This is a genomic window from Rhabdaerophilum sp. SD176, assembly GCF_030143245.1.
Taxonomy (GTDB): Bacteria; Pseudomonadota; Alphaproteobacteria; order Rhizobiales; family Beijerinckiaceae; genus Rhabdaerophilum.
On the sequence record NZ_JARJNS010000001.1, the window covers coordinates 226,780 to 677,397 of the forward strand.

The window sequence follows — 450,618 nt, forward strand, 5'->3', positions numbered from 1 at the left end:
GTCACGACCGGCGGAAACGCGCTGGCTGTCCTTGGCTTCGAGGCAAAGGACCCGACCGGCTATGGCCGCCTCCTGATGGGGCCGGATGGCATCGAAGCGATCCGCGAACACAAGGATGCGAGCGAGGAGCAGCGCCGCATCACGCTCTGCAATGGCGGTCTGATGGCGTTGCGCGGCGATATCGCCCTCTCGCTGCTCAAGGCTGTGAAGGCCGAGAATGCCCAGAACGAATACTACCTGCCGGATTGCGTCGGCCTGGCGCGGGCGGCGGGAGAGCGCGTAGCCCTGGTCGAGGTGGCCGAGGAGGAGGCGCTGGGGGTGAATGACCGCGTCCAGCTGGCCGCCTGCGAGCGCGTCATCCAGCACCGCCTGCGCGAACAACATCTCCGCAACGGCGTGACCATGATCGCGCCCGAAACCGTATTCCTGTCGCTCGATACCGAACTCGGCCGCGATGTCCTTGTCGAGCCGAATGTGGTGTTCGGCCCCGGCGTGGCGGTGGGCGAGGGGGCGGTGATCCATGCTTTCAGCCATCTCGAAGGGGCCAGTGTCGGTGCGAAGGCAACCATCGGCCCCTATGCACGGCTGCGCCCTGGCACCCGCATCGGCGCGAAGGCAAAGATCGGCAATTTCGTCGAGATCAAGAATGCCGAACTCGGCGAAGGCGCCAAGGCCAGCCATCTGACCTATCTCGGCGACGCCAGAATCGGCGCCGAGACGAATATCGGTGCCGGCACCATCACCTGCAATTACGACGGCTTCCTCAAATTCGAGACCGTGATCGGCGCCAACGCGTTCATCGGGTCGAATTCGGCCCTCGTGGCCCCGGTGACGATCGGTGACGGCGCTTTCGTCGGCTCCGGCTCGGTGATCACGGAGAACGTTCCCGCCAATGCGCTGGCACTGGCGCGCGGCCACCAGGCGGTGAAGGCGGGCTGGGCCGATGCCTTCCGTGCCCGGCCGGAAAATATCGAGAAGGCCCGCAAGGACGCCGCGAAAAAGGACGGCGGCGCCTGAAGCCGCCCGGCCACGGCATGCGGCTTGCGTGGGAGCCGGTCACAAACGGTTTCGCAAGTTGATTTGTGCCAAATAGGCCCGGCTGGCATCCATCCGGCGACAGGAATCGGAACAGGAAGAACGAAATGTGTGGCATTGTCGGAATTCTGGGACAGGAACCGGTGGCCTTCCAGCTGGTCGATGCCTTGAAGCGGCTCGAATATCGCGGCTATGATTCGGCCGGGATCGCCACGATCGAAGGCGGGCAGATCGTCCGCACCCGCGCCGAGGGCAAGCTCCGCAATCTCGAAGCGAAGCTGCGCGAGACGCCGCAGCAGGGCCTTGTCGGCATCGGCCATACCCGCTGGGCCACCCATGGCCGCCCGACCGAGAACAACGCCCATCCGCATGCGACCGGCCACCTTGCCGTTGTCCATAACGGCATCATCGAGAATTTCCGCGAGTTGCGCGAGGAGCTGATCGCTTCCGGTGCGGAATTCGTCACGCAAACCGATACCGAAGTCGTGGCCCATCTCGTCACCCGCTTCATGAAGCAGGGCCAGTCCCCGCGCGAGGCGGTGGCCGCGGCGCTGCCGATGCTCCACGGCGCCTTCGCGCTCGGCTTCCTGTTTACCGGCGAGGACAACCTGCTGATCGGCGCCCGCCGGGGCGCTCCGCTCGCTATCGGCTATGGCCAGGGCGAGATGTATCTCGGCTCGGATGCACTGGCGCTTGCCCCCTTCACCGATACGCTGTCCTATCTCGATGAGGGCGACTGGGCAGTCCTGACGCGTGAAGGCGCGCAGGTCTACGACGAGAGCAACCGCCCGGTGAAGCGGAAGATCCAGAAGAGCCAGGCCGGCGCCTTCCTCGTCGACAAGGGCAACCATCGCCATTTCATGCTCAAGGAAATCTACGAGCAGCCGGAAGTGGTGGGCCGCACGCTCGCGCATTATGTCGACATGAGCGCCGCCAGCGTGAAGCTTCCCTTCGATCTGCCCTTCGACTGGGCGAAGATTGGCCGGCTCTCGATTTCGGCCTGCGGCACGGCCTATCTCGCCGGCCATATCGCGAAATACTGGTTCGAGCGCATCGCGCGCCTGCCGGTCGAACTCGATATCGCTTCGGAATTCCGCTACCGCGATGCCCCGATGACGCCGGGTGACGTGATGATCGTCATTTCGCAATCCGGCGAGACGGCCGACACGCTGGCCACGCTCCGTTATGCCAAGGGCTGCGGCAACAAGATCCTTTCGATCGTCAATGTCCCGACCTCGACCATTGCCCGCGAGAGCGATGTCGTCGCGCCCACTTTGGCCGGGCCGGAAATCGGCGTCGCCTCGACAAAGGCTTTCACCTGCCAGCTCACCGTGCTGGCCAGCCTCGCCATCGCGGCGGGCCGCGCACGCGGCGCCATCGATGCGAAGCGCGAGGCGGAACTCGTCAACCAGCTCATCGCTCTGCCGGGCCTGATCGCCGAGGCCCTGCGCCACGAAGAGCCGATCGAGCATCTCGCCCGCGATCTCGCCAAGGCGACGGATGTCCTCTATCTCGGCCGCGGCACCTCCTTCCCGCTGGCCCTGGAAGGCGCGCTGAAGCTCAAGGAAATCAGCTATATCCATGCCGAGGGCTATGCGGCCGGCGAACTGAAGCACGGCCCGATCGCGCTGATCGACGAAATCCTGCCGGTCATCGTCATCGCGCCGCAGGACCATTGGTTCGAGAAAACCGTCTCGAACATCCAGGAGGTTGCGGCGCGCGGCGGCGAGATCGTGCTGATCGGCCCGAAGGGCGTCGGCGCGGCGGCCGCCATCCGCACCATGGCCGAGATCGAGATGGCCCCGATGGCACCGGATTTCGCGGCCATCGCCTATGCGGTGCCGGTGCAGCTGATCGCCTACCATACCGCCGTGGTCATGGGGAAAGATGTCGACCAGCCGCGGAATCTGGCGAAAAGCGTAACGGTGGAGTGATGGATGACACGGCGCTTGCGACAGCCTCGGGCCCTCAAATCGGCCGGACTCTGACGCCTTTCGGGGTCAACCTGCTGGTTCGCGATGGCAAGCGCACGGCGACCTTCCTGACCGAAGTCCTTGGCTTCACGCAGATCCGGCTGGGCGATGGCTATGGCCTGTTCCGGCTGGGCGCAATCCTGATCCAGATCCACGAAGATGCCGCCTATGCCGGCCATCCCCTGCCTTCCTTGCTTCCCGAGGCGGGGGCGCGAGGAGGTGGTGTCGAACTGCGCCTTTTCGAATGCGATCCGGATGACGCCGAAGAGCGGGCTCGCGCGCGCGGTGACATGGTGTTGAGGGAAACACTCGACCGGCCGCATGGTTTGCGGGAATGCTTCATTCTCGATCCGGACGGCTATTGCTGGGTGCCATCGAGGCGGCTGCCCGCATGAAAAAGGCGCCTCGCGGCGCCTTTTTCATGTTTAGCATCACTGCATTCGCAACGTCGGATTCCGGATGCTGACCCTGCCGAAGCCCGAATGGGCGCCCGAGCTTATGCGAGGGAACCCGCGCGGCAACGCCGCGCGAGAAAAACCACCCCTGCAACCCGCGCGGCAGCGCCGCGCAAGAAATAAACCAACCCTTACCGCCGCTGTGCCATCGGGGTGTAGTCGCGGGCCGGTTCGCCGATATAGAGCTGGCGCGGGCGGCCGATACGCTGGCTCGGATCCTCGATCATTTCCTTCCACTGCGCGATCCAGCCGACGGTGCGGGCCAGCGCGAACAGCACGGTGAACATGTCGGTCGGGAAGCCCATCGCCTTCAGCGTGATGCCCGAATAGAAGTCGATGTTCGGATAGAGCTTCTTCTCGATGAAATAGCTGTCCGACAGCGCGATGCGCTCGAGTTCCACCGCCACGTCGAGCAGCGGATCGTCCTTGATCCCGAGTTCGTTCAGCACCTCATGGCAGGTCTTCTGCATGATCTTGGCGCGCGGATCGTAGTTCTTGTAGACGCGGTGGCCGAAGCCCATCAGGCGGAACGGGTCGTTCTTGTCCTTCGCCTTGGCGATGTATTTCGGGATATTGTCGACCGAACCGATTTCCTGCAGCATCTGCAAGGCGGCCTCGTTCGCGCCGCCATGGGCGGGGCCCCAGAGGCAGGCAATGCCGGCTGCGACGCACGCGAAGGGGTTGGCACCCGACGAGCCGGCGAGGCGGACCGTCGAGGTTGAGGCATTCTGCTCATGATCGGCATGGAGGATGAAGATCCGGTCCAGCGCGCGGCTCAGCACCGGGTTGACCTTGTATTCCTCGCACGGCACCGCGAAGCACATCCGCAGGAAGTTCGAGGTGTAGTCGAGATCGTTCTTCGGATAGACGAAGGGTTGACCGATCGAGTATTTGAACGCCATCGAGGCCAAGGTCGGCATCTTGGCGATCATGCGCATCGAGGCGACCATGCGCTGGTAGGGGTCGGAGATGTCGGTCGAGTCGTGATAGAACGCCGAGAGCGCGCCGACCGAGGCCACCATCACCGCCATCGGGTGGGCATCGCGACGGAAGCCCTGGAAAAACCGCATCATCTGTTCATGCACCATCGTGTGGCGCGTGACGCGGTAATCGAAATCCGACTTCTGGGTCGGTGTCGGCAGCTCCCCGTACAGCAGCAGGTAGCAGGTCTCGAGGAAATCGCCATGCTCGGCGAGCTGTTCGATCGGGTAGCCGCGATAGAGCAGCACGCCCTCGTCACCGTCGATATAGGTGATTTTCGATTCGCAGGAGGCAGTCGAGGTGAAGCCCGGATCATAGGTGAACATGCCGGTCTGGCCGTAGAGCTTGCCGATATCGACAACGGCCGGCCCGATCGACCCTTCTTTCACCGGAAGATCGACGACCTGATCGCCTACTTTCAGCGTTGTCATATGCGCGGTCATGGCAAACTCCTCTAGCGCTTGGGTGCGCCTGGCCCCCCCGCCAGCAGCACCGCCGCGGCTCCGCGTGTTGCAGTGCCGCATGGTCGAGCGTTTCCGTAGCTTAACATCCGTTCAGGTTCAAGTTGGGCTTCCGGCCAATATGACCGGCTGCCGAGCAAGAACCGGGTCAGGAAATCCGGAAAAAACCGCCGGTTTTCCTAGGCTTGGTCGCGGATCCGGGCGAGGCTTTCCTCCCGGCCGATCACGGCGAAAACGTCAAAAATTCCCGGCGATGTTGAACGTCCGGTCAAGGCTGCACGCAAGGGTTGAGCCAGCATGCCCAACTTCTGCCCGGTCGCTTCCGATTCCGCGCGAACCGCCGCTTCCAGCGTCGCCGCATCCCATTGCGTCACGGCCTCGAGCCGGGGCAGGAGGGCTTTCAGCACCGCGCGCCCACCTTTTTCGAGAATCTCGCGGGCCTTGTCGTCGAGCGGCAGCGGCCGGGCGGCATAGAGGAACTTCGCCCCGTCGATCAGCTCGACCAGCGTTTTCGCACGTTCCTTCAGGCCCGGCATGGCCTCGAGCCATTTGGCACGCAGCCCGCCATCAAGCCGCGCCGCGATGTCCGCGCCGCTATCGATATGCGGGAGCACCTGCTCGATCGCTGCCATCAGCTCGGCATCCGGCGTATGGCGCATGTAATGGCCATTGATGTTTTCCAGCTTGGCGAAATCGAAGCGCGCCGGCGAGCGGCCGACATTCTTCAGGTCGAAGGCCGCGATCATCTCCTCTGTCGAGAAGATTTCCTGATCGCCGAAGCTCCAGCCCAGCCGGACGAGATAGTTGCGGAGCGCTGCAGGCAGGTAGCCAAGGGCCCGATAGGCATCGACACCCAGCGCGCCGTGGCGTTTGGAAAGCTTCGCGCCATCCGCCCCGTGAATCAGCGGGATATGCGCCATGGCCGGCACTTTCCAGCCATTGGCCTCGTAGATCTGCGTCTGGCGTGCGGCATTGGTCAGGTGGTCGTCGCCGCGGATCACATGCGTGACGGCCATGTCATGATCATCCACGACCACGGCGAGCATGTAGGTCGGCGTGCCATCGGAACGCAGCAAGACGAGATCGTCGAGATTTTCGTTCGCCCAGGTGACGCGGCCCTGCACAAGATCCTCGACCACGGTTTCGCCGGTCTGCGGCGCTTTCAGCCGGATCACCGGCTTGAGGCCCTGCGCGGCGGCTTCCTGGCGGTCAGACTCGCTGCGGTCACGCCAGCGGCCATCATAGCGCATCGGCTTGCCCTGCGCCTTGGCTTCCTCGCGCATCGCCTCGAGCTCTTCCGGCGTCGCATAACAATGATAGGCCTTGCCCTTCGCCAGCATGTCCTCGGCCACCTCGCGATGGCGGGCGGCGCGGGCGAACTGGTAGACGACATCGCCATCCCAGGTCAGGCCCAGCCAGTGAAGGCCGTCAAGAATGGCGTCGATCGCTTCCTTCGTGGAGCGGGCGCGGTCGGTATCCTCGATCCGGAGCAGCATCTTGCCCCCGAGCTTCTTCGCCAGCAGCCAGTTGAACAGGGCCGTGCGACCGCCGCCGATATGGAGAAAACCGGTCGGCGAGGGGGCGAAGCGGGTGACGATCGGATCGGGCATGCGGGGAACCATCAAACGGGAGGCAGGCACCATTGCGGTGGCCGGAACGGGGCTCTAGCATGGGGGCAAGCTGGACGGAAAGCCCTATGCCGCCGCCAAACCAAAAGAAGCCGCCCAACGGCTCGCTGCACAGCGTCGGAACACCTCCGGAGCGGGGCCGATGACGCCCCGTGTCACCGCGCGGCCGGCTGTGCTGCCGGCCGGCCCGGCTCCGCTGGCGCTGCCGACATGGTCGCGCCTCCCGGCCATCCTCTCGCATTGCCTCGCGCAGGAGGCCAGCCGGCGAACCGGCTTTCTCTGGTTTCCCGTCGCCTATGGCGTGGGCATCCTTGCCTATTTCAGCCTGCCGGCCGAGCCTTCGCCCTGGGCCGCGCCGATCCTTGCTACCCTGCTCACCGTGCTGGCGGGCCTTGCCGGGGGCGGGCGGCGCTGGTTCACCCTGCTGGCGCTCATGGCCAGCCTCGGCATGATGGCAGGCAGCCTCCGCACGGCCCTCGTGGCCGCGCCGGTCGCCAGCCGGGCGCTCATTGCAGACGTGCAGGGCCATATCGAGACCATCGAGTTCACGCCGCAGCGCAGCCGCATCCTGCTGCGCGTCCACAAGGTGGAAGGCCTCGCACCGGCGGAGACACCCTATCGTGTGAAGATCGGCCTGCCGGGCCAGCTCGCCTTGCCAACCGGCTCTGCCGTAACGCTCCGGGCCAGCCTTGCCCCGCCGGCCGGTGCGGCGCTGCCGGGCGGGTTCGATTTCCGCCGCGAGGCCTTTTTTCGCGGCATCGGGGCCATCGGCTTTGCCATCGGGCCGGTGCGCCCCTGGGCCGAGGCGCCGCCACCCCCGGCCATGCTGGCCCGGCTCGCCCAGCTCGACGAGGCCCGCAACCTGCTCACAAGGCGGATCGCGGGGATCATCGAGGGACCAGCCGGGGCTGTTACCGCCGCCCTCGTTACCGGCAAGCGTGGGCTTATCCCCGACGAAGCAAATGACGCACTGCGCCTCTCCGGCCTCTACCATATCGTTTCGATTTCCGGCCTCCATATGGTGCTCGCCGCCGGCGTGCTGTTCTGGTCCATCCGGGCGGGGCTCGCCCTTTCGACACGGCTCGCCCTGCGCTGGCCGATCCGCAAGATGGCGGCCCTCGGCGCCATGCTGGGCGCGACGGCCTACTGCCTCTTTGCCGGCTCGGAAGTCGCGACCATCCGCTCGCTCGTGATGACGCTGGTCATGCTGGGCGCGATCCTGCTCGACCGGCCAGCCCTCGCGATGCGCAATCTCGCCCTCTCGGCCCTGCTGGTGCTGACCTTCCAGCCCGAGGCCCTGCTCGGGCCGTCTTTCCAGATGTCCTATGCCGCCGTAGCCGCGCTGATTGCCGCGCAGGGGCTGTGGCGGCCCGGCCGGCCCGAAACGGAAGGCGAGAACCGCCTCTTCGCCGGCTGGCCTCGCCGGATCCTCGCTGCCTTCGCCGGCATCGTCATCACCACGATCGTGGCCAGCCTGGCGACAGCGCCGTTCGCCGCCTACCATTTCTATCGGGTGAACCCATTCGGCCTGATCGGCAATGCCCTCGGCATTCCGCTCGTTTCGCTTGTTGTCATGCCAGCCGCAGTGGCCGGGAGCCTGCTCTATCCGTTCGGCCTCGACGAACCGGTCTGGCGGCTGATGGGCCACGGCATCCGGGGCGTCATGGCCGTGGCAGAGTGGGTTTCCGGATTCGACAAGGCCAGCCTGCCCGCACCCTTGATCCGCCATTCGCAGTTCGGCGCGCTGGTCCTTGCCATGGCGCTGCTGATCCTGCCGGTCAGCCGCCTGCGGGCGTTGGCGATCGGGCCCTTCGCGCTTTGGCTGGCTTCCCTCGCCATGCCCGCCCGGCCCGACCTGATCGTGCATGAGAATGGCCGGATCCTGCTGGCACGCGGGGAGGGCGGCGCTTACCGCGTTCTCGCCTTCGGTCCGTCGCCGGATTTCGTGCTCGGCCAATGGCTGCCGGCTTTGGGCGATCCACGCCTGCCCAAGGCGCCCGACCTGAAAAACGGCGTCCGGTGTGACAGGCTCGGCTGCACCCTGCGCCTTGCCGATGGCCGCTGGCTGGCTTTCCCGCAACGACCGGAAGCCCTTCGCGAGGATTGCGCCCGTGCCGATATCCTTGTCACGCCGCTCGAGAACCGGATCTGCCCGCCGGACCGCGTGCCCGTCGATGGCCGGACGCTCCGCCAGCAGGGCACGCTCTGGCTCTGGGCCAAGGCCAATGGCAGCTGGCGGATCGAAGGCACGCGCGCCGCACACCATCACCGGCCATGGCAGCGTCTGCCGGCGGAAAACGAAAACCGGCCGAAAACCGGAGCCGATAACGGGAAGGCCGGACCGGCGCCGGACCTTGATCGAGACGAGGGCCGGAACACCGAAATGCCGCCGTTCCGGCCTGAATTCAGTAGCGGCGAACCAGGCTGACGAGCTTGCCCTGCACGCGCACCCGGTCCGGCCCGAAGATCCGCGTCTCGTAATTCGGATTGGCCGCCTCGAGCGCGATCGAGGCGCCCTTGCGGCGCAGGCGCTTCAGGGTGGCCTCCTCGTCATCGATCAGAGCCACCACGATATCGCCGGTATCGGCCGTATCCTGCTTGCGGATGATCACGAGATCACCGTCGAAAATGCCGGCTTCGATCATCGAATCCCCGCGGACTTCGAGCCCGTAATGCTCACCATGGCTGAGGAAGTCCGGCGAGACATCGACCGTATGGCTGCGGCTCTGGATGGCGGAGATCGGCGTGCCTGCAGCAATCCGGCCCATGACGGGAATGGCGACGGCGCGGCTGGGCTCCACAGGCTCCGGCGCGGCGGCGGACGGGCGCACCTTGCCGAGATGGCCCTCGATCACGCTGGGTGAAAAGCGCTGGCGCCCCGGCCTCGGCACATAGGCATCGGGAAGGCGGATGACCTCGAGCGCGCGCGCCCGGTTGGGCAGCCGCCGGATGAAGCCACGTTCCTCCAGCGCAAGGATCAGCCGGTGGATCCCCGATTTCGAGCGCAGGTCGAGCGCTTCCTTCATCTCGTCGAAGGAGGGCGGAACCCCGTTCTCCGTCAGCCGTTCATGGATGAACCGCAACAGCTCGATCTGTTTCTTGGTGAGCATCGCACCTAACTCCCCGGGAATCACCCAAAACAAAGACAGAACATTGATACCATGTTCAGCCGTTGTTCCGCAACTGTTCGTCGGGCATCAGCCGAGCCGGAGCACGCGCGCCGGGTCTCCGGGCTGGCCTGCGGGGGCATGCGGCCGCCGGATCAGGAGGCCATCGGCGCGGGCCAGCACCGAAAGGAAGGAGGAATCCTGCCCGCCGGCTGGCCGGGCGATCCAGATCCCGCGCGCATCGCGCTCCAGCATGACGCGCACATAATCCTGCCGCTCGTCATTGGCCGGGAAATCCCCGCCGAGAACCGCCGCCTCGCTGAGATCCTGCCCGGCATGATGATCGCCCTGCATGGCGGCGATCAGTGGCAACAGGAAGAGGCGCGTACAGACCAGGGCCGAAACCGGGTTGCCCGGCAGGCCAAGCAGCAGCATGGGCCCGAGCCGGCCGAAATTCAGCGGTTTTCCCGGCCGCATCGCAATCCTGTAGAAGGCGAGTTCGGCCCCGCGCGCCGCCGCGACCGGCCGGACAAGATCATGTTTGCCGACCGAGGCGCCGCCGATGGTGACAAGGCAATCCACCGCTTCCGCCAGGGCGCGGTCGATGGAGGCATTCAGCGCCTCCGGTGTGTCGGCGGCGATGCCGAGATCGACGATCTCCACCTCCATCGGACGCATCATCGCCATGGCTGCAAAGGCATTGGTCGCCACGATCTGGTGCGGCTCGCGCGGGGCGCCGGGCAAGACAAGCTCGTCGCCTGTCGCCAGAACGCCGATCCGGGGCCGGGCAAAAACGGGAATTCCTGCGTGGTTCATCGCTCCGGCCAGCGCGATATGGCCGGGCGTGAGGCGGGTGCCGGCAGAGAGCAGTCGCTGTCCCTCATGGAAGTCGCACCCCGCCGGGCGGATGTGCCGTCCCGCCTGCGCAGCCACGGCGAGCGTGACATGCTCGCCCTCGGCCGTGGCATTTTCCTGCATCACGACGCAATCCGCGCCGGCAGGCAGGATCGCGCCCGTATAGATCCGGATGGCTTCTCCCCGGCCGACAGTGCCGGCAAAAGGGTGTCCCGCCGCACTCTCGCCGATGATCCGGAGAACCGAACCCGGCACGGCGCCATCGACCGAGCGAAGTGCAAACCCGTCCATCGCTGACATGGCCATCGGCGGTTGCGTACGAAGCGCGGCGAGATCGGCGGCAAGCACCCGGCCGCTCGCCTGCTGGACAGGCACCATCTCCTGCCGGCGGGGATGGGCAACGCCGGCCTCGACCAGCAGGGCCAGCGCATCCTCTACCGGCAGCAGCCCGGCCATCTCAGCCCTCCGCGCGCCAGTCGCCGGATTTGCCGCCGGTCTTCTCCAGCAGCCGGATCCCGCCGATCACCATGCCACGATCGACCGCCTTGGCCATGTCATAGACGGTGAGGCAGGCGACGCTGACCGCCGTCAGCGCTTCCATCTCCACGCCGGTCTGCCCGGAAACCCGGGCGCGGGCGGTAATGCGCAGGCCGGGCAAGCGCTCGTCCGGTTCGAGATCGACGGCGACCTTGGTGAGCAGCAGCGGGTGGCAGAGCGGGATAAGCTCATGCGTGCGTTTCGCCGCCATGATCCCGGCAAGCCGCGCCACGGCGATGACGTCGCCCTTCTTGGACAGCCCGTCGCGGATCAGCGCCAGCGTCGCCGGCGCCATCACCACATGGCCCTCGGCAAGCGCCTCGCGGGTCGTCACCGCCTTCTCGCCGACATCGACCATGTGGGCGGCGCCGCTGGCATCGAGATGGGTCAGCCGGGCCGCCTCGCTCATGCCGCGGCTCCGGCTCCCGGCAGGCCGAGCAGCGCCCGGGTGGCGCTCGCCACATCCGCCTGCCGCATCAGGCTCTCGCCGACAAGGAACGTGCCGATCCGGCTCTTGGCCAGCCGCTGGCAATCATCAAACGTGAAAATGCCGCTCTCGCCGATGATGATCCGGTCGCCCGGGATGCGCGGCGCAAGCCGCTCGCTCGTCGCCAGCGAAACCTCGAAGCTCCGGAGATCGCGGTTATTGATGCCGACCAGCCGCGAGGGCAAGGCGAGGGCGCGGTCCAGTTCGGCCTCGTCATGCACCTCGACCAGCGCATCCATGCCAAGGCCCTGCGCCGTCGCCACGAGATCGCGGGCGGCGGCATCGTCCACCGAGGCCATGATGACGAGGATGCAATCCGCCCCCATCGCCCGCGCCTCGTAGACCTGGTAGGGCTCGAACAGGAAATCCTTGCGGATCACCGGCAACAAACAGGCGGCACGGGCCGCGACGAGGAATTCCGGCGCACCCTGGAAATAGGGCCGGTCCGTCAGGATCGACAGGCAGGTCGCGCCGCCTTCGGCATAGGCCCGGGCGAGGGCAGGCGGGTCGAAATCGGCCCGGATCAACCCCTTGGACGGGCTCGCCTTCTTGATTTCGGCAATCAGCGCGAAACGGCCGGCGGCCAGATGGGCCTCGATGGCCGCCTGGAAGCCGCGCACCGGCAGGGCCGCTTCCGCCAGGCGGCGCAATTCGGCCTCCGGCACGGCGCGCTTCGCCGCGGCGATTTCCTCACGTTTCGTCGCCTCGATCTGGCGGAGAATATCGCTCATGCCACCCCCGCATTCGAGGTCTCGACGACCCGGGCGAGCAGAGCGGAAACGCGGCCTTCGTCCAAAGCGGCAGCGCCCAAGGCCACGCCGCCCCGGAGGTCAGGCGCCTTGTCAGCGATGACAAGGGCCGCAGCGGCATTGAACAGCGCGATGTCCCGATAGGCATTCTTCTCGCCCGCGAGCACAGCGCGCAGGGCCGCCGCATTCTGGCCCGGCTCGCCGCCCTTCAGCGCGGCAGGATCGGCAAGGGGGAGCCCGGCATCGGCAGGGCTGATCTCGAACCGGCGCAGGGCGCCGTCCTTCAGCTCGACGACATGGGTCGGCCCGGTGGTGGTGATCTCGTCCAGCCCGTCCGAGCCATGCATGACCCAGGCCCGCTCGGTGCCGAGATCCCGCAGGGTCTCGGCGATAGGGTCGAGCCAGGACTTCGCGAAAACGCCGAGCAGCAATCGCTTCACACCGGCCGGGTTCGACAGCGGACCCAGCAGGTTGAAGATCGTCCGGGTGCCCAGCTCGGTCCGCACCGGCGCGACATGGCGCATGGCCGGGTGATGGGCGGGGGCAACCATGAAGGCATAACCGGCCTTCTGGAGGCATTGCGTGATCTCGGCCGGTGTCAGGCCGATCTTGACGCCGAGAGCCTGCAGCACATCGGCCGCGCCGGAGCTGGACGAGGCCGCCCGGTTGCCATGCTTGGCTACCGGTACGCCGCAGCTTGCCACGATCAGGCTGGCCAGCGTCGAGACGTTCCACGAGCCCGACGCATCCCCGCCCGTGCCCACGACATCCATCGAGCCTTCGACAGGCGGAACGACCAGCATCTTGCTGCGCATCGCCCGGACGGCGCCGAACAATTCATCCACCGTCTCGCCGCGCACGCGCAACGCCATCAGGAAGCCGGCATTCTGGGCCGGTGTGGTCTCGCCCGAAAGGATCTGCCCGAAGGCCATCTCGGCTTCCGCGCGGGTCAGGGGAAGGCCGGCCGCGACCTTGGCGATCAATGGTTTGAAGGCGTCCATACTGAACTCGTGGTGATGGCTTCACTCTTGGTGGCTGGGCTCGTCGCGACAGGTGCCTGGCAGGCGCCGGATCGGGCGTTTCCGCCATTTCGAATACGGGCTGGCGCCCGCGAAGACAAGGCGCGATGCGGGATCCGGCCTCACGCAGCCCGCGTGCAGGCATGGAATTCGCGGGCGAGCGTCAGGAAATTCCGGCAGATCTGCGCGCCCTGTTCGGTGGCGATGCTTTCCGGGTGGAACTGGACGCCATAAATCGGCATCGCACGGTGCTGCAGCGCCATGACCAGCCCGTCCTCGCTCCGCGCCGTGGCGACCAGAGCCTCGGGCAGGCTCGCCGCCTCGACAACCAGCGAATGATAGCGCGTCACCGAAACCGGGCCGTTGATCCCCCGGAACAGGCCTTTGCCGTCATGCGTGATGCGCGAGATCTTGCCATGCATCGGCTGGTTGCGGATCACCTTGCCGCCGAAAGCCTGCCCGATCGCCTGGTGCCCGAGGCAGATGCCGAACAGCGGCACCTTCCCGGCGGCCAGCCGGATCGTGTCGAGCGAGATACCGGCCTCGTTCGGCGTGCAGGGCCCGGGCGAGATCACCACCGCATCCGGCTTGCGCGCCAGCAGCTCCTCGGCCGAAAGCGCATCATTCCGCCAGACCTCGACCTTCGCGCCTTCCGCCCCGAGGGCATGGACGACGTTGAAGGTGAAGCTGTCGTAATTGTCGATCAACGCGATGCGCATGGGAAAGGATCTCGGTCTGTGTTTTGCCGATCAGGGATAGGGATTACCAAGCTCGGTTTCGACTTCCCGCTCCAAGCCGGGATGCTGGCGATACACCGACATCAGGATATCACAATAGGCGACGCCATGGAGTTCACCAACGGGTCTTGCGAGCAATTTCCAGTCATCGCCGTCGGCTTCCGGGACTGCAAGCCGCAACGCTGCATCAATCTGATCCGTCGCTGCAATCACCGCTTTCACAAAGCGTTTGGCTGTTTCTCGATCCAAACTACTGCCCCCGCTTGCCACGGCTGGCGAACCGCACCGCATCCTCGGCCGCGCGGAACAGGGCCTTCGCCTTGTTCTCGCACTCTGCCTGTTCGGAAGCCGGCACGGAGTCATGGACGATGCCGGCTCCCGCCTGCACATGCATCACCCCGTCCTTGACGAGAGCGGTGCGCAGCACGATGCAGGTATCCATCGCGCCATCGGCGCCGAAATACCCGATCGCGCCGGCATAGGCGCCGCGCTTGTCCTTTTCCAGCTCGTCGATGATCTGCATGGCGCGGATCTTCGGCGCGCCGGAAACCGTGCCGGCCGGGAAGCCGGAGGCCAGCGCCTCGATCAGGTCATGGCGCGGGTCAAGCCGCCCCTCGACATGGCTGACGATATGCATCACCTGGCTGTAGCGCTCGATGAAGAAGCTGTCGGTGACCGTTACCGAGCCGATTTCGGCAACGCGGCCGACATCGTTGCGGCCAAGATCGAGCAGCATCAGATGTTCCGCGCGCTCCTTCGGATCAGCCAGCAATTCCTGCTCCAGCGCGCGGTCCTCGGCGAGGGTCGCGCCGCGCTTGCGCGTGCCGGCGATCGGCCGGATCGTCACCTTGCCCTCGACCACCTTGACCAGGATTTCCGGGCTCGAACAGACGATCTGGAAATCGTTGAAATCGAGATAGCACAGATAGGGCGAGGGGTTGACGCGCCGCAGCGAGCGGTAGAGCGCGAAGGCCGGCAGGTCGAACGACGTCGAGAAACGCTGGCTCAGCACCACCTGGAAAATGTCGCCGGCAAGGATGTATTCCTTCGCCGCGGCAACCATCGCCTCGTATTCTGCCGGACTGGTATTGGACTGCGCCTCGGGAAGGCGGGCGAGGGCATCCTCGTCAGCCAGTTCCTGCACGAGCGGCGCTTCCAGCGCGCCGATCGCAGCCTGCAGGCGCTCGGCCGCCGCCTCATAGGCGGCGCGGGCCGGGCGACCGGCCACGGGGAAAACCGGGGTGATCACCACGATTTCGTCCTTCACCGCATCGAAGACGAGGACGAGCGTCGGGCGGATCATCAGCGCATCCGGCACGCCGATCGGATCGGCCTTGGCCGGGCCGAGCCGCTCCATCTGGCGGACCATGTCATAGCCGAGGAAACCGAACACGCCACTCGCCATAGGCGGCAGGTCATCGAGATGCGGGATGCGGCTCTCGGCGATCAGCGCCCGAAGGGCATCGAGCGGCGCGCCGGGGCAAGGCTCGAAGGGCCCGCCGTGGCGGCTCGCTTCGGTCTGTCCATCCCGGCAGCGCCAGGTCAGGTCCGGCTTGAGCCCGATGATGGAATAGCGCCCGCGAACCGCGCCGCCTTCGACCGATTCGAGCAGGAAGCTCGGCGTGTCGCCCGCCAGTGCGCGCATCTTGAGATAGGCTGAAACCGGCGTCTCGAGATCCGCCACGAGGCGCGTGGCGAGGCACTGCGCCTCTCCCGCGCGGTAGCGCGCCTCGAAAGCGGCGAATGCAGGCTCGATCGACATGTCAGTTCGTCTGGCCGAGGGCCTGGTTGAGAACCGTCTGGTTGATCGACACCCCGACCGACTTGCGCAAGGCGGCAATGTATTGCGCCATAAGGTCCTCGGCGAGGCCGGTGCTGATCTGCCGTTCGAGGCCGGAGGCCACATCCTGCGCCGGATCATGCGCCAGCAAGGTCGCGTCGACCGGAACGATCAGCGCCCGGCTGGTTCCGTCGCCTGCCAGCGCGCTGACCGGCTTGCCGACCGGGCCGGCAAAGGCCCGCTCGACGCCCGACGCACCCAGCGTCGCCTCGCGCGCATTCCGGCGGATCCCGGCGAAACGCTGCACCGGCAGCCCGAGTTCCTGGCTGATCGCGGCGAGGGTCGCCCCTTCCTCCACCCGTTTGAAGAGGCCGGTCATGAATTCGGCCAGGGCCTTGTCTCGACGATCGGCCAGAAGCCGCGTGCGGACCTGGTCCTTCACTTCATCAAAATTCTTGTCGCGGGCCGGCTCGACGGCATTCACCTCATACCAGGTGTAGCCGCCATCGCGGCCCTGCAAGGGCTCGTTGTCGAGCCCGATATCCGAAGCGAACACGGCGTTGATGGTCTCGGTGCCACCGGGAACCGGAACGCGGTTGCCATTGCCGTCATTGCCCTGCCGGTCGAGTGCAGCCAGCGTGACAAGCCGCGCACCGACCGCCTGCGCCGTCTCGGCAAGGCTCTTGCCGGCGATGCGCTGGTCCTCGATCTTCCGGAACAGGCCGTCGACCTGCGCCTTGATCGAAGGGTCGCTCTGGAGCTTGTCCATCCGGGCATCGCCCTCGATCTGGCCGCGCACAGCCTCGAAAGGCGTCACGCGGGCCGGCTCCACTTTCAGGACGCGCACGAGCACGAAGCCGAACGGGTCCTTTACCGGGGCGCTGAGCTGGCCTTCCGCCGTCTTGAAAACCGCATCGCGGAGGGCAGCATCGGTGAGCTCGGCAGCGGTTTTCAGGCCGAGATCGACATCGGCCGCACTCAGCTTGCGCTCGGCCAGCAGCGCCTCGAAGGTCATGCCGCCGGCCAGCTTCGCCGCTGCAGCCTTGGCCTCGTCCTCGCTGTCAAACAGCACGCGCTGCGCCTGACGGCGCTCGGGCGATCCGAAACGGCCTGCAATGACCTGCCGGTCATAATAGGCGCGGAGATCGGCTTCCGTGATGACAAGGCTGGCCGCGAAATCCGCCGGCTGCACCTGGATGATCGAGACCTTGCGCGTCTCGACCGTGCGGAACTCGGCCTTGCGCTCCTCGAAGAATGCCTTGAGGGCCGCCTCGTCGGGCTCGGCCGCGGCTGGCACCTTGTCGACCGGCACGAGGATCACATCGAGATTGCGCTCCTCGTTGCGGAACTGGTGCACGGCCTTGCCAAGGGCCTTCGCGCCGGCCATGCCGCCGGCGAGGCCATTGAAGATCTGCTGCCGCAGCAGAAGGTCGGTCTGGCGCTGAACGAAGGCCTGCTCGCTGAGCCCGGCCTGTGACAGCGCATCGGCGAGGCGGGCGCGGTCGAAAATCCCGCCAGTCTTGAATTCCGGCGCCTCGGTGATCGAACGCATCACGGTCAGCTGGTCGACAGCGAGACCGAGCTTGCGGGCCTGCTCCGTCAGCGCCAGTTCATCGATCTGCCGGTTGAGCAGCCCGCGATCGAGCCCGAAGGCGCGCGCCTCCTCCGACGTGACCACCCGCCGCACCTGACGCTGGATGCGCTGCAGCTCGGTATTGTAGGCCGCGCGGAACTCGTCGGCGTTGATCGTGGCAGAGCCGACCTTCGCGACCGTCCGGTTCACACCGCCGCGGAAAATGTCGCCGATGCCCCAGATGGCAAAGGAAACGATCAGGAACCCCATGATCACGGTCAGCACGAGGCGGCCGAGCCATTTGGAAGAGGCGGTACGGATCGCAGTCAGCATGGGCGGTCATTCGTCCGTGTTACGGGGCGGGAAGCGGGGCCGGACCATAGGGGCGGCCTCTCCCCTTGGCAAGCACGGGAACACGGCAAAAGCCGGGCAATTGCGCCTGAAACAAGCCCATGATAGGCCGCGCCGGAACTGAAGCAGGGAGCAGAAGCATGCGCAAGCCGCTGGTGGCCGGAAACTGGAAGATGAACGGGACGCGCGCGAGCCTCGCCGAAATCGGCGAGATGGCGAAGGCCTGCGACGCCACCCTCCGTGCGAAGGTGGATGTGATGGTCTGCCCGCCCGCGACGCTCCTGTTCCCGGCGGCAGCGCTGGCCCTCGGCTCTGCGGTTTCGATCGGCGCACAGGATTGCAGCCCGCTCGGGGAGGGCGCCCATACGGGCGATCTCTCTGCCGGAATGCTGTTTGATTCCGGTGCAAAGGCCGTGATTGTCGGCCATTCCGAGCGCCGCGCCGACCACGGCGAGAAGGATGCCGATGTCGCGGCCAAGGCGGCAGCGGTGCTGGCGCAGGGCATGATGCCGATCATCTGTGTCGGCGAGACGCGGGCCGAACGCGAGGCCGGCAAGGCCCTTGCCGTCGTGGCGCGGCAGGTTCGCGGCTCGGTGCCGAAGGATGCGCCGGCCGGCGGCTTTGTCGTGGCCTACGAGCCGGTCTGGGCCATCGGCACCGGCCTGACGCCGACGCTGCAGGACATTGCCGACATGCATGCCGAGATCCGCCGGACGCTGGCCCGCCTGCTGGGCAAGCCTGCCGCGCAGGCGACGCGGCTTCTCTATGGCGGTTCGGTGAAGCCGGCCAATGCCGCCGAAATCCTCAACCTGGCTGATGTAGACGGGGCGCTGGTCGGCGGTGCCAGCCTGAAGGCAGCAGACTTCCTGGCCATCATCCGCGCGGCCTGACGCGGGTTTCGACGGGGCAGGGGTTGGAATTTTACTTCCCCTGCCGCCATATTGTCGCTAACAGACAGCGCAAATCGCATTCGCGGGGGTCAAACCCGCCCGAGCAGGCTTCCATGGAAACCGTACTGATCGTCATCCACCTTCTGATCGTCATCGCGCTGTGCGGCGTGGTGCTGTTGCAGCGCTCCGAAGGCGGCGGCCTCGGCATGGGCTCAAGCCCGTCGGCCTTCATGAGCGGCCGCGGCCAGGCCAACCTCCTCACGCGGATCACGGCCATTCTCGGCACGGCGTTCTTCATCACCTCGATGGCCCTGGCTGTGATTGCCGCCCGCGGGCGGGCCCCGGCCTCGCCGCTGGACAATATCGCCCCGCCGCCGCCGACCACGCAGGGCGGAACTGTTCCCGCCGCGCCGCAGGGCACGCCGAACGTGCTGGACCAACTGCGTCAGATGCAGGGCGGGCAGAACCAGCAGCCGGGCCAGCCGCGTCCGTAAGGGCGGCACTCGACAGACGGGCCGTACGAAGGCGCCATCCGGTTCAGGGGGCGCCTTCTGTTTTTGAAGGCGCCATTTTTCTTGGGATGGCGCTTTTTTCTTTGCGCGAATCGCGCCCCACAAGGTAAAGATCAAGCCCCATGACGCGATATGTATTCATCACCGGCGGCGTGGTTTCCTCCCTTGGCAAAGGCCTCGCATCGGCCGCTCTCGCAGCCGTGCTGCAAGCGCGCGGTTATCGCGTGCGGATGCGCAAGCTCGACCCCTATCTCAACGTCGATCCGGGCACGATGAGCCCGTATCAGCATGGCGAGGTCTTCGTGACCGATGACGGCGCCGAAACCGATCTCGATCTCGGCCATTACGAGCGCTTCACCGGACGCTCCGCCATCAAGGCCGACAACATCACCACCGGCCGCATCTACCAGGAGATCATCGCCAAGGAACGCCGCGGCGATTATCTCGGCGCCACTGTGCAGGTGATCCCGCACGTGACCGACGCGATCAAGGAATTCGTCGTTTCGGGCAATGACTCCTATGATTTCGTGCTGGTCGAGATCGGCGGCACCGTCGGCGATATCGAAGGGCTACCCTTCTTCGAGGCCATCCGCCAGCTCCGCAACGACCTGCCGGAGCGGCATTCGCTGTTCGTGCATCTGACGCTGCTGCCCTATATCCCGAGCGCCGGCGAGCTGAAAACCAAGCCGACCCAGCATTCCGTGCAGGAACTGCGCTCCATCGGCATCCAGCCCGATATCCTGCTCTGCCGCACCGACCGCGAGATCCCGGCCGGCGAGCGGCGCAAGCTCGCCTTGTTCTGCAACGTGCGCGAAAGCGCGGTGATCGAGGCGCGCGATGTCGACCAGATCTATGCCGTGCCGCTCGCCTATCACGCCGAGGGACTCGATACCGAGGTCCTGCGGATCTTCGGCATGCCCGACAAGGCCGAGCCCGATCTCTCGCGCTGGCACCACATCGTCGATACACTCCGCAACCCGGAAGGCCAGGTCACCATTGCCATTGTCGGCAAGTATACGGGCCTGAAGGACGCCTACAAATCGCTGATCGAGGCCCTGGTCCATGGCGGCATCGCCAACCGGGTCAAGGTCAATCTCGACTGGATCGACAGCGAGATCTTCGAGCGCGAGGATGCCTCGTCCTATCTCGAGCATGTCCATGGCATTCTCGTGCCCGGCGGGTTCGGCCTGCGCGGGGCGGAGGGCAAGATCCAGGCGGCGCGCTTCGCCCGCGAGCGCAAGGTGCCGTATTTCGGCATCTGCTTCGGCATGCAGATGGCCTGCATCGAGGCGGCGCGGAACCTCGCCGGCATTTCGGGCGCCTCCTCGACCGAATTCGGCCCCTGTCCCCAGCCGGTCGTCGGCCTGATGACGGAGTGGATGAATCGCGGCCAGCTCGAAATTCGCCAGTCCGGCGGCGATCTCGGCGGGACGATGCGGCTCGGCGCCTACGAGTCGAAACTCGCCGCCAATTCGCGCATTGCCTCCATCTATGGTTCCACAACCATCCAGGAACGCCATCGCCACCGCTATGAGGTCAACATGGCCTATCGCGAGGCGCTGGAAGGGAAGGGGCTGCTCTTCTCCGGCGTCTCGCCGGACGGATTGCTGCCGGAAACCGTGGAATATCCGGATCACCCCTGGTTTGTCGGGGTTCAATATCATCCGGAGCTGAAATCACGCCCGTTCGAGCCGCATCCGCTCTTTGCAAGCTTCATCGAGGCAGCATTGGCCCATAGCCGGCTGGTGTAAGGATTTCCCCAGCGCTGTGCGCTGCCGCACCCGGCGGAGGCGCGTCTCGTGCTTTCCTTGGACCCGCGCCTGAGTCATGGTGACATGAGGCATCGCGATCAGGGGGGCACGCGCATGATTCAGGCTGGTTCGGGCATCGTGGCTTCGGCTTTGGGGATTCCCTTCTTCCTTCTCTACATCGCGGTCGGCGCGGCGATGCTGGCCCTGTTCGTGCTGGTCTATTCGCGGTTTACGGCGCATGACGAACTCGCCCTGATCCGCGAAGGCAACTGGACGGCCTCGATTGCTCTCGCCGGCACGTTGGTCGGCTTCACCATCCCGCTCGCCAAGGCCATCTCTCAGGCCGGCAACATCGCCGACATGCTGCTCTGGGGCTTCGCAGCCTTCGTGGTCCAGCTGGCGGCGTATTTCGTTGTCCGCCTCATGGTTCCCGGCCTTTCGGACAAGATCGCCGCAAACCAGGCTTCCGCCGGCACGCTGCTGGCCGGCTGTTCGATCGCCTGCGGGCTGATCAATGCCGCGGCCATGACGATGTAAGGCCGGAGCCATGAAACGATCCCATGCGATTTTTATCGGCGCAACGGGGCTGATCTTTGCCGGCGCCTATGTCGGGCAGGTGGGCAAGACCCGTCTCGAGGACGCACCCGCAGCCGAAGCTCCCGCCGAGGCCCGGCTCTATACCTCTCTCGAGGAATGCATGCGGGCCCATCAGGGCTGGACGTCCATTCCGCCGGTGTCCGGCCAGCCGGCACCGCTTTCGCCCGGGCAGGCCCAGTGCCAGCGCGACTTTGCCGATGCCAACGCATCCCATGTCCAGGCCGCGCCGAAATTCAACAACCAGTCCGAATGCGAGGCACAATACGGCGCACAGCAATGCCGGCCGGCCACGTTCAACGGCAGCTCCGTCTTCGTGCCGGCCATGCTTGGCTTCATGGTCGCCAACGCGCTCAACGGCCAGCGCAACAGCCAGGCCCTGCTGCCGCCGATGCGGAACGGCACGGCCTGCCCGCCCGGACAGACGCCGGAAACCATGCCGGGCTGCACCGCGCCACCGCGCTCGGGCAGCAGCACAAGCGGGTCTGGCGGCGGCTGGCGTTCCTATTCCACGTCGAGCGGCCACACCGTCAGCCGGGACACGTCGAAAGCCGCGTCGAGCGCAGTGACAGTGCCGGCCGGAGCGACGGGGGCACCGGCGGCGCGCAGTTCTGTCGGGGCAATTGCGGCCCGGCCATCCTCGTTCTCGCGTTCAAGCACGAGCAGCCGTTCGACAACGTCGCGCAGCGGCTTCGGTTCGATCGGACGCTCCATCTCGCGCTCGGGTTCGTAAGATGCGGCGCCTCGAGATGGACGAGCGACCGGACTGGCGCAGCAAGGCGGAGCAGGTCGGCTTCTCGTTCCACAGTGCCGATGACCGGCCCTACTGGGACGAGACCGGTGCCTTCGGCTTCACCCTCCAGGAAATCGAGGAACAGATCGAGGCACCTTCCGCCGAGCTGGAGGAAATGGCGCTCGAATTTGTCGGCAAGGCCTGCCGCGACGAGGCCATCCTGACGCGGCTGGCGGTTCCGCGCGCCTTCTGGGGCGAGATCTGGGAGAGCTGGCAGCGCGGGGACCGCAACCTCTACGGACGGTTCGACTTCGCCTATGACGGGCAGGGCCCGGCCAAGCTGCTGGAATACAATGCTGATACGCCAACCGCCCTGCTGGAGACCGGCGTCTTCCAATGGCTCTGGCTGGAAGAGATGATCGGCAAGGGCGCGCTGCCGCGCGGCTCGGACCAGTACAACTCGGTCCATGACAAGCTGATCGGCGCCTTCCGCAACCTCCGCAACGGCCGCGCCTACCGCCTGCACCTGACCTGCCTCGATGACAGCGACGAGGACCGCGCCACGGTGGCCTATCTCGAGGAATGCGCGCAGCAGGCCGGGCTTTCGACGCAATTCCTCTTCGTCAACGAAATCGGGCTCACCAAGGCCGGAAAATTCGTCGATCTCGACGAGGCCCCGATCGAGGTGCTGTTCAAGCTTTATCCATGGGAATGGATGATGCGCGAGGAATTCGGCAAGGCCATTCCCGGCTGCGGCACGCAATTCCTCGAACCGATCTGGAAGTCTCTGCTCTCGAACAAGGGGCTGCTGCCCTATCTCTGGCAGATGGCACCGGGCCATCCGAACCTTGTCCCGGCCTATTTCCCCGACGAGCCGGCGCCCGATCTCGGCCCGTCCTATGTCGAGAAACCGCTTTTCTCGCGCGAAGGGGCGAATATCCGGCTGTTCGAGCGGGGCCGCGCGCTGAGCGGCAACGAAGGCCCCTATGGCGAGGAAGGCTTCATCCGCCAGCAGCGCATTCCGATTCCGGATTTCGGCCATGGCCATGTCGTGCTCGGTGCCTGGATGGTGGCGAGCGAGCCGGCGGGCATGCTTGTCCGCGAGGACAAATCCCCGATCACCGGCAATCTCGCCCGGTTCATCCCGCATTTCATCGAGCCGTGAGGGAAGGGGTGACGCTGGCGGCAGCCGGTGCTAGACCCCCGATCATTCGTCGCTCCGAAAACCCGTTTGGATTATGGATGTCTCGCCCTCTCGATCACCTTGTTATTGGCGTAAACGACCTTGATGCGGCAGGGAAACTGTTTGCGGATTTGGGTTTTGTTGTTGGCCCGGTGAACCATCATCCATGGGGAACAATCAACCGCATCATTCAGTTCTCTGACCTGACCTTCCTCGAATTGATCGCTGTGGCCAAACACGATCAAATCCCTGCCCATCGGCCATGGGAATTCTCTTTCGGCGCATTCGTCCGGGACGCGATCTCGAAAGGCCCTGGCCTCTCGATGCTAGTTCTGAAGTCACTCGATGCCGCCGCTGACTCCGCAGTTTTCCGCGCAGCGGGTTGGGGCGACTTTGGACCATTCCATTTTTCGCGAAAGGCCGTCGGTCCGAAAGGCAATCAGACGGAAGTTGCGTTCAGTCTTGCCTTTGCTGTCGACCCGATGATGCCGCAATGCGGTTTCTTCACTTGCCAGCACCATTTTCCGGAAAATTTCTGGTCCAGTAAGGCGCAAAACCAATACAACCTTGCGACCGGCGTCGCCCGGGTGACGCTCGTCGCCGAGAACCCCTCGGATCATCACATCTTCCTCGCCGGATTCGTCGGCGAACGGCGCATGCGCTCGACCTCGTTCGGCATCGAGATCGAGGCCGGTCTCGGGTTGATCGACATCGTCTCGCCGGAGGGCTTTGCCTTCCGCTATGGCGAACCCGCGCCAGCCAGCGAGACGCCGGTCTTTGCCGGGATCGAGATCGGCTGTTCGCGCCTTTCCGTGGTCGAAGCCGAACTGGACGCTGCAGGCGAAACCGTCATCCGCCATGGCGGCGGGCTGACCCTGCCGCGCCGGCCCGACCTTGCCACGACGCTCCGCTTCGTCGAAAGCGGCCCCCGCGCATGAAGGTGATTGTCTTCGCGCTGATCCTCGGCATTGCGGGCGCCATGGCCTGGTTCGCCTTCCGCGGCGAATGCCCGGACGGGCAGGTCTTTGCCAGTGAGCAGGCCTGCCTCGCTGCCGGGCAGCTTCCACCGGCCCTGTGCCGGCAGGGGTTCGCCGAGGCGCAGCGCGCCGCGCGGGAGGATCAGGCGCCCTTCGCGACGCAGGATGATTGCCTGCGGCAGTTTCCGCGCTGCCAGCCGCATGGGGCGGTGGTCAGCGGCTTCGTGCCGGTGCCGCGCGGCGCCTGCATCGTCGCGACCGGCAAGAGCCGGCCGGTCTACCAGCGGATCGGATCCGGCAGCGAACCACGCGGTTCGTGACAACCAGGAGTGACAGGATGAGCGACGTTCAGGTCGGCAACGTGATCTTCGGCAATGCGCGGCCCTTCGTGCTGATTGCCGGGCCGTGCCAGATGGAAAGCCGCGCCCATGCGCTTGATATGGCTGGCTCGCTGAAGGAGATCTGCGCCCGGCTCGGCATCGGGCTGGTCTACAAATCCTCCTTCGACAAGGCGAACCGCACCAGCGGCAAGGCCGCGCGCGGCATCGGGCTCGACAAGGCGCTGGAGGTCTTTGCCGAGATCCGGCGCGATCTCGGCCTGCCGGTGATCACCGATGTGCACGAGCCCTGGCATTGCGCCGAGGCGGCGAAGGCCGTGGACATGCTGCAGATCCCCGCTTTCCTTTGCCGCCAGACCGACCTGCTCGTGGCAGCAGCCGAAACCGGCCTCGCGATCAACGTGAAAAAGGGCCAGTTCCTCGCGCCCTGGGACATGCGAAACGTCATCCAGAAGATCCGCGATGCGGGCAATGACCGCGCCATGGCCTGCGACCGGGGCACGTCCTTCGGCTACAACACGCTGGTGAGCGATTTCCGCGGCCTGTCGATCATGGCCGAGCAGTGCCGCTGCCCGATCATTTTCGACGCCACCCATTCCGTGCAGCAGCCGGGCGGGCAAGGCGGTTCTTCCGGTGGCCAACGTGAATTCGTGCCGGTGCTGGCCCGTGCAGCCGTGGCGGTCGGGGTGGCCGGCCTCTTCATCGAAACGCATCAGGACCCGGACGGCGCGCCCTCGGACGGGCCGAACATGGTGCCGCTGGCCGACATGCCCGCCCTGCTTGAACGGCTCAAGGCGTTCGACAGCCTCGCCAAGGCCTGACGGGAGAGACGGACATGCCAGTCATTCTTGCCATTCTCGGCGCGCTCTTTTCCGGCTTCATGATGTGGATGGTCTGGGGCAACGGGATGCAGGTGCTCAATGCCTGGATCGATGCCCGTTCTGCCCGTGCCAAGGAGAAGCGCGACGCGCAGGCCATCGCCGATGCCCGCGAGCGCGCTGCCCGGGCGCCCCTGCGTGCCATTCAGGACCCGCGCGAGGCGGCGCTCGTCCTCCTGTCGAAACTGGCCATGCTGCGCGGCGAGATCACCGCCGAGCAGAATGTCCTGCTGAGCCGTTTCGTGACCGAACGGTTCGGTTTCGAGGGCAAGCCCGAACATCACACGACGCTGGCCGCCTTTGCCGCCCGTGGCGCGGGTGAGGCGGATTCCGTTGTGGCGGACCTGACACCTATCCTGCATGTGGCGCTGGAAACCGAGGCGCTGGATGATCTCTTCCGCATGATGCAGGAGGTCGCGGCCCTGCATGGCGGGCCGACCGAAGCGCAGGAGCGCATGATCGAGCGGACGAAATCCCGCCTGAACTACCGCGAGCCCGAGGCCTGAGCCTTCCCGTCAGGCCGACGCGGAAGCCGCCTGGACCTCCGGCAGCAGCCGCGCGGTGACGATCTCGGGCGTCAACGCGCCGTTGATCTTGTGCTGGAACACCCCGTCCTGACGGAACACGTAGGTCGAGGGCACGCCGCGCTGCTTGAAGGCGCGGAGATAAAGCCGCTTGTGGTCGATCGAGAGGCGCTGGAACGGGTTGCCATGGCCGCGGAGATACTCGGCCACCTTGTCCTCGGTATCATCGGCCACGATCCCGAACAGGCGGATGCCCGGCCGCGCCGCAAGGGCCATCAGCTCGCCATGCTCGGACCGGCAATAGGGGCACCAGGACGCCCAGATATTGACGAGTGTAACGCCTTCGAAAAAGGCCTGCCGCTGGATCGGTGGCGCCGGCATGCCCCGGAACTCGACACCAGCCACCGGCGCAAGGTCACCCTCATCGGGCAGAACCGGCGTCAGCAGGTCGATCCGGCCGGTCTGCGCGGCAAACCCGACCAACCCGATCGCCGGCACGGACAGGAAGGCGGCCCCGACGACGAAGCGACGATCCATCAGGCCCTTGCCTTGCATTTTCTGCGTCATGTCTTTCCCCTGTTCCGCGCATCCCTGCCATATCGCGTTTGGGGAAGGGTAAATCCCGGCCCGGAAAGTGCCGGACCGGTTGACGAATCCTTGCCTGGATTCAGCGCCCGCGATAGGGCGGCACGCCCTGATCAGGCAGGAAGACAGTCTTTGGCAACTCGCCATGCTGGAAGAACACGTCGATCGGGATGCCGCCGCGCGGGTACCAGTAGCCACCGATCCGGAACCAGCGCGGCGCCAGCAAATCGACCAGCGTTTTGCCGATCCCCACCGTGCAATCCTCGTGAAATGCCCCGTGATTGCGGAAAGCGCCAAGATAAAGCTTGAGCGATTTCGATTCGACGAGCCATTCCCCCGGCACGTAATCGATCACGAGGATCCCGAAATCCGGCTGACCCGTTACCGGGCAGATCGAAGTGAATTCCGGGCAGGTGAAGCGGGCGACATACTCCGTTCCCGGATGCGGATTCGGCACGCGGTCGAGCACCGCCTCTTCCGGCGTGGCGGGCAGGGCGCTGGCCTTGCCGAGGAGCGAGGGTTCAAAGGGGGCAGCCATGGCAATTCCTTCCGATTGGCTGCGCCTTTAGCCCAGCCGGGCCGGCTTCGCTACCTCCGAGTTGCCATGCAGCACCTTCATGGGCGCCATCCCTGCCGGCAGACAAGCTTTTATCGCTTCCCGCCTTGGGTTTCCTTCGCTATGAGGCAGCCCAGTCACCGCTGACAGCCGAGGAGCCTACCCATGACCCTGATCGTCGATGTCCTTTCCCGCGAAATCCTGGATAGCCGCGGCAACCCGACGGTCGAGGTGGATATTGTCCTCGAGGATGGCTCGTTCGGCCGGGCGGCAGTGCCCTCGGGTGCCTCGACCGGCGCCCATGAAGCGGCGGAGCTGCGTGATGGCGGCGCCCGCTATCTCGGCAAGGGTGTGCAGAAGGCGGTCGACCATGTCGTGACCGAAATCTCGGAAGCCATTGTCGGGATGGATGCCGAGGACCAGACCGCCATCGACCAGGTCATGATCGAACTCGACGGCACGAAGAACAAGAAGCGCCTTGGAGCCAATGCCATCCTCGGGGTCAGCCTCGCCGTGGCCAAGGCGGCCGCCGAATCGCGCGGCCTGCCGCTCTATCGCTATGTCGGCGGCGTCGGCGCCCGCGTCCTGCCGGTGCCGATGATGAACATCGTCAATGGCGGCGCGCATGCCGACAACCCGATCGACTTCCAGGAATTCATGATCATGCCGATTGGCGCCCCGAGCTTCGCCGAGGGCCTGCGCATGGGTGCGGAAGTGTTCCACACGCTGAAGAAAGCGCTGAAGGACAAGGGCCACAATACCAATGTCGGCGACGAGGGTGGCTTCGCACCGAACCTCAAGAGTGCCGAGGCCGCGCTCGATTTCGTGATGGCCGCCATCGAGAAGGCCGGCTACTCGGCCGGTCGTGATGGCGATATCGCCATCGCGCTGGATTGTGCCTCGACCGAGTTCTTCAAGGACGGTGTCTACGATTATCACGGCGAGAAAAAGAAGCGCGATATCAAAGCACAAGTGAAGTATCTTGAGAAACTGGTTTCGGATTATCCGATCGTTTCGATCGAGGATGGCATGGCCGAGGACGATTGGGAGGGCTGGAAGCTCCTGACCGACCGGATCGGCTCGAAATGCCAGCTCGTCGGCGATGATCTCTTCGTCACCAATGTCGAGCGCCTGTCGCAGGGCATCCGCACCGCCACCGGCAACTCGATCCTCGTGAAGGTCAACCAGATCGGCTCGCTGACCGAAACCCTCGCGGCGGTCGACATGGCCCAGCGCGCCGGCTTCACCGCCGTGATGTCGCATCGCTCGGGCGAGACCGAAGATGCCACCATCGCCGATCTCGCCGTCGCCACGAATTGCGGGCAGATCAAGACCGGCAGCCTCGCGCGCTCGGACCGGACCGCCAAGTACAACCAGCTCCTGCGTATCGAGGGCGAGCTGGGCGACATGGCGCTCTATGCTGGCCGCAACGCCCTCAAGGCGCTGGCCTGACAGGAGGCGGAGCGGAACCGGGGCGGGGAGAGCCGGACATGACCCTCTCCCGGCGCAGCCTTGCCATCCTCGCCATGCTCGGTGCCGTGACGATCTACGGCACCAATTTTGCGATCTCGCGCCACGGCATCCAGAACGGGATGACGCCGAATGACATGACATTCGTGCGTTTTCTGGTAGCGGGGTTGATCCTGCTGCCGCTCTTTGTCCGGTCTGGCCTGCGTGACTGCGCCGGTATCGGCTGGGGCAGGGGGCTGGTGCTGACCGTCATGAGCGGCCTGCCGATGACGTTGATGATGATGCAGGGCCTCGCCTGGTCGCCGGCCGCCCATGGCGCCGCCATCGGCCCCGGCACCGTCACCGTGATCGGCGCGATCGGCGGCTGGCTGATGTTCGGCAACAAGCCGGGCTGGACCGTGATCCTCGGCATCGGCATTGTCGTAGCGGGCCTCGCGATGATCGGCCTCGCCGCGAGCACCTCCGGCTCGCGCAATGTCCTGCTGGGCGATCTCTGCTTTTTCGGCGTCGGGCTGGTCTGGGGCGGTTATCCGCTGATGCTGCAGCTCTGGAAGGTCGATCCTTTGCGTGCCACCGCCGTGCTCTCGGTGCTGTCAGCTTTGGCTTTCTCACCCTGGTATCTGCTGGCCGGAACCGGCAACATCCTCAACGTGAACCCCTGGGTCGTGGCGTTCCATGCCTTCAATCAGGGTGTGCTCAACGTGGTGCTCGGCCTCTGGCTTTGGGGCTTCGCCGTGCGCGAGGTCGGCGCGGCGTTGTCGGGCCGGTTCCCGCCACTCATTCCTGTCATCGGCACCGTGTCGGCCATCCCCCTGCTGGGCGAGATTCCCGGCCTGCTGCAATGGATCGGCATCGCGCTGATCGTCGGTGGCCTGATGGTCACCACCATCCGCACGGGGCAGGGCCGGACAGCCTGACCGCTACCGCTCCTTAACCACTGCATGCGATTGTCCGGGCATGATCATCCGCACCCGCCGCCGTCGCATCGGTTTCCTGCTGGCTTTCCATGCCATCGCCTGGAGCGCGAGTGCCTATTTCGCGCATTCCGCCTATACGGGCGATCGCGGCCTGCTCGCCAAGCAGCAGGCCAAGGGAATGACGGCCGAGGTCGTGCGGAAGATCGGCGATGCGAGGGCCGAGCGTCAGGCCTGGGAACGCCGCGTTTCGCAGCTTTCCGGCAAGGAAATTGACCGCGACCTGCTTGATGAGCGTCAGCGGCTGATGCTGAATTCCGCTCACCGGAATGACGTGATCATCTTGCTCGACCCCTGACCGAGCCGGCGCCCGGCAGCCCTGCGCTTTCCGCAGATCTGGCACAAAAAGTCGCAGTTTTCTGTTGTTGCAGCGCAGCATTCGCCGACAAATCAGTCATGCCATGCGTTTTTCGCAGAAACCCATTGTCCGGCGGACAGGTTTTTTGCCACTGGCGTTTGTGGCAAAAGACGGTAAGCCTAAAGGCGAATAAGACGCCAACGGCGCGATTTGGGTTGAAACGAACACGTGGGGAGAGGTCATGGCGACCAGTGCGGCCAAGGCAAGCAGCGGTGTAGCAACGCGCGGCAAGACGACCGCATCGGCGGCGAAAGCAGAGAAACCGGCCAAAGCCGCCACCGGCAAGGTGAACGGCGCTACGAAGACCGCCGGGCCGAAGCCCTTCTCCCGTGAGGAAGATCTTGTCGCCTACCGCGAGATGCTCCTGATCCGCCGCTTCGAGGAAAAGGCCGGCCAGCTCTATGGCATGGGCCTGATCGGCGGCTTCTGCCACCTCTATATCGGCCAGGAAGCGGTCGTCGTCGGCATGCAGATGGCCACGAAGACCGGCGACCAGGTGATCACGGGCTACCGCGACCATGGCCACATGCTGGCCTGCGGCATGGATGCGAACGGCGTCATGGCCGAGCTGACCGGCCGGCGCGGCGGCTATTCGCGCGGCAAGGGCGGCTCGATGCATATGTTCAGCCGCGAGAAGCATTTCTACGGCGGCCACGGCATTGTCGGTGCGCAGGTCGCGCTCGGCACCGGCCTCGGCTTCGCCAACTGGTACCGCAGCAACGGCTCGGTCAGCCTTGCCTATTTCGGTGACGGCGCCGCCAACCAGGGCCAGGTCTACGAGAGCTTCAACATGGCCGAGCTCTGGAGCCTGCCGGTTGTCTACATCATCGAGAACAACCGCTACGCCATGGGCACCGCGGTGAGCCGCGCCTCGGCCCAGACCGATTTCTCGAAGCGCGGCGTGTCCTTCAACATCCCCGGCGAGCAGGTCGACGGCATGGATGTCCAGGCGGTCCGCGAGGCCGGTTTGCGCGCCATCGAGCATGCCCGCGCCGGCAAGGGCCCCTACATCCTCGAAATGCAGACCTACCGCTATCGCGGCCATTCCATGTCGGATCCGGCGAAATACCGCTCGAAGGACGAGGTCGAGAAGATGCGCTCCGAGCGCGATCCCATCGAGCAGGTGCGCGAGCGGCTTCTCGGCAAGCACAAGATCGCCGAGGACGAGATCAAGAAGATCGACGCCGAAGTGCGCCGCATCGTCAACGAAAGCGCGGAATTCGCGACCGTGGATCCCGAGCCGGACGTGTCCGAGCTCTGGACCGACATCACGCTCTGATCCCGCGCACCCCCTGATTGACGGAATTTCCCATGCCCATCGATGTTCTGATGCCCGCGCTTTCGCCCACGATGGAAAGCGGCACCCTGGCCAAATGGCTCAAGAAGGAAGGCGACCGGATCAAATCCGGTGACGTGATCGCCGAGATCGAGACCGACAAGGCGACCATGGAAGTGGAAGCTGTGGATGAAGGCATTCTCGCCAAGATCCTGATCGGCGACGGCACCGAGAACGTGGCCGTGAATACCCGCATCGCCATCATTGCCGGCGAGGGCGAGGATGCCTCGGCGGCAGCCAGCGGCCCGGCCCCGGCCGTTGCTGCGGCGCCGGCTCCCGCCGCCGCGCCGGCCGCCACGGTTCCGGCCGCGCCGCGCACCGAAATTCCGGCCTATGACGCCACCTCGGAAGTGCCCGCCGGCACCGAGATGGTGAAGATGACCGTGCGCGAGGCCCTTCGCGATGCCATGGCCGAGGAAATGCGGCGCGATGCCGATGTCTTCGTCATGGGCGAGGAAGTCGCGGAGTATCAGGGCGCCTACAAGGTCACGCAGGGCCTGCTGCAGGAATTCGGCAATCGCCGGGTGATCGACACCCCGATCACCGAGCATGGCTTTGCCGGCGTCGGCGTCGGCGCGGCCCTGGCCGGTCTGAAGCCGATCGTCGAATTCATGACCTTCAACTTCGCCATGCAGGCGATCGACCACATCATCAACTCCGCCGCCAAGACGCTCTACATGTCCGGCGGCCAGCTTGGCTGCCCGATCGTCTTCCGCGGCCCGAACGGCGCGGCGGCCCGCGTCGCAGCGCAGCACAGCCAGGATTATGCGGCCTGGTACAGCCAGATCCCGGGCCTGAAGGTTATCCAGCCCTATACGGCTGCGGATGCGAAGGGCCTGCTCAAGGCGGCCATCCGCGATCCCAACCCGATCATCTTCCTCGAGAACGAGATCCTCTACGGCCAGAGCTTCGATGTGCCGAAGGGCGATGATTTCGTCCTCCCCATCGGCAAGGCCCGCGTCGCCCGCGTCGGCCACCATGTCACGCTCGTCTCCTTCGGCATCGGCATGACCTATGCCATGAAGGCGGCGGAAGCCTTGGCAGGCGAGGGGATCGAGGCGGAAGTCATCGACCTCCGCACCATCCGTCCGATGGATGTCGCCACCGTGGTCCGCTCGATCCAGAAGACGAACCGCTGCGTCGCCATCGAGGAAGGCTGGCCGCAAAGCGGCGTCACGGCCGAAATCGGCATGAAGATCATGGAAGAGGCGTTCGATTATCTCGACGCCCCCGTGGCCCGCGTGACCGGCAAGGACGTGCCGATGCCTTACGCCGCCAATCTCGAGAAGCTGGCTCTGCCGAATGTCGGTGAAGTCGTCGCGGCGGCGAAAGCCGTGCTGTATCGCTGAGGGGAGGCTGCATCGATGCCCATCAACATCCTGATGCCCGCCCTCTCGCCCACCATGGAAAAGGGCAACCTTGCCAAGTGGCTGAAAAAAGAGGGCGACAAGATCAAATCCGGCGATGTCATCGCCGAGATCGAGACCGACAAAGCCACGATGGAAGTTGAGGCTGTGGATGAAGGCATCCTCGCGAAGATCGTCGTCGAAGCCGGCGCGCAGGATGTCGCGGTCAATGCGCTGATCGGCATTATCGCGGCCGAAGGCGAGGATGTGAAGGCGGCAGCCTCGGGCGGCGGGGCGGCTCCCGCACCCGCTCCGGCAACGGCCGCAGTTCCGGCCCCTGCGGCCCCGGCCGCGGCGACAGCCCCGGCAGCCTCGGGCGGGCGCGTTTTCGCCTCGCCCCTCGCCAAGCGCATCGCGAAGGAAGCCGGCATCAACCTCGCCGCGATTGCCGGCACCGGCCCGCATGGCCGCGTCGTGATGGCCGATGTCGAGGCCGCCAAATCCGGCGGCGGCGCCAAGATCATCCCGATGCCGGGTGCGGCCGCTCCGGCGCCCGCGGCGGCACCGGCTCCGGCCGCCATGGCTTCAGGCCCCTCGGCCGATGCGGTCAAGAAGCTTTTCGCGGAAGGCTCCTACGAGGAAGTGCCGCATGACGGCATGCGCAAGACCATTGCGCGGCGCCTGCTCGAATCCAAGCAGACCGTGCCGCATTTCTACCTCACGGTGGATTGCGAGCTCGATGCCCTGCTTGCCCTGCGCGAGCAGATCAACAAGGCTGCCCCGGTGAAGGACGGCAAGCCGGCCTACAAGCTCTCGGTCAATGACATGGTTATCAAGGCCATGGCCATGGCCCTGCGCGCCGTGCCGGATGCCAATGTCAGCTGGACCGACAATGCCATGCTCAAGCACAAGCATGCCGATGTCGGCGTCGCCGTCTCGATCCCCGGCGGGCTGATCACCCCGGTCATCCGCGATGCCTGCCACAAGACGCTCTCCACCATCTCGAACGAGATGAAGGATCTCGCGGCCCGCGCGAAGGCCCGCAAGCTGAAGCCCGAGGAATATCAGGGCGGCACCACCGCCGTGTCCAATCTCGGCATGTTCGGCGTGAAGGATTTCGCCGCCATCGTGAACCCGCCCCATGCCACCATCCTGGCGGTCGGTGCGGGCGAGCAGCGCGCCGTGGTGAAGAACGGCCAGCTGGCCGTGGCCACGGTGATGTCCGTCACGCTCTCGACCGACCACCGCGCCGTCGATGGCGCGCTCGGCGCGGAACTGATCTCGGCCTTCCGCGGCTATATCGAGAACCCGATGGGGATGCTGGTCTGAACGAGAGGTATGCAAGTGATCGGCGGTTTGCCCATCTGGTTCCGCATTTCGGACAGGCAGATCGCCTTTCTTCGCAGATACTGCATCAGGATCCTGATCATATGCTTCGCTGGGCTTTGTCTCTCGGACATCATCGCAAGCCGCGACGGTTACCGCTCGGCGATCTTGGCGTTCCTGTCGATTCCAATCTGCACACTGGCCGTCTTGTTGAGTTTCGTGTTTCCCACGGTCAGGTTGAGGCTATTCTGGACTCTCGCTCCATTCAGCATCGGCTGGCTGACAATGCTTTATGGCTATGCGGGGCCGGCCTCAGAAATGGCAGGCAACGGCGACCTTGTTCTAACAGGCGTTTACTTCATTGGCGGGGTCGCGATTTACACGCTCGCCTTGATGACCATGGCCGAAGCTTCGCAACGCAAGGGTCTGCAAGTCATGTCGGCTGACTGGAAAACGGTGAAAGACTAGGCCGATGAAGACCATCCTCGCCTATGGCGACAGCATCACCTGGGGGTCGAATCCGGAAGCGGGCGGGCAACGCCATGCCCGCGAGAACCGCTGGCCAAATGTGCTTGCGGCCGGGCTCGGGCCCGGCTTCGAGGTGATCAACGAAGGCCTGCGCGGCCGGACCACCGGCTTCGACGATGTCCTCGCCGATTGTGATCGCAACGGCGCGCGCCTGCTGCCGACATTGCTCTACACCCATGCACCGCTGGACCTCGTGATCCTGATGCTGGGCACGAATGACCTGAAGCCCATTCAGGCCGGAAGCTGGGCGGGCGCGATGCTCGGCATGAGGCGCTGCCTCGAGATCACGCGCAGCCATGCGTTCCGGCTGCCGGGCCTGCCGGCGCCGAAGGTGTTGCTGGTGGCCCCGCCGCGCATCGTGCCGACGGCGGACCCGTTCTATGCCGAGCTGTTCGACGGGGCGGTGGCTGCCTCCGAAAAGCTCGGCGAAGCCTACCGCCTGCTGTCGATCGAGTTCGAGACCGGCTTCTTCGATGCCGGCAGCGTGGCGAAAGCCTCGCCGATCGACGGTGTCCATCTCGATGCCACGAATACACGGGCCATCGGGGAGGGGCTTGTACCCATCGTACGGGGCCTTCTGGCCTGAAACTTTGACGACCATCAAGGAGGAGGGGCGAGAGGGGACTAATGTCGGTCGGGAACGGCCAGAAGGAGGAACCCCATGAGCCACACGCCGAACGAACTGATTGCCGAGTTTCCGGAACATGCGTTCCGGATCACGCAACTGAAGACCAGCGAGCCGCATTTCGCCCGGCTCTACGAGGATTATCACGAGGTCAACCGCGCGATCCATCGCGCCGAGACCAATATCGAGCCCACCGATGATCTCCGCCTCGAGACGATGCGGAAGGAGCGGCTGAGGCTCAAGGACGCGCTCTACGCGATGCTGACGGGCTAGAGGGCCGGAAAGGGGCAACCATGGGGACAACGGCGCGTTCGGGACCGGCAATCCTGCTGCGTGCGCTGTCCCTTCCGGCGCTGTCTCTCCTCATTGCCTCGCTCTCGCTGATCTCTTCGATCAGCCAGAGCTACAATTACACGAGGAATATCGAGGCCGTGCGGCAGAACGTGCTGCGCGCCGAGAACCTCAAGACATGCCGCGACATTATCGAGGTGTTCTTCGCCTTCCGCCTCCGGGCAGAGGAGATCAACGCCCGCCATCTAGATGGCCGGATGGAAGAAACATCCCGCGCCGAGGCGCGCCGCGAGCTGAAGAGCCTCGTCTATCGTTTCGGCGCCCTCGGCACCTTCCTCGCCAATTTCACGCCCGACAAGGCCCGCGAGCGCTATTCGAAACTGTCCTGGGATCTCAATGCCCTGGCGGAAGGCGCCATGACGATGCCGGCCGACGAATTCAACCGACGTTTCGCCGAGGCCGACAAGGTCTTCGCGACCCTCAATGAGGATTGCGCCCGTTCGGCGCAGTTCGTCCACTTGTCCTAAAATCAGGAGTGCGCATGTCCGCCTACGATATCATCATCATCGGCTCCGGCCCCGGCGGCTATGTCGCAGCCATTCGCGCGGCCCAGCTCGGCCTGAAAACCGCGATCGTCGAGCGCGAGCATCTCGGCGGCATCTGCCTCAACTGGGGCTGCATCCCGACCAAGGCCCTGCTGCGCACGGCGGAAATCTATCATTTCGCCCAGCATGCCAAGGATTACGGCCTGAAGCTGGAAGGCACGATCACCTATGATCCGGCCGATGTCGTCAAGCGTTCGCGCGGGGTTTCCGGCCGGCTCAATGGCGGCGTCGGCTTCCTCATGAAGAAGAACAAGATCGACGTGATCTGGGGCGAAGCGAAGCTGACCAAGCCGGGCGAGATCGTCGTCGCGGCCTCGTCGAAGCCGGCTGTCCAGCCGCAGCATCCCGTCCCCAAGGGCACACTCGGTGCGGGTACCTACACGGCGAAGCACATCATCATCGCCACCGGCGCCCGCCCGCGCGCGCTGCCGGGCATCGAGCCGGATGGCAAGCTGATCTGGACCTATTTCGAGGCCATGGTGCCGCCGGCCATGCCGAAATCCCTGATCGTGATGGGCTCCGGCGCCATCGGCATCGAATTCGCCTCGTTCTACCGGACCATGGGTGTCGAGGTCACCGTGGTCGAGGTGATGGGCCAGGTCATGCCGGTCGAGGATGCGGAAATCTCGGCCATTGCCCGCAAGAGCTTCGAGAAACAGGGCATGAAGATCCTCACCAGCACCAAGGTGACGAAGGTGGTGAAGGGCGCGAACAGCGTCACCGCTACCCTCGAGGATGACAAGGGCAACAAGCAGGACATCACCGCCGAGCGGATGATCTCGGCCGTCGGCGTCGTCGGCAATATCGAGAATCTCGGCCTTGAGGCGCTCGGCGTGAAGACGGATCGCGGTTGCGTGGTGATCGACGGCTATGGCCGCACCAACGTGCCCGGCCTCTATGCGATCGGCGATGTCGCCGGCCCGCCCATGCTGGCCCACAAGGCCGAGCATGAGGGCGTGCTCTGCGTCGAGCATATCAAGGGCCTGCATGTCCACCCGATGGACAAGCGCAAGATCCCGGGCTGCACCTATTGCCACCCGCAGGTGGCCAGCGTCGGCCTCACCGAGGCCAAGGCGAAGGAAGCCGGCTACAGCGTCAAGGTCGGCCGCTTCTCCTTCGGCGCCAATGGCAAGGCCATCGCGCTCGGCGAGGATAACGGCCTCGTCAAGACGGTGTTCGACGCGAAAACCGGCCAGCTTCTCGGCGCCCATATGGTCGGGGCAGAAGTCACCGAACTCATCCAGGGCTTCGTGGTGGCGATGAATCTCGAGACCACCGAGGAAGACCTGATGCACACGATCTTCCCGCATCCGACCCTGTCGGAGATGATGAAGGAAAGTGTACTCGACGCCTATGGCAAGGCGCTGAATGCGTGAGGCGCCCCGATGTACGCGAACGAACATGATCGGAAAACGAGGATCATGGTCGGGGCAGTCGATGCCGCGGCCTTTGCTGCCCCGATCTTGACAATGATGTTCTGGACCGAAGCGAGCCCATTTACTGGTAATGTCGGAATTGACCGTGGTATCGGGGCTGCCCTTGTCCTTGTGATGGCACATCTTTTTGCTTACTGGGTGCGTAAGGCATTATATTTCAAAGATTGAGGTCTCCAACATGACCATTCCTCCCATCCTCGTCACCCTGATCCTCGGCGGCATTGCCGGCTGGCTGGCCAGCCTGATCGTCGGCGGCTCGGGCGGCATCATCCGCAACATCATTATCGGGCTGGTCGGCGCGGTGGTCGGGCACTTCGTGCTCGGCGCCTTGGGCCTGAGGCTTGGTGGGCCGTTCCTGCATTCGATGATTGCCGCCGTGCTGGGCGGCGTCATCGTGATCGTGGTCAGCCGCTTCCTGAGCCGTTGAGCCTGCCCAGAGTTCGAGTCATGGCACCCTCTCTCGGGCGCCTCAGCCTTGACATGGCCGCCATGCCAAGTTGCCGCTTGATGAAAGGCGGCTTGGCAACTAGTTGGGGGAAGAGCAAGGGAACGCCATGCCGACCATCGATCTGATTGCCAACGATCCACGCCGGAAGAGCCTCTCCGGAGAGGTTCGCCACCCGGAAAAGGCCCACCGGCCGGATAACCCCATCCAGCGCAAGCCGGACTGGATCCGCGTCAAGGCGCCGGGTTCGGCGGGCTGGAAGGAAACCCACCGGATCGTCAAGGAGAATGGCCTTGTCACGGTCTGCGAGGAGGCGGGCTGCCCCAATATCGGCGAGTGCTGGGAGAAGAAGCACGCCACTTTCATGATCATGGGCGACACCTGCACGCGGGCCTGCGCCTTCTGCAATGTGAAGACCGGCATGCCCGCGCCGCTTGATCCGAACGAACCGGATTACGTCGCCACCGCCACGGCGAAGCTCGGTCTGGAGCATGTGGTCATCACCTCGGTTGATCGCGATGATCTCGAGGATGGGGGCGCCGAGCATTTCGCGCGCACCATCCGCGCGATCCGCGCCGCCTCGCCGAAGACCACGATCGAGATCCTGACGCCGGATTTCCTGCGCAAACCCGGTGCGCTCGAAGTGGTGGTTGAGGCCCGGCCCGATGTGTTCAACCACAATCTGGAAACCGTGCCGTCGAAATATCTCAAGGTCCGGCCCGGCGCGCGTTATTTCCATTCGATCCGGCTGTTGCAGCAGGTGAAGGAGCTTGACCCCACCATCTTCACCAAATCGGGCATCATGGTCGGCCTCGGCGAGGAGCGGAACGAGGTGCTCCAGCTGATGGACGACCTGCGCTCCGCCGATGTCGATTTCCTGACCATCGGGCAATATCTCCAGCCGACGAAGAAGCACCATGCAGTGATCCGCTTCGTCCCGCCGGACGAGTTCAAGGGCTTCGAGACCATCGCCTATACCAAAGGCTTCCTCATGGTCTCGGCCTCGCCGCTGACGCGCTCTTCGCATCATGCCGGCGAGGATTTCGCCCGCCTCAAGGCCGCCCGGGCCGCGTTGGGATAACCATGCCGCGTTTCGAAACCACGCGGGTGGTGCGCCATTCGCCCGAGACGATGTTCAACCTTGTCGCGGATATCGAGCGCTATCCCGAATTCGTGCCGATGTGCGAAGCCCTGGCCATCCGCCGGCGCAGCCAAGCCGGCGAGACGCAGGTCCTGCTGGCCGATATGTCGATCGGCTACAAGATGATCCGCGAGACCTTCACCACGCGGGTCGAGCTGGACCAACCGAACCATGCCATCCGGGTCACCTATGTCGATGGCCCGTTCAGGCATCTCGAGAACCGCTGGACCTTCGTCGCCCGCCCGGATGGCGGCACGGATGTGCGCTTCTTCATCGATTATGAATTCAAGAGCCGCACCTTCCAGATGCTGGCCGGCGCCGTGTTCGAAAAGGTGTTCCGCAAGATGGCGGAAGCCTTCGAGACGCGGGCAGATGCCCTGGCCGCGCGCGCCCGAAACTGAGCCGCTCAGGCGCTGACCACACTTTCCTGTGCCAGATCGCGGAGCATGAGCAGGGCCTGCATGCAAGCAGCACGGCGGATGCCGGAACGACCGAGCGCGGCGTCGAAGCGGCGCTCGATGCGGTTGACACGGCCATCGCGCGCCGCCGCCGCGAAATGCACCAGTCCGACCGGCTTTTCCACCGAACCGCCGCCGGGACCGGCAACCCCCGTGATCGACACCGCCAGCCCGGCGCCGGAAGCCCGGAGTGCGCCTTCCGCCATGGCGGCCGCCACTTCGGCGGAAACGGCGCCAACCGACGCGATCAAGGGCGCGGGCACGCCGAGCATCGCGGTCTTGGCGGCATTCGAATAGGTCACGAAGCCCCGGTCCATCACATCCGACGAACCGGCAATCGAGGTCAGCGCGGCGGCGACAAGCCCGCCCGTGCAGGATTCCGCCGTGGCGATAGTCAGCCCGCGGGCACGGGCCAGGGCAAGAACCTCGCGGGCGAGGCGGCCAGCAGAAGGCGGGCGGGGCATGGGTCAACCTCCTCCGAACATCACATTGGCCACAGCCATGGCGGCGATGCCCTCGCTGCGGCCGACAAAGCCGAGCTTTTCCGACGTCGTCGCCTTGATGCCGACGCGCTCCGGCGCAAGGCCGAGCACCTCACCGATCAGCGCCTGCATGGCGGCGCGATGCGGGCCGACCTTCGGCGCTTCTGCCAGAACGGTGCAGTCCACCGAGACGATACGGCCGCCCCGTTCGGCCACCCGGCGCGCGGCATCGGCGAGGAAGAGCCGCGAAGGCGCGCCCTTCCAGCGTGGATCCGAAGGCGGGAAATGCTGGCCGATATCGCCATCGCCGATCGTGCCCAGCAGGGCATCGGTCAGCGCATGGAGCAGCGGATCGGCATCGGAATGCCCGAGCAGCTTGCGGCCATGCGGGATCGCGACACCGCCTAGCCAGACATGGTCGCCCTCGGTAAAGGCATGGACATCATAGCCGAGGCCGGTCCGCGTCTCGGCCTGCGGGGCGAGATGGCGCTCGGCCCGCGCAAGATCCTCCTCGCGGGTGATCTTGAACAGCGCCTCATCGCCTGCGAAGGAGCCAACCCCCTGCCCATAAGCCACAGCCAGCCCGGCATCATCCGTGAAATCGGTGCGGCCCTCGGCCAGTGCCCGGCGATGCGCGGCCAGAACCGGCCCGAACCGGAAGGCCTGCGGGGTCTGCACGAGGCGGACCTTGTTCCGGTCGGGATTGCCGGCGAGATACCCGGCCTCGTCCAGAACCGCGAGCGTATCAGGCACCTGCAGAACGGGAATGGCGGCGCCGGTACGCTGGGCCGCGAGCACGGCGCGCATCAGCACAGCCTCGCTGGAAAAGGGGCGGGCAGCATCATGGATCAGCACGATCGCCGGATCGGGCAGGCCCGCCTGTGCCAGCGCTTCGAGCCCGAGCCGGACAGAATCCTGCCGCGACGAACCGCCAGGGCAGAAGTCGATCCGCGCGCCGGCCGCTCCCAGCAGGGCGACGGCCCCGGCGAAGGCGGCGCTGTCATCCGGGTGGATCACCACAAGCACCCGGTCGAACAGGGCCGGGCGAAGGAGATGTTCAAGCGTATGCGTCAGCACGGGGCGACCGGCGACATGTCGGTATTGCTTCGGCACGGGCCCGCCAAGCCGGGTGCCCCGCCCGGCAGCGACAACAAGGGCGGCGAGAGGGGCGGAATCAGTCATGGCAATCGGGGATCTCATGTTTCCGCATGACCAAAGCGGAAAACTCGTCTATCCGTCAATCCGGCTCGGGGGAAGAGCTGGAACGACCGGTCAACCGCCTCGCCCCCGCCGCCGGTGATCCATGCCGGCATCCGGATGCAGATTGGCGCGAATCCGCCCCCTCTGCCCAACCGGTAGCGAAATGATGAAATTTTAGGCACAATGGCGTTATCTTCGACAGGTTTCCGGATCGGAACGCACAGGATCGAGACACCCGCGCTGCTCGCGCCGATGTCCGGCGTGACCGATCATGGCATGCGGAAGGTCGCCGCCGGCTTCGGTGCCGGGCTCGTGGTGAGCGAGATGGTCGCGGCTGACCAGCTTGCCGCGGGCGACGAGGAAGCCCGCCTCAGGGCAGAGGGCGAGGGGCTGTCGCTCCATGTTGTCCAGCTTGCTGGCTGCGAGGCCGGGCCGATGGGCGAGGGGGCCCGCGTCGCCGAAGCCTCGGGCGCGGATATCATCGACATCAATATGGGCTGCCCGGCCAAGCGCGTCACCAATGGCTGGAGCGGCTCTGCTCTCATGCGCGACCTCGACCACGCCCAGACGCTGATCGAAGCGGTCCGGAATGCGGTTTCCGTCCCGGTGACGCTGAAAATGCGGCTCGGATGGGATGAATCCCGCCTCAACGCGCCGGAACTGGCCCGGCGGGCCGAGGATTGCGGTCTCTCGCTCGTGACGATCCACGGCCGCACGCGGCAGCAATTCTACAAGGGCCAGGCCGATTGGCAGGCCGTGCGGGCTGTCCGAGAGGCAACGACACTGCCGGTCATCGTCAATGGCGATATCGACAGCCTCGAGAAGGCCCGCGAGGCCATGGCGCTGTCCGGCGCCGACGGGGTGATGATCGGCCGCGCTGCGCTCGGGCAGCCCTGGCTCGTCGGCCAGATCGGCCATGGCCTGACGGGCCGGCCCTGGCAGGCGCCGGATCCGGCAGAAAAAGCCGCCGCAATGATCCGGCACTACACCCACCTCCTAGAAACCATGGGGCTTCGACAGGGCGTGCGCCATGCACGCAAGCATGTCGCGGCCTTTGCCAACCACGCGAAAGCGGCCGGCATTCCGGTCCCGCAGGAGCGTTTGGCGACCATCTTGCAAACGGAAGAAGCGCGTCATGTCATCCATTTCCTCGAATCCCTCGGTGAGGCAACGGAAGGCAGGGCACCCCTCATACATGCCGCCTGAGATCCTGCTTGGCGCGGCAGCCGAATATGGAACCGGTTCGTTGCGCAATCTCATCGATGCCATGCCGATGCCTGTGGTCGAGGTCGACCGCAACAATCGCATCGCCTTCGCCAATACCGCCGCGGAGCAGCTTTTTGGCGCCGGCCGCGAGCGTCTGCGCGCCCGCTATATCGCGGAAGTGCTGCCGCCCGGCTCGCCCTTGATCCAGTCGGTCGAGCATGTGCGGGAAAAGGGCGGCAGCGTCACCGAATACGGGATCGATCTCTCGCCCAGCAAGACCGCCAAGGGCGAGCAGCTGGTCGATCTCTATGCCTCGCCGCTGGTCGACAGTGCCGGCTCGATCCTGCTGGTCATCCAGCCCCGCGCCATCATGGACAAGATGAACCGCCAGCTGACGCACCGGGATGCGGTTCGGTCGGTCAGCGCCATGGCCTCGATGCTGGCGCACGAGATCAAGAACCCGCTTTCCGGCATTCGCGGTGCGGCCCAGCTGATCGAGCATTCCCTCCCGGAGGCAGAGAAGCCGCTTTCCACGCTGATCCGCTCGGAGGTTGACCGGATCGTCCGGCTCGTCGAGCGGTTCGAGGTCTTCTCCGACGGACGTCCCATGCCGATGTCGCCGGTCAATATCCATGAAGTGCTGGACCATGTCAGCCGGCTGGCCAGCAGCGGTTTCGCAGCGCATATCGCCTTCGAACACCGGTTCGATCCCTCGCTTCCGCCGATCCTCGCCAACCGGGACCGCCTGGTCCAGGCCATCCTGAACCTCGTCAAGAACGCCGCCGAAGCCATCGGCAGCGAGCGGCGGGCCGGGCGCATCACGCTGACGACCGCGTTCCGGCCGGGCGTCTCCATGGTGGTCCCCACGAGTGGCCGGCGCGTGGCTTTGCCCTTCGAAGTCGGGATTCTGGATAACGGCCCAGGCATCCCCGAACATCTGGTTCCGCATCTCTTCGAACCTTTCGTCACCAGCAAGGCGAGTGGAACTGGCCTCGGTCTTGCACTGGTTGCGAAAGTGGTCAGCGACCATGGCGGCGTCATCGAGTGCGAAAGGCTGAAGGGACAGACCCTGTTCCGGATCCTCCTGCCGATGCACCACCAGCGGGAACGCTGAAAAAGAAAACCCGGGCGGCAAGGCAACGAGGCCCTGCCGGCCCGGTGACAGTGACGAGGGCCGGGAAGGCATGGCGCACATGATCCTTGTGGCGGACGACGATCTAGCAATCCGGACTGTGGTGTCCCAGGCCCTGATGCGGGCGGGCTACGAGGTGCGCTCGACCGGCAGCGCCAATATCCTCTCCCGCTGGGTCGAGGCGGGCGACGGAGACCTGGTGATCACCGATGTCGTGATGCCGGACGAGAACATTTTCGAGGTGCTGCCCCGGATGAAGAAGGCGCGGCCCCATCTGCCGATCGTGGTGATGAGCGCCCAGAACACCTTCATGACGGCGATCCGCGCCTCGGAACGCGGCGCCTACGAATACCTGCCCAAGCCCTTCGACCTCGACCAGCTCGTGCGGATCGTCGGCCAGGCCCTTGCCGGCAGCGAGGCGCGGAAGGCGCCGGACGAAGACGAGGCGAAATCGGCCGAAACAGGCGGAGCCGCGAAACCGGCCGAGGAAATCCCGCTGGTCGGCCGCTCTGCCGCCATGCAGGATGTCTATCGCGTCCTCGCCCGGCTGATGAATACTGATCTCACCGTGATGATCACCGGCGAGAGCGGCACCGGCAAGGAACTCGTCGCCCGGGCTTTGCATGATTTCGGCCGACGTCGCCGCGGCCCCTTCGTGGCGATCAATATGGCAGCGATCCCGCGGGACCTGATCGAGAGCGAGCTGTTCGGCCACGAGAAGGGCGCCTTCACCGGCGCCAACCAGCGCAGCCAGGGCCGCTTCGAGCAGGCCGAGGGCGGCACCTTGTTCCTTGACGAGATCGGCGACATGCCGATGGAAGCCCAGACCCGCCTGCTGCGCGTGCTCCAGCAGGGCGAATACATGACGGTTGGCGGCCGGACCCCGATCAAGACCGATGTCCGCATCGTCGCCGCGACCAACAAGGATCTCGTTACGCTGATCGAGAAGGGCCTGTTCCGCGAGGACCTCTACTACCGGCTCTCCGTGGTGCCGATCCGGCTGCCGCCTCTGCGCGAGCGCCTCGGCGACATCCCGGATCTCGTGCGGCACTTCCTGTCGATTGCCGAGAAGGAGGGCCTGCCCCGCAAGAGTGTGGACCAGGCCGGCCTCGAGCGCATGAAGCGCCATGACTGGCCGGGCAATATCCGCGAACTTGAGAATCTTGTCCGCCGCCTGGCCGCGCTTCACCCCGATGATGTGATCGGCCCCCAGGCAATCGAGAACGAACTTTCCGTCGTCCGGCGGGCCGCCCCGCGCGAGACCGAAACGCGGATCGTCGAGGCCGTGCCAAGCTCGGGTGAAACGCTGGAGGCCTTCTTCCGGAACTATCTGAAGACGCATTTCGCCCGCTTCGGGGACGATCTGCCGCCGCCGGGCCTGTATGACCGCTTCCTGGTGGAATTCGAGCGCCCGCTGGTGGCTGCGGCGCTCGCAGCCACGAACGGCAACCAGGTCCGCGCCGCAGATCTGCTCGGGCTCAACCGGAACACCCTGCGCAAGAAGATCCGTGAACTCGGCATCCGGATGACCAGCGCGGTGGGCTGAGCCCGCCGCAGATTTGTCGTAATTCAACAACAGTGTTGCGCAGATGAGTCATTCGCGCCTAAGGTTCGCGCGCGGGTGAGTCGCGGGGCATCGCTGTGGCTGGCCCTGCCGTCTGCAGCAGGATTGGCCGTGACGTCATTCAGTTTCCGAAAGCCCGGTCCATGACGGACAAGGCCACGCCGGCACCGGAAGAGGCGCGTCAGCGGCTTGCCCCGCCAGCTGGAAGCGGCCTTGTGGACGAGCCCGTCGGGTCCTGGTGGGCACCGACCATCGTCGGAGTCGCACTGGTTGCTGCCATCGGCACCTTCCTGTTCCTGCTGGGTTCCTTCGGCGTCGAACCGGATGAAACCGCCGTGCTCGTTCTGCTCGGCATCGACGTGGTGCTGATCCTTGCCCTGTTCGCGCTTGTCATCCGGCAGCTTGTCCGCCTCCGACGCGCCAATCAGGCCGGGCTGGCCGGCGCGCGCCTCCATCGCCGCGTCGTTGCCCTGTTCAGCCTTGTCGCTGCCGTTCCGACCACTCTCGTCGCAGGGGCTGGCATCATCGCGCTGGAGCGCGGCCTGACGCCGTGGTTTTCCGGCGATCTGCGCGCCCTTGTCCAGAATGCCGAGATCATCTCGCGCAATTTCCAGCAGCAGATCTGCCAGAATATCGGCCGCGAACTCCGGTTGATGGCCAACGATCTCGATCGCACCAATGCCTCGGGCTTCTTCCTTGGCAACACGGCCGGGTTCCAGGCCTTCTTCAATGCCCGGGCCGTCGCACTGGGCTTTCCCTATGCGGTCATCTTCAAGGATGACGGCACCATGGTCGAGCAGGCGAAAGTGGAGGGGCGGAAAATCGAACCGCCTACCGTCTCGCCCGAAGACTTCCGCTATGCCGAAACCGATGAGATTCCCTGCCTTTTCACCCGCGAGGCCATCGGCGGTCTCATCAAGCTGCGGGATTTCGGCCCTGATTCCTACCTGATGGTCGCGCGCGGCATTGATCCGCGCATGCTCGAATTCCCGGTTGTCGCCCGATCGGGCGTGCTGCAATACCAGGTCCTGGAAGCCCGGCGGAACGCCACGCAATACGGCATCGCGCTGGTCTTCGTGCTGCTGACGCTGATCGGCCTGCTCGCATCGGTGCTGCTTGGCCTCGGCTTCTCCGACCGGCTGGTTGATCCGATCCGCCGGCTGATGCAGGCGACCGACCAGGTTTCCGCAGGGAATCTCTACGTTCAGGTTCCGCTGTCCAAGATGGGGAATGACCTCAGCCAGTTGGGCGCGACCTTCAACAACATGACGACCGTCCTGCGTGAACAGCATTCCAGCCTCAGCGAGGCCAATGCGCTGATCGACCGGCGGCGCCGCTTCATGGAGGCGGTGCTTGCCGGCGTGCCGGCCGGCGTGGTCGGTCTCGACCTCGAAGGTCGGGTCAGCCTGATCAACCCGATGGCCCGCCAGATCCTCGGCATCGGCGACCGGGAGGTCCATGGCCAGCCGCTGGCAGAGGTCTTCCCGGAAATCTCCGGCTTCATCGAGGAGAGCCGGCAGGGCGGTGCACGCCTTCAGCAGGATGAGATCCGTATCCAGCGCAAGGCACAGGAGCGCATCCTCTCGGTTCGCCTCACCGGAGATTCCGCCGGCGGGCAGGTGGTGACGCTCGATGACATCACCGAACTCGTCACCGCGCAGCGCACCTCGGCCTGGGCCGATGTCGCGCGGCGCATCGCGCACGAGATCAAGAACCCGCTCACGCCGATCCAGCTCTCCGCCGAGCGCATCCGCCGGAAGTTCGGCAAGGTCATCGTCGAGGACCGCAACGTCTTCGACCAATGCACAGACACGATCATCCGCCAGGTGGACGACATCAAGCGGATGGTCGACGAGTTCTCCTCCTTCGCGCGGATGCCGAAGCCGCAACCGGTCGAGGATGACCTCGTGAAGACGCTGCGCGAAGTCAGCTTCATGATGCGCGTCGGCAATCCGGGCATCGCGTTTGACGAGAACCTGCCGGAGGAGAGTCTTTCTGCCCGTTTCGACCGGCGGCTCATCGCACAGGCCGTCCAGAATCTCATGAAGAATGCCTGCGAGTCGATCGCCGAATCTCCGGCAGGCCCGGCCGGGGAGGGGCGCATCATGCTCGGCCTCTCCGCCATCACGCCGGAATGGGTGGCCATCGACATCCGCGACAACGGCAAGGGCTTTCCCGCCGAGGGCCGTCAGCGCCTGCTCGAGCCCTACATGACCACCCGCGAGGGCGGCACCGGCCTCGGCCTGCCGATCGTGGCGAAGATCTTCGAAGACCATGGCGGGCGGATCGAGCTGCTCGATCCCCCTGCCGAAAACGGAATCCAGCCCCCCGGCGCGCTGGTCCGTATCCATCTGCCCCGCACTCTGGCCGCTTCCGGCCTGGCGGATCCGAAGCCGATTGAAGGAAAGTGACATGGCAGGCGATATTCTGATCGTCGACGACGAGGCCGATATCCGCGATCTCGTGGCCGGCATTCTCGACGATGAAGGGTATACGACACGCACGGCCCGGCATGCGGACGAAGCGCTGGCCGCGATCGAGGCGCGCCGGCCCAACCTGATCTTCCTTGATATCTGGATCCAGGGCAGCCGGCTCGACGGGCTGCAATTGCTGGAGGTCATCAAGGAACAGCATCCGGAAATCCCGATCGTGATGATCTCCGGCCACGGCAATATCGAGACCGCAGTCGCCGCCATCAAGCAGGGCGCCTATGACTTCATCGAAAAGCCCTTCAAGGCCGATCGCCTCGTCCTCGTGGCGCGGCGGGCGCTCGAGTCGATGGCGCTCAAGCGCGAGATTCGCGACCTGAAGACCCGCTCCGGCGTGCCGGACGGGATCGTCGGCGCATCGACCGTCATCTCCCAGCTACGCCAGCAGATCGAACGCGTCGCCCCTACCAATGCCCGTGTGATGATCAGCGGTCCGCCCGGCGCCGGCAAGGAACTGGCTGCGCGCAGCCTGCACCAGATCTCGGCCCGCTCGGCCGGCCCCTTCGTCGTCATCAATGCGGCGGCGATCACCCCGGAGCGCATGGAGGAAGCGCTGTTCGGTGTCGAGGGCGGCAAGGGCAAGGCCGCTCGGCGCATCGGTGCGCTGGAGGAGGCCCATGGCGGCACGCTCTTCATCGACGAGATCGCCGATATGCCGCGCGAGACGCAGAACAAGATCCTGCGTGTGCTGGTGGACCAGAATTTCCAGCGTGTCGACGGCAATGCCCGCGTCCATGTCGATGTGCGGATCATCTCCTCCACCAGCCGTGACCTGCAGGAGGAAATCGCCGCCGGCCGCTTCCGCGAGGATCTCTACCATCGCCTCGGCGTCGTGCCGATCCGGGTGCCGGCTCTGGCGGAACGGCGGGAGGATATCCCCGACCTGATCGACCATTTCATGCAGCAGATCGCTGTCGCTTCGGGCCTGCCCAAGCGGCGGATCGCGATGGATGCAATGGCCATCCTGCAGACGCATGACTGGCCGGGTAATGTCCGGCAGCTGCGCAACAATGTCGAACGCCTGATGATCCTCGCGGCGGGCGATCCGAGCCAGGAAGTCACCGCCGAGATGCTGCCGCAGGATGTCGGCTCGTCGGCGCCGCCGACGCCCAGCGGGGCAGGGGGCGAACGCCTTCTGTCGATGGCTTTGCGCGAGGCACGGGAGGTCTTCGAGCGCGAATATCTCATTGCGCAGATCAACCGCTTCGGCGGCAATATCTCGCGCACGGCCGAGTTTGTGGGCATGGAACGCTCCGCCTTGCACAGGAAACTGAAATCCCTCGGCATCTGAAGACAGAGCAGGAAGCCTTGTTACCTGGCGATCGGATTGTTGAAAAATACAAGGGTCGCGCTCTTGGAATTTCGGCGAATTCATGCAGGATATAGTCAAAGGTTGCAGCGCAGCAATTTGAGCCAAGATCCGCGCTGCGGATACTGGCTGGGGGCAAGGCCCGAGGCTTCCGGAGGGGTGGAGCCAGGGGCCTGATCGGGCGCCGCATAAGCAGGTGAATAAGAATGGCGACTGAACGTACACCGAGTCTTCAAGACAATTTTCTCAATCATGTCCGCAAGAACAAGATTTCGGTCACGATCTTCCTGGTCAATGGCGTGAAACTTCAGGGTGCAGTGACGTGGTTTGACAATTTCTGCGTTCTGCTGAAGCGCGACGGAGTGTCGCAGCTTGTCTACAAGCACGCGATCTCGACCATCATGCCGGCTTCGCCGATCCACCTGCCTGGCCCGAACGACGAAGAGTGACGCGTTCCATCCCCCCGGATTCTGACATCCCGGTTGAACAGCCACCGGCCGTGAAGAGCCCGCGGAAGAAGGGGGCTGCCTTCGAGCCGGAAAAGGCCATCGCCACCCGCACGCGGACATTGGTGGTTGGGCCTTATCTCAACGCCAACGTGCCGGGCGCCACGCCGATGCTACGCAGCTCGGAAGCGCGCCTCGAGGAGGCGGTTGGCCTGACCATGGCCATCGATCTGAGCATTGTCGGCTCGGTCATCGTGCCGCTCCGCCAGACCCGCCCTGCCACCTATCTCGGGCAGGGCAAGGTCGAGGAACTCGCGGCGCGCATCGCGGATGAGGAGATCGGCCTCGTCATGGTCGATTGTGCACTCAGCCCGGTTCAGCAGCGCAACCTCGAACAGGCCTTCAAGGCAAAGGTGATTGACCGGACCGGCCTTATCCTTGAGATTTTCGGCCGCCGCGCATCGACGCGGGAAGGGCGCCTCCAGGTAGAACTGGCGCATCTCGCCTACCAGAAGTCGCGGCTGGTCCGCTCCTGGACCCATCTCGAGAGGCAGCGCGGCGGCTTCGGCTTCCTTGGCGGCCCCGGCGAAACCCAGATCGAAACCGACCGCCGCCTCATCCAGGAACGGATGACCCGGATCGAGCGTGACCTCGAGGATGTGAAGCGCACGCGCGGCCTGCACCGTGCCAGCCGCAGCAAGGTACCGTATCCGACTGTCGCACTGGTTGGCTATACCAATGCCGGAAAATCGAGTCTTTTCAATCGGTTGACTGCAGCCGAAGTTCTCGCGAAGGACATGCTCTTCGCCACGCTTGACCCGACAACGCGGGCCATTGCCCTGCCACATGGCCTGAAGGTCGTGCTGTCGGATACGGTCGGGTTCATCTCCGACCTGCCGACGCAGCTGGTCGCGGCCTTCCGCGCCACGCTGGAAGACGTGATCTCGGCCGAGATCATCCTGCATGTCCGCGATATCGCGAACCCGGATACGGAAGCGCAGGAACTCGATGTCCGGCAGGTTCTCGCCGATCTCGGCATCAGCGGTGCCGCCGAACGCCGGATCATCGAAGTCTGGAACAAGGCCGACCTGCTGCCCGCTGCCGAGGCCCAGCGGTTGGCCGGCGTAGCGGAACGCCGGGGCGAGGGGGCCCCGGTGCTGGTCTCAGCACTCACGGGGCTCGGCGTGCCGACGTTGCTGGCCGAGATCGAACGCCGTCTCTCGGGCGGGCGTGACACCTATGCGCTCAGCCTGCCGGCCGAGGATGGCGCCGGCCTCGCCTGGCTTTACAGCCATGCCGAAGTGCTGTCCCGCCGCACCAATCGCTCCGGCACGCTGTCGCTGCGCATTCGCGTCGGCCACGAGGAAGCCGGGCGCCTGCTGCGTCGCTACCCGAAAGCCCGACTCGTTCCCGCCTGATTTCAGACGGCGCCACCGGGCGGCCTTTCCAGCATCTTCGCTTCGTGCCAAAGCGCATCCATCTCCTCGAGGCTGGCTTCCGCCAGGCTGCTTCCGCGCGCGGCCAGCCCGGCCTCGATATGGCGGAAGCGCCGGCAGAATTTCGCATTGGCATCGCCGAGCGCCGCCTCCGGCTCGATATCGGCATGCCGCGCGAGATTGGCGATCACGAACAGCATGTCGCCGATTTCCTCCTGTAGATGCGCCTTGTCGCCCTGATCGAGCGCCTCCTCGACCTCGGCAATCTCCTCGCGCAGTTTGGCGAGGACCGCGCGCGGATCGTTCCAGTCAAACCCGACTGTGCCGGCCTTTTTCTGGAGCTTGACCGCGCGGGTGAGGGCGGGCATCACCCGCGGCACATCATCCAGCAGGCTCACTTCCGGTGCTCCGCTGCCCCGGCCGGCCGCAGCCTTGCGCGCCTGCTTCTCGGCACGTTCCTCGGCTTTGATCGCTTCCCACAGCGCCTTGACCAGCCCGGGATTGCCGGCTGAACGGTCGCCGAAGACATGCGGATGGCGGCGGATCAGCTTCCGTGTGATTGCCTCGACAACATCGGCAAAAGCGAAATGGCCGGCTTCCTCGGCCATCCGCGCATGGAACACGACCTGAAGCAGCAGGTCGCCCAGTTCGTCGCAGAGATCGACCATATCGTTTCGGGCAATTGCATCCGCGACCTCATAGGCTTCCTCGATCGTGTAAGGCGCGATGCTCGCGAAATCCTGCTCGATATCCCAGGGGCAACCGGTCTGGCGGTCGCGAAGAGCCGCCATGATGGCGAGCAGGCCTTCGATGTTCCGGGAAGGGTTCATGGGCGCTCCAGTGGCGGCGGATCGAGGGTGCCGGCGAAGACCGGCCATGCGCGAAACGTGTGAAGAGGAGGCCGAAGTGAGAGCCGCGTCAATCCTGATCCATGATTCGCATAAGACATATTATGGAACTTACAGGGATGGCAAACGGGCCCGGGACGGCTGGATCTTGCGACAAATTTCCTCATTATATTCATTGTCTTCCGACGTTTTCTTCAGAGATTTTTGGCAACTCCTTCCCGTAGCCCCATTCATGCGTCCAAGGCTGACCGCGAAGGGAAACCGTCGAAAGAATTTTGCCATTCAGTCCGCGCTGCGTTCGCTGAACTCGACAATCATGCCGTCATGGGCCGGACGGATATGCGGCGGCATTTCGCGGACCAGCCGCCCGTAATCGAGATCGGTATGGAGGTTCGTCAACACGGCCTTCTGCGGCCGCATCCGGCCAATCCAGTCAAGCGCCTCGCCAAGGCTGAAATGCGTGCCATGCGGCAAATCACGCAGGGCATCGATGATCCAGTGGCCGAGCCCTTCGAGATGGGGAACGCTCTCGTCCGGAATGGCGCTGACATCCGGCGTATAGGCCAGATCGCCGATCCGGAAGCCCAGCGCCTCGATTGTGCCGTGCTGAAGCGGGAATGGCTGGAAACGGATCGGGCCACCCCTTCCGTTGATTTCGAATTCTCTTTTATTATCAATTAGATGAAAAGTCAAGATCGGCGGATAATCACTTCCATCGGGCGTCTGGAAGCAATAGCCGAACCGTGCATAGAGCAAGTCCATCGTGCGTGAATCGGCATAGATCGGAATGCGCCGGCGCATCGCCAGCACCAGCGGCCGGAGATCGTCGATCCCATGGGTATGGTCGGCATGTTCATGCGTAAAAACAACCGCGTCCAGCGCATCGACACCGGCATCGATCAGCTGTTCGCGCAGATCGGGTGACGTGTCGACAAGCACCCGCGTCACGCCGTCCGGGCCGGTTCGCTCGACAAGGATCGAGCAGCGCCGGCGCCGGTTGCGCGGCTCGGACGGGTCGCACTTGCCCCAGCCCTGCGCGACGCGCGGCACACCGCCAGAAGAACCGCAACCGAGAATGGTCACGCGCATCGCCATGGTTCAGGCGGCCTTTCCCAGCCGGTCGAACAGCCGCTCGGTATTGGCCTCGAGGATCGGCGCCAGGGCCTCCAGCGGCTTCCCGCGCACACCGGCCAGCACCGCCGCTGTATGGGCGGTGAAGGCCGGCTCGTTCCGCTTTCCGCGATGCGGCACCGGTGCGAGATAGGGCGCGTCCGTCTCGACCAGCAGTCGATCCTCCGGTGCCTCGGCGGCGATCATGCGGAGTTCCTCCGAATTGCGAAAGGTGAGAATGCCCGAAAACGACAGATAGAGCCCGAGGGCCACGCCGCGCCGCGCCAGCTCGGCCCCGGAGGAGAAGCAATGGAGCACGGCCTTGAACCGCCCGCGCGCCATCTCCTCCTCGAGAATGGCGATCATGTCATCATCGGCCGCCCGGGCATGGATGACCAGAGGCAGGCCGGTCCGGCGCGCCGCCTCGATCTGCATCCGGAAGGAGGCCGCCTGCTGGTCACGCGGGGACTTGTCGTAATGGTAATCGAGCCCCCCTTCCCCGATCGCCACACATTTCGGATGATCGGCGGCCTTCAGCACATCCTCCAGCGTGATGTCGGTTTCCTCGGCGGCATTATGCGGATGCGTGCCCGCCGAGAACCAGACATTCGGAAACCGCTCCGCCAGCGCGCGATAGCTCTCGATCTTGCGGATGCGCGTCGAGATCGTGATCATGCGCCTGACGCCGGCAGCGCCCGCACGAGCCACCACCGCCTCGATCTCGGAGCTGAAATCGGGGAAATCGAGATGGCAATGCGTGTCGGTGAGAACGGGCAGCGTCACGCCCCCTCTCCTGCCGTTTCCGGCTCGACATAGCGCGGGAACAGGGCCATCGGCGCCGGCAGGTCGGTGCCGGGCACCAGGGCGTGCCCGGGCACGGCATGGGCGAACATCCGCCGGTCTGCCGGCACGGCCAGCAGGTCGAGCAGCTTGCCGGCGGCAATCGGGATGAAGGGCTGTGTGACGAGCCCGATCACCCGCAGCACTTCCGCCGTCGTCCAGAGCACAGTCTCCATCCGGGCCGGGTCCGTCTTGCGGAGCGCCCATGGCGCCTGCCCGGCGAAATAGCGGTTGGTATCGCCGACGACCCGCCAGATATCGTTGAGGATGGCATGGAGCGCAAAACTGTCCATGTGCTTGCGGCCGCCACCAGCCAGAGCATAGGCGCTGGCGAGCAGCGTTTCCTCGTCGCCCGTCAGGGCATGGCATGGCGGCACCTTGGCATCGCAGTTCTTGTTGACCATGGAGAGCGAGCGCTGGGCGAGATTGCCGAGATCATTGGCGAGATCGGCATTGAGCCGGCCCACAATTGCTTCGTGGCTATAGGAACCATCGGCGCCGAAGGAGATCTCGCGCAGGAAGAAATAGCGGAACGCATCCAGCCCGTATTGCTCGCTCATCGCGATCGGATCGAGCACATTGCCGAGAGATTTCGACATTTTCTCGCCGCGATTGGTGAGAAACCCGTGCCCGAACACGCGCTTCGGCAGCGGCAACCCGGCCGACATCAGCATGGCCGGCCAGATCACGGCATGGAACCGCACAATGTCCTTGCCGATGATATGGACGCTGGCAGGCCAGTATTTCCAGCGCGGTGCCTGCTCGTCCGGAAAGCCCGCCGCCGTGATGTAGTTGGTCAGCGCATCGACCCAGACATACATCACATGCTTGTCGTCGCCCGGGACGGGAATGCCCCAGGTGAAGGTCTTGCGGCTGATCGAGAGGTCTTCCAGCCCGCGCTCCACGAAGCTCACGACCTCGTTGCGCCGGCTTTCCGGGCCGATGAAATCCGGTTGGCCGGCATAGAGCGCCAGCAACTTGTCCTGATAGGCGGAGAGGCGGAAGAAATAGCTCTCTTCCTCCACCCATTCGACCGGCGCACCGCTCGGCGCAAAGCGCTTGCCGCCCTCGCCCGTGGTCAGTTCCTTCTCGTCGAAGAAGGCCTCGTCGCGCACGGAATACCAGCCGGAATATTTCGACAGGTAGATGTCGCCATTGGCCTCCATCCGACGCCAGATCGCCTGGCTGGCCGCGTAGTGGCGGGGCTCCGTCGTCCGGATGAAATCGTCATTCGTGGAATCGAGCGCCGCGCCCATGGCCCGGAAGGCCGCCGCATTGCGATCGGCCAGCTGGATCGGGGTTAGCCCCTCGCGTTCGGCGGTCTGTGCCATCTTCAGCCCGTGCTCGTCCGTGCCGGTCAGGAAGAAAACGTCACGTCCATCCAGCCGCATGAACCGCGCGATCGCATCCGAGGCCATCAGCTCATAGGCATGGCCGAGATGGGGAACGCCGTTCGGATAGGAAATCGCGGTGGTAATGAAGAAACGCTCGGTCACGTGGGTCATCCTGGCTTGCCGGCTGGCGCGACAGGCCATGCCGGAATCGGGCGCGCGGAGCGCCGTTTCTGTCTCTATCAGCGGCCGCGGCCGGAAACCAGCGTCGAAAGCTCGTCAACCAGCGTGATCACGTAGGCGCGGCGGTCGAGGTTAAACGCCTCCATCTGGCCGGCTCCCTCCTGCATCCGGCTCCAGAACTCCGCGAGATCCTGCGCGCGCGCCAGATCGCCCGCGGCAATGGCGGAGCGGATGCGCCCGTGCAACCACCACTCGATCCGCTCCAGCATGTCCGGCAAGGCCTGTTCCGCACCCCGCACCGCCTCGGCCAGCTGGTCGATCTCGCGATGGAGCCGCTTCGGCAGCGCCTGCAGGATGCCGTCGACCAGAACGAGGAAGCTGCGCAGCTTCGGATCGGCCAGCCGCAGGGCCCGCCGGACCGAACCTTCCGCCCAATCGGCCATCGCCGGATCGAGCGAGGCGCCCGGCAGGAGTTCCGGCAGCATGACCGCGAGATCGGCAGCCGGAAGCGGCTGGAACGGCAGCACCCGGCAGCGCGAGCGGATCGTCGGCAGCAGCCGTTCGGGCTGGTGGGAGACCATCAGGAACATCGCGCGCGCCGGAGGTTCCTCCAGCGTCTTGAGGATGGCATTCGCACTCGCGGAATTCAGGTCATCGACCGAGTCGATGATGATGATCCGCCAGCCGCCGAAAGCCGCGGTCTTGGAAAAGAGACCCAGCGCGGCCCGGGTATCCTCGACGCCGATCTCGGCCGGAATCTTCTTTTCCTTGATCTTGTAGCGCCGCTTGAGCACGACGAGATCGGGATGCGCCTCGTTGGCAATGAGCTGCGCCGTCCGGCTCGTTTCCTCCACCGCAAGATCGCGCGGCTCGCCGAACAGGCCCGAGGCACGCTCGCCCTCCGCCAGCAGGAAGCGCGCCGCGCGATAGGCAAAGGTCGCCTTGCCGATGCCCTGTGGCCCTGTCAGCAGGAAGGCATGGTGAAGCGTGCCGGCGCGGTAGAGCGAAAGGAACTCGGCCTCCGCGGCATTGTGGCCGACAAGGCCGAGCATGGCGCGGGGATGTGGCAGTTCCACGGACCGGTCGATCTCCGGATATTCCGGCGGCGGCAGGGCCAGGCGCGGCAGGCGAACCATCAGGCGCCGGCTCCGGCGAGGTCGATCGCAGTATGCGCCACCACCAGCGCGCGGATCGAGGCAGCCACCGCCTCGGCCGGCCTGTCAGCATCGACCACATGAATGCGGTCCGGCTCGCGGCGCGCAAGCGCGAGGAACCGCGCCCGCACGCGGGCATGGAAGGCGAGGTCGGCGCGCTCGAAGGCATCGCCCGCCGTGCCGCGCTGACGCGCCCGGGCAAGGCCGGCTTCCGGAGGCAGGTCGAGGAGGAGCGTCAGGTCCGGCACCAGCCCGGATGTGCCGAGCAGGATCGTCGCCTCCAGTGCATCCTCGGCGACGGCCTCGCCCTGATAGGCGCGGGTCGAATCCGCGAAGCGATCACACAGCACGATCTGTCCCGCCCGCATGGCCGGACGGATCACCCGGCTGACATGATCAAACCGGGCGGCCGCGAAAAGCAGCGCCTGCGTCATCGCTTCCGGCGGGTCGCCGGCATTCAGGAGCAGGCCGCGGATCGCCTCGGCCAGCGGCGTGCCACCGGGCTCGCGCGTGAGGACAACCTCGTGCCCGGCTGCGCGCAGGGTCTCCGCGAGGAAGCGGATCTGCGTCGATTTGCCCGCCCCCTCGCCGCCCTCGAACGTGATGAAGAATCCCGGATCGATCATGGCGCCCGCGTTCCGGTTGAGCCGGTTGTGGCCGGCGCCTGCGCACCGGGCGGCGGCGATTCCGGCTTCTTTCGCCAGCCAAACTGCGCGACAACCCAGCCGATGCCGTTCCGCGCAACCTGCCGCGACACTTCAAGGGCCGCATCCCGGGCACGATCGACAATGCCACCCGGCCCCACCCTTTCGGAGGAGACGAGCGGCGCGGACTGGATCAACCGCCCGTCGATCAGGATTTCCAGCCGTGCGACTTCACGGCCGGCCTCGACCGGCGCTGGCAGCGGCCCGCGATAGACGAGGCGCAGCTGCGTGCCGTCATTCGTGCCACGCAGCAGCGGAAGCCGGACATCCCTGGCGGTCTGGACCGGGACAGCACTCCGCTCGCCACCATAGACCGAGACCTCACCGATCCGCGTGCCTTCCGGAAACAGCGTCCGGATTTCGAAGCGGCGGAAACCCCATTCAAGCATCTTCCGGGCCTCGAGCGCACGTTCCTGCACACTCTCCAGCCCGGCCATGGCAACGATCAGCCGCCGGCCATCCTGCACGGCCGAGCCGATGATCGCCTGCCCCGTCTCCGGCAGGAACCCGGTCGCCAGGCCATCCGCGCCGATTTCCATCGGCAGCAGCGGGTTGCGGTTGACCTGCCGACCGCGCCCGAGCGCGAAATCACGCTGGCCGAAAATCGGATAGAGCTCGGGATAGGTATCGATCAGATGCGTCGCCAGGGTCACGAGATCGCGCAGGGTCACGACCTGCCCTTCGGCGGCATAGCCGGTGGCGTTCTGGAACACCGAGTTCCGCATGCCGAGGCTCTGCGCATAGGCATTCATCAGCTCGACGAATCGCGGCTCCTGCCCGGCAATGCCCTGCGCCAGTGTGATCGCGGCATCATTGGCCCCGCCGACGATCAGGCCGGTGAGCAATTCGCCGACCTTGATCACCCGGTTCGGCGTCAGCAGCATGTTCGGATTGCCGGAAACCGCCCCGCCGCGACGCCAGGCATCGACCGAGACGACCATGTCATCCTCGGGCTTCAGCCGGCCTTCCTTGATCTCGCGGAAGACGATGGCCACCGTCATCAGCTTGGCGAGGCTAGCCGGCGCGATCCGGCGGTCGGCCTCGCGCTCGAACAGCACGGCCCGGCTGGAATGATCGAAGAGTAAGGCCTGTTTCGCGGCAGTTTCGAAGGGTGCAGCACGGTCCTGCGCGGCAAGCGGCGACGCAGCCGCAGCGAGCGCGGCGAGGCCGATCACCCAATTCCGAAAACGCCTGACCATCTGCCCTTGGGGCCTCCCGCCCTCTTAATGCCCAAGCGGCGGGGCAAGGTCAAACCGTGGCAAGGGCTCAGGCGGGGAAAGTCAGCGCGTGCTGCCGCGCGAAGGCTGGAGCGTATCGAACCGGTCGAACTGGCTGAACGGATGCCCGGCACCGAAGCGCGAGAAGCCGCCTTCCATAGCGGTAAAGGACAGATCGGTCGGCCGGGCGGGCGGCAGCGCCGCGCCACTCGGGCGCTGCGAACCGGCCGCCGGGAGCGAACCCGGAACGACAGGGCTCGCCGCACCGCCGATCGTGTCGAGATCGAACGGACGGGCCGGCGGCAGCGGCGCATCGACAACCGGGGTGAACCGCGTCTGCGTGATGACGGCCGGCTCCTGCGGCGCTGCGGCGCGCGTCAGCGGAACAGTACTTTCATCTTGCTGCGAGGTGAAGGACAGGAGCGACGAATTCCGCTGCGGGCGGGCCGTGGCTACCGGCTCGATCGAGGCCACCATCGTCGTCGATGTCCCGCCGGCCGGCGCCCGGGCCGGGCCATTGGTCGAGAGCGAGGCGATCAGCCTTGTATCATCAGACCCTGCCAGACCGGCCGGGCCGAGATAATCCACCTTCACCCGCGCCGTGCCGATATGGCGGAACTGGAGAAGATTGGCCGTCTTTTCCGAGACGTCGACGACGCGGCCGGCATGATAGGGCCCGCGATCGTTCACACGCACGATGATCGAGTGGTTGTTGTTGAGGTTGGTCACCCGCGCGTAGCTCGGCAGCGGCATGGTCGGGTGCGCTGCCGAAATGGAATTGCGGTCATAAACTTCGCCATTGGCGGTCTTGCGCCCATGGAAGGCAATGCCATACCAGCTGGCAAGACCGGAAACGCTGTAGCCCACCGGCTTCTCGCGCGGGACATAGCGCCTGCCCGCCACCGTGTAGGGTCGGCCGACCTGATAGCGTCCGCCGCCCTTCGGCGCGTCGTCATCCAGGCCCACAACCCGAGGGCTGGCCTTGCCATATTTCGGATGGGAAAACGCCCCGATTTCCTTGGACGTGTGCTGGCGGCCGGGACCGGAAGGCTGGTTCGCGCAATTGGCAGCGAGCAGGGCAAGCGCCGAGACACCCGCAATCCGCATGAAGATCGACGCCGCACGGCCATGGATGCCCGGGCTGTTCGCCCCGCCTTCGTTCCGAACCGGCATATGCCCCCCACCCAAACCGGGAAAGTGAAGAACACCTTCCCCCAGTCACGAGAATGTGAACCGTTGTGGCAACACAAAACCCAGAATAAGGCGGGTTAAAGGCGAGTGGCGCCCGGGTCAAGCATTGCCCCGGGCCAGACTTTCGAAATCGTTAATTCGGCGCCAGCCGGGCCTTGCCGCTCTCGCCATTGTCCCGGCGCCAGATCAGCTGGTTCGCCCCGACACGCTCGAGCGTGAAGCACATGCGCTGGCCCTTGTACCATTCCTGCCATTGCTGGCAGAGCTGGTTGTTGGTGATCCACCAGCGACCCGAATCCTGTGGCTTGAAGAACCGTGCAAGACCGATCGCCTCACCCGAGGCATCCACACGCCCGCCGGGACGGTAGTTCATCGGCAACTCACCGCCCAGCGGCGTCGCCAGATAAACGCGATTCGCGGTGACGGCCTCGCGGATCTGCTCGCCGGTCATCGGACCGCGCTCGTTCGCTGTCGCCATGCCGAATGTCATCAAGCCTGCCAGACAACCCAGTACCAGCCGCATCAACAACCTCCTTGTTGGCCCTGACTCTGTTACGCAGGAGGGCGCGGCAGCGGTTCACCGCTAGGCGGCAATTTTTCGTGCGGCAGGCGCAGCCGGCGCTTCTTTGCCCGAAAATTCCCGCTCGCTCTCTTGCCTCCACCGGCCGAAACGGGCATTTCCTTGCGGATGGATGGGTGGCCGAGTGGTTTAAGGCAGCGGTCTTGAAAACCGCCGTAGGTGCAAGCCTACCGTGAGTTCGAATCTCACCCCATCCGCCAGCATGATTATATAAACCCGACCGGCGTTACTAAACGTTTAAAAGATCAGTTCATTTTTGCGATGATCCAAGATTCTAGAAATAAAAAACTCAAAAGAAAAATATGGATTTCCCTGCTTTCATTCACAACAATAATGATAATATCTTGTGTATACATTGAATCATTTGCCTATGGCGACGCCGAAAGCGGAATTAATTCAATTTATCTTGCGATTTCACAAAAATATCCGATCATTCTCTATGTCACGGTGTCGGCGCACCTTACACTGCCCATAACTGCAATGCTCCTTATATTGACCATCTTCGGCAAGAAACCGAAGAGGAAAGCGCAGTAAATACAAAAGGATGCCAGTGAATTAATCCGCACAAGCAAGTCGGCATCCTGCCTTATCCCGCCATTTAGGCCTTCGCCTTGATGCCGGGTGCGGGGACCCGGCCGCTTTCCGGCACCATTCGCCCGGCACTTTGCCTGATCCTACCGCCCGGCAAAGGCCACGATGGCGTAGAGGGCTGTCCAGAGATTCGCGTAACACCCGATCAGGATGGCGCGCATGGAGCGGCCGGCAGCGAACCGGGCCTTGGCTGCGGCTGTCAGAAGCAGCCAGAAAACGGCGGCCGCGGGGGCAACCCCCCAGAATCCCGTTGCGAAAAGGACGACATTGGCAGCGGTCAGCACCGCGCTGGCAGGCTCCCCGAGCAAGGCCATGCCCGGAAAGGCCGACAGGAAGGGCCAGAAGACGAGTGCCGGCAGGATGATGGCCCACCCGATGATGCGGTAAATGTCGCGGCGAAGAGTCCCGTCCGAAGCAGCCACTCGATAACCCCTTGTTGCGCTGTGAACCTTTGCTGCGGGGTCTATGGCCGTTCCGATCGGGAAAACCGAGGCGACATAATGTCTGCTACGGCCTAACCGCACAGACGGGGCGTGCCAGCGCGCAGCACATCATGGCGGAACCGGGAGCCGGCCCCTACCCCGCCTTCTCGCTCTTTGCCTTGATGCCGAGCATCGCGCTGCGGCCGGCTTCCTGCGCCGCGCTCTGGATCTCGTGGCGGAATTCGTCGCGCTTTTCGTGGATCGAGGCAATCACCTTGCCGGTGGGGACGCCGAGCCAGGTCAGCGAGGCCTCCGAGAGTTGCAGGCTGGCCTCGATCGTTTCGGGCACGGCATCCGTCACGCCGATGCTGTAAAGATGCTTGGCATGGGACGCATCCCGCGCGCGGGAAATGATCGGGATATCGGGCCGCACCGCCCTGACCCGCTGGACGACGAGATCGATCGTCGCCTGCGTGTGGATGGTGATGATGACGCCCGTCGCCTCGCGAATCCCGCAACTGTCGAGGAAGGCCGGGCTCGACGCGTCACCGTAATAGACATCGACACCGGCGCGGCGGTCGCGCCCCACGGCCCCGGCATCGCTGTCGGTGACAATGAACGGCACCTTGTGCCGCCGCAGCAGCGCGCAGACCACCTGCCCCACCCGGCCATGGCCGACGACAATGGCATGGCTGCCGGGAATGGCGGGCCGGACCTCCAGTTCGGGATCGAGCGGCTTCCGGGCATCGGCCCAGGCATCGATCCGCCGTCCGATTGCGGCAAGACCGGGCAACAGCGCCATGGTCAGCGCGGTAACTGCCAGCCAGAAACTGGCAACGCCCTGCGGCATGACCTGGCCGCTCACGGCCGTATCGATCACGACGAAAGCGAATTCACCGCCTGCGCTCAACAGGAGGGCCGCTTCCAGCGAAACCGGCCAGGACAGCGAGAACAGCCGGCAAAGGAACAGGAGGATAGCCGTCTTGATTGCGATCAACCCGACCACCGCCACCAGCAGCATGACCGGTTCCCGGATGATCTCGCGGATATCGATCGTCATGCCGACGGTGAAGAAGAAGATGCCGAGCAGCAGGCCCTTGAACGGCGCCACGATCCCCTCGATGGCCCGGCGATACTCCGTTTCCGAGAGGAGCAGCCCGGCCACGAAGGCGCCGAGCGCCATGGACAGGCCGGCCGAGGCGGCGACCACGCCGGTCGCCACGATGACGAACAGGATGGTCGCCACGAACAGCTCGTTCGATTGCTGGCTCGCCACCATCCGGAAAAGCGGCCGCAGGAACAATCGTCCCAGGACAACGATCGCGGTCAGCGCCACCGCCGTCTGAAGCAGCGCGAGCCCGATTTTGCCGGAAAGGCTGACACTGCCATCGCTCCCCGTCGCCATGGACACGAAGAGCAGGATCGGCACCACCGCAAGATCCTGCGCAAGCAGCACCGAGAAGGTTGTGCGGCCGAGGCTGGTATTGAGGCGCCCCTGCCCGGACAGAAGTTCGATGACGATGGCCGTGGAGGACAGCGCCAGCGCCATGCCGATCACAAGGGCCGGCGTCGGCCCCGCGCCGAGCATATGTGCAAGCCAGGCAAAGATCGTTGTTGTGAGCAGCACCTGGGAAAGGCCGAGCCCGAGGACGAGCCGGCGCATTTTCGTCAGGCGCTGGAACGACATCTCCAGCCCGATCAGGAACAGCAGGAACACGATGCCGAGATCGGCAATGGCCGAAACGTTCTTCGCATCCACCACTGTCAGCCAGTAAAGGAGCGGAACATCCTTGACGAATGTACCCAGCCCGAGCGGCCCGAGCACCGCACCGGCGCCGAGATAGCCGAGCACCGGTGACACGCCCGACCGGCGCACAAGCGGCACGACGACACCGGCCGTGCCGAGCACGACCAGCGCATCGCTGTAGGCTGCAATATTGACGCTGCCGGCCACCCTGCCCCGCTATTGCTCCCGGTTGACGGGCCTATCCTAGAGATTCGCGTGGGCGCCGATACCCTTCGGCTCAGCTTTCGCGCCGGATCGCGCTTTCGTGCCAGCGATGGAGAAGACGGTGCGACAGGTAGCTCGTGGCGAGGAAGATCGCGATGCCGGAAATCGAGATCATCAGCAAGGCCGCAAACATCCGCGGGATCTTCAGCTGATAACCGCTTTCGAGGATCCGGTAGGCCAGGCCAGACGCCGAGCCGCCGGTCCCGGCCACGAATTCCGCCACCACCGCGCCGATCAGCGCCAGGCCGCCGGAAATCTTCAACCCGCCGAGGAAATAGGGCAAGGCGGCCGGCAGGCGCAGGTAGCGCATCGTCTGCCAGCGGTTGGCGCCATAAAGCTGGAACAAGGCCACCAGGTTGTGGTCCGCCGAATTCAGGCCGAGAATCGTGTTTGACAGGATCGGGAAGAACGCCACCAGCCAGGCGCAGATCAGCAGCGAGAGATTGACATCGCCGACCCAGATGATGATGAGCGGCGCGATCGCGACGACCGGCGTCACCTGCAGGATGACCGCATAGGGCAGCAGCGAGCGTTCCAGCCATTTCGACTGCGTGAAGAGGATCGCCAGCGACACGCCCACCGAGACGGCTGCGATCAGCGCGGCAAAGGTGATCCGGAGGGTCACCCAGAGCGCAATCGACAGGGTCGGCCAGTCGGTGCCGAGCGTTTTGAGGATCTCCATGGGCCCCGGCAGAATATAGGCCGGGATGCCGCGATACCGGACGATGCCCTCCCACAGACCGAGGAAGATCGCGCCCATCACCAGCGGCGCGATGATGCCCGGCCAGCGGCTCTTCGGAATGCCGAGGAACCGCTCCTCAACCGCGAAAACCGGCGTGGCATCCTGGTCGGTGCCTCTTGCAGAGGCCGGATTGGGCTCGCTCATGGAAACTCCCCTCATGCCTCGATGGCAGCCTTGAGCGCCTCGGAGCCGAGGCGGCAGAGATGGGCATATTCGGCCGAGGTCCGGAAAAGGTTGTCGCGCGGGAATGGCGCATCCACCTGCAACTCGCTCATGACCCGGCCGGGCCGGGCCGCCATCACGACGATCCGCTGCGAGAGATAGACACTCTCGAAGACCGAATGCGTGACGAACACCGCCGTGAAGCGGTTGCGCTCCCAGACAGCCAGCAGGTCGTCATTGAGCTTGTGCCGCGTGATCTCGTCGAGCGCAGCGAAGGGCTCGTCCATCAACAGGACTTTCGGCTCGGTCACCAGGGCGCGGGCAATAGAGACGCGCATTTTCATTCCGCCCGACAATTCGCGCGGATAGGCCTTCTCGAACCCCTTGAGCCCCACCAGAGCCAGCATGGTCTCGGCGCGCGCGTTGGCTTCGCTTGCCGCCATGTGGCGGAGCCGGAGCGGCAGTGTCACATTGTCCAGCGTCTGCGCCCAGGGCATCAGCGTCGGCTCCTGGAAGACGAAGCCGAGGCTGTGCTCGGCCTTGCCGTAGGCATCGGCCCTGTCCGCCCCCGGCCACTCGATCCGCCCGGCACTCGGCTGGGACAGGTCGGAGATGATGCGCAACAGTGTCGACTTGCCGCAGCCGGAAGGGCCCAGCAGGCTGACGAACTCGCCCGGGAACAGATCGAGATCGACATCCCGCAGGGCAAGCGTCCCGTTGGAGAACTTCTTCGAAAGCTTCCGGATCGAGACGAGCGGGCGTTGACCCGCCCGCCCGTGTAGAGGCGCTTCGGTCACGTCGGATACGCTCAAACGCCGACGCCCTTGTTGATGAATTCCAGGCTGTAGGCCTTCTTGAAGTCGATCCCGGCCGGGAACACGCCCGCGCCGTTCATATCCTTGTAGAAGGTTTCCCAGCGGGCATCGGTCATTGCGCCGACGCCGAGCTTGAGCGCGTCGCCCGACATCACGATGCCGCGCTCGGTCATGACCTTGATCGCATAGGCGATCTTGTCGTCGGTCATGTCCGGGTTGTCCCGCTTGATCAGCGCATTGGCTGCCGCGTTTTCCGGCCCGTTCTTCATATAGGCCGCCCAGCCCTCGAGGCTGGCCGTCACGAAGCGCTGCACGACATCCTTCTTCTCCTTCACCATCTTCTCGGAGATGTTGATCGTCGTGTTGTAATTGGCGAAGCCGGCATCGGCGATGAGATGCACGAGCGGTGTCACGCCGCCTTCCTTCTGGATCGCGAAGGGCTCCGAGGAAAGGAAGCCCTGCTGGCAGACCTTCTTGTCCGCAAGGAACGGCGCCATGTTGAAGGTGTAGGGGCGGATCTGCTCGTCCGAATAGCCGAATTTCGCCTTGAGGAACGGCCAGTACGAAGTGCGGCCGGCAGCACCGACAAGGATCGGCTTGCCCTTCAGCGCAGCGAAATCGTCATTGCCCTGCCCCGGATGACAGATGATGACCTGCGGATCCTTCTGGAAGATCGAGGCGATGCAGAGGAAGGGCAGCTTCTGCTCGACATAGCGGATCGCCTCGAACGAGTTCGACATGATCATGTCGACAGCGCCGCCCAGCAGCAGCTGCGAGGGATTCTGCTGCGGGCCGCCCATGCGGATATTGGCATCGATACCGTATTTCTTGTAGATGCCGTTGGCGACGGCGTAATAGAAGCCGCCATGCTCGGCCTGGGCGCGCCAGTTCGTCTGGTAGCTCACCTTGTCGAGGGTCTGGGCGCTCACGCGTCCGCCGACAACCGGCGTCAGCATGGACCCGCCGATGAGGCCAAGGGCCGCCCTGCGATCGATCCGGAATTTCGACATCATGGAATTCGCCTCCGCTTGTGCTTGTCCGTGCCCTCGGCACGCTCCCCTGAAACCAAGCAACGCCTATGCCGTTTCTTCGCGACATACCGAATGCGCAGCCTGCCCTCGTTTTCAGCATTATGCCGCCAAGCTGTCACGCTGCCTAGGCAGCCGGCAGGCCAAATTTGGCTTGTCACCAGCCTCTGCGGCAATGCGTTGCAGGCTGGTCTGACGATTGCTAGCGTGGGCGCACAGTCTGACCCCGGGGACATCCATGACCGCCGCACTCGCCAAGGCCGACCTATCGGCCGCGCCTGATCTCCCGCCCGCCATCCGGGCCGTCCTCGCCGAGATCGACGGCATCGCCGTCGAGACCGAGGAAAAGGTTGTCCGGAAGCGCAGCCGCGACTTCTTCTGGTACTCGCCCATCCTCAACGAGGAACTGACAGGCAAGAGCGCCGACATCGTCGTCACGCCGAAATCCGAGGCCGAGGTCATCCGCGTCGCCGCCGCCTGTGCCCGGCACCGTGTGCCGCTCACCCCGCGCGCCGGCGCGACCGGCAATTACGGCCAGGCCGTGCCCCTCCAGCGCGGCGTGCTGATGGATATGCAGGCCCTCACGGCCATCGAATGGGTCAAGCCCGGCCATATCCGCGTCGGCGCTGGCGCGAATATGGGCAAGCTCGACGCCGAATTGCGCCCGCAGGGCTGGGAATTGCGCATGCATCCCTCGACCAAGCGCACGGCGACAATCGGCGGCTTCGTTGCCGGCGGCTCGGGCGGCGTCGGCTCCGTCACCTATGGCGGCCTGCGCGAGCCCGGCAACATCCTCGCCGCCCGGATCGTTACGGTCGAGGAAACCCCGCGCGTCATCGAATTGCGCGGCGATGCCGCCCAGAAGATCAACCGGGCCTATGGCACGACCGGCATCATCACCGCGCTCGAAATGCCGCTCGCGCCGGCCTATCCCTGGTTTGACGTGCTGGTGACTGCCCCGGACTACGCCACGCTTCTGGCCATCGGGCAGGACGTGGCCCGCGCGGATGGCGTCATCAAGAAGCTCCTGTCGCCGATCGCCTGGCCCCTGCCCGATTATTTCGGGCAGCTGAAGCCCCATTGTCCGGAAGGCCAGCCGGTCATGGCCTGCATGATCGCCGAATCCTCGCTCGAGAGCTTCCGCGACATTGTCGGCACACGCGGGACGATCACGCTCGAAACGCCGACGCGGGAAGAGGCGGGCAGCACGCCGCTCTACGAATATACCTGGAACCACACCACGCTGCAGATGCTGAAGGCGGATCGCTCCGTCACCTATCTGCAATGCCTGTTCCCGCAGGCGCGCTTCGTCGACAGCATCCTCGAAATGGCCGCTCTCTTCCCGGATGAAATGATCCCGCATTGCGAATTCATCCGCTTCGGTGGCCATCTCACCTGCTCGGCCCTGCCCGTCATCCGCTACACCACGAAAGAGCGCCTCTACGAGATCATCGCCGCGCATGAGGCCAGGGGGGTGATGATCGCCAACCCGCATGTCGTCAGCCTCGAGGATGGCTCGCGCCACAAGCGCGCCGATGCCGACCAGCTGGGCTTCAAGGCCGAGATCGATCCCTATGGCCTGCTCAATCCGGGCAAGATGCGGTCCTATGTGCCGGTGAAGGCGTGAGAATTCTCTATCTCTACTGCCACCCGCTGGCCGAGAGCTTCCATGCTGCCATCCGCGATGCCGCGCTGGAAAGCCTCCGCGCCGCCGGGCATGAGGTCGATCTCTGCGATCTCTATGCCGAGGGCTTCGAGCCGATCCTCACCGCCGAGATGCGGCGGGAATACCACGACGTGACGCTCAACCGGAAAGGCATCGAGAGCTATGTCGAGCGCCTGCACCGCGCCGAGGCGCTGGTTGTCCAGTTCCCGACCTGGTGCTTCGGCTTCCCCGCCATGCTCAAGGGCTTTTTCGACCGGCTCTTCTCGCCGGGGATCACCTTCGACCTGTCCGACCCCGCCCATGTGAAGCCCATGCTCGGCCATATCCGGCAGGTCATCGGCATTTCCACCTACGGCCGGGACCGCTGGCGGGCCTTCGTCGTGGGAGATCCGCCGCGAAAGATGATCACCCGCTATCTGCGCTGGTTCGTTTCGCGCCGCGCGCGCATCCGCTATCTCGCGCTCTACCACATGAATGTCGCCACCGAGGCGCAGCGCAAGGGCTTCATTGCCCGCGTTTCCGCCGAGTTCCGCACCCTGTCCTGACGGTTCTGCTCTTGCGCGGCACACCAACCTGCCCGAACCTCGCTCCCGTTCCCCGGATTCCCTGTCGCCAGAGGCTGCCATGATGACTGACCCCTCCCGCAAGACGCATTGGTTCGACCTGACCGCACGGGATTTCGCTGCCCTCGACAAGGATCGCACCATCGCCGTCCTGCCGATCGCGGCTGTCGAGCAGCACGGGCCGCATCTCTCCGTCGGAACCGATTCCCTGATCGCGCAAGGCATGTGCGATACGGTGGCCACCCGCCTGCCGGAGAGCCTGAGCGTGCTGTTCCTGCCTGTGCAATGCGTCGGCAAGTCGAACGAGCATCTGCGCTCACCGGGCACGATCACCATGAGTGCGGAAACGCTGATCCGCGCCTGGACCGAGATCGGCGAAAGCGTGGCCCGGGCCGGCATCCGCAAACTCGTCATCGTGAATTCGCATGGCGGCAATGTCGAGATTCAGGGCATCGTCGCCCGCGAGTTGCGTGTCCGCTGCCAGATGCTGGTCGCCCAGACCGCCTGGCGCCGCCTCGGCGTGCCGGAGGGCCTCTTCTCGGATATCGAGAACGCCTATGGCATCCATGGCGGCGATTTCGAAACCTCGGTCATGCTGCATTTTGCGGCGGCACGCGTCCGCATGGACAAGGCGGAGGATTTCGTGCCGAATTCCATTCGTTATGCCAAGGAATACAAGCAGTTGCGCGTCACGGGCTTCACGTCGATGGCCTGGATCGCCGAGGATAACCACCCTGAAGGCGTGGCCGGGGAGGCCCATCTCGCCACGGCCGAAAAGGGCGCCCGCGCCGTGGATTTCCAGGTGTCCCGCTTCATCGAGCTGCTGGAGGATGTCGCGCGGTTCCCGCTGGAGCAGCTGGCGTGATGAACCTCCTCTTTGTGTGTTCTGCCAACAGGTTACGAAGCCCGACAGCAGAACAGGTCTTTTCGGGTTGGCCCGGCATCGAAACGGATTCCGCCGGGCTGCTGAACACGGCCGATATCGTGCTCTCCGCGGAGCAGGTGGAATGGGCCGACATCATCTTCGTCATGGAGAAGCGCCACCGCACGAAGCTGTCGCAGAAATTCTCGCGGCATCTCAAGGGCAAGCGGGTGATCTGCCTCGACATCCCCGATGACTATGCCTTCATGCAGCCGGAGCTTGTCGCCGTGCTGGAACGCAAGGTCACGCCCTTCCTGAAGCGCTGAGCGCCGCTGCGAGACAACCGTAGTTTTTCAGCGAAGCCCGCCGAGCACTGCCCTCACCCGATCCAGATGCGCCTTCCGCGCCTCTTCGCCGACCACGTCGATCCGGTGCAGGGCGAGCCAGATCGTCCGGCATTTCGGATGGCACAGAACCCGGATGCCGCTGAGCAGGATCCGTTGCCCGGGCCGCCCCACCAGCCACCACCACCATTTCGGGGATCCGAGGCTGGTGACCACCGCCAGCAGCCGGATATTCTGCATCAGGCCCCGGATCGGCTGGTTGCCCTCCGGCATGGTGAAGGTCTCGTGCGGGATCAGCACCCGCTCCAGCCAGCCTTTCAGCATGGCCGGCTGGGCATACCACCAGGTCGGGTAGACAAAGACCAAGCCCTCCGCCGCCTTCACCCGGTCGAGATGCTCGGCCACCGGTAGCCGGTTCTCGCCACGCGTGTGGTAGCCGGCCCGCTCCGCCTCGCTCATGACCGGGTTGAACCCTTCGGCATAGAGATCGAGCAGGTCGAGCTCATGCCCGGCACCTTGCAAGGCAGCGATCGCCGTGTCGCGCACCGCCTCGGAGAAGCTGCCCTTGCAGGGGTGGCAATAGACGAGAAGTATCTTCATGTGCGATATTAAATCCCAGCTTCAAGGCATTTGAACAAAAAGGTCTTTCCGCTCTTGAAATCATAGCCCGGATCCTCCCAGGCGATCATCTTGCCCGGGTTCAGCAATCCCTGCGGATCTGCCTCGCGCTTGAAGGCAAGCTGCGTCTCGTCCGTCTGCTTCATCCCGCCTTCCTCCAGCGTGTAGCGATGCGGGTTGAAGATCGGCGCCCCCATTTCCTCATGGATGGCCATGATCTCTTCCAGCCGCTCCTCGGTGGTGAATCGCACCAGCGGAAGCCCGAAGCAGGTCACCTTGCCGTCGAACCGGACGAATTCGAGATGGCAGGGCAGCTCGTCGCCGAACCGTGCATGGATCTTCTCGACCAGTTCGACCTGGTTCGGGAAGGGATAGAGCACCTGCAGATAGGTCCAGGCCGGATCCACCCGCAGGGCCCGCAAGGTTGTATGGTTCCAGGAGAGTTCGAAGACAGGCGGCAGGCCCTTTTTCTCGTCCTCGCCGAGCTGGTCGGATTGCATCAGCAATTCCGCTCCCTTGAACCGACGCATGAAGGCCAGCATCGGCTGCAGCGCGAAATCCGCGACCATGACCATGACCACATGCTTCTCGCGCGGCAGGAATTTCCGGTGCCGCATGAACGTATCATGCGGGATCGGTGCGGCAACGACGCCGAGCTCCTTGAGCAGCAGACCATCCTGCTCGCCGAGGAGGTTGGCAAATTCGGTTGCCCGACGCAGATCGTCGAAGCCGATCAGCACATCCACCCAGGGATAGGCGGTCGCCAGCGGCACTTCACATTCCGTGATGATGCCGTTGGTGCCATAGGCATGCGCCACCTTGAGCAGATCATCGCCGGATAATTCGAGAATCCGGGGGCTTGCTTCCATCGTAGCCACCTTGAGGCGGATAATATTGCCGTAATCGCGGAGCCCACCCCACCGGATCGAGCCGACTCCGCCCGATCCGCCCGCAATGAAACCACCAAGTGTCGCGGTGTGGTAGGTTGACGGGTGCAACCGCAGTTCCTGGCCGGACTTCGCCCGCGTTTCGTGGTCGATCTCCGACAGGATCGCACCCGGGCCGGTGACGACCCGGCCTGGCCCGATCGATTGCACGGCCTTCATCGCCGAGAGATCGAGAACGACGCCCCCTGACAACGGCATCGCCTGGCCATAGTTTCCGGTGCCTGTGCCCCGCGGAGTAACGGGAATGCCAAGACGATGGCATTCCGACAACACCACGACCAGTTCGTCCTCGTTGGCTGGCTGGACAATGATGTCCCCGACCACCGAGTCGAGCTGCCGCTTCAGGGGGGGCGAGTACCAGTAGAAGTCTCGGCTCTTCTGCTTGAGGATTGCAGGGTTCTCGTCGATCCGGATGGCGCCCAGCCGGGTCTTGAGGGTGGCGATGTCGTAGCGCATGGCTGGTCCTTTGTCTGACGGTCAGACCGAGAGAGAGTCGAGCTCGGAATAGGCGGGCGGCCTCTCGGCGAGAAGCTTGCCGTTCCGGATGACGCGTCTGTCGGCCTGGGGCCGGCAGAGCCATTCGTTCAGCGTTCGCGCCTCGAACAGGACCAGGTCTGCCGCCTGCCCCTCTGAAAAGATACCCAAACTGTCGAGACGCATCTGCGCTGCCGGTCGCGTGGTGATTGCCTCGAGCCAGGGCCGAGAGGCATGGTCGAAATGCAGGATCCTTGTCGCTTCACGGAAGACCTCGACAGCATCCAGATCACCATAGGCGTAGAAGGGATCGCGCGTGTTGTCGGAAGAAACCATGGTCGAGACACCCGCCGCATCCAGTTCATGCAGGGGCGCCACACCCCGCCAGCGTGGCGTACGGCCCGATTGCCTGTCCTGGAGATAGAGATTGCACATCGGCAAGGAGACCACGTTCAGGCCGGCCTCGCCCAGCTTCCCGATCACCCGGGCGCGATCTCCATCGTCCATCAGGGCCAGCGAGCAGCAATGCCCAGCCAGCGCCCGGCCCGTGAAGCGATGGCGGATCAGCGCATCCGCAATACGCTCGAGGCTTCGAGCATCAGGCGAAGCGCTCTCGTCGACATGGAAATCGAGATCGAACCCCTCTGCCTTTGCCACCTCGATCATACGGTCGAGCGCCGCATCCAGTCTGGCATCGGGCCTCTCGCCGAGGAATGTCACGGCTCCGAGGATGCCGCCAAAACGGCGGATCTGGCGCAGGACGGCCTCGAATTCGTCAGGAACATCAATGACCGACACGATCGGCATGAGGCAGACCGCCTGGAGCTCGATCCGGCCCCGCCACTCGGCACGGACCTCATCGAAAACCGGCCAGGAAATGCCGATCTGCTTGCCGATGGAATCGAGATGGGTGCGGATCGCCCCCGTCCCATGGGCATAGGCGGCCCGCAGCGCGAAGGACATCCGCGCACGGACATCCCCGGCATCCCAACGCGTCTCGCGATCATGCCCCACCGTTTCGCGGGCCCCGAAGAACGTGCCATCCGGGTTGGGCGAGCGGGCAAAGATATGCCCCTTGTCGAGATGCGTATGAATGTCGACAAAAAGCGGCATTGCGAGACGCTGCCCGGCATCGACATGCAGCCGCCCGTCGGCGGGCGCCCGCCCTTCGACAATGCGCGCGATCTTCCCGCCCTGCAGCAACAGGGCATACGCCTTGAGCCGGTCATCCGGCGCCTGCCCTTCCGGCCTGCCGGCATGAACCAGGCGCTCCGGCAAGGACAGGTTGTCGAGCCAGAACTCATCCGCCCTTGGCGGCCATTGAAACGTCACGTCAGCACCCCAGCCCTTGATTGACCTCGCCTGTCTAGCAAAGTCGATTCCAGCGCCTCAGCATATAGCGCATCGACGGATCCAGAGAACGGGTGCATTGGACCGGCCCGTGAAGGCTTGGCCCACCACTCGGCCCAAGGGCCAGTTTCATTCGTTCAAACAGCGCCGAGATCCGACATTTTGCCGGTATCAGGAGAATTCAGCATGTCGGAGCCATCACAACCAGCCTTTGACGGAGCACGGACATGCCAGGGAGCAACTGGCATGAACTGACTTCGACATAGCGTAGCGCGACAACCAGTGCCGGCACCGCAGGAGGTAACGGCACCACCAGCCCGAGCCACCGGACCGTGCCTTCCCGATCCCACAACAGCGCGACAGTGTCAAGGACAAAATTCCCTTTACAGGTATTTTTTCTTATTCTAGGCTTTGCATTGCATCCAGAGCCGCGATCAACTCGCCAACCGTTTCGTCCCGTGGCATGACCCGATCGATCCACCTGACCATGTCTCTCGATGCTCGTCTGATGCGCCGGGAGTGAACCTGCCCAAGCACGGAAGCCGCCATGAACCGCAGCCCTGTCAATCCGCCCTCCATCCGCGAGCCCTTTGCCCGATACAGCCACGGCCTGCTGGTCGAAGCCCCGCAGCGCATGCTCTTCGCCTCGGGGCAGTTGGGGATCGGACCGGATGATACGATCCCTGAGGATGTCGAAGCGCAGGCTGTTCTCTGTTTCGAGAATATCCGGGCCATTCTCGCTGCCGCAGCGATGGATTTCTCGCATGTTGTCCGCTTTACGGGATTTGTCACGGACAGGGCGCATTTTCCCGTTTATGGAGCCGTCAGAAGCCGCTATGTGAGCGGCAACGCCTATGCTTCGACGCTTGTCATCGTCTCCGGCTTCACGCGGCCTGAATTCAAGGTCGAAGTCGAGGTGACAGCCATCGTCTGACCATCCGGATCCCGATGCCCGAAACCGCTGCCCCCAAGATCTCCTTCGTCTCGCTTGGCTGCCCCAAGGCCCTCGTTGACAGCGAGCGCATCATCACGAGGTTGCGGGCAGAGGGCTACGAGCTGACCAAGACGCATGCGGGAGCGGATCTCGTCATCGTCAATACATGTGGCTTTCTCGACAGTGCAAAGGCCGAAAGCCTCGAAGCCATCGGCAAGGGCCTGTCGGAAAACGGCAAGGTCATCGTGACGGGCTGCATGGGCGCGGAGCCGGAGCAGATCCGCGAGACATTTCCGGGCGTTGCGGCGATTACTGGCCCCCAGGCCTATGAAAGCGTCATGCAGGCGGTGCATGATGTCGTGCCGCCGCAGCACAATCCCTTCCTGGATCTCGTCCCCGAACAGGGCATCCGGCTGACGCCCCGCCATTTCGCCTATCTGAAGATTTCGGAAGGCTGCAACAACCGCTGCACCTTCTGCATCATCCCCAAGCTGCGCGGCGATCTCGTCTCCCGCCCGCTGGCCGACGTGATGCGCGAGGCCGAGAAGCTGGTGAAGGCCGGCGTGAAGGAAATCCTGGTGATCAGCCAGGATACCAGCGCCTATGGAATCGACCTGAAATATGCGCCAAGTCTCTGGCAGGACACGGAATATCGGACCCGTTTTCTCGACTTGGCCAAGGCGCTCTCGACGCTCGGCGTCTGGGTGCGGATGCACTATGTCTATCCCTATCCGCATGTCGACGAGGTGATCCCGCTGATGGCGGAGGGGCTGATCCTGCCGTATCTCGACATTCCCTTCCAGCATTCCGCTCCGAATGTCCTGAAGGCGATGCGACGGCCGGCGCATCAGGAAAAGACATTGGCGCGCATCGAGAAATGGCGCGAGATCTGCCCGGACCTGGCCATCCGCTCGACCTTCATCGTCGGTTTCCCAGGTGAGACCGAGGAGGATTTCGAGGATCTGCTGGCCTTCCTGTCCAAAGCAAAGCTCGAACGGGTGGGTGCGTTCAAATACGAACCGGTTCGGGGGGCCACGGCCAATGATCTGGGCCTTCCCATGATCGAACCGGAGGTTCAGCAGCGGCGCTATGACCGGTTCATGGCCCATCAGCAGCCGATTTCGGCGAAGTTGCTGCAGCGTCGTGTCGGCAAGCGGATCAAGGTGATCATCGACGAGGTCGGCCCCAGTGTTGCGCGCGGTCGCTCGCAATGGGACGCGCCGGATATCGATGGCGCCGTCTACGTTTCGGCGCGTCGGCCGCTCCGCGCCGGCGAGATTGTGACGGTGAAGATCGAGCGTGCCGATGCCTATGACCTGCACGGGGTCGCGACGTGACAGAGGGCCGCGGGGCGGGCGATGCCACCCGCCTGCGTCCGGAATGGGTGCTTCTGGCCCTTCTCACCGCAGGCTTTTTCTGGGGTCTCGGCTTCCCGCTCATGAAAATGGTCAGCGCGGATTTCTCCGCCGTGGCACTCGCCTCGCTGCGCGGGTTGCTCGGCGGCTCCACGCTCATGCTGTGGTTCTTTCTGATGCGGCAGGGCATCCTGCCACGCAGCCGTCAGGAAACGATCGACTGGCTGGTCCTGGGCGCGCTGAACGGCTGGATCCCGAATGTCCTGACCGCCTTTGCCACGCAATCCCTGCCGGGCGGACAGGCGGCGATGATCCAGGCCTGCGGCCCGCTGATCACGGCGCTGATGGCGAGCCGGATGTTTTCCGACGAAAGGCTGACACCGTGGCGCCTGGCCGGCATCCTGATCGGCTTCGCAGGGGTCGGGTTGCTCATCGGCCCTCGGCTCGCCGGCAGCGGCGGTACGCCAGCAGCCGCGCTGGCGATGCTCGGTGTGGCCTGCTGCTATGCCTCCGGGAATGTCTATGTCCGCCGTTTGCCCGTAGCGGATCCGCGTAGACTGGCGCTTGGCCAGCAGGTCATCTCCGGCATCGCCGCCACGCTGATCGCGATGGTCCTGGTGGGGCCTTCGGGCTACGCGCCCTTCACGCAGCACGCGGCCCCTGTTCTCGCGCTCGGCATTCTCTGCACCGCCGTGCCGATCGTCATCTTCATGTTCATCCTGCGCGCCGCGGGCCCCACAAAGGCGGCCCTGACCGGCTATGTCATGCCGGTCTGGGCGGTGACCCTGTCGGCGTTGCTGCTGGGCGAGGCGATCGGCCTGCGCGAGGCCGTGGCCGGGATCGTCATTCTCGCCGGCGTGTGGATCGTGGCCCGGGCGCGCACCGCGAATCGCCGGTCCGCTGGCTGACCGGGCCAATCCGACGGCTTCTGCGCCTGCATGGCAGGCCGGCCGGGCCCCGGGTGATACCGTCTGGCGGCACCCGGGCAGGCCCGATCCGGCCCGGCCAGCAGAGGTCAGACGATGCTGAGGCGCACGTCGAGACTGCCCTTGGTGGCGTGGCTGTAGGGGCAGACGACATGCGCCTTGGCGACAAGGTCTTCCGCGACGGCGCGCTCGACCCCCGGGATCGCAACGGCCAGCCCCACATCGATGCCGAAGCCCTGCCCGTCATCCCTTGGGCCGATACCGACAGTGGCGGTCACTGCGGTGTCCGGCGAGATTGCGACCTTTTCTTTCCCGGCGACGAATTTCAACGCACCGAGAAAGCAGGCGGAATAGCCCGCCGCGAAAAGCTGCTCCGGATTCGTGCCCGGCGCGCCATCGCCACCAAGCGCCTTCGGCGTGGTCAGCGTCACAGCCAGAGCGCCATCTTCGCTGCGGGCAGACCCGGAACGACCGCCGGTTGCAGTGGCGCGGGTGGTGTAGAGGATGTTCATGGATGATCTCCTGGGTTGATGATCCGGGTGTAGCGGATATTTAAATTGTGCACAATCTAATTGAGCGCAATTGACTTCACAACCCTGTGAAGAAGCCATCCGGTGTTTGACAAGCGCCCTTCCGGGCAGAGAGGGTAGTCCGATGACGGCTTCCGACGATCCACTCGCCCTCGACAACCAGCTCTGCTTCGCGGTCTATTCCACGGCGCATGCCTTCAACCGCCTCTATCGGCAGCAGCTGGCCGCACTCGGGCTGACCTATCCGCAATATCTTGTCCTGCTTGTCCTCTGGGAAAACGCTCCGGTGCCGGTCAAGGCGATCGGGGAGCGGCTGATGCTCGATTCCGGCACGCTGACGCCGCTGCTCAAACGCATGGAGACCATGGGTCTGATCCGCCGCGAACGGGCAACCCGCGACGAGAGGCAGGTGCTGGTCCGCCCCAGTGCAGCGGGCCTCGCCCTGAAGGAAAAGGCAAAGGCTCTGCCGCCGGCGGTCGCCTGTGCCAGCGGCCTCGATCGCGAAACCCTCGGGCGGATGGCGGAGGGCCTGCGTTTGCTGCGCGGCCAACTCCTTGCGGCCACGCTGCCGGAATGAGCTGCCAAACCCGGCAAGGCAGAGCCAACAACCGCAGAACCGGCTCCCTTCAAAAGGTCCGGTCATGAAAAAGCCGGCGCGACGCGCCGGCTTTCCATATTCAACCTGATGGTCCGGAACGCTTATTTCGGGATCGTGCCTTCGATGCCCTGCACGTAGAAATTCATGCCGACAACCTGCGCGTCCGTCAGCCGGTCGCCACCCTTGCACTCGACTGTCTTGCCGTCCTGGGCGACGATGGGGCACATGAACGCGTCGATCTTGCCCGATTTCAGCCCGGCCTCGGTTTCCTCGGCCAGCTGCTTCACATCCTCGGGCATGTTGACATAGGGGCCCATCTTGACCTTGCCCTTGGCGAGGCCGTCGAACACGTCCTGGCTCTGCCACTTGCCCTCGAGCACGGCACGGGTGCGCTCGACATAATAGGGCGCCCAGTCATCGATGATCGAGGTCAGAATGTGATTCGGCGCGAAGCGCGTCATGTCCGAGGCCTGGCCGAAGGCCAGCTTGCCCCGGGCCGAAGCCTGCTGCAGCGGCGCCGGGCTGTCCGTATGCTGGGTGATGATATCCGCACCCTGGTCGAGCAACGCCTTGGCCGCGTCACCTTCCTTGCCCGGATCGAACCAGGCATTCGCCCAGGCGATCTTGATCTTGACGTTCGGATTGACCGATTTCGCCCCGAGATAGAAGGCATTGATGCCGGCGATGACTTCCGGAATCGGCATCGCGCCGACATAGCCGAGCGTATTGGTCTTTGTCATCTTGCCGGCAATCTTGCCGATGATGAACCGACCCTCATGGAACTTGGCCGAATAGGTGGCAACGTTCTTGTCCCGCTTGAACCCGGTGGCATGCTCGAACATGACATTCGGATATTTCTTCGCCACCTTGAGCGTCGGCTCCATATAGCCGAACGAGGTGGTGAAGATCAGCTTGTGGCCAGTCCGGGCCAGCTGCTCGATGGAGCGCTCGCTGTCGGCTTCCGGAACGCTTTCGATGAAGGTCGTCTCGACCCGGCCCGGAAAGGCCTTCTCGATGGCCTTGCGGCCCTCGTCATGCTGGTAGGACCAGCCGAAATCGCCCACCGGACCAACATAGATGAAGCCGACCTTCAGCTTTTCCTGCGCGAATGCCGGCGCGGCAACGCCCAGCGACAGCGCCACAGCCGCCAAAAACCCTGTTCTCGACATGACTACCCCCAGATACGCGATGCCCAACGTCTTCCGCCTGGCCGGCATCGCCGCGGCCAGGCTTGAATCTATCGTTCCGGAACAAAAGGCTGGCCGAGCGATCCTGCCGCGCCGGCGCCCTTGCGCCCGGAGATCGAGAGGAAGAGTAGCGCAGCGATGGTCATCAGGTAAGGCAGCGCCGACAGGAATTGCGACGGCAACCCGATGGCGCCCGCCTGCGCATGCAGTTGCGCAACGGTGATCCCTCCGAAGAGATAGGCGCCCAGCACCAGCCGCCAGACATGCCCGGCGGCAAAAACCACGAGCGCCAGCGCGATCCAGCCTCGCCCGGCACTCATCCCGGGCGACCAGAACCGCGTGTAGATCAGCGAGAGATAGGCCCCGGCGAGGCCCGCCAGAAGCCCGCCGAACAGGATCGCGACCAGCCGGATCCGCTTGACCGGCAGGCCGAGCGCATGGGCAGAGCCATGGCTTTCACCCACCGCCCGCAACAGCAGGCCGAACCGGCTGCGGTTCAGCCCCCAGGCCACGAAGCCGATCAGCGCCAGCGAGAGGAAGAACACGAAATCACCGGTGAAGATCGCCTTGCCGAGCACCGGGATCTCGCTCAGCAGCGGGATCTTCACCGGCGGGATGGCCGCGCGGGGCTGGCCGACAAAGCCCTGCCCGATCAGCCCGGCCAGCCCGAGCCCCATGATGGTCAGGGCAAGCCCGGTCGCGACCTGGTTCGTCGCGAAGACCAGGACCATGAGCGCGAAGACCGCCGAAAGCGCCATCCCGGCCAAGGCGCCGGCGAGGATGCCGAGAACACTCGAATCCGTCAGGACCGCCGCCGCGAAACCGGTGGCCGCGCCGACAATCATCATGCCCTCGACACCGAGATTGAGCACGCCCGCCCGCTCGGTAACATGCTCGCCAAGTGCAGCGATCAGCAGCGGCGTGGCAGCGGTGAATACCGTAGCGAGGATGAAGGGCAGCATCTCCATCAGGCCGTTTCCTTCCGGAATTCAAGGCGATAGCGGTTGAGACTCTCGCCCGCGAGCACGCAGAGCAACAGCATGCCCATGAAGAAGCGGGTCAGATCGAAGGGCAGCTTCAGCGAAACCTGCGCGCTCTCCGCCCCGATCAGCAGCACGGCGATGACCAACGAGGACAACATGGCGCCGACAGGCGAGAGCCGGCCGAGAAAGGCGACGATGATCGCCGTGAAGCCAAGCCCCTGCCCGAAGCCAGGCCGGAGCTGGCCGACCTGCCCGGACACTTCGATCATGCCGGCAAGGCCCGCAAGCCCGCCCGAGATCAGGAAGACAACCAGCGTAATCCGCATCTCGTTGAACCCGGCGAAATTGGCTGCGCGCGGTGCCTCGCCGCTGGCCTTGACGGCAAAGCCGAACAGCGACCGCCGGAAAACGAGGATGGCCACCAGCACGACCAGCAGCGCCAGCGCGAAACCGGCATGGAGGCGGCCACCCTCGAAGAGCGGCTGCAGCTGCGCCGCATCGGTGAAGGGCACGCTCTGCGGGAAATTGAACCCCTTCGGATCACGCCACGGCCCGCGCACGAGATAATCGAGCAGCAATTCCGCCACATAGACCAGCATCAGGCTGGTCAGGATCTCGCTGATGCCGAAGCGATTCCGCAGAACGGCGGGAATGGCGGCATAAAGCATACCGCCTGCCACGCCGGCCAGCATCATCAGCGGCAGGATCCACGGCCCGGCAAGGCCATGCGTGGCGATGGCAACCCCGCCGCCGAAAATACCGCCGAGCAGGAACTGCCCCTCCGCCCCGATATTCCAGCGATTGGCGCGGAAGCAGAAGATCAGCCCGATCGAGATCAGCATCAGCGGGGTGGATTTGAGCAGCACCTCCTGCAAGGCCCAGGGGTCGGTCAACGGCTCGCGCAGGAAGACATCGAAGGCCTTGGCCGGCGAGCGGCCCATCAGCCAGACGATGAGCCCGCCGATCAGCAGGGCTACGACCAGCGCGAGAACCGGCGTCAGGACCTGCCGGATGAGCGAGACCTCCCGCCTCGGCACGAGGGCGAGGTTGAAGCTCATGCCGCCCCCCGTACCGGGCTCTCGCCCTGCGTCATCAACAGCCCGATCTCGGCCCGGCTGAGCGCAGAAACCGGGCGCGCCGCACTGAGATGCCCGCCATGCATCACGGCGATCCGGTCGGCCATGGCCATGGCCTCGTCGAGATCCTGCGAGATCACCAGAACTGCCGCGCCCTCTGCGGCAAGATCCAGCAGCGTCTGGCGGATATGCGTCGCCGCCCGCGCATCGACACCCCAGCTGGGCTGGTCGACGATCATCAGCCGCGGCTTCCGCTCGATCTCGCGGCCGACCACGTATTTCTGGAGATTGCCGCCGGAAAGCTGCGCGGCCTGTGGATCAGCCGAGGGCGTGCGCACATCGAACCGCTCGATCACCCGCCGCGCGACGGCGCCCGTCCGCACGGTATCGAGCAGCCACCGCCCGAGAGATTCCGTGGCGTGCCAGGAGAGGATCACATTCTCGGAGAGCGGCCCCTGCGGCAGCGTCGCCTGGCCAAGCCGCGCCTCCGGCACGAAGGCCGCGCCGAGGGCCCGCCTCGCATTGATGTCGCGCCGCGTCACATCCTGCCCGGCGATACGCACCTGCCCGGATGTGACGCGCCCGCCCTCGCCGGAAATCACGGCATAAAGCTCGCTCTGACCGTTGCCGGCCACGCCCGCGATCGCCACGACCTCGCCGGCCTGCACCGTAAGGTTGATATCCCTCAGGGCCACGCCATGCACGCCCTCCGGAGCGACCGAGAGCCCGTCAAGCCGCAGCATCGGCTCGCCGAGCGCATGGTCGGCCGCCGGGCGGAGATCGAGCACGCCCTCGCCCACCATCAGCGCGGCCAGCTCGGCCGCCGAGACAATGCGCGGATCGGTTTCGGCCACGACCTTGCCGCCACGCAGGATCGTGGCGCGCGAGCAGAGCCGCCGCACCTCCTCCAGCTTGTGGCTGATGAAGAGGATGCCGGCGCCCTCCCCCGCAAGCGTATCCAGCGTCGCGAACAAGGCCTCCGCCTCGTCCGGCGTCAGCACCGAGGTCGGCTCGTCGAGGATCAGCACCTGCGGCTCCTGCATCAGCGCACGCAGGATCTCGATCCGCTGCCGCTCGCCGGCGGAGAGCGTATGGACCGGCCGATCCAGCGCGATCGCCAGCCCGAAATGCCGGGCCTTGGCCTCGACTTCGGCCCGGAGCGCGGCATCGGCAATCCGGCCGTCGAGCGGGATGGCGATATTCTCCAGCGCGGTGAAATCCTCGAACAGCGAGAAATGCTGGAACACCATGCCGATGCCCTGCGCCCGCGCCGCTTGCGGCGAAGGCAGGCTGACCCGCTGCCCGTTGATCCGGATCTCGCCGGAATCGGGGCGGAGCAGCCCGTAGAGGATCTTCATCAGCGTCGACTTGCCGGCGCCGTTTTCGCCCAGAAGCGCGTGAATCTCGCCGGCATGGAGGGTGAGATCGACGTGATCATTGGCCTTCAGCGCGCCAAAGGCCTTGGTGATCCCGCTGAGGCGAATGCGTTCCGGACCCATCAGGGGATCAGAACGGTCGAGCCGGTGGTCTTGCGGCCCTCGAGCGCCCGATGCGCATCGGCAACCTTGGCCAGCGGGAAACGCTGGTCGATCGGCACCGTCAGCGTGCCCTTCGCCACCGCGCCAAACAGCCGCCTTGCCATGGCGGCATAGGTCTGCGGATTGCCGATATGGGTGAACAGCGTCGGTCGCGTTGCGTAGAGGCTGCCCTTTTTGGCGAGAAGCCCGATATCGAAAGCCTCCACCGAGCCCGAGGCATTGCCGAAGCTCACGAAGGTGCCGAACGGCTTCAGGCAATCCAGCGAGGCCGGGAACGTGGCCTTGCCGACGCCGTCATAGACGACATCGCAGAGCCCGCCCTTGGTGATCTCCTTCACGCGGGCAGCAAAATCCTCGGAATTGTAGTTGATGACGTGATGCGCGCCGTATTTCTTCGCGAGCTTCGCCTTGTCCGGCGAGCCGACCGTGCCGATCACGGTGGCGCCGAGGGATTTCGCCCATTGCACCAGCAGGGTGCCGGTGCCGCCGGCAGCCGCATGGATCAGCACCGTATGGCCCTTCTTCACCTTGAAGGTACGGAACAGCAGATATTCCGCCGTCAGGCCCTTGAGCATCATCGCCGCGGCGGTCTCGAAACTCACCTTGGCCGGGATCTTCACCAGTGCGCTGGCGGGAATGTTGCGGATCTCCGCATAGGCGCCGAGCGTGCCGACATAGGCCACCCGGTCACCCGGCTTCAGCCCCGTCACGGCGCTGCCGATAGCCCGGACAATGCCTGCCCCCTCGTTGCCGGGCGTGAACGGCATGGACGGCGCCGGATACAGCCCCGTGCGGAAATAGGTGTCGATATAGTTGAGGCCGATCGCCTTGTGCTCGATCGTCACCTCATTGGCGCCCGGCGCCGGCACTGCGACATCTTCGAGTGTCAGAACGTCCGGTCCGCCATGGGCGGCCACGCGTACAACCTTGGCCATTGAATTCTCCGTCCCTGTGCGACGGCCTTGCAGCCGCCTATCCATGCCTCATCCGTGCATCAAACAGGAATGATTTCAAGCGCCAACCGGGGATGGCGGGTGCGAAGGCTGGGAACAAGGCCGAAGGTCGAATCCATGGGGCGGCCACAAGGCTTGAAGGACCGGCCAAGCGGGCGCATGGTGCGCCCGCATCCGGGTTGGAGGCTGGAGACATGTCAAGAAGCGATGTCACGATTGTCGGTGGCGGCGCGGCCGGGCTGAGCGCTGGGCTCGGGTTGGCGCAGGCGGGCCTGAGCGTCAATCTGCTCGGCGCCCCGACAGCAATCCGCGATGATGGCCGTTCGGCCGCGCTCTTCCAGACCAGCCTCGATTTCCTCGCCGGGCTCGGCATCGGCCCGGCCTTGCAGGAAAAGGCGGCCGCCTTACGGGCCATCCGCATTGTCGACCTGACCGGCGGGCTTGTCCGCGCGCCCACCACCACCTTCCGCGCCCTCGAGATCGGGCAGGAGGCCTTCGGCTGGAATATCGCCAATGCCGATATCCTCGCGGTGATGATGGAGGCCGCGCGGCAGACGCCAGGTCTGACCTTGTCCGACGCGCAGTTCCGAAGCTTCCAGGCCTCCGAAGACGGCGTGGTCATCGAGATGGAGGACGGCTCGAGCCATGAAAGCCGCCTGCTTGTCGGCGCGGATGGCCAGAATTCGAAGACGCGCGAGGCAGCCGGCATGGCCTTCCGCACCAAGGATTACCCGCAGACCGCCCTCACCTGCCGGCTGCGGCATCCGAAGGATCACGAGGATATCTCCACCGAATTCCACACCCGCGAGGGGCCGTTCACCTTCGTCCCTTCCGGCGACGGTGTCTCGGCCCTCGTCTGGATCATGCGGCCCGACAAGGCCGAGAACATGCTCGCCCTGTCGCGCGAGCGGCTGGCAGAGATCATCACCCGCCGGTCCTCGTCCTTCCTCGGCCCGGTGGAGATCATCAGCGCCATCGGCGCGGTGCCGATGCGCAAACGCGTGGCCGAGAGGCTCGTGTCCGGCCGCGTGGCGTTGATCGGCGAGGCTGCGCATGCTTTCCCGCCCATCGGCGCGCAGGGGCTCAATCTCGGCCTGAAGGATGTGGAATCGCTCGTCCGGCGCCTGGTCGCCGCGCATCGCGAGGGTGACGACCTTGCGGCAGCCCTGCCGCTCTACGCGCAGGATCGCAAGCTGGACATGGATATGCGGGCCACCGGCGTCGACCTGATGAACAGCGCCCTGATTGCCGATTTCCTGCCGCTGGACATCACCCGGGCGCTGGCCCTGACCGCGCTGAAGCAGGTCGCCCCGCTTCGCCAGCTCGCCATGCGGATCGGCAGCTGGACGCCGCCCTTCAGCCAGAAGCGCAGCGCCTGACGTTCAGAGCACCGGCAGGCGGTTCTCGGCGATCAGCCAGAGCAGCCCCGTCACCGTGACGATCGAGACAAGCGTGCCTACCAGCACGCCCGACGAAGCGCGCTCGACATAGGTTTCGTATTGCCGCGCCATGACGAAGACGTTGAGCGCCGGCGGCAGGGCGGCCATCAGCGTGGCGGTGAGGATCCAGACGCGGTCGAACCCGCCGATCAGGCTCAGCACCACGAAAACAAGGGTCGGATGCAGGATCAGCTTGACGAAAAGATGCGCCGGCATTTCCCGCGGGATCGTGGTGAGCGGGCGCAACGCTACCGTCACCCCGAGCGCGAACAGCGCGACCGGCGCCGCCGCGCCCTTGAGCAGGACCAGCATCGTATCGACGGCCTGCGGCGGCTGCCATTTGAAATAGGCGGCGATCACGCCCGCAAAAGTGGCGACATTGAACGGATGGGTGAAAATCCGGATCGCGATCAGCCGCGTCGTCGCCCAGAAGCGGATCTTCTCGCCACCGCCAAGCGCCATCAGGAATGGCACGATCGTGAAAAGCAGCATCGAATCGAACACGAAGATCAGCGCCGTCGGCACCGAGGAGCCGGGCCCCAAAGCGGCAAGCGTCAGGCCCGGACCCATATAGCCGACATTCGAATAGGCGCCGAACACGCCCTGGATGGTCGATTCGCGGATATTCCCGCGTGAAGCAAAGATCCCGATCCCGAAGGACAGGAAAAACGCGAGATAGGTGCAGAAGGTCGTCGTCGCGATAAAGCGCCAGTTCGTCAGCTGCTCGAACGGCGTCGCGCCGATCAGCTTGAAGAAAAGCGGCGGCAGCGCGATATAGACAATGAAGAAATTCATCCAGGCCAGCCCGCTTTCCGCGATCTTCATGAACCGGCCACAGGCAAAGCCGAGCAGGATCAGGCCGAAGAACGGGAAGGCAAGGGAAACGACGGGGCTCATGCGGGAGGGCGAGACCTTGGGTCCTTGACGATCAGGGACGGTTCCGGGAAGAAGCCCTCGATAGCACCTTCATCCCCGCTGTCCAATCCTCCGGATGGCCAACCGGCCCGTGATCAGGAACCCCGTTGACGACACCTCCACTCCCCCCCGCCCGCGCGATGCGGTTCCGGCTCGAGGCCCTCGGCTTCCGGGCGATGGCCGGGCTGATCCACGCGCTGGGCCCGGACCGGGCCAGCGCGCTGTCCGGCGCGCTGTGGCGGAAGGCGGCGCCGTTCAACAAGCGTCATGACCGCGCCCGCGAACAGATGGCCGCCAGCCTGCCCGAAATCGACGCTGCGACGCGGGAGCGCCTTCTCGACGCGATGTGGGACAATCTCGGCCGCACCACGGCGGAGGCCTTTCATATCGGCGCGCTGACCGCCGATCTCGACCGCTTCCGCATCGGCGAGGAAACGCGCGCGGCCGTGGCGGCGGCGAAGTCACGCGGGGCCGTTTTCGTCTCGCTCCACCAGGGCAACTGGGAGTTGGCCGCCCCCCTGCTCCACCGGCTGGGCCTGCCGGTGGCCGGCGTCTACCAGCGCTTGCAGAACCCCTATGTCGAAGCCGAGGCCTCGAAGCTGCGCCTGCCCTTTTACCAGCTCGGGCTGCATTCCAAGGGCCATGACACGGCCCGCCACCTGCTGCGCATGGTCGGACAGGGCGGTACGGTGACCATCATGGCCGACCTGCGGGACCTGACCGGCCTCGCCGTGCCCTTCTTCGGCCGACCCGCCCCCTCAACGCTGTTTCCGGCCCTGCTGGCGCGGGGCCGGGATGTGCCGCTCTATGCCGGGATGGTCCTGCGGGAAAAAGGCGCGACCTTCCAGGTCCGCACGGTCGAGATCCCCGTTGCCCGGAGCGGCGACCGCGATGCCGACCTGCTGGAAACAACCGCGCGGATCCAGGCCTGTTTCGAGCAATCCATCCGCGAGCGACCCGAACAATGGATGTGGGGCCATCGCCGCTGGGCGAAATGAGGCGGGCATCTTGAGAGGCCGGGAAAAAGAACTATCATAAGGCGATGAAATCGCGTCAGGCCAAGTTCACGATCGGACAGGTTGTCAAGCACCGGATCTTTCCGTTCCGGGGCGTGATCTTCGATGTCGATCCCGAATTCGCCAATACCGAGGAATGGTGGCTCGCCATTCCCGAGGACATGCGGCCGCGCAAGGACCAGCCCTTCTATCATCTCTTCGCCGAGAACGAGGAAAACGAGTACATCGCCTATGTCTCGGAGCAGAACCTGCTGCCGGACGAATCCGGCCGGCCTTTGCGCCACCCGCAGATCGAGGAAATGTTCGAGCCGGGCATGGACGGGCAATTCGCCGTCAAGCGCAACGCGATGATGAACTGAGCCGGAGCACGCCAGCGCACAAAAAACCCCGGCCAGACCGGGGTTTTTCGTTTCTGGACCGTAGGCCCCGTTTACTGCTTGGGCGCCTGCTGGCGCTGGCGGAGCAATTCCTCGCCGCGGCGCTTCAGGTCGTCGGCATTGCCACCGGCCGGAGCCTGCTGCGGTTGGGCACCCTGCTGCTGCATGCGCTGGAGCGTCTCCTGATCGATGCCGGCGCTGTCATAGGCCTTGGCGAAACCGGCGAGCGGAACCTCGAAATTCACTTCCTGGCCGATCTGGTTCTGCATGTCGATGCGCAACGTCGTGGCCTTCTTCAGACCGGTAATCGTGGCCTCGTTCAGCTCGCCCTCGACGAAGCAGCCCTGCGGCAGGCAGATCTGGAACCGCGCATTGACCGGCTGCGTGCCTTCTGCCGAGAACCGGATGCCCGGCTGGATCAGGAAGGTGAGCGGCACGAGAATCCGCACGAAGCGGCGCGGCTCTTCCTTGATCGAATAGACTGCTACCGCCATGACCGGCTGGTTGTTCTCGGCGACGAAGTCACGCGTCGTATAGCAGATCGTCTTGTTGACGGAGGGGTCAAGCCCGCAGACCTTGAGCCAGTCGGCCTGGTCCGGCGCAGCCTTCAGCGGAACCTTCACGGCCGGCGGTGCAGCCGGCGCGGCAGGAGCGGCGGGCTGTGCCGGAGCCGGCTGGGCCGGACGCGGAGCCTGGGCCGATGCCGGCAGGCTTGCGAGCCCCGCCAGGGCCATCGCCGCGAGGCTGGCAGACCGGGCCATGTTGCTCATCGATACCATCATTGTCCCATCCTTATCCGGGCTCGAATTCTCTCGCGCTCTCTAAGCGCCTTTCGGGCCTTTCCGCAAGTGCACGTATAGCGCAAGCCACGGGCTTGAAGCGCAAAACAAGGGCGTGCCGCTCAGGCCCGGGCCAGCGCACCGGCGGAAAGACCCTCGGCTGATCGGCCCGGATTGCGGCTGAAGATGGGCGATCCCGGCAATCTCCCCCGCCTGAGCCATGGTTTGGCGGCGCGCAGGGTCAGAATCCGCCGCTTCCCCATGGCGATGCGCGCTGGGGCTGCTATTTTCCCACCCATGGACACGCGGCGAATCATTCCCGGATCAGGCGCGCATACGGGCGCGCGCGGCCTGTTATGCGCACTCGTTGCCTGCGCCCTCGCGGCCCTTTGCTTCATTCCGCCTGCCCGCGCCGAGGAGGCTCCCCATCGCCACGGCCTCGCGATGCATGGCGAGCCCGCATTGCCCCCGGGCTTTGCGCATCTGCCCTATGCCAATCCCGCTGCACCCAAGGGCGGCGCGCTCCGCCTCGGCCTCGCCGGCTCGTTCGACTCGCTCAATACCATGGCGATCAAGGGCAATGCGCCGCAGGCGATGGTTCCCTATATCGTGCAACCGCTGATGATGCGTTCGGCCGACGAGCCCTTCACGCTTTACGGCCTGCTGGCGGAAACCGTCGCGGTGCCACCAGACCGCCGTTTCGTCGAGTTCCGCCTGAATCCGGCAGCGCGCTTCTCGGATGGCCGGCCGGTCACCTCGGCCGATGTCCTTTTCTCGTGGGACCTGTTCACCACGCGTGGTCGGCCGAATTACCGCACCAACAAGACCAAGGTCGCGAAGGTCGAGACGCCGGATGCCCGCACCATCCGCTTCACTTTCCATTCCGCCGGCGATCAGGAATTGCCGCTGATCCTCGCGATGATGCCGGTGCTTGCCGCCCATGCGACCGATCCTGAGAAGTTCGAGAATATGGGCTTCACGCCCTTTCTCGGCTCGGGCCCCTACCGGCTTGACGAGGTCGATCCCGGCACCCGCGTCAGCCTGAAGCGTCGGCAGGATTACTGGGCAAAGGACCTGCCTGTCCATCGCGGGCTCTACAATTTCGATACGATCAGCCTGGAATTCTTCCGCGATTCCAACACCCTGTTCGAAGCCTTCAAGACCGGCCTGCTCGACCTGCGCATCGAGACCGACCCGACGAAATGGCGCGAGGGCTATGCCATTCCCGCTGTCGAGGACGGGCGAATCCTGCGCGAGACGGTGCCGATCCGCGCCCCCAAGGGCATGACGGGCTTCATCTTCAACACGCGCCGCCCCGTTTTCACTGACCGGCGTATCCGCGAGGGGCTGTTCCATCTGTTCGATTTCGAATGGCTGAACCGCAACCTCTTTGCCGGCATCTACCGCCGCACCGGCAGCTTCTTCGACGAGAGCGAATTGTCCTTCCGCTCCGGCCCGGTCGATGCCCGCGAGGCGGCGATCCTCGGCGCCGCGCTCGATACGCTGCCGCCGGCAATCCGGAACGGCACGTGGCGCCCCCCGGTCATGGATGGCTCCGGCCGGGACAGGCAGGTCATGCGCAAGGCGGTCGAACGGCTGAACGAGGCCGGCTATGCGATCCGCGACGGGCGGATGGTCCAGCGAGAGACCGGGCAGCCGCTGACCTTCGAGGTCATGGTCACCACGCGCGAGAAGGAGCGGATCGCCCTCGCCTTTGCCGATACGCTCAAGCAGGTCGGCATCTTCCCCACAATCCGGCTGGTCGATTCCAGCCAGTACTGGTCGCGTGTCCGACAATTCCAGTTTGACATGATCATCGAGGGCTATGTCGTCGGCCCCTCGCCGGGGCAGGAGCAGGGTAACCGCTGGTCGAGCCGCGCCGCCGAGACGCCGGGTACGCTGAACTGGGCCGGCGTCCGCTCGCCGGATATCGACCGCGTCATCGCCAGCCTGCTGGCGGCCCGCAGCCGCGAGGATTTCGTGGCGTCGGTGCGCGCGCTCGACCGGCTGCTGGTGGCCGGCCACTACGTCCTGCCGCTCTACCATGTCTCCGATCGCTGGGTGGCGCGCTGGAAGCACATTTCCCGACCGGCAACCACGGCCGCCTACGACTTCCTGCACGACAGCTTTTGGTTAACGCCGAATCACTAGACTGACTTGGCACGTTTTTCGAAGAGCGTCCCCAGACGCCCGGAGCCCCGGCATGGACCGCACGACTGAACCCGCGCTGCTGCCCCCCTGGAATGACATCACCCTGCCTTCCCTGCTGATCCGGCAGGCGGCGGAGGAACCGGATGCCGTCTTCTGGAGCGACTGCCCCGGGCGCGAAGCCTGGAACGGAGTTGAGCCGCGCCATCTCACCGCCGCCAATGCGCTGGCCTGCACGCGGTTCCTCGCGGCGCAACTCTCCACCCTCGGCGTGCAGCGCGGCGACACGGTGCTGCTCCTGCTCGCCAATATCGTCGAATTCCCGATGGCGGTCATGGCCTGCGCCATGGCCGGCGCGGTGCCACTCATCATGCCGGTTGACGAGAAGATCGAGACGCTCCGGGCCGCCGCCGAGAAGCTTGGCGTAACAACCATCCTCACTGTGGCGCTGGTCGGTGACGTGGCGATCGGCGACAAGGCCCGCCAGGTCGCGGCAAAGGTGCTGACCATCCGCTGCGTTGCCGGCTTCGGGTTCGACCTGCCCGATGGCGTGGTGTCGCTCGAAGGCTGGTCTGACGAGGATATCATGCCGGCCGAACCGCTGGAGCCTGCCCCCGGCGATATCGCCCTCGTCACCATGATGCGGGCCGAAGGGCTGCTGGTGCCGGCGCGGCGCAGCCATGCCCAGCTCATTGCTGAAGCGCTCGCCGTTCAGGCCAGCCTCGGAGGGGCAGATTTCGGCACGCTCGTCAGCCTGCTCCATCCCGGCAGCGCAGGCAGTTTCGCCGGCAGCCACGGGCTGTCCCTCGTTTCGGGTCGCCCGCTGGGCCTGGTGGGGCCCTATGCCCGCGAAGCCCTGCGCGGCCAGTTGAACCATGCGGAAGCGCCGTTGCTGCTGGTGCCCGGCCATTTCTTCACACGCGGCGAGGCTGCAGCCTTCGAGGCGCTGGAAAGCATTCCGATGATCGCCTTCTCCCGGCGCGGCGATACCGAGGCGCTGGCACCCCTGCCGGCCAAGGCCCTGGCCCGGATCATCGCCGTCGACGAGCGCGCCATTCTGGCCCTGCCCTCCGATGCCGCTGCGGTCGAAACGCTCGCAGCCGGCCAGCCTGCCCATCCGCACAAGGGCCTTCTGCCGTCGAGCGCGCTCTGGCTCGGCACCACGGAAAGCGGCGACTGGCTCGGCTTCGGCGCCGCCCGGATCGGCGAGCCGGCTTCCGGTTCGGCCAGCCAGGCGGCCTGAAGGTTTCGGGCCGCCTGAGCCCTATTTGCGCTTCTCGGCGATGCGGGCAATGTCCTGCATCAGTTTGCGCGTCGCTTCCAGCCGCACCACCGGATCCTCGAACGCGCCGGCAAAGACGATCTTCATGTCCGGCCGGACCTTCGCCGTCGTGCCCTTTTCCGCGACATACTGGACGAGGCCGTTCGGATTGGCGAAGGCATTGTCCCTGAAGGCGATGATGATGCCCTTCGGCCCGGCATCAACCTTCTCGACATGGGCGCGGCGGCAGAGCAGCTTGATCGCGACGATCTTCATCAGCTGGCCGATTTCCGGCGGCAGCGGGCCGAACCGGTCGATCAGTTCTGCGGCGAATCCCTCGATATCGCCGTCATTCTCTACCTGCGAAAGCCGACGATAGAGCGCCATGCGCAGGTCGAGATCGGCGATGTAATCCTCCGGAATGAGCACCGGCGTGCCGATGGCGATGGTCGGCGACCACGCCTCCTCTTCCGGCAACTCGATCCCCGCCTTGAGGGCGGCCACCGCCTCTTCCAACATCTGCTGGTAGAGTTCGTAGCCGACTTCCTTGATATGGCCGGATTGCTCGTCGCCCAGCAGGTTGCCGGCGCCGCGGATATCGAGATCGTGGCTGGCAAGCTGGAATCCGGCCCCCAGCGTATCTAGCGAATGCAAGACCTTGAGCCGGCGCTCGGCATTGGCGGTCAGGGTGCGGTTGACCGGCAGCGTGAACAGCGCATAGGCCCGCGTCTTCGACCGTCCGACGCGCCCGCGCAACTGGTAGAGCTGGGACAGGCCGAACATGTCGGCGCGATGCACGATCAGGGTGTTGGCGGCGGGAATATCGAGACCGGATTCGACAATCGTGGTCGAAAGCAGCACGTCGAACTTGCCGTCATAGAAATCGCTCATCACGGATTCGAGATCTGTAGCGGACATCTGGCCATGGCCGATGCCGACCCGCACTTCCGGCACATCCTTCTCGAGGAAGGCCTTCACCTCGGCGAGATCGTCGATCCGCGGCACGACATAGAAGGATTGCCCGCCGCGATAGCGCTCGCGCAACAGCGCCTCGCGCACGACCAGCGGGTCGAACGGAGTGACGAAACTGCGCACGGCCAGCCGGTCAACCGGCGGCGTGGCGATGATCGAGAGTTCGCGCACGCCGGTCATGGCCAGTTGCAGCGTCCGGGGGATCGGCGTCGCGGACAGCGTCAGCACATGGACCTCGGCGCGCAGTTCTTTCAGCCGCTCCTTTTGGGCCACGCCGAAATGCTGCTCCTCGTCAATGATGACAAGACCGAGATCCTTGAAATGGTTGCCCTTTCCGAGCAGGGCATGGGTGCCGACCAGGATATCCACCGTGCCGTTGGCCATTTCCTCGCGGGTCTTCTTCAGGTCCGCCGCAGTCACCAGCCGCGAAGCCTGCGCGATCCGCAGCGGCAGGCCGGCAAAACGGTTCTGGAACGTGCGGAAATGCTGCCGCGCGAGCAGGGTTGTCGGCACGATCACCGCGACCTGCTTGCCCGACATCGCCACCACGAAGGCGGCACGCAACGCGACTTCGGTCTTCCCGAACCCGACATCGCCGCAGACCAGCCGGTCCATCGGCCGGCCCGAGCCGAGATCGTCGATCACGGCATCAATGGCATTCTGCTGGTCCTCGGTCTCGTCGAAGGGGAACCGCGCGACGAATTCCTCGTAGAGCCCTTCCGGCGGCACCAGCCGCGGCGCCTCGCGCGTGAGCCGCTGCGCCGCGATCTTGATCAGCCCCCGCGCCATGTCGCGGATGCGCTGCTTCAGCTTCGCCTTGCGGGCCTGCCAGGCGCCGCCCCCCAGCCGGTCGAGCGTGGCATCGGTATCCTCCGAGCCATAGCGCGTCAGCAGCTCGATATTCTCGACCGGCAGGAACAGCTTGTCCCCGCCCGCATAATGGATCTCGAGGCAATCATGCGGTGCGCCGGCCGCGGTGATCGTCTTCAGCCCGATGAATCGCCCGATGCCGTGATCGACATGGACCACGACATCGCCAGCCTTCAGGCTGGTGAGTTCGGTGATGAAGTCCTTCGCGCGCTTCTTGCTGCGCTTCGGCCGCGTCAGCCTTTCGCCGAGCAGGTCCTCCTCGGAGAGCAACACGAAATCCGGTGTCTCGAAACCTTCCTGCAAGGCAATGGTGAGGAGCCCGGCTTCGCCCTCCGGCAGATCCTTGAGATCGTTCAGCGATCCGAGCACCCGCTGCTTCGCGAGGCCATGATCGGCCAGCACGCCGCCCAGCCGGTCCCGTGCGCCGTCGCTGCCGGCAGCGAAAACGATCCGGCGGCCATCCTTTGCCCGCGCCAGCGCGTGGTCCACCGCTGCCTGGAAGACATTCGCTTCCGGATTGGTGCGTTCCGGCGCGAAATCCCGCCCGCGATGCGTCCGGGCGGAAAAGATCGTCTTGCCCCCGGCCGATTCCATGGTGAAGGGCGAAACCTCGATCGCCGCGCCGCGCAACGTCTGCCATTCCTCGCGGCTGCGATAGAGCAGGCCCGGCGGCAGCGGGCGATAGGGCACGGAATGTCCGTCTTCCTGCGTTGAACGGCGCGCCTCGTAATAATCCTCGATCTGGCTCAGCCGCTCCTGCGCCGCGCCATCGGCCTGTGCGTCAAGCACGAAGACCGTGCCGGGCAGATAGGCCTCGATCGGATCGAGCCCCGCATGGAACAGCGGCAGCCAATGCTCCATCCCGATATGCTTGCGACCTTCGCTGATATGCTCGTAAAGCGTGTCGCCGCGCAGATTGGCGCCGAATTGCGTCAGATATCCCTGCCGGAACCGCTTGATCGCCTCGGATGTGAGCTGGAACTCGCTCATCGGCACCATTTCCAGCGCGCGGAGCTGGGCGGAAGAGCGCTGCGTCTCCGGGTCGAAACTGCGGATGGATTCCAGCGTGTCGCCGAAAAAGTCGAGCCGGACCGGCTCGGCAAAACCCGGCGGGAAAAGATCGACAATCCCGCCGCGCAGCGCATATTCGCCGACATCGCGCACGGTGGAACTGCGCTGGTAGCCATTCGCCTCCAGCCAGCCCGTGATCTCGCCGAGATCGATGGCATTGCCTGGCGCAGCCGAAAAGCTCTGCCGGGCCACGAAAGCTGCCGGCGGCAGCTTCTGCAGCACGGCATTGACCGTGGTGACGAGCACGCGCGGCCGCGCGCCTCCGCGCGAACGGACGAGCCGCGCCAGGCATTCCATGCGCCGCGCGACAAGGCTCGCATTCGGCGAGGCGCGGTCATAGGGTTGGCAATCCCAGGCCGGGAGCGAGAGCACCTCGATTTCCGGTGCAAAAGCCTGCAGGGCGCCCTGCACTTCCGCCTGCCGCAGCCCGTCCCGGGCAACGAAGGTCATCAGCGCGGGCGCCTCGATGCCGCGGGCGAAGCGCAGGCGCGCCAGTTCGGCCAGAACCAGCCCAGCCGCGCCATCCGCCACATCCGCAAGCAGGACAGGCGAAGCCTTCTGGAGGGCATGGTCGAGGCCAGCCTGGACGAGCGGTGGAAACAGCATACGAATCAACTCGATAGGATCGGGCGCCGGAAGGGTATGCCCTCAGTGCCGGTCAGAGATCGATCGGCTTGTCATGGGTGTGATACGCCTTCAGGCCCCGGAAGACCGGCGTATCGTAATTCTCTGGCACCGGTTCGCCCTGCGCGATCCACGAGAAAAGATCGCGGTCGGGCACCTCGATCAGCGCCTCGAACAGGTCCATCTCGCCCTCGGTCAGCGTCTCGATGACGGATTCGGCATAGCGGCCCATCAGCAGGTCCATCTCGCGCGTGCCGCGATGCCAGGCACGGAACAGCAGACGCTTGCGGCGCGGTTCGAGGCCCGCAGTGGAACGGGAAAGGCCGGTCATGGCGGCTCCGGGAGGGTTCGGTCGGAAAACACCGTCCGAATGAAGGGGGAAGCCAGGCGAAGTCAAGCCGTTTCCGCAGGGCTGCGACGGCATGGGCCGGGCCGCCCCCTTCTCGCCGGTCCTTGGCCCCGGCACCGCCTTGGTCTATCGGAAAGGGATGCGCCCGAAGGAACTCGATCCCTATTTCAGCCTGGTCACGCGGCTTCCGGGCATCGGCCCGAAACTGGCGCCGCTCTATGATACGCTGCTCCGCCGGAACGGACAGCCGGCGCGCCTGCTGGATCTGGCACTGCATCTGCCGGTGGATCTGATCGACCGTTCGCTTTCCCCTTCGATCCGCGCCATGCCGAACGAGGGCATCGTTACTTTCCAGGCGGTCGTCGAGGCCCACAAGCCGCCCCCGCCCGGGCGCGCCCGGGCGCCCTTCCGTGTGATCGTCGGCGACGAGACCGGCGATGTCACGCTTGTCTTCTTCCGGCTGCCGAAAGCGCAGATCGAACAGATGCTGCCTATCGGCGCCAGCCGGGTGATTTCCGGCCGGGTCGAGCTGTTCGACGGGCTCCGCCAGATCGCCCATCCCGACCGGATCCTGCCGCCGGATCGCTTCTCGCCGGACACCGCCTTCGAGCCGGTCTATCCGCTGACGGAGGGCCTTTCCTCGAAGCGCGTGCAGAATGCTGCTTTGGCCGCGCTGGAACGCCTGCCTGCCCTGCAGGAATGGCACGATCCCTCACTCGCCGGGCGCTTCGGCTGGCCGGCCTTCCGCGAGGCTCTGCAAGCCCTGCACCAGCCACGCCAGCCGGCGGATCTCGACCCGCAGAGCCTCGCCTATCGCCGCCTCGCCTATGACGAGTTCCTCGCCGGCCAGCTTGCCCTGCAGATGGTGCGCGCCCGCCAGCGGGGCCCGCGCGGGCGGGCGCTGAGAGGCGATGGCCGCCTGCGCGAGCGTATCCTCGCCGCCCTGCCCTATGCGCTGACCGGCGCGCAGAGCCGCGCCCTTGCCGAGATCGAGGCCGATCTCGCCGAGCCCGAGCGGATGCTCCGCCTGCTCCAGGGCGATGTCGGCGCCGGCAAGACCATCGTCGCACTGCTCGCTATGGCGATGGCGGTCGAGGCCGGCGCGCAGGCAGCCATGATGGCACCGACGGAAATCCTCGCCCGCCAGCACGCCGAGCGCCTCGCCCCTCTGGCTGACGCCGCCGGGATCCGCCTCGCCCTGTTGACCGGCCGGGCCGGCAGCGCCGAAAGGCAGGCCGTTCTGGCCGGGCTCGCCTCCGGGACGATCCAGATCGTCGTCGGCACCCATGCCCTGTTCCAGGACGATGTCGCCTTCGCCGATCTCGGCCTCGCGATTGTCGACGAGCAGCACCGTTTCGGCGTCCATCAGCGCCTTGCCCTCGCACGGAAGGGCGAGGCAGTCGACCTGCTGGTCATGACCGCCACCCCGATCCCGCGGACGCTCGTCCTCGGCTATTTCGGCGATCTCGATGTCTCGGTGCTCGACGAGAAGCCGCCGGGCCGCAAGCCAATCGACACGCGCCTCGTCAGCCAGGACCGGCTGGCCGAGATGGTCGGCGGCATCGGCCGCGCCATTTCCGGCGGCGCGCGCGTCTACTGGGTCTGCCCGCTGGTCGGCGAAAGCGAGAAGCTCGATCTTGCCGCTGCCGAGGAGCGTTTCGAGGATCTTGACCGCCATTTCCCCGGCAAGGTCGGGCTGGTTCACGGCAAGATGCCAGGCGCCTCGAAGGACGAGACCCTTGCCCGCTTCGCCCGGGGCGATCTTTCCGTTCTCGTCGCCACCACGGTGATCGAGGTCGGCGTCGATGTGCCCGAGGCGACGATCATGGTGATCGAGGAGGCGCAGCGCTTCGGCCTCGCCCAGCTGCACCAGTTGCGCGGCCGCGTGGGTCGCGGAGGCGATAAATCGACCACGATCCTGCTCTATCGCGGGCCGCTCTCGGAAACCGCGCGCGCCCGGCTGGAAATCCTCCGTCAGACCGAGGACGGCTTCCGGATCGCCGAAGAGGACCTCCGCCTGCGCGGCGAGGGCGATGTCCTCGGCACCCGGCAATCCGGCGTGCCAGGCTTCCGGATCGGCCGGCTCGATCTCCATCAGGACTTGCTGAAGATGGCCCGCGATGACGCCATCCTTGCCTTGCAGCGCGATCCCGGGCTCGACACACCGCGCGGCGCCGCGTTGCGGATGCTGCTCTACCTGTTCGAACGTGACGAGGCGATCCGCCTGATGAATGCGGGCTGAGCCGGCTCAGGACGCTTCGGGCGGCGGCAGCGTCGGCGGCTTCTTCCGGCGACCCGAAGCCTTCAGACGTTCCACGGCCTCGATCGCTGCATTGCGCGGCTCCTCGTCGCCGGGCCGCAGCAGGCCGAGCGACATCACGATCTTTGCAGCATCATCGACCGAAATCGGCACCTCGACCACGCGGCTCTTGGCGACATAGAAGAAAAAGCCCGTTGTCGGGTTGGGCGCGCAGGGCAGGAAAACCGAGATGAATTCCTCTTCCGGTGGCAGGCCACCTTCGATATCGGGAATCGGCGGCGTGGAGAGAAACACGATCGACCAGCAGCCCGGTGCCGGATATTCAACCAGCCCGACGGTGCGGAACGACGTGCCGCTCTGCGAGAAGATCGTCTCGAAAATCTGCTTCGTCGAGCGGTAGAGCCCGCGCACGACCGGCATTCGGGCCAGCAACGTCTCGCCGAAATCCAGTAGCGTCCGGCCGACAAGGTTGGCGGTGAGAAAGCCCAGCATTGTCAAGCCGATGACGAGCACCAGGATCCCGAAACCGGGAATCGCGAAGGGCAGATAGGTTTCCGGCAGATAGATCTGCGGAATGATCGGCTTCACCCAGCCATCGACCCAGTTGATGATCCAGAACGACAGATAGATGGTGATGACGACCGGGCCGCTGACGACGATCCCGGTGAGGAAATAGTTCCGCAAGCGCTGACCCGCAGTCAGCCTCTTGGCGCTGCTCGACAACGGCGCGTCAGGGTCAGGCATCAATCCGCTCATGGCTCATCGCTTCCGGCTCATGTCTTGCGACGTTTCGCCATCACGTCAAGCACAAGCCGTGCCGCTTTCTCGCTCGGGCCTGCCCCGTCATCGCGCATGCGCTGCTCCAGCCGGGCGAAAGCCTCGATCTGCGCGGCCCGGGCGGGCGTTTCATCGACAAGCGCCAGCACAGCCGGTGCCAACCGGGCGGCCATGGCCTCCTCCTGCAGGAATTCCGGCACTGCCCGCTCGTCGAGAATCAGATTGGGCAGGATCACCGACGGCACCTTGATGAGGCGCCGGGCGATGAAGGCTTCCCATGCCGCCACGCGGTAGGCCGCAACCGTGGGGATGCCGGCCAGCGCAAGTTCGAGGGTCACCGTGCCGGAAGCCGCGAGCGCAACCCGCGCCTCCCGGAAGGCCGCACGTTTGGCCACGTCATCGGCGATGACCTCGATCGGCAGGTTGGCTGCTTCGATCCGGCGGCGCACCTCCGGCTCGAGGCGCTTCAATGTCGGCAGCACCCAGCGCAAACCTGGCCGCTGCCTCAATGAATCGCGGACTGTCTCAAGAAAGACCGGCAGGAGGTGGTGCAATTCCGCATGTCGTGAACCCGGCAGCAGCAGTGCCAGCGCCCGCCCTGCATCCGCCCGCACGGCAGCCTCCGTTTCATCCCGCGGACGGTATTCGCCGAGCCGTTCGATCAGCGGATGCCCGACATAATGGCCGACAGGGCCGCCGAGCCGCGCCAGAGCCGCCGGCTCGAAAGGCAGCAGGCAGAGAATGTCGTCGATATAGGGTTTCATGGCCGGCGCGCGGCCAGGCCGCCAGGCCCAGACGCTCGGGCACACCCAATGGACAATCGGGATGGCCGGCGCCCCGGCCCGGACGCGGCGCGCGACACGCTTGCAGAAATCCGGGGAATCGATGGTCAGAACGAGATCCGGCTTCCAGGCGATGATGCTCTCCGCCGTCTCGCGGATCCGCCGCATCAGAAGCGGCAGCCGCCGGATGACGGGGCCGAGCCCCATCACCGCGATATCCGCCTGATCGAAAAGGCTTTCCAGCCCGGCCGCCTTGAGCACCGGCCCACCAACGCCCCGCGCCTCGACCGGAATACCGCGCTCCGCCAGCGCCTTCAGCAGGCTGGCGCCCAGCTCATCCCCCGAAGCCTCGCCGGCGACGATGGCGATGCGCAACGGCGCCATCGGGCTCAACTGGCCGGCTCGTTCGTCCGGACATCCCGCGGCGTGCAGATCGAGCGATCGCCACCCTCGCGGATGAAATCGAGAATCTCATGCACGAGGGGATGCGCATCGAACTCGCTCGCCACATCCTCGACGCGCTCCTTCAGTGTGCCTTCCGGTGCGAAAAGCAGGCGATAGGCCCGCCTGAGTTCATGAACCTGTTCGAGCGAGAAGCCGCGCCGCTTCAGGCCAACGATGTTGAGGCCCGAAAGCATGGCAGCCCGGCTTTCACCGACAGCCATGCCATAGGGGATCACGTCATTCCCGACGCCGGACATCGCGCCGACAAAGGCATGGTCGCCCAGCCGCACGAACTGGTGCACGCCCGCCCCGCCGCCGATGATGACATAATCACCGACGCGGCAATGTCCGGCCAGCATCACATTATTGGAGAAGATGACATGGTTGCCGACAATGCAATCATGCGCGACATGGCTGTAGGCGAGGAAGGTGCAGTTATCGCCAACCTTGGTCAGCGATCCGCCACCGCCCGTGCCGGGATTCATCGTCACGCCCTCGCGGATCGTGCATCGGGCCCCGATCTCCAGCCGCGTGATCTCGCCCTTGAACTTGAGGTCCTGCGGCTCATGACCGAGGGAGGCAAACGGGAAGACCCGCGTGCCGGCGCCGATGGTCGTATGCCCGGCAATCGCCACATGGCTCTTCAGTTCGACGCCATCGCCAAGTTCGACATGCGGCCCCACCACACAGAACGGGCCGATCTTGACATCGGCACCGAGCTTTGCGGCAGGATCGATGATCGAGGAAGGATGAATGCTCACGAAACCCGGTACTCCTCAGTCAATCACGATCATGGCGCCGAGTTCGGCTTCAGCCACAAGCTGGCCTTCTACCTTGGCCTCGCCCTTGAACCACCACATATTGCGCCGGCGATTGAGCCGCGTCATGTGATATTCGAGCCGGTCGCCCGGGACGACGGGCTTGCGGAACTTGCACTTGTCGACGGTCATGAAATAGACGACCTTCGCCCGGCCGCCGGCCTCGCCGGAAGCAACGCAGGCCGCCCCGGCCGTCTGGGCCATCCCTTCGACGATCAGAACCCCCGGCATGACCGGCTGACCCGGAAAATGGCCGAGAAAATGCGGTTCGTTGAACGTCACGTTCTTCACACCGACGATCTTCGCCGTTCCTTCCATATAGGTGATCTTGTCCACCATCAGGAAGGGATAGCGATGCGGCAGGCATTCCATCAGCTTGAGGATGTCCAGCGTCTGGATCTCGCGCGGCTGGGCCCCGTCGGCAGGCACGGCAATCTCGCTCATCAGTCAATTCTCCGGTCATCAAACCGCGGGCGGCCCTGAGGCCGTTCACACCGCGTCCTTAGTCCTGGCCGGACTTCTGTCCCTTATCGGGGCGCGATGCAAGCTTGCCGAGCGTGGCAACCTCACGAAAATGCTGCTTGGCGGGTTTGGCCGGGATGCCGAAAAACTTCTGCCCGGCCGGAATATCCGTCATCACGCCGGATTTCGCTCCGACCTGCGCCGCCATGCCGATCTTGAGATGGCCCGCCACCCCCACCTGCCCGGCGAGGACGACATAATCCTGCAGAACGGTCGAGCCGGAAATGCCGACCTGCCCGACAATCACGCAATGCCGGCCGATCTGAACATTATGGCCAATCTGGACGAGATTATCGATTTTCGTCCCCTCGCCGATGATCGTGTCCCGGTTTGCGCCGCGATCGATCGTCGTGTTGGCGCCGATATCGACATCGTCCTGCAGGATGACGCGGCCGATCTGCGGCACCTTGAGATGTCCCTGCGGGCCCATCGCGAAGCCGAACCCGTCCTGCCCGATCCGGGCGCCGGCATGGATGATGACGCGGTTGCCGATCAGCGAATGAACGATCGTGGCGGAAGGCCCGATGGCGCAATCCCGCCCGATCCGCACACCCGGGCCGATCACCGCATTGGCGGCGATGATCGTGCCACGGCCAATCTCCGCGCCAGCGCCGATCACCACACCGGGATCGACAACAACGCCGGATTCAAGCTTCGCATCGGGATGCACGAAGCAACCGGGCGCCACGCCACGGCTGTTGAAGATCGGCTGCGGTCGCTGCGCCGCCGGAAACATCAGCGCCGCTGCCTTCGCGAAGGCGCGATACGGCTCAGGCGTGACAAGGGCCACGCAACCGGCAGCCAGCGAATCGGCAAAGCGCGGCGAGATCAAGCAGGCAGAAGCCCGCGTCTCGGCGGCAAAACGGGCATAGGAGGGGTTATCGAGGAAGGCAAGGGCCCCGGTTTCGGCGCTTTCGAGCGGAGCGATACCGGTCAGCGCACTGTCCGGATCACCGCCGCCGGCCAGCTTGGCCCCTGTCGCTTCCGACAGCTGGCGCGGTGTAACCGGTGCGGGTGAGGAAAAGAACTGGACGCTCGACATCATGAAAAGGCGGGCCGGAGCCCGCCTGTTTCCTCAGAACCGGGCGCCGCCGGAGAACCGGAACGCCTGAAGGCGGTCGCCGGCAGGACCACGCACCCGCGTGAGCGCATAGGCATAGTCGATCCGGATCGGGCCGAGCGGCGAGTTCCAGAGCACGCCGGCACCAATCGACGAGCGGATCTTCGATTCGTCCCGGACATCCAAGCATTCCGACTGGAAGCGGGTATTGCCCGGGTCAACGCACTGCGAGCCCGGCGTCCCATTGACTTCGAATACACGGCGCCCCTTGTATCCGAACAGGGTACCGGCATCGGCGAAGACCGCGCCGCGCAGGCCGAATTCCTTGGGAATGCCGAAGATCGGGAAGGTAACTTCCGCCGTCGCACCGAAATAGGTCGTGCCGCCAACCGAATTGGCCGACGAGTCGCCGCTCCGGTCACGCGGGCCGATACCCGAAGGCGCGAAGCCGCGGACAAGGTCCGGACCCATGTAGAAATGGTCAAGAACACGGAGCCGCTGGTCACCATAAGCGAACATGTGGCCGCCCTGCAGCTTGACCATACCGATCACGTCGTCCCAGAGCGTCTGGTAATAACGGGCCGACGCGACGGCGCGGACGAAGCGGGAATCGCCGCCGAGGCCGGCAATTTCCGGCTTCAGTTCAGCGAAAGTGCCCTGCGTCGGGTTCTGGTTGTTGTCCAGCGTGTTGTAGGCGAGTGTCAGGCCGACGAGCGAGGTTACCGTGCTGCCACGCGCTTCCTTGATCGCCACCGAGGCTTCGCCATCCGAGACGCAGGTATTGGACAGGGCCGGCGCGAAGGGCAAGCCATCGCAGTTATTGTACGGATAGGTTGCCGAGTTCGGGATCTTGATCCGCTGCTGATAAAGCGAATAGCGCGCGCCAATCGAGATTTCCTCGGTCAGCGGAATGCCGGCACGCAGCGTGAAACCGGTATTCCGCGCCTGATAGCGCGAGAAACTGGTCACATCGTTAAACTTCGTAAAGATGTCGAAGCCTGCCGCGATACGCTGGCCAAGGAAGAACGGCTCGGTGAAGGAAAACTCGCCGCCGCGCGACTTCTGCCCGTTCGAGACCGAGATGCGGACAAACTGGCCGCGTCCCTGGAAGTTGGTTTCCTGCAACGACGCTTCGGCGAGGAAGCCTTCCGAAGTCGAGTAGCCGCCGGCGATCGAGAAGCTGCCTGTCGCCTGGTCCTCGACATCGACATTGACGATCACGCGATCCGGTGCAGAGCCCGGCTCGTTGGTGATCCGGATCGTCTTGAAGAACCCGAGATTCCGCAGCCGGCGTTCGGCACGGTCAATGGCCGCCTTGTTGTAGGCATCGCCCTCGCCAATATCGAATTCGCGGCGGACCACGTAGTCCCGCGTGCGGGTGTTGCCGCGCACGACGATCCGCTCGACATAGACGCGTGGCCCCTGCTCGACCGAGTAGACAATCTTCACGGTACGGGAAGCCGGGTCACGATCGCCGCGCGGACGAACCTGCGCGAAAGCGTAGCCACGCTGGGCGACTTCGCGGCTGATCGCGTCGACGGATTTCTCGACTTCCTCGGCATTGTAGGTCTGGCCGGCTCGGGTGCGGACCGAGCTGCGCAGACGCTGCGTATCGACATCGGCGATCTGCGATTCGACCTCGGCACTGGCCACGGTGTACCGATCGCCCTCTTCCATCACGATCGTGATGACGTAGCCTTTCCGCGCGGCGTCGAGTTGGGCGTCTGACGAGATGATGCGGAAATCGGCATAACCGTTCTTCAGGTAGAAGCGGCGGATCGCCTCGAGATCGGCCGCGATGCGGTCCGGATCATAGATGTCCGTGCTCTTGAGGAAGCTGAGGAAATTCGACTCGGTCGTCTGCATGACGCCCTTGAGCTTCCAGTTCGAGAACGCCTGGTTGCCCTGGAAAACGATCGCCGTAACGCCAGTCTTGTCGCCTTCACGGATCGAGAAGGTCACATCGATCCGGCCATCGGCCTGCGTGGTAACCTGCGCGTTCACATCGGCGGCGGCACGGCCCTGCCGGGCATAGATCTCGCGAATGCGCGCGACGTCCTGGTCAACCATCGACTGGCTGAACGGCCCGCGTGAACGCGTCTGGACCTCGCCGACAAGAATTTCGGTCTTTACCTTGGAATTGCCCACGAAAGTGACGCGGTTGATGAGCGAGTTCTCGACGACCTGCACGACGATGCCGTTGCCGGCACGACGGATGCGGACATCCGAGAAGAGGCCTGTCGCGAAGAGATCCTTGATGCCCTGGTCGATTCGGGCGGGCGTGTAGCTTTCGCCCGGGGCCAGCGTCAGGAAGGAACGAATCGTCTCCGTCTCGACCCGCTTGTTGCCCTGCACCGAGATCGACTGCGCCGCAGCGGGAGAAACCGCCGAGAAAGCAATGAACAAGGCTGCGAAGGCGAGGAGGACACGCCGAACGACCGCATTCATGCTGCTGCCAACAGAAAAACCAGACATCCCGTCCACTACCCCAATTCTTCGACCGCCCCCGCAGAAACGCCTGAAAACGCCCGCGAAAAGAACGGCATGTACCGCAGGATACATCACCACCGGTCTTTGCTTCTAGCCAATCATCCCGGCAATGCAACCGAGAAGACCAGCTTGGTTACGATTTCCTAACCGGCGTGGTCGCGGCGCAACGCTTTCGCGCCGCGCCGTGATTCGTGCCGGGGAACTGTGCCAAACGCGCTCAGAAAGCAAGTCCTGTCAGATGGATGATGTCGTTCCATGTCGAGAACAGCATCAGCATGATGACCAGCGCGAAGCCCAGCCGGAAGCTGATTTCCTGCGCCCGAGGGCTGATCGGCCGGCCAAAGGTTGCCTCGATCGCATAGAAGACGAGATGGCCGCCATCGAGCATCGGCACCGGCAGAAGGTTGATCAGGCCGATCGAGATTGACAGGATTCCCGCCAGCATGAAGAGCGGCCCGAGGCCTGATTCCGCGACCTTGCCCGAGATATAGGCGATCCGCGTGGGGCCGCTGAGCTGGTCGGCCTTCTCGCGCCCGGCGAAGAGCCCGGCCACATAGGCACCGGTGCGGTCGATCACGAAGACGATCTCCTGCACCGCAGTCTGGGCGGCCTCGACCGGCCCGAATTTCTTCAGGAAATGGTGCTCGGCATCGCGCGAGCCGACAAAGCCCATCACCGGCCGGCGATCCGTGCCGAGAATGGTCTTGCGGGAATAGATGGTCGGCGTGCCGACGAGTTCGATCTCACGCGATTCGCGCTGGACCAGGAAGGTCAGCGTATCGCCCTCGCTCACCGACACCCGGCGGGCGACGTCATCGAAGCTCTGGACCTTGCGTCCATTGATCGAGAGGACCCGGTCGCCGGGCTTGAACCCGGCGGCCGCGGCCGGGGAATTCTCGTTCACGCCGGCAATGATCGGCTCGACCAGCGTCCGGCCCAGCAGCATGAAGCAGCTGGTGAAGATCACGAAGGCCAGCAGGAAATTCGCCAGCGGCCCCGCAGCGACGATTGCGGCGCGGGCCGCAACGGATTTGTGCGGAAAGGCATCCTGCCGGTCTGCCTCGGTCATGGCAGCGGCAGCCTCATGGTCGGGCGCGGAGGCAGCATTCGCATCTCCCTTGAACCGGACATAGCCACCAAGCGGGATGGCCGAGAGTGCCCATTCCGTGCCCTTGCGGTCATAGAACCGGGCGACGCGCGGGCCGAAGCCGAGGGAGAATGTCTCCACCTTCACGCCGAGCCAGCGGCCGACGAGGAAATGCCCCATCTCGTGCACGAAGACCACGAGGGCCAGCACGAAGAGAAACGGCAGGAGATAGCCGAGAAACGCCGAAAACCAGGTCAATCCAACACCGAGAACGTCAGGCAAGGGGCACCTCTGAACACTGGCGAACGGCCAGAAAAGCTTAATAATCTGTTAACAGGGGTGCCATCCCGTTGCGGCAAACACAAGGCAACTGCGAAGCCTTTCGTGCGCCATGGTTAAGCGCAGGCGCCTACCATTCGAGCAACCCGGATGCCGCAGCGGAAAACCCGGCATGGAGGATGCCGATCAGGGCCGCCACTGCCGCCGCCACAAGGAACCCGTCGAGCCTGTCCATGAACCCGCCATGGCCGGGAATGAGCTGGCCCGAATCCTTGACCGCGAAATGGCGCTTGAACGCTGATTCGAACAGGTCGCCGCCCACCGAGGCCAGCGAGAGCAGGGCTGCAAGCCCGGCATGGATCCACCCAACGTTCAGCCCGGCCAAAGCGAGCAGGGCAAGGCCGGCCACCGTGCCGCCCGCAACCCCGCCGATCATGCCGGACCAGGTCTTTTTCGGCGAGATCCGCGGGGCCAGTTTCGGCCCGCCGAAGGTGCGCCCGGCGAAATAGGCCAGCACATCCGTGGCCCAGACAATCGCGAACAGGAAGAGCACGGCCACGAAACCGAGGCGGTCATCGCTCCTGAGCAGCCACATCGAGACGAAGAGCGCCAGTGCATAGGCGATGCCGGAAACGGCCCAGACCAGCCGACCCGGCTTGCTCCAGACGATCTTGAGCCACTCGACCAGCACCAGCCCGGCCAGCGTGCCCCAGACAATCACGAAAACGGCGCCGCCCCACCAGGCACTGGCCAGCGCCATGCCCGCAAGGATGACAGCGGAGACGACCCGCAATCCCAGCTCACCCATATGCCGCCCCGCCTCCCCGCTGCGACCGCCCTGCCCGGCTTTTTCTTTTTCTAGATCCCGCCGAAGCGGCGCTGCCGCTGGCTGAATTCCCGCAAGGCAGCATCCAGCGCGGCCGCATCGAAATCCGGCCAGAGCGCGGGCGTGAAGACCAGTTCGGTATAGGCACTCTGCCAGAGCAGGAAATTCGAGATGCGCTGTTCGCCGCTGGTCCGGATCAGCAGATCGGGATCGGGAATGCCGCTCGTGTCAAGCGCGGCGGAAACCGTCGCCTCGGTGATCGCCGAGGGTTCGAGCCGACCGGCCGCAACCTCGGCTGCGAGATGCCGCGCCGCCCGCACCAGTTCGGCGCGCGCGCCGTAATTGAAGGCGATGACGAGGGTGAGCCCGGTATTCGCAGCGGTCGTATCCTGCGCCTCATTGAGTATCCGAAGGATATCCGGCGCCAGCCCCTCGCGCTCGCCGATCACCCGGATCCGGACATTCTGCCGGTTGAGCGTCGCCAGATCGCTGCGGACAAAGAACCGGAGCAGGCGCATCAGTTCGCCGACTTCCTCGGCGGGCCGTGTCCAGTTCTCGGTCGAGAAGGAGAACAGGGTAAGAAAGGCAATGTTGCGCTCGATGCAGGCCTTGACGAGGCGGCGGACCGCCTCGAGCCCGGCCCGGTGCCCGGCGAGCCGGGGCAGGCCCTGCCGCGTCGCCCAGCGGCCATTGCCATCCATGATCAGCGCGAGATGCGTGACGCCGAAATGACCCGGTGCGCCCTCGGCCGGCTGGCCTGGTTCCGTGGCCAATGGGTTGAGGGACCCCGGCATGGCGCAGCTATCCTCCTGAGGATCCGGGCAACGGCGGCAGGCTCGCCATCCGGCCCGTTGGGCGAAGACAGAATACGAAGCGCAGCGGGAATGCAACCCGCCAGCAGGCTCCCGTCACACCTGCATGATTTCCTTTTCCTTCTGGACCAGCAGGGCATCGATTTCCTGGATGGTCTGGTCGGTCGCCTTCTGGACCTGGTCGGCATGGCGGGCCGACTCGTCCTCGCTCATCTTGCCGTCCTTCTCGAGCTTCTTGAGCCCGTCCAATGCGTCGCGGCGGACATGGCGGGCAGCGATCCGGGCATTTTCGGTGTATTTGTGCGCCACCTTGACCATTTCCTTGCGGCGCTGCTCGTTGAGCTCGGGAATCCGGAGGCGGATGGTCTGCCCCTCCGTCTGCGGATTCAGGCCGAGCGACGATTCGCGGATGGCCTTTTCGACGGGGCCGACCATGCTGCGATCCCAGACCGCGACCGACAGAAGGCGCGGCTCCGGCACGCTGACCGTGGCGACCTGGGCCAGCAGCATCCGGGCGCCATAGGCTTCGACTTCCACCGGATCGAGGATATTGGGCGAGGCCCGGCCCGTCCGCAGCGAGGCCAGGTCATTCTTCAACGCCTGAACGGAACCGGTCATGCGCCGTTTCACATCCTGAAGATCAAATCCGCTCATGTGAAGCTCCTCCTGGGGTTTGCGCGGCGCGCGCCGCGCGGCCCTTTTGCTGTGTCGCTTCCTTGTCGGAAGCAGGGATAAAGATCAAGCCGGCTATGCCGGAAACACCGCGCTCAGAACGTGACGAGGGTGAAACGCCCCGCGCCTTTCAGCACCGAAGCGATCGAACCGCGCTCCTGGATCGCGAAAACCGCGATCGGAAGGCGCGCATCCCGGGCCAGCGCGAAGGCCGCCGTATCCATCACCTTGAGATCGTTGCGGATCACCTCGTCGAAACTGACCTTCTCGTAGCGCTTCGCTGCCGGGTCCTTGCGCGGATCAGCCGTGTAGACGCCATCGACCTGCGTCGCCTTCAGCAGCACGTCGCATTCCAGCTCCGCCGCCCGCAGGGCCCCTCCGGTATCGGTGGTGAAGAACGGATTGCCGGTGCCGCCGGCCAGCAGCACGATGCGGCCTTTGGTCAGGTGGTCCATGGCCTGCTGCCGGGTGTAGGTCTCGACGACCGAGGGCATCGCCACGCCGGACATGGCGCGGGCCGGTGCGCCGAGCGCGGTGAGCTGGGCTTCCAGCGCGATGACATTCATCACGGTGCCGAGCATACCCATGGAATCCGCAGCCGGGCGGGAAAGGCCCATGCCGTGCATCTGCGCGCCACGGAAGATATTGCCACCGCCAACGACCACGGCAATCTCGACGCCGAGTTCGACCGCCTCGATCAGATCCTCGGCGATCTGCCGAACCGTCGGCTGATGGATGCCGAAAGCCTCGGACCCCATCATGGCCTCGCCCGACAACTTCACCAGGGCCCGCTTGAAGACCGGTACGCCGCCTCGTTCCGTCATCGTCTGCTCCTCATATTGGGCACGTTGAGGCTCCCGGACCTGCCCGGGAGGCACTCTCATGGAAAAGGCGGCTCGCGCCGCCTTTGGTCTTTGCTGGCTTTGGCAGCATCGCTGCCGGCAACTTACGCGTTTCCGCCAGCCGCCGCAGCCACCTCGGCCGCGAAATCAGAGGTTTCTTTCTCGATCCCCTCGCCGAGGCCAAAGCGCAGGTAGCCCTTGAGCACGATCGGCGCGCCGGCAGCCTTGGCGGCCTCGTTGACGGCCTGAGCCACGGTCTTCGACGAATCATGGACGAAGGGCTGGTCCACCAGGGTGACTTCCTTGAAGAAGGTCTTGATGCCCGATTCGACAATCTTCTCGATCACCGCTTCAGGCTTGCCGCTGGAGCGGGCCTTGTCGGCCAGCACGGCGCGCTCGCGCTCGACAATCGCCGGATCGATCGAGTTGCCATCGAGGCCCTGCGGGTTGGTGGCGGCGATATGCATCGCCACCTGCCGGCCAATGGCCTGCAGCGCCTCGGCATTGCCCGACGATTCGAGCGCGACGAGCACGCCGATCTTGCCGAGGCCGTCGCCGACCGAGTTGTGCATGTACGACGCAACCACGCCCTGCGAAACGTTGAGCAGGCCGACGCGGCGAAGCGTCATGTTCTCGCCCACGGTCGCCACGGCATTGGCGACGGCTTCCTGCACGGTGCCGCCGGCCGGATGCGCGGCGTTCTTCAGCGCCTCGACATCGCCATTACCCCCGAGGGCAACGCCAGCCACCGAGCGCACCAGCTCCTGGAACTGCTCGTTCCGGGCCACGAAATCGGTTTCGGAATTGACTTCCACCACCACACCGCGTGTGCCGGACACCGCGATGCCGACAAGGCCTTCAGCCGCCACGCGGCCAGCCTTCTTGGCGGCCTTGGCAAGGCCCTTCTTGCGCAGCCAGTCGACCGCAGCCTCGATATCGCCGCCGGTCTCCGTCAACGCAGCCTTGCAATCCATCATGCCTGCGCCCGTCGCCTGACGCAGTTCGCTCACCATACTCGCGGTAATCGCCGCCATGGCCGGTCCCTTTCCTGTGCTTGAATTCTCAGCAAGAGGCCGCAACCCACGGCTGCGGCCCATGAAATCGGATCACCCTGCGCGGCTTGTGCCACAACACGGTGACAAAACATCCCGCCGGAAGCCGGCCCCGCAAGACGGGAGCCGGCACCCGGCCGGCATCACGCCGCGAGGGCGCGCGCCGTGTCGAGCCAGCCTTCGCGGCCGGCACGGCCATTCAGCTTCAGCGCGGCATCCAGCGCGGCAAGATCGGCTTCCGACATGGCAGCGAGCTGCCAGAAATGGAAGATGCCATATTCGTTGAGCTTGGTCGAAAGCTGCGGGCCGACACCGCCCAGCTTCGACAGGTCGTCCGGCGCCCCCTGCGGCGCCGAGAGGCGCACGAAGCCCTCGCCGGTTGCTGCCGACGGCAGGTCCTCGGCAACCGGAACTTCCGACGCCCCGAGATCGATCCCGAGCGAGGACTGGCTGCGCGAGATGCCGTCAACGGCGGCGCGGGCCACGAGTTCGCAATAGAGCGCGAGGGCGCGGCCGGCATCGTCATTCGCCGGGATCGGGAAGGTCACGCCGTCCGGATCGCAATTGGTATCGACAATCGCCACAACCGGGATGTTGAGGCGGTTGGCTTCCTGGATGGCCAGCTGTTCCTTGTTCGTGTCGATCACGAAGAGGAGGTCCGGCGTGCCGCCCATATCCTTGATGCCGCCGAGCGCGCGCGTGAGCTTTTCCTGCTCGCGGCTGAGCATCAGGCGCTCCTTCTTGGTCAGGCCGACGGCGCCGCCCGCCAGGATCTCGTCAACCTTGCGCAGGCGCTGGATCGAGTTCGAGATCGTCTTCCAGTTGGTCAGCATGCCGCCGAGCCAGCGCGAATTCACATAATACTGGGCCGAGGCCTTGGCAGCCTGCGCGATCGGCTCCTGGGCCTGGCGCTTGGTGCCGACCAGCAGGATGCGGCCGCCGCGGGCAACCGTGTCCGAAATCGTCTCGAGCGCGCGATACAGCATCGGCACGGTCTGAGCGAGATCGATGATATGGATATTGTTGCGGGTGCCGAAAATGTACGGGGCCATTTTCGGGTTCCAGCGATGCGACTGGTGACCAAAATGCGCGCCAGCTTCAAGCAGCTGACGCATAGAGAAATCGGGTAGCGCCATGGTTCTTCTCCGGTTGGGCCGCCGCAGGGGTAAGAGCCGCCAGCCGGCGACACCGGATCGATCGAAATCGACAGCCCTGCGTGAGGAATGATGCGCGCCTAATCGATATCCCGGAGAAATGCAAGCACCTTCCCGCATCGACCCTGCCGGAACGCGGGCCGATTGTTCAGTACGGTTTGATGTCCAGCACGCCGGGAATCGTCGAAAGCTGGGCCATATGCTCGCTTCCGAGGTCAAATCGGCCCTTCAGGCGCAAATCCACCTCGCCGCCATCCGACAGCATGACCGTCAGCGAAACCTCGCCATCGCCGCCGCGGCGCAACATCCGGTCCAGGGCCGAAAGCGTCGCCTCGCCCCGCTCGCGCGCGCCCTGCGGATCGGCGAGGAAGACGCGGATGCCCTTCTGCGTGCGCTGGAGGGCACGCTCCAGCGGCTCCATGTCGAGCACCCGGAGGCGGAGATCCTCGCCATCCACCGAGCCGGCCAGCGTCAGGAAAAGGGCCGTTCCCGGCTCCAGAAGCGCGCGGTATTTGGCGAGCCCTTCGGAAAAGACCATGGCCTCGAACTGCCCCGTCCGGTCAGAGAATTGCGCGATCCCGATCTTGTTGCCATTGCGGGTCCTTCGGACATCGACATCCAGCAGCGTCGCGGCCATCCGCGCATGGGTGGCGCCGTTCTTCACGGCCTGCTGGAACCGCGCGAAATCGGTCAGGCTCGCCCGGTCGAGCAGGGTCTCGAACTGGTCGAGCGGGTGCCCGCTCAGGAAGAACCCGACGGCCGAATGCTCTCGCCGGAGCCGTTCCGTCAGCGACAGCGGCTGCGCCTCCGGCAGGACGAGGCCCGTATCGGAATCCCCGCCGAACAGCCCGCCCTGCCCGCTGGCCAGCTCGGCCTGATGCGCCTGGGATTCGGCGACGATCGCTTCGAGCCCGGCCAGCAGGCGCCCGCGATTGGGCTCGAGCGTGTCGAACGCACCGGCCGCGATCAGCTGTTCGAGTGTGCGCTTGTTGACCAGCTTCGGGTCGACCCGCCGCGCGAAATCGGTGACGGAGCGGAAGGGCCGGTCGCCGCGCAACTCGACAAGCGCCCGCGCTGCCTCGACGCCGACGCCCTTGATTGCCGCCAGCGCATAGAGGATCGCCCCGCTCCGCACGCCGAATTTCACACCCGAGCGGTTGATATCCGGCGGCTCCACGCGAATGCCCAGCCGCTGCGCCTCGCGGCGGAACTCGGCCAGCTTGTCGGTATTCGACAGATCGAGACTCATCGACGCCGCCAGGAACTCGACCGGGTGATTGGCCTTGAGCCAGGCTGTCTGGTAGGCGACGACGGCATAGGCGGCGGCATGGCTCTTGTTGAAGCCGTAATCCGCGAAGCGCGCGAGCAGGTCGAAGATCGAATCCGCATCGGCCTCCGCGACGCCGTTCTTCACCGCGCCCTCGACAAAGCGGGCGCGCTGGGCATCCATCTCCGCCTTGATCTTCTTGCCCATGGCGCGGCGGAGCATGTCGGCCTCGCCCAGCGAATAGCCGGACATGACCTTGGCGATCTGCATCACCTGTTCCTGATAGACAATGACGCCACAGGTCTCCTCGAGGATCGGCTCCAGCAACGGATGGGCATAATCCGGCGCGCGCCGCCCATGCTTCACATCGCAATAGACCGGAATATTCGCCATCGGCCCCGGCCGATAAAGCGCCACCAGCGCGATGATGTCCTCGATCCTGTCGGGCTTCATGTCGACGAGGGCCCGTCGCATCCCGCCCGATTCCACCTGGAATACGCCGACCGTCTCCCCGCGAGAGAGCATGGCATAGCTCTTCGCATCGTCGAGCGGGATCTTCAGCAAGTCGACCGCGATGCCCTGCTCCGCCAGCAGGTCCACCGCACCTCGCAGGATCGTCAGCGTCTTCAGGCCGAGAAAGTCGAACTTCACCAGTCCGGCCGGCTCGACCCATTTCATGTTGAACTGGGTGACGGGCATGTCGGATTTCGGGTCACGATAGAGCGGCACCAGCTCCTCGAGGGGCCGGTCACCGATCACGATGCCGGCCGCATGGGTCGAGGCATGGCGATAGAGCCCCTCGAGCCTTTGCGCGATGCCCAGCATCCGCCCGACAGCCTCGTTCTCCTCCGCGGCCGCCCGCAGTTGCGGTTCCTCGGCGATCGCCTTTTCAAGCGTGATCGGATTGGCCGGATTCTGCGGCACGAGCTTGGTCAGCCGGTCCACCTCGCCATAGCGCAGGCCCAGCACGCGGCCGACATCACGCATCACCCCGCGCGCGAGCAGCGTGCCGAAGGTGATGATCTGCGCGACCCGTCCCTCGCCATACCGCCCGACGACGTAGCGGATCACCTCGTCGCGGCGGTCCTGGCAGAAATCGATGTCGAAATCCGGCATCGACACACGTTCAGGGTTGAGGAACCGCTCGAAAAACAGGCCATAACGCAGAGGATCGAGATCGGTGATGGTCAGCGAATACGCGACCAGCGAACCCGCCCCCGAGCCGCGCCCCGGCCCGACAGGAATGCCCTGCACCTTGGCCCATTTGATGAAATCGGCCACGATCAGGAAGTAGCCGGGATATTGCATCCGCTCGATGACGCCGAGCTCGAAGGCCAGCCGCTCCTCGTAATCCGCTACGGAAAGGCCGCCTGCCGGGCCATGTGCGGCCAGCCGGGCGCGAAGTCCTTCCTCGGCCTGCCGGCGCAGCTCCTGCGCTTCCGCCCCCTCCTCCGAGCCGGAGGTAAAGCGTGGCAGGATCGGTTTTCGCGTCCGTGGCCGGACATGGCAGCGCTGCGCGATCTCGACGCTGGCATCCAGCGCGGCCGGCAGATCGGCGAACAAAGCCATCATCTCCGCGCGGGTCTTGAAGCGGTGCTCGGGCGTCAGCCGCGGCCGCTCGGCCTCGTCGACCGAATGCCCTCCGGCAATGCAGAGCAGCGCGTCATGCGCCTCGAAATCCTCGGCCTTGCCGAAATGCACGTTGTTGGCCGCAACGATCGGCAGCTTCTCGGTCTCGGCAAGATCGAGCAGCCTCTCCTCGATCCCGGCGGTTTCCCGCAGGCCGAACCGCTCGATCTCGAGATAGAGGCGGTCCGGAAAGAGCGTCCGCAGCGCCGAGAGGCGCGCCGCCGCCAGGTCGATCCCGCCCAGCCCGAAGGCCCGGTTGACCGGCCCGGCCGCGCCGCCTGTCAACGCGATCAGCCCACCGGTCCGGCCGCGCAGCCGCTCGAGCGGCAGATGCACGCCCTCATGGGCGGGTGAATCGAGGAAGGCCCGGCTCGAAAGGGCCATCAGGTTGGCATAGCCCTCTTCCGAAGCGGCCAGCAGCACGAGCGCGCCACGCGCTTCGTCAAGATGGTTGGGCCGGTTCCGCACCGGCGGCCGGTCGGCGAAATCGACCAGCATCTCGATCCCGATGATCGGCTGGATTCCCAGGCCGACCATCTTCTCCGAAAATTCCAGCGCCCCGAACAGGTTGTTCGTGTCGGTCAGGGCCAGGGCGGGCATCCTGTCCGCCGCGGCAAGCTTGCCGAGATGGCCGATCTGCAGCGCCCCCTGCAGCAGCGAATAGGACGAATGCACATGCAGGTGGATAAAGCCCGGGCCCGACACGGCAACCTCCCCTCTTTCAGATCAGCGGCCAGTTCGTCCCCACGCCCGACCAGGCCACCACCATAACGAAGAAAGCGCCAATCGACGCCAGTTCGATCAGGTCTTCCACAGCTCGCATCACAGCCCCCTGCTCTTGTGCGTTCTGTTTCTGTTCTAATTCATGGTTTGTTCCGGTGTCAAGGCCCCGGCGCACAGGGTCGTGTCTCGGCCTGCCCGCCCGCGAACCAGCGGCGGGACCGTCGCCTCACGCCATGGGAACGATCTGCCCGCCACGCAGGGTGATCCGCCGGTCCATGCGGGCCGCGAGTTCAAGATTATGCGTCGCGACCAGAGCGGCAAGGCCCGACTGGCGCACGAGGGCCGCCAGGGTGGCGAAGACATGCTCGCCCGTACCGGGGTCGAGATTGCCGGTCGGCTCGTCGGCCAGCAGCAGCCGCGGCGTATTGGCCACCGCCCGCGCGATGGCGACGCGCTGCTGTTCGCCGCCGGAAAGTTCCGCCGGGCGATGGTCGAGACGGTGCGCGAGGCCGAGGAAACTCAGGATTTCCGTCGCCCTGCTCTTCGCATCATCGACCGCAAGCCCGGCAATCCGCTGCGGCATGATGACATTCTCCAGCGCGGTGAACTCGCCGAGCAGGTGGTGGAACTGATAGACGAAGCCGATATCGGTCCGGCGCAGGCGCGTCCGGGCGCCGTCATCCAGCGCGGCGGTGGCGGTTTCGCCGATGAAGACCTCGCCGGAATCGGGCTTTTCGAGCAGCCCCGCCAGATGGAGCAAGGTGGACTTGCCTGAGCCCGACGGCGCAACGAGCGCAACCATCTCGCCGGGTTGCAGCGTCAGGTCGACACCGCCCAGCACGGGCACCACATTGTCGCCCTGGATATAGGCCCGGCTGACATTGGCCAGTTGGAGCGCGGGTGCGGACATGGTCATTCCCCGCGCAGGGCGTCGACGGGATCGAGCCGGGCCGCCCGCCAGGCCGGATAGAGCGTCGCCAGCAACGACAGGGTGAGCGCCATGCCGACGATGGCCACCACCTCGGCCGGCCGAACATCTGCCGGCAGGCGCGACAGGAAGTAGAGCTCCGGCGGGAAGATCGGCGAGCCCGAGAGATAGGAAACGAGCTGGCGCAGGCTCTCGACATTCCAGGCGATCGTGAGCCCCAGCAGGAAGCCGACAAAAGTGCCGCCAACGCCGATCGCTGCCCCCGTCATCATGAAGATCGCCAGGATCGAGCGACGTGTCGCGCCCATCGTCCGGAGGATCGCGATGCCCCGCGCCTTGTCCTTCACCAGCATGGTCAGGCCGGAAATGATATTGAGCGCCGCCACCAGCACGATCATCGTCAGGATCAGGAACATCACGTTCCGCTCCACTTCAAGCGCGCCGAAGAAGGTCCGGTTGCGGAAGCGCCAGTCCGTCAGGGCGTGGGGCTTGCCGACAGCCTCCCGGATGGCAGGGTTCACATCATCCATCCGGTCGGGATTGTTCACGAAGACCTCGATCATCGCGACCTTGCCCTCGCTGTCGAAATAGAGCTGGGCTTCGGCGAGCGGCATGAAGATGAAACTTGCGTCGAATTCGCTCATTCCGACTTCGAAAATGGCGGCGATCTCGTAGGATTTCTGCCGCGGCGCCGAGCCGAACGGTGTCGAGGGGCCCTTGGGCGAGAGCAGGCGGATCTTGTCACCGATGCCGAGCCCGAGATAGCCGGCGAGACGCCGCCCGATCGCCACCTTTTCCGAACCGTCAAGCCCGTCCAGCGAGCCGTCGATCACGTTCTTCGCAACGGATTCGAACTGCCTGAGATCGGCCTCGCGCACGCCGCGCACGAGAGCGCCGCTGGTGGCGGTGGGCGAAGCAGCGAGCACCTGCCCCTCGACGATCGGCGCAGCCAGGCGGACACCCTTCGCCGCACGGACGCGCTGGGCGATCGCCTCGTAATCCGACAATGCGTCGCCATAGGGCTGGATGAAGGCATGCCCGTTCACGCCGAGGATCTTGCTCATCAGTTCCTGGCGGAAGCCGTTCATCACGGCCATGACCACGATCAGCGTGGCAACGCCGAGCATGATTCCGAGGAACGAGAAGCCCGCGATCACCGAGATGAAGCCGTCACGCCGCCGCGAGCGCAGGTAGCGCCACGCGATCACCCATTCGAACGACGAGAACAGGCGCTTGATCACGAGGCGATCCGCTCCACCGCATCTTCCGGCGACATCAGCACACGCTCGCCTGTGGCACGGCGCTTCAGCTCGACCTTGCCCTCGGCGAGCCCCTTGGGCCCGACGATGATCTGCCAGGGCAGGCCGATCAGGTCCGCCGTGGCGAATTTCCCGCCCGGCCGCTCGTCCGTGTCATCGACCAGCGCGCTGAGGCCACGCGCTTCCAGCGCCTGTTCCAGTGTGCCGCAGACCGTGTCGGTCGCGCTGTCGCCCGGCTTGAGGTTCAGGATCGCCGCGTTGAACGGCGCAATCGCATCCGGCCAGATGATGCCGGCCTCGTCATGGCTGGCCTCGATGATGGCCGGCACGAGCCGGGTCGGCCCGATGCCGTAGGAGCCCATATGGACCGGGCGTTCCACGCCATCCGGCCCGGCAACGACAGCGCGCATCGGCTCGCTGTATTTGGTGCCGAAATAGAAGATATGCCCCACTTCGATCCCGCGGGCGGAGACCTGCGAGGCCGCCGGCACCTGCGCGAAGGCAGCGGCATCATGCATCTCCTCGGTCGCGGCGTAGAGCGACGTCCATTTCGAGACGATTCCGGCCAGCTCATCGACCGAGTCGAAATTCGTATCGGCCGGCGGTACCGCGAAATCGAGATAATCCTTGTGGCAGAACACCGCGCTCTCGCCCGTCGAGGCGAGGATGATGAATTCATGGCTGAGATCGCCGCCGATCGGGCCGGTATCCGCGCGCATCGGGATGGATTTCAGCCCCATCCGTTCGAAGGTGCGCAGATAGGCCACGAACATGCGGTTATAGGCATGGCGCGCGGCGGCCTGGTCGATATCGAAGGAATAGGCGTCCTTCATAAGGAATTCGCGGCTGCGCATCGTGCCGAAACGCGGACGGATCTCGTCGCGGAACTTCCACTGCAGGTGGTAGAGATTGAGCGGCAGGCTCTTGTAGGAGCGGACATAGCCCCGGAAGATCTCGGTGATCATTTCCTCGTTCGTCGGGCCGAACAGCATTTCGCGCTCATGGCGATCGGTGATGCGCAGCATCTCCTTGCCATAGGCGTCATAACGGCCGGATTCGCGCCAGAGATCGGCCGACTGGATCGTCGGCATCAGCAATTCGATTGCGCCGGAGCGGTTCTGCTCCTCGCGGATCACCGCACAGATCTTGTTGAGAACCCGCAGGCCAAAGGGCAGCCACGCATAGATCCCGGCCGATTCCTGGCGGATCAGGCCAGCCCGCAAGGCCAGCCGGTGCGAGACGATCTCGGCTTCCTTGGGAGTTTCACGCAGGATGGGCAGGAAATAGCGGGAAAGACGCATGACGGCTCCGGTATGCTGGCGGCGCGGCAGGAACCCTCCCGCGCGAGTCAGCTTCTGTCATAATTCGGCGGCCTTGCAAATGCTTGTCCCGCCTGAACAACGCACCCTCGCGATGTGGCAGAACGATGGCCCGCTTCCCGGAAACGAGGGCCAGGGCTCCCGCGACCAAAAGGCCCTGGCGAATGTCATGGAAACGATACACATTCGTGAACCAGAATGCTGCAGCGCATGATGACAGGCTTGAAAACATCTTTTAAACACATTCCCAGACAGGCAAGGCGCCCGCCAATCTTCGGATCGGTGAGGAAGAACCAGAAGCAATAAAGCCTCACAGGGTGGCGTCGAAAGGCGATATCCGGCCGTCCAAAAACGAAAAAACAAAGTTTCAAGCAGAGCTGAGGCTCTGCTTTTTTGTTTTTCGTCAGGGGGATAGCACCCTTCGCGCCCTCACGGCTTCGCCCTGCCCTCGCTGCCCGCCGCCTTAAAGCAGCGGCAGCAGCAGATAGGTGAAAATCAGGAAGACCACTGCCGCGACACAGGAATTGACCAGCACGATCTTGCGGATATTCGTGCTTGCCGGTGCGCCCGGCTCGGTGCCCGGCGTGACTTCGCCGGCTTCTACCTGTGATCGCACGCCCAGCGGCAGGACGGCGAACAAGGTGGTCCACCAGATGACGAAATAAATCGCGATCCCGCTGCCCATGCTCATGATGACAATCTCCTTGGCAACAACCTAGCGCCGGAAGTCATTTCCGCCAGCCCGGGCCGCTCAGCCCCGCACTTCTTCCAGCTCGGTCAGCGTGCCCACGAAATCCTTGGGATGCAGGAACAGAACCGGGTTGCCATGCGCTCCGATCTTCGGCTCGCCATCCCCGAGCACCCGCGCCCCGGCCGCGACAAGCCTGTCACGCGCGGCGCGGATATCGCTGACCTCGTAGCAGAGATGGTGGATACCGCCATCCGGATTGCGCTCGAGGAATTTCGCGATTGGCGATTGCGGGCCGAGCGGCTCGAGAAACTCGATCTTCGTATTCGGCAACTCGACAAAGACCACCCGAACGCCATGCTCCGGCAGGTCCTGCGGCGCCGAAAGCGTGGCCCCGAGAACCTCACGATAGGTGGCGCAGGCGGCCCCGAGATCCCGCACGGCAATAGCGACATGGTTCAGACGACCGATCATGACGCGTCAGACCTCCAGAACGAGTACCTTGGTGACGGGCTTCTTGCCCCAGATTTCAGCGATTCCCGCGCGCACCCCGCGCTCGATTGCCGTCCGGACCGAGTCGACATCGCGCCGCCGCGCCTTGGGCAGGGTCCGGAAATTCTCATCCACGAGGTCGCGGACATGCTCGAGGAAGGTCTCGCCCTCGTCATCCTGCACCGGCAGGCCCACCAGTTCGACCTGGGGATCCGCCGCCATCTGCCCGCGTTCATCGATCGCGATGGCAATGGCCACCATGCCGACATAGGCGAGCTTGCGCCGCTCCGGCACGGTGGGGTCAGCCAGCGGGATAACAAGCTCGCCATCCTTGGCCAGCCGGCCATTCGGCACCTGGTCGATCACGTTCGGCTCGTCCGGCGCGAGGCGGACCATATCGCCGTTGAAGGCCCGGAGCACCTGCTTCACGCCAAGTTCCCGCGCAAAATCACGATGCATGCTCAGATGCAGCGCCTCGCCATGCGCCGGAATGGCGATCTTCGGCCGGACCCATCCATACATGCGCCGAAGCTCGTCGCGCCGGGGATGGCCGGAAACATGGACCAGGCCGTCACGATCGGTGATGATCTTCACGCCCATCTTCGCGAGGGCATTGACGATCTTCCCGACGGATTTCTCATTGCCCGGAATGGTTCGCGAGGAAAAGATCACGGTATCGCCAGCATCGAGGCTGATGTCCGGGTGCTCACCTTCGGCCACACGAGCCAAAGCCGCCCGGTTCTCACCCTGGCTTCCGGTGAGCAGGATCACGCATTTGTCGCGTGCGAGGCTACGGTAACGCTCTGCCCCCCGGAACGGCGCGACGCCCTCGAGCATGCCGAGTTCGGTGGCGATATCGGCCACGCGGTCCATCGCCCGGCCGACCAGGATGACCTCGCGCCCGGCTTCCGCCGCGGCCTCGGCCACGGCGCGGATGCGGGCGACATTCGAGGCGAAGGTCGTCACGGCCACGCGGCCGCGCGCCGCGAGGATCAACTCGCGCAGCCCGACCTGCACATCCGCCTCCGATGGCGAAATGCCATCACGCGTGACGTTCGTCGAATCGCAGACCAGCGCGAGAACGCCTTCGTCGCCGATCTCCGTCAGCCTTTGCCCATCGGTTGGCAGGCCGATGATCGGCGTCTCGTCGATCTTCCAGTCGCCCGTATGCAACACGGTGCCGAGCGGCGTCCGGATGGCCAGAGCCATCGATTCAGGGATCGAATGCGCGACCGGAATCGTTTCGATATCGAACGGGCCGAGCGTGAACCGTGTCACCTGCGGAATGCCCCGGACAGGGATGCGCGGCGCGCCGGGCTCGGAGAGCCGCCGCGCCTCCAGCAGGTTCGCGGCGAATGGCGTCATGTAGACCGGGCACCCGAAGCGCGGCCAGAGATCGGCCAGCCCGCCGAAATGATCTTCATGGGCATGAGTAATGATGATTCCGAGGAGATTTTTCTTCTCGGCCTCGATGAAGGCGGGATCGGGATAGAGCAGATCCACCCCCGGCAGGTCATCGCCAGCAAAAGCGACGCCGCAATCGACCATGATCCATTGCCGCCGTTTCGCCGGGCCGAACCCGTACAGCGCCATGTTCATGCCGATTTCGCCGAGCCCGCCCAGCGGCACAAAGACCAGTTCGTCCGATTTCATCCCAGAGTCCTTAACGCGGTTTGCGGATCGGCCGGCGTTTCCGCGAGAAAGACATCGCCGACCATCACGGCCTCGACCGCACGGCCCGTGTCTAGCAGGAGATGGCCATCCGGGTCGAGGCCGGCAAAAGTGCCATGCCGCTCGCCTGCTGGCAGGCGCACCCGCAGCTTCGTGCCATTCGGCAAAGCATGCCGGAGCCAGCCCTCGCGAATGGCCGCGAAACCGTTGCCGGCATCGAACAGAGCCAGATTCTCGGCAATCCGGTCAGACAGAGCCGCAAAAACCGTCGGCACCTGTGCGCCCGGAGCATGATCAGCCAGGGCGGTGACCGGGTAATCCGCAAGGTCAGGCCGGTGGCGGATATTCGCGCCCATCCCGATCACGATGCCGGTCCGCCCACCGCGGAGCGACAGCCCCTCCAGCAGGATGCCCGCCGCCTTGGCCCCGGCGATCTGCACGTCATTCGGCCATTTGAGATGGACGACCGGGCGCAGGGCGGGAGAGACCCGGCAGAAGGCCTCGGCCAGGCTCAGCCCAGCTACGAAGCCGACAAGCGGCGCACGGGCCGGCGGGCATGGCGCCGCCAGTGCCAGACTCGCATAGAGATTGCCGGGCGGTGAAACCCAATCCCGGCCATGGCGCCCGCGTCCGGCCTGCTGCTGGCCTGCAACGAACCAATGGCGGTCTCCGCCCTCCAGCAGGCAGGCCATAGCCAGATCATTGGTCGAGGTCACAACCTCGCGGCATTCAAGACTGAACCCGGCCTTGCGCGCCGCCGCGCCGAGTTCCATGCTCAGAAGAGGGACCGCGCCGCCGCCTCGGCGACGGAGCGGACGGGGCCGGCGACAACAGCGAACAGGATCACAAACGCCGCCGAGGCCCACATCACCGCCCGGATTTCGAGGCCGGCATGCCGGAAGGCCGGCGCAGGCTCGTCGAAATACATCACCTTGATGATCCGCAGGTAATAGAAGGCGGAGACCACACTGGCGAGGATGCCGATCACCGACAGGGCAAAGAGCTTCGCCTGAATGGCGGCAGCGAAGACATAGAACTTGCCGAAGAACCCGGCCAAGGGCGGGATGCCGATAAGGGAGAACAGCAATGCCGCCATGACGAAGGCGAGGCCCGGGCTGGTGCGCGAGGCGCCAGCCAGATCGCTCACCAGTTCCATCCGCGCCCCGGTCTGGCCCTGCATGGCGAGGATCACGGCAAAGACGCCGATCGTCATGGCGAGATAGATCACCATGAAGATCACGACGCCCTCGACGCCCTGCACCGTGCCCGCCGCGAGGCCGACCAGCGCATAGCCCATATTCCCGATCGAGGAATAGGCCATCAGCCGCTTGATGTTGTTCTGCCCGATCGCCGCGAAGGCGCCGAGACCCATCGAGGCAATGGCCGCGAAGGCGATGATCGGTTGCCAGTCCTTCAGGATCGGCAGGAAGGCATCGATCAGGATGCGTGTGGTCATCGCGACGGCCGCCATTTTCGGCGCCGTGGCAAAAAAGGCCGCGACCGGCGTCGGCGCGCCCTCATAGACATCCGGCGTCCACATATGGAACGGCACGACGCTCATCTTGAAGGCAAGGCCGGCCACGATGAAGACGAGGCCGATCATCACGCCCGAGCCATGCCCGCCCGTCACCGCCTTGGCGATGGTCGGGAAGGTCACCGAGCCGGTGAAACCATAGACGAGGCTCATTCCGTAGAGCAGCATCCCCGAGGACAGGGCTCCGAGAACGAAGTATTTCAGGCCGGCTTCGGAAGCCTTGGCATTGTCGCGATGGATCGCCGCAACGACATAGAGCGCCAGACTCTGCAATTCGACGCCGAGATAGAGCGAGATCAGCTCGTTGGCGGAGCACATCATCATCATCCCGATCGTCGAGAGCAGGATGAGGATTGTATATTCGAACCGGGCGACCTTCTCTTCCGCGAAAAAGCGGTTGGAGAGGATGATCGCCACCAGCGCGCCGATCAGCGTCAGGATCTTCATCACCCGCGCGAAGACATCGACGACAAAGGCATCGTTGAAGGTCGAGAGCCGCGCCGGACCCTGATCGATCAGGATCAGGCCGGCCAGCACCAGCGCCGCCATCGCGATCCGGTCGATCAGCGTCTTTGCACCGTCACCCCGGATTGAACCAAGGAGGACGAGCGCGAGCGCGGCGACAGCCAGCACGATCTCCGGCAGAGCCGGGCCAAAGGCCGGAACAGGGGAAATCACCTGATTCATGGAAGCCCCCTCCTCCTTATTGCGCCAGAACGGCGAGCTTGCCGCCGAGCCCGGCCTGGACCGCGGCAAGAATGCCGTCAACCGAGGCCTGGCTCATGGACAGGATGGCGTTCGGCTGGACGCCGAAATAAATGACGAGCACGGCCAGCGGCACGAGCAGCGCCAGTTCGCGCCGGTCGAGATCGGGGATCGCCTCCAGCGAATGCTTCTCGAGCTTGCCGTAGACGACGCGGGCGAAGAGCCAGAGCGCATAGCAGGCCGAGAAGATCACGCCGGTCGTCGCCAGCACGGCCACCCAGGTATTGGCCTTGTAGGAACCGAGTAGCGTCAGGAATTCCCCGACAAAGCCGCTGGTACCCGGCAGGCCGACATTGGCCATGGTGAAAAGCAGGAAGACCAGCGCATAGAGCGGCATCCGGTTGACCAGCCCGCCATAGGCCGCGATCTCGCGGGTATGCAGACGGTCATAGACAACACCGACACAAAGGAAGAGCGCGCCGGAAACCAGCCCATGGCTGACCATCTGGAAGACCGCGCCCTGCACACCCTGCGCATTCAGCGTGAAGAGGCCCATCGTCACGAAGCCCATATGCGCCACGGAGGAATAGGCGATCAGCTTCTTGATATCCTCCTGCATCATCGCGACGAGGCTCGTATAGATGATGGCCACGACCGAGAGCGCGAAGACAAGATTGGCGAAATAGAGGCTCGCCTCCGGGAACATCGGCAGCGAGAACCGGATGAACCCGTAGCCGCCCATCTTCAGCAGGATGCCCGCCAGGATGACCGAGCCGGCCGTCGGCGCTTCCACATGCGCATCGGGCAGCCAGGTATGGACCGGCCACATCGGCATCTTCACCGCGAACGAGGCGAAGAAGGCCAGCCACAGCCAGTACTGCATGCCCGACGGGAACTTGTAGGCCAGCAGCTTCACGATATCCGTCGAGCCTGCCGTCCAGTACATCGCCATGATGGCCAGCAGCATCAGCACCGAGCCGAGCAGCGTGTAGAGGAAGAACTTGAAGCTCGCATAGATGCGCCGCGCACCGCCCCAGATGCCGATGATCAGGAACATGGGGATCAGCCCGGCCTCGAAGAACACATAGAACAGCACGAGATCCAGGCTGACGAAGACACCGATCATCAGCGTCTCGAGCAGCAGGAACAGCGCGAAATACTCCTTCACGCGGGTCCGGATCGAATGGAATGACGCCGCGATGCAGAAGGGCATCAGGAAGGTCGTCAGGATGACGAAGGGCATCGCCACGCCATCAACGCCGAGCTGATAGACGATCTGCTCGCCGAGCCATTCCTTGCGCTCGATCAGCTGGAAACCGGCCTTGGTCGCATCGAACCGCGCCAGCGCCACAAGGCTGAGCAGGAAGGTGACGATCGTCGTCCAGAAGGCGCCCCAGCGCGCATTGCGCAGGCCCGCCTCGTCATCCTTCTGCAGGAGGACGAAGCCCGCCCCGACCAGTGGCAGGACGAGCAGCCCGGAGAGAATGCCGAAGCCGAACATCAGTGTGTTCCCCCTGCGAACAGATACCAGGTCACGAAGCCGGCCACCCCGAGCAGCATCGCGAAGGCATAATGGTAGACATAGCCGGTCTGCAGCTTGACCACCCGGCCGGTCACGCGGAGCACCAAGGCCGAGACGCCATCCGGGCCGAACCCGTCAATGACGACGCCATCGCCCTTCTTCCAGAGGAAATGGCCGAGGCGGCGCGCCGGCCGCACGAAGATCAGGTCATAGAGCTCGTCGAAATACCACTTGTTGAGCAGGAAGCGATAAACGACATCGTGCCGCGCCGCGATCTTGCCGGGCATGTCCGTCCACTTGATGTAGAACGCCCAGGCCAGCGCGAAGCCCAGCACCATCATCGCGAATGGCGTCCAGGGCACCCAGCGCGGCAGCTTGGCCGGATCATGCATGTCGTGCAGGGTGTGGTTGCCGGCCGCGGTGAAGATCGCGTTCTTCCAGAACGGGCCATTGGCATCCGACAGGAAGGCGTGGACCAGCGGGAACCCGGCCAGGATCGCCCCTGCCGCCAGGATGCCCAAAGGCACCAGCATCACCATCGGGCTCTCATGCGCATGGTCGTAGGTGTGGTGATCCGCCCGCGTCTTGCCCATGAAGGTCATGAAGAACAGGCGCCACGAATAGAACGAGGTCATGAAGGCCGCGATCACCACGCAGACGAAGGCATAGACATGCCCTGGCGTGTGGGCGACATAGGCCGCCTCGATGATCGCATCCTTCGAATAGAAGCCGGCTGTAAAGGGAAAGCCCGTCAGCGCGATCGTGCCGATGCCCATCATCGCCGCTGTGAACGGGATCTTCTTCGAAAGCCCGCCCATCTTCCGGATGTCCTGCTCGTGATGCATGGCATGGATCACCGACCCTGCCCCGAGGAAAAGCAGCGCCTTGAAGAAGGCATGCGTGAAAAGATGGTAGATCCCGGCAGAATAGACGCCGACGCCAAGCGCCACGAACATGTAGCCGAGCTGCGAACAGGTCGAATAGGCGATCACGCGCTTGATGTCGTTCTGCACCAGCCCGACCGTGGCGGCAAAGAAGGCCGTCGTCGCGCCCACGATCAGCACCACGCTCTGCGCGAACGGGGCATGCTCGAAGATCGGCGACAGCCGGGCCACCATGAAGACGCCGGCCGTGACCATGGTCGCGGCATGGATCAGCGCGGAAACCGGGGTCGGCCCCTCCATCGCGTCCGGCAGCCAGGTATGGAGCAGGAACTGCGCCGACTTGCCCATCGCGCCCATGAAGAGAAGCAGGGCGGCCAGTTCGAGTGCTTTCACCTCGTAGCCGAGGAACTTGACCAGCGCCTTTTCCTGGCCGGCCACGCCGGCGAAGATCGGGTCGAAGGTCACCGCGCCGAAGATCCAGAAGACGAGGAAGATCCCGAGCGCGAAGCCGAAATCGCCGACGCGGTTGACAATGAACGCCTTCATCGCAGCGTCATTGGCGCTCTTCTTCTTGTACCAGAAGCCGATCAGCAGGTAGCTCGCGAGACCCACGCCTTCCCAGCCGAAGAACATCTGGACGAGGTTGTCGGACGTCACCAGCATCAGCATGGCGAAGGTGAAGAGCGAGAGATAGGCGAAGAAACGCGGCCGGGCCGGATCCTCGTGCATGTAGCCGATCGAGTAGAGATGGACGAGCGTCGAGACACTGGTCACCACCACCAGCATCACCGCCGTCAGCGTATCGACACGCAGGGCCCAGTCGACCATGAAGCTGCCGACATGGATCCACTCCGCCACGGTGACGCGCACCGGCGCGCCCGAGCCGAGCGCGACCTGGAAGAACATCACCCAGGCGAGCAGGCAGGAAACAGCGAGAAACCCGGTCGTGATGATCTCGGCGAAGCGCGAGACGGGCTCCGCATGCGGCGAGGGTTCCGGCGCATGATGGTCGTCATGGCCATGATCATCATGTCCATGATGCCCGTGCGCCGCATGGCCATCGCCGGAATGATCCGCATTGCCGAAGGCCAGCACCTCCGCCTCGCGGGCCGGGCGATGGGCCAGAAGGCTGGCAATCCCCGCGATGAGGAAGCCGAGCAGCGGCAGGAAGACGATTGCGTGCGCCATGGCTTGCTCAGCCCTTCATCACATTGATGTCTTCAACCGCGATGGTGCCGCGGTTGCGGAAATAGACGACGAGGATGGCAAGGCCGATCGCCGCTTCCGCCGCGGCGACCGTCAGCACCAGCAGCGCGAAAACCTGTCCTGTCAGATCGCCGAGATGGGTCGAGAAGGCGACGAGGTTGATGTTCACCGCCAGCAGGATGAGTTCGATCGACATCAGGATGACGATCACGTTCTTCCGGTTCATGAAGATCCCGAACGCGCCGAGCGTGAACAGCATCGCTGCCACGACGAGATAATGCGACAATCCGATCATCCTAGCCCCCGATTCCCGGCTGATCCTGGCCCGCCGCATCGCGGCGCATCACGCCCGATGTGGTAACCCCCTGCCCCGGCGCGACCGAGACGACGGCCATCGCCGTCGCCTTGCCGCGCGCATTCTGCGCCATCACATCCTGCCGCTTGACGCCGACCCGCTCGCGCAAGGTCAGCACGATCGCCCCGATCATCGCGACCAGCAGGATCAGGCCTGCCGCCTGGAAGAAATAGACATATTCGGTGTAGAGCACGCGCCCCAGCGCCCGGGCATTCATCGCGTCGATCGGTTGTGCCGCTGCGGCCTTGCGCATGTTCAGCGCTTCCGGCGCGAGCTGCCAGGTGCCGACGACCAGCGCGATCTCGATGAAGAAGATCAGCGAAATCACGGTACCAAGCGGCAGATATTGCAGGAAGCCCTGCCGCAATTCGGCGAAATCGACGTCGAGCATCATCACGACGAACAGGAACAGCACCGCCACCGCGCCGACATAGACGACGATGAGGATCATCGCGAGGAATTCCGCTCCCATGAGCAGGAACAGGCCGGCCGCGTTGAAGAAGGCGAGGATCAGGAACAGCACGGCATGGACCGGGTTCCGCGACGAGACGACCATCACCGCCGAGGCGATCAGCAGCCCGGAGAAGAGGTAGAAGAAGAGGGTCACGACATTCATGGCTGCGGCTCCCTCAGCGATACGGCGCGTCGATGGCGATGTTCCGCGCGATCTCGCGCTCCCACCGCGCGCCGTTCGCGAGCAGCTTGTCCTTGTTGTAGAACAGCTCCTCACGGGTCTCGGTCGCGAATTCGAAATTCGGCCCCTCGACAATCGCATCGACCGGGCAGGCTTCCTGGCAGAAGCCGCAATAGATGCATTTCGTCATGTCGATATCGTAGCGCGTCGTCCGGCGGGTGCCGTCATTGCGGCGCGGGCCGGCCTCGATCGTGATGGCCTGGGCCGGGCAGATCGCCTCGCAGAGCTTGCAGGCAATGCAGCGCTCCTCGCCGTTGGGATACCGGCGCAGCGCGTGCTCGCCCCGGAAGCGCGGCGAAACCTGCCCCTTCTCGAACGGGTAGTTGAGCGTCGGCTTCGGCTTGAAGAAATAGCGCATCGTCAGGAAGAACGCCGAAACGAACTCCTTCAGCAGCAGCCCCCTGGCAGCTTGAGCGAATGACATCGCCGAGGCTCCTCTCACTCTGTCCATTTGACGGCGAGCATGTAGCCGACCACCGCGAAAACCAGCGGCAGGCCGAGAAAGCTCGTCAGCTTCAGTTGATCGATCGCGTCGAAAGCGCGCTGCTGGATATGCGGCGGCTTTCCCACCGAATAACGGCGCAGCAGGATGACCTGCAGCATCGCGAAGGCGAGGCCGAGCAAGGCGCCTGTGATCGTTCCGAGCATGATCATCATCGCGCCGCCCTCACCGGTACCAGCCGGTCAGCTGGAGAACGCCTGCCACGATCACCACGGCTGCGAGGCTGAGCGGCAGGAACACCTTCCAGCCCAGCCGCATCAGCTGATCGTAGCGGTAGCGCGGCACCATGGCCTTGACCATGGCGAACATGAAGAACACCGCAGAAACCTTGATCACGAACCACACCACGCCCGGCACCCAGGTAAAGGGCGCAATATCGAGCGGCGGCGTCCAGCCTCCGAGGAACAGGATCGCCGTCAGCGAGCACATGGTCATGATCGCCACGTATTCGCCGAGCATGAACAGCAGATACGGCGTCGAGGCATATTCCGACATGAAGCCGGCCACGAGTTCGGATTCCGCTTCCGGAAGGTCGAAGGGCGGGCGGTTCGTCTCGGCCAGGGCAGAGATGAAGAAGATCACGAACATCGGGAAGAGCGGGATGAAGAACCAGTTCAGGAACGTCATCCACGGCACGCCGAGCATATGCGCGATACCGGCATTCTGCTGCGCCAGAACGATATCGGTCAGGTTGAGCGAACCGACGATCATCAGCACCGTGATGATGACGAAGCCGATCGAGACCTCGTAGGACACCATCTGCGCCGCCGAACGCAGGGCACCGAGGAATGGATATTTCGAGTTCGAGGCCCAGCCGCCGATGATGATCCCGTAGACGCCGAGCGAGGAAATCGCGAAGATATAGAGGATCCCGACATTGATATCGGCGATCGCCCAGCCGGCATTGACCGGGATCACCGCCCAGGCCGCAAGCGCCAGTACGCAGGTCAGCAGCGGTGCCAGCAGGAACAGGGCCTTGTCCGCCCCGGCCGGAACAACCGGCTCCTTCAGCACGAATTTCAGGAAATCCGCGAAGCTCTGCAGCAGGCCCCAGGGCCCGACCACGTTCGGGCCGCGCCGCAACTGAACCGCTGCCCAGATCTTGCGGTCGGCCAGCAGGATGTAAGCGATGAAGATCAGCAGGCCGGCCAGCAGGAGCAGGCTTTTGCCGACGATGATCAGCGCCGGGATGAACCAGGTGGTCTGCAACACGAGGTAGCGCAGCACCAGGAAGCCCAAATAAATCGCGGCCAGCGCACCGATGGTGCCGAGCCCCATCAGGATCAGCGGGACCCAGTTGGTCTTCTTCTTGGCAGGATTGGGAGCGATATCGACCATGGGATCCTCTTACTCCGCCGCAACCTGGCCCTGGCCGGCCGCAAGGGCGGCACATTCGGCCATGATTTTCGATGCCCGTGCGATGGCATTGGTCAGGTGGAAGGCCGGCACGGCATTCCGGAACGGCGCCTTGTCGGCCTTGGCCTTACCCTTGGCAAGCGCGACGATGGACTCGCCTGAACCGGCCGCGATGGCATCGAGCCCGGCGAGATGCGGATGCGCCGCATAGAGAGCTGCCCTGAGCTGGACGAGGCTGTCATAGGGCAGGGTCTGGCCGAGCTGCGCCGACATCGCCCGCAGGATAGCCCAATCCTCGCGGGCATCCCCCGGCGGAAAGCCGGCGCGGTTGGTCATCTGCACGCGGCCTTCCGTGTTGACATAGGTCGCGGATTTCTCCGTGTAGGCCGCGCCCGGCAGGATGACATCGGCGCGATGGGCGCCCTTGTCGCCATGCGTGCCCTGATAGATCACGAAGGCCCCGGCCGGGATCTCGACCTCGTCCGCGCCGAGGTTGAACAGCACGTCGAGCGCACCGGGCGCCAGCATGCCGGCCGTATCCAGCCCGCCTTCGCCGGGGACGAAGCCGAGATCGAGCGCGCCGACCAGCGCAGCCTCGGTGTGGAGGATGTTGAAGCCATTCCAGCCATCCTTGACGACGCCGATCGCGGCTGCGGCCTTGGCGGCCATCGCGAGGATCGCCGCGCCATCGGGCCGGTTGAGCGCCCCCTGCCCGAGGATGAAGATCGGCTTCTCGGCCTTGGCCGGCGCATGGGTGACGAGCGCCTCGAGGCTGTCTGGCCCGGCACCGAGATAGGTGTAGGGATAGGAGAGATCGGCCTGCTCGCCGATCACGCCGATCAGGACATTGCCCTTGAGATAGCGCTTGCGGATGCGCGCATTGAGCACCGCCGCTTCCTTGCGCGGGTTGGTGCCGATCAGCAGGATGGCATCCGCCTCCTCGATGCCGGCAATGGTCGAGTTGAACAGGTAGCTCGCCCGGCCATGCTTCGGATGAAGCGGCGAACCGGGATAGCGGCAATCGAGATTGGCCGAACCCAGAGCCGTCATCAGCGCCTTGAGCGCGAACATCTCCTCGACGCCCGCCAGCTGGCCGGCCAGCGCGCCGATCCGTTCCGGCTTCGCCGCCTTGACCTTCGCGGCAATAGCGGCAAAGGCCTCGGCCCAGCTCGCCGGGCGCAGGGCGCCGTTCTCGCGGAGATAGGGCCGGTCAAGGCGCTGCGTCTTCAGCCCGTCCCAGATGAAGCGCGTCTTGTCCGAGATCCATTCCTCGTTCACCGCCTCGTTGATGCGCGGCATCACCCGCATCACCTCGCGACCGCGCGTATCGACGCGGATCGCCGAGCCGACCGCATCCATCACGTCGATGCTCTCGGTCTTGGTCAGTTCCCACGGGCGGGCATTGAATTCGTAGGGCCGCGAGGTCAGCGCGCCGACCGGGCAGAGATCGATCACGTTACCCTGCATCTCGGAGGTCATCGCCTTCTCGAGATAGGTGGTGATCTCGGCATCCTCGCCGCGCCCGATCAGGCCCAGCTCGGTGATGCCCGCCACCTCGGTGGTGAAGCGGACACAGCGCGTACAGTGGATGCAGCGCGTCATCACCGTCTTCACCAACGGGCCGATATACTTGTCCTCGACCGCGCGCTTGTTCTCCTGATAGCGCGTGGAATCAACGCCATAGGCCATGGCCTGGTCCTGCAGGTCGCATTCCCCGCCCTGGTCGCAGATCGGACAATCCAGCGGGTGGTTGATGAGCAGGAACTCCATCACCCCCTCGCGCGCCTTCTTGACCATCGGCGACTTGGTGAAGATCTGCGGCAGCGAGCCATCCGGCCCGCCGCGCACATCCCGCACATTCATCGCACAGGAGGCCTGCGGCTTGGGCGGGCCGCCCTTCACCTCGACAAGGCACATCCGGCAATTGCCGGCAATCGACAGCCGCTCGTGGAAGCAGAAGCGCGGCACTTCCGCACCGGCAGCCTCGGCTGCCTGCAGCAGCGTGTAATGCGGCGGCACATCGACTTCGACATCATCGACGAGGATCTTGGTCATGCGTAGACCTCTGCAAATGCCAGATGATACTGGCCGCCATCACTGACGACTTTAGTCGTTTTCGTCCCAAACAAGATCGACAACAATGCGAAAACGAGCACGATGAAAACAGTCGTGATCAACAACACCACCGTCATCTTTGTAATTCTGGAAGTTAAGCCTGCCCACGCTCTATAAAATCTAACATTTTTATACGAAAAAACTGCAAAGGCGACATACGCCACCACTGCGCAAACCACTGCGCCAATATTTCCAAGAAATACAAAACCGATGGCCCCGCCAATGGAAGCAGGAATTGCAAACAGGACCAAATACCATACGTCCTTATACTCTTGATAGCGAAAGAAGTTTTGGACATTACGCATCGACTCACTCCGCCGCAACGCGCACAGGCTCGCTGTGCGGGTTTGCCGAATACTGGTCGATCTTCTTCTCGATCTCGTGTCGGAAATGCCGGATCAGGCCCTGGATCGGCCAGGCCGCGGCATCGCCGAGCGCGCAGATCGTATGGCCCTCGATGCGCGTCGACACGTCGAGCAGCATGTCGATCTCGCTCTTCTGCGCCCGGCCCTCGGCCATGCGCATCATCACGCGCGCCATCCAGCCCGTGCCCTCGCGGCAGGGCGTGCACTGGCCGCAGCTCTCGTGCTTGTAGAAATGCGAGATCCGGGCAATCGCGCGGACAATGTCGGTCGACTTGTCCATGACGATCACCGCCGCCGTGCCGAGGCCGGATTTCAGCCCGCGCAGGGTGTCGAAATCCATCGGCGCGTCGATGATCTGTTCGGCCGGGACGCAAGGCACCGAGGAGCCGCCGGGGATCACCGCCAGCAGATTGTCCCAGCCGCCGCGGATGCCACCGCAATGCGTGTCGATCAGCTCGCGGAAGGGAACCCCCATCGCTTCCTCGACATTGCACGGCGTATTCACATGGCCGGACACGCAGAACAGCTTGGTGCCGACATTGTTCGGCCGGCCGATGCTGTTGAACCAGCTCGCCCCGCGCCGCAGGATCGTGCCGGCCACCGCGATCGACTCGACATTGTTCACTGTGGTCGGGCAGCCATAAAGGCCCATATTGGCCGGGAAGGGCGGCTTCAGCCGCGGCTGGCCCTTCTTGCCCTCGAGGCTTTCGAGCAGCGCCGTTTCCTCGCCGCAGATATAGGCGCCTGCCCCGTGATGGACATAGATGTCGAACGGGTAGCCATGGACATTGTCCTTGCCGACCAGCTTCGCCTCATAGGCCTCGTCCACCGCCTTCTGCAGGGCGATCCGCTCGGCAATATATTCGCCGCGGATATAGATATAGGCCGCATGCGCCGCCATCGCGAAGGAGGCAATCAGGCAACCCTCGATCAGGAGATGCGGGTCATGCCGCATGATCTCGCGGTCCTTGCAGGTGCCCGGCTCGGATTCGTCGGCATTGACAACGAGATAATGCGGGCGGCCATCGTTGACCTTCGGCATGAAGGACCATTTCATGCCCGTCGGGAAGCCGGCCCCACCGCGCCCGCGCAGGCCGGAAGCCTTCATCTCGTCGATCACCCAGTCCCGGCCCATGGCAAGGATATGCTTGGTGCCGTCCCAATTGCCGCGCTTCAGCGCGGCTTTCAGGCCCGGATCCTGCCGGCCGTAGAGATTGGTGAAGATGCGGTCGCGATCATGAAGCATGCGCTACATCCGGTTGGGGTTTGACAGAACGGGACGGACAACCGCCCCGGAACGCGTTTCGACCGGCGCGACGAGCATGGCATCGTCACGCCAGTAATCATGGGCAAGGTCGATCTTGCTGAAATCGACCCGGTCGAGCTGGTAGGTCACGCGGGTCGCCACGAACCAGCGCGCCTCGGGAAGCTGCCCAAACCGGAAGCCTCCGGCCATGTCGCATTGCGTCACACGGACCGCTTCCTTGTGCGCATCCACCAGCGCCGCAGCATCCTCGAACCGGTTGCCCGCACGGAACACGCTGATCCATTCGCGAAAATACGGCGTATCCGGCACCAGGAACACCTCGCTGCCCGCGCAGCGGACCAGGCGGCCATTCGGGCGGCGGAGGAACCCCTCCCCGGCAATGGTCGCGGTGCCGCCGGCGCGGAAGGCAAGATGATCCGCCGGGGAATAGGCGACAGCCTTGGGTACGCGCTGCGCACAGGCAGCGCCGAACAGGGCCACAGCCACAAGGGCAAGGAAACGCGGCGCGCGGCCAGAAGCCGGCGCCCGGAAAAGGGACAGGGAAATCATTGCGGCAACACCTAGAGAAACAACGAATAAAATATTGATTTCAAAAAGATAGAACGCGGCCACGCAAAATGCGGCCGCCATCCCCCGGGCAAAATCGCCCGATCCCGGGACCAGAAGAACCTGTCCGGAAATCCGAGATGTCAGATCGGCTGCCCGATCACATGCCATCTGCCCTGCCCTTCATTCCGCCGGCTTGTCGCCGGCAGCGTTGGTGGGTCGCCAGCCACTCGCCAGCTTCTTCGACTGGCCGATCCAGTCATCCCGCTTCGCACGCCCCTTGAACCCCTCGAGATTCTGGTCAACCCAGGCGAGGTTCTGATCGGTCCAGCCGGCGATCTGATCGAAATGGTAGACGCCCATGCGGTTGAGCATCGCCGCCAGCTTCGGCCCGACGCCCCAGATCAGCTCAAGATCGTCAGCCTTGCCGCCCCGGGCCTTTTTCAGCAGCTCGGGCTTGAACTCATCGCCGACTGGCGCCGGTTCCTCAGCCTTGGCTGCGGGCTTGGCGGGTGCGGCTTTCGCAGGGGCCGGCTTGGCCTCGACCTTGGCTGCCGGTGCAGCGGCGGGAGCGGGCGCGACCGGAGCCGGAGCGGGAGCTGCAGCGGCTACCTTCGCCGCCTCGGCAGCCTTCGCAGCCTCTTCCTTCGCCGCCTTCTGCGCGGCAGCGCGCTCGTCGAAAGCCTTCTTCCAGCTGCCCACCGCCGAGCCGTCATAGAGGGCGGGGTCAAGCAGCGTCTTGATCGAATCCTTGGGCTCCGACGCCTTCCGGCCATTCTGCGGGCCCACCTTGACCGGCTTGCCGGCAGCAAGGTCATCCAGCAGCTTGCCGAGCGATTCCTGCGTCAGATCCTCGAAATAATCGTCGTTGATCTGCACCATCGGCGCATTCGTGCAGGCGCCGAGGCATTCCACCTCGAGCCAGGAGAACTTGCCATCGGCCGAGACATGGCGCTCCTCGCCGATCCGCGCCTTGAGGGTCTTCTTGAGATCCTCCGCGCCCATGCAATGGCAGGGCACCGTGCCGCAGAGCTGGACAAAATAGGTGCCGACCGGCTCGAGATTGAACATCGTGTAGAAGGTCGCCACTTCCATCACACGGATCGGCGGCATGGCGAGCACCTCGGCCACATGCTCGATCGCGGCCTTGGGCAGCCAGCCATTGGCCTGTTTCTGCGCCTGCCAGAGCAGCGGGATGACGGCGGAAGCCTGCCGGCCCGGCGGATATTTGGCGATCTGGGCCTTCACCCATTCCCGGTTGCTGGCGTCGAACGCGAAGGAAGCCGGTTGGACGGCATCGGGAGCAAGGCGGCGTACAGACATGGTTCTTCCTCGAACGCGCGGATTCTATCGCGGCGCAGCGAATGACCGGGTCTTACCACCCTTGGCGTGAGGGGCAAGACTGGAAACGCTAAAAACAAAGATGCAAGGCGACCAAGCGGACAGTGATCCACACCGCCCGCTCAGAAACACAGCGAATCCCGGCGCAGGGCGCGGTTCTGGTCCCGGTTGATGCGCATCAGGCAGGTGCGCAATTCGCCTGAGCGTTGCACCAGCACCACGAAATCCATGCTCCGCTCGGAGGTTCGCTGGATCGCCTTGACCTCGAAACCCTGCCGGACCAGCACATCCAGCGTGACGACCGGCTGGTTCGGCAGCGGCGTGCCTGGCAGCCGCGGATTCTGCCCCGGTGGAGCCGGGGGGGTGGGCCGCTGCGTTGGCGGCGGCCTGACGAAGGGGTCGGGGGCCGGAGCCTGCTGGGCGAGAACCGGAACAGCGAAAGCCGGGGCTGTCGCCAGCAGGAGAAGCAGCCGGCGCGCCGCGGCCCTCACCGGTCGACTTCCCCGAACACGATGTCGAGCGAGCCGAGAATGGCCGAGACATCGGCCAGCATATGGCCCTTGCACATGAAATCCATCGCCGAGAGATGCGCGAAGCCCGGCGCCTTCAGCTTGCAGCGATAGGGCTTGTTGGTGCCGTCGGCGACGAGATAGACGCCGAACTCACCCTTCGGCGCCTCGACAGCGGCGTAAACCTCGCCGGCCGGCACATGGTAGCCCTCGGTATAGAGCTTGAAATGATGGATCAGCGCTTCCATCGAGCGCTTCATCTCCCCGCGTTTCGGCGGCACGATCTTGCCGTCGAGCGAGGAAATCGCCGTGCGGCCATCCGGCCCGCGCAGCTTCGCGATGCATTGCTTCATGATGCGGACAGACTGCCGCATCTCTTCCATGCGGATGCAGTAGCGGTCGTAATTGTCGCCGTTCTTGCCGATCGGAATGTCGAATTCCATCTCCGAATAGCATTCATAGGGCATGGAGCGGCGCAGGTCCCAGGCAGCGCCCGAACCGCGGACCATCACGCCCGAAAAGCCCCATTTCCAGCAATCCTCGAGATTGACGATGCCGATATCGACATTGCGCTGCTTGAAGATGCGGTTATCGGTCAAAAGCCCTTCGAGATCGTCGCAGAGCTTGAGGAAAGGATCGCAGAAGGCCTCGATATCGTCGATCAGGTCCTTCGGCAGGTCCTGGTGCACGCCGCCCGGCCGCACATAGGCCGCATGCATGCGCGCGCCGCAGGCCCGCTCGTAGAAGATCATCAGCTTTTCGCGCTCTTCGAAGCCCCAGAGCGGCGGCGTGAGCGCGCCGACATCCATCGCCTGCGTGGTGATGTTGAGCAGGTGGCTGAGAAGACGTCCGATTTCCGAATAGAGCACGCGGATCAACTGGCCGCGCTTCGGCACGGTGATGCCCAGCAGCCGCTCCACCGCCATGGCGAAGGCATGCTCCTGGTTCATCGGCGCGACATAGTCGAGCCGGTCGAAATAGGGCACCGCCTGCAGGTAGGTCTTGTGCTCGATCAGCTTTTCGGTGCCGCGATGCAGCAGGCCGATATGCGGATCGGTGCGGGTCACCACCTCGCCGTCCAGCTCCAGCACGAGGCGCAGCACGCCATGCGCGGCCGGGTGCTGCGGGCCGAAATTGATGGTGAAATTCCGCATGTTCGGTTGTTCGGTCATCGCCAGCCTCTCAAGCCTTCGCCTTCTCGTCGCCCGGGAGCACGTAATCGGTGCCCTCCCATGGCGACAGGAAATCGAAATTGCGGAATTCCTGGTTGAGCTTCACCGGCTCGTAGACCACGCGCTTCTCCTGGTCGTCGTATCGCACCTCGACGAAGCCGGTCAGCGGGAAATCCTTGCGCAGCGGATAGCCCTGGAAGCCATAGTCGGTCAGCAGGCGGCGCAGATCCGGATGGTCGGCGAACAGGATGCCATACATGTCGTAGGCCTCGCGCTCGAACCAGTTGGCACCGGGATAGAGGCTGACGATGGACGGGACCGGCGTCGCCTCGTCCGTCTGCACCTTGATGCGGATGCGGCGGACATGGCGCGGCGACATCAGGTGGTAGACCACATCGAAGCGGTTCTCGCGGCCCGGATAATCCACGCCGCAAAGGTCCGTGAAGTTGAGAAAGGCGCAATCCGGGTCATCATGCAGGAAGCGCAGGACCTCGAGGATCGCGCCGGCCTCGGCATGCAGGGTGAGTTCGCCAAGCGCGATCTCGTGTCCGGTCACCTTGCCCGGCAGGGCCTTCCCGATATGGGCGGCGAGAATTTCAAGTGCTTCGGACATGCCCGCTCTCCGTTGCTTTAGTTCTTGTACTCAAAATCGAACCGAAGCGAACCCTTGGCCGAGCTGCGAACGGTGAAATTCAACTTCGATACAGCTTCAACAATCTGGCGTCCGCGCTCGTCACATTTCGTTGTCGCCCTATCGAGCCCTGCGTCAACCATACTGCGGCAGCGTGTGGCAAGCCATTCCGCATCGCCCGCATAGGTTTCAGCTCTGCGCTTTACCTCGTCACAATTTTCGCCGCACTTTACCGAGTAATGCCACTTGGATATTGCGCCTGCCGTGAAGAAAACTGTAGATGGCCTTCGGTCAATAACGCAATGCAACACTTGCTCACCCTTGAGCGGCTTTTCTGTAATAATAGCGTTTAGTTTTAAGCCAATTCCACATTGTTTTTGTGCCCAGCTTTCCAAATCAACAAGGTCGGCAAGGACCGCTTTGACAAGGTAACGCGAGGATGAAAGGGCTACTCGTTCCTTGTTGCTGAGTTTTATCCTCGCATCGGCATATCCCGAGGATAGGACCATCAAGATACCGACCGAAACAAGGCAGCGCCAAATCATCGCTCGATCGTCGCCGTCCGGCGGATCTTCTTCTGCAGCAGCATCACGCCGTAAAGCAGCGCCTCGGCCGTCGGCGGGCAGCCCGGCACGTAGATATCCACTGGCACCACGCGGTCGCAGCCGCGCACCACGCTGTAGCTGTAATGGTAATAGCCGCCGCCATTGGCGCAGGAGCCCATCGAGATGACGTAGCGTGGCTCCGGCATCTGGTCGTAGACCTTGCGGAGCGCGGGCGCCATCTTGTTGGTCAGCGTGCCGGCGACGATCATCACGTCGGACTGGCGCGGCGAGGCGCGCGGCGCGAAGCCGAAGCGCTCGACATCATAGCGCGGCATCGAGAGCTGCATCATTTCCACAGCGCAGCAAGCGAGGCCGAACGTCATCCACATCAGCGAACCCGTCCGCGCCCAGGCGATCAGGTCATCCGTTGCGGTGACGAGGAAGCCCTTGTCGGCCAGTTCGTTGTTGATCTCGACGAAGAACGGGTCGGTCGCGCCGACCGGCTTGCCGGTATTCGGGTCGAGAATGCCCTTCGGAGCGGGGGCGACGAGCGTGTTCATGGTCCCGGAATTCATGGCATCAATCCCATTCCAGCGCGCCTTTGCGCCACTCATAGACGAAGCCGACCGTCAGCACGCCGAGAAACACCATCATCGACCAGAACCCGAAGGCGCCGATATCCTTCAGGGCCACGGCCCAGGGGAACAGGAACGCCACTTCGAGGTCGAAGATGATGAAGAGAATGGCCACGAGGTAGAAGCGCACATCGAATTTCATGCGGGCATCGTCGAAAGCGTTGAAGCCGCATTCATAGGCCGAGACCTTTTCCGGGTCCGGGTTCTGGTAGGCCACCGCGAAGGGCGCGACGAGCAGGGCGATCCCGATCACCAGGGCAATGCCGATGAAGAGAACCAGCGGGAGATAATCGACGAGCAGTGTTTCCATGGCGCTTTGGATTAGTCGAGCCCGGCTTTTCGCGCAAGCGAAAGGGCGCCGCATCCGACGATTTGGCAACAGGCTTGGGCTGTCCTCGCCGGCAGGCGGCGCACGGGAGCGGATCATGCGGCAAGGCGCAGGCTTTCTTGCAGCAATGCCCCGGCCCGAAGCGGCCATGGCGCTGGAAAAGCACGGGCCCTTGGCTAGTCTTGGCCAGGCTCCGCAGCGCGATTCGCGGAGCGGGGCGTCCAACATTGCGGCCTGTTGCCGGGCAACCCTGCCCTCCCGGCCTGTCCAGGCCTTTCGGGGGGAAGATCATGATGAAACGGGTTGCGAAGGGCCTGGCGGTTCTGGGCCTTGTGGCCATGGCCGCGATGCCGGCCTTTGCCAAGGGCCCCGGCGATTGCCGGGTCCAGGGCAAGGAAGGCACCTCGGGCGGCGGCTATAGCGGCAGCGCCTCGCTCACCCAGACCGGCGCCGAGACCTGGCGAATCGTCTGGAAGATCGGCTCGCAGACCTGGACCGGCTTCGGCATCGGCAATGGCGAGGTTGTGGCACTGAACTTCACCGGCGGCGGCCGGACCGGCGTGATGCTGCTCATCGCGAAGGAGGATGGCAACGGCTATGCGGCCGCGTGGGCTTATACCGGCGAGAAGGAAGTCGGCTACGAGGAATGGACCAAGCGCCGGTAAGCCTGGAGCATTTTCCGACCAGGTGGATACCGGCTGGACGGAAGACAATGCGACAAGACAAGAAGCCGGAGCGGGCGATCTGATTCGGTCAGAGCGCAGACATTTCCCGTCAGCGGATCCGCCGGCTGACCGCAATGGTCGCGACGATGGCGGCGGCGAAAACCAGCGAGAGCGGCGTGATCCGCTCTCCCAGCAGCGGCGCGGCGGCCAGCATCGACAGGAAGGGTTGAGCCAGCTGCGTCTGGCTGACGCGCAGCGCACCACCGAGCTGCAACCCGCGATACCAGGCAAAGAAGCCGAGCCACATCGACACGATGGCGAGATAGGCGAAGCTGAGCCACGCCACCGGCGCCACCTCGCCCGGTGGCCAGGTCAGCACCGAAACCGGGATGGTCAGCGGCAGGTAGAGCACCAGGATCCACGAGATCACGTGCTCCGGCGGCATCTCGCGCGACAGGCGGGCCCCCAGCACATAGCCGCAGCTGGCCGAGAGTACGGCGAGCAGCAGCAGACCATCGGCTGCGACGAAGCCGCCCTCGCCCGTCAGCCACGCATACAGCACGACCAGCAGGAAGCCGAGAACCGCCAGCGCCCAGAAGGCCGGCCGTGCGCGCTCGCGCATCCAGAGCGCCGTCAGCGCCGCCGTACCGAGCGGCAGGGCACCGGAAATCACGGCGGCATGGACCGAATCGACATGCTGGACCGCGAGGCCAAGGAAGAGCGGGAAGCCGATCACGATCCCCGCCCCGGCCAGGATCAGCCGGAACGCCTGCACCCGGCTGGGCCAAGCCGCGCGGATGACCAGCAGATAGAGAATGGCCAGCATGCCGGCCGCTGCGGCACGACCGAAACTGATGAAGACCGGCGGGAGGCCGGGAAATGTCGGGGTCAGCGTGGCCAGCTTGGTCACCGGCGCTGTCAGCGCAAACAGCGCCACGCCGAGAAACCCGAGCAGGAAGCCCTTTTGGGAAGCAGTCATCGTCCCCTCGCGAGGTTGGCAAGATCCGGGTGGTGAAGGACCTGCCCCCTGTTCATGGAAGGGGAGGAGTGGGGTGGCGCGGGCGACGGGGCTCGAACCCGCGACCTCCGGCGTGACAGGCCGGCACTCTAACCGACTGAGCTACGCCCGCATCCATTCCCGCATCGGGGGTGCCCCCCGACGAGGGCCGAACGGTTACGCGATGGGCGGAGGACCTGTCAAGCACTCCGCACCGAATGTCGGAATCTTTTTGCGGAACCTGCGAAAGCCCGGAGATCAGAGCGATGGCGCGCCGAGCCGGAACCGGCGCACTTCATTGCTCGAAAGGATGCGGATCTGGTCATGCGGGACCGATTCCGCGAGGCTGATCAGATCCTGGCTGCCGCCGACGCGCGAGACATATTGACGGAGCGCGTTGACCTCGCTCGACCCGGCATAGATGCGCTCGCCCTGGGTCCTGCCGCCGGCCGGATCGGCCCGCCACATCCGGGCTGACATGCGGTGGACACCGAGTCGTGCCCCTTCCGGAACCACGCGCTTCTTCGCGCCCATGAGCACATAGACACAGGCCGAGGCACAATGGCCGGGCACCACGCCAACCTGTCCGAAACCGGCCCGGCGACGCGCCTGGCGCTGGGCATCAAGCAGGGTCGGACGGCCGATCACCACGGCGGCGCCAGCATCATGGATCAGCGAGCCGAGCTGCAGGGCACTCTCGACATTGCCACCGGGCGAATTGAGGAAAACGATCGCATGGAGGCCGGGCCGCTGCAGTTCCTGCCGCAGGAAAGCAGCAAACTTGGCCGGTGCATCGCGGGTGATCTCGCCCTCGGCAATCACCGCGCGGCGGCATTCGCTGGCATTGCAGGCGCTATCCACCGGGATCGTCGCGAACTCCATCGCAAGGCCAGGCCCGGCCATCATCAGAGCGAAAAGACCGGCAAGGCCAAGCGGGCCGCGGCCTGGCATCAAAGACAGGAAACGCATGGATCGAAATCCCCTCACGCAAACGCACTGTCGGAACAGGACAGCGCGGATATGGTGAAGGAACGAGGTTTCCGAAAGGTTCACGAAAAGGCAAGACCGCGCGACGTCGCAGCGCCGTGCGGCCGATAGGAAGATCGGTGGGGATATCTGCATGCCGGGCGCGTCTGGCCGGAAGCAATTGAGACAGCGGAGGCTGTGGTGGGCGATGAGAGACTCGAACTCCCGACATCCTCGGTGTAAACGAGGCGCTCTACCAACTGAGCTAATCGCCCTCGGGGCGTGAAGATGCCGCCGGATCAGCCCGGTGGGTAAACACCATCCGCCCGGCAATGGCAAGCGGCCATCCCCCTCGGACGGCCGGCACAAGACCTCCGTCGAGGGCACTTGGCTTCCACCAATGGCGCAGGGCGCACTGGCACCGCCTCTGATACAGGTCAAGGCAGCTCCTGCCGGCAGGCGGCAGGATGGCGGTCAGGCCCGGGCAACACGGGCTGGAGGAACCCCGGACGATGCGCATCGCCCTGCTGGCCGATATCCATGGCAACCGCGAGGCGCTGGAAGCCGTGCTGCGCGCCCTCCCCTCCCACCGGATCGACGGCCTCGCCATCCTCGGCGATGTGGTCGGCTACGGGCCCGACCCGGCCTTTTGTGTGGAGCGCGTGGCCTCGTTGGTTGAGGCCGGGGCGATGATCGTGCTCGGCAACCACGATGCCGCGATCGAGGGCGATGCCAGCGACATGAACCGTATTGCCCGCGAGGCCATCGAATGGACGCGGACGCAGCTTGACCCCGGGCATGCCGCGCTGATCCGCACCTGGCCGGAAACCCGGCGCCTGGGCGATGCGCTCTTTGTGCATGCCAGCGCCCGCGCCCCGCGCGCCTGGGAATACATTACCGGGCCGGGCGAGGCGGAGCGCAGCCTGCGCGCCACCGATGCCGCGATCACACTGGTGGGGCATGTGCATCAGCCTTGCCTCTGGCGGCTCACGGGCCTCGGCGTGGCGATTGCGCATGAGCCCCTGCCTGGCGCGGAGATCCCGCTTTCGCGCCATTTTCCCTGGCTCGGCGTGGTCGGCGCGGTCGGCCAGCCGCGCGACGGCCAGACCGCCGCCGGCTACGCGATCCTCGATCTGAAGCGGCGGACCCTGCTCTTCGGACGCGTCGGCTACGACCACTACACCACTGTGCGGAAACTGCGCGAGTCCGGCCTGCCCGAGCCGCTGGCCGTCCGCCTCCTCCGGGGGCGATGAGGGGCGCCATGGGCAGGATGCAGCTGGAAACCGGCTCGACAATCGAGGGCTTCCTGATCGGCCGGAAGATCCATCAGGGCGGCATGGCCGAGATCTGGGAGGTCACCCATCCGGACCATGCGATCCCGCTGGTGATGAAGATCCCGCTGATCCTCGACGGCGATGATCCCACCATGATCGTCGGCTTCGAGCAGGAGCAGATGATCCTGCCGCGGCTGAGCGGGCCGCATGTGCCCCGCTGCATCGCCCTCGGGGATTTCTCGGCCCAGCCCTTTATCGTCATGGAGCGCCTTGCCGGCGAGAGCCTGCTGCCGCGCTTCAAGGCCGCGCCCCTGACCGCCTCCGAGGTGCTGGCGACCGGCGCCGCCATCGCGAAGGCTCTGGTCAGCCTGCACGGGCAGGATGTCGTCCATCTCGACATCAAGCCATCGAACATCATGTTCCGCCCCACCGGCGAGGCCGTTTTCATCGATTTCGGCCTGTCACGCCATCTCCGGTTGCCGGATCTCCTCGCCGAGGAGTTCCGCGTGCCGATGGGCACCGCGCCCTATATCGCCCCGGAGCAGGTGCTGAAGATCCGCGAGGAGCCCCGGAGCGATCTCTTCGCCCTCGGCGCGATGCTCTATGCGCTGGCCACCGGCGAGCGTCCCTTCGGCAACCCCAAGCACACGACGAAGGCCCTGCTGCGCCGGATGTACGAGGCCCCTACCCCGCCCCGCGTGCTGCGGCCCGACATCCCCTCCTGGCTGCAGGAAATCATCCTGCGCTGCCTCGAGGTGAAGCCGGACCGGCGCTATGCCTCCGCAGCGCAGCTTGCCTTCGAACTGAACCACCCCGAGCATGTGACGCTGACCGACCGCGCCACGCGCGAGAAGACGCATTGGCTCCGCAACCTGATGTCCGGCCGGCTGCTGCCGCCGCAGGCCCCGCCGCTGAGCCGCCTGGGGGCCTATCGGCACGCCTCGCAGGCGCCCATTCTGATGGCCGCGGTCGATCTCTCGCCCGAAGGCGAACCGCTGGCCGGGATCCTGCGGGAAACCGTCTCGCGCCTGCTGGTCACCGCACCGGAATCCCGCCTCGCCTGCGTCAACGTGCTGCGCACGGCACGGATCGGCCTCGACACGCTGGTCGACGATGACGGCACCTCACTGCATGTCCGCCGGTTGGTCGAACTCAAACACTGGGCCGCCGATATGCGCCTGCCGCCGGAGCGCCTGACCTTCCATGTGCTGGAACATTCCGATCCCGCACAGGCCATGCTGGATTTCGCGCGCAACAATGCGGTCGACCATATGATCGTCGGCGCGCGCGGCTCGGGGGGCGTCCGGCGCTACATGGGCTCGGTCTCGACCAGCCTCGTCGCCGAGGCGCCCTGCTCGGTGACCGTGGTGCGCAACCGCCTTGCCCTGCCGGGAGAGAGCGACACCAGGTTCACCGAAGCCGGGGCGTGAACGGCCGGCGCCGTCAGCGCGCCGAGGTCGCGGTTTTCGCCAGCCGGAACTTGCCCATTTCGGCCGGGCTCAGCCAGTACATCGATTCCGACGGCGTCTTGTCCATCACCATCGAGAGAGACTGGTCGACGCCCATCTGCCTGAAATAGCGCGAATAGGCATCGCGGATCGCGTCATGCTGCAGGGTGCCGCTGACCACCGTGCGGGTGACCGGATCACGCACTTCCGGCCCGGTATGGGCGCGGTGAACCCCCACGCGGGAGCCCGGCACGAAATAGCGGCTCTTGCCGCCGGCCAGCACCAGCACGCAGGCGGAGGCACAGACGCCCGATGTCAGGCCCGTGCTGCGCGTCACAGATCCGCCTGCCGGCCGGCCGACAATCACCGACATTTTGAGTTTGCGGATCATCAGCCCAAGGGCCGCCGCACCGGCATTGAAGCCGCCCGGGCTCTCGACCACAACGATGCTCGACAGCCGGTGCGATTTGGCGGCATTGGCAACGAAATCCGCGAAAATCAGGTGCTCGTTCTGCTGGATCGTGCCCGAAGCATGGATGATCTTCGGGCAGCCCGCCCCGCATCCGTCAAGTTCCGCCTCGACCAGCCGGTAGCTCATGGCCTGTGCGCCGGCACCAAGCCCGCCGAACAGCCCGGCCGCAATGACGGCCCGAACCGCCTGACTGATGATCCGCATGCCAACCTCCCCTTGCAGAACCGCAAAGGTGGCATGAAACCCTCGCCAGCCGCAAGCGACGCAACAGCGCGGGACCGACGCATGGAAAAGGCGCCCCGAAAACCGGGGCGCCTCGATCCTTGTCGGGCCAGGCCTCAATGGGCGCGGGCGGTGACGGCGGCGTCTTCCTTGGCCTTTGCAGCGGCCTTGGCTTCGGCTTCCTCGTCCCACTCGATCGCCTCAGGCTGCCGCACAAGCGCGCGCCTGACCACCTCGTCCATGCGAGAGACCGGGACGATCTCCAGCCCGTTCTTCACGTTGGACGGGATTTCCGCGAGGTCCTTCACGTTGTCTTCGGGGATCAGCACCGTCTTCATGCCGCCCCGGAGGGCCGCGAGGAGCTTCTCCTTGAGCCCGCCGATCGGCAGGACACGGCCCCGCAGCGTGACTTCGCCGGTCATGGCGATGTCGCGCCGGACGGGAATGCCCGTCAGGACGGAGACAATCGCCGTGGCCATCGCGATGCCCGCCGACGGTCCATCCTTCGGCGTCGCGCCCTCCGGCACGTGCACATGGATGTCCTTCGTGTCGAAGAGCGGCGGCTTGATACCGAACTCGATACAGCGGCTGCGGACATAGGAGGCCGCCGCAGAGATCGATTCCTTCATCACGTCACGCAGGTTGCCCGTGACAGTCATCTTGCCCTTGCCGGGCATCATGACGCCTTCAATGGTCAGCAATTCGCCACCGACCTCGGTCCAGGCGAGGCCCGTGACTACGCCGACCTGATCTTCGGCCTCGACCTCGCCATAGCGATACTTGGCCGGGCCGAGATAGGATTCGACCTTGGCCTCGTCGATGACGACCGCCTTGACCGGGTTGTCGGTGCCGGCTGCCAGCAGGATCTCCTTGACGGCCTTGCGGACGAGGTTGGAGATCTCGCGCTCGAGATTGCGGACGCCGCTTTCGCGGGTGTAGCGCCGCACCAGAAGCAGAAGGGCTTCGGGCGTGATGCTCCATTCCGAGGCATCGAGGCCGTGCTTCTTCAGCGAGTTCGGGATGAGATGCTTGCGGGCGATCTCGGCCTTCTCGTCTTCTGTATAGCCGGCGATGCGGATGATCTCCATCCGGTCCATCAGCGGGCCCGGAATGTTGAGCGTGTTCGCCGTCGTCACGAACATCACGTTCGACAGGTCATAATCGACCTCGAGATAATGGTCGTTGAACGTCGTGTTCTGCTCCGGATCCAGCACTTCCAGCAGCGCCGAGGACGGATCACCCCGGAAATCCATGCCCATCTTGTCGATCTCGTCGAGCAGGAAGAGAGGGTTCGAGGTCTTCGTCTTGCGCAGGCTCTGGATGATCTTGCCCGGCATCGAGCCGATATAGGTCCGGCGATGGCCCCGGATCTCGGCCTCGTCCCGCACGCCGCCCAGGCTCATCCGGATGAATTCACGCCCGGTGGACTTGGCGATCGACTTGCCGAGCGAGGTCTTGCCGACACCCGGCGGGCCGACAAGGCACAGGATCGGCCCGGTCAGCTTGTTCGCGCGGCTCTGGACCGCGAGATACTCGACGATCCGGTCCTTGACCTTGTCGAGGCCGAAATGGTCGGCATCGAGGACTTCCTGAGCCAGCCGCAGGTCCTTCTTGACCTTCGACTTCTTGCCCCAGGGCAGCGAGAGCATCCAGTCGAGGTAGTTGCGCACAACGGTGGCTTCCGCCGACATCGGCGACATCTGCCGGAGCTTGCGCAATTCATGGTTCGACTTGTCGCGCGCCTCTTTCGAGAGCTTGGTCCGCGCGATCTTGTCCTCCAGTTCGGCCAGCTCGTCCTTGCCGTCCTCGTCGCCGAGTTCCTTCTGGATCGCCTTGATCTGCTCGTTGAGGTAATATTCGCGCTGGGTCTTCTCCATCTGGCGCTTGACGCGCGTGCGGATGCGCTTCTCGACCTGCAGGACCGAGATCTCGCTCTCCATCAGGCCGAGCACCTTCTCGAGGCGGCGCGCCACCTTGGTGATCTCCAGCACGGCCTGCTTGTCGGCGATCTTCACCGCGAGATGCGAGGCGACGGTATCCGCCAGCTTGGCATAATCCTCGATACCGGCAATGGTCGAGACCACATCCGGCGAGACCTTCTTGTTCAGCTTGGCATAGCCCTCGAACTCGCTGGTCACCGAGCGCGCGAGCGCCTCGATCTCCACCGGGTCGCTGTAATCCTCCTCGAGCACGGTCACTTCGGCTTCGAGGAAATTCTCGTTCGCGACGATATCGGCACGCCGGGCCCGGCTCACGCCTTCGACGAGCACCTTCACTGTGCCATCGGGCAGCTTGAGCAGCTGCAGCACCGTGGCAAGGCTGCCGATCTGGTAGATCTGGTCAGCCGCCGGGTCATCATCGGTGGCGTTGAACTGCGTCGCCAGCAGGATGTGGCGGTCGCTCCGCATCACCTCTTCCAGCGCCTTGATCGATTTCTCGCGGCCGACAAAGAGCGGCACGATCATGTGCGGGAAAACGACAATATCCCGCAGCGGCAGCACCGGAACAACTTCCGTGGAGCCCGGAACGGGGGTGGCACGCTTCTTGTCAGCGCTCATCGCTTGGTCCTCTGTTCAGGTCGCCCGCGCCGGACAGCCCTTGCGGGGCGGGACGGCGAAGTGGCACGACCCCCGGTCATGCCGGGAATGCTGGGGCCGGGCTCCTTCCGGAGTTTCGCTTCCGCCACCCTCTCGATCCGCGATGGGCGACAGTCGAAACAGGCCCTGTCGGCACCTGCCCGATCCACTCGTTATCGTCAACGTGGTGTCGATTCGTCCGCTATGCAAGGGCATCAACCCAACCGCGATAAATTCCCGCAGCTTGCCCCCGTCTTGCGTCCGGCATGACACCGCGCCTTGCAGGTCCGGCCCTGCGCAGCGGCGGGAACCGGACACAAAAAGACGGACGGGCGTGCCCGTCCGTCCTGTCATTCTGGCACGGGCGATGGTCAGGCGCTGGCTTCCAGTGCCTCTTCCTTCCGCTCGCCATAGATGTAGAGCGGTTTGGCCTTGCCCTCGATGACTTCCGCCCCGACAACCACCTGCTCCACCCCATCAAGGCCCGGAAGGTCGAACATCGTGTCGAGCAGGGTGCCCTCCATGATCGATCGCAGGCCGCGCGCGCCGGTTTTCCGTTCGATCGCCTTGCGGGCAACCACGGAAAGCGCGTCATCATTGAAGGTCAGCTCGACATCTTCCATCTCGAACAGCCGCTGATACTGCTTGACCAGCGCGTTCTTCGGTTCGGTCAGGATGCGCTTCAGCGCATCCTCGTCGAGATCCTCGAGCGTTGCGATGACCGGCAGGCGGCCGATGAATTCCGGGATAAGCCCGAATTTCAGCAGGTCCTCCGGCTCAACCTGGCGGAACACCTCGCCGACGCGCCGGTCATCCGGCGCCTCGACCTTGGCACCGAAGCCGATCGACGTGCCCTTCCCGCGCGAGGAGATGATCTTTTCGAGACCGGCAAAGGCGCCGCCGCAGATGAAGAGGATGTTGGTCGTGTCCACCTGCAGGAATTCCTGCTGCGGATGCTTGCGGCCGCCCTGCGGCGGAACCGAGGCCACAGTGCCTTCCATGATCTTCAGCAGCGCCTGCTGCACACCCTCGCCCGATACGTCGCGGGTAATCGAGGGATTGTCCGACTTGCGGCTGATCTTGTCGATCTCGTCGATATAGACGATGCCGCGCTGCGCCCGCTCGACATTGTAGTCGGCGGCCTGGAGCAGCTTCAGGATGATGTTCTCGACATCCTCGCCGACATAGCCGGCCTCGGTCAGTGTCGTGGCATCGGCCATGGTGAACGGCACGTCGAGGATGCGCGCCAGCGTCTGGGCGAGATAGGTCTTGCCGCAGCCGGTCGGGCCGACGAGCAGGATGTTCGACTTCGCCAGTTCGATATCGTTGTGCTTGGTCGCGTGGTTCAGGCGCTTGTAGTGGTTATGCACCGCCACCGCGAGCACGCGCTTCGCATAGAACTGGCCGATCACGTAATCGTCGAGGATCTTGGCGATCTCCTTCGGCGTCGGCACGCCGTCCTTCGCCTTGACCAGGGTCTTCGATTCCTCGCGGATGATATCCATGCAGAGTTCGACGCATTCATCGCAGATGAACACGGTCGGTCCGGCGATGAGTTTGCGAACCTCATGCTGGCTCTTGCCGCAGAAGGAGCAGTACAGCGTGCTCCGGGAATCGCCGCTCTGGGTCTTGCTCATCGCCTACCTCCTATCCCGGAAGGGCGGGCCCCCGTAACGGGAACCGGGCCTCCGGATCGCGACATGACGTGGCGCGCCATGCCGATAGATGATCGGGACACTATCGGACGCGGCCCCCGAACGAAACGTTAATTCGCGGGCCGGCCGATCGTTTGTCCCTGCCAAGGGTAATAACTTGTTCCCGTGTTGCAAGGGACGGGCCACAAATTAACCCGGCAAACTGCTCCAAAAAGGGTCACGAGCGCTTGAAGGGCGCCGTAACGGTCCAGAATGTCACAGCCCGGGGCGCCTTACATCGCCTTGGGCGGCTCCGGATCTTCGCTCCGCTTGGTGACAACCTGGTCGATCAGGCCGAATTCCTTGGCCGCATCGGCGGTCATGAAATTGTCGCGCTCGAGCGCGTTGTGGATGGTGTCGTAATCCTGGCCTGTATGCTGGACATAGATCTCGTTCAGGCGGCGCTTGAGCCCCTCGACTTCCTTGGCATGGATCAGGATGTCGGTGACCTGGCCCTGGAACCCGCCGGACGGCTGATGCACCATGATCCGCGCATTCGGCAGGGCGAAGCGCATGCCCTTCTGGCCCGCTGTGAGCAGGAGCGAGCCCATCGATGCCGCCTGCCCCATGCAGAGCGTGGTCACCGGGCAGCGGATGAACTGCATCGTGTCGTAGATCGAGAGCCCCGACGTCACCACCCCGCCCGGCGAGTTGATATACATCGAGATTTCCTTCTTCGGGTTGTCGGCCTCGAGGAAGAGCAGCTGCGCCACGATCAGGCTGGCCATGCCATCCTCGACCGGACCATTGAGGAAAATGATGCGCTCGCGCAGCAGACGGGAGAAGATGTCGAAGGCGCGTTCGCCCCGGCTCGATTGCTCGATCACCATCGGGACGAGGGAATTGTAGGTCTCAATCGGATCTTTCATGATCGCCTCAGTTTCGTCGCGGCGATGACGTCGCCGATTCGTGCCGGAATTGCCTGTCACAGATAGAGATTGCCCCGCCCGCTGAAAAGGGCGGAGCGGATTCAGCGTGAATCGGGGCGGAAGCGGAAGGCCAGAAGCATGGCCCAGCCGAGAAGCAGACCCCAGAAGGCGCCGCCGATTCCGAAAAGCGTCAGCCCGGATGCCGTGGCGAGGAAGGTCAGCAGCGCGGGAATGCGCGCCTCCTCATCCTCGAGGGCGCCGCGCAGGGCCGCACCGAAGGCCGGGATGAGGGCAAGCCCGGCCGCGGCCTCGACCAGCACCGGCGAGGCCCTGAGGACCAGCGCAGCGGCCATCGCCGCGAGCCCCGCCAGCAGGATATAGCCGAGGCCGGCCGCGATCGTGGCGATGTAGCGCCGTGCGGGATCCGGATGGGCCTCCGGGCCAGCGCAGAGCGCTGCCGTGATGGCCGCATAGTTGATCGGCGGGGCACCCGCCAGCGCGGTTGCGACCGTTGTGGCCCCGGTCGCGGCGAGCCCCTGCCTCAGCGACGGGCGATAGCCGAATGTCGTCAGCACGGCATAGCCCGTGATGTTCTGCGAGGCCATGGTCACCACGAAAAGCGGCAGGGCGAGCCCCAGCAGCGCTTCGACCGAGAAGGTCGGTACGACAAGCACGAGGCCGGGCCAGCGGAACGCCTCGCCGCCCCCGCCCTGCAGAACGACACCGCCCAGCGCGATTGCCACGGCTGCCGGAACGGCCCAGAGCCGCGCGAACCGCATCAGGACCAGCCAGGTCGCGAGAATGGCCAGCCCGAGGAGAGGCATGTCCCGCACGGCAATGAACGGCGCGAGGCAGAGCTTGAGCAGGATTCCCGCCAGCATGGCATTGGCGATGGTTTTCGGGATCGCCTGCACAAGGCGGACAAGCGGCGTCCAGAACCCCGCCAGAACGATCAGCAGCCCGACGACAACAAAGGCACCGATCGCGGCCGGAAAGCCACCGGGGAGAATGCCCATCGTGGCCATGAAGGCGAGGCCCGGCGTCGTCCAGGCGATGCTGATCGGCATTCGGCTCGACAGGCTGAGCGCGATGGCAACCACACCCTTTGCCAGCCCCACCACCAGCAGCCCGGAGGCGATCTCGGCCTCGGAGGCGCCCATCGCCGCCAGCCCCTTGATCAGGATGGCGACCGCGCTGGCATAGCCGACCACCGAGATAACCAGCCCCTGCACCGTGGCCTGGATCGAGAAATCGGCCAGCAGCCGGGCAAGGCCCTGCCGGCTCTCGGGCGCAGTTTCCGGCATGGTCATGCCCCTTCTCAGCAAGACGCCGCCCGGTCGGGGGCGGCGTGATGTCGAACCTGCCGGCGGGAAACCCGCCCGGCACCTGTTCTTGAACCAGGAGGACCCGGTTTGAACGGGCCTCGGGTCACTCGGCCTTTCGGGTCACTCGGCCTTCTTGGCCTTGGCCTTCTTCGGCTTTTCGGCCTTTTCCTCGGCTTCCGGCACGTCATCATCCATCAGCTCGGCACGGGTCACGCGCTTGTCGGTGATCTTCAGGCCCATCAGGATCAGGTCAATGACCTTTTCCTCGAAGAGCGGGGCGCGGATCTGCGCCAGGGCCTCGGGGTTCTTCGTGAAATATTCGAAGACCTGCTTTTCCTGGCCGGGGAAGGAGCGGGCGCGGGCGATCAGCGCATCGCGTATCTCGCTTTCCTCGATCTTGACGTTCGACTTGGCGCCGATCTCAGCGAGGACGAGGCCGAGCCGGACGCGGCGGGCCGCGATCGTGCGATACTCCTCGCGGGCCTTCTCTTCTTCGCCCTCGCCGAAGGATTGACCGGAGCGGGCCATGTCGGCGGTGAGCTGGCGCCACACGGTCGAGAATTCCTCCTCGAGCATGGTCGAGGGCAGGTCGAACGTGTAGATCTTGTCGAGGCCATCGAGAAGCTGGCGCTTCATCTTCTGGCGCGTCTGCTCGGTCATCTCTTCCAGGATCGACGCCCGAACGGCATCGCGCAGCTTCTCGACATCGTCGAGGCCGAACTTCTTGGCCAGTTCGTCATCGATCGCCTGGTCGCCCGGCGCCTGGATTTCCTGCACGGTCACGGCAAATTCCGCCGCCTTGCCCGCGAGTTCGCGCGCCTGATACAGCTCGGGGAACATGGTCTTGACGACCTTCTGCTCGCCCTTCTTGGCACCGACCAGCTGCTCCTCGAAGCCCGGGATGAACTGGCCCGAGCCGATGATCAGGTCGACACCCTCTGCCGTGCCGCCCTCGAAGGCGACGCCGTCGATCGTGCCGACGAAATCGATCGTCAGCTTGTCGCCATCCTGCGCCTTGTCGTTGGCGCCGCGCGGCGAATACGGCCGGTTGGCCGCTGCCATGCGCTGGATTGAGGAATCAATGTCTTCCTGTGCGATCTCGGCGACCTCACGGATGATCTCGATGGCAGAATGGTCGGCAATTTCGATCTTCGGCAGAACCTCGACATCGACCGAGAAGTCGAGATCGGCCTTGCCGGCCAGAACCTGTTCGATCACCGTCTGGTCTTCGGTGAAATTGATCTTCGGCTCCGACGCGAGGCGGATGTCATGCTCCTCGACGATTTTCTTGTTGGCATCGTTCACGGCGTTCTGGACAACATCGGCCATGACCGACTTGCCATAAACGCGCCGGAGATGCGCAACCGGCACCTTGCCCGGGCGGAACCCGTTGAGATTGACACGCTCGCGGAGCGTCTCGAGTTCGCTTTCGAAGCGGCTGCCCAGATCGGCGGCGGCGATGACCACCTTGAACTGGCGCTTGAGCCCTTCGGCGAGGGTTTGAGTGACCTGCATGTTCAACCTTAGATATCCGTTCGGGCTGGTGCCCGTATCAAAACCTGAATGCGTCGCAGCGACGCGTGATGCCGTTTAACGTCCTGTCCGGAACCGCCGAAACCGATCCGGCCCCGAGGAAACCCGGCCGATCCCGGCAAACGCATTCGGCACTGGTGCGGGCGAAGGGACTCGAACCCCCACGACTTTCGTCACCGGAACCTAAATCCGGCGCGTCTACCAGTTCCGCCACGCCCGCCTACGCTTCCACCGGAATGGAATACGTGACGAGACTGCGAACAGCCTCGCCTGACCAGCGGGCCGCGTCTATATCACGCTTTTCGCCGGCCGCAGCAAAAATCTGCACGAGCGCACAGGCCGGAACGCCCGCTTGGCCGCCGGGCATCGGGGCTTGACGGGAAGCCGGCATCTTTCGACATAGACGGCGAGAATGCCCGAAGGAGCGCCCGTGCCGAACCCCTCTCCCTTCCGGGGCCTTTCCCGCCGGACCCTGCTGCAGGGCACCGCCTTCGCCGCCCTTGCTCCCGCTGGTGCAAAAGCCGCCAGCCCGGCCGCGGAAACGCGGTTCCGTCTCCGCGCCGAGGCCGTTTCGCTGCGACTCGGCACGGCCCACCAACCGGAAAGCCCGATGGCCCGCCTTGTGGCGGTTGATTCCCCCGCACCCGGCATGACGGTCCTCCGTGCGCGGGAGGGCGAGCCCTTCGTGCTGGAAATCGAGAACCGCCTCGACCAGCCGACGGCCTTCCACTTGCGCGGACTGCGAGGCCTCAATGGCGAGGACGGGATGCCCGGCCTGACCGGCACACCGATCCCGGCGGGCGGCACCGGCCTGATTCGGGTTCCCGCCCGGCAGAGCGGCACCTTTATCCTCGCGCCAAGCCTCGCCAGCCATGTCGCCGAGCAGAATGCACGCGGCCTGCACGGCGCGTTGGTGGTCGAGGAGCGCACGCGCCAGTCTTTCGATCTCGACGAGGTGCTGGCCGTTGCCGACTGGCGTCTCGACGGCGAAGGCCGGCTTGCGGGTGATTTCAACAGCCGCCGCGATGCCGCGCGGGTCGGCCGGCTCGGCAACCGGCTGACGGCGAACGGGGCGCCGGCGCCCGGCGGCATGGTCGTCAGGCCCAATGCCCGCCTGCGCATCCGGATGATCAACACCTCGAATGCCAGGATGATCCCGCTCAAGGTCTCCGGCTTCTCGGCCGAGGTCGTCGCCATTGATTCAACGCCCTGCCAGCCTTTCGATCCCTTGAAGCGCACGGTGATGCTCGCGCCCTCCTCGCGGATCGAGCTGGTGCTGCAGGCGCCGCCCGCAGCCGGCCAGACCGGCGCGATCGAAGCGAAGATCGGCGAGGGCATCCCGATCTTCACCTACCGGACCGAGGGCGCCCCCCTGCCCCCGCCCTCGCGGACGGCCAGCCTGCCGGATCCCGGCCTGCCCCCGGCCATCCGCCTGCAGGATGCGGTGCGCGCCGAACTGGCGATCACCGGCGGCGCCGGCACGCAGCCTGCCGATGCCGAACCGGCCGCCCTCGCCCGGCTCTTCGTGGATCCCGCGCAGATCTTCCGGCTGAATGACGGCAAGGTCGGCGGCTTTTCCGGCAAGCCGCTGGCCAGTCTGAAGCGCGGTCGCGTGCTCGTGCTGGCACTGGCCAACCGCACGGCCTGGCCGCAGGTCATCGCGGTGCATGGCCATGCCTTCCGCCTGCTTCACGCTTACGATGATGGCTGGGAGCCCTATTTCCTCGACACGCTCTATCTGGCGCCGGGCACGATCGCCCGCGTTGCGCTGATCGCGGACAATCCCGGCCGATGGGCGATCCGGTCAACCATCGCAGAGCATTTCGCCGCCGGCGTCGCGACCTGGTTCGAGGTCACCTGACAGGCGTGAAAACATGCTGCACATTTTTTGTGCGCAATGTATGTTTTGTAAACACGGTGCCCGGCCTGTGTGCGGCCAGTGACTTTGTCATGCATCCGGGCCCGCATTTGACCTTCCGGCTATTGACGGCTTTCGGGCTTTCGTGATGTGTCAGCGCATTCTGTGACGACAATTTTACACGAGAAGGGCTCCAGCCATGAAGAAGATCGAAGCGATCATCAAGCCATTCAAGCTGGACGAGGTGAAAGAGGCACTTCAGGGCATCGGCGTGCAGGGCATTACCGTGTTGGAAGCCAAGGGCTTTGGGCGCCAGAAGGGCCATACCGAGCTGTATCGGGGCGCCGAATATGTGGTCGATTTCCTGCCGAAGGTGAAGATCGAGGTTGTCCTGCAGGATGCCATGCTCGGCGAGGCCATCGAAGCCATCAAGAACGCCGCCCAGACCGGCCGGATCGGCGATGGCAAGATTTTTGTTTCCTCGGTCGAGCAGGCGGTTCGTATCCGCACCGGCGAGACCGGCCCCGACGCGATCTGACGCGCCGGCCGCCCGGGAACCTGGCCGGTTCGGGGCGAGTGCGCGGGTCTGCCGTCTGGCTCTGGCGGCAGGTCCTGATCACTTCAGGGGCCACACCAACGCGCCCGACAGGGACGATCAACCGAGTTCTAGCAACTCACACATGAAGTCGAACGGATAAAGGACACGACGCGTTATGAAGACGGCAAAGGATGTTTTGAAGTTCATCAAGGAAAATGACGTGAAATACGTCGATTTCCGCTTCACCGATCCGCGCGGCAAGTGGCAGCACGTCACCTTCGACATCACGATCGTCGATGAGGAAGCGCTCGAAGAAGGCATCATGTTCGACGGTTCGTCGATCGCCGGCTGGAAGGCCATCAACGAGTCCGACATGCTGCTGAAGCCGGATCCGGTTTCCGCCCATCTCGACCCGTTCTTCGCGGCCTCGACGCTGGTCATCAACTGCGACGTTCTCGAGCCGGCCACGGGCGAACCCTATGCCCGCTGCCCGCGCGGCATTGCCAAGCGCGCCGAGAACTACCTGTCCTCGACCGGTATCGGTGACACCGCGTATTTCGGCCCGGAAGCCGAGTTCTTCATTTTCGACGACGTGAAGTTCAAGGCCGACCCGTACAATACCGGCTTCAAGCTGGATTGCTCGGAACTGCCGATCAACTCGGATGCCGATTACGAAGGCGGCAACCTCGGCCACCGCATCGCCACCAAGGGCGGCTATTTCCCGGTTCCGCCGCAGGATTCGGCCCAGGACATGCGCGGCGAAATGCTCGCGGCGATGGCCTCGATGGGCGTCGTGGTGGAAAAGCACCACCATGAAGTGGCCTCGGCCCAGCATGAACTCGGCATGAAGTTCGGCACCCTCGTCACGATGGCCGACCACATGCAGATCTACAAGTATGCCATCCACAACGTGGCCCAGTCCTACGGCAAGACGGCGACGTTCATGCCGAAGCCGATCTATGGCGACAACGGCTCGGGCATGCATGTCCACCAGTCGATCTGGAAGGGCGGCAAGCCGGTGATGGCGGGCGACAAGTATGCCGGCCTTTCGCAGACCTGCCTCTACTATATCGGCGGCATCATCAAGCACGCCAAGGCGCTGAACGCCTTCACCAACCCGTCGACCAACTCCTACAAGCGCCTCGTCCCGGGCTATGAAGCCCCGGTCCTGCTGGCCTATTCGGCCCGCAACCGCTCGGCCTCCTGCCGTATTCCGTGGACGAACTCGCCGAAGGCCAAGCGCGTCGAAGTCCGCTTCCCGGACCCGATGGCCAACCCGTATCTCGCCTTCTCGGCGATGCTGATGGCCGGCCTCGATGGCATTGCCAACAAGATCGATCCGGGCGCCGCGATGGACAAGGACCTCTACGATCTGCCGCCGAAGGAACTGAAGAAGATCCCGACCGTGTGCGGCTCGCTGCGGGAAGCCCTCGCCTCGCTCGACAAGGACCGTGGCTTCCTGAAGGCCGGCGGCGTCTTCACCGACGACTTTATCGACGCCTATATCGAACTGAAGATGCAGGATGTCATGAAGTTCGAAATGACGCCCCACCCGGTCGAATTCTCGATGTACTACAGCTACTAATCGAGGTTTCTTCAACCAGAATGAGAGAGGCGCCTGCGGGCGCCTCTTTTCGTTTGCCGGTGCCGCGACGGGATGGAACCACCACCGGCGCAGCGATGGCGCGGTGGAAGGGCCGGAATCACAAAGGCCCCGCTTGCGGCGGAGCCTTTCAGGATCGTGCAGGATTCAGGCTGCTGAACGCAGGCTGGTTCAGGCCGCCTGGCCCCAGCCGCCGAGGCGGGCCATCAGCGTCGTCCAGCCGAAATGATGGGCGAGCGCTGCACCCGCACCCGCCACGGCGAGGAGCATCATCGCCATGCGCCCCGGACGGGCCGGCGGCACGTAACGGGCCTCGAAATCGCTTTCCGTAAAACCGAAGGCAGAGCCCGCTGCGGCAGCGTGGTTTTCGAGGGTTTTCAGGTGCGGATGGGCCATCTCACGAACTCCAGCGCGATTCATGTGTCGGTTGTGGCATCGACATGGTGAACATGCACTTAATGTCGTGTCCGGCTTGTCATTCAGGCTTCACGCAGTCCGCCGAGACTGGGCGCAGGGCTGATGAACCGGAGCCCGCCGATCGCCCGAGGAGAACAGCATGACCGACCACGCCCAAGTGCCCCTTTCCGTCCAGTTCGAGGAATCCGAGGACCGCGGCTCGAATGCCAGCGCCAACCCGACGCTTGGCGACGTGATTGCCGCCCGTTTCGATCGACGTGATCTGATGAAAGGCCTGCTTGGCTGCACGGCCATCGCCGCAACGGTGTCACCCGTTGCCCTGATGGTGGCCGGAGAGGCCCGCGCGCAGGGCAACAACACCACGCCGAGCTTTGCTTTCAAGGAGATCGCTGCCGGTTCGGACGAGAAGCATTATGTCGCCGAAGGCTACGATGCCGACATCCTGATCCGCTGGGGTGATGCGGTCCTGCCGGGCGCGCCCGCTTTCGACCCCGCGAACCAGAGCGCGTCGGCCCAGGCCATGCAGTTCGGCTACAATAACGATTTCCTCGGCTTCGCGCCCATCGGCGGATCGCCCGCGCATGGCCTGCTCGTGATCAACCATGAGTACACGAATGAGGAACTGATGTTCCCGAAGCTCGGCCGGCAGGACCAGAAGGCCAGGTTCGCCGGCATGACGAAGGAACTCGCGGCCATCGAGATGATGGCCCATGGCGGCTCTGTGCTCGAGGTGAAGCGCGAGAACGGCAAATGGGGCATCGTGCCGAATTCGAAATACGCCCGCCGCATCACCGCGGAGACGCCCATGGCCATTACCGGCCCTGCCGCCGGCCACCCACTGATGCGCACGAATGCCGACCCGACCGGGACGAAGGTGCTGGGCATGCTCAACAACTGCGCCGGCGCCATGACGCCCTGGGGCACGTGGCTGACCTGCGAGGAAAACTTCAATGGCTATTTCTGGTCGAAAAAGGCCGGCGAGGAAGGCCCGCAGGGCAAGGCGCTGAAGCGCTATGGCGCCCCAGGTGAATGGTACAACTGGGGCCAGTATGTCGACCGCTTCGACTACGCCAAGGAGGCGAACGAGGTGAACCGCTTCGGCTGGGTGGTCGAGATCGACCCGTTCGATCCGAATTCGGTGCCGAAGAAGCGCACCGCGATGGGCCGCTTCAAGCACGAGGGCGCCGGCAACATCGTGAACAAGGATGGTCGCTTCGTCGCCTATCAGGGCGATGACGAACGTTTCGACTATGTCTACAAGTTCGTGACGGATGGCCGGGTCGATACCGCCAACCGGGCGGCCAATGCCGACCTGCTCGACAAGGGCACGCTCTATGTCGCGAAATACAACGCGGATGGTACTGGTGAATGGCTGCCGCTCGTGCATGGGCAGGGCAAGCTGACGGCGGAGAACGGTTTTCCGGATCAGGCCACCGTGCTGATCCATGCCCGCCTCGCCGGCGACGCGCTCGGTGCGACCAAGATGGACCGGCCGGAGGATATCGACGTCAATCCGAAGACCAACAAGGTCTATCTGATGCTGACCAACAACAGCCGCCGCAAGGCCGACCAGGTTGATGCGGCCAATCCGCGCGCGGACAACAAATTCGGTCATATCATCGAGATGATCCCGGAAAACGGTGATCATGCTGCCCTGAAATTCGCCTGGAACATCCTGGTGAAATGCGGCGATCCCGCCATTGCGGAAGTCGGCGCAACCTTCCATCCGAACACGACAAAGGACGGCTGGTTCGGCATGCCGGACAATTGCGCCGTCGACAATGCCGGTCGCCTGTGGGTAACCACGGACGGCAATTCGCCGAAAGCCACCGGCCGCGCTGACGGCGTCTGGGCGATGGAAACCGAAGGCTCTGCCCGCGGCACCTCGAAACTGTTCTTCCGCTGCCCGAACGGCGCCGAGCTGTGCGGGCCCTATTTCACGCCGGATGACCAGACGCTCTTCGTCGCCATCCAGCATCCGGGCGAAGGGGGCGATGCCACCTTCGAGAACCCGTCGACCCGCTGGCCGGACTTCAAGGACGGGATGCCGCCGCGGCCATCCGTCCTGGCCATCACCAAGCGCGGGGGCGGCAAGATCGGCGTCTGACGCCCCGCCCCGGACTGCAAACCGCCCTGGCGCCAAGCCGGGGCGGTTTTTTGCTGTGGCAACATGCCCTTCCCTGCAAGGCAGCCAGACTGGCTGGGGAGAAGCCCGATGCCGGGCTGTTCCCGGCCCGTTCTATGGCATAGTGAAAGCCGTCGAATCACCGCTCGCGAGGCAATGCTCCCATGGCGTCCAAGCCATCTCCCGCCCATGATCTCTTCGGACAGCTCGAAAAGGCCGCGAAGGATCTCGTGCGCGAGGCCCAGTCCACGCCCAAGCCAGCCTCCAAGCCGGTCCTTGCCGCGAGCGACAGCACCCCGCCGCCGCCGGGGGGACCGGGCGGCGGCACGGCCGGCCCTCGTCCACCCGCGCCTCCCGCCCCGCCGGGCGGCTATGACGGTTCGGCCATCGAAGTGCTGGAAGGACTGGAGCCGGTCCGGCGCCGCCCGGGCATGTATATCGGCGGGACGGACGAGAAGGCCCTGCACCACCTTTTCGCCGAGGTGCTCGACAATTCGATGGACGAAGCCGTGGCCGGCCATGCCACCTTCATCGATATCGAACTCGATGCCGAGGGGTTCCTGTCGGTCACGGATAATGGCCGCGGCATCCCCGTCGATCCGCATCCGAAATTCCCCGGCAAGTCCTCGCTGGAAATCGTGATGTGCACGCTGCATGCCGGCGGCAAGTTCGATTCCAAGGTTTACGAAACCTCCGGCGGCCTGCACGGCGTCGGCGTGTCCGTTGTCAACGCGCTCTCGGAGCATGTCGAGGTGGAGGTCGCGCGCGACCAGCAGCTCTACCGCATGCGCTTCTCGCGCGGCATCCCGCTGGGGCCGCTGGAACATCTCGGTGCGATCCGCAACCGCCGGGGCACCAAGGTGCGCTTCCGGCCCGACCCGGAGATCTTCAAGGCCGGCTCCACCTTCTCGCCGGCGCGGCTGTTCCGCATGGCGCGATCCAAGGCCTATCTCTTCGGCGGCGTCGAGATCCGCTGGACCTGCGCGCCCGGCCTGTTGCCGGCCGGCGGGGACACCCCGGAGCGGGCCATCCTGCGCTTTCCGGGCGGCCTTGCCGATTATCTCGCCCGCGAGATCGAGGGCAAGCCGCTCGTCATCGACGAGATGTTCTCCGGCAAGCTCGACAAGCAGGGCCACGGCGCCTGTGAATGGGCCATCGCCTGGTACCAGCATGATGACGGGCAGGTTTCCTCCTATTGCAACACCATCCCGACGCCCGAAGGCGGCACCCATGAAGCCGGCCTGCGCGTGGCGTTGCTGCGCGGCCTGAAGGACCATGCCGAGCGCATCGGCCAGTCCAAGCGCGCGGCCGTACTGACCACGGACGACATCATGACGGGCGCGGCCGTCATGCTCTCCGTTTTCATCCGCGAGCCGGAATTCGTCGGCCAGACCAAGGACAAGCTCGCAACAACGGAAGCGAGCCGGATTGTCGATGCCGCCCTGCGCGATGCCTTCGACCACTGGCTTGCCGGCAATCCCGGGAAAGCGCTGAAGTTGCTCGATTTCGTGGTCGAGCGCGCCGAGGACCGCCTGCGCCGCCGGGCCGAGAAAGATGTCCAGCGCAAGACCGCCGTCCGCAAGCTGCGCCTGCCGGGCAAGCTGGCGGATTGCTCCTCCTCGAACCAGGCTGATACCGAGCTCTTCATCGTCGAGGGGGATTCGGCGGGCGGCTCCGCCAAGCAGGGGCGCGACCGTGCCACCCAGGCCATCCTGCCCCTGCGCGGCAAGATCCTCAACGTGGCCAATGCCGGACGCGACAAGCTGGCCCAGAACCAGCAGATCGCCGATCTCGTCCTCGCTTTGGGCTGCGGCACCGGCAGCCAGTACCGGCATGACGACCTGCGTTACGGCAAGGTCATCATTATGACCGATGCCGATGTGGACGGCGCGCATATCGCCTCGCTGCTCATCACCTTCTTCTACCGGCAGATGCCGAAGCTGATCGAGAACGGCCATCTCTTCCTGGCCGTCCCGCCGCTCTACCGGATCACGCATGGCGGCAAGACGGTCTATGCGCGCGACGATGCGGAAAAGGAGCGCCTGCTGGCCACGAGCTTCAAGGGCAAGAAGCCGGAGATCGGCCGCTTCAAGGGCCTTGGCGAGATGATGCCGGCCCAGCTCAAGGAAACCACAATGGATCCCTCGCGCCGGCTCCTCCTGCGGGTTCAGATCCTGCCGGAAGACCGGACCGGAACCGAGGATTCCGTGGAACGGCTGATGGGCAACAAGCCGGAAGCGCGCTTCGCCTTCATCCAGGAACGGGCCGCCTTTGCGGATGAACTCGTTGATTTGTGATTTTTCTAAATGTTACTTGGCTAAATTAATAATCACCTGAGTCGGAGAACGATTTAATCTTGTAATAAGACTCTCATTACTATTGTGCGGCGCAACATCGACTCCTCCAGAAATGGTGAGGCACAGCGCCGTGAAACGGATTTCGACCAAGATCGTGACAGCGATCCTCCTGCTGCTTTTTTCCAGCATCACAATCGGAAGCATCGCCTGGTACATCCAGCAACGAGAAGTGAACACGCTTTCCGCCGTTTACGATGATCACGTAATCCCCCTCAGAGACCTGAAAGTGATCAGCGAGCGGTTTTCGGTCGGCATCGTGGATGCTGGCCACAAGGCACGTTCGGGCTGGAATTCCATGCCGGAAACGCTGAAGATCATGAAGGCGGCGCTGGCGGAAATCGATACGCTCTGGGCACGCTATCTCAAGAACTACGCCACCAGAGAGAAGCCACAATTGGTGGCCGAGGCCGAGGCTTCCGTCGCAACCGCCCGAACAGCCGTGACGGCGATCATCGGCTTCGTGGAGGCCAATGACAGGCCGAAGCTCGTCGATTTCCTTGAAGTCAAGCTCTATGCCCAGCTGGATCCGAGCCGGAAGGCGCTGGATGCGCTCATCGATCTGGAGCTCGAAAGCGTCAGGGAAATCCACCGGCAGGCCCAGATCGCCTCGGGAACCACCAAGATCATCCTGATGGCCATCCTCAGCATGTGCCTCGGGGCCGCGCTCTGGTGCATCCTCCTCGCCGTGCGAGGGCTGGCGCGCCGGCTTTCCGCCTCGATTGCGAGCATGAATGCCTTGGCAGAGGGGCAGACCGGCCTGACGTTGGACGGGATGGACCGGCAGGATGAGTTCGGCTCGATGGCGCGTGCCCTGGCCACATTTCAGGACGCGGCAATCGAACGCGAAAGCCTGGCAGCCCTCGCCGCCGAGGGGCAGGCAGCCCGGATCAAGCGCGCCGAGCGCATTGAGCAACTGATCGCCGAGTTCGAGGCTGCATCGGGCGCATCCATCCGGACGATGAGCCACACTGCCGCGACCCTCGCTCAAGCCGCAGAAGGCATGACCAGAAATGCGCAAACCACCGCGCAACAGACCGGACTTGTTGCAGCGGCGACGCATCAGGCCTCTGAAAGTGTAAGGGAATTGTCCTCGGTCAGCGAACAGTTGGCCGCCTCGATTTCCGAGATCGGCCATCAGGCCGAGCAATCCTCGACCCTCGCCTCGAAGGCTTCGGCGCGCGCCCAGGCCACGGATGTAACGGTCGAGAAGCTCAGCGAGGCGGGTCTGGCCATCGTCGAAGTGGTCGATCTGATCCGATCCATTGCCGGACAGACCAACCTTCTGGCCTTGAACGCCACGATCGAGGCGGCGCGGGCTGGCGAGGCGGGCCGGGGATTCTCCGTCGTCGCCGCCGAAGTCAAGGGCCTGGCCGCGCAGACCACCCGGGCCACCGAAGTGATCTCCGAGCATGTCGGCTCGATCCAGCGCGCCTCGACGGAATCCATTGAGGCCGTCCGTGACATCACCCGGCTGATTGCGGAGATCCATCAGGTTGCCTCGTCCATCGCCGTCGCGGTGACGGAGCAGAGCCAGGCAACAAATGGAATCGCGGAGAACGTCCAGCAGGTTGCGCAAGGCACTGACCATGCGGCCGAAAACCTGACGGTTGTGCATGAAGCCTCCCAGGCAACCGGGAACTCTGCCAGGGAAGTCATGGCGGCCTCCGAAGCCCTGCACGAGCAAAGCGACATGATGCAAAAGGAAGTGGCCCGCTTCCTGTCAAATGTCCGCGCTGCCTAGGCTCATCACGGGCACGCAGGAATGGTGCATGTCGGCAAGCGGACACAAGGGTGTCGCGCCACAGGGGTGCTGCAGCAAGTGCAGGCGAAAAATCCTGCAATTAGACGAAAGTCTTATCACTCAGCGAGATAGGATCAAAGTCTTACGTATTAAAAAATGCTGCATACAGTTATGGGACATACAGCGCCGTACCTCAGAGTTGCCGGAAATTTTTCCTATCTTGGCAGGGTTGTAGATTTCGCCGGCAAAAAATAGCGGATGTCTCACCGATCAGTTTAATACCGCCTTAGAAAATTTGCCAAAGAGATGAAAGGATTGAAGAAGAGTCACCGACCGGGACACCCGACCATGAAAACGATCTCTAGCCGACTGGTCACGCTGCTGGCTTGCCTCTTCCTGTGCATTGCCGCGCTGGCCGTCTCTGCCTGGGTAACGACACGGACGCAATCCACCGCCCTGTCGACGCTCTACACCGGCAACATCGTTCCGCTCCGTAACCTGAAGGTGATCTCCGATCGCTACGCCGTCGATGTCGTCGATGCGGCGCACAAGGCCCGGGCCGGCACCTTTTCTTTCGACAAGGCCAGCGCCGCGATGAAGGAAGCTCTCGACGAGATCACCCGGCTCTGGCCCGTCTACCGCGCGCAGGTCACCAACCCGGCCGAGATGGCGAAGGCCGATGCGGCCGCCCGCCTGCTCGCCGAATCCCGAAAGGCCACCGAGGCGCTCATCGCGATCACCGCCGCGCGGGACATGGCGAAGCTGGTGGCTTTCGTCGAGAAGGACATGTACCCGGCCATCGACCCCGCCACCGAGGCGGTCGGCCAGCTGATCGATTTCCAGCTTGTTGACGCGGAGGCCACGCGCAATGCGGCACAGGGCTCCGGGGCGACCACCGAGCGCCTCCTCGCGATCTTCTCGCTGCTGGCGCTGGTTCTGGCCGGCATCGGCGGCGTCTATGTCGTGCGCGGCATCACGAAGCCGCTGCGGCGGGCGATCGAGGCCATGACATCGCTTGCGGTTGTGACGCGGGATCCGTCCGAGACAGCCGTTCAGGGGCTCGACAGGATGGAACTGGCCGGCGGGCGCCGCAGCGACGAGATCGGCGAGATCGTCCGGGCCCTCGAGACCCTGCGCAACGGCGAGATCGAGCGTCGCCGCCTGATCGCCGAGGCCAGCGCGGCGGAAACGCTGCGCCTCCAGCGGGCGCAACGCGTGGATGATCTGATCCGCGCCTTCGAGGCGAGCGCGAACCAGGCCCTCGGCCATGTGCAGGTCTCCTCCGACCAGTTGCGGGAAGCCTCCGACGAGATGATCGGCGTGGCGCGGACAACATCCGAGCAGGCCGGCGTCGTGGCCGCGGCGACCCATGAAGCGGCGGAAAGCGCCAAGGCCTTGACCGGCGTCGGCGACGAACTTGCTTCGTCCATCGCGGAGATCGGCCGCCAGGCCGAGCAATCTTCCGCCTTTGCCTCCAGGGCCGCCTACAAGGCCCGCGCAACGGACGAAACCGTTGGCAAGCTCAGCGAGGCCGGACGTGCCATCGTCGAGGTTGTGGATCTCATCAAGAATATTGCCGGGCAGACCAACCTGCTCGCGCTGAACGCGACGATCGAGGCGGCCCGGGCCGGTGAGGCCGGCCGTGGCTTCGCGGTGGTTGCGGCCGAGGTGAAGACATTGGCAGCCCAGACAACGCGGGCTACCGAGGTTATCTCCGAGCAGGCGATGGCGATCCAGGAGGCTGCGACCGAATCGATCGATGCGATGCAGGAAATCACCTCGATGATCGAGGAGATCAACCAGGTCGCCTCGTCCATCGCCGTCGCGGTCACGGAGCAAAGCCAGGCCACGCTCGGCATCGCGGAGAACGTGCAGCAGGTGGCGCAGGGTTCGGAACACGCCGCCGAGAGCATCTCGGTTGTCCATGATGCGGCGCGCAAGACGGGCACCTCGGCCGATATCGTTCTCGAGGCCTCCAACGCATTGAAGAGCCAGAGCGACCTGCTCCGGGAGCAGGTCGACCGGTTCCTGCGGGATGTCCGGGCCGCCTGACGCCCGCAAACCCGAGCAGCAAAAGGGGCGCCGGAGGCGCCCCTTTGTCATTTTCGTCGCTTCAGCGGAACCAGCCCTGCCCTTGCGGCGGGCCGTCAAAACCCGGGCCTCCATGGCGGCCCGGGCCGCCACGCATGTGGGGCGGCCGCCGGTTGGCCAGTTCCTCCACGCGCGACTTCTGCTTGTCATCCAGCGTCGCATAGAAGGACTTGGCCGGCTGGACCGATTTTTCGGCCGTATCCGCCGCCTTGCGCAGCACCAAGGCGAATTTCTCGAGCCGCTCCGGCGCGGTCGACGTACCCCTGACCGCGAAATTGTTGCACATTTCGTCGCGCAATTCCTTCAGCGCCGGCACGAGACCAGCGGCGAGCTTGTCCAGCTCGGCATTCTGCGCCGGCGTCAGGTCAAGATCGGCCTTCAGGAACGCGCGGGCCACGCCCTCGAATTTCAGCGGATCGCGCTCGCAGAGCCGGGCCATGCCCGGTCCCGGGCCGCCCTGCCGCTGCTGCCCCCAGCGCGGGCCATGGCCACCGCCGTCGCGCGCCCAGTCGGCAATGCTCGCGCCGACGCCGATCGTCAGCACGGCCACGCCGGCAATCAGCCATTTCGAGGCGGCACTGCCAAAAAGAGGCTTCTTCTCGCTCATCACATCATCTCCATCAGTCGCCGACCCTTGTGGAAAGAGATGCTGCCCGGCTCCGCAAATCAACTTAAGCTTTGGTCATCTTCCGGACAGGATCCGGCAAAGGGCGGGGGAAAACCAATCCTTAAGGCTATTTGTTTACCATGATGACCTGTCGCATTCTGGAGGCGCGCATGAAGGACATCATCGAATTCCTGGCCGGTGACAGGGCCATGGTGCGGCGCTATCTGCTGTTATCGGTCGTGATGGTCGGCGCCACCTTTGCCGCGGCGCAGGGCGTCGTCGCGCTGCTGGCGGTTTTCGTGCCCGAGCCGATGCCGCGCTTTTCCGCCACCCAACAGGGCCAGACGCGGGTCTACACGGTCACGCGGTCGGTCCTCGATGACCAGCTGACGACCGGCTCGATCCCGCGGCCGGGCCAGGCGAAGCTCGATCCCTGCCGCAACTGACGCCCGCCGCCTCCCACGCCGGGAAATAAAGCGGGTTTGACCGCGAATCAGAAGTTTGCACTTGCATTTGCACGCCTTTTCCCGCTTAACCGCGTGATCGTCATGGCCCATGGTGGGCCTCGGGAACCGCCCTTTTTCCGGGCCGGTCGTTCGGCGATACAGGTGCTCATGTCCTTTTCTGATCTTGGCCTTTCGCAGAAGGTTGTCGATGCGGTCTCTGCCGCCGGATACACACAGCCTACACCCATCCAGGAGCAGGCCATCCCCCATGTGCTCGCCCGGAAGGACGTTCTCGGCATCGCCCAGACCGGCACGGGAAAAACCGCCGCTTTCACGCTGCCGATGCTGTCGATCCTCGAGCAGGGCCGTGCCCGGGCCCGGATGCCGAGGACGTTGATCCTCGAACCGACCCGCGAACTTGCCGCGCAGGTCGAGGAAGCCTTCATCAAATACGCACCGAACCACAAGCTCAACGTTGCCCTGCTGATCGGCGGCGTTTCCTTCGCCGATCAGGACGCGAAGATCACCCGCGGCGCCGACGTCCTGATCGCGACGCCCGGCCGCCTGCTCGATCATTTCGAGCGCGGCAAGCTGTTGCTGACCGGGATCGAGATTCTCGTCATCGATGAAGCCGACCGCATGCTCGATATGGGTTTCATCCCGGATATCGAGCGGATCGCCGGCCTCTGCCCGTTCACCCGGCAGACGCTGTTCTTCACGGCCACGATGCCGCCGGAAATCCAGCGCGTCACCGAGCAGTTCCTGTCCAGCCCGGTGAAGATCGAGGTGGCCCGCCCCTCCTCCACCGCCGCCACCATCACCCAGAAGCTGGTGGCCACGCATGGCAAGGATTACGAGAAGCGCGAGACGCTCCGGAACCTCATCCAGACCGCCGTGTCGGATTCCGATGGCAACCCGCTGAAGAACGGCATCATCTTCTGCAACCGGAAGACCGAGGTCGCGACGCTGTTCCGCAGCCTTCAGCGCCATGGTTTCTCGGTCGGTGCCTTGCACGGTGATATGGACCAGCGTTCGCGCATGGCCGCGCTGGATGCGTTCCGCAAGAACGAACTGACGCTGCTCGTGGCCTCCGATGTCGCGGCGCGCGGTCTCGACATCCCGGATGTCAGCCACGTCTTCAACTACGATATTCCGCATCATGCCGAGGATTACGTCCACCGCATCGGCCGGACCGGCCGCGCCGGCCGCCTCGGCACCGCCTATACGTTGGTGGCGCGCGGCGACGAGAAGTACCTCCAGGCGATCGAGAAGCTGATCACCAAGACGATCGAGTGGGAAGCGGGCGACATGTCGTCGCTGCCCGAGCGCGCGCCCGGCGAGAGTGACGAGGCGCCGCGCCGTGGCCGTGGCGGCGAGCGGGACCGCAAGCGCGAGAAGCCGCGTGGCGGTCGCGAGGGTCGCGAGCATGTTCGCACGGCCCGCGAGCAGAAGATCATCGACGCCGCCGCCGCACCGGATCCGGATACTCCGGATGAAGCCGCTGTCGAGCGGGCACCGCGGCCGGAACGCGCACCGAGGCCGGAACGGGCACCGCGCGCCGAGCGCAGTGACCGTCCGGAACGCAATGAGCGTCCGGAGCGGGCAGCCCGGCCGGATCCCGCGCCGCGCCGCGAGGCTGCACCGCGTCGGGATGATCGCCGCCGGAATCGTGATGATGACGGACCGACGCCGAAAGGCTTCGGCGACTTCATGCCCGGCTTCCTGATGCAGGGCGCACCTGCAAAGAAGGACTGAGCGCAGAACCGCCGGGTCTCGGAAAAGCCGGGACCGGAAGGCCCGGTTCAAGCGGGCAGGCTCATCGCCGGGCCGGGCGTTTGCCGTTGCCTTGGGCTTCGGCCCGGGCCGCCGCCGAACGGGCCAGCCCAACCCAATGCCGCAAAGCATCCGGATCGTCATAGGCTTCATCCGGCAGCGCGAAATACGACATCACCGCCTGCTGGCCCGCCTTCTTCTCGTAGGTGAAGGGCCGCGAACCCGCCTGCTCCCAGTGCCGCCGCGTTTCGGCATCGACCTTGAGGAACAGGACGCCGTCGACATCGATCGCGAAAATTCCTTCCGGCCCGTAGATCCCGTGGCCGCCGAACATCGGACGGACCTTGACGGCGAGAACCGGAGCGAAAAAATCGACCAGCTCTCCGGCCCGCGGCGCCCCCTGCCGCATCGTCAGCCGGCGAGCACTTCCGGCTTCGCGGGTGTGATTGCGACGCTTTCACCACAACCACAGGCCGAGGTCTCGTTGGGATTCCGGAATACGAAGGTCGAGGCGAACTTGTCGGTTTTGACGTCCATTTCCGTGCCGAGAAGAAACAGCACAGCCTTGGGGTCGACCAGCAGGGTCACGCCCTTGTCCTCGATCACCTCGTCATGCGGGTTTTTCGCCTCGGCATATTCCATCGTGTAGGACATGCCGGCACAGCCGCCGTTCTTCACGCCGACGCGTAGGCCTACAATCGGCCGTTCGGCGGCGGAAATGGCCTCGCGGACACGGGCGGCAGCGGCCTCGCTCAGCGACATGACCTGCAATTTCCGGCGCGGAGCCGGATTGGGGACGGTATTCACGTCATCCTCCTGTCAGCCGGATTCAAGGTCCGGAGCAGTTACGATAGTGTGAGTATACCCTAACAATTCTTGCGTAAAGGTCGAGAGGCCGGCGACACTGCGCCGGTCACGAACCCGAGAGAGCCATGATTCTCCCATCACCCCTGCCCGTCCTGCGCACCGAACGGCTGGTCCTCCGGCGGCCGATTGCCACCGACATCACGGATCGTCACGCCATCGGCCGCGATCCGGAAATCTACCGGATGCTCGGTGCCGATATCAGGGGCCTCAGCCCGCTGACCGAGGACCAGGCACGGGCCTGGGTGGAGAGCATCGTCGCGCATCCCGCGGCCTGGGTCATCGAATTCCAGGGCCGTGCCATCGGCGAGATCCTGCTCGACAATTTCGTCGAGGCAGACCGCCGTGCCGGGTTGATCGTCGGCATTCTCGACCCGCAGGCGCTCGGCAAGGGCCTCGGCACCGAGGCGATCCGCGCGGTTGCGGAATTCGCCTTCGACACGCTGGCGCTGCACAAGCTCTCGATGCGCGTGCTCGGCTTCAATACCCGCGCCCTGCGCGCCTACGAGCGCGTGGGCTTCATCCGTGAGGGGCTGGAGCGGGAATCGGCGCTGATTGGCGGCATCTGGCATGACGATGTCATTGTCGGGCTTCTCAAGCGCGACTTCGACGCCCTGCGCGCCGAACCCAAGGGCCCGGCCATCCCGGCGCCGGCCTTGCGCTCGTGATCACTTCAGCCGGACATAGACCCCGTTGAAGCGTACATTCACGCCACCGCAGCCGCCACTATCCTCGACCACGAGATAGCGGCCGAAAAGCTGCAGGCGCGCCTGGCATTCGGCGAAATCATGCGGCGATTTCTCGCCTGAATAGCCATCGCCGAAAAACACCCGGTTGCCGTTTGGTACTGCCTCGCCTTCCAGCTCGCCGACATTGATGGCTCCCCGCGCCACACGGCCGGGGTCATGCCCGCCATAGGTTGCGTTCCCCGCGATGACCAGTTTGCCACCCTCGCCTTTGGTGATCGTGATCTCCGCCTCGGCATTGCGGCTCCAGGTTCCGAGCCAGGATTCAAGGCGTGGCGCCACAACCGGGGCCGTCACCAGGGCATTGGCCGGAAGAAACCCGCTGGTTTCGGCGAACTGGCCTTTCACCTTTCGGGCATTCGGCGCGATATAGGTTGCGCAGGCAATGCCGTTCCGGGTTTCCGCCACCAGCACCTCGTCACCGGGAACAAGGAAGCCCCGCCGCTTGCAAGCATCTGAAAGATCCGGGCATTTCGGCTTGGCTTTATCGCGGTCTGCGATGAAGTTCACGCGCGGGCCTGCGCCTGTCACCTTCATCAGGACGATATTCGGCTCCACGCCCACTTCCGGCGGGCCCTGGCAATAGCCGCGTTCGAACAGCGTCTGGGCCGCTGCCGGCACCGCCAGCGGCGCAAGCAGAAGGACGAGGACGGGAATCAGGCCAGGGCGGATCATGCCTCCAGCCTGCCCCTCCGATCACCACATGTCGAGAGCGACGCGCGCTTCATCCGACATCCGGCTCTGGTCCCAGGGCGGGTCGAAGGTCATCACCACCTTGCAACCGGACACGCCGGGCACGTTGAGGACGGCCGTCTCGACCCAACCCGGCATCTCGCCGGCCACCGGGCAGCCGGGCGCCGTCAGCGTCATGTCGATGGTGATGTAACGGTCATCCGAGATATCGATCCGGTAGATCAGGCCCAGCTCGTAGATATCGGCCGGGATTTCCGGGTCATACACGGTTTTCAGTGCAGCGATGATATCATCCGTCAGGCGATCGAGCTCCTCCGGCGGAATGCCTCCCGCCGGCGCCGCCGGAGCGGGTGCCCTTGTCTCGTCTTCCGGGATCGGATCGATCCGGGTCGCGTCATCGGTCATGCGCCGCAATCCTCAACGGAACGCCAGGTTCCTAACTCGTTCAGGGTCTTCAACCGAACAATCGATCGGCCCGTACCAGCGCTTCCGCCAGCCGGTCGACCTCTTCCCGGGTGCTATATAGGGCAAAGCTCGCGCGACAGGTAGCCGTTTTGCCGAAGCGCTTCAGCAGCGGCATCGTGCAATGCGTGCCGGCCCGCACGGCAACGCCCTGCCGGTCGATAACCGTGGCGATGTCATGGGCATGGGCATGGGCATGGCTGAACGACACGATCGCCCCCTTATGGCGGGCCTTCCCGAGAATGGAGATCGAATTGATCTCGCCCAGCCGCTCATGGGCATAGGCGACCAGCGCATCCTCATGGGCGCGGATCGCCTCCTTGCCGAGCGCGTTGACATAGTCGATCGCGGCGCCGAGCCCGATTGCCTGGACGAGCGGCGGTGTACCGGCCTCGAACCGGTGCGGCGGGCCGCCATAGGTCACGCCCTCTTCCGACACCTCGCGGATCATCTCCCCGCCGCCCAGGAAGGGCGGAAGCTCCTCGAGCAGCGCCTTCTTGCCGTAGAGCACCCCGATGCCGGATGGGCCGTAGAGCTTGTGCCCGGTAAAGACGTAGAAATCGGCATCGAGATCCTGCACGTCGATATCGAGATGCACCGCCGCCTGGCTGCCATCCACGACGACCGGGATACCGCGTGCATGGGCAATGCGGATGACCTCCTTCACCGGCACGATCGTGCCGAGCGCATTGGACATCTGCGTGATGGCCACGACCTTCGTCCGTTCGGTCAGCAGCGCCTCGAACGCATCCAGCAGGAAATTGCCATCCTCATCCACCGGCGCCCATTTGATCACGGCGCCGTGGCGCTCGCGCCAGAAATGCCAGGGTACGATGTTGGAATGATGCTCCATGATGGAGAGGACGATCTCGTCGCCCTCGCCCAGCCGGACATGCCGGCCAAGGGCGGATGCGACGAGATTGAGGCTCTCGGTCGCGTTCTTGGTGAAGATGATCTCCTCCACCGAAGCGGCATTGAGGAAACCTCTCACCCGCTCGCGGGCCCCCTCATAGGCTTCCGTCGCGGCATTGGCGAGATAATGCAGACCCCGATGGACATTGGCATATTCGGTCTCGTAGGCAAGCCGCATCCGCTCCAGCACCTGGCTGGGCTTCTGCGCCGAGGCGGCATTGTCGAGATAGGTCAGCGGCTTTCCGTAAGGCTCCATCGCAAGGGCGGGGAAGTCGGCGCGGATCCGGTCGAGGTCGAGGCTCATCATCGTCAATCCACCAATTCGGGAAACAGGGTCAGGGTGCCCACCAGCACGCCGGAGAAGAACAGGGCCGCGGCGACGAGCCCGACCAGCAGCGAGAACATCAGCACTGCCAGGCCGCGCGGATAGCTGGCCAGCGCCAGCACATCCGTCGCGAGGCGGGCCGATTGATGGATCGCCATCACGATCACCGCCAGCGAACCCGCCAGCACCAGATAGGCGCCAGTGGACGGCCAGAACCGATGGACGATCACGCCGGTCAGATCAGACAGGACCCCCGCAAAGCCCGCGAGAAACCCGACGCAGAACAGGAAATACACCGCAAGATTCGCATCGCGCCGGGCAGGTGAACCGCCGAACAGGCGCGAGACCGTGGGCAGCACCAGCCATTGCACCAGCAGCAGCGTGGCCAGCCCGCCGATTACCGCCGCCCAGACTGTGGGCACCAGCGCCGGATGGATGGTCGTCTGGTCGTCCGCGCCGAAGAAGGAATCCAGCAGCGCATCCGCACCCAGCCGGCGGTTCAGCACGAGGCTGAAGGCAATGCCGAGCCCGTAGAGCAGGATCGCCCGCCAGCCATCGGCCCGGCTGCGCCCCTCGCGCTGCCCGGCCTCGACAACGCCATGCGGATCCGTCCAGACCCGCATGACATCGTCCCAGACCGGAGAGCCCGGATTGCTCACGCCGCCTGCCTTGCCGCCAGCCATTCGCTGATGAGCATGGCCAGCGAATCCCGCAGGGTTTCGTCGCTGACGGCTTCGAGCACCTCGCCGAGGAAGGCCTCGACGAGCAGCGCTTCGGCTTCCACACGCGGCAGGCCGCGCGCCATCAGGTAGAAGAGCTGGCTCTCCTCCAGCGCGCCGCAGGTGGCGCCATGGGCGCAGACCACGTCATCGGCGAAGATTTCCAGCTCCGGCTTGTTCGACATCGCCGCCTCGTCGCCGAGGAGCAGCGCATTCGAGGCCATCTGGCCATCGGTCTTCTGGGCGTGCGGGCGCACGATGATCTTGCCCTGGAACACGCCATGGGCCTCGTCATCCGCGACCGTGCGGAACAATTCGCGGCTGGTGCCATGCGGAACCGCATGATCGACCACCAGCGTATTGTCGCAATGCTGGCGACCGCGGATCATCGTGGCGCCGCGCAGGTCGAGCTTCGCATTCTCGCCGGCATAGGTAATGAAGCTCTGGTGCCGGGCCACGGCACCGCCCATGCTGAAATTCAGCGACATCAGCTCCGCTTCGGCCGCGAGCGACGCCGCCAGCGTGGAGAGGACGAGCGCCTCGTTCCCTGCCGTATTGACGCGGATATGCTCGACCTTCGCGCCCTCGCCGAGGATCAGTTCGACGACATGGTTGGACTGGTAACGCGAACGCTGGGAGCCTTCATGGCTTTCGTAGACAAGCAACTCTGCTCCGGCGCCAACGTTGATGATGACGCGTGACGAGACAGAAAAGGTCTCTTTGGTATCGAGTTCGTCGAGATCATCAACGAATGCTAGATGGACGCTTAACTTTGACCCGCCGGGAACCTCGAGAAGCGCTCCATCCCGGCAAAATATGGTATTGAGATCAACGACCGGATCGCTCAATTTAACGAAGGCCGAATTGAGCGTCACACTTCCGCTTTCCAAGGCATCACCAATTGCCCGCACGGAAATTGGCAACGCAATGTCTTGAGCCAATTGCATTTTGCCATTCCCAAACATAATCGTCGGGATGGCTTCGATACAAATCCTATCGCTCGGCATCAGGTAAGTGTTTGGCGGCAAAATCGCTTCCGGCGCCTGGCGCATCAGGGCACGCAGATCGGTATAGTGATAGGCCTCGACCCGCTTCGAGGGCAGGCCCTTCGCCTTGAGCCGCTCGAACGCCGCCGCACGTTCCGCCGCCGCGCCGGGCAGCCCGGCTTTCTCGGCCTCGAACCGCTCGATCAGAGCCGTCTCGGCCGGCGTCCGCATCTGAACCACGGTCGGTGCCATCACGCGGCCTCGACATAATTCGCGTAGCCATCCTTCTCGAGCTCATGCGCCAGTTCCGGCCCGCCCGATTTGACGATCCGGCCCTTGGCCATGACATGCACCTTGTCCGGCACGATATGGTCGAGCAGGCGCTGGTAATGGGTGATGACCAGCATGCCGCGGCCCGCGCCGCGCAGCGCATTGACGCCCTCGGCCACGATGCGCAGCGCATCGATATCGAGGCCGGAATCGGTCTCGTCGAGGATGCAATAGGCCGGGTCGAGCAGGGTCATCTGCAGGATTTCCATGCGCTTCTTCTCGCCGCCCGAGAAGCCGACATTGAGCGGCCGCTTGAGCATGTCCGGGTTGATGCCGAGCTTTTCCGCCGCCCCGCGCACCTTGCGCATGAAATCACCCGGCGAGAGTTCGGCCTCGCCGCGCGCCTTGGCCTGCGCGTTCATGGCGGCCTTGAGGAAGGTCATCGTCGCCACGCCCGGGATTTCCAGCGGATACTGGAAGGCCAGGAACAGGCCGGCCGCCGCGCGCTCATTGGCTTCCATCTCGAGGATGGAATTGCCGTTGAGCAGGATATCGCCCTCGGTGACGGTGTAATCCTCCTTGCCCGCAATCACATAGGACAGGGTCGACTTGCCCGAGCCGTTCGGCCCCATGATCGCGGCCACTTCGCCGGGATGGATGGTCAGCGTCAGGCCGTTGAGGATCTTCTTGTCGTCGATTTCGACGTGGAGGTTCTTGATTTCAAGCATCGTTTTGTTCCGTTCACCCGCGCCGAAGCGCAATTAGCTCCGATCAACCGCCTCCCGGCGGATTGATCTTGTCCCAATCCTTCAAGACTTCAGCTCGGCTCGCGCCCTGCTCCGACCTCATTGCAAAAAATGCCTTTCGCATCTTTTCTCCAAGCGCGATCGAAAGCAGCAACGGAGGAACCATGAAAAGCAACAGGTAGTTCGCGATAGACTGCCGCCCAAGGGCGGCGGCAAGGATCACCGAAAAGAAGATAAGGCCAGTAAGGCCGGCAGCGAGACCAACCTGACGGCGAAGCGAAGAATATCGCTTCTCCCATTCGCTCACCCCACGCTCCCCTCGAGGCTGATCGCGATGAGCTTCTGCGCTTCCACCGCAAATTCCATCGGCAGCTGCTGCAGCACATCCTTCACGAAGCCATTGACGATGAGCGCCACCGCCTCTTCCTCGTCGAGGCCGCGCTGCATGCAATAGAACAGCTGGTCCTCGGCGATCTTCGAGGTGGTCGCCTCATGCTCGAACACGGCCGAGGCATTCTTGCTCTCGATATAGGGAATGGTATGCGCGCCGCATTCCTGGCCGATCAGCAGGCTGTCGCAATTGGTGAAATTGCGCGCGCCCGTCGCCTTGCGATGCGCCGAGACCTGCCCGCGATAGGTGTTGTCGCTCTTGCCGGCGGCAATGCCCTTGGCGATGATCTTCGAGGTCGTGTTCTTGCCCAGATGGATCATCTTGGTGCCGGAATCGACCTGCTGCATCCCGTTGGAAATGGCGATCGAGTAGAACTCGCCCGAGGAGCCCTCGCCGCGCAGGATGCAGGACGGATATTTCCAGGTGATCGCCGAGCCGGTTTCCACCTGCGTCCACGAAATCTTCGACCGCGCGCCGCGGCAATCGCCGCGCTTGGTCACGAAATTATAGATGCCGCCCTTGCCCTCGCTGTCGCCGGGATACCAGTTCTGCACCGTCGAATACTTGATCTCGGCATCATCGAGCGCGATCAGCTCGACAACCGCCGCATGCAGCTGGTTCTCGTCGCGCTTCGGCGCCGTGCAGCCCTCGAGATAGCTCACATAGGAACCGGCATCGGCGATGATCAGCGTCCGCTCGAACTGGCCGGTCTTCTGTTCGTTGATCCGGAAATAGGTCGAGAGTTCCATCGGGCAGCGCACGCCCGGCGGGATATAGACGAACGAACCATCGGAGAAGACGGCGGAATTCAGCGTCGCGTAGAAATTGTCCGTCGTCGGCACGACGGTGCCGAGATATTTCTGCACCAGTTCCGGATGCTCGCGCACGGCTTCCGAGATCGGGCAGAAGATGACACCGGCCTTCTTGAGCTCTTCCTTGAAGGTCGTGACCACCGAAACCGAGTCGAACACCGCATCCACCGCCACGCGGTTCTTCGGTTCGACGCCGGCGAGGATTTCCTGCTCGCGCAGCGGAATGCCCAGCTTTTCGTAGGTCCGGAGCAGTTCCGGATCGACTTCGTCGAGCGATTTCGGGCCGGCCGTGTTCTTCGGCGCCGAGTAATAATGCAGGTCCTGGAAGTCGATGGCGGGGTAATGCACGCGCGACCAGGTCGGCTCGATCATGGTCTGCCAGCGGCGGAAAGCTTCCAGCCGCCATTCGAGCAGCCAGGCCGGCTCATCCTTCTTGGCCGAGATGTAGCGAACGATATCCTCGTTCAGCCCCTTCGGCGCCAGCTCGGATTCGATATCGGTGACGAACCCGTATTTGTACTGGTCGACATCGATCGTCTTGACGGTCTCGACCGTCTCCTTCACCGCTGCCATTCTTCTCTCCTCTTCGGTTTCAAGGACCGAGGGTTTCCGTCAAACGTTATACGTGCCGCCGCGCCAGCCGATCAGGCTGCCGAGGCGGATTGTCCCGGGGCACGTCGCCGCGCCAGCTGCTTTTCCAGCGAGGCGAAGCAGCGATCGAGATCGGCCCGGCTCGTGTCCGGCCCGATCGAGACGCGGATCGCGCTCTCGCGGATCCACGCCGGCTTCCCCATCGCCTCAAGCACATGGCTCGACCTGACCTTGCCCGACGAGCAGGCCGAACCGCTCGAAACCGCAACCCCGTTAAGGTCGAAGGCGATCAGCGCCTGCGCTGCCGGCAACCCGGAAATGGCGAAGCAGGTCGTGTTCGGCAAGCGCGAAACGTCCTTGCCCACAATCTCCACATCAGCCGCCAGGTGATTCAGGCGATTCTCGAATTCGTCCCGAAGCTGAATCATGGCCTGAGGTGCCTCAGGCATCGCGCGAACCGCCCGGGCTGCCGCTCCCATGCCGGCAATCCCGGCAATATTCTCGGTCCCGCCACGCTGCCCGCTTTCCTGCCCGCCACCGGCGATGAAGGCGCGCTGCAGCCGAACCTCGCCACGGGCAAAAACGATCGCGCCGACGCCCTTGGGGCCGCCGAATTTGTGCGCAGAAAGAAAAAGAACATCCGCGCCGAGCGTGTTGATATCCAGCGCCATCCGGCCGGGCCCCTGCACGGCATCAACCACGACGATACCGCCGGCCTCGCGCACGAGAGCCGCGAGTTCAGCGACAGGCTGGATCACGCCGGTCTCGTTATTGGCCAGCTGGAGCAGCACCATCGGCGTCTGGGCCGGCGCCACGGCCCGCGCCGCCGCGAGCGCGGCTGCCAAAGCCGACTCCCTCACCAGCCCGTCCGACGTCACCGGCAGCGCGATCCGGTAGCCGGAAGGCAGGCCCGCTGCCTCGATCGGCTGGAGGATGGCCGCATGCTCGATCGCCGCCGCGATGACCGGGCGGGCCGGCAGGGCGGCACCCGGCACCAGCGCACAGGCCATCTGGAGCCCGGCGCGGAGAATGGCATTGGCGGCTTCAGTCGCGCCGGAGGTAAAGACGACATTCTCGGCCTCGCCGCCGACCAGAGCGGCGACGTCGCGGCGGGCGGCTTCCACCAGCGCCCGGGCCGCGCGGCCTTCCGCATGGATGGAGGAGGGATTGCCGGGCGTATCGAGCGCACGCACCACCGCCTCGCGCGCCGCAGGATGCAGCGGCGCCGTTGCGTTCCAGTCGAGATAGGCACGCCCGGCGCCCATGGATCCCTCTTGCCTGCAATCCCGCGCGAAAAACGTCGCAATTCGCGCCGGGCTATGCTAACGCCCAGCGCCACTGGCACTCGGCCTGATCGGTCGGCGGCCTTTCTTAGAATTATTCTAAGAAGCGTTCCACGTTTCATTACTTAGCGGGTGCACTCGCCCCGTCAAGCACAACATGCACGCGCGAGGCAGGAATCGGGCTCCGGCGCCGGCCTTCTCGCCATCGGAGACGGAAGAATTCATGCCTGAGGTCATCTTCAACGGGCCCGAAGGACGTCTGGAAGGGCGTTACCAGCCGGCCAAGAAGAAGGGCGCGCCGATTGCCATCGTGCTGCATCCTCACCCGCAATTCGGCGGGACGATGAACAACCAGATCGTCTACCAGCTCTTCTACACCTTCCTCGATCGGGGTTTTTCCGTCCTGCGGTTCAATTTCCGTGGGGTCGGCCGCTCGGAAGGCGTGTTCGACCATGGCACGGGCGAATTGTCCGATGCCGCCGCAGCGCTCGACTGGATGCAGGCCGTCAATCCGGATGCCCGCTCGTGCTGGATTGCCGGCGTGTCGTTCGGCGCCTGGATCGGCATGCAGCTGCTGATGCGCCGGCCGGAAATCGAAGGCTTCGTCTCGATCGCGGCCATGGCCAACCGCTATGATTTCTCCTTCCTGGCGCCCTGCCCCTCATCGGGCCTCTTCGTCCATGGCGACAAGGACCGCGTCGCCCCGGTCAACGAGGTGATCTCGGTCATCGACAAGGTGAAGGTGCAGAAGGGCGTGAAGCTCGACCATGCGGTGATCGAGGGCGCCAACCATTTCTTCGAGAACCGTGTCGATCAGCTGGTCGATACGGTCGGCGGCTATCTCGACCGCCGGCTGGGGATCGTGAAGGACTGACCTTCCCCTCCCCGCCGGACATGCAGACGGGCGGCCGCAAGCCGCCCGTTTCCGTTCAGGCCTGCTCTTTTCATTTCGAGGGCCTTGCTGTAGCGACCCAACCAGACAACGACACGGTGCCGATATGAGCGACTTCACGCCCAGATCCGAATTCCTCCAGACCCTGATGGCGCGTGGCTACGTGCATCAATGCTCGGATTACGAAGGCCTCGACGCCTTGGCCGCGCGCGGCGAGGTTATCGCCTATGTCGGCTATGATTGCACCGCGCGCTCACTCCATGTCGGCTCGCTGATCTCGATCATGATGTTGTCCTGGCTGCAGAAGACGGGAAACAAGCCAATCGCGCTGATGGGCGGCGGCACCACCCGTGTCGGCGATCCCTCCGGCCGCGACGAGACTCGGCGCATCCTCTCTCTGGAGGATATCGAGAACAACAAGAGCGGCATCCAGGGCGTTTTCGACAAGGTGATCCAGTTCGGCGCCAGCCGCACAGATGCGCTGATGGTCGATAATGCAGAATGGCTGACCCAGCTCAATTACATCGAGATGCTGCGCGATATCGGCCGCCATTTCTCGGTCAACCGCATGATGTCGATGGATTCGGTGCGCATGCGCCTCGAACGCGAGCAGGAGCTCTCTTTCATCGAGTTCAACTACATGATTCTGCAGGCCTATGACTTCACCGAACTGGCGCGCCGTTATGGCTGCAACCTGCAGATGGGCGGTTCGGACCAATGGGGCAACATCGTCACTGGGATCGATCTCGGCCGCCGCATGGGCACGCCGCAACTCTATGCGCTGACCTGCCCGCTGCTGACCACCGCCTCCGGCGCCAAGATGGGCAAGACGGCCTCCGGTGCTGTCTGGCTCAATGCCGACATGCTCTCCACCTATGAGTACTGGCAGTTCTGGCGGAACACCGAGGATGCGGATGTCGGCCGTTTCCTGCGCCTCTTTACCTTCATGCCGCTCGGCGAGATCGCCCGGCTCGAGGCCCTGGCTGGCGCCGAGATCAACGAGGCAAAGAAAATCCTCGCCACGGAAGCCACGGCGCTGATGCATGGCCGCGAGGCGGCGGAAGCCGCGGCGGAAACCGCACGCACCACCTTCGAGGCCGGCGGCACGGCGGCAGATCTGCCGAGCATCGAGGTAGCCGAAGCCGAGCTGAAGGCCGGCCTCGGCGTGCTCAACGCTTTCGTGCGGGCCGGGCTCGTCGCCTCGAATGGCGAGGCGCGGCGGCAGGTGCAGAGCGGTGGTCTGCGCGTCAATGATGCCGTTGTCACCGATATCGGGCAGATGCTGACTCTGGCCGATGCCACGCAAGCCGGCGCAATCAAGCTGTCCTTCGGCAAGAAGAAGCACGTGCTGGTCCGCCCGGCCTGACGGCCCGGCTCAGTTCGCCCGGTTCAGGGCCGGGGCATTGCCCCCGCCCTCGCGCTGGATCTCGAACAGTTTCCGCAGGAAGCCCGGCGCGATGGCGGAAACCGGGTTGATCCGCATGACCGGCGCGCTGGCCCGGCCGGAAATCACGAAAGGCACGGCGAAAAGGCCCTCATATTGTGCCCCTCCGAGAATGGGGCCGAGCAGCGGCACGCTGGCGAAGAAGTTGTTCAGCGCATAGGCCGGCACGAAAACACCCTTCAGATCCACGCGGTCCGCAGCGTAATTGAGGCTGCCTTCCAGCGTGCCGCCCAGCTGCCCGCCCCATATCACCGCCTCGCGCAGGTCGAGCCGACCCGGCCGGCGGGCGAAATCGGCCCGCATCTTGGTAAAGGGTACCTCCTCGCCGAGGCTCTGCGTCGCGGAAATCGTACGGCCGCTGGCGCCGACCTGTCGCAAGGCACTCTCGCCGCGGATCACGAAATCCCGGAGCTGCACCACGCCCTGCTGGGTCTGGGCACCGACAAGGATCTCCGCCGCCATCCGGCCGCCATAGGCCTTGTTGTAAATGTCGAGGAACCGGAGCAACGCGCCGCCATCCTGCGAGCTGGCATTGATCAGCATCGTTTCCCGCTGCCCCTCGAGGCTTGAAGCCGAAACAGCCGCGGCTCCGAACTGCCCCTTGAGCGCGAGCTGGGTCAGCCGGCCCTGCCGGCGGGCCATCCGGGTCTCGACACCGCTCATCAATTCGCCGTTGAAGCCGATCAGCACTGTCGACTGCAGATCAAGGTCGAAATCCGGCGGCTTGGCATCCGCCGGTCTCCCGTCCTCGAGCTTGCCGGCCTGGAACCCGCGCAGGAACGGCCGCAGGTCGAACGAATTGCCGCGCAGCGCGAGGCGCATCACACCGCGCTGGCGCTCGGCGAGAAGCCGGGCATTGTCGCCGCCTGAAAGCTTGAAGGTGCTGAAATCCGCCTTCGCGAATTGCCCGTCACGCAGCAGCTCCACCCGGCCGCGCAGGGAGGCCGGCGCAAGATCAAGCTCGAGATTGTCGAGCCAGGTGCCGTCTGGCCGGCTGACAACGGTGAATTTCGTCCGGCCGGGCTGGCCAGCACGCTTGGAAAGGCCGGGGATGCCGGCATCGATCCGCGCCTTGGCAAGATCGATCTCGACATCGAAACTGCTCGCCTGTTTCGACAGCGGCAGCGTCACGGTCGTTTGCAGCGGCCCCTGCACGACGCCGCGTATGTCGATGCCCCGGCGGGCCAGCACGGTCTCGTCCAAAGTGGCCTTGGCGACCGCCTGCCCGGGACGGCCCGGCTCGGATTTCACCTCGATCTGCTGCGGCACGCCGAAGAGGCGCGCCTCGCCACGGAGCGTCAGCCCGCCGTTACGCGTCTGCAGGGTGAAGGTGCCACCCTCGAGCCGCTCGTTCTTGACGATGTTGTCGATGCTGACCTGCCGGAGATCCGCCCGGAACTCGGCGCGGACGTCTTTCGGCGGCGGATTGTCGACGAGCGGCAGTGAAACGGTGGCAAGGCCGGAAAACTGTCCGTCCGAGACCCCTGCATCCGGCGGCAGGCCCGACAGATCCCGGAGCGATGGTGCCGCGAGAAAGGCCATGAGCGCATCGAGCCGCCCTTCCGCCGGGATCGTCATGTCGAGGACGGACGGCCTCGCAGCGGTATCGGCGACGGAGAGACGGGCATCTTTCAGGGAAAAGCGCTGCCCGGCCTGTGGCTCGACATTTGCCGATTCGATGACGGCATCTGTCTTCCGTCCGGACACCCGGCCATGCCCGTTCAGCGCGGTCAGCGCCGATGCATCCTTCAGCGGACGAAGCGTCACGTCTTCAAGTCGATAGGTCGCGGAAAGCGCGTCATCGGGAATCGGCCTTTTTTTATTGGCGTCATCGAGCACCTGCCCTGCCAACCTCAGATCTAGACGAAGCTGGGCCAGACGGCCGGCTTCCGCATGATCGATCAACCAGCGCCGGACAGGCGGCGCGACCCAGACCGGCCAGATGCGCAAGGCCTTGCGCATCTCAAGGTTCTCGAGCTCGACGCGGTTTTCCACCAGACCGCCATTCTCCAGCGAATAAAGGCCGCGCAACGTCATCTGGCCCTGGTCTTCCTGCACATGCAAACGGTCGACCCGCAGGCTGCGCAGATCGGGCGTGACCAGTGCCTCAAGTTCCGCCGAGTCGAGCAGGATCGGCGCTTCGCCCGGGGACAGGCGGTCAATCTCGGCGCGCTCCGCCCGGAGCGTGACCGCCAGACCACCATCGCCCTCTTTCGGGGGCGTGATCCGCCCGCCCAAAACAAGATGGGTCTCGTTGAAACGAATACGGATTCGATCCAGCAGGATATCGGGCGAATCTGCCGGCATCCGCAGATCAATCGAGGCTTCATCCAACAGGAAGGGCGGCATGTCGGGGTCCGGCGGCGTGACTCGGCCGCCATAGGCATGGAATCGGGCCCCCTTCTCGACAAGGGCGCCTTCGGCATTGATGCGCGAATGCAAGGTCAGCCGGAGCTTCATGCGCGGATCCAGCAAGCCGAAATCCCCGGCAGCCAGCATCTGGACAGCCTGCCACTCGACCTCACCGGATTCGAGCATCATCATCCGCCCGCCATCGGCCAAGGCACGGGACGCGGCCTTCAAGGCCAGCGAGTACGGCGTCCCCTCCTTCGAGAGGCGCGCGGCGATCTGGCCCTCGCCATCCCGGACCACCTCGAGGCGCAGGCCCTGCTGGATTGGCAGGATGCGGCCGTCAGGCTGGCGCTGGAACAGCGCGATGTCACGTCCCTCGATACGCTGGAGGCTCTGGAAGGTCGGATCCTGGCCCGAAGCCGCGAAATGCGCGCCGGCAAGAATGGCCCGGAACAGGGTCAACGCCTCGTTTGCCGCCAGCGGATTGGCCTCCTGCGGCGCGGCCGGAATGACCAGCCGCACGCCCTGAAGCCGCACCGAGGTCGGCAGCGGCCGCTGCCGCCAGAGCGAGAAAGTAGGCACCTCGACCTCGACGGATTCGAGATCGGCCTCGGTGCCGTTCGCCGGATTGGTGATCGCCAGCCGCCCGATCGAGAAGGTCGAGGTCAGCCCGGCGAAGCGCAGGCCTGCCTGCGCGACGGACAGTGAGTGGTCCGTCCCGAGCCCGTTGCCGAGCGCGCCGAGCAGCTGTTCGCGGAGGAACGCCGAATTCCGGTCCTTCTGGATCATCCAGACGAACACGCCCGCACCGGCAAGCGCCAGCAGCAATACGACCCCCAGCGTGGCGCTGCACCAGCCGAGCACACCCAGGCGGCGCCGGGGAACGGGCATCCTGGCATCCACCGCCGCGGATGTCCTGTCAGTCTGGGTCGGCTCGAACGTCAACGCGGCTCTGTCTCCGGCAATCCCCGCAGGTTCCGATATAGTCCATAGCAAGGTTGCGCCGGCGACAAAGCCATCGTGGCCGGATCGGGCGCAATTGCCTCGGTCTATGCACATCAAACACGTCGAAATCATGGACCCGGCATGCCGCCGCCCCTCGCCAAGTCCGGCTCCGCGCGCCATGTGATAGGCGGATCATCGATGATCCTCCCCCCCGAGACGAAGACACGTGAAGGAAGAATCCATGACAGCTCAAGCAGCGTTGCAGGCAGGCGATCGCGCCCCGGAATTCTCGCTGCCGGGTGATGGCGGCAGCACGCTGTCGCTCGCCACGGCCGCAGGCAGGAAACTGGTCCTGTATTTCTACCCGAAGGACGACACCTCCGGCTGCACCATGGAAGCGAAGGATTTCAATGCCTTGCGCGCTGAATTTGCGGCGGCAGGCACCGAGATCATCGGCGTCTCGCCCGACAGCGCCGCCAGCCATGACAAGTTCAAGAAAAAATATGAACTCGGCTTTGCCCTTGCCTCCGACGAGAGCAAGGCCATGCTCGAAGCCTATGGCGTCTGGGTCGAGAAGAGCATGTATGGCCGCAAGTATATGGGCGTCGAGCGCACGACCTTCCTGATCGGGCCGGACGGCCGAATCGCAAAGGTCTGGTCGAAGGTGAAGGTGCCCGGCCACGCGGCCGAGGTGCTCGCCGCTGCCAAGGCACTCTGAAGGGCGAAGGCGCTCCGGTCGGTCCGGGCGCCTCGAATCACCGGAGGCCTGCCCGGCAACAGGCCCCGAAATTGAATATCTGCGCTGACAAACGCACAGAATACCAACCCTAGGTTGCGGCTTTAGCGCGTCGTTAACCTTAATGCTCCATGATCAGGTCCAGTTCCCGCGTTGATCAGGGCCTTGATCCAGATGAGTGTGCGCATTCCGGCTTCCGACCCGCTGGCCAATTCCTCGACGCGGTTCGCCGTCGTGATCCGGGGTGGCGGATCCCCCCGCATCATCGAACTGGGCGACCGTACCGTCATCACCATCGGTGCGCTCTCGCTGCTTTTGCTGGCATGGTATTTGTTCGCGACGCTGTACTTGGTCCTGCGCGATGATGTCGTGGTCTCCCTCGTTTCCGGTCAGCGCCGGGTGCATTACGCTTACGAGGATCGTATCCTCGAATTGCGCGCCCGCATTGACCGGATCACCGCGAAGCAGGTCCAGAGCCAGGAGTCGATCGAGGATCGCGTCGCCAGCCTCGTCGCGCGCCAGGCTGAACTCGAGGCGCGTGCCGTGATGATGGCGGATCTTGCCGCCCGCGCCGAGAAGGCTGGCCTCGCCCGACCGGACAATCCCGCGCCAGCCGCTGCACTTCCGGAATTCCTTACATCCTCGCCGCCCGCTCTAGGCGGGGCAGCGCTGTCCTTCGCGCCGGTCACCGAGCGCCGGGCCAAGCCGATGCCCGTCGAGCCCGCGCCGGTTCCGCCCGTTCGGCCGGCCGATACCCTGCCGAAAACGCCCATGCACGGCGTCGTGCAGGAGGTCGAAAAGCGGGCCGAGCGCGTCGAGGCGACCCAGATGGGCGTGCTGGTCGCGATCGAGGAAACAGCTGGCGCGCAGGTCTCGCAATCCCGTCGAATGGTCAGCGCACTCGGGCTGGACCCGGGCCGATTCGGCAAGAGCAGCCTCTCCGCTCCGGCCATCCGGCGCCCGGCCCCGCTGGACAGCCTTCATCTGCGCGATGTCTCGGCAGATCAGGGTGGCACCGATATGGGCGGCCCGTGGCTTCCCGCCAGCACGGCCGAAGCGCCGGCCAGTTTCGACTTCCTGTTCGGCCGCGTCGAGAGCGCGCTCGATCAGGCCCGCCATGCACGGCAGGTCATCAAGGCGCTGCCGGTCGGGCGGCCCCTGGGAGAGAAATTCGACATTACTTCCGGCTTCGGAACCCGGCTGGACCCGTTCACGCGGAGCCCGGCCCTGCATTCGGGAATCGATTTCCGCGCCCCCACGGGCACACCGGTCCGGGCGGTCGCCCGCGGCAAGGTGGTCGAGGCCGGGCCGAATGGCGGCTATGGCCGGATGGTGGAGATCGACCACGGCTTCGGCATCAGCACGCGCTATGCCCATCTCTCGATGATCGCGGTCAGCGAGGGCGATACGATCGAGAAAGGGGCTGTCCTCGGCCATGTCGGCTCGACCGGCCGCTCGACCGGACCGCATCTTCATTACGAAGTGCGGGTCGATGACGATGCGGCCGATCCGATGCGCTATGTCCGGGCGCAGGCCCTGATGGCGCGTCAGGCGCGTTGACGCGCGCCGGATTTACTCGACATCCCCGACATCGCCCACAACCTTGTTGGCGAGCGCTGCCTCGATGAAGGGACCGAGATTGCCGTCCAGCACATCCGACGGGGTTCCCGACGTGACGCCCGTGCGGAGATCCTTCACCAGCTGGTAGGGCTGAAGCACATAGGAACGGATCTGGTGCCCCCAGCCGATATCGGTCTTGTTGGCCTGCTCGGCCGCCGCCGCTTCCTCGCGCTTCTTCAGCTCAAGCTCATACAAACGGGCACGCAGCATCTTCCAGGCGAGTTCGCGATTCTGGTGCTGCGACCGGCTCGTCTGGCTCATCACCATGATGCCGGTGGGCATATGGACGAGGCGCACGGCCGATTCGACCTTGTTGACGTTCTGGCCGCCGGCGCCTTGCGCCCGCATCAGGTCGATGCGGACATCGCTTTCCTTGAGATCGACCTGGATCGAATCATCAACGACCGGGTAGACCGTGACCGAGGCAAAACTGGTATGCCGCCGGGCATTGGAATCATACGGCGAGATCCGCACCAGCCGATGGACACCCGCTTCGGTCTTCGCCCAGCCATAGGCGTTGCGGCCCTTGATGAGCAAGGTGGCGGACTTGATCCCCGCCTCTTCGCCGTCGGAGACTTCCATCAGCTCGACCTTGAAACCCGACCGCTCGGCCCAGCGTGAATACATGCGCATCAGCATCGAGGCCCAGTCCTGGCTCTCGGTGCCGCCCGCGCCGGAATGCACTTCGATATAGGTATCATTCGCATCGGCTTCGCCGGAGAGCAGCGCCTCGACCTGCCGCTTCGCCGCCTCGCCTTCCAGCGCGCGGATCTGGTTCTCGCCCTCGTCGACCGTCTCCTGGTCGCCCTCGGCCTCGCCCAGCTCGACCAGCGTGATCGCATCCTCGAGATCACGTTCGAGCTTGGCCAGCGAATTGAGCTTGTATTCGAGATCGGTCCGCTCGCGCATGACCTTCTGCGCCGAGGTCGAATCATTCCAGAAATCCGGGTCTTCCACCCGGGCATTCAGCTCCTGGAGCCGCCTGGTCGACTTGTCCCAGTCAAAGATGCCTCCTCAGCAGCCCGACAGACTGCTGGATGGCCTCGACCATCGCTTCGATTTCCGTCCGCATTGTCCAAAATTCCGTCAAGATTGCCGCAGGGTGCGGCAGGATCGGGCCCGGAATAGCCGAGCCCGGCCGGGGATGCAAACCATCCTGCCGGCGTTGCGCTAGTAAAGGCCGCCCGTCGTGTTGCCGACGCTGACGCCACCGGCCGTCGCCCCGGCACTGGTGCCAAAGGTGTAGCTCTCCGGCGGCGCGGTATTCGGCTTGAACGGCTCGAGAATCGCCTGCGGATCGCCGGCTGACGTCCGCTGGCCCGTGCCGTGGTTCACCCGGATGAATTTGATGCCCGGCGGAACGCGGAACTGGAGATTCGGCTTGCCGGCGAGCGCTTCCTTCATGAAGTCGCGGAAGACCGGCGCGGCATATTGGCCGGCAGTGGCCGAATTCCCGAGCGAGCGGGGCCGGTCATATCCGAGATAGACCCCTACCGCGAGATCCGGCGAGAAACCGACGAACCACACATCCTTGGCTTCGTTGGTTGTGCCGGTCTTGCCGGCGAGCGTGCGGCCGAGCGGCTTCAGCACCGTGGCCGTACCCCGCTGGACGACGCCTTCCATGATCGAGACCATCTGGTAGGCGGACATCGGGTCGATCACGCGTTCGCGCTTGTCGAGCAGGCGGGGCTCGTCCTGGTTGGTCCAGTTTTCCGCCACGCATTCACGGCAGACACGCTCGTCATGCTTGAAGATCGTCGCGCCCCAGCGATCCTGGATGCGGTCGATCAGGGTCGGCCGGATGCGGCGCCCGCCATTGGCAAGCATCGAATAGGCGGCGGTCATCCGCAGAACGGTGGTCTCCCCCGCCCCGAGCGACATGGCCAGAACCGGCAGCATGTCGTCATAGACGCCGAAACGCTTGGAATATTCGGCCACGAGCGGCATGCCGAGATCCCGTGCCAGCCGCACAGTCATCAGGTTCTTCGAGCGCTCGATACCCTGGCGAAGGGTGCGCGGGCCGGTCGGCTTGCCGTCATAATTGTCAGGCCGCCAGACTTCGCCATTGCCCTGATCCACCTCGATCGGTTCGTCGAGGATGATGGAGGACGGCGTGTAGCCGTTATCCAGGGCGGTGGCGTAGACGAAGGGCTTGAACGATGACCCGGGCTGGCGCAGGGCCTGCGTCGCCCGGTTGAACTCGCTCTTGTCGAATGAGAAGCCGCCGACCATCGCCTTCACGCGGCCTGTATAGGGATCCATCGCGACAATCGCGCCGGAGATTTCCGGCACCTGCCGCAGGCGGAACTGGCCCGGCTTGTCCTGGATGGGCTCGACATAAACGACGTCGCCGGCCGTCAGTGCCTCGCGCAGGCGCTTCCGCGGGAAAACACGGGCGCTTTCCGCCGTGATCACGCCGGTTTCTCGCTTGCGGTCGATGATACCACCGCCCAGCCTTTGCGGCTGGAGGCCGATCTGGGCCTGGGTTTCATCGACCGAGAGCACCACGGCCAACCGCCAGGGATCGACGTCCGTCAGGGTCTGGACCTCGGCCAGGGCCGCGCCCCAGTCACCCGTTGGCGCGATCTTCTCGGTCGCACCGCGCCAGCCGCGGGCCTCGTCGAAGCGGACGAGGCCATCGGACAGCGCCTTGCGGGCATAGAATTGCAGTTTCGGATCCAGTGTCGAGCGCACCGAAAGGCCGCCTTCGTACAGCTTTTTCGAGCCATAGCGATCCGCCAGTTCGCGGCGCACTTCCTCGGCGAAGAAGCCGGCAGCATAGCTGTTCGGCGACAATTGCCGGAAGGTAACGACCAGCGGCTCGGCCCGCGCCGTAAGCCCGTCTTCCTTGGAAATGTAGCCATTGTCGACCATACGGTCGATCACGTAGTTCCGGCGGCCGATCGCCGCGTCGCGGTTGTTGATCGGGTGGTAGGTCGACGGCGCCTTCGGCAGCGCGGCGAGATAGGCCGCCTCGGCAATCGTCAGCTCATGGACCGATTTGCCGTAATAGTTCAGGGCCGCCGCCGCGACACCGTAATTCCCGAAGCCGAGATAGATCTGGTTGAGATAGAGCTCGAGAATCTTGTCCTTGGAGAAGATCGATTCAAGGCGGAACGCGAGCAACGCCTCGCGGATCTTGCGCTCGATGCTCTGCTCCGGCGACAGGAAGAAGTTCTTCGCCACCTGCTGGGTAATGGTCGAGCCGCCCTGCTGGCGGCCGCCGGCCCCGCGGCCACGCACCAGCGCGCGGGCAATGCCTTCCGGATCGACACCGCCATGCTTGTAGAAGTTCTTGTCCTCAGCCGAGAGATAGGCCGCGATCAGCAGCTTCGGCATCGCCTGGATCGGCAGGTAGAGGCGGCGTTCCCGCGCATATTCGGCCAGCAAGGTGCCATCCGCGGCATGGATCCGTGTGGTCACCGGCGGCTCGTACTTCGCAAGCTGGGCGGGATCGGGCAGGTCCTGCGAGTAATGCCAGAAGATGTAGCCGGCAACAGCCGCGCCGATGAGACCCACCAGAGTGGCGGTTCCGAACAGGAACGCGAAAAAGCGTGCGATCATCCGCATGCGGTTCTAACCCCTGGCAGATCGGGCACAGCCTGTCTGCATTCACTTGGCCCGGCATTCATTCCGGAGAGGCGGACATCGCCCGCAACCCGAAACGCGCGGGCATTCTACGCATCGATCCCTAACCAAAGCTGTCGGGGACCCTCCATTTCCGTTTCTTACCAGAACCGGAAACCGGCAACAAACGCTCTGACTCACTTTGGTCCACAAAGGCGCAAACCGTGGCCGAAAAACGGCACAGGGGCTGCAGGACTCTATTATTCCAGTGGCTTGGCCGAAATCGCGATGCGGTTGTTGAGCACGAAGTCCAGCAGCGCCACCGCCAGCCCCTGCGCCAGTTTCTGCCGGCCGGCTTCCTGCATCAGCGCCTGAAGGTCCTCCGGATTGGAAAGATAGCCCAGTTCGACGAGAATCGACGGCATGTCCGGCGCCCGGAGGACGCGGAACCCGGCACTGCGCAGGGGCGTCTTGTGGAGACGGCCCGCCTTCTGGATCGATTGCGCAACGCCGCGGGCCGCCAGCTGGCTGAAAAGCCGCGTTTCCCGGCGGGCGAGATCGAACAGGATGTCATCGACGCCCTCGCGCTGGTCTTCCGGCGCATCCAGTCCGGCCGCGACATCGGCGCGGTTTTCCTTTTCGGCCGCGCGGGCCGCCGCCGCGTCGGAGGCGCGGTCCGACAGGGTATAGACCGAAGCGCCGCGCACATCGGCCTCGCCGAACAGCGAATCCGCATGGAGCGAGACAAAGAGCGCGGCCGACCGGTTCCGCGCGAAAGTCACACGCTCGGAGAGCGAGATGAAGCGGTCCTCCTCCCGGGTCATCTGCACCTCGACCCGGCCATCGGCCTCGAGCTGCTTCCGGACAAGCCGCGCCACCGCGAGCACGATATCCTTCTCCGCCTCGCCTTTCGGCCCGGAAGCGCCGGGATCGATGCCTCCATGGCCGGGATCAAGCACGACCAGCGGCTTCGCGCCGGCTGGACGGGGCACGCTCCGCCCCGCGGGCACCCGGCTCGCAAGGCGGCGGCGCTGGTCTTCCTCGACCCGTCGGGCAAATTCCTCGGCACTGGCCGCCCGCAACTGGATAACCAGCCGGACATGCGGCCCCTGCCGGACAAAATCCGTGCGCTGGACAAGGAAAGGCCGGTTGAGATCGAGCACGATGCGCGAACGGCCCATCAGGAAAAGGCCGGCGCGCCACCCCGTTACCGGCCCGATGGCCCGGGTGCTTCCCTGCGCGGAAGAGCCACCGAAAACCGTATTCTCGAGATCGATGACGAGCCGGTTCGGCTCGGCCAGCACCTCATGCCGCACCGCGACTTCGCCCGAAAGATCAACAACAAGGCCGAAAGTCTCGGGGTTCGGATCCTCGACGAGATGAACGCCGCGGGCGAGAACCGAATCGCTCGATCCGGCCTTGGGCGCTGCCAGCTGGGCCAGACCCGCGGAAGGAAGGAATAGGACAAGGAGGATCAGAGCAATGCCGGCAAGCAGACCAGCAGCCCCTGCCGGATGGCCGGCGGTTCGGGCACAGGGAAAGTCGTATCGCTCTGGGACCACCCGTGTTGTTCCGCTTGCAAATGACGAGTCTGAACCTTAAACGGGGTCTACGGTGCATTCTGGACCGGAGCAAGTTTTCGTTGAGTCGTCGCTTCCAGAGGAAGATCGCTGGCTCCACAGCTCCGGGCCCGAATGCGGGAACCCGGCCGGAAGCCTTTGCCGCAGGAGCTCAACCTGCCCAATTTCGCTTCGGAGCTTCGGGCCCCGTGGCGCGCTCCCCGCGCGTCGGTTCGAGCAAGGATGGCCTTGATGCCACAACATGCGATGGCAAAGCAGCTGCAACTCCCCCGGTCACGGCCGGGCGCGTGGCGGCATCATGCGCCTGGCATCGCAGGACTTGCTTCGATCTCGCCGTTCCCCGGCAGGCCGGCTCGCGCCGGCTGCTCCCCGAATCCCTTCTTTCCCTTCTTCAACCGCCCGGCAAGCCGCCGCAATCCTGCGCGCGGGCCAAGCGGAGTGACGTGCTCTGGCCGCCTCCCCTCTCGGGCAAACAGCCTTTCAAGAGTTTGCAATGACAACAAAAATGCTCATCGATGCCGCGCATCCGGAAGAAACCCGGGTCGTGGTCACACGCGGCAATCGTGTTGAGGAATTCGATTTCGAATCCGCCAACCGCCGCCCGCTCCGCGGCAATATCTATCTCGCCAAGGTCACGCGCGTCGAGCCGTCCCTTCAGGCGGCCTTCGTGGATTTCGGCGGCAACCGCCACGGTTTCCTCGCCTTCTCGGAAATCCATCCCGACTATTACCAGATCCCGACGGCGGACCGCCTCGCCCTTCTGGCCGAAGAGGCCGAAGCCGCGCGGGACGAGGATGGCGACGAGGAAGAAGGCCGCCGCCCGCGCCGTTCGCGGGCCAAGCCCAAGCAGCGTGGCCGGGGCAAGGATCAGGTAGCGGGCCCTGTCGAGGGTGACGCCGAGGATGCCGCCGCCAATGGCGAGATCGCGGCCGATGGCGCCGAAGCCGAAGCCGAAGCCGAAGTGGATGGCGAGAGCGCTGGCGCGCCGTCGGACGACACGCCCAAGGACGAGGAGCATGTCGAGCAGCTCGGCGGCGGCGGCGATGCAATGGAAGAGGTGCCGATGCGCGCCGCCCACCGCACGCGCCGGCAATACAAGATCCAGGAAGTCATCAAGCGCCGGCAGATCCTGCTGGTCCAGGTGGTCAAGGAAGAGCGCGGCACCAAGGGCGCGGCGCTGACCACCTATCTCAGCCTCGCCGGCCGCTACTCGGTCCTGATGCCGAACACCGCACGCGGCGGCGGCATCTCGCGCAAGATCACCAGCGCGACCGACCGCAAGCGCCTGAAGTCCATGGCCTCCGAGCTGGAGGTCCCTGCCGGGATGGGGGTCATTCTCCGCACCGCCGGGGCTTCGCGCACCAAGGTCGAGATCAAGCGCGATTTCGAATATCTGATGCGCCTGTGGGAGAGCGTTCGCTCGCTGACGCTGGAATCCACCGCGCCGGCTCTCGTCTACGAAGAAGGCTCGCTGATCAAGCGCGCGATCCGTGACCTGTACTCGAAGGATATCGAGGAAATCCTCGTGGCCGGCGAGGAAGGCTACCGCGAGGCCAAGGACTTCATGCGCATGCTCATGCCGAGCCATGCCAAGGCGGTCCAGCCCTACCGCGATGCCACGCCGCTTTTCTCGCGCACCGGCGTGGAAAGCCAGCTCGACGCCATGTTCTCGAATGTGGTGACGCTGAAATCCGGCGGCTACATCGTCATGAACCAGACCGAGGCGCTGGTCTCGATCGACGTCAACTCCGGCCGCTCCACCCGCGAGCACAATATTGAGGACACTGCCCTCAAGACCAATCTCGAGGCGGCCGAGGAAGTGGCCCGGCAGCTCCGCCTGCGCGATCTCGCCGGCCTTGTCGTGATCGACTTCATCGACATGGAGGAAAAGCGGAACAACAAGGCGGTCGAGCGCAAGCTCAATGATTGCCTGAAGAACGACCGCGCGCGCATCCAGGTCGGCCGCATCTCGCATTTCGGCCTGCTGGAAATGTCGCGCCAGCGCATCCGCACCGGTGTGCTGGAAAGTTCCACCATCCCCTGCCCGCATTGCGCCGGCACCGGCCTGCTGCGCTCGACGCCAAGCCTTGCCCTGCATGTCCTGCGCGCCATGGAAGACACGCTCCTGCGCGGCGCCACGCATGACATCACGCTGAAGACGCGTCTCGAAACCGCCTTCTACATCCTCAACCAGAAGCGCGAGAGCCTGCGGGCCCTCGAGGCGCGGTTTGGCGTGACGATCACCGTTGTCGCCGAGTCCGCGCTGCCGCCGGGCCAGCATTTCCAGATCGAGCGCGGCGAGCCCGTCCAGCCCCGCATGGTGGCCGAACGGGTCGAGGGCGAGGCCGTCGAACACCGTCCGGCGGCACCGCGCCACCAGGACGGTCCGCGGGTCATCCACCCCGAAGATATCGAGATGGATGACATCGAGGTCAACGAATCCGAGGAAGCCGAGGCGGATGGCGAAGCTGAGGCCGGCCGGGATGGCGAGAAGGCCGAGGGCGAGCGCAAGCGCCGCCGGCGCCGCCGCCGCCGTGGTGGCCGCGACCGCGAACGGGGTGATGGCCAGCCGAATGGCGGCGAGATCGCCGAAGCATCCGGCAATGTTGATGGCGATGCCGATGCAGAAGGCGATGACGAGGACGATGAGAACGGCGAGGAAAGCCGGGCGGACGGCGCCGAGGGCGGCGAACGGTCCGAGGGTGAACGCAAGCGCCGTCGCCGCCGTCGTGGCGGTCGCCGCAACAGGCGCGACCGTGACGATCGCCCCGGTGAGGGCAATGGCGAAGAAGGCAACGGCGAAGAAGGAGCGGCTGGCGAGGCCGTCGCGTCCGGCGAGCCGATGATGGCTGCCGCCGAACCGACTGTCGAAGTTCCGGTGGAACAGGCGCCTGCCGAGGTCGAGCCTGCGAAAAAGCCCCGCCGCAGCCGCGCAAAGAAAACGGATGAGGCTGAAACCGTGACGGCCGAGGCCCCTGCGGCAGAAGCGTCTGCGCCCGAGGCTCCGGCGGAAAAGCCGGCAAAGGCACCCCGCAGCCGTGCCAGGAAGGCCACCGCCGCAAGCGAGGCCCCGGTTGCCGTAACGCCGCCGGCGGAAGAGCCGGTCCCCGTGCCGCCGCCGGCGCCCGTGGTCGCGGCCCCGGCGCCGGCCCCGCAGCCGGAACCCGAACCCGAGCCGGAAGATCCAAACCGGCCGAAGCGTTCCGGCTGGTGGAGCCGGGCCAAGCAGGCGCTTGGCGGCTGACAATAAAAGGGCCCGGGGAACCGGGCCTTTCTTTTTGATGGGTTGGACCCGGGCCCGGAAGCCGGGACCTGCATGAATCAGGACATGAATCAGGACCTGAAGAACCGCATTTTTTCTTTGTAAAATCAGATAATTGCAGGAAAAATCGGACTCACCTTCGCAAGGCCACAACCGCCTGTCAGTCGAAATCCGGGCCCATGAACCGGGCGCCGGCAGAACGTCGCCGCAACCCCTCGGCGTAACGCGTAACCCGAGGCAGGCTGACCCGCGCGATCGGCGCCTGCTGCCAGCGATGCGTTGCCAGCCCCATCACGATATCGGCGAGGCTGAACTCGCCGCAGAGATATTCGCCGGTCGTCTCGAGCTGGGCCTCGAACACGGCCATCAGCCCGTTCCACTCGCTGATGGAACGCTGCACTTCCGCCGGATTGTCAAAGCCCGGCCGCTTGCGCACCAGTGCCTGCACCGCATAGCGCCAGCTGCCATTGAGATCGGCGATCATCCAGTCCATCCAGGCCTCGACCTCGGCCCGCTTCACGGGATCGTCCGGAAATAGCGCGCCCTGGCCATAGCGGGTGGCGAGATAGCGGCAGATCGCGTTCGATTCGGTCAGGATGGTCTCGCCATCCACGACAACCGGAATCAGCGCACGCGGATTGAGCTTGAGGAATTCGGCCTCACGGGTCGAACGGAAGCCGCTGCCCCAATCCTCGCGGCTATGCGCGATGCCGAGCTCCTCGCAGACCCAAAGGACCTTGCGGACATTGATCGAGCTGGTCCGTCCAAGAACTCTCAGCATGTCACCACCAGCGGGGGGCGGTGATACGCCCGGCCTGTTCCTCGATCACGGAACCGAGGCTGAACAGCGTTTCCTCGTCGAAGGGGCGGCCGATCAGCTGCAAACCCAGCGGCAGGCCCGCCGCATCGGTGCCGCCCGGCAGGGCGAGGCCCGGCAGGCCCGCCATGTTCACCGTGACGGTGAAAATGTCGTTGAGATACATCTGCACCGGGTCCGCATCTGCCATTTCCGCGATACCAAAGGCTGCGGAGGGTGTCGCCGGCGTCAGGATCGCATCGACGCCCGAGGCATAGACATCCTCGAAATCCTTCTTGATCAGGGTGCGGATCTTCTGCGCCCGGAGGTAATAGGCGTCGTAATAGCCGGCCGAGAGCACATAGGTGCCGATCATGATGCGCCGCTTGACCTCGCGGCCGAAACCCTGCGCCCGGGTCTGCTCGTAGAGGTCGGTGATGTCCTTGCCTGGCACGCGCAGGCCGTAGCGCACGCCATCATAGCGCGCGAGGTTGGACGAGGCCTCGGCCGGCGCCACGATGTAATAGGCCGGGAGCGCATATTTCGTGTGCGGAAGGCTGACATCGACAATCCGCGCTCCGGCGGCGCGCAGCATGTCGGCGCCCTTCTTCCAGAGCGCCTCGATTTCCGCCGGCATGCCCTCGACGCGGTACTCCCGGGGGATGCCGATCGTCTTGCCGGCAACCGACCGGCCGACAGCCGCCTCGAAATCCGGGACCGGCAGATCGACCGAGGTCGAATCCTTCGGATCATGCCCGGCCATCGAGGTCATCAGCGCCGCGCAATCGCGCACCGTCTTGGCGATCGGCCCGGCCTGGTCGAGCGACGAGGCGAAAGCGACAATGCCCCAGCGCGAGCAGCGGCCATAGGTCGGCTTGATCCCCACTGTCCCGGTGAAGGCAGCAGGCTGGCGGATCGAGCCGCCAGTATCTGTGGCTGTGGCGCCGAGGCAGAGATGCGCCGCAACGGCAGCCGAGGAACCGCCAGAGGAACCACCCGGCACGAGCAGGCCCTTCTTGTCGCCCGCAAGGGCCGCACGGGCCTTTTCCGCGTTCCAGTTGGCGGGGAGAATCGGGTTGACCACCGGCCCGAAGGCGCTGGTCTCGTTCGACGAACCCATGGCGAATTCATCGTTGTTGAGCTTGCCCAGCATCACCGCCCCGTCACGCCAGAGCTGGCTGGTGACGGTGGATTCATAGGTCGGCACGAAATTGCCGAGAATGCGCGACGAGGCCGTGGTGCGTACGCCCTCGGTGGCGAAGAGATCCTTCACCCCGATCGGGATGCCTTCGAGCCGCCCTCCCTCGCCCCGCTGAAGCCGGGAATCGGCCGCCTTCGCCATGGCAAGCGCCTGCTCGGGCGTTTCGAGCACATAGGCATTGAGCGCGCGCGCCGCCTCGATGGCCGCGAGATGCGCTTCGGCCAGTTCGACGGCGGTGAACTGCTTGCCCGCAAGGCCCTCGCGGGCTTCGGTCAGGGTGAGCTGGGTAAGGTCGGTCATGGAACGGGTCTTCCGGAGGAGGAACAGGCAGGGCGCAGCGGAAAAGCGGAAAAGCGGCGCTTACTCCACCACTTTCGGCACGAGGAAATAATGATCCTCGCTCTGCGGCGCATTGGCGATCACCTTGCTGGCCTTCTCTCCATCCGTCACCACGTCGTCGCGCATCTTGAGCGCCATCGGTGTGACGGAGGTCATCGGCTCGACGCCCTCGACATTCACTTCGCCGAGTTGCTCGACAAAACCGAGGATCGCGTTGATCTCGTCCTGCATGACCGGAACATCCTGTTCCGGCAGCGCGATGCGGGAAAGCCGGGCGATGCGGCGAACGGTGGCGGCGTCAACGGACATCCGATGCCTCTTCCATGGGATAGGGGGACCCGCGTCCTTAACAGAAGGCGGGCCCGGCTGACAAATCCCGAACGGCCGAATCCTGCCGCTTTTTGCTCAGCGGATCGAGAAAACGAACGGCTCGTGCGGCAGCGGCTCCAGCAAATGGGTGCCGAGCGGCCCCAGCTCGCGCTTGAATTCCTCGACCGTGCCCGTCAGCGCGCCGAAAGTGCCGTAATGGCAGGGAATCACCGCCTTGGACCGCGGGAAGAACCGCCGAACGGCAAGCGCGGCCGTCGAGGGCCCCATCGTGTAGCGATCCCCGATCGGGACAATGACGATGTCCGGCTTGTGCAACTCCTCGATCAGCCCCATCCCGGCGAAGATATCGGTATCGCCCATATGATAGACGACCGGCGCGCCCGGAATGTTGATGATGACGCCATTTGCCGATCCGAGTGTCTGGAAGATGCCGCGTTCCCATACGCCGGAGGAGTGATCCGCCCGGACAAGCCGGATCGAGACGCCATCATGCTCGACACGTCCGCCGGCATTCATGGTCTCCATCGCCAGCGCCTTGCCGGTATCCATGGCTTCCCATTTCGCGGAGAGCCACTGGCCGAGATCCCAGTTGCAGAACAGCGTCGCATCGGTCTCGCGGGCAATGGCCAGGCTGTCGCCGATATGGTCGCCATGGCCATGCGTGATAATGATATCGGTTGTGCCGGCGATGGCACGCTCGAACTTCGCGCGGGAATCGCCGTCGCCCCTGCCCTCGAAAACGGGATTGCCGGTAAAGAACGGGTCAACGAGGACCTTGCGTCCGTTGCTGGCGAGCGAAAAGGCCGAGTGACCGAACCACGTGACTTCCATGGCGTTCTCCTTCCTTCACATCTTTCATGCGACGTGTCGCCGATAACCGTTTATGGGGTTGCCGGAGGAAGGCCAAGCCTTTTTTGCAACGCACAAACCCGCGGGAGCTGGTACGCATGAAGCCGGGCGGAGCCGAGGAACTGACGATCGAGGCGCTGAAGGCCAGCCTCGGCCCCGGCGAGAGACTGCTGGGGCTCGATCTCGGCGAGAAGACCGTCGGGCTCGCCCTATCGGATGTCGAACGGCGGATCGCCACGGCTTTCCGGACGTTGCCGCGCCGGAAATTCCGCGAGGACTGGGCGGAACTCTCGGCCATCATCGCCCAGCATCGCGTAGCTGGCCTCGTGCTCGGCCTGCCGCTCAACATGGATGGCAGTTCTGGCCCGCGCGTCCAGGCGACACGCACCTATGCGCGCAATATCCGGCTCGTCAGCCCGATCCCGATCCTGTTCTGGGACGAGCGGCTCTCGACCGTCGCGGCGGAACGGGCGCTCCTTTCGGTGGATCTCTCCCGCGCGAAGCGCGCGGCAATCATCGATGCGACTGCCGCCGCCTTCATCCTGCAGGGGGTGCTCGACCGGCTGCGCCACGAGACAAGGCGCATGGCGCAAGAAGAAGGGGAGGCCTGAGCCTCCCCGACTGTACCCTTGCCTTGATGGCGGCGTCAGCGCATCGAGCCGCCACCGGCTGGATCGCGCACGTTACGGCCGCGGCGACCCGGATAATACTCGCCCGGCCCGGCCGGAGCGTAGGTGTAGGGCGTTTCCCGGTCCGGTGTGTAGATGATGCGACCGCCGGCGGGCCCGGATTGCGGATAGTAATAATTCGGAGCCTGATAGTATCCGGGATCACGATAATATCGGCGATCCTGATAGTACCCGTCGTCAACATAATAGTTCCGGCGCCGCTGCGACTCGGCGATGATCGCGCCGCCGATAATCGCGCCACCGATGATCGCTCCCGCGGCGAGACCGCGATTGCGCCGTGCCCGGCGCGAGGCCACGTCTTCAACCGGAACCGCAACCTCGGAACGCAGTTCTGCCGCATGGGTGAACGGGCCCGCCTGCGCCGGAACCAGCCCGACCGTGCCGAGTCCCAGTGCAAGCCCGAAAGTCAGACCAGCGAGACGATTCATGGAGCACCTCCTGTATGGGTCTTCCCGACCCTGTGCCGGTTGAACACAACCAGCCACAACATGATGTCATATAGAGGGCGGTGAATAAACCAGCGCTGAACACTACGGGTTGCTTCCCTTCATCCCGGGCAGCCCTTAGGGAAGGAGGGACGTGGCCCGTCCGGCGGCCCGAAGCCCGAACGGCCTCCATGGTTCTCGATTCCCTGATTTCCGTCTTCCTTGTCATCGCAATCGGCTGGGCCCTGCGACAAAAGGCCTTGCCTGCTGAATCGGATTGGCAGGGTTTCGAAAAAATCTCCTACTACGTCCTCGTCCCGATCCTCATCGCCAAGACGCTGATGTCGGCGAAACTTGGTGATGTGCCTTTCGCGCGGCTCGGTGCCGCCCTTTTGGGGACGATTGCAATCCTCGGCATCGTGCTGCTCGTCCTTCGCCAGCCGCTGGAACGCTGGCTCAAGGTTGATCCGCCGGCCTTCACCAGCATCTTCCAGGGCGTCCTCCGCTGGAATGCCTTCATTGCGCTCGCGATCTCCGCCAATCTCTACGGCCGGGACGGCGTGACCCTTGCTGCCGTAGCCATCGCGGCGCTTATCCCGGTTCTCAATGTGGCAACCGTGATGATCCTCCGCCGGTACGGCTCGGGCGGCGGCTCGCTCATGCGGGGGCTGGCCACCAATCCCTTCATTCTCGGGACGCTCGGCGGGCTCGCGCTGAACATGCTGGCCATTCCCCTGCCCCGCGCCCTGTCGCTTTCGCTTGATATCATCGGGCAATGCGCGCTCGGCACCGGGCTCATCCTTGTCGGGGCCGGCCTGCGCTTGCAGGACCTTCAACGGCCAAGCCCGGCCCTGCTGCTCGCGGTCGGCATCCGGCTGCTGATCGCACCCGCCATCGCCTATGGGCTTGCCCGGCTGCTCGGCCTTCAGGGCGCACAACTGGCGGTGGTTGTGCTCTGCCTCGGCGTGCCCACCGCCACGGCATCCTACCTGCTGGCGCGCCGGATGGGTGGCGATGCGCCGCTGATGGCGGCGATCACGACCGCGCAGACCATCGTCTCGATGATCACGCTGCCGCTCATTCTCGCGGCACTGACATAACCCCCTGCGCGACACGGTTGCCCGGCAGCCGCTCGATCAGGCCCGACAGTTCGAGATCGAACAAGGCACCGGAAAGCGACGCCGCATCCAGCCCGGCCATGCGGCCGAGTTCGTCGATATCGATAGCGCCATGCGTGAGCAGGTCGAGAACGGCATCAGCGTGGCCGTGGACCGGAACGGGCCTGGCGAGGTGGCTACCGGAGCCTTCGGCCGCGTCTGCCGCGAGGAACAGATCGGATTCCGGTTCCCGGAACTGGTGCAGGCGCGTTTCGGGCCGCTGCGCAGCCGTTGGCAGGGCCGCCAGCACATCCGCAACCGACGTGACCAAGGTTGCCCCGTCGCGCAGGAGATCGTTCGATCCCTCGCAGCGTGGATCCAGCGGCGAGCCGGGAACAGCCATCACATCGCGGCCCTGCTCGCCCGCCATCCGCGCGGTAATGAGCGAGCCGGAGCGTCGCGCCGCCTCGACCACGACGATGCCGAGCGAAAGCGCGGAGATCAACCGGTTCCGGCGGGGGAAATCCTGGCCGCGCGGCCCCTGCCAGAGGCGCATCTCGGACAGGACCAGACCCTTTTCGGCGATCGCATCGAACAGCGCCAGGTTTTCCGGCGGATAGGGCCGTTCGAGCCCGCCTGCCAGGACAGCCACCGTTCCACCGGCAAGGCCAGCCCGATGGGCTTCTGTATCGATGCCGCGGGCAAGGCCCGACACGATGACATAGCCCGCCTCCGAAAGGCCGCTGGCCAGCAGGCCGGCCATTTTCCGCCCGAGGCCGGAGGCATTCCGCGCGCCGACCAAAGCGACGGCAGGCCGGGCCAGCAACGCCACCTGCCCTTTCACCGAAAGCACCGGCGGCGCCCCGTCCACCGCCCGCATCAGGGCCGGATATTCGGGATCGGGCAACGCGAGAAACCGGATGCCGAGCTTTTCGGCTCGCGCAAACTCAGCTTCGATATCCGCACGCTTCGGCAGGACGAGCCGCCGCCCCGGCGCGAAGGCGGGATCGGCCAGCAGACGCACTGCCTCGCCGGCACTGCCCGCCCGGCGAAGCAAAGCCTCGAATCCGCGCGGGCCAAGCCCTTCGACGCGTGCCAGATGGAGCCAGTCGAGCCGTTCGGGCTCGTCCAGCGGCCGGTCTGGGGCGGCCGTCATCCCTTCTGGCCGATCCGGCCTTCCGTCCCGGCCAGAAGGCGCTCGATATTCGGGCGGTGCTTCCACCAGAGCAAGGCCGCCATGATGAGGAAGACGAGGCTCATCGCCGTCACCTGCCCGGCGCGCCAGTCGAGTACGAGATGGCCGATCGGCAGCAAAGCCGAAGCCACAAGCGCGGCGAGCGAGGAATAGCGCGTCACGTAGGCCACGGCGAGCCAGAGCACGGCGAAGGCGATCAAGCCGGGCCACCAGAGCGCCAGCAGCACACCGATGAAGGTGGCGACGCCCTTGCCCCCGGCGAATCTAAGCCAGACCGGATAGAGATGACCGAGAAAGGCGCCCAATCCGGCGAGAACCCCTGCCCCCGCCCCCCAGCGCATCGCCACCCAGACGGCGATGCTGCCCTTGAGCGCATCCAGCAGGAGGGTCGCCGCCGCGAGATCCTTCCGGCCGGTCCGCAACACATTCGTCGCGCCGATATTGCCCGAACCGATCGCGCGGAGATCCGCCGTGCCGGCAAGCCGCGTGAGGATCAACCCGAACGGGATCGAACCCAGCAGATAGCCGAAAGCCAGCGCCAGCAGCGCGCCCGCAGCACCCAGTCCCGCCAGTTCGGCCATGATCCCTCCGGATTTCTTCTCTGCCCCGGCAGCGGGGATCCTGCGTTACGAAAGGCGATGCACGACACGCCCCGCCACCAACGTGGCAAAGACCTTGCCTGAAAGCCGCGCCTCGTCAAAGGGCGTGTTCTTGCACCGGGAATGCAACCCGGCGGCATCCACCACCCAGGGGTAGTCCCGGTCCAGAACGATGAGATCGGCCGGCGCCCCCCGCGCCATCCGGCCCGTCTCCAGCCCGGCCAGCCGGGCCGGGGCCGCACTCATCGCCTCCAGCAGGCGCTTCAGGCTGATCAGCCCGGCCTCGACCAGCTGCAAGCCGGCCGAGAGCATGGTTTCCAGCCCGATGGCGCCCGGCTCGCATTCTGCAAAAGTCAGGCGCTTGGTTTCAACATCCTGGGGGTTGTGGTCGGAGACGATGATATCGACCAGCCCCTCGGCCAGAGCCTCGACCATGGCCAGCCGGTCCTCTTCGCTGCGCAGCGGCGGGCGGAGCTTCAGGAACGTGCGGTAACCGCCGATATCCATTTCGTTCAGCGTCAGATGGTTGATCGAGACGCCGGCCGTCACCGGCAGGCCGGCGTGCTTGGCCCGGCGGATCACCTCGAGGCTCTCGCGGCAGGTGATCATCGCGGCGTGGTAGCGCCCGCCCGTGAGCTGGACCAAACGCATGTCGCGCTCGAGCATGATCGTCTCGGCCGCACGCGGAATGCCCGGCAGGCCGAGCCGCGTCGCGAACTCGCCCTCGTTCATCACGCCCTCGCCGACAAGGTTCGGATCCTCGACATGGTGGATCACCGGCATGTCGAACATGCGCGCATAGGTCAGCGCCCGGCGCATGACCTGGGCATTGGTGACCGGCCGGTCACCATCCGTCACCGCCACGGCGCCGGCCTCCTTCAGCAGGCCGATCTCGCTCATCTCCTGCCCGCGGCACCCCTTGGTGAGTGCGGCTGCGACGCGAATATGGACGATACCGGTATCCCGCGCGCGGCGCAGCACGAAATCCACCACGGCAGGATCATCGATCACCGGCGAGGTATTCGGCTGCGCGACCACGGTCGTCACCCCACCCGCCGCCGCCGCCTCGGAGGCGGAACGGAGCGTCTCGCGGTATTCCTCGCCCGGCTCGCCGATAAAGGCCCGGAGATCCACCAGCCCGGGCAGGACAAACCGCCCCGCGCAGTCAAGGACATCCGCATCCGCCACGCTCCCGGGGGCGGCAAGATCCGACGAGAAATCCGCGATCCGCCCGCCGGAGACGAGCACGCCGCCGGGCGATTCGAGGCCTGTCACCGGATCGAGCAGCCGCGCATGGACCAGATGCAGGGGGCGGGGCTCAGTAGCGGTCATCATCGTCTCCGTTGCGCGCCTGCCGCACCGCCGTGATCAGGCGGAGCGTCGCGCCGAGGCTGTAGAGCCCGAGAATGGCGATCAGCACGGTCGGCATCACCACAAGCAGCCATTGCGCGACCGGCCAGGACAGGAGAACCTCGCTCGCGCCATGGATCGCATAGCGCAGGTAGAGCGCGGTGCCGAGGCAGAGCAGAACCGCCAGCGAGAACCGGTAGATGAAGCCGAACAGCAGTGCAAGGATCAGGAACACGGCGCCGTCGAGGCTGATCAGCCGGTGAAAGGCCGCCTGCGACTGCAGGTAGAAGGAGAGCCAGCCGCTCTGCGCGCCCTGCCCGGGGCCGATGACGAACTGGTCCAGCACTTCGAGAATTCCAGCAGCCAGGAAGGGCGAGAGCAAAGCCGCGACGCGCCAGGGCGTGCCGGCCTTGCCGATCAGCCATATCCAGATCGACACCGCCACCGCCAGCCCCCACCGGAAGGCCGTGGATTGCGTCAGCGCGATGAGGAGGTCGCTGTAAAGGGCCTCGAGCGCCACCATGTCAGCGCTTCCGCGAGGCCCGGGAGCGCGCGAGGAAGACGTCAAGAACCTCGAGGAAGAGCAGCAGCCCGCCGATCACCCCGATCGAGATCCAGCCCTTCTGGCTCGTCAGCCCACCCATCATGACAACGATCACCAGCAAGCCGCCGAGCAGGATCCGGCGCGGCCAGCGCGCCATCAGGATCAATTCGAAAAGATAGCCGATGAAATCACTCATTGGGCAACCGCCGCGCCAGCGCCTCCAGCACCGCCATGCGGACGGCGACGCCCATCTCCACCTGCTCGCGGATCAGGCTTTGCGCACCATCGGCGACATCCGAGGCGATCTCGACGCCGCGATTCATCGGCCCGGGATGCATGACGAGCGCATCCGGCTTCGCATAGGCGAGCTTCTCGCGGTCGAGGCCGTAATAGTGGAAATATTCCTGCACGCTGGGCACATAGGAGCCGTTCATGCGCTCCCGCTGCAGCCGCAGCATCATGACGATATCCGCGCCTTCCAGCGCCTTGCGCATATCGGTGAAGACCTCGACACCGTAGCGCTCGACACCCATGGGCAGCAGGGTCGGCGGGCCGCAGAGCCGGACGCGCGCGCCGAGCGCCTGCAGGCAGATGATGTTCGACCGGGCCACCCGGCTATGGGCGATATCGCCGCAGATCGCCACGACGAGCCCCTCGATCCGCCCCTTGTTGCGGCGGATGGTCAGCGCGTCAAGCAACGCCTGGGTCGGGTGCTCATGGGCGCCGTCGCCGGCATTGACGACCGAGCAATCCACCTTCCGCGCCAGCAGATGTACCGCCCCTGCGGAATGATGGCGGACGATGATGATGTCCGGCCGCATCGCATTGAGCGTCATCGCCGTGTCGATCAGCGTCTCGCCCTTCTTCACCGAGGAATTCGCCACCGACATGTTCATCACATCGGCGCCGAGCCGCTTGCCGGCCAGTTCGAACGAGGATTGCGTGCGCGTCGAGGCCTCGAAGAACAGGTTGATCTGCGTCCGGCCGCGGAGCGAGGACTTCTTTTTCTCGACCTGACGCGAGATCTCGACCTCTTCCTCGGCGAGGTTGAGCAGCCCCTCGATATCGGGCCGCGACAGACCCTCGATCCCGAGGAGGTGACGATGCGGGAAGACGAATGCCGATGCGCTCATGGTAAGAATCCGGCATAGAAGCTTGCCTGCCTCCCCGCAAGCGCAGCTTCCGGTTATCCTCGTCAATCCTTGCGCGGATAGGTGTGTTCCGGTGCTGGAAAGCGCCGTTCGCGCACCTCCGCCGCATAGGCGGCCATGGCGGCATCGACCGCCGCCCCCAGTTCCGCATAACGCTTGACGAATCGCGGCGGGCGCTCGGTCAGGCCAAGCATGTCGTCGAGCACCAGCACCTGCCCGTCACAGGCCGCCGAGGCGCCGATCCCGATTGTCGGCACCGCAACCTTTTGCGTGATCTCCGCCGCGAGCGGTTCTTCCACCGCCTCGATGACGATGGCGAAGGCGCCGGCCGCCGCAACGGCCTCGGCATCGGCGAGGATTTTCGCCCGCTCGCCCTCCGACCGGCCGACCGCACGGAAACTGCCGAGGACATGGATCGCCTGCGGCGTCATGCCGACATGGGCCATGACGGGGATGCCGCGCTCGCCCAGAAAGGCGATCGTCGCGGCCATCCGCACCCCGCCCTCGAGCTTCACCGCGCCGGCGCCGGTCTCCTGAAGGATGCGGGCGGCGTTGCGGAAGGCCTGTTCCGGGCTTTCCTCGTAGGTCCCGAAAGGCATGTCGACCACCACCAGCGCCTGGCGCGAACCACGGACCACCGCCGCGCCATGCAGGATCATCATGTCGAGCGTGACCGGCACGGTGGAAGGCAGGCCGTGATGGACCATGCCGACACTGTCGCCGACGAGCAGCATATCGGCATGGGCATCGACCAGCCGTGCCATGCCGGCCTCATACGCCGTGACCATGACAAGCGGCGTGCCGCCCTTGCTCTCCCGGATATGGCGCGCCGTCCGGCGCCTGATCCCGTCCTTGACCGGCATGGAAGCCTCCCCCGAAAAAGGTCGAGGCTTACCGAAGCCGGGGCGTCCGGACAATCTCCGCGATCAGGCCGCGCGCGCCACGGCATCGGCAATGCGCTGGATTCCGTGATCGGCATCACGGGTCAGGCGCGCGACATCGTCGACAATGCTGGCAATCATCTCGACACCCAGGGCCGCATCCTGCATCCGGGACGACATATCTGCCGTCACCGCGGCCTGCTCTTCCACCGCGGCTGAAATACTGATCGTGAAGCCGCTCATGTCGGCAATCGTCCCCGCGACACCCTCGATGGCGTCCTGCGCAAGCTGGCTCGAGGCCTGGACCGCCACAATATGGTTATGGATCTCCCGGGTTGCCACCGCGGTCTGCCCGGCAAGCGCCTTGACCTCGGAAGCCACGACAGCAAAGCCCTTGCCCGCTTCGCCGGCGCGGGCCGCCTCGATCGTGGCATTCAGGGCGAGAAGGTTTGTCTGACGCGCAATCTGCTCGATCAGGTTCACGACACCGGCAATCCGGTCAGCATCCTCGAGCAGTGCCTGCATGATCGAGATCGCGTTCCGGGATTTCTCGACCGCCCCCGAACTCACCGTGACGGATTTCAGCACCTGCTGCCCGATCTCGTCGATCGACGATTTCAGTTCCGATGACGAAGCCGCGATCGCGCTCAGATTGGCCGAAGCCAGTGCAATATTCTCGGCGCCGGATGTTGCCTGGGCGCTGGTACTGGCCAGGGATTCGCCGATATGCAGGACGCTGTCATGCACGGCATCCCAGAGCCCCATGCGCCGGTTTTTGGCGCGGATATTTCCGGTGACATCCGCCGCCATGCAAAGAATGCCAATACGCTGGCCGAGCGCATCATAGGCAGGCTGATAGCTGGCCTCGAGCCAGATATCGCTGCCATTGGATGACCTGTACCGGTTCTGGCCGCTGATGATCTTGCCGCCCCGCAGATCCGTCCAGAACACCGCGTAGTCGGGCCCCTCCAACCTGTCCGGATGGCAAAGTTGACGGTGGTTCAGAGCGGAAGCGGATTCGCGGGCAAATCCCATCGTGTCGAAAAAGCGGTCATTGGCGTCGACAAGGTTGCCGTCGAAATCAAACCGGATCGTCATGCGCTGATGATCGACCGCCTTTCTCAGGCTGACGAGTCCGGCATGGTCCTCGCACTCGGCGCTGATGTCGAGTCCCGAGAAGACGAATTCCGGCCGACGCTTACGGCCAGCCCGGATCGCGACGGCGCCTTTCACCCACAGGCAACGCCCGTCATGACGCCGAAAGGCGAGCGTGAAGGGTTGCTGCTTTCCCGCTTCGGCAGCCCTGCATGCATCCTGCCAGGTGATCATCTGTTCGGGAGAGGCAAGCAGGGCCTCGAGCGGCTTGCCGGCCAGAGTGTCGCCGGGAAAGCAAAGAGCGGCGTGAAACGCTGCGTCTGCCGCCAGCAGCGACCTGTCGGCTGAAACCGAACAGCTCATTATGACTGACGATGCTGGAGTCGACGCCGCAGGTGAGAAGATTTTCAGCATAGACTAACCGGACATGGTTTGAACGCCGTGACGAGGTTTGGACGAAACAGATTTAGATATCGTTCATACAGTAAGCGGCAGCAGGCCTGCGGGCGCCTTTCCCGTGCGGCAGGACCTGTGCCGGCAGGGCATCGCCGCCTCCCTGTCCGGGCCGGACCACAACCCCATTTGACAAACGGGGCGCGCGCCGCCACTTATCCCGGCCGTTCGGAAGGGACATCCATGGAAAACCGGGTCGTCATTGTCGAGTCGCCGTCAAAGGCGAAGACGATCAACAAATATCTCGGGCGTGGCTACGAGGTCATCGCCTCCTATGGTCATGTCCGTGACCTGCCGTCGAAGGATGGCTCGGTGGATCCCGACAACGATTTCGCCATGATCTGGGAGGCGGATGGCCGCGGCGCGAAGCAGATTGCCGCCATCGCCAGCGCCGTCAAGGATGCCGACCGCGTCATTCTCGCAACCGACCCGGATCGCGAGGGCGAGGCCATTTCCTGGCATCTGCTCGAAACGCTGCGCGCCCGCCGTGTCCTGAAGGACAAGCCGGTCGAGCGCGTTACCTTCAACGCCATCACCAAGGATGCCGTCGCCGCCGCAATGGCCAATCCGCGCCAGATCGACCAGGCTTTGGTCGATGCCTATCTCGCCCGCCGGGCATTGGATTACCTCGTGGGTTTCCAGCTCTCGCCGGTGCTTTGGCGCAAGCTGCCGGGCGCCCGCTCTGCCGGCCGGGTGCAATCGGTGGCGTTGCGGCTGGTCTGCGACCGCGAGGCCGAGATCGAGCGCTTTGTCACCCGCGAATACTGGTCGCTTGTCGCCCGGCTGGCGACGCCGCGCGGCGAGGAATTCGAGGCGCGGCTGGTCGGCGCCGACGGGAAGAAGATCAACCGGCTCGATATCGGCTCGGGCGCCGAGGCCGAGGCCTTCAAGGCGGCCCTGGCCGAAGCACGCTTCACCGTGGCCGCGCTCGAAGCCAAGCCGGCCAAGCGGCACCCGTTCCCGCCCTTCACCACCTCGACCCTGCAGCAGGAAGCCTCGCGCAAGCTTGGCTTTGCGCCGGCCACCACGATGCGGGTCGCCCAGAAGCTCTATGAGGGTGCAGATATCGGCGGCGAGACCACCGGCCTCATCACCTATATGCGAACCGACGGCGTCGATATCGCCCCGGAAGCCCGGGCGCAGGTCCGGGCCTTCATCGGCAAGGCCTTCGACAAGGATTACCTGCCTGAAGCGCCCCGCGCCTATTCGACCAAGGCGAAGAATGCGCAGGAAGCGCATGAATGCATCCGGCCGACCGATGCGTTCCGGGTGCCGAAATCCGTCCGGCCCTACCTTTCGGACGACGAGTTCCGCCTGTACGAGCTGATCTGGAAGCGGACTATCGCCAGCCAGATGGAAAGCGCGCGGCTGGAACGCACCACGGCGGATATCCTCGCCGAGGCCGGGCCGCGCCGGCTGGAGCTGCGCGCCACCGGGCAGGTCGTCCTGTTCGATGGCTTCCTTGCGCTCTACACCGAAACCTCGGATGACGAGGAAGACGAGGAAAACCGCCGCCTCCCGGCCATGAGCCGCGGCGAGGCCCTGGCGCGCAAGGCGCTGAACGCGACCCAGCATTTCACCGAACCGCCGCCGCGCTATTCCGAGGCCAGCCTCATCAAACGCATGGAAGAACTCGGGATCGGCCGGCCCTCGACCTATGCCGCAACGCTCGCTGTCCTGCGCGATCGCGAATATGTGAAGATCGAGAAGAAGCGCCTCGTCCCCGAGGACAAGGGCCGCATCGTGACGGCTTTCCTCGAGAGCTTCTTCGCGAAATATGTCGAATACGATTTCACCGCCGATCTCGAGAATGATCTCGACCGCATCTCGAATGCGGAAGTGGACTGGCGCTCCGTGCTCCGGGATTTCTGGCGCGATTTCAAGGCCGCCATCGAGAGCGCCAAGGAGCAGCGCACGGCGACGGTGCTCGACGGGCTCAACGAGCATCTCGGCCCGATGCTGTTCCGCGATCGCGGCGATGGCACCGATCCGCGTATCTGCCCGAAATGCAGCAGCGGCCAGCTCTCGCTGAAACTCGGCAAGCTCGGCCCCTTCATCGGCTGTTCCAACTACCCCGAATGCCGCTTCACCCGTCCGCTTTCCGTTCCGAACGGCGAGGATGGCGAGGCCGAAGCCGGCGCTTCCGGCCCGCAGGTGCTGGGGACCGATCCGGCTTCGGGGCTCGAGGTCACGATCCGCGACGGGCGTTTCGGCCCGTATGTCCAGCTCGGCGAGGGCGAGAAGCCGAAGCGCGCCTCGCTCGCCAAGGGCATGACGATCAAGGATACCGACCTTGAAAAGGCGCTCTCGCTCCTGTCGCTGCCGCGCGAGGTTGGCCGCCACCCGGAGAGCGGCGAGGTTATCCTGGCCGGGATCGGACGCTACGGTCCCTATGTCCAGCACGGCAAGACCTACGCCAATCTCGAGGGCCTCGACGATGTCTTCACCGTGGGGATCAACCGCGCCGTCGATCTGATCGCCACGAAGGAAGCCGGCGGTGCGCGGCGTTTCGGAAGGAATGCCGCAAATGCCGGCCGCATCATCGGCCAGCATCCGGATGGCGGCGACATCTCCGTCCGCGATGGCCGCTATGGGGCCTATGTGAACTGGGGCAGCGTGAATGCCACCATCCCCAAATCCGCCAACAAGGACGAGATCACGATGGAGGCCGCCCTCGGCCTGATCGCGGCCCGGATCGAGGCGACGGGCGGCGTGGCGAAGCCGGCGCGCGGCAAGGCCCGGGCCGCGCCGAAGGCTGCCGCCAAATCGGCACCCAAAGCAGCCGGCGAGAAAAAGGCGGCAACCGGCAAGACCCCGGCCAAAGGCAAGACCCCGGCCAAAGGCAAGACCCCGACCAAGGCTTCGGCCAAGGGCAAGGGCACGGGCTCGGGCAACACCGAGACCTGACCGCATCATCAGGGCGGGAAAACTCCCCTGGCCTGTCCCTCCCCGCCGGGGCGTGAAACAATCCGCGCCGGGGGGACGATTCGATGCTCGAAGGCCTGACGATCCTGATTTTCCTGCAATTCACCGGCGAGCTGATCGCCGGGGTGACGCGCCTTCCGATCCCCGGCCCGGTCATCGGACTTGCGCTGCTGGCGGGCTTCGCGCTCTGGCGCGGGCGGATGCCCGAGCCGGTGATCGTCGCCGGCGACGCGATCCTGCGGCACCTCTCGCTGCTCTTCGTGCCGGCCGGCGTCGGCCTGATCGCCTTCGGTGATCGCCTGGCCCGCGAGGGCCTGCTGATCGTGATCGTGCTGGTCCTCTCCACGGCCATCACCATGACGGTGACGGCCCTCGTCTTCCGGGCTCTGACGCGGGATGACGGGGACGCGGCATGACCCTGCGCAGCCTCGACCCTTCCGCCTTCTGGATCTATCTCGCCGAGCAGCCGCTCTTCTTCCTCGCGATCACCCTCGCCGCCTATCTCGTCGGCGACCGGATCGCCGCCGCCACGCGCCGCCATCCTTTGGCCAACCCGGTTCTGATCGCCATCCTGCTTGTCGGCACAGCCCTGCTGGTCTCGGGCACCTCCCATGCCCGCTATTTCGAGGGCGCGCGCTTCGTCCATGTGCTGCTCGGCCCGGCCACCGTGGCGCTGGCCCTTCCGATCTGGCGCAACCGTGCCCTGATCGCCCGGCATTGGCGGGCCATCGGTGCCGCGCTCGGGATCGGCGCGCTGGTGGGTATCGGCAGTACGCTGATCCTGGCCCGGCTTCTCGGCCTGTCCGGCGCCACGCTTGCCTCGCTGGCGCCGAAATCGGTGACAGCCGCCATCGCCATGGGCATTGCCGAGCAGGTCGGCGGCACTCCGCCGCTCACCGCCGTCCTCGTCATCGCCACCGGCATTCTCGGGGCGGTGATGGTCACGCCGCTGATGAACCTGCTCCGGATCCGCGATTATGCCGCGCGCGGCTTCGCCGTAGGGATCGCCGCCCATGGCATCGGCACCGCGCGGGCGCTTCAGGTCAACGAGAAGGCCGGCGCCTATGCCGCCCTCGGCATGGCGCTGAACGGGCTGGTCACAGCCATTCTCGTGCCGCTGCTGCTCTTCCTCTTCCGATAGGGCGCGGGCTGTGCGAGAAGGAGGCATGTCGCGCTTGCCCCGCTCCCTGGCCCCCCGCCGGCAACCGAAATCTCCGGAATCACGGCCCTTTCCAAGCCGCGAGGAGATCCTCGCCTTCATTGCCTCGGCGAAAACCAAGGTCGGCAAACGGGAAATCGCCCGCGAATTCGGGATGAACCCCGCCGCCAAGATCATGCTCAAGCGCCTGCTGAAGGAATGGGAGGCCGAAGGCACGCTGGAACGCAAGCGTGGCGCGCTGCATTCGGCTGGCCAGCTTCCGCCTGTGGTGGTAGCGGACATTATCGGCCGGGATGTCGACGGCGACTTCATCGCGATTCCCGCCGAATGGGATCCCTCGCGCGGCGAGCCGCCCCGCATCGTGCTGCCCCTGCCCCGCCGTTCGCGCGAACAGGGCCCGGCACCGGGCATCAACGACCGCGTGCTGATGCGCGTCGAGCCCGCCGACGAGGAGGATGGCCCGGATTACACCGGCAAGGTGATCAAGGTCCTGTCCAACCAGGCCAAGCGTGCTGTCGGAATTTTTCGCGCCGACAAGGATGGTGGCGGACGCCTGATCCCGATCGACAAGAAAGCCAAGGGCGTCGAGATCCTGATCCCGCCCGGCCAGTCGGCCGGCGAGGCCGAGGATGGCGACCTGATCGCCGTGGAAATCGGTCGCGACCACCGGCTCGGGCTCAAGACCGGCCGCGTGCGCGAGCGGCTCGGATCGACCAAAAGCGAGCGCGCCATCTCGCTGATCGCGATCCACACGCATGAAATCCCGCATGTCTTTTCGGAAGCAGCCCTGCGCGAGGCGGAGCAGGCCGAGGAGGCCACGCTTGCCGGCCGCGAGGATTGGCGCCCCATCCCGCTGATCACCATCGACCCGGCGGATGCGAAGGACCATGACGATGCCGTTCATGCCGAGCCGGATCCCGATCCGGACAATCTCGGCGGTTTCATCCTGCATATCGCCATCGCCGATGTGGCGCATTACGTCCGGCCCGGCTCCGCGCTGGACCGCGAGGCGCTGACCCGCGGCAACTCTGTCTATTTCCCGGACCGCGTGGTGCCGATGCTGCCGGAGCGGATCTCGAATGATCTCTGCTCGCTCAAGCCGCTGGTCAACCGCGCGGCACTCGGGTTGCGGGTGGTGATCAGCGCGCGCGGCGAGAAGCGCGGCCATTCCTTCCACCGCGTGCTGATGCGCTCGGCTGCCAAGCTCGCCTACCAGCAGGCCCAGACCGCGATAGACGGCACGCTAGATGATATCACCGGCCCGCTCATCAAGCCGGTCCTGACCCCGCTCTGGCGCGCCTACGAGGCGCTCAAGATCGCCCGCGATGCCCGCGAGCCGCTCGAACTCGATCTGCCGGAACGCAAGCTCGTGCTCGACGTGCAGGGTCATGTGGCCGATGTGATCGTACCGCAGCGGCTGGATGCGCATCGCCTGATCGAGGAATTCATGATCCTCGCCAATGTCTGCGCGGCGGAAACCCTCGAAAAGGCGCGGATCCCGCTGCTCTACCGGATCCATGACAACCCGAGCCTCGAGAAGATGCAGGGGTTGCGCACCTTCCTCGAGAGCATCGCCATCTCCCTGCCGAAGCAGGGCGCGCTGAGGCCGGACCTGTTCAACCGCATCCTTGCGCGAGTGAAGGACGGCCCGAATGCCACGCTCTGCAACGAGGTGATCCTGCGTTCGCAGGCCCAGGCCGAATACAGCCCCGACAATATCGGCCATTTCGGCCTCAACCTCCGTCGCTACGCGCACTTTACCTCCCCGATCCGCCGCTATTCGGACCTGATCGTCCATCGCGGGCTGATCCGCGCGCTCGGCTTTGGCAAGGACGGCCTGCCCGACATCACCGTCGAGGCCATGCGCGAAATCGGCGCGCAGATCTCGGCCGCCGAACGCCGCGCCATGGCAGCCGAACGCGAGACGGTCGACCGGCTGATCGCGCTCTACCTCGTCGATCGCGTCGGCGAGAGCTTCCGCGGCCGTATTGCCGGCGTGACGCGGGCGGGGCTGTTCGTCAAACTGGACAAGACAGGCGCCGATGGCTTCATCCCTGCCGGCAGCCTCGGCGACGATTTCTTCCGCCATGATGAGGCCGCCCATGCCCTGACCGGCGCGCGGACAGGCGAAAGCTATCGCCTCGGCGACAGCGTCAATGTCCGGCTGGTCGAGGCCCAGCCCATGGCCGGCGCGCTGCGCTTTGAAATGCTGAGCGAGGGGCGCTACGTCAAGGTCACGCGCGGCAAGGGCCGAAATGGCAAGATGAGCAGCACCAAGCCGGCCTTGCGCGAGAATGCGGAACATGGTTCAAGGCGAAACGCATTCACAAAACCCGATATGAGCAAGCCGTCCGGTCGGCGCAATCGCCGCGGATGGGTGGAGGACTGAATGGAATACGGCACAAAGGGCGCGGCTGCGCTCGAAAAGCGGGACTGGAAGCAGGCCATTGGCCGCGGCTTCCGCTGCACTTGCCCGCAATGCGGGCAGGGCCACCTCTTCGCCAGCTTCCTCAAGGTTGCGCCGGCCTGCGATTCCTGCGGCGAGCAACTGGATGGCCACCGGGCGGATGACATGCCGGCCTATATCACCATCACGATTGTCGGCCATATCATCGTCGGGCTGAACCTGTTCTTCGAGCGTGCGGCTGAATGGCCGATGTGGTGGCACATGGTGCTCTGGCCGGTCCTGACCATCATCATGACCCTGCTCATCATGCAGCCGGTCAAGGGGGCACTGGTCGGCTACCAATGGGCGTTGCGGATGCACGGCTTCGACCCCGAGGGGGACATCCACGAGATCCGAACGGCCGCCAAGCCCTGAAGCCTGCCCGCATGTCCGCCGAAACGCTCCTCTCCGAAGACGAGAAGCTGGCCCGCCTGACGGGCGAGGCCCGCGACCGGCGTTGGGCCAATGTGCGGCCCGTCGATGCCGCTACGCTGATCATCGTGGACCGCACCGGCAAGGAGCCGCGGGTCCTCATGGGCAAGCGGCATCCCAACCACAAATTCATGCCGGACAAGTTCGTCTTCCCCGGCGGCCGGATGGAAAGCCAGGATGCGCGGATCCCGGTCGAAAGTGAATTGCGCGACGAGGTCGTGGCTGCCCTGCTTGCCCGCACGCCGCGGGCCACAGCGCAGCGGGCGCGGCGCCTCGCGCTGGCGGCGATCCGCGAGACCTTCGAGGAAACCGGCCTCGTTATCGGCCTGCCCTGCGCCCTGTCGCGCACCTTGCCGGACGGGCCCTGGCAGGAATTCGCCGCGACCGGCCACCTGCCGGATCTCAGCGCGGTGCACTATCTCGCCCGCGCGATCACCCCGCCGAAGCGGCCGAAACGGTTCGACACCCGCTTCTTCGTCGTGGATTCGGGGGCGATCCGCCACAATGTCGGCACGCGGGTCGGACCGGAGGCGGAACTGACCGAACTCGCCTGGCTGACTTTGCGCGAGACGGCCGATCTGCCGCTTCCCGCAATCACCCGCGTGATCCTGACCGATCTCGATGAGCAGATCCGCGCCGGCATGATCGGCCATCGGCACGCGATTCCGTTCTACTATGAGCGACAGCGCGTCTTCCGGCGTGACCTGATCGACTGATCCGGGCCGGCAACGGGCCTTCAGAACAACCCCTTGGGGATGCTGTCCTCGGCACCGCCGGGCAGCGGCTTGGGCTTGAGCCCTTTCGGCAGCTCGAACAGGGCGACAGGCTGGGTCTCGCGCAGGAGGCGTTGGGCCACGCCCTGCCCGTTGCCGAAATCCACCATGACCGGGATGCCATCGGCTGTCACGCAGAGCGTCTGGCCGCCGGCCGAGAATTCCCGGCAGGATTCGCCGACAATCGTCCGGATCTCGCCGATCTGCTCGGGCTGGAAGGCGCCGATCGGGGCCGTTTTCCCCGCGAAGGCGCCTTTCGTCCCGTTGGCGACCAGCACCACGATATGCCCCTTGGCGAGGTCACGATGCATGGTCTGCTCGGAACCATCCAGCATGTCGATGCGCAGCCGTTGCGTCGCGCCGTGATAGCGGAAACGCAGCATTTTCGAGCCCGGCTGGAGGGTCCAGTCCATCTCGAAATCACTTTTGCCGAACAGGACCGGGTTGCTCGCCTGGGCAAGGGCAGCTTCCGGCAGGAAGGCACAGGCCGCCAGCGCAAGGCCGGCCAACAGCCGGCCCGGCTTTGCGCCGCACCGTCGCAGGAACGACGGAAAACCATGCCAGGAGGAGGACAGGATACGAATCATCCTCGCGAGGGTATGTCCAAACCCGGAAAATGCCGAGACTTTTGACCAAGGCTCACCAAGGATTGCTTCCTGCCCTCGCGAAAGCCACAGTGTCGTCCCGCCGCCGGAGCCTGCCATGACCGAAATCGCCCCGTCCCAGCAACCGCGCGTCATCGCGGCGGCGATCCTGCTGGTCACGCTGGTCGGCGTGTCGCTGGCGCTGTCGAACCCGCTCCTTTCGCTCGAAATGGAGCGCTGGGGCCTGTCCAGCACCATTGCCGGGCTGACGGCCTCGGCCGCCGGGCTCGGTACCGTGCTGGCCGTCCCGCTCGTTCCACGCACGGCCCGCCGGCTTGGCGTCCCGCTGACGCTCGGCCTCTCGCTGGTCGCGGCTTCGGGCGGCATGATCCTCTTCTGGCTCTGGCAGGATGTCTGGGCATGGACGGCCCTGCGCTTCCTGCTGGGCTGCGCGATCGGCGTGGTCTTCACGCTGTCGGAATTCTGGATCAATGCCGCTGCCGATCCTGCCCGGCGCGGCACGATCATGGGCATCTATGCCACGGCGCTCTATGCCGGATTTGCCAGCGGCCCCCTGCTGCTCGCCCTCTCGGGCACGACCGGCTTTGCGCCCTATGCCCTCACGGCTTTGCTGATCGCCCTCGGCCTGATCCCACTGCTCCTCGCCGGAAAGAATACGCCGCGCGTCGACCAGCCGGCCTCGCATTCCGTCCTGCGCTTCGTGATTGCCGTGCCGACCGCGACGTTCGGCGCCCTCATCTTCGGCGCGGCGGAAACAGGAATCATTGTCCAGTTGCCGGTCCACAATGTCCGGCTCGGCTACCCGGAACAGGATGCTGCCCTGCTCCTCTCCGCCTTCACGCTCGGCAATGTGCTGATGCAGATGCCGCTCGGCTGGCTGTCCGACCGGATGGACCGGCGGGTGCTGCTGTTCATCCTCGCCACGAGTTCAGCCCTTCTCGCCCTGACCTTGCCATTCGGGCCGCCGGGCTTCTGGTCGTTCTCTTTCCTGCTCTTCCTGCTCGGCGGGGCCTCCGGCGCGATCTACACCGTCGGGCTTGCGCATCTCGGCGCGCGTTTTTCGGGGGCTGATCTCGCGGCCGCCAATGCCGCCTTCGTGCTTCTGTATTCGGTGGGGCTGATGATCGGCCCGCCGGTGATCGGCCTGGGCATGGACCATCTCGGCCGTCTCGGCCTGCCGGTGGCAATGACGGCCATGTTCGGGCTCTATGCCCTGCTGGTCCTCGCACGGATGCGCAGCGGCCCGCGATGAGCGCGCTGCACTTTCTCGGCTCCAGCCCGACCGTTTGGGCTTGACTTGGGCTCGGCTTTCCGCAATACGACCGTCCGGTGCTGGGCTCTTCGCCCGGCTATTCGTTTCACGCGATGTGCGGGCCAACAGGGCCCAGTTCTCGCCGGAGGTTCCCATGGCCAAGGCCACCACGATCAAGATCAAGCTGCTGTCGACGGCGGATACGGGCTATTTTTACGTCACGAAGAAGAATGCCCGCACGGCCACCGAAAAGCTGGCCTTCAAGAAGTATGATCCGGTTGCCAAGAAGCACGTGGAATTCAAGGAAACCAAGATCAAGTAAGGTGGATTTCCACCGCCTGACGACCAGGGCGCCGCAAGGCGCCTTTTTTGTTGCCCGGAATTCAGCCGCGTTTCCGTTTCCGGCGTCGGTTCAGGGCCGGGTAGCGGGCGTGGCGATTTCTCGGGAGATTTTTCTAGGCACCCCCGGAAGCTTGGTTCCGGAAGGGTGGCCGGCCCAGAAAGGAAGACGAGGAGGCAACTCACTCCCCTTCTGAGCCGGCCGAACCTCGTGGGACGCAGGAGATGCGGCGGACCTGAACATCCCGCGAGGGATTCCTGTGCCACGCAGGCAGGCGCGGCAGAACCCTCAGGCTAAGCGAGTCGCGGGGAGAAGCAAGAGGCCTTGCGGTCTGCCGTCACGCAGCGATGCGCACGCAGTTCCGACCGGCGCGCTTGGCTTCGTACATGGCTTTGTCGGCGTTCTTGAACAGCGAATCCCCGCTGCGCAGCGAGGCTCCAGCCGTGGCCACACCGATCGAGGCGGTCACGCGGAGCGTCTTCGTGCCGTTCGCCACGGAAAAGGGTTGATTGTCGATTGACTGGCGGATGCGTTCCGCCACGCGCTGGGCGGCGAAAGGCTCGGTATCGGGCATGGCGACAACAAACTCCTCGCCGCCGAACCGGGCAACGATGTCGATGCCGCGCACTGCCTGTCGCAGACGTTCCGCGCATTCACGGAGCACCTCGTCGCCGACATCATGGCCATGCTGGTCATTGATCGACTTGAAGTGATCGAGGTCGAGCACCAGAAGGGAAACCGCGGCCCCGCGGGCTGTATCATCGGCCAGCAGGCTCTGGAGCTGCGTATGAAGGAAGCGGCGATTATGCAGCTTCGTCAGCGGATCGACGATGGCAAGTTCCATCGAAGCGCGAAGATTGTCGCGCAGGCGCTCCTGATAGCGCCATTTGCGGATCTGCGTCGTCACCCGGGCGATCAGCTCGTTCCGGTCGATCGGGCGGATCAGATAATCATTGACGCCCATATCGATCGCCCGGGTCACCAGCGGATCGCTGATCGCTTCCGCGAGGACGAGAATCGGCAGGTTGCGCAAGCCATTGTCCGAACGGATCTGCGAGATCAGCCGCAGCGGATCGGCCTCGTGGAGGCCGAGACTGATGATCGCGACATCATATCCGCCCTCCTGCACCTGCTGGAGGACGTTCTGCGCATGGGCCTCGATCTCGACGACATGATGCTGCTTCAGCGCAGCGCTCATCCGGTCAGCGGCATTCGCGCGGTCTTCCACCAGCAGGATGCGCCCGTTCTGCCCGTCTTCAGCCGCCGCCATCGAAAGCGGGTCCGGCAGGCCGAGGCCCTGGGTGCCGGCCGCGCGGGCACGCAACTCATCGGTCAGGTGCTTGAGCCGCACCAGCGAGCGGACGCGGGTCAGCAGGGCGAGTTCGTTGATCGGCTTGGTCAGGAAATCATCGGCGCCGGCCTGAAGCCCGGTCAGGCGATCGGAGGGGCTGTCCAGCGCGGTGACCATGATCACGGGGAGATGCGCGGTCTGCGGGGCGGATTTCAGCCGCCGGCAGACCTCGTAGCCGTCCATGCCGGGCATCATCACGTCGAGCAGCACGACGTCGCATTCGCCGCGCTCGCAGATATCCAGCGCCTGCGGGCCCGACATGGCCGTGAGCACGGTGAAGTACTCGGCCGTCAGCCGCGCTTCGAGCAGGCGGATATTCGCGAACACATCGTCGACGATCAGGACGCGTGCGGTCATGCCGATTTCAACCCTTACCCGATAAAGCTTCGCACAGTCTCGATGAACTTCGCGACCGAGATGGGCTTCGAAAGATATCCCTCGCAGCCCGATTCGCGGATCCGCTCCTCATCGCCCTTCATGGCAAAAGCCGTGATCGCGATGACGGGAATCGGCCGCATGTCATCGTCCTCCTTGAGGAGTTTGATGACATCGATGCCGGACACTTCCGGCAGCTGGATATCCATCAGGATGAGGTCGGGGCGATGCGTCCGCGCCAGTTCAAGCCCTTCAAGGCCCGACCTGGACTTGAGCGTCGCATAGCCATGCGCTTCAAGCAGATCGTTGAAGAGCTTCATGTTGAGGTCATTATCCTCAACGATCAGAACTTTCTTGCTCATCCCCGACCGCCTGAACCCGAAATCCCCGGCCGCCCGAAAACAGGGCTGCCCAATTCGTGTTCACCCTAGCCAGCAACCCTGAATCAATCTGTAATCCGCCCGGGATGCTACCCCGGTGTGCCCCCCTTCGGCAAAGATGGTTTAAAGTCACTTTCCGCGACCGGATGCTGGCCGGCCTTTCAACAGGGAGACCCGAAAGATGCGCCTGAAGAACAAGGGACCGGATGCGGAGGCCCTGGCCATCGACGCGCTGGGTTTCCTCGCCGAAGACATGGAGCGGCTCGGCCGCTTCCTCGCGCTGACAGGGATCGATCCGGCCCGCCTGCGCGAGGCCGCCGCCAATCCCGGCTTTCTCGCTTCTGTTCTGGATTATCTTGGGCAGGACGAGAGCCTGGTTCTTGCCTTCGCCGCCAACCGTCAAGTCCGCCCTGAATGGATCGCCACGGCACAACGCCAGTTGGCCGGAGCCGCGCCCGGCCCCGGCGATTTCCGGGGCTGATGGCGGAATTCAGCGCGTGCAGGCTTCTTCCGGCAGCGGCTCGTAGCGCACGGCCTTGGCGGCGAGCGAGAATTCGGGGAACTCGAACAGGAGGTCGCTGACGACGCCATTGGCGAAGGTCACGCTCTTCATCGTATAGACGGGCACGCGATCCCCCGGGCCGCCATCGAAATAGGCCATGGAAACCGGCCAGCGCGGCACTTTCTCGAGGCTGGAAACCTGCAAGGCGGGCTCCAGCCGCCGGTTGCGGTCGCCCTCGAGCTTCGGCCCGATCGAGGCCACCGTCTCGAACACCTTCTCGCCGCCCTCGGAACCGTCGAAGAGCCGCGCCTCGTAGCGGCGCTCGCCCTTCAGGGCCGCCTCGACCAGCTGGATCATCATGGCCGAGGGGAACAGGATATTGCCGTCAAAATCCCCCTTCTTGCCGCGTGGCTTCTTCATCGCCACCGAGACCGAACCGTCCCGGACCCGCTGGGCCTCGCCATCGGCATCGCGCGTGGTCCGGCCGTTGACATCGTTCTTCACGGTGAACCGGAAGCGCTTGCCAGCCCCCTCCTCCCAGAGATTGACCCGGAAATCGAGGTTCCGGCTCTGCCCGTCCGAATCGGCCAGTATCGTCGCCTGCCGGAAATTCGTGACGAAGCCATCGCAGCGGTTACCGGTGAATTCGAGGGCCATCAGCCCGGAAGCCGCGGTGAGCGCCGATCCGCTCCGCCCGCCAAGGGTGATCTCGTAGGCAATGCGATGCGGCTGCAGCTGGACGCCGCCGGGCGGCACGCCCTGGGCGAATGCTGGCGCGGCCGCCAGCAGCGGCACCAGAAGCGTAGCGGCGAGAAGGCGCTGCATGATTCGTTTCAAGTCCAGTCTCCCTCGAGCACTGTCAGGGTGAGGCCGCGGCGGGTTCCGATCAAGGAAATTCCTGGCCATCGGCTTTGTTACCGGTACGAGGGAACCGTTCGGAGATGGCGAAAATCCGGCGGGAATTCACACATCCGCGTGATCGCCCCCCTGCCCTTCGCTGCCCGCTTGCGATAATCGGAATGCGGTCCGGCCGGCTTTCGCCAGCGCCGCCCGCCATCCAGACAGAGGTTGTCATGTCCGATATTGAAAATCGCTTGCGCGAAGCTGGAATTGTCCTGCCCGCCCCGGTGCCGCCGGTGGCAAATTATGTGCCCTGGCGGATCAGCGGCTCGTTGTTGATCATTTCCGGCCAGGTCTGCCTTGGCACGGATGGGAAACTCGCGGAGCGTCACAAGGGCAAGCTCGGCGGCGCGGTGACGATGGAAGCCGGCGTGGAGGCGGCGCGGTTCTGCGCGATCAACGTTCTCGCCCAGGCCAAGGCGGCGCTCGGCTCGCTGGACCGCCTGCGCGGATGCCTCCGTCTCGGTGGCTTCATCGCGGCGACGCCCGATTTCATCCCGTTGCCGCAGGTGATGAACGGCGCCTCTGACCTGATGGTCGAGGCACTTGGCGAAGCCGGCAAGCATGCCCGCTCGACGATCGGCGTGCCCGTGCTTCCGCTCGACTGCGCCGTCGAGGTCGAGGGCATGTTCGAGATCGCCTGATGTATACGCCCTTGCCCCTTCCCGCTGGCTTTCTCGATCGCCCGATCGCCCATCGTGGTTTCCATGATGCGGCAGCCGGCCGGCTCGAAAACACGCGGGCAGCCTTCGTTGCGGCGATCGAGGCCGGCTATGGCATTGAATGCGACATCCAGCTCAGCGCGGATGGCGAGGCCGTGGTCTTCCATGACTTCACGCTCGACCGGCTGACCGTCGAAACCGGCCGGGTCGATGCCCGGCCGGCAGCTGCACTCGCAGCGATTCCGTTCCGCCGTGGCGAGCACGGCATCGAGTCTCTCGCGGCCCTGCTGGCACTGGTCGCCGGAAAGGTGCCGCTGGTTGTCGAGGTCAAGAGCCGCTTCAACGGTGATGATACTCTGGCCCGGGCGGCTCTGGCCGTCCTCCAGGGCTATGCCGGCCCGGCGGTTCTGAAATCCTTCGATCCCGGCGTGCTGGTCGCCTTGCGCAAGGCCGGCGCGCAAGTGCCGCTCGGCATTGTCGCGACCTCTTCCTATGACGATCCCGAGGCTGGCCTCGACGAAGCCGGAAAGTTCCGGCTGGCCAATCTCCTGCATCTGCCGGAATCAGAGCCAGATTTCGTGTCCTGGAACCAAGCCGCAATTCCCAGCGCCGCGCCCTTCCTCAGCCGCTTCGGGCTCGGCCTGCCGCTGATGAGCTGGACGGTGCGCGACCAGGCAACGGCGGACCGCCTGCGCCCGCATGTAGACCAGATCGTCTTCGAAGGATTTACCCCGGCTTGACGCAACCGCGCCCCTTGGTTCGGGGCGTTCGGGCGTTACATGGAGAGGCATGACACCGAAGCCGCCCAGCCTTTCCATCGAGGTGCTGACCAGCCTGTCCGAGGTGCCGGCCACCGAATGGGACCGGCTGGCTCTTGGACCGCGCAAAGCAGAAAAATCCTGTGCGGCCAAAGCCTTGGACGCCGCAGCGGAATCAGGCGCGGAAGTGCCTGTGGAATCGGAATGCGAGCCCGCTGAATCCGCGTCGCAGGCGCCGGATTCATCACCGGAAGAAGCGGAATCCCTGCCTGAACTTCCGGAATCCGCCTCTGAGATAGACCCGGATAACCCTTTCATATCCCACGCTTTTCTCAACGCGCTGGAGGAATCCGGCTCGGTCGGCGGCCGCACGGGCTGGACCCCGCTTCACCTGCTCGTCCGGGACGCCGGAGGCCACCCGGTCGGCGCAATGCCGCTTTATGCCAAGGCGCATTCGCGCGGCGAATATGTGTTCGACCACGCCTTCGCAGAGGCCTATCACCGCGCCGGCGGGCACTATTACCCCAAGCTCCAGATCTCGGTGCCCTTCACGCCGGCCACCGCGCGCAAGATCCTGCTCGCGCCCGACGCACCGGAAGCAGCCGTGACCGCCGCGCTGGCGACCGGTCTCGACACGCTGCTCGGCCGGATCGAAGGATCCTCGATCCATGCGACATTCCTCACCCCGGCGGACCGCGCCCGCTTCGAAGCGGCCGGCTACCTTTTGCGATCGGACCAGCAATTCCATTTCTTCAATGCCGGTTATGCCAGCTTCGACGATTTCCTCGCCGATCTCGCCTCGCGCAAACGCAAGGTCCTGAAGCGCGAGCGCCGCGAGGCACTGGCCGAGGGCATCACGGTCGATTGGCTGACGGGCCCGTCACTGACAGAAGCCCATTGGGACGCGTTTTTCGCCTTCTACATGGATACCGGGAGCCGGAAATGGGGCACGCCCTATCTCACCCGGGCGTTCTTCAGCCGGATCCACGAAACCATACCCGAGCGCATCCTGCTGATCATGGCGAAACGGGCCGGCCGCTACATCGCCGGAGCGCTGAGTTTCATCGGCGGCAACACGCTTTATGGCCGGAACTGGGGCGCCATCGAGCATCACCCCTTCCTGCATTTCGAACTCTGCTACTATCAGGCGATCGATTTCGCACTCGCGCATGGCCTCCGCCGCGTCGAGGCCGGCGCGCAGGGCGAACACAAGCTCGCGCGGGGCTATCGCCCGGTCAAAACCTGGTCCGCCCATCGTTTCGCCGATGCCGGCCTTGCCCGCGCGGTGGCGGATTACCTGCGCCGCGAACGGCACCATGTCGATCAGGCCCAGGACGAACTGGAAGCCTTCACGCCCTTCCGGCGGGGCACGGGACCGGGTTGAAAACCGGATGCTCCCAAAGCCTTTGTTCCTTGTGGAAATCGATCGATGTGCGATCACGCACATTCACCCTGATTGAACCGGCGCATTGTCAGCCTGCATTCATCGGCGCAGACTGAACATGTCGATGCTGACAACCTTCGCCATCGGGTGGCGGCGAAAGAGCAGGAGAAGGATAGACCATGGAACAGATCGAAAAATCCCGCCTTGACCGCCGTGGCGCCCTGAAGGCGCTGTTCGGCTTCGCCGTCGTTGCCGCCGGAGCCACCGCCCTGATGGCCCCGACCGCCGCCGAAGCGGCCCCCGCCCTGAACCCGGAAGGCGCCCTCCCGGAAGCCGAACCGGCTGGCCTGCAGGATATGGCCCCGGACAGCGAATTGCCGGAATCGGAGCAGACCCAGTATTACTATTATCGCCGCCCGGTTCGCCGCCGCGTCGTCTATTATCGCCCGGTCCGCCGCCGTGTCGTCTATGTCCGGCCGCGCCGCCGCGTTTACTACGTCCGCCGCCGCCGCTATTGGTAAGCAAGGCGGAACGACCGGCTCAGGGGCGGCTTCGGCCGCCCTTTTCATGTCGCCTGCCTTGCCACCGGAACTTTCAGGACCTGCCGATGCCTTATGATCCCGACAACATCTTCGCGAAGATCCTGCGTGGGGAAATTCCCTGCCACAAGGTCTTCGAGGATGAGGCTGTGCTCTCCTTCATGGACATCATGCCCCGTTCGCCCGGGCATCTGCTGGTCATCCCGAAAGTGCCCGCCCGCAACCTGCTCGACATTGCGCCGGACGATCTCGCGGCCTTGATCCGCCGCGTGCAACGCATTGCGCTGGCGGCGAAGGAAGCGCTCGGGGCCGAGGGCATCACGCTACAGCAATTTTCGGAAGCCGCCGGCGGGCAGGAAGTCTTCCACCTGCATTTCCACATCCTGCCGCGCTGGGAAGCCCAGCGCATGACGCCCCATCCCGCACCGCGCGGCGATATGGCCGTGCTGGCGGAGCAGGCTGCGCGCATCCGGGCCGTTCTCGGCCAGTGAACCCTCGCAAGGCCATCCTGCTGGCCGGCTTCATGGCGCTTGGCGCGCCGGCAGGGGCCCAGGAACCGCGGGATGAACCGCGCGAGATCGTCCGGCTCATCGCCTGGCGCTACACGCTTGGCCCGCCACCGGATCCGGCAAGCCTGCCGTTGGTCGACCGGCTCCTCAGGGCCCTCGCCCGGGCTGATATCGATGGCGACGTGGTGATGCGGAACCCGGAAAACAGGATGGAGCAGGCCGAGACCGGCTGGTCGCAGCGCATCGACCACCAGCGTGTCCGCCTTGTCCTGCGCTTCCGCGAGAAAGGCCAACCCGGCGAGGTCGAATTCCTGTTCGACCGCGCCTCCGGCCCGTGGCTGATCACGGATATCCGCAACCGCGACGGCCGTTCGCTGCGCAAGCTGTTGCAGATCCCGGCTCCGCTTTGATCAGCCGGTCGCCAGCAGGGCGGCGCTGACCAGCACGATCTCGCCGATAATGACCCCGGCCAGCATCGACTTGCGGAAAGCGAAAAAGGCGAGGATGCCGGCACCGAGCGCTCCCCAGCGCCAGAAAACCGGCACAACCGCCAGCGCGCCCGATGGAACGAGCAGCAGCTTTGCCACGACACCGGCCAGCAGGGCTGTGGCCACAGCCCGCACCCAGACGAGGATTTCCGCATCCTCCGACAGGCCCCGGACGAGGAAGACCGAAGCCCAGCGCCAGATCTCGCTCGGCAGGAAGCCGAACAGGATCACCACGAGATAGGGCCAGAGCCCGCCGCTCCAGTGTTCGAGGGCCGCAAGCGTCGCGGTCATGCGCCGGCCCCACCGTCGCGCCGCGCCCGCTGGAGGCGATGGATCGCATAGGCCAGCGTACCCATGCCGATCCCGCCGACCATCAGGTCGAAACCCGCCGGCACGACCAGGGCCACCAGCGGCGCGGCGCCAAAGCCCAGAACCAGCGCCAGCCAGTCGACGCTCTGCCGCACCCCGGCCGCCAGCGCGACGGTGAAATAGATCGGCGAGGTGAAGAGCAAGCCGGCCGCCAGCGCGGGCGGAAGCTTGGCGATCAGGTAATATCCGGCGCCGGTCGAGAAGGCCGCTGCCAGCATCACGGTCGAGGCGAAGGCGAGAAAATACGGAATGCGCTCCGGCTTGGGCATGCCGGGCAGCCGCCGCATCCCCTCGACCCAGGCCGTCACTGCCACGAAATGCGCAAGGATCAGCAACAGCCAGGTCGGCGTGCCCTTCCGGGCCGGCTGCCCGTCCCGCGCAGGGACGGCCGGCTCGCGCATCAGCGGCAGGATCGACATGCACATCGGCACGAAGCGGATGGACGAGACGCAGATCGCCACGGCGATCAGCGGCAGCGCCACGCCGGCGGCGATGGAGCCGAACAGCACCATCTGCGCCGGCCCGGCCCAGACCAGCAAGGTCGAGGCGACGGCGGCGCCCATCGGATAGCCGACATCACGGCACAGCCCGCCAACCCCGATCAGCGAGGCCATCAGCATGAAGCTCGGCAGACCGGCTGCGGCTTTCGCGCCGGCCAGAGCGGCCTGCCGTGCAGTCTTCAAGGGAGGGGAGGAATCGTCGGCCATGGTGGAATGGCGGCGAAGCTAAGCCTCGCCGCCCTTCCCGTCGAGCCGGAAAAATATCCGGGGCCGTTACTTCGCGAGGAAATCGCGGATCTGTGTCTCGACCTGCTTCATCGAAACCACGCCATCGAGATGGCCGCGATCGCCCTTCAGCTGGAGCTGTGTCACCGCAACGCCGGCCTGCCTGAGGCGATTGGCCGTGTCATCCACGCCGCCGGACGGGAAGACGAGATCCTTCGGGGAATGCACCAGCAGGACCGGCGCCTTGATCTTCTTCAGCCCCTCGTCGAGCGTCCCGCCGCCTGTCACGAAAAGCTGGTTGGCCTTGACGAGATAGAGGAAATGGTTCGCATCCGAGACCTTGGCCCGTGCGGCGCCGGCATTGTCGAGAACCTGCTCGATCTGGAAACGCTTGTCGAAGCCGGCCGCCGGGCTCTCGCCCTCCTTCGCCGGCTTGCGGCCGAAGGTCTTGTTCGCCCAGTCCCAGTGATTGGCGTGCAGCGTGACGATCTTGAGCGACTGGGCGAGCCCGTTATTCGGCGGCGTCTTGCCGTAGTAATCACCCTTGTTCCAGTTCGGATCGAGGCGGATCGGCGCTGCCCAGATATCGAGCCAGGCGATCAGGTTGGCATCCGCCTCGCCGAAGGAGATGACCGGCATGGCCCGCGCCACGCGATCCGGATAGGTGGCGGCCCATTCGAAGGTCTGGATGCCGCCCATCGAGGCGCCCGCCACCAGCTGCAGACGGTTGATGCCGAGGCTGTCGACCAGCTGCTTCTGCACCTCGATGAAATCGCGGATCGTGACGATCGGGAAATCCATGCCGTAGGGTTTGCCGGTATCCGGATTGTTCGTCGCCGGCCCGGTCGTCACCGTATTCGGGTCCCCCGTATTGAGGTTGACCAGCGTATCGGATGAAATCACGAAATACTTGTTGGTGTCGATCGCCTTGCCCGGCCCGATGATCGCATCCCAATAGCCGGGGGCGGCGTCGCTCTCCTTGTATTTCCCGGCAGCATGGCTGTTGCCGGAGAAGAAATGGCAGATCAGGATCGCATTGGACTTGTCCGCATAGAGCGTGCCGTAGCTCTCCCAGCCGACCTTCACATTTTTCAGCACCCGGCCAGACTGGGTCATGAAAGTCGGAATTTCGAACGTCTTCTTCTCGGTCAGCAGGGTCTGCGCGCCCGCCGGCGCAGCCACCAGCGAAGCCGCAAGGGCAAATGCCGCAATCAGTCTTTTCATGAGTTCCTCCCTCGCCGGACATGGGCCAACGGCAGGAAGATTTGACAATCTGTCGCAGGCGCCTGTCAACGCACAGCCCGCACCCGAGACAGAAAAGCCGGGCTCCCGCCCGGCTTGTCCTATTTCTTCAGCGGAAGCTTCGGCACCGGCGAACGGCGCGGCTTCGAGGGCTCGTCCTTCGGCGCATCCGGCGGGCCGGGGTCCCGCGCGGGCGGGGGCAGCGGCGGCGCAGGCGGCGGCTTGGGCAGGGCCGCGCGGGTGGCTTTCGGCGCGGCCTTGCGCGCCTTGGGCTTTGCGCGGGTCTTGGCTTTCGGCTGGGCGGGAATCGCTTCCGGCCGCGGCTTGATCGGGCCTTCCGGAAACTCGAGACCGAGCTTCTTCTCGCCCTCCTTCTCGGTGACGATGACGCGCACCGCCCCGCCACCCTTGAGCTTGCCGAACAGCACTTCCTCGGCGAGCGGCGTCTTGATCGTCGCCTGGATCAGCCGTGCCATCGGGCGGGCGCCCATCGCCTCGTCATAGCCATGCTCGACCAGCCAGTCCCGCGCCTCGTCCGACAGCGAGATGGTGACATGCCGATCCGCCAGCTGCGCTTCCAGCCCGGCAACGAACTTGTCGACCACCTGTGCAATCACCTCGCGCGGCAGGTTCCCGAACGAGACCGTCGCATCGAGGCGGTTGCGGAATTCCGGCGTGAACAGCCGGTTGATCGCCTCCGTATCCTCGCCTTCCCGCCGCTGGCGGGTGAAGCCGAAGGCGGATTTCGCCATATCGGAGGCCCCGGCATTGGTGGTCATGATCAGGATCGTGTTGCGGAACTGGACTTCCTTGCCGTTATGGTCGGTCAGCTTGCCGTGATCCATCACCTGCAACAGGATGTTGAACAGGTCGGGATGCGCCTTCTCGATTTCATCGAGCAGCAGCACGCAATAGGGGTTCTGGTCGACACCATCGGTCAGCAGGCCACCCTGGTCGAAGCCGACATAGCCGGGAGGCGCGCCGATCAGCCGCGAGACGGTGTGGCGTTCCATATATTCGGACATGTCGAACCGGAGCAGTTTCACGCCGAGCACCGAGGCCAGCTGCTTGGCTACTTCCGTCTTGCCGACGCCGGTCGGCCCGGAGAAGAGATAGCAGCCGATCGGCTTCTCTGCCTCGCGCAGGCCGGCCCGGGCCAGCTTGATCGCGCTGGACAGCTGCTCGATCGCCTTTTCCTGCCCGTACACGACGCGCTTCAGGGTGGTCTCGAGATTCTGCAGCACGGCCGCATCGTCCTTCGAGACCGTCTTTGGCGGGATCCGCGCCATGGTGGCGATCGTCGCCTCGATCTCCTTGAGGCCGATCGTCTTCTTGCGGCGGCTCTCCGGCAGCAGCATCTGCGAGGCGCCGGTCTCGTCGATCACGTCGATCGCCTTGTCCGGCAGCTTGCGGTCATGGATATACCGGGCAGAAAGCTCCACCGCGCCCTTTACCGCCTCGTTGGTGTATCTCAGCCGGTGGAACTCCTCGAAATAGGGCTTGAGCCCCTTGAGGATCTCGATCGCATCGGGGATCGACGGCTCGTTGACATCGATCTTCTGAAAGCGCCGGACAAGCGCCCGGTCCTTTTCGAAATACTGGCGGTATTCCTTGTAGGTGGTGGAGCCGATACAGCGCAAAGTGCCGGCAGCGAGCGCCGGCTTGAGCAGGTTCGAAGCGTCCATCGAACCGCCTGACGTCGCCCCGGCACCGATCACCGTATGGATTTCGTCGATGAACAGAATGGCCTTGGGATGGGCCTCGATCTCCTTCATCACCTGCTTCAGGCGTTCCTCGAAATCACCCCGATAGCGCGTGCCGGCCAGCAGCGTGCCCATATCGAGCGCAAAAACCGTGGCATCGGCCAGCACATCGGGCACCTCGCCATCGACGATCTTCCGCGCGAGCCCCTCGGCGATCGCGGTCTTGCCGACGCCGGGATCTCCCACGAAAAGCGGGTTGTTCTTCTGCCGGCGGCACAGGACCTGGATCGTCCGGTTGACCTCGGATTCGCGGCCGATCAGCGGATCGATCTTGCCTGTACGCGCCTTCTTGTTGAGGTCGACGGCATAAGCCGCAAGTGCGCTTTCCTTCTTCTTGCCGCCCTCGCGCTCGGCGCCCGCGCTGCCATTGTCCGGGCTCTCCTCGGGCTCTTCTTCCACGCCGCGGGGGGCACGGCTCTCCGAGGCGCCGGGGCGCTTGGCAATGCCATGCGAGATGTAATTGACCGCATCATAGCGGGTCATCTCCTGCTCCTGCAGGAAATAGGCGGCATGGCTTTCGCGCTCGGCAAAGATCGCGACCAGCACATTCGCGCCGGTCACTTCCTCGCGCCCGGAGGATTGCACATGGATCACCGCGCGCTGGATCACGCGCTGGAAGCCCGCTGTCGGCTTGGTATCGGCGCGGTCCCGCACCACCAGCGCCTCCAGCTCGGTGTCGATATAGGTCGTCACCGTCAGGCGGAGGACGTCGAGATCGACATTGCAGGCCCGCATCACCGCGGCGGCATCCTCGTCGTCGATCAGCGCCAGCAGCAGGTGCTCGAGCGTGGCGAATTCGTGCCGGCGCGCAGAAGCGTGACCGAGCGCCTGGTGGAGGGCGTTTTCGAGGCTTTTCGAAAAACTGGGCACGGTCTGCTCGCTTTCCTGTTGCGACGCCGGAGGGCGCCTGCCTGTGGTCCTGGCGGGCAATCGGGCGCCCGCCTGGCTTCACGTCACTTCTTTTCCATCACGCATTGCAGCGGATGCTGGTTCTCACGGGCGAAATCCATCACCTGCGTCACCTTCGTCTCGGCAATCTCGAATGTGTAGGTGCCGCATTCGCCTACGCCATTGTGATGGACATGGAGCATGATCTGCGTCGCCTGCTCCTCGTTCTTGTTGAAGAAACGCATCAGCACATGCACGACGAACTCCATCGGCGTGTAGTCATCGTTCAGCAGCAGCACGCGATACAGGTCGGGTCGCTTGCGAAGGGTCTTGGTCCGCGTCGCAAGGGCTGTCCCATTGGCCGGATTCTTGCCCGGGCCATTGTTGGTGGGGCCGGCGAGAGGTGTCCAGTTCAGGGTCAAATCACCATCCATGGTGTGAAAGGTTATGCCGGTTCGCGCGACAATCAAGCGGGTTCTGGCAGGTTGGGCACAACATGCCGCAGGGCAGCAAGGCCGCGCAAGCCAACATGTAGGCAAGCCGGTCACGAATTGTAAGGTCTGGCGGGAAAACGGATCCGAAACAGCAAAAAGCCCGGTCACAGGACCGGGCTTCCGCTATCGGGGAGCAGGCCGGCAGCCGGAGCTGCCGGACAGGTCGACCCTTGCGGGCCTGCCTGTTTGGGCTTACTTGCCCTGAACCTTGGCCATCGCGCCTTCGATCGGCTTGAAGGCTTCCTTGGTGAGCTCGGTCACGAGCTCGCCGACCTTCGTGGCATGGGCCACATAGCCTTCGTAGGCGGTCTTGGCGAAATCGGTCTGGATTTCGACGGCCTTGTCGAGCGTCTTCACGCCGAGCAGCTTCTCGAACGTGGTCGAGCTGGCTTCGATGGCCTTCTTCGAATAATCGGCAACTTCCGTCGCGATGGCCTGGATGCCCTTCTGCTGGGCCCCGAACGCCTTGACGGCGAGATCGAGATTTTCCTTGCCGAACTTCTGCATGTCTTCGAACGCGTTGATCATGATACGTCCCCTTGAGCTTGTTCCGGCGTCGTTTTGTCCGGATGACGCTGATCTATGTTGCGGTGCACAAAATGTCAAGAAACTATTTTGCGCTGCACCATGCGCATTTGACATGGATCAACGGAAGCGGCGCATGGCTCGCCGTGAAAGGCCTTGCCGCCACAGGCCTCGGTTCAACCCGGCAAAAACTCGCTCAGCCTTAAGACTCGCGTAACCGGGATGGTCGCATTTTAAGCAGAACGTGGAGCAGAAGCTGCACGGTGTCGAGGCGTCCCGGTCTTCCGGAGTGGGTAAGTATGCGTTCTCCTTGCGTAGCCGCGGTCCGCTGGCCGCTTTCGCCGCGTTTGCTGGCGACTGTCCTGCTGGCGCTCGTGATGACCGCCGCCCTGGTGGTCCCGGAAGCGGAAGCGCGCCGCAAGCGTCATCGCGCGGCCGGCGGTGGCTACAACCCGCCTTATGCGTCGATGGTCTATGATGTGAATTCCGGTCGCGTGCTCGAAGCGACCAATGGCGATGCCCTGCGCCATCCGGCTTCCGTCACCAAGGTGATGACGCTCTACATGCTGTTCGAGCAGCTCCAGACCGGCCGTTTCAAGCTGAGCACGGAACTGCCCGTCTCGCGTGAGGCGGCCAGCCAGTCCCCGTCGAAACTTGGCCTTCGCCCGGGCGAGACGATCGCCGTCGAGGATGCCATCAAGGCGCTGGTCACGAAATCCGCCAATGATGTTGCTGTCGTGGTCGCCGAGGCGATCGGCGGCGAAGAAGAGCGTTTCGCCGCGATGATGACGCGGAAGGCGCGGTCCATCGGCATGAAGCGGACGACCTTCCGCAATGCATCGGGACTGCCCAATCCCAGCCAGTGGACGACCGCGCGCGATCTGGTGACCCTCGGCCGCGCCATCCAGGACCGCTTCCCGCGCTACTATCATTATTTCGGCACCCGGAATTTCGCCTTCGAGGGCCGTGCCTATCGCAACCACAACCGGCTGCTCGGCCAGGTCGAGGGCGTGGACGGCATCAAGACCGGCTATACCCGGGCTTCCGGCTTCAACCTCCTCACCTCGGCCAAGGCTGACGGGCGCCACCTGATCACCGTGGTCCTCGGCGGCCGATCTGGCCGGGCCCGCGACGCGCAGGTGGCGAGCCTGATCGAGAACCATATGGACCGCGCCTATGCCGGCCGCCGCATGACGGCGAAGGCCGTCGAGGTTGCCCGCGCCCCGGATGAGGATGACGAGATCGAGGAAGGCAGCCCGGCGCGTCCGGCCGTTGCTGCGCTTCCCCCGGCCCGCACCGCACAGCGCCAGCTTCCGCCGCCGCCGGCCCCCGTAGGGCTGATGGCCGCCCCGGCTGGCGCGGCTCCGGCCGGCGCCATGCCGCTGCCTCCGTCCCGGCCGCGACCGGCGGTGATCGCCGAGACCGGCCCGCGCCAGCAGGCCCAGGATGATCCGGGCCTGACGCGCACCCGCCCGCTGGCGCTTTCCTCCAGCGGCTCGACCAACATCGTCGCCTCGGCCACGACCCCGCTGGCCCTTGTCGGCACCACGCCGCGCTCACCGGCCATGCGCTGGCAGGCCGGGCCGGGCTCCAATGACCTGCCGCCGCCGCGCCATGCAGCCCCGCGTGACGAGCAGCGCCTCGTGCCGCCAGGTTCGATCCGCTACACCAATTCCATTCCAGGCGAGGCACCGAAGGCCGAGGAAAGCCAGGCCCTGCCGGCGGCAGCGCCCGCGCCGCGCCCGACACCGGAGCCCCGCCCCGCCGAGGTGAAGGCCGAGGAGCGCCTGCCGACGATGCAGCGCCGCGCCGAGATCGCCGCCATCACCCCGCCGCCGCAGCCCGAAGCCGCCCGCCGCGCGCCCGCGCCGGAACCGGCTCGCCCCGCTGCCGAGGCCCCGCGCCCGGCCACGCCGGTTGCCGCTGCGCCGGCACCGAAAGAAACGCCGAAAGAAACGCCGAAAGCCGCTGCACCCGCGCGCACGGGCTGGGTCATCCAGCTCGCCGCCGCCGAGAGTGATGCCAAGGCCCGCACGATCCTCGACCAGGCGATCGAAAAGACCGGGCGCGCCCTGAAATCCGCCGAGCCCTTCACCGAAGCGGTGACCAAGGGCGGCACCACGTTCTATCGCGCCCGCTTCGCCGGCTTCGACGCCGACGAGGCGCAGGCCGCCTGCAGGACGCTGAAGCGCAGCGGCTTCAACTGCTTCGCCCAGAAACTCTGACCCCGGAAACTGTCAACATGGTGAGGAGCCATCGCGATGTATGACCCCGCCGATCTTTCGCCGGAAATGAGCCGCCCGCTGGGGCTAGGCGCCCCGGCGCCGTGCTTCGAGCGCGATGTCCTTCGCCCGGTTGACCATCGCCGCGAGATAGGTCGAACCGCCTTTGTCGGGGTGAAACCGCGAAATCAGGGCCCGATGCGCCGCCCGGATGGCCTCTTCGGAAGCCCCCGGTTCAAGGCCAAGGACCTCATAGGCCTCCTGTTCACGCATTTCAGCCACGCTCGCCGGCGGTCCCTGCCCCGCTGCCGCATCGAACTGCACGTATTGACGCCAGCCGGGCGCCCGGCGGTCGAGATCCTGCGCGATCAGGTTTAATCCCTGCGGGTCAGTCTGCACCAGTTCGCGGACCAGATCGGGGATCTGGTCCGGCTTGAGCTTGTGCAGCCATTTCCCGGCATATTTCCCGGTCCGGATTTTCGCCTCGATCTCGCCGGTCGTCAGGTCGAACCAGACCAGCAGGGCCAGCGTGTGGATCTCGCTGCGCCGCGCCCGGCCAATCGGGTCGAACATCGCCGGCAAGCGGAAGCCGAGCAGCCAGGCCGAAAGCGAGACCAGCACAATCGCGAAATCCCAGCGCCCCCTGAGGGCCAGCAGGATCCCGGCACCACCGGCCACGGCCCCGACGAGCTTGCGTGTCAGCGGCGACAGGGCCTCGCCGGTCTTGCGGCCGGGCCCGACCGCAAACCACCAGACGATCGCGCCGAACACGATCATGGAGAGAATATAGTTCATCGCTCCGTCGGCGCTCCCGCTCACCCATGGCCAGGCCGCAAGGGCCCCCGAACTTCCTGCCGGTCAGCCGAAGCTAAAGCAAGCCCAATGCACGCAAATCATCCCGCATCGCCTGCGGCATGCTTTCCGGCGCAGTATCGGGGCGAATATCGGCCGGAGTATCGCCAGCAGGCAGGTAGCGCCAGCCCTGGAAGGGGCGGCAGGGCCGCGACTGGACCGGGACGACAACCGGCTCCAGCACGAGATGGCAGCGCTGGATGCCATCCTCGGCCGTGAAGGGCTCGATTGCCTCGACGCGCTGGCGCGCAGCAATGCGGCCCTTGATCACCCAGTAGAGCGAGCCGCCATCGAGGATCTCGTCCATCCTTTTCGGCACCATCCGTGTCGTATGCGTCTGGCGATAGGGCCGGCCGAGCCGCTGGAACAGCAGGCGCGTCTCCTCGATCCAGCTTTCGAGATCCGCGATGGACTCGCAGCCAACACAGAGTTTCAGCAGATGCAGCGTCATGATGCCGGGTCGGCCTCCGCGATGCTCATGATCCGGGCGCCTTCGCCAAGTTGCGTGCCCGCTTCATGGGCGAGGCCCTCGACACGCCCGGCCCGCGGGGCAAGCACCGGATGCTCCATCTTCATCGCCTCGACAATCGCCACGCGTTGTCCCTTCTCCACGAGGTCGCCCTCGGCCACGAACACGGCGACAAGCTTGCCATGCATCGGCGCCTTGACGAGGCCGCCGCCATCGCCACCGCCGGCCTCGAAGGAGACATCCAGAGGGTCGACAAGCGCCAGTCGTGTCTGCCGGCCTCGATCAAGCACATAGAGCGCATCCCCGCCCTCGACGAGGGCGAAACTCCGCTCCGGCCCGTCCAGATCCATCAGGATGGCCTCGCCCGCCGCATCGACGGGCAGGAAAATCGGCTCACCCTCGACCTGGAGGCGGATCTCGCCCTTGCGGCCCGGCGCCATGGCGAAGCCGTCCGTCGCATTCCACGGATCGCTCGCCCAGCCCGAGCGGGACATGGCTGCCTCGGCCAGTCGGGCCTTCTCCTCGGCCAGCAGTGCCAACGCTCCCGCCGCGACAGCGGCATCATCGCGTTCCGGCGGCACCGCGCCGAGCGCGGCGAGGTTACGGTCGATCAGCCCGGTATCGAGCTTTCCGGCGCGGAAATCCGGATGGTCGATCAGGTTGCACAGGAAGCGCGTATTGGTCTTCGGCCCGGCCACGACCGATTCCGCCAGCGCATCACGCAGCCTGTCGAGCGCAATATCGCGCGTCGGGCCATGGGCGATCACCTTGGCGATCATCGGATCATAGAACGGCGTCACCTCGCCGCCCTCGATGACGCCGGAATCGATCCGGATCCCCTCGCCGCCTGCCAGCCGCAGGGCATGCAGCCGGCCGGTCGAAGGCAGGAAGCCGCGCTCGGGTTCCTCGGCATAGAGCCGGGCCTCGACGGCATGGCCATCGATCCGGAGGTCCTCCTGCCGCATCGGCAGCTTCTCGCCGGCTGCCACGCGGAACTGCCATTCGACGAGGTCGAGCCCGGTAATCGCCTCCGAGACCGGATGCTCGACCTGCAGGCGCGTATTCATTTCCATGAAATAGAACCCGTCCGGCCGGAGCCCCTGCGAGCCATCCGCGATGAATTCCACCGTCCCGGCGCCGAAATAGCCGACAGCCCGGCCCGCCTCGACCGCCGCCTTGCCGAAGGCCGCGCGCACCTCCGGCGTCATGCCGGGCGCCGGCGCTTCCTCGATCACCTTCTGGTGGCGGCGCTGCATCGAGCAATCGCGCTCGAAGACATGCAGGATATTGCCATGCCGGTCGCCGAAGATCTGCACCTCGACATGGCGCGGCGCCGTCACGTATTTCTCGATCAGAACGCGCGCATCGCCGAAGGAATTCGAGGCCTCGCGCTGGCAGGAAGCCAGGGCCTCCTCGAAATCGGCATGTTTGTCGACGCGGCGCATGCCCTTCCCGCCCCCGCCGGCCACGGCCTTGATGAGGACCGGGTAGCCGATCTGGTAGGCCTTTTCCTTGAGGAAGGCGGGGTCCTGGATCTCGCCGTGATAGCCCGGCACCACCGGCACACCGGCTTTCTCGACCAGGCTCTTGGCGGCATCCTTCAGCCCCATCGCCCGGACAGCCGAAGGCGGCGGGCCGACAAAGACCACGCCGGCGGCAGCACAGGCCTCGGCAAATTCGGCATTTTCCGACAGGAACCCGTAACCGGGATGCAGGCATTCGGCGCCTGTGCGGCGGGCGACGTCGAGGATGCGTTCCGTGACGAGATAGCTCTCCCGCGCCGGGGCCGGGCCGATGCAATGGGCCTCGTCGGCAAAGGCCACGAAGGGCGCCGCCGCATCGGCCTCGGAATGGACGGCAATCACCCGGAGGCCAAGCCGGCGGGCGGTGCGGGCGACGCGAAGGGCGATTTCACCGCGATTGGCAATCAGGACGCTGGAAAACATGCTCTAATCCATCGATTTGGGATCATTGGCGCCGGACGTTGCATGGCTTTCGGGGTCTTGTCTATCAGGCAGGCGACAACGTCCCCAATCTTGATAGACGCTCAGGCCGATCGCCCCGGCCGCTTGCAAGTTGAGCGCGATCACCACCAGATCGAGGATGATTTCCGGCGTCTGCGAGGGGTTGAGCCGCGCCCAGAGGCCGACAATGGCGAAAGCCGTGGTGGAGACCATGTCGTTGCGGCTCGACAGCCATGTCGCCATGATCAGCGGGTTGTCGCTGCCGCGGAACCGGACCATCAGCCCCACCACGAACAGCGCCAGACCGATCGCCGTGAAGGCCGACCAGCCAGCCACCCAGGGTTCTGGGCGGCGGCCGGTTGCGATCTTGTCCCAGAGGTCGTAGCCCGTATGCGCGGCCGCGACGAGCAGCACGCCGGCCACCCAGAGCGCGGCCAGTTCCTCGAACCGCTGGCCGCGCCCGAAAACCGCAAGCGCCACCGCCCAGAGCGCGACATCATAGATCCAGTCGATCCCGTCCTTGAGCAGGAACCGATCGCCGAGATGCAGCGCATAGAGGCTCTGCGTGACGGCCAGCCCGGCAATGACGCCGACAATCAGCATCACCCGGCGCCGGTAGAGGCGGGATTCGTCAGCAGTGATTGGCTGGGCAGCGTGATCCATCCGCCGATGGTGCCCCGGCTGGCGCCTGAAATCTACAGGCCCGCCCGGCCCGTCCCTGCAAAGAAAAAGGGCCGGCGCATCGCACCGGCCCCGAAGGTTCGCGCAATCGCTCCGCCGCTTTACTTCGCGGCGACAACCATGATCTCGACCTTGTAATCCGGCGTCGCCAGGCTGGCTTCCACCGTGGCGCGGGCCGGGGTGTTGCCGGGGCTGACCCAGGCATCCCACACCGCATTCATCTGCCCGAAGGTCGACATGTCGCTGATCCAGATATTGGCGCGCAGCAGCTTCGACTTGTCCGTGCCGGCCAAAGCCAGCAGGCGGTCGATCTCGGCAAGGATCTGCTGGGTCTGGCCGGTCACGTCCTGCTTGTTGTCATCGGCGACGATGCCCGCGAGATAGACGGTATCGCCATGGATGACGGCCTTTGACATGCGCGGACCGGTTTCGATGCGGGTGATGCTGGCCATAGGGGCTCCTTCGGGTTGGGCAGGGGTAAACAGGCAGTTGGCAGTCGGAGTAGGCAATCACCCTCCAAAAGGCAATCACCCTTCCCGACAGCTCACGGTCGAATCCCGCGTTCAGCCGCGCCCGACGAAGGGCATCTTGGTCGCCATGACATTCATGGTCAGCACATTCGCCTCGAGCGGCAGGCTGGCCATATGCGCCACAGCATTGGCGACATGCTCGACATCCATCACCGCCTCGACGGCCGTGGTGCCATTGGCCTGCAGCACGCCGGTCGTCATCTTGCGGGCCATATCGGTCAGCGCGTTGCCGATATCGATCTGCCCGACGGCGATATCATGCTCGCGGCCATCGAGGGCCCCGGTCTTGGTCAGGCCGAGCACGGCATGCTTGGTGGCGGTATAGGCCGCCGAGAACGGCCGTGGCGTGTAGGAGGAAACCGAGCCATTATTGATGATGCGGCCGCCTTTCGGGCTCTGGCGCTTCATCACGCGGAACGCCGCCTGCATGCAGTAGAACACGCCCGACAGGTTCGTATCGACCACGGCCTTCCATTGCTCGACCGGAAGCTCATCCCACTGGACGGGCGGCGCGCCGATCCCGGCATTGTTGAACACCACGTCGATCCGGCCGAATTTGGCCACCAGCGCGTCAAACGCCGCATTGACCTGCACCGGATCGGTCACATCGGCCGGCAGCGCGATCGCCTCGCCCGGGCCGGCCAGCGCGATCGTCTCGTTGAGGGCATCGGCGCGGCGGCCCATCAGGCCCACCTTGTAGCCGTCCTTGAGGAACCTGATCGCCACCGCGCGACCCACGCCCGAACCGGCGCCCGTGATCAGCGCCACCTTGTTGCTCGCCATCGAAACCTCCCATTGGTTGGGGTTACGATTAGCCGGGCGGATGGCGCTTGTCAGCAGGGAAGTGCAGGATTGTATGCAGTGTGCAGGTCAGCTGGCGGGGGATCCGGGCAGAGCGGATGCCCTGTCCGCCGGGAACATTCAGGCTCAGACCAGCAGGAAGTCTCCCTTGTCGAAGGCGTAGATGCTGGCACCGTGGAACGTTACGGTGCTGGCAAGGCCCGTCTTGATCACGACATCATCACCCACCTGCTTCATGGCAGCAAAAACGTCATCGACAGATTTGAAGGTCGAGCCGGCAATCTGCAGCACATCCTCGCCGTACCAACCGGCCTCGAACTGGTAGATATGGTCGTGCGTATAGCCGCTAGTGTTCAGCTGTGCCTGATGCCGGACGAGATCAGACGCGTAGTCATGGCTGCCAGGCCAGCGTTGGCCGGGATTGGTGCCGCAGTAAATGTCGTTGTAGCCTTCCCCCCCAGCCAAGAGATCAAAGCCGGTACCGCCATTGAGCGTGTCGTTCCCGGTCTCGCCGAACAGGAAGTCATTCCCGGCATCCCCGAACATCACATCGTCGGAATTGCCGCCACGCAAAACGTCTTTGCCATCGCCGCCCCAGATATAGTCTGCACCTTCATCGCCCATCAGCGTGTCGTTGCCGGCATCGCCGGAGATATAATCCGTCAGCGCACCGCCTGAGATGTAGTCATCGCCGTCACCGCCGAACAGATAATCCTCGCCGGCATTGCCAAAGAGCTTGTCATTGCCCTTGCCGCCGAAGAACCAGTCGGTTCCCTCATTGCCCTTCATGGTATCGGCATAATTGGAGCCGACGAATTGTTCGACGGATTGCACCGTATCGGTTTTGCCTGATGCGGAGCTCACATAGGTCAGATTCGGTGAAGCAGCGTATTTGGAGCCGACATTGATCGTAACGCCGTAGAATGACAGCGAGTAATCGACCGTATCAAAGCCGCCATCACCGGAGATGTAGTGTCCGCCGGCGTCAGAATAGATGAGGTCATCGCCAGCACCGCCATAGCCGGAATGTTTTCCGCTGAAAAGATAGAGCGTATCGTGGCCATTACCGCCGTCGACATAATCGCTGCTCGACATTCCATAAAGCGTGTCATTGCCATCCTCTCCAAGGATGATGTCGTGATCTGACGTCCCGTAGAGAATATTGGCGAGCGCGTTGCCGAGAATCGTGTTGGCCATTGGTTGTCCCCTGATTGCATGGCGACTGCCTTTGCCGCCGATGATCAGAAGATGTCAGGCCAGGGTCCGGGACGCTGTGCTTTGGAGCACCCCGTTACATCCGGAACACACCAAACCGTGTCTCGGGGATCGGCGCGTTGAGGCAGGCCGAGAAGGCAAGGCCCAGCACGCGGCGCGTCTCGCTCGGCAGGATGACGCCGTCATCCCAGAGCCGTGCAGTGGCATGATAGGGCGAGCCTTCCTGTTCGTATTTCGCGCGGATCGGGGCCTTGAACCCTTCCTCGTCCTCGATGCTCCAGCTCTTGCCTTCGGCCTCGAGATTGTCGCGCCGCACCGTCGCCAGCACGGAAGCCGCCTGCTCGCCGCCCATCACCGAGATGCGGCTGTTCGGCCAGGTGAAGAGGAAGCGCGGGCTGTAGGCCCGGCCGCACATGCCGTAATTGCCGGCGCCGAACGAGCCACCGACCAGCACGGTGATTTTCGGCACTTCCGCCGAGGCCACGGCGGTGACGAGCTTCGCCCCGTCCTTGGCGATGCCGCCGGCCTCGTACTGGCTGCCGACCATGAAGCCGGAGATATTCTGCAGGAAGAGCAGCGGAATCCGCCTTTGGCAGCACAATTCGATGAAATGCGCGCCCTTGAGCGCACTTTCCGAGAACAGGATGCCGTTATTGGCAATGATGCCCACCGGCATCCCGTAGAGCGAGGCAAAGCCGGTGACGAGCGTGGTGCCGTACAGCGCCTTGAACTCATCGAAGCGCGAGCCGTCGACGATCCGGCCGATCACCTCGCGGATATCATATTGCCGCTTGAGGTCGGTCGGGACCAGCATTTCCAGCTCGGCCGGGTCGAGCACCGGATCTTCCGGCTGCCCGAGCGCGATATCGATCAGCTTCCGGCTGTTGAGATTGGCCACGATGCGCCGGGCCAGAGCGAGGGCGTGGCGGTCATCGGCGGCGTAATGGTCCGCCACGCCGGAGCGGCGGGCATGGACATCGGCCCCGCCTAGATCCTCGGCCGAGACCACCTCGCCCGTTGCCGCCTTCACCAGCGGTGGTCCGCCGAGGAAGATCGTGCCCTGCTGGCGAACGATGATCGTCTCGTCGCTCATTGCCGGCACATAGGCACCGCCGGCCGTGCAGGAGCCCATCACCACCGCGATCTGGGGGATGCCCATGCTCGAAAGCCGGGCCTGATTGTAGAAGATGCGGCCGAAATGCTCGCGATCCGGGAAGACATCGGTCTGGTGCGGCAGGTTCGCGCCACCGGAATCGACGAGATAGACGCAGGGAAGCCGGTTCTCGCGGGCGATTTCCTGCGCCCGGAGATGCTTCTTCACCGTCATCGGATAATAGGTGCCCCCCTTGATGGTCGCGTCATTGCAGACAATCATCACCTCGCGGCCCTCGACGCGGCCGATCCCGGCAATCATCCCGGCGCCATGGATATCGTCATCGTACATGCCATGGGCGGCAAGGGCCCCGATCTCGAGGAAGGGCGAGCCGGTATCCAGCAGGCCGAGCACCCGGTCGCGCGGGAGCAGCTTGCCGCGCGCCACATGACGCTCGCGCGCCTTGTCCGGCCCGCCGAGCGCCGCAATGTGCCGCTTCTCGACAAGCTCGCTGCGGAGGGCGGCCCAGGCCTCCTGGTTCGCCAGGGCTTCGGGAAGGGAAGGATCAAAACCGGAACGCAAAATCGCCATACGACCTCGCAAAGAGACACGAATGAATAAAAAACGGGCGCGGCACCTGAAAATGCCGCGCCCATATTCCCGTTTCCGGCGCCGGTTTCAACGGCAATAAAGTTTCTCCGAACGGCGAAATTTTTCGCCCTCTGTCAGGCCCAGCGCTTGACAGACTTCACCGCATCGTCGGCCGCAACTTGTCGATATTGTCGGTCGAGGCAATCTTCCACGGCTCCGCCACCGCCGCCTGATACCATTTCTGGAAAGCCGGCAAGTTGTAGATCGCGTCGATATATTCGTTGGTGACCCGGTCGACCGGGACCTCGTAGGAACGGATCCGGGTGGCGAGCGGGGCCATCATCGCATCGACGGCGCCGAATTCCCCGAACAGGAACGGGCCGTTGCCGGCCGCTTCCAGCCGGAACTTGCGCCAGTAATTGCACAGGCGCATCACGTCCTCGTCGGCGGCGGCACTCATCCGACGGGCCGCGCGGCGGCGCAGGTTCATCGGGCAATGGGCGCGAAACGCCTGGAAACCGGAATGGACTTCCGAGGCGAGCGCGCGGGCCAGCGCGCGGTATTCCTGCTCTTCCGGCCAGAGATTGGCTTCGGGATGCTTCTCCGCCACGTATTCGATGATGGCGAGCGATTCCCAGAGCAGAAGGTTTCCGTATTTCAGCGCCGGAACCTGCCCGGTCGGTGAATACTGGAGCACCTGCTGCTTGGTATTCGGGTGATCGAGCGGGATCAGCACCTCGGCAAAGGGGATACTCTTGGCAGCCATGGCCAGCCAGGGCCGGAGCGACCACGAGGAATAATTCTTGTTCCCGATGACCAGCGTGAGCTTCGGCGGGTATTTCGGCTTGTCGTGAATATTTGTCGCAACCATTCAATTCTCCCCAGACAGGCAGACCTCAGGCATCCACGGGACCGCCGTGCTTCTTCCACGCCCCGAACCCACCCTGAATATGCGCAACTGGTTTCAAACCCATTTCCTGCGCGACTTTAGCGGCCAGCGCGGAGCGCCAGCCGCCGGCGCAGAAAAACACGTAGGTCTTGTCCTGCTGGAAGGCCGGCTTGGCATAGGGGCTCTCAGGGTCGATCCAGAATTCAAGCATGCCCCGGGGGCAATGGAAGGCACCGGGCATCCGGCCCTCGCGCTCGAGTTCCCGCGGATCGCGGAGATCCACGAACTGGACATCCTCGCGCCCGGCCATTGCCACCGCTTCCTCCACCGACAGCGTGCGGATGACGGCCTCGGCTTCTTCGAGCAGGGCCTTGTAGCCCTTGGTGATGACAGGCGGCACGGCGAAACCCCGAATCGCTGGTTGATTATGACCAATCTGTATGGTCTCCGCGTGAACACGCAATTACTGGTATAGGAAAACAGGCAGCAATTCACGGCTTGACGGGCCCTCATGACCATGAAATGCCCGCCACCATGACACATCCCGCTCCAGATGCAGCCGCCATCGAGGCCACCATGCTCCAGCTTGTGGCCGAGCGCGGACCCGAAAAGTCGATCTGCCCGTCCGAGGTTGCCCGCAGCCTGGCCGGTCCGGCTTCGGAGCAATGGGGGCCGCTGATGCAGCCGGTCCGGCAGGTTGCGGTACGTCTGGCCTCAGCGGGACGCATCGTCATCCTCCGCAAGGGAAAGCCGGCCGATCCGCATGATTTCAAAGGCGTTTACCGCCTGTCCCTGCCCCGGCTCGACTGAAACGTCCGGCTCTTCGTTCACCGTTTGGTGACGAAGCGCAGGGAGAGCCCGCTCCGGCGGGCTTGGCAAGACCGGGTTTCTGTGGTTTTTTGCGTTCAGATTTTTTGACTTTATTCCTTTATTTTTTTGATTTGAGGATTTCATGCGGTTTTTCCGCAGGTTCAGGGCCGATGTCTCGGCCTCCATCCCTGTTATCGCCAGTATGCTCATGCTGCTCATCGTCGGCGTGACCGGCGCAGCCGTCGACTTCAGCATGGCCGCCCAGCAGAAGGCCCGCCTTCAGGGCATGATCGATTCCGCCGCCACGGCTTTGGCGATGGATCCTGAAGCGCCGCGCCTCGGTGCGGCCGAGATCGACGCGCGTGCACTGGCCTATGCCCTCGCAGCCGGATCAGGCGAAGCGCCGGACGGTCTGCAGCTCCTCGCCCAGTACTCGTCCGGGCAGGTAACGATCGAGGCGAGAGCCCGGGTCGCCATGTTCATCGGGCGCATCTTCGGTTTCGATTTCGCCTCGATCGCCGCCACGGTCACGGTGGAGCGGGCCCAGACCAGCGCGCTCGAAATCGCCCTGGTGCTCGACAATACAGGGTCGATGGAGGACGAGAAGATCCGCGAACTCAGGCGTGCCGCGAAGCTCTTCCTCGACCGGATGGAGCAGCTGGCGCGCCAGCCCGGCGATATCCGCATCGCCATGGTGCCGTTCGGCCGGAATGTGCGGGCCGATCCCGACTGGATGCAGGAAAAGTGGCTCTCCGGCACGCGCCCGAAGAAATGGAAAGGCTGCCTGACGGATCGGGCCATGCCGCATGACATCGCGGATGATCCACCGGACGGGCAGGCCGCCCGCCTTTTCGTGGCCGTGGATGACAAGGAATGCGGCAAGCTTGCTCCGATCCTTCCGCTCACCGAGGATTTCCGGAAGCTCCGGAGCCATGTGGACGAGATGATCGCCGATGGCAGCACCAACATCCCGATCGGCCTTGTCTGGGGCCTGCATGCCCTCTCGCCGCGCGCACCGCTGGAGCAGTCACGCCGTGCCGAGCGCCCCAACCTCCGGCAGGTCCTGATCGTGCTGACCGACGGCGACAACACCGACAATCGCTGGAACATGAAGAGCGAGGCCATCGATGCACGCCTGCGACTGGCTTGCCGCAATGCCCGCGATGCGGGGATCGTGGTCTTCACGATCCGGCTGATCGAGGGCAACGAACGGCTCCTGCGGGACTGCGCCACCTCGGACGAGCACTATTTCAACATCCGCCGGGCGAAGGACCTGCCGGAGCTCTTCTCCGGGATTGCCGGCTCGCTCACCGGGCTGAGGATCACCCGGTAACGCGGGCTGCCCCCAAGCCGGGCTGCACCGGGCGCGCCGAGCTACCGCTCAGCCGCATTCCCGTTCGATCAGCCCGGCGGAAACCCAGCCCGGCTGGACCTTCCCCTCGCCATCCTCGCGGAAGATCACCGCTTTCCAGCCGCGCGGATTGCGACGGGTGGAATCGAGCTGCACCATCTCGCCGGCCTTGAGCCGCCGGATCAGCTTTCCCCCGGTGGAAGGCGCGTCCCGGAGGGCCACGAATCCGTCCCGCGTGGCCTTGACCTCGCAGAAGGCCGTTGCCCGGGCTGCGCCGCCCGGAAGCAAAAGGAAAATCGCCGCCAAAAGGATCGCCGACGCCAGTGCCCGCCGGAACGCGCCCCTCGTTGCATGATGCGGCATGGCGGTCTCCCTCCCGCGTATCTTGTTGATCCGGCTGCGGGCCTCACGCCCCCTTGTTGAACAATTCCCTGCCGATGAGCATACGGCGGATCTCGCTGGTGCCGGCGCCGATCTCGTAGAGCTTGGCGTCGCGCAGAAGGCGGCCGGTCGGATAGTCGTTGATATAGCCGTTGCCGCCCAGCAGCTGGATCGCATCCAGCGCCAGCTTGGTCGCCTTCTCCCCGGCATAAAGGATGGCGCCAGCGGCATCCTCGCGCGTGGTCTCGCCCCGGTCGCAGGCCTTGGCCACCGCATAGACATAGGCCTTGCACGCGTTCATGCCGACATACATGTCCGCCACCTTGCCCTGCACCAGCTGGAATTCGCCGATCGACTGGCCGAATTGCTTCCGCTCATGGATATAGGGCATCACGACATCCATCGCCGCCTGCATGATGCCGAGCGGCCCGGCCGCCAGCACGGCGCGCTCGTAATCGAGGCCGGACATCAGCACATTCACGCCCTTGCCGATCTGCCCGAGAACATTCTCTTCCGGCACCTCGCAATCCTGGAAGACGAGTTCGCCGGTCTCCGAACCGCGCATGCCGAGCTTGTCGAGCTTCTGCGCCACGGAAAATCCCTTGAAGCCCTTCTCGATCAGGAAGGCAGTGATGCCGCGCGGCCCGGCCTCCGGGTCAGTCTTGGCATAGACGATCAGCGTCTCGGCGGAGGGCCCGTTGGTGATCCACATTTTCGAGCCGCTGAGGATGTAGCGGTCGCCCTTCTTCTCGGCGCGGAGCTTCATCGAGACGACATCCGAACCCGCGCCCGGCTCTGACATGGCCAAAGCGCCGAGATGCTCGCCCGAGATCAGCTTCGGCAGGTAGCGGGCCTTCTGCTCGGCACTGCCCCAGCGGCGGAGCTGGTTGACACAGAGATTGGAATGCGCGCCGTAGCTCAGCCCCACCGAGGCCGAGGCTCGCGAGATTTCCTCCATCGCCACGCAATGCTCGAGATAGCCGAGCCCGGTGCCACCATCCTCTTCCGGCACAGTGATGCCATGCAGGCCGAGCGCGCCCATATCCGGCCAGATCTCGCGCGGGAACCAGTCCTCGCGGTCGATCTTGTCGGCCAACGGCGCGATCTTGTCCTGGGCGAAAGCCGCGACGGTCTCGCGAATGGCATCGGCGGTCTCGCCGAGGTCGAAATTGAACGGCTTCGCGCTGTTCGGGATCATGATTTCACTCCCAGGATCATGGTTTCTTATGCGCCGGCAGGGCCGGTATTTAGGACAATAATACTGACCCTTCTGCCGCGTCCGCCAGGCTTTGGCAAGCCCGCCCGGCCTTTCAGAAGCTGCTAACCCTGCCGTCCGAATGCCGCAATGCCTTAACGCAGCAATGAACACTCGCCGCTAGGCTTGCGCAAGGAAAGGATGCGCAAGAAAGGGCGTGAATGGCCAGCCTGCCGGAGACTGATGTGCCGCCAGCGGGCCAGCTCGCCCGCAGGCTGCCGCGCCTCGCCGCGCGGTGGCATCGGCATGGTGCGGCCCTTTCGGCCCTCTCGGTGCGCCTTGCCGCCGCAGGCCTCGCCTACCTGCTCCAGATCGTGCTGGCCCGCAGCCTCGGCCTCGCCGAATACGGCACGTTCAGCTTCGCCTGGAACCTCGTGACGATCGGCGGCTTCCTCGCCACGCTCGGCTTCGGCCAGATCGCCGTGCGCTTCCTCGCGCAATACCAGGCCGGCGGCGATGCCGGCCTCGCCCATGGCTTCCTCCGCGCCGGCACCATGGTCACTGTCGGCGGCGCGCTGGCCTTCGCCGCTCTGGGCTTCGCGATCTTCCCGTGGATCACGGCAGGATATGGCGAAACCTGCAGCCGGGTTCTCGCTATCGGCCTGATCGCCCTGCCCTTTTTCGCCCTGTCGGATTTCATCGAGGGCATTGCCCGCTCGCAGGGCTGGACATGGCGCGCCCTCGCACCGTCCTATCTGGTCCGGCAGGGGCTGATCATCCTGCTGCTGCTCGGCGCCATGGCCTTGGGGCTCAACCTCGATGCCGACTATGCCATGATGGCGGCGCTGGTCGGCACGCTGGTTGCAGCGTCCCTGCATCTCGCCCTCGTCGTGCCGCCGGTCCTCCGGCTGTTCCCGCCGGCACCACCCCGCCATGCTTTCCGCGAATGGCGGCAGGCCGCAGGGCCGATGCTGCTCTCGGACCTTGCCGTCCTCGCACGCCAGCATGGCGATCTGATCCTGCTCGGCCTGCTCGCCCCACCCGCGACGGTAGGTCTCTATTTCGCCGCCACGCGGATCGCGTCACTGCTCGGCCTGATCGAATTCGCCCTCGGCGCCGCATTCGGCCATCGCTTCGCCCGTCAGGCCCGCATCGAGGATCCCCGGGCCTTCGAGGCGCTCTATGCGGAAACGCGACGTCTGACCTTCTGGCCCGGCCTTCTCGCCGCCATCGCGTTGATGGTGCTGGCGCCCTTCATCCTCCAGCTGTTCGGCGAGGCCTTTGTCGCCGGTGCGCTGCCGGCGCAGATCCTCATCGCGGCCGCCGCCGTCAAGCTGGCTGCCGGCCCGGCAGAGGAAGCCCTGGCCATGGCGGGCCATCCCGAAACGGTCTGGCGCGGCCAATGCGCCGGCGCCCTGCTGACAGCCCTCCTCTGCCTTCTGCTCGCCGGCCCATGGCAGGCCGGGGGCACGGCGATCGCCGCCGCCGCCGGCACCGTCTTCACAACCCTCTGGCTGGCCCTCGCGGTCCGGAGGCATCTCGGCTTCCAGCCTTTCGCCGCGCGCCGGAGCGGTGAAGCGGGATGAGCCGCATGCCGGCCTGGTCGATCCTGCCTTTTGCCGCACTTGATGCGCTCCGCGAGGAATGGCGCGCTCTGGCTGCGCGCGCGCTGGACCCGAACCCCTTCTACGAGCCGGATTTCCTGCTGGCCGCCGAGGCGCTTGGCGAAGCCGGCCGGCTCTCGGTACTGGTCGCGCGCGAGGCGGAGGGCACAGGCGCCCTTCTGGCCCTGATCCCGCTATGTCGTCCGGGCTGGCGGCAGGGCTGGCTTCGCAGCACCTGGATGATGCACGCGAACGCCTATACGCCGCTGACCACGCCTCTCCTTGACCGGGAACGCGCGCCGGAACTGGTTTCCGGCCTGCTGGAGGCTGCGCCCGCACGGCTGCCCGGCAGTGCCTGGCTGATCCCGCTGCTGCCGACAGCCCGCCCCTTCTGGCAGCATCTCCGGCAGGCGCTGGATGCGAAGGGTCTCGCCCATCTCCCTGTCCGGAGCTTTGCCCGGGCCGCCATCGAGACCGATCAGGAATTCGAGCGCTATACCGGCCGCCACGGCCAGACCCTGCTGCGCCGGGAACGCAAGCTCGCGACCCATGGGCGTATCCAGTATGTGGTTGCCGAGGGGGATACCCCCGCAGGCCGGGCCATGCTCGACGCCTTCCTGGACCTTGAGGCAAAAGGCTGGAAGGGCCGGCAGGGCACGGCACTCGCCAGCCGTCGGGCGAGCCTAGCCTTTGCCCGGCAGGCCTTCCGTGGTGCCAGCCCGACGACGTTGTACGAGGCGCTCATGCTCAACGACCGGCCTATCGCGGTCAATGTGAACCTGCTTTCCGGGGGTGTGCTCTACACCATCAAGGCCGCTTTCGACGAGGATTACCGCGGCTACAGCCCGGGCAACCTGCTGGACCGCCACACGATCGCGCTGGCCACCGGCCCATCGGCGGTTACCCGCGTCGATTCCTGCGCCAGCCCCGATCATCCGCTCGAACTGCACTGGCGCGAGCGCGAGGCGATCGGCACCCTGCTGGTGGACTGGACGGGGCGTTTCGGGCCGGCTGGCCTCGCAACAATGGCGGCCTGGCTCACGCGCGTCGATCGGGGGATCAGCCGGCTCGGCGCCCTGCGCGCGCGCTGGCGCAGGGCCATTCCCGGCAACCGGAAGGCGTGAACCTCACGCCGGCCGGCCTTACTCCTCGGCGTCGTTGCTGGCAACCTGCCGCCCGGTCACGCCGTTCTCGGCAAGGAATCGCTGCCAGTCGCGTCGCGGACCGGCATAGACGTTCCGGTCCACCGGACCCTTGATCCCGGGAACACGGCCCGTCGTGGTGAATTGCCAGAACTTCCAGTTGCGGTTCTCGTAGCGCTCATGCGGCTCGGCAGCCACCGAACGCAGCCAGAAATCATGGTCCTTGTAGTGGCCCTCGAGCACCTCGGCATGGAAGGGGATGTCGGTATAGATGATCGGCTTCTTGCCGGTATGCTCGCGCATGGCCTTCAGCATGATGGCGATTTTCTGCCGCGCCAGTTCCGGGTCGATCTTCTTCGGGCAGGTGCGCGAATGGCCGTTCCATTCCACGTCGAGAACCGGCGGCAGCGCATCGGCATCGCGCGGCACGTTCTGCCGGAACCACGCCGCCTGCTCCTCCGCCGGGCGGCACCAGAACACGAAATGATAGGCCGCGCGCGGCACGCCGGCCTGGCGGGCGCCCTCCCAGTTCAGGCGGAAGCGCTCGTCGAGATGGTCGCCGCCTTCGGTCGCCTTGATGAAGGCAAAGGCGGTGCCGGCGCGCTTGACCTCGAACCAGTCGATCTCGCCCTGCCATTTCGACACGTCGATGCCGTGAACGGGGAAGCGATGCGCCTTGGCCACGCCGGGATGCGGCTTGGCATCGCTCTTCAGCGGATAATAGGACGCTTCCATCACGCCCGTCGAATTGCAGGCCGAGATCATCAGGGTCGCGGCCAGGGCGAGGAGACCCGAACCCAACCGCTTTCCGGTCGTTCTGAGGCAGATCGTCATGTCATGCAGCCTGTACTGGTGAATCAAGGGTAGTCAGTTTCGTGTCATCGACAAGGCCCAGCTCGGCGATGGGCGCCGGTCGCCCGAAAAGATAGCCCTGCAATGCGCCGCATCCGGCACTGGCGAGGAAGCGCTGCTGCGCGGGCGTCTCGATTCCCTCGCCGACAACCTGCATCCCCAGAGACCGGGCAAGGCTGACCACAGAGGTCACGATCATGGGCGCTTCAGGCTTGTCATCGAGGCTGGCGATGAAGCCCCGGTCGATCTTCAGCACGTCGAATTTGAACCGGAGCAGATGCGTCAGGCTGGAATAGCCGGCGCCGAAATCATCGATCGCGAAGCGGATCCCCCGCCCCTGCAACGTCTCCATGATGGTGGCGAGGCTGTCCGGATCGCTGATGATGCTGGTCTCGGTCAATTCGAGGCAAAGCCGCCCCGGCGCGACACGATGCCGGGCCAGCGCATCCATCACGAAATCGGTGAAGCCCGGCGCCAGCACTTGCCGGCCGGTGGCATTCACCGAGATCCGGCACTCCCCGTGCGGCCCGAGTTCGGCCAATGCCCGGTCAAGCACGAAATTGCCGAGGCCGATGATCAGATCGGATTTCTCGGCGATCGGGATGAAGTCACCCGGCTGGATCACGCCACGCGACGGATGCTGCCAGCGCACAAGCGCCTCGTAGCCAGTGACCTCGCCGGACAGCGCCTGCACGATCGGCTGGTAGGCGACGAAAAGCGCCTGCGTCAGGATCGCTCCGCGCAATTCCCGCTCGAGCATCCGGCGATAGGCGATGTCGCGTTTCATATCGGGGTGATAAGTCATCGCAACGCCCCGGCCGGCAGCCTTGGCGGCATAGACGGCCAGATCAGCCATTTTCAGCAGGTCCTCGCCATCGCCGGTTTCCTGGACCGAACTCGCCGCCCCGATCGAAACGCCGATTGGCACCAGCCCTTCCATCGGAATGCGCTGCCGCAGCGATTGCTGGAGATGGTAATGGAGACGCTGGAGGGCGCCATCCCCGACGGTTTCCGGCAGGATGGCGACGAACTCGTCACCGCCGAGCCGAGCCACGAAGCCGGATGCCCCGATTTCCGTACGGAAGACCTCCGCCGCCAGTTTCAGCACCCGGTCGCCGGCCTGATGGCCGTGCTGGTCGTTGACGCTCTTGAACCCGTCGAGATCAAGCATGAGTACGGTCGTCGGCGGGAAGGCGCGGGTGGCCGGCGCCACATTCTGCAGATGGTCAAACAGCGCCCGCCGGTTCGGCAGCCCGGTCAGCGGATCGGTATGGGCAAGCGCCTCAACCTGCTTGAGTTCACCCATGAAACCGTCCCGAGCCTGGCTCCAGTAGCGGCGCAGCAGCATCAGCACGAACAGCCCGAGGGCGAGCGCGGCAGCCAGAACCGGCAGGACCAGCCCGGTGATCGTCCGGGAAATGCGTCCGCTCCGCCACCCCAGATAGGCGATGGGGTCGCCGTCGAGGCCGTCAACCGCAAGCCGGCCATTCGCATGGAGGATATCGCCGGGCTGCGCGGCAACAGGTTGCAGATGCAGGCCGAAGCTCTCGAGCGCGGCTGTCAGCGGCGCGAAATCGATCAGACCGATCATCAGCCGGCTCTGCCCCAGCAGATCGCGGGTCAAGGCGATGAAGGCGAGGTTCTCGTCCCTGGGGGGGCCGATCCGGACAAGATCCACTCGCTCGCCCTTCGGGTCGATCCGTTCGAGCGCGTGCAGCGCCTGTTCCAGCCGAGCCACCGTGCGCTCATCGGCGAGGAGGCCGGCAATGCGGCTGCCCGTCCTGCTGACCACGAAGCGCCCGGCCGCGGACGCGGCAAAGACGGCATGGCTCTGAACGTTCCGCGCCAGCCAGCCATCCGCCTCGAGGCCGGGCTGGGGCAATTGTTCGCGGAAATCGGCGGCAAGGCCGGTCAGGCTCTGGCGGACGAGTGTAGCCTCGTTCTCGAAAGCGCTGTGATCGATAAGGCGGGTGGTCCAGGCCATCAGGCCGAGCGTCGCAACCGCGATCACCATGATGATGATCGCGCCGGCATCAAGGGTGCGGACCAATGAACGGCCGTGCATGCAGGGTTCTCCAGACCAGTCCCTGCCGATTTGGCTGACCAACGCTTAAGGCGACGTTTGAAAACGTCGTTAACGCGTTTGGCTTTCGTTAGGATGCCTCAACCGAGGCCGAACCACAGGGTTGCGACCCCGAGAAAGGCAAAAAAGCCGATAATATCAGTGACCGTTGTCACGAAGGGCCCGGACGCCACCGCCGGGTCGACATCCAGGCGGTGAAGGACCAGCGGAATGACCACGCCCGCCAACCCGGCCGCCACCAGCGTGACGATGATCGCCACGCCGATCACCAGCCCGAGTTCGGCATTGCCGAACCAGAGCGCCGCGACAACACCCATGATGAGAGCGAAGGACAGGCCGTTGAACAGCCCGACCAGGATCTCACGGTTGATGATCCGGCGGACATTGTGCCCGGAAAGGGCCCGTGTCGCCAGCGCGCGCACGGCCACCGTCATCGTCTGCGTGCCGGCATTGCCGCCCTGGCTCGCCACGATCGGCATGAGTACGGCCAGCGCCACCATCTTTTCCAGTGATCCCTTGAACAGGTCGATCACGGCGGAGGCGATGATCGCCGTCAGCAGGTTCACGAAGAGCCAGGTGAAGCGCGCTCGCGCGGTGGCCATCACCGAATCGGACAGTTCCTCCCCGGAGGTGACACCGCCCATCGCGCGGATCTCGGCATCGGCCTCCTCGTCGATGATGTCGACGATGTCGTCGAAGGTCAGCACGCCGACCAGCCTTTCGGCATCGTCGACGACGGGGATCGAGACGAGATTGTAGCGCTTGAACAGATCCGCCACCTCGTGCTGGTCATCGGTGACGCGGGCCACATGGTCGGCCTCGTCCATGATCTCGTCGAGCGGCACGGGGCGCTTGGTCCGCAGCAGCCGGTTGAGCGAGACATGGCCGATGATCCGCCCCGCCGGATCGATAGCGAAGATCTCGTAGAACTCGTCCGGCAGCTCGCTCGTCTCGCGCAGATAGTCGATCATCTGCCCGACCGTCCAGAACGGCGGCACGGCGATGAAATCCGTCTGCATCAGGCGGCCGGCGGAATCCTCCGGATAGTCGAGGCTGCGCTCGAGCGCGACACGGTCCGGCGCAGGAAGGTTGGCGAGAACCTCTTCCTTGTCCTCGGGTTCGAGGTCTTCCAGGATGTAGACGGCATCATCCGAATCGAGATCGCGCACGCCCTCGGCGATCTGCTCGTTCGGGATTTCCTCGAGGATCTCCTCGCGGACCGTGTCATCGACCTCGGTCAGCGCCCGGTAGTCGAAATCCGCGCCGAGAATCGTCACGAGCCGCGGGCGATCCTCCGTCGGCAGGGCCTCGATCAGCGCACCGAGATCGGCCTCGTAGAGATCCCCGGCCAGAGCCGTCAGCGCATCGTGATCCTCCCGGCCGATCGCCTCGCGGATCGCCTCGATGAATTCGGCGAGGATCTCGCCTTCCTCGTCGCGGAAATCGCGCGGCAGGGTCGATTCGACCATGGCAGGTTCGGCAGGCGGGAGCGACACCATCTGGAACCTCCGGAAAAGCGGGCTGGATGCATCCACTTAAGGAGAGGATCGGCGTTTGGGAAGGCTCGTTCTGCCCCGGCCAAGCAAATGCCACCGGAAACGCGAAAACCCGGCCTGTCGACCGGGTTTGCAGCTTGCCTTCGCAGAAGACGGGACGGACCTTCCCGGAGAAGGAAATGGTGCGGACGAGAGGACTCGAACCTCCACGGTGTTACCCACTAGCACCTCAAGCTAGCGCGTCTACCAATTCCGCCACGACCGCACACCGGGAAAAGGGGGTTGCCCGTCTCACCGAGGCGCGCTGTCTAACAAAGCCCGCCGGGTCTGGCAAGCCCGAAAAGACCGGGCGGAACGCGCCTGCGCCCGCCACAACCGGGCCGTGCTTCAATGGATCAGAATTCCTCGTCCTGGTCGCGCATCGCGGGCCTCGGCATCGTGCGCTCCACTTCCGGCCGGCGGATCAGGCTGGTCACTTCCACCTGGATGCGCTTGCCCTGCACGATCACCTGCCCCCGGGCCACCGGGAAATCATTGGCGAGGATCTCGATCTCGTCATTCTCGTTCGAATCGAGCTCGATCACCGCGCCGCGCCCCATGCGGAGCAAGTGATGGATCGGCATCCGCGCCCGGCCGATCACGACCTCGATCTCCACCTCGACGCTATCGACCGTGTTGGTCCGTTCTTCACCCGACATCCGGAATTGCCCCCGCTGGATTGACCCTGAAGCCGGAACGTCTCAGGTTCGAACGACTCGAAACTTCGATTGACCCGGCAATTTCTGCCCATCTATGTGCCAGCTTATGGTCAACAGCCCGTTAACGCGCCCCGAATTCCGCCCGCAGGCGGCCAGCCATTCCCCGGTGGAATGGCGGCTGTCGGAAGGGCTCGTCCCCTATCCCGAGGCCGTCGCCTGGATGAAGGCCCGCGCCGCCGCCATCGCGGAGGGGACCGCGCCGGAATGCGTCTGGCTGGTGGAGCATCCCCCGCTCTATACCGCCGGCACCAGCGCGCAGGGCGCGGACCTGCTTCAGCCGCGCTTTCCCGTCTACGAAACCGGCCGCGGCGGGCAATATACCTATCACGGCCCCGGCCAGCGCGTGGCCTATGTGATGCTGGATCTGCGGGCCCGCCGGCAGGATGTGCGCGCCTTCGTTTCCGCGCTCGAGGCCTGGGTGATCGGCACGCTGGCGGAATTCTCGCTGACCGGCCTCACCGATCCGGCCCGCGTCGGCGTCTGGGTCCGGCGGCCCGACAAGGGCCCAGGCCATGAGGACAAGATCGCCGCCATCGGGATCCGCCTGCGCCGCTGGGTATCGTTCCATGGCATTTCGCTCAATGTGGAGCCCGATCTCGGCCATTTCGACGGCATCGTGCCCTGCGGCATTGCCGAGGCGCGCTATGGCGTAACCAGCCTTGTCGATCTCGGCCTGCCGGTGACGATGCCCGAAGCCGATCTCGCGCTGAAGCGCGCCTTCCGGCCGATCTTCGGGGATGTGTCATGAGCGCATCCGGCATCTCCCTCCTCCGCGGCTGGGCGCCCGGTCTGCCCGGCTGGGTCATTGCCGAGCACGGCCGCTCCTACGCCCGGGACTGGCAGTTCGGCGCCGGCTTCGAGGCCAAGGTTGCCGAGGCGATGGGCGAATGGCTCGGCCGCTACGACCCCGGGCGGGACCTCCTGCTGACCGCGATGCTCGATGGCAAGCCCGTCGGTTCGATCAGCCTCGACGGGTCCGGCCCGCATGCTGCCAAAGAGGGGGCGCGGATCCGCTTCTTCATTCTCGCCGAGGCGGCGCGCGGCCTCGGCATCGGCCGCCGTCTGATGGGCGAGATGATGGCCTTCATCGAGGAGACGGGCTTCGACCGCGTATTCCTGACAACCTTCCGCGGGCTCGATGCCGCCCGCCATCTCTACGAGGCGGAAGGCTTCCAGCTTGTCACGGAGACGCTTGATTCGAGCTGGGGCCGCCCGCTCCACGAACAGCTCTTCCTCTGGGAGAGGCCGCGGCCATAAGCGGTTTCAGCCATCCCACTCGCCGGCGCGGTTGTCGCGCGGGCGCTGGTCCGGCGAAGCCGCGCGCGGGCGGACCCCGGCCACCGGCCCGGCCGAAGGCACTGCGGCGGCGGGAACCGTCTTCGCGCCGCTGCTTTTCCAGCGCGCAAGTTCGTCGAGATAGGGTTTCGGAAAGCCATGGGCCTGCGCTGCGGCGAGAATGCCTTCGAGATAGCCGGGGCGCGGCCGCCCCGGCGCGGCATTGGCGGCCACATAGACCAGCGCCCGCTTCGCGCCATCGGCCGCAATCACCGGCTGGTTGATCTTGGCATAGAGGCCGCGATCGACCCCTTCGAACCGGTCGAGCGGGCGGAGATCGGCGAGAGCGAGGTCCCAGAGCACGCCATGGACGCTCTGGCGCGGATCGCGCACGATGCTGGCATAGCCCTCGGCCATGATAATGAAGCGATGGCGCGGCAGGCGCGCGGGCCCGATCAGGCGGGATTGCGGGGCGCGGGCCGCCATATCGGCGACGTCCATATTGGCGCCATAGGCGAAATAGAGCGGCATGGTCCCTCGGGCTGTTCTCGGCCTCAGAGGTCAGGCCAGCGCCCCGCTCCTGTCAAGCCGCCTGCCGCTTGCGGGCAGGCAGCCGGGATGTCAGTGCCAACCGCGCAGCCGGTTGCGCGAGTGCTTCAGCGCCAAAGCCGTCAGGGCCTCGGGCACATCATTCAGCTCGCGGACCAGCGCGAAGAGCAAAGCCGGCATGGAAGGGGAAGGCTCGCCGGCGAGGTGGTCGACCAGCCAGGCAAGGTCCTCGGCGCCGATGCGGCCGGCGGGAGCCTTCTGCCAGACGAGATATTCGACCATCGCCTCGACGAAATACGCCGTCCATTCGGTATCGGCATGGCCCTGGAGCATGTCCTCACGGATCATGTCTTCCGCCTGGGCCCGGCTTTCGAGGATCAGGAACGCCCGGGCATCGAGTTGCTCGGCCAGAGAAGCCGGGCATCCGGGCAACCCGACGGTTTCGATCACCGGGCTGACCGGCATACGCAGAAGCGCCGACATCGTTTTCTTCCCTGTTCGCGGGGGCGCCGGAGCGCCCCGTCCTGTGATCCCGGGTCCGGAGACCCTGTTTCGCCTGTTCGGGCTTTCGCCCTTTTTCCTGTTGTCACGGGGCGTTTTCCGCCCTCGTTGTCGTGAGAATGAGCTTTAGGTGTTGCTCAAACCTGAATCTGTGCGCTGGAACACAAATCGCGGTTTAGGTTTCACCAGCAAATGCCGTTAACGTGACGTTGCCGGCCGGGTGCCATGGGTCATTCCCTCGCTTCCCATTCCCGTGCCATGATGCGGCGAATCCATGATCAAACCACGATGGAATTGGGAAAAATGCAGCGCGATTTCATGTCCGAAGCGCGGGATTTCCTCGCGCGGACCCGGCTTGTCGATGGCCATAACGACCTGCCCTATGTGATCTGGGCGCGCGGCAGCCATGGCGATGTCCGGGCCTGGAATGCCGCCCGGCTCCACCCCGAAACCGATACCGACATTCCGCGCCTGAAGGCCGGTCTCGTCTCCACCCAGGTCCTGACAGCTTTCATCCCCACCATGGTGGAAAAGCCGATCGATGACCGGCTGGCCGTGATCGACGTCATGCTCCAGCTCGAGCAGCTCTATCCGGAAACCTTCCATCCCGTTCTCGCGCCGGATGACATGGAGGCCGCGCAGGCTGCCGGGAAAATCGGGCTGTTCAAGGCGGTGGAGGGGCTGGTCGGGGTCGAATCCCTCGGCCATCTGCGGCTGCTCCATGCCATGGGCATCCGGCTTGTCACGCTCTGCCACAACGAGACCCTGCCCTTCATCGACAGCGCGACAGACCATCCTGGCCGCCGGCCCGGCAATCGCCCGCTTTCGCCGTTCGGCGAGAGCATCATCGGGGAAATGGAACGCCTCGGCCTGATCATCGACATGGCGCATGTCTCCCCGCCCGCCCAGCATGCGGTGATGGATTGCGCGAAAGGCCCGGTCATGATCAGCCATGCGAATGCACGCGCCCTGTGCGACCACCCGCGCAATGCCCCGGATGATGTGATCCGGCGGATCGCCGAGGGGGGCGGCATCGTCATGGCCACCTTCGTGCCGGCTTTCCTCGAACAGGCGGTCTTCGAGAGCATGCAGCCGGTCATGGATGGCCTCGGCAAGGTGCGCGAGGATATCGGCGACGAGGAGTACCGCCGCCACAAGGATCGGGCCTTCCGCCGCTTCGAGGGCGATGGCATCGACGCGCTCATCCGCCATCTCGAGCATATCCGCAATGTCGGCGGGGCGGATTGCCTCGGGATCGGCTCGGATTTCTATGGCGGGCCAAACCCGCCCGGCCTTGAGGATGCCGCCACCTTCCCGGCCCTCTTCGCCCGGTTGATGCAGCGCGGCTGGTCAACAGGCGATATGGAAAAACTGGCTGGCGGAAATTTCGAGCGGCTCTGGCGGCAGGTCTACCGCGAAAAGCCGGCAATGGCCTGATCGCGGGCGGTCAACTGCGCGGCAGGCAGGCCTTCAGCGCCTGGACATGGCTGGCGAGCCCGCCATTGGCCTCGTTGTCCTCGCGGCCATGCAGCGTCTCGAACCGCGCGATCTCGGCCTCGGTCAGGCGGCGCTTCTCGTCGCGATCGCCGAGCGGGTTGAGCGCGCTGAGATAGGCACAGCTCGCAACATGGAGCGGCAGCGCGTTCCGCTGGCTGAAGGTGCAGATCTGCCGGATCAGCGAAACCGGCAGCACATCGCGCCGCCCATGCAGCAGCAGCCCGATCCCGACCATGGTGACGCTGGCGCCAGCCTCGCCTTTCAGCACCTGCGCCCGGGCCCTGTCGAGCGCCTGGGCTGGTTCCATCCCGGCATCGATCGCTGCCGTTGCAGGTTCGGCATAGCGGTCGAGCAACTGGCCGAGCCTGCCGATCAGCGCCGCACAATCCTGCCCCTGCGCGAAGCCGGCCTGCGGGGCCAACAACAGCAGGAAGCCGACGAGGCTAGCCTTGAAGCGCCAGGAGAAGCGCCGCAGCCGCCCGGAAATCGGCGAGCCGGGCCGCCCGGCGATGGGCAGCTTCCTCATCAGCCCCCCAGAGATCCAATTCGAAATCGGCATCGACCTCTCCCGCATCGTATCCGGCATCGGCGGTCAGGGCCCCGTCCGCCACGGCAAGCGCGATCAGAGCGGAGCCGGAAACCGAGGTCAAGACATGGAGCGCTGCCAGCGCCGCTGCCGGTCCATGCCGGAGGATGCCCGGATGCAGGGCTTCGATGGCCGCAGGGTTCTGCGCGACATGCGTGATCCCCTCCGCAAGCAGGAACCGCGCGCCATAGCGCAGCTGCGCATGGGCGAGCACAGGGTCCCAATGCCGCGCCTGCAGGGCCACCAGCTTTTCCGGCTCGCCGGCGCGGTAGCAGACGAGATCTGTCCCGGCATAAGCGAGGATATCCGCGACCACCGCCTCGCGGGCTTCGGCCACATGGTCAATGGCGGCATGGGCGATCCGCGTCACCGGCATCGTGGCGGGGTTGATCTCCTCGTCCTGCGCGGCCCATTCGGCGGCGAGCTGGGAGGCCGCCGCCTCGGTCTCGAGCGCGAGCGGACGCTTCAGCTTCGTGCGCGCCGGTTTTCCGTCGAGCAGGAGGCGGAACCCCTCCGGTGACGGCTCGATCGAGACCTCGCTGTAGAAACGCTTCGGCCGTTGCGGCTTCAGCGCCGCGCGCGCGATCCGCACGGGATCAAGCCGGGCCGGATCCTCGCCATCGCCGAACCAGTCTTCGGAAAATCTGTTGCTCATGTCGCGGAGATAGGATGCCGGAACGGGCCTGTCACCCCGGAAGGCGGAGAATCCGGGCAAGATCATCATAATCCTGCGCAATCACCTCGGCGCCGGCCTCGCGCAGCGCCTCGACAGGCTGGAACCCCCAGGCCACGCCGATCGCCCGCGCGCCGGCCGCCCGGGCCATCTGCATGTCGAAGACGGAATCGCCGATCATCACCGTCTCTTCCGGCGGAATGCCGGTTGCGGCGGAAGCCTGCAGGATCATGCCGGGATGCGGCTTCGAGGGCGCGTCATCGGCCGTCTGGATGGTGGCCATGAGATCATGCCAGCCATGGGCATCGAGCAGGGCCGCCACGCCCCGCCGCGACTTGCCGGTGGCGATGCCCAGCCGGAAGCGTGGATCGGCGCCGGCTTCGGCCAGCAGGCTGGCTGCGCCGGGATAAAGCGGTTCGCCGATCGTCGCTGCCTTGCGCAAGGCATGGAACACCTCGCGATAGGCCGCAACCAGCGCGTCGACGGGGCCCTCCGGCCCGGCAAGAACCGTAAAGGCTTCGTGCAGCGAAAGCCCGACAATGGAAAGCCCGCGCTCCCGGGAGGGCGCGGGCAGGCCGACGGCCGCGAAGGTCTGGGCCTGGGCGGTCAGGATGATCGCTTCGGAATTGACGAGCGTGCCGTCGACGTCGAACAGGAGGAGCTGGGTCACGCGCCCCGGATACACGAGCGCATGAAGTCGCGATATGGCCCGCTGCGCTTTTCCAGTTTTTTCGAATCCGCCTCGCGCCGGCAGGCCAGTGCCTTGGCATAGCGGGGATTGGCCTTGGCGACACAATCCTCGATGCCGGTGCGGCGCTCATCTTCGGTCAGGCGCTCGTTCTTCAGGCCCTCGCGGCAGGTCTTGCGCGCTTCCTTCACGGCGGTGCGATCGGCACCGCGCATCTCGCGGATGCGGTTGCGCTCGGCTTCGCTCAGCTGGGGGCCGGTGCCGGCACCACGCGTCTCGGCCATGCATTTGCGCATCGCCTCGCGGCGGTCCTGCCCACGGAGATCCGAACCCACCTGGTTGCGGCAGGCCTCGCGGGCGGCGCGCCCATCCATGCGCGAACTGTCCGGCGCCGGGCTCGTTCCCGGCTGGGCGGGCGCCGGAGCTGGAGCCGGCGCAGGAGCCGGCGCCGTCTGGGCGACAGCCAGCCCGATGGCGAGGATCAGGGCACCCGCCCCGATGGCGGCGCGTTGCAGGATCAGCTGAAGGTTCATGGCAGGCTCCTTGTGTCTTCCCTGCACAAGGTCTAGGCGAGTCGACCTGCCCGCGAAATGACCGGAACCTGAACTCTTCGTAATGTGCGGAAAGCCTACTTTTCGGGTGCCTCTTCGATCGGATCGTAATGGCTGGCATCGAAGCCGAGCAGGTTCCAGCTCTGCTGCATATGCGGCGGCAGGGGCGCGGAGACATCGATGATCCGCCCGTCGCGCGGATGCGGGAACTGGATCCGCCGCGCCAGCAGATGCAGGCGGTTCTGCAGCCCGCCCGGCAGGTGCCAGTTCTCCTTGTCGAAATATTTCGGATCCCCGACAATGGGATGCCCGATCTCCGCCGCATGCACGCGCAGCTGGTGCATGCGCCCGGTCACCGGCTTCAGCGAAAGCCAGGTCAGCTTCTGCCCCGCCGTATCCACCACGGCGTAATAGGTGAGCGCATGGTCGGCCCCCTCGTCGCCATGCTTGGCGATCTGCATCTTCTGGTCGCCGCGCTCATCCGTACCCTTGGCGAGCCAGGTCGAGACGCGGCCCTGCCGCACGCGCGGCACGCCCGGAACCAGCGCCCAGTAGATCTTCCGCGCCGAACGCGAGCGGAAAGTCTTGGCCAAAGTTGCCGCGGCCAGCCTGGACTTCGCGACGATCAGGCAACCGGCCGTATCCTTGTCGAGGCGGTGGACAAGGCGCGGCTTCACGCCGTCCTTGTCACGCAAGGCCTCGAGCAGCCCGTCGACATGCCGCGTCATGCCCGAGCCGCCCTGCACGGCAAGGCCATGCGGCTTGTTGAGGACCATCAGGTCCTTGTCCTCGTAGAGCGTGATGGATTTCAGGAAGGCCGCATCATCGCTGATCTTCCCGCCACGCCGAACCGGCATCGCGCTCTCGGCCTCGGCCCGCGCGGCCTGCGGGCCAGCAGCCTTGCGCGCCGGCGCGCCGACCTCGCGGATGCCGGGCTGCGGCACGGCAGCCTCCACCCGCTCCAGCGGCGGAATGCGGATCACCTGCCCCGGCTCGATCCGCGTCTCGGCCTTGGCGCGTGCGCCGCTGACGCGCACCTGCCCGGTGCGCAGCAGCTTGTTGAGATGGCCGAACGCCAGATCGGGATAATGGGTCTTGAACCAGCGATCGAGCCGCATGCCCGCTTCGTCCGGCCTGACCTCGCGCGTCGTGACGCCGCTCATGCTCAATCCTATCGTGTCAGGAGGCCGCCGAGCCAGAGGCCGGCCGCAAGGGCGGCGATCGAGCCGCCGACAGAAACCGCGACATAGACCCCTGCAAGGGTCGCCTCGCCCCGGTTCCACAGGGTGACGGCATCCAGCGAGAAAGCCGAGAAGGTGGTGAAGCCGCCGAGAATGCCGGTCATCAGGAAGATGCGCATATCATGCCCGCCCGCAGGCAGGACCACCAGCAGCCGCGCCAGCACGCCCATCACCAGCCCGCCGGCGAGATTCACCGCCAGCGTGCCGGCCGGGAAACCCGGTCCGAACGCGCGCAAGGCTGCCAGCCCGACGAGCCACCGCCCGACCGACCCCAGCCCGCCGCCCAGAAAAACCAGCAATGCCGTCTGCATGCCCCCTTTTGAACCAAGGGGGGGCAAGGCGCAAGGGCAGGCCAGCCGGGCCGGCCCCATGCCCTTCCGCGCCCGGCTGCAAGATCGTTGCAGGCCACCATCAGCCCTTATTCATGTCATGAGCATAAGATTCGCGCTTGCCGAAGGGACCGAAAGGTCCGAGCCTCGGTGCCGGCCGCTGACAAGGGCTGTCCGGCCTTTCCCCTCGATCCCCGGAGGATCTCCATGTCCCGCAACCTGACTTCCCGTTCAACCCTGTCGCGTCGGCTTGTCCTCGCCGGTGCCACCGCCGCAGCCGCCTTCCCGGCCATGGCCGCCAGCCCCGCCGCGCCGGCCACGCCGATCGCCCGCCTCTGGGCGGAAGCCGAATCGCTCAAGCTGGGCCTTTTGCGCCATCGCGGCGCGATCGCCGATGCGGCTGCCAGCGGGGGCATTCCCGGCTGGATGCGCCTCGGCGGCGAGGCCAACCGCATGGCCGAAGCCCGCTATGGCAAGCTGGTCGCCATCCTCAACAGCCGCGCGGAATCGCAGGGTGACATCGCCATTCTCGCCCGCGTGGCGCAGGATGACGATATCCTCGCCGGCCCGCGTGCCTGGGCCAGCGAGCGGCTCGCCGCCGCCAGCGCCGCCCTCGCTGCCTGAGGCCGTTCGCACAGGCACATCAAGGGCATGCCCGGTCCGCCGGGCATGCCGATCAGCGCTGCCCCGCCGGCAGGACCCGGCTCACCGCGACCATGCCCAGCCCGGCCGCGAACAGGATGACGGCAATGCCGAGCCCGTTGGCCAGAACCGGCCCATAGCCCAGTCGTCCGACATCCAGGAACGGATAGGGATACCAGCCATCCGCAGCACCCCGGACCAGGGCGTAAACGAAATAGCCGGCGGGATAGAGCAGCCAGCGTAAGGAATCGCGCCAGACAAGCGCGGCTTTCGGCGCAAACAGCGCCCAATAGGCAACGAAGAGCAGCGGAACCGCTGTATGCACACCCTGATCGGCCCAGAAATGCAGGCCGGCCGGCGCCCATAGATCAGACAGCAGCAGGTGATAGACGAGCCCCACCAGCCCGATCTGCAAGGCGAGGCCAGCCAGTGCCCGGCCCGGCTCCGGCCAGAAGGCGGGCCAGGGGCCGATAAGGCGAGCAAGGCAGCAGGCCGTGACCAGCAGGTTGGTCAGGATCGTGTAGAAACCGAGAAACACCCAAAGCGCATGGCCGGCATGGCCGCCTTTCGCCGCCACAAGGCCGAGAAGCATATGCCCCTGTCCCGCAAGTGAGAGCAGGGCGATGGCCGCGATAAACCCGGCCAGCCCGCGTTCCGCGCTCATTCGCGCCCGCTCCGCTCGCGGCGCAGCTTCTCCCAGAATTCCAGCCGCTTGCGGATCTCGCGCTCGAAACCCCGTTCCGGCGGATCGTAGAAAAGCTGCCGGCCGAGTGCAGGCGGCCAGTAATCCTGCCCGGAAAAGGCATGCGGGGCATCATGGTCATAGGCATAGTCGGCGCCGTAACCCTCCTCTTTCATCAGCCGCGTCGGGGCGTTGAGGATGGTCTTGGGCGGAGCGAGCGAGCCCGCACGCTTCGCCGTGGCAAGGGCGCCCTTGTACGCGGTATAGGCCGCGTTCGATTTCGGCGCCGTGGCGAGATAGATCACGGCATTGGCCAGCGCCAGCTCGCCTTCAGGCGAGCCGAGCTGCTCATAGGCCTCGGCGGCGGCGCGCGCATGGATGAGCGCCTGCGGATCAGCAAGGCCGATATCCTCCACCGCCATCCGCACCAGCCGTCGGGCGAGGAAACGCGGATCCTCGCCGGCATCGCACATGCGGCAGAAGTAATAGAGCGCGGCATCGGGGTCGGAGCCGCGCACGCATTTATGCAAGGCCGAGATGAGGTTGTAATGCCCGTCCTCGCTCTTGTCATAGACGGGCGCGCGGCGCTGGATCACCGAGGCGAGACCGGCCTCGTCGAAGACCTCGCCTTCGCCGGCCGCGCGCCAGACCTCCTCGGCAAGGGTCAGCGCCGCCCGCCCGTCGCCATCGGCGAAGCGCGCCAAAGCCAGACGTGCCGCCTCGTCCAGCGGCAGGGGGCGGGCTTCCTGCTTTTGAGCCCGGTCGAGCAGGCGAAGGATCGCGGCCTCGTCGAGCGGCCGGAAGGTCAGCACCCGCGCGCGGGAGAGCAGGGCTGCGTTGAGTGCGAAGGAGGGATTTTCCGTCGTGGCCCCGATCAGCACCACGGTGCCGTCTTCCATCACGGGGAGGAAACTGTCCTGCTGGGCGCGGTTGAACCGGTGGATCTCGTCGACGAAGAGCAGCGTCCCCTGCCCCATTTTCTGCCGCAGCCGGGCTGCCTCGAACACCTTCTTGAGATCGGCCACGCCGGAAAAGATGGCCGAGATCTGCTCGAAGATCAGATCCGTCTCATGGGCCAGAAGCCGCGCCACCGTGGTCTTGCCGGTGCCCGGCGGCCCCCAGAGCACCAGCGAGCCGAGGCTCCGCGCCTCGACCACCCGGCGCAGCGCCCCGCCCGGCCCGGTCAGGTGTTCCTGCCCGACAAGATCGCTCAACACGGCCGGCCGCATCCGGTCGGCCAGCGGGCGATGCGGTTCGGCCGGCGGGCGATGCGGTTCGGCCGGCGCGACCACGTTTCAGCCGCCGAAGGCCGTGCTGAAAGTCTGGCCGCCGCGGTTGAAGGTGATCCGCCAGAGATAGCTCCGGCCGCGCGTCGCCCGATCCATCGCCCCGGTATCCTCGATGCGCTGGCCATTGAGCGTGAGGATGACATCCCCCTTCCGGAAACCGACCTGCTCCGCGCTCGAACCCGGTTCGACTTCGCTGATCGCAACGCCGGAATCGATGCCGCTGATCGAGAATTCCTCCTTCACCGCCGGCGAGATATTCACCACGGTCGCGCCCTGGAAAGGCGAGTTGGACTTGATCAGCGTGGCATTGCGCGCCGGAATTTCCGGCGCCGGCACCAGCCGCAAAGTGAGATCCTGCTTGCGCCCGCCACGCAGCACAGTCAGGCGCATCGTTCCGCCCAAGGCCTTGGTGGCGAAGCGGAACCCGAACGCATCCGGATCATCGATCTCCACCCCATCCACGGCCTGGATGACATCCAGCCGCTTGAGGCCGGCCTGGTCTGCCGGCGAGCCGGTGGTCACGCCTGAAACCAGCGCCCCGACCGGTCGCGGCAGCGAAAGCGTTTCCGCCAGTTCGCTCGTGATCACCTGCAGCGAGGCGCCCAGCCAGGGCCGCCGCACCACGCCGCCGCCACTTCGGGCACTGTCGAGCACCGAGCGCACCATATTGGCGGGAATGGCGAAGCCGATCCCGTGGCTGCCGCCGGATTTCGAATAGATCGCCGTGTTGATGCCGATCACCCGGCCCTGCATATCGACCAGCGCGCCGCCCGAATTCCCGGGATTGATCGCCGCGTCGGTCTGGATGAAGAACTGGTAGTCACTGATCCCGACCTGCGTGCGCGCCAGCGCCGAGACGATGCCCTGCGTCACGGTCTGCCCGACGCCGAACGGATTGCCGATGGCCAGCACGAAATCACCGACTTCCAGCGCCTCGGAATCTCCCAGTTCCAGCGCCGGGAAGGTGCCTCCACCCTTGATCTGCAGCACGGCGAGATCGGTCTTTGGATCGCGCAGCTTGATCTCGGCCTCGAATTCGCGCCGGTCCGGCAGCGCGACCTTGATCTCTGTCATCCCCTCGATGACATGGTGGTTCGTCACCACCATCCCGTCGCGGCCGAGGATCACGCCGGAGCCGACGGATTGCCGCGCCCGGTCCGGCTGGGCGAGCCCGCCGAAGAAGCGCTCGAAGAACGGATCGCCCTCGAACGGATTGCGCGCACGGTTCTGTTTCTGCGAAGCATAGATGTTGACAACGGCCGGGGCCGCCGAACGGACGATCGGCGCGAAGGACAAGGTAACCTCTGCCCGATTCACCGGCGGCCGGACCTCGCGCGGCGCCTGCGCCAGCACCGGCGCGACCAGCCCCACGAGCGACATGAGAAGCCCCAGAACCAGTCCCCTGTGACACGTTCTTGCCGACATCATGTGGAACTCCCGGAATCCATTCGGTTTCGCCTAACCGTGCCGGAAACGATTCGCCAGCCCGGATCGCGGCGCGCCCCCGGAAACCACAGGGTCGGCCACGAATTCTGCGGTCCACAGCAAATAGGGATCGATGGCGATGGAAAAAAGGCGGCACCCGGCAAAGCTGCCCCGGGCGGGCCTGTCCGCAACAAAAAAGGCGGCCCTGAGGCCGCCTTGATGGTCTGGACGGGCATGCGCCGGTCAGGCGGCAGCCGGCGCCGATTCGGCCGCAACAGCGGCACGGGCCTTGTCGGCCGAACCCTTGGCGTCGATGTCGCGATCGACGAACTCGATCACCGCCATCGGGGCTGCATCGCCGAAGCGGAAGCCGGCCTTCATGATGCGGAGATAGCCGCCATTGCGCGAGGCATAGCGCTTGGCAATGACGTCGAACAGCTTGCGCACCACGGTCTCGTCGCGAAGCTGCGCGATGGCCTGGCGGCGGGCATGCAGGTCGCCCCGCTTGCCGAGCGTGACCAGCTTTTCCACGATCGGGCGAATATCCTTCGCCTTCGGCAGCGTGGTCGTGATCTGCTCATGGGTGATCAGCGACTGGGCGAGGTTCATGAACATCGCCTTGCGGTGGCTGGACGTGCGGCCGAAACGACGGCCACGGAAACCGTGATGCATATTGGCTCTCCATCATTCTGACGACCGCCGTGCCACGGTACGGCCGCCCTGCTTTTGGGTCAGCGCCCCCGGTTTTCCCCGGAGGCGACCGCCTCAGTAATGCTCTTCGAAGCGCTTCGCGAGATCTTCGATATTTTCCGGCGGCCAGCCCTGCACTTCCATACCGAGATGCAGGCCCATCTGCGCCAGGACTTCCTTGATTTCGTTGAGCGACTTGCGGCCGAAATTCGGCGTGCGCAGCATCTCGCTCTCGGTCTTCTGGATCAGGTCGCCGATATAGACGATGTTGTCGTTCTTCAGGCAATTCGCCGAACGGACCGACAATTCGAGTTCGTCCACCTTCTTGAGCAAGGCCGGGTTGAAGGCGAGATCGGGGATCGCGGCCTGCGTTTCCGGCTTCTTCGGCTCTTCGAAGTTCAGGAAGATCTCGAGCTGGTCCTGCATGATGCGGGCCGAATAGGCCAGCGCATCTTCCGGGGTCACCGAGCCATCGGTCTCGATGGTCATGGTCAGCTTGTCATAATCGAGGATCTGGCCCGAACGGGTATTCTCGATGCGGTAGGAAACCTTGCGGACCGGCGAGAACAGGCTGTCGACCGGGATCAGGCCGATCGCAGCGTCTTCCGCGCGGTTACGCTCGGCCGGGACATAGCCCTTGCCGGTCGAGACGTGGAATTCGATGCGGATCTCCGCGCCGTCATCCAGCGTGCAGAGTTCGAGTTCCGGGTTCAGGACCTGGATGTCACCGGTCACCTGGATGTCACCTGCCGTGACAATGCCCGGGCCCTGCTTGCGGAGCAGCAGGCGCTTCGAACCCTCGCCCTGCATCTTCAGGGCAATGTCCTTCACGTTCAGCACGATGTCGATCACGTCCTCGCGGACGCCGGCAATCGACGAGAATTCATGCAAAACGCCATCAATATGGATGGCCGTCACCGCAGCGCCCTGAAGCGATGAGAGCAGGATGCGGCGCAGCGAATTGCCGAGCGTCATGCCGAAACCGCGCTCGAGCGGTTCCGCCACAATGGTCGCGACACGCGACGGATCATCGCCCGGCGAAACTTCGAGCTTCGACGGCTTGATGAGGTCCTGCCAATTCTTCTGGATCACGGTGCTTTATCCCTGAAACGGCAAAGGGCCCCGCAACCATTGCGGCGCCCGTGGAGCGGAGCGTGGGAGGTCAGACGCGGCGGCGCTTGCGCGGGCGGCAGCCATTATGCGGGATCGGCGTCACGTCGCGGATGGACGTGACCGTGAAACCCGCCGCCTGCAGAGCACGAAGTGCCGATTCACGGCCCGAACCCGGACCGGAAACCTCGACCTCGAGGGTCCGCATGCCATGCTCGGAAGCCTTGCGGGCCGCATCTTCCGCAGCCACCTGCGCGGCATAGGGCGTCGACTTCTTGGAGCCCTTGAAGCCCATCGTGCCGGCGGACGACCACGAGATCGCGTTGCCCTGGGCATCCGTGATCGTGATCATCGTGTTGTTGAACGAGGCATTCACATGCGCGATGCCCGAAACAATGTTCTTGCGCTCGCGGCGGCGAATACGTTGCGCTTCCTTGGCCATAATGCTCTCGAGCCTTCGTGTCTGAATTCGGGGCGCGGCAGAAAGGCGCCGCGCGAAACCTTACTTCTTCTTGCCGGCGATCGGCTTCGCCTTGCCCTTGCGGGTCCGGGCGTTGGTGTGGGTACGCTGGCCGCGGACCGGCAGGCCCCGGCGATGGCGCAGGCCACGATAGCAGCCGAGATCCATCAGCCGCTTGATGTTCATCGCCACTTCACGACGAAGATCACCTTCGACGAGGTAATCCCGGTCGATCACTTCGCGGATCTGCAGGACTTCCTGGTCGGTCAACTGGTTGACGCGACGCTCGAGCGGAATGCCGACCTTGGTGCAGATCTCAACCGCATTCACCGGCCCGATGCCATGGATGTAGCGCAGCGCGATGCAAACGCGCTTCGACGTCGGAATGTTCACGCCCGCGATACGAGCCACGTCACTTCTCCTTAACTGGCGACACAGAAACTGTGCCTGCGGCTTTCGCGCCAGAACGGCTCGACAACCAGCCTAAAAATCCGTCTTCCGACGGCGCGTCCAACCCAGGCCCAGGGAGCCTGCAATCGGAAAAGACAAAAACGCGCGAGTTGCCCCGCGCGAACGGCCTCGTCGGTAAGGGCTTGCGGATAGACGACATCCGCCGCCGCCGTCAAGCCCTAAACGACTCTCCGGCGCGCTTTTTCCGCCCCGGAAAGCTGCCCTGCCCCGGGGTTCAGCCCCCGAGAACCTTGTCCATCGCGGCGGCCACGGCCTCGATCGGCTGCATGCCGTCGATCACCGTCAGCTGGCCCTTTGCCGCATAGAACGGCGTCACCGCCGCCGTATCCCGGTTATAGGCTTCCAGCCGCGTCTTGAAGACGTCCGGATCGTCATCCTTGCGGACAGGCTGCCCGGCGGCCTTCGCCTCGTCGGCCCGCTTGATGATCCGGCCTACAAGGGCGTTCTGGTCCACCTTCAGCTCGATCACGGCATCCAGCTTGAGCTTCTGCTCGGCCAGCATGGTGTCGAGCGCCTCGGCCTGCTTCACCGTCCGCGGGAAGCCATCGAGGATAAAGCCCTTTGCGGCATCCGGCTCGGCGATCCGGTCGCGGATGATACCGACGACGATTTCGTCCGAGACCAGGCCCCCCGATTCCATGACAGCCTTGGCCTGCAGCCCGACCGGCGTACCGGCGGCGACTGCCGCGCGCAGCATGTCGCCCGTCGAGAGCTGCACGATGCCGTAACGGGTGACCAGCCGCTGCGCCTGCGTTCCCTTGCCCGCGCCGGGCGGACCCAGCAGAATCAATCTCATCAGCGTTTGCTCCCCCGCAATTTGGCCTTCTTCACGAGGCCCTCGTATTGGTGCGCCAGCAGATAGCCGTGCACCTGGGCCACTGTATCCATTGTCACCGAAACCACGATGAGAATGGACGTGCCTCCGAAGTAGAACGGAAGCGAGGCCGCGGAAATGAGAAATTCGGGTAAGAGACAGATCACGGTGAGGTAGGCCGCACCGATCACGGTGATGCGCGACAGCACGTGGTCGATATAGGACGCGGTCTTCTCGCCCGGGCGGATGCCGGGAATGAAGCCGCCATGCTTCTTCAGGTTATCGGCCGTCTCGGTCGGATTGAACACGATCGCCGTGTAGAAGAAAGCGAAGAAGATGATCAGCGCGGCGTAGAGCGCCATGTAGAGTGGCCGGCCATGCCCGAGATAGGTGTTCATCGTCTGGAGCCATTCCGGCCCGCCTGCCTGCGCGAAACTGGCAAAGGTCGTCGGCATGAGCAGCAGCGACGAGGCGAAGATCGGCGGGATCACCCCGGCCGTATTCAGCTTGAGCGGGAGGAACGAGGTCTGGCCCTCGAACACCTTGTTGCCCATCTGCCGCTTCGGATAGTTGATCAGCAGCCGACGCTGCGCACGCTCCATGAAGACGATGAAATAGATCACCACGACCGCCATCAGCAGCACGCCGAGGATCAGCCCGGTCGACAGGGCACCCTGGCGGCCGAGTTCGAGCGTGCCGGCCAGCGCGGAAGGCAATTCGGCCACGATCCCCGCGAAGATGATCAGCGAGGTGCCGTTGCCGATCCCGCGGCTGGTGATCTGCTCGCCCAGCCACATCAGGAACAGCGTGCCGCCGGTCAGCGTCACCACGGTCGAGAGCACGAAGAACGGGCCGGGATTCTGCACGATCGAGCCGGAACTCTGCAGGCCGACCGCAATGCCCCAGGCCTGGAACAAGGCCAGGACCACCGTCAGGTAGCGCGTGTACTGGTTGATCTGCCGCCGCCCGGATTCACCCTCCTTCTTGAGGGCCTCGAGCGTCGGCGACACCGTCGTCATCAGCTGGATGATGATCGAGGCGGAGATATAGGGCATGATGTTCAGCGCGAAGATCGCGAGACGCCCCACGGCACCGCCGGAAAACATGTTGAACAGGCCGAGCACGCCCGCCTGCTGCTGCTTGAAGACATCCGCCAGCGCTTCCGGGTTGATGCCGGGCAGCGGAATATAGGTGCCGAGGCGGTAGACGAGCAGCGCGCCCAGGGTGAACCAGATCCGCTTCTTGAGCTCCTCCGCCTTGGCGAGCGCGCCAAAGTTAAGATTCGCTGCAAGCTGTTCTGCTGCCGATGCCATCGATGAACCCTTGTCCCCGTCCCGGACGACGCGGCTCCCCGGCGGGAGGCGCCAGCCTGTCGGAACGATCAGCGGCCTGCCGCCGGACAATGAGGGCGCAATCGGGCGCTGCGCTCAAGAACCGGCGAAAGAGCTGTCGTTCTTCCGTCGAAATTGATCGTCCCGCGCGACGGGGAAACCCATCCCCGCAACCGGAACGTTGCACACATAAGAACGACGCCGGGGAAAGTCACCCCGGCGCCGGTGTTTTTTGGATCAGGCGGTCTCGCCGGCGAGCAGCTTCACCGAGCCGCCGGCCTTCTCGATCGCGGCAACCGCGCTCTTCGAGGCACGGAATACCTCGAAGGCCAGCTTCGCCTTGAGTTCTCCGACGCCGAGGATCTTCACCCCGTCGCGCGGCTTCGAGCAGATCCCTGCCGCCACCAGCGACTCGATCGTGACCGTGGTACCCTTGTCGAGCTTGCCGGCATCGACAGCTTCCTGGATCCGGCCGAGATTGACCTCGTTGAGATCGATCGCGCCGATATTGTTGAAGCCGCGCTTCGGCAGGCGACGATGCAGCGGCATCTGGCCGCCCTCGAAGCCCTTGATCGCGACGCCGGTGCGGGCCTTCTGGCCCTTCACGCCGCGGCCGGCGGTCTTGCCCTTGCCCGAGCCGATACCGCGGCCTACGCGCATGCGCTTCTTGGTTGCGCCTTCATTGTCCCGAAGATCAGTGAGTTTCATCGGATTGCCCTCACCCTTCGATGATGCGGACCATATGCGCGACCTTCGCGATCATCCCCCGGGTGGAGGGATTGTCGGGAAGGGTCGAGCGGCGGCCGATCTTGTTCAACTTGAGGCCGATCAACGTGGCGCGCTGATCCTTCGGACGACGGATCGGGCTGCCATATTGTTCGACGGTGATGGTCTTCTGCGTGGTGTTGGCCATTCAACCCTCCTCACGCTTCAGCCGCTTCGCCACCATCGACATCGCGACGGCGGGATTGCAGCACGGAGACCTTGAGGCCGCGGCGAGCCGCGACGGAACGCGGGCTGTCTTCGGCCTTGAGGGCGTCGAACGTGGCGCGGACCATGTTGTACGGGTTGGACGAGCCGAGCGACTTCGCAACGACGTCATGCATGCCGAGGCATTCGAAGACGGCGCGCATCGGGCCGCCGGCAATGATGCCGGTACCGGCCGGAGCCGCGCGCAGCAGGACCTTGCCGGCGCCGTGGCGGCCCGGAACGTCATGATGCAGGGTGCGGCCGTCGCGCAGCGGCACGCGGATGAGCGCGCGCTTGGCGCTTTCCGTGGCCTTGCGGATCGCTTCCGGCACTTCACGGGCCTTGCCGTGGCCGAAGCCGACGCGGCCCTTCTGGTCGCCGACAACCACGAGCGCGGCAAACGCCATGCGGCGGCCACCCTTCACGGTCTTCGCGACGCGGTTGATATGGACGAGGCGATCAACGAACTCGCTGTCGCGCTCTTCGCGGTCCCGGTTCCGCTCGCGTCCGCCTTCGCGGCCGCGGCCACCGCCGCCTTCACGTTCTGCTGCCATCTCTTCTTTCCTTACTGGCGCGGCCATCCGGAGGGACAGCCGCTCGCTTGGTGCGGCCGGCGCGGCATGCGCCGGCTGCAGGAGCCTCGATCAGAAATCGAGGCCGGCTTCACGCGCGCCATCGGCCAGAGCCTTGACGCGACCGTGATAGATGTATTCGCCGCGATCGAAAACGACGCGGGTCACGCCGGCCGCGAGCGCACGCTCGGCCACCAGCTTGCCGACAACCTTGGCGGCCTCGACATCGGCGCCGGTTTTCAGCTTGCCCTTGAGATCCTTCTCGATGGTCGAGGCGGCCACCAGGGTGACGCCATTCGCATCGTCGATGATCTGGGCATAGATCTGCTTGGAGGAGCGGAAGACAGACAGGCGGGGACGCCCGTTCGCAGCCGCCCGCACCTGCTTGCGAACACGCGCCTTGCGGCGTTCGGTAGTGGTGAGATGTGCCATGACCTGGGTCCTGCCTTACTTCTTCTTGCCTTCCTTGCGGAAGATAAATTCGCCCTCGTACTTGACGCCCTTGCCCTTGAAGGGTTCGGGGCCGCGATACTGGCGAATTTCCGCCGCAACCTGGCCAACCTGCTGCCGGTCAATGCCCGAAACGACGATTTCCGTCGGCTTCGGGGTCACGATCGCGATCCCCGCGGGGATCGGATAGAGGACCGGATGGCTGTAGCCAAGCGACAGGTTGAGGTTCTTGCCCTCGACCGCCGCCTTGTAGCCGACGCCGGTGATCTCGAGCTTCTTCTCGAAGCCCTTGGTCACGCCGACGACCAGGTTGTTGATCCGGGCGCGGCTGGTGCCCCAGAGCGCGCGGGCGCGCTTGGTTTCCGTCCGCGGATCAACGGTGATGACATTGCCTTCGAGCTTCACGGACACATCATCCGGAACCACGAAGCTGAGTTCGCCCTTCGGACCCTTGACCGAGACCTTCTGGCCTTCAACCCTGGGTGTAGCGCCGGTCGGGATATCGACCGGCTTCTTGCCGACTTTCGACATGGAAACCTCCTTTTCCCGACTGATCAGAAGACAGTGCAGAGCACTTCGCCGCCGACATTCTGGTCGCGCGCATCATGATCGGCCATCACGCCACGCGGCGTGGAGATGATCGTGATGCCGAGGCCATTGGCCACGCGCGGCATGGTGTCGACGGAAGAATAGACGCGGCGGCCCGGCTTCGAGACACGCCGGATCTCGCGGATCGCCGGCTGGCCTTCGAAATACTTGAGCTCGATGTCGAACTCGGTGCGGCCGTTTTCGAACTGCGTTTCCGAATAGCCACGGATGTAGCCTTCGGACTTGAGCACCTCGAGAACGCGGGCACGCATCTTCGAACCCGGCGTCGAGACGCGGGTCTTCTTGCGCATCTGGGCGTTGCGGATGCGGGTGAGCATATCGCCGATAGGATCGATCATGGACATGATGTCTCCCCCTTACCAGCTGGATTTCACGAGGCCCGGAACGAGCCCCTTGTTGCCGAGTTCACGAAGCGCGATACGGCTCATCTTGAACTTGCGATAGACCGCCCGGGGACGCCCCGAAACCTCGCAGCGGAGGCGGAAGCGGACTTCGGCCGAGTTGCGCGGCATCTGCGCCAGCTTCAGCGTGGCGTTGAGGCGCTCATCGAGCGGCAGGTCCTTGTTCTGGGTGATCGCCTTCAGGGCCGCACGCTTGCCAGCAAACTGCTTGGCGAGCTTCTGACGGCGCCTGTTCTTTTCGATCATGCCTTTTTTGGCCATGAGATAACTCCTGGTTTCCGCGTCTAAGCCGGGGCTTACTGCCGGAACGGGAAGTTGAACAACTTGAGGAGCGCGCGGGCTTCCTCGTCGGTTTTCGCTGTGGTGCAGACGATCACGTCCATCCCCCAGATCTGATCAACCTTGTCGTAGTTGATTTCCGGGAAAATGATGTGTTCCTTGATGCCCATGGCGTAGTTGCCGCGCCCGTCGAAGGACTTGCCGTTGAGGCCGCGGAAGTCGCGAACGCGCGGCAGCGCGATCGTGATCAGTCGGTCGAGGAACTCATACATGCGAGCCTGGCGCAGGGTGACCTTGCAGCCGATCGGCATGTTCTCGCGCACCTTGAACTGCGCGATCGCGTTGCGGGCGCGGGTGATGACCGGCTTCTGGCCGGCAATCGCCGCGAGATCCGCCGCCGCAACCGTTGCCTTCTTGGAATCGGCGGTGGATTCACCGACACCCATGTTCAGCACGATCTTGTCGAGGCGCGGAATTTCCATCGGATTCTTGTAGCCGAACTGCTCCTGCATCTTCGGCACGACGATGTCGCGGTAATACTTCTTGAGCCGCGGCTCGTAATTGGTCACATCAAGCATCGATCAGGTCCCCCGAACGCTTGGCAAAACGGACCTTGCGGCCGTCATCGAGCGTCTTGAAGCCAACGCGGGTCGGCTTGCCGTCCTTCGGATCGGCCACGGCAAGGTTGGACAGGTTGACCGTCCCTTCCTTGGTGATGATGCCGCCCTGCTGGGTCTGGGTCTGGCGCTGGTGCTTCTTCACGAGCGCAACGCCGCGGACAACGGCACGGCCCTCGGCCGGACGCACTTCCAGGACTTCACCGGCCTTGCCCTTGTCGCGGCCGGTAATGACGACAACGCGGTCGCCCTTCTTGATCTTCGCGGCCATTACAGCACCTCCGGCGCGAGCGAGATGATCTTCATATGCTGGCGCGCGCGCAGCTCGCGCGGGACCGGCCCGAAGATGCGGGTGCCGACCGGCTCCTTCTGGTTGTTGATCAGCACGGCCGCATTGCGGTCGAAGCGGATCACCGAGCCATCCGGGCGGCGGATATCCTTGGCCGTGCGCACGACGACCGCCTTCATAACGTCGCCCTTCTTCACGCGGCCTTTCGGAATCGCTTCCTTGATCGACACCACGATGATGTCGCCCACACCGGCATATTTCCGCTTCGAGCCGCCGAGCACCTTGATGCACATGACGCGGCGCGCGCCGGAATTGTCGGCGACGTCGAGATTGGTTTGCATCTGGATCATGACCTGATCCTTCCTTTCCTTCAGATCGGTTTCCGGGCCGCATCACGGACCGGACTACGCCTGACGAGGGAGCGCGCAAACGCCCCCTCCCCCGGAACCGTTGGGTTCCTTGCTTGGTTCTTTCGCTTATGCGAGGCGCGAAGCCCTATACGCTTCGACCACAAAGCTCAAGAAGTATTTGCCCGGCGAACCGGGCTTAAGCCTTCTGCTCCGGCGCCAGGACAACCCAGCGCTTCAGCTTGGACATCGGACGGGTCTCCTCGATGGAAACCTCGTCACCCACCTTGAAGTTGTTGGCTTCATCATGGGCATGATAGTTTTTCGACCGGCGAACGGTCTTCTTGAGCAGCGGGTGGGTGAAGCGACGCTCCACCTTCACCACCACTGTCTTGTCCTGGACATCGCTGACGACGACGCCCTGAAGAATGCGCTTCGGCATCGTAGTCTCCTTAGCCCTTCGCCGCAGCGGCGAGTTTGGTGCGCTGAATGGTCTTCACGCGCGCGATGTCGCGACGGACCTCGCGGACGCGCGCCATATTCTCAAGCTGACCGGTCGCACGCTGGAAGCGCAGGTTGAACTGCTCCTTCTTCAGCTTGACCAGCTCGTCATGAAGCTGGTCGCCGGACATGACCCGGAGGTCGGAAAGACGCTGATTGGATTTCATCTCGCCCTCCCTTATTCGGCGATGCGCTGGACGAAGCGCGTCTTGAGCGGCAGCTTGGCAGCAGCCAGCGTGAGGGCCTCGCGCGCCAGCTCGACATCGACGCCGCCGATCTCGAACATGATGCGGCCCGGCTTCACCTTGGCCACCCACAGTTCCGGCGAGCCCTTGCCCGAACCCATGCGGACTTCCGCCGGCTTCTTCGACACGGGAACATCCGGGAACACGCGGATCCAGACACGGCCCGCACGCTTCATGTGACGGGTCATGGCACGACGGGCCGCCTCGATCTGACGGGCGGTGATCCGGTCCGGATCCATCGCCTTCAGGCCGAACTCGCCGAAGGCAAGCTCGAAACCGCCTTTGGCTTCGCCCTTCACGCGACCCTTGAACTGCTTACGAAATTTCGTTCGCTTCGGTTGCAACATGGCTCAAACTCCTCACGCCGCTTCCGGCGCGCGGCGGCCCTGCGAACGCTGATCCTGCGTTTCGGCGCGCTTGTCCTGCGCCATCGGATCATGTTCGAGGATCTCGCCCTTGAAAATCCAGACCTTGATGCCGCAGGTGCCGTAGGCCGTATGGGCCGTGGCAACCCCGTAATCGACATCGGCGCGCAGCGTATGCAGCGGCACGCGGCCTTCGCGATACCATTCGACACGGGCGATTTCAGCCCCGCCGAGACGGCCCGACGACGTGATCTTGATGCCTTCGGCGCCAAGACGCATCGCGGACTGCACGGCGCGCTTCATCGCACGACGGAACGCCACGCGGCGCTCCAGCTGCTGGGCGATGGAATCGGCCACCAGCGTCGCGTCGATTTCCGGCTTGCGGACCTCGACGATGTTCAGAGCCACCTCGCTCTTCGTCATCGCGGAGATCTGCTTGCGCAGCTTGTCGATATCGGCGCCCTTCTTGCCGATCACCACACCCGGACGGGCCGAGTGGATGGTGACGCGGCACTTCTTGTGCGGACGCTCGACAATGATCTTCGAGACCGCAGCCTGCTTCAGCACCTTCATCAGCTCTTCGCGGATCTTGAAATCCTCGTGGAGCATGGGGCCGTATTCCGCCTTGTTGGCGTACCAGCGGCTGTCCCAGGTGCGGTTGATGCCGAGGCGCAGACCGATCGGATTAACCTTCTGACCCATAGCTTATTCCCCCGCCTGACGGACGACGATGGTGATGTTCGAGAACGGCTTCGTGACCCGCCCTGTGCGACCGCGACCGTGGAACTGGATGCGCTTCATGACGATCGACTTGCCGACGAAGGCCTGGCTCACCACCAGTTCGTCGATGTCGAGATCATGGTTGTTCTCGGCATTGGCGATCGCGCTTTCCAGGCACTTCTTCACATCGCGGGCGATGCGCTTCTGGCTGAATTCAAGATCGGCAAGTGCCGTGGCAACCTTCTTGCCCCGGATAAGCTGGGCAACGAGGTTGAGCTTCCGGGGGCTGACGCGCAGATTGCGCGCAACCGCCTTGGCTTCCGTTTCGGCCTCGCGCCGAACATTGGCAACCTGGCCCATGTTACTTCCTCTTCGCCTTCTTGTCGGCGGCATGGCCGTAATAGGTACGGGTCGGCGCGAATTCGCCGAACTTCATGCCGACCATCTCTTCCGAGATGTTCACGGGGATGTGCTTCTGGCCATTATAGACACCGAAGGTCAAGCCGACGAACTCCGGCAAGACCATCGAGCGGCGGCTCCAGATCTTGATCACGTCGTTGCGGCCCGAGGCACGAGCGGCCTCTGCCTTCTTCAGAAGGTATCCGTCGACGAACGGACCTTTCCAAACTGAACGCGGCATTAGCCTCTCCTTACTTCTTGCGAGCGTGGCGCGACGACACGATGAACCGGTCGGTACGCTTGTTCGAACGCGTTTTCTTGCCCTTCGTCGGCTTGCCCCACGGCGTGACCGGATGACGGCCACCCGAGGTCCGACCTTCACCACCGCCATGCGGATGGTCGATCGGGTTCATGGCAACACCGCGGTTATGCGGACGGAAGCCAAGCCAGCGGTTGCGGCCGGCCTTGCCGAGCGAGATGTTCATGTGGTCCGGGTTGGACACTGCGCCGATCGTGGCGAAGCACTGGCCGGAAACCAGCCGCTGCTCACCCGAGTTCAGCCGCAGGATCACGTAGCCCTGGTCACGACCGACGATCTGGGCATAGGTGCCCGCGGACCGGGCGATCTGCCCGCCCTTGCCGATCTTCATCTCGACATTGTGGACGATCGTCCCGACCGGGATATTCGCCACGGGCATCGCATTGCCCGGCTTGATGTCGGCATTGTCGCCCGAAATCACCGTATCGCCGATGGCGAGGCGCTGCGGGGCGAGAATGTAGCTCTGCGTGCCGTCCTGATACTGGATCAGGGCGATGAAGGCCGAACGGTTCGGATCATATTCCATGCGCTCGACGATGGCGGGCATGCCCACCTTCTCGCGACGCTTGAAATCGACGATCCGATACGACTTCTTGTGGCCGCCGCCGCGGAAACGGACGGTAACCCGGCCGTGATTGTTGCGGCCGCCCTGGCTGTGCTTGCCCTCGGTCAGGGCCTTGACCGGCTTGCCCTTGTACAGCTCGGACCGGTCGACGAGGACCAGTTGGCGCGTACCCGGCGTGACGGGATTGTATTGCTTCAGTGCCATTGTCTATCCACTCCCGTCTCAAAGGCCGGTCGTGACGTCGATGCTGTGGCCCTCGGCGAGGGTAACCACGGCCTTCTTGACGTCAGACTGCCGACCGATCGTGCCGCGGAAGCGCTTCTCCTTGCCCTTGCGGACCAGGGTGTTGACGCTTTCGACCTTCACGTCGAACAGCTTCTCGACCGCTTGCTTGATCTGCGGCTTGGTGGCGGTCTTGGCCACCTTGAACACGACCTTGTTATGCTCGGAGAGCGCGGTCGCCTTCTCGGTGATGACCGGTGAAAGGATGACGTCGAAAAGCTTCGGATCGATGCTCATGTCCGTTCCCCTTAACCAGCGAGCCGCGCGGAGAGCGCGTCGAGCGCGGCGGTGGTCAGCACGAGCTTCTCACGCCGCAGGATGTCATAGACGTTGATGCCCTGCACGGGCAGCACGTCGATGTTCGGAATGCTGCGCGAGGCCAGGACGAAGTTGTCCTGAAGCTCCGCACCGCCGATGATCAATGCGCTCGACAGGCCCAGCTTGCCGAACGTATCGCGCAGCGCCTTGGTCTTCGGCGTATCGATCTCCGCCTTGTCCAGAACGATGATCTGGCTGTCCTTGGCCTTGGCCGACAGGGCGAGCTTCAGCGCCAGCAGGCGAACCTTCTTCGGCAGATCATGCGCATGGCTGCGCGCGATCGGACCGAAGGCCTTGCCGCCGCCGCGGAACTGCGGCGCCTTCGCCGAGCCGTGACGGGCATTGCCGGTGCCCTTCTGCTTGTAGATCTTCTTGGTCGTGCGGTTGATCGTCGAGCGCTCCTGCGCCTGATGCGTGCCGGCCTGCCGCTTGGCAAGCTGGTAGCGCACCATGCGATGCAGGATGTCGACGCGCGGCTCGAGACCGAAAACGGCCTCGGCGAGCTCGACCGAACCGGCTTCCTTGCCGGCGAGGGTGGTGATGGCCAGTTTCATGATGCTCAGGCCTCCGTCGTTTCAGCCGACGCCGGGGCGTCATCAGCACCGCCGTTCAGGCGGAACTTGCCGGGAACCGGCGCATCCTTGTGAACCGGCTTCTTGACCGCATCGCGAACGGTGATCCAGCCACCCTTCACACCCGGAACCGCACCCTCGACGAGGATCAGGCCGCGCTCCGCATCGGTGCGGACGACCTTGAGGTTCAGCGTGGTGACGCGCTCGACACCGAGATGACCCGGCATCTTCTTGTTCTTGAAGGTCTTGCCCGGGTCCTGGCGGCCACCGGTCGAACCGATCGAACGGTGCGAGACCGAGACGCCGTGGGTGGCGCGAAGACCGCCGAAATTCCAGCGCTTCATACCGCCGGCAAAGCCCTTGCCGGTGGTGGTGCCCGTCACGTCGACGAACTGGCCAGCGACGAAATGGTCCGCCGTGATCTCGGCGCCGACCGGAATGACCGCCTGGTCATCGACGCGAAACTCGACAAGCTTCATGCGCGGCTCGACCTTGGCCACCGCGAAACGCTCGCGTTCGGCCTTCGACACGTTCTTCGGCTTGGCCTTGCCGGCACCCAGCTGCAGCGCGACATAGCCGTCACGCTCCGCAGTCTTGTGCGCGACGACCTGGCAGCCATCCAGACGCAGCACCGTCACGGGGACATGTTCCCCGCCTTCGGTGAAAACTCGGGTCATGCCGAGCTTCTGTGCAATTACCCCTGACCTCATGGGCGCTGTTCCTTATACCAGAGGAGGTCCACAAAACCTGATCGCCGGAGCGATCAGAGACGGATTTCGACGTCGACACCCGCCGCGAGGTCGAGCTTCATCAGCGCGTCCACGGTCTGCGGAGTCGGATCAACGATATCCAGCACGCGCTTGTGCGTACGGATCTCGAACTGCTCGCGGCTCTTCTTGTCGATATGCGGCGAGCGGTTGACGGTGAACTTCTCGATCCGCGTCGGCAGCGGGATCGGGCCCCGCACCTGCGCGCCCGTGCGCTTCGCTGTCGAGACGATCTCGCGCGTCGACGAATCGAGCACGCGATGATCGAAAGCCTTGAGGCGGATGCGGATGGTCTGTCCGTTCATCGCTTTGTTCCTTGGCTACTGGCCAGGCCCCCCTGCAGGAGCCGTGATGGGGTCGCCCCCGGATGGTTCGCCCCCGAAAGGGCCATCAACGCGAAAGCGCACCGCCAAATGGCTGGCGGTGCGCCAGAGAATTGAGTGATCTCAATCCTGGATATTGGCGACGACGCCGGCGCCGACGGTGCGGCCGCCTTCACGGATGGCGAAGCGGAGCTTCTCTTCCATCGCGATCGGCGTGATCAGCTCGACATCGAACGAGATGTTGTCGCCCGGCATCACCATTTCCGTGCCTTCCGGCAGCGTCACGATGCCCGTCACGTCCGTCGTGCGGAAGTAGAACTGCGGACGATAGTTGGCGAAGAACGGCGTGTGGCGACCGCCCTCTTCCTTCGTCAGGATATAGGCTTCGGCCTTGAACTTCTTGTGCGGCTTCACCGTGCCCGGCTTGCACAGGACCTGCCCGCGCTCGACGTCTTCACGCTTCGTGCCGCGCAGCAGCGCGCCGATATTGTCGCCCGCCTGGCCCTGGTCGAGCAGCTTGCGGAACATTTCCACGCCCGTCACGACCGTCTTCTGCGTGTCGCGGATGCCGACAATCTCGACTTCCTCGCCCACCTTCACGATGCCGCGCTCGACACGGCCGGTCACGACCGTGCCGCGGCCCGAGATCGAGAACACGTCTTCGATCGGCATCAGGAACGGCAGGTCGATCGGACGCTCCGGCTGCGGGATATACGCATCGACCGATTCCATCAGCTTCAGGATCGCGTCGCGGCCGACCTTCGGATCGCCGTTATCCAGCGCAACCTTCGCCGAACCCATGGTGATCGGAATGTCATCGCCCGGGAAGTCGTACTTCGACAGAAGCTCGCGAACTTCCATCTCGACCAGCTCGAGAAGCTCGGCATCGTCGACGAGATCGACCTTGTTCATGAACACGACCAGCGCCGGAACGCCGACCTGGCGCGCCAGCAGGATGTGCTCGCGCGTCTGCGGCATCGGGCCGTCGGCCGCCGAAACCACCAGGATCGCACCGTCCATCTGCGCCGCACCCGTGATCATGTTCTTCACGTAGTCCGCGTGGCCCGGGCAATCGACATGCGCGTAATGGCGGTTCTTCGTCTCGTACTCGACATGGGCCGTCGAGATCGTGATCCCGCGCGCCTTCTCTTCCGGCGCCTTGTCGATCTGGTCATACGCCGTGAACGTCGCGCCGCCCGTCTCGGCAAGAACCTTCGTGATCGCCGCCGTCAGCGACGTCTTGCCATGGTCAACGTGACCAATCGTCCCGATGTTGCAGTGCGGCTTCGTACGAGAAAACTTTTCCTTGCCCATGAGGCTCTCCTGAATAATGCGCGCCCGGGGCGCTCAACGGTTTGAACTGTCGCCCTTAGGCGTATTTCGAGATCACTTCCTCAGCCACGTTGCGCGGCACCTCGGCGTAATGGTCGAAGACCATCGAGAACGAGGCGCGGCCCTGGCTGAACGAGCGCAGCGTATTCACGTAGCCGAACATGTTGGCGAGCGGCACCATGGCGTTGACCACGTTGGCGTTGCCCCGCATGTCCTGGCCCTGGATCTGGCCACGGCGGGAGTTCAGGTCGCCGATCACCGAACCGGTAAAGTCTTCCGGGGTGACGACTTCCACCTTCATGATCGGCTCGAGCAGAACCGCGCCGGCCTTCTGGAAGGCTTCGCGCAGGCCCTGGCGAGCGGCGATTTCGAAGGCGATCGCCGACGAGTCAACTTCGTGATAGGCGCCGTCCGTCAGGCTGACCTTGATATCCACCACCGGGAAGCCCGCGAGCGGACCCGAACCGATGACACTCTCGAGACCCTTCTCGACGCCCGGGATGTATTCCTTCGGCACCGAGCCACCGATAATCTTCGACTCGAAGGTGAAGCCGGCATTCGGCTCGTTCGGCTCGAGAACGAACTTGATGCGGGCGAACTGGCCCGAACCACCCGACTGCTTCTTGTGGGTGTAGTCATGCTCGACCTGGCGGGTGATCGTCTCGCGATACGCAACCTGCGGCGCGCCGACATTCACTTCGACCTTGTGGGTGCGCTTCAGGATATCGACTTTGATATCGAGATGCAGTTCACCCATGCCCTTGATGATGGTCTGGCCGGATTCCTGGTCGGTGGAGACGCGGAAGGACGGATCTTCCGCGGCCAGCTTGCCGAGGGCGATCGCCATCTTTTCCTGGTCACCCTTCGACTTCGGCTCGATCGCCATTTCGATCACGGGCTCGGGGAATTCCATGCGCTCAAGAACGACCTGCTTGTTCGGGTCACAGAGCGTGTCGCCGGTGCGGCTGTCCTTCAGGCCGATCACGGCGATGATATCGCCGGCATAGGCTTCCTTGATTTCCTCGCGGTTGTTCGCGTGCATCAGCAGCATGCGGCCGATACGCTCGCGCTTCTCGCGGGTGGAGTTTGCGAGAGTCGAACCGGATTCCAGCTTGCCGGAATAGATGCGGCAGAAGGTCAGGACGCCATAGGGGTCGTCCATGATCTTGAAGGCCAGCATCGAGAGCGGCTCGTCATCCGACGACCGGCGCTCGATTTCCGCGCCGGTATCGACATCAACGCCCTTGATCGCCGGACGGTCAAGCGGGGTCGGCAGGAAGTCGACGACCGCGTCGAGCAGCGTCTGCACGCCCTTGTTCTTGAAAGCCGAGCCACACAGTACCGGATAGAAGGCGCCGGTCAGCACAGCCTTGCGGATGCACTTGCGCAGGGTTTCATCATCCGGCTCGTTGCCTTCGAGATAGGCTTCCATGGCCGCGTCGTCCATTTCGACGGCGGCTTCGACCATCGCTTCGCGATATTCCTTGGCCTTGTCGAGCAGGTCAGCCGGGATCTCGATGTCGCGATACGACGCGCCCAGACCGTCATCATCCCAGACGACGCCCTTCATGCGGATCAGGTCGATGATGCCCTTGAAGTCCGATTCGGCGCCGATCGGCAGCTGGATCGCGACCGGCTTGGCACCGAGGCGGGTCTTGATGTCCGAGAGGCAACGATAGAAATCGGCGCCGATCTTGTCCATCTTGTTCGCGAACACGATGCGCGGCACGTTGTACTTGTCGCCCTGACGCCAGACCGTCTCGGTCTGCGGCTCGACGCCCTGGTTCGAATCCAGCACGCAGACAGCGCCGTCGAGAACGCGCAGCGAACGCTCGACCTCGATCGTGAAATCGACGTGGCCGGGCGTATCAATGATGTTCAGGCGCTTCTTCTTGCCGTCACGGCCTTCCCAGAACGCGGTGGTCGCGGCCGAGGTGATCGTGATGCCACGCTCCTGCTCCTGCTCCATGAAATCCATGGTCGCAGCGCCTTCGTGCACTTCGCCGATCTTGTGGCTCTTGCCGGTGTAATAGAGGATACGCTCGGTCGTCGTCGTCTTGCCGGCATCGATGTGAGCCATGATGCCGAAGTTGCGATAATCCTCGAGGGGATATTGGCGGGCCATAACGTGTCCTCGTCCTGTCCGGTGCGGGGCCTGAATTTACCAGCGATAATGCGAGAAGGCGCGGTTGGCTTCCGCCATCCGGTGCGTCTCTTCGCGCTTCTTCACGGCATTGCCGCGGTTGTTGGCAGCATCGAGCAGCTCCGAAGAGAGGCGCTCGACCATGGTCTTGTCGTTGCGGCTGCGGGCCGCATTGATGATCCAGCGGATCGCAAGCGCCTGGCGGCGCTCGGTGCGCACTTCGACCGGCACCTGGTAGGTGGCACCGCCGACGCGGCGCGACCGGACTTCAACGGCCGGCGCGACATTGTCGAGAGCCTGCTTGAAGAGCGGCAGCGGATCGGCCTTGGCGCGGCTCTCGATGATGTCGAAAGCGCCATAGACGATCTTTTCGGCGACCGATTTCTTGCCCTCATACATGACGGCATTCATGAATTTCGTAAGCACGATGTCGCCATACTTGGCGTCGGGGATGATTTCGCGCTTTTCGGCAGCGTGACGGCGAGACATGTGTAAACCCTCTTGAACCGGAGCCGAGTTACTTCGGGCGCTTCGCGCCGTACTTCGACCGGCGCTGCTTGCGGTTCTTGACACCTTGCGTGTCGAGAACGCCGCGGAGAATGTGGTAGCGAACGCCCGGAAGGTCCTTCACGCGGCCCCCGCGGATCATCACGACCGAGTGTTCCTGAAGGTTGTGGCCTTCACCGGGGATGTAGCCGATCACTTCGAAGCCATTGGTGAGACGCACCTTGGCGACCTTGCGGAGCGCCGAGTTCGGCTTCTTCGGGGTCGTGGTGTAGACGCGCGTGCAGACGCCGCGCTTCTGCGGGCAGCTTTCCAGGGCCGGAACCTTGTTCCGGTTGCGGACAGCTTCCCGGGGCTTCCGGATCAACTGGCTAATCGTCGGCATTCGATGCCCTTCTCTTACCTGTTCCCTCCCGAAGGAGGCCCGTTGGGCCCGAAAGCCCGCATGTTTCAGCCCCTTGCGGGGCCGTCCTGCACCCGTCCGGCACGAAGGCCGGTACGAAGCGCAAAAACGCGCCGTTCGGGCCATGCCTGAGCGGGCCCAAAAGGCGCCTGAACCAGAGGATCGGACGGACGGACCGTACGATCATGACCGGCTCGATCAATGATCCAGGATCACGGATCGATCTGTTGCTGGTCGCTTGGAAAGCAGCGTTTGATCCGGGTCGTTCCGCGATGTTTCGCGAAGCATGCACAGATCACAGCCTGCTAAGTGGCGTGCTTCTGACTCGGCAGGCCCGGATTGTCAACACCCTTTTCCCGTTTTGACACCAATGCCGGCACGATCAGCGGATTTTGCTCCCGCCACGGAAGCGCAAACCCCCGACCCCGCCACCACAAGACCCCTCATCCCCGCCCGGGCAGGTTGGAAAGGGTCACGATGCTCCAGACGAAAGGGGCGGACCCGAAGGCCCGCCCCGTGATTCCCGTCGAGAAATGCGGCCGTTTACTCGGCGGCCGGCAGGCTCCGGACGTCGTTCGCCGCTTCGCGTGCGTCGGTTTCCTGCTGCGCCACGATGAGATCGTCGCGCCGCATCGCCACCTCGCGGATGCGATTCATCATCGCCCCCGTGCCGGCGGGGATCAGCCGGCCGACAATGACGTTTTCCTTGAGCCCGTCGAGCGTATCGATCTTTCCGTTGACCGACGCCTCGGTGAGCACGCGCGTGGTTTCCTGGAACGAGGCAGCCGAGATGAAGGACCGCGTTTGCAGCGAGGCCTTGGTGATGCCCAGCAGCACCGGCACGCCCTGCGCCGGCTTCTTGCCCTGCTCCAGCAGTTGCAGGTTGATCTCGTCGAACTCGACCTTGTCGATCTGTTCCTGAGCCAGAAGATCGCTGTCCCCGATATCGGTGATCTCGATCTTCTGAAGCATCTGACGAACGATGACTTCGATATGCTTGTCGTTGATGTTCACGCCCTGGAGGCGATAGACCTCCTGGATCTCGTTCACAAGGAACGCGGCCAGCTCCTCGACGCCCTTGACGGCGAGGATGTCATGCGGCGCCGGCGGCCCTTCGAGGATGAAGTCCCCCTTCTCCACCCGGTCGCCATCCTGCAGATGGATGTGCTTGCCCTTCGGGATCAGGTACTCGATCGGCTCCATCCCCTCTTCGTCCGGGACGATGGTGATGCGGCGCTTGTTCTTGTAGTCGCGGCCGAACTGGATGGTACCGGCCACTTCTGCGATGATCGCCGCTTCTTTCGGGCGGCGCGCCTCGAACAGTTCCGCGACGCGCGGCAGACCGCCGGTAATGTCACGGGTCTTGGCACTCTCGGTCGGGATACGGGCGATCACGTCACCCGCCTTGACCTTGGAACCCGGATCGACCGCGATGATCGCGTCAACGGGAAGCAGGTACTTGGCATCGCCGCCGCGCGGCAGCTTCGCCACCTTGGCATTGGCATCGACCACAACGAGCGACGGCTTGAGATCCGAGGTCCGGCTCGAACCGCGCCAGTCCATCACGACGCGCTTGGCGATCCCGGTCGATTCATCGACCGATTCCGACATCGACGCGCCCTCGACGAGATCGTCGAAGCGGATGGCACCATCCACATCCGCAATGATCGGGCGGGTATACGGGTCCCATTCCACAATACGCTGGCCGCGCTTGATGACGTCGCCTTCGTCGATCTTCAGCTTGGCACCGTACTGGATCCGGTGGGTTGCGCGTTCCTTGCCATCCGGCCCGACAATCGCGATGACCACGTTGCGGCCCATGGCGATCAGCTCGTTCTCCGAATTCCGGGCAACGGCCCGGTTGCGGATCTCGACCTTGCCCTCGAAATTCGAGTCGAGCGAAGACTGCTCGTTGAACTGCGCCGCCCCGCCAATATGGAAGGTACGCATCGTCAGCTGCGTGCCCGGTTCGCCGATCGACTGCGCCGCGATGACGCCCACAGCCTCGCCCTGGTTGACTGGCGTGCCGCGCGCGAGGTCGCGCCCGTAGCAGGTCGCGCAGACACCGCGTTTGGTTTCGCAGGTCAGCACAGAGCGGATCTTCACTTCCTGGACACCGGCCGCCTGGATGACCGCCACGTCCTTTTCGTCAAGCAGGGTGCCGCGTGCCGCGAGGATCTCGCCCGAGACCGGATCGACCACATCTTCCGCCGTCGTACGGCCGAGGATGCGGACGCCGAGGCTCGCCACAACGTTGCCGGCATCGATGATCGCACGCATCTTGATCCCGTTCTCCGAGCCGCAATCGACTTCGGAGATGATGGAATCCTGCGCGACATCGACGAGGCGGCGCGTGAGATACCCCGAGTTCGCCGTCTTCAGCGCGGTATCGGCCAGACCCTTGCGGGCGCCGTGGGTCGAGTTGAAATACTCGAGCACGGTCAGGCCTTCCTTGAAGTTCGAGATGATCGGCGTCTCGATGATCTCGCCCGACGGCTTGGCCATGAGGCCGCGCATCGCCGCGAGCTGCTTCATCTGAGTGGGCGAGCCGCGGGCGCCGGAATGGCTCATCATGTAGATCGAGTTCACCGGCTTGTCGCGGCCGGCATCATCCCGGCGCACGGCCGAAATGCGGGCCATCATCTCGTTGGCAAGCTTGTCCGAGCATTTGGCCCAGGCATCGACCACCTTGTTGTACTTCTCGCCCTGGGTGATCAGGCCGTCCTGATACTGCTGCTCGTAATCCTTGGTGAGCACGCGCGTCTCGTCGACGATCTGCCACTTGTTCTCGGGGATCACCATGTCGTCCTTGCCGAACGAAATGCCCGCCTTGTAGGCGTGGTAGAAGCCCGTCGACATGATCCGGTCACAGAAGATGACCGCTTCCTTCTGGCCGCAGCTGCGGTAGACGGCGTCGATCATCGCCGAGATGTCCTTCTTGGTCATGAGCTTGTTCACGACATCGAAGGTCACCTGCGGATGCCTGGGCAGGTGCTGTGACAGCACCACGCGGCCAGCAGAGGTCTCGTAGACCTTCTTGAAGGACTTGCCGTCCTGGCCGATCCCTTCCCAGCGATACTTGATCTTGGAATGATAGGTGATGACCTTGGCCGCAAGCGCATGCTCGATCTCGGCGAGGTTCGAGAAATGCTTGCCCTCGCCCGGTTCGCCGTTGGACATGATCGAGAGGTAATAGAGCCCGAGCACGATATCCTGGCTCGGCACGATGATCGGCTGGCCGTTGGCGGGGTGCAGGATGTTGTTGGTCGACATCATCAGCACGCGCGCTTCCAGCTGCGCCTCGAGGCTCAGCGGAACGTGAACCGCCATCTGGTCGCCGTCGAAATCCGCATTGAAGGCGGTGCAGACGAGCGGATGCAGCTGGATCGCCTTGCCTTCCACCAGCACCGGCTCGAAGGCCTGGATGCCGAGACGGTGCAAGGTCGGGGCGCGGTTCAGCATCACCGGATGCTCGCGGATCACCTCGTCGAGGATGTCCCAGACCTCCGGGCGCTCCTTCTCGACGAGCTTCTTCGCCTGCTTCACCGTGGCCGAGAAGCCCTTGGCGTCCAGCTTGGAATAGATGAAGGGCTTGAACAGCTCGAGCGCCATTTTCTTCGGCAGGCCGCATTGATGGAGCTTGAGTTCGGGGCCGACGGTGATGACCGAACGGCCGGAATAGTCGACGCGCTTGCCGAGCAGGTTCTGGCGGAACCGGCCCTGCTTGCCCTTCAGCATGTCGGCGAGCGACTTCAGCGGGCGCTTGTTGGCGCCGGTGATGACGCGGCCACGGCGGCCATTGTCGAACAGCGCATCCACCGCTTCCTGAAGCATGCGCTTCTCGTTGCGGATGATGATGTCCGGCGCGCGCAATTCGATCAGCCGCTTCAGGCGATTGTTGCGGTTGATGACGCGGCGGTAGAGATCATTGAGGTCCGACGTCGCGAAGCGGCCGCCATCCAGCGGCACCAGCGGGCGCAGATCCGGCGGAATGACCGGCACAACCTGCAGGATCATCCATTCCGGCCGGTTGCCGGATTCCATGAAGGCTTCGATGATCTTCAGGCGCTTGGCCAGCTTCTTCTTCTTGAGGTCGGAATCGGTCCCGCCGATTTCCTCGCGCAGGTCAGCCGCCAGCTTCGGCAGGTCCATCGACTTGAGGATTTCGCGGATGGCTTCCGCACCGATCATGGCGGTGAAGCTGTCCTGGCCATACTCGTCCTGCGCGCGCAGGTAATCCTCTTCCGAGAGCAGCGAATACTGCTTCATCGGGGTCAGGCCCGGCTCGATGACGATGTAGCTCTCGAAATAGAGAACGCGCTCGATATCCTTCAGCGTGAAGTCGAGCAGCATGCCGATGCGGCTCGGCAGCGACTTCAGGAACCAGATATGCGCCACCGGGGCTGCGAGCTCGATATGGCCCATCCGCTCGCGCCGGACACGGCTGAGCGTGACTTCGACACCGCACTTCTCGCAGATGACACCCTTGTACTTCATCCGCTTGTACTTGCCGCACAGGCACTCGTAATCCTTGATCGGCCCGAAGATGCGGGCGCAGAACAGGCCATCGCGCTCGGGCTTGAAGGTGCGGTAGTTGATCGTTTCCGGCTTTTTGATTTCGCCGTAAGACCAGGACAGGATCTTCTCCGGCGAGGCAATGGAAATCCGGATATGGTCGAAGACCTGCGGAGCCACCTGCGGGCTGAAGATGTTCATGACGTCTTGTTTCATCAGTCGTCTCCTGGAGGATCACGTCAGCCACGTCTGGCAGCGAATCCCGATCCGATAACTCTATCCTACGCGATCACGACGGCCGGGCGAGACACGCCGGGCCGGAAAGGGAGGGCCTCCCCTCCCCGCCTGCAGGTTATTCGGCAGCCTCCGCCGGCGGCAGCTGGTCGTTCCGGACCTTTGTCGACTGGAGGTCGACATTGAGGCCCAGCGACCGCATTTCCTTGACGAGCACGTTGAAGCTCTCCGGAATGCCGGCTTCGAAATTATCCTCGCCGCGGACAATGCTCTCGTAGACTTTCGTCCGGCCGGCCACGTCATCGGACTTGACCGTGAGCATTTCCTGCAGCGTGTAGGCCGCGCCATAGGCTTCGAGCGCCCAGACTTCCATTTCCCCGAAGCGCTGGCCGCCGAACTGGGCCTTGCCGCCCAGCGGCTGCTGGGTGACGAGGCTGTACGGACCGATCGAACGGGCATGGATCTTGTCATCGACAAGGTGGTGCAGCTTCAGGATGTAGATGTAGCCCACCGTCACCTGGCGATCGAAGGGCTCGCCGGTCTTGCCGTCATAGAGCGTGACCTGACCCGACATATTGAGCCCGGACTTCTCCAGATAGGCTTCGATGTCGCTTTCCTTGGCGCCGTCGAAGACCGGGGTGGCGATCGGCACGCCGCGCTTCAGGTTCTTCGCCATCGAGGCGAGTTCACCATCATTCAGCGAACGGATTGTCGGGTCGTCACCGTAGATATCCGCCATCTTGTCGCGCAGGGGCTTGATATCGCCCTGCCGGTAATAGGCGTTGACGGCTTCCGAAACCTGACGGCCGAGGCCCGCACAGGCCCAGCCGAGATGCGTCTCGAGGATCTGGCCGACATTCATGCGGCTCGGCACGCCGAGCGGGTTGAGCACGATATCGACCGGGGTCCCGTCCTCCAGGAACGGCATGTCCTCGATCGGAACGATCTTCGACACGACACCCTTGTTTCCATGACGGCCGGCCATCTTGTCGCCCGGCTGGATCTTGCGCTTCACGGCGATGAAGACCTTGACCATCTTCATCACGCCCGGCGGCAATTCGTCGCCGCGCTGCAGCTTCTCGACCTTGTCGAGGAAGCGCTGTTCAAGGCGCTTCTTCGATTCGTCATACTGCTTCCGCATCGCCTCGATCTCGCCCATCAGGCGGTCATCACTGACCGCGAAAAGCCACCACTGCGAACGGGCAAAGCCGTCGAGCGTGTCACGGGAGATGTCGGTATCCTTCTTGAAGCCCTTCGGCCCGGCAATGCCCAGCTTGCCCACCAGCAGGTCGGCGAGGCGGCCATAGGTGTTGCGGTCAAGGATCGCGAGTTCGTCGTCGCGGTCCTTGGCGAGGCGTTCGATTTCCTCGCGCTCGATCGCCTGGGCGCGCTCGTCCTTGTCAACGCCATGGCGGTTGAAGACGCGCACTTCCACGATCGTTCCCTGCACGCCCGGCGGGACACGCAGCGACGTATCGCGGACATCCGAGGCCTTCTCGCCGAAAATGGCGCGGAGGAGCTTTTCTTCCGGCGTCATCGGGCTTTCGCCCTTCGGCGTGATCTTGCCGACGAGGATATCCCCCGCCTGCACTTCCGCGCCGATATAGACGATGCCGGCCTCGTCGAGATTCTTCAGCGCCTCTTCCGAGACGTTCGGAATATCCCGCGTGATTTCTTCCGGACCCAGCTTGGTGTCGCGGGCCATCACCTCGAATTCCTCGATATGGATCGAGGTGAAGATGTCTTCCTTCACGATATTCTCGGAAAGAAGGATCGAATCTTCGAAGTTGTAGCCGTTCCACGGCATGAATGCGACGAGCACATTCCGGCCGAGGGCCAGATCGCCGAGATCGGTCGACGGACCGTCAGCAATGATGTCGCCCTTGGTCACAATGTCGCCGGCCTGGACCAGCGGGCGCTGGTTGATGCAGGTCGACTGGTTCGAGCGCTGGAACTTCATCAGGCGATAGATATCGACGCCCGGCTTGGTCGGATCCATCTCGTCCGTCGCGCGGACGACGATACGGGTCGCATCGACCTGGTCGACAATGCCCGACCGGCGGGCCGCAATGGCCGCGCCGGAATCCCGGGCCACCACCGATTCCATGCCGGTGCCCACGAAGGGTGCATCGGCGCGGACCAGCGGCACCGCCTGGCGCTGCATGTTCGAGCCCATGAGCGCGCGGTTCGCGTCGTCGTTCTCGAGGAACGGGATGAGCGCCGCCGCCACCGAAACGAGCTGCTTCGGCGACACGTCCATCAGGTCGACCTTGTCCACCGGAACGGTGATGACATCGCCCGCATGACGCGCCACGATCAGGTCGTCCGTGAGGTGGCGATCCTCGTTGACCGGCACATTGGCCTGCGCAACATAGTGCTTCTGCTCTTCCATCGCCGAGAGATAGACGACGTCATCGGTCACCTTGCCGTCCACGACCTTGCGGAACGGGCTCTCGATGAAGCCATACTTGTTCACGCGGGCGAAGGTGGCGAGGCTGTTGATCAGGCCGATATTCGGGCCTTCCGGCGTTTCGATCGGGCAGATGCGCCCGTAATGCGTGACGTGGACGTCACGCACCTCGAAGCCGGCGCGTTCGCGCGTCAGACCGCCCGGGCCAAGCGCCGAGAGGCGGCGCTTGTGGGTGATCTCCGACAGCGGGTTGGTCTGGTCCATGAACTGCGAGAGCTGCGACGAGCCGAAGAACTCGCGCACCGCAGCCGCGGCCGGCTTCGCATTGATCAGGTCCTGCGGCATCACCGTGTCGATATCGACCGACGACATGCGTTCCTTGATCGCGCGTTCCATGCGCAGGAGACCCAGGCGATACTGGTTCTCCATCAGCTCGCCGACGGCGCGGACGCGGCGGTTGCCGAGATGGTCGATGTCATCGACCTCGCCGCGGCCATCGCGCAGTTCGACCAGCGCCTTGACCACCGCAAGGATATCGTCCTTGCGCAGGGTGCGCTGGGTATCCGGCGCGTCGAGATCGAGGCGCATGTTCATCTTCACGCGGCCGACAGCCGAGAGATCATACCGTTCGGCATCGAAGAAGAGGTCCTGGAACATCTTCTCGGCGGTGTCGACGGTCGGCGGTTCGCCGGGGCGCATCACGCGGTAAATGTCGAAGAGCGCTTCCTCGCGGCGCGAATTCTTGTCCACCGCCAGCGTGTTGCGGATATACGGGCCGATATTCACATGGTCGATGTCGAGCAGCGGCAGCTCGACAATGCCGGCTTCGACGAATAGCTTCAGGAGCTTCTCGGAGATTTCTTCGCCAGCCTCGGCATAGACTTCGCCGGTCTGGGCGTTGACGATATCCTCGCCGACATACTGGCCGAGCAGGTCCTCGTCGGTCGCACGCAGGAAGCGCAGGCCCTTTTCAGCCAGCACGCGCGCAGCACGTGCGGTCATCTTGCGGCCGGCCTCGATGACCACTTCGCCGGTTTCGGCATCGACATATTCCGTCGCCGCCTTCAGGCCCTTGAAGCGCTCCCAGTCATAGGGCATGCGCCAGCCCTTGCCATCGCGGATATAGGTCAGGTTGCGATAGAAGGTCGACAGGATCTCTTCCGGGTCCATGCCCAGCGCGAACAGGAGCGAGGTCACCGGAATCTTGCGGCGGCGGTCGATACGCGCATGGACGATGTCCTTCGCGTCGAACTCGATATCAAGCCACGAGCCGCGATACGGGATGATCCGCGCAGCGAAGAGCAGCTTGCCCGAGGAATGGCTCTTGCCCTTGTCATGGTCGAAGAACACGCCCGGCGAGCGATGCATCTGCGAGACGATGACGCGCTCGGTGCCGTTGACGATGAAGGTGCCGTTCGACGTCATGAGCGGCATGTCGCCCATATAGACGTCCTGTTCCTTGATGTCCTTGACCGAGCGGGCGCCGGTATCGACATCCACATCGAACACGATGAGGCGCAGCGTCACCTTGAGCGGCGCAGCGAAGGTCATGCCGCGCTGGCGGCACTCGTCGACATCGTATTTCGGCGGCTCGAACGTATACCGCACGAACTCGAGCAGCGACGCGCCGGAGAAATCCGAGATCGGGAAAACCGACTTGAAGACGCTCTGCAGCCCCTCCTCGGGGCGGCCGCCCTTGGGCTCGTCAACCATCAGGAACTGGTCATACGATGCCTTCTGAACCTCGATGAGGTTCGGCATTTCGATTGCTTCACGGATTTTTCCGAAGAATTTCCGAAGCCGCTTCCGCCCAACCAGGGTTTTCGATTGTCCCGACTGAGCTTGCAGAGCGTTCGCCATCTTGATCCTCGTTAAAGCACGTCCGAATACGACGGGGATACGGTCACCGAGGCAACCGACCGAAACCGTTCGCGAACGGCTTGGGTCGATCGGGTTTACGAACCACCGGGTCTTTCAGACCAAAAGGCCCGCGCAGGCAAACCTGCGCGGGTCAATGATGTCAGGGGCCCCGGAGGGCCGAACTCACTTGAGTTCGACCTTGGCGCCAACAGCTTCGAGCTGCTTCTTGATCTTCTCGGCTTCGTCCTTGGAAGCGCCTTCCTTGACCGGCTTCGGAGCGCCTTCGACGAGGTCCTTGGCTTCCTTCAGGCCCAGGCCGGTAATGGCGCGGACTTCCTTGATGACTTCGATCTTCTTGTCGCCGGCAGAGGCGAGAACAACCGTGAACTCGGTCTTCTCTTCAACGGCAGCGGCAGCAGCGCCACCACCAGCCGGAGCGGCGGCAACGGCAACGGCGGCGGCGGCGGAAACGCCCCACTTCTCTTCGAGCATCTTGGCCAGTTCGGCGGCTTCGAGAACGGTGAGGTTCGACAGTTCGTCGACGAGTTTGGACAGGTCAGCCATGGTCATATCCTTCGGCTATCAATCGTTGCATTCGTTTTTCGCGAGGCGGCCCATGAAAACGGGCGGCCCCAGATCGGGTTCTTCGTCTCAGGCTGCTTCGTCTCGCTTGGCATACGCCCCGAACACACGCGCCAGCTTTGCGGCAGGCGCGGTCGAGAGCTGCGCAATCTTCGTCGCCGGGGCCTGGATCAGGCCGATCAGCTTCGCACGCAGTTCGTCGAGCGACGGCATGGTGGCCAGGGCCTTCACACCATCGACGTTGAGAGCGGTCTTGCCCATCGCCCCGCCGAGGATCACGAGCTTGTCGTTCCCCTTGGCGAAATCCACCGCCACCTTCGGAGCCGCGACCGGGTCATCCGAATAGGCAAGAATGGTCGGACCCTTCATCAGGCCCGCGATAGACGCGACATCAGTGCCATCGAGCGCGATTTTCACGAGGCGATTCTTCGCGACCTTCACCGTGGCGCCAGCAGCCTTCATCTCCTTGCGGAGCTTCTGCATCTGGGCAACAGTCAGGCCGGAATAATGCGCGACGACAACCACACTGGCCTTCGAGAAGACCGAGTTGAGTGTCGAGACGAGCTCTTCTTTACCAGCTCTATCCACGTGCTTTCTCCGGATCGGGGCACAGGATAATCCCTGCCCCTCTCTGCGCTCTGCCATCCTCAGGCGGCGCATCGGATGCGACACCCAGAAGGACAACGGTTCATGCGGGTTTCCCCGCCCTGACCCCTCTCCGGTTGCCCGGATCGAGGCCCGCCTGTCCCCCTGGGGATGAACGGGAAATTCCCGCGAACCCTAGGGCCGAGAAAACGAATGCGGCGCTCCGGAAGGATGGTTCCTCCAGAAGCGCGAATTCCTTTCCCCATCTATGCAGGCTTGTCCTCCCGGAGATCGGCTCTCCCCGGAAAGCCGCGGCAGGGCCGCGGATGATTAAGCCGGTGACAGAAAGCTCTCCCCTGATCGCTTGCGCGAACCGGATCGATGCGAATGTCTGACAACCCTTGCACCTGCAGTCTCGGACAGGATTGACTGGTTTGGAAGAAAGGATCACTTTGGATCACCCTATTCCAGCCAGTTCGCACCCTTGTCGGGCGCGACAGAAGAGGACACGGTTTCCCGCGATCCTCGTCCGCAAGCTGTGGTCAATAATGCCTTGGCGATCAGGACGCAAGAGGGGGCTTGACAAAATCCCGAACTTTGTTCCGGCCGGTCATGCCGGAACGGTCTGTCCCGACGCCGTCGTTTCCTCTCCCCGGGCGCGGGAGATCATGAACGGCCGCTCGATGAAACGATAGGTCTTGGCCGAAATGACGATCGTTACCAGCAGCAGCGCGGCGATGACCAGGAGGTCGATCGCGGTGCCGCCGAAGCTGAACACGCGGCCGCTGCCCGAACCGGAGACGGTGAGCGGCACCTTCGTCACCTTTTCCACCACGATCAGGACGAGGCGCAGCCCGTAATAGAGCAGCGCATGAACGAGATAGATCGAATAGCTCCACAGGCCGAGGGCCTGGATCGGGCGGCTTTCGAGCGCCCGCGTCAGCAGGCCCCTCCCCTGGCTGAACACCACGATCACGCCCGCGAAGACCAGCGGCGCAAAAAGCGAGGAGAGATTGACGCCGGTCGCCAGCAGGTAGCTCGACAGGGCCAGCACGACGGCGACCTCGATCGCGGTGCCACCCTCGACAACGAACCGTTCGGACCGGACGAGCCGGTAGGTCGCCGCACCGATGAAGAAGCCATAAATCGCCCGGAAGAGGCCGAAATCATGGGTTGCGAACAGATAGATCGGCGAGTTCCAGGCCACGACGAGCATTGCGCCGAAAGCGATCGGCAGCAGCGCCTTGTCAAGATGGCGGCGGAAGGCGAGAACCGCGGCGGCAAAGACGAGATAGGTCCAGAACTCGACCGAGATGCTCCAGGCCGGACCGTTCCAGGTGGTGGTCCCGTGCAGATTGAGCGACTGGGTCATCGTGATGTTGCTCAGCAACGCCATCCAGGACTTGCTGGCTGTGAACGGGGCTTCCTCGAGGGGCAGCGCCACGAAGGCCTGCAGGATAGCCTTGAGCATCTCGATGCCGAAAAAGGCGAACAGGATCGAGAAATGCAGCGGCCAGATCCGCCAGAAGCGCCTCGACATGAAATCCCGGGCCGAACCGGCATCCACCAGCCGCTGGCCCCAGGCATGCATGATCACAAAGCCCGAGAGAACGAAGAAGAAATCGACGAACAGTTCCCAGTTCTTCCAGCCGGCCATGTCGCGCAGCGGGTTATCGATCGGCGCATGGTAGAACGTGATCGCGAGAGCTGCCAGGCCACGCCATCCGTCCAGGGCCTCGTAACGCTTCGACACCATGTGCTTCTCTCCGGTACAACTCGACGGTTTCGCTCGTGAGTTGCAAGCCCTGCGCCAGCACCAACGCATAGGGGAGAGGTGTTTCCAGCCCGTGAATCCGATTATCCGTTCCAACCCGGGACGTTTCCGCCGGGCCTGTCCGGAAACGGCACGGGTGACCGGGAAACGAAAAAGCCCCGCGCCGGAGGCGCGGGGCAAGGATTCACCGGCCCGGAAGGCCGGAGGTTCAGGCGCCGGCGACGCTCGAGACGTCGACCTTCACGCCCGGGCCCATCGACGAGGAAATCGCGATGCGCTGCAGGTAAGTGCCCTTGGCACCGGTCGGCTTCGCCTTGCTGACGGCATCGACGAAGGCCTTGATGTTCTCGACGAGCTTGACGTCGTCGAACGAGGCCTTGCCCACACCGCCATGCACGATGCCGGCCTTCTCGACGCGGAACTCGACGGCGCCGCCCTTGGAGGCCTTCACGGCACCGGCGATATCCATCGTCACCGTGCCGACGCGCGGGTTCGGCATCAGGCCGCGCGGGCCCAGCACCTTGCCGAGGCGGCCGACGAGGCCCATCATGTCCGGCGTGGCGATGCAGCGGTCAAACTCGATCTTGCCCGAGTTGATCGTTTCCATCAGGTCTTCCGCACCGACAATATCGGCACCGGCGGCCTTGGCTTCATCAGCCTTGGCTCCCTTGGCGAAGACGGCAACGCGGACCGTACGGCCCGAACCGTTCGGCAGGTTGCAGACGCCGCGGACCATCTGGTCGGCATGGCGCGGATCGACGCCGAGATTCATCGCGATCTCGATGGTCTCGTCGAATTTCGCGGTGGCGCGTTCCTTCACCATCTTCACGGCTTCCGCGAGCGGATAGAGCTTGGTGCGCTCGATGCCTTCACGGGCCTTGGCGGTGCGCTTCGGCAGCTTCAGTTCGGCTTTGTTGACAGCTTTGTTCATGGCGTTACCCCACCACCTCGAGGCCCATGGCACGGGCCGAGCCACGGATCTGCTCGACGGCGGAATCGATCGTGTCGCAATTCATGTCGACGATCTTCTTCTCGGCGATGTCGCGCAGCTGCGCTTCGGTCACCTTGCCGACGAAGGCGCCCTTGCCGGGGGTCTTCGAACCCGAGGCCGGCTTCTTGCCGATCTTCAGGTTGGCAGCCTTCTTGAGGAAATAGGTCACCGGCGGCTGCTTCATCTCGAAAGTGAAGGAGCGGTCGGCGAAAGCCGTGATGACGACGGGGATCGGCATCCCCTTTTCCATCTGCGCGGTCTTCGCATTGAAGGCCTTGCAGAATTCCATGATGTTCAGACCACGCTGACCGAGGGCCGGACCCACGGGCGGCGCCGGCTTGGCGTCGCCAGCCGGAATCTGCAGCTTGATAAAGCCGATGATTTTCTTTGCCATGTCTCTCTCCAGAACCCGGCCGGACCACTGGAAGGGCCGTCGGGGGCGAAGGCCCTTCCCCGGGCGGGGTCAGGCCGATTGGAACCGTGGTCCGGCTTTGCGTGGAGGCTTCCGAGAAGAAACCGCCAACCGCCCGCCACGGATTTCGGGCATCGGCCAAAGCCGATACCGGAAGTCGGTGCGCATAAGCGCAGATGGGTGCAATAGCAAGCGAAAAGCGCTTACTTCAGCTTTTCGACCTGGCTGAATTCCAGTTCCACCGGGGTCGCGCGGCCGAAGATCGACACGGCCACCTTCAGCCGCTGGCGCGGGAAATCCACTTCCTCGACCACGCCGTTGAACGAGGCGAACGGGCCTTCGGCCACCTTCACGTTCTCGCCCACCTCGTAGATGATCGTGGTCTTCGGCTTCTCGCTGGTCTCGACGACCTGGCCCTTGATGCGCTCGGCCTCGGCATCAGGGATCGGGATCGGCTTCTTGTCCGCCCCGAGGAAGCCCGTCACCTTCGGCGTGTTCTTGATGAGGTGGTAGGCTTCGTCGGTCAGCTCGCATTTCACCAGCACGTAGCCGGGGAAGAACTTGCGGTCGGTCTCGATCCGGCGGCCACGGCGGACTTCCGTCACCTTCTCGGTCGGCACGAGGATTTCCTCGAAAAGGTCCTCGAGGCCACGCAGGGCGGCACCGTTCTTGATGTCATCCGCCACCTTCTTCTCGAAATTCGAGAAGGCATGGACGATGTACCAGCGCTTGGGCCGTTCGGCACGGGCGGTCGCAGACATGATCGGGCTCCTCAGCGGCCGATGCCGAGCACAAGCCCGACGCCCCAGCGGATCACCATGTCCGCCAGCAGGAAGAAGATCGACGCCACGATCACGAGCAGGAACACCATGCCGGTGGTGATCATGGTTTCCTTGCGGGTCGGCCAGGAGACCTTTTTGCCTTCGGCCTGCACTTCCTGCAGGAATTCAACCGGGTTCGGCTTCGCCATCGCCCATGATCCTTCTCGTTCCGGCGCCTTGCGCCAAGATCGCTGCGGGACCGCGACCTTTCAAGGGGGCACGGCCGGTTTTCGCCTGCAAGACCCCGTTCCCGCTTCGCGGGTCGTTCGTGGCCGGTTTGTCAGGGAATGCTTCGTTACATAGTCGGTTGCGCGGGCAGCGTCAATTTCCGTTTTTCCGCCTTTTCCGCTTGCAGGAGCCCCCCTCGCCTCCCATCTTCACGCGCAGGAAAGTATGGGGAGAACAGGCGTGTTTCGCGGTTTCAGCGCATTGGCTCTGGCAGCGGCCATGGCGCCCTTCTTCTTCTTTGCGCTGATCACGCTCTGGGCCCTCGGCCTGACCGTCGTGACGTTCGGCCCGGTGATTTTTGCCTTCGTCGCCTGGATCCTGCTGGCCCGAGCCGCCCGCAAGCAGCGCGCGGAAGCGAGGGCCGAGCCGGTCATAGAGGCCAGGGTCGTGCGTGAACCCGCACCGGATTACCCGGCCGAGGCCTACAGCCCGCCGGCCCATTTCGATCTCCTGCTCGGGGCCAAGCATGATATCGGCCGCATCCGCGGTGCCGCCGGCGCCATTCCCGATTCGGCGATTGCCCGGCAGTTCCGGGTGCTTGCCGACGTGGCGGACAAGGTCCATGCCCGGCTGATGGCCGAACCGGTGAAGCTTGGCCTCGCGCGCCGCTATTTCGCCTCGTACCTGCCGCGCGCCGCCGATCTGGCCGAAGGATATCACCGCTTCCGCAAGGACCAGCCGGGCGACGAATCGCGCCGGGGCAAGCTGCTGGACGTGCTCTATCGGCTGGAAAGTGCGATGAAGAAGGAAGAAGCCGGGCTCTCGGCGCCGGAGATGTCGCGGATCGACGCCGATATCCGCATCCTCTCGGAGGATCTCAAGGGCTATGACCCCGATTTCACCCGCGCGCCGGAGCCTATCCTCAACCGCGTTGACGAGATCGTCCGGAGCGCCAAGCGGAAGGGCTGATTACAGCGCTTCCTCGATGAAGACATCGGCCGGTCGCGCCGTCCGGGCTTGCGCGGCCAGCCGGATCGGCGCATTCGCCGCGCCATAACCGGCATAGCCGCCACCGCGCTGGACCAGTTCGAAGAAGAAGCCGCCATCCAGCGTCTCGGTATAGGCTTGCCAGAACTCGCCCTGCCCGTCCCGGTCATAGAGGATGTCGAGCGCCTTCAGCTCCTCGATCTCGGCATCGCTGAGGTCAGTGCGGGCGGCGAGATCCTCGTAATAATTCTCCGGAATCGGCAGCATCGTGATTCCGGCAGCCCGGGCCGCGCGCACGGTGGCCTTCAGGTCCTGGCTCGACAGGGCCACATGCTGCACGCCGGAGCCGAAGAAATCCGTCACGAAGCGGGAGGAGAGCGTCCGGTGGCTCTGCGAGCCGTTCAGCACCAGCCGCAGCCCGCCGCTTTCGATCACCTGGCTCTGGACCACCCCGCCGGGATCGATCACCGCCTGCGACGGCATTTTCCGCGCGGCGAACAGGGTCGAATAGAAGAGGAGCCAGGTCAGCATCTCCTCGTACTGCATTGATTGCGAAACGTGATCGACCTCCGTCAGGCCGATTCCCGCGCCCGCCGGCGCCTGCATCACGAAATCGGTTTCCGCCCAGCGGCTGAGTTCGGGGCCGAGATCGAGGAAATAGAGCAGGCTGCCCCCGAGGCCGCGCACGGCGGGGATATCGAGCTCGCCCGGCCCCACCGGCCCGTTATGCGGATCGTCGAACAGCTTGCGTGCCCGCTCGACCGTGGCGCGCGCATCCGCCGTTTCCAGCGCGATGGCGCAGACGGAGGTGCCATGCGTGATCTGGTAGGAATGCGCGAAACCCTCCTTGTCGCTGTTCAGCACGATCCGGATCGTGCCCTGCGCGAAGAGTGTGACCTCCTTCGAGCGGTGCTGGCCGATCTCGGCAAAGCCGAGCGCCGCGAGCATGGCCACGAAGCCGGGGCGGTCCTGCTCGTGCACCGCGAATTCGAGGAAGGCCACCCGCCCGACCGGCGCCGGCGGCGGCATCGTCACCGCGCCGGGAATCGATGCGCCACGCCGGCGGCCGGCATCATCGAGCAGGCTGATCAGCGAGCGATGGCCGTCCACCGCGACCGAGCGGGCCGAGCCGGCGCGGAACCGGTCATTGAAGATCTCGAGGCTCAGGAAGCCGCCGTAATTGGTCGCGGCCAGCGCATCCATGAAGCTGGCAAGGTCGAAATCGCCCTGTCCCGGCATGCAGCGCCAGTGCCGGCTCCAGGAGAGGTAATCCATCTGCAGCTTCGGCGCATCGGCCAGTTGCACGAGGAAGATCCGGTCTCCCGGGATCGCCCGGATCGGCGACAGGTCGAGATTACGCGACTGGATGTGGAAACTGTCGAGCACGAGACCGACATTGTCCCGTCCCGCGCGCCGGACAACTTCCCAGGCATCGCGGTAATCGTGAATCAGCGGCGCCCAGGCGAGGGCCTCGTAACCGACGCGCATTCCACGCTTGGCCGCTCTGTCGCCCAGCTCGGCGAAATCGGCAGCGATCCGGTCGATCCCGCCCTGTGCTTCCGGTGAGACCGACGAACACACGAAAAGCAGATCGCTGCCGAGTTCCTGCAGCAGGTCGAATTTCCGCTCCGCCCGGTCGAAGGCCTTCGCCCGCCGGGCTTCCGGCAAGCCCTCGAAATCGCGGAACGGCTGACAGGTGACGATGTCGAGGCCAAGATCCCCGCACATCTGCCGCACCTCGCGCGGGGTGCCCGGCCAGGCGATGAGATCGGTCTCGAAAATCTCGACCGCCGTGAACTGCGCCGCGGCGATGGCTTCCAGCTTTTCCGGCAGGGTTCCCGAAACACAGACGGTGGCAATCGAGGTCCGCATCGTCCTTGTCCTCAATAGGTGATCGTCGCCAGCGCCCGCAATTCCTCGGCCGTGGCGCTGGGAAAGCCGAAAAAGTCGAGATAGGCGGGAATCTGCTCGAAAAGCATGTCGATTCCCACCTGGATCGGGCAGCCCCGCGCCCGGGCCGCTTCAAGCAGCGGGGTCATCTCGGTCTTCATCACGACCTCGCCGACCATGGCGCCGGGCTCGATCCGTGTCACATCCATCGGCAGCGGGTCACCCGCCTTCATGCCGAGCGGCGTCGCATTGACCACGATATCACAGCCGGAAGGATCGTTACGCCCGGTTTCGAGCCGGATGGCGGGGTAATGGGCACGGATCCGGGCGGCGAGCCGGTCGGACATGGCAATGTCGAGGTCGTGAAGCCGCAGCAATGCCGGGCCACGCCGGGCGAGCGCCGCCGCGATGGCGGACCCCACCCCGCCATTCCCCGTGATAAGGATCGACGCGCCGGCAATCGGTCGGTTCTTCCGCTCGAGCCCGCGCGCAAAGCCCTCGCCATCGAACATGTCGCCGGCCAGGCGGCCATCCGCCAGCCGCTTCACTGCATTGCAGGCGCCGGCGACCTGCGCCGTGGTGGAGAGCGTGTCGACGAGGTCAAGCGTCACAACCTTGTGCGGCATGGTGATCAGCGCACCGGCAATATTGGTCAGCGAGAACAGGGCCGGCAGGAAGGCGGGATAGGCCTCGGCCGTGCAGCCCATCGGCACGACCACGCAATCGATCCCCCGCGCTGCGAAGAACGGGTTGTAGATCATCGGCGCCTTGAAGCTCTCGGTCGGGTAGCCGACATGGCCGATGATGCGCGTATGCCCGGTGATCATGCACCCTCTCCCTCGCCGAGGCGCACGGCCTCGCCGCTCAGCGCCGCCCGGCGGACGGCATCGATGACGGCCATGGTCCGCATGCCCTCGATTCCCGGCACGAGCGGTTCCTCCTCGCCCCGGATGACCCGGACGAATTGCCGGATCTGCAGAGGAAGCGGATCGGCCGGTGGCGCGACATGCTGCTCGGCAACCAACGGCTCCCACCAGCCGCGCCGGCCTTCGTTGCGCCAGAGTTCGAGCCGCGGAATGGCGAGCGAAGCCTCGGTGCCGCCGATGAAATAGCAATTCTGACCGGCCGGCGGATAGGCAGGATTCTCCGCCGCGCTCTGTTCCCAGCTCCAGGGCGCGGTGATCGTGTCGGAGATGTTCACTGTGCCGAGCGCCCCGGAGGCGAAACGCAGCAGCACCACGCTGGTCTCGTCCACCGGGAAGCCGCGCACGGCATTGTTCTGCATCGCCCGCACCTCGGTGATCTCGCCGCAGAGATGGCGCAGCAGGTCGATGTCATGGCTGAGATTGATCAGAACCGGCCCGGCACCGGGCTGGCGGCGCCAGTCAACCTCGAAATAGGAATCCGGCTTCAGCAGCCAGAAGAAGCCATGCACGCTGACGATACGGCCGAGCCGGCCGGCCTCGATCATCGCCTTGGCCCGCGCGATCAGCGGATTGTGCCGGCGGTGATGCCCGGTCAGCAGCGGAATGCCGGCCGCCGCCGCCGCTGCAACCAGCTGGCGCGCACCGGCCAGGTCAGCCGCCAGCGGTTTCTCGACCAGCACCGGCAGGCCGGCATGGATGGCAAGCAGGCCATGCTCGACATGCAGCGCATTCGGCGTCGCCACCAGCACGCCCTCCGGCTTTCCGGCCGCAAGCATGGCTTCCGGCGTCGGATACCAGGCGACGCCCTTCGCGGCGGCGAGGATCCGCCCTTCTTCGGACGGATCGACGATGCTGTGCAGCCGCGCCGCCGGATCGGCAAGGATCAGCTCGGCGTGCCGCCGGCCGATAAGCCCCGCGCCGAGCAGGGAAATGGCAACGGGAACGGTCATGGCCGGTCGCCGTGCACGGGGAGATCGCCGCTCATCCCGCCCCCTCAGCGCATCGCCGGCACGTAGCCGAACATTTTCGGCAGCCAGAGCACCGTATCCGGCACGAGGATCATCAGCAGCAACGCCGCCAGAAGCACGCCAACCCACGGCCAGATATACTGGATCAGCACCTTCATCGGGATGCCGGTAATGGCGTTGAGCACGAAGAGCAGCACCCCGTAGGGCGGCGTGATCAGCCCGATCATGCAGTTCACGATGGCCACGATGCCGAAATGCACGAGATCGATGCCCAGCGCCTTCACCGTGGGGATGAAGACCGGAATGATAACGAGGATGATCGTCGAGGCATCGAGCAGGCAGCCGAGCACCAGGAAGAGCAGGTTGAGCAGCAGCAGGAAGACGATCGGCGAGATCTCGACGCCTTTCATCAGCTGCTGAACCTGCGCCGGAATGTTCTCGGTCGCCACGATGTAGTTGAAAATCAATGCCGAGCCGATGATCAACCCCACCGAAGCGGAGGATTTCACGCTGTCATGCATGACCGAGCGGATGTTCCGGAAATTCAGCGCCCGGTAGAAGAACACGGCCACGAGGAAGGCATAGGCGGCGGCAATGGCAGCGGCCTCGGTCGGGGTGGTCGCGCCGCCATAGATGCCAGCCAGCAGGATGATCGGCATCAGCAAGGCCGGGAAGGCCTTTAACGTGACCGACGGGATCTCCCGCAGCGGCACCGGCTCCTCGAGCGGCACATTCATCCGATGCGCCATGTAGGTGTTCAGCATCATCATCGCCGCGCACATGATCAGCCCGGGCACAACACCACCGAGGAAGAGATAGCCGATCGAGGCATCCGATACGATGGAATAGAGCACCATCGGGATCGAGGGCGGGATGATGGGCCCGACAACCGCCGTCGCCGCCGTGATCGCCGCCGCATACCCGAGGGGGTAGCGGTTGTTCTTGATCATCATGTCTATGGACATCTTGCCCATGCCGACAACATCGGCCACGGCCGAACCGGACATCCCGGCAAAGACGAGGCTGTTCAGCACGTTGACATGGCCCATGCCGCCCTTGAGGCGGCCGACGATCGCGAGGCAGAATGTGTTGAGCCGATCCGAGATCGTCCCGGCATTCATGAAATTCGCCGCCACGATGAAGAGCGGAATCGCCAGGATGACGAAGCTGTCATAGAGGCCCTGGATGATCTGCTCTGCGGCGAGGCCCATATCCTGGCCCTTCACGGCCAGATAGACGATGGCCGAGATGATCATCGACAGCGGGATCGACGCCCCGATCGTGGCCATGGTGAACAGCATCATGAGGCAGGAGAACAGAGCGAGACTCATTGGACGTGATACCCGTCCTGGATTTCGCGCCGGTCGAGTTCATCCGGATCGGCGCCACGGGCCACAAGGAAAGCCCGCCAGAAATAGCGGATCACGAGCATGACGGCGAAAACGGCATAGATGCTGAAAACGATGTCGAGCCGGATGCCGATCACCGCGCTCCGCTTGATCTGGTAGAAGGTGATGTAGCTCCAGGTGGCGGGCAGCGCCGCCAGCATGCCACCGCCGATGGCAAGGGCCGAAATGATGGCAAAGGCCCGGCGCATGTTCCGCCCGACAGCGATGTAGAGCACGTCGAAACGGACATGGTCCTTCTCCTGCAGGACGAAAGCGCCGCCCCAGAAGACGACCCAGAGCCAGAGGGTCAGGCACGCTTCCAGAGTCCAGAGGGCCGGCGCATTGAACACATAGCGCGCTGCGATCTGGATCAGGAAGACGATGAAAAGCGCACCCAGCATGAGGGCGGCAATGTCGAGCGCCAGGATCCGCGCCCGATGGATCAGCGAGAGCATCGCCCCACCCCCCGGCAGGAGAGAAAGAAACGCCGCCTGCGGATAAGGCAGGCGGCGTCCGGATTATTTCACGGCGTTGATCTTCTCGACCATGCCCGCCGGCCAGTCCTTGGCGAACTTCGATGCGAGGTAGTCCGCCTGGACCTTCTTGCGGAAGGCCTCGACATCCGGCGTGTAGACCTTCAGGCCCTTCGCCTTGAAGAAGCCTTCGAGTTCCGCTTCCAGCGCCAGCTGCTTCTTGCGGCCCGATTCAGCCGCATCATCCGCCGCCTTCTGCATGACGGCCTGCTGCTGCGGCGTGAGCTTGTCCCAGACCTTCTTCGAAATGGCGAGGTAGTTCTGGTCCACCAGATGGCTGGTCAGCACGATCTGCTTGGTGACTTCGAAGAACTTCGAATCGCGCACGGTCGGGAGCGGATTGTCCTGCCCGTCGATCGCGCCGGTCTGCAGCGCGGTGTAGATCTCGGTGAAGGCCAGCGGCAGCGGGTTCGCGCCGAGGGCAGTGCCGAGGAACAGCCAGGCTTCCGTGCCCGGCATGCGCAGCTTCACGCCCGCGAGATCGGCCGGAGTCTTGATTTCCTTGTCGATGCGCAGGTTCACCTGGCGGCGGCCGAGATACATCACCGAGAGCAGCTTCACGCCGAGCTTGTCTTCGGTCTGCTTCTTGAGGTCATTCATCAGCGGGTTGGCAAAGACCTTCTTCTGATGGTCCGCATCGCGCAGCAGGTAGCCGGCGGTGAAGATCGACCAGCCCGGGATCAGCGTCGCCAGCTCCTGCGGCGAGGTGATCGACATGTCGAGATTGCCGCGGGCAATGGCCTCGAGTTCCGTGCCCTGCTTGAACAGCGTGGCGTTCCAGTGCGGCTGGAACGAGGCGAATTCCTTGACGGCCGGGCCGAAAATCTCGGTCAGCGCGACGGCACGCTGGTCGGTCGGCGTGGCCGGGGATGACAGCGTCAGTTTGATGCCCTGCGCCGAAGCGGCAGTGGCGGTCAGCCCCAGGGCAATGGCGCTCGCAGCGCCGAGGAAGATGCGACGGTTGAAGATGGTGCTCACGATGTCCTCCCTATGAGCGGTTCGTTTCCGAGAGACGTTGCCGGCGTTCTCCACCGCGTCCGGCCTCCGGAACAATTGCGCCTATGCAGGCACGGTTTGATGCGTCGATGCAAGCCGTATGCAGCATGCCCGGCGATTTTCCGCGCCATGGTCTTCGTCTGCACCGGTTATGAACCGCCTGGTTAAAACGCGCAAGCCCGTTTTGTACGAACCGGTGGGTTTACATCACAGGCCAAACCATTAGGCTTGCCCCCAAGGACGAGAAGATGGCACGCCCGCAGCCGACCCCGGAGGGAACCACCCGCCCGACGCCGCAGCGCCGGAACCCGGATCGCGTCCGGAAGGATATTCTCGCTGCAGCCTGGGAGGAATTCGTCGAGAAGGGCCTCAGCGGCGCCCGGGTCGACGAGATTGCGGCCCGCACAGCCACATCCAAGCGGATGATCTATTATTACTTCGGCGACAAGGAGGGTCTCTACCTTGCTGTCCTCGAAGAGGCATATAGCGGCATGCGCGCCGCCGAGACGGCCATTGACCCGGTGGCGACCGGCCCAGTCGCGGCTCTCGCCCGGCTCACGGCGCTGACCTTCGACTATCACGCTGCCAATCCTGGCTTCGTCCGGATGGTGATGATCGAGAACATCCACCATGGCCGCCATCTCGCGCGGTCGAAGGCGATCGCCGAGCTCAACCTCTCCGCGATCTCGACCATCCGGGCGATCTATGCCCGGGGGCTGGCGGAAGAGCTGTTCCGGCCGGGGCTCGACCCGCTCGACATCCATATCACCATCTCCGCGCCAGCCTTCTACAACGTGTCGAACCGCGCCTCGATCCGGCAGGTCTTCGGCCATGACATGGGCGAGAAGCAGGCCCTTGCCCGCCGGCGGCGCAGCGTCGTCGAAGCCGTCTTGCGCTTTGTCCTCGCCGACCCGACCGCCCTGCCGGACCTGCCCGACATCATCGCTTCCGCCTGACCCGAACACAGACCGAGGTCCCGCCATGCCTGCAAAGCCGCCTGCCATGCCCGCCCCCGCCGACAATCCCTGCATCCTCTGCGTGGCGATTACCGGCTCCCTCCCGACCAAGGAGAACAACCCGGCGGTTCCGATCACGATCGCGGAGCAGATCGAATCGACGCAGGAAGCCTTCGAGGCCGGCGCCACGATCGCCCATTGCCATGTGCGCGATGACGAGGGCCGCCCGACATCCGATCCGGAGCGATTCGCCCGGCTCAAGGAAGGGCTCGAAAAGCATTGCCCGGGCCTCATCATCCAGCTTTCCACCGGTGGCCGCTCCGGCGCTGGCAAGACGCGCGGCGGCATGCTGCCGCTCCGCCCGGACATGGCCTCGCTCTCGGTCGGCTCCAACAATTTCCCCACCCGCGTCTATGAAAACCCGCCGGATCTGGTGGATTGGCTCGCCTCGGAAATGCTCGCCTACGGCGTCAAGCCGGAAATCGAGGCTTTTGACCTTTCGCATATCGTGCAGGCCTGCCGGATGGCCGCCGATGGCCGGCTGAAAGGCCCTCTCTATGTGCAGTTTGTCATGGGCGTGAAGAATGCCATGCCGGCGGACGAGCCCATCCTCGACATCTATATCGAGACTCTCCGCCGCCTCGCACCCGATGCGCCATGGTGTGCCGCCGGTATCGGCCCGGAGCAGATCCGCCTCAATGAATGGGCCATCGCGCGCGGCGGCCATACCCGCACGGGGATGGAGGACAATGTCCGGCTCGACCGGAACACCCTCGCCCCGTCGAACGCCGCTCTGGTGAAGCGGGCGGCCGAACTCTGCGAGAAGTGTGGGCGCCCCGTTGCAACCTGGCAGCAGGCACGGCAGATCCTGGGCCTTGCCATGCCGGCGGCCTGACCGGCGCGGCTCCGGCATCCCAGCCCGAAGTTTGGCCCTCCCGGCAAAGGCCGGATTGACCCTGTCCGGCGATCATCGCTATGTCTGATTGAACATAGCGAGTCCGGGAGCCCGAAGCCAATGTTCCGCTGCCTGTTCGTCACCCTGGGCCTGATGGCGTTGGCGATGGGGCCTGCCCCGGCGCAGGAGGCACGACCCGTCCTCGTATTCGCGGCGGCAAGCCTGCAAACGGCCTTCAACGCCATCGCAGCGGCGTGGCAGAAGGAGAAAGGCGGCAAGGTCACCTTCTCCTATGCCGCCTCCTCCGCCCTCGCCCGCCAGCTGGAACAGGGCGCTCCGGCGGATCTCTTCGCCAGTGCCGATCTCGACTGGATGGATTGGGCGCAGCAACGCAACCTCATCCGCCCGGAGACGCGGCGGACGCTGCTGGAAAACACGCTGGTCCTGATCGAGCCGGCGGATCGTCCGCCCACGCCCCTGAAGATCGGGCCCGGCTTCGCTCTGGCCGAAGCTTTGGGCGATGGCCGCCTCGCCACCGGGCAGGTGCAATCCGTCCCGGTCGGCCGCTATGCGCAGCAGGCCCTGACCCATCTCGGCCTTTGGGAGACCATCAGGCCCCGGATCGCCGGCGTCGAGAATGTCCGCACCGCGCTGGCGCTGGTGGCGCGGGGCGAGGCCCGGTTCGGCATCGTCTATGCGACGGATGCGAAAGCCGAGCCTCGGGTGCGCGTGGTCGATGCCTTCCCCGCCGGCAGCCACCCGCCGATCCTCTACCCGCTCGCGGTCACGGCCAATGCCGGCAACGCGCAGGCACAATCCTTCCTCGACTATCTATCTTCGCCGGCAGCAATCCGTATCTTCGAGGCGGAAGGTTTCCGCGTGACGCGCTGAGGATTGACGGTGCCCGAACTTGGCCTCTCGCCTGACGAATGGACAGCCATCCGGCTGAGCCTGCGCATTGCCGGGCTGGCGACGCTGGTCAGCCTGCCGCTGGCCATCCTCGTCGCGCATTGGCTGGCCCGCACCCGTTTCCGGGGCAAGGTGCTGGTCGATGGCCTCGTCCACCTCCCGCTGGTCCTGCCGCCGGTCGTCACCGGCTATGTCCTGCTGGTCCTGTTCGGAAGGCGCGGCCCGGTCGGCGCATGGCTTGAGCAGACCTTCGGCCTCGTCCTCTCCTTCCGCTGGACCGGCGCCGCCCTGGCCTGCGCGGTGATGGGCTTCCCCCTGATGGTCCGGGCGATCCGCCTCGCCATCGAATCCATCGATCCGCGCCTCGAACAGGCGGCCGGCACGCTCGGCGCCTCGCCGGCCTGGGTCTTTGCCACGGTCACGCTGCCGCTGGCCCTCCCCGGCATCATTGCCGGCGCGGTCCTGTGCTTCGCCAAGGCCCTCGGCGAATTCGGCGCCACCATCACCTTCGTCTCGAATATCCCGGGCGAAACCCAGACAATCCCTGCCGCCATTTACACCTATACGCAGATTCCCGGCGGCGATGCCGGCGCCTTCCGCCTGTCCATCGTCGCGGTGATCATCGCGCTGGGCGCGCTCGTGGCCTCGGAAGTCCTCGCTCGGCGCAGCGGAACCCGGGCGCAGCCGGAATGATCCGCTTCGATTGCCAGCTCGACCGGCGGGATTTCCGCTTCCGCGTCGCCTTCGAGGCCGAAACCGGCATTACGGCCCTGTTCGGCCCGTCCGGTTCCGGCAAATCCACCGCGATCCGCCTGCTGGCCGGCCTCGAAGCTGCGAAGGAAGGCCGGATCACACTCGGCGACAGGGTGCTGCTGGATACGGCAAAGCGCGTGTTCATTCCCCCGCATCGCCGCCGGATCGGCCTCGTCTTCCAGGATGCCCAGCTCCTGCCGCATCTCGATATCCGCGCCAACCTCACCTATGGCCGTTTCTTCACCCCGCGGGACGAGCGGCGCATCGCCTTTGACCCGGTGGTCGAGGTGCTCGGCATCGGTCATCTCCTGTCGCGACAGCCGGATACGCTCTCCGGCGGCGAACGTCAGCGTGTCGCCATCGGCCGGGCCCTGCTGGCCAGCCCGCATCTCCTGCTGATGGACGAGCCGCTCGCCTCGCTGGACGCGGCCCGGAAAACGGAGATCCTGCCCTTCATCGAGCGCCTTCGTGACGAATTCCGCGTCCCGATTGTCTATGTCAGCCATGCGGTGGAGGAAGTCGCGCGCCTCGCCGCGCGGGTGATCCGGCTTGACAACGGGGCCGTCACCGCCGCCGGCAGCCCGGCCGAGGTGCTGGCGCCGGTGGCGCTTGCCAGCTTCGCGGATCGGTTCGATGCGGTCTCCGTGCTCTCGGCGCCGATCCGCCGTTACCTGCCGGAATACGGGGTGACCTTGCTCGATCATCCCGCCGGCGAGATCGTGGTGCCGGGCCTTGTCCCCACAGGACAGGGCGAGGTGCGCGTCGCGATCCGGGCCACCGGCGTCACACTCGCGGTCGGCCGGCCGGCACAGGTCAGCGTGCGGACGGTCCTGTCAGGCCGGATCACGGCCATCGACCGCAACGAGAGCCCCTTCGCGATGGCGACCTTGGTCCTGCCGGGCGGGCAGACCCTGAAGGCCTATGCGACGCGCCTTGCCTTCGATGCTCTCGGCCTGGATATCGGCGACGAGGTGCAGGCGCTGATCAAGGCCGCGACGATCGACGAGCGCAGCCTCGCCATCCTCCCTCCGGCGTGACGAGGCTCAGCCGCCCGGCGGATCGAGCCCCGGCTCCGGCGGGGCAAGCTCGGCTTCGAACGGCCCCAGTTCCTCGGCAATCGCGTCGCGCGTGCGCGCCTCGATCCGGCGATAGGCCGCGAGCAGGTCCTGACCGAACGGCGTCAGCCGGGCACCGCCGCCCTGGGCACCGCCGGCGGCGGCCAGGACGACCGGCTGCCTAAACATGCGGTTGACCTGATCAACGAGCAGCCAGGCCCGGCGATAGCTCATGCCGAGCCGCCGGCCCGCTGCGGAAATCGAGCCGGTTTCGCCGATCGCCTCGATCAGGTCGAATTTGCCGGGCCCAAGCCGGTGGTCGGGCCCCAGCAGGATGCGCAGGCGCGGAACCGCCCCGGCCATGCGGCCATCCGGGAGGGGCCGGGGCGCCCGCCGGGCCATGTCAGCCCCTGAGCGCCTTGGAAAAATAGCTGCCGGTGCGGCGATAACCGTTCTTCAGGTAGAGGTTGTCAACCCGGGCGCCTTCCTCGGTATCGAGCTGCAGCAGGCCGCACCCATCCTCCAGCGCCCTTGCCTCGGCGAATTCGAGCAGCTTCACGCCATAGCCTTTGCCACGATGCTTCAGGTCCACCACCACATGCTCGATATAGGTGACGAAGCCGTCATGGATGTTGTGGTTGGGCACCATGCCGATCAGCCCGACAAGATCCTCCCCCGCCTCGGCGATGAACATGCGGTAGCCCGTCGCCCGCGCCACGAAGACGCGCTGGGCATAGGTCTGCATGTCGAGATCGGGAATGAGCTGCCGGATGACCGGATAAGCCCGGTGATAATCGGTATCCGACCGCGCCTCGCGGATGGTGATGGTTTCGGTGGTCATGTTCAGCGCTGTCTCTGATGGATCACAAGCCTGGTGGATCGCAAGTCTGGCGCCGCTCGCGGCGATCGGAACGCCCGGTTGGGGTCGACGCCGCTTCGGAAAAGGAATGGCAGGGGAGGAGGGATTCGAACCCACGACCTACGGTTTTGGAGACCGCCACTCTAACCAGCTGAGCTACTCCCCTATCGGGCGAACCCGAGAGATAGCGCGGATAGCATGGGCCTTCGGGCTGTGCAATCCCTCCCCACCGAGGAATTGCACAGCCTCCGGCTCATTCAAGCTGGCTGCGCAGGAACGACGTCACCTGCTCGCACAGGGCGGCATGGATGGCGGCGCGGTCGATTCCGGGCGCGTCGGTGCAGAGCTCGCCGAGCCGCGCCATCGCGGCGGGCGGGCACGGATCGATGAAAACGTGATGCCCGCCCGCGACACGCCGCCTCTGCGGCACCGGAATGATGGCCCGCATGAGCGTGTCGCCATTGCTGGCAGACGGCACAATGGCATCGCCCGTCGCCTCGTGCAGCTGCACCGGCATGCGCAGGATGGCAAGGCCTTCCGGCCCGAACGGCATGGCCAGCGGCGCGATCAGCACCAGCGCCTTGAGGCGCGGCTCGCGCGGCGGCTGCCACTGCCCGGCCTGTGAGCCGGGATAGCGCGCATCGGTGACGTGAGAACAGAGCACGGCATTGCCCGGAGACTGGCGGCAATAGGCCGGCCAGCGTGCAAAATCCGGCGTCGCGCCGGCAAGCACCAGCGCGGTATAGCCGCCGGCGGAATAGCCGATGGCCCCCATCCGCGCAGGGTCGGCACGGTCCGCCACGCGCGGATCCTTCAGCACCGCCTGAAGGGCCTGCAGCGCCTGGCCCGGCCGGTCGGTCGGAGCGAGGCCGGCATCACGCCGCTCGGTCCGGCCGGCGGCATCGCCGATATGAAGCGGCGCGACAACGATGAAGCCCGCACGCGCGAGATGGCTGGCCAGATCGCGATGGGCAAAGGGCGAGCCGCCCGATCCATGCGAGAGCAGGACGACCGGGAAACGGCCCTCGGCGGGCGCGGCATCCCGGCGTGCGACGACCGTATAGGGGCCAGCCTCGAACGGGCTTTCCGCTTCGCGCGTCGGATACCAGACAAAAGCGTCGAACGGCATTTCTGCCGCGACAGGCACGCGGAGAATACCGGCGGAAAAGGGTGTGGCTGCAAAAGGAGCGTGGCTGGAAAAGGCAAGGCACAGGAAAACAAGCAATCGGGCAAGCATTGGAAATCCATCAAATCGGGCGCCACTTGGGCGATGAAAACCGGACAAAACAACGAAAGACGGCAATAAGCCCCACCAATAATGCCGATCTGGCGTGACTTCAACCCTTGATAGGACGAATGGTAACCGATCCGCGTATCGGGCCCGGTAAAGGCAAGTGGATCCAGCCGGGTATCGGCATCGGCCTGCACCCGGCCCGCAATCTCTGTAAGCGTGCCAAAGATCGAATTCGCGATGGCACCAGCGGAGCAAACAGGCGGCGAACGGCTCCCGAACGAAAAACGGGCGACCCCAGAGGATCGCCCGTCAAATTCGCGCCGGAGCATCAGGCCGGGATGCCAAAGCGCCCCGGCTTGCCCTCGATCAATCCTGGATATTGGCGACGACGCCGGCGCCGACGGTGCGGCCGCCTTCACGGATGGCGAAGCGGAGCTTCTCTTCCATCGCGATCGGCGTGATCAGCTCGACATCGAACGAGATGTTGTCGCCCGGCATCACCATTTCCGTGCCTTCCGGCAGCGTCACGATGCCCGTCACGTCCGTCGTGCGGAAGTAGAACTGCGGACGATAGTTGGCGAAGAACGGCGTGTGGCGACCGCCCTCTTCCTTCGTCAGGATATAGGCTTCGGCCTTGAACTTCTTGTGCGGCTTCACCGTGCCCGGCTTGCACAGGACCTGCCCGCGCTCGACGTCTTCACGCTTCGTGCCGCGCAGCAGCGCGCCGATATTGTCGCCCGCCTGGCCCTGGTCGAGCAGCTTGCGGAACATTTCCACGCCCGTCACGACCGTCTTCTGCGTGTCGCGGATGCCGACAATCTCGACTTCCTCGCCCACCTTCACGATGCCGCGCTCGACACGGCCGGTCACGACCGTGCCGCGGCCCGAGATCGAGAACACGTCTTCGATCGGCATCAGGAACGGCAGGTCGATCGGACGCTCCGGCTGCGGGATATACGCATCGACCGATTCCATCAGCTTCAGGATCGCGTCGCGGCCGACCTTCGGATCGCCGTTATCCAGCGCAACCTTCGCCGAACCCATGGTGATCGGAATGTCATCGCCCGGGAAGTCGTACTTCGACAGAAGCTCGCGAACTTCCATCTCGACCAGCTCGAGAAGCTCGGCATCGTCGACGAGATCGACCTTGTTCATGAACACGACCAGCGCCGGAACGCCGACCTGGCGCGCCAGCAGGATGTGCTCGCGCGTCTGCGGCATCGGGCCGTCGGCCGCCGAAACCACCAGGATCGCACCGTCCATCTGCGCCGCACCCGTGATCATGTTCTTCACGTAGTCCGCGTGGCCCGGGCAATCGACATGCGCGTAATGGCGGTTCTTCGTCTCGTACTCGACATGGGCCGTCGAGATCGTGATCCCGCGCGCCTTCTCTTCCGGCGCCTTGTCGATCTGGTCATACGCCGTGAACGTCGCGCCGCCCGTCTCGGCAAGAACCTTCGTGATCGCCGCCGTCAGCGACGTCTTGCCATGGTCAACGTGACCAATCGTCCCGATGTTGCAGTGCGGCTTCGTACGAGAAAACTTTTCCTTGGCCATGAGGCGTCCCTGATATGAATGGCAGCGTTGGACCCTTCGCGCGGGCAGCCCCTCGCGAACTGCCGCGCCGTTTATGCGGGTTTGGCGGCAATTTCAAGGGCGAAATTCCGCCGGGCCGCCCCGTTCACCCCATCGCGGCAATCAGGTCACGGGCGAACTTGGCGGCGATCACCAGCGCGGAAATGGCAGTGGCGATGGCCGCGCGGCGGTTCATGGCCTGCGTGCGGTTGATCGCCGTGATGATGCGGTTGAGATCGAGCGCGTTGAGTTCCTCGTGTTTCGAAACCCGCCGCACGGAATTGTTGCTGGCACGATACCAGAGCCATGCGGCGATCAGCGCACTCGCCAGGGCAAGGAGATCAAGCAGGACGTTGAGCATGGGGGCTGGAAAACGTGAGGGTGCGAGCGGGCACCGGATCCAGGGTTGATACCAGGCGGAAGACTTCGGCAAACCTGTTCGTACCGACAGGATGGCATTCCTGTCCAGCCCCTGTTGCCAAGTCTCGCTTCGTCACATCGTCCGTCCGGAAGAACCGGGGCAGCCAGCCAGGCGGCCCGCTTTGCCCGCCCGGCGGGTCATGCTGCCCGCGCAGCGAACTCGGCCAGCGCCCGCCGTCCGAGGAGATGCGATTTCGGATCATTGAGCGAATCCACCGCGATCAGCCGCCCGTCGCGGAAATAACGGATCGCGAACCGCCCGGAGGCGGGATCGCCTTCCGTTTCCGTCCGGTCAAACCCCTGGCTGAGCCCTGCAATCTGCAGCTTGGCGTCATACTGGTCAGACCAGAACCACGGCACCGGATCATAGGCAGGCTCGCCGCCGAGCATGGCCGAGGCCGCCACTTTTGCCTGGTCGATGGCATTCTGCACGCATTCGAGCCGGATGCGGCGGCCATAGAGCCGGCTGTCGAAGGCGGTGACATCGCCGGCAGCGAAAATGTCGGGCACGCTGGTACGTGCCGCACCATCGACCACGATCCCGTTTTCCACCGCGAGGCCGGCTGCCGCCGCCAGCTCGACATTCGGTATGGCGCCGACTGCCACCAGCACGAGATCGGCCGGAACCACGCGGCCATCGGCCAGCACGACACCCGTGGCGCGCTCCGTCCCGCTTATCGCCGCGACACCGGTTCCGGCGAGCAGGGTGACGCCCTGCTCGCGGTGAAGCCTGTCGAGATAGGCAGCTGTACCATCCGCCACGACGCGGGCGAGGATGCGCGGCGCAGCCTCGATCACCGTCACATCGAGGCCAAGTGCGCGCGCCTTGGCCGCCACTTCGAGGCCGATATAGCCACCGCCGATAATCGCCAGCCGCAGGCCGGGCGCGAAGGCAGCGCGCAGGGTATCGACATCGGCAATGCCGCGCAGATGGTGGATCCCCGCAAGATCAGCCCCCGGCAGCGTGATCTGGCGCGCGCGGGTTCCCGTCGCGATCAGCAGCTTCCCGTAAGCATGCACCGTTCCCGCCTCGTCCTCGACAAGCCGCGCAGCCGGGTCGATCCGGACGATGCGCCGGCCGAGATGAAGGCGGACGCCGCGCTCCTCGTAGAAGGCGCGCGGCCGCAATTCGAGCCGCTCGGGCGTGATCTCGCCGGTGAGATAGGCCTTTGAGAGCGGCGGCCGCTGATAGGGCAGGAAGGGCTCGTCGCCGAACAGCGCGATCTCGCCCGTATGGCCATCGGCGCGCAGCGAGGCCACGGCTTGCGCTGCGGCCTGCCCGGCCCCCAGAATGATGATCGGTTCGGCCATTGTCCCTCGTCGCATCGGCTTGCTGACGCGCATGCTCGCCCGCCTAACGTGGCAACAGGCAAGCCCGGCGGCAACCCTCGACCGGGCTCACAGCGCGATCAGCGGCCACCCGGCCAGCGCCTGCGCGAAGACCGCCAGCGTGAGCACCGCATAGACCAGCGCGGCAAGCCGGGTAAAGCCCCTCGCATGGAGGGGAGAGGTGCGATCTCGCCAGAGGCCGATCAGCGGCAGCACCTGCATCGCATGGAGCGAGAGGAAATGGGCAGGCCGGAGATCCCCCGTCACGCCGGACCAGCCGAAAAACGGCAACACAGGCGCGCCGGCCGGGTGGATGCCCGTGAAAGGCCCGGTCCCCGTCGCCAGCCGGCCGGCAATGATCAAGGTGAGGATGCTGCTCGCCAGGAAGCCGAGCCAGATCCCTTCCCGCGTTCCCGGGCCAAGCCTGGCGCCCTCGTCGCGGCGGGCAATCCAGCCGATGATTCCGATGCCGAAGACCAGCGCCAGCGCGCCACCGCCCATCACGCTGCGGTACATGAAGGCGTGGAACGGCGTCGAGAGGTTGAAATGCGAGGCTTCGCCCCGCGCCGCCTGCCAGATCAGATAGGCCATCTCCGCAAGGAAGGCCGCAGCCATGACGAGGCCGGTCAGCCGGTAGGCCCAGCCCTGCCGGGCTTGCGCAGTCAGGCGCGTCTCGAGGAGCGCCAGCGTGCCGAACAGGGTGGCAAAGCTGATCGCGAATTTCAGCGGCTTGAGGAAGACAGCCACGCCGGCGATCCGCCTTGTCTCGAACGGTATCCAGAGCAGGCAGAGCAGTGCGAGCGCCAGCGAAAGCGCCGTGAGGGCCTGATACAGCTGCACCCTTCCCGGTGCAGCCGGTGCGAGCGAGGCGGTCGGGGTGGATAGCGACAGCGTGATCATGGGAATTCCTCGAGGTCAGGCGGCGGCTTTACCGGAGGCGAGGCGGGCCGGAGCCCGCAGGAAAAGCTCGGTCAGCAGCGCGAGCAGGAAGCCGATCGGACCGAACAGGAAGACGAGGAAGAGCAGCGGTGCCTGCAGCCACCGGGCCAGACCGATGGCGTCGAGCCGCCGGGCAAGCATGGCACCGATCACAAGGTCGAAGGCGAGGTAGTGCACCCAGCCGGCCAGCAGGGCCCAGTCCGAGGAGAGGAGCTGCCGGACCGCCGCGAGCGAGCCATAGCCGCCGCCGGTCGGGGCAAAATGGGCGAGCGCCAATCCGCCATAGAGCGCGGAAAGCAGCGCCGGTATGCACCAGGCCGGCAGGGCCTGCCAGAAGGCGCCCTGCCTCGGCCCGAGGATCAGCACCACCCACCCGGTCAGGGCGAGGGTGCCGGCATGGCCGAAAAGCAGATCCGGGGACATCAATCTCTCCGTCGGAAATTTCCAATGGAAACATCTGATAGCGGATCCCCTTGCCAATGCCAAGCCGAAAATTTACACTGGAAACATGAGTGCATCACCCTCCCCTGCCGGACCTCGCCCCTATCACCACGGCAACCTCAAGACTGCTCTCGTCGAAGCGGGGCTGGCCCTTCTGGAGGAGCGCGGCCTTGGCGACCTCTCCCTGCGCGAGATCGCCGCGCGGGTCGGTGTCAGCCACACCGCGCCGAAGAATCATTTCGGCAGCCTGAAAGGCCTGCTGACCGCCATCGCCGCGGAAGGGTTCCGCCGCCATGCCGCCGCGCTCGAGGCCGGATTGAAGCCGGCGGACGGGCCGGTCGAACGGCTCCACGCCGCCGCAGAAGGATATGTCCGCTTCGCGCGGGCGCATCCGGCCCTGTTCCGGCTGATGTTCTCCGCCGATCTCTGCGATTTCGGAGATCCGGATCTGACCGCCGCCGCCTCGGAGAGCTACGGCGTGCTTGCCCGGCTGGCCGGGCGGCTTGAACCCGGCACGGCCGAGCCCGGCGAACGGCAGACCCGGATGGAAACGCTGCTCTGGAGCATCGTCCACGGCTATGCGACTCTGGCCAATGAGGGCCAATTGGCCGCCGGGCCTGACGGCGCCCCGGTCCATGGCATCGCCGATCTTTTCCGGCACTGGCCACGCTTCGCGTAGCGGCTTTCATCGAACCGCATGAATATGCGCCGGCTGTTACCGTCCTGTCATGAAGCGGCCCTAGGCGGAGCGCTCCAGGAGGTGCGGCCGTGACATTCCTTATCCAGGGCGGAAAAGTCCTGCTCGAAGGCGGGTTCGAACAGGCCGATCTGATGGTCTCGCGCGAGGGCCTCTCGCTCGAACGGGAGGGAATGGGCGCGCGCCTGCGGTTCGATGCAGCGGGCCTGCTGGTCCTGCCCGGGATGGTCGATATTCACGGCGATGCCTTCGAGCGGCAGATCATGCCCCGCCCCGGGGTCGGCTTTCCCGTTCCGATGGCCCTGCTCGATACCGATCGCCAGCTCGTTGCCAACGGCATTACCACCGCCTGCCATGGCGTGACCTGCTCGTGGGAGCCCGGCCTGCGGGGGCAGGAGGGTGCGAACGCGGTGATCGAGGCGGTGGAGCAACTCCGCCCCGAATTGATGGCGGATACGCATATCCATCTCCGGCACGAGACCTTCAATCTCGATGGCGAGGCCTTGCTGGCCGGCTGGATCGCGAGCGGCCGTCTGCACGTGCTGGCCTTCAACGACCATATGGAAGGCATCGTCAAGACGACGACCGGCAAGAAGTCGAAACTGGGCCGGATGGTCGAGCGCTCGGGTCTCGACGAGGCCGCATTCATCGCCTTGGTCGATGCGCTCTGGGCCCGGCGCGACGAGGTTGCGGATTCCGTGCAGCGGATCGCCGGCATGGCGCGCAGTGCCGGCATCATCATGCTCTCGCACGATGATCGCAATCCGGCCGATCGGCAGGCCTACCGCGCCCTCGGCTGCGCCATCGCCGAATTCCCGATGACGGAGGAGACCGCCGGGGAGGCTGTCCGCGCCGGCGAAGCCACCGTCTTCGGTGCACCGAATGTGGTGCGGGGCGGCAGCCATACCGGCTGTCCTGCGGCTGCGGAGATGGTGGCGAAGGGCCTCGCGACCATCCTCGCCTCGGATTACTACTACCCCGCCATGGCGCAGGCGATCTGGCGGCTTGACCGGGAAGGCACGCTGCCACTGGCCGAGGGCTGGGCGCTTGTCTCCCGCAACCCGGCCCGTCACCTCGGCTTCACCGATCGCGGCAGCCTCGCCGAAGGGCTGCGGGCCGATCTTGTGCTGGCCGAGCCATCCGCCCAACACCTGCGCATTGTCGCGACCTTTGCCGGCGGCCGGCTCGCCCATTGCACCGACGCGCAGCGCATCCGCGCGAACTGAGGCGGGCGTGGAACCTGATCAGAAATGCCGGAGCCCGAACCGGGCCAGCAGCGGCACGATCTCGTCGCGCACCCGGGCGCGATGGGCACGCGCGGCGACGAGGGCGATCTCCGGATCACCCGCACAGATCGCGGCGATGATGGCGCGATGCTCCGGCACGGAACGCTCGATATTCGGCCGAAGCTGAACCATGAACACCTGCGCCCGCGCTGCCTGGCTGTTGACGGTCTTCATGATGCCGGCGAAACGGGAATTGCCGCAGGCCTCGACCAGCAGCGTGTGGAAGGCCATGTCGGCAAGGCTCCGTGCCTCGAAATCAGCCGCAGCCTCCATCCGGGCGGTCTCCGCATCCAGCCTTTCGGCGATGCCAAGACGCTCCGGTTCGGGCAGCCGGGCAATCCGGGCGGCGGCATCTCCCTCGATGGCGATGATCACCTCGTAGATCTCGCGGATATCCTCCGGCGACAGGGCGCAGACGAGAATGCCCTTTTTGGGCAGGATGCGGACAAGCCCCTCCTCCTGCAGGCGGAGACTGGCCTCGTGGATCGGCGTGCGGCTCGTGCCGAAACGCAGCGCCAGCTCCTGCGCGGAAAGCTGGATGCCCGGCGGGAATTCCGCCCGGACGATTGCGTCCTTGAACGCTGCATAGGCCTGCTCGACCAGCGAAGGCCGGGCCTCCGCGTCGGGCATCGTCTGGCGTCGTGCTGCCCTGGCCATGCAGAATCCTCCTCCGGACATGCATATCATCTTCCATGGAACCTGCAATGGAATATTGACAAGCCCGGCCTCAAGGCGCAGACAGGCGGCCTCGCATCACCCCGGCGCGGCTTGCAGGGGTGGCACATCCGGCAAGGGAGAATGTCATGGCCCGTTCAAACACCTATCGCCTTGCCGTCATTCCCGGAGATGGCATCGGCAAGGAGGTCGTGCCTGAGGGGATCCGCGTGCTTGAGGCCGTGGCGCGGAAGCGCAAGTTCTCGCTCGATCTGGACCGGTTCGATTTCTCGAGCTGGGACTATTACGAGAAGCACGGCAAGATGCTGCCGGATGACTGGAAGAACCAGATCGGCAACCATGATGCGATCTATTTCGGCGCGGTCGGCATGCCGGACAAGATCCCCGACCATATCTCGCTCTGGGGCTCACTGCTGCTGTTCCGCCGCGAATTCGACCAGTATGTGAACCTGCGCCCGGTCAAGCTGATGCCCGGCGTCCCCTCCCCCCTCGCCAATCGCAAGCCGGGCGATATCGACTTCTTCGTGGTGCGCGAGAATACCGAGGGCGAGTATTCAAGCGTCGGCGGCCGCATGTATCCCGGCACGGAGCGCGAGATCGTGCTTCAGCAGACCGTGATGAGCCGCACCGGCGTCGATCGTATCCTGAAATACGCCTTCGAACTGGCCATGAAGCGCCCGCGCCGGAAGGTGACCTCGGCCACCAAGTCGAACGGCATCTTCATCGCCATGCCCTATTGGGACGAGCGCGTCGCCGAAATGAAGAAGCACTATCCGGATGTGACTCTCGATCAGTATCACATTGACATTCTCACCGCGCATTTCGTGCTGAATCCGGACCGGTTCGACGTGGTTGTGGCCTCGAACCTGTTCGGCGATATCCTCTCCGATCTCGGCCCGGCCTGCACCGGCACAATCGGCATCGCGCCATCGGGAAACATCAATCCGGAGCGGAAATTCCCGTCACTGTTCGAGCCGGTCCATGGCTCGGCACCGGACATTGCCGGCAAGGGCATCGCCAACCCGATCGGGCAGATCTGGTCAGCCGCGATGATGCTCGACCATCTCGGCGAACCGGAAGCGGCAGCGGATATCGTCCGCGCGATCGAGGAGGTTCTCGGCAAGGCCGAATACCGCACACGTGATCTCGGCGGGAAGGCCAACACGGTTGAGTGCGGCCAGGCCATCGCCGACGCCATCTGAGCATCGGGATGGCCGGGCAAGGCGCTGGCGGCATCGCGCCGCCAGCGCGCCGCGCTCAGAAGCGCTGCGTGATCGAAATCGCGTAGGCGGGCTGGCGCTGCGTGAACAGCGGATCATCGGTCGGGCCGGCAAGCCCATCCGCGAGGTTGGTCGGATCGAAGAACTGCCCGTCGCAGGTCTCGTTCTTTTCGAGCCCGGCAATCGTCAGCGTAGCGACACGCACGCTCGGGCGCTTGTCCTCGTCGGGCCATTGCTGCGTCGCCGGCAGTTTCGCATCCTCGGCAGTGCCGAGAACAGCCAGGACATCGAAGCCGGCCGGCTGCTTTGCGGCAATCCGACCCGTCAGTTCGGCGGCCAGAAAGTCTGCCGGCTTCGCCTTGGCCTCGTCATCCGTCAGGCCAGCCTCGCCGCCCTGCGGCGCGAACCGGAACTTGACGACCTGCTTTGCCCCCTGCGCATTGGTGAACGTGTAGGGGTGGATCGCCCAGTAGCTGACACCCACCCAGGAGGCGGGAACCGGCCGTCCGGCCAGGAACTTGCCCTGGTTGGTCGTTTCCGGATTTGCATCGGTGAACGCCTTGATCCTCGCCGCATCCGGCTTGCCATCCGCCCCCGGCAGGCGCGCCTGCAGGAAGGCCAGCATCTGTTCCGGTGATTTCACGAAATTCACTGGCGCGTTGACCATCACGAATTCGCTCTGGCCGGGGCCGTTCGGATCAATCCGGAGCGAAAGCCCGCGATTGACCGTCTTGGTCGCGTCCGCAACCTTGGGATTGCCGCCGCCCACCGAGAACCGCACGATCGCCGCGGATTCCTTGGCGAAGGCGGCGGATTTGGTCAGGGCGCGCGCCTCCGGCGTCGGCGTGAACCGGGCCGTGAAGCATTGTCCCTTGGCGCCGCTCGGCCGGGCTTTCTGCTTTCCGGAGAGGGTACGCATGGACTCGACGATCGATTCGGTCGTCGACGGGCTCTGGGCCATGGCCGGCAGCGCAGGCATCGCAAGGCCGAGCAGGGCAAGGGCCGGCAACCGGGCGGTGTGGAGGAAAGGCATCTTGGGCTCCCCAATCTTGTTGTGGCCCGGTTTTGGTACCATCGTGACGGATCAAGGCGCGGACACGGTTCCGGCATCGTGCCGTTATCCGGCAAGCCCGCCGGCCGGCGCTCAGGCGCGGCCGGGCCGGATGCGGCGGCGGAGCAAGGCCCAGGCCCGCAGGTCCAGCATGGCTTTCAGCGTGGCGAGCAGGGCGAACACGCACAAGGCCGCTTTGGACCACGGCTCCATCGTGCCTTCGATCAGCAATGCATGGACGACGCTGCCGACAACGATGACCAGCGCAAGCGCCGTATGGCCGAGGCGCCAGAAGACGGGGCCCAGGCGGAGCCGCTCGCGCAGGGCGGCCAGGAGCGCCGTGGCGAAGATCGCCCACATTGCCACAACGCCCCAGGGCGAGAAGGGTGTCGGCGAGTCGAAGAGCAGCGCGTCGATCACATCCGGCGCGCTGGTGAGAAACAACCCACCGACATGGGCCAGGATAAGCCCCACCAGAATGAGGCCCAGCCAGCGATGCACCTTGCGGCCCGGCCGCGCGGGAAGCCCCGGCAGGAGCCCCGCCGCGAGGAGTGGCTGGATGAGCAGCAGCGCCATGGCCGCGATGCCGGCAAATCCGGCGGCCGTGTAGACCGCCGGCCGCCACGCGATGAACGGGCTTGTCGTGGCAAGGGCCACCGGCACGGCGATCACCAGCGCCAGGGCGGCCCAGATCAGGCCGGCACGCAACGACAGCACGCGGCGTCAGGCCGGCTCGAGCACGAAATGGGCGCTGAGACTCTTGTCCCGGGCGCTGGCCATGAGCGGGCGGAGGAAGACGGTCTTGAAACCGGCCCCCTCATAGGCGAGATGCCCATGCGGCTGGCCGAAGATCGGGATGATCTGCGGCATTTCGAGGCGGAACGTGCCATCGGCGGCGGTCAGCGTGGCGCCATGGCTGTGCTTGTCATCCTCGCGGCCCTCGGTCGTATGCGCCCAGATCTGGATGCGGACGCCCGGCAGCGGCGCGCCATCCCCGGCACGGCGCACGGTGCCCGTCATCCAGAACCCGCCGCCGCCGATGCGGCTCACGATGGGCGCGCCGGGCATGTAGTTGTTCGAACCGCCCCGCATCGAGGGCGTCGGCGCAAGGCCCTGCGCGCGGGAGGGCAGGATCAGCGCGGGGGCGGCGGCGATGAAAGTGGCGCCGGTCAGCCCGGCTTTCAGGATGGCGCGGCGGCTCGACGGATTCGGGGTCACGGCGGTCTCTCCTTGTCGGATCAGGGCAGGTCAATCATTCCGCTTCGGTCTGCCGTGTAAATAGGGCAAGCCTGCGGCAGGCAAGGACGGCATCGGCGTGGTGCGGCATCGCGGACGCGGCAACCGCGTCAACGTTCGGCGATCACCTGGTTCATCACATGCCGGAGGGCACGGACGAAACTCTCCGCATAGGTCGAGAGCGCAATATCGCGACGCTTGGCGATGTAGGTCTGGAATTCCGTCGGCTCGTCGATCCGCAGGATGTGGAGGCCGGGCATCTCGCCCTGCGCCACCGTGAACTGGTCGATCATCGCGATGCCGAGGCCGGCCTGCACCAGCGAGCAGACGGTGGTGCCGAACCGCGCCCGGATGGCGATGTCGTAATCGAGGCCGTGCCGTGCGAAGATCCTGGCCATGATCCCCCCATAGGGATCGTTCGGATCGATCCCGATCAGCGGGTGCTTCACCATCTCCGCCGCACTGATCACCTCGCGCTTCGCGAGCGCATGCCCCGCCGGCACGATGCAGAAGAGCTGCCCTTTCGCCAGCGGGATGAACTCGATGGCGTTGTTGTCCAGCTTGTAGCTCATGGCAACCAGTTCGCCCTTGCCGAGCAGGATGTAGTCGATCGCCTCCTCCAGCTTGAGGACGTTGATGTCAATGCGCAGGCTCGGAAAGGACCGGCGGAGAACCCCGATCGCCCGGGGCACCATGACATTGCAGATGCTCGGCACCGAACCGATCTTCAGCTCGAACGGATCGCCGTTCCGCATCCGGCCGATCATGGATTGCAGGTCATCGACCCGCTTGTACACGCTGTTGACCTGTTCGAAGATATCCTTGGCTTCGGGCGTCGGCACGAAGCGGCCCTGGCTCCGGTCGAACAGGCGAAGCCCGACGCTGCGTTCGGTATATTTCATCAGGCGGCTGATCCCGGGCGCGGAAACGCCCAGCAGGCGCGCCGCCCCGCTGACACTGCCGGCGACCATGACGGCCCGCAGGACCTCGATCTGTCGGAGCGTCAGCATCGCAATTCCGTTCGCTTTAAGCGGCCAGGCACGCAAGATCGTAACATCATGTTCAAGTCCGATGCAATCTTGGTACTTGACGTTACATCCCCTTATCCCATTAGCTGGCAGGGCGTGAGGCGCGGCGGCTGCAGGTCGGCCGTGCCGGAACAAGCGTGCAAGAAACTGAGTCCCTTGGGAGGGAACATGATGAAGAGAACAGCTATCGCGGCGCTCCTCGGGCTGGGGATCGCCGGCAGCGCCATGGCGCAATCCTATCCGTCAAAGGAAATCCAGGGCGTCATCCAGTGGGGTGCCGGCGGCTCGACCGATGTCGTGATGCGCGCGGTGACACCGCATGCCGAAGCCGCCCTCGGCGGCAAGGTGGTGATGCAGAACGTGACCGGCGGCGTCGGCGCGATCGCGCTCAACCGTGTCGCCGACGGGGCCGCCGATGGCTACACCCTGCTGATGGGCGCCGAGAATCCGCTGCTCTACAAGGTGATGGGCCTTGGCCAGAAGGATTATTCGGATTTCACGCCGATCAACATCATCGCGCGCGGCATCCCGATCATTGTCGCGAAGCCGGATGCGCCCTTCAACACGTTCCCGGAGATGATCGCCTATATCAAGGCGAACCCGCGCGCCGTGAAGTTCGGCTCGACCGGCCCCGGCGGCCTGCCCTCCGTGATCACTGCGATGATCAACGCCAAGCAGCCGATCCAGGTGACGGCGGTTCCCTATGATGGCGACGGCCCGGCCCTGACGGCCCTGATGGGCGGCGCCATCGACGTGATGCCCGCCGTGCTCGGCGCCGCGATCGAGAATATCCGCGCCGGCCGCATGAAGCCCATCGCGATCATGGATGTGACGCCCAATGCCGCCCTGCCGAACGTCAAGGCGATTGTCGAGACCAATCCCGAATTCCGGCAATACCTGCCCTGGGGCCCGTTCTTCGGCGTCTTCGTCAAGAAGGGCACGCCAGCTGACATCGTCACCAAGCTCCAGGCGGCTTACAATACCGGCGCGAAGAACGCCGATTTCCGGAAGCTGATGGATAATCGCGGCTTCCTGATGATGAACATCGCCGGCAAGGAGGCCGATGATTTCCTCGCGAAATGGCAATCGACCACGACCTGGCTCCTCCAGGATGCGGGTGTGACCAAGGCCTCGCCGGCCCAGTTCAACATTCCGAAGCCCTGACGCCTGATGCGGCCGGCCCTGGCGCCGGCCGCAACCTTTCCCATCCCCTGGAGGATCCGCCATGCGTGAAGGGCAGACCAGACGCCCCGGCGAAGCCCTGTTCGTCGGCTTCCTGGCGCTTGCCAGCCTCGGCCTTCTGGTCAAGGCCTATGGCATTGCCGGCCTCGAGGCGCTGAGTTCTCCGGGCGCGCTTCCGATGGCGGCGGCAGCCGTCATGCTGCTGTCGGCGATCCTCATCCTCCGCCAGACCATGCGGGCACCGGCCATCAGGACCGAAACCATCCGCGAACATATCCTGCCGCCGGCCGTCGTGGTCGCCATGGTTGCCATCACCGCCTATGCATTCCTGCTCGAACCGCTGGGCTTCCTGATCACCTCGTTCCTCTTCCTCGCGGTGCTGATCCGCGTCCTGAGCGGGCGCAGCCTGTTCTTCTGCATCGGCTCCGCCGCCGCCTGCGTGCTGCTGATCTATGTGGTCTTCCGCATCGTTTTCAGCGTGCTGATGCCGGAGGGCATTGTCCCGGAGCGCGAGATCCTCGCCCGGCTCGGCCGGCTCTTCAGCGGAGCCCGGTAATATGCAGGCCGTTTCCGCCTTCCTTATCCCCTTCCTCGATATCCAGCTGCTCGGGCTTGTCGCGGCGGGCACGTTCGCCGGCATCTATATCGGCGCGATTCCCGGCCTCTCCGTCACGATGGCGGTGTCGATCCTGATCTCGTTCACCTTCGCCTGGCCGGTCTACCCGGCCCTCGCGCTGATGATCGGCATCTTCATGGGCGGGGTCTATGGCGGCTCGCGCACGGCGATCCTGCTGAACATTCCCGGTGCGCCGGCAGCCATCGCCACGGGGCTCGACGGCTATCCCATGGCCAAGAAGGGCGAAGCGGGCGAGGCGATCGGCATTACCACGGTGATGTCGTTCTTCGGCGGCTGCATCGGCATCATCGTGCTGGCCGTCGCCGCGCCGATGGTCTCCGAATTCGCGCTGAAATTCCAGCCGCGCGACTACATGCTCCTCGCCATCCTCGGCATCCTGCTGGTCGGCTCGCTCTCGAGCGAGAGCCTGATCAAGGGCATCTTCGCCGGCGCCTTCGGCATTCTCATCGGCACGGTGGGGCTTGACCCGCTGACCATCGCCGACCGGTTGACCTTCGGGTTCAGCGAATTGCGCGGCGGCATCTCCTTCGTCGCGGTCATGATCGGGATGTTCGGCATCTCCGAGGCACTGGTGCAGCTGCACGACGTCAACAAGGCGGCGGTGCGCCAGCAGATCAGCCGCATCGTGCCGTCCTGGAGCACGATCACGAAATACCTTCCGCTGTCGCTGCGCTGCTCCGGCATCGGCGTCATCATCGGCGCCCTGCCCGGCACCGGCGGCGATATCGCGGCGCTGATGGCCTATGACCATGCCAAACGCACGACCAGGAACCCGGAAGTTCCGTTCGGCGAGGGCGCGCGCGAAGGGCTCGTCGCTCCGGAAACCGCCAACAACGCGGCGGTCGGCGGCGCCTTCATTCCCATGATGACTTTGGGTATTCCGGGCGATGCCGTCACCGCCATCATGATCGGCGCCTTGTTCATCCACGGGCTCAACCCGGGACCGATGCTGATGATCGACAAGCCGGACATGTTCTGGTTCATCGTCGGCGCGCTGACCCTTGCCAATGTCTTCATGCTGGTCTTCGGCCTGACCGGCATCCGCTTCTTCGTGAAGGTGGTGGAGACGCCCCGGAGCGTGCTTATCCCGGTCATCATCCTGCTCTCGATTGTCGGCGCCTATGCGGTGAAATCCTCGCTGGTCGATGTCTACTGGATGCTTGGCTTTGGCGTGCTCGGCTATTTCATGAAGCTCTACGGCTTCCAGCTCGGGCCGGTCATCCTCGGGGTGATCCTCTCCCGCCTGCTCGACGATAACTGGCGACGCGCCATCATCTCCGATCAGGAGAGCCTGCCGAAGCTGCTCAAGGGCATCGTCACAAGCCCGCTCTCGCTCGTGCTGTTCTCCGCCGTCCTGTTCATCCTGCTCGCGCCGCTCTGGCGCATGGTGAAAGCGCGGCGGGCGGGCTGAGGGGCTTCAGCGAAAAGCTGGGCCGGGTCGATCACGCGACCCGAAAACAGGCTGGAGCGGGTGAAGGGAATCGAACCCTCGTATTCAGCTTGGAAGGCTGCTGCTCTACCATTGAGCTACACCCGCATCGAATGGCTAGGTAACTGCGCCGCGCGAGGATGGCAAGGGCAGCGTTGGATCCGGAATCAGATCGGCAATTCCTTCATCCGGAAATCTGTGTGATCAATCAGGAGCTTGGCAGCACTTCCGGAATCACGCTGGCAAGGGCTTGAATCAATCCACAAAGGGATTGAATCACTTTCGCAGGCAACATCCGAGCGTCAACCGAACACGACCGTCCGGCTGCCATTGAGGAAAACGCGATCCTCGAGATGGGCCAGCACCGCCTTGGCCAGCACGCGGCGTTCGATGTCGCGCCCCTTCCGGACGAGGTCATCCGGCGTGTCGGCATGGCTGATCCGTTCTACGTCCTGGTCGATGATTGGCCCCTCGTCGAGATCGCCGGTCACGTAATGCGCCGTGGCGCCGATCAGTTTCACCCCGCGCGCATGCGCCTGGTGGTAGGGCCGCGCGCCCTTGAAGCCGGGCAGGAAGGAATGATGGATATTGATGCAACGCCCGGCCAGCTCGCGGGCAAGCTCGTCCGACAGCACCTGCATGTAGCGCGCGAGCACCACCAGCTCAGCGCCGGTCGAGCGGATCAGGCTGCGGAGCGAGGCCTCCTGCGCGGCCTTGCTGTCGCGCGTCACCGGCATGTAGCGGAAATCGAGGCCCTGCAGGTCGACATCGCCGAACTTCTCCCGCGGATGGTTCGAGGCCACCGCCACGATCTCCATCGGCAATTCGCCGATCTTCTTCCGGTAGATCAGGTCGGCGAGGCAATGGTCGAACCCGGAGACCATGATCAGCACCTTGCGGCGCTGGCCCTGCGGCCGCATCGACCATTGCATGCCGAAACGGGCGGACAGGGCCTGGAACTCGGACCGCAGCCTCTGCGCAGCATCCGGCTCACCGCCCGGCGAGAAGACCACACGCATGAAGAATGTATCTGTCTCGAGATCGTCAAACTGGCGGGCATCGAGGATGTTGCAGCCGCCCTCGAACAGGAAGGTCGAGACGGCGGCCACAATGCCGGGGCGGTCCGGGCAGGACAGGCGGAGGACGAGCGGCTGGCTCTGCATGGGTCAGTCCTTCGGCTCCAGACGCGGGGCAGCCTTCGCGAAGAAGGCCTCCAGGCTGGGCCGGAGATTGGGGTTGGTCATGATCATGCCGGCCATCAGCGCCTCGGCATAGAGGCCATCGGTGGTCGACATGTCGTTCACGCGCCAGATCCCGGTGATGATGCCGAAATTCGTCAGGTCATAATGTTCCGCCGCTGCCTCGGCGATGGCGAGGGCGCGGGTTTCGGCCGTGCCGGTCTCGACAATCTCATGCGCCAGCCCGACCTCGAAACCGCGCTGCACATCATAGGTGCGGGCGGCAATCATCATGTCGATCAGCCGTGCCGGCGTCATGATCCGGGCCACGCGCACGGTGGCGCCGCCGCCGGTATAGACGCCGCGCTGCCCCTCCGGCAGGGCGAAGAAGGTCGAGCGGTCCGCCACGCGCACATGCGTCGCGGCCGCGAGTTCGAGCCCGCCGCCGACCACGGCGCCCTTGAGGGCGGAAATCACCGGGATGCTGCCGAACTGCATCCTGTCGAAGGCGCGGTGCCATTCCTGGCACATGCGCATGAACTCGACCGGCGAGCGGTTGAGTTCGTAATGCTCGCGCAGGTCGAGCCCGGCGCAGAAATGCGGCCCCTCGGCCTGCAGCACCACGGCGCGGATCGCCTTGTCAGGCCGGTCGAAGAACCGGTCGATCTCGGCAATCGTCGCCTCGTCCAGCGCATTGCGCCGGTCCGGCCGCCGGAGGGTGAGGATCGCGACCTTGCCGCGTTGTTCGATATCGATATTGGCCATGCCCGATCCCACCAAGAAACCCGTCCGACGGAGGTCCGGGATGACAACCCGGTCCCGCTATCCTAAACCTCGGGGCCGGATTGCGGTTCGGTGCCGCGCCAGCCCACCAGCGGGATACGGGAGAGCACAATGTCGTTCAAGGCCCTGATCGTCGACAAGATAGGGGATGGCAGCATCCGGCAGATGATCACCCTGCTGGAGGAATCCAGCTTGCCGGCTGACGGCAATGTCATTGTCGATGTCGAATATTCCAACGTGAACTACAAGGACGGCCTTTGCCTGACCGGTGGAGGCGGCCTCGTCCGTACCTATCCGCATGTGCCGGGCATCGACTTCGCCGGCACGGTGGCCGATTCCGCAGATCCGCGCTTCCGCCCCGGTGACAGGGTGGTCCTGACGGGCTGGCGCGTCGGCGAGGTCTGGTGGGGTGGCTATGCCGAGAAGGCGCGGGTCAAGGCAGATTGGCTCGTCCCTCTCCCCGAGGGGCTGACGAGCCGGCAGGCCATGGCGATCGGCACGGCCGGCTTTACCGCCATGCTCGCGGTGATGGCACTGGAACAGCATGGCCTGACGCCCGCCTCCGGCGACGTGCTGGTGACCGGTGCGGCAGGCGGCGTCGGATCGGTTGCAGTCGCCATCCTCGCGAAGCTTGGCTACAGCGTCGCGGCCGTTACGGGCCGACCGGAGACCGAGTCCTATCTGCGTGATCTCGGCGCAAGCCGCATCGTGCCCCGTGCCGAACTCGCCGAGGCGCCAACGCGCCCGCTCGACAAGGAACTCTGGGCCGGCGCGATCGACAATGTCGGTGGCCCGATGCTGGCCCGGGTGCTCACACAGATGAAATACGGCGCGTCGGTCGCAGCGGTGGGCCTTGCGGGCGGCAATTCCCTGCCGGCCACGGTCATTCCCTTCCTGCTGCGCGGGGTGAGCCTGCTCGGCATCGACAGCGTGATGAAACCTTATCCGGCCCGTCTGGCCGCCTGGAAGCGGCTGGTCACCGATCTGCCGATGGACAAGCTGGAAGCGATGGCGACCGAGGCCGAACTGCATGACCTGCCAGAGCTTGCTCCAAAGATCCTCGCCGGGCAGGTGCGCGGCCGCGTGGTGGTGAAGATCGGCTGAGCCGCCTCAGCGGAAGGCGATGATCAGGATTTGGAGGGCCAGCATCAGCCCGGCCACGATCGCCGAGCGATAGGCATAGACCAGGAACGCCTCCCGCCGGGCCCGCGCGATGATGCCGGCGGCCAGAGCCTCCGGCGGGCGCTGGTTGTCGGGGATCAGGATCCAGACTTCGGTTGACCGGAAGGAGACCTGATGCACCCGAGCGGCCTTGAGCAACAGGATGAAGCTCATCAGCAGCATGGAGAGCCCGCCCCAGTGAAGAGCGAGGGGCAGGTCATTGGCAAGCCCCGTCATGGCCGTGATGATGCCGAGAACCCCGAAGCCGCATCCGCGGATGACGGAGAGGTGGGCCGTTCGCTGGATGAGATCATGCATCGGACCAACCTGACCGATTCCGGGTGCTGATGGGCCTCTATGGTTCCGCTACATCGGTCGGCGAGCAAGCACTCCGTTCGCCCCCTGCATTCACGTTTTTGTGTAGCCGGAAAGCCGAGGCTCGCTGCCATTCACTGCGGCAGCAAGGTCGGCAGCGCGAGGAGCAGAACACCGCCAAGCCAGATCAGCAGCGAGGTGAGATTGGTCTGCTGTTGCCCGGAGAAGCGCTCGTAGAGCGCGGCCGGTACACCGGCCACGATGACGGCAAAAAGCGAAACGAAGAGTGAAGTGAAATAGAAGGTCAGCAGCGGCGACGACACGATGAAGGTCGGCGTGAAGGGCCGCAGCAGAATATAGGCGGGATCGAAATAGGGCGAGAAATGCATGCCGCAGAGCAGCGAGAAGCCGGCAATGCCCACAAGCAGGGCATCCTGCTGCATGATCCCCTGGCGATCCTGTTGGTTCGGTTCCATCGGACCCCTCAGATGACGTTGGTGGGCGCGAGGCCGAAAGCCCGCGTCACGAGGAAGAGCAGCATCCGCAGCGCCAGCAGCCAGATGATGGCGAGTACGATCACGAGACCATTGCCCACAACCTGCGGCGTGATCACCCGGATGATCCGGAGGACAGGGTCGGTAATCTGGGCAAAGACGCGGTTGATCACCGCGTCGGGGCGGCTCGCGAACAGGAAGGACAGGACAATCCGCCCGAGGAGCGTGTAGGTCAGCACGGCCAGCATGTAATTCGGCAGCGTGAAGGTCCAGAAACTGAAATCGTGATCCATCGGGACTCTCGTGACGCGGGGTACAGCCTTGTGCTGCGGGTAATCGACCGGGGGTGCCCGGTCAAGCGAAAGGGGCGGGAAACCCGCCCCTTCCCATGTTCCGGCGGAGCGCGTTACGCCGCCTTTTCTTCCATCATCGTGTTGCCGCGCGGCTTGCGGACTTCGTCGAGGAAGTCCTGCATTTCCTTCGACGGCGCCGGCGTCATCATCGAGACGACATAGGTCACCACGAACCCGACCGGAAGCCCGAACACGGCCGCCGAGATGTTGTTCATGTTGAGCCAGCCGACCTTCGATGCCAGCGGATGCGAGGCGAGCACCCAACCATCCAGGGCACCCGGCGCGGCGAGCGCCTTGGCCATGTCCGGAATGAGCGGCGCGCCGGCCGCATTCGTCAGCGACGTCATGCCGAGAGAGGTGACACCGAAGCCCGGGAAGTAGCGGGTCACGATGAGGTAAAGCATCGTGATGCCGAACCCGGCGAGCATGCCGGCAATCGCCCCGGCCGAGTTGACGCGCTTGGACCAGACGCCGAGCACGAGCGCCGGGAACAGGCCCGCCGCCGCGAGGGAGAAGGCCCAGGCGACCATCGACAGGATGTCTGCCGGGCGTGTCGAGGCTGTCCAGGCGGCCAGGAGCGCGACAATCACCAGGAAGAAGCGCGACACGACGAGACGACGGGCTGTCGGCGCGTTCTTGTCGATCATCTTGTAGTAGATGTCGTGGCTGAGCGCGTTGGAGAGCGCGAGCAGCAGACCGTCGGCGGTCGAGAGCGCGGCAGCCAGGCCGCCAGCGGCCACGAGGCCGGCGACGACATAGGGCAGACCCGCGATTTCAGGCGTCGACAGCACCACCACGTCGGTGTTGATGCCGAAATCCTGCCAGCGGAGGATACCGGCATGGCCGGAAATGGCCCCGCACGCCGCCTTCACTGCATCGGCCGAGGAAGCCGCCTTGCCGCAGACCGTGACAAGGTTGAGCTTGCCCCAGCTGTAGACCCAGGCCGGCAGGTCCGCGATATTCTTGCCGATCAGGGTCGAATAGACCTCGAGCTTCGAGAAGGCCGCATAGGCCGGCGCCGTGAAGTACAGCAGGAAGATGAAGAGCAGCGACCAGGCAACCGAGATGCGGGCTTCACGCACCGACGGGGTGGTGAAATAGCGCATCAGGACGTGCGGCAGCGACGCCGTGCCGACCATCAGGCAGAAGATCAGCGCGAAATAGTTGCCGGGCGTGTAGGAGGTGAAGGGCGCCGTGTGGATCTTCATCGTGGCCGGGGCAAGCCCGCTCTGGATGAAGCCCTGTTCGAGCTTGGCAATTTCCTGCAGCGCGGAGCCATAGGTCAGCTGCGGCAGCGGAATGCCGAACTTCTTGGCCGAGAGCAGGACCACCGGGAGCAGATAGGCGATGATCAGCACGATGTACTGCGCCACCTGGGTCCAGGTCACCGCCCGCATCCCGCCGAGCATCGAACAGACGAGAATGCCGGCGAGGCCGACGAACACGGCAAGTTCGAAGCTCATGCCCAGGAAGCGCGAGGCAATGATGCCGGTCGCGAAGATCTGGGCCACCACGTAGGTGAACGAGCAGGCCAGCAGCACGATCACGCCGATCAGGCGCGCCGTGTTGCCGCCGTAGCGGGCCGAGAGGAAGTCCGGAACGGTATAGGCGCCGAACTTGCGCAGGAACGGCGCAACGAGCACCGCCACCAGCACGTAGCCACCCGTCCAGCCCAGCACGAAGGCGAGGCCGTCATAGCCGAGCAGGTAGAGCGAACCGGCCATGCCGACGAAGGACGCGCCGGACATCCAGTCCGCGCCGGTCGCCATGCCGTTGTAGAAGGCCGGAACCTTGCGGCCGGCGACGTAATATTCCGACACCTGCATGGTGCGGGACATGATACCGATCATCGCGTAGATCGCGATGGTGAAGCCCACGAAAAGATAGCCGAGAATCTGGTTCGGCACGCCCATCTTTTCGAGAATGGCGATGAAGATCACAAACGCGATGAAGCCGCCGGTATAGATGGCGTAGACGCGTCCGAGATTCGAGGTGAAATCGCTGGATTGACCCTGTGCAGCCATGATGTGCCCCCTATCAATCGTCTTCGGCGACGCCGCAATCGCGGTCGATCTTGTCCTGCGCCCTGGCGAACCAGAACAGCATGATCACGAAGGCCAGAAGCGAACCCTGCGCGGCCATGTAGAAGCCGAGCGGAAAGCCCGCGATGACGATCTTGTTCAGCGATGTCACGAACATGTGGATGAAGAAGCTGAAAAAGGCCCACAACCCCATCATCAGGATCATGAGGGACTTTGTTCGAGCCCAGTGTTGCTCGGTATTTGGCGCCATTCCGCCGCCTCCCCTTGTTTCTCTTCCCTGGAACCGGCCGGAGCCGGAATGAGAACCGGCGCGCCCCCGAAGACGCACCTGCCCGGCACTATGAATAACCCGTTAAAATGGCCGCGGCTGCCCCTACCTAGGTCTAATATCACAGAAAAATGGTGGGCAGGGGCAATGAAGCTCAAAATGAGCCCGCCAATTGTGCGGCGCAGCGAGAATGATCATACCTTTGGGATCAAGTTTATACATGGTGCCGGCGATCTAAGCTTGCCGCACCGGGATTCAATAGTATTGCATGAGTCAACTATTGTGCAGTGCAACACGAAATCGCGCCGGATATGCGACCGCGTGCCGCAGACAGGCCCCGCCGCCGGCATACCGATCACGAGAGTTTGTCCCTGCAGGGCGAAAACACATAGAGAATGCGCATTTGATGGGTGTTTCGGGGCAGTTTCTCTCCGAAACCCCACCGGAGGCGCGGTGAATCTGGATCATTTTCCGCGTCCTTTCCCTCCCAAACCAGACGGTTTGCTTCGGGAAAGCCCACGAAACCTGATCACCACATTCCCTCGCGTCAAATGTCGCCTTCTCAATGAGTTTTCACCCTAATCATCATAACATTGATAGACGCGCGCCGAATCCGCAGCCATTGTGATGGAGCACATCCTGTGCGGACGCCAAAGGTCTGGGGGCCAAGGTCTGGGGGCGATGGGCGGACAGGTGCACCGAACCAACATCGATCGGGTCGCGATCCTCGAGATCGACAACCCGCCGGTGAATGCGATGTCCCAGCCGATCCGCAGGGCACTGGCTGACCACGTCGCGCGGGCGGATTCCGAGCCCGAGATCGGTGCCATGGTGATCCTGGCCCGCGGCCGCACCTTCGTCACGGGGATCGACCTGACCGAACTGGGCCAGAAACCGCGTGATCCCGGCATGGCCGAGGTGGTGGACCGGATCGAGGCCGCCTCCAAACCCGTCGTGGTCGCTTGGCATGGCACGGCCCTCGGCGCCGGCTGCGAGATCGGGCTGGCCGCACACCGGCGCATCATGGGGCGGCAGAGCCGGGTCGGCCTGCCTGATATCCGCCTCGGCCTCGTACCCGGCGCGGGCGGCACGCAACGCCTGCCCCGGTTGATCGGGCTGCCCGCCGCGCTGGATCTGATCGCCTCGGGCCGGGTGATCGACGCGATGGAGGCCTTCGCCCTCGGCCTCTGCGACGAGGTGACCGACGGCGATATCCGCGAGGCCGCGCTGGCGGCGGCCCGGGCCCTGATCGGACGGATGCAGCCCCGTCTTTCGTTGCGGCCACCCAACCCGCCCGAACCGGGCCAATGGGAGGCCATGGTCGAGCGCGTCCGCCGCGAGGCGCGGCACCGCATCGCGCCCCTGCGCGCGATCGAGCTGGTCGGACAGACCCTGACAACGCCCTACGCCATTGGCGGAGCGGCCGAGAGGCGGGCCTTCCTCGAACTGACCGCCTCGGACCAGTCCCGCGCGCTACGCCATCTCTTTTTTGCCGAACGGGCCCTGCGCAAACGGCCGGAACTCGCGGAAATCCGGCCGCGCGCCCTCGCCCGGATCGGCATCGTCGGCTCGGGCGCGGCCGCCACCGGCATCGCCGCGACCCTGGCAGAGCGCGGCCTTGCCGTCACGCTGGTCGAAACCGCCGAGGGCGGGCTGCAGGCGGCGCGCGAGCGGGTCGCGGCGTTGATCGCCCGGGGTATCCGGTCCGGTCGCGTTCCGGAGGCTGCCCGGCAGGATATTGCGAGCCGCCTGTCCTTCCAGGGCGATCTCGCTGCCCTTGCCGGCTGTGACCTCGTGATCGAGGCGGTCTTCGAGGATCTCGCCCTGAAACGTGACCTGTTCGAGCGGCTGGAGGAGATCCTTCCGCCGCAAACCCTGCTGGCGAGCGCCTCACCCCTGTCGGATCATGCTGCCCTTGCCGGCCAGCTCGCCCATCCCGGACGCTACCTCGCGATGCATTTCCTCGCCCCGGCCCCGGCCATGCGGATCGTCGAGCTTGGCCGCACCCGGCATACAAGGCCGGAAACCCTCGCCTCCGCCTACGCCCTGCTCGACCGGATCGAAAGGATGGCCATCCCCTGCCTCGCCACCGAGGGGCTGATCGGCAGCCGGATGGTGGCGCGGTTTCGATCGCAATGCGATTTCCTGCTGGAGGAAGGCGCCCTCCCCGCCGAGATCGACCGTGCGCTGGAAGCCTTCGGCCTGCCGATCGGCCCCTTCGCCGCGCAGGATCTGGCTGGCCTCGACATTGCCTGGGCCCGGCGGAAGCGTCAGGCCGAAACCCGCCCGCCGGGCGAACGCGACGTGCCCATCCTCGACCAGCTCTGCGAGCGGGGACATTTCGGTCAGAAGGTTGGCAAGGGATGGTATCGATACCGCAATGGCCAGCGCGAGCCCGACCCGGACGTCGAGGCGCTGATCCGCGCCCATGCCGCATCGACAGGCCGGCGGCGACAGGCCTTCACGGCGGATGCGATCCAGCTGCGCGTCCTCGCAGCCATGGTCAATGAAGGCTGCCGGATGATCGAGGGCGGCATCGTCGCCCGGCCGGCGGAGATCGACCTGCTGATGGTGCATGGCCATGGCTTTCCGGCCTGGCGCGGCGGGCCGATGCAGGAAGCCGATGCCCGCGGCCTCCGCGTGATCCAGTCCGCCATCGAGGCGAGCGCGCAGCGCGATGGCGTTGGCTTCGAGGCCTGCCGCCTCGTGGCAGAGCTCATCGCCTCGGGTCGGTCCTTCGGCGCGCTCAACCGCCCCGCCATGGTGGACGTTCTTCAGCCGGCCTGACCGGCGCCCCCGCAGCATGGGCGAGCCCGCCTGACGGGCCACCGGCGGCACTGAAGAGCTCGCCCTGGGCGGAGGCGCCGGCTCCCAAGCCAAGCGTCTCGAAAATCGAGGGAATCTTCTCCTTGAGCGCGAAGAAGCCGCGTGTCGCGTGCGGCCAGCACGCTTCGTCATAGGCCCGGCGGAGCTCGACGAGCGTGATGCCCTCCCGGGCGAGAACGGGCGCGGCTTCCGCCAGCGCCTCCGCCACGGGGCCAAGCGGCGCATAGGCCGTGACGATCCGCGACAGGCCTTGCCGCCGCGCCCAGTCGCCAAGGGCAATTGCCGTCAGGCTCGGCAGCTGTCCTGCTTCGACGCCCCAGTACCGGGCAGCCCGGTCGAGGCCGTCCGTCAACGCGGCTTCGGTGAAGGCCTGCACCGCCTCGGCGACCGGCAGCGGCGAGCGCCCGTCAACCGCATGGGCGCCAGCAACCGCCATCAGGTTCATCCCCTCAAGGCCGAGGCTTTCCGGATGCAGGTCTTCCTCGGTCAGCAGCAGGCCTGTCTTCCCGGTTCCCGGACCGGAAAGCGGCGCGCGCGGTGGCCGGGCTGCCGGCAGCGGTGGCTCGTCGAGCGCAATCGCCTCCTTCGCAAGGCCGCGCGGCGAGAAGCGCCCGCCGGTGAAACCCGCAATATTGTCCGGCCGGGCGAGATAGGTCTTGCCACGGGTATGCAGCCCGCCGACCCAGCGCCAGGAGGAGGTATTCGAGGCCGGGTCTCCATCAAGCAGGTGCCGGATCATGAAATCCGCCCCGAGTTCCCAGGGCAGGCGCAGGGTGAAGATCCAGATCGACGCGAACCACATCCGGGCATGGTTATGGAGGTAGCCGGTTTCTTCCAGCTCGCTGACCCAGGCATCGAAAGCATCAATCCCGGTACGGCCGGATATCGCCGCTTCGTACGCCTTGCGGAAGCCGCCCTTCCCGTCCAGAGCCGCCACCTGCCCTGCCAGCGCCGCGCGATAGCGCCGCCAGATCTCCGGGCGCGTCTCGAGATGACCCTTGAAATAGGCGCGCCAGAGCACTTCCTGGATGAATTTTTCGGCCGAAGCCGGCGAATGCCGGTCAAGCACCGCTTCGAGAACTTCCGCCTCTGTCACCAGCCGGTGCCGCAGATAGGGCGAGAGCACCGAGACATTGTCGCGCCGGTCGGGCCCGTAATCGCTGTTGCGCCTGTCGGCATAGGCGCGGCCGGCCGAAGGAAGGAAAGCCCGGAGGCGAAGAAGCCCGGCCGCGCGGCCGGGCTCGAAAAGGCGTGAGGTGCTCATTGTGATCTCCCGCCGGGCTTACGCACCCAGCGGGCTGGCGGATGAGCCTCAGGCGAGTCCTTCCGCCTTGAGAGCGGCCTGCACAGCCGGCCGGGCGGCGACACGCCCCATGAAGGCCTTGAGCCGTGGCCAGGTCTCCAGCGGGATCCCGACAAAATTCGCCCAGTTGGCCACCACGAAAAGATAGGCATCCGCCACCGTGAACGCGGCACTGGTCACATGGTCCCGACCATCGGCGAAGAGGGATTCCACGTAATCGAGATGCTTTGACACGACCTTGCGGGCAGCTTCCTTATCCGGATCGGAACTGGCCGGCGTGAAAAGCGGGACGAAGGCCTTGTGCAGTTCGGAGGCGACGAAGTTCAGCATTTCCTGAACCCTGGCGCGCGCCACCGTGCCCGGCTGCGGTGCGAGTTCCCGCGCGCCTTCCCGGTCGGCCAGGAACTGCACGATCGCCGCACCCTCGGTGATCCGCGTACCGTCATCGAGCTCCAGCACCGGCACCTGGCCCTTGGGATTGATGACGTGAAAATCGCCGCCGCCGGCCAGCGTCTTGGTCTTTGTGTCGACACGCTGCAGCGTGACCGGAAGGTTCAGCTCGTTGATCACGATATGGGGCGAGAGCGAGCAGGCACCCGGCGAAAAATAGAGTTTCATCAGCGATCTCCTAAAGAGGATGGGATGCCGCTTTCCTTATCGCCTCTGGTTACATTGAGAAACCCGATAACTTGTAGTAACCAGCAAAATCAGGTATCCAACCGGTAACCAGGAGACTTCGATGGCCCTCAGGATGCGGAAGAACAAGGTCGCAGCCCCCTTGCCCGGCTGCCCGCTGACCGCCTGCCTTTCGCTGATCGGCGGGGCCTGGACGCCGAACATCATCTGGTACCTCTCCGGCGGGCCGCGCCGCTTCTCGGAACTGCGCGCCGATCTGGACGGCATCTCCTCGAAGGTCCTGACCCAGCGCCTGCGCGAACTCGAGGAAAGCGGCGTCGCCAGCCGCACCGTGCTGCCCACCTCCCCGCCCTCGGTGGAATATGCCTTGACCGAACTGGGCCATGAACTCCTGCCGGCGATCCGCTCGATCGTCGAGATCGGGCACAAGCTCAAATCGTATCAGGAGCGCCGGCTGGCGGAATCCCCGGATCATGGGCACCGGGAAGCCACGCTTGCGCCGGCAGAGCCGCGCAAAACAGGGCCACGCATCTCGCAGCTCTGAGTGGTCCGACGCGCTCAACAGCGCATTGATGTATACATGACATCGGAAAAATTGTTCGCAAACGGCCCATTGCCGGCACTTTCGGCCTGCTCTATCTTTTCCTGTATACAGAATGAACACAGGGAGAGCGCGATGACCACCCAATTCCCCTTGAATGCCTGGTATGCCGCTGCCTGGGATGTCGAGGTGAAGCGCGCCCTCCTCCCCCGGACCATCTGCGGCAAGAAGATCGTCTTCTATCGCACCGAGGCCGGCGAGCCGGTGGCCCTGGCCGATGCCTGCTGGCACCGGCTGGTGCCGCTCTCGCGCGGGCACCTGCGCGGTGACGAGCTGGTCTGCCCCTATCACGGTCTTGTCTTCAATCCGCAGGGGCGCTGCACCTTCATGCCCTCGCAGGAAACCATCAACCCGAGCGCCTGCGTGCGCGCCTACCCGGTTGTCGAGAAGCACCGCTTCCTCTGGATCTGGCCGGGCGACCCTGCCCTGGCCGATCCGGCCAAGGTGCCGGACATGCATTGGAACAGGGATCCGGACTGGGAGGGCGACGGCAAGCTGATCCATGCGCGCTGTGATTACCGTCTCGTCATCGACAACCTGATGGACCTGACACACGAGACCTTTGTGCACGGCACCTCGATCGGCAATGCCGCGGTGGCCGAAGCGCCCTTCGTCACCACCCATGGCGACCGGACCGCGACGGTGACGCGCTGGATGCGCGATATCGAGCCGCCGCCCTTCTGGCGCGGCCAGCTCGGGAAGCCCGGCAACGTGGATCGCTGGCAGATCATCCGGTTCGAGGCGCCCTCGACCATCGTGATCGATGTCGGCGTGGCCCCCGCCGGCACCGGCGCGCCCGAGGGTGACCGCAGCCAGGGTGTCAATGGCATGGTTCTCAACACGATCACCCCTGAAACCGACCGGACCTGCCATTATTTCTGGGCCTTCGCCCGGAACTATCGTCGCCATGACCAGGCGCTGACGACCCAGCTCTGCGAGGGCGTCAGCAGTATCTTCCGAGAGGATGAGGCCATTCTCGAGGCGCAGCAGCAGGCGATCGACGAGAATCCGGGCCGGATCTTCTACAATCTCAACATCGATTCCGGTTCGATGTGGGCACGCCGCCTGATCGACCGGATGATCGCCGCCGAACAGCCTGTTTCGCAGGCGGCGGAGTGAGCCCATGGCCGGAACCGCGAGCCCCGAAGCTGCACCCGAAACAGTCCGCCCACGCGAAGATCGCGGGGCCTCGCAGAGTGTCCGCGCCCAGCTGGCCCTGCGCGAACTGCTCCTGTCCGGCGAGATTGCCCCGGGCGCGCGCCTGTCCGAACTGGCCATCGTCGAGCGGATCGGCGTCTCGCGCACCCCGGTCCGCGCGGCGCTGACGCTGCTGGCCGAGGAGGGGCTCGTCGAGCCGATCCCCTCCGGTGGTTTCGCCGCCCGCGCCTTCAGCGAGCAGGATGTGCGCGATTCCATCGAGCTGCGTGGCACGCTGGAAGGCCTCGCCGTCCGCCTCGCGGCCGAGAGGGGAATCAGCGCGCTGGCTGCCCGCACCCTGCAGGACCTGCTCGCCCGGCTGGACGAAGTGGTTGCCGGCCCGCTGGCCGGACCGGATGCTTTCGAGCGCTATATCGCGCTCAACGCCGAATGGCATCGCGAGATCACGGGCCTGGCCGGGAGCCGCGTCGTCGAACGCCAGATCGAGCGCGTCATGGCCCTGCCCTTCGCCTCGCCCAGCGCCTTCGTGATGGCGCAGGCCCAGACCGGCGAGGCAAGACGCATCCTCACCCTCGCCCAGGACCAGCACCATGCTGTGGTCGAGGCGATCCTGCAGCGCGAGGGCGCCCGCGCCGAGGCACTGATGCGCGAGCATTCCCGCCTTGCCAGCCGCAATCTCGCCAATGCCGCCCGCTCGCGACAGGCCATGGCGCAGGTGCCCGGCGGGGCGCTGATCCGCCTTCGCCCGGTCTGAGGAGGCTCCCATGCGATTTGCCGTGACCTGGCAGGAAGCCACCCTGCGCGCCGTGGACGACCTCACGGCGGATATCCGCGAATTCCGCATCGTGCCGTCCGCAGGCTGCCGGAGCTTCCTGCCCGGTGCCCATATCGATCTTGCTTTGACCATCGGCGACTTGCCCGAAACGCGCTCGTATTCGCTGGTCGGTGAGCCGGGCGGCGATCATTACCGCATCGCCGTGAAGCGCCGGCCCGACAGCCGGGGTGGTTCAGCCTATCTCTGGAGCCTTGCGCCGGGTGCCCGCCTCAGCATCACACAACCGAAATCGGCCTTCGAGATCGGTTTCGGCCGGCGGGAATACCTGCTCGTCGCCGGTGGCATCGGCATCACACCGCTGGTCGGCATGGCCAGCCTCCTTCGGCGGCGCGGCAGCCGTGTGCGATTGCTCTATGCCGCACGCAAGACGGGAGACCTCGCCTATCTGCACCTGCTGCGTGCCCTGCTCGGTGATGATCTCGAGATCTTCCTCTCGGAGGCCGGTCAACGGGTCGACTTTGCTGCCGCCTTCGCTGCCCTCGGCCCGGATGCGCTCTGCGCGCTTTGCGGCCCGATGCCCATGTTGGAGGATGCGCGCCGCGCCTGGGCTGCCGCAGGCAGGCCGACAGCGGATCTCCGCTGGGAGACCTTCGGCACGTCCGGCCATCTCGCCGCCGAGGATTTCACGGTGCGGCTGCCCCGGCACAACCTCGAATTGGTCGTGCCGCGCAACCGTACCCTGCTCGACACGCTGGAGGAGGCGGGGATCGACGTGATCCATGATTGCCGCAAGGGCGAATGCGGCCTCTGCGCGATGGATGTCCTCTCGATAGACGGCGCGATCGACCATCGCGACGTCTTCTTCTCCGACCACGAGAAAGCGGAGAACCGCCGGCTCTGCGCCTGCGTCTCGCGCGCCACCGGCACGCTCACCCTCGATACGGATTACCGGCCGGACGCGGTTTGAGGCTGGCCGCCAGCCCCCTCACCCGCTCGCTTTGCTCGCGGCCTCTCCCCGGGGGGAGAGGCAGGGCCGTTGCCCTTACGCGTCCTTCCAGACCTCGGCGGCCAGCTCGACGATCATCTCGAGCTTCTTCCACTGCTCGTCCTCGGCCAGCGTGTTGCCTTCCTCGGTCGAGGCGAAGCCGCATTGCGGCGAGAGGCAGAGCTGGTCGAGCGAGACGAATTTCGACGCCTCGTCGATGCGGCGGCGGATATCGTCCTTCGCTTCCAGCACGCCGGTCTTCGAGGTGACGAGGCCGAGCACCACATGCTTGCCCTTGGGCAGGAAGCGCAAAGGCTCGAAGCCGCCGGCGCGGTCGCTGTCCCATTCCATGAAATAGCCATCCACCGGCATGGCGTTGAACAGCACTTCGGCCACCGGCTCGTAACCGCCGGAAGCAATGAAGGTCGAACGGAAATTGCCACGGCAGAGATGCATGGTGATGGCGAGGTCAGCCGGCTTGTTTTCCAGCGCCTTGCGGACCATGCCGGCATAGATGTCCGGCTGCTTTTCCGGGTCATCGCCGCGCTGGCGCAGCATCTCGCGCTGGTTGGGATCGCAGAGATAGGCGAAGGAGATGTCGTCGAGCTGCAGATAGCGGCAGCCGGCATCGTAAAAGGCGCCGACCGCTTTGCCATAGGCCGCGCCGACATCGGCATAGAACGCATCCATCTCGGCATAGATGCCGGGATTCATCATCTTCCGGCCGCCGCGGTAATGCAGCATGGAGGGGCCGGGAATGGTCATTTTCGGCGTGGCGCGGGTATTTGCCTTGAGGAAGGTGAAATGCTCGATCATCGGATGGCCGGAAAACCCGACCTTGCCGGTGATGCGCAGCGCCTTGGCAATGCCGACGCCACCCTTGAAATTCATGCCGGAATCCGCCTCGACGGAGGTGACGCCGTCGAGCTGCTCGAGGAAGTCGAAATGCCAGTAGGCGCGGCGGAACTCGCCATCGGTCACGCCCTTCAGGCCCACGGCTTCCTGCTTGGCGATCAGCGCCTTGATCTCGCGATCCTCGATCGCCTTCAGGCCCTCCGCGCTGAGCGTGCCGGCGGCACGCTCCTCGCGGGCCTTCTTCAGTGCGGCCGGGCGCAGCAGGGAGCCGACCTGGTCGGCGCGGAAGGGCGGTCTGGCAGTCATGATTTCCTCCGGAAGGTCTCAGAAAGGAGTTGGAATTCGGGTTTGCAGCTTTTCCTTGCCGTCATGCCCGCCCTTGGGGCGGGCATCCACGACTGGCTTTTGTGCAACCCGAAGTCGTGGATGGCCGGGCTGAACCCGGCCATGACGAGAAACACAGCGCATCTCAATGCCCTCCCCGGACACCGGCCTTCTTGCCGGTGACGCCGAGATGGGTTTCGAGCGGGGCCGGATCGGCGATCAGGCTGGCGCTCGAGGATTGGTGCACGATCGCGCCGCGATCGAGGATAATGGCCGCATCGGTGACGCCGAGGATCTTCTGGGCATGCTGCTCGACGATAATGGCGGAAAGCCCCTCGTCGCGGGTGATGCGCTTCAGCGCGGCCAGCAATTCCTCGATGATGATCGGCGCGAGGCCTTCGGTCGGCTCGTCGAGCAGGATGAGCCTCGGGTTGAGGACAAGTGCGCGCGCCACGGCCAGCATCTGCTGCTCGCCGCCGGAAAGCTGGTTGCCCATATTGCCGCGCCGTTCCTTCAGGCGCGGGAACATGCGGTAAACCGCCTCGATATCCCAGGCGCCGGGCTGCGCGACAGCCGTGAGATTTTCCTCCACCGTCAGCGACTTGAAGATGTTTCGCTCCTGCGGCACCCAGCCGATGCCGCCGCGCGCCCGAAGGTCGGAGCGGAGTTTCGAGATGTCGCGCCCCTCGAAGCGGATCGTCCCGCCGAGATGGCGCGTCGCCCCGATGATCGTGTTGAGCAGCGTTGTCTTGCCCGTGCCGTTGCGGCCCAGCACAGCCAGCGAGCGGCCCGCTTCCAGCGTCAGGCTGACATCGTTGATCACGCGCGCCAGCCCATAGCCGGCGGAAAGCTGCGCAAGCTGGAGAAGCGGCTCAGCCATCGAGGCTCTCCCCGAGATAGACCGCCCGGACGCGCGGATCATTGGCAATTTCCGACACCGTGCCCTCGGTGAAGAGCGCGCCGTTCACAAGAACCGAAATGCGCTCGGCAAAGGAGAAGACGAGGTCCATGTCATGCTCGATCAGCAGGACGGACACATCGCGCGGCAGGGCGGCGACGGTGGCCAGCAGGTCATGCCGCTCGGCCTCAGGGACACCGGCAGCCGGTTCGTCGAGCAGCAGCACACGCGGCTGGCAGGCAAAGGCCAAAGCGATTTCGAGCAGACGCTGCTTGCCATAGGGCAGGCTCGCGGTGCGCTCCTCCAGCACATCGGCCAGCTTGAACCGTGTGGCGATCTCGACGATCTCGTCGATCACGACCGATTTCGAGCCGGCCGGGCGCCAGAATTCGTAGCCATGGCCCATCCGCTCCGACACCGCAACGCCGAGGGTCTCCAGCGGTGTCATGCCGGCGAAAAGCTGGTTGATCTGGAAGGTGCGCACCAGCCCGCGCTTCACGCGGCGCTCCGGCGCCATGGCGGAAATGTCCTCGCCATGCAGGCGGATCGTCCCCGCGCTCGGCTGGAGCACGCCGGTCAGCAGGTTGACGAAGGTGGTCTTGCCGGCCCCGTTCGGCCCGATCAGGGCATGGCGGGCGCCCGGTTCGAGCCGGAAGGTGACATCATCGGTGGCGACGATGCCGCCGAAACGCTTCTGCAGGCCGACAGTCTCGAGGGCAGCGCTCATCTCAATGCCCCCCGACAATCGTCCGCGGACGCGGTTCGGGTTTGCCGCGCAGGCGCGCCCAGAGCACGGCGGCCCGGTGGTTCATGCGCTCGCGCCCGATCAGCACGAGGATGACCAGGATCAGCCCGATCCAGAAGGTCCAGTATTGCGGCGTCCAGTTCGAGATCACGTCCTGCAGGACCTTGAACACGATGGCCCCGGCAAAACCGCCATAGAGATAGCCCGTGCCACCGATCACCAGCATCAGCAGCACATCGGCCGAGCGATGCAGCGCGATCACGTCGAGCGAGACGAATTGCGTCGTCTGCGCCAGCAGCGCCCCCGCCGCGCCGGCATAGGCCGCCGCCAGGGTGTAGACCGCGATCAGCCGCCGGTTGACGGGAATGCCGATGGCGCGCGCCCGGAGCGGGTTGTCGCGGATCGTCCGCAGCGAGAGGCCAAAGGGCGAGACGACGATCCGCCGCGCCATCAGGAACAGCAGGAAGGTGATGACCAGCGAGTAGACATAGGCCGTGCGGCCATAGAGGTCGAACTCGAACAGGCCCAGCACGGGCCCCATCACCACGCCCTGCAGGCCATCCGCGCCGCCGGTCAGCCAGGTCATCTTGTTGGCGATCTCGCCGAGAACGAGCGCGACGCCCAGCGTCACCATCAGCCGGGCGAGATCCACCCCGCGCAGGACGAGGAAGCTGGTGATGAAGCCCAGCGCGCCGGAGGCCAGCGTGGCAAGGACCAGCCCGGTCAGCGGGTCGCCGATGACCCGGATGGCGAAGATCCCGGCGAAATAGGCACCGAAGCCGAAAAACGCCGCATGACCGAGCGAAGCGATCCCGGCATAGCCGAGGATCAGGTCGAGCGACATCGCGAAGAGCGCCGTGATGATGATCTCGTTGAGGATCAGATGATGGCTCGGCAGCAGCCAGATCGCGCCGAACGCCACCAGCCAGAAAACGAATTCCATCGGCTTCCAGCGGCTTGTTTCGGCGAGATGACGCGTCGCGATTTCGGTGGGTGTCCCTTGCATGGCTCGGTTCCGCCTATCGGGCTTTGACGAACAGCCCTTGCGGGCGGAAGACCAGCACCACGATCATCACGGTGTAGATCACGAAGGCGCCGAGGCTCGGCACGTAATACTTCCCGGCCACGTCGGCGATGCCGAGCAGCAGCGAGGCAAAGAACGGCCCTGTCAGGCTGCTGGTGCCCCCCACCGTGACCACGATCATGAAATAGATCAGGAATTTCAGCGGGAAGGTCGGGTCGAGCCCAAGGATTTCCGCCCCCAGCGCCCCGCCAAGGCCGGCAAGGCCCGAACCGGCGGCGAAGGTCGCGGCGAAGACGAGCGAGGTGTTGATGCCGAGCCCGCGCGCCACGCGGGCATCATCGACCGCTGCCCGGAGCTGCGCGCCGAACCGCGTTTTCGCCAGCACGAATTGCAGCCCGACGACGAGGAAGCCGCAAACCACGATGATGAAACTGCGATAGAGCCCGATCTGCACGCCGAACACATCCACCCGGCCACGCAGCCACGAGGGCAGCTGGATCAGCTGCGGCTGAGAGCCCATCACGTAATCCACCGCCGCAATGGCCATGAAGACGAGCCCGATCGTGAAGAGCACCTGGTCGAGATGGTTGCGGTTGTAGAGCCGCTGATAGAGCGTCCGCTCCAGGACGAGGCCGAATGCGGCAGGCACGAGGAACGCGAAAGGCAGCGTGGCGAGAAACGGCACGCCGAGCCGGTTCATCAGAATCGCGGTGACATAGCCGCCGACCATGGCGAAGACGCCATGCGCCAGATTGACGAAATTCATCAGGCCAAGCGTGATCGAGAGGCCGCAGGCCAGCACGAACAGCACCATGCCATAGGCAATGCCGTCAAACAGGATGGTCAGCACGCGAGATCCCCCCGGAGGCGCAAGTATCGGGCGCCGTGAGGCACCGTGAAAGTGAAGAACCGGGCACCGCGCGGGCGCCCGGTTTTTTGTTTCCTGACCGGCTTACTTGGCCTTGGACGGGTCCTTGACGTTCGGGATGGTGGCGAACTCGATGTTGAAGAGCTCGCCGCCGACCTTCTCGACCTTGCGGATATAGACATTCTGGATGATGTCGCGGGTGTTCTTGTCGATCGACATCGGACCGCGCGGGCTCATCCAGGAGAGGCCCTTCATGGCCTCGACCAGGGCTTCGCCGCCGGCGCCGTTGGTCTTCTTGAGGCCTTCATAGAGGGCATGCATGCCGTCATAGCCGCCGACAGCCATGAAGTTCGGGCGCAGGCCGTTATTGGCCTTCTTGAAGGCTTCGACGAAGGCCTTGTTCTCCGGGCTGTCATGGGCGGCGGAGTAGTGATGCGCCGTCACCACGCCGAGCGCGACATCGCCGATCGTGTTGAGGATGTCGTCATCGGTCACGTCGCCCGTGCCGATGAGCTTGATGCCGCTCTTGTCGAGGCCACGCTCGACGAACTGCTTCATGAACTGCGAGCCGACACCCGACGGCACGAAGACGAGCAGCGCATCCGGCTTCGAATCCGCCACTTTCTGCAGGAAGGGCGAGAAATCCGGGTTGGCCAGCGGCACGCGGAGATTTTCCACCTGGCCGCCATTGGCCTTGAACACGTCCGAGAACCACTTCTCGACGTCATGGCCCGGGCCGTAATCGGTCACCACGGTGACGACGCGCTTCATGCCCTGCTTGGCCACCCATTCACCGAACGGGCCGGCAATCTGCGGCACGACCTGGCTGGTGCGGACGATGAAGGGCGAGCGCTCGGTAATGATCCCCGTCGCCGCCGACATGACGACCATCGGCGTCTTGGCCTGCGTGGCGAGCGGCGCGGTGGCCAGGGCCAAAGGCGTAAGGCCGAAGCCGGCAATCGCCGTCACCTTGTCATTGACGATGAGTTCCTGCGCGATCCGGCGCGTGACATCGGCAACGCCGGTATCATCCTTGATGATCAGCTCGACCTTCTTGCCGGCGATCGTCGTGCCCTTCTGCGCCATGTAGAGCTGCGCTGCGGCGGCAATCTGCTTGCCGGTCGAGGTGAAGGGGCCGGTCATCGGCAGGATAAGGCCGATCTTGATCGCATCCTGCGCCAGGGCCGTGCCTGCCATCAGCGCGAGGCCCATCGCCACCGCACCTGCCTTGAGGAAATTCCGTCTGCTCATGTTGTCCTCCCTTGGAATGTCTCTGCCCGGAACCGGTTTCGCCCGGCACCGGATTGTCTCGCGTTGTCAGCCGCTTGCGGCGTTTACCGGCGTCATCGGATCGATCCGGTGCGCCTGGAATGTCGTGGCCAGAGCCGTCACGGCAATATCCGCGACGATCCCGGCCTGGGCGTAAGGGTCCGCCTTGGCAAAGGCGATGACATCCTCGCGGCTCGTGGCCTCGATGACGCCGAAATTCCCGAGCGGGGATTGCCCGTCATCGTCCGTCAGTGCCGAGCCGATCAGCACGCGCACCCGGCCGCCCCCGCTCAGCACATGCGCGCGGTGCCGGTCGCGGATCGCGGCGCGTTCGGCATCCTTGCCCGGATGATGGCGGCAGATCATCAGCCAATGCATGTCAGGCCACCCTGTTCTCAAGCACCAGCATGCCGGCACCGGTCATCGAGGCGGGCACGAAATAGTGGCTGTGCTTCACGACGACGTCCGGATCCATCGCCCCGCGCATGACGAGCCACATCATCAGCTCCGCCCCCTCGCTGCCGAAGAGCCGCACGTAATCCTCGCGGCTGAGCGCCGCCAGCCGGCCCGGATTGCTGGCAATGTCGCGCAGGAATTCACGGTCCGCCTCGGGATTGGTGAAGCCGGCCCGCGCGCCCTGCAGCTGGTGCGAGAGGCCGCCCGTGCCGATCACGACGACACGCTCGTCACCGGGGAAGCTCTCGATCGCGCGGCGCAGCACCTGCCCGAGCTCGTAGCAACGGCTCGGCAGCGGGATCGGATACTGGATCACATTGACGAAGACCGGCACGACCCTGACCGGCCAGGCCTTGTCCGGCTTGCCGAAAAACAGCTCCATCGGCACCTGGATGCCGTGATCAACCTCGATTTCCTGCACGATCATGGGGTCGAACCGGTTCTCGACCATCCGGTCGATGATGTGCCAGCCCAGTTCGGCGTGACCCTCGAACGAGGGGATGGCGCGCGGGCCCCAGCCTTCATCGATCGGGTCGTAGCGTTCGGCGCAGCCGATCGCGAAGGTCGGCACCTTGTCGAGGAAAAAGGAATTGCCGTGATCGTTGAACACGACCACCGCGACATCGGGCCTGTTCGCCGCAACCCAGTCGCGACCGGGGCCGATTCCGTCAAAGAACGGCTTCCAGTCCTCGGTCTGGGTCAGGCCCTTGTCCATCGCCGCGCCGATCGACGGCACATGCGAGGAGCCAAGCCCGCCAATCAGCTTCGCCATGATCGAACTCCCGTCATGTCACTGGCTTCCCGCTGGCTTCTTGCCCAGCCGTTCACGCAGGAATGTGTCATGGTCCATGCCGGCCTGATGGGCGCCGATCTCGGTCATCCGGGCCGGCGAGATTGCCGAAATCTTGAGGATATAGAAGACGTTGCCGCCAAGGCGCACCATCTCCTGCCAGTTCCGGGCCATCACCGCGCGCTTTTCCTCGGCGGAAAGGCCGAACCGGTCGAGATAGGCTTCTTCGTCCTGCCGGAACGCCTCGCGATTGGCCGGATCGACCAGCCCCATCGCCATCTTGTTGAGGCGATAGCCGCGCAACTGGCGGGAGCGGTCGAAAAGCGGGGTCTCGGGGATGCGGTCTTCCATCACGCCGCCTCCGCCCGGTCAAAGCCGAACCAGCGCATCAATGCGCGTGTGACGGCTTCCGGCCGCTCGACTGACACGAAATGCCCGGCATCCTCGATCACCGCGAGTTCCGCTCCGGGAATGGCGGCCGCCATCTCTTCGTGCTGGGCCAGGGTGCTCCAGCGATCCTGCCGGCCGACCATCACCAGAACCGGGCAACGAATGCCCGGCAGGACCGCCCGCGCATCGGGGCGGGTCAGGAGAGCACGGATCTGACGTTCATGCTGCTCCGGCGTCGCGCGCTTCACCATGTCCGTGAGCGGATTGATCAGGGCCGGATCACGCTCGCGGTCGATATGGAGCATGGGCGGCAGCCAGCGCGCCGCCAGCGCGCCCATGCCCTCGGCATGGGCGAGATCAACCAGCGGTTGGCGCATTTCGGGTTCGTTTTCGCGGGCCGGCGTTGCACCGGTATCCATCAGGCAAAGCCGCTTGACCCGCTCCGGCACAAGGCGGATCGCCTGAAGGGCCGCGCGCCCGCCCATCGAGAAGCCGATGAGGGAAACCGGCCCGTCGAACAGGCCAAGCGCCAACCGGGCCATGCCCTCGATCGAATCCTGACCGAGAAAATCCGCGACCTTGACATCGGCATGGCGAGACAGGGCCGCGATCTGGTGCGTGAAGACGCTGCCATCGCAGAGAAGCCCCGGCATGAACACGATCTGTTCGCGCATTTCCGTCCCGTTTGTTCCGGCCGGTCATCTGCCAGCCTTGTTGCTTCTGCCGCGCCGGGTTTCCCCGGAAAGAGGGCCCCTCCGACTGGCGTCGCCCGCTGAATGTCGAGCCGCCCGCCCCTGCTGGCAAGGCCTTGCCCCGCCCGCACGGGCCGGATCAGGCATTCCAGCCCTTCCGACCGCATTTGTTCGCAGGGAGAACCGCCGCCCGGCTGCCCCGGACCGGCAAGGCTCCGCCCACCCTGCCCGTCATTCCTGCGGGCAAGCGTTCAATGAATCCAGTGATTGTTTTGGAAGCTTTAGTGAATCTCGTGCACGAGCGTCGGCGCGGCCGCCTCGCCATCGCGCCGGAACCTCTGGGCAACCAGCTTCAGCAGATGTTCGCCCGCCGGAGAGAGCGGGTTGGCGCGGTTGCTGACGACGCCGACAATCCGCGAGACGCCCGGATTGACGATCGGCACGGCCTTCAGGCCCGGCGCCCCGGCAAGGTCGATCGCGAGGCGGGGCACCACCGTGAGCGCCACGCCGGCTGTGACGAGGCTGACGGCGGTGGCCACATGCTGAACCTCGTAGCGCCATGTCATGAATTCCCGGCGCGAGCCGAGGGCATCATCGATGATCGCCCGGTTGGCCGCCTGCGGGCTGATCCGCACCAAAGGCACGCCCTCCAGTTCGGCCCAGCTGACCTGCGGCCGCGCCGCCAGCGGATGGCTCGCCTGACAGAGCAGAACATAGGGCTCGCGCAGCAGGGGCCGCATGTCGAGATCCCAGCGATTGGCCGAGATGATGGTGATGCCGAACTCGGCCTCGCCCTTCTGCACGAAATCGGCGATCTGCCCGGCTGCGGCATCCTGGATATGGACGGTGATATCCGGGTAGGTGGCCGAGAATTCCAGCAGGATCGGCGGCAGGTAATAGGTGGCGATGGTCGGCAGGCAGCCGATGGTCAGGCGGGCCTGACGCTCGCGCCCCTGCCGGCGCAGGGCATCATAGGAGGCCGAAAGCGCATCGATCATCTGCCGGGCGCGCGGCAGCAATTCGAGGCCAGCCGGCGTCAGCGTCACCTGCCGCGTCGTGCGGGTGAAGAGCTTGATGCCGAGATCATCCTCAAGCTTGCGCATCCGGTGCGACAGGGCTGTCTGCGACAGGTTGAGATGCGCCGCTGCGCCATGAAAGCTTCCGCGTTCCGCAATGGACAGGAAGGCTTCCAGCCCGAGAAAGTCGATCCGCATGAAAGCCGGCCCTTCTGATGCCCGATTACTGAAATCAGTGCATCAGTTCCGGAGCAGGATCAACCCGGCGCATCAACTCGGTGGCAGGCTGCCCTGGTCCTCGAAATAGGCCGGATGCGCGGCGGCGAGGCGCGGGATGGCCGAGAGGATCTCGCGCACATGGCGCCGCATCGCCGCTTCGGCGGCGACCGGATCGCGCGCCTGCAGGGCTGCAACGATCTGCCGGTGCTGCTCGATCAGCACCGGAAAGGGCGAAGCCTCGGGCAGGCTGAGATGGCGCACGCGGTCGGTCTGGGTGCGGGCAGCCTCGACCACACGGACGGCATAATCGCAATCGAGGCAATCCGCGATGGCGCGATGGAAGGCCTCGTCCAGTTCTGTGAAGGCGACATTGTCGAGGCGGTTGGCGGCCTGCATCTGGCCGTCGATCAGCCGGGAGAGACGGTCGAGCCCGGCGGAATCGATCCGGGTTGCCGCCTCGCGGACGACGGCGCATTCGATCGCCTCGCGCACGAAGCGGGCATTGAGCACTTCCTTGACCGAAATCTTCGTTACATAAGTGCCGCGGCTCGGCAGGACCTGCACGAGGCCCGCCTCGGCCAGCTTGATGAAGGCCTCGCGCACCGGCTGCCGGCTGACGCCGTAGAGCAGCGCGATCTCCTTTTCCGAAAGCGGCTGCCCCGGTTCGAGCTTCAATTCGATGATCGCCTGGCGCAGGCGGTTGATGATCTGCGGCACGATCGGCTCGGCGAGCCGGAGCGCGGCACTCTCGTTCAATCCTGGCATCGCTTCCCTCTCCCGCCCGGGCACATAGCGCGGCCTCTTGCGAATGACTACAGGATGTGCACTATACCGGTATGGTGCCATACCTCAAGCACGAAGGTGCAGGGTGGGACAACCAGCAATCGGGAAGGAAAACACCATGGTGAAGGCAGAAGGTTCCACCTTTTCGCGCCGCGGCACCGTTGCCCTGGCGGCAGCGACCCTCGCATTCCTCGGGCTGACAGCCACGGCCTCGGCCCAGCATCAGCTCAACATCAACACCGCCCTCTCCACCGAGGATCCGATCTACAAGGGTCTGGAGCGCATGCGCGACAAGGTCGCGGAACGCTCGAAGGGCACGCTGACCATCCGCATCTTCCCGGGCTCGCAGCTCGGCAAGGACGAGGACGTTCTCGAACAGGCCCGTGCCGGCGCGAATGTCGCCGTCGTGGTCGATGGCGGCCGCCTTGCGGTCTTCGTCAAGGAATTCGGCATCCTGAGCGCGCCCTACCTCGCCTCCGGCTTTGACGGCATCCGCAAGGTCGTCACCTCGCCGCTTTTCGCCGAATGGGAAGCCAAGCTGAAGGCAACGTCCGGCCACCAGATCCTTTCGTTCAACTGGTGGCAGGGCGACCGCCATCTGCTGACCAACAAGCCGATCAAGGTTCCGGCCGATCTGGCCGGCATCCGCATGCGCACGCCCGGCGCGCCGGTCTGGATGGAGACGATCCGCGCGATGGGCGCCACACCGACCGCGATGGGCTGGGGCGAGGTCTATCCTGCCCTCCAGCAGAAGGTGATCGATGCGGCGGAAGCCCAGCACCCCGCCACGCATGGCGCCCGGCTCTACGAGGTGACGAAGCACCTCACGAAGACGAGCCATTTCAACCTGATCACCGGCATCGTCACGAGCGGCGCCTGGTTCGACAAGCTGCCCGCCGACCTGCAGAAGATCCTGCGCGAGGAATCCCTTGCCGCTGGCGATTTCGCCTCGCGGGCCACGGAAGAATCGCTTGCGAAGTTCGAGGCCGATTTCAAGGCCAAGGGCATGACGGTGGCGGAAGTCGACCGTGCACCCTTCATCGCGGCCACCAAGGGTGTCTACGACAAGCTCGGTTACGGCGAGCTCCGCACCAAGGTCGAGGCCTTGCTGAAGTAAGGCCGACTGGGCCGGGCGGCCTTTCGCGGCCCGGCCCGTTTTCTCATCGTACCGAAGGAACGGGGATCTGCGGGTCCGCGTGAAGGGGGGCATCATGCCGGCATGGTATGTGCGACTGGAAGACATCGTCTCGAAATTCCTGCTGGCTGCAATCACCGTCCTGGTGCTGATCGCGGCCCTGTCCCGCACGATCGGCCATCCTGTCATCTGGTCGGATGACCTGGCGCAATTGCTCTTCGTCTGGCTCTGCGTGCTCGGCGCAACCCGGGCGATGCGGCTCAAGGCGCATATGGCGGTTGACTATGCCGTGAAATGGCTGCCCCGCACGCCGCGCTGGATGCTCGAACTGTTCAATGCCGCGCTGATCCTCGGCTTCCTGATCACCCTCGCGGTGTCCGGCTACAAGCTCACCATGCTGAACTGGCAGCGGGTCTATGGTGACAGCGGCATCTCCTATGCCTGGGTCACGATCGCCATTCCCGTTGGCAGCTTCCTGATGAGCCTCGAGATCATCATCCATGCTGTCCGCTCGTTCCGTGACCGGTCCTTCGTCTTCTTTCCGGAAAAGCCGAACGATCTCGAACGCGCGCACAGCCAGCTCGGATAACGGCCATGCTGCTGATTACATTTCTCTTTTTCGCGCTGATGTTTGTCGGCATGCCGGTCTCGCTGGCCATCGGCATTTCCGGTTTCAGCTTCTTCCTGCTCAGCGGCACAGTGCCGGTCAGCATTGCCGTGCAGCAGATTGCCACCCAGTCGCAGAGCTTCCCGCTGCTCGCCGTGCCCTTCTTCGTGCTGGCTGGCCACATGATGAACAAGACCGGCATCACCCACCGCCTGATCGCCTGTTCGAACGTGCTCGTGAGCTGGATGTCCGGCGGGCTGGCGCAGGTCTGCATCCTGCTCTCCACCATGATGGGCGGGATTTCCGGCTCCGCCGTCGCCGATGCGGCAATGGAAGCGCGGATGCTCGGCCCGGAAATGATCCGCCGCGGCTATTCGAAGGGCTTCACCTGTTCGGTCATCGCGGTTGGCTCGCTGATCACCGCCACCATCCCGCCCAGCCTCGGGCTGATCCTCTACGGCTATATCGGCAATGTCTCGATCGGCCGGCTCTTCCTCGCCGGGATCATTCCCGGGCTGTTGATGATGGTCGGGCTGATGAGCGTCGTCTGGTATATCTCCCGCAAGCGGGGCTACCAGCCCGCAGCGGCGGAACGGCCGAAGGCCCGCGAGGTCTGGCGCGCGGTCGTCGATGCGAAATGGGCGTTGCTCTTTCCCGTCGCGCTGCTGGTCGGAATTCGCGCGGGGGTCTTCACCCCGTCCGAGATCGGCGCCTTTGCCGTGTTCTATGCCGTGGTGGTCGGCGCCTTCCTCCACCGGGAATTGACCTGGCACCGTTTCGAGGAGGCCCTGTCCGAAGGCGTGCTCGATGTCGGCATCATCATGTTCGTGATCCTGATGTCCGGCCCGCTCGGCTATGCGATCATCTTCGAGCAGACGCCGCAGGCCATGGCGCAATGGATGCTGGGCCTTTCGAACAACCCCACCGTGATCGTCCTGCTGATCCTGCTGCTGCTGCTGATCCTCGGCACGGCTCTGGAAAGCACCGTCATGGTGCTGCTGCTGACGCCGATCTTCGTGCCGATCATCACCAAGCTGGGGGTCGACCCGGTGCATTTCGGCATCGTGATGATGTCGGTCGTGACCCTCGGCTCGATGACGCCGCCGGTCGGGCCCTGCATGTTCGCCTGCTGCTCCATCCTCGATACATCGATGGAGGAATACACGGTCGAGAGCCTGCCCTTCCTCGCCATGATCTGCTTCGTGATCATGCTGCTGGTCCTGCTGCCCGGTATCACGCTGTTCCTGCCCAACCTGTTGATGTGACGGAAGGATCAAGAGCATGCTGCAAAGCTGGCGCTGGTTCGGCCCGGGTGATGCCGTCTCTCTCGCTGCCGCACGGCAGGCGGGGGCGACGGGCATCGTCACGTCGTTGCACCATATCCCCTATGGCGAGGTCTGGAAGCCGGAGGACATTGCGAAACGGCAGGCGGAGATTGCCGCGCCCGGCTTCGGCCTGCATTGGGCCGTCGTCGAGAGCCTGCCGGTCCATGAACGAATCCGGATCGGCGAGGGCCCGCTCGAGCCGCTGTTTGCGGCCTACCGGGATTCGCTCAGGAATCTCGCGGCGGCCGGCATCCGGACGATCTGCTACAATTTCATGCCGGTGTTGGACTGGACCCGTACCCAGATGGATGCGGAACTACCCGGCGGCGCCCGGGCGTTGCGCTTCAACCTGCACGAATATGTGGCTTTCGACTGGCTGATGCTTCAGCGACCCGGGGCCGACGAGGGTTACAGCCACGATATTCTCACCCGCGCAAAGGCCTGGCATGACGGTGCTTCGGAAGGCGACAAGGCCCGCCTCCTCGCCAACATCATGGCCGGCCTGCCCGGCGCCTATGACCGATACGACATTCCCGGCCTGCGCCTGATGCTCGATCGCTATCGCGGCATCGGCCATCGCGACCTGCAGGGCAACCTCCGCCGCTTCCTCGAGGCGGTGGTGCCGGCAGCGGAAGATCTCGGCATGCGGCTCTGCATCCACCCGGATGATCCGCCCCGCCCGGTTTTCGGCCTGCCGCGCATCGTCTCCTGCGCGCAGGACGTCGCCGACATCCTCGCCATGGTCGATTCCCCGGCCAATGGCCTGACGCTCTGCTCGGGCTCGCTCGGCGCCAACCCGGCGAATGACGTGCCAGCCATTGCCCGCCGCTTCGCCGGGCGGATCTGGTTCGCGCATTTGCGCAATGTGGCAAAGGACCCGGATGGTTCCTTCATGGAGGCCGAACATCTGGGCGGGGATACCGACATGGTCGAACTGGTCGCGGCCTTGCTCGACGAGGAGGCCCGCCGGCGCGCCGCCGGCGAGGACTTCGCCGAGATCCCGATGCGGCCCGACCACGGCCATGAAATCCTCGACGATATCGGACGGGCCAGCCATCCCGGCTACCCGTTCATCGGCCGGCTCCGCGGCCTCGCGGAACTGCGCGGCGTGATGGCCGCCCTGTCCCATACGCGGGGGCGAACGGCCTGAAGGCGACATCCCCAGGGCTTGACCCGGCCATCCGGTTGGCGCGAAAGCAGGGGGCAATGCCGACCGGATGGACCCGCCGATGCCTGAGAGCCCCGCCCCGCGCCTGCCCTTCCTCGACAAGGCCCGCGGCATCGCCCTCGCGGCGATGGTGGTCTACCATTTCGTCTGGGACCTCTCCTTTCTCGGGCTGATCGACCCGACCATCCGTGATTCCCTGCTCTGGAGCGGCTTTGCGCGCCTCATCGCCGCAAGCTTCCTCATCCTCGCCGGGATCGGGCTGGTCCTCGCCCATGGGCAGGGCCTCGACCGGGCGAAATTCCTCCGCCGGCTCGCGCTGGTCGCGGGTGCAGCCCTGCTTGTCACCGCAGGAACCTGGCTGGTCTTCCCCGATGCCTTCGTCTTTTTCGGCATCCTCCACGCCATCGCGCTCGGCAGCGTGCTGGCCTTGCCTTTCCTGAGGCTGCCGGTCTGGGTGGTCCTTGCCGCAACGGCGCTCGTCTGGCTCCTGCCCTTCCTCGTGCAAAGCCCGGCCATGGCGGCGCCGGTCCTGATCTGGATCGGTCTCGGCGATCGCCTGCCAAATTCGACCGATTTCGTGCCGGTCTTTCCGTGGTTCGGCTTCCTGCTGCTCGGCGTCGCGGTCGGCCGCCTTGTCGACTGGTCGCGCCTTGCCGGGCCGGAACCGGCGACCCGCCCCGGTCGCCTGCTCGCCACAGCCGGCCGCCGCAGCCTGCTGGTCTATCTCGTCCACCAGCCCCTGCTGCTCGGCACACTCTGGCTGGTGGCGCTGATGGTGGTGCAGCGGCCCGATCCGGAGGCGCGGCCCTTCCTCGCCGCCTGCCATGCCCAATGCGCGGCGAATGGTGCCGACGCCCCGACCTGCACGCGCCTCTGCCGGTGCGCGCTCGAGGCGACCCGCGCCGAGGGCCTCTGGGCCAGCCTGATGCGGGACCAGCTCAACGACAGCCAGCGCAGCCGCGTCGAGGCGATCAGCCGGCGTTGTGCCGAGATTTCCAGCCTGCGCTGATGTTTTGGACTCGCTGCCGTCTCGCGGCATAGTGGCAGGACAGACGCGGGATCGCGCGGACGGAAGGGACGATGAATTTCCAGCAATTGCGGATCATCCGCGAAACCGTGCGCCGCCAGTTCAACCTGACCGAGGTCGCCCATCACCTCGCCACCTCGCAATCCGGCGTGTCGAAGCACATCAAGGACCTCGAGGACGAACTCGGCGTGGCGCTCTTCGTCCGGCGCGGCAAGCGCCTGCTCGACCTGACGGAGCCCGGCCGCGAGATCCTCGCAATGGCGGAGCGCATCCTGACCGATGCCGGCAACATCAAGCGTATCGCCGAGCAGATGGCGCAGGCCGATCACGGCCAGCTCACCATTGCCACCACGCATATGCAGGCACGCTACGCGCTTCCCCGCGTCGTCGCTGCGTTCCGCGCGCGGTTCCCGAATGTGCAGTTGGTCCTGCACCAGTCAAGCCCGCCGGAAATCGCCGCCATGCTGGTCGAGGGCCGCGCCGATATCGGCATCGCCACCGAGACCGTTGGCCGGGTGCCGGAGCTCGTCGCCTTTCCCTATTACCGCTGGCACCATGCCGTGGTCGTGCCGAAGGGCCATCCGCTGGAATCAGCCGGCCCGCTCAGCCTCGCCGCCATCGCGGCCTACCCGGTAATCACCTATCATCAGGGCTTTACCGGGCGCCCGGCCATCGACCGCGCCTTCGAGGCCGCGGGGGAGCAGCCCTCCATCGTCATGGAAGCCATCGATGCCGATGTCATCAAGGCCTATGTCGAGCTGGGCCTCGGGATCGGCATCATCGCCGCGCAGGTCTTCGAGCCGGCGCGCGATACCGGCCTCACCTTGCTCGACAGCGGCAGCCTCTTCGAGGAAATGACCTCGCATATTGCCGTCAAACGCGGCCGGTTCCTGCGGGGCTTCGCCTATCGCTTCATCGAGGCCTGCGACCCGGCCTTGACCGAAGCGGTGATCCGCGCCGGCACGGAGCAGGGGCGCTGATCGGCATCGGTCCGGCATGCCGCGCGGCGATCCCGGAGAATGGTGGCGATGTCAGGAAAATCAGGTGGAAGGGAGTGGTGGGGGAAGCAGGACTCGAACCTGCGAAGGCTTAGCCAGCGGATTTACAGTCCGCCCCCTTTGCCGCTCGGGACATTCCCCCACAAACGCTGTACCTCGGTTTCCCGAGCGCGAGGCCGCGTTATGATCAAGCCGTCCCGGTGTGTCAACGGAAGAAAGCAGCCGGCAGCCTAGAAATTTGGCTGACGAAACCCGGGAGCAGGCGTGAAATCCCCGAACGATCGGCCTGGCAGGGCAGGTCTCCAGAAGCCGGGTAATCGACAAGTCGACAGCAAACGCCTATCCCGGCAAACCTCACGCTGAATCCGGGGCTCCCCGGGAAGGACAGAACATGAAATCGCCCTATCGGCGCGCTGGCCAGAAGGATGGCGGCCAACGCGCCCTCCCCGCAACCGGTCCGGATGACACGGCCCCGAAGCGCTTCAAGGACAAGTCCCGCTTCGCGCCAAAGCCGAAGAAGGAAAAGCCGAAGCCGCCCGAGGATTGCGACGTGCTCTACGGCATCCACAGCGTCCATGAGGCCCTCGCCAACCCGGCCCGCAAGCATCACCGCCTGCTCGCCACGGAGAACGGCCTGCTGCGCCTCAGCGAAGACCTGACGCTGCCGATCCAGGCGGAAGTGGTGAAGCCGGACGCGATCAACGCGCTGCTTCCGCCGGATGCCGTGCATCAGGGTGTCTATCTCGAGACGTTCCGCCTGCCCCTGCTGCGGCTCGAGGCCGTCCCGCAGGACAAGATCATCGTGGCGCTCGACCAGGTGACGGATCCGCATAATGTCGGCGCGATCCTGCGCAGCGCTGCCGCCTTCGGGGTGGGCGCCCTGCTCACGACGTTCCGGAACAGCCCCGAGGTCAGCGGCGTCCTTGCCAAGGCGGCATCCGGGGCGCTCGAGCATGTGCCGATCGTCGGGGTCACCAATCTCGGCCGGGCGCTGACAAGCCTGCAGGAAGAAGGATTCCTGCTGGTCGGTCTTGATTCCGAAGCCACGGAAGAATTCCACGACCTGCCGCTCCGCATGCCGCTCGTGCTGGTACTCGGGGCCGAGGGCAAGGGCCTGCGCCAGTCGACGCGCACGCTGTGCAACCATCTGGCCCGGCTGGAACTGCCCGGCGCGATCCGCAGCCTCAATGTCTCGAACGCGGCAGCGATCAGCCTCTATGCCGTGTCGCGCGGGCTGAAGGGCGGCTGAGCCTGCCCTCGCCCGCCGGAACCGGCTGATTTGCCCGGGCTCTGACAAAAAACCCCGCCGTTTCCGGCGGGGTTCGAAGGAAGGTCGTCCGCGGGGACAACGCTGGCGTTGTTGAACCCTCAGCGGTTCTCGACCGTATAGATATCCCGGTCCTTCGTTTCCTTCACGAAGAACAGGCCGATCACGAAGGTGCCGAGCGCCACGACGACCGGATACCACAGGCCGTAATAGATATCGCCGGTCGCCGCGACCATGGCGAAGGAGGTCGGGGGCAGGAAGCCGCCGAACCAGCCATTGCCGATATGGTAGGGCAGCGACATCGCGGTGTAGCGGATGCGGGTCGGGAAGAACTCGACCAGCGCCGCCGCAATCGGGCCATAGACCGCCGTCACGTAGAGAACGAGGATCGTCAGGATGGCGACGATGCTCCAGGCCTGGGTCGTTGCCGGGATGACACCGGTGACCTTGACGATCGACGGATCGCCTGCCTTCGGATAGCCCGCCTCGACGGCCGCTGCCGTGAAGGCTGCGATATTGGCCGGAATGGCCGGGGCAATCGCCACGTCCTTGCCCGCCACGACAACCTTGGCGGTGCTGCCGGCCGGGGCCGGGGTGAAGTCATACTTCACAGCGGCACGGGCCAGGGCCACGCGGGCCACGTCGCAGGCCGCGGTGAAGGTGCGGATGCCAACCGGGTCGATCACGTTGCCGCAGGTGGCAGGATCGGCGACGACCTGCACCTTGATGGTCTTGATCGCGTTGTCGAGCTTCGGGTTGGCCACCTGCGTCATCGCCTGGAAGAGCGGGAAGAAGGTGAGCGCCGCCACAAGGCATCCGCCGAGGATCACCGGCTTGCGGCCGATCTTGTCCGAGAGCGAGCCGAAGAAGATGAAGCCGCCGGTGCCGAGGATGAGCGACCAGGCCACCAGCACGTTGGCCGTAAACAGGTCGACCTTCAGGATGCTCTGCAGGAAGAACAGCGCGTAGAACTGGCCCGTATACCAGACCACGGCCTGGCCAGCGACGAGGCCGAGCAACGCGATGATCACGACCTTGAGGTTCTTCCACTGGCCGAAGGCTTCCGAGAGCGGCGCCTTCGATTGCGTGCCTTCTTCCTTCATCTTCTTGAAGGCCGGGCTTTCCTGCATCTGCAGGCGGATCCAGACCGAGACGGCAAGGAGGAAGATCGAGCCAAGGAACGGAATGCGCCAGCCATAATCGGCGAAGTCTTTTTCGCCGAGATAGAGCCGCAGCGACAGGATCACGACCAGCGAGAGCAGCAGGCCGAGCGTCGCCGTGGTCTGGATCCACGAGGTGTAGAAGCCGCGGCGACCAACCGGCGCATGTTCGGCGACATAGACGGCCGCACCGCCATATTCACCGCCGAGCGCGAGGCCCTGCAGCATGCGAAGGCCGATCAGGATGACCGGGGCCACCCAGCCGATCGTCGAATAGGACGGCAGCAGGCCGACCGCGAAGGTCGAGAGGCCCATGATCAGGATGGTGACGAGGAAGGTCTGCTTGCGGCCGATCAGGTCCCCCAGGCGGCCGAAGAACAGCGCACCGAACGGACGCACGAGGAAGCCCGCCGCGAAGGCCAGCAGCGCAAAGACATTCCGCGTCGACTGATCGAAGGACGAGAAGAACTGCGCCCCGATCATCACGGCCAGCGCGCCGTAGAGGTAGAAATCGTACCACTCGAAGACGGTACCGAGCGAAGAGGCCAGAATGACCTTCTTCTCTTCCTTGGTCATGGGCCGGACATCACGTCCGGCCTGGATGGCTTGCGCCTGTGCCATGGGCGTTCTCCTGAACTGTGCGGCATCGAATTCAGGGCCGGACAGGCAACAAGCCGCCCTCCGCCGGACGAGCCGGCGCTGGCGGGGTCTTGCTGATGCAGGCGACCCGGTTCAATGTTGTCGTTGAAGCGGCGGCCTGCGCCCCCACTGCGCCGTCTATAGACCGCGCTCCCTCGGCGCCCCAGCCGGCAATTGGGCTGATAGACCAAGGTCGGGAGTCTTTCGTCGGAACCGGTCGCGGGCCGGGCCTCGGGGTGCAGGGGCACAGCGCGGAGGCCCCCTTGCCGGCAATCGCCATTCGCGAACATGCACGCAAAGCCGTTGCCAGCGCCGGCCAAATCGGGAATAGGAGAAACCGCGCCGGATTAGCACAGCGGTAGTGCAGCGGTTTTGTAAACCGAAGGTCGGGGGTTCGATCCCCTCATCCGGCACCATTTCTTCCCTTCTTTCTGCGAATAGCGACCTGAGGAACAGGTCCCCTGCCCGCGCCCGGTCGTGCCCCGGATTTGCTCAACCGCCGGCTGCACGCCTTCGCTCCAACATCGATTCCTTCCGGATTGGCAGATACCCCGCCACCGTCTCCCGGCAGGTCCTGTGCCTTCACAGTCACAGCACCCGGACCCCTTGGACTAGTCCTTTCGATCATTTGCGCCCGCCGGTGACGGCTGCTTCTGTCCGCACACAAACAGCAGGCGACGGCGCGTCGGGCGGGCTTCGGCGATCCCAAAGCGTCGTCATACGAACGGGCAAGGGGCTGATACGGATGCGCGTGACGCCAGGCTTCATCATTGCGGCGGGATTGCTCGCCATGCCATCCGCAGCGTTGGCACAGGCGAACTTCAGCAATGCCAGACTGCCGAAACTCGCGCAGGTGCGCACGCTGCCTTTGCCAGCGGAATTCGTGGATCCGGCCCGGCGCGGCTTCCTGCACAGTTTCCGGCTGTCGGTTGATCTCGGCATGGCCATCACCGAGAAGCGCCGCCAGCCGACACGGCTGAAGCAGAACAGCTATGGCACCCAACTGGGCCTCAGCTTCGGCATCAGTTCGATGGGCTTTGCCTCGGTCACGGGCAATGTCTCGCGGGAAACGATCAAGTCGACCATTCTCGCCTTCCCGCTATCGCTCGATTCGAAAGCGGAAGCCGGCGGGGCCGATTTGGTCCTCGGGATCACGCCCCTGCCCTTCCTCCGCGTCGGCATCCTTGGAGGGTTCGGCATCGGGAACAGCACCTACCAGTTCGTCGGGGTGGCGGGCACGCCGGTCGGGGCGGACAGCACCAGCTACCGCTTCGGCGCCTTTGCCGGAGCGTCCTATCCGGTCGGCCCGGTGATGCTCTCGCTGGATGCCACGTTGCTGACCACCCGGAGCCGGCAGGCCTATGACCCGACCAACATTCCGCCCGTAGCGCATTTCGGGTCGACGATCGGGATGCTGCATCTGAGTGCGCTCTATTCGATCACGCCGCGCCTGCGCCTTTCGGGCGGCATCATCCTGAACCAGGTGCTCGCCGAGAAAGTGGCGCCAGCCGAACGCGGGCTCGACCCGAGCTGGTTCACGCTGCAGGCGGGCCTCGCCTACCAGATCAACCGGAACTGGGAAGTGTCGATCAAGGGCATGACCTGGCTCTCCAACCAGCGCATGAACTACAGCCGGGCGACCATCGGCGCGGCCTACACTTTCTGATCCCATTCCGGTGCCGCGGCCCTGCCCCGGCGCATTCCGACCCTTCCGGAGATACCCTGATGTCCATGAGGATGCGTTCTTTTCCCCGGTTTTTTGCAATAGCCGGACTTCTAGTTGCGCTCGGCGGGTTGCCGGGCTGCGCGGGCGTCGATCCCGGCCTGGTGCATGGGGGCATCAAGGCGCATTTCAGCCGGACGCCTGAGGAGCGGAAGGCTGCGCTGGCGGAATTCGCCAAGGCCGATAACTGGGCCAACACCGCCTTCTGGAACACGGCCATGGGCGAGGCGATGTTTTACCTGCCGGATGATTTTCGGACCACATTCACCCGCGACGAGGATACCTTCATCAACTACGCCTTCGGGGCCTATCTCGCCCAGTATCCGGAGGCGACTTATGAATCGCTCAACAGCTGGCTGGGCGAGATCGGGCTTCTCGAGCAAGCCGGCATCACGCGGGAGCGCCTCGAATACGCACGCGGCTTCGGCCGGATCTGGCTGAAGAACCTCGCGGAAGATCCGAAGAACCGGCCCATGAAAGAGCGCCTCGCGCTGTTCAAGCAGCGGTTCGGCGCGGGCTCCGACAGCTACAAGCGAATCTTTCCGCCCCACAGGATGCGGACCCTGCTGCGTGACGATGCGGCCCTCACGGCCTTCCTGACCGATGATGCCTATGCTGCAAACTGGGTTGAGCAGAACCGGGATATCAACACGACCACCCGCGACAGGACCTTCGATTACAAGTCGATCCAGGACTTCCTGAGCCCTGTCACGATCGGGATCCTGCCCGGCCTTGCGAGCTGACCGCGCGCGGGTTCCGGTCGATCCAGGAGCATTTGCGCAACCGGAAAGCCTCGCTGTACGATGTAATATAGGCCGATTCCTGTCGCGGGTTGGCGGCCGGTTTGACCTGCAGTCGGAGAGTGTTTGTGTCGGGAAAGCGTCAGGCGCGGATCCTGATTGTCGATGATCACCCGTTGGTGCGTTTCGGCCTTCGGACCGCCTTGCAGACAGCCTATCCCGGCATCGAGGTCGAGGAAGGGGCGCGCCTCGCCGAGGCCACGGCACGTGTCTCGTCAAACCCGCCCCATGCCGTCATCCTTGACCTTGCCCTGCCGGATTCGACAGGCATTGACACCTATCTCGCGCTTCGAAACGAGGCCCCCGACCTGCCGATCATCATCGTGACCGGCAGCGACCCAACTGAACTGCGGGGCGCGCCGGACCTCGATGACGCCGCCGCGATCCTGTCCAAGGCATCCGGGCCCGAGGCCATTATCGGGCACCTTTCGGATCTGCTCCCGCAGGAACCGGGCGCGTTCAAGGCCAATGATCAGCCTGCCCTGACTCCGCGCGAACGCGACATCCTCGTGCTTTGTGCACGCGGGCTGCAGAACAAGGTCATCGGGCGCAGCCTCGGCATCAGCGAAAACACGGTCCGCGCCCATCTCGCCAGCGTGTTCAAGCGTTTCGGCCTGACCCATCGTGGCGAGGTGAAGGAACTTCTCGAACGCGCGGGCAATCGCTGAGCGCAGCCCCCATCACTGTGCGCAGCGTGCCGGCGGCAACCGGCTTCTGGAGCACGCGGATGGCCTCGCCCGGATCAGGCACGGCCGGATCCGCCGTGACCAACACCGCCGGAATGTGCCGTCCGGCGCGGGCGCGGACCTCCCGGATCAGCATGAGGCCATCCATCGCGCCGGGCAGCCGCAGGTCGGAAACGAGAATATCGGGCGCGCCGCCGGCATCCACGAGGGCCAAAGCCGCCATCGCATCGGCGGCCACCTCGACGGTATACCCCCAGCCGGCCAGCATCTCGCGCAGGATCTCGCGGAGCGGATCATGATCCTCGACCAGCAGCACCCGCCCGGCTCCCGGCCCGGAAGCCTCGGGGATGGTGGCATGGCGCGTCGCAGCCGCAACCCCGGGACGGCCGGCAGCCGGGAGGTCGAGCGCGAAGAGGGACCCCTTGCCCGGCCAGGACCGCACCGCGATGTCTCCGCCAATGATCTCGGCCATGCTCTTCGCGATGGTGAGGCCAAGACCGTGGCCGCGCCCCGCCTGCCGGGCCGGATTGGCAAGCTGGTGGAAGGGCTCGAAAATACGTGGAAGGTCGGCCTCCTCGATACCCGGTCCGGTATCCCAGACCTGGATGACGAGGCGGCCCTTGCGCGGACGCACGCCGACCAGCACCCGCCCATTTGCTGTATAGCGGACCGCATTCCCAACGAAATTGCGCAGGATCTGCGTCAGCAGGACAGGCTCGGCCAGCACCCAGCGGCTCGTGCCTACAAAACCGAGGTCGATCGACTTCGCGGCTGCTTCGGCGGCGAATTCCACGCCGACCTGCCGGAAGATGCCATCCAGCTCGACCGGCGCCAGCCTGGGCTCGAACCCTTTCGCCCCGGCCCGGGCCGCCTCCAGCATGCGCTCGAGCAGGTCTGAAATCGTCTTGACCGATTCCCCGATCGTCGCGATCCGCTGCGCGCGGATATCCGTTCCGGCGGCGTCGAGCGTATCCAGCAGCAGCCTGATCGCATAAAGCGGCTGGCGCAGGTCATGGCCGGCAGCAAGCAGTAAACGTGTCTTCTCGGTGCTGGACCGTTCGGCGCGGTCGCGCGCCTCGGCCAATTCGCGCGAGAACGCCTTTTCCTGGTTCCGGAGACGGATCAGGTCGCGCATCGTGCGGTTCTGCAGCATCGAATAGCCGAGATGCGTGATGAGAAAGACGAGGCCGAGCACGGCCATCCAGCGGTTGGTCTCGTCAGGCGCAAGCCCGAACCGGACGATAATCGGTCCCATCGCACTGAGCGCAAAGGCCGCATAGACCTGCCTGTCTGCCGACAGCGAGGCGACTGAGCCGGCCGTCAGCCCGACAAGCATCATGATGATGAAAAGCATGAGCGGCCCGTCCCCGGACCCGGTGACAACCCACCCGAACCAGCCGAACAGGCCGCCGGAAGCGAGGCTCCCGAGCATGAAGCCCGCGCGCCAGAACCAGAGATTGCTGCCTTGCCGATAGCGCCAGTAGGCCGCCACGAACAACGCCCGGAAGGCGGCGAGAACCACCGCTGCAACCAGCCACGACGAGGCGAGTGTGGAGGGGCCAAGGCGCAGGCCATGGACATAGGCGGCGGTGGGCGCCACCACCAGAACCGCGCCGATGACGATCGGCATCTGTCGCGCCAGCAGCTCGACGAGTTCCTCGGCTTCCCCCGCCTGCGAGGGCCGGATCGATGGATCCCGCCCCGGGTTTCCGCCAGCTGTAACCGCCATGAACGAACCTGCCTCGTCTTGAACAGGGGACTGTCAACAACGTCCTAGGGCACGGGCGCCGGCCCGGAAAGATCCGGCAGGCGGTTTTCGGCAGGCGATTTTTCAGCGGGAAACGGCGGGCCTGGAACGCGCGTCCCGGCGAAGCGCCTTGACGAAGCCGCAGGCTCTGCTAGGCATCCGCCCGCGGAAGAGTTCAGCCGGTCCGCCGGTTGACGCCGAAGGAGCAACCGCCCCGGAAACTCTCAGGCCCCAGAACCGCACCCGTTTTTGACTCTGAAAAGTGGAGCTGCCGCTCCCGCCGATGGTGTAAGCCGCGACCTGACGAACAGGGCCGGTGATGCTCTCAGGCCAATGACAGAGGGGGCTCCGCCTCGCGCCGTATGCGCGGGCTCAAGGAGCCATGATCATGTCTGCTTCCCGTCCTGAATCCGTCGCCGTGATCGGCGCCGGCATTACCGGCATCACCACCGCCTATTCCCTGATGAAGCGCGGCTGCCGCGTCACCGTCTTCGATCGCCAGCCCTATGCGGCGATGGAAACCTCCTTCGCCAATGGCGGCCAGCTCTCGGCCTCGAATGCCGAGGTCTGGAACAGCTGGGCCACGGTGCTCAAGGGCATCAAATGGATGATGGAGCCCGGCGCGCCGTTGCTCGTCAATCCGGCGCCCTCCTGGCACAAGATCTCCTGGATGGGCGAATTCATCGCCTCCATCCCGAAATACGAGCAGAACACCGTCACCACCGCCCGGCTCGCCATCGAGGCCCGGGCCTATCTGAAGGCGATGGCCGAGGCCGAGGGCATCGATTTCGACTGCGAGACCCGCGGCATCCTGCATTTCTACGAAACGAAGAAGGATTTCGACGCGGCCGCCCGCGTCAGCGCCCTGCTCGCCAAGGGCGGGCTCGAGCGCCGCGCCGTCACGCCGTCGGAGATCAGATCCATCGAGCCGGCCCTGCGCGGTGACTATTACGGCGGCTTCTACACCCCGTCGGATTTCACCGGCGATATCCACAAATTCACGGTCGGCCTCGCCCGCGCCTGCGAAAAGAAGGACGTGTCGATGCGCTTCTCGACCGAGATCCTCTCGACCGCCGCCGGCGAGAACGATGTGACGCTTGTCACCCGCTCCACCGAACCGACGCTGGATGGCAGCCAGCATCCCGAGCAGGTGGAAACGTTCGACAAGGTCATCGTCTGCGGCGGCGTGATGTCCCGCGCCATTGCCAGCGGCTTCGGCGACCGGGTGAATGTCTATCCCGTCAAGGGCTATTCGATCACCGTGAGCCTGACCGAGAAGGCCGATCAGGACGCCGCACCCTGGGTCAGCCTGCTCGACGACAAGGCCAAGATCGTCACCAGCCGCCTCGGCCCGGCCCGCTTCCGCGTGGCGGGCACGGCGGAGTTCAACGGCTATAACCGCGATATCCGTGCTGCGCGCATCGCCCCGCTCATCGCCTGGTGCCGGGTGCATTTCCCCGGCATGAGTACGCGCCAGAGCGTGCCCTGGGCCGGCCTTCGCCCGATGATGCCGGACATGATGCCCCGCGTCATGCGCGGCCGGAACCCGCGCGTCTTCTACAATACCGGCCATGGCCATCTCGGCTGGACGCTCTCCGCCGCCACGGCCGATGCCGTCGGCGCGCTTGTCACCGCCCGCCCGAACGCGGCGTGAACGCAAAGGGCCGCCCCGGGGCGGCCCTCCTTCCTGTTGAACATGCGGCAGGATCAATAGGCCATGAGCAGCGGCACATGGGCGCTGTGGGTCAGTTCCACAGTCACGCCACCGAACAGGAATTCCCTGATGCGGGAATGCCCGTATCCGCCCATGACGAGGAGATCGGCGCCGGTTTCCACGGCATGCCTGTCCAGCACGGCACCGACAGATTCACCGACCACCGTCTTCTCGACCAGCTTTGTCTCGATCCCCTTGCGGGCGAGATGATGCGCAAGATCAGCGCCGGGCAGCATCCGGTCCAGTGGCTTCTCGCCGGAAACGACAACGATATCCACCTGCGTGATGCCGGGGAAAAGCTGCGCCATGTCGTTGGCGGCGCGGGCGGCATGGGGGGAGCCATCCCAGCCGATCACGGCACGCTGGAAGGCACCCTTCGGCGTGGCTCGGGGCGAGGCGACAAGAACCGGCCGGCCGGAGCGGAACAGCGCCTCCTCGAGGATGAGCCCGGTGACATCGAGCACCGACTTGGGCTGGTCGACGATGATCAGGTCGGTCGCACGCGCTTGCCGGACGGCGCGGGCCGCCGCTTCCTCGAGCAGGTCATGCGTCATCTCGACATGCGCCGAAAGCCCGGCAGCGGCGATCTGCGCCTTGGCCTCGACGATGAGCTTCTCGCCCTCGGTCAGTGCGCGCTGGTTGAGGTCGGCCATCATCGGCGCCACATAGGATGAGCCCAGCAGCGAGAATGGAACATGGGCCTTGGGCGTGATGACCGTGACGCCAAGATAGGCGCCGGCAGCTTCGGCAAGTTTCGCGCCGGCAAAGAGGGCTGCTGACTTGGCCTCGTCGGCAACCCGGATGATGCAGTGAACCGATGTCAGTGGCTTGGTTGTTGGCATGGTGGATTTCCTCCCTGGAACAAGAACTGGGAGGAACATGCCGGATCGGCGGACAGACCGCTCTGATCTGGCGCAAAACGACCCGACAATCGGTCGGGACGCACGAAAGCCGGCTGGCGCAGGGCGCCGGCCGGCTTCAAGGCAATCAGGGGAGAGCGATTTAGGCCGTGCGCGGCGCGCCGCGACCCGGGCCGGCAACGCGCGGCTTGGGCTTCGGCATCGGCAGGAGACCTTCGCGCTGCATCTGCTTGCGCTGGGCCTTGCGGGCACGACGCACCGCTTCGCCCTTTTCGCGCGTCTTGCGCTCGGAAGGCTTCTCGTAGGCCTTGCGCTGCCGCATCTCGCGGAAAACGCCTTCACGCTGCATCTTCTTCTTCAGGACGCGCAGCGCCTGCTCGATATTGTTGTCACGGACAAGAACTTGCAAAAGCCATCTCCCGGCATCGGCCGATAGGGAAAGGCGCGCCAGCCCGGATGAGCGGGCGGCGCGCCGGGGTCATAATGCCGGGCCGAAGCCCGGCAATCCGGTTCAGCCGATGATCTGGAGGCGATCGGCGGCGGACTTGCCGCTGCGGCGATCGGCAACGACCTCGAACGACACCTTCTGGCCTTCGTTCAGGCCGCTGAGGCCCGAGCGCTCAACGGCGCTGATATGCACGAAGACATCGGTGCCGCCGTTGCTCGGCTGGATGAAACCAAAGCCCTTTTGGGCGTTGAACCACTTCACGGTTCCGTTCTGCATGGGAAGTCCCTTTGGATCAGTTTGAGTACGTAGTCTGGCTGACGGCGCAGGCACGCAAACCGGTCAGGCTGGCGGCAAGCGCTGTTGATATCGATGTTCTAGGAGGAGGTCATCAGCCAAGGCGGATTCAGATCCGCAGTAGCAAAGTCGTTCGGCCGAAACTCGATCCTGCCTACATAGCATCAACCGCCCGGCGCGGCAACACGTTCTTCCGGAACACCCGGTCTTCCTCGAAAACCACGTGATCAACGCAGCTTGCCGGCCCCTCGAAGCTGTTTTACGCTGGATGCTCCAGAGGATGAAGCATCATGGTTTCCGCGTATCCTGCCTCGCTGATCCGCGCCGGAATCCCAGCGATTCTGGTCCTGCTGCTTGGCGGCTGCGGCACGACGATCGACGAGGCGGTCGTCACGCCCGGCGCCCTGACCGAACGCCCGGCCACGATCCGGAACGAACAGCTCATCGGGAAATGGGGCGTTGCCTCCTATCGCGAGGAAAAGGACCGCAAGCGCGTCGAGGCCCAGGCCCGCGCGCAATGCCGCCTGCCCTATATCATCGCGAAAGGCCCGTCCGATGGCGTGATGATGCATCTCGCCGACGATGCGAAGCTCTATGAGTTGCGGATCAAGGGTGGTTCGGACGGCAAGACCTATCTCGGGCCCGAGGCGCCGCCCGGCGAATGGCAGGATCGCGAGATCATTTCCATCTCGGAGAAGGAAATGATCATGCGTTTCGTCGATCCCGAAGTGCATGGCCGCTACGGCACCTTCATCTATGTCCGCTGCCCCGGCTGATTGACAGGGAGACCTATGACACCCCGCCACTCCCTCCTCTCCCGCTTCAACGGACTGGCGGTGGCAACCCGCCGCGGAGCAGGCTTCTTCCTCGCGGGTCTTGCTGTCATGGCGCTGTCTGGTGCGGCCTTTGGTCGCCAGCAGGCCGCCCCGATCTCGATGGATATCGGCGACGAGCCCGGCCGCGTGGCCACGGCGGAGCAGATCGTGGAAGAGGGCCCCTTCGCGCGCCAGCTCGTGTTCTTCCGGAGCAGCGAGCCGGCGGGAACGATCGTCATCCATACCAACGAGCGCTTCCTTTATGTCGTGCAGGGCAATAACCGCGCCCTGCGCTACGGGATCGGCGTCGGGCGCGAGGGCTTCCAGTGGTCGGGGCTTGTCCGGGTCTCGCGGAAGGCCGAATGGCCTGACTGGACCCCGCCGCCGGAAATGATCGCGCGCCAGCCCTACCTGCCCCGTTTCATGGCGGGCGGGCCCGGCAATCCGATGGGCGCGCGCGCACTCTATCTCGGTTCGACAGTCTACCGGATCCACGGCACCAACCAGCCGGAAACGATCGGCCATGCGGTATCGTCCGGCTGTTTCCGGCTGGCCAACGGCGACGTGATCGATCTTTTCGAGCGCATTGCCGTGGGTGCGAAGGTCATTATCCGCCACGGCGCGAGCATCTGAAGGAGGTCGGCCATGCCCATCGGTTTCCGTGCCTTCGCCCTTGCAGGCACCCTTTTCGCGGCGACGCTGCCGGCCTTTTCCGGCACGCTCGACGAGGTCCGCAAGCGCGGCAGCCTGGCCTGCGGCGTCAGCATGGGCCTGCTCGGATTCTCCGAACAAAAGCCCGATGGCAGCTGGGCCGGCTTCGATGTCGATTTCTGCCGCGCCCTCGCGGCGGTGATCTTTGACGATCCGAAGAAGGTGACATTCCATCCCCTCTCGGCGCTGGAACGCTTTGACGCCCTCAAGGCCGGTAAGATCGACATCCTGTCCCGCAACTCCACCTGGACCCTTGAGCGCGAAGCGGGGCTCGGCCTGCTTTTTGCCGGCGTCAATTTCTACGACGGCCAGGGGTTCATGATCCGACGGGACAACAAGGCCGTCAGCGCGCTCGAACTGAACCGGACGCGGGTCTGCGTGCAGGCCGGCACGACGAATGCGCAGGGGGCAACCGAATTCTTCTCGACGAACTCGATCACCGCCGAACTGAAGACCTTCCCGGATGGCCCATCCACCCTGCGCGGCTTCGAGACCGGTGAATGCGACGTCATGACCGCCGATAATTCCGGGCTGTTCGCCGAGCGCCTCCGGCTGGCCCGCGCGAGCGAGGCGGTCATCCTGCCGGATATTGTCAGCAAGGAACCGCTCGGCCCCGTCGTCCGGAATGATGATGTCCGCTGGTACACCCTGGTCCGCTGGGTCAATTTCGCCCTGATCAACGCCGAGGAGCTGGGCGTGGCCAGTTCCAACGTCAGCGAGGCGAAACGATCCACCAAGCCGGATGTCCGCCGCTTTGTCGGGGTCGATGGCGCCGATCTCGGACCCAAGCTCGGCGTGACAGCGGACTGGGCGGCACGGGCGGTCGCGGCTGTCGGGAATTACGGCGAGATCTACGAACGCAATGTCGGCAGCAAGTCCCGCCTCGGCATCCCGCGTGGGCTGAACCAGCTCTGGACCGAGGGCGGGATCCTTTACGCACCGCCCATCCGGTAGCCGGAGCCGCAACCAGAGGCCGTGCGCATGGAAAAGGCCGCCGGGTTCACCGGCGGCCTTCTGATTCTCTGTGTCCTGCAGGACCTTCCGGGCCGCCGCCGGTATCAGGCGGCGCGCACTTCCTCAAGGAAGGTCGAGACCACGCCTTCGAGCGACACCGCCTCGCTGGCGACGGTCTGGGCAGCCTGCGCCACTTCCGTCGAGGTCGAACGGCTGGACGAGGCCCGGCTTTCGGCATCGCGGATCGCCGAGGCGCCTTCCGCAGAGCTGCGCGCCGCTTCGTTGACATTGTCCGAGATCGTCGCGATCGCGCTGGATTGCTCCTCGACCGCCGAGGCGACGCTGGTGGCGATCGCGCTCATTTCGGAAAGGATGCCGCCGATCTGGCCGATGGCCTGGCTGACATCGCCCGAAGCGCTCTGGATCGAGGTGATCCGCGAGACGATATCCTCGGTTGCCTGTGCCGTCTGGTTGGCGAGCGCCTTCACTTCGCTGGCCACGACCGCGAAGCCCTTGCCGGCTTCCCCGGCGCGGGCCGCCTCGATCGTCGCGTTGAGCGCGAGGAGGTTGGTCTGGCCGGCGATCGACCGGATCAGTTCCACCACGCCGCCGATCTTGTCGGCTTCCGCAGCGAGTTCCGACATCATCGACGTCGCCCGATGCGATTGCTGGACGGCACGGTCGGCGACCTCGGTCGAGCGGACAGCCTGGCGGGAGACCTCATCCACAGACTTGGAGAGCTGCTCGGCCGCAACCGCCACCGAGGAAACTTCCCGCGAGGCGATGGCCGTCGCATTGCCCGCCACTTCGGCCTGGGCCGTCAGGGCGCGCGAATCATTGTCGAGCGTTTCCGAGGCCTGGCGCATCTTGTCGGCCGAGGATTGCAGGTGCTGCAGGGCCGATTCAATGGACGAGGCGAAACCGCTGATCGCCGACTCGACACGGCGGGCCCGCGAGAGACGGGCAGCCCCCTCTTCTTCGGAACGCCGCGTCAGTTCGGCACGTTCGGCGATCGACATCTGGAAGACGCCGAGGGCCTGCGCCATATCGCCGATCTCGTCCTTGCGGGTGGTATAGGGGATCTCGACATCCGCTTCGCCATCGGCGACGCGGCGCATCGCAAGGGCCAGGCGGGACAGGGCCTTGCCGATCCCACGACCGATCACGAAGATGATCGCCACCGAGATCATCGCCGCGAGAGCCGCCGTAATGAGCGACCACTGGGCGGCCTGTTCGTTGGCCGCCGCATTCTGGCGACGGGCTTCGGCCTGGCGGGCATCGGCCCGGTCACGGATCGCAGCGGTGGCAGCCAGAGCGCGCTTCGCATGGCCGACAGTATCGTCGCGCGCCTCGCGCTCCGAAGCCACGCCCTGGCGCCAGGAATCATAGGTCGCCTTCTGCTTGCGCACCGATTCGAGCAGCATATCCGCCTGGGGCCGGTCGAAATCGGCCCGGGTCAGGCGCTCGATCAGGCCGGAACGCATGAATTCGATGCGGTTTTCAAGCTTGTCATCGCGCTTCCAGCGATAGCGCAACTCGACGCCACGCAATTCGCCATAGGATCCTGCCAGCGGGCGGAAGCCTTCATGGGTCGAGGTCGCGCCGTCGAACAGGGCCGACAGCACTTCCGTCATCTTGTCGAGATCGTCGGTCAGGCCATCATTGCTGGTCCGGCCCACCGCCTCGACCTTTTCCTTCAGCGTGGCGAAGGAATCCTTCGCGCGCTTCAGCCGCAATTCGGCATTCTCGACGCTGTCGCGCATCTGCTGGTCGTTCGAGGCCTTCAGCTTGTCGAGGGCCTTCTGGGCATCCGCGATGCCGACAGTGATCTCGCGTTCGACAAGGTCAGTCCGGCTTTCAAGATAGGAGGAGACCTGTGCCGTGATCAGCGAAAGGTTCGAGGAGAGGATGTCGACCTGAGCCAGTTCCTCGACCGAGACCTGATAGGATTGGTCGGCCTCGGCACGAATCCGTTCGGCATGCTGGTTCAGGGCCAGCGTCAGCCCCAGCCCGATCACCGGTCCCAGGGCAATCAATGCGATTTTCCAGGTCACCGACCGTCCAAATCGCCCCAGAACGCTGGCTTTTCTGGCCTCACTCATTCCATCCCCCTCGAGCGCAACCGCGCCATCGACGTCATTCACGCCGCAACTATGGCGGGCATTGCTGAAGAAGTGGTGAATTGTTGCTTGGCCGAACCTGCCAAAAACCGAGGCAATCCGCCGAAAATCCCGGCGGATTCCGGCCTTTCGGAACAAAAAGCCAGGGCGCTGGGATCGGACTGTTTTTGCTTTTGCGCAAAGAATATTTGCGAAATTGAATGTCGCTAATCCACGCTGCCGCCCGATCTAAAGGGCACTCTTGTTCAGACGCTCAAGCCGGTGCCGAAAGATGACCCAGCCCGGCAAAAGGAGGAGGCCGACATGATTTCCCGCCGATCCGTTCTCACCACCACCACGCTTGCCGGTACGGCGCTGATTGCCGCTCCGGCAATCCTGCGCGGGGTCAGCAGCCCTGCCATGGCCAAGGCGCCGATCGTCGGCACCTCTGCCCCGTCATTCTATCGCTACAAGCTCGGCGATTTCGAAATCATCGCCCTGCACGAGGGTGAATTCACCCGGCCGCTCGATGCGTCCTTCGTCCGCAATGCGCCGCTGGAAGCTGTCCAGAAGACGCTGGCCGACGCCTTCCTGCCGACCGACAAGCTGACGATCAGCTTCACCGCCGTTCTCGTCAATACCGGCTCGAAGCTGGTGCTGATCGATACCGGCTTCAACGACAATGGTGGCCCGACCAATGGCCGCACCGTCGCGGCCATGAAGGCTGCCGGCATCGAGCCCTCGATGGTCGATACCGTCATCCTCAGCCATTTCCACGGCGACCACCTGCAGGGCCTCCGCAACAAGGCCGGCCAGATCGTCTATCCGAATGCCGAGATCATGGTGCCGGAAGCCGAATGGGCCTTCTGGATGGACGATGCCCGCATGGCCGCCGCGCCGGATGCCATGAAGGGTGCCTTCCAGGGTGTCCGCCGCGTGCTCGCGCCGAGCGCCAAGGACGTCAAGCAGTTCAAGTGGGGCCAGGAAATCGTCACCGGCATCACCACGGTCGATGCTTCGGGCCACACGCCGGGCCACACCGCCTTCGTCATCGCCTCGGGCAATGCGAAGATGATGTATGTCGCCGACACGACCAACACGCCGGTTCTCTTCGCGACGAATCCGGAATGGAAGGTCATGTTCGACATGGACGCAGACAAGGCCGTCGCGACCCGCAAGCGCATCCTCGACATGGCCGCCGCCGACAAGATCCGCCTCGCCTTCTACCATGCCTCGTTCCCGGCGACCGGGTTCATCGCCAAGGAAGGCGCCGGTTATCGCTTCGTTCCGGCCCAGTGGTCGTAACATCCGGCCATCCGGCCTGACAGACACGAAAGGCAGGGCGCAGACCGCCCTGCCTTTTTTCTGGACCACTTCCGGGCTGTCCCTCGCACAAGGCAGGTTTCTCCTTCCCGCGGCAGGGGGCACCTTGCCTTTGCGCCCGACATGGCTACCGTCCGTGCCAAAGGCGCCCCGGGCGCCGCAGATCGCCGGGAGGGCGCATGAGCATCGAGGGCGAGAAATCCGCCGCCGGTCTTGCCGGCATGCCGGCTGGCCGGTCTTCCGGCCCTGTGCTCGCCTTCGTCGCCTCCACCGCGCCCGAAGCCCAGCTGGCAGCCCGGCGACTTTCCCGCTTCTATGGCGAGAACGATCCGGACAAGGCCGATATCGTCGTGGCACTGGGCGGCGATGGTTTCATGCTGCAGACCCTGCACCGCTTCCTCGGCACGGAAAAGCCGATCTACGGCATGAATCGCGGCTCGGTCGGCTTTCTCATGAACGAGTTCCGCGAGGACGGCCTTGTCGAGCGGATCGCGCAGGCGGAGCGCAGCGTCGTGCATCCGCTGAATATGCGCTGCCGCGATTCGTCAGGTCGACTGACCGAGGCGCGTGCCCTCAACGAGGTCTCGCTGCTCCGCCAGTCCTTCCAGGCCGCGAAACTGGAAATCGCCATCGATGGCCAGGTCCGGCTGCCCGAACTGGTGGCGGATGGCGTGCTTGTCGCCACGCCGACAGGCTCGACCGCCTATAACTTCTCGGCCAATGGCCCGATCTTGCCACTGAACGCGCCGTTGATCGCGTTGACCCCGATCTCCGCCTTCCGGCCGCGGCACTGGCGCGGCGCGCTGCTGCCCGACAGCACCGCCATCACGATCACGGTGCTGGAGCCGGACAAGCGCCCTGTCGCGGCCGTTGCCGACCATTTCGAGACGCGGGATGCGCGGGAAGTTTCGGTGGCGATGGATCGCTCGGTCAACCTCGTCATGCTGCACGATCCCGGACATTCCCTTGACGAGCGGATCCTGCGCGAACAATTCGGGACGGATCCGGCCGATCTGCATGGAAGGGAGCGGCATTTCACGGCGCGTTAACGGTCTTTGATTAGCTTCGCTTCCGTTGAGAGAATTCTTCGGCCCGGGTGCAGTATCGCGTCACACGCCAGGGTCGGCGGCAGGATCCGTGACGCGCTGGGCTGTGCATGTTTCGCGTCGATTGTAGCCGCCTGCGTTTCCTCGTGATCGATGACAACGGCTATATGCGCCGCATCATCCGCACGCTCCTCCACGGCTTTGGCACACGCGAGGTCTTCGAGGCCGAGGATGGCGCGGCCGGGCTGGAATCCTTCGCCACCCACCTCCCCGATGTCGTGATCACCGACTGGTCGATGCCGGTCTTCGACGGGATCGAGCTGACCAAGATGATCCGCCAGCCGGATACCAGCCCGAACCCGTTCGTCCCGATCATCATGGTCACCGGCTATGCCGAGCGGAACCGGGTCTTCGAAGCCCGGGATGCCGGCGTTTCGGAAATGCTGGTCAAGCCGATCTCGGCCAAGGGCCTTTATGCCCGGATCGCGAAGGTTGTCCTCAATCCGCGCCCGTTCATCCGCACGGAAAACTATTTCGGTCCCGACCGTCGCCATCTCGTGAAGGCGGACCAGTACAAGAACCGTGGTGCCGTTGCGGCATTCACAGGAACGGGGATGGGCAATGCGTAACAACAACACCCTTGCGCAGAACGAAGCGCCGGAATCGGACGGCACGGTCGCCCAGGATTTCGGCGATACGCGCGTGATCCATCTCGGTGGCACGCTCCGCGCCAAGGCGGCGGTGCGTTCCTCCGATGCGGGCGGTGTGGACGAGATGTCCGTCGCGGCAGCCGATGCCGCGATGAAGGACCTGTCGGGCGACTTCCAGAACTGGATGGGCGACGAGGTGAACCGCCTGATCGCGGCCTACGAGGTTTTCCGCGATTCCCCGCCCGACCAGCGTGATGTCGGCCCGCTTTTCCGCGCTTCGCATGATATCCGCGGCCAGGCGGCGGTGTTCGGCTTTCCGATCGCGGCGGAAATCGCCGGTTCGCTGTCGAAGCTGCTGGACAAGATCGAGCCGGATTACTTGCCGATCCAGCTCGTCGCGCACCATGTCGATTCCGTGAAGGCCATCTACCGGAACAATATCCGCGACTATGCCAACCCGGTGGCGACGCAGATCATCCACAACCTGCGCCGCGCGATCGACCGCGTGGTCGACGCGCGCCAGAAGGCGATGCAGGAGGAGATGCGGTTCCGCCGCCCGAGCTGAGCCCTGCGCCCGGCGTGAGGCCCGCCCGAACGATCAGGCAGCCCGGCTTCGGCCGGGCTTTTGCGTTGAAAACGCCGGCAGCGTGGCCGGGGGCATCCCGAGTTCGGTCTTCCATTCGGCAATGATCGTCGCAAGGTCGGGAATCGGCTCGTCGAGCACGAGTCCGCGCTCGCGCAGGATGCGGCGCTTTGGAGTGGCGATTTCGGGCTGGGACTGGACGATCTCGGCGACCAGCTTCTCCCCGTCGGCATCGAACCCGCCGAGCCGCAGCAGGTCCTGCGCATCACCGGGCATGCTGAGCGCCAGCGATTCGGATTTCTCCTGGCGGAGATCCTGCCGGAGGCTTTCGGCACGGGCACGGGATTCCTCCCGCATCGTCTGGGCCTCGAAGCGCCGGAGCATGGCCATAAGGCGCACGCCCTCCTCGCCGGCAATGTCGATGCAGGCGCCCTGCGCCGCCCGGAGCACGGGCAGCGAGAATTCGCCGGGCGCTTCGCCGGCCGGCAGGCGCGCCGCCGCCATGATCGCAGCCGCCAGGACCGGCTCGGCAAAGGCCGGCAGGCCCGCCCGCCGCAGCAGGACGACGATCGAAGGCTCGGAACGCCCGCGCAGCAGCGCCGAGACGCGGCTTGCCGGTACTGAGCAGAGATCGGCCAAAGCCTGGGTAACGAGCGCGAGGTCACCGCCAAGCACACTGCGCAGCAGCAGCGCCGGTGTCAGCAGCCCCTGCTTGCGCAGATGGGCCACGAAGCGGCCGACTTCGCCGGGGCTCTGCCGCGCCAATGCGATCGTCCCGCTCTGAAGCGTATCGTCGAGCAGGCGAGCCTTCCGCCCGCCTGCGAGGAAGCCCCCCTCGGTCACGAACTGGCCGAGCCCCTCCGCCGTGCGCAGCATCAGCGCATGCCGGGCCGTGACGGGCAGGTCGGGACGCGCCTGTACGACAACGCGGAATTTCGGCAGATGACCGAACACTTCGATCAGCGCCAGCAGGTCCGCTTCGGCGATTTCGCTGGCGCTGTTTCCGGCCAATGCGAAAGCGCAATCGGGGTCGCGCCGGTGGATCAGCGCCTGCGCGACGGCACGGCTGACATCCTGCCGGATGGCGATGGCCACCAGCGCCTTGCGTTCACCGGTTGCGGCGAGATCGACGAGATCGGCCTCGGTCAACAGCGGCGAGCGGGCGATGAGCGGCGCGGAAACTTCTGCCTGATCGGCGGCGAGGCCCAGGACGAGATGGCGCGGCGCTTCCCGGCTTTCGGCAAAGGCCAATGCGAGGGCCCGGCGAACCATCGGCGAGGGATCGTCGAGCACCGAGGTCAGAGCTGCTTCCACGGCCTCCGGCGTATCCTCGCCGAGCGCGCCGGCCTGCCACGCCTCGGCCAGCACCGTCGCCGCCTCGGCCCGCTCGCGGGCAGGTGCTTCGTCCATCCAGCTCAGGAATGATTTGACCAGCATGTTCTCAACTCAACGCTTGGGAGAAGAAGGGGGCGGCGTCAGGTCGAGGGGACCTGTGCCGCCGAGATGGGCCGGCCGCATCGGCGGCAGGGGTGCCCGGACGGCCGGATAGGCCTGTGCCGGCTCGGCCGGCCGGGACAGCGCCTCGAAGCCTGCCAACGGCGAAGGCGGGTCGATATCGCTCAGGCGCTTGTCGACTGCCGCGACGATCGCCGCCTCGGCAGCAGCCACCTTCACCGGGTCCGCCCGCGGGAAGAAGGAGGGCGCGTTCGGGTTCATCCGGGACTCGGCAACCTTGGTCCAGGTCTTGCGGAGGTCGGCCCCGGCCTGGCTGTTCACACCGGTGCGGAAGAAGCCGCCCACCGCCGCCGCACTCGGTTGCGGCACGCCTGTCACCGTCACGCCGCGGGCTGGCGCGATGGCCAGTGGCGAACGCGTCGCCATTTCCGGTTCGGGCGCCATCCCCGCCTGCTGGATGGCCGGCGGCATGGTGGATGTGGCGCCGTCATGGAAGGAGACCAGCCGGGCATAGACCTCACGCGTCGTCCGCGCGCGGCCCTTCGGGTCGAAGAAGATCGAGCGATTGGCCGACGCGGCTTCGGGGAAGGCGCTCGCGGCAGACCGCTCGGGACTGCCATTGGCGAGGCCGATCAGTTCCTTCGCTCCGCCAGCACCCATGAAATGCGCGATATAGAGTTCGCCTCCGGTCGGATCCCGGCCGAGCGCATCCCGCAAGGATGCGCGGTTCTCGCTGGTGAAGACGCCGGCGAGCCGGGCGGAGAGGGTCGGATCCTTGCGAAGGGCCAGGATCTGCTGGCGCATATCGCCTTCGGGCACGACATAACGGCCGGAGCTGTCGCGCTGGATCGCGCTGGCTGCCTCGGCAAGGCCGAGATTGGGCCCCTCGCGCTTCACAAGGCCGAGCCAGGTCTGCTCGATGAACTGGAACAGGCCGGTGGCGCTCGAACTCGCGGCCTTGGCCTCGGGGTTGAGATTGGATTCGCGCTTCGCCGTCTTGACGAGGTAGTCGAAGGGAATGCCGGTCGCCTCGGAGGCCTGGCGCAGCGGCCGGGACAGCGGATGCTCGCCTTGCACCTGCGGCACCGACTCCGTCCGGTTCGGTGTGGTGAAAAAGAACATGGCGCGGGTCCCTCTGCCGGAGATTCGCTTGATCTCCGGCCCTCTTGAACTTTCTCCGTTTATGGTAAACCGCAGTTTAATTCGGCCGCAGAATTCTGTTCCGAATTGAAACGAACCGGCTTTCGGCCTCTGATTTTCAAGGATTTTTGCATGTCATCCCCTTTTCCCGCACCGACTCAGCCCTGGAGTCCGGGGACGCGCCATCCCCGCGGCGGCCGCTATTTCGAGGATTTCACCATCGGCGAGACCATCCGCCACGGCCTGACGCGCACCGTCACGCAGATGGACAACATGCTGTTCTCCAACATGACGCTGAACCCGCAGCCGCTCCATATCGATGCGCAGTTCTGCGCCACCGAAACCGAATGGGGCAAGCCGCTCATGAATTCGCTCTTCACCCTCGGGCTGATGATCGGGATCTCGGTCAACGACACCACGGTCGGCACCACAATCGGCAATCTCGGCATGACCGATGTGAAATTCCCTGCCCCGCTCTTCGAGGGCGATTCCGTGCATGTCACGACAGAGATCATCGCCAAGCGCGAGTCGAAATCCCGCCCCGATGCCGGGATTGTCGACTTCCATCACCGGGCCTACAAGCAGGATGGCACCCTGGTCGCGGAATGCCGCCGGCAGGCTTTCATGCGCAAGGCCATTCCGGGCTGAGAGGGTTCATGCGTTCGCTGCTGTTCATCCCGGGCGACGACCCGAAGAAGATCGCCAAGGGCCTCGGCTCGGGCGCCGATGCGCTGATCCTCGACCTCGAGGATTCCGTCGCGGCCAGCCGCAAGGTCGAGGCGCGCAACGTCGTGCGCGAGACCCTGCTGGCTCGCCAGCCCGGCCAGCCCCGGCTGGTCGTGCGCGTCAACGCCCTGCGCTCGGGCGATATCGCCGCCGATCTCGACGGCGTGATGCCCGGCGCGCCGGAGGCGATCATGCTGCCGAAATGCGAGGGCGGCGCCGACATCCAGCATCTTGGCGCGCTGGTTGCCGTCCGCGAGGCCGAAAACAACCTGCCCGATGGCGGCACGCGCATCATCGCCATCGCCACCGAAACCCCGATCGCGCTCTTCCGCCTCGGCACCATTCCGGGCGCCAGCCAGCGGCTGGAGGGCCTGACCTGGGGCGCGGAAGACCTGGCCGGGGCCATCGGCGCGGAGCGCAACCGCGACGAAAGCGGCCTCTACACCGAACCGTTCCGGCTGGCCCGCTCGCTGGCCCTCTTTGCTGCGGCGGCGGCGGATGTGACGCCGATCGACACGGTCTCGGTGGATTTCCGGAACATGGAAGCCCTCCGCGCGGAATGCCTCGCCGCCCGTCAGGACGGGTTCACCGCCAAGATGGCGATCCATCCGGCCCAGGTGCCGGTGATCAACGAGGTCTTCACGCCGGACGCCGCCGCGATCGCCTGGGCGCAGAAGATCGAGAGTTATTTCATCGAGCATCCGGATGCCGGCGTGGTCGGCATCGATGGCCAGATGATCGACAAGCCCCACCGCGTGCAGGCCGCGCGCATCCTTGCGCGGGCCCGCGCCGCCGGGGTGTTGGGCTGACGGGCAGATCGGTTGCGCCTCGTCAGGACGAAGCCGCCTCAGACCGTCGGTCGCTCCAGCGAGAACACGGATTCGACGGCCGCATATTCCATATAGCCCAGCCGGGCGAGATGGTTCATGGCCATGGAATCCACCTTGCCGTCGCGGAGGAAGGCGTCGTCGATATGCACGCCGACAACCTCGCCGAGGACGAGGAAATATGGCCCCTCCTGCCCGTCGAGACCCTTGAGATTCTGGATCGAGGTCACCTTGCATTCCAGCGCCGCTGCCGCGCCCTTCACGCGGGGCGGCCGGACGAGCCGGCTCGGCTCCATGACCAGGCCAGCCTTCTCGAACTCGTTGACCCCGCGCGGATAGGGGGCCGAGCTCTGGTTCATCGCCTCGACATCCGCCTTGATGACAATATTGCAGACGAATTCGCCTGTCTCTTCGGCATTGGCGGCGCTGTCCTTCATCCCGGCAGAGGAAAAGCCGACAATGGCCGGCCGGTCCGAAAACGCGTTGAAGAACGAATAGGGCGCGAGATTGGGGGCGCCATCGGCCGAAACGGTCGAGATCCAGCCGATCGGGCGCGGCGCGACGAGCGCCTTGAACGGGTCATGCGGCAAGCCGTGATTGCGCAGGCGCGGTTCGTAGAACATGGCAAACTCCTTGATGTTGCCGTCCAGATGGTTGATTGCCACGCTTAAGGCAAGATCATGCGCACAAACTGGCCTTGCTGGCTTGCCGAGGTGACTTGCCTGCCCGCGCTCTCTGTCGGAAAAGCCTGTGATGGATGTTGCCCGCCTGATTCCCCGCCTCCTGACGCGCCGGCGCCTTCTGGCCGCCGGAGGCGTGCTTGCGGCCGGGCTCGCGCCGGCCATGGCGCAGTTCGCACCGGGCCGGACCGGCATCCTCGCGCTGCGCGCCACCTATGGTGACCGGGGCGCCGAGATCCTGGGCGATCTCGTCTGGCGCATCTACACGGTTCGCGGGCCGGATGTGCAGCTCTACACCAAGGTGGAGACGGCGCGCCCGAGCCTCGTCCTGCCCCCGGGCCAATATGCGATCCATGTGAGCCACGGGCTTGCCACGGCAACGCGGAATATCACCCTGAGCGAGACCGGCTCTGTTGCAACCCTGCCGATCAGTGTCGGCGCGCTGACGGTGAACGGCCATCTCGGCGTGCCGGAGCGGCCGATCCCGCCGCAACGGCAGAAGCTCTCGGTCTTCATTCCAACGGCCAACAATTCGGAAGGCAAGCTCGTCACGGATTCGCTGCGCCCGATGACGCGGATCATGCTGCCCGAAGGCACCTACCACCTCGTCTCGACCTATTCGGGCTCGAATTCCGTGGTGCGGACCGATGTACGCGTCACCACCGGCCGCGTTACCGAGGCGGCGGTGAACCATCGCGCCGCGACGATGACGCTGAAACTCGTCCGACAGCGCGGTGGCGTGGCTCTGGCTGGCGCCGAATGGACGATCGAGACCCCCGGCGGCGATATCGTGGCCGAGGCGGTCGGCGCCTTTCCGAGCGTCGATATCGGCGAAGGCACCTACAATGTCCTCGCCCGCCACAATGACCGTGAGTATCGCGGCCAGATGAAGGTCGAGGGCGGCATCAACCGTGATTTCGAGATCATCGTGGAGTGACTCCGCCGTCATGGCCGGGCCTGGCCCGGCCATCCACGACTTCGGTTTGTTGGCAACAGTGAAGTCATGGATGCCCGCCCCAAGGGCGGGCATGACGGGAACAGCGGGACCTGCCGGGGAAATCTCCCCGACCCCCTTCACTTCACCCGAAAACTGGGCTCTGATCCTGCCGAAGCGCGAACGCGCGCCGGGCGGCCAGCCCGAACCCCGCGCAGCGGCAAGGAAAACTTCCTCACCCCCTTCACTTCACCCGAAAACTGGGCTCTGATCCTGCCGAAGCGCGAACGCGCGCCGGGCGGCCAGCCCGAACCCCGCGCAGCGGCAAGGAAAACTTCCTCACCCCCTTCACTTCACCCGAAAACTGGGCTCTGATCCTGCCGAAGCGCGAACGCGCGCCGGGCGGCCAGCCCGGACCCCGCGCAGCGGCAAGAAAAACCTACTCCGCGAAGCGGCAAGGAAAGAAAATGCAGACGTTTTTTGTCCAGATCAAATGCAAGCTCGGCAAGACCTACGAGGTTGCCACCGCTCTGGCCGATGCCGAGATCGCCTCGGAAATCTATTCCACGGCCGGGCATTACGATATTCTCGCCAAGTTCCACCTCGATGACGCGCATGATATCGGCCATTTCGTCGGCGAGAAGGTGCAGACGCTGCCGGGCATCCAGGACACGCTGACGGTGATTACGTTCAAGGCGTTTTGAAGCCAACCCTACGTGGCATATTGGAAGCCGCTCGACATTGCCGTCGCACTTGTGCTGCAGGGCAAGCCGGTGCGGTTTCCTGACCGCCAATGAAACGAAAAAGGGCTCGCAAGCGAGCCCTTTGACTAAATCCAGCAGCCTCTTGAATATCTCGCCTTGCGCGTGGACCCTTGCGGGCGGGGGGAGCTTTCGCAGCTGGTCTATCTGCCCGACATCGGTTGCAAAGCAATAAGTTCCATACTTTGCAACCTTTAGCGCCTCACCGCCTCAGATCCGGCGGCACCGCTTCCGCCTCCAGCATCGCCAGCGCCTCGTCGAGCGGCATCGTCACCTGCGCCTGCGAGCCAAGCCGGCGGATCGTCACCGTCCGCTCCTCGGCCTCGCGCTTGCCCACGGCGAAAATCACCGGAACCTTGGCGAGAGAATGCTCGCGCACCTTGTAGCTGATCTTCTCGTTGCGCGTGTCAGCCCGTGCCCGCAACCCGGCGGCGAAGGCGGCTTCCGTCACTTCATGCGCATACTCATCCGCTTCCGAGGTGATCGGGCAGACGACAAGCTGCTCCGGCGCCAGCCAGAGCGGGAAATGCCCGGCATAGCTCTCGATCAGGATGCCGAGGAAGCGCTCGAGGCTGCCGACAATGGCGCGATGCACCATGACCGGCTGCTTCTTCTCGCCATCGGCGCCGATATAGAAGGCACCGAACCGCTCCGGCAGGTTGAAATCCACCTGCGTCGTGCCGCATTGCCAGTCACGCCCGATCGCATCCTTCAGCGTGTATTCGAATTTCGGGCCATAGAAGGCGCCCTCGCCCGGGTTGAGCCCGGTCCTGATCTTGCCGCCGGATTCCGCGGCGATCTTGTCGAGCACGCGCATCATGATCGTCTCGGCCCGGTCCCAGGCCTCGTCGGTGCCGACGCGCTTTTCCGGCCGGGTGGAGAGTTTCACCACCAGGCTGTCAAAGCCGAAATCGCGATAGACCGAGAGCATCAGCTCGTTGATCTTCATGCACTCGGATTCAAGCTGCTCCTCGGTGCAGAAGACATGCGCATCGTCCTGCGTGAAGCCGCGCACGCGCATCAGCCCGTGCAGCGCGCCGGAGGCTTCGTAGCGATGCACCACGCCGAATTCCGCGAGGCGGATCGGCAGGTCGCGATAGCTCTTGAGCCCGTGCTTGAAGAGCTGCACATGGCCGGGGCAATTCATCGGCTTCAGCGCGAAGACCTTGTGGTCACGCGTGGCATCGAGCGGATTCTCGAAAGCCGAGGCCGATTTCACGGCGAACATGCCGTCCTGGTACCAGCCCCAATGGCCCGAGGTTTCCCAGAGGCTCTTGTCGAGAATCTGCGGCGCATTCACCTCCTCGTAATCGCGGCGCAAGCGCCGGCGCATATAGGCGATGAGCTGCTGGAACATGGTCCAGCCCTTGGAATGCCAGAACACCGTGCCGGGGCCCTCGTCCTGGAAATGGAACAGGTCCATCTCCCGGCCGAGCTTGCGATGGTCGCGCTTCTCCGCTTCCTCGATCTGCTTGAGATAGGCGTCGAGATCCTCCTGCGCGGCAAAGGCCGTGCCGTAGATCCGGGTCAGCATCGGGTTGTTCGAATCGCCGCGCCAATAGGCGCCCGCCACCTTCATCAGCTTGAAGGCCGTGCCGACCTTGCCGACGCTGGTCATGTGCGGGCCGCGGCAGAGGTCGATCCACTCGCCTTGGCGGTACATCTTGAGGTCTTCGCCCGGCGGGATCGCATCCACCAGCTCGACCTTGAAATGCTCGCCCTTCGCGCGGAAGAAATCCTTCGCCTGCTCGCGCGTCCAGAATTCCTTGGTGAAGGCCGTATCTTTCGCGATGATCTCGCGCATCTTCTTCTCGATGGCGGCAAAATCCTCCGGCGTGAACGGCTCGTTCCGGAAGAAATCGTAATAGAAGCCGTTCTCGATCACCGGCCCGATCGTCACCTGCGTGCCGGGCCAGAGCGCCTGCACCGCTTCGGCCAGCACATGCGCCGCATCATGGCGGATCAGCTCGAGGCAACGCGGATCGGTGCGCGGCAGGAACTCGATCCTTGCATCGCGCTCGATCGGATCGGCGAGGTCACGCACCTCGCCATCCAGCGCCATCACGGCGGTGCGCTTCAGCAGCGAGGGGGAAATGCCGCCGGCAATCGCCGCGCCGGTGATTCCGGCGGGAAACTCGCGCTGCGCGCCATCGGGAAAGGTGAGGGAAATCATGGGGGCCATCGGCCATTCTCCTGCTCACTCGGGGATACGGACCCCGTAAGCCAGTCCGGATGCTGAGGTGATGTCGATCGGCGAAGCCCGCATCCGGTCAGGGCGAATCGCGTCCGTCGGTGCTTGTAACCGCCAAAGGTTCACGGCACCTTGCTCCCGATAGACGACGCGCAGGACCAAAACAAGCATGTTCCAGCCCCGCCTTGCCCGCCTCGCCGCCCGGACCGCGCTGATCCTTGCCGCGCTCCTGCTGGTCCTTCCGGCCAGCCGGGCGAATGACGCGATGACCTTCACGCTCGGCCGGCTTGAATCCGCGCCGGCCTGCGGTGCCCCCTGTGCGCAGTTCATCGTCGCACGCGGCGAGATCACCCATGCCAGCGCCTTCGGCTTCTTCTATGCCCGCAAACGCGCCGGTGACCGCGACCTGCCGGTCATTCTCGAATCGCCCGGCGGCTACGTGATCGGCGCCACCTTCCTCGCCCGGAAATGGCGCGAGCTGGATGTCACGGCCATCATCGCACGGGCGGAGCCGACCTGCCGCTGGGGCGGGACTGGCCGGGCCTGCGACCCGCGGGATGCCGAGGGGCAGGTCCAGACCTTCCGCCTTGTACGCGGCGGCTCCTGCGCTTCGGCCTGCCCGATGCTGCTGGCCGGCGCGGTCCGCCGGCTTGCCATGTCTGATGCCCGGTTCGGGGTGCATCGACCGGCCATCAACCGCGATTCCGCCGCCGGGCGCCTCGCCCTCTCGCTGGGCGGCGAGGATGCCGGGGCAGGAAGGCGGCTGGACAGGGGCATCCCCGATCATTTCAGCGCCATGGGCATCGATCCGCGCCTCGCCGAGCGCTATCACGCCACGCCGAACGAGACGATGGACTGGTTCCCGCTGGAGGAAGCCCGCGCGCTCGGCCTTGTTAACGCCCTGCCGGCTGAAGTGGCGGGGCACCCGGCCCTGCCGAAAGCCTTGCTGGAGGCGATCCGCTGACCGGGAAGGCTCAGCGAGACCCCTCGCCGGATTCCGGCCCTGCCGGGCGCATGCCCTCCGGCACCCACGTCTCCTGCCACCGCCCGTAGCGCCACGGCCGGTACCAGGCGGCATCGTCCGGAAGTTCCTCACACACGAAGTCGAGCCCGGATGTCCCGCCCGGTCGGCAGCGGCAGATCCGGGCCAGGCCCATCCAGCCGCCCGGCCAGACGCCATGCTTGTCCACCGCGTCGATCATGTATTCCGAGCAGCTCGGCATGTGCCGGCATGTCCGCCCGATCAGCGCCGAGAGCGTGTAGCGGTAGAGATAGACCGGCGCGAGGAAGAGGTGGCGAGCGAGCGTCAATGTTTCTCGGCCATCCACTGCCGGGCTAGTTTTTCCCATTCATCGTAGAGGCGTGGATTGCCAACAAGCACGCGTATCACTTGGATCGCTGACTCAGCTGCCTGAAAGTCAGTTAGCATCGAACCACGAAACCAAGCCTGATAAAGACGGGGGTCGATCACTTTCTTTCGCATCGCCAAGGCAAGCAGCTCATAATCATTGAAAATATATCGAATAGAATTGGCCTCCTCGGTATGCTGGCGATCGTGACTGAACCAAACCGCCAGTGGTTCGGGCGAAGCACGGAGGTGGTTGAATGTAACGCGATGCTGCTGGTAGCGCGCATCCCACTCCCGCTTGAAAATCAGGTCAATAGCGGCACGATCACGGGCCATCTGCCGGTTTGCTCTGATGTTAACATAGGCCCAAATGCTGGCAACCATTGCAGAAAATACGGCTGTCCCAGCGGTCACCAAAGGGGCAATGTAAATGAATTCAGCCAATGTCATGATTTGAGGTGCCCTCACTCCGCCGCGACAGCCCGCTTCGCCTCGATCTGACCGATCGCATCGATCACGGCATCGAAGGTGAGCAGGGTCGAGGCATGCCGGGCCTTGTAATCGCGCACAGGCTCAAGCACGCGGAGATCGGCCCATTTGCCGTCCGGCGCTGCGCCATTCTCCTTGAGCATCCGCCGCGCCACCTCGCGGATCTCGCGCAGCTCCGCTGCCGTCGAGCCCACGACGTTCCGCGCCATGATCGAGGAGGAAGCCTGCCCGAGGGCACAGGCCTTCACCTCATGGGCGAAATCGGTGACAATATTGCCCTCCATCACGAGATCGACGGTGACAGTGGAGCCGCAGAGCTTGGAATGCGCGGTCGCGCTCGCCTGCGGCGCTGCAAGACGCCCCTGCCGGGGAATGTCAGCAGCCAGTTCCAGAATGCGGCGGTTATAGACATCGTCGAGCATGGAAAATCCTCTTGCAGGAAAAGATAAGGCCAAAGCCGCCGAATTGCCATAAGCTGGAGCCATCCTCTCAGAAGAGGCGCCGCGACAAATTTCCTGGCTGCCGGGCAATCCATGCCCTGCAGCCCCGCGTAAGCCGGACAACACAACAACAGGAGGCGCCACATGGATGCAGTGGTTAAGACCTTTCCGGCCAGGTCTTCGGTCCGGAAACCCGTCGATCGTCCGTCTCGTGAGGAAGCCGAAGCCGCCGTGCGGACTCTGCTTCGCTGGGCCGGCGACGATCCGACACGCGAAGGCCTTCTCGAAACGCCCAAGCGCGTCGTCAAAGCCTACGAAGAGCTGTTTTCCGGCTACCAGAAGGACGCATCCGAGGCCCTCTCGAAGGTTTTCGAGGAAGTTGAAGGATACGACGACCTTGTTCTGGTGAAGGACATCCCCTTCCACTCGCATTGCGAGCATCACATGGTTCCCTTTGTGGGCAAGGCCCATATCGCCTATTATCCCGAAGGGGGCGTTGTCGGCCTTTCGAAGCTTGCCCGCGTGGTCGATATCTTCGCACGGCGGCTCCAGACGCAGGAAACCATGACGGCAGAGATCGTCCAGGCGATCGATTCTGCCCTGCATCCGCGCGGCATCGCCGTACTGGTTGAAGCCGAACATATGTGCATGTCCATGCGCGGCATCCAGAAGCAGGGCGCCTCGACGACAACCTGCCAGTTTACCGGCATTTTCCGGGATGACCCCTCCGAGCAGGTCCGCTTCTTCACGCTGCTGAATACCGGCCGCCGCAGCTGAGCGGCGGCGCCCACTCTTCCGATGTTGCTCGCGCCGGGCCGCTCTCCCGCCCGATCCTCCCCGAGCAATATCGCCTTCAAGGCCGGGCCCTGCCCGGTCTTTTTTCTTGTCCGCCTGGCGCCGCCAAAGAAAAAGGCTTGATTCGGCACGCCGATCGCCCAACAACCGCGGCATGTGGACGCCATCGACCCCCTTTGCCCCGCCAGGCACCAAGCTGGACCTCGAGGAAGGAACCCGCCTCTCGCCCCGTTTCAATGCTGACGGGCTGATCACGGCCATCACGGTCGATCACGTTGATGGCGGGATTCTCATGCTCGCCCATATGAATGCCGAGGCGCTCGCGCGCACGCTCGAAACCGGAGATGTCTGGTATTTCTCGCGCTCGCGGAATGAATTGTGGCGCAAGGGGGCAACAAGCGGCCACACCCAGCGGTTGGTCGAGATGCGGGTGGATTGTGACCAGGATGCCGTGCTGATCCGGGTCGAGCAACTGGGCCCGGCCTGCCATACCGGCCGGCGATCCTGCTTCTACCGCCGGGTCGAGGCGCGCGATGGCGGCTTCGTCCTCGTGACAGAGGACTGAAGCCGCGAAGGCTGCGGCTCAGCTTGCGGCGATATAGTCGCGCAGGGTCGCGCTTTCCTGCTCAAGCTCGGCGAGGCGATACTTCACCACATCCCCGATCGAGATCATCCCGTCGAGCCGCCCGTCCAGAACCACCGGCACATGGCGGAACTTTCCGGCCGTCATGATCTCCATCACCTGGTTGATCGGCGATGCGGCGACGCAGGTCACAACGCGCCGGGTCATGTGATCGGCCACGCGGTCTTTCATCGCGGTCTCGCCGCCGGTGGCAACGGCGCGGACGATATCGCGCTCGGAAAGGATGCCGGCGATGGAGCCGCCGGCACCGGCGACGACGACGGCACCGATGCGGTGCTCGGCCAGAAGCACCGCCGCCTGCTGAAGGCTCTGCCCGGGCTCCACCGTGATCACGGCTCTGCCCTTGTTCGCGAGAATCTTGCCAACGCTCATCGGTCGCTCCCTTGTTGCGGTTCTGGCGCGGCCTCGCCACGCGGGCCGCGTGACATACGACTTTTGTCGAAATCGCAGCCGGACGCAACGCGAAGATGTTGCGCAGCGCAATATGAGAATTTGTGAATAAGGGGCCCGGAAAAGTAAACGCCGCGCCCGGAGCCAGGCGCGGCGTGAATTCCTTGGAGCGAGTGAAAGGTCTCACATTGCCCCGGATTCCGCAATTGCCATTCCTGATTAAGGTTACTTTGACCGGCTGCGCGGCCGCCCGGGCGTTAACTTCTGCCGGCACGGATTTCGCGAGGCACGAGGCCAGAGGCCCGTCCTGTTCCGGATCGGAACGGATCGGCCACCTGAACCAGAAATCAGCGTCCGCCCTTTCCCGAAAGGGGACGGGACCGAGCCCGGGAAGCCGTCATGCGTCATTCGTCGATCCGCTCCGTCTATGCCTACTGGAACCATTTGCGGGCCCACCGACCGGCACCGTTCCGCACGGAGGTCGATCCGCGCGCGCTCGCGCGGGAGCTGGGAGACCTGTTCCTGCTGGAAGGCGAACGCGGGGACATGCAGTTCCGCCTCGCCGGATCACGCATCGTCCAGGCCCTCGGCGACAGCCTGACCGGCCGGCGCTTTGCCCTCCTCTGGGAGGACGGGGCGAAAGCCGGCGCCGAGGAAGCCATTGCGACCGTGCTGGAGGCCGAAGAGCCGATGCTCCTTGGCATACGGCTGTCCGAACCCGAAATCCGGCCCGAGCCGTCCCCGACGCCGCCGCCGCCATCCCGCCCGGCTCCGTGGCTCAATCTCCGCCCGTTACCCGGCCCCCGGATCGAGCGCCGCGCGCCGCTGGGCCTTGCCGGCGAATTGCTGCTGCTGCCGCTGCGCCACCCTGCGGGGTCCGGCCGGCGCATCTTCGGGGCGATGGCCCTGTTCGCCCCCCCGGCAATACCGCGCACCACACCGGCCCGGCTGGTGATTTCCGGCGGTCGCATGCTCGGCCGCGATGCCCTGCCCCTGCGCGGCTTCGATCTGGTTCCGGGCGGTGTCGAGCGGCGCGCGCACCTGCTGGTGCTGAAGGGCGACCGCGATAACTGATCCCGGAGCCGCATGGAACCGGGGGCGAACAGGCTTAAGCTTTCGTTTCCGGCTTCATGGCAAAGTGCATCATCGTGCTTTTCCACGGGAAATCGGATGTCTTTGCCTTTGATGAAACCTCGGGATTCTGCTGTCCCGGCGCGCCTTTTCCGGATGAGCGACGAGCAGCGCCAGGGGCCGCGCGTCAAACTGTCGATCGGTGGCCGCTTCATGCGCCCGGACCGGAGCGAACATGGCGCCACGATCACCGAGGCATCCCTGCGAACCATGGAGATCGAGTCGGACGCCCTTGTGGCCACGGGCGAGCGCATCGTCGGCTATTTCTACACGATCGGCCGGATCGAAGGCAAAGTCCTCCGCGTGAAGTCGAGGACCTTCATCCTTGAGCTGGTGACAACCCTGGTGAAGCGCGATCGCCTGGCCAGCCAGCTGATCTGGCTCGCCAACCGCGAGATCCTCAACCTGCCCGAAGACCGCCGCCATGACCGCGTGGTGCCGAACGACCCGCGCATCAGCGTCCGTCACAAGCTGTCGCCGCATGTGGAGCCCGTCAACGGCCATCTGATCGACGTTTCGCGCTCGGGCGCGGCGCTCTCGATCCGGGGTGATTTCGGGAAGGGCGATGAGATCATCATCGGCACCACGCCGGCCCGCGTGGTCCGTGTGTTCGATGGCGGCATCGCGGTCGAGTTTCACGGCTCGGTCCCCGAAGCGATGTTCGACGTCAAGATGCGGCTCTAGGACCTGCACCTGCACGCTGCTCCCGCAATGACGCGGGGGTGCCGGCCGTCAGGATGCCGGCTGTATCGGAAGGAAGCCGCCCCCCGGGCGGCTTTTTTGTGCCTGAAACGAGAGAGCAGCCCACCGGCCGGAAGGCCGTCTTTTCGCTAGCCTTTATTCGCGCCTAACTGGCCTAGTAAATCCTGATTAATTCTGGAAGCTGCAATTTGATCGATCTTTTCGAGGATCTTCAGATAGTTGTTTTTATTCAATATCTTATATGGTTAACAAATTTTTCTCTCCGCTCTTTGGAAAATGTACCGGGCGGGCATGCTTAGAAATCCCTTAATCCGACATCGAAAATCCGAGCACTGAAAATCGCCGGATTTGAAAAGGACCCATGCGATCACTCATCTCGACGAACGGGAGGGGTGCATGAAAAGCGTTATCGTCAAGACTGCAGGTTTTATTGGTCTATTGATGCTTGCGAATACTGGGGCGCAGGCACAGCAGACAGCAAGCATCGGTGCGGCAACATCGCCGCCTCTGGGCTTCGTGCAATTCTGCCGTGATTACCAGGAGCACTGCGAGAACCGCAGCTTCGCGCGAACCACCATCCAGCTCTCTGAAGCGAGCTGGCGGACGATCGTGAAGATCAATGCCGATGTGAATCGCGAGATCATCGCAGTGACCGATCAGGATCACTGGGGAACGCCCGAGCATTGGTCTTTCCCTGAAGATGGAAAGGGCGATTGCGAGGATTTCGTCCTCGAGAAGCGTCGGCGCCTCGTGAAGGCCGGCTTCCCGATCCAGACCCTGCTGGTCACCGTGGTCCGTGACCACAAGGGTGACGGGCATGCCGTGCTCACGGTCAAGACCGATCGCGGCGATTTCGTTCTCGACAACCAGGTCGGCAAGATTCTCGCCTGGAAGGAGACCGGCTACCGCTTCATCAAGCGGCAGGCCGATGACAATCCGGCCCGCTGGGTTTCCCTTGGCGGCATCGATACCAGCACGGTCGCGGCAAGCCGCTGACCTCGACAGACGGAGTTTCGCAAGTCACGGTCAGGTCCCCACCCCACCCCGTCCCCCCGGATCGGGCTTGCGAGATAGGGCCGGTTCACGTCACCCGCGTGAGCCGGCCCGCCTTTTTTCAGAGCGGTCGATAGGGGTCAGCCGACAATCTTGAGGCCGGCAGCAAAGCGCTTCCAGTTTCGGGCATAGCCCGCGGCCGAACCCCGGAGCCCCTCCAGAGCCTTCTCGTCCAGCGTCCGGATCGACCGCGCGGGCGAACCCACGATCAGCGACCCCGGCGGAAATTCCTTGCCCTCGGTCACTAGCGCATTGGCACCCACCAGCGAGCCTGCGCCGATCTTCGCGCCGTTCAGCACGGTGGCGCCCATCCCGATGAGCACATGGTCGCCAAGGACGCAGCCATGCAGGATCGCCCCGTGGCCGATCGTGCAGCCGCGCCCGAGGATCATCGGGAAACCCATATCGGTATGGAGCATCGCATGCTCCTGGATATTGGTCTCGGGCCCTATCGTGATCGTCTCGTTGTCGCCACGGATGACGGCGCCGAACCAGATGCCGACATCGGCCCCGATCACCACCTTGCCGATCACATGGGCATCCGGCGCCACCCAGAACTGCCCCTCTCCCGGGGTTTCCGGTGCATGGCCATCGAGCGCGTAGAGCGGCATCGCGATTCTCCTGTCGTTGCCTCAGCCTTGCATAAGCTTCAGCAACTGGAAACCGATCGCGATGGACCAGAACGAGGCGATGATCGTCGACATCGCCACGAAATGGATCGGACGACGCTCGTATTTGCGGCCCCGGAGCGTGTTCCGCATGATGATGGCCGGCCCGGCTGCGGCCAGAAGCGGCAAGGCGGCGAGCGAGCCTGTCCCGCCCGCCAGGAGCAGGCTGAAGCTGACGGGCTGGTGCCGCCACGCGCTGTAGACCGAGGCGATCAACCCGGCAAAGGCAAAGCCGAGGCCGAGGGCGAGAAAGGAATCGATTTGGTGAGCCGACATGACGCTGAACTCCGCAACCTGTGTTTGCGAGAGGCGTTGCAAACCTCATGCTGCGATGTACTGCGCCAGATCGGATCAGGAAAACCGGTTTCGTAACCTTTGGTTAACGCTAACGACACGTTACAGCGCTGATTTCACAGCGCTTCGGCGCAAGCCTGCCTGATCTTGTGCCCAATGAGGCCCGATCCACCCCCGTCCCGTTCCGGCACGTTCCCGGCGCGAGCGGAATCGGGCCTTAAGGGCGGATTAACCATGATCTGGCTTCCATACGGGCATGAACCGCCTGATCCTCGCTTTGGCCCTGTTCGGAATCGCCCTTGGCGCCAATGCTGCCCTGCTGATGCGGGCCGGCCCCGGCCATGCGCCTCAGCTGGGCACCGCCCGGGTGGAACTGGGCCGGATCACGTTGGCCGTGCCGCAGGCGCTGATCCGTGAGAAGGTCCAGTTCGCCGGAGGCTGGCTCGACCGGCTCGATCTCGCCGTCGGGATCCAGGATTTCGAGCCCCTGCCCCAGCCCTCGGCGGAGGACCCGTTTCGCCCGATTCCGGAGCGGCTGACGCTGATCCTCACGGCATCCCGCGGCGAGCCAGTCGCGGCAGAATTGTTCCACACAGTCTATGCCCGGTTCCTCGCGCGGGAGACCTGGTCGAATCCCGGCGGTCTTGTCATGCGGCGCTTCCGCCAGGGCACGCCCTACGAGGACCGGGAACTCTATCTCGGCGTCGGCGGGCGCAGGCCCTTCGTCGCGCTGTGCCCCCTTGACGCGCATCGCGAGATGGAACCCTGCCTGACCCGGATCCGCGTTGGAGATCTGGATGCAGAACTGCGTTTCAACGCCCGCCATCTGCCGGAATGGCGGCGGATCCTTCAGGAAGCGAGCCTGCTGGTGGAAAACCTGCCGGTCCCGCAAGACCAGAGCCGTTCTGGCGGGACGCGCGCTCACTCAACTCCGGCGATGAAGACCAGCATCAGCGCAACCAGCACGATCCCGCCCAGCAACGAGAAAATCAGCGGCACACCGTAATAAAGGCAGATTGCCGCGCCGGCGGCGGTGCCGAGCCCGAAGGCCGCTGCCACCTTCACCAGTTCCTGCACGATTCCGCGGATCAGCTTGCTGAAGAAATCGCCCATGGATGGGTCACCCTTGCGAAGGGGTTACTCGAGATCGGTATCGAGAATGGCCATTTCGAAGAAATACGACTTGTCGCCGTCCTCGTTATCCTCGGACACCACGCCGATGAACTCGTCGCCGATATAGACCTCGGCTGAATCCTTCTTCTTGGGACGGGCGACAACCCGGATCGCCGCATTTGCAAAGGTCCGCCGCAGATAGGTTTCCACCTTCTGGAGATCCGCCTTGTCCATGATTGTCCCCCCCCTCTCATCACGCTATGACAGCCGATCCGGAATCGCGGCGGCCATCCGTGCGGGACTTGCCATCTTGCCGGGACGAGGACAACCGGAAAAACACAGACTGGCTGCGCCTTCCCCGGTTACGCGCTCAAATGCCGCTGTCGATCACCTGGTCCATCGAACGCGACGGCTCGGCGCAGCCCGCCTCGCCGACCACGCGCGCCGGCACGCCGGCCACGGTCTTGCAGCTCGGAACCGCCTGCAGCACGACCGAGCCGGCCGCCACGCGGGCGCAATGGCCGATCTCGATATTGCCGAGGATCTTCGCGCCGGCCCCGATCAGCACGCCGCGCCGGATCTTCGGATGCCGGTCGCCATGCTCCTTGCCGGTCCCGCCGAGCGTCACGCCCTGGAGGATCGAGACATCATCCTCGATCACCGCCGTCGCGCCGACCACGAGGCCCGTGGCATGGTCAAGGAAGACACCCTTGCCCATTGGCACGGCCGGGTGGATATCCGTCTGGAACACGGCCGAGGCGCGGCTCTGCAGGTAGAGCGCGAAATCCCGCCTTCCGTTGGTCCAGAGCCAATGGGCGAGACGATGCGTTTCGATCGCATGGAATCCCTTGAAATAGAGCACGGGCTCGATCACCCGCTCGCAGGCCGGATCGCGGTCGAGCACCGCCATGATATCGGCGCGCAGGCTTTCCCGGAAAGCCGGCTGGGCCTCGACGAATTCAGCGAAGGCCTGTCGGATCAGGCTGGCGGAAAGATCGGTATGGTCGAGCCGTTCGGCGATGCGATGCGCAACGGCGGCCTCGAGCGAGCGCTGCTGCAGGATCGTCGCCAGCACGAGGCCGGCAAGCGAGGGTTCACCGGTGCGCACGGTTTCCGCCTCCTGGCGGAGCTGCGCCCAGACCGGGTCGAGTTGGGCGAGGGACTGCACCCTCTCGGCGATGGCCTTGACCATTTTCAGGTCCTTTCCGCTGTGTTGCCCATGAATGTATCATCCCCGCGGGAAAAATCGACTGCCCGGCGCCGGCGGCGTTAACACGATTGCTTGAGGCCGTTCAGCCCGCGCGGATCCGCTCGAAGAACCCGAGCACCGCCTGCCGGTGCGCGCGGTCGCCCACCGCAAGATTATGGTCACGCCCCTCGATGGCAAAGGCCTCCGCCGCGGGCATGAGCGCGACGAGCGGCTCCGGCGCACCGGCAATCGGATCATTGGTCCCGACACAGACGATCGCCGGCGTGGTGATCCGGCCCGCCTCGTCCGGCGTCAGCGCCTGGCGCGACCCACGGATACAGGCGGCCAGCGCTGCCAGATCCTGGCGGTTCCGGTCGGCAAAGGTGCGGAACATCTTCTGCGTCGGATCGGTGATCGCCTCCGGGTCCGGGCGCTCCAGCGCCTCGGCGATCCCGAGCGGCAGGCCGACACCGTCGACAAGATGGATTCCCAGCCCGCCAAGCGCGAGGCCACGCAGCCGCTCCGGCGCCCGGAGCGCGACGAAGGCGGAGATCCGTGCCCCCATCGAATACCCCTGCAGGAAGGCGCGCTCGATCCCGAGATGGTCGAGCAGGGCCAGCGCATCGCCGGCCATCCTGTCAGTATGGTAGGCTGCCGGCTCGGTCGGCTTCTCGGAAGCGCCATGGCCGCGATTCTCGATCGCGATCACGCGGTAGCCGGCATCGCCATAGGTCTTGAACCAGCCCGGGAAATTCCAGTTCACCTCGATGGACGAAGCGAAGCCGTGCACCAGAAGCACAGGCATGTTGTGGCCATCCGCGGCCGGTTCATCGCGATAGGCGAGCCGCAGCCCGTCGGAATGGAAATGATGCAGCATGCCCTTCGCCTAGCCGCCTTTGCGGGTGGGTGCAACCGGGCGCAACGCGCGGGATGACCGGAAGTTTAGCTTGGCCGGACCGTTCAATCCCGCTATTCACAGGGGAGCCAATGCCATCAGGAGAGACGCGCCATGGCCGAGAAGTCGGTGCCACATTTCCAGAATTCCGCCGGCCTCCGGGAAATCCGGGTTGGCGCACGGGAATTCATGTGCATCGGCGCGCTGCCGCCCTTCGATCACCCGCATGTCTATCTCGATATGGGCTCGGACAGCGAGATCATCTGCCCCTATTGCTCGACACTCTATCGTTTCGATGCGGCCCTGAAGGCCGGCACCTGCGCGCCGCCAGATGCCGGCTGGCAGGAACCGGACGCCGCCTGAGCCCTTTCCGATGCCCGAGGATCGAGAACGGCCCGACGCGCTTGAGGCCAAACCGCATGTCCTGATCGCCGGCGCCGGCATTGGCGGGCTGTCGGCTGCGCTTTTCGCGGCCCGTGCCGGCTGGCGCGTCACGCTGGTTGACCGCGAACCCGCCTTGCAGGAAGCAGGGGCAGGGCTGCAGATTTCCCCGAATGCCGCCCGCCTTCTGGCCGGGATCGGCGTGCTCGGCGCGCTGGATGACATCGCTGTGGAGCCGAACGGCATCCTCGTGCACCGCGCATCGGACGACCGTATCCTGACCCATGCCCGGTTCGGCCATCGCATCCTCGCGAAATTCGGCGCGCCTTTCCTCGTCGCCCACCGGGCAGACCTCCAGCGCGCGCTGCTCGACAAGGTCGAGGCGCATGTGGCCATCACCCTGAAACTGGGCCTTGCCCTGCAGGAGATCCACGAACGGCCGGAGGTCATCGAGGCCGATTTCGTAGCCGCCGACGGCACCCCCCTCCGGATCGGCGCGGATCTCCTGGTCGGCGCTGACGGACTCTGGTCCCGCGCGCGGAAGCTCTGCGGCCTGCCCTCGCCCTCGCGCTATTCGGGCAAGACCGCCTGGCGGACGCTGATCCCGCGCGAGGAGGCCCCGCTTTTCGCCCGCGAGCCGGATATCCATCTCTGGCTCGGTGCGAATGCCCATCTCGTCCACTACCCGGTCCGCGGCGGCCACGAGATCAACGTCGTCGCCATCATCGAGGATGACTGGCGCGAGGAAGGCTGGTCAGCGCCCGGCTCCCCGGATGTGCTGGCCTCGCGCTTCGCCGGCTGGCATGCCCGCGCCCGCAGCCTGATCGCCGCCGCCGAAAGCTGGAAGCGCTGGGCGCTGGTTGACCGCGCGCCGGAAACGCGCTGGTCGCGCGCCCGGATGACATTGCTCGGCGATGCCGCCCATCCGATGATGCCTTTCCTCGCGCAAGGGGCCAGCCAGGCCATCGAGGATGCGGCATGCCTCGGCTCGCTGATCGCCGGGGTCGGCGCTGACCCGGCCGCCCTCGCCGCCGCGCTTCTGCGCTATGACCGGCTGCGCATTCCGCGCACGGCGCGCATCCAGAAAGCGGCGCGGAGCCAGGGTCGGCTCTATCACGCCACCGGCCTGCAGGCCCGCCTTCGGGATACCGCCCTCTCCGTCCTCCCGGGTGATGCCCCGCTGGAGCGCTTCGGCTGGATCTACCGGCACGATGCCCGCGTTCCGGGAGCCTGACATGGAGCAGGAAACCGGCGGGCCGGGGCAAACGGCGGAGCAGATCCGGGAACGCAAGAACCGGATGAAGGCCATACTGCTGATTTTCCTCGCCTTCGCCTGCTTCTCGGCGCTGGATGCGACGGCAAAATGGCTCTCGCCCCGGATCGGCGTCGTCGAGACCACCTGGGCCCGCTACCTCTCCAGCTTCCTGATCGTCTCGGTCTTCCTCAACCCCTGGTCAAGGCCCGGGCTGATGCGGACCAGCCGCCCGATGCTGCAGGCCATCCGCTCGGCCACGCTGCTGATCTCGACCGTGCTGAACTTCATTGCCCTGCAATATCTGCAGTTGGCGGAAACCACGACGATCCTTTTCCTCCAGCCCCTGCTGGTCGCGCTGCTGTCCGGCCCGCTCCTCGGCGAATGGCCCGGGCCGCGCCGCCTGATTGCAATCGGCGTCGGCTTTATCGGCGTCCTGCTGATCACCCGGCCCGGCGCCGGGGGCATCCACTGGGCGGCGATCTTCTCGTTCCTCGGCGTCGGTGCCTATGCCGCCTATTCGATGATCACGCGCGTGCTGGCGGCGCATGATTCCTCCGAAACCACGATGTTCTATTCCGCCATTGCCGGCGTGGTCGTGCTGACGCCGATCATCCCCTTCATCTGGCGCATGCCGGCCGATTCCTTGACATGGGCGCTGATGGTACTGGTCGGCTTCTGGGGCGCGCTGGGCCACTGGCTGCTGATCCTCGCGCATCGCCATGCCTCGGCCGCCACGCTCTCGCCGTTCCTTTACACCCAGATCATCTGGATGATCGGCCTCGGCTATTTCATCTTCGGCGACGTGCCCGATCTCTGGACTCTTGCTGGCGCCAGCATCGTGATCATGTCCGGCATCTACCTGTTCCACCGCGAGCGTGTCCGCGGCGTGTCGCCCGGAAAATAGCCTCTGCATTCGGATTCACGAAATTTAAGGCAATATCGTCGAATCCGGCCGCCGCGGCGCGCATTTGTTCCGGCAACCATCGCAATTCCATGAAGTATTAACGGCCCGCCGCCTAGCGTCTTGGCACGGGCATGACGGGGGATCAGGAGCCTCCCCGCCGGCATGCCCCGGAGAAACGATTCTTTCAGCGCCAGAAGAACGCGCTGTCCACGACCCAGAAGGGAGCTGCCATGTTCAACAATCGACGCGAGCCACGCAATCTCTGCTACCTCCGGGCCGAGATCTACACTGATCCTTCGTCGCCACCGATCATGGCGGAAGCGCACGACATTTCGGAAACCGGCATCCGGCTCAAGGTCCTCAACGCCCGGACACTTCCGCCGAAATTCTGGCTGTCGATTCCGCGGCGGCATTTCCGCGAGTTCGTCGAGATCAAGCGGCGCGGCGACGGTGAAGTCGGCGTGGTCATTCACCGCATCGAACCGTCGAAGGTCGCAGGCCAGAGGCGCTGAACGCTTTGCTGCTGGTGCGGACGGCGGGGCTCGAACCCGCACGGCCTTGCGGCCGAGAGATTTTAAGTCTCTTGCGTCTACCGGTTTCGCCACGTCCGCATCGCGCCCGGTATAGTCGAGCCGGCTGCATCCGCAAGGCAATCCCTAGCGACAATTCCTCGAGGCAATCTCCTCTCGGCCGGCATCGGCCTCAGATCATCGCCCGCATGGTCCGCGCGAGTTCGGCGGTTCCCACATAATCCACCTTGCCGGAGCCAAGCACCGGCACCGCGCTGACGACAAGGATCGCGCGCGGGATGAAAAGCTCGCTGATCCCCTCCTTCCGGCCATGCGCCAGCAAAGCCGCGCGCTCGGCATCGGGCCGGTCGGTGACCAGCACGATCTGCTCGCCCTTCTTGGCATCCGGCAGCGTCACGGCGACATGGGTCGCATCCGGCCAGAGCGCGGCAGCCTGCGCCTCGATGGCAGCCAGCGACACCATCTCCCCGCCGATCTTGGCGAAGCGCTTGGCCCGGCCGCGGATGATGATCTCGTTTGATGGGCCGATCGCCACGATATCCCCGGTATCATGCCAGTCCGAATGGCGCGGCTGCAGCCGGCCCGGCTCCGAGGGCAGCATGTAGCCGAGCATGACATTGCCACCGCGCACATGCAGCCGCCCGCCTTCCTCGATCCCCTCGACCCTCTCGAGCCGCCACTGGATGCCCGGCAGCGCCGGGCCGACAGAGCCGGGCAGGTTGTTGCGCGGATGGTTGCAGGCAATCACCGGCGAGCATTCCGTGCAGCCATAGCCCTCGACAATGGCGGCCGGCAGGTGTGACCAGAGCCGGCGGGTCTCGTCCTTCACCTTCTCGGCACCGGAAACGATGAGGCGCAGCCCTTCGAGATCGCCGGGATCAGCCGCGCGGATGTAGCCGAGCAGGAAGGTGTCCGTGCCGAAAAGCAAGGTCGAGCGCGTCTCGCCGACCAGCCGCGGCACCTGCTTGAAATGCAGCGGCGAGGGGTAGAGCACGATCTTGTAACCCGAAAGCAGCCCGAACAGCGTGCCTGCCGTCAGCCCGAAGGAATGGAAGGCCGGCAGCGGGTTGAACACCACCTCGCGGGTCAGGAAATCCGCGCCATAGGCGGCGATCTGCTGGGCATTGGCGATCAGGTTCGCATGCGAGAGCACGACGCCCTTGGGCTCGCCCTCGGAACCCGAGGTGAAGAGGATCACCGCCGGATCATCCGGCCCGTTCGTGCAGGAACGCGCCGCAAGGCCGGCCAAGCGGCTGCGGATCAGCCCGCCGATCTTGGCAACGAGGCCGATTCCCTTGCGGATATCCTCGAGATAGACGATCCGGCATTGCTCGCCCAGCCCGGCGACAAGCTCGTCGAGCTTGGCCGTGTCAACAAAACGGCGCGAGGTAACGATGGTCTTCAGTTCGGCAGTCCGGCAGGCGGAACGCAGGTTCTTCAGCCCGGCCGTGAAGTTGAGCATCACCGGCACGCGGCCCTCGAACCACAGGCCGAACAGCGTCACCACCATGCCGTTGACATTGGGCAGCAGCACCCCGATCCGCCCGCCCCGGGGCGCGAAGGGCGAGAGTTGGCGCCCGAGGACCAGCGCCCCGAGAACAAGGCGGTCGAAGCTGAGCGGCTGGCGTTCCGGATCCTCGAGCGCCTCGGCAGCCCCGCCGACCTTCCGCCGGGCGGCGAGCAAGGCCTGCGGCAACGAACGGAAGCGCTCGAAGCGCGCATCTTTCCCCTGCCCTTCGGCAAGGATGGCCCGATCCAGCATGGTTCCCCCTCGATTTTTCGAGGATCATGCAGGCCGCGCCGGCGCTTGTCCACTCAGCCGCTGGCGCCGTCAGCAATCGGCGGCAGGAAGGCGTAGCCCATATCCCAGGGGAAATAGATCCAGGTATCCTGGCTCACTTCGGTCACGAAGGTATCGACCAGCGGCCGCCCCTGCGGCTTGGCATAGACGGTGGCGACATGCGCCTTCGGCAGCATGTCCCGAACGACGCGCGCGGTCTTGCCGGTATCGACCAGATCATCGATGACCAGCACGCCCTTGCCGCCATCGGTGCCGGAAACAACGCTGTCGATGCCCTTGATCACCTGCAGGCCGCCCTGCTCGGTATAGCTGTGATACGAGGCGATACAGACCGTCTCGATCATCCGGATCTCCAGCTCGCGCGCCACGATCGCCGCCGGCACCAGCCCGCCCCGCGTGATGCAGACGATCGACTCGAACGGGCCGGAGCCCGCAAGGCGCCAGGCCAGCGCCCGGGCATCGCGGTGGAACTGGTCCCAGGAAACCGGGAAGGCCTTGGCCGGCAGGGCCTTGGGTGCGGGTTGCTGCATGGGATCCTCCCCTGATCTGGTTCTTGGTTGGGCGGCGGCTTTTCGGCGGAGTCCTAGATCGGCACGGAATCGGAGCGCAGCCGCGCCAGCAACGCCAGCACATCGGCTTCGGCGGCGGCAAGGATCGCAGCATCGCGGGCGCGCAGGACGATCTGGTTGCGGAAATTGCCCTGACTGAAGGACGGGTAGGAGCCGATGCTCACCCCCGGATGCACCTTGGCAATCTCGCCGAGCGCGGTGCCGTAGAGGCCCTCCGGCAACCCGCCAGCATCGAGCGTGATGACCTGCATCTTGACGCCGGTCTTCAGAGTGGGCGCGACATTGTCGAGCATGGCCTGCATGATCGAGGGCACGCCGGCCATGACGATGACATTGCCGATCCGGAACCCCGGCGCCTTGGAGATCGGGTTCTCGATCAGGTCGGCGCCGGCGGGAATGCGGGCCATGCGCAGGCGGGCCTCGTTGAGGTCGGCTTCGGCATAGCGCTCGCGCAGAATCGCCACGGCCCGGGGGTCGATATCGATCGTCACGCCGCAGGCCTTGGCCACGCAATCGGCGGTGATGTCATCATGCGTCGGGCCGATGCCCCCCGTCGTGAAGAGATAGGTGTAGCGGCTCTTCAGCGCCTGGATCGCGGTGACGATCTCTGCCTCGACATCCGGCACCACGCGCACCTCGCGGAGGTCGATCCCGATCGTGGTGAGATATTCGGAGATATAGCCGATATTCTTGTCCTTGGTCCGGCCGGAGAGGATCTCGTCGCCGATGACCAACAGGGCGGCCGTGACGGGATCGCTCATGCCTTCAGCTCCAGCAGGTGGTTGTTGCGCGTGCCGCCGATCGGGGCGTAGCCGCGCTCGGCGAGATAGGCCAGGAGGTCGAAGCTCCAGCGGTCCTCGCCGCGCTCGACGATGATCAGCTTCGGCCAGAGCGAGGCCGGGGCCTCGCCGAAGAACTGCTTGAGGATCATGTCCTCGGCGCCCTCGACATCGAGCTTCACCGCATCGATATGGCCGAAACCCTCATCCTGCACGATGCCGAACAAGGTGCGCGCCGCGACCCGGACCTGCCGGGCATGGTCGGCGCTGACGATCTTGACGCTGGCCTCGCCCTTGTTGCGCGGATCGAGGAACAGGGTGATCTCGCCATCGCGGTCCGCTACGGCCACCGCCAGCGCCTTGACGGTCCCGAACGGGTTGGCGCGGATATTATAGACCAGCCGCTCGAAGACATCCGGCTGCGGCTCCATCGCGAGAATGCGGGCGCGCGGCCCGGCCTTGGCCGCCACCGCCAGCGCATAGCCGCCGATATTCGCCCCGATATCGAGGAACACGAAATCCGGATGCAGCCGCGAGACCAGCAGGTTGCGCTCGGCCTCGTCGAAATCGCGCGGGGCGAACAGGATCCGCTTCTCGCAGACATTGTTGTAGGGGTAGAGGCGGAACCGCGCGCCGAGGGATTCCGCATCGACCGGCCGCCCGTTGAGCCGCGAGATCGCGATGCGCCTGAGCAGGAAGCCGAGGCGCTTGCCGAGCCAGGTCGCCGGCATCTTGCGGGTCCAGTTCAGAAGCGTGGCCACGAGGCCCCGTGCGGCGAAGGTGCCGAATTCCGATGGCCCGGTCTCGGAAGGGATGCTTTCTGTCATGATGGCCGTCCTTAGCGAGCCTTCCGCAAAAAAGCGAGAGCCGAAAGTGCATTGCCACCCTGACGCGAGGGTCTGGCGCCGGATTTCGTTTTCACAACTCCTGCCCTCTTGGATCAGCGGGCGAGTCCCGCTACATCTCGCCCCTCGCCTCTCGCTCCGGAAGGGGCGCCATCCGGGAACACCAGACGCATGAACCTGCATGTCGCCGAAGAGCCGGTCCGCCGGCAACCGGGCACGATCAAGCTGCACGGGGCGGAAGCTTTCGCCGCGATGCGCAAGGCCGGCCGGCTGACGGCGGAAGCACTCGATATGCTCGTCGACAGGGTCAAGCCGGGCGTGACGACCGACGCGATCGACCGTGCCGTCTTCGAATTCGCGATGGATAACGGCGCCTTCCCGGCCACACTTTATTATCATGGCTATCCGCGATCCTGCTGCACCTCGATCAACCATGTCGTTTGTCACGGCATCCCGACCGACAAACCCCTGCGGGACGGCGATATCGTCAATATCGATGTCACGCTGATCGTCGATGGCTGGCACGGTGATTCCAGCCGCATGTATGGCGTGGGCGAGGTGCCCCGCCGTGCAATGCGGCTGCTCGAGATCACCCATGAATGCCTCGAGCGCGGCATGGCTGCCGTCCGGCCCGGCAACACGACCGGCCATATCGGGGCAGCGATCCAGAGTTTCGCCGAAGCCGAGCGCTGCTCGGTCGTCAGGGATTTCTGCGGCCATGGGCTTGGCCAGCTCTTCCATGACGAGCCGAACATCCTGCATTACGGCCGTGCCGGCGAGGGCGTTGTCCTGAAGCCGGGCATGCTCTTCACCATCGAGCCGATGATCAATCTCGGTCGGCCGCACGTGAAGATCCTCTCCGATGGCTGGACCGCCGTCACGCGGGATCGCTCGCTCTCGGCACAGTTCGAGCACACGATCGGCGTCACGGAGACGGGCGTCGAGATTTTCACCCGCTCGCCGAAGGGCCTCGATTTTCCGGATCGTCCCGGCGCGCCGCTTCCCGCCATCCTATGAACACCCGCAAGCCGGGCCCTCGCGGGCCGGGAATGGGCGAGGTGCCGCATTATCACGGCCATCGCCAGCGCCTGCGCGAGCGGTTTGCGCAGAACCGCGACATCGTCCCCGATTATGAATTGCTGGAAATGATCCTGTTCCGGTCAATCGCGCGGGGGGATGTCAAGGGCATCGCCAAGGAGCTGATCGCGCGGTTCGGATCCTTCGCCGAGGTGGTGGCAGCGCCGGCGGATCTCCTGCAGGAAACGAAGGGCGTCGGCCCCTCGATCGTCCATGACCTCAAGCTGATCGAGCAGGCGGCCCGCCGCGTGGCCCATGGCGATATCCGCCAGCGCCCGGTCCTCGCTTCCTATGCCGGCGTCGTCGATTACTGCAGGACCGCGATGGCCTTCGCCGAGCGGGAGGAATTCCGCCTGCTCTTCCTCGACAAGAAGAACGGCCTGATGGGCGACGAAGTGATGCAGCGCGGCACGGTGGACCATACCCCCGTCTATCCGCGCGAGATCATCCGCCGCGCGCTCCAGCTCAATGCCTCGGCCATCATCCTGGTGCACAACCACCCCTCGGGCGATCCGACCCCCTCCCGGGCCGATATCGAGATGACGCGCGAGATCGTTGCCCTCGCCACCCCGCTCGGCATTTCCGTGCATGATCACCTGATCGTCGGGCGCAATGGCCATGTCAGTTTCCGGGCGCTCGGGCTGCTGTGATGCTGCGGCGGCCGGCCGGAAACGGCGCGAACACGCTTCAGGTTTCCGGGCAATTCCAGCAAAAAGCCGGGCGGGAAACCTCCTATTCACTTTCTTCGCGCATCCTCGCGCCGACGAGTAAAGCTGTTGTTGCGTTGAGTTCCTTGAATGAAAATTGTGCCGCCCCGAGCCCAGAAGGGACAGGGAGCCTCTCTTTCCATCGTGCCGATTTTCCTCCTTGTCCTTTGCGTCATGGGCTCGATGGTGCTTGTCGCCAACCGCGCAGCTGATCGCCAGCACGAATACGAGCTTGACCGCGAGCGCCGCCAGGTTGCCCAGACCCTGAGCTTCGAAGCCGAGCGGCTGCTGACCGGGGTCTCGCGGGACGAGGCCCTGGGGGAATTGTTCCAGATCCAGCGCCAGCGCGAGCAGGCGGAACGCATCCTCGCCGGGCTCAACCGGCGCCAGGCGACGGATTTCGCCATCCTGATCAACCGGATGGAGGGTGAAGTCATCGCAGAGGCCGGTGATTCCGAGAGTTTCGACCAGCGCCGCTCCTTCATCCGGCAGTTCATCGACGGCAGCCGCCTGCGCGGGCTCGACGCCACGACCCTGGGGATCGGCCGCGAGGCGCGGATCGTCCAGGATGGCGTCAATGTGATCAATCTCGCGGCGGTACCGATCGGCCGCAACCATGTGTTGATCGCCACGCGGGCCATCGGGGCGAATGGCTTCCGCCGCCTCTCGAGCATGCTCGCCATTCCGAACCTTCGCGCGATCCCAGGGACGACGAATGCGGAAACCAGCTACGCCATTCCCAGCCTCGGCGGCAGCGAGCAGCTCTCCATTGTCTGGAATCCGAGCCGCTTCGCGGCCGACACCCTCGCCGATCTGGCATTCTACGGCCTGTTTGCCTCGATCGCGATCGGCATCGTCTCGATTTTCCTGATCAAGCGGATGCAGGCTTCCACCGCAGCCATCCTCAAGCGCGAGGCGAAGGCCAGCCACGAGGCCCGGCATGACCCGCTTTCCGGCCTGCCAAACCGCGCCGTCTTCTGCGAGCGGCTCGCCGAAAACATCGAGGATCTGGTCAATCGTGACACCAATATCGCGGTGCTGCTGCTCGACCTCGACAAGTTCAAGGATGTCAACGACACCTACGGCCATGCGGCCGGCGACAAGGTGATCGTCGATTTCGGCACCCGCGTGAAGCCGCTGCTCAAGCAGACAGACCTCATCGCCCGGCTGGGCGGCGACGAATTCGCCATCCTGCAGACGGGCATCCACTCGCATCTCGAGCCGAGCCGACTTGCCCAGGCCATCATCGATGCGACCAACAGGCCCTTCACGATGGATGGCGCCCAGATGCGCGTCGGCGTCACGGTGGGCATCTCGATCTCGCCCGATGACGGCACCGATGTGGCAACGATCCTGCGGGCTGCCGACACGGCGCTCTACCGGGCGAAGAACGAGGGCCGCAACCGCTTCGCCCTCTATGAGCACCGGATGACCGAGGCCGAGCGGATCCGCAAACTGGTCGATGACGAATTGCTTCGCGCCATCGAGAATGATGAGCTGACCCTCGCCTACCAGCCGCAGGTCCATGCCGACACGGCGCGGATCGCCAGTGTCGAGGCACTGGTCCGTTGGCGGCACCCGACGCATGGCCTGATCGCGCCCGGAGTCTTCATCGCCGCCGCCGAGGAACGCGGGCTGATCGTGGCCCTTGGCGAATGGGTGATGCGCCGCGCCTGCCAGGATGCCGCCCGCTGGCCGGGCCTGCGCGTCGGCATCAATGTCTCGGCCTTGCAGTTCCGGCAGGCGAATTTCGTGCAGGATGTCCACCGCATCATGCGCGAGACCAATCTCGAGACCGGGCGCCTCGAAATCGAGCTGACCGAAAGCGTGCTCGTCGAGGATGCCGATCAGGCCGAAGCCGCGATGATGGAGCTGCGCGCGATCGGCGTGAAGCTGGCGCTTGATGATTTCGGCACCGGATATTCCTCGCTGATCTATCTGCGGCGCTTTGCCTTCGACAAGATCAAGATCGACAAGTCCTTCCTCGACTCGATGGAAGCCACCGGCGAAAGCGCGATCCTCGTTCATTCCGTCGTGCATCTCGGCCGCGCGCTGGGGCTGGAAGTAACGGCCGAAGGCGTCGAGACCGAGGAGCAGCGCCGCTTCCTGCAAGCCGTGGGCTGCCATTACCTGCAGGGCTTCCTGTTCTCCCGGCCGGTGCCCGCCGAGACCATCGACGAATTGCTGGCTGCCGAGCGGGCCGAGGATAGCGCTCGCAACGCGCCGAATGCGGCCTGATCAGCCGAAGCCGAGCAGCCTCGGCAGCAGCACGAAGAACTTCCACAGGATGAGATAGGTCAGCGAGACGGTGAAGATCAGCGCGATCACCGCCGCAAACGCCGCGACCAGCATCACGACGCCATCCCGCTCCACCATCGCAAGGCCGACAAGGATCACCGCGATCCCCGGCGGAATCCCGCCGATGAAGGGGATCGGCGACATCAGGCACAAAGCCATCATCATAACGAGCGCGCCGATCGCCCGCTGCGCCTGGACATCGGTCAGGGCGAGCAGTCGGGGCCGCATCACACGCTCGAACCAGCGCAAGGTCGGCTCCGATTTTTCCAGCACGTTCTGGAGGTCGCGCCGCTTCACCCGTCTTTGCGCCAGCCAGCGCGGCAGGACGAGCGCATCATGTCCGCGCAGCATCTGCAGCGCGACAACGCCGACGATCACGCCGCAGAGGATGGGCAGGCCCGGCAAGGGCAGCAGGTTCGGCAGGCCGAAAAGCACCAGCACGATGCCGAAGGAGCGCTTGCCGAGCAGTGCGACGAGATCGCCCAGCATGGGCGTCGGATCATCGGCCTCGCCCTTGCCCCGGACCGTCTCGGCGAGCACATCGGAAATGCGGGCCGAGAGCGGCTTCATACGGACGTCACCACGCAAGGGAAGAACCTCGTCCGCTCATACGGCGATTGGACGGGAAAGGAAAGGCCCCGCCCCGGCGGAGCCGGCGACGGGCGCGGGTCCTCCCGGATTCAACCGCTCCTTGGTAGCCAGACAAACATAGGTGTTTATTCCTAACGCATTCCTCCACCCCGGAGCTGCGCTCATGTTCGGGATCCCGCGCCTTGCCGTCGCCCTTGCCGGAAGCTTCCTGCTCACACTCGCCCTCCCCGTCAGCCTGCATTCGTACGTTCCGGATCCACGCAGCGTCAGGGGTCAGCGTGGCGCGCCGGAAGGCGAACCGCAGCCGCCGGATCCACGTTTTGCCGGGCTTTCGCGGGCGCTCGGGCTCGCCTTCCTCTCCCGCGGCTTCGGGCGAGCCGGGGATCTCTGGTTCCGCCCGGAGCCCGCCCGCACGCGGCTGGCCCTCGCCCTGGGCAGTGACAGCCGCTATGTCGCAGCCGCAACGGAGCTGCGGCACAGCCTGTCGGGCGCCCTTGACCGCTCCGGATGGTTCCTTGCCTTCGGCAGCCTTGTCCGGCTGAGCGGCGGCAATGCCGGCGCAGAGCCCCGGCTGCTCCAGCAGCGGATGGTCGTCGGACGAACGTGGCGGCATGCCGATCTCCAGCTGACCGTGCAGGCTGGCCTTTCGCGGATCGGGCTGGATTCACTCGCCACCACGCTGACAGGCCGGGCGGAACGGCTCGGGCTCGTCGCGGCGATGCAGCTCTGGCACGACTGGCCGGAAGGCGGGCCGGCCGGGTTGCGCTTCATCCAGCTCGCCCTCGAGGCCGATCGCGCGCGGGAGGGCGTGACGGCCATCGCGCGGATCAGCTTCTCGCTGGGCGCGAGCAGCCTTGCCCTTGGGCCGGAATGTCTTGCCTCGGCCGGGGAACGCTGGCGGCTCGGCCCTCTGACCTACCGCGATCCCTATCGCCACCTGCGCCTCGGCGCCCATGCCTCGGGCCTGCGGCTCGGCCGGGCCAGCCTCACCCTGTCGGCTGGCGCCCTGTTCGACAGCCGGGAAAAGCCGCGCCCCTACGCGGCGTTCGGCCTCGTCTTCGCCTATTGAGCCGCCGGCAGGCTGTCGAGAAAGGCGTTCGCCTCGGCCACGATCTCCGCCTTTCGCGCCGGCGCCATTTTCGCCAATGTCCGGTAGGGCATAGCCATGCGCGGGTTGCCGGAAAGGCGCTTTTCGTTGGCGATCAGGAAATTCCAGTAGAGATAATTGAACGGGCAGGCCTTCGGACCGCTCTTGACCCCAGGGTCGTAGTGGCAGCCCGTGCAATAATCGCTCATCCGGTCGATATAGGCGCCCGAAGCGGCATAGGGCTTCGAGGCCAGCAGCCCGCCATCGGCGAAAAGCGCCATGCCATGCGTATTGGGCAATTCCACCCATTCATAGGCATCGGCATAGACCAGCAGGTACCATTCCTCGACCGCTTTCGGCGCGATGCCCGCAAGCAAGGCGAAATTGCCCGTCACCATCAGCCGCTGGATATGATGGGCATAGGCGTTGCGCGCCGTCGCCTGCACCACCTCGGCAAGGCAGCGAAGGTCGGTCCTGCCGGTCCAGTAGAAATCCGGCAGCGGACGATGCGCCGCGAGTGCATTGGTTTCCGCATAGCCCGGCATTTCCAGCCAGTAGAGACCGCGCACATATTCCCGCCAGCCAAGGATCTGGCGGATGAACCCCTCCACCGCATTGAGCGGCGCGCGCCCCTCGAACCAGGCCCGTTCGGCCGCCCGGCAGATCTCCTCCGGAAGGAGCAGGCCCATATTGAGCGCCGGCGCCAGCAGGGCGTGATGGACGAAATCCTCGCCCCGCTTCATCGCATCCTGGTAATCGCCGAACCAGGGCAGCGCATCGGCAATGAAATGGTCGAGCGCCTCCAGCGCCTGATCGCGCGTCACCGGCCAGCCAAACCCGTCAAGGCTGCCGAAATGCCCGCCGAACCGGGCCTCCACCACGGCCATGACCTCGCGCGTCAGGGCGTCGGGCGGGAAGCGCAGGCGTTCGGGCAGGTGATGGCCGGCCGGCAGGGATTTCCGGTTCTCCGCATCGAAATTCCATTGCCCGCCGACCGGCTGCTCGCCCTCCATCAGCAACCCTGTCTTGCGGCGCATCTCGCGGTAGAAGAACTCCATCCGGTAGGTCTTCCGCCCCTCCGCCCAGCGCGCGAAATCCTCGATCCGTGCAAAAAAGCGCGTATCCGGGCGGATCTCCACCGGCGGGCCGAGCGTTTCCGCCCAGTCGCGCATCATCTCCAGCACGCGCCATTCGCCAGGCTCGGTGAGGATCACCGCCTCGGGCCGGTGCCAATCGACGGCCAGCCGCAGCGCGGCATCGAGCGAGCCGGGATTGCCCGGATCCTCGATCCGCCAATACTCGACCGCCAGCCCCTCGGCGCGGAGGCTTTCGGCGAAATGCCGCATGGCCGCGAAGACCATCACCAGCTTCTGCTTGTGATGGCGCACATAGGTGGCCTCGCTGGCCACCTCCGCCATGAGAATGCGGTCACGTGCAGGGTCGAACCCCTCCAGCGCGCTGATCGACCGGCTGAGCTGGTCACCGAGCAGCAGGACGAGGCGGCTCATGGCCTGGCCATTCGGTTGCCGGTTTCGCGGCTGCGGCGCGCTGCGGCCCGGCAGCGATCCGAGCAGAACCGCACTTCGTCCCACACCTTTTCCCATTTCTTCCGCCAGGTGAACGGCCGGCTGCACTGGGCGCAGGGCTTTTCCGGCAGATGGGCTTTCTTGACGCCGCGCGGCATGGCCTGCCTCAGCCCTTGGTGCGCAGCCGCGAGCGGCCGCCATCCACCGCCATGACCTGCCCAGAAATCCAGCCGCTTTCCGCGCTGGCGAGGAAGGTTGCCAGCCCGGCCACGTCCTCCGGCTGGCCGAGGCGCGGCACGGCATGCAGCTCGGCAATCGCCTTGGCCATGGCCTCGTTGCCGGTCAGCGCTGCCGCCATCTTCGTCCGCGTCAGCGAGGGCGCGATGCAATTGACGCGGATCCGCGGCGCGAGTTCCGCTCCGAGCGCGCGGGTCAACCCTTCGATCGCGCCTTTCGCCATCGAGACCGAGGCATGGGCAGAGAAGCCCTGCGCGACCGCCACGGTCGAGAACAGCACGATCGACGCCGCCTCGCTGCGTTTGAGCGCCGGCAGCAGGGCCTGCACCGCACGCGCCGCGCCCAGGGCGTTGAGCGTGAAATCGCCGAGGAAGTCCTCGTCCTTCAGCCGGTTGAGCGGCTTGAGATTGATCGAACCGACCGCATAGACAAGCGCGTCGACGGGCCTGTCGCCGAGAGTAGCGGCGAGATCGGCGAAATGGGACGGCTCGCGGGCATCACCGGCCGTGAACCCGGCACCCAGCTCGCCGGCCAGCGCCGCGAGCCGCGCGGCATCCCGCCCCGCGAGATGAAGCGTATAACCCTTCGCCTTGAGTCCATGGGCCGTGGCCGCACCGATGCCCCCGGTGCTGCCGAAAATCACTGCCGTCTTCGTCATGGAAAATCCTGCCCTTGCCCACGCGGAAAACCGCGCCTGCCGGGCTTACGCAGGAAGCGCCCCTGCCGGACCACCCGCCGCCGCCTCGAGTGCGGCCCGCGTGTCGAAATCCGCAAGGATGCCGGGATCCTGGACCGGCACCTCGGCCACCCGGTCGCGCCGCGCCTCCAGCAACCGCCGCGCACCCTGGTCGCCCGTCAGGGCCATGAGGTCCGGAAACAGGCCCCGCCGCACCAGAACCGGGTTGCCCCACTGGCCATGATGCACCGGCACATAGGCGTCCATCTCCGGCTGCTCATAGGACTGCTGCGCAAGGCGCTGCAACGTCTCCGGCAGCAGGCGGGGCATATCCCCCAGCATGATGAACGCGGCCCCGGTCTCCGGGGGCATGGCCGCAAGCCCTGCCCTGAGCGAAGTGGCAAGCCCCTCGCGGTAATCAGGGTTCGCGATGAGCCGGGCTCCCATGCCGGCCGCCAGCGCCTCGATCGTTTCGGCCTCATGCCCGGTCACGACAACAACCGGCCCCAGCGCCGCCGCCCGAGCCGTATCCAGCACATGGGCCAGCATCGGCCGCCCCTCGAACGAAGCAAGCAGCTTGTTCTCCGCGCCAAACCGGGTCGATCGCCCGGCCGCGAGAATGACAATCCCGAACGCGCCCGGACCGGCAGGCCGAACCTCGCCGGCACGGGGCTGCGGCCGCGAGACAATCTCCATCAGCAACCCGCCCGTGCCCATGCGCTGGAGATCGCGCCCGCTTACCGGAAGATCGGCGCAGAGCCGCGCCAGCACCCAGTCAAAGCCGTTCTCGCGCGGCGAGCGGGCACAACCCGGCGCGCCGATCACCGGCTTGCCCTGCCATCCCGCCAGCATCAGAAGATTGCCGGGATCGACCGGCATTCCGAGATGGACGAGCCGCCCGCCCTGCGCCTCGATGGACGCGGGAATCACATCGCGCCGGTCGGCGATCGCCGCAGCGCCGAACACGATGAGAATGTCGAAACCGGCAGGATCAAGCGCTGCGAGGCTGGCTTCCAGCGCTTCCTGCCGATGCTCGATCCGTGCTTCCGAAACGAGCCGGCTGCCGAGGGCGGCAAGCCGCGCCTCCATCACCCGCCGCGTCTTCTCGATCACACTCTCCTTCAGGCCCGGCAGGCGCAGCGACAGCAGCGCCACCCGTTTCGGCCGGAACGGCGCGACCCGCATCGCGCCGGCGGCGAGTTGCCGGCAACCAGCCTCGACCAGCGCGCCCGGCACGGCGAAGGGGATGATCTTGACCGTTGCCACCATCTCGCCCGGCACCACCCGGCGGAAGGCCGGCAGGGTGGCAAGCGTCAGATCGGGATCGATCAGATTGAAAGCGTCAATCGCGGCTGGTTCCGGTACGAACAGCCCCGCTTCCGTGGCGAAGAGATTGGCCCGCCCCGTAAAGGCCGGGTCGGCCCGCAGGCCCGGTCCGAGCGCCGCCTCGGCCAGCCGCGCGGCCGCCTCGTCCTCGGAAAGATCGCCCGGTTCAAGCCGGGCAATCGTCACCTCCGCCATCCCCGCTGCGGCGAGCGAGCGGCAATCCGCCCCGTCGAGCCGATGGCCCTTGCGGAAAGCGGTCTCGCCCGCCCGGACCTGATGCGCCAGCACGGCGCCCTCGGCCTCGCTGACGGGAACCCGCCCGAAAAACATCAGCTGCGCCGCCGCTGGCGCTGCGTGCCGATAATCTCGGCGAGGATCGACACGGCAATCTCCGCCGGGCTGACCGCGCCGATATCGAGCCCGATCGGCGCGTGGATCCGCGCGAGATCACGCTCGGAAAACCCGGCCGCCGCCAGCCGTTCAAGCCGTTTGGCATGCGTCTTCCGGCTGCCCAATGCGCCGATATAGAAGCACCCGGCCCGGAGCGCGACCGTCAGGGCGGGATCGTCGATCTTGGGGTCATGCGTCAGCGCGACAAAGGCGGTGTAGCGGTCCGGCTTCAATGGCGGCAGCGCCACATCCGGCCATTCCGCGATCAACCGCACATTCGGAAAGCGCTCCGGCGTGGCAAAGGCCTCGCGCGGGTCGATCAGCGTGCAGTCGAGTTCGACCAGCCGCGCCATCTCGGCCAGCGCCTGGCTGATATGCACCGCCCCGATCACGATCAGCCGCACCGGCGGGACATGGACATCGATAAAGGTTTCCCGGTCCCCGGCCATCGATTTCATGGACTTGCCGGTCCGGAAGGCCTCGGCCAGAGCTTCGGCGGCGGGGTCACCGGCCAGCCCCTCCGGCGTCACCAGCCGGGCGGCGGCGCTGGCGAGATCGGTGACGAGCGCCACCGCCTCGCGGGCGGCGCGATGGCGGTTCAGGGCGGAGAGCAGGGCGAGATCCACCGGAAATCCTCAGTTGACCGGTACGACATGCACGGCGATCCGCCCGCCGCAGGACAGGCCGACGCGCCAGGCCGTCTCGTCCGCCACGCCGAATTCGAGCCGTTTCGGCACCCCGCTGGCGATGACATCGATCGCCTCCGTCACCACTGCGCCCTCGACGCAGCCCCCGGAAACCGAGCCGAGGAAATTCCCCTCTCCGTCAATGACAAGATGCGAGCCGACCGGCCGCGGCGCGGAGCCCCAGGTCTCGGTGACGGTCGCAAGCGCGACGCCGCGCCCGGCTTTCCGCCAGGCCTCGGCCGTGGCGAGGATTTCGGTTTCGGTGGCCAGCCCACCCGCAACAGGTTCGCTCATGGTCCCTCCCGGAGGTAGCGACGCGGATCCGCGCCTGTGCCCTGCCCGTCCGCCAGCGCCCGGCACAGATCGGCCATGGCGTTCAGGCTATGACAGGTGCGGAATTCGTCAACATGCGGCAGCATCGCCCGGATGCCCGCCGCTTTCGCCTCGAACCCGTCGAAACGCAGCAGCGGATTGAGCCAGATGAGCCGCCGTGCCGAGCGCCGGAGCCGCGCGAGTTCGCGCGCGAGATCGGGGCGGAGGTCCCGTTCCAGCCCGTCGGTGATGAGCAGGACCACCGCGCCGCCGCTCATCACCCGCCGTGCCCAGCGTTTGTTGAACCGCTCCAGCGTCTGGCCGATCCGCGTGCCACCATCCCAGTCGCGCACCATTTTCGCCGCGCCGCGCAAGGCGAGATCGGGGTCCTTGGTGCTCTTCAGCGCATGGCTGACATTCGTCAGCTCCGTGGCGAAGGTGAAGGCCGAAACGCGCCGCCCGGTCTGGGCCACGGCATGCATGAAATGCAGGAAAATCCGCGAATACTGGCTCATCGAACCGGAAATATCGCACAGGGCGACAAGCGGCGGCACTTTCTCCGCCCGCGCCCGGAAGCGCAATTCGAATGCATCGCCGCCGGCCCGCAGGCTGGCGCGCATCGCCCGCCGCGGATCGGGCCGGTTGCCGTGTGGATCGGCCACGAAACGCCGCGTCTTCACATGCTGGAGCGGCATGACCAGCCGCGCCACCTCGCGCTTCGCTTCGGCCAGTTCGAGCGCTGACATGCCGTCAAAATCGCGGCTTCGGAACACCTCGATATCCGAAACGGTAAGCCGGGAATCGAGATCGACCCGCTCGCGCTCCGGCTGGTCCTCGGGCGGCTTCGGCTGGAACAGCGCCTCGGTCAGCCGACGAAGCGCCTCCTCGCGCCGCGAGTCCGGATCGCCCGGCGCCACCGGCATCATCGAGGCCATCATTTTCTCGAGCAGCGCCCGCCGCCGCCAGAACAGCCGGAAGGCCTGGTCGAACAGGTCCGCATCCTGCCGCCGCTTGACGAAGACGGCCTCAAGCGCTGCTCGGAACTCCTCCTTGTGGCCGATTCCGATCGCCTCGATCGCTGCCACGGCATCGAGCATCGCCCCCGGCCCGACCGCCATTCCCGCCTGACGAAGCGCGCGGCCGAAAAAGGCCACGTTCTCGGCGAGATGTCCGCCGGCAGCTGCGGGCGGGTCGATTGTCGTCACGCGCGTGTCTCGGTCATGAAGACCTTCTGGGCAACCAGCCATCGCCCATCGATTTTGAGGAAAGACAGCAGATCTGTGAAGAAGCGGGGCGGAATGGCGCAGGCGAGTTTCACATGCGCCATGCCGGGGCCAGCAAGGTCGATCGTCAGGATGCGATCATGACGCGGAAGGCCGGCGGCACGCGGCGACGGCCGGTTGCGCACGGCATCCAGCCAAGCGTCCCTCGGGGTAATCCGCAAGGCGCCCTCGCTGAACTGCGTCAGGGCCGACGTCGGATGAAAAACGGCCGCGAGCTTTTCCGCATCGCCCTCGTAAAGCCCGTCGAGATAGGTTTGCACCGCCGACCGGATGCTGGCGAGATCATCATCGTCCATTGGCCCCTGCGCTCCTGTTCTCACAACCCGGCCCTCACCTCATCAAGGATTTCCTTGGCGCGGCTGCCCTGCAGCTTGACGATGTCATCCTGGTATTTCAGCAGCACGCCGAGCGTGTCGGAAACGAGAGCCGGGTCGAGTGCCACGGCATCGAGTTCAACCAATGCGGTGGCCCAGTCCAGCGTCTCGGCGACGCCGGGCACCTTGAACAGGTCTTCCTGACGGATCGCCTGGACATAGGCCACGATCTGCTTCGAGAGCTGCGCCGGCACCTTCGGCGCCTTGGCCTTGAGGATCGCGAGTTCCCGCGCGGTATCCGGGTAATCGACCCAATGGTAGAGGCAGCGGCGCTTCAAGGCGTCATGCACCTCGCGGGTGCGGTTCGAGGTGATGATGACGATCGGCGGCGCCGGCGCGCGGATCGTGCCGAGTTCCGGGATCGTCGCCTGGAAATCGGAAAGGATTTCCAGCAGGAACGCCTCGAAGGCCTCGTCCGTGCGGTCCAGCTCGTCGATCAGCAGCACCGGCGGGCCGGCCGGATCAGCCTCCAGCGCTTGCAGCAGCGGCCGCTTGACGAGGAAGCGTTCGGAAAACACGTCCGCGGCGAGCTTCGCCCGGTCATGCTCGCCCGAGGCCTCGCCGAGGCGGATCGCCATCATCTGGCCTGCATAGTTCCACTCATAAAGCGCAGCAGCGCTGTCGAGCCCTTCATAGCATTGCAGCCGGATCAGCTTGCGGCCCAAGGCCCGCGCCAGCACCTTGGCGATCTCGGTCTTGCCGACGCCGGCTTCCCCCTCGAGGAAGAGCGGCCGGCCGAGCCGCAGCGCGAGAAACAGCACGGTCGCGAAGCCGCGCTCCGCGACATAGGATTCGGCGCGGAGCAGATCGAGCGTGGCATCGATCGAGGCAGGCGCATGGATCATCGACGGGTCCCCCAGAAAAACCAGACCGCGACCAGCGCGATCGACACCGCCAGCAGGCGGCGGACCAGCCGCTCGCGCGGCCCTTCCACGAGATAGGGCCGGAGCGCGGCGGCGAACAGCACGATCAGGGCATGGACCGCCGTCGCGACCAGCACATAGATCAGCACAAGCAGCAGGGTCTGCCCAGCCACGCCGCCGGCTGCCGGTGTGAGGAAGAGCGGCAGGACCAGCACATAGAAGGCTGCCGCTTTCGGGTTGAGCAGGTTGGTGACGAGCGCCCTCCGGAACGCCGCACGCGGGCCTGCCCCGTCGCCGTTCTCGGCGGCAGCGCCGCGCCACGCGTCCCAGGCGAGGTAAAGCAGGAAGGTGGCCCCGCCATAGCGCAAACCGTCATAGGCCATCGGCACGGTCTCGATCAGCGTGGCGAGGCCGAACATCGAGGCGAGGCCGATGCCCGTCAGCCCGAGGGCCACCCCGGCCACGGCCGCCAGCCCCACGCGACGGCCTTCGGCCAGCGCGAGCGTGGCGAGATAGGCCATGTTCGGCCCGGGCGTCATCTCGATCAGCAGCGAGGCCAGGGCAAATTCCAGAACGCGCACGCTGACCTGTCTCCGGATGCCGCCCGTTGCAAAGGCGTCATATTGATGTTCTATTTCTGTTCTCGTCCAACCTGCAAGGAGATTGAACAATGAACCCGAAGGAAACCGCAATCGCTTTCGCGGCGCTGCTGAAGGATGGCAAGCATATCGAAGCTGCCACTCAGTTCAACGCGCCGGATATTGCCAGCTTCGAGGCGATGGAAGGGCCGATGGCGGCTTGCCATGGCGCCGAAGCCGTGAAAGCCAAGAGCGACTGGTGGTATGCCAACCATGAGGTCCATTCCGCCAATGCCGATGGCCCCCTGATCAACGGCAACCAGTTCCTGATGCGGTTCTCGCTGGACGTCACCCCGAAAATGACCGGCCAGCGCATGCAGATGGAAGAATTCGGCCTCTATACCGTCCGCGACGGGAAGATCGTCGAGGAGCGCTTCTTCTATCCCACCGCTTGAGGGAAGGCCGGCCGGATAGCTCCGGCCGGCTCCGCACTCATTTTGCCGTGGCGGCCGTGACAGCCCGGCGGGCCATCACGCCGATGAGATGGCTGCGATATTCCGCCGAGGCGTGGATATCGCTGTTCAGATCCTTGGCCGGCGGATTCGTCACGCCCTCGAGCGATTTCGCGTTGAAGCGCTTGCCGAGCGCCGCTTCGGCTTCCGCCCAGCGGAACACGCCATCCGAGCCGGCGCCCGTCACGGCGACGACCACCGACGAACCCTTCTTGCCGACGGCGACACCCACCATCGCATAGCGCGAGGCCGGGTTGCGGAACTTCGCATAGGCGAACTTGCCGCCCGTCGGCACAATGACCTTCGTGATGATCTCGCCCTCGTCGAGCGCGGTCGAGAACATGCCGGTGAAGAACTCGCCCGCCGGGATCTTCCGCCGATTGGTGACAATCGTCGCACCGAGGGCCAGCAGTCCGGCCGGATAATCCGCTGCCGGATCATTATTGGCGATCGAGCCGCCGATCGTGCCCTTGTGGCGCACATGCGGGTCACCGATGCCGCCCGCCAGGGCGGCAAGCCCGGGCAGCAACTCCCGGACGAGCGCGGAGGAAGCCACTTCGGCATGGCTCGTCATCGCACCGATGACAAGGTTACGGCCCTTCTGCTCGATCCCTACCAGTTCCGGCACGCCGGACAGGTCGATCACGGCAGCGGGGCTGGCCAGCCGCTGTTTCATGGTGGGGAGCAGGGTCTGCCCCCCGGCGAGGATCTTCGCATCCTCGACCTTGCCGATCAGGCTGTTGGCCTGGCGAAGGGTGGCGGGACGATGGAAATCAAAGGCGTACATGGTGGATCTCCTGAATTCAGTGAGGCGGTCGGGAGTTGGCCATCGGCAGTTGTGCTCGGACTGCCGAAGGCCAACTGCCCATGCCCCGATCTTATTCCGCAGCCCGCGCGAGGCCGGCCTGCGCCGCCTGCCAGACGGCCTGCGGCGTGGCCGGCATGGCGATATTCTCGTGGCCGAGCGCGTCGGTGATCGCGTTCATCACCGCCGCAGGCGCAGCGATGGCGCCAGCCTCGCCACAACCCTTGATGCCCAGTGGGTTCGATGGGCACGGTGTGGTGGTGTGGTCGACGCGGAAGGACGGCAGGTCATCGGCGCGCGGCATGGCGTAATCCATGTAGCTCGCGGTCAGAAGCTGGCCGTTGGAGTCGTAGACGGCTCCTTCGAGCAGCGCCTGCCCGATCCCCTGCGCAATGCCGCCATGGACCTGCCCTTCCACGATCATCGGGTTGATGATCACGCCGAAATCATCCACCGCCGTCCATTTGGCGATGGTGGTGACGCCGGTATCGGGGTCGATCTCGACTTCGGCAATATGCACGCCCGAGGGGAAGGTGAAGTTGGTCGGGTCATAGAAGGCCCCCTCCTTCAGCCCCGGCTCGAGCTGTTCGCCGGTGAACTTGTGGGCGATATAGGCCTGCAGGGCGACCGAGGCAAAATCGATCGACTTGTCGGTACCCTTCACCGAGAACTGGCCGTCCTTGAAGTCGATATCAGCCTCGGAGGCTTCCAGCACGAAACTGGCCACCTTCTTGGCCTTGGCCTCGATCTTGTCGAGCGCCTTGACGATGGCGGACATCCCCACCGCGCCGGACCGGGAGCCATAGGTGCCCATGCCCATCTGCACCTTGTCGGTATCGCCATGGACGATCGCGACATTCTCAATCGGGATGCCGAGCCGCCCGGCCACGAGCTGGGCGAAGGTGGTCTCGTGGCCCTGGCCGTGGCTGTGCGAGCCGGTCAGCACTTCCACGGTCCCGACCGGGTTGACGCGCACCTCGGCCGATTCCCACAGGCCGACACCCGCGCCGAGCGAGCCCACCGCCGCCGACGGCGCGATGCCGCAGGCTTCGATATAGGCCGAATAGCCGAGGCCGCGCAGCTTTCCGGCCTTGGCGCTCTCGCGCTTGCGGCGGGCGAAGCCCTTCACATCATGGATCTCCATCGCCTTGGCCAGCGAGGCGTTGTAGTCGCCCGTGTCATAGCACATGATCACCGGCGTCTGGTGCGGGAAGGACTTGATGAAGTTCTTCTTGCGGAATGCCGCCGGATCCATGCCGAGTTCACGGGCCGCCACTTCCATCAGCCGCTCGATCACGAAAGTGGCTTCCGGCCGGCCGGCGCCGCGATAGGCGTCGACCGGGGCGGTGTTCGTGTAAACGGCCTCCACCTCGCCGTAGATGGCGGGGATATTGTACTGCCCCGACAGGAGCGGCACATAGAGATAGGTCGGCACCGAGGAAGCGAAGGTGGAGAGGTAGGCGCCGAGATTGGCCCGCGTCTTCACATGAAGCCCGAGGATCTTGCCATTCTCGTCAATCGCCATCTCGGCATGGGTGAGATGGTCGCGGCCATGGGCAATGGCGAGGAATTCCTCGGTCCGGTCCGCCACCCATTTCACCGGCCGCCCGACCTTCTTGGCCGCCCAGACGCAGATCGTCTCCTCGGCATAGATGAAGATCTTGGAGCCGAATCCGCCGCCGACATCCGGCGCGATCACGCGGAGCTTGTGCTCCGGCGCAATGCCGATGAAGGCGGAAAGCACCAGCCGCGCGACATGCGGGTTCTGGCTGGTCGTGTAGAGCGTGAAGGCTTCCTCGCCGGGATTGTAGTCGCCGATCGCCGCGCGCGGTTCCATTGCGTTGGGAATGAGGCGGTTATTGACGAGGTCGATCTTCGTGACGTGTTTCGCCTTCCTGAAGGCTGCCTTCACGGCAGCCTCGTCGCCGAGATGCCAGTCATAGACCTGGTTGTCCGGCGCGGCATCATGGATGGCGGGGCTGCCCTTCTTCGTCGCGGAGGCAAGGTCGACAACCGGCTTCAGCGGCTCGTAATCGACGATGATCGCTTCCGCTGCGTCGCGCGCCTCGGCGAGCGTCTCGGCGATGACGACGGCGACATGATCCCCGACATAGCGCACCTTCCCGACCGCCAGCGCCGGATGGGCGCCGGCCTTCATCGGGGTGCCGTCCTTCGAATGGATCATCCAGCCGCAGATCAGCCCGCCGACCTTGTCCGCCTCGATATCGGCGCCGGTGAAGATCCCGACAACGCCCGGCATCGCCGCAGCTTTGGCGGTATCGATCTTGCGGATCTTCGCATGGGCATGCGGCGAACGCAGGAAATAGGCATGGGCCTGCCCGGGACGGTTGATATCGTCCGTGTAATTGCCCTTGCCAGTGATGAAGCGGAAATCTTCCTTGCGCTCGACGCGCGCACCAATTCCGGTGCCAGCCATGGTGTTCCCTCCTGATGATCCGGGCATTGGGCTTCCGGCAATCGGTGCGGATCTCGCCTCGACTGCCGACCGCCTTGTTCGGACTGCCCTTGTTATTCCGCAGCGACCTTCATGCCGCCCATGGCGGCTGCGCCGGCCTGGATGGCCTTGACGATGTTGTGGTAGCCCGTGCAACGGCAGATATTGCCCTCGAGCTCGTGGCGGATCGTCTCTTCCGAAAGGTCGTAGCCGAGCCGGTTGACCATATCGATCGCCGCCATGATCATGCCGGGCGTGCAGAAGCCGCATTGCAGGCCGTGATGCGTCCGGAACGCCGCCTGCATCGGGTGCAGTTCGGTGCCGTTGGCCAGCCCCTCGATCGTTGTGACATTCGCCCCCTCGCAGGAAAGGGCGAGCGTCGTGCAGGCCTTGATGGCCCTGCCATCGACATGGACCACGCAGGCGCCGCACTGGCTGGTGTCGCAGCCGACATGGGTCCCCGTCAGGCGCTGATGCTCCCGCAGGAACTGAACCAGCAGCGTCCGGCCCTCGACATCGGCGCTCACGCGCTTGCCGTTCACGGTCATGCTCACCTTGGGCATGAAACTCTCCTTGAGCGAAAATGGGCACAAAACCGCGCCCAACGTTTCCTGGCGGGGCCTTGTAATGCCGTTTTTGGGTCTTTTTCCCCGGTTTTTCTAAGGTGGACCCGTTCTAAAGAAACCGTCAAGCGGCCAATTGCACGCAAACCGGCAAATTCGTTTGCGCATCGCAGCAATTCAAAAGCTGATAGCCGGCAAGAAAACCGCCGGAAACACCCGCTTCATGAAGAAGGCCTTCCGCCGAAGAAGCCGTGCCGCTTTCGCTTGTTTTTCCATCCGATTGCCATGAAGCTAGGCAGGTTCGCGACGAACCCTTCCCGAGGATCTCCCTTTGTCTTCCGAAATCTCCTTCATCGATGCCGGCGATGTCCGGTTCCGCATCGCGCGTGACGGCTCCACGGCCAACCCGCCGCTCATGTTTTCGAACAGTCTCGGCGCGACGCTTGAAATGTGGGATGCCCAGATCCCCGTCTTTGCCGAAACCCACCGCGTGATCCGCTATGACGTGCGCGGCCACGGCGGCTCCTCCTGCCCGCCCGGCCCCTATTCGCTGGCCATGCTGGCGCAGGACGCCCTGCGCATCCTCGACACGCTCCATATCCACAAGGCCGACTGGGTCGGCTGCTCGATGGGCGGCATGGTCGGCATGTATCTGCTCACGTATCACCCGGACCGGATCAACCGCGCCGTCCTCGGCAACACCGCCGCCTTCATGGGCCCGCCCTTCACCGACTGGAATGCCCGGATACGGCTCGCCCATCGCGAGGGCATGGGCGCCATCGCCGAGGCGATGAAGATGCGCTGGTTCACGCCCGCCTTCAACCAGTCGAACCCCGGCGAAGTGGCCCGCATCACCGATCAGGTGCGCGAAGCCACCGTGACCGGCTACACCGCCTGTTGTGCTGCCCTGCGCGACATGGACCAGCGCGAGGCGATCAAGTCGATCTCGAACCCGGTCCTCGTGGTGATCGGGGAGAAGGACATCGCCACCACGCCGGCCATGGGCGAGATCATGGTGAGCAACATCCCGGGCGCAAAAAAGGCCGTTGTGCCTGGCTCGCATATCGCCAATTGCGAATCTCCGGCCGATTACAACCGCGTCGTCGCCGCCTTCCTCGGTACGGCCTGATGCCGGTCGCGATCCTCACCGGCGCCGGCAAGGGCATGGGCGGCGCCTGCGCGCGCGAACTCGTCTCCCGCGGCTGGAATGTCGCGCTGCTCTCCCCCTCGGGCAATGCGGAAACCCTGGCGAAGGAACTCGGCGGCATCGGCATCACCGGCTCCGTCACCGATCCGGCGGATCTCGCCCGGCTGGTGGATGGCGCAATGGGCGCCTGGGGGCGCATCGACGGGGCTGTCCTTTCCACCGGCCATCCCCCGAAGGGCGATCTGCTCGCCCTCTCGGACGAGGACTGGGCGAAGGGCCTCGACCTGATCATCCTCAATGTCGTCCGGATCTGCCGGCAGATCACCCCGATCATGGAGAAGCAGGGCGGCGGCGCCATCGTCAATATCTCGACCTTCGCCGCTTTCGAACCCGATCCCGCCTTTCCGATCTCCTGCACCTTGCGCGCCGGCCTGGCTTCCTTCGCCAAGCTCTACGCGGATCGCTATGCCGCCCAGAATATCCGGATGAACAACCTCCTGCCGGGCTTCATCGATTCCCTGCCGGAAAAGGAAGTGTTCAAGGCCCGCATTCCGATGAAGCGCTACGGCACGGTGGCGGAAATCGCGAAGACTGCCGCTTTCCTGCTTTCGCCCGATGCCGGTTACATCACCGGCCAGAATATCCGGGTGGATGGCGGAATTACCCGTTCGGTCTGAGGGAAACGCCCTGCCCTGAAGGACCGTTCACACCGCGTGGTAGGCCCGGCGGACATAGACCAGCCCGCCATGGGCATGGCCAAGGCCGATCCCGAGAATCTCGCCGATCACCACGAAATGGCTCGCCACAGGGCGGAAATCGATCACCCTCGCCTCGAAATGAACCAGCGCATCGCCAAGCAGCGGCTGTCCGGCCGCGCCGTTGCGCCAGGCGCCATGCGTGAACCGCGCCTCGCCCCGGGCCGGAGTCCGCCCGGCGAAGACATTGGCCAGTTCCTGCTGGCCGGCCCCCAGCGTATTGACGGCGAAGGCCATGTTCTGCCGGAGGATCGCGGCCGTGCGGCTATTCTGGTTGAGGCAGACGAGCAGGGTGGGCGGCGCATCGGAAACCGAGGTGACGGCGGTTGCGGTCAACCCGCCGCGGCCGGCCGGGCCATCGGTCGTGATCAGATGCACGGCACCGGCAACCCGGCTCATGGCATCGCGGAAAAGGGCCTGCCGATCCGGCGAGGCCGCATCCGGGGGCGCCGAAGCTGGTGCAGTCACGCTTGGTCTCCTTACCCCTCAAGTGACGACATTCGGCCGAATCGGCAAGGGGAATCCGCAACGATTTCACGGAGGCGATTTACGCGGTCACCGGAGCCGCTATGCTCCTGCGCGGGTGGCCTTGCCAGAACCCGTTTCCCGTGCCACCGTGTCCTGATCGTATATTGGATACAATTTCTGGCTGATCCTCCTGCCTCTGGGAAGTTTGCATGAGCCTTGCCTTGACCCCGGAAGAAACCCGCCTGCTCGCCGGCGATCAGGGTGAGGGCATGGCTTTGGCCATGCGCATCATCACCGAAACCGCGCGCCTGATGGGCGCCGCCCGGCTTGTGCCGGTCGTCTCCGCCCATATTGACGGCGCGCTGTATCATGGTGATTCCGGCACGCTCTTCGCCGAGCATCTTGTCCGTCTCGGCGCGAAACTCGCCATCCCGACCACACTGAATGTCGGCGCGCTTGATCTTGCCTGCGGCGCGAAGACGCGGTTGCCGCCCCACCAGCATGACATGGCCTACCGGATGATGCGCGCCTACGAGGCGATGGGCTGCGCCCCGACCTGGACCTGCGCGCCCTATCAGGCCGGGCATCGCCCCGCCCTGGGCAGCGATGTCGCCTGGGGGGAATCCAACGCGGTCGCCTTCTGCAATTCCGTGCTGGGCGCGCGCACCAACCGCTACGGCGATTTCCTCGACATATGCTGTGCCATGACCGCCCGCGCCCCCTATTACGGGCTGCATATCCCGGAAAACCGCCGCGCGGTCTTCGCGCTCGATTGTTCCGGCCTGTCGCCCGCCTTGCGGAACTCGGATGTCTTCTGGCCGGTCATCGGCACCCTGTTCGGCCAACGCGCGGGCACGGATATCGGCGTCGTGATCGGCCTCGAGGGCTGTGCCACCGAGGACCGGCTGAAGGCTTTCGGCGCCGCCGCTGCCTCGGCGGGCGCAGTTGGCCTGTTCCATATTCTCGGCGCGACACCGGAAGCCCCGGACCTTGCCACCGTCACCGGCGGAGAGAGCATTCCGGTGGTGCCGGTCAACGCCGCCATGCTGAACGCCGCGCGGGCCGGGCTCTCGACCACGGGCGAGACCGCGATCGACGCCGTGGCGATTGGATCGCCGCATTGCTCGGCCGAGGAATTGCTCGAACTTGACCGCCTGATCGCCGGTCGCCGGCTTGCACGCCCCTTCTATGCCTGCACCGGGCGCCATGCCGTGGCCGAACTGGAAGCGGCCGGCCGGCGCCGCGCCCTCGAGGCAGCGGGTGTCACGTTGGTCGCCGATACCTGCGTCGTCGTCACACCGATCCTCGACGGCGTGAAAGGCGTGCTGATGACCAATTCCGGCAAATTCGCCCATTATGCGCCGGGCAATACCGGCTATGCCGTGCAATACGGTGCCATGGCGGAATGCGTCGAAAGTGCCGTGTCGGGCCGCCTCGTCCGCGAGGAAAGGCTCTGGTCATGACGTTCCCCGCACTCAACCCGCTCCTTCCCGGCGAGGCATCCGGCCCCGTGCTGCAGCTTTCTGCGCCGCTCTCCTTCTGGGGCGGCGTCGACCCGGCAAGCGGGCGGATCATCCAGGTCCGCCATCCGGAATGCGGCCGCACCATCGGCGGGGCGATCCTTTGCCTGCCGGCCACGATCGGCTCCTCCTCCTCATCGGCCGTGCTGCTCGAACTGATCCGCCTCGGCATCGCGCCCGCCGCCCTCGTCATGGGCACGCCGGATGCGATCCTGATGATCGGCTGCCTCGTCGCGCGCGAGATGGGCTGGGCATCGCCGCCCGCCTTCGCGCTGGATCCGGCCGGGCAGGCCCGCCTGCCCGATGCGGCGCGGATCGATCCCCGCGGCCACGTTTCTCCCCTTTCCTGAAAGCAGGGCATTCAAGACCATGGCAAGGCACACGTTCTTCTGCGTCGACGGGCATACCTGCGGCAATCCGGTCCGCATGGTCGTCGGCGGTGGCCCCGACCTCAAGGGCGCCACGATGAGCGAGAAGCGCGACCATTTCATGCGCGACTATGACTGGATCCGCACCGCGCTCATGTTCGAGCCACGCGGCCATGACATGATGTCCGGCTCCATCCTCTATCCGCCGACGCGGCCCGATTGCGACATCGCGATCCTCTATATCGAAACCACCGGCTGCCTGCCCATGTGCGGTCATGGCACGATCGGCACGGTCACGATGGCGCTGGAACAGGGGCTGGTGAAGGCCCGCACGCCGGGCATCCTGCGGCTCGACACGCCGGCTGGCCTCGTCGAGGCGCATTACCGCGAGGAAGGCGGCCGCGTCACCTCGGTCAAGCTGATCAACATCCCCTCCTTCCTGTTCGTGCGCGATCTTGCCATCGAGGTGGAAGGGCTCGGCAAGCTGGTGGTCGATATTTCCTATGGCGGCAATTTCTACGCGATCATCGACCCGCAGCCCGCCTTTGCCGGCGTCGAGGCGGTGCAGCCCTCCGACATCCTGCGCTGGTCGCCGCGTGTCCGGGCGGCGGTGAATGCGGCGATCGACCTCGTCCACCCGGAAAACCCCGCCATCCGCGGCTGCCGCCATGTGCTCTGGGCCGGCAAGCCGACCGTCCCCGGCGCCACCGCACGCAATGCGGTTTTCTATGGCGAGAAGGCGATCGATCGATCGCCCTGCGGCACCGGAACCTCTGCCCGGCTGGCGCAATGGGCAGCGCGCGGCCGGCTGAAGCCGGGGGAGGACTTCATCCACGAGAGCATCATCGGCTCGCTCTTCACAGGCCGGATCGAGGGCGAGACGCGGGTCGGGGAATACCCCGCCATCATCCCCTCGATCGAGGGCTGGGCCGTCATGACCGGGCTGAACACGATCTTTGTCGATGACCATGATCCCCTAGCGCATGGCTTTGTTTTGGCGGACCGGGCCTGATGAACGGCGAAATCCATGCCCTTTCCTGTATTCTTTGGCGGTATTCCCTAGTTCGGGGTGATTTTTTCGATTGAAGCCCTAAACGGGCTGGTCCATGTCTTACCGCCACGTGATTGCCGGCCTTGCGGCTTGCTGCTAGCGTGGTTTCGTCGGTTGACGGTTTCGCCAACTGGCACAATTCCCGCATAGAACGGGAGACGTTATGGGGAGGCGTTCGTTTCAGGATGGAAGTATTCGTCCAGCAATTGATTAATGGCGTCACGCTTGGCGCTGTCTACGGGCTCATCGCCATCGGCTACACGATGGTCTTCGGCATCATCGGGATGGTGAACTTCGCCCATGGCGATGTGTTCATGATCTCGGCCTTCGTGGCCCTCATCTGTTTCATGGCCGTAACGGCCCTGGCGGGCATGACCGGAGGCGCCGTCTTCCTGGCGTTGCTTGTCGCGCTCATTGTATCGATGATTGTGACATCGCTTTTCAGCTGGACGATCGAACGGGTCGCCTACCGGAAGCTGCGCGGTTCGTTCCGCCTGGCGCCGCTGATCTCGGCGATCGGCATGTCGATCCTGCTGATGAATTTCGTGCAGGTTGCACAGGGCGCACGCAACAAGCCCATCCCCCCGATCATGCGCGACACGATCAGCCTCTTCGAGAAGGACGGCTTCGTTGTCGCCATTTCCTACAAGCAGATCCTGATCATCCTGGTGACGGCGGTTCTGCTGGGGATCTTCTGGTATGTCGTCCAGAAGACGCCGCTCGGCCGCGCGCAGCGTGCCTGTGAACAGGACCAGAAGATGGCGGCCCTGCTTGGCATCAATGTCGACCGCACCATCGCCGTCACCTTCATCATGGGTGCGGCCCTCGCAGCGGTCGCAGGGACCATGTTCCTGACCTATTACGGGGTCGTCGTGTTCTCCGACGGGTTCGTGCCCGGCGTGAAAGCCTTCACGGCGGCCGTGCTCGGAGGCATCGGCTCCTTGCCCGGGGCGGTGCTCGGCGGGATGCTCATCGGCCTGATCGAGACTTTCTGGTCGGCGTATTTCTCCATTGATTACAAGGATGTCGCCGCGTTTTCGATCCTGGCCATCGTTCTGATCTTCATGCCGCAAGGCCTCCTGGGCAAACCCGAAGTCGAGAAGGTGTGATGATGATGGAAGCGCCTGCACGTGAGCCGGTGAATTTCGCCGGCCTGCTGAAGGATGCGGTCTTCGCGGCCGCCATCGCCTTCGGCCTTTTCTCGCTGATGCTCGGTCTGAAAACCGATCAGACACTCAACAACCAGATGGTGCTCGTGCCGCGGCCGGGCCTGCTCGCCACTGTTGTCGGCCTTGTCTTTATCGGCCGGTTCCTGATCGGCTACTGGCAGGCGATCAATGCCGGCAAGATCAAGAAGCGCAAGGCCGCGGCAACGCCGCTCGCCCTCAAGATCGAGAAATACGGTACGGCGGCCTTTGTCGGCTTCCTCTTCGTCTACCCGATGATGGTTCTCGGCACGGCCGGCCCCTCGGGCGCGATCAAGTGGATCGATAATTTAGGCATCCAGATCCTGATCTACATCATGCTGGGCTGGGGCCTGAACATCGTGGTCGGCCTCGCGGGCCTGCTCGATCTCGGCTATGTCGCCTTCTACGCCGTCGGCGCCTATTCCTATGCGCTGCTGGCCACCTCGGAGCCGGTGAAGGAATTCATGGCCGGCGCGGTCGGCCCGACCTTCTGGCCGCTCTGGGCCTTCTGGATCTGCCTTCCGGTTGCCGGCATCCTCGCCGCCTTCTGGGGCGTCCTGCTCGGCTTCCCCGTCCTGCGGCTGCGCGGCGACTATCTCGCCATCGTCACCCTCGCCTTCGGGGAAATCATCCGCCTCGTGCTGATCAACTGGGTCGAGTTCTCGGGCGGCTATGCCGGTATCTCCTCGATCCCGAGGCCAAGTTTCTTCGGTGTGCCCTTCAATGCCACGGAGAGCGGATTTGCCGCGACATTCGGGCTCGAATTCACACCGATCTACCGAACGATCTTCCTTTTCTACGTCATCCTGATCCTGGCGCTGATCACGGCCCTGGTGTCCACCCGGCTGCGGCGATTGCCGGTCGGCCGGGCCTGGGAAGCCCTGCGCGAGGACGAGATCGCCTGCCGGTCGCTGGGCATCAATACGGTGAACACCAAGCTGACGGCCTTCGCGATCGGCGCGATGTTCGGCGGTTTTGCCGGGGCCTTCTTCGCGGCCCGTCAGGGCTTCATCTCGCCGGAAAGCTTCGTCTTCCTGGAATCGGCGCAGATCCTGGCCATCGTCGTTCTCGGCGGCATGGGCAGCCTGCTCGGTGTCGTGATCGCCTCGATCCTGCTGGTGGGCGGCGTCGAACTCCTGCGCGAACTGGATTTCCTGAAGGCCTATTTCGGCGACAATTTCGACCCGGCCCAATACCGGATGCTGATTTTCGGCGCCTGCATGGTGCTGATGATGCTCTGGAAACCGCGCGGCCTGATTTCGGTGCGCGAGCCTTCCGTCTTCCTCAAGGAGAAGAAGGCCGTGTCGTCCGACCTGGTGAAGGAGGGGCATGGATGATCCGCCGGCTCCCGCCTGTTCACCCCGCGCTCCGGCTCCTGCGGAAAGAAGAATTCTGATGCGTGCGCTTTCGGATCCGATCCTCAAGGTCCAGAACCTGACGATGCGCTTTGGCGGCCTCGTCGCGGTCAATGACCTGACCTTCACGGCCGGCCGTGGGGACATCACGGCCCTGATCGGCCCCAACGGGGCCGGCAAGACCACGGTGTTCAACTGCATCACCGGGTTCTACAAGCCGACGACGGGCCGCATGGCCCTGCGTCACGGCGCGATCGACATTGACGCCCATGTCGAGCGGCTGACGGACACACCGAACGACCACATCTCAACCGCCGATGGCAGACTCTACCTGCTGGAGCGGATGCCGGATTTCCAGGTCTCGGCGCGGGCGAAGGTCGCCCGGACGTTCCAGAATATCCGTCTTTTCTCCGGGATGACCGTCCTCGAGAACCTGATGGTGGCGCAGCATAATCCGCTGATGGTCGCCTCGAACTGGACCATCGGGGGCCTGCTCGGCTTTGCCGGCTTCCGCAATCGCGAGAAGGCCGCGATCGAGTCCGCCAAATACTGGCTCGAGAAAACCAGGCTGATCGACCGTGCTGATGATCCCGCCGGGGACCTGCCCTATGGCGACCAGCGTCGCCTCGAAATCGCGCGCGCCATGTGCACCGAGCCCGTCCTGCTTTGCCTTGACGAGCCGGCGGCAGGCCTCAACCCGCGCGAAAGCCTCGAGCTCAACGCGCTGCTGCGATCGATCCGCGATGATCACGGTACGTCGCTTCTGCTCATCGAGCATGACATGTCGGTTGTCATGGAGATTTCCGATCACGTCGTGGTGCTGGATTACGGCACCAAGATTTCGGATGGCACGCCCGACCAGGTCAAGTCCGATCCCCGGGTCATCGCCGCCTATCTCGGTGCCGAGGACGAAGCGGAAGTGGAGAAGATCGAAGCGGAGGTGGGCCTATGAGCATGACGGAGAAGGCCCCGCTTCTCGCCGTACGCGGGGTGAAAACCTATTACGGCAACATCATCGCGCTCAAGGGCGTCGATATCGATGTCCATGAGGGCGAGATCGTGACGATGATCGGCGCCAACGGTGCCGGCAAGTCGACCCTGATGATGACGATCTTCGGCAAGCCGCAGGCGCGCGAGGGGAAGATCACCTATGACGGGCGCGACATCACCCGGATGCCGACGCATGAGATCGCCCATCTCGGCATTGCCCAGAGCCCGGAAGGCCGCCGCGTCTTTCCGAGGATGAGCGTGTTCGAGAACCTCCAGATGGGGGCCTCGGTCAACAATCTCGCCTATTTCGACGAGGATCTCGAAAAGGTCTGCGCCATCTTCCCGCGGCTGAAGGAACGCCTCCAGCAACGGGCGGGCACGCTCTCGGGCGGCGAGCAGCAGATGCTCGCGATCGCCCGGGCGCTGATGAGCCGGCCGCGGCTCCTGCTTCTGGACGAACCGTCCCTCGGGCTGGCACCGATCGTGGTCCGCCAGATCTTTGACGTCATCCGCGAGGTCAACCGCAAGGAAGGCATGACCGTCTTCCTCGTCGAGCAGAACGCCTATCACGCGCTGAAGCTCGCCACGCGCGCCTATGTGATGGTCAACGGGCTGATCACGATGAGCGGCAGCGGGAAGGAACTCCTGTCTGATCCGCAGGTCAAGGCGGCCTATCTCGAAGGCGGCCATCACTGAGGCCCGGGCAAACCCGAACAAGGAAAACCCCGATGCAAGGAATTCTCTACGAGGAACCGTCGATCTGGTTGTTCCTGCTCGTCACCGTGATCATGGGCGGCTGGGCCGCCTGGCGGACGGGCAAGGCCATCGCGAAGACCTGGCGTCCGTCCTGGATGCTGGTTCCCTATATGGCGCTGCTCGGCATGGCGGTCCGGTTCATCCACTTCGCCCTTTTCCACGGCACGCTGTTCTCGCTGCATTTCTACTTGATCGACACGGTGCTGATCTCGGTTTTCGCTTATCTAGGCTGGCGGAATGAACGGGCCAATGCCATGGCGCGCCAGTATGGTTTTGCCTTCGAGAAGACCTCGGCGATCAGCTGGCGGCGCAAGGTGGCATGAGCCCGGCTTGCTGTACCGGAGCCGAATTTTTGGGCATTGCGCGGGGAAAATCGGTTCCGCGCGGGACGACCGGAAAATCGTCGTTGGTTGCGGTGAAATGCCCCGAATTTTATCGAATTTTGCGTGAATTTGGCTGGTGACAGAGACAAAAAAACCGGCTTTGATGGTTTCAGGCGTGTTAACAAACACGACTGGAGACGCTTGCGGGTGGCGAGATCAACCCGTCTTATCAGTCACAGGGAGAGACCTGATGAAGAAAACCTTGTTGGCCGGCGTCGCGCTTGCCGCCACGCTCGCTTTCGCGGGCGCTGCCAATGCTCAGCTGAAATTCGGCGTGACCGGCCCGATCACTGGGGCCAATGCCGCTTTCGGCAAGCAGCTCACCGACGGCGCCGAGCAGGCCACTGCCGACTTCAATGCAGCCGGCGGGATCATGGGCCAGAAGATTGCCCTCTCGAAGGGCGATGATGTCGCCGATCCGAAGCAGGGCGTCTCGGTTGCGAACAAGTTCGTCGGTGACGGCGTGAAGTTCGTGGTCGGCCCCTTCAACTCGGGCGTCACCATTCCGGCCTCGGAAGTCTATGCCGAGAACGGCGTTCTCATGATCACGCCGTCGGCGACCAACCCGCGCGTCACCGAGCGCAAGCTCTGGAATGTGTTCCGCACCTGCGGCCGCGACGACCAGCAGGGCGCCGTGGCGGCGGACTATATCTCGAAGAACTTCAAGGGCAAGAAGGTCGCTGTCATCCATGACAAGACCACCTATGGCCAGGGCCTCGCGGACGAAACCCGCAAGGCGATGAATGCTAAGGGCGTGAAGGAAGCGCTCTATGAAGGCGTGAACACCGGCGAGAAGGATTTCTCGGCCCTCATCACCAAGATGAAGAACGCCAATATCGATGTCGTCTATTGGGGCGGTCTGCACACGGAAGGTGGCCTCATCGTCCGCCAGATGCGTGACCAGGGCGTCAAGGCTGTCATGATGTCGGGCGACGGCATCACCTCCGACGAATTCGCCACCATCGGTGGTCCGGGCGTCGAAGGCACCCTGATGACCTTCCCGCCGGATCCGCGCAACCGTCCGGAAGCCGCCAAGATCGTGGCGGCGTTCAAGGCCAAGGGCATCAACCCGGAAGCCTATACGCTCTACACTTACGCCGCGTTCGAAGTGATCAAGCAGGCGGCAGAATCCGCCAAGTCGCTCGATCCGAAGAAGGTTGCCGAGAAGATCCATTCGGGCATGACTTTCAAGACCGTCATCGGCGATCTCTCCTTCGACAAGAAGGGCGACATCACCCGTCCGGATTACGTCATGTACACCTGGAAAAAGGGTGCGGACGGCAAGATCACCTACGTCCAGAACTGATCGGGGCTCACGCCTTGAAACGGAAAGCCCGCCATCCGGCGGGCTTTTTGTTTTTGTACGGGACATAGGTGGTTGCGGGGTCGGTCAGCCTCGATGGATCCGGCAGAAAAAGCAGCCACGCCGCATCGAATGCACGTCGACATGGGCGATGCCGGGCTGCCGCAGCCACTGGCGGGCAAGGTCATCGATCTCGCCCTTGTCGGCGATTTCCGCCTCGACCATCATCATCGCCTCGTCATAGGCGCGCACGGCCATTGGCCGCTGGATGATGACCGGCGGCAGCTGGTCTACCGCATCGAAAGCCGGTACACCGCGCCGCACGAAGATCGGCCCCTCCGCCCGATAAGGCGAGGCGGGGTGGTCGAGATGCCGATGGTTGAGCAGAAGCATTTCCTCGCCGGCCTCCGGGTAATCGAGGCTGACCCGGCAAGGAAACATGATGCCGGGGTTCTCCGGCACAACAACCTTGCGGATGCCACGCGCCACCAGGTCAGCCGGACCCATCCGGAACAAGGGGGCAAACGGTGCGGGGTCGAGGCCGCGAATGGCAAGCCGGATCGCAGCCGGGCGGAGGCTTGGGGCAGGAACCTGAGGTGGCGAGGCGGGGTGCGGCTGAATGTGGGTTGCAGGCATGGACAATCTCCTTCGGGATCATCCAGCCTTGCGCGCCCGCCTCGCCTCCGCCACCCGATTCCAGAGATGAGGCGGAAAGCGATCCCGGCGGGCGGCAAAGCCCCCTGATCCAGCCCAGGCATTCATGTGCCCAAGCCTTGAATTCCTGCCGATCCTTGAAAGCGCGTACACGCGTGAACCGGGTCAAGCCGCTGCGTCACACGGGCCGGAGGCGAAGGCCTGCCGGCCTTCAGGCGGGGTCGGTCGGCTGGCGGAAGATTTCATCCACGGGAACCTGCATGCCCGTCGCAAGCCGGTTGGTTCGGTTGGCGAGATTCACAAGCGCGATCAGCTCGATATACTGCCCCTCCGTCATGCCACGCGCCCGCGCCTGGCTCTTGTGCTGGGCGATGCAATAGGGGCAGGCATTGCTGATGGAGAGCGCGAGATAGATCATCTCCTTGACCAGCGGATCAAGCTCTCCTGCGCGAAGGACCGGGCGCATCTCGTCCCAGACGCTGCGCAGTTGTGACGGGTTATGTGCCAGCGCCCGCCAGAAATTGGTGATGTAGGGCGTCTGCCGGACCTTGCGGATCTCGTCAAAGACCGCCTCTGCCTCGGGCGACAATTCATCATCGCTCAATAGCCGCATGGTCTGCCCTCACCCCAGCCGGCCGAGCACCGGAAAGGCCTCGAGCAGGTAGAATCCGAGTTGCGAGAAGGACCCCGTCAGGAAAGCGAGCCCGGTCAGAACGAGGAGCACGCCCATCACCTTCTCGACCTTGCCGATATGGGCCCGGAATTTCTGCAGGAAGCGGACGAACGGCCCCATCATGAAGGCGGCCAGCAGGAAGGGCACGCCAAGCCCGGCCGAATAAACCGCCAGCAACCCGGCCCCGCGTGCGACGCTGCTCTCGCTGCCGGCTACCGCCAGAACCCCGGCCAGGACCGGCCCGATGCAGGGCGTCCAGCCAAAGGCAAAGGCCAGCCCCATCACGAAGGCCCCGAGGAAACCCGCCGGCTTGTCCACCTCCATCCGCGCCTCGCGCGCCAGCATGCCCAACCGGAACAGCCCGAGAAAATGCAGGCCCATCAGGATGATGGCGACACCCGCCACCTGTGCGAGAATATGGGCATAGGCGCGCAGCAGCGCCCCGACCAGCGAGGCCCCGGCCCCGAGGGCGATGAACACAGTCGAGAAGCCGAGCACGAAAAACAAGGCGGCCAGCAGCGCATGGCGGCGCAGGCTGCGATCGATCTCGCCGGCTCGGGACAGTTCCGACACGCTGGTCCCCGCGAGATAGCACAGATAGGGCGGCACAAGCGGCAGCACGCAGGGGCTCAGGAAGGAGAGCAATCCCGCGAAGAAGATGACAGGCAGGGTCAGTTCGGGCGTCATGGCACTTCCGTCGGATGTTCCCCTGCTTTCTATAGCAACAAGGGTTGAGAAAATCCCACGGGCCGGACACCTTGTCGTGAACATGTGCGATGTCCCGGAAGGTTCGCTTGCCCCAGACCCGCTCCCCTGCCGTCCCGGTTGTTCCTGCGGGTCTTTCCATCGGCCATGCCGGGGATGCCGCCATCGCCAGCGGCGTGACGGCTTTGGTCTTTGCTGAGCCCGCCACCGCCGCAGTGGCGATGCTTGGCGGTGCGCCCGGCGGGCGGGACACGGCCCTCCTCGCCCCGGAAATGACCGTCGAGCAGGTCGATGCGCTTTTGCTCTCGGGCGGCTCCGCCTTCGGCCTCGATGCGGCGGGCGGCGCCATGGCGGCTCTGGCCGCGAGCGGGCGCGGCTTTCCTGTCGGGGCGATCCGCGTGCCGATCGTGCCGCAGGCGATCCTCTTCGACCTGCTGAACGGCGGTAACAAGGCCTGGGACAACCCGCCTCCCTATTGGGAATGGGGCCGGCAGGCCGTGCTGCAGGCCGGGAGCGCGACACATGAAGGCTCGGTCGGCGCCGGCCTCGGCGCGACCCTCGCCAACCTGAAAGGCGGTTTCGGCATAGCCAGCGCGAGAACGCGGACCGGCCTTGCCATCCAGGCCTTCATCGCGGTGAATGCAATCGGCGTTGCGACCATCGGCGAGACCGGCCGTTTCTGGGCGGCGCCCTACGAACAGGGCGCTGAGTTCGGCGGGCGGGGCTGGCCCTCGCCGCTGCCGGCGGATGCCCTTGCCTTGCGCATCAAGGGCCATGCCGCCGAGCCCGCCACAACGATCGGCGCGGTGGTGACGGATGCCCGCCTCACCAAGGCGCAAGCGCACCGCCTCGCCCTCATGGCGCATGATGGCCTCGCCCGCGCCATCCGCCCCGCTCATGCGGCCATGGATGGCGACACACTCTTCGCCGCGGCGACCGGACGGGAGGCTCTGGCGGACCCTTTGCGCGATCTGACGGAACTCGGCATGCTGGCGGCGGATTGCGTAGCCCGCGCCATTGCCCGCGGGGTTTATCACGCCCGCGCGCTGCCGTTTCCGGAAACACTGCCGGACTGGCAAACGCGGTTTGGCGGTCAAACCTCTGCCTGAAGCAGCGGAATCAGGCTGTGTGCCAGCCGAAGCAAGCCTCTGGACATGCGCTGTTTTCCACCGGCTTGAATCAATCTGGCAGGGGCCTCAACTCCTGCGCGAGGCGGGCTTCAGTTGAACCGCGCCAGCGAATACGGGGCCGGATCGGTATAGGGCGCCTCGCCGGTGATCATCTCGCCGAGCAGCCGCGCGGCTGAGCCGGCCAAAGTCAGCCCGTGATGGGCATGGCCGAAATTGAGCCACAGGCCCTTGTGCCGCGGCGCCTTGCCCATCACCGGCAGCATGTCCGGCATGCAGGGCCGCGCGCCCTTCCAGGGCTGCGCCTCGACCCGGCCCTCCAGCGGCATGATCTCGCGGGCATAGGGCTCGATCATGTCGATCTGGCGCGGCGTGGCCGGGCTGTCGCGATGGGCGAATTCCGCACCCGAAGTCAGGCGGATGCCGCGCGCCATCGGCACCAGCATGTATCCGACATCGGCATCGAGCACCGGCAGGCCGAGCGCGGCATTGCCCTTCGGCCGCATATGGACATGGTAGCCGCGTTTGACACCCATCGGCACCTTGTAGCCCATCGGGCGCAACAGGTCGGGCGCCCAGGGGCCGAGCGCGACCACACAATCGCGCGCCGAGACCGGCCCCGTCTCGGTCTTGACGGACCAGCCATCGCGCTCCTCGGCCAGCGACATGGCGTTGCCGCTGAGGAAGCGCCCGCCCAGAGCCTCGAACCTGCGGGCATAGGCGAGCGTCAGCGCCTCGGGATCGTTGAGGCTGTAGGGCGTCGTCCAATGGATGCCGCCCACGACGACATCCGACAGCGAGGGCTCCATCGCCTGCAGGGCCGGCTTGTCGAGCACCGCATATTCGACACCGAACGGCTCGAGATCACGCCGCGTGTCCTCGAGCACCTTCCGCAGGCTCTCCTCCTTGCGGAACACCTTGAGCCACCCTCCGGGGCGCAGCATCGCTTCCACGCCGGCCTCGCGGGCGAGGCGCCGGTGCTCGGCCAGGCAGGCGCCGAAAATCGGGGCATTGGCGGCTGCGGTCTTCAGCTGGCCGGCCCGGTTCGAGGCCATGAAGTAGCGCGCCATGAAGGGCGCGATCTTGAACAGGTCTTTGATGTGATAATGCGCTTCCGGCTTGAGGTTGAGCGCATATTGCAGGAGAAGGAGGGGGTCACGCGGGAAGGCATAGGGCATGACGGCTTCGCTCTGGATCAGGCCGGCATTGCCGAACGAGGTCTCCGCCCCCGGGCGACCCCGGTCGATGAGGGCCACCGTGCGGCCGCGCAGGGCCAGATCGAGGGCAAGCGAGGTGCCGACAATGCCGCCCCCGAGAACAAGAACATCGAACCGCATGGAAACTCCCCTCTCGTTGCCGCCAATCTGCCCAAACCAGCCCCTCAACTCAATCACGATATCCCGCCATTCCCCGTGATTGCGTTGGAATATCTGCCCGGATCTAGTGAAAATCGCGGCACTTCATGCTGAACCCCTTGCGCACCTTCCTCGCTTTCCTCGGCCGCCACGCGACGGTTGCCTATGCCCTGTCGATGTTTGTCGGCCTTGCGCTCCCGGCTCTGGCGGCGACGCTGAAGCCGATGATCCCGATCTCGATCTTCACCTTCATCGTGCTGTCTTTCGCCCGGGCCAACCTGCCGGGCCTGAAAGCCGTGCTGCAAAGGCCGGGCCATCTGGCCCTCGGCCTTGCCCTCTCCACCTTGCTGCCGCCGCTGATCGGCTGGATCGTCCTGCAGGCCCTGCCGGGGCTTGACCCCGCGATCCGGCTCGGCATCGCGCTGATGGCCGCCGCTCCGCCGCTCATGGCCTCGCCGGTCTATGCCGCCGTGGTCGGACTGGAGAACAGCTTCGCCCTCTCCATGCTCGTTCTCGGCATGGTGGTCGCGCCGCTGGTCTCGCCGGCCCTCGCCTCGTTCCTTGTCGGGGCGGAAGTGCCGATCTCGCCCCTCGCCCTCGCCCAGCGCCTCGCCATCTTCATCGGCGGCGGCATCCTTGTCGGGCTGGTCTTCCGCCGGCTGGTCGGCCTGCCGCGCATCGCCGCGCTGAAGAACGAACTCGATGGTTTCGGCGTCGTGCTCTATTTCCTTTTTGCGATCGCCGCGATGGACGGCGTGATCGATGCCACGCTGACGCGGCCCTGGCTCGTGGCCGGCATGATCGCCGGTTCGACCCTGTTCTGCATCCTCGGCTTCGCGGCGGCCTATCTGGTCACCGGGCTTTTCGGCTTCAATGATCGCTTCTCCATCGCGATCTCGATCGGCCTGCGCAATATGGGCCTGCTGGTCGCGCCGATCATTTCACTGGTGCCGGGCGATACGTTCCTGTATTTCGCGCTGGCCCAGGTGCCGGTTTACATGGCACCGATGATGCTGAAATGGGCGAAGGCCCGGCTCGAGCCCCGCCCCGCCGCCCCGAGCCTCGATGCCGCCTGATACGGAGCCCCATGCCATGCGCCCCCTGCTGATCGCCCCCTCCATCCTCTCGGCCGATTTCGCCGATCTCGGTGCCGATGTTGCCGCCATGATGGGCGCCGGCGCGGACTGGGTGCATATCGACGTGATGGACGGTCATTTCGTGCCGAACATCTCCTTCGGCGCGCCGATCATCAAGGCGATCCGGAAGGCGACACCCGCCTTGTTCGACACCCATCTGATGATCGCCCCGGCCGATCCCTACCTCAAGGATTTCGCCGAGGCCGGCTCGGACCTGATCTCCGTCCATGTCGAGGCCGGTCCGCATATCCACCGCTCGCTCCAGGCGATCCGCGCGCTCGGGAAGAAATCCGGCGTCGTGATCTGCCCCGGCACGCCGGCCAGCGCCATCGCGCCGGTGATCGACATGGTCGATCTCGTGCTCTGCATGAGCGTCAATCCCGGCTTCGGTGGCCAGAGCTTCATCCCGTCCGTGCTCGGAACCATCCGCGATGTCCGCGCGATCATCGGCGATCGCCCGGTCGATCTGGAGGTGGATGGCGGCGTGACACCCGAAAATGCCGGGGCCATTGCCGCGGCCGGTGCCAATGTGCTGGTCGCTGGCTCCGCCGCTTTCCGCGGCGGCCGCCAGGCCTATGCCGGCAACGTCGCGGCCATCCGCGCCGCTGCGGAAGCCGGGCGCCAGTGACGGAAGCGGCCGACCAGCCGGCTGCACGCCGGGTGCAGGCTCTTCTTGTCCTGCCGGCTATGGCCATGGCCCTGTTCGCCCTGCGCATTGTCGAGCGCGGCGAAATCTGGCTCGACCGGACCTACTGGCTGACGGGCCTTGCCGGCCTTGGCGGGCTCGGCGGCGGCCTGCTGGTGCTGCTGCTGGCGGGGCCGCTCGACCGCCTCCGCCGCACGGCCCCGCGCATCCTCGTCACCGGCCTCGTCTTCTGCGCCGGCTTCATCGCCGCCATGCTGGCTGGCTATCTGGTCTATGTGATCGCGATCAGCGGCCAGTTCGAAGGCCGGCCGGACCGCTATCTCCGTAGCGTCGCCTTCGCCTCGATGCAGACCTCCCTGCTCTTCCTCGTCTCGGTGCCGCCCTATCTCCTGCCCTGGCCGCTGCCGCTGCTCGCCGGATGCGCAGCCTGGCTGCTGGCAGGGCCCGCACCGGCTGCAAAGCCGGTTGAGCCGGCGTCCCCCCGGGTGTAACGAGAGGCCGCGTGCCAGCCTTGCCGGCCCCGCCTCCCAGCCAGAAAGAACATCGATGATCCCCCGTTACGCCCGCCCCGACATGGTCTCCATCTGGTCGCCGGAAACGCGCTTCCGTATCTGGTTCGAGATCGAGGCCCATGCGACCGATGCGCTGGCCGAACTTGGCGTCGTGCCGAAGGAAGCTGCGCGCAAGGTCTGGGAAAAGGGCGGCCCGGCCACGTTCGATGTCGCGCGGATCGACGAGATCGAGCGCGAGGTGAAGCATGATGTCATCGCATTCCTGACCCATCTCTCGGAAATCGTGGGCCCCGAGGCCCGTTTTGTCCATCAGGGCATGACCTCGTCCGACGTGCTCGATACCACCCTGGCCGTCCAGCTCACCCGCGCCAGCGACATCCTGCTCGCCGATCTCGATGCCTTGCTCGCCGCCCTCAAGCGCCGGGCGATGGAGCATAAATTCACGCCCACGATCGGCCGCAGCCATGGCATTCATGCCGAACCGGTCACCTTCGGGCTCAAGCTCGCGCAGGCCTATGCCGAATTCGAGCGCTGCCGCGCCCGCCTGCTCAATGCACGGTCGGAAGTGGCGACCTGTGCCATTTCCGGCGCGGTCGGGACTTTCGCCAATATCGACCCGCGCGTCGAAGCGCATGTCGCCCAGCAGCTTGGCCTCGCCGTCGAGCCGGTCTCCACCCAGGTGATCCCGCGTGACCGGCACGCCATGTTCTTCGCCACGCTGGCGGTGATCGCCTCCTCGGTCGAGCGGCTGGCCACGGAAATCCGCCATCTCCAGCGCACCGAGGTCTATGAGGCCGAGGAATATTTCTCGCCGGGCCAGAAGGGCTCCTCGGCCATGCCGCACAAGCGCAACCCGGTCCTGACCGAGAACCTGACCGGCCTGGCCCGCATGGTGCGCTCCTATTGCATCCCGGCCATGGAGAATGTGGCGCTCTGGCACGAGCGCGACATCTCGCATTCCTCTGTCGAGCGCTATATCGGCCCGGATGCCACGATCACGCTGGATTTCGCCCTGCACCGCCTGACGGGCGTCATCGAGAAGCTGCTCGTCTATCCCGACAACATGAAGAAGAATCTCGACCGCCTCTCCGGCCTGCACAATTCGCAGCGCGTGCTGCTGGCCCTGACGCAGGCCGGTGTCAGCCGGGAGGACAGCTACCGCCTCGTCCAGCGCAACGCGATGAAGACCTGGGAACATGGCGCGGATTTCCTCGCCTCGCTGAAGAACGACCCCGAGGTTTCCTCACGCATCGCAGCCAGCGAACTCGAGGCCATGTTCGATCTCGGCTATCACTTCAAGCATGTTGAGACGATCTTCGACCGGGTGTTCGGTTAACCCGGTCAGACTGTCTCATCGATGGGACAAGCCCGCGCTGGCCCCGAGGACCACTGACCATGAAAACCGCTGACGCTGACATCCTCATCATTCCGGGGCTGGGCAATTCCGGCCCGGACCATTGGCAGAGCCGCTGGGAGGCGAAGCTCTCCACCGCGCGGCGCGTCGTCCAGCCCGATTGGGACAGGCCCGACCGCGCGCAATGGACAGGTGCCATCCACCAGGCGGTCGAGGCAGGCGGGCGGCCCGTTATCCTGATTGCCCATTCCCTCGCCGTGGCGGCCATCGGCCATGCAGCCGCGAGCCTGCCGCCGGGCAGGGTGCGCGGCGCCTTTCTGGTCAGCCTGCCGGACTGCAACCGGCCCGATCTCCTGCCGGGAATGAGCCATGATTTCGGGCCGATGCCGCGTGATCCGCTGCCTTTCCCGTCGCTGCTGGTGGCAAGCCGCAACGATCCCTATTGCGAATTCGACGTCGCCGCCGATCTGGCCAATGCCTGGGGCTCGGCGCTGGTCGATGCCGGCGAAGCCGGGCATATCAACAGCGCCTCCGGCCATGGCCCCTGGCCCGAGGGGCTGCTGCGCTTCGCCGGGTTCCTCCGCCAGCTCTGATCCGCGCCAGGGCCTGCTGCCTGCTAGGTGCTGCGGGTCTGGGCGAGGATCTTCCGCGAGACATAGGCGCTGATCGGGATGGCCCCGAAAAAGCCGACCAGTGCCGCAAGCGGGATCAGGCGCATGCCCTGATCATAGAGTTCGGGAACAGTGACGATCACGATGACGAGGATGCCCATCAGGACCGTCATCAGCATGATGTGAACAAGGGCCGCTACCTTCAGCATGGCAGCCTCCTTCCGGTGTTGAACGGAAAGAGACTAGGCTCGCCGGCCCGGGCCGGCATTGACATCCGTCAACCCGGCGCGCCGGCAACAAACCGGTAGGCACTGCCCTCCTTCACCGCATGGCCGAGGCCGGGCGAAGGCAGGTGATAGCCGATGAAGGGCAGCTTGTCGGCGACCAGCCGGTCGAGCAAAGCCTTGCGGGTCGCGGCGCCCTTGTCGGGATCGGTATCCGACCCCGTCCGCCATTCCGGATGGCGGAAGGAAATGGCCCGATGTGTCAGCGCATCGCCGAGGATCATGACCTGTCGGCCGCCCCCGGCCACGACGAAGGAAAGATGCCCCGGCGTATGGCCCGACGTGTCAACCGCCAGGATGCCCGGCGCCACTTCCTGCCCGGCAGCGATGCGCTTCGTCTTCTCGGCAATGCTCTTGAAGATCCTTTGCGCCCCGGCCGCGAAGGCATGCCTGTCCTCCGGCAGCTTCGAATAGACATCGGGCGACGCCCAGAAATCCCATTCCACGGCCGATATCTGATAGGTGGCATTCGGGAAAAGATCGGAATCGAAATCATCGATCGCCCCCCAGAGATGATCCGGATGGGCATGGGTGAAGATCACGCGCTTCACCTCGTCCTTGTTGATGCCCGCCGCCTCGAGGCTGGCCGCCAGCTTGCCCGAACCGGGCAGGAAATTGGCGCCGGCGCCGCAATCGAAGATCGTCCAGCCATCCGGATCCTTCAGCAGCGTGACATTGAGGACCGAGCGGGAAACATCCGTCGGCATGCCCTCCGCCGTGAGCAGGGCCTTGATCTCCGCCTCCGGCACCTGCCGCGCCACCATGGACATCGGCAATTCGAACCCGCCATCGGAGAGCACATGCAGGCTGCGCGGACCGAGCGTCATCACGCTCTGCGCGCGGGCTGCCCCCGGCAACGCCATCGTGGCGGCAAGTCCGGCAGCCAGCGCAAGCACCTCGCGGCGGTTCAGATTGTCCATGGCGTTCTCTCCCGGCCTGTCTTGCCTGCAGGCGTCATATAGTTTGATTTGAATATATAAGGCCCGGCTTGTCCGGCGCGCAACAAAAAAGCCGCCCCGGAGGGCGGCTTTTGCATTCCTTGCGTGGATCGATCGATCAGCGCGAATAGAATTCGATGACGAGGTTCGGTTCCATCTGCACCGGATAGGGCACATCGGTCAGAACCGGGATGCGGGCGAACTTGGCCGTCATCTTGCCGTGATCGACTTCGAGGAAGTCCGGCGTGTCGCGCTCGGCAAGGCCGGCAGCTTCGAGAACGAGCGTGAGCTGCTTCGAGGCTTCCTTCACTTCGACGACATCCCCCACCTTCACGAGATAGCTCGGAACGTTGACGCGCTTGCCGTTGACGCGGATATGGCCGTGGCTGACGAACTGGCGCGCGGCGAACACGGTCGGGACGAACTTGGCGCGATAGACGACGGCGTCGAGGCGGCGCTCGAGCAGGCCGATCAGGTTGGCACCCGAGTCACCCTTCATGCGGACGGCTTCGGCATAGTAACGGCGGAACTGCTTTTCCGAAATCGAGCCGTAATAGCCCTTCAGCTTCTGCTTGGCGCGGAGCTGGGTGCCGAAATCCGACATCTTGCCCTTACGGCGCTGGCCATGCTGGCCCGGGCCGTATTCGCGCTTGTTCACCGGGGACTTCGGACGGCCCCAGATATTCTCGCCCATGCGGCGATCGATCTTGTATTTGGCTTCGTGACGCTTGGTCATCGCAGTTCCTCTCAAGGGCAGGAGGAACGAAAACAGCCGCGCCCGGCCCGAAGGCGGGTGCGCGCCGACCACGTTCCCCGAACGCCCGATTAGGGTTCAAGTTCAGGAGGAACGCGCCCTCCTCTCCCCATCCCGTGCGGGATATGCGGGGCGACAGATCAACCGGGAGGCTTCAGCCGGTTCCGGACAATCGCGGGTGCGTGCGGGAGGTTCCCCTCCCCGGCCGGGTTTCCCCGACCGAAGCGGGGTCGATAGGGGAAAATGCCGTCCGCGTCAACCGGCAAGGAGGGCATGAAGTTCTGCAATGGCCTGCCGGGTGGCGTCGCGCAAACCAGGATTCTGCCGGTCATGCCCCGCCCTTTCGACAACGACCAGCCGGGCCGCCGGCCATGCCAAGGCCAGCCTGTAGGCCGTCTCGAGGGGGGAACCAAGGTCCAGGCGCCCATGCACCAGAAAAGCCGGGAGATGGCTGATCTGCGCCGTTCCGGCCAGCAGCGCATCCTCTGCCAGCCACGCCGCGTGATGCCAGTAATGGACAACAAGACGCGCAAAGCCGAGCCGGTAACGCGGATCATCGAAACGGACAGACCGGACATGCCCCGGCTCGGCCGAGAGAACCGCCTCCTCCCAGTCGGTCCAGGCGATGGCTGCCGCATCGTGCACAGTCGGATCCGGGTGGCGGAGCCGCTCCAGATAGCCACCGAGCACCTGATCGGGGTGCCCGACCTCGGGCACATGCGCGCAGAAGGCCGCGTGGGCTTCGGGGAGGTACCGTCCGACGCCATCGGTCATCCAGCGGATTTCCCGCCGCGTCGTGGTGGCGACAGCATAGAGCACCAAACCGGTCACACGGGTCGGATGTGCCTGCGCATAGGCCAGAGCCAGCGTCACGCCCCAGGATCCGGCAACGATCGCCCAGCGTTCGACACCGGCAAGGTGCCGCAAAGCCTCGATATCGGCGATCAGATCCTGCGTGGTATTGTTCTCCAGCGCCGCCACGCCATCGCCGGCATGGGGGCTGGACTGGCCACAGCCGCGCTGGTCGAATTGCCAGATCTGCCAGCATGCCGGATCGAACAGCCCCGGCATGCTGGCCGAGGAACCCGAACCCGGGCCACCGTGCAGAATCAGGACAGGCTCACCCGCCGGCTGTCCGTGCCGTTGCCAGAACAGGCTGTGCCCGCCGGAGACCGGCAAGAAGCCGGACACAGCTTTCTCGCCTTCAGGCGGCATCCAGCAGCGCCTCCGGCGGGTTACCGGCCGTCATCACCATTCGCGCCGAGCCGGGGTTGTCGAGGGAGCTTTCCCCCAGCACCTGCACCACCCGGCGGGCAATGGCCGGGGCCGGGTCGATCCATTGGACCGGCCAGGGCGCGAGCGCTCCCAGTCGGTCGAGCAGCAGCGGATAATGCGTGCAGGCCAGTACCACCACATCGGTGCGCCGTCCCTCCGCCTCGACGAAGCAGGGCGCGATCTCGCCTGCAAGCGCCTCATCCGGCACCGCCTCGCCGCGCAGGGCCCGTTCGGCCAGACCGGCGAGCGCCCGGGAGCCAACCAGCGTCACCGCAACCCCTTGCGCGAAATCACGGATCAACTCGGCGGTGTAATCGCGGCTGACCGTACCCGGCGTGGCGAGAACCGAGATCATCCGGCTGCGTGTCGCGGCCGCTGCCGGCTTGATCGCCGGGACGGTCCCGACAATCGGCATGGCATGCCGCGCCCGGAGCGGCGGCAGCACGAGCGTCGAGGCTGTGTTGCAAGCGATCACGATGGCATCGGCGGGAAAATCGGCCAGCGCATCGCCGATCACCGCTTCGACACGCGCCACCAGCGCCTCCGGCGCCAGCGCGCCATAGGGGAACAGCGCGTCATCGCCGAGATAGAGATAATCGGCATCCGGCCGCACCTTCCGGATCTCGCGGAAGACCGTGAGACCACCGAGGCCGGAATCGAAAACGAGGATCTTCTGGCGCGTGGACAAGGGGCATCGGGCCTGTGACGATCTCTCGTCAATCGCGCCGAATCGTGCCCGTGGCAAGCCGGCGGGCCAGGTCGTCCACCGCGCGTTGCGCCGAGAGGGCGGCGCCGCCGGCCGTCATCGAGGCCGGCCCGGCATTCGCCTCGCCGGCCAGCCAGAGGCGGTCCCGCACGGGACGTTCCAGAACGCGCCGCGCCTCCATCCGGCCCGGCAGGGCGACGGAATAGGAGCCAAGGGCATGCTGATCGGCGCTCCAGCCGGCGAGCCGGCCCTGCGGCAGCCGCGTGCGTTGGGACTCGCCGAGAATGGCCACCAGCCGGTCGCGGATCGTCGAGACGGCGGTTGCCTCGCCGGCCTTCGCGAGGCTGCGCGCATAATCGCCGCCGAATGTCGCGACGATGAGCGGCCGGTCGAAGGGCCAGAACTCGAAATTCACAAGTTCGTCGCCATCACCCTGGTCAAAATACTGCGTCCAGGGGCTGAGGCCGAGCCGGTCGCCATCCATCCGCAGCGCGACCTTGGTCATCGCCCCCATCCGCAGGCCGGACAGGGCGCGCTGCGTGTCTGCCGGCCAATCGGGCGTGATGCGGATGCCGCCGGCCTGCAGCACCCCGATCGAGACCGTCAGCAGCACGGCCCGCGCCGTCACCACCCCGCCAGGCACGGTCAGGCGGACGCCGGGTCCGGAAAGGTCGATCGCGGAAACGGGGCTGTTGAGCGCGATGTCCACCCCCTTCCCATGCGCCTCGAGCAGATGCCCATAGCCAGCGGGAAGAACGAGATCATCGCCCGAATCGAGCGCCTGGTAATCGCGGATCGACACATGTTCCGGATCCTCGCCGAGGGAGAGCAGGGTCAGCCCCCGTGCGGCCTCGAGCAGTTCCGGTGCATGGCGGCGCGCGGCCTCGGCGAAAGAGAGATCGGCATCGCGGCCCTCGCGTTCGAGTTCCATCGACAGACGCCCGAAGGCGCCGCGCCGCCGGCTGCGCTCTTCCGCCGGCAAGGGCTTGCCATGGCGGAACACGTTGAAGCCGCCCCAGAGCGTGTTGTCGTCGACCAGCTCGAATTTCTGGCGTTCGGCAATCTCGCGCCAGGGATTCCGTTCGGCGAAATGGATGTAGAAGGCCCCGGCCTCGAACCCGGCGCCGAGGCTCTCATCCGTATGGACACGGCCACCGATCCGGCCCTGCGCCTCGAAGATCCTCGCGGTAAGCTTCTTCTCCCGGGCCCGGTGCGCCGCGACAAGGCCGGCAGCGCCTGCCCCGACAATGGCGAGATCGAGATCGGCCCGAACCTGCGC

The 450,618-nt window shown here is 65.0% G+C and carries 454 protein-coding genes, 10 tRNA genes, 3 pseudogenes and 2 riboswitches (2 of these 469 cut by a window edge); of the genes and pseudogenes, 173 read left to right on the forward strand and 294 right to left on the reverse strand.

Annotation, left to right across the window (positions count from 1 at the left end):
• The 3 genes from glmU to P0652_RS01080 form a co-directional block, all read left to right on the forward strand.
• Positions 1-1,017, forward strand: partial view of a bifunctional UDP-N-acetylglucosamine diphosphorylase/glucosamine-1-phosphate N-acetyltransferase GlmU gene (glmU, locus tag P0652_RS01070; RefSeq protein WP_284176899.1) — the 3' portion only. 372 nt of this gene lie to the left of the window's left edge; only the last 1,017 of its 1,389 coding nucleotides appear in the window; the start codon falls outside the window, past its left edge; the stop codon is at positions 1,015-1,017.
• Between the two features lie 125 nt (positions 1,018-1,142).
• Positions 1,143-2,969, forward strand: coding sequence for a glutamine--fructose-6-phosphate transaminase (isomerizing) (gene glmS / locus P0652_RS01075; protein WP_284176900.1), 1,827 nt, complete (start codon positions 1,143-1,145; stop codon positions 2,967-2,969).
• Complete coding sequence (locus tag P0652_RS01080) at positions 2,969-3,403, forward strand: VOC family protein (protein WP_284176901.1); 435 nt, start codon at positions 2,969-2,971, stop codon at positions 3,401-3,403. Before glmS ends, P0652_RS01080 begins: the two co-directional genes overlap by 1 nt.
• Positions 3,404-3,594: 191 nt before the next feature.
• Here the strand turns inward: P0652_RS01080 and gltA are convergent, their stop codons facing one another.
• Positions 3,595-4,887, reverse strand: coding sequence for a citrate synthase (gene gltA, locus P0652_RS01085; protein ID WP_284176902.1), 1,293 nt, complete (start codon positions 4,885-4,887; stop codon positions 3,595-3,597).
• 197 nt (positions 4,888-5,084) lie between these two features.
• Entirely contained in the window at positions 5,085-6,515 is a 1,431-nt protein-coding gene (gene gltX, locus P0652_RS01090; protein WP_284176903.1) for a glutamate--tRNA ligase, read from the reverse strand.
• A 160-nt stretch (positions 6,516-6,675) separates the two neighbouring features.
• Between gltX and P0652_RS01095 the strand changes: the two genes are divergently transcribed.
• Entirely contained in the window at positions 6,676-8,961 is a 2,286-nt protein-coding gene (locus P0652_RS01095) for a ComEC/Rec2 family competence protein (protein ID WP_284176904.1), read from the forward strand.
• Here P0652_RS01095 and lexA read toward each other — a convergent pair.
• The 9 genes from lexA to P0652_RS01140 form a co-directional block, all read right to left on the reverse strand.
• Entirely contained in the window at positions 8,939-9,643 is a 705-nt protein-coding gene (lexA, locus tag P0652_RS01100) for a transcriptional repressor LexA (protein WP_284176905.1), read from the reverse strand. The two genes, P0652_RS01095 and lexA, sit on opposite strands and share 23 nt — an antisense overlap.
• An 87-nt stretch (positions 9,644-9,730) precedes the next feature.
• Positions 9,731-10,951: a molybdopterin molybdotransferase MoeA gene (locus P0652_RS01105; RefSeq protein ID WP_284176906.1), complete on the reverse strand. Its 1,221-nt coding sequence runs from the start codon at positions 10,949-10,951 to the stop codon at positions 9,731-9,733.
• A 1-nt stretch (position 10,952) separates the two neighbouring features.
• Entirely contained in the window at positions 10,953-11,441 is a 489-nt protein-coding gene (gene moaC / locus P0652_RS01110) for a cyclic pyranopterin monophosphate synthase MoaC (protein WP_284176907.1), read from the reverse strand.
• The gene (gene trpC, locus P0652_RS01115) at positions 11,438-12,250 is read right to left on the reverse strand and encodes an indole-3-glycerol phosphate synthase TrpC (protein WP_284176908.1); all 813 of its coding nucleotides are present in this window, start codon (positions 12,248-12,250) and stop codon (positions 11,438-11,440) included. Before trpC ends, moaC begins: the two co-directional genes overlap by 4 nt.
• Complete coding sequence (trpD, locus tag P0652_RS01120) at positions 12,247-13,269, reverse strand: anthranilate phosphoribosyltransferase (RefSeq protein ID WP_284176909.1); 1,023 nt, start codon at positions 13,267-13,269, stop codon at positions 12,247-12,249. Before trpD ends, trpC begins: the two co-directional genes overlap by 4 nt.
• A 140-nt stretch (positions 13,270-13,409) precedes the next feature.
• Entirely contained in the window at positions 13,410-14,006 is a 597-nt protein-coding gene (locus P0652_RS01125) for an anthranilate synthase component II (protein WP_284176910.1), read from the reverse strand.
• Between the two features lie 30 nt (positions 14,007-14,036).
• Positions 14,037-14,273, reverse strand: a complete 237-nt coding sequence (locus P0652_RS01130; protein ID WP_284176911.1) for a hypothetical protein — start codon at positions 14,271-14,273, stop codon at positions 14,037-14,039.
• A 1-nt stretch (position 14,274) separates the two neighbouring features.
• Positions 14,275-15,786, reverse strand: coding sequence for an anthranilate synthase component I (gene trpE / locus P0652_RS01135; protein WP_284176912.1), 1,512 nt, complete (start codon positions 15,784-15,786; stop codon positions 14,275-14,277).
• Between the two features lies 1 nt (position 15,787).
• A complete protein-coding gene (locus P0652_RS01140) occupies positions 15,788-17,710 on the reverse strand; it encodes a SurA N-terminal domain-containing protein (protein WP_284176913.1) in 1,923 nt (640 codons plus the stop codon).
• Positions 17,711-17,868: 158 nt separating this feature from the next.
• Between P0652_RS01140 and tpiA the strand changes: the two genes are divergently transcribed.
• From tpiA to P0652_RS01195, 11 genes and pseudogenes are all read left to right on the forward strand, one after another.
• A complete protein-coding gene (gene tpiA, locus P0652_RS01145) occupies positions 17,869-18,618 on the forward strand; it encodes a triose-phosphate isomerase (protein ID WP_284176914.1) in 750 nt (249 codons plus the stop codon).
• Between the two features lie 113 nt (positions 18,619-18,731).
• On the forward strand, positions 18,732-19,112 hold the full coding sequence (secG, locus tag P0652_RS01150; protein ID WP_284176915.1) for a preprotein translocase subunit SecG: 381 nt from the start codon (positions 18,732-18,734) through the stop codon (positions 19,110-19,112).
• Between the two features lie 140 nt (positions 19,113-19,252).
• Positions 19,253-20,881, forward strand: a complete 1,629-nt coding sequence (gene pyrG / locus P0652_RS01155) for a CTP synthase (protein ID WP_284176916.1) — start codon at positions 19,253-19,255, stop codon at positions 20,879-20,881.
• A 114-nt stretch (positions 20,882-20,995) separates the two neighbouring features.
• The gene (locus tag P0652_RS01160) at positions 20,996-21,418 is read left to right on the forward strand and encodes a DUF350 domain-containing protein (protein WP_284176917.1); all 423 of its coding nucleotides are present in this window, start codon (positions 20,996-20,998) and stop codon (positions 21,416-21,418) included.
• Between the two features lie 10 nt (positions 21,419-21,428).
• Positions 21,429-22,208 carry a DUF1190 domain-containing protein gene (locus tag P0652_RS01165; protein WP_284176918.1) on the forward strand — a complete coding sequence of 260 codons (780 nt, stop codon included), beginning with the start codon at positions 21,429-21,431 and terminating at the stop codon, positions 22,206-22,208.
• 1 nt (position 22,209) lies between these two features.
• Positions 22,210-23,373 (forward strand): glutathionylspermidine synthase family protein, encoded by a 1,164-nt coding sequence (locus P0652_RS01170; protein WP_284176919.1) that lies wholly within the window; start codon positions 22,210-22,212, stop codon positions 23,371-23,373.
• A gap of 77 nt (positions 23,374-23,450) precedes the next feature.
• Positions 23,451-23,954: pseudogene (locus P0652_RS18765) on the forward strand (VOC family protein); the annotation flags it as partial.
• 93 nt (positions 23,955-24,047) lie between these two features.
• The gene (locus P0652_RS01180; RefSeq protein WP_284176921.1) at positions 24,048-24,329 is read left to right on the forward strand and encodes a hypothetical protein; all 282 of its coding nucleotides are present in this window, start codon (positions 24,048-24,050) and stop codon (positions 24,327-24,329) included.
• Positions 24,326-24,688, forward strand: a complete 363-nt coding sequence (locus P0652_RS01185) for a DUF1190 domain-containing protein (RefSeq protein WP_284176922.1) — start codon at positions 24,326-24,328, stop codon at positions 24,686-24,688. The genes P0652_RS01180 and P0652_RS01185 overlap by 4 nt, the downstream gene beginning before the upstream one ends.
• A 17-nt stretch (positions 24,689-24,705) precedes the next feature.
• Positions 24,706-25,527, forward strand: a complete 822-nt coding sequence (kdsA, locus tag P0652_RS01190) for a 3-deoxy-8-phosphooctulonate synthase (protein ID WP_284176923.1) — start codon at positions 24,706-24,708, stop codon at positions 25,525-25,527.
• A 14-nt stretch (positions 25,528-25,541) separates the two neighbouring features.
• Positions 25,542-26,090: a hypothetical protein gene (locus P0652_RS01195; protein WP_284176924.1), complete on the forward strand. Its 549-nt coding sequence runs from the start codon at positions 25,542-25,544 to the stop codon at positions 26,088-26,090.
• A gap of 9 nt (positions 26,091-26,099) precedes the next feature.
• Here the strand turns inward: P0652_RS01195 and P0652_RS01200 are convergent, their stop codons facing one another.
• Both P0652_RS01200 and queF read right to left on the reverse strand, forming a co-directional pair.
• A complete protein-coding gene (locus P0652_RS01200) occupies positions 26,100-26,675 on the reverse strand; it encodes a redoxin family protein (protein WP_284176925.1) in 576 nt (191 codons plus the stop codon).
• A gap of 100 nt (positions 26,676-26,775) precedes the next feature.
• Positions 26,776-27,231 carry a preQ(1) synthase gene (gene queF / locus P0652_RS01205; protein WP_284176926.1) on the reverse strand — a complete coding sequence of 152 codons (456 nt, stop codon included), beginning with the start codon at positions 27,229-27,231 and terminating at the stop codon, positions 26,776-26,778.
• Between the two features lie 183 nt (positions 27,232-27,414).
• Between queF and eno the strand changes: the two genes are divergently transcribed.
• The 15 genes from eno (at position 27,415) to P0652_RS01280 (ending at position 39,531) form a co-directional block, all read left to right on the forward strand.
• Positions 27,415-28,701 carry a phosphopyruvate hydratase gene (gene eno, locus P0652_RS01210; protein WP_284176927.1) on the forward strand — a complete coding sequence of 429 codons (1,287 nt, stop codon included), beginning with the start codon at positions 27,415-27,417 and terminating at the stop codon, positions 28,699-28,701.
• Positions 28,702-28,739: 38 nt separating this feature from the next.
• Positions 28,740-29,636 (forward strand): DMT family transporter, encoded by an 897-nt coding sequence (locus P0652_RS01215; protein ID WP_284176928.1) that lies wholly within the window; start codon positions 28,740-28,742, stop codon positions 29,634-29,636.
• A 40-nt stretch (positions 29,637-29,676) separates the two neighbouring features.
• Positions 29,677-29,991 (forward strand): septum formation initiator family protein, encoded by a 315-nt coding sequence (locus P0652_RS01220; RefSeq protein ID WP_284176929.1) that lies wholly within the window; start codon positions 29,677-29,679, stop codon positions 29,989-29,991.
• Between the two features lie 241 nt (positions 29,992-30,232).
• Positions 30,233-31,330 (forward strand): pyruvate dehydrogenase (acetyl-transferring) E1 component subunit alpha, encoded by a 1,098-nt coding sequence (gene pdhA / locus P0652_RS01225; RefSeq protein ID WP_284176930.1) that lies wholly within the window; start codon positions 30,233-30,235, stop codon positions 31,328-31,330.
• 32 nt (positions 31,331-31,362) lie between these two features.
• Complete coding sequence (locus P0652_RS01230; RefSeq protein WP_284176931.1) at positions 31,363-32,736, forward strand: pyruvate dehydrogenase complex E1 component subunit beta; 1,374 nt, start codon at positions 31,363-31,365, stop codon at positions 32,734-32,736.
• 15 nt (positions 32,737-32,751) lie between these two features.
• Complete coding sequence (locus P0652_RS01235; RefSeq protein ID WP_284176932.1) at positions 32,752-34,062, forward strand: pyruvate dehydrogenase complex dihydrolipoamide acetyltransferase; 1,311 nt, start codon at positions 32,752-32,754, stop codon at positions 34,060-34,062.
• A 9-nt stretch (positions 34,063-34,071) separates the two neighbouring features.
• Positions 34,072-34,527 carry a hypothetical protein gene (locus tag P0652_RS01240; RefSeq protein ID WP_284176933.1) on the forward strand — a complete coding sequence of 152 codons (456 nt, stop codon included), beginning with the start codon at positions 34,072-34,074 and terminating at the stop codon, positions 34,525-34,527.
• A gap of 4 nt (positions 34,528-34,531) precedes the next feature.
• On the forward strand, positions 34,532-35,173 hold the full coding sequence (locus P0652_RS01245; RefSeq protein WP_284176934.1) for an SGNH/GDSL hydrolase family protein: 642 nt from the start codon (positions 34,532-34,534) through the stop codon (positions 35,171-35,173).
• 75 nt (positions 35,174-35,248) lie between these two features.
• Complete coding sequence (locus P0652_RS01250) at positions 35,249-35,485, forward strand: HP1242/YdcH family protein (protein WP_284176935.1); 237 nt, start codon at positions 35,249-35,251, stop codon at positions 35,483-35,485.
• A 20-nt stretch (positions 35,486-35,505) separates the two neighbouring features.
• A complete protein-coding gene (locus P0652_RS01255) occupies positions 35,506-36,030 on the forward strand; it encodes a hypothetical protein (protein WP_284176936.1) in 525 nt (174 codons plus the stop codon).
• Between the two features lie 14 nt (positions 36,031-36,044).
• Entirely contained in the window at positions 36,045-37,484 is a 1,440-nt protein-coding gene (gene lpdA / locus P0652_RS01260; protein WP_284176937.1) for a dihydrolipoyl dehydrogenase, read from the forward strand.
• A 9-nt stretch (positions 37,485-37,493) separates the two neighbouring features.
• Positions 37,494-37,712, forward strand: coding sequence for a hypothetical protein (locus P0652_RS01265; protein WP_284176938.1), 219 nt, complete (start codon positions 37,494-37,496; stop codon positions 37,710-37,712).
• 10 nt (positions 37,713-37,722) lie between these two features.
• The gene (locus P0652_RS01270) at positions 37,723-37,971 is read left to right on the forward strand and encodes a GlsB/YeaQ/YmgE family stress response membrane protein (RefSeq protein ID WP_284176939.1); all 249 of its coding nucleotides are present in this window, start codon (positions 37,723-37,725) and stop codon (positions 37,969-37,971) included.
• Positions 37,972-38,098: 127 nt separating this feature from the next.
• Positions 38,099-39,070, forward strand: coding sequence for a lipoyl synthase (lipA, locus tag P0652_RS01275; RefSeq protein ID WP_284176940.1), 972 nt, complete (start codon positions 38,099-38,101; stop codon positions 39,068-39,070).
• 2 nt (positions 39,071-39,072) lie between these two features.
• Positions 39,073-39,531, forward strand: coding sequence for a type II toxin-antitoxin system RatA family toxin (locus P0652_RS01280; RefSeq protein ID WP_284176941.1), 459 nt, complete (start codon positions 39,073-39,075; stop codon positions 39,529-39,531).
• A gap of 8 nt (positions 39,532-39,539) precedes the next feature.
• Here P0652_RS01280 and P0652_RS01285 read toward each other — a convergent pair.
• Positions 39,540-40,052, reverse strand: a pseudogene (locus tag P0652_RS01285) (CinA family protein); the annotation flags it as partial.
• 3 nt (positions 40,053-40,055) lie between these two features.
• Positions 40,056-41,252 (reverse strand): bifunctional 2-C-methyl-D-erythritol 4-phosphate cytidylyltransferase/2-C-methyl-D-erythritol 2,4-cyclodiphosphate synthase, encoded by a 1,197-nt coding sequence (locus P0652_RS01290; RefSeq protein WP_284176943.1) that lies wholly within the window; start codon positions 41,250-41,252, stop codon positions 40,056-40,058.
• A gap of 201 nt (positions 41,253-41,453) precedes the next feature.
• Here P0652_RS01290 and dusB point away from each other — a divergent pair, with 201 nt between their 5' ends.
• The 7 genes from dusB (at position 41,454) to hflX (ending at position 50,834) form a co-directional block, all read left to right on the forward strand.
• Complete coding sequence (gene dusB / locus P0652_RS01295; protein ID WP_284176944.1) at positions 41,454-42,476, forward strand: tRNA dihydrouridine synthase DusB; 1,023 nt, start codon at positions 41,454-41,456, stop codon at positions 42,474-42,476.
• Positions 42,466-43,590 carry a two-component system sensor histidine kinase NtrB gene (locus tag P0652_RS01300; RefSeq protein WP_284176945.1) on the forward strand — a complete coding sequence of 375 codons (1,125 nt, stop codon included), beginning with the start codon at positions 42,466-42,468 and terminating at the stop codon, positions 43,588-43,590. The genes dusB and P0652_RS01300 overlap by 11 nt, the downstream gene beginning before the upstream one ends.
• A gap of 70 nt (positions 43,591-43,660) precedes the next feature.
• Entirely contained in the window at positions 43,661-45,154 is a 1,494-nt protein-coding gene (ntrC, locus tag P0652_RS01305; RefSeq protein WP_284176946.1) for a nitrogen regulation protein NR(I), read from the forward strand.
• A 161-nt stretch (positions 45,155-45,315) separates the two neighbouring features.
• On the forward strand, positions 45,316-47,583 hold the full coding sequence (locus tag P0652_RS01310; RefSeq protein ID WP_284176947.1) for a sensor histidine kinase NtrY-like: 2,268 nt from the start codon (positions 45,316-45,318) through the stop codon (positions 47,581-47,583).
• 1 nt (position 47,584) lies between these two features.
• Positions 47,585-48,952, forward strand: a complete 1,368-nt coding sequence (ntrX, locus tag P0652_RS01315; protein ID WP_284176948.1) for a nitrogen assimilation response regulator NtrX — start codon at positions 47,585-47,587, stop codon at positions 48,950-48,952.
• Positions 48,953-49,176: 224 nt separating this feature from the next.
• Positions 49,177-49,419: an RNA chaperone Hfq gene (gene hfq / locus P0652_RS01320; protein ID WP_284176949.1), complete on the forward strand. Its 243-nt coding sequence runs from the start codon at positions 49,177-49,179 to the stop codon at positions 49,417-49,419.
• Positions 49,420-49,469: 50 nt separating this feature from the next.
• Positions 49,470-50,834: a GTPase HflX gene (gene hflX / locus P0652_RS01325; RefSeq protein WP_284177409.1), complete on the forward strand. Its 1,365-nt coding sequence runs from the start codon at positions 49,470-49,472 to the stop codon at positions 50,832-50,834.
• A 2-nt stretch (positions 50,835-50,836) separates the two neighbouring features.
• Here hflX and mazG read toward each other — a convergent pair whose 3' ends face one another.
• From mazG to P0652_RS01370, 9 genes are all read right to left on the reverse strand, one after another.
• Positions 50,837-51,682 (reverse strand): nucleoside triphosphate pyrophosphohydrolase, encoded by an 846-nt coding sequence (gene mazG / locus P0652_RS01330; protein WP_284176950.1) that lies wholly within the window; start codon positions 51,680-51,682, stop codon positions 50,837-50,839.
• Positions 51,683-51,982: 300 nt separating this feature from the next.
• Positions 51,983-52,795 (reverse strand): MBL fold metallo-hydrolase, encoded by an 813-nt coding sequence (locus P0652_RS01335; RefSeq protein WP_284176951.1) that lies wholly within the window; start codon positions 52,793-52,795, stop codon positions 51,983-51,985.
• A 3-nt stretch (positions 52,796-52,798) separates the two neighbouring features.
• Positions 52,799-53,587 carry a TatD family hydrolase gene (locus P0652_RS01340; protein WP_284177410.1) on the reverse strand — a complete coding sequence of 263 codons (789 nt, stop codon included), beginning with the start codon at positions 53,585-53,587 and terminating at the stop codon, positions 52,799-52,801.
• 2 nt (positions 53,588-53,589) lie between these two features.
• Positions 53,590-55,155 (reverse strand): methionine--tRNA ligase, encoded by a 1,566-nt coding sequence (gene metG / locus P0652_RS01345; RefSeq protein ID WP_502947438.1) that lies wholly within the window; start codon positions 55,153-55,155, stop codon positions 53,590-53,592.
• 68 nt (positions 55,156-55,223) lie between these two features.
• Entirely contained in the window at positions 55,224-56,300 is a 1,077-nt protein-coding gene (locus P0652_RS01350) for a DNA polymerase III subunit delta' (RefSeq protein WP_284176953.1), read from the reverse strand.
• On the reverse strand, positions 56,300-56,944 hold the full coding sequence (tmk, locus tag P0652_RS01355; RefSeq protein WP_284176954.1) for a dTMP kinase: 645 nt from the start codon (positions 56,942-56,944) through the stop codon (positions 56,300-56,302). The genes P0652_RS01350 and tmk overlap by 1 nt, the downstream gene beginning before the upstream one ends.
• The gene (locus P0652_RS01360) at positions 56,941-58,221 is read right to left on the reverse strand and encodes a D-alanyl-D-alanine carboxypeptidase family protein (RefSeq protein WP_284176955.1); all 1,281 of its coding nucleotides are present in this window, start codon (positions 58,219-58,221) and stop codon (positions 56,941-56,943) included. Before P0652_RS01360 ends, tmk begins: the two co-directional genes overlap by 4 nt.
• Before the next feature lie 81 nt (positions 58,222-58,302).
• Complete coding sequence (locus tag P0652_RS01365) at positions 58,303-59,412, reverse strand: septal ring lytic transglycosylase RlpA family protein (RefSeq protein ID WP_284176956.1); 1,110 nt, start codon at positions 59,410-59,412, stop codon at positions 58,303-58,305.
• Positions 59,413-59,563: 151 nt separating this feature from the next.
• The gene (locus P0652_RS01370) at positions 59,564-59,953 is read right to left on the reverse strand and encodes a hypothetical protein (protein ID WP_284176957.1); all 390 of its coding nucleotides are present in this window, start codon (positions 59,951-59,953) and stop codon (positions 59,564-59,566) included.
• 167 nt (positions 59,954-60,120) lie between these two features.
• Between P0652_RS01370 and P0652_RS01375 the strand changes: the two genes are divergently transcribed.
• Together P0652_RS01375 and P0652_RS01380 are read left to right on the forward strand one after the other, a co-directional pair.
• Positions 60,121-60,210: transfer RNA gene (locus P0652_RS01375), tRNA-Ser, on the forward strand.
• On the forward strand, positions 60,170-60,544 hold the full coding sequence (locus P0652_RS01380; protein WP_284176958.1) for a hypothetical protein: 375 nt from the start codon (positions 60,170-60,172) through the stop codon (positions 60,542-60,544). The genes P0652_RS01375 and P0652_RS01380 overlap by 41 nt, the downstream gene beginning before the upstream one ends.
• 140 nt (positions 60,545-60,684) lie before the next feature.
• On the opposite strand, the gene P0652_RS01385 is transcribed toward P0652_RS01380, so the two are convergent.
• From P0652_RS01385 to P0652_RS01405, 5 genes are all read right to left on the reverse strand, one after another.
• Positions 60,685-61,023 carry a hypothetical protein gene (locus P0652_RS01385; RefSeq protein ID WP_284176959.1) on the reverse strand — a complete coding sequence of 113 codons (339 nt, stop codon included), beginning with the start codon at positions 61,021-61,023 and terminating at the stop codon, positions 60,685-60,687.
• Between the two features lie 154 nt (positions 61,024-61,177).
• Positions 61,178-62,977, reverse strand: a complete 1,800-nt coding sequence (locus tag P0652_RS01390; protein ID WP_284176960.1) for a cation:proton antiporter domain-containing protein — start codon at positions 62,975-62,977, stop codon at positions 61,178-61,180.
• Positions 62,978-63,047: 70 nt separating this feature from the next.
• A complete protein-coding gene (locus P0652_RS01395; RefSeq protein WP_349774957.1) occupies positions 63,048-63,920 on the reverse strand; it encodes an ABC transporter permease in 873 nt (290 codons plus the stop codon).
• Positions 63,921-63,931: 11 nt separating this feature from the next.
• Positions 63,932-64,735 carry an ABC transporter ATP-binding protein gene (locus tag P0652_RS01400; RefSeq protein ID WP_284176961.1) on the reverse strand — a complete coding sequence of 268 codons (804 nt, stop codon included), beginning with the start codon at positions 64,733-64,735 and terminating at the stop codon, positions 63,932-63,934.
• 11 nt (positions 64,736-64,746) lie between these two features.
• Positions 64,747-65,766 (reverse strand): ABC transporter substrate-binding protein, encoded by a 1,020-nt coding sequence (locus tag P0652_RS01405; protein WP_284176962.1) that lies wholly within the window; start codon positions 65,764-65,766, stop codon positions 64,747-64,749.
• A gap of 253 nt (positions 65,767-66,019) precedes the next feature.
• On the opposite strand from P0652_RS01405, the gene P0652_RS01410 reads away from it, so the two are divergent.
• The 4 genes from P0652_RS01410 to P0652_RS01425 all read left to right on the forward strand — a co-directional run bounded on the left by P0652_RS01410 (position 66,020) and on the right by P0652_RS01425 (position 69,198).
• Positions 66,020-67,408, forward strand: coding sequence for an FAD-binding oxidoreductase (locus tag P0652_RS01410; protein WP_284176963.1), 1,389 nt, complete (start codon positions 66,020-66,022; stop codon positions 67,406-67,408).
• Positions 67,405-67,992: an NAD(P)H-dependent oxidoreductase gene (locus tag P0652_RS01415; protein WP_284176964.1), complete on the forward strand. Its 588-nt coding sequence runs from the start codon at positions 67,405-67,407 to the stop codon at positions 67,990-67,992. The genes P0652_RS01410 and P0652_RS01415 overlap by 4 nt, the downstream gene beginning before the upstream one ends.
• Positions 67,993-68,071: 79 nt before the next feature.
• The gene (locus tag P0652_RS01420; protein WP_349774958.1) at positions 68,072-68,875 is read left to right on the forward strand and encodes a creatininase family protein; all 804 of its coding nucleotides are present in this window, start codon (positions 68,072-68,074) and stop codon (positions 68,873-68,875) included.
• Positions 68,872-69,198 carry a low molecular weight protein tyrosine phosphatase family protein gene (locus tag P0652_RS01425; RefSeq protein WP_284176965.1) on the forward strand — a complete coding sequence of 109 codons (327 nt, stop codon included), beginning with the start codon at positions 68,872-68,874 and terminating at the stop codon, positions 69,196-69,198. Before P0652_RS01420 ends, P0652_RS01425 begins: the two co-directional genes overlap by 4 nt.
• A 27-nt stretch (positions 69,199-69,225) precedes the next feature.
• Here P0652_RS01425 and P0652_RS01430 read toward each other — a convergent pair whose 3' ends face one another.
• The 3 genes from P0652_RS01430 to P0652_RS01440 are packed head-to-tail and all read right to left on the reverse strand — an operon-like array spanning position 69,226 to position 72,587.
• A complete protein-coding gene (locus tag P0652_RS01430; protein ID WP_284176966.1) occupies positions 69,226-69,816 on the reverse strand; it encodes an NAD(P)H-dependent oxidoreductase in 591 nt (196 codons plus the stop codon).
• Between the two features lie 8 nt (positions 69,817-69,824).
• Positions 69,825-71,237 carry an FAD-binding oxidoreductase gene (locus P0652_RS01435; RefSeq protein ID WP_284176967.1) on the reverse strand — a complete coding sequence of 471 codons (1,413 nt, stop codon included), beginning with the start codon at positions 71,235-71,237 and terminating at the stop codon, positions 69,825-69,827.
• Between the two features lie 21 nt (positions 71,238-71,258).
• The gene (locus P0652_RS01440; protein ID WP_284176968.1) at positions 71,259-72,587 is read right to left on the reverse strand and encodes a cytosine deaminase; all 1,329 of its coding nucleotides are present in this window, start codon (positions 72,585-72,587) and stop codon (positions 71,259-71,261) included.
• A gap of 565 nt (positions 72,588-73,152) precedes the next feature.
• Between P0652_RS01440 and P0652_RS01445 the strand changes: the two genes are divergently transcribed.
• The 3 genes from P0652_RS01445 to P0652_RS01455 are packed head-to-tail and all read left to right on the forward strand — an operon-like array spanning position 73,153 to position 75,802.
• On the forward strand, positions 73,153-73,539 hold the full coding sequence (locus P0652_RS01445) for a RidA family protein (RefSeq protein ID WP_284176969.1): 387 nt from the start codon (positions 73,153-73,155) through the stop codon (positions 73,537-73,539).
• Between the two features lie 14 nt (positions 73,540-73,553).
• Complete coding sequence (gene rimO / locus P0652_RS01450; RefSeq protein ID WP_284176970.1) at positions 73,554-74,876, forward strand: 30S ribosomal protein S12 methylthiotransferase RimO; 1,323 nt, start codon at positions 73,554-73,556, stop codon at positions 74,874-74,876.
• Positions 74,873-75,802: a DMT family transporter gene (locus tag P0652_RS01455; RefSeq protein ID WP_284176971.1), complete on the forward strand. Its 930-nt coding sequence runs from the start codon at positions 74,873-74,875 to the stop codon at positions 75,800-75,802. Before rimO ends, P0652_RS01455 begins: the two co-directional genes overlap by 4 nt.
• 107 nt (positions 75,803-75,909) lie before the next feature.
• Here the strand turns inward: P0652_RS01455 and P0652_RS01460 are convergent, their stop codons facing one another.
• On the reverse strand, positions 75,910-76,332 hold the full coding sequence (locus P0652_RS01460) for an organic hydroperoxide resistance protein (protein WP_284176972.1): 423 nt from the start codon (positions 76,330-76,332) through the stop codon (positions 75,910-75,912).
• A gap of 142 nt (positions 76,333-76,474) precedes the next feature.
• Here P0652_RS01460 and P0652_RS01465 point away from each other — a divergent pair, with 142 nt between their 5' ends.
• Complete coding sequence (locus P0652_RS01465; RefSeq protein WP_284176973.1) at positions 76,475-76,927, forward strand: MarR family winged helix-turn-helix transcriptional regulator; 453 nt, start codon at positions 76,475-76,477, stop codon at positions 76,925-76,927.
• Between the two features lie 122 nt (positions 76,928-77,049).
• Here the strand turns inward: P0652_RS01465 and P0652_RS01470 are convergent, their stop codons facing one another.
• The 5 genes from P0652_RS01470 to P0652_RS01490 all read right to left on the reverse strand — a co-directional run bounded on the left by P0652_RS01470 (position 77,050) and on the right by P0652_RS01490 (position 82,667).
• Entirely contained in the window at positions 77,050-78,117 is a 1,068-nt protein-coding gene (locus P0652_RS01470) for a BMP family ABC transporter substrate-binding protein (RefSeq protein ID WP_284176974.1), read from the reverse strand.
• Positions 78,118-78,185: 68 nt separating this feature from the next.
• Positions 78,186-79,103, reverse strand: a complete 918-nt coding sequence (locus tag P0652_RS01475) for an ABC transporter permease (protein ID WP_284176975.1) — start codon at positions 79,101-79,103, stop codon at positions 78,186-78,188.
• On the reverse strand, positions 79,103-80,176 hold the full coding sequence (locus P0652_RS01480) for an ABC transporter permease (RefSeq protein ID WP_284176976.1): 1,074 nt from the start codon (positions 80,174-80,176) through the stop codon (positions 79,103-79,105). Before P0652_RS01480 ends, P0652_RS01475 begins: the two co-directional genes overlap by 1 nt.
• On the reverse strand, positions 80,173-81,693 hold the full coding sequence (locus P0652_RS01485; RefSeq protein WP_284176977.1) for an ABC transporter ATP-binding protein: 1,521 nt from the start codon (positions 81,691-81,693) through the stop codon (positions 80,173-80,175). The genes P0652_RS01480 and P0652_RS01485 overlap by 4 nt, the downstream gene beginning before the upstream one ends.
• Positions 81,693-82,667, reverse strand: a complete 975-nt coding sequence (locus tag P0652_RS01490) for a quinone oxidoreductase family protein (RefSeq protein WP_284176978.1) — start codon at positions 82,665-82,667, stop codon at positions 81,693-81,695. The genes P0652_RS01485 and P0652_RS01490 overlap by 1 nt, the downstream gene beginning before the upstream one ends.
• 212 nt (positions 82,668-82,879) lie before the next feature.
• On the opposite strand from P0652_RS01490, the gene P0652_RS01495 reads away from it, so the two are divergent.
• Positions 82,880-84,064: an FAD-dependent monooxygenase gene (locus P0652_RS01495; RefSeq protein ID WP_284176979.1), complete on the forward strand. Its 1,185-nt coding sequence runs from the start codon at positions 82,880-82,882 to the stop codon at positions 84,062-84,064.
• 3 nt (positions 84,065-84,067) lie between these two features.
• On the opposite strand, the gene P0652_RS01500 is transcribed toward P0652_RS01495, so the two are convergent.
• Positions 84,068-85,021 carry an AEC family transporter gene (locus P0652_RS01500; protein ID WP_284176980.1) on the reverse strand — a complete coding sequence of 318 codons (954 nt, stop codon included), beginning with the start codon at positions 85,019-85,021 and terminating at the stop codon, positions 84,068-84,070.
• A gap of 125 nt (positions 85,022-85,146) precedes the next feature.
• Between P0652_RS01500 and P0652_RS01505 the strand changes: the two genes are divergently transcribed.
• Positions 85,147-86,037: a lysophospholipid acyltransferase family protein gene (locus P0652_RS01505; RefSeq protein ID WP_284176981.1), complete on the forward strand. Its 891-nt coding sequence runs from the start codon at positions 85,147-85,149 to the stop codon at positions 86,035-86,037.
• Between the two features lie 44 nt (positions 86,038-86,081).
• Positions 86,082-86,414 carry a heat shock protein HspQ gene (gene hspQ, locus P0652_RS01510; RefSeq protein WP_284176982.1) on the forward strand — a complete coding sequence of 111 codons (333 nt, stop codon included), beginning with the start codon at positions 86,082-86,084 and terminating at the stop codon, positions 86,412-86,414.
• A gap of 71 nt (positions 86,415-86,485) precedes the next feature.
• On the opposite strand, the gene P0652_RS01515 is transcribed toward hspQ, so the two are convergent.
• Positions 86,486-87,214, reverse strand: a complete 729-nt coding sequence (locus P0652_RS01515; protein WP_284176983.1) for an invasion associated locus B family protein — start codon at positions 87,212-87,214, stop codon at positions 86,486-86,488.
• A gap of 294 nt (positions 87,215-87,508) precedes the next feature.
• Here P0652_RS01515 and P0652_RS01520 point away from each other — a divergent pair, with 294 nt between their 5' ends.
• Together P0652_RS01520 and P0652_RS01525 are read left to right on the forward strand one after the other, a co-directional pair.
• Positions 87,509-89,362 carry an extracellular solute-binding protein gene (locus P0652_RS01520; RefSeq protein WP_284176984.1) on the forward strand — a complete coding sequence of 618 codons (1,854 nt, stop codon included), beginning with the start codon at positions 87,509-87,511 and terminating at the stop codon, positions 89,360-89,362.
• A gap of 52 nt (positions 89,363-89,414) precedes the next feature.
• Positions 89,415-90,602 (forward strand): AMP-binding protein, encoded by a 1,188-nt coding sequence (locus P0652_RS01525; RefSeq protein ID WP_284176985.1) that lies wholly within the window; start codon positions 89,415-89,417, stop codon positions 90,600-90,602.
• 21 nt (positions 90,603-90,623) lie between these two features.
• Here P0652_RS01525 and mfd read toward each other — a convergent pair whose 3' ends face one another.
• The gene (gene mfd, locus P0652_RS01530) at positions 90,624-94,139 is read right to left on the reverse strand and encodes a transcription-repair coupling factor (RefSeq protein WP_284176986.1); all 3,516 of its coding nucleotides are present in this window, start codon (positions 94,137-94,139) and stop codon (positions 90,624-90,626) included.
• A 52-nt stretch (positions 94,140-94,191) separates the two neighbouring features.
• On the reverse strand, positions 94,192-94,488 hold the full coding sequence (locus tag P0652_RS01535; protein WP_284176987.1) for an FAD assembly factor SdhE: 297 nt from the start codon (positions 94,486-94,488) through the stop codon (positions 94,192-94,194).
• Positions 94,489-94,645: 157 nt separating this feature from the next.
• Between P0652_RS01535 and recG the strand changes: the two genes are divergently transcribed.
• Positions 94,646-96,748, forward strand: a complete 2,103-nt coding sequence (gene recG / locus P0652_RS01540; RefSeq protein WP_284177413.1) for an ATP-dependent DNA helicase RecG — start codon at positions 94,646-94,648, stop codon at positions 96,746-96,748.
• A gap of 6 nt (positions 96,749-96,754) precedes the next feature.
• On the opposite strand, the gene P0652_RS01545 is transcribed toward recG, so the two are convergent.
• The 40 genes from P0652_RS01545 to P0652_RS01740 form a co-directional block, all read right to left on the reverse strand.
• Positions 96,755-97,522 (reverse strand): DUF502 domain-containing protein, encoded by a 768-nt coding sequence (locus P0652_RS01545; protein WP_284176988.1) that lies wholly within the window; start codon positions 97,520-97,522, stop codon positions 96,755-96,757.
• A 17-nt stretch (positions 97,523-97,539) separates the two neighbouring features.
• A complete protein-coding gene (gene lpxB, locus P0652_RS01550) occupies positions 97,540-98,709 on the reverse strand; it encodes a lipid-A-disaccharide synthase (RefSeq protein WP_284177414.1) in 1,170 nt (389 codons plus the stop codon).
• A gap of 5 nt (positions 98,710-98,714) precedes the next feature.
• Positions 98,715-99,530 (reverse strand): acyl-ACP--UDP-N-acetylglucosamine O-acyltransferase, encoded by an 816-nt coding sequence (lpxA, locus tag P0652_RS01555; RefSeq protein ID WP_284176989.1) that lies wholly within the window; start codon positions 99,528-99,530, stop codon positions 98,715-98,717.
• 15 nt (positions 99,531-99,545) lie between these two features.
• Positions 99,546-100,031 carry a 3-hydroxyacyl-ACP dehydratase FabZ gene (gene fabZ / locus P0652_RS01560; protein ID WP_284176990.1) on the reverse strand — a complete coding sequence of 162 codons (486 nt, stop codon included), beginning with the start codon at positions 100,029-100,031 and terminating at the stop codon, positions 99,546-99,548.
• A gap of 58 nt (positions 100,032-100,089) precedes the next feature.
• The gene (gene lpxD / locus P0652_RS01565; RefSeq protein WP_284177415.1) at positions 100,090-101,151 is read right to left on the reverse strand and encodes a UDP-3-O-(3-hydroxymyristoyl)glucosamine N-acyltransferase; all 1,062 of its coding nucleotides are present in this window, start codon (positions 101,149-101,151) and stop codon (positions 100,090-100,092) included.
• A 33-nt stretch (positions 101,152-101,184) separates the two neighbouring features.
• Positions 101,185-103,617, reverse strand: a complete 2,433-nt coding sequence (bamA, locus tag P0652_RS01570; RefSeq protein WP_284176991.1) for an outer membrane protein assembly factor BamA — start codon at positions 103,615-103,617, stop codon at positions 101,185-101,187.
• Positions 103,618-103,876: 259 nt separating this feature from the next.
• A complete protein-coding gene (locus P0652_RS01575) occupies positions 103,877-105,028 on the reverse strand; it encodes a M50 family metallopeptidase (protein WP_284176992.1) in 1,152 nt (383 codons plus the stop codon).
• A gap of 127 nt (positions 105,029-105,155) precedes the next feature.
• Positions 105,156-105,833: a phosphatidate cytidylyltransferase gene (locus P0652_RS01580; protein ID WP_284176993.1), complete on the reverse strand. Its 678-nt coding sequence runs from the start codon at positions 105,831-105,833 to the stop codon at positions 105,156-105,158.
• Positions 105,834-105,883: 50 nt separating this feature from the next.
• Entirely contained in the window at positions 105,884-106,624 is a 741-nt protein-coding gene (locus P0652_RS01585) for an isoprenyl transferase (RefSeq protein ID WP_502947451.1), read from the reverse strand.
• Between the two features lie 135 nt (positions 106,625-106,759).
• Positions 106,760-107,317 carry a ribosome recycling factor gene (gene frr, locus P0652_RS01590; RefSeq protein WP_284176995.1) on the reverse strand — a complete coding sequence of 186 codons (558 nt, stop codon included), beginning with the start codon at positions 107,315-107,317 and terminating at the stop codon, positions 106,760-106,762.
• A 113-nt stretch (positions 107,318-107,430) separates the two neighbouring features.
• Positions 107,431-108,159, reverse strand: coding sequence for a UMP kinase (pyrH, locus tag P0652_RS01595; protein WP_284176996.1), 729 nt, complete (start codon positions 108,157-108,159; stop codon positions 107,431-107,433).
• A gap of 122 nt (positions 108,160-108,281) precedes the next feature.
• Positions 108,282-109,211, reverse strand: coding sequence for a translation elongation factor Ts (gene tsf / locus P0652_RS01600; protein WP_284176997.1), 930 nt, complete (start codon positions 109,209-109,211; stop codon positions 108,282-108,284).
• Positions 109,212-109,372: 161 nt separating this feature from the next.
• Entirely contained in the window at positions 109,373-110,365 is a 993-nt protein-coding gene (locus tag P0652_RS01605) for a 30S ribosomal protein S2 (protein ID WP_284176998.1), read from the reverse strand.
• 166 nt (positions 110,366-110,531) lie between these two features.
• Positions 110,532-113,984 (reverse strand): DNA polymerase III subunit alpha, encoded by a 3,453-nt coding sequence (gene dnaE, locus P0652_RS01610; RefSeq protein WP_284176999.1) that lies wholly within the window; start codon positions 113,982-113,984, stop codon positions 110,532-110,534.
• A gap of 244 nt (positions 113,985-114,228) precedes the next feature.
• A complete protein-coding gene (locus P0652_RS01615; protein ID WP_502947440.1) occupies positions 114,229-114,918 on the reverse strand; it encodes an ABC transporter ATP-binding protein in 690 nt (229 codons plus the stop codon).
• Positions 114,915-116,171 carry a lipoprotein-releasing ABC transporter permease subunit gene (locus tag P0652_RS01620; RefSeq protein ID WP_284177001.1) on the reverse strand — a complete coding sequence of 419 codons (1,257 nt, stop codon included), beginning with the start codon at positions 116,169-116,171 and terminating at the stop codon, positions 114,915-114,917. Before P0652_RS01620 ends, P0652_RS01615 begins: the two co-directional genes overlap by 4 nt.
• Positions 116,168-117,490, reverse strand: a complete 1,323-nt coding sequence (proS, locus tag P0652_RS01625) for a proline--tRNA ligase (protein ID WP_284177002.1) — start codon at positions 117,488-117,490, stop codon at positions 116,168-116,170. The genes P0652_RS01620 and proS overlap by 4 nt, the downstream gene beginning before the upstream one ends.
• A 481-nt stretch (positions 117,491-117,971) precedes the next feature.
• Positions 117,972-118,199: a DUF1467 family protein gene (locus tag P0652_RS01630; RefSeq protein ID WP_284177003.1), complete on the reverse strand. Its 228-nt coding sequence runs from the start codon at positions 118,197-118,199 to the stop codon at positions 117,972-117,974.
• Between the two features lie 60 nt (positions 118,200-118,259).
• The gene (mce, locus tag P0652_RS01635) at positions 118,260-118,670 is read right to left on the reverse strand and encodes a methylmalonyl-CoA epimerase (protein WP_284177004.1); all 411 of its coding nucleotides are present in this window, start codon (positions 118,668-118,670) and stop codon (positions 118,260-118,262) included.
• Between the two features lie 6 nt (positions 118,671-118,676).
• Positions 118,677-120,341 carry a ribonuclease J gene (locus tag P0652_RS01640; RefSeq protein ID WP_284177005.1) on the reverse strand — a complete coding sequence of 555 codons (1,665 nt, stop codon included), beginning with the start codon at positions 120,339-120,341 and terminating at the stop codon, positions 118,677-118,679.
• Positions 120,338-121,132 (reverse strand): biotin--[acetyl-CoA-carboxylase] ligase, encoded by a 795-nt coding sequence (locus P0652_RS01645; protein WP_284177006.1) that lies wholly within the window; start codon positions 121,130-121,132, stop codon positions 120,338-120,340. Before P0652_RS01645 ends, P0652_RS01640 begins: the two co-directional genes overlap by 4 nt.
• A 2-nt stretch (positions 121,133-121,134) precedes the next feature.
• On the reverse strand, positions 121,135-122,580 hold the full coding sequence (nuoN, locus tag P0652_RS01650; RefSeq protein ID WP_284177007.1) for an NADH-quinone oxidoreductase subunit NuoN: 1,446 nt from the start codon (positions 122,578-122,580) through the stop codon (positions 121,135-121,137).
• Positions 122,581-122,596: 16 nt separating this feature from the next.
• Positions 122,597-124,099: an NADH-quinone oxidoreductase subunit M gene (locus P0652_RS01655; protein WP_284177008.1), complete on the reverse strand. Its 1,503-nt coding sequence runs from the start codon at positions 124,097-124,099 to the stop codon at positions 122,597-122,599.
• Entirely contained in the window at positions 124,099-126,192 is a 2,094-nt protein-coding gene (nuoL, locus tag P0652_RS01660) for an NADH-quinone oxidoreductase subunit L (RefSeq protein ID WP_284177009.1), read from the reverse strand. The genes P0652_RS01655 and nuoL overlap by 1 nt, the downstream gene beginning before the upstream one ends.
• 7 nt (positions 126,193-126,199) lie before the next feature.
• The gene (gene nuoK, locus P0652_RS01665; protein WP_284177010.1) at positions 126,200-126,505 is read right to left on the reverse strand and encodes an NADH-quinone oxidoreductase subunit NuoK; all 306 of its coding nucleotides are present in this window, start codon (positions 126,503-126,505) and stop codon (positions 126,200-126,202) included.
• Position 126,506: 1 nt separating this feature from the next.
• Entirely contained in the window at positions 126,507-127,181 is a 675-nt protein-coding gene (locus tag P0652_RS01670) for an NADH-quinone oxidoreductase subunit J (protein WP_284177011.1), read from the reverse strand.
• A 13-nt stretch (positions 127,182-127,194) separates the two neighbouring features.
• Positions 127,195-127,683 carry an NADH-quinone oxidoreductase subunit NuoI gene (gene nuoI, locus P0652_RS01675; protein ID WP_284177012.1) on the reverse strand — a complete coding sequence of 163 codons (489 nt, stop codon included), beginning with the start codon at positions 127,681-127,683 and terminating at the stop codon, positions 127,195-127,197.
• A gap of 14 nt (positions 127,684-127,697) precedes the next feature.
• The gene (locus P0652_RS01680) at positions 127,698-127,916 is read right to left on the reverse strand and encodes a hypothetical protein (protein WP_284177013.1); all 219 of its coding nucleotides are present in this window, start codon (positions 127,914-127,916) and stop codon (positions 127,698-127,700) included.
• Between the two features lie 10 nt (positions 127,917-127,926).
• Positions 127,927-129,099: an NADH-quinone oxidoreductase subunit NuoH gene (gene nuoH / locus P0652_RS01685; protein WP_284177014.1), complete on the reverse strand. Its 1,173-nt coding sequence runs from the start codon at positions 129,097-129,099 to the stop codon at positions 127,927-127,929.
• Between the two features lie 9 nt (positions 129,100-129,108).
• Positions 129,109-131,172, reverse strand: a complete 2,064-nt coding sequence (nuoG, locus tag P0652_RS01690) for an NADH-quinone oxidoreductase subunit NuoG (RefSeq protein WP_284177015.1) — start codon at positions 131,170-131,172, stop codon at positions 129,109-129,111.
• Positions 131,169-131,537 (reverse strand): hypothetical protein, encoded by a 369-nt coding sequence (locus P0652_RS01695; RefSeq protein ID WP_284177016.1) that lies wholly within the window; start codon positions 131,535-131,537, stop codon positions 131,169-131,171. Before P0652_RS01695 ends, nuoG begins: the two co-directional genes overlap by 4 nt.
• 4 nt (positions 131,538-131,541) lie before the next feature.
• On the reverse strand, positions 131,542-132,843 hold the full coding sequence (nuoF, locus tag P0652_RS01700; RefSeq protein ID WP_284177017.1) for an NADH-quinone oxidoreductase subunit NuoF: 1,302 nt from the start codon (positions 132,841-132,843) through the stop codon (positions 131,542-131,544).
• A gap of 3 nt (positions 132,844-132,846) precedes the next feature.
• Positions 132,847-133,413 carry a hypothetical protein gene (locus tag P0652_RS01705; RefSeq protein WP_284177018.1) on the reverse strand — a complete coding sequence of 189 codons (567 nt, stop codon included), beginning with the start codon at positions 133,411-133,413 and terminating at the stop codon, positions 132,847-132,849.
• A 180-nt stretch (positions 133,414-133,593) separates the two neighbouring features.
• Positions 133,594-134,733 (reverse strand): NADH-quinone oxidoreductase subunit NuoE, encoded by a 1,140-nt coding sequence (gene nuoE, locus P0652_RS01710; protein ID WP_284177019.1) that lies wholly within the window; start codon positions 134,731-134,733, stop codon positions 133,594-133,596.
• Between the two features lie 140 nt (positions 134,734-134,873).
• The gene (locus tag P0652_RS01715; RefSeq protein WP_284177020.1) at positions 134,874-135,242 is read right to left on the reverse strand and encodes a hypothetical protein; all 369 of its coding nucleotides are present in this window, start codon (positions 135,240-135,242) and stop codon (positions 134,874-134,876) included.
• Positions 135,239-136,432 carry an NADH-quinone oxidoreductase subunit D gene (locus P0652_RS01720; RefSeq protein WP_284177021.1) on the reverse strand — a complete coding sequence of 398 codons (1,194 nt, stop codon included), beginning with the start codon at positions 136,430-136,432 and terminating at the stop codon, positions 135,239-135,241. The genes P0652_RS01715 and P0652_RS01720 overlap by 4 nt, the downstream gene beginning before the upstream one ends.
• A gap of 10 nt (positions 136,433-136,442) precedes the next feature.
• On the reverse strand, positions 136,443-137,045 hold the full coding sequence (locus tag P0652_RS01725) for an NADH-quinone oxidoreductase subunit C (RefSeq protein ID WP_284177022.1): 603 nt from the start codon (positions 137,043-137,045) through the stop codon (positions 136,443-136,445).
• Between the two features lie 17 nt (positions 137,046-137,062).
• Positions 137,063-137,608, reverse strand: coding sequence for a hypothetical protein (locus P0652_RS01730; RefSeq protein ID WP_284177023.1), 546 nt, complete (start codon positions 137,606-137,608; stop codon positions 137,063-137,065).
• Positions 137,605-138,183, reverse strand: coding sequence for a NuoB/complex I 20 kDa subunit family protein (locus P0652_RS01735; RefSeq protein WP_284177024.1), 579 nt, complete (start codon positions 138,181-138,183; stop codon positions 137,605-137,607). Before P0652_RS01735 ends, P0652_RS01730 begins: the two co-directional genes overlap by 4 nt.
• A 4-nt stretch (positions 138,184-138,187) precedes the next feature.
• Positions 138,188-138,553: an NADH-quinone oxidoreductase subunit A gene (locus tag P0652_RS01740; RefSeq protein ID WP_284177025.1), complete on the reverse strand. Its 366-nt coding sequence runs from the start codon at positions 138,551-138,553 to the stop codon at positions 138,188-138,190.
• Positions 138,554-138,861: 308 nt separating this feature from the next.
• Between P0652_RS01740 and P0652_RS01745 the strand changes: the two genes are divergently transcribed.
• On the forward strand, positions 138,862-139,236 hold the full coding sequence (locus P0652_RS01745; protein ID WP_284177026.1) for a hypothetical protein: 375 nt from the start codon (positions 138,862-138,864) through the stop codon (positions 139,234-139,236).
• Between the two features lie 109 nt (positions 139,237-139,345).
• Here P0652_RS01745 and P0652_RS01750 read toward each other — a convergent pair whose 3' ends face one another.
• From P0652_RS01750 to P0652_RS01765, 4 genes are all read right to left on the reverse strand, one after another.
• Positions 139,346-140,215, reverse strand: coding sequence for a DMT family transporter (locus tag P0652_RS01750; protein WP_284177027.1), 870 nt, complete (start codon positions 140,213-140,215; stop codon positions 139,346-139,348).
• A gap of 74 nt (positions 140,216-140,289) precedes the next feature.
• Positions 140,290-140,366, reverse strand: a tRNA-Asp gene (locus P0652_RS01755).
• A 125-nt stretch (positions 140,367-140,491) separates the two neighbouring features.
• The gene (locus P0652_RS01760) at positions 140,492-141,202 is read right to left on the reverse strand and encodes a COG3904 family protein (protein ID WP_284177028.1); all 711 of its coding nucleotides are present in this window, start codon (positions 141,200-141,202) and stop codon (positions 140,492-140,494) included.
• Positions 141,203-141,398: 196 nt separating this feature from the next.
• Positions 141,399-141,474: transfer RNA gene (locus P0652_RS01765), tRNA-Val, on the reverse strand.
• A gap of 192 nt (positions 141,475-141,666) precedes the next feature.
• On the opposite strand from P0652_RS01765, the gene P0652_RS01770 reads away from it, so the two are divergent.
• Entirely contained in the window at positions 141,667-142,452 is a 786-nt protein-coding gene (locus P0652_RS01770) for a metallophosphoesterase family protein (RefSeq protein ID WP_284177029.1), read from the forward strand.
• An 8-nt stretch (positions 142,453-142,460) separates the two neighbouring features.
• Complete coding sequence (locus P0652_RS01775) at positions 142,461-143,903, forward strand: bifunctional serine/threonine-protein kinase/universal stress protein (protein WP_284177030.1); 1,443 nt, start codon at positions 142,461-142,463, stop codon at positions 143,901-143,903.
• Between the two features lie 13 nt (positions 143,904-143,916).
• Here P0652_RS01775 and P0652_RS01780 read toward each other — a convergent pair whose 3' ends face one another.
• From P0652_RS01780 to P0652_RS01810, 7 genes are all read right to left on the reverse strand, one after another.
• Positions 143,917-144,597: a COG3904 family protein gene (locus P0652_RS01780; protein ID WP_284177031.1), complete on the reverse strand. Its 681-nt coding sequence runs from the start codon at positions 144,595-144,597 to the stop codon at positions 143,917-143,919.
• Between the two features lie 134 nt (positions 144,598-144,731).
• Positions 144,732-147,173, reverse strand: a complete 2,442-nt coding sequence (gene lon, locus P0652_RS01785; RefSeq protein WP_284177032.1) for an endopeptidase La — start codon at positions 147,171-147,173, stop codon at positions 144,732-144,734.
• A 389-nt stretch (positions 147,174-147,562) separates the two neighbouring features.
• Positions 147,563-148,828: an ATP-dependent Clp protease ATP-binding subunit ClpX gene (clpX, locus tag P0652_RS01790; protein ID WP_284177033.1), complete on the reverse strand. Its 1,266-nt coding sequence runs from the start codon at positions 148,826-148,828 to the stop codon at positions 147,563-147,565.
• Between the two features lie 290 nt (positions 148,829-149,118).
• Complete coding sequence (locus P0652_RS01795; RefSeq protein WP_284177034.1) at positions 149,119-149,754, reverse strand: ATP-dependent Clp protease proteolytic subunit; 636 nt, start codon at positions 149,752-149,754, stop codon at positions 149,119-149,121.
• Positions 149,755-149,855: 101 nt separating this feature from the next.
• Positions 149,856-151,058 (reverse strand): benzoate/H(+) symporter BenE family transporter, encoded by a 1,203-nt coding sequence (locus P0652_RS01800; protein WP_284177035.1) that lies wholly within the window; start codon positions 151,056-151,058, stop codon positions 149,856-149,858.
• Between the two features lie 141 nt (positions 151,059-151,199).
• Positions 151,200-152,594, reverse strand: a complete 1,395-nt coding sequence (gene tig, locus P0652_RS01805; RefSeq protein ID WP_284177036.1) for a trigger factor — start codon at positions 152,592-152,594, stop codon at positions 151,200-151,202.
• Between the two features lie 153 nt (positions 152,595-152,747).
• A tRNA-Leu gene (locus P0652_RS01810) sits at positions 152,748-152,832 on the reverse strand.
• A gap of 210 nt (positions 152,833-153,042) precedes the next feature.
• Between P0652_RS01810 and P0652_RS01815 the strand changes: the two genes are divergently transcribed.
• From P0652_RS01815 to glnA, 3 genes are all read left to right on the forward strand, one after another.
• Positions 153,043-154,473 (forward strand): multicopper oxidase family protein, encoded by a 1,431-nt coding sequence (locus tag P0652_RS01815; protein ID WP_284177037.1) that lies wholly within the window; start codon positions 153,043-153,045, stop codon positions 154,471-154,473.
• A gap of 196 nt (positions 154,474-154,669) precedes the next feature.
• Positions 154,670-155,008 (forward strand): P-II family nitrogen regulator, encoded by a 339-nt coding sequence (locus P0652_RS01820; protein WP_284177038.1) that lies wholly within the window; start codon positions 154,670-154,672, stop codon positions 155,006-155,008.
• 175 nt (positions 155,009-155,183) lie between these two features.
• The gene (gene glnA, locus P0652_RS01825) at positions 155,184-156,593 is read left to right on the forward strand and encodes a type I glutamate--ammonia ligase (protein WP_284177039.1); all 1,410 of its coding nucleotides are present in this window, start codon (positions 155,184-155,186) and stop codon (positions 156,591-156,593) included.
• Between the two features lie 189 nt (positions 156,594-156,782).
• Here the strand turns inward: glnA and P0652_RS01830 are convergent, their stop codons facing one another.
• A complete protein-coding gene (locus tag P0652_RS01830; RefSeq protein WP_284177040.1) occupies positions 156,783-157,007 on the reverse strand; it encodes a hypothetical protein in 225 nt (74 codons plus the stop codon).
• Between the two features lie 160 nt (positions 157,008-157,167).
• On the opposite strand from P0652_RS01830, the gene P0652_RS01835 reads away from it, so the two are divergent.
• From P0652_RS01835 to P0652_RS01850, 4 genes are all read left to right on the forward strand, one after another.
• Positions 157,168-159,135, forward strand: coding sequence for a PhoX family protein (locus tag P0652_RS01835; RefSeq protein ID WP_284177041.1), 1,968 nt, complete (start codon positions 157,168-157,170; stop codon positions 159,133-159,135).
• Between the two features lie 182 nt (positions 159,136-159,317).
• Positions 159,318-161,450, forward strand: coding sequence for a DNA topoisomerase IV subunit B (parE, locus tag P0652_RS01840; protein ID WP_284177042.1), 2,133 nt, complete (start codon positions 159,318-159,320; stop codon positions 161,448-161,450).
• Positions 161,451-161,580: 130 nt separating this feature from the next.
• Entirely contained in the window at positions 161,581-163,251 is a 1,671-nt protein-coding gene (locus P0652_RS01845; protein ID WP_284177043.1) for a methyl-accepting chemotaxis protein, read from the forward strand.
• Positions 163,252-163,599: 348 nt separating this feature from the next.
• Positions 163,600-165,303, forward strand: a complete 1,704-nt coding sequence (locus tag P0652_RS01850) for a methyl-accepting chemotaxis protein (protein ID WP_284177044.1) — start codon at positions 163,600-163,602, stop codon at positions 165,301-165,303.
• Between the two features lie 61 nt (positions 165,304-165,364).
• On the opposite strand, the gene P0652_RS01855 is transcribed toward P0652_RS01850, so the two are convergent.
• Positions 165,365-165,949 (reverse strand): Spy/CpxP family protein refolding chaperone, encoded by a 585-nt coding sequence (locus P0652_RS01855; RefSeq protein WP_284177045.1) that lies wholly within the window; start codon positions 165,947-165,949, stop codon positions 165,365-165,367.
• A gap of 170 nt (positions 165,950-166,119) precedes the next feature.
• Here P0652_RS01855 and P0652_RS01860 point away from each other — a divergent pair, with 170 nt between their 5' ends.
• Both P0652_RS01860 and P0652_RS01865 read left to right on the forward strand, forming a co-directional pair.
• Entirely contained in the window at positions 166,120-166,395 is a 276-nt protein-coding gene (locus P0652_RS01860; protein WP_284177046.1) for a hypothetical protein, read from the forward strand.
• Between the two features lie 168 nt (positions 166,396-166,563).
• The gene (locus tag P0652_RS01865; RefSeq protein ID WP_284177047.1) at positions 166,564-168,150 is read left to right on the forward strand and encodes a DEAD/DEAH box helicase; all 1,587 of its coding nucleotides are present in this window, start codon (positions 166,564-166,566) and stop codon (positions 168,148-168,150) included.
• A 61-nt stretch (positions 168,151-168,211) separates the two neighbouring features.
• On the opposite strand, the gene P0652_RS01870 is transcribed toward P0652_RS01865, so the two are convergent.
• A complete protein-coding gene (locus tag P0652_RS01870; RefSeq protein ID WP_284177048.1) occupies positions 168,212-168,577 on the reverse strand; it encodes a TfoX/Sxy family protein in 366 nt (121 codons plus the stop codon).
• A gap of 2 nt (positions 168,578-168,579) precedes the next feature.
• The gene (locus P0652_RS01875; protein WP_284177416.1) at positions 168,580-168,930 is read right to left on the reverse strand and encodes a HesB/IscA family protein; all 351 of its coding nucleotides are present in this window, start codon (positions 168,928-168,930) and stop codon (positions 168,580-168,582) included.
• A gap of 170 nt (positions 168,931-169,100) precedes the next feature.
• Here P0652_RS01875 and P0652_RS01880 point away from each other — a divergent pair, with 170 nt between their 5' ends.
• Complete coding sequence (locus P0652_RS01880; RefSeq protein WP_284177049.1) at positions 169,101-169,700, forward strand: GNAT family N-acetyltransferase; 600 nt, start codon at positions 169,101-169,103, stop codon at positions 169,698-169,700.
• On the opposite strand, the gene P0652_RS01885 is transcribed toward P0652_RS01880, so the two are convergent.
• The 9 genes from P0652_RS01885 to P0652_RS01925 form a co-directional block, all read right to left on the reverse strand.
• A complete protein-coding gene (locus P0652_RS01885; RefSeq protein WP_284177050.1) occupies positions 169,701-170,453 on the reverse strand; it encodes a hypothetical protein in 753 nt (250 codons plus the stop codon).
• 21 nt (positions 170,454-170,474) lie between these two features.
• On the reverse strand, positions 170,475-170,876 hold the full coding sequence (locus P0652_RS01890) for an SUF system Fe-S cluster assembly protein (protein ID WP_284177051.1): 402 nt from the start codon (positions 170,874-170,876) through the stop codon (positions 170,475-170,477).
• Between the two features lie 49 nt (positions 170,877-170,925).
• Complete coding sequence (locus P0652_RS01895; RefSeq protein WP_284177052.1) at positions 170,926-172,152, reverse strand: cysteine desulfurase; 1,227 nt, start codon at positions 172,150-172,152, stop codon at positions 170,926-170,928.
• 2 nt (positions 172,153-172,154) lie between these two features.
• A complete protein-coding gene (locus P0652_RS01900; RefSeq protein ID WP_284177053.1) occupies positions 172,155-172,829 on the reverse strand; it encodes a hypothetical protein in 675 nt (224 codons plus the stop codon).
• Positions 172,826-174,127 carry a Fe-S cluster assembly protein SufD gene (gene sufD / locus P0652_RS01905; RefSeq protein WP_284177054.1) on the reverse strand — a complete coding sequence of 434 codons (1,302 nt, stop codon included), beginning with the start codon at positions 174,125-174,127 and terminating at the stop codon, positions 172,826-172,828. Before sufD ends, P0652_RS01900 begins: the two co-directional genes overlap by 4 nt.
• On the reverse strand, positions 174,127-174,873 hold the full coding sequence (sufC, locus tag P0652_RS01910; protein WP_284177055.1) for a Fe-S cluster assembly ATPase SufC: 747 nt from the start codon (positions 174,871-174,873) through the stop codon (positions 174,127-174,129). The genes sufD and sufC overlap by 1 nt, the downstream gene beginning before the upstream one ends.
• 43 nt (positions 174,874-174,916) lie before the next feature.
• Positions 174,917-175,198, reverse strand: coding sequence for a hypothetical protein (locus P0652_RS01915; protein WP_284177056.1), 282 nt, complete (start codon positions 175,196-175,198; stop codon positions 174,917-174,919).
• Positions 175,195-176,667 carry a Fe-S cluster assembly protein SufB gene (gene sufB / locus P0652_RS01920; RefSeq protein ID WP_284177057.1) on the reverse strand — a complete coding sequence of 491 codons (1,473 nt, stop codon included), beginning with the start codon at positions 176,665-176,667 and terminating at the stop codon, positions 175,195-175,197. Before sufB ends, P0652_RS01915 begins: the two co-directional genes overlap by 4 nt.
• Before the next feature lie 71 nt (positions 176,668-176,738).
• On the reverse strand, positions 176,739-177,950 hold the full coding sequence (locus P0652_RS01925) for a cysteine desulfurase family protein (protein ID WP_284177058.1): 1,212 nt from the start codon (positions 177,948-177,950) through the stop codon (positions 176,739-176,741).
• Positions 177,951-178,191: 241 nt separating this feature from the next.
• On the opposite strand from P0652_RS01925, the gene P0652_RS01930 reads away from it, so the two are divergent.
• Positions 178,192-178,842: an alpha/beta hydrolase gene (locus P0652_RS01930; protein ID WP_284177059.1), complete on the forward strand. Its 651-nt coding sequence runs from the start codon at positions 178,192-178,194 to the stop codon at positions 178,840-178,842.
• Between the two features lie 124 nt (positions 178,843-178,966).
• Positions 178,967-180,226 carry a tyrosine--tRNA ligase gene (gene tyrS, locus P0652_RS01935; protein ID WP_284177060.1) on the forward strand — a complete coding sequence of 420 codons (1,260 nt, stop codon included), beginning with the start codon at positions 178,967-178,969 and terminating at the stop codon, positions 180,224-180,226.
• 9 nt (positions 180,227-180,235) lie between these two features.
• On the opposite strand, the gene P0652_RS01940 is transcribed toward tyrS, so the two are convergent.
• Entirely contained in the window at positions 180,236-183,547 is a 3,312-nt protein-coding gene (locus tag P0652_RS01940) for a YhdP family protein (RefSeq protein WP_284177061.1), read from the reverse strand.
• 295 nt (positions 183,548-183,842) lie between these two features.
• Here P0652_RS01940 and P0652_RS01945 point away from each other — a divergent pair, with 295 nt between their 5' ends.
• Both P0652_RS01945 and P0652_RS01950 read left to right on the forward strand, forming a co-directional pair.
• Complete coding sequence (locus tag P0652_RS01945) at positions 183,843-184,319, forward strand: peroxiredoxin (protein WP_284177062.1); 477 nt, start codon at positions 183,843-183,845, stop codon at positions 184,317-184,319.
• 192 nt (positions 184,320-184,511) lie between these two features.
• Positions 184,512-185,897, forward strand: a complete 1,386-nt coding sequence (locus P0652_RS01950) for a M23 family metallopeptidase (RefSeq protein WP_284177063.1) — start codon at positions 184,512-184,514, stop codon at positions 185,895-185,897.
• 12 nt (positions 185,898-185,909) lie between these two features.
• Here the strand turns inward: P0652_RS01950 and prfB are convergent.
• The 3 genes from prfB to P0652_RS01965 all read right to left on the reverse strand — a co-directional run bounded on the left by prfB (position 185,910) and on the right by P0652_RS01965 (position 191,086).
• Positions 185,910-187,029, reverse strand: a protein-coding gene (gene prfB, locus P0652_RS01955) for a peptide chain release factor 2 (protein ID WP_284177064.1) whose coding sequence is annotated in 2 segments (ribosomal slippage) — positions 185,910-186,959 and positions 186,961-187,029 — 1,119 coding nt in all. Because the reading frame shifts where the segments join, the coding sequence is not laid out codon by codon here.
• 98 nt (positions 187,030-187,127) lie between these two features.
• A complete protein-coding gene (locus P0652_RS01960) occupies positions 187,128-189,527 on the reverse strand; it encodes a penicillin-binding protein 1A (RefSeq protein WP_284177065.1) in 2,400 nt (799 codons plus the stop codon).
• 257 nt (positions 189,528-189,784) lie between these two features.
• The gene (locus P0652_RS01965; RefSeq protein ID WP_284177066.1) at positions 189,785-191,086 is read right to left on the reverse strand and encodes an N-acetylmuramoyl-L-alanine amidase; all 1,302 of its coding nucleotides are present in this window, start codon (positions 191,084-191,086) and stop codon (positions 189,785-189,787) included.
• Positions 191,087-191,597: 511 nt separating this feature from the next.
• Between P0652_RS01965 and P0652_RS01970 the strand changes: the two genes are divergently transcribed.
• A complete protein-coding gene (locus tag P0652_RS01970) occupies positions 191,598-194,348 on the forward strand; it encodes an Rne/Rng family ribonuclease (protein ID WP_284177067.1) in 2,751 nt (916 codons plus the stop codon).
• Positions 194,349-194,526: 178 nt separating this feature from the next.
• Here P0652_RS01970 and P0652_RS01975 read toward each other — a convergent pair whose 3' ends face one another.
• The 4 genes from P0652_RS01975 to P0652_RS01990 all read right to left on the reverse strand — a co-directional run bounded on the left by P0652_RS01975 (position 194,527) and on the right by P0652_RS01990 (position 197,863).
• Positions 194,527-195,147 (reverse strand): glutathione S-transferase family protein, encoded by a 621-nt coding sequence (locus P0652_RS01975; RefSeq protein ID WP_284177068.1) that lies wholly within the window; start codon positions 195,145-195,147, stop codon positions 194,527-194,529.
• A gap of 1 nt (position 195,148) precedes the next feature.
• The gene (gene gatA / locus P0652_RS01980; protein WP_284177069.1) at positions 195,149-196,663 is read right to left on the reverse strand and encodes an Asp-tRNA(Asn)/Glu-tRNA(Gln) amidotransferase subunit GatA; all 1,515 of its coding nucleotides are present in this window, start codon (positions 196,661-196,663) and stop codon (positions 195,149-195,151) included.
• A 60-nt stretch (positions 196,664-196,723) separates the two neighbouring features.
• Positions 196,724-197,011 carry an Asp-tRNA(Asn)/Glu-tRNA(Gln) amidotransferase subunit GatC gene (gene gatC, locus P0652_RS01985; RefSeq protein ID WP_284177070.1) on the reverse strand — a complete coding sequence of 96 codons (288 nt, stop codon included), beginning with the start codon at positions 197,009-197,011 and terminating at the stop codon, positions 196,724-196,726.
• A gap of 96 nt (positions 197,012-197,107) precedes the next feature.
• Entirely contained in the window at positions 197,108-197,863 is a 756-nt protein-coding gene (locus P0652_RS01990; protein ID WP_284177071.1) for a metal-dependent hydrolase, read from the reverse strand.
• Between the two features lie 116 nt (positions 197,864-197,979).
• On the opposite strand from P0652_RS01990, the gene ruvX reads away from it, so the two are divergent.
• Positions 197,980-198,492: a Holliday junction resolvase RuvX gene (gene ruvX, locus P0652_RS01995; RefSeq protein ID WP_284177072.1), complete on the forward strand. Its 513-nt coding sequence runs from the start codon at positions 197,980-197,982 to the stop codon at positions 198,490-198,492.
• Between the two features lie 35 nt (positions 198,493-198,527).
• On the opposite strand, the gene P0652_RS02000 is transcribed toward ruvX, so the two are convergent.
• Entirely contained in the window at positions 198,528-198,998 is a 471-nt protein-coding gene (locus P0652_RS02000) for a hypothetical protein (RefSeq protein WP_284177073.1), read from the reverse strand.
• Between the two features lie 188 nt (positions 198,999-199,186).
• On the opposite strand from P0652_RS02000, the gene P0652_RS02005 reads away from it, so the two are divergent.
• Positions 199,187-200,095 carry an AEC family transporter gene (locus P0652_RS02005; RefSeq protein ID WP_284177074.1) on the forward strand — a complete coding sequence of 303 codons (909 nt, stop codon included), beginning with the start codon at positions 199,187-199,189 and terminating at the stop codon, positions 200,093-200,095.
• On the opposite strand, the gene dprA is transcribed toward P0652_RS02005, so the two are convergent.
• From dprA to P0652_RS02045, 8 genes are all read right to left on the reverse strand, one after another.
• Positions 200,073-201,248, reverse strand: a complete 1,176-nt coding sequence (dprA, locus tag P0652_RS02010) for a DNA-processing protein DprA (protein ID WP_284177075.1) — start codon at positions 201,246-201,248, stop codon at positions 200,073-200,075. The genes P0652_RS02005 and dprA overlap by 23 nt on opposite strands.
• On the reverse strand, positions 201,245-201,868 hold the full coding sequence (gene plsY, locus P0652_RS02015; RefSeq protein ID WP_284177076.1) for a glycerol-3-phosphate 1-O-acyltransferase PlsY: 624 nt from the start codon (positions 201,866-201,868) through the stop codon (positions 201,245-201,247). Before plsY ends, dprA begins: the two co-directional genes overlap by 4 nt.
• 45 nt (positions 201,869-201,913) lie before the next feature.
• Positions 201,914-203,221, reverse strand: coding sequence for a dihydroorotase (locus P0652_RS02020; protein WP_284177077.1), 1,308 nt, complete (start codon positions 203,219-203,221; stop codon positions 201,914-201,916).
• Entirely contained in the window at positions 203,205-203,759 is a 555-nt protein-coding gene (locus tag P0652_RS02025; protein ID WP_284177078.1) for a hypothetical protein, read from the reverse strand. Before P0652_RS02025 ends, P0652_RS02020 begins: the two co-directional genes overlap by 17 nt.
• Position 203,760: 1 nt before the next feature.
• Complete coding sequence (locus P0652_RS02030) at positions 203,761-203,976, reverse strand: hypothetical protein (RefSeq protein WP_284177079.1); 216 nt, start codon at positions 203,974-203,976, stop codon at positions 203,761-203,763.
• The gene (locus tag P0652_RS02035) at positions 203,969-204,913 is read right to left on the reverse strand and encodes an aspartate carbamoyltransferase catalytic subunit (RefSeq protein WP_284177080.1); all 945 of its coding nucleotides are present in this window, start codon (positions 204,911-204,913) and stop codon (positions 203,969-203,971) included. Before P0652_RS02035 ends, P0652_RS02030 begins: the two co-directional genes overlap by 8 nt.
• Positions 204,914-204,975: 62 nt before the next feature.
• Positions 204,976-205,794: a 3-methyl-2-oxobutanoate hydroxymethyltransferase gene (gene panB, locus P0652_RS02040; protein ID WP_284177081.1), complete on the reverse strand. Its 819-nt coding sequence runs from the start codon at positions 205,792-205,794 to the stop codon at positions 204,976-204,978.
• Between the two features lie 63 nt (positions 205,795-205,857).
• The gene (locus P0652_RS02045) at positions 205,858-207,270 is read right to left on the reverse strand and encodes a methyl-accepting chemotaxis protein (protein ID WP_284177082.1); all 1,413 of its coding nucleotides are present in this window, start codon (positions 207,268-207,270) and stop codon (positions 205,858-205,860) included.
• A gap of 273 nt (positions 207,271-207,543) precedes the next feature.
• Here P0652_RS02045 and topA point away from each other — a divergent pair, with 273 nt between their 5' ends.
• The 6 genes from topA to P0652_RS02075 all read left to right on the forward strand — a co-directional run bounded on the left by topA (position 207,544) and on the right by P0652_RS02075 (position 215,038).
• A complete protein-coding gene (gene topA, locus P0652_RS02050) occupies positions 207,544-210,267 on the forward strand; it encodes a type I DNA topoisomerase (RefSeq protein ID WP_284177083.1) in 2,724 nt (907 codons plus the stop codon).
• Positions 210,268-210,350: 83 nt separating this feature from the next.
• Positions 210,351-210,701 (forward strand): CidA/LrgA family protein, encoded by a 351-nt coding sequence (locus P0652_RS02055; protein ID WP_284177084.1) that lies wholly within the window; start codon positions 210,351-210,353, stop codon positions 210,699-210,701.
• Complete coding sequence (locus P0652_RS02060; RefSeq protein ID WP_284177085.1) at positions 210,698-211,426, forward strand: LrgB family protein; 729 nt, start codon at positions 210,698-210,700, stop codon at positions 211,424-211,426. The genes P0652_RS02055 and P0652_RS02060 overlap by 4 nt, the downstream gene beginning before the upstream one ends.
• Positions 211,427-211,451: 25 nt before the next feature.
• Positions 211,452-213,833 (forward strand): ribonuclease R, encoded by a 2,382-nt coding sequence (gene rnr / locus P0652_RS02065; protein WP_284177086.1) that lies wholly within the window; start codon positions 211,452-211,454, stop codon positions 213,831-213,833.
• Positions 213,834-214,265 carry a DUF983 domain-containing protein gene (locus P0652_RS02070; RefSeq protein WP_284177087.1) on the forward strand — a complete coding sequence of 144 codons (432 nt, stop codon included), beginning with the start codon at positions 213,834-213,836 and terminating at the stop codon, positions 214,263-214,265.
• A gap of 11 nt (positions 214,266-214,276) precedes the next feature.
• Positions 214,277-215,038: an NUDIX hydrolase gene (locus P0652_RS02075; RefSeq protein ID WP_284177088.1), complete on the forward strand. Its 762-nt coding sequence runs from the start codon at positions 214,277-214,279 to the stop codon at positions 215,036-215,038.
• 20 nt (positions 215,039-215,058) lie between these two features.
• Here P0652_RS02075 and P0652_RS02080 read toward each other — a convergent pair whose 3' ends face one another.
• Entirely contained in the window at positions 215,059-215,682 is a 624-nt protein-coding gene (locus tag P0652_RS02080) for a hypothetical protein (RefSeq protein WP_284177089.1), read from the reverse strand.
• A gap of 115 nt (positions 215,683-215,797) precedes the next feature.
• On the opposite strand from P0652_RS02080, the gene P0652_RS02085 reads away from it, so the two are divergent.
• Both P0652_RS02085 and rpmG read left to right on the forward strand, forming a co-directional pair.
• The gene (locus P0652_RS02085) at positions 215,798-216,952 is read left to right on the forward strand and encodes an MFS transporter (protein WP_284177090.1); all 1,155 of its coding nucleotides are present in this window, start codon (positions 215,798-215,800) and stop codon (positions 216,950-216,952) included.
• Between the two features lie 154 nt (positions 216,953-217,106).
• Entirely contained in the window at positions 217,107-217,274 is a 168-nt protein-coding gene (gene rpmG / locus P0652_RS02090) for a 50S ribosomal protein L33 (protein ID WP_284177091.1), read from the forward strand.
• 355 nt (positions 217,275-217,629) lie between these two features.
• Here the strand turns inward: rpmG and P0652_RS02095 are convergent, their stop codons facing one another.
• Both P0652_RS02095 and P0652_RS02100 read right to left on the reverse strand, forming a co-directional pair.
• A complete protein-coding gene (locus P0652_RS02095; RefSeq protein WP_284177092.1) occupies positions 217,630-219,000 on the reverse strand; it encodes a PleD family two-component system response regulator in 1,371 nt (456 codons plus the stop codon).
• 14 nt (positions 219,001-219,014) lie between these two features.
• The gene (locus P0652_RS02100) at positions 219,015-219,380 is read right to left on the reverse strand and encodes a response regulator (RefSeq protein WP_284177093.1); all 366 of its coding nucleotides are present in this window, start codon (positions 219,378-219,380) and stop codon (positions 219,015-219,017) included.
• A gap of 199 nt (positions 219,381-219,579) precedes the next feature.
• Between P0652_RS02100 and P0652_RS02105 the strand changes: the two genes are divergently transcribed.
• On the forward strand, positions 219,580-219,879 hold the full coding sequence (locus P0652_RS02105; protein WP_284177094.1) for a DUF3572 domain-containing protein: 300 nt from the start codon (positions 219,580-219,582) through the stop codon (positions 219,877-219,879).
• A gap of 9 nt (positions 219,880-219,888) precedes the next feature.
• On the opposite strand, the gene P0652_RS02110 is transcribed toward P0652_RS02105, so the two are convergent.
• Positions 219,889-220,725, reverse strand: a complete 837-nt coding sequence (locus P0652_RS02110; RefSeq protein WP_284177095.1) for an EipB family protein — start codon at positions 220,723-220,725, stop codon at positions 219,889-219,891.
• A 248-nt stretch (positions 220,726-220,973) separates the two neighbouring features.
• Here P0652_RS02110 and P0652_RS02115 point away from each other — a divergent pair, with 248 nt between their 5' ends.
• The 6 genes from P0652_RS02115 to P0652_RS02140 all read left to right on the forward strand — a co-directional run bounded on the left by P0652_RS02115 (position 220,974) and on the right by P0652_RS02140 (position 225,062).
• The gene (locus P0652_RS02115) at positions 220,974-221,444 is read left to right on the forward strand and encodes a RidA family protein (RefSeq protein ID WP_284177096.1); all 471 of its coding nucleotides are present in this window, start codon (positions 220,974-220,976) and stop codon (positions 221,442-221,444) included.
• Positions 221,444-222,202 carry a glycerophosphodiester phosphodiesterase family protein gene (locus tag P0652_RS02120; RefSeq protein WP_284177097.1) on the forward strand — a complete coding sequence of 253 codons (759 nt, stop codon included), beginning with the start codon at positions 221,444-221,446 and terminating at the stop codon, positions 222,200-222,202. The genes P0652_RS02115 and P0652_RS02120 overlap by 1 nt, the downstream gene beginning before the upstream one ends.
• 49 nt (positions 222,203-222,251) lie before the next feature.
• Complete coding sequence (locus P0652_RS02125) at positions 222,252-223,604, forward strand: GNAT family N-acetyltransferase (protein WP_284177098.1); 1,353 nt, start codon at positions 222,252-222,254, stop codon at positions 223,602-223,604.
• A 179-nt stretch (positions 223,605-223,783) separates the two neighbouring features.
• On the forward strand, positions 223,784-224,125 hold the full coding sequence (locus P0652_RS02130) for a hypothetical protein (protein ID WP_284177099.1): 342 nt from the start codon (positions 223,784-223,786) through the stop codon (positions 224,123-224,125).
• An 86-nt stretch (positions 224,126-224,211) separates the two neighbouring features.
• Entirely contained in the window at positions 224,212-224,634 is a 423-nt protein-coding gene (locus P0652_RS02135) for an HIT family protein (RefSeq protein ID WP_284177100.1), read from the forward strand.
• Positions 224,631-225,062, forward strand: a complete 432-nt coding sequence (locus tag P0652_RS02140; RefSeq protein WP_284177101.1) for a hypothetical protein — start codon at positions 224,631-224,633, stop codon at positions 225,060-225,062. Before P0652_RS02135 ends, P0652_RS02140 begins: the two co-directional genes overlap by 4 nt.
• Here P0652_RS02140 and P0652_RS02145 read toward each other — a convergent pair whose 3' ends face one another.
• The 6 genes from P0652_RS02145 to P0652_RS02170 all read right to left on the reverse strand — a co-directional run bounded on the left by P0652_RS02145 (position 225,063) and on the right by P0652_RS02170 (position 231,149).
• Complete coding sequence (locus P0652_RS02145; protein WP_284177102.1) at positions 225,063-225,431, reverse strand: AzlD domain-containing protein; 369 nt, start codon at positions 225,429-225,431, stop codon at positions 225,063-225,065.
• Complete coding sequence (locus P0652_RS02150; RefSeq protein WP_284177103.1) at positions 225,428-226,192, reverse strand: AzlC family ABC transporter permease; 765 nt, start codon at positions 226,190-226,192, stop codon at positions 225,428-225,430. The genes P0652_RS02145 and P0652_RS02150 overlap by 4 nt, the downstream gene beginning before the upstream one ends.
• A gap of 90 nt (positions 226,193-226,282) precedes the next feature.
• Positions 226,283-227,458, reverse strand: a complete 1,176-nt coding sequence (locus tag P0652_RS02155) for an E22 family MetX-like putative esterase (RefSeq protein ID WP_284177104.1) — start codon at positions 227,456-227,458, stop codon at positions 226,283-226,285.
• A 119-nt stretch (positions 227,459-227,577) separates the two neighbouring features.
• Positions 227,578-230,109: an ATP-dependent Clp protease ATP-binding subunit ClpA gene (gene clpA / locus P0652_RS02160; RefSeq protein ID WP_284177105.1), complete on the reverse strand. Its 2,532-nt coding sequence runs from the start codon at positions 230,107-230,109 to the stop codon at positions 227,578-227,580.
• An 83-nt stretch (positions 230,110-230,192) separates the two neighbouring features.
• A complete protein-coding gene (clpS, locus tag P0652_RS02165; protein ID WP_284177106.1) occupies positions 230,193-230,561 on the reverse strand; it encodes an ATP-dependent Clp protease adapter ClpS in 369 nt (122 codons plus the stop codon).
• Between the two features lie 252 nt (positions 230,562-230,813).
• Positions 230,814-231,149, reverse strand: a complete 336-nt coding sequence (locus P0652_RS02170; protein ID WP_284177107.1) for a phasin family protein — start codon at positions 231,147-231,149, stop codon at positions 230,814-230,816.
• Positions 231,150-231,190: 41 nt separating this feature from the next.
• Here P0652_RS02170 and P0652_RS02175 point away from each other — a divergent pair, with 41 nt between their 5' ends.
• Together P0652_RS02175 and P0652_RS02180 are read left to right on the forward strand one after the other, a co-directional pair.
• Entirely contained in the window at positions 231,191-231,352 is a 162-nt protein-coding gene (locus tag P0652_RS02175) for a hypothetical protein (protein ID WP_284177108.1), read from the forward strand.
• Between the two features lie 93 nt (positions 231,353-231,445).
• On the forward strand, positions 231,446-233,371 hold the full coding sequence (locus P0652_RS02180; RefSeq protein WP_284177109.1) for a D-alanyl-D-alanine carboxypeptidase: 1,926 nt from the start codon (positions 231,446-231,448) through the stop codon (positions 233,369-233,371).
• Between the two features lie 84 nt (positions 233,372-233,455).
• On the opposite strand, the gene P0652_RS02185 is transcribed toward P0652_RS02180, so the two are convergent.
• From P0652_RS02185 to P0652_RS02230, 10 genes are all read right to left on the reverse strand, one after another.
• Positions 233,456-234,163: a DnaJ domain-containing protein gene (locus P0652_RS02185; protein ID WP_284177110.1), complete on the reverse strand. Its 708-nt coding sequence runs from the start codon at positions 234,161-234,163 to the stop codon at positions 233,456-233,458.
• Positions 234,164-234,236: 73 nt separating this feature from the next.
• Entirely contained in the window at positions 234,237-234,671 is a 435-nt protein-coding gene (locus tag P0652_RS02190) for a DUF1489 family protein (RefSeq protein WP_284177111.1), read from the reverse strand.
• Complete coding sequence (locus P0652_RS02195) at positions 234,668-236,635, reverse strand: acetyl/propionyl/methylcrotonyl-CoA carboxylase subunit alpha (protein ID WP_284177112.1); 1,968 nt, start codon at positions 236,633-236,635, stop codon at positions 234,668-234,670. Before P0652_RS02195 ends, P0652_RS02190 begins: the two co-directional genes overlap by 4 nt.
• A gap of 3 nt (positions 236,636-236,638) precedes the next feature.
• Complete coding sequence (locus P0652_RS02200) at positions 236,639-237,316, reverse strand: cation diffusion facilitator family transporter (RefSeq protein ID WP_284177113.1); 678 nt, start codon at positions 237,314-237,316, stop codon at positions 236,639-236,641.
• Between the two features lie 119 nt (positions 237,317-237,435).
• The gene (locus P0652_RS02205; RefSeq protein ID WP_284177114.1) at positions 237,436-237,786 is read right to left on the reverse strand and encodes a RidA family protein; all 351 of its coding nucleotides are present in this window, start codon (positions 237,784-237,786) and stop codon (positions 237,436-237,438) included.
• Between the two features lie 111 nt (positions 237,787-237,897).
• Positions 237,898-238,647 carry an SDR family oxidoreductase gene (locus P0652_RS02210; RefSeq protein ID WP_284177115.1) on the reverse strand — a complete coding sequence of 250 codons (750 nt, stop codon included), beginning with the start codon at positions 238,645-238,647 and terminating at the stop codon, positions 237,898-237,900.
• Between the two features lie 144 nt (positions 238,648-238,791).
• Positions 238,792-239,862: a calcium-binding protein gene (locus tag P0652_RS02215; protein WP_284177116.1), complete on the reverse strand. Its 1,071-nt coding sequence runs from the start codon at positions 239,860-239,862 to the stop codon at positions 238,792-238,794.
• Between the two features lie 94 nt (positions 239,863-239,956).
• Positions 239,957-241,564 carry a carboxyl transferase domain-containing protein gene (locus P0652_RS02220; protein WP_284177117.1) on the reverse strand — a complete coding sequence of 536 codons (1,608 nt, stop codon included), beginning with the start codon at positions 241,562-241,564 and terminating at the stop codon, positions 239,957-239,959.
• Positions 241,565-241,721: 157 nt separating this feature from the next.
• Positions 241,722-242,435, reverse strand: coding sequence for a glutathione S-transferase family protein (locus P0652_RS02225; protein WP_284177118.1), 714 nt, complete (start codon positions 242,433-242,435; stop codon positions 241,722-241,724).
• Between the two features lie 25 nt (positions 242,436-242,460).
• Positions 242,461-242,853, reverse strand: a complete 393-nt coding sequence (locus tag P0652_RS02230) for a rhodanese-like domain-containing protein (protein WP_284177119.1) — start codon at positions 242,851-242,853, stop codon at positions 242,461-242,463.
• 134 nt (positions 242,854-242,987) lie between these two features.
• On the opposite strand from P0652_RS02230, the gene P0652_RS02235 reads away from it, so the two are divergent.
• Positions 242,988-243,263: a DUF3253 domain-containing protein gene (locus tag P0652_RS02235; RefSeq protein ID WP_284177120.1), complete on the forward strand. Its 276-nt coding sequence runs from the start codon at positions 242,988-242,990 to the stop codon at positions 243,261-243,263.
• Positions 243,264-243,405: 142 nt separating this feature from the next.
• Complete coding sequence (locus tag P0652_RS02240; RefSeq protein ID WP_284177121.1) at positions 243,406-244,596, forward strand: VWA domain-containing protein; 1,191 nt, start codon at positions 243,406-243,408, stop codon at positions 244,594-244,596.
• 48 nt (positions 244,597-244,644) lie between these two features.
• On the opposite strand, the gene P0652_RS02245 is transcribed toward P0652_RS02240, so the two are convergent.
• Both P0652_RS02245 and P0652_RS02250 read right to left on the reverse strand, forming a co-directional pair.
• Positions 244,645-244,977, reverse strand: a complete 333-nt coding sequence (locus tag P0652_RS02245) for an SH3 domain-containing protein (RefSeq protein WP_284177122.1) — start codon at positions 244,975-244,977, stop codon at positions 244,645-244,647.
• Positions 244,978-245,020: 43 nt separating this feature from the next.
• Positions 245,021-246,193, reverse strand: coding sequence for an isovaleryl-CoA dehydrogenase (locus P0652_RS02250; RefSeq protein WP_284177123.1), 1,173 nt, complete (start codon positions 246,191-246,193; stop codon positions 245,021-245,023).
• Between the two features lie 218 nt (positions 246,194-246,411).
• Between P0652_RS02250 and P0652_RS02255 the strand changes: the two genes are divergently transcribed.
• Positions 246,412-247,776 (forward strand): oligosaccharide flippase family protein, encoded by a 1,365-nt coding sequence (locus tag P0652_RS02255; RefSeq protein WP_284177124.1) that lies wholly within the window; start codon positions 246,412-246,414, stop codon positions 247,774-247,776.
• Positions 247,773-248,918 carry a GNAT family N-acetyltransferase gene (locus P0652_RS02260; RefSeq protein ID WP_284177125.1) on the forward strand — a complete coding sequence of 382 codons (1,146 nt, stop codon included), beginning with the start codon at positions 247,773-247,775 and terminating at the stop codon, positions 248,916-248,918. Before P0652_RS02255 ends, P0652_RS02260 begins: the two co-directional genes overlap by 4 nt.
• A gap of 18 nt (positions 248,919-248,936) precedes the next feature.
• Here P0652_RS02260 and P0652_RS02265 read toward each other — a convergent pair whose 3' ends face one another.
• The 5 genes from P0652_RS02265 to P0652_RS02285 all read right to left on the reverse strand — a co-directional run bounded on the left by P0652_RS02265 (position 248,937) and on the right by P0652_RS02285 (position 254,065).
• A complete protein-coding gene (locus P0652_RS02265; RefSeq protein ID WP_502947442.1) occupies positions 248,937-249,770 on the reverse strand; it encodes a glycoside hydrolase family 25 protein in 834 nt (277 codons plus the stop codon).
• Position 249,771: 1 nt separating this feature from the next.
• On the reverse strand, positions 249,772-251,853 hold the full coding sequence (locus P0652_RS02270; RefSeq protein ID WP_284177126.1) for a putative bifunctional diguanylate cyclase/phosphodiesterase: 2,082 nt from the start codon (positions 251,851-251,853) through the stop codon (positions 249,772-249,774).
• Between the two features lie 98 nt (positions 251,854-251,951).
• On the reverse strand, positions 251,952-253,370 hold the full coding sequence (gene mgtE, locus P0652_RS02275; RefSeq protein WP_284177127.1) for a magnesium transporter: 1,419 nt from the start codon (positions 253,368-253,370) through the stop codon (positions 251,952-251,954).
• 177 nt (positions 253,371-253,547) lie between these two features.
• Positions 253,548-253,632: transfer RNA gene (locus P0652_RS02280), tRNA-Leu, on the reverse strand.
• Between the two features lie 130 nt (positions 253,633-253,762).
• Entirely contained in the window at positions 253,763-254,065 is a 303-nt protein-coding gene (locus P0652_RS02285) for a FliM/FliN family flagellar motor switch protein (RefSeq protein WP_284177128.1), read from the reverse strand.
• Positions 254,066-254,171: 106 nt separating this feature from the next.
• On the opposite strand from P0652_RS02285, the gene lipB reads away from it, so the two are divergent.
• Positions 254,172-254,873: a lipoyl(octanoyl) transferase LipB gene (gene lipB, locus P0652_RS02290; RefSeq protein WP_284177129.1), complete on the forward strand. Its 702-nt coding sequence runs from the start codon at positions 254,172-254,174 to the stop codon at positions 254,871-254,873.
• Positions 254,870-255,382, forward strand: coding sequence for a GNAT family N-acetyltransferase (locus tag P0652_RS02295; protein WP_284177130.1), 513 nt, complete (start codon positions 254,870-254,872; stop codon positions 255,380-255,382). The genes lipB and P0652_RS02295 overlap by 4 nt, the downstream gene beginning before the upstream one ends.
• Positions 255,383-255,520: 138 nt before the next feature.
• On the opposite strand, the pseudogene P0652_RS02300 reads toward P0652_RS02295, so the two are convergent.
• Positions 255,521-255,931 (reverse strand): annotated as a pseudogene (locus tag P0652_RS02300) (gamma-glutamylcyclotransferase family protein); the annotation flags it as partial.
• Positions 255,932-256,021: 90 nt separating this feature from the next.
• On the reverse strand, positions 256,022-256,432 hold the full coding sequence (locus tag P0652_RS02305) for a hypothetical protein (protein WP_284177131.1): 411 nt from the start codon (positions 256,430-256,432) through the stop codon (positions 256,022-256,024).
• A gap of 321 nt (positions 256,433-256,753) precedes the next feature.
• On the opposite strand from P0652_RS02305, the gene P0652_RS02310 reads away from it, so the two are divergent.
• Complete coding sequence (locus P0652_RS02310; protein ID WP_284177132.1) at positions 256,754-257,887, forward strand: dipeptidase; 1,134 nt, start codon at positions 256,754-256,756, stop codon at positions 257,885-257,887.
• A 10-nt stretch (positions 257,888-257,897) separates the two neighbouring features.
• On the opposite strand, the gene P0652_RS02315 is transcribed toward P0652_RS02310, so the two are convergent.
• From P0652_RS02315 to crcB, 6 genes are all read right to left on the reverse strand, one after another.
• The gene (locus tag P0652_RS02315) at positions 257,898-258,473 is read right to left on the reverse strand and encodes a hypothetical protein (protein WP_284177133.1); all 576 of its coding nucleotides are present in this window, start codon (positions 258,471-258,473) and stop codon (positions 257,898-257,900) included.
• The gene (locus P0652_RS02320; protein WP_284177134.1) at positions 258,391-259,248 is read right to left on the reverse strand and encodes an ATP12 family chaperone protein; all 858 of its coding nucleotides are present in this window, start codon (positions 259,246-259,248) and stop codon (positions 258,391-258,393) included. Before P0652_RS02320 ends, P0652_RS02315 begins: the two co-directional genes overlap by 83 nt.
• On the reverse strand, positions 259,220-259,876 hold the full coding sequence (locus P0652_RS02325; RefSeq protein WP_284177135.1) for an HAD-IA family hydrolase: 657 nt from the start codon (positions 259,874-259,876) through the stop codon (positions 259,220-259,222). Before P0652_RS02325 ends, P0652_RS02320 begins: the two co-directional genes overlap by 29 nt.
• Entirely contained in the window at positions 259,873-260,427 is a 555-nt protein-coding gene (locus tag P0652_RS02330; RefSeq protein WP_284177136.1) for a hypothetical protein, read from the reverse strand. Before P0652_RS02330 ends, P0652_RS02325 begins: the two co-directional genes overlap by 4 nt.
• A 95-nt stretch (positions 260,428-260,522) precedes the next feature.
• On the reverse strand, positions 260,523-261,608 hold the full coding sequence (locus tag P0652_RS02335; protein WP_284177137.1) for an RluA family pseudouridine synthase: 1,086 nt from the start codon (positions 261,606-261,608) through the stop codon (positions 260,523-260,525).
• 8 nt (positions 261,609-261,616) lie between these two features.
• The gene (crcB, locus tag P0652_RS02340) at positions 261,617-261,997 is read right to left on the reverse strand and encodes a fluoride efflux transporter CrcB (protein WP_284177138.1); all 381 of its coding nucleotides are present in this window, start codon (positions 261,995-261,997) and stop codon (positions 261,617-261,619) included.
• A gap of 225 nt (positions 261,998-262,222) precedes the next feature.
• On the opposite strand from crcB, the gene P0652_RS02345 reads away from it, so the two are divergent.
• Positions 262,223-262,639, forward strand: a complete 417-nt coding sequence (locus tag P0652_RS02345) for a hypothetical protein (protein ID WP_284177139.1) — start codon at positions 262,223-262,225, stop codon at positions 262,637-262,639.
• Positions 262,640-262,691: 52 nt separating this feature from the next.
• On the opposite strand, the gene P0652_RS02350 is transcribed toward P0652_RS02345, so the two are convergent.
• The 34 genes from P0652_RS02350 to rpsL form a co-directional block, all read right to left on the reverse strand.
• Positions 262,692-263,321, reverse strand: coding sequence for a Pr6Pr family membrane protein (locus P0652_RS02350; RefSeq protein WP_284177140.1), 630 nt, complete (start codon positions 263,319-263,321; stop codon positions 262,692-262,694).
• A complete protein-coding gene (locus tag P0652_RS02355) occupies positions 263,318-264,568 on the reverse strand; it encodes a replication-associated recombination protein A (protein ID WP_284177418.1) in 1,251 nt (416 codons plus the stop codon). The genes P0652_RS02350 and P0652_RS02355 overlap by 4 nt, the downstream gene beginning before the upstream one ends.
• A 66-nt stretch (positions 264,569-264,634) precedes the next feature.
• Positions 264,635-266,056, reverse strand: coding sequence for a DegQ family serine endoprotease (locus P0652_RS02360; RefSeq protein ID WP_284177141.1), 1,422 nt, complete (start codon positions 266,054-266,056; stop codon positions 264,635-264,637).
• A 240-nt stretch (positions 266,057-266,296) separates the two neighbouring features.
• Complete coding sequence (gene rplQ, locus P0652_RS02365) at positions 266,297-266,725, reverse strand: 50S ribosomal protein L17 (protein WP_284177142.1); 429 nt, start codon at positions 266,723-266,725, stop codon at positions 266,297-266,299.
• Between the two features lie 93 nt (positions 266,726-266,818).
• Positions 266,819-267,835: a DNA-directed RNA polymerase subunit alpha gene (locus P0652_RS02370; RefSeq protein WP_284177143.1), complete on the reverse strand. Its 1,017-nt coding sequence runs from the start codon at positions 267,833-267,835 to the stop codon at positions 266,819-266,821.
• 70 nt (positions 267,836-267,905) lie between these two features.
• Positions 267,906-268,295 (reverse strand): 30S ribosomal protein S11, encoded by a 390-nt coding sequence (gene rpsK / locus P0652_RS02375; protein WP_284177145.1) that lies wholly within the window; start codon positions 268,293-268,295, stop codon positions 267,906-267,908.
• A 60-nt stretch (positions 268,296-268,355) separates the two neighbouring features.
• The gene (gene rpsM, locus P0652_RS02380; RefSeq protein WP_284177146.1) at positions 268,356-268,724 is read right to left on the reverse strand and encodes a 30S ribosomal protein S13; all 369 of its coding nucleotides are present in this window, start codon (positions 268,722-268,724) and stop codon (positions 268,356-268,358) included.
• A 274-nt stretch (positions 268,725-268,998) separates the two neighbouring features.
• Positions 268,999-269,580 carry an adenylate kinase gene (locus P0652_RS02385; RefSeq protein WP_284177147.1) on the reverse strand — a complete coding sequence of 194 codons (582 nt, stop codon included), beginning with the start codon at positions 269,578-269,580 and terminating at the stop codon, positions 268,999-269,001.
• Positions 269,580-270,911 (reverse strand): preprotein translocase subunit SecY, encoded by a 1,332-nt coding sequence (gene secY, locus P0652_RS02390; protein ID WP_284177148.1) that lies wholly within the window; start codon positions 270,909-270,911, stop codon positions 269,580-269,582. Before secY ends, P0652_RS02385 begins: the two co-directional genes overlap by 1 nt.
• Before the next feature lie 255 nt (positions 270,912-271,166).
• Positions 271,167-271,637, reverse strand: a complete 471-nt coding sequence (gene rplO / locus P0652_RS02395) for a 50S ribosomal protein L15 (RefSeq protein WP_284177149.1) — start codon at positions 271,635-271,637, stop codon at positions 271,167-271,169.
• A gap of 10 nt (positions 271,638-271,647) precedes the next feature.
• Positions 271,648-271,842 carry a 50S ribosomal protein L30 gene (gene rpmD / locus P0652_RS02400; protein ID WP_284177150.1) on the reverse strand — a complete coding sequence of 65 codons (195 nt, stop codon included), beginning with the start codon at positions 271,840-271,842 and terminating at the stop codon, positions 271,648-271,650.
• A gap of 10 nt (positions 271,843-271,852) precedes the next feature.
• Positions 271,853-272,452 (reverse strand): 30S ribosomal protein S5, encoded by a 600-nt coding sequence (gene rpsE / locus P0652_RS02405; protein ID WP_284177151.1) that lies wholly within the window; start codon positions 272,450-272,452, stop codon positions 271,853-271,855.
• 90 nt (positions 272,453-272,542) lie between these two features.
• Complete coding sequence (gene rplR / locus P0652_RS02410) at positions 272,543-272,902, reverse strand: 50S ribosomal protein L18 (RefSeq protein ID WP_284177152.1); 360 nt, start codon at positions 272,900-272,902, stop codon at positions 272,543-272,545.
• A 15-nt stretch (positions 272,903-272,917) separates the two neighbouring features.
• Positions 272,918-273,451: a 50S ribosomal protein L6 gene (gene rplF, locus P0652_RS02415; protein ID WP_284177153.1), complete on the reverse strand. Its 534-nt coding sequence runs from the start codon at positions 273,449-273,451 to the stop codon at positions 272,918-272,920.
• Positions 273,452-273,474: 23 nt separating this feature from the next.
• The gene (rpsH, locus tag P0652_RS02420) at positions 273,475-273,873 is read right to left on the reverse strand and encodes a 30S ribosomal protein S8 (protein ID WP_284177154.1); all 399 of its coding nucleotides are present in this window, start codon (positions 273,871-273,873) and stop codon (positions 273,475-273,477) included.
• Positions 273,874-273,885: 12 nt separating this feature from the next.
• Entirely contained in the window at positions 273,886-274,191 is a 306-nt protein-coding gene (gene rpsN, locus P0652_RS02425; RefSeq protein WP_284177155.1) for a 30S ribosomal protein S14, read from the reverse strand.
• Positions 274,192-274,226: 35 nt separating this feature from the next.
• Positions 274,227-274,787 (reverse strand): 50S ribosomal protein L5, encoded by a 561-nt coding sequence (gene rplE / locus P0652_RS02430; protein WP_284177156.1) that lies wholly within the window; start codon positions 274,785-274,787, stop codon positions 274,227-274,229.
• Positions 274,780-275,097, reverse strand: a complete 318-nt coding sequence (gene rplX / locus P0652_RS02435) for a 50S ribosomal protein L24 (protein ID WP_284177157.1) — start codon at positions 275,095-275,097, stop codon at positions 274,780-274,782. Before rplX ends, rplE begins: the two co-directional genes overlap by 8 nt.
• Positions 275,097-275,465, reverse strand: a complete 369-nt coding sequence (gene rplN, locus P0652_RS02440; RefSeq protein ID WP_284177158.1) for a 50S ribosomal protein L14 — start codon at positions 275,463-275,465, stop codon at positions 275,097-275,099. The genes rplX and rplN overlap by 1 nt, the downstream gene beginning before the upstream one ends.
• Positions 275,466-275,661: 196 nt before the next feature.
• The gene (gene rpsQ / locus P0652_RS02445) at positions 275,662-275,904 is read right to left on the reverse strand and encodes a 30S ribosomal protein S17 (RefSeq protein WP_284177159.1); all 243 of its coding nucleotides are present in this window, start codon (positions 275,902-275,904) and stop codon (positions 275,662-275,664) included.
• A gap of 10 nt (positions 275,905-275,914) precedes the next feature.
• Complete coding sequence (rpmC, locus tag P0652_RS02450) at positions 275,915-276,130, reverse strand: 50S ribosomal protein L29 (protein ID WP_284177160.1); 216 nt, start codon at positions 276,128-276,130, stop codon at positions 275,915-275,917.
• An 11-nt stretch (positions 276,131-276,141) separates the two neighbouring features.
• A complete protein-coding gene (rplP, locus tag P0652_RS02455; RefSeq protein WP_284177161.1) occupies positions 276,142-276,555 on the reverse strand; it encodes a 50S ribosomal protein L16 in 414 nt (137 codons plus the stop codon).
• Between the two features lie 12 nt (positions 276,556-276,567).
• Positions 276,568-277,275, reverse strand: a complete 708-nt coding sequence (gene rpsC / locus P0652_RS02460) for a 30S ribosomal protein S3 (RefSeq protein WP_284177162.1) — start codon at positions 277,273-277,275, stop codon at positions 276,568-276,570.
• Between the two features lie 3 nt (positions 277,276-277,278).
• Positions 277,279-277,653, reverse strand: a complete 375-nt coding sequence (rplV, locus tag P0652_RS02465; protein ID WP_284177163.1) for a 50S ribosomal protein L22 — start codon at positions 277,651-277,653, stop codon at positions 277,279-277,281.
• Between the two features lies 1 nt (position 277,654).
• Positions 277,655-277,933, reverse strand: coding sequence for a 30S ribosomal protein S19 (gene rpsS, locus P0652_RS02470; RefSeq protein WP_284177164.1), 279 nt, complete (start codon positions 277,931-277,933; stop codon positions 277,655-277,657).
• 10 nt (positions 277,934-277,943) lie between these two features.
• The gene (rplB, locus tag P0652_RS02475; protein WP_284177165.1) at positions 277,944-278,780 is read right to left on the reverse strand and encodes a 50S ribosomal protein L2; all 837 of its coding nucleotides are present in this window, start codon (positions 278,778-278,780) and stop codon (positions 277,944-277,946) included.
• Positions 278,781-278,798: 18 nt separating this feature from the next.
• Positions 278,799-279,095, reverse strand: a complete 297-nt coding sequence (locus tag P0652_RS02480; RefSeq protein WP_284177166.1) for a 50S ribosomal protein L23 — start codon at positions 279,093-279,095, stop codon at positions 278,799-278,801.
• Positions 279,096-279,106: 11 nt separating this feature from the next.
• Positions 279,107-279,730: a 50S ribosomal protein L4 gene (gene rplD / locus P0652_RS02485; protein ID WP_284177167.1), complete on the reverse strand. Its 624-nt coding sequence runs from the start codon at positions 279,728-279,730 to the stop codon at positions 279,107-279,109.
• 5 nt (positions 279,731-279,735) lie between these two features.
• Positions 279,736-280,458 carry a 50S ribosomal protein L3 gene (gene rplC / locus P0652_RS02490; protein WP_284177168.1) on the reverse strand — a complete coding sequence of 241 codons (723 nt, stop codon included), beginning with the start codon at positions 280,456-280,458 and terminating at the stop codon, positions 279,736-279,738.
• Between the two features lie 53 nt (positions 280,459-280,511).
• Positions 280,512-280,820, reverse strand: coding sequence for a 30S ribosomal protein S10 (gene rpsJ / locus P0652_RS02495; RefSeq protein WP_284177169.1), 309 nt, complete (start codon positions 280,818-280,820; stop codon positions 280,512-280,514).
• Between the two features lie 141 nt (positions 280,821-280,961).
• Entirely contained in the window at positions 280,962-282,152 is a 1,191-nt protein-coding gene (gene tuf, locus P0652_RS02500; RefSeq protein ID WP_284177170.1) for an elongation factor Tu, read from the reverse strand.
• Positions 282,153-282,207: 55 nt separating this feature from the next.
• On the reverse strand, positions 282,208-284,295 hold the full coding sequence (fusA, locus tag P0652_RS02505; RefSeq protein ID WP_284177171.1) for an elongation factor G: 2,088 nt from the start codon (positions 284,293-284,295) through the stop codon (positions 282,208-282,210).
• Between the two features lie 36 nt (positions 284,296-284,331).
• On the reverse strand, positions 284,332-284,802 hold the full coding sequence (gene rpsG, locus P0652_RS02510) for a 30S ribosomal protein S7 (protein WP_284177172.1): 471 nt from the start codon (positions 284,800-284,802) through the stop codon (positions 284,332-284,334).
• Between the two features lie 28 nt (positions 284,803-284,830).
• Positions 284,831-285,202: a 30S ribosomal protein S12 gene (gene rpsL, locus P0652_RS02515; protein ID WP_284177173.1), complete on the reverse strand. Its 372-nt coding sequence runs from the start codon at positions 285,200-285,202 to the stop codon at positions 284,831-284,833.
• A gap of 203 nt (positions 285,203-285,405) precedes the next feature.
• Here rpsL and P0652_RS02520 point away from each other — a divergent pair, with 203 nt between their 5' ends.
• Positions 285,406-285,585, forward strand: a complete 180-nt coding sequence (locus P0652_RS02520) for a hypothetical protein (protein WP_284177174.1) — start codon at positions 285,406-285,408, stop codon at positions 285,583-285,585.
• 178 nt (positions 285,586-285,763) lie between these two features.
• Here the strand turns inward: P0652_RS02520 and rpoC are convergent, their stop codons facing one another.
• From rpoC to secE, 9 genes are all read right to left on the reverse strand, one after another.
• Positions 285,764-289,951, reverse strand: coding sequence for a DNA-directed RNA polymerase subunit beta' (gene rpoC / locus P0652_RS02525; RefSeq protein WP_284177175.1), 4,188 nt, complete (start codon positions 289,949-289,951; stop codon positions 285,764-285,766).
• Positions 289,952-290,087: 136 nt separating this feature from the next.
• The gene (gene rpoB, locus P0652_RS02530; RefSeq protein WP_284177176.1) at positions 290,088-294,239 is read right to left on the reverse strand and encodes a DNA-directed RNA polymerase subunit beta; all 4,152 of its coding nucleotides are present in this window, start codon (positions 294,237-294,239) and stop codon (positions 290,088-290,090) included.
• A gap of 183 nt (positions 294,240-294,422) precedes the next feature.
• A complete protein-coding gene (gene rplL / locus P0652_RS02535) occupies positions 294,423-294,803 on the reverse strand; it encodes a 50S ribosomal protein L7/L12 (RefSeq protein WP_284177177.1) in 381 nt (126 codons plus the stop codon).
• An 87-nt stretch (positions 294,804-294,890) separates the two neighbouring features.
• On the reverse strand, positions 294,891-295,409 hold the full coding sequence (gene rplJ, locus P0652_RS02540) for a 50S ribosomal protein L10 (RefSeq protein WP_284177178.1): 519 nt from the start codon (positions 295,407-295,409) through the stop codon (positions 294,891-294,893).
• A gap of 607 nt (positions 295,410-296,016) precedes the next feature.
• Entirely contained in the window at positions 296,017-297,162 is a 1,146-nt protein-coding gene (locus P0652_RS02545) for an acyltransferase family protein (protein ID WP_284177179.1), read from the reverse strand.
• Between the two features lie 226 nt (positions 297,163-297,388).
• A complete protein-coding gene (gene rplA / locus P0652_RS02550) occupies positions 297,389-298,111 on the reverse strand; it encodes a 50S ribosomal protein L1 (protein WP_284177180.1) in 723 nt (240 codons plus the stop codon).
• 4 nt (positions 298,112-298,115) lie between these two features.
• Positions 298,116-298,565 (reverse strand): 50S ribosomal protein L11, encoded by a 450-nt coding sequence (gene rplK, locus P0652_RS02555; RefSeq protein WP_284177181.1) that lies wholly within the window; start codon positions 298,563-298,565, stop codon positions 298,116-298,118.
• Between the two features lie 221 nt (positions 298,566-298,786).
• Positions 298,787-299,344 (reverse strand): transcription termination/antitermination protein NusG, encoded by a 558-nt coding sequence (nusG, locus tag P0652_RS02560; RefSeq protein WP_284177182.1) that lies wholly within the window; start codon positions 299,342-299,344, stop codon positions 298,787-298,789.
• Between the two features lie 11 nt (positions 299,345-299,355).
• Positions 299,356-299,553: a preprotein translocase subunit SecE gene (gene secE / locus P0652_RS02565; RefSeq protein WP_284177183.1), complete on the reverse strand. Its 198-nt coding sequence runs from the start codon at positions 299,551-299,553 to the stop codon at positions 299,356-299,358.
• 259 nt (positions 299,554-299,812) lie between these two features.
• On the opposite strand from secE, the gene P0652_RS02570 reads away from it, so the two are divergent.
• Positions 299,813-300,541: a 5-bromo-4-chloroindolyl phosphate hydrolysis family protein gene (locus P0652_RS02570; protein WP_284177184.1), complete on the forward strand. Its 729-nt coding sequence runs from the start codon at positions 299,813-299,815 to the stop codon at positions 300,539-300,541.
• On the opposite strand, the gene P0652_RS02575 is transcribed toward P0652_RS02570, so the two are convergent.
• The 6 genes from P0652_RS02575 to P0652_RS02600 form a co-directional block, all read right to left on the reverse strand.
• On the reverse strand, positions 300,542-302,431 hold the full coding sequence (locus tag P0652_RS02575) for a bifunctional sugar phosphate isomerase/epimerase/4-hydroxyphenylpyruvate dioxygenase family protein (RefSeq protein WP_284177185.1): 1,890 nt from the start codon (positions 302,429-302,431) through the stop codon (positions 300,542-300,544). It lies immediately after the preceding gene.
• A gap of 11 nt (positions 302,432-302,442) precedes the next feature.
• Positions 302,443-303,276 (reverse strand): shikimate dehydrogenase family protein, encoded by an 834-nt coding sequence (locus tag P0652_RS02580; RefSeq protein WP_284177186.1) that lies wholly within the window; start codon positions 303,274-303,276, stop codon positions 302,443-302,445.
• Positions 303,273-304,325 (reverse strand): Gfo/Idh/MocA family protein, encoded by a 1,053-nt coding sequence (locus tag P0652_RS02585; protein WP_284177187.1) that lies wholly within the window; start codon positions 304,323-304,325, stop codon positions 303,273-303,275. The genes P0652_RS02580 and P0652_RS02585 overlap by 4 nt, the downstream gene beginning before the upstream one ends.
• Positions 304,326-304,369: 44 nt before the next feature.
• Positions 304,370-305,674 (reverse strand): TRAP transporter large permease, encoded by a 1,305-nt coding sequence (locus tag P0652_RS02590; protein ID WP_284177188.1) that lies wholly within the window; start codon positions 305,672-305,674, stop codon positions 304,370-304,372.
• Positions 305,671-306,186 carry a TRAP transporter small permease gene (locus P0652_RS02595; protein WP_284177189.1) on the reverse strand — a complete coding sequence of 172 codons (516 nt, stop codon included), beginning with the start codon at positions 306,184-306,186 and terminating at the stop codon, positions 305,671-305,673. The genes P0652_RS02590 and P0652_RS02595 overlap by 4 nt, the downstream gene beginning before the upstream one ends.
• A gap of 63 nt (positions 306,187-306,249) precedes the next feature.
• Entirely contained in the window at positions 306,250-307,242 is a 993-nt protein-coding gene (locus tag P0652_RS02600; protein WP_284177190.1) for a sialic acid TRAP transporter substrate-binding protein SiaP, read from the reverse strand.
• 266 nt (positions 307,243-307,508) lie between these two features.
• On the opposite strand from P0652_RS02600, the gene P0652_RS02605 reads away from it, so the two are divergent.
• From P0652_RS02605 to modC, 5 genes are all read left to right on the forward strand, one after another.
• Positions 307,509-308,216, forward strand: coding sequence for a TetR/AcrR family transcriptional regulator (locus tag P0652_RS02605; protein WP_284177191.1), 708 nt, complete (start codon positions 307,509-307,511; stop codon positions 308,214-308,216).
• Positions 308,217-308,241: 25 nt separating this feature from the next.
• Positions 308,242-309,111, forward strand: a complete 870-nt coding sequence (locus P0652_RS02610) for a 3-oxoadipate:acetyl-CoA acetyltransferase (RefSeq protein ID WP_284177192.1) — start codon at positions 308,242-308,244, stop codon at positions 309,109-309,111.
• Positions 309,112-309,231: 120 nt separating this feature from the next.
• Positions 309,232-310,002 (forward strand): molybdate ABC transporter substrate-binding protein, encoded by a 771-nt coding sequence (gene modA, locus P0652_RS02615; protein ID WP_284177193.1) that lies wholly within the window; start codon positions 309,232-309,234, stop codon positions 310,000-310,002.
• A 9-nt stretch (positions 310,003-310,011) separates the two neighbouring features.
• Complete coding sequence (modB, locus tag P0652_RS02620; protein WP_284177194.1) at positions 310,012-310,713, forward strand: molybdate ABC transporter permease subunit; 702 nt, start codon at positions 310,012-310,014, stop codon at positions 310,711-310,713.
• Positions 310,710-311,810, forward strand: a complete 1,101-nt coding sequence (gene modC, locus P0652_RS02625; protein ID WP_284177195.1) for a molybdenum ABC transporter ATP-binding protein — start codon at positions 310,710-310,712, stop codon at positions 311,808-311,810. The genes modB and modC overlap by 4 nt, the downstream gene beginning before the upstream one ends.
• Before the next feature lie 6 nt (positions 311,811-311,816).
• Here the strand turns inward: modC and P0652_RS02630 are convergent, their stop codons facing one another.
• From P0652_RS02630 to P0652_RS02670, 9 genes are all read right to left on the reverse strand, one after another.
• Positions 311,817-312,191: a winged helix-turn-helix domain-containing protein gene (locus P0652_RS02630; protein ID WP_284177196.1), complete on the reverse strand. Its 375-nt coding sequence runs from the start codon at positions 312,189-312,191 to the stop codon at positions 311,817-311,819.
• A 40-nt stretch (positions 312,192-312,231) separates the two neighbouring features.
• Positions 312,232-312,669 carry a GNAT family N-acetyltransferase gene (locus P0652_RS02635; RefSeq protein WP_284177197.1) on the reverse strand — a complete coding sequence of 146 codons (438 nt, stop codon included), beginning with the start codon at positions 312,667-312,669 and terminating at the stop codon, positions 312,232-312,234.
• A 107-nt stretch (positions 312,670-312,776) separates the two neighbouring features.
• Positions 312,777-312,853: transfer RNA gene (locus P0652_RS02640), tRNA-Trp, on the reverse strand.
• A gap of 87 nt (positions 312,854-312,940) precedes the next feature.
• A complete protein-coding gene (locus P0652_RS02645) occupies positions 312,941-313,924 on the reverse strand; it encodes an alpha/beta hydrolase family protein (RefSeq protein WP_284177198.1) in 984 nt (327 codons plus the stop codon).
• A 363-nt stretch (positions 313,925-314,287) separates the two neighbouring features.
• Positions 314,288-315,478: an elongation factor Tu gene (gene tuf, locus P0652_RS02650; protein ID WP_284177199.1), complete on the reverse strand. Its 1,191-nt coding sequence runs from the start codon at positions 315,476-315,478 to the stop codon at positions 314,288-314,290.
• Between the two features lie 124 nt (positions 315,479-315,602).
• On the reverse strand, positions 315,603-315,857 hold the full coding sequence (locus P0652_RS02655) for a hypothetical protein (RefSeq protein ID WP_284177200.1): 255 nt from the start codon (positions 315,855-315,857) through the stop codon (positions 315,603-315,605).
• Between the two features lie 197 nt (positions 315,858-316,054).
• Positions 316,055-317,227: an NAD(P)/FAD-dependent oxidoreductase gene (locus tag P0652_RS02660; RefSeq protein WP_284177201.1), complete on the reverse strand. Its 1,173-nt coding sequence runs from the start codon at positions 317,225-317,227 to the stop codon at positions 316,055-316,057.
• 87 nt (positions 317,228-317,314) lie between these two features.
• Entirely contained in the window at positions 317,315-318,145 is an 831-nt protein-coding gene (locus P0652_RS02665) for a hypothetical protein (protein WP_284177202.1), read from the reverse strand.
• Between the two features lie 15 nt (positions 318,146-318,160).
• On the reverse strand, positions 318,161-318,607 hold the full coding sequence (locus P0652_RS02670; protein WP_284177203.1) for an abscisic acid-deficient protein Aba4 family protein: 447 nt from the start codon (positions 318,605-318,607) through the stop codon (positions 318,161-318,163).
• 85 nt (positions 318,608-318,692) lie between these two features.
• Between P0652_RS02670 and P0652_RS02675 the strand changes: the two genes are divergently transcribed.
• Positions 318,693-319,304: a TetR/AcrR family transcriptional regulator gene (locus P0652_RS02675; RefSeq protein ID WP_284177204.1), complete on the forward strand. Its 612-nt coding sequence runs from the start codon at positions 318,693-318,695 to the stop codon at positions 319,302-319,304.
• A gap of 89 nt (positions 319,305-319,393) precedes the next feature.
• Entirely contained in the window at positions 319,394-320,548 is a 1,155-nt protein-coding gene (locus P0652_RS02680; RefSeq protein WP_284177205.1) for an alpha-D-ribose 1-methylphosphonate 5-triphosphate diphosphatase, read from the forward strand.
• A gap of 18 nt (positions 320,549-320,566) precedes the next feature.
• On the opposite strand, the gene P0652_RS02685 is transcribed toward P0652_RS02680, so the two are convergent.
• Complete coding sequence (locus tag P0652_RS02685) at positions 320,567-321,265, reverse strand: GntR family transcriptional regulator (RefSeq protein ID WP_284177206.1); 699 nt, start codon at positions 321,263-321,265, stop codon at positions 320,567-320,569.
• Positions 321,266-321,411: 146 nt separating this feature from the next.
• On the opposite strand from P0652_RS02685, the gene P0652_RS02690 reads away from it, so the two are divergent.
• Positions 321,412-322,485, forward strand: coding sequence for a tartrate dehydrogenase (locus P0652_RS02690; RefSeq protein ID WP_284177207.1), 1,074 nt, complete (start codon positions 321,412-321,414; stop codon positions 322,483-322,485).
• Between the two features lie 55 nt (positions 322,486-322,540).
• On the opposite strand, the gene P0652_RS02695 is transcribed toward P0652_RS02690, so the two are convergent.
• The 4 genes from P0652_RS02695 to P0652_RS02710 all read right to left on the reverse strand — a co-directional run bounded on the left by P0652_RS02695 (position 322,541) and on the right by P0652_RS02710 (position 325,800).
• Positions 322,541-323,536, reverse strand: a complete 996-nt coding sequence (locus P0652_RS02695; protein ID WP_284177208.1) for a catalase — start codon at positions 323,534-323,536, stop codon at positions 322,541-322,543.
• 111 nt (positions 323,537-323,647) lie between these two features.
• Positions 323,648-324,271, reverse strand: coding sequence for a ferric reductase-like transmembrane domain-containing protein (locus P0652_RS02700; RefSeq protein ID WP_284177209.1), 624 nt, complete (start codon positions 324,269-324,271; stop codon positions 323,648-323,650).
• A 6-nt stretch (positions 324,272-324,277) separates the two neighbouring features.
• A complete protein-coding gene (locus P0652_RS02705; protein ID WP_502947443.1) occupies positions 324,278-324,772 on the reverse strand; it encodes a twin-arginine translocation pathway signal in 495 nt (164 codons plus the stop codon).
• A 128-nt stretch (positions 324,773-324,900) separates the two neighbouring features.
• Positions 324,901-325,800, reverse strand: a complete 900-nt coding sequence (locus tag P0652_RS02710; RefSeq protein WP_284177210.1) for a LysR family transcriptional regulator — start codon at positions 325,798-325,800, stop codon at positions 324,901-324,903.
• A gap of 186 nt (positions 325,801-325,986) precedes the next feature.
• Between P0652_RS02710 and P0652_RS02715 the strand changes: the two genes are divergently transcribed.
• The 3 genes from P0652_RS02715 (at position 325,987) to P0652_RS02725 (ending at position 329,048) form a co-directional block, all read left to right on the forward strand.
• Positions 325,987-326,982 carry a Bug family tripartite tricarboxylate transporter substrate binding protein gene (locus P0652_RS02715; protein ID WP_284177211.1) on the forward strand — a complete coding sequence of 332 codons (996 nt, stop codon included), beginning with the start codon at positions 325,987-325,989 and terminating at the stop codon, positions 326,980-326,982.
• A 61-nt stretch (positions 326,983-327,043) separates the two neighbouring features.
• The gene (locus tag P0652_RS02720) at positions 327,044-327,556 is read left to right on the forward strand and encodes a tripartite tricarboxylate transporter TctB family protein (RefSeq protein ID WP_284177212.1); all 513 of its coding nucleotides are present in this window, start codon (positions 327,044-327,046) and stop codon (positions 327,554-327,556) included.
• A gap of 1 nt (position 327,557) precedes the next feature.
• Positions 327,558-329,048, forward strand: coding sequence for a tripartite tricarboxylate transporter permease (locus P0652_RS02725; RefSeq protein WP_284177213.1), 1,491 nt, complete (start codon positions 327,558-327,560; stop codon positions 329,046-329,048).
• A 52-nt stretch (positions 329,049-329,100) separates the two neighbouring features.
• On the opposite strand, the gene P0652_RS02730 is transcribed toward P0652_RS02725, so the two are convergent.
• The 3 genes from P0652_RS02730 to P0652_RS02740 form a co-directional block, all read right to left on the reverse strand.
• A tRNA-Gly gene (locus P0652_RS02730) sits at positions 329,101-329,174 on the reverse strand.
• Positions 329,175-329,368: 194 nt separating this feature from the next.
• Positions 329,369-330,229, reverse strand: coding sequence for a formyltetrahydrofolate deformylase (gene purU, locus P0652_RS02735; protein WP_284177214.1), 861 nt, complete (start codon positions 330,227-330,229; stop codon positions 329,369-329,371).
• A gap of 3 nt (positions 330,230-330,232) precedes the next feature.
• Positions 330,233-331,009, reverse strand: a complete 777-nt coding sequence (locus P0652_RS02740) for a crotonase/enoyl-CoA hydratase family protein (RefSeq protein ID WP_284177215.1) — start codon at positions 331,007-331,009, stop codon at positions 330,233-330,235.
• Positions 331,010-331,138: 129 nt separating this feature from the next.
• Here P0652_RS02740 and acuI point away from each other — a divergent pair, with 129 nt between their 5' ends.
• Complete coding sequence (gene acuI, locus P0652_RS02745; protein ID WP_284177216.1) at positions 331,139-332,131, forward strand: acrylyl-CoA reductase (NADPH); 993 nt, start codon at positions 331,139-331,141, stop codon at positions 332,129-332,131.
• A gap of 6 nt (positions 332,132-332,137) precedes the next feature.
• On the opposite strand, the gene P0652_RS02750 is transcribed toward acuI, so the two are convergent.
• The 5 genes from P0652_RS02750 to P0652_RS02770 form a co-directional block, all read right to left on the reverse strand.
• Positions 332,138-332,506 carry a hypothetical protein gene (locus tag P0652_RS02750; protein WP_284177217.1) on the reverse strand — a complete coding sequence of 123 codons (369 nt, stop codon included), beginning with the start codon at positions 332,504-332,506 and terminating at the stop codon, positions 332,138-332,140.
• 131 nt (positions 332,507-332,637) lie between these two features.
• The gene (locus P0652_RS02755; RefSeq protein WP_284177218.1) at positions 332,638-332,979 is read right to left on the reverse strand and encodes a hypothetical protein; all 342 of its coding nucleotides are present in this window, start codon (positions 332,977-332,979) and stop codon (positions 332,638-332,640) included.
• 8 nt (positions 332,980-332,987) lie between these two features.
• Entirely contained in the window at positions 332,988-333,290 is a 303-nt protein-coding gene (locus tag P0652_RS02760; protein WP_284177219.1) for a YggT family protein, read from the reverse strand.
• 113 nt (positions 333,291-333,403) lie between these two features.
• Complete coding sequence (locus P0652_RS02765; protein WP_284177220.1) at positions 333,404-335,374, reverse strand: sodium:solute symporter family protein; 1,971 nt, start codon at positions 335,372-335,374, stop codon at positions 333,404-333,406.
• A gap of 13 nt (positions 335,375-335,387) precedes the next feature.
• The gene (locus P0652_RS02770) at positions 335,388-335,642 is read right to left on the reverse strand and encodes a DUF4212 domain-containing protein (protein WP_284177221.1); all 255 of its coding nucleotides are present in this window, start codon (positions 335,640-335,642) and stop codon (positions 335,388-335,390) included.
• A gap of 711 nt (positions 335,643-336,353) precedes the next feature.
• Here P0652_RS02770 and P0652_RS02775 point away from each other — a divergent pair.
• Positions 336,354-338,447: a 3-hydroxyacyl-CoA dehydrogenase NAD-binding domain-containing protein gene (locus tag P0652_RS02775; protein WP_284177222.1), complete on the forward strand. Its 2,094-nt coding sequence runs from the start codon at positions 336,354-336,356 to the stop codon at positions 338,445-338,447.
• Here P0652_RS02775 and P0652_RS02780 read toward each other — a convergent pair.
• Together P0652_RS02780 and gstA are read right to left on the reverse strand one after the other, a co-directional pair.
• Positions 338,407-339,750, reverse strand: a complete 1,344-nt coding sequence (locus tag P0652_RS02780) for an FAD-binding domain-containing protein (protein ID WP_284177223.1) — start codon at positions 339,748-339,750, stop codon at positions 338,407-338,409. The genes P0652_RS02775 and P0652_RS02780 overlap by 41 nt on opposite strands.
• Before the next feature lie 48 nt (positions 339,751-339,798).
• A complete protein-coding gene (gene gstA, locus P0652_RS02785; RefSeq protein ID WP_284177224.1) occupies positions 339,799-340,407 on the reverse strand; it encodes a glutathione transferase GstA in 609 nt (202 codons plus the stop codon).
• A gap of 121 nt (positions 340,408-340,528) precedes the next feature.
• On the opposite strand from gstA, the gene P0652_RS02790 reads away from it, so the two are divergent.
• From P0652_RS02790 to P0652_RS02805, 4 genes are all read left to right on the forward strand, one after another.
• The gene (locus P0652_RS02790) at positions 340,529-340,969 is read left to right on the forward strand and encodes a winged helix-turn-helix transcriptional regulator (RefSeq protein WP_284177225.1); all 441 of its coding nucleotides are present in this window, start codon (positions 340,529-340,531) and stop codon (positions 340,967-340,969) included.
• A gap of 132 nt (positions 340,970-341,101) precedes the next feature.
• Positions 341,102-342,145, forward strand: a complete 1,044-nt coding sequence (locus P0652_RS02795) for an aromatic ring-hydroxylating dioxygenase subunit alpha (protein ID WP_284177226.1) — start codon at positions 341,102-341,104, stop codon at positions 342,143-342,145.
• A 4-nt stretch (positions 342,146-342,149) separates the two neighbouring features.
• Positions 342,150-342,938, forward strand: coding sequence for a GntR family transcriptional regulator (locus P0652_RS02800; RefSeq protein ID WP_284177227.1), 789 nt, complete (start codon positions 342,150-342,152; stop codon positions 342,936-342,938).
• Positions 342,939-342,948: 10 nt separating this feature from the next.
• Positions 342,949-343,926: a PDR/VanB family oxidoreductase gene (locus P0652_RS02805; protein ID WP_284177228.1), complete on the forward strand. Its 978-nt coding sequence runs from the start codon at positions 342,949-342,951 to the stop codon at positions 343,924-343,926.
• A gap of 75 nt (positions 343,927-344,001) precedes the next feature.
• On the opposite strand, the gene P0652_RS02810 is transcribed toward P0652_RS02805, so the two are convergent.
• The 12 genes from P0652_RS02810 to P0652_RS02865 all read right to left on the reverse strand — a co-directional run bounded on the left by P0652_RS02810 (position 344,002) and on the right by P0652_RS02865 (position 354,255).
• Positions 344,002-345,108, reverse strand: a complete 1,107-nt coding sequence (locus P0652_RS02810) for a 5-methyltetrahydropteroyltriglutamate--homocysteine S-methyltransferase (protein ID WP_284177420.1) — start codon at positions 345,106-345,108, stop codon at positions 344,002-344,004.
• Positions 345,109-345,268: 160 nt separating this feature from the next.
• Positions 345,269-346,003 (reverse strand): ABC transporter ATP-binding protein, encoded by a 735-nt coding sequence (locus P0652_RS02815; protein WP_284177229.1) that lies wholly within the window; start codon positions 346,001-346,003, stop codon positions 345,269-345,271.
• Positions 345,996-346,748 carry an ABC transporter ATP-binding protein gene (locus tag P0652_RS02820; RefSeq protein WP_284177230.1) on the reverse strand — a complete coding sequence of 251 codons (753 nt, stop codon included), beginning with the start codon at positions 346,746-346,748 and terminating at the stop codon, positions 345,996-345,998. The genes P0652_RS02815 and P0652_RS02820 overlap by 8 nt, the downstream gene beginning before the upstream one ends.
• 1 nt (position 346,749) lies before the next feature.
• Complete coding sequence (locus P0652_RS02825; protein ID WP_284177231.1) at positions 346,750-347,772, reverse strand: branched-chain amino acid ABC transporter permease; 1,023 nt, start codon at positions 347,770-347,772, stop codon at positions 346,750-346,752.
• Positions 347,773-347,785: 13 nt separating this feature from the next.
• Entirely contained in the window at positions 347,786-348,640 is an 855-nt protein-coding gene (locus P0652_RS02830) for a branched-chain amino acid ABC transporter permease (RefSeq protein WP_284177232.1), read from the reverse strand.
• Between the two features lie 102 nt (positions 348,641-348,742).
• Positions 348,743-349,909 carry an ABC transporter substrate-binding protein gene (locus P0652_RS02835; RefSeq protein WP_284177233.1) on the reverse strand — a complete coding sequence of 389 codons (1,167 nt, stop codon included), beginning with the start codon at positions 349,907-349,909 and terminating at the stop codon, positions 348,743-348,745.
• A gap of 66 nt (positions 349,910-349,975) precedes the next feature.
• A complete protein-coding gene (locus P0652_RS02840) occupies positions 349,976-350,305 on the reverse strand; it encodes a YciI family protein (protein ID WP_284177234.1) in 330 nt (109 codons plus the stop codon).
• 1 nt (position 350,306) lies between these two features.
• The gene (locus tag P0652_RS02845) at positions 350,307-351,155 is read right to left on the reverse strand and encodes a class III extradiol dioxygenase family protein (protein ID WP_284177235.1); all 849 of its coding nucleotides are present in this window, start codon (positions 351,153-351,155) and stop codon (positions 350,307-350,309) included.
• Between the two features lie 18 nt (positions 351,156-351,173).
• A complete protein-coding gene (locus P0652_RS02850; RefSeq protein ID WP_284177236.1) occupies positions 351,174-351,524 on the reverse strand; it encodes an extradiol ring-cleavage dioxygenase in 351 nt (116 codons plus the stop codon).
• Positions 351,524-352,237, reverse strand: coding sequence for an alpha/beta fold hydrolase (locus P0652_RS02855; RefSeq protein WP_284177237.1), 714 nt, complete (start codon positions 352,235-352,237; stop codon positions 351,524-351,526). The genes P0652_RS02850 and P0652_RS02855 overlap by 1 nt, the downstream gene beginning before the upstream one ends.
• 299 nt (positions 352,238-352,536) lie before the next feature.
• Positions 352,537-353,469, reverse strand: coding sequence for a LysR family transcriptional regulator (locus tag P0652_RS02860; RefSeq protein ID WP_284177238.1), 933 nt, complete (start codon positions 353,467-353,469; stop codon positions 352,537-352,539).
• Positions 353,470-353,541: 72 nt separating this feature from the next.
• On the reverse strand, positions 353,542-354,255 hold the full coding sequence (locus P0652_RS02865; protein ID WP_284177239.1) for a GntR family transcriptional regulator: 714 nt from the start codon (positions 354,253-354,255) through the stop codon (positions 353,542-353,544).
• A gap of 136 nt (positions 354,256-354,391) precedes the next feature.
• Between P0652_RS02865 and P0652_RS02870 the strand changes: the two genes are divergently transcribed.
• The 6 genes from P0652_RS02870 (at position 354,392) to P0652_RS02895 (ending at position 360,515) form a co-directional block, all read left to right on the forward strand.
• Positions 354,392-355,390, forward strand: a complete 999-nt coding sequence (locus P0652_RS02870; protein ID WP_284177240.1) for a C4-dicarboxylate TRAP transporter substrate-binding protein — start codon at positions 354,392-354,394, stop codon at positions 355,388-355,390.
• Between the two features lie 94 nt (positions 355,391-355,484).
• Positions 355,485-355,997, forward strand: coding sequence for a TRAP transporter small permease (locus P0652_RS02875; RefSeq protein ID WP_284177241.1), 513 nt, complete (start codon positions 355,485-355,487; stop codon positions 355,995-355,997).
• A 5-nt stretch (positions 355,998-356,002) separates the two neighbouring features.
• A complete protein-coding gene (locus tag P0652_RS02880; protein WP_284177242.1) occupies positions 356,003-357,280 on the forward strand; it encodes a TRAP transporter large permease in 1,278 nt (425 codons plus the stop codon).
• A 16-nt stretch (positions 357,281-357,296) separates the two neighbouring features.
• The gene (uxuA, locus tag P0652_RS02885) at positions 357,297-358,490 is read left to right on the forward strand and encodes a mannonate dehydratase (protein WP_284177243.1); all 1,194 of its coding nucleotides are present in this window, start codon (positions 357,297-357,299) and stop codon (positions 358,488-358,490) included.
• Positions 358,491-358,569: 79 nt separating this feature from the next.
• A complete protein-coding gene (locus P0652_RS02890) occupies positions 358,570-359,517 on the forward strand; it encodes a heparan-alpha-glucosaminide N-acetyltransferase (protein ID WP_284177244.1) in 948 nt (315 codons plus the stop codon).
• 71 nt (positions 359,518-359,588) lie between these two features.
• Positions 359,589-360,515: a CysB family HTH-type transcriptional regulator gene (locus P0652_RS02895; RefSeq protein WP_284177245.1), complete on the forward strand. Its 927-nt coding sequence runs from the start codon at positions 359,589-359,591 to the stop codon at positions 360,513-360,515.
• A 75-nt stretch (positions 360,516-360,590) separates the two neighbouring features.
• Here the strand turns inward: P0652_RS02895 and P0652_RS02900 are convergent.
• Positions 360,591-360,675 (reverse strand) — tRNA-Tyr (locus P0652_RS02900).
• 249 nt (positions 360,676-360,924) lie between these two features.
• Here P0652_RS02900 and rlmB point away from each other — a divergent pair.
• A complete protein-coding gene (gene rlmB, locus P0652_RS02905; RefSeq protein ID WP_284177246.1) occupies positions 360,925-361,782 on the forward strand; it encodes a 23S rRNA (guanosine(2251)-2'-O)-methyltransferase RlmB in 858 nt (285 codons plus the stop codon).
• A gap of 119 nt (positions 361,783-361,901) precedes the next feature.
• Here the strand turns inward: rlmB and P0652_RS02910 are convergent, their stop codons facing one another.
• Positions 361,902-363,581, reverse strand: a complete 1,680-nt coding sequence (locus P0652_RS02910; RefSeq protein ID WP_284177247.1) for an MFS transporter — start codon at positions 363,579-363,581, stop codon at positions 361,902-361,904.
• A 359-nt stretch (positions 363,582-363,940) separates the two neighbouring features.
• Between P0652_RS02910 and P0652_RS02915 the strand changes: the two genes are divergently transcribed.
• From P0652_RS02915 to P0652_RS02930, 4 genes are all read left to right on the forward strand, one after another.
• Positions 363,941-364,015, forward strand: a tRNA-Thr gene (locus P0652_RS02915).
• Between the two features lie 329 nt (positions 364,016-364,344).
• Complete coding sequence (locus P0652_RS02920; protein ID WP_284177248.1) at positions 364,345-365,265, forward strand: hypothetical protein; 921 nt, start codon at positions 364,345-364,347, stop codon at positions 365,263-365,265.
• Between the two features lie 59 nt (positions 365,266-365,324).
• A complete protein-coding gene (locus tag P0652_RS02925; protein WP_284177249.1) occupies positions 365,325-366,065 on the forward strand; it encodes a hypothetical protein in 741 nt (246 codons plus the stop codon).
• A gap of 125 nt (positions 366,066-366,190) precedes the next feature.
• Positions 366,191-366,790 carry a response regulator gene (locus P0652_RS02930; RefSeq protein ID WP_284177250.1) on the forward strand — a complete coding sequence of 200 codons (600 nt, stop codon included), beginning with the start codon at positions 366,191-366,193 and terminating at the stop codon, positions 366,788-366,790.
• Here P0652_RS02930 and P0652_RS02935 read toward each other — a convergent pair.
• Positions 366,723-368,537 (reverse strand): hybrid sensor histidine kinase/response regulator, encoded by a 1,815-nt coding sequence (locus P0652_RS02935; RefSeq protein ID WP_284177251.1) that lies wholly within the window; start codon positions 368,535-368,537, stop codon positions 366,723-366,725. The genes P0652_RS02930 and P0652_RS02935 overlap by 68 nt on opposite strands.
• Before the next feature lie 174 nt (positions 368,538-368,711).
• A riboswitch (glycine riboswitch) is annotated at positions 368,712-368,805 on the forward strand.
• Between the two features lie 3 nt (positions 368,806-368,808).
• Positions 368,809-368,897, forward strand: a riboswitch (glycine riboswitch).
• A gap of 46 nt (positions 368,898-368,943) precedes the next feature.
• Between P0652_RS02935 and P0652_RS02940 the strand changes: the two genes are divergently transcribed.
• Positions 368,944-370,209: a D-amino acid dehydrogenase gene (locus tag P0652_RS02940; protein ID WP_502947444.1), complete on the forward strand. Its 1,266-nt coding sequence runs from the start codon at positions 368,944-368,946 to the stop codon at positions 370,207-370,209.
• Between the two features lie 53 nt (positions 370,210-370,262).
• Here the strand turns inward: P0652_RS02940 and P0652_RS02945 are convergent, their stop codons facing one another.
• From P0652_RS02945 to P0652_RS02955, 3 genes are all read right to left on the reverse strand, one after another.
• A complete protein-coding gene (locus P0652_RS02945; RefSeq protein WP_284177253.1) occupies positions 370,263-371,111 on the reverse strand; it encodes a universal stress protein in 849 nt (282 codons plus the stop codon).
• A gap of 160 nt (positions 371,112-371,271) precedes the next feature.
• Positions 371,272-371,538 carry a 30S ribosomal protein S21 gene (gene rpsU / locus P0652_RS02950; RefSeq protein WP_284177254.1) on the reverse strand — a complete coding sequence of 89 codons (267 nt, stop codon included), beginning with the start codon at positions 371,536-371,538 and terminating at the stop codon, positions 371,272-371,274.
• 102 nt (positions 371,539-371,640) lie between these two features.
• Positions 371,641-371,853 carry a cold-shock protein gene (locus P0652_RS02955; RefSeq protein ID WP_284177255.1) on the reverse strand — a complete coding sequence of 71 codons (213 nt, stop codon included), beginning with the start codon at positions 371,851-371,853 and terminating at the stop codon, positions 371,641-371,643.
• A 308-nt stretch (positions 371,854-372,161) separates the two neighbouring features.
• Between P0652_RS02955 and P0652_RS02960 the strand changes: the two genes are divergently transcribed.
• The 3 genes from P0652_RS02960 to P0652_RS02970 all read left to right on the forward strand — a co-directional run bounded on the left by P0652_RS02960 (position 372,162) and on the right by P0652_RS02970 (position 374,351).
• Positions 372,162-372,647, forward strand: a complete 486-nt coding sequence (locus P0652_RS02960) for a hypothetical protein (RefSeq protein WP_284177256.1) — start codon at positions 372,162-372,164, stop codon at positions 372,645-372,647.
• Between the two features lie 108 nt (positions 372,648-372,755).
• Positions 372,756-373,319: a L,D-transpeptidase gene (locus tag P0652_RS02965; protein ID WP_284177421.1), complete on the forward strand. Its 564-nt coding sequence runs from the start codon at positions 372,756-372,758 to the stop codon at positions 373,317-373,319.
• 12 nt (positions 373,320-373,331) lie between these two features.
• Entirely contained in the window at positions 373,332-374,351 is a 1,020-nt protein-coding gene (locus P0652_RS02970; RefSeq protein WP_284177257.1) for an amino acid ABC transporter substrate-binding protein, read from the forward strand.
• A 104-nt stretch (positions 374,352-374,455) separates the two neighbouring features.
• On the opposite strand, the gene P0652_RS02975 is transcribed toward P0652_RS02970, so the two are convergent.
• Positions 374,456-376,453 (reverse strand): methyl-accepting chemotaxis protein, encoded by a 1,998-nt coding sequence (locus P0652_RS02975; RefSeq protein ID WP_284177258.1) that lies wholly within the window; start codon positions 376,451-376,453, stop codon positions 374,456-374,458.
• A 321-nt stretch (positions 376,454-376,774) separates the two neighbouring features.
• On the opposite strand from P0652_RS02975, the gene P0652_RS02980 reads away from it, so the two are divergent.
• From P0652_RS02980 to P0652_RS02995, 4 genes are all read left to right on the forward strand, one after another.
• On the forward strand, positions 376,775-377,755 hold the full coding sequence (locus tag P0652_RS02980) for an MBL fold metallo-hydrolase (RefSeq protein ID WP_284177259.1): 981 nt from the start codon (positions 376,775-376,777) through the stop codon (positions 377,753-377,755).
• Positions 377,756-377,994: 239 nt separating this feature from the next.
• A complete protein-coding gene (locus P0652_RS02985; RefSeq protein WP_284177422.1) occupies positions 377,995-378,822 on the forward strand; it encodes an NAD kinase in 828 nt (275 codons plus the stop codon).
• Positions 378,823-378,929: 107 nt separating this feature from the next.
• The gene (locus P0652_RS02990) at positions 378,930-379,448 is read left to right on the forward strand and encodes a response regulator (RefSeq protein ID WP_284177260.1); all 519 of its coding nucleotides are present in this window, start codon (positions 378,930-378,932) and stop codon (positions 379,446-379,448) included.
• Positions 379,441-380,034: an Hpt domain-containing protein gene (locus P0652_RS02995; RefSeq protein WP_284177261.1), complete on the forward strand. Its 594-nt coding sequence runs from the start codon at positions 379,441-379,443 to the stop codon at positions 380,032-380,034. The genes P0652_RS02990 and P0652_RS02995 overlap by 8 nt, the downstream gene beginning before the upstream one ends.
• Positions 380,035-380,067: 33 nt before the next feature.
• On the opposite strand, the gene P0652_RS03000 is transcribed toward P0652_RS02995, so the two are convergent.
• Both P0652_RS03000 and P0652_RS03005 read right to left on the reverse strand, forming a co-directional pair.
• Positions 380,068-381,489 (reverse strand): DUF2336 domain-containing protein, encoded by a 1,422-nt coding sequence (locus P0652_RS03000; protein WP_284177262.1) that lies wholly within the window; start codon positions 381,487-381,489, stop codon positions 380,068-380,070.
• 9 nt (positions 381,490-381,498) lie between these two features.
• Positions 381,499-382,629, reverse strand: coding sequence for a transglycosylase SLT domain-containing protein (locus P0652_RS03005; RefSeq protein WP_284177263.1), 1,131 nt, complete (start codon positions 382,627-382,629; stop codon positions 381,499-381,501).
• Positions 382,630-382,779: 150 nt separating this feature from the next.
• Here P0652_RS03005 and P0652_RS03010 point away from each other — a divergent pair, with 150 nt between their 5' ends.
• Both P0652_RS03010 and P0652_RS03015 read left to right on the forward strand, forming a co-directional pair.
• On the forward strand, positions 382,780-383,295 hold the full coding sequence (locus P0652_RS03010; RefSeq protein WP_284177264.1) for a MaoC family dehydratase: 516 nt from the start codon (positions 382,780-382,782) through the stop codon (positions 383,293-383,295).
• An 8-nt stretch (positions 383,296-383,303) separates the two neighbouring features.
• Positions 383,304-384,182 carry an HpcH/HpaI aldolase/citrate lyase family protein gene (locus P0652_RS03015; protein ID WP_284177265.1) on the forward strand — a complete coding sequence of 293 codons (879 nt, stop codon included), beginning with the start codon at positions 383,304-383,306 and terminating at the stop codon, positions 384,180-384,182.
• A gap of 38 nt (positions 384,183-384,220) precedes the next feature.
• Here P0652_RS03015 and P0652_RS03020 read toward each other — a convergent pair whose 3' ends face one another.
• Complete coding sequence (locus P0652_RS03020; RefSeq protein WP_284177266.1) at positions 384,221-384,823, reverse strand: flavin reductase family protein; 603 nt, start codon at positions 384,821-384,823, stop codon at positions 384,221-384,223.
• Between the two features lie 130 nt (positions 384,824-384,953).
• On the opposite strand from P0652_RS03020, the gene P0652_RS03025 reads away from it, so the two are divergent.
• Positions 384,954-385,817: an RgsD C-terminal domain-containing protein gene (locus P0652_RS03025; protein WP_284177267.1), complete on the forward strand. Its 864-nt coding sequence runs from the start codon at positions 384,954-384,956 to the stop codon at positions 385,815-385,817.
• A gap of 464 nt (positions 385,818-386,281) precedes the next feature.
• The gene (locus P0652_RS03030) at positions 386,282-386,518 is read left to right on the forward strand and encodes an Lrp/AsnC family transcriptional regulator (RefSeq protein ID WP_284177269.1); all 237 of its coding nucleotides are present in this window, start codon (positions 386,282-386,284) and stop codon (positions 386,516-386,518) included.
• 259 nt (positions 386,519-386,777) lie between these two features.
• Here the strand turns inward: P0652_RS03030 and thrS are convergent, their stop codons facing one another.
• Positions 386,778-388,748: a threonine--tRNA ligase gene (gene thrS / locus P0652_RS03035; RefSeq protein ID WP_284177423.1), complete on the reverse strand. Its 1,971-nt coding sequence runs from the start codon at positions 388,746-388,748 to the stop codon at positions 386,778-386,780.
• Between the two features lie 187 nt (positions 388,749-388,935).
• On the opposite strand from thrS, the gene P0652_RS03040 reads away from it, so the two are divergent.
• Positions 388,936-389,730, forward strand: coding sequence for a hypothetical protein (locus P0652_RS03040; RefSeq protein WP_284177270.1), 795 nt, complete (start codon positions 388,936-388,938; stop codon positions 389,728-389,730).
• Positions 389,731-389,740: 10 nt separating this feature from the next.
• On the opposite strand, the gene yidD is transcribed toward P0652_RS03040, so the two are convergent.
• The 3 genes from yidD to P0652_RS03055 are packed head-to-tail and all read right to left on the reverse strand — an operon-like array spanning position 389,741 to position 391,025.
• Positions 389,741-390,076 carry a membrane protein insertion efficiency factor YidD gene (gene yidD, locus P0652_RS03045; RefSeq protein WP_284177271.1) on the reverse strand — a complete coding sequence of 112 codons (336 nt, stop codon included), beginning with the start codon at positions 390,074-390,076 and terminating at the stop codon, positions 389,741-389,743.
• Positions 390,073-390,564, reverse strand: coding sequence for a DUF4760 domain-containing protein (locus P0652_RS03050; RefSeq protein ID WP_284177272.1), 492 nt, complete (start codon positions 390,562-390,564; stop codon positions 390,073-390,075). The genes yidD and P0652_RS03050 overlap by 4 nt, the downstream gene beginning before the upstream one ends.
• A 14-nt stretch (positions 390,565-390,578) precedes the next feature.
• Positions 390,579-391,025, reverse strand: a complete 447-nt coding sequence (locus P0652_RS03055; RefSeq protein ID WP_284177273.1) for an iron-sulfur cluster assembly scaffold protein — start codon at positions 391,023-391,025, stop codon at positions 390,579-390,581.
• A 162-nt stretch (positions 391,026-391,187) separates the two neighbouring features.
• On the opposite strand from P0652_RS03055, the gene folE reads away from it, so the two are divergent.
• Together folE and hisI are read left to right on the forward strand one after the other, a co-directional pair.
• Positions 391,188-391,820, forward strand: coding sequence for a GTP cyclohydrolase I FolE (gene folE, locus P0652_RS03060; RefSeq protein ID WP_284177274.1), 633 nt, complete (start codon positions 391,188-391,190; stop codon positions 391,818-391,820).
• Positions 391,821-391,992: 172 nt separating this feature from the next.
• A complete protein-coding gene (gene hisI, locus P0652_RS03065; RefSeq protein ID WP_284177275.1) occupies positions 391,993-392,403 on the forward strand; it encodes a phosphoribosyl-AMP cyclohydrolase in 411 nt (136 codons plus the stop codon).
• Positions 392,404-392,421: 18 nt separating this feature from the next.
• On the opposite strand, the gene P0652_RS03070 is transcribed toward hisI, so the two are convergent.
• Positions 392,422-392,853, reverse strand: a complete 432-nt coding sequence (locus P0652_RS03070; protein WP_284177276.1) for a CBS domain-containing protein — start codon at positions 392,851-392,853, stop codon at positions 392,422-392,424.
• 417 nt (positions 392,854-393,270) lie between these two features.
• Between P0652_RS03070 and P0652_RS03075 the strand changes: the two genes are divergently transcribed.
• The 3 genes from P0652_RS03075 to P0652_RS03085 all read left to right on the forward strand — a co-directional run bounded on the left by P0652_RS03075 (position 393,271) and on the right by P0652_RS03085 (position 395,700).
• Entirely contained in the window at positions 393,271-393,945 is a 675-nt protein-coding gene (locus P0652_RS03075; RefSeq protein ID WP_284177277.1) for a PAS domain-containing protein, read from the forward strand.
• Positions 393,946-394,056: 111 nt separating this feature from the next.
• The gene (locus P0652_RS03080) at positions 394,057-394,686 is read left to right on the forward strand and encodes a PilZ domain-containing protein (RefSeq protein ID WP_284177278.1); all 630 of its coding nucleotides are present in this window, start codon (positions 394,057-394,059) and stop codon (positions 394,684-394,686) included.
• Between the two features lie 414 nt (positions 394,687-395,100).
• On the forward strand, positions 395,101-395,700 hold the full coding sequence (locus P0652_RS03085) for a transglutaminase-like cysteine peptidase (RefSeq protein WP_284177279.1): 600 nt from the start codon (positions 395,101-395,103) through the stop codon (positions 395,698-395,700).
• A 137-nt stretch (positions 395,701-395,837) separates the two neighbouring features.
• Here the strand turns inward: P0652_RS03085 and P0652_RS03090 are convergent, their stop codons facing one another.
• Positions 395,838-396,368, reverse strand: coding sequence for a gamma carbonic anhydrase family protein (locus tag P0652_RS03090; protein ID WP_284177280.1), 531 nt, complete (start codon positions 396,366-396,368; stop codon positions 395,838-395,840).
• Positions 396,369-396,389: 21 nt separating this feature from the next.
• Positions 396,390-396,701, reverse strand: coding sequence for a DUF6949 family protein (locus P0652_RS03095; protein WP_284177281.1), 312 nt, complete (start codon positions 396,699-396,701; stop codon positions 396,390-396,392).
• A 274-nt stretch (positions 396,702-396,975) separates the two neighbouring features.
• On the opposite strand from P0652_RS03095, the gene P0652_RS03100 reads away from it, so the two are divergent.
• A complete protein-coding gene (locus P0652_RS03100; protein ID WP_284177282.1) occupies positions 396,976-397,725 on the forward strand; it encodes a hypothetical protein in 750 nt (249 codons plus the stop codon).
• Here P0652_RS03100 and P0652_RS03105 read toward each other — a convergent pair.
• From P0652_RS03105 to P0652_RS03120, 4 genes are all read right to left on the reverse strand, one after another.
• Positions 397,641-397,832: a hypothetical protein gene (locus P0652_RS03105; protein ID WP_284177283.1), complete on the reverse strand. Its 192-nt coding sequence runs from the start codon at positions 397,830-397,832 to the stop codon at positions 397,641-397,643. The two genes, P0652_RS03100 and P0652_RS03105, sit on opposite strands and share 85 nt — an antisense overlap.
• A 24-nt stretch (positions 397,833-397,856) precedes the next feature.
• Positions 397,857-398,066, reverse strand: a complete 210-nt coding sequence (locus P0652_RS03110) for a DUF3126 family protein (protein ID WP_284177284.1) — start codon at positions 398,064-398,066, stop codon at positions 397,857-397,859.
• Positions 398,067-398,202: 136 nt separating this feature from the next.
• Positions 398,203-399,024, reverse strand: a complete 822-nt coding sequence (gene cysE, locus P0652_RS03115) for a serine O-acetyltransferase (protein ID WP_284177285.1) — start codon at positions 399,022-399,024, stop codon at positions 398,203-398,205.
• Between the two features lie 100 nt (positions 399,025-399,124).
• On the reverse strand, positions 399,125-399,898 hold the full coding sequence (locus P0652_RS03120; RefSeq protein WP_284177286.1) for an alpha/beta fold hydrolase: 774 nt from the start codon (positions 399,896-399,898) through the stop codon (positions 399,125-399,127).
• A 132-nt stretch (positions 399,899-400,030) separates the two neighbouring features.
• Here P0652_RS03120 and P0652_RS03125 point away from each other — a divergent pair, with 132 nt between their 5' ends.
• The 4 genes from P0652_RS03125 to P0652_RS03140 all read left to right on the forward strand — a co-directional run bounded on the left by P0652_RS03125 (position 400,031) and on the right by P0652_RS03140 (position 402,968).
• A complete protein-coding gene (locus P0652_RS03125; RefSeq protein WP_284177287.1) occupies positions 400,031-400,279 on the forward strand; it encodes a zinc-finger domain-containing protein in 249 nt (82 codons plus the stop codon).
• Positions 400,280-400,289: 10 nt separating this feature from the next.
• Entirely contained in the window at positions 400,290-401,531 is a 1,242-nt protein-coding gene (locus tag P0652_RS03130; RefSeq protein WP_284177288.1) for an FAD-dependent monooxygenase, read from the forward strand.
• Position 401,532: 1 nt separating this feature from the next.
• Entirely contained in the window at positions 401,533-402,456 is a 924-nt protein-coding gene (locus P0652_RS03135; RefSeq protein ID WP_284177289.1) for a DMT family transporter, read from the forward strand.
• Positions 402,457-402,686: 230 nt separating this feature from the next.
• Entirely contained in the window at positions 402,687-402,968 is a 282-nt protein-coding gene (locus P0652_RS03140) for a hypothetical protein (RefSeq protein WP_284177290.1), read from the forward strand.
• Positions 402,969-402,980: 12 nt separating this feature from the next.
• On the opposite strand, the gene P0652_RS03145 is transcribed toward P0652_RS03140, so the two are convergent.
• From P0652_RS03145 to P0652_RS03165, 5 genes are all read right to left on the reverse strand, one after another.
• Positions 402,981-403,067 (reverse strand) — tRNA-Leu (locus P0652_RS03145).
• Between the two features lie 91 nt (positions 403,068-403,158).
• Positions 403,159-404,748, reverse strand: a complete 1,590-nt coding sequence (locus P0652_RS03150; RefSeq protein ID WP_284177291.1) for an AMP-binding protein — start codon at positions 404,746-404,748, stop codon at positions 403,159-403,161.
• Positions 404,749-404,801: 53 nt separating this feature from the next.
• Complete coding sequence (gene gpt, locus P0652_RS03155; RefSeq protein WP_284177292.1) at positions 404,802-405,317, reverse strand: xanthine phosphoribosyltransferase; 516 nt, start codon at positions 405,315-405,317, stop codon at positions 404,802-404,804.
• A 53-nt stretch (positions 405,318-405,370) separates the two neighbouring features.
• A complete protein-coding gene (locus tag P0652_RS03160) occupies positions 405,371-406,117 on the reverse strand; it encodes a competence/damage-inducible protein A (RefSeq protein WP_284177293.1) in 747 nt (248 codons plus the stop codon).
• The gene (locus P0652_RS03165; protein ID WP_284177294.1) at positions 406,114-406,962 is read right to left on the reverse strand and encodes an FkbM family methyltransferase; all 849 of its coding nucleotides are present in this window, start codon (positions 406,960-406,962) and stop codon (positions 406,114-406,116) included. The genes P0652_RS03160 and P0652_RS03165 overlap by 4 nt, the downstream gene beginning before the upstream one ends.
• A 189-nt stretch (positions 406,963-407,151) precedes the next feature.
• Here P0652_RS03165 and map point away from each other — a divergent pair, with 189 nt between their 5' ends.
• The 3 genes from map (at position 407,152) to P0652_RS03180 (ending at position 411,002) form a co-directional block, all read left to right on the forward strand.
• Complete coding sequence (map, locus tag P0652_RS03170) at positions 407,152-407,997, forward strand: type I methionyl aminopeptidase (RefSeq protein ID WP_284177295.1); 846 nt, start codon at positions 407,152-407,154, stop codon at positions 407,995-407,997.
• 32 nt (positions 407,998-408,029) lie between these two features.
• Entirely contained in the window at positions 408,030-408,707 is a 678-nt protein-coding gene (gene radC / locus P0652_RS03175; protein WP_284177296.1) for a RadC family protein, read from the forward strand.
• A gap of 201 nt (positions 408,708-408,908) precedes the next feature.
• Entirely contained in the window at positions 408,909-411,002 is a 2,094-nt protein-coding gene (locus tag P0652_RS03180) for a putative bifunctional diguanylate cyclase/phosphodiesterase (RefSeq protein WP_284177297.1), read from the forward strand.
• Here the strand turns inward: P0652_RS03180 and P0652_RS03185 are convergent, their stop codons facing one another.
• Positions 411,003-411,650 (reverse strand): exopolysaccharide biosynthesis protein, encoded by a 648-nt coding sequence (locus tag P0652_RS03185; protein WP_284177298.1) that lies wholly within the window; start codon positions 411,648-411,650, stop codon positions 411,003-411,005.
• A 166-nt stretch (positions 411,651-411,816) separates the two neighbouring features.
• On the opposite strand from P0652_RS03185, the gene P0652_RS03190 reads away from it, so the two are divergent.
• Positions 411,817-412,722, forward strand: a complete 906-nt coding sequence (locus P0652_RS03190; protein WP_284177299.1) for a hypothetical protein — start codon at positions 411,817-411,819, stop codon at positions 412,720-412,722.
• Here the strand turns inward: P0652_RS03190 and P0652_RS03195 are convergent.
• From P0652_RS03195 to P0652_RS03240, 10 genes are read right to left on the reverse strand one after another with little or no spacing between them, the layout of a single operon-like run.
• Positions 412,716-414,248, reverse strand: coding sequence for a cryptochrome/photolyase family protein (locus P0652_RS03195; protein WP_284177300.1), 1,533 nt, complete (start codon positions 414,246-414,248; stop codon positions 412,716-412,718). The genes P0652_RS03190 and P0652_RS03195 overlap by 7 nt on opposite strands.
• Positions 414,245-414,424, reverse strand: coding sequence for a DUF2256 domain-containing protein (locus P0652_RS03200; protein WP_284177301.1), 180 nt, complete (start codon positions 414,422-414,424; stop codon positions 414,245-414,247). The genes P0652_RS03195 and P0652_RS03200 overlap by 4 nt, the downstream gene beginning before the upstream one ends.
• Before the next feature lie 8 nt (positions 414,425-414,432).
• On the reverse strand, positions 414,433-415,161 hold the full coding sequence (locus P0652_RS03205) for an SDR family NAD(P)-dependent oxidoreductase (RefSeq protein ID WP_284177302.1): 729 nt from the start codon (positions 415,159-415,161) through the stop codon (positions 414,433-414,435).
• Between the two features lie 45 nt (positions 415,162-415,206).
• A complete protein-coding gene (locus P0652_RS03210; protein WP_284177303.1) occupies positions 415,207-416,835 on the reverse strand; it encodes an NTP transferase domain-containing protein in 1,629 nt (542 codons plus the stop codon).
• Complete coding sequence (locus tag P0652_RS03215) at positions 416,835-417,521, reverse strand: XdhC family protein (RefSeq protein ID WP_284177304.1); 687 nt, start codon at positions 417,519-417,521, stop codon at positions 416,835-416,837. The genes P0652_RS03210 and P0652_RS03215 overlap by 1 nt, the downstream gene beginning before the upstream one ends.
• A gap of 9 nt (positions 417,522-417,530) precedes the next feature.
• Positions 417,531-417,875, reverse strand: a complete 345-nt coding sequence (locus tag P0652_RS03220) for an XdhC family protein (RefSeq protein ID WP_284177305.1) — start codon at positions 417,873-417,875, stop codon at positions 417,531-417,533.
• The gene (locus tag P0652_RS03225) at positions 417,872-419,098 is read right to left on the reverse strand and encodes a vWA domain-containing protein (protein WP_284177306.1); all 1,227 of its coding nucleotides are present in this window, start codon (positions 419,096-419,098) and stop codon (positions 417,872-417,874) included. The genes P0652_RS03220 and P0652_RS03225 overlap by 4 nt, the downstream gene beginning before the upstream one ends.
• Positions 419,095-419,472, reverse strand: a complete 378-nt coding sequence (locus tag P0652_RS03230; protein WP_284177307.1) for a nuclear transport factor 2 family protein — start codon at positions 419,470-419,472, stop codon at positions 419,095-419,097. Before P0652_RS03230 ends, P0652_RS03225 begins: the two co-directional genes overlap by 4 nt.
• 20 nt (positions 419,473-419,492) lie before the next feature.
• On the reverse strand, positions 419,493-420,395 hold the full coding sequence (locus tag P0652_RS03235) for an AAA family ATPase (protein ID WP_284177308.1): 903 nt from the start codon (positions 420,393-420,395) through the stop codon (positions 419,493-419,495).
• Complete coding sequence (locus tag P0652_RS03240; protein WP_284177309.1) at positions 420,392-420,994, reverse strand: LysE family translocator; 603 nt, start codon at positions 420,992-420,994, stop codon at positions 420,392-420,394. Before P0652_RS03240 ends, P0652_RS03235 begins: the two co-directional genes overlap by 4 nt.
• An 89-nt stretch (positions 420,995-421,083) precedes the next feature.
• Here P0652_RS03240 and P0652_RS03245 point away from each other — a divergent pair, with 89 nt between their 5' ends.
• Entirely contained in the window at positions 421,084-421,446 is a 363-nt protein-coding gene (locus tag P0652_RS03245; protein ID WP_284177310.1) for a nuclear transport factor 2 family protein, read from the forward strand.
• 37 nt (positions 421,447-421,483) lie between these two features.
• On the opposite strand, the gene P0652_RS03250 is transcribed toward P0652_RS03245, so the two are convergent.
• The 3 genes from P0652_RS03250 to P0652_RS03260 form a co-directional block, all read right to left on the reverse strand.
• Positions 421,484-422,290 carry an FAD binding domain-containing protein gene (locus P0652_RS03250; protein WP_284177311.1) on the reverse strand — a complete coding sequence of 269 codons (807 nt, stop codon included), beginning with the start codon at positions 422,288-422,290 and terminating at the stop codon, positions 421,484-421,486.
• 91 nt (positions 422,291-422,381) lie between these two features.
• Positions 422,382-424,745: a xanthine dehydrogenase family protein molybdopterin-binding subunit gene (locus P0652_RS03255; RefSeq protein ID WP_284177312.1), complete on the reverse strand. Its 2,364-nt coding sequence runs from the start codon at positions 424,743-424,745 to the stop codon at positions 422,382-422,384.
• 92 nt (positions 424,746-424,837) lie between these two features.
• The gene (locus tag P0652_RS03260) at positions 424,838-425,326 is read right to left on the reverse strand and encodes a (2Fe-2S)-binding protein (protein ID WP_284177313.1); all 489 of its coding nucleotides are present in this window, start codon (positions 425,324-425,326) and stop codon (positions 424,838-424,840) included.
• A gap of 331 nt (positions 425,327-425,657) precedes the next feature.
• On the opposite strand from P0652_RS03260, the gene pcaD reads away from it, so the two are divergent.
• A complete protein-coding gene (pcaD, locus tag P0652_RS03265) occupies positions 425,658-426,455 on the forward strand; it encodes a 3-oxoadipate enol-lactonase (RefSeq protein WP_284177314.1) in 798 nt (265 codons plus the stop codon).
• Complete coding sequence (locus P0652_RS03270) at positions 426,455-427,150, forward strand: SDR family oxidoreductase (RefSeq protein ID WP_284177315.1); 696 nt, start codon at positions 426,455-426,457, stop codon at positions 427,148-427,150. The genes pcaD and P0652_RS03270 overlap by 1 nt, the downstream gene beginning before the upstream one ends.
• Positions 427,151-427,177: 27 nt before the next feature.
• Here the strand turns inward: P0652_RS03270 and P0652_RS03275 are convergent, their stop codons facing one another.
• The gene (locus tag P0652_RS03275; protein ID WP_284177316.1) at positions 427,178-427,696 is read right to left on the reverse strand and encodes a flavin reductase; all 519 of its coding nucleotides are present in this window, start codon (positions 427,694-427,696) and stop codon (positions 427,178-427,180) included.
• 209 nt (positions 427,697-427,905) lie between these two features.
• On the opposite strand from P0652_RS03275, the gene P0652_RS03280 reads away from it, so the two are divergent.
• The 9 genes from P0652_RS03280 (at position 427,906) to P0652_RS03320 (ending at position 436,612) form a co-directional block, all read left to right on the forward strand.
• Positions 427,906-429,159, forward strand: coding sequence for an aconitase X (locus tag P0652_RS03280; RefSeq protein WP_284177317.1), 1,254 nt, complete (start codon positions 427,906-427,908; stop codon positions 429,157-429,159).
• Positions 429,156-429,566, forward strand: a complete 411-nt coding sequence (locus tag P0652_RS03285; protein WP_284177318.1) for an aconitase X swivel domain-containing protein — start codon at positions 429,156-429,158, stop codon at positions 429,564-429,566. Before P0652_RS03280 ends, P0652_RS03285 begins: the two co-directional genes overlap by 4 nt.
• 19 nt (positions 429,567-429,585) lie before the next feature.
• On the forward strand, positions 429,586-430,596 hold the full coding sequence (locus tag P0652_RS03290) for a 4-hydroxyproline epimerase (protein WP_284177319.1): 1,011 nt from the start codon (positions 429,586-429,588) through the stop codon (positions 430,594-430,596).
• 224 nt (positions 430,597-430,820) lie between these two features.
• The gene (locus tag P0652_RS03295; protein WP_284177320.1) at positions 430,821-431,744 is read left to right on the forward strand and encodes a branched-chain amino acid ABC transporter permease; all 924 of its coding nucleotides are present in this window, start codon (positions 430,821-430,823) and stop codon (positions 431,742-431,744) included.
• Positions 431,744-433,159, forward strand: coding sequence for a high-affinity branched-chain amino acid ABC transporter permease LivM (gene livM / locus P0652_RS03300; protein WP_284177321.1), 1,416 nt, complete (start codon positions 431,744-431,746; stop codon positions 433,157-433,159). Before P0652_RS03295 ends, livM begins: the two co-directional genes overlap by 1 nt.
• Before the next feature lie 58 nt (positions 433,160-433,217).
• Entirely contained in the window at positions 433,218-434,129 is a 912-nt protein-coding gene (locus tag P0652_RS03305; protein WP_284177322.1) for an ABC transporter ATP-binding protein, read from the forward strand.
• Positions 434,126-434,863: an ABC transporter ATP-binding protein gene (locus P0652_RS03310; RefSeq protein ID WP_284177323.1), complete on the forward strand. Its 738-nt coding sequence runs from the start codon at positions 434,126-434,128 to the stop codon at positions 434,861-434,863. Before P0652_RS03305 ends, P0652_RS03310 begins: the two co-directional genes overlap by 4 nt.
• A 32-nt stretch (positions 434,864-434,895) precedes the next feature.
• Positions 434,896-435,246 carry a DUF6867 family protein gene (locus tag P0652_RS03315; RefSeq protein ID WP_284177324.1) on the forward strand — a complete coding sequence of 117 codons (351 nt, stop codon included), beginning with the start codon at positions 434,896-434,898 and terminating at the stop codon, positions 435,244-435,246.
• 250 nt (positions 435,247-435,496) lie between these two features.
• A complete protein-coding gene (locus P0652_RS03320) occupies positions 435,497-436,612 on the forward strand; it encodes a branched-chain amino acid ABC transporter substrate-binding protein (RefSeq protein WP_284177325.1) in 1,116 nt (371 codons plus the stop codon).
• An 84-nt stretch (positions 436,613-436,696) separates the two neighbouring features.
• Here the strand turns inward: P0652_RS03320 and P0652_RS03325 are convergent, their stop codons facing one another.
• The 3 genes from P0652_RS03325 to P0652_RS03335 form a co-directional block, all read right to left on the reverse strand.
• Positions 436,697-437,245, reverse strand: a complete 549-nt coding sequence (locus P0652_RS03325) for a DUF1203 domain-containing protein (protein ID WP_284177326.1) — start codon at positions 437,243-437,245, stop codon at positions 436,697-436,699.
• 229 nt (positions 437,246-437,474) lie between these two features.
• Positions 437,475-437,876 (reverse strand): carboxymuconolactone decarboxylase family protein, encoded by a 402-nt coding sequence (locus tag P0652_RS03330; RefSeq protein ID WP_284177327.1) that lies wholly within the window; start codon positions 437,874-437,876, stop codon positions 437,475-437,477.
• A 9-nt stretch (positions 437,877-437,885) separates the two neighbouring features.
• Complete coding sequence (locus P0652_RS03335; RefSeq protein ID WP_284177328.1) at positions 437,886-438,623, reverse strand: cytochrome c biogenesis CcdA family protein; 738 nt, start codon at positions 438,621-438,623, stop codon at positions 437,886-437,888.
• A gap of 107 nt (positions 438,624-438,730) precedes the next feature.
• On the opposite strand from P0652_RS03335, the gene P0652_RS03340 reads away from it, so the two are divergent.
• Positions 438,731-439,750, forward strand: coding sequence for a P1 family peptidase (locus tag P0652_RS03340; protein WP_284177329.1), 1,020 nt, complete (start codon positions 438,731-438,733; stop codon positions 439,748-439,750).
• A gap of 110 nt (positions 439,751-439,860) precedes the next feature.
• Here P0652_RS03340 and P0652_RS03345 read toward each other — a convergent pair whose 3' ends face one another.
• Positions 439,861-441,105, reverse strand: a complete 1,245-nt coding sequence (locus P0652_RS03345; protein WP_284177330.1) for an NAD(P)/FAD-dependent oxidoreductase — start codon at positions 441,103-441,105, stop codon at positions 439,861-439,863.
• 125 nt (positions 441,106-441,230) lie between these two features.
• Here P0652_RS03345 and P0652_RS03350 point away from each other — a divergent pair, with 125 nt between their 5' ends.
• From P0652_RS03350 to P0652_RS03370, 5 genes are read left to right on the forward strand one after another with little or no spacing between them, the layout of a single operon-like run.
• The gene (locus P0652_RS03350) at positions 441,231-442,199 is read left to right on the forward strand and encodes a bile acid:sodium symporter family protein (RefSeq protein ID WP_284177331.1); all 969 of its coding nucleotides are present in this window, start codon (positions 441,231-441,233) and stop codon (positions 442,197-442,199) included.
• A gap of 16 nt (positions 442,200-442,215) precedes the next feature.
• The gene (gene rpe, locus P0652_RS03355) at positions 442,216-442,887 is read left to right on the forward strand and encodes a ribulose-phosphate 3-epimerase (protein ID WP_284177332.1); all 672 of its coding nucleotides are present in this window, start codon (positions 442,216-442,218) and stop codon (positions 442,885-442,887) included.
• Positions 442,884-443,396 (forward strand): hypothetical protein, encoded by a 513-nt coding sequence (locus P0652_RS03360; protein ID WP_284177333.1) that lies wholly within the window; start codon positions 442,884-442,886, stop codon positions 443,394-443,396. The genes rpe and P0652_RS03360 overlap by 4 nt, the downstream gene beginning before the upstream one ends.
• Positions 443,397-443,451: 55 nt before the next feature.
• Positions 443,452-444,753 (forward strand): adenylosuccinate lyase, encoded by a 1,302-nt coding sequence (gene purB / locus P0652_RS03365; RefSeq protein WP_284177334.1) that lies wholly within the window; start codon positions 443,452-443,454, stop codon positions 444,751-444,753.
• Positions 444,754-444,812: 59 nt separating this feature from the next.
• Complete coding sequence (locus tag P0652_RS03370; RefSeq protein ID WP_284177335.1) at positions 444,813-445,364, forward strand: RBBP9/YdeN family alpha/beta hydrolase; 552 nt, start codon at positions 444,813-444,815, stop codon at positions 445,362-445,364.
• Between the two features lie 23 nt (positions 445,365-445,387).
• Here the strand turns inward: P0652_RS03370 and P0652_RS03375 are convergent, their stop codons facing one another.
• The 6 genes from P0652_RS03375 to P0652_RS03400 form a co-directional block, all read right to left on the reverse strand.
• Complete coding sequence (locus P0652_RS03375) at positions 445,388-445,591, reverse strand: hypothetical protein (RefSeq protein WP_284177336.1); 204 nt, start codon at positions 445,589-445,591, stop codon at positions 445,388-445,390.
• A 68-nt stretch (positions 445,592-445,659) separates the two neighbouring features.
• Positions 445,660-446,586, reverse strand: coding sequence for an MBL fold metallo-hydrolase (locus P0652_RS03380; RefSeq protein WP_284177337.1), 927 nt, complete (start codon positions 446,584-446,586; stop codon positions 445,660-445,662).
• A gap of 136 nt (positions 446,587-446,722) precedes the next feature.
• The gene (rpsD, locus tag P0652_RS03385; RefSeq protein WP_284177338.1) at positions 446,723-447,340 is read right to left on the reverse strand and encodes a 30S ribosomal protein S4; all 618 of its coding nucleotides are present in this window, start codon (positions 447,338-447,340) and stop codon (positions 446,723-446,725) included.
• A 273-nt stretch (positions 447,341-447,613) separates the two neighbouring features.
• Positions 447,614-448,573: a prolyl aminopeptidase gene (gene pip, locus P0652_RS03390; RefSeq protein WP_284177339.1), complete on the reverse strand. Its 960-nt coding sequence runs from the start codon at positions 448,571-448,573 to the stop codon at positions 447,614-447,616.
• Positions 448,563-449,321, reverse strand: a complete 759-nt coding sequence (gene murI / locus P0652_RS03395) for a glutamate racemase (RefSeq protein WP_284177340.1) — start codon at positions 449,319-449,321, stop codon at positions 448,563-448,565. The genes pip and murI overlap by 11 nt, the downstream gene beginning before the upstream one ends.
• Positions 449,322-449,349: 28 nt before the next feature.
• Positions 449,350-450,618 carry the 3' portion of a flavin monoamine oxidase family protein gene (locus P0652_RS03400; RefSeq protein WP_284177341.1) on the reverse strand. Its footprint extends 87 nt past the window's final position, so only the last 1,269 of its 1,356 coding nucleotides appear in the window; its start codon lies beyond the right edge, outside the window — the gene reads right to left on this strand; it ends in the stop codon at positions 449,350-449,352.

Bases quoted from the DNA above. Each gene is read 5' to 3' on its own strand.
- P0652_RS01870 (WP_284177048.1), bottom strand. From the start codon at position 168,577: ATGCGGCAGGGGGCGCCGCGGGCCGGAGAGCTGGTCGATTTTTTCGCT.
- pdhA (WP_284176930.1), top strand. From the start codon at position 30,233: ATGGCGACCAGTGCGGCCAAGGCAAGCAGCGGTGTAGCAACGCGCGGC.
- P0652_RS01760 (WP_284177028.1), bottom strand. From the start codon at position 141,202: ATGCGTTTCCTGTCTTTGATGCCAGGCCGCGGCCCGCTTGGCCTTGCC.
- rpsJ (WP_284177169.1), bottom strand. From the start codon at position 280,820: ATGAACGGACAGACCATCCGCATCCGCCTCAAGGCTTTCGATCATCGC.
- tmk (WP_284176954.1), bottom strand. From the start codon at position 56,944: ATGATCGATCCGGGATTCTTCATCACGTTCGAGGGCGGCGAGGGGGCG.
- P0652_RS02360 (WP_284177141.1), bottom strand. From the start codon at position 266,056: ATGATGTCGGCAAGAACGTGTCACAGGGGACTGGTTCTGGGGCTTCTC.
- P0652_RS02185 (WP_284177110.1), bottom strand. From the start codon at position 234,163: ATGAACTATATTCTCTCCATGATCGTGTTCGGCGCGATCGTCTGGTGG.
- P0652_RS02000 (WP_284177073.1), bottom strand. From the start codon at position 198,998: ATGAATCGTCTCGCTGGTCTGACTTTCGGGCTTGCACTGGGACTCGGC.
- P0652_RS02645 (WP_284177198.1), bottom strand. From the start codon at position 313,924: ATGCTTGCCCGATTGCTTGTTTTCCTGTGCCTTGCCTTTTCCAGCCAC.
- bamA (WP_284176991.1), bottom strand. From the start codon at position 103,617: ATGAATGCGGTCGTTCGGCGTGTCCTCCTCGCCTTCGCAGCCTTGTTC.
- P0652_RS02835 (WP_284177233.1), bottom strand. From the start codon at position 349,909: ATGAGCAGACGGAATTTCCTCAAGGCAGGTGCGGTGGCGATGGGCCTC.
- P0652_RS02350 (WP_284177140.1), bottom strand. From the start codon at position 263,321: ATGAGCGCGGAACGCGGGCTGGCCGGGTTTATCGCGGCCATCGCCCTG.
- P0652_RS01775 (WP_284177030.1), top strand. From the start codon at position 142,461: ATGGGCAGGATGCAGCTGGAAACCGGCTCGACAATCGAGGGCTTCCTG.
- P0652_RS01535 (WP_284176987.1), bottom strand. From the start codon at position 94,488: ATGACCGGCCTTTCCCGTTCCACTGCGGGCCTCGAACCGCGCCGCAAG.
- P0652_RS01430 (WP_284176966.1), bottom strand. From the start codon at position 69,816: ATGAAGATACTTCTCGTCTATTGCCACCCCTGCAAGGGCAGCTTCTCC.
- P0652_RS02385 (WP_284177147.1), bottom strand. From the start codon at position 269,580: ATGAGATTGATTCTGCTGGGTCCGCCCGGCGCGGGCAAGGGAACGCAG.
- P0652_RS03210 (WP_284177303.1), bottom strand. From the start codon at position 416,835: ATGTTTTTCGGGCGGGTTCCCGTCAGCGAGGCCGAGGGCGCCGTGCTG.
- P0652_RS01080 (WP_284176901.1), top strand. From the start codon at position 2,969: ATGGATGACACGGCGCTTGCGACAGCCTCGGGCCCTCAAATCGGCCGG.
- P0652_RS03135 (WP_284177289.1), top strand. From the start codon at position 401,533: ATGGAGCAGGAAACCGGCGGGCCGGGGCAAACGGCGGAGCAGATCCGG.
- rimO (WP_284176970.1), top strand. From the start codon at position 73,554: ATGCCCGAAACCGCTGCCCCCAAGATCTCCTTCGTCTCGCTTGGCTGC.
- P0652_RS02890 (WP_284177244.1), top strand. From the start codon at position 358,570: ATGCCTGAGAGCCCCGCCCCGCGCCTGCCCTTCCTCGACAAGGCCCGC.
- ntrC (WP_284176946.1), top strand. From the start codon at position 43,661: ATGGCGCACATGATCCTTGTGGCGGACGACGATCTAGCAATCCGGACT.
- P0652_RS02770 (WP_284177221.1), bottom strand. From the start codon at position 335,642: ATGGCGCCAAATACCGAGCAACACTGGGCTCGAACAAAGTCCCTCATG.
- P0652_RS02255 (WP_284177124.1), top strand. From the start codon at position 246,412: ATGGCCAGCCTGCCGGAGACTGATGTGCCGCCAGCGGGCCAGCTCGCC.
- P0652_RS03270 (WP_284177315.1), top strand. From the start codon at position 426,455: ATGCCGGTCGCGATCCTCACCGGCGCCGGCAAGGGCATGGGCGGCGCC.
- P0652_RS01820 (WP_284177038.1), top strand. From the start codon at position 154,670: ATGAAGAAGATCGAAGCGATCATCAAGCCATTCAAGCTGGACGAGGTG.
- P0652_RS01515 (WP_284176983.1), bottom strand. From the start codon at position 87,214: ATGATGGTATCGATGAGCAACATGGCCCGGTCTGCCAGCCTCGCGGCG.
- P0652_RS02545 (WP_284177179.1), bottom strand. From the start codon at position 297,162: ATGGTGTCGAAGCGTTACGAGGCCCTGGACGGATGGCGTGGCCTGGCA.
- rplC (WP_284177168.1), bottom strand. From the start codon at position 280,458: ATGAGGTCAGGGGTAATTGCACAGAAGCTCGGCATGACCCGAGTTTTC.
- P0652_RS01695 (WP_284177016.1), bottom strand. From the start codon at position 131,537: ATGCGTAATGTCCAAAACTTCTTTCGCTATCAAGAGTATAAGGACGTA.
- purB (WP_284177334.1), top strand. From the start codon at position 443,452: ATGATCCCCCGTTACGCCCGCCCCGACATGGTCTCCATCTGGTCGCCG.
- P0652_RS02895 (WP_284177245.1), top strand. From the start codon at position 359,589: ATGAATTTCCAGCAATTGCGGATCATCCGCGAAACCGTGCGCCGCCAG.
- proS (WP_284177002.1), bottom strand. From the start codon at position 117,490: ATGCGTCTTTCCCGCTATTTCCTGCCCATCCTGCGTGAAACTCCCAAG.
- P0652_RS02955 (WP_284177255.1), bottom strand. From the start codon at position 371,853: ATGCAGAACGGAACCGTGAAGTGGTTCAACGCCCAAAAGGGCTTTGGT.
- P0652_RS01895 (WP_284177052.1), bottom strand. From the start codon at position 172,152: ATGATGAGCCTCGACCTCGACCGGATCCGCGCCGACTTCCCCGCCCTT.
- P0652_RS02030 (WP_284177079.1), bottom strand. From the start codon at position 203,976: ATGAGTGATTTCATCGGCTATCTTTTCGAATTGATCCTGATGGCGCGC.
- P0652_RS01410 (WP_284176963.1), top strand. From the start codon at position 66,020: ATGACCGCCGCACTCGCCAAGGCCGACCTATCGGCCGCGCCTGATCTC.
- P0652_RS03140 (WP_284177290.1), top strand. From the start codon at position 402,687: ATGTTCAACAATCGACGCGAGCCACGCAATCTCTGCTACCTCCGGGCC.
- P0652_RS01750 (WP_284177027.1), bottom strand. From the start codon at position 140,215: ATGACTGCTTCCCAAAAGGGCTTCCTGCTCGGGTTTCTCGGCGTGGCG.
- P0652_RS02025 (WP_284177078.1), bottom strand. From the start codon at position 203,759: ATGGTGGCGCTCGAGGCCCTTTACAGCGACCTCCTCATCGCGCTGACG.
- ruvX (WP_284177072.1), top strand. From the start codon at position 197,980: ATGAAGCCGGGCGGAGCCGAGGAACTGACGATCGAGGCGCTGAAGGCC.
- P0652_RS02190 (WP_284177111.1), bottom strand. From the start codon at position 234,671: ATGACGCTGCATCTGCTGAAACTCTGTGTTGGCTGCGAGTCCATCGCG.
- P0652_RS01235 (WP_284176932.1), top strand. From the start codon at position 32,752: ATGCCCATCAACATCCTGATGCCCGCCCTCTCGCCCACCATGGAAAAG.
- P0652_RS02155 (WP_284177104.1), bottom strand. From the start codon at position 227,458: ATGAAAAGACTGATTGCGGCATTTGCCCTTGCGGCTTCGCTGGTGGCT.
- tuf (WP_284177170.1), bottom strand. From the start codon at position 282,152: ATGGGCAAGGAAAAGTTTTCTCGTACGAAGCCGCACTGCAACATCGGG.
- P0652_RS01445 (WP_284176969.1), top strand. From the start codon at position 73,153: ATGAACCGCAGCCCTGTCAATCCGCCCTCCATCCGCGAGCCCTTTGCC.
- uxuA (WP_284177243.1), top strand. From the start codon at position 357,297: ATGCTGCAAAGCTGGCGCTGGTTCGGCCCGGGTGATGCCGTCTCTCTC.
- nuoL (WP_284177009.1), bottom strand. From the start codon at position 126,192: ATGGCGCACGCAATCGTCTTCCTGCCGCTGCTCGGCTTCCTCATCGCG.
- P0652_RS03085 (WP_284177279.1), top strand. From the start codon at position 395,101: ATGAAAAGCGTTATCGTCAAGACTGCAGGTTTTATTGGTCTATTGATG.
- rplK (WP_284177181.1), bottom strand. From the start codon at position 298,565: ATGGCAAAGAAAATCATCGGCTTTATCAAGCTGCAGATTCCGGCTGGC.
- P0652_RS01745 (WP_284177026.1), top strand. From the start codon at position 138,862: ATGATGAAACGGGTTGCGAAGGGCCTGGCGGTTCTGGGCCTTGTGGCC.
- rplV (WP_284177163.1), bottom strand. From the start codon at position 277,653: ATGGGCCAGGTTGCCAATGTTCGGCGCGAGGCCGAAACGGAAGCCAAG.
- rplN (WP_284177158.1), bottom strand. From the start codon at position 275,465: ATGATCCAGATGCAAACCAATCTCGACGTCGCCGACAATTCCGGCGCG.
- P0652_RS02635 (WP_284177197.1), bottom strand. From the start codon at position 312,669: ATGACCACCGAAACCATCACCATCCGCGAGGCGCGGTCGGATACCGAT.
- P0652_RS02630 (WP_284177196.1), bottom strand. From the start codon at position 312,191: ATGGCCGGGGCGGTTCCGCGCCTGCGCATCCTGCTGGGGCCCGACCAC.
- P0652_RS03030 (WP_284177269.1), top strand. From the start codon at position 386,282: ATGCAGACGTTTTTTGTCCAGATCAAATGCAAGCTCGGCAAGACCTAC.
- P0652_RS02520 (WP_284177174.1), top strand. From the start codon at position 285,406: ATGACCGGCTCGATCAATGATCCAGGATCACGGATCGATCTGTTGCTG.
- gstA (WP_284177224.1), bottom strand. From the start codon at position 340,407: ATGAAACTCTATTTTTCGCCGGGTGCCTGCTCGCTCTCGCCCCATATC.
- P0652_RS01925 (WP_284177058.1), bottom strand. From the start codon at position 177,950: ATGGGCGCCGGGCGTGCCTATCTCGACTGGAACGCAACGGCGCCGCTG.
- glmS (WP_284176900.1), top strand. From the start codon at position 1,143: ATGTGTGGCATTGTCGGAATTCTGGGACAGGAACCGGTGGCCTTCCAG.
- rplL (WP_284177177.1), bottom strand. From the start codon at position 294,803: ATGGCTGACCTGTCCAAACTCGTCGACGAACTGTCGAACCTCACCGTT.
- gltX (WP_284176903.1), bottom strand. From the start codon at position 6,515: ATGCCCGATCCGATCGTCACCCGCTTCGCCCCCTCGCCGACCGGTTTT.
- P0652_RS03160 (WP_284177293.1), bottom strand. From the start codon at position 406,117: ATGAGCGATCCCGTCACGGCCGCCCTGTTGGTCATCGGCGACGAGATC.
- P0652_RS01160 (WP_284176917.1), top strand. From the start codon at position 20,996: ATGATTCAGGCTGGTTCGGGCATCGTGGCTTCGGCTTTGGGGATTCCC.
- P0652_RS02725 (WP_284177213.1), top strand. From the start codon at position 327,558: ATGCAGGCCGTTTCCGCCTTCCTTATCCCCTTCCTCGATATCCAGCTG.
- P0652_RS02270 (WP_284177126.1), bottom strand. From the start codon at position 251,853: ATGCACGGCCGTTCATTGGTCCGCACCCTTGATGCCGGCGCGATCATC.
- P0652_RS02855 (WP_284177237.1), bottom strand. From the start codon at position 352,237: ATGCGCGAACAGATCGTGTTCATGCCGGGGCTTCTCTGCGATGGCAGC.
- P0652_RS01830 (WP_284177040.1), bottom strand. From the start codon at position 157,007: ATGGCCCATCCGCACCTGAAAACCCTCGAAAACCACGCTGCCGCAGCG.
- P0652_RS02780 (WP_284177223.1), bottom strand. From the start codon at position 339,750: ATGAGCACCTCACGCCTTTTCGAGCCCGGCCGCGCGGCCGGGCTTCTT.
- P0652_RS02095 (WP_284177092.1), bottom strand. From the start codon at position 219,000: ATGACCGCACGCGTCCTGATCGTCGACGATGTGTTCGCGAATATCCGC.
- P0652_RS02305 (WP_284177131.1), bottom strand. From the start codon at position 256,432: ATGTCGGCGCTTCTGCGTATGCCGGTCAGCCCGGTGATCGAAACCGTC.
- P0652_RS03280 (WP_284177317.1), top strand. From the start codon at position 427,906: ATGAGCCTTGCCTTGACCCCGGAAGAAACCCGCCTGCTCGCCGGCGAT.
- P0652_RS01970 (WP_284177067.1), top strand. From the start codon at position 191,598: ATGACAACAAAAATGCTCATCGATGCCGCGCATCCGGAAGAAACCCGG.
- P0652_RS03100 (WP_284177282.1), top strand. From the start codon at position 396,976: ATGAACCGCCTGATCCTCGCTTTGGCCCTGTTCGGAATCGCCCTTGGC.
- P0652_RS01545 (WP_284176988.1), bottom strand. From the start codon at position 97,522: ATGAGCGGATTGATGCCTGACCCTGACGCGCCGTTGTCGAGCAGCGCC.
- rnr (WP_284177086.1), top strand. From the start codon at position 211,452: ATGTCGCGCTTGCCCCGCTCCCTGGCCCCCCGCCGGCAACCGAAATCT.
- rplX (WP_284177157.1), bottom strand. From the start codon at position 275,097: ATGGCCGCGAAGATCAAGAAGGGCGACCGCGTTGTCGTCATTACCGGC.
- P0652_RS01495 (WP_284176979.1), top strand. From the start codon at position 82,880: ATGTCAAGAAGCGATGTCACGATTGTCGGTGGCGGCGCGGCCGGGCTG.
- lipA (WP_284176940.1), top strand. From the start codon at position 38,099: ATGCCGACCATCGATCTGATTGCCAACGATCCACGCCGGAAGAGCCTC.
- rpsE (WP_284177151.1), bottom strand. From the start codon at position 272,452: ATGGCAGCAGAACGTGAAGGCGGCGGTGGCCGCGGCCGCGAAGGCGGA.
- P0652_RS02865 (WP_284177239.1), bottom strand. From the start codon at position 354,255: ATGCCAGGATTGAACGAGAGTGCCGCGCTCCGGCTCGCCGAGCCGATC.
- P0652_RS02115 (WP_284177096.1), top strand. From the start codon at position 220,974: ATGTCCGATATTGAAAATCGCTTGCGCGAAGCTGGAATTGTCCTGCCC.
- P0652_RS03235 (WP_284177308.1), bottom strand. From the start codon at position 420,395: ATGATCCATGCGCCTGCCTCGATCGATGCCACGCTCGATCTGCTCCGC.
- P0652_RS02920 (WP_284177248.1), top strand. From the start codon at position 364,345: ATGCGCGTGACGCCAGGCTTCATCATTGCGGCGGGATTGCTCGCCATG.
- P0652_RS02310 (WP_284177132.1), top strand. From the start codon at position 256,754: ATGCAGCGCGATTTCATGTCCGAAGCGCGGGATTTCCTCGCGCGGACC.
- P0652_RS01310 (WP_284176947.1), top strand. From the start codon at position 45,316: ATGACGGACAAGGCCACGCCGGCACCGGAAGAGGCGCGTCAGCGGCTT.
- mazG (WP_284176950.1), bottom strand. From the start codon at position 51,682: ATGAACCCTTCCCGGAACATCGAAGGCCTGCTCGCCATCATGGCGGCT.
- nuoF (WP_284177017.1), bottom strand. From the start codon at position 132,843: ATGCTTCATGATCGCGACCGCATCTTCACCAATCTCTACGGCCGGCAG.
- P0652_RS02990 (WP_284177260.1), top strand. From the start codon at position 378,930: ATGTTTCGCGTCGATTGTAGCCGCCTGCGTTTCCTCGTGATCGATGAC.
- P0652_RS02180 (WP_284177109.1), top strand. From the start codon at position 231,446: ATGCGTTCTCCTTGCGTAGCCGCGGTCCGCTGGCCGCTTTCGCCGCGT.
- P0652_RS02675 (WP_284177204.1), top strand. From the start codon at position 318,693: ATGAGTGCATCACCCTCCCCTGCCGGACCTCGCCCCTATCACCACGGC.
- P0652_RS01195 (WP_284176924.1), top strand. From the start codon at position 25,542: ATGCCAGTCATTCTTGCCATTCTCGGCGCGCTCTTTTCCGGCTTCATG.
- topA (WP_284177083.1), top strand. From the start codon at position 207,544: ATGGAAAACCGGGTCGTCATTGTCGAGTCGCCGTCAAAGGCGAAGACG.
- rpoC (WP_284177175.1), bottom strand. From the start codon at position 289,951: ATGAAACAAGACGTCATGAACATCTTCAGCCCGCAGGTGGCTCCGCAG.
- pyrG (WP_284176916.1), top strand. From the start codon at position 19,253: ATGACGCGATATGTATTCATCACCGGCGGCGTGGTTTCCTCCCTTGGC.
- lon (WP_284177032.1), bottom strand. From the start codon at position 147,173: ATGAGCGCTGACAAGAAGCGTGCCACCCCCGTTCCGGGCTCCACGGAA.
- P0652_RS03120 (WP_284177286.1), bottom strand. From the start codon at position 399,898: ATGCTGCATCATTTCCATTCCGACGGGCTGCGGCTCGCCTATCGCGAT.
- P0652_RS02235 (WP_284177120.1), top strand. From the start codon at position 242,988: ATGACACATCCCGCTCCAGATGCAGCCGCCATCGAGGCCACCATGCTC.
- P0652_RS03010 (WP_284177264.1), top strand. From the start codon at position 382,780: ATGTCATCCCCTTTTCCCGCACCGACTCAGCCCTGGAGTCCGGGGACG.
- frr (WP_284176995.1), bottom strand. From the start codon at position 107,317: ATGAGCGGATTTGATCTTCAGGATGTGAAACGGCGCATGACCGGTTCC.
- P0652_RS01860 (WP_284177046.1), top strand. From the start codon at position 166,120: ATGAAGGACATCATCGAATTCCTGGCCGGTGACAGGGCCATGGTGCGG.
- P0652_RS01725 (WP_284177022.1), bottom strand. From the start codon at position 137,045: ATGTCCGAAGCACTTGAAATTCTCGCCGCCCATATCGGGAAGGCCCTG.
- P0652_RS01350 (WP_284176953.1), bottom strand. From the start codon at position 56,300: ATGGTTCGCCTGCCGCGCCTGGCCCTGCCGCCGCCGGAATATCCGGAG.
- tyrS (WP_284177060.1), top strand. From the start codon at position 178,967: ATGAGCGACTTCACGCCCAGATCCGAATTCCTCCAGACCCTGATGGCG.
- P0652_RS02335 (WP_284177137.1), bottom strand. From the start codon at position 261,608: ATGAGCGGCGTCACGACGCGCGAGGTCAGGCCGGACGAAGCGGGCATG.
- P0652_RS02970 (WP_284177257.1), top strand. From the start codon at position 373,332: ATGCCCATCGGTTTCCGTGCCTTCGCCCTTGCAGGCACCCTTTTCGCG.
- P0652_RS01705 (WP_284177018.1), bottom strand. From the start codon at position 133,413: ATGATTTCCCTGTCCCTTTTCCGGGCGCCGGCTTCTGGCCGCGCGCCG.
- P0652_RS02260 (WP_284177125.1), top strand. From the start codon at position 247,773: ATGAGCCGCATGCCGGCCTGGTCGATCCTGCCTTTTGCCGCACTTGAT.
- P0652_RS01105 (WP_284176906.1), bottom strand. From the start codon at position 10,951: ATGGCCGGGCTGCTGCCGGTAGAGGATGCGCTGGCCCTGCTGGTCGAG.
- P0652_RS02100 (WP_284177093.1), bottom strand. From the start codon at position 219,380: ATGAGCAAGAAAGTTCTGATCGTTGAGGATAATGACCTCAACATGAAG.
- trpE (WP_284176912.1), bottom strand. From the start codon at position 15,786: ATGTCGATCGAGCCTGCATTCGCCGCTTTCGAGGCGCGCTACCGCGCG.
- P0652_RS01215 (WP_284176928.1), top strand. From the start codon at position 28,740: ATGACCCTCTCCCGGCGCAGCCTTGCCATCCTCGCCATGCTCGGTGCC.
- P0652_RS02845 (WP_284177235.1), bottom strand. From the start codon at position 351,155: ATGGCGAAGCTGATTGGCGGGCTTGGCTCCTCGCATGTGCCGTCGATC.
- rpmC (WP_284177160.1), bottom strand. From the start codon at position 276,130: ATGAAATCCAATCAGCGTCTTTCCGACCTCCGGGTCATGTCCGGCGAC.
- P0652_RS01800 (WP_284177035.1), bottom strand. From the start codon at position 151,058: ATGCCGGAAACTGCGCCCGAGAGCCGGCAGGGCCTTGCCCGGCTGCTG.
- P0652_RS01470 (WP_284176974.1), bottom strand. From the start codon at position 78,117: ATGTCGAGAACAGGGTTTTTGGCGGCTGTGGCGCTGTCGCTGGGCGTT.
- P0652_RS03320 (WP_284177325.1), top strand. From the start codon at position 435,497: ATGAAGAAAACCTTGTTGGCCGGCGTCGCGCTTGCCGCCACGCTCGCT.
- P0652_RS02685 (WP_284177206.1), bottom strand. From the start codon at position 321,265: ATGGCCAGGGCAGCACGACGCCAGACGATGCCCGACGCGGAGGCCCGG.
- eno (WP_284176927.1), top strand. From the start codon at position 27,415: ATGACCCTGATCGTCGATGTCCTTTCCCGCGAAATCCTGGATAGCCGC.
- P0652_RS01720 (WP_284177021.1), bottom strand. From the start codon at position 136,432: ATGACCGAACAACCGAACATGCGGAATTTCACCATCAATTTCGGCCCG.
- P0652_RS02240 (WP_284177121.1), top strand. From the start codon at position 243,406: ATGCGGTTTTTCCGCAGGTTCAGGGCCGATGTCTCGGCCTCCATCCCT.
- P0652_RS02215 (WP_284177116.1), bottom strand. From the start codon at position 239,862: ATGGCCAACACGATTCTCGGCAACGCGCTCGCCAATATTCTCTACGGG.
- P0652_RS01890 (WP_284177051.1), bottom strand. From the start codon at position 170,876: ATGACCGATGACGCGACCCGGATCGATCCGATCCCGGAAGACGAGACA.
- P0652_RS01500 (WP_284176980.1), bottom strand. From the start codon at position 85,021: ATGAGCCCCGTCGTTTCCCTTGCCTTCCCGTTCTTCGGCCTGATCCTG.
- P0652_RS02875 (WP_284177241.1), top strand. From the start codon at position 355,485: ATGCCGGCATGGTATGTGCGACTGGAAGACATCGTCTCGAAATTCCTG.
- P0652_RS01185 (WP_284176922.1), top strand. From the start codon at position 24,326: ATGAAGGTGATTGTCTTCGCGCTGATCCTCGGCATTGCGGGCGCCATG.
- P0652_RS01885 (WP_284177050.1), bottom strand. From the start codon at position 170,453: ATGATCCGCCCTGGCCTGATTCCCGTCCTCGTCCTTCTGCTTGCGCCG.
- rpsN (WP_284177155.1), bottom strand. From the start codon at position 274,191: ATGGCCAAAAAAGGCATGATCGAAAAGAACAGGCGCCGTCAGAAGCTC.
- P0652_RS03150 (WP_284177291.1), bottom strand. From the start codon at position 404,748: ATGCTGGATCGGGCCATCCTTGCCGAAGGGCAGGGGAAAGATGCGCGC.
- P0652_RS02130 (WP_284177099.1), top strand. From the start codon at position 223,784: ATGGAACAGATCGAAAAATCCCGCCTTGACCGCCGTGGCGCCCTGAAG.
- P0652_RS02940 (WP_502947444.1), top strand. From the start codon at position 368,944: ATGTCTGCTTCCCGTCCTGAATCCGTCGCCGTGATCGGCGCCGGCATT.
- lipB (WP_284177129.1), top strand. From the start codon at position 254,172: ATGGTCAACAGCCCGTTAACGCGCCCCGAATTCCGCCCGCAGGCGGCC.
- P0652_RS03375 (WP_284177336.1), bottom strand. From the start codon at position 445,591: ATGCTGAAGGTAGCGGCCCTTGTTCACATCATGCTGATGACGGTCCTG.
- P0652_RS02610 (WP_284177192.1), top strand. From the start codon at position 308,242: ATGCCTGCAAAGCCGCCTGCCATGCCCGCCCCCGCCGACAATCCCTGC.
- rplA (WP_284177180.1), bottom strand. From the start codon at position 298,111: ATGAACAAAGCTGTCAACAAAGCCGAACTGAAGCTGCCGAAGCGCACC.
- P0652_RS02085 (WP_284177090.1), top strand. From the start codon at position 215,798: ATGACCGAAATCGCCCCGTCCCAGCAACCGCGCGTCATCGCGGCGGCG.
- kdsA (WP_284176923.1), top strand. From the start codon at position 24,706: ATGAGCGACGTTCAGGTCGGCAACGTGATCTTCGGCAATGCGCGGCCC.
- gatA (WP_284177069.1), bottom strand. From the start codon at position 196,663: ATGACCGACCTTACCCAGCTCACCCTGACCGAAGCCCGCGAGGGCCTT.
- P0652_RS02220 (WP_284177117.1), bottom strand. From the start codon at position 241,564: ATGGCGATTTTGCGTTCCGGTTTTGATCCTTCCCTTCCCGAAGCCCTG.
- P0652_RS02860 (WP_284177238.1), bottom strand. From the start codon at position 353,469: ATGCGGATCGACTTTCTCGGGCTGGAAGCCTTCCTGTCCATTGCGGAA.
- P0652_RS01220 (WP_284176929.1), top strand. From the start codon at position 29,677: ATGATCATCCGCACCCGCCGCCGTCGCATCGGTTTCCTGCTGGCTTTC.
- lpxB (WP_284177414.1), bottom strand. From the start codon at position 98,709: ATGGCGCCGTTGCGCATCGCCATCGTCGCCGGCGAGGCTTCGGGGGAT.
- P0652_RS02060 (WP_284177085.1), top strand. From the start codon at position 210,698: ATGACCCTGCGCAGCCTCGACCCTTCCGCCTTCTGGATCTATCTCGCC.
- P0652_RS01230 (WP_284176931.1), top strand. From the start codon at position 31,363: ATGCCCATCGATGTTCTGATGCCCGCGCTTTCGCCCACGATGGAAAGC.
- P0652_RS03000 (WP_284177262.1), bottom strand. From the start codon at position 381,489: ATGCTGGTCAAATCATTCCTGAGCTGGATGGACGAAGCACCTGCCCGC.
- P0652_RS02005 (WP_284177074.1), top strand. From the start codon at position 199,187: ATGGTTCTCGATTCCCTGATTTCCGTCTTCCTTGTCATCGCAATCGGC.
- P0652_RS03090 (WP_284177280.1), bottom strand. From the start codon at position 396,368: ATGCCGCTCTACGCGCTCGATGGCCATGCACCGGAAACCCCGGGAGAG.
- P0652_RS02925 (WP_284177249.1), top strand. From the start codon at position 365,325: ATGTCCATGAGGATGCGTTCTTTTCCCCGGTTTTTTGCAATAGCCGGA.
- lpxD (WP_284177415.1), bottom strand. From the start codon at position 101,151: ATGTCGAGCGTCCAGTTCTTTTCCTCACCCGCACCGGTTACACCGCGC.
- P0652_RS02035 (WP_284177080.1), bottom strand. From the start codon at position 204,913: ATGAGCGCATCGGCATTCGTCTTCCCGCATCGTCACCTCCTCGGGATC.
- P0652_RS03380 (WP_284177337.1), bottom strand. From the start codon at position 446,586: ATGGACAATCTGAACCGCCGCGAGGTGCTTGCGCTGGCTGCCGGACTT.
- rplB (WP_284177165.1), bottom strand. From the start codon at position 278,780: ATGGCACTGAAGCAATACAATCCCGTCACGCCGGGTACGCGCCAACTG.
- gpt (WP_284177292.1), bottom strand. From the start codon at position 405,317: ATGCAGCAACCCGCACCCAAGGCCCTGCCGGCCAAGGCCTTCCCGGTT.
- P0652_RS03230 (WP_284177307.1), bottom strand. From the start codon at position 419,472: ATGGACGATGATGATCTCGCCAGCATCCGGTCGGCGGTGCAAACCTAT.
- P0652_RS02750 (WP_284177217.1), bottom strand. From the start codon at position 332,506: ATGCATGATCTCATCCAGCGAACGGCCCACCTCTCCGTCATCCGCGGA.
- P0652_RS02200 (WP_284177113.1), bottom strand. From the start codon at position 237,316: ATGGATCACGCTGCCCAGCCAATCACTGCTGACGAATCCCGCCTCTAC.
- P0652_RS03315 (WP_284177324.1), top strand. From the start codon at position 434,896: ATGCAAGGAATTCTCTACGAGGAACCGTCGATCTGGTTGTTCCTGCTC.
- acuI (WP_284177216.1), top strand. From the start codon at position 331,139: ATGTCGTTCAAGGCCCTGATCGTCGACAAGATAGGGGATGGCAGCATC.
- map (WP_284177295.1), top strand. From the start codon at position 407,152: ATGAACCTGCATGTCGCCGAAGAGCCGGTCCGCCGGCAACCGGGCACG.
- P0652_RS02720 (WP_284177212.1), top strand. From the start codon at position 327,044: ATGCGTGAAGGGCAGACCAGACGCCCCGGCGAAGCCCTGTTCGTCGGC.
- sufC (WP_284177055.1), bottom strand. From the start codon at position 174,873: ATGCTTGAAATCAAGAACCTCCACGTCGAAATCGACGACAAGAAGATC.
- P0652_RS01370 (WP_284176957.1), bottom strand. From the start codon at position 59,953: ATGCGGCTGGTACTGGGTTGTCTGGCAGGCTTGATGACATTCGGCATG.
- trpD (WP_284176909.1), bottom strand. From the start codon at position 13,269: ATGGACGCCTTCAAACCATTGATCGCCAAGGTCGCGGCCGGCCTTCCC.
- P0652_RS01255 (WP_284176936.1), top strand. From the start codon at position 35,506: ATGGGGACAACGGCGCGTTCGGGACCGGCAATCCTGCTGCGTGCGCTG.
- P0652_RS03110 (WP_284177284.1), bottom strand. From the start codon at position 398,066: ATGGACAAGGCGGATCTCCAGAAGGTGGAAACCTATCTGCGGCGGACC.
- P0652_RS02910 (WP_284177247.1), bottom strand. From the start codon at position 363,581: ATGGCACAGGCGCAAGCCATCCAGGCCGGACGTGATGTCCGGCCCATG.
- P0652_RS03255 (WP_284177312.1), bottom strand. From the start codon at position 424,745: ATGGCTGGCACCGGAATTGGTGCGCGCGTCGAGCGCAAGGAAGATTTC.
- P0652_RS01520 (WP_284176984.1), top strand. From the start codon at position 87,509: ATGGACACGCGGCGAATCATTCCCGGATCAGGCGCGCATACGGGCGCG.
- P0652_RS03290 (WP_284177319.1), top strand. From the start codon at position 429,586: ATGGCAAGGCACACGTTCTTCTGCGTCGACGGGCATACCTGCGGCAAT.
- P0652_RS02580 (WP_284177186.1), bottom strand. From the start codon at position 303,276: ATGATCACCGGGCATACGCGCATCATCGGCCATGTCGGCTACCCGACC.
- P0652_RS02105 (WP_284177094.1), top strand. From the start codon at position 219,580: ATGCGCCTGAAGAACAAGGGACCGGATGCGGAGGCCCTGGCCATCGAC.
- rpsQ (WP_284177159.1), bottom strand. From the start codon at position 275,904: ATGCCGAAGCGCATTCTTCAGGGCGTCGTCGTCAGCGATGTCCAGGAC.
- secY (WP_284177148.1), bottom strand. From the start codon at position 270,911: ATGGCATCGGCAGCAGAACAGCTTGCAGCGAATCTTAACTTTGGCGCG.
- fabZ (WP_284176990.1), bottom strand. From the start codon at position 100,031: ATGAGCGAGATTGCCGTGCCTGCCGACGGGGCCCAGCCGCGCGAGATC.
- P0652_RS02665 (WP_284177202.1), bottom strand. From the start codon at position 318,145: ATGATCACGCTGTCGCTATCCACCCCGACCGCCTCGCTCGCACCGGCT.
- P0652_RS01365 (WP_284176956.1), bottom strand. From the start codon at position 59,412: ATGCCGGTTCGGAACGAAGGCGGGGCGAACAGCCCGGGCATCCATGGC.
- folE (WP_284177274.1), top strand. From the start codon at position 391,188: ATGGATGCAGTGGTTAAGACCTTTCCGGCCAGGTCTTCGGTCCGGAAA.
- P0652_RS02225 (WP_284177118.1), bottom strand. From the start codon at position 242,435: ATGGTTGCGACAAATATTCACGACAAGCCGAAATACCCGCCGAAGCTC.
- nuoE (WP_284177019.1), bottom strand. From the start codon at position 134,733: ATGTCTGTACGCCGCCTTGCTCCCGATGCCGTCCAACCGGCTTCCTTC.
- P0652_RS03325 (WP_284177326.1), bottom strand. From the start codon at position 437,245: ATGCCTGCAACCCACATTCAGCCGCACCCCGCCTCGCCACCTCAGGTT.
- secE (WP_284177183.1), bottom strand. From the start codon at position 299,553: ATGGCGAAGCCGAACCCGGTTGAATTCCTGCAGGAAGTGCAGGCCGAA.
- nusG (WP_284177182.1), bottom strand. From the start codon at position 299,344: ATGTCTGCGACCGCCCGTGCCGAACGGCCCAAGCGCTGGTACATCGTC.
- P0652_RS02175 (WP_284177108.1), top strand. From the start codon at position 231,191: ATGACGCTGATCTATGTTGCGGTGCACAAAATGTCAAGAAACTATTTT.
- P0652_RS01170 (WP_284176919.1), top strand. From the start codon at position 22,210: ATGCGGCGCCTCGAGATGGACGAGCGACCGGACTGGCGCAGCAAGGCG.
- P0652_RS01465 (WP_284176973.1), top strand. From the start codon at position 76,475: ATGACGGCTTCCGACGATCCACTCGCCCTCGACAACCAGCTCTGCTTC.
- P0652_RS02755 (WP_284177218.1), bottom strand. From the start codon at position 332,979: ATGGAACCGAACCAACAGGATCGCCAGGGGATCATGCAGCAGGATGCC.
- pyrH (WP_284176996.1), bottom strand. From the start codon at position 108,159: ATGACGGAACGAGGCGGCGTACCGGTCTTCAAGCGGGCCCTGGTGAAG.
- P0652_RS01525 (WP_284176985.1), top strand. From the start codon at position 89,415: ATGGACCGCACGACTGAACCCGCGCTGCTGCCCCCCTGGAATGACATC.
- sufB (WP_284177057.1), bottom strand. From the start codon at position 176,667: ATGGCAGCGGTGAAGGAGACGGTCGAGACCGTCAAGACGATCGATGTC.
- P0652_RS02965 (WP_284177421.1), top strand. From the start codon at position 372,756: ATGGCGCTGTCTGGTGCGGCCTTTGGTCGCCAGCAGGCCGCCCCGATC.
- P0652_RS02595 (WP_284177189.1), bottom strand. From the start codon at position 306,186: ATGCTCTCGCTGATCCATCGGGCGCGGATCCTGGCGCTCGACATTGCC.
- P0652_RS02210 (WP_284177115.1), bottom strand. From the start codon at position 238,647: ATGGCGAGCAACAAGGTGGCGCTGATCACGGGCGCCGGTTCGGGCGTG.
- P0652_RS03165 (WP_284177294.1), bottom strand. From the start codon at position 406,962: ATGACAGAAAGCATCCCTTCCGAGACCGGGCCATCGGAATTCGGCACC.
- rpsS (WP_284177164.1), bottom strand. From the start codon at position 277,933: ATGCCGCGTTCAGTTTGGAAAGGTCCGTTCGTCGACGGATACCTTCTG.
- P0652_RS01165 (WP_284176918.1), top strand. From the start codon at position 21,429: ATGAAACGATCCCATGCGATTTTTATCGGCGCAACGGGGCTGATCTTT.
- P0652_RS03335 (WP_284177328.1), bottom strand. From the start codon at position 438,623: ATGACGCCCGAACTGACCCTGCCTGTCATCTTCTTCGCGGGATTGCTC.
- P0652_RS01180 (WP_284176921.1), top strand. From the start codon at position 24,048: ATGCGCTCGACCTCGTTCGGCATCGAGATCGAGGCCGGTCTCGGGTTG.
- thrS (WP_284177423.1), bottom strand. From the start codon at position 388,748: ATGATTTCCCTCACCTTTCCCGATGGCGCGCAGCGCGAGTTTCCCGCC.
- P0652_RS02110 (WP_284177095.1), bottom strand. From the start codon at position 220,725: ATGCAGCGCCTTCTCGCCGCTACGCTTCTGGTGCCGCTGCTGGCGGCC.
- P0652_RS02590 (WP_284177188.1), bottom strand. From the start codon at position 305,674: ATGAGTCTCGCTCTGTTCTCCTGCCTCATGATGCTGTTCACCATGGCC.
- P0652_RS01655 (WP_284177008.1), bottom strand. From the start codon at position 124,099: ATGTTCGGCTTCGGCATTCTCTCCGGGCTGCTCGTCCTGCCACTGGTC.
- P0652_RS02020 (WP_284177077.1), bottom strand. From the start codon at position 203,221: ATGATGACCGCTACTGAGCCCCGCCCCCTGCATCTGGTCCATGCGCGG.
- P0652_RS02800 (WP_284177227.1), top strand. From the start codon at position 342,150: ATGGCCGGAACCGCGAGCCCCGAAGCTGCACCCGAAACAGTCCGCCCA.
- P0652_RS02250 (WP_284177123.1), bottom strand. From the start codon at position 246,193: ATGATCCCGAACAGCGCGAAGCCGTTCAATTTCGACCTCGGCGAGACC.
- nuoG (WP_284177015.1), bottom strand. From the start codon at position 131,172: ATGACCAAGATCCTCGTCGATGATGTCGAAGTCGATGTGCCGCCGCAT.
- recG (WP_284177413.1), top strand. From the start codon at position 94,646: ATGCGCCCGAAGGAACTCGATCCCTATTTCAGCCTGGTCACGCGGCTT.
- P0652_RS01855 (WP_284177045.1), bottom strand. From the start codon at position 165,949: ATGAGCGAGAAGAAGCCTCTTTTTGGCAGTGCCGCCTCGAAATGGCTG.
- hfq (WP_284176949.1), top strand. From the start codon at position 49,177: ATGGCGACTGAACGTACACCGAGTCTTCAAGACAATTTTCTCAATCAT.
- P0652_RS03105 (WP_284177283.1), bottom strand. From the start codon at position 397,832: ATGGGCGATTTCTTCAGCAAGCTGATCCGCGGAATCGTGCAGGAACTG.
- P0652_RS02045 (WP_284177082.1), bottom strand. From the start codon at position 207,270: ATGAGCTGTTCGGTTTCAGCCGACAGGTCGCTGCTGGCGGCAGACGCA.
- P0652_RS03220 (WP_284177305.1), bottom strand. From the start codon at position 417,875: ATGAGCGAACCTGTTGCGGGTGGGCTGGCCACCGAAACCGAAATCCTC.
- P0652_RS02295 (WP_284177130.1), top strand. From the start codon at position 254,870: ATGAGCGCATCCGGCATCTCCCTCCTCCGCGGCTGGGCGCCCGGTCTG.
- tpiA (WP_284176914.1), top strand. From the start codon at position 17,869: ATGCGCAAGCCGCTGGTGGCCGGAAACTGGAAGATGAACGGGACGCGC.
- gatC (WP_284177070.1), bottom strand. From the start codon at position 197,011: ATGTCCGTTGACGCCGCCACCGTTCGCCGCATCGCCCGGCTTTCCCGC.
- P0652_RS03050 (WP_284177272.1), bottom strand. From the start codon at position 390,564: ATGACATTGGCTGAATTCATTTACATTGCCCCTTTGGTGACCGCTGGG.
- hspQ (WP_284176982.1), top strand. From the start codon at position 86,082: ATGAAATCGCGTCAGGCCAAGTTCACGATCGGACAGGTTGTCAAGCAC.
- P0652_RS03190 (WP_284177299.1), top strand. From the start codon at position 411,817: ATGTTCGGGATCCCGCGCCTTGCCGTCGCCCTTGCCGGAAGCTTCCTG.
- P0652_RS01865 (WP_284177047.1), top strand. From the start codon at position 166,564: ATGTCCTTTTCTGATCTTGGCCTTTCGCAGAAGGTTGTCGATGCGGTC.
- P0652_RS02870 (WP_284177240.1), top strand. From the start codon at position 354,392: ATGGTGAAGGCAGAAGGTTCCACCTTTTCGCGCCGCGGCACCGTTGCC.
- P0652_RS02345 (WP_284177139.1), top strand. From the start codon at position 262,223: ATGTCCCGCAACCTGACTTCCCGTTCAACCCTGTCGCGTCGGCTTGTC.
- P0652_RS01480 (WP_284176976.1), bottom strand. From the start codon at position 80,176: ATGAGCTTCAACCTCGCCCTCGTGCCGAGGCGGGAGGTCTCGCTCATC.
- P0652_RS02120 (WP_284177097.1), top strand. From the start codon at position 221,444: ATGTATACGCCCTTGCCCCTTCCCGCTGGCTTTCTCGATCGCCCGATC.
- P0652_RS01280 (WP_284176941.1), top strand. From the start codon at position 39,073: ATGCCGCGTTTCGAAACCACGCGGGTGGTGCGCCATTCGCCCGAGACG.
- P0652_RS02850 (WP_284177236.1), bottom strand. From the start codon at position 351,524: ATGGAAGACCGCATCCCCGAGACCCCGCTTTTCGACCGCTCCCGCCAG.
- glnA (WP_284177039.1), top strand. From the start codon at position 155,184: ATGAAGACGGCAAAGGATGTTTTGAAGTTCATCAAGGAAAATGACGTG.
- P0652_RS03055 (WP_284177273.1), bottom strand. From the start codon at position 391,025: ATGCTCGACGATGTCTATAACCGCCGCATTCTGGAACTGGCTGCTGAC.
- P0652_RS01490 (WP_284176978.1), bottom strand. From the start codon at position 82,667: ATGGCCAAGGTTGTACGCGTGGCCGCCCATGGCGGACCGGACGTTCTG.
- P0652_RS03095 (WP_284177281.1), bottom strand. From the start codon at position 396,701: ATGTCGGCTCACCAAATCGATTCCTTTCTCGCCCTCGGCCTCGGCTTT.
- P0652_RS03305 (WP_284177322.1), top strand. From the start codon at position 433,218: ATGCGTGCGCTTTCGGATCCGATCCTCAAGGTCCAGAACCTGACGATG.
- rplO (WP_284177149.1), bottom strand. From the start codon at position 271,637: ATGAAACTCACTGATCTTCGGGACAATGAAGGCGCAACCAAGAAGCGC.
- dusB (WP_284176944.1), top strand. From the start codon at position 41,454: ATGGCGTTATCTTCGACAGGTTTCCGGATCGGAACGCACAGGATCGAG.
- P0652_RS01335 (WP_284176951.1), bottom strand. From the start codon at position 52,795: ATGGCGATGCGCGTGACCATTCTCGGTTGCGGTTCTTCTGGCGGTGTG.
- P0652_RS01200 (WP_284176925.1), bottom strand. From the start codon at position 26,675: ATGACGCAGAAAATGCAAGGCAAGGGCCTGATGGATCGTCGCTTCGTC.
- P0652_RS01850 (WP_284177044.1), top strand. From the start codon at position 163,600: ATGAAAACGATCTCTAGCCGACTGGTCACGCTGCTGGCTTGCCTCTTC.
- P0652_RS01740 (WP_284177025.1), bottom strand. From the start codon at position 138,553: ATGGAAACACTGCTCGTCGATTATCTCCCGCTGGTTCTCTTCATCGGC.
- modA (WP_284177193.1), top strand. From the start codon at position 309,232: ATGTTCCGCTGCCTGTTCGTCACCCTGGGCCTGATGGCGTTGGCGATG.
- P0652_RS03075 (WP_284177277.1), top strand. From the start codon at position 393,271: ATGCGTCATTCGTCGATCCGCTCCGTCTATGCCTACTGGAACCATTTG.
- P0652_RS02070 (WP_284177087.1), top strand. From the start codon at position 213,834: ATGGAATACGGCACAAAGGGCGCGGCTGCGCTCGAAAAGCGGGACTGG.
- P0652_RS01290 (WP_284176943.1), bottom strand. From the start codon at position 41,252: ATGACTGATTCCGCCCCTCTCGCCGCCCTTGTTGTCGCTGCCGGGCGG.
- panB (WP_284177081.1), bottom strand. From the start codon at position 205,794: ATGCCGGTCAAGGACGGGATCAGGCGCCGGACGGCGCGCCATATCCGG.
- P0652_RS03070 (WP_284177276.1), bottom strand. From the start codon at position 392,853: ATGAGCGTTGGCAAGATTCTCGCGAACAAGGGCAGAGCCGTGATCACG.
- P0652_RS01615 (WP_502947440.1), bottom strand. From the start codon at position 114,918: ATGACCATGTCCGCACCCGCGCTCCAACTGGCCAATGTCAGCCGGGCC.
- P0652_RS02715 (WP_284177211.1), top strand. From the start codon at position 325,987: ATGATGAAGAGAACAGCTATCGCGGCGCTCCTCGGGCTGGGGATCGCC.
- rpsD (WP_284177338.1), bottom strand. From the start codon at position 447,340: ATGACCAAGCGTCACGAAGCCAAATACAAGATCGATCGCCGCATGGGC.
- P0652_RS01475 (WP_284176975.1), bottom strand. From the start codon at position 79,103: ATGGAGATGCTGCCCTTCATCCTCGCTACGGTATTCACCGCTGCCACG.
- lpdA (WP_284176937.1), top strand. From the start codon at position 36,045: ATGTCCGCCTACGATATCATCATCATCGGCTCCGGCCCCGGCGGCTAT.
- P0652_RS01360 (WP_284176955.1), bottom strand. From the start codon at position 58,221: ATGGTCAGGCGTTTTCGGAATTGGGTGATCGGCCTCGCCGCGCTCGCT.
- queF (WP_284176926.1), bottom strand. From the start codon at position 27,231: ATGGCTGCCCCCTTTGAACCCTCGCTCCTCGGCAAGGCCAGCGCCCTG.
- P0652_RS03250 (WP_284177311.1), bottom strand. From the start codon at position 422,290: ATGTACGCCTTTGATTTCCATCGTCCCGCCACCCTTCGCCAGGCCAAC.
- P0652_RS01670 (WP_284177011.1), bottom strand. From the start codon at position 127,181: ATGAATGTCGTGACCCTCTTCTTCTACCTCTTCTCCGGGCTGCTGATC.
- P0652_RS02660 (WP_284177201.1), bottom strand. From the start codon at position 317,227: ATGGCCGAACCGATCATCATTCTGGGGGCCGGGCAGGCCGCAGCGCAA.
- P0652_RS01875 (WP_284177416.1), bottom strand. From the start codon at position 168,930: ATGTCGCTGAGCGAGGCCGCTGCCGCCCGTGTCCGCGAGGCCATTTCC.
- tig (WP_284177036.1), bottom strand. From the start codon at position 152,594: ATGCAGGTCACTCAAACCCTCGCCGAAGGGCTCAAGCGCCAGTTCAAG.
- plsY (WP_284177076.1), bottom strand. From the start codon at position 201,868: ATGGCCGAACTGGCGGGACTGGGTGCTGCGGGCGCGCTGCTGGCGCTG.
- mgtE (WP_284177127.1), bottom strand. From the start codon at position 253,370: ATGGTGTCGCTCCCGCCTGCCGAACCTGCCATGGTCGAATCGACCCTG.
- P0652_RS03310 (WP_284177323.1), top strand. From the start codon at position 434,126: ATGAGCATGACGGAGAAGGCCCCGCTTCTCGCCGTACGCGGGGTGAAA.
- P0652_RS01270 (WP_284176939.1), top strand. From the start codon at position 37,723: ATGACCATTCCTCCCATCCTCGTCACCCTGATCCTCGGCGGCATTGCC.
- tuf (WP_284177199.1), bottom strand. From the start codon at position 315,478: ATGGCCAAGGAAAAGTTTTCTCGTACGAAGCCGCACTGCAACATCGGG.
- P0652_RS02945 (WP_284177253.1), bottom strand. From the start codon at position 371,111: ATGCCAACAACCAAGCCACTGACATCGGTTCACTGCATCATCCGGGTT.
- P0652_RS02075 (WP_284177088.1), top strand. From the start codon at position 214,277: ATGTCCGCCGAAACGCTCCTCTCCGAAGACGAGAAGCTGGCCCGCCTG.
- P0652_RS02815 (WP_284177229.1), bottom strand. From the start codon at position 346,003: ATGGCTGAGCCGCTTCTCCAGCTTGCGCAGCTTTCCGCCGGCTATGGG.
- P0652_RS03125 (WP_284177287.1), top strand. From the start codon at position 400,031: ATGGCCGAGAAGTCGGTGCCACATTTCCAGAATTCCGCCGGCCTCCGG.
- P0652_RS01780 (WP_284177031.1), bottom strand. From the start codon at position 144,597: ATGCGGATCATCAGTCAGGCGGTTCGGGCCGTCATTGCGGCCGGGCTG.
- dprA (WP_284177075.1), bottom strand. From the start codon at position 201,248: ATGACGGCCGCCCCAGACCGGCCGCTGGACGAGCCCGAACGGCTCGAC.
- P0652_RS02205 (WP_284177114.1), bottom strand. From the start codon at position 237,786: ATGGCCAGCATCACCCGCATCGAAACCGGTCCGCGCATGTCAAAGGCC.
- P0652_RS01605 (WP_284176998.1), bottom strand. From the start codon at position 110,365: ATGGCGCTACCCGATTTCTCTATGCGTCAGCTGCTTGAAGCTGGCGCG.
- P0652_RS02655 (WP_284177200.1), bottom strand. From the start codon at position 315,857: ATGCTCAACGTCCTGCTTGATCTCCTTGCCCTGGCGAGTGCGCTGATC.
- P0652_RS03345 (WP_284177330.1), bottom strand. From the start codon at position 441,105: ATGCGGTTCGATGTTCTTGTTCTCGGGGGCGGCATTGTCGGCACCTCG.
- P0652_RS01245 (WP_284176934.1), top strand. From the start codon at position 34,532: ATGAAGACCATCCTCGCCTATGGCGACAGCATCACCTGGGGGTCGAAT.
- P0652_RS03350 (WP_284177331.1), top strand. From the start codon at position 441,231: ATGCTGAACCCCTTGCGCACCTTCCTCGCTTTCCTCGGCCGCCACGCG.
- P0652_RS01795 (WP_284177034.1), bottom strand. From the start codon at position 149,754: ATGAAAGATCCGATTGAGACCTACAATTCCCTCGTCCCGATGGTGATC.
- P0652_RS01945 (WP_284177062.1), top strand. From the start codon at position 183,843: ATGACAGCTCAAGCAGCGTTGCAGGCAGGCGATCGCGCCCCGGAATTC.
- P0652_RS01125 (WP_284176910.1), bottom strand. From the start codon at position 14,006: ATGCGCATCGCGTTGATCGACAATTACGACAGCTTCACCTTCAACGTC.
- P0652_RS02055 (WP_284177084.1), top strand. From the start codon at position 210,351: ATGCTCGAAGGCCTGACGATCCTGATTTTCCTGCAATTCACCGGCGAG.
- rplD (WP_284177167.1), bottom strand. From the start codon at position 279,730: ATGAAACTGGCCATCACCACCCTCGCCGGCAAGGAAGCCGGTTCGGTC.
- ntrX (WP_284176948.1), top strand. From the start codon at position 47,585: ATGGCAGGCGATATTCTGATCGTCGACGACGAGGCCGATATCCGCGAT.
- P0652_RS02960 (WP_284177256.1), top strand. From the start codon at position 372,162: ATGGTTTCCGCGTATCCTGCCTCGCTGATCCGCGCCGGAATCCCAGCG.
- P0652_RS01730 (WP_284177023.1), bottom strand. From the start codon at position 137,608: ATGATTTGGCGCTGCCTTGTTTCGGTCGGTATCTTGATGGTCCTATCC.
- rpe (WP_284177332.1), top strand. From the start codon at position 442,216: ATGCGCCCCCTGCTGATCGCCCCCTCCATCCTCTCGGCCGATTTCGCC.
- rpsC (WP_284177162.1), bottom strand. From the start codon at position 277,275: ATGGGTCAGAAGGTTAATCCGATCGGTCTGCGCCTCGGCATCAACCGC.
- pip (WP_284177339.1), bottom strand. From the start codon at position 448,573: ATGCCGCCTGAAGGCGAGAAAGCTGTGTCCGGCTTCTTGCCGGTCTCC.
- P0652_RS01395 (WP_349774957.1), bottom strand. From the start codon at position 63,920: ATGAGCGAGCCCAATCCGGCCTCTGCAAGAGGCACCGACCAGGATGCC.
- P0652_RS01405 (WP_284176962.1), bottom strand. From the start codon at position 65,766: ATGATGTCGAAATTCCGGATCGATCGCAGGGCGGCCCTTGGCCTCATC.
- P0652_RS02585 (WP_284177187.1), bottom strand. From the start codon at position 304,325: ATGACCGTTCCCGTTGCCATTTCCCTGCTCGGCGCGGGGCTTATCGGC.
- P0652_RS01250 (WP_284176935.1), top strand. From the start codon at position 35,249: ATGAGCCACACGCCGAACGAACTGATTGCCGAGTTTCCGGAACATGCG.
- hisI (WP_284177275.1), top strand. From the start codon at position 391,993: ATGTGGACGCCATCGACCCCCTTTGCCCCGCCAGGCACCAAGCTGGAC.
- P0652_RS02995 (WP_284177261.1), top strand. From the start codon at position 379,441: ATGCGTAACAACAACACCCTTGCGCAGAACGAAGCGCCGGAATCGGAC.
- P0652_RS03040 (WP_284177270.1), top strand. From the start codon at position 388,936: ATGTTCCAGCCCCGCCTTGCCCGCCTCGCCGCCCGGACCGCGCTGATC.
- rplE (WP_284177156.1), bottom strand. From the start codon at position 274,787: ATGCTTGATGTGACCAATTACGAGCCGCGGCTCAAGAAGTATTACCGC.
- P0652_RS03330 (WP_284177327.1), bottom strand. From the start codon at position 437,876: ATGCGGCTATTGAGCGATGATGAATTGTCGCCCGAGGCAGAGGCGGTC.
- P0652_RS03370 (WP_284177335.1), top strand. From the start codon at position 444,813: ATGAAAACCGCTGACGCTGACATCCTCATCATTCCGGGGCTGGGCAAT.
- P0652_RS01265 (WP_284176938.1), top strand. From the start codon at position 37,494: ATGTACGCGAACGAACATGATCGGAAAACGAGGATCATGGTCGGGGCA.
- rpmD (WP_284177150.1), bottom strand. From the start codon at position 271,842: ATGGCCAACACCACGCAGAAGACCATCACCGTCGAACAATATGGCAGC.
- P0652_RS02975 (WP_284177258.1), bottom strand. From the start codon at position 376,453: ATGAGTGAGGCCAGAAAAGCCAGCGTTCTGGGGCGATTTGGACGGTCG.
- P0652_RS01950 (WP_284177063.1), top strand. From the start codon at position 184,512: ATGAGTGTGCGCATTCCGGCTTCCGACCCGCTGGCCAATTCCTCGACG.
- P0652_RS01645 (WP_284177006.1), bottom strand. From the start codon at position 121,132: ATGGAACTCGGCGCGGCGGCGCGCAAGGCCGGGTTCAGTCTTGAATGC.
- nuoK (WP_284177010.1), bottom strand. From the start codon at position 126,505: ATGATCGGATTGTCGCATTATCTCGTCGTGGCAGCGATGCTGTTCACG.
- P0652_RS02265 (WP_502947442.1), bottom strand. From the start codon at position 249,770: ATGACGATCTGCCTCAGAACGACCGGAAAGCGGTTGGGTTCGGGTCTC.
- P0652_RS01140 (WP_284176913.1), bottom strand. From the start codon at position 17,710: ATGCTGACTGCGATCCGTACCGCCTCTTCCAAATGGCTCGGCCGCCTC.
- nuoH (WP_284177014.1), bottom strand. From the start codon at position 129,099: ATGGTCGATATCGCTCCCAATCCTGCCAAGAAGAAGACCAACTGGGTC.
- P0652_RS01485 (WP_284176977.1), bottom strand. From the start codon at position 81,693: ATGGGTCCGGAACGCATTCGCCTCAGCGGGATCACCAAGGCCTTTGGC.
- P0652_RS02795 (WP_284177226.1), top strand. From the start codon at position 341,102: ATGACCACCCAATTCCCCTTGAATGCCTGGTATGCCGCTGCCTGGGAT.
- P0652_RS03200 (WP_284177301.1), bottom strand. From the start codon at position 414,424: ATGCCGCGCGGCGTCAAGAAAGCCCATCTGCCGGAAAAGCCCTGCGCC.
- tsf (WP_284176997.1), bottom strand. From the start codon at position 109,211: ATGGCGGCGATTACCGCGAGTATGGTGAGCGAACTGCGTCAGGCGACG.
- P0652_RS03285 (WP_284177318.1), top strand. From the start codon at position 429,156: ATGACGTTCCCCGCACTCAACCCGCTCCTTCCCGGCGAGGCATCCGGC.
- parE (WP_284177042.1), top strand. From the start codon at position 159,318: ATGGCGTCCAAGCCATCTCCCGCCCATGATCTCTTCGGACAGCTCGAA.
- P0652_RS02170 (WP_284177107.1), bottom strand. From the start codon at position 231,149: ATGATCAACGCGTTCGAAGACATGCAGAAGTTCGGCAAGGAAAATCTC.
- P0652_RS02480 (WP_284177166.1), bottom strand. From the start codon at position 279,095: ATGAGCATCGATCCGAAGCTTTTCGACGTCATCCTTTCACCGGTCATC.
- P0652_RS03080 (WP_284177278.1), top strand. From the start codon at position 394,057: ATGAAACCTCGGGATTCTGCTGTCCCGGCGCGCCTTTTCCGGATGAGC.
- P0652_RS01680 (WP_284177013.1), bottom strand. From the start codon at position 127,916: ATGATGATCATGCTCGGAACGATCACAGGCGCCTTGCTCGGCCTCGCC.
- rpsL (WP_284177173.1), bottom strand. From the start codon at position 285,202: ATGCCGACGATTAGCCAGTTGATCCGGAAGCCCCGGGAAGCTGTCCGC.
- rpoB (WP_284177176.1), bottom strand. From the start codon at position 294,239: ATGGCGAACGCTCTGCAAGCTCAGTCGGGACAATCGAAAACCCTGGTT.
- radC (WP_284177296.1), top strand. From the start codon at position 408,030: ATGGGCGAGGTGCCGCATTATCACGGCCATCGCCAGCGCCTGCGCGAG.
- purU (WP_284177214.1), bottom strand. From the start codon at position 330,229: ATGCAGAGCCAGCCGCTCGTCCTCCGCCTGTCCTGCCCGGACCGCCCC.
- P0652_RS02330 (WP_284177136.1), bottom strand. From the start codon at position 260,427: ATGAACCTTCAGCTGATCCTGCAACGCGCCGCCATCGGGGCGGGTGCC.
- P0652_RS01300 (WP_284176945.1), top strand. From the start codon at position 42,466: ATGCCGCCTGAGATCCTGCTTGGCGCGGCAGCCGAATATGGAACCGGT.
- P0652_RS01770 (WP_284177029.1), top strand. From the start codon at position 141,667: ATGGCGGTCAGGCCCGGGCAACACGGGCTGGAGGAACCCCGGACGATG.
- rlmB (WP_284177246.1), top strand. From the start codon at position 360,925: ATGAAATCGCCCTATCGGCGCGCTGGCCAGAAGGATGGCGGCCAACGC.
- gltA (WP_284176902.1), bottom strand. From the start codon at position 4,887: ATGACCGCGCATATGACAACGCTGAAAGTAGGCGATCAGGTCGTCGAT.
- P0652_RS02805 (WP_284177228.1), top strand. From the start codon at position 342,949: ATGCGATTTGCCGTGACCTGGCAGGAAGCCACCCTGCGCGCCGTGGAC.
- P0652_RS01930 (WP_284177059.1), top strand. From the start codon at position 178,192: ATGCCTGAGGTCATCTTCAACGGGCCCGAAGGACGTCTGGAAGGGCGT.
- P0652_RS01420 (WP_349774958.1), top strand. From the start codon at position 68,072: ATGATGACTGACCCCTCCCGCAAGACGCATTGGTTCGACCTGACCGCA.
- rpsK (WP_284177145.1), bottom strand. From the start codon at position 268,295: ATGGCCAAGGAAGCGCAACGTATTCGCCGCCGCGAGCGCAAGAACATT.
- P0652_RS02760 (WP_284177219.1), bottom strand. From the start codon at position 333,290: ATGGATCACGATTTCAGTTTCTGGACCTTCACGCTGCCGAATTACATG.
- P0652_RS03205 (WP_284177302.1), bottom strand. From the start codon at position 415,161: ATGACGAAGACGGCAGTGATTTTCGGCAGCACCGGGGGCATCGGTGCG.
- P0652_RS02195 (WP_284177112.1), bottom strand. From the start codon at position 236,635: ATGTTTTCCAGCGTCCTGATTGCCAATCGCGGTGAAATCGCCCTTCGC.
- P0652_RS01975 (WP_284177068.1), bottom strand. From the start codon at position 195,147: ATGCTGAGAGTTCTTGGACGGACCAGCTCGATCAATGTCCGCAAGGTC.
- P0652_RS02695 (WP_284177208.1), bottom strand. From the start codon at position 323,536: ATGCCTTTCCTCCACACCGCCCGGTTGCCGGCCCTTGCCCTGCTCGGC.
- P0652_RS01940 (WP_284177061.1), bottom strand. From the start codon at position 183,547: ATGCCCGTTCCCCGGCGCCGCCTGGGTGTGCTCGGCTGGTGCAGCGCC.
- P0652_RS02605 (WP_284177191.1), top strand. From the start codon at position 307,509: ATGGCACGCCCGCAGCCGACCCCGGAGGGAACCACCCGCCCGACGCCG.
- rplR (WP_284177152.1), bottom strand. From the start codon at position 272,902: ATGGCACATCTCACCACTACCGAACGCCGCAAGGCGCGTGTTCGCAAG.
- P0652_RS03245 (WP_284177310.1), top strand. From the start codon at position 421,084: ATGAACCCGAAGGAAACCGCAATCGCTTTCGCGGCGCTGCTGAAGGAT.
- P0652_RS02840 (WP_284177234.1), bottom strand. From the start codon at position 350,305: ATGCATTGGCTGATGATCTGCCGCCATCATCCGGGCAAGGATGCCGAA.
- fusA (WP_284177171.1), bottom strand. From the start codon at position 284,295: ATGGCCCGCCAATATCCCCTCGAGGATTATCGCAACTTCGGCATCATG.
- P0652_RS02820 (WP_284177230.1), bottom strand. From the start codon at position 346,748: ATGAGCGCTGCCCTCGAGACTGTCGGCCTGCAGAAGCGTTTCGGCGGC.
- P0652_RS03025 (WP_284177267.1), top strand. From the start codon at position 384,954: ATGGATGTTGCCCGCCTGATTCCCCGCCTCCTGACGCGCCGGCGCCTT.
- sufD (WP_284177054.1), bottom strand. From the start codon at position 174,127: ATGGCACCGACCGTGGTTCAGATGCGGACGCCGGCCGAGACGGCTCTG.
- P0652_RS01460 (WP_284176972.1), bottom strand. From the start codon at position 76,332: ATGAACATCCTCTACACCACCCGCGCCACTGCAACCGGCGGTCGTTCC.
- rplQ (WP_284177142.1), bottom strand. From the start codon at position 266,725: ATGCATCACGGTTTCCGTGGCCGTCGTTTCGGCCGCACGTCCAGCCAC.
- P0652_RS01240 (WP_284176933.1), top strand. From the start codon at position 34,072: ATGCAAGTGATCGGCGGTTTGCCCATCTGGTTCCGCATTTCGGACAGG.
- secG (WP_284176915.1), top strand. From the start codon at position 18,732: ATGGAAACCGTACTGATCGTCATCCACCTTCTGATCGTCATCGCGCTG.
- mfd (WP_284176986.1), bottom strand. From the start codon at position 94,139: ATGCTGTTTCCACCGCTCGTCCAGGCTGGCCTCGACCATGCCCTCCAG.
- P0652_RS02825 (WP_284177231.1), bottom strand. From the start codon at position 347,772: ATGCAAGGGACACCCACCGAAATCGCGACGCGTCATCTCGCCGAAACA.
- P0652_RS02080 (WP_284177089.1), bottom strand. From the start codon at position 215,682: ATGATTCGTATCCTGTCCTCCTCCTGGCATGGTTTTCCGTCGTTCCTG.
- livM (WP_284177321.1), top strand. From the start codon at position 431,744: ATGATGATGGAAGCGCCTGCACGTGAGCCGGTGAATTTCGCCGGCCTG.
- P0652_RS02670 (WP_284177203.1), bottom strand. From the start codon at position 318,607: ATGTCCCCGGATCTGCTTTTCGGCCATGCCGGCACCCTCGCCCTGACC.
- P0652_RS02740 (WP_284177215.1), bottom strand. From the start codon at position 331,009: ATGGCCAATATCGATATCGAACAACGCGGCAAGGTCGCGATCCTCACC.
- nuoN (WP_284177007.1), bottom strand. From the start codon at position 122,580: ATGAATCAGGTGATTTCCCCTGTTCCGGCCTTTGGCCCGGCTCTGCCG.
- P0652_RS01990 (WP_284177071.1), bottom strand. From the start codon at position 197,863: ATGGAAGTCACGTGGTTCGGTCACTCGGCCTTTTCGCTCGCCAGCAAC.
- P0652_RS02575 (WP_284177185.1), bottom strand. From the start codon at position 302,431: ATGCGGACCTCGATTGCCACCGTCTGTGTTTCGGGAACCCTGCCGGAA.
- P0652_RS02355 (WP_284177418.1), bottom strand. From the start codon at position 264,568: ATGCGGCCGGCCGTGTTGAGCGATCTTGTCGGGCAGGAACACCTGACC.
- P0652_RS01835 (WP_284177041.1), top strand. From the start codon at position 157,168: ATGACCGACCACGCCCAAGTGCCCCTTTCCGTCCAGTTCGAGGAATCC.
- P0652_RS01735 (WP_284177024.1), bottom strand. From the start codon at position 138,183: ATGAATTCCGGGACCATGAACACGCTCGTCGCCCCCGCTCCGAAGGGC.
- nuoI (WP_284177012.1), bottom strand. From the start codon at position 127,683: ATGTCATTCGCTCAAGCTGCCAGGGGGCTGCTGCTGAAGGAGTTCGTT.
- rplF (WP_284177153.1), bottom strand. From the start codon at position 273,451: ATGTCGAAAGTCGGCAAGAAGCCGGTCGATATCCCGACCGGCGCTACA.
- P0652_RS02245 (WP_284177122.1), bottom strand. From the start codon at position 244,977: ATGCCGCATCATGCAACGAGGGGCGCGTTCCGGCGGGCACTGGCGTCG.
- modC (WP_284177195.1), top strand. From the start codon at position 310,710: ATGATCCGCTTCGATTGCCAGCTCGACCGGCGGGATTTCCGCTTCCGC.
- P0652_RS02980 (WP_284177259.1), top strand. From the start codon at position 376,775: ATGATTTCCCGCCGATCCGTTCTCACCACCACCACGCTTGCCGGTACG.
- P0652_RS02765 (WP_284177220.1), bottom strand. From the start codon at position 335,374: ATGGCTGCACAGGGTCAATCCAGCGATTTCACCTCGAATCTCGGACGC.
- clpX (WP_284177033.1), bottom strand. From the start codon at position 148,828: ATGAGCAAGACCCAGAGCGGCGATTCCCGGAGCACGCTGTACTGCTCC.
- crcB (WP_284177138.1), bottom strand. From the start codon at position 261,997: ATGCAGACGGCATTGCTGGTTTTTCTGGGCGGCGGGCTGGGGTCGGTC.
- P0652_RS03295 (WP_284177320.1), top strand. From the start codon at position 430,821: ATGGAAGTATTCGTCCAGCAATTGATTAATGGCGTCACGCTTGGCGCT.
- P0652_RS02880 (WP_284177242.1), top strand. From the start codon at position 356,003: ATGCTGCTGATTACATTTCTCTTTTTCGCGCTGATGTTTGTCGGCATG.
- P0652_RS03005 (WP_284177263.1), bottom strand. From the start codon at position 382,629: ATGTTCTTTTTCACCACACCGAACCGGACGGAGTCGGTGCCGCAGGTG.
- P0652_RS01880 (WP_284177049.1), top strand. From the start codon at position 169,101: ATGATTCTCCCATCACCCCTGCCCGTCCTGCGCACCGAACGGCTGGTC.
- rpsH (WP_284177154.1), bottom strand. From the start codon at position 273,873: ATGTCCATGATCGATCCTATCGGCGATATGCTCACCCGCATCCGCAAC.
- P0652_RS03195 (WP_284177300.1), bottom strand. From the start codon at position 414,248: ATGAGCCGCCTCGTCCTGCTGCTCGGTGACCAGCTCAGCCGGTCGATC.
- P0652_RS02135 (WP_284177100.1), top strand. From the start codon at position 224,212: ATGCCTTATGATCCCGACAACATCTTCGCGAAGATCCTGCGTGGGGAA.
- lexA (WP_284176905.1), bottom strand. From the start codon at position 9,643: ATGCTCACCAAGAAACAGATCGAGCTGTTGCGGTTCATCCATGAACGG.
- P0652_RS03130 (WP_284177288.1), top strand. From the start codon at position 400,290: ATGCCCGAGGATCGAGAACGGCCCGACGCGCTTGAGGCCAAACCGCAT.
- metG (WP_502947438.1), bottom strand. From the start codon at position 55,155: ATGACCCACGTGACCGAGCGTTTCTTCATTACCACCGCGATTTCCTAT.
- clpS (WP_284177106.1), bottom strand. From the start codon at position 230,561: ATGGATGGTGATTTGACCCTGAACTGGACACCTCTCGCCGGCCCCACC.
- rpsG (WP_284177172.1), bottom strand. From the start codon at position 284,802: ATGTCTCGCCGTCACGCTGCCGAAAAGCGCGAAATCATCCCCGACGCC.
- mce (WP_284177004.1), bottom strand. From the start codon at position 118,670: ATGATCGGTCGTCTGAACCATGTCGCTATTGCCGTGCGGGATCTCGGG.
- P0652_RS02790 (WP_284177225.1), top strand. From the start codon at position 340,529: ATGGCCCTCAGGATGCGGAAGAACAAGGTCGCAGCCCCCTTGCCCGGC.
- cysE (WP_284177285.1), bottom strand. From the start codon at position 399,024: ATGGTCAAGGCCATCGCCGAGAGGGTGCAGTCCCTCGCCCAACTCGAC.
- moaC (WP_284176907.1), bottom strand. From the start codon at position 11,441: ATGAGCGAGGCGGCCCGGCTGACCCATCTCGATGCCAGCGGCGCCGCC.
- P0652_RS01095 (WP_284176904.1), top strand. From the start codon at position 6,676: ATGACGCCCCGTGTCACCGCGCGGCCGGCTGTGCTGCCGGCCGGCCCG.
- P0652_RS02690 (WP_284177207.1), top strand. From the start codon at position 321,412: ATGGCCCGTTCAAACACCTATCGCCTTGCCGTCATTCCCGGAGATGGC.
- P0652_RS03015 (WP_284177265.1), top strand. From the start codon at position 383,304: ATGCGTTCGCTGCTGTTCATCCCGGGCGACGACCCGAAGAAGATCGCC.
- P0652_RS02125 (WP_284177098.1), top strand. From the start codon at position 222,252: ATGACACCGAAGCCGCCCAGCCTTTCCATCGAGGTGCTGACCAGCCTG.
- rpmG (WP_284177091.1), top strand. From the start codon at position 217,107: ATGGCCAAGGCCACCACGATCAAGATCAAGCTGCTGTCGACGGCGGAT.
- P0652_RS01960 (WP_284177065.1), bottom strand. From the start codon at position 189,527: ATGCGGATGATCGCACGCTTTTTCGCGTTCCTGTTCGGAACCGCCACT.
- P0652_RS02145 (WP_284177102.1), bottom strand. From the start codon at position 225,431: ATGACCGCGACGCTTGCGGCCCTCGAACACTGGAGCGGCGGGCTCTGG.
- P0652_RS03020 (WP_284177266.1), bottom strand. From the start codon at position 384,823: ATGTTCTACGAACCGCGCCTGCGCAATCACGGCTTGCCGCATGACCCG.
- P0652_RS02285 (WP_284177128.1), bottom strand. From the start codon at position 254,065: ATGTCGGGTGAAGAACGGACCAACACGGTCGATAGCGTCGAGGTGGAG.
- P0652_RS02315 (WP_284177133.1), bottom strand. From the start codon at position 258,473: ATGAGGAAGCTGCCCATCGCCGGGCGGCCCGGCTCGCCGATTTCCGGG.
- rplP (WP_284177161.1), bottom strand. From the start codon at position 276,555: ATGTTGCAACCGAAGCGAACGAAATTTCGTAAGCAGTTCAAGGGTCGC.
- P0652_RS01640 (WP_284177005.1), bottom strand. From the start codon at position 120,341: ATGAAATCGGACGAACTGGTCTTTGTGCCGCTGGGCGGGCTCGGCGAA.
- P0652_RS03260 (WP_284177313.1), bottom strand. From the start codon at position 425,326: ATGCCCAAGGTGAGCATGACCGTGAACGGCAAGCGCGTGAGCGCCGAT.
- P0652_RS01435 (WP_284176967.1), bottom strand. From the start codon at position 71,237: ATGCGCTACGACATCGCCACCCTCAAGACCCGGCTGGGCGCCATCCGG.
- P0652_RS02710 (WP_284177210.1), bottom strand. From the start codon at position 325,800: ATGCTGACGCTCCGACAGATCGAGGTCCTGCGGGCCGTCATGGTCGCC.
- P0652_RS01580 (WP_284176993.1), bottom strand. From the start codon at position 105,833: ATGGGTGAGCTGGGATTGCGGGTCGTCTCCGCTGTCATCCTTGCGGGC.
- P0652_RS02935 (WP_284177251.1), bottom strand. From the start codon at position 368,537: ATGGCGGTTACAGCTGGCGGAAACCCGGGGCGGGATCCATCGATCCGG.
- P0652_RS02985 (WP_284177422.1), top strand. From the start codon at position 377,995: ATGCCGGCTGGCCGGTCTTCCGGCCCTGTGCTCGCCTTCGTCGCCTCC.
- trpC (WP_284176908.1), bottom strand. From the start codon at position 12,250: ATGAGCGATATTCTCCGCCAGATCGAGGCGACGAAACGTGAGGAAATC.
- P0652_RS01630 (WP_284177003.1), bottom strand. From the start codon at position 118,199: ATGAGCATGGGCAGCGGGATCGCGATTTATTTCGTCATCTGGTGGACC.